The following is a 461373-nucleotide window of genomic DNA, read 5'->3' as shown; positions in this document are numbered from 1 at the left end:
CGGCGATACGGTCTCGCCTTTCGCGACAGCTGCCAGAAAACCTGCCTTGACGTAGGCCGCTTCGTCCACGCCTGCCGGCACGCGGTTGGTCAACAGGTCGAGCAAGAATTCTTCCTCGCCTCGAGGCGGATTTTTGATGAGCGATATCAGAGCCGTGGTCATTTCCGCGCTCAGAGGTTTCGGCACAAGCCCTTGTGCCGCTCGCTCGGCAACGTGTCTGCGATATTCTTCCAGCATGGTTTCCCCTAAAGTTTGCAATTCTGTTCGACTCGAGCCCCACGCACGATTCGAAACGGTTTCATTTGTCGTATAAAACGACCGCCGTTTTCCATTCCCGAGAACGAGTCATCGATCATTGGTCCAAATACCGGGGAACGATCAATCATCAAACGGTATCGGTTCTATTCCAACGGCAATACTCGGGTATTATATGGATCACTCATACGTTTATCACGCCGGATGCTCGTCATGACTACGATTTGCTTCAGTCATCGGAGTTTCTTGGAACACGACACCGGCCTTGGGCATCCGGAAAACGCGGAGCGCTTGCGTTCGATCGAGCGCGCACTTAGTCGACCCGATTTCTCCGGTCTCGATCGACGGGAAGCGCCGCGCGGTACCCGCGAACAGATTCGTTTAATCCACACCGATCGGCACATCGATTACGTCTTGGGAGCCGTGCCCAAACTGGGTTTTGCTTACCTCGATGGCGATACGGTCGTGTCGCCCGGTTCGGGCGAAGCGGCTTTGCATGCCGTAGGTGCCGCATGTGCCGCGGTGGATGCCGTTTTTGCCAAGGAGTCCACGAACGCTTTCTGCGCTGTCCGGCCGCCGGGACATCATGCCGAACCCGACGCGGCCATGGGGTTCTGCTTGTTCAACAATATCGCCATTGCCGCCGAATATGCCCGCAAACACCATGGAATCGAACGGGTCGCCATCATGGATTTCGACGTGCACCATGGAAACGGTACCCAACGAGCATTCGAAACGAATAAGGACGTCTTATATGCATCGACTCACCAGTTCCCTTGGTATCCCGGGACCGGGAGGTCCGGCGAAACCGGTGCGGGCAATATGATCAATGTGCCTCTGGCAGCCGGCAGCGGGTCCCATGAATTTCGCTTGGCCGTGGCGGACAAGATTCTGCCCGCTATCAATCGTTTTACGCCGGAGCTTGTCTTGATTTCCGCCGGCTTCGATGCCCATCGGGACGATCCCCTGGCCGATCTGAATTTGGTCGAGGACGATTATGCTTGGGTAACTTCGGAACTGGTGAAATTGGCGAAAGAACACGCACGAGGCCGACTGGTATCCGTTTTGGAAGGTGGATACAACCTGGAGGCTTTAGGAAAGAGTGTGGCCGCGCATGTACGTGCGCTGATGAAGAGCTGATGGCTGGAAAAGAGGGGGCGCCGAGCGCCCCCGCTATTCGAATCAGGCTAAGGACGCGCCCCGCCCAATGCCGAAATAATCAAATCCCATCATTTTCATCCGGGCCGGATCATAAAGATTCCGACCGTCGAAGATGACGGGATGCGACAGTTCGGCCTTGATCGTATCAAAGTCGGGGCTGCGGAATACATTCCATTCGGTGACGATAATCAAGCCGTCAGCACCTTTCAAGGTAGCTTCGGGGCTGTCGCAAAGCGCGAGATCGGACCTATGCCCATATAATCGCCCGGCTTCGTGCGTCGCGACCGGATCGAACGCTTGTACCTTGGCGCCCGCCTCCCAAAGGGCTTCGATGATCACCCGGCTGGAAGCTTCGCGCATGTCGTCCGTATTCGGCTTGAATGCCAACCCCCAGAGAGCGAGTGTCTTTCCTTTTAGATCGTCCTTAAAATAATCCTTAACTTTTTCGTAAAGTCTCAGTTTCTGCCGGTCATTGACATCCTCGACCGCCCGCAGCAACTGGGCCTGATATCCGACGTCCCGCGCGGTGCGCTCGAGTGCTTTAACGTCTTTCGGGAAGCACGAACCGCCGTATCCGCAGCCGGGATAAATGAAGTGGTAACCGATCCGCGGATCGGACCCGATGCCCACCCTCACCTTCTCGATATCCGCGCCCAGACATTCGGCGAGATTCGCCAATTCGTTCATGAAGCTGATTTTCGTCGCCAGCATGGCATTGGCCGCGTACTTGGTCAGCTCGGCCGAGCGGATATCCATGCAGACCAGGCGGTCGTGATTGCGATTGAATGGCCCGTACAAAGCCCGTAGAAGTTCGGTAGTGCGGGGATTGTCGGTGCCCACCACGATACGATCCGGCTTCATGAAATCCTCGATGGCCGCCCCCTCTTTCAGGAATTCCGGATTTGAAACCACATCGAATTCACATGGCTTCTGCCGGTCGTTGAGCACCGTATTTATCGCCTGGCGGACTTTATCCGCCGTGCCGACGGGCACGGTCGACTTGTTGACTACAACGCGATAATCCTCCATGCGTTCGCCAATGCTGCGCGCGACGGCCAACACATATTGCAGGTCGGCCGACCCATCCTCGTCGGGAGGCGTGCCGACTGCGATGAACTGGAATAAACCATGCTGAACCGCCAGGTCCACATCGGTGGTGAAATGCAGACGTTTCGCGGCCATGTTGCGTTCGATGATGCTATCCAGACCAGGCTCGTAAATCGGAACCTCGCCTTGATTGAGCCGGGCAATCTTGCCCTCGTCGATATCTACGCATACCACCTCATTGCCTACCTCGGCCAGACAGGCTCCGGTAACGAGGCCGACATAACCCGAACCAAAGACGGTGACTTTCATGACTGTTCCTTTTTGTTACGAATGAGATTCTGCACGCGGAGGTCGATACGACCACTCCGATCTTATGCAAAGGCGCGAAGCAAATCGCGCCTGATGTCATCGATATTTTCAAGCCCCACGGCGATACGGACCAAACCCTCGCTGATACCGGCAGCGGCACGTTCGTTCTCGCTCAGCCTGCCATGAGTCGTGGTTGCGGGATGGGTGATGGTCGTTTTGACATCCCCTAGATTCGCAGTGATGGATAGCAGGCGGGTCGAGTCGATCAGGTTCCAGGCCCCTTCCCGGCCCCCTTCGACCTCGAAACTCACGATGCCGCCGCCCGCAAATTGTTGCCGCACGGCTAACTCATGTTGGGGGTGGGACGGCAGTCCCGGATAATACACGCGCTTGACCCAAGACTGGGCTTCCAGCCACTCCGCAAGATTCAGGGCATTCTCGCTATGCGCGCGCATGCGTATCGCCAAGGTTTCCAGCCCCTTGAGAAATACCCAGGCATTGAACGGACTCATGGAAGGGCCACCCGTCCTTAGAAAGGGATAGATTTCCTTATCCAATAACTCCTGCCGGCCGACGATCGCGCCTCCGACGCATCTCCCCTGCCCGTCCAGGTACTTGGTTGCCGAATGAACGACGATATCCGCTCCCAAATCCAGAGGCTTCTGCAAAGCGGGCGTACAGAAACAGTTATCGACCACCAGAAGGCTCCCATTCTGCCTGGCTATCGTTGCAATGCGATGAATATCCGCAATTTCGGTCAGCGGATTTGAGGGAGTCTCGAGAAAAAGAAAGCGCGTTTCGGGCCTGACGGCTGTTTCCCAGGCCGCATAATCGGTCATATCCACGAAAGTGGTCGTGACGCCGAATTTGCTCAGGTAATTCTGGAACAGCAGAACTGTGTTGCCGAACACGCTCCGGGAGCATACGACATGGTCTCCGGCCTTTAACAATCCGAAGGCCGTCGTAGCGATAGCGGCCATTCCCGAAGCTACCGCAATGCAGCGTTCTCCGCTTTCCAGGGCGGCGAGCCGTTCCTCGAAAGCTCGAACGGTGGGATTGGTGAAGCGCGAATAGATATTGCCGGGAATCTTACCGGAAAACCTCGCGGCGGCATCCTCGGCGCTGTCGAACACGTAACTGGACGTCGCAAAGATCGGATCGGAATGTTCCTGTTCGGACGTCCGTCGCTGCCCGGCGCGTATCGCCTGAGTTTCGATGGCATACTGCTGCCATTCCCAATCGGTCATGTGGTCTACCTCGCAAAAAGCGTCCGTGATACTAGCCCGCGTTGTGCAACTCGATGATCGAACCATCGGCCGAGCGTCTGGCCTTGGACTGATCGTTACGGTGCTTGCTGAGCCGATCGAGGTATTCCTGATTGATATCCCCGGTGACATAGTCATCGTTGAAACACGATGTGTCAAACCGCCCGATGGAAGGATTTCCTCTCTGCACGGCCTCGATCAAATCGCTCAAGTCCTGATAAATCAACCAATCCGCGCCAAGCTCATCCTGCACCTCCTGTTCGCTGCGCCCATGGGCGATCAATTCATGCGCCGCAGGCATGTCGATGCCGTATACATTAGGATAGCGTACCGGCGGAGACGCGGACGCGAAGTAAACTTTGCGCGCTCCGGCATCCCGCGCCATTTGAATGATTTGCATGGACGTAGTGCCTCGGACGATTGAATCGTCGACCAGCAAAACGTTCTTGTCCTTGAATTCGAGGTCGATCGCGTTCAGTTTCTGTCTGACCGACTTCTTGCGAAGCTGTTGTCCGGGCATGATGAACGTACGTCCGATGTAGCGATTCTTGATAAAGCCCTCCCGGTATTTCACGCCCAGCCGGTTGGCGAGCTGCAACGCCGCAGTCCGGCTCGTATCCGGAATGGGGATCACGACATCGATGTCGTGATCCGGGCGCAGCCGCATAATTTTCTCGGCCAGTTTATCGCCCATGCGAAGCCGGGCCTTGTAGACCGAGATATTGTCGATGATGGAGTCGGGGCGTGCGAAGTAAACGAATTCGAATATGCACGGCGAATAAAGCACTTTTTCGGCGCATCGGCGCGTATGTAGCGTACCGTTTTTTTCGATGATCACGGCCTCGCCAGGCTGCACATCCCTAATCAACTTGAATCCCAACACGTCCAGGGCGACGCTCTCCGATGCGATCATGTAGTCGGTGCCCTTGGCGGTCTTGCGTTCGCCGAACACCAAGGGGCGAATGCCGTAAGGGTCCCGGAAACCGATGATACCGAAACCGGTGATCATCGCCACCACCGAGTAAGCGCCCCGGCAGCGCTGGTGTACGGCCGCCACGGCACGGAACACATCTTCGGGGCCGACCCGAAGTTTCCCCAGTTCCTGGAGTTCATGAGCAAAGACGTTAAGGAGAACCTCGGAGTCGGAATCGGTGTTGATGTGTCGTTGATCTTGGGCGAACAGATCTTCCTTCAGCACCTCGGCATTGGTCAGATTACCGTTATGCGCCAGACTGATGCCGTAAGGAGAATTGACGTAAAACGGCTGGGCTTCGGCCGAGCTCGTGCAACCGGCGGTGGGATAACGGACGTGGGCGATGCCCATCTTTCCCCTGAGGTTCACCATGTGGCGAGTATGAAATACGTCCCGTACCAAACCGCTGTCCTTGCGCAAGTTAAAGCGATCGTGTTCGCAGGTGACGATACCCGCGGCATCCTGTCCCCGATGCTGCAATACGGTCAGGGCTTCATACAGCTCCTGATTGACTTCGTCACTGGAAACGATGCCGGCAATACCACACATAGGTCAACTCACTTAACAATGAAAAATCATCGAAATTTGACATAACTGCCGAAGTCCGACGGAAGTTGGTCGCGAAGCCATAAAGCTAACGACTGAAATGGCGGAATCAAGGCAGATTCTTTCCACCAAGGGTCTGCCGGAAGAGGTGTCGCTCCGGCCAAAAGAACCAGCACTGAAACGATGACGACTCCGCGGCCGATACCGAATACCATTCCGGCAAGACGATCGGTCCCCGTCAACCCGGTACTTTTCACCAGCATGTGCAGCAAAAAAGTAACCAGGCTGGCCAATATCAAACTGGCTAAAAAGAGTATCCCAAACGATGCAGCCATCCGGGCGGAGGGAAGGGAAATGACGGAATCGAGATAAACCGAAAAATCACGGCTGAATTGCAAACCGATCCACGCTGCCGCAACCCATGCACAGAGTGAAAACACTTCGCGAATAAGACCGCGCAACAGCCCGATGAGGGCTGATAAACCAATGATTCCGGCAATACAATAATCGACCCAAACCAGATTAGACATGTCGTACTCTCGCCGACGATAGCACTGTCGTATTGATAATCGTCTGGTCAGAAATCCGGTATCCGGGAATGCCAGCGATCACGGATGCGGAACCACGATACCCTTGATACCGATAGTATTCTCAATCTGCTTCTGTATCTGCTCTGCCCGTGTCCGGTTCAACTCGGGACCTACCTGAACGCGGTAGACCGAGGTTCCGGCGTTGTTAACGACCTCCACAAATGCGGGAAAGTTCGATTTTCGCAGCTTATCGGCCAGTGACCGCGCATTGCCCTCGGTGGTAAAACTACCGGTTTGGACTACCCATGCCGCCAAGTCATCGGATGCCTCCGGTGCGGGAATTGGCGGCTCAGGAAGCTTCGCTCCCCCACCTCCAACGGCTGGTTTCGATGGGATTTCAGGAGCTTTTGAAACCGCTTCGGACGGTACCGCCTTCGAATTATCCAATGAAGGCTTGATCTGCGCCGGTTTTTGGGGACTCACCGGAGACGACGCAGATTTAGCCGATTCGGCAGCTCTTGTCGTCTCGGACTTCTTCGATCCTTTTTCGATCGGTTTCGCGGGCGGGGCTTTTGGTTTCGCCTTAGGCAGTGCGGCGGGCTGCTCCGGCGGCATCGTATCAACGGCGCCCTCTTCCGAATTGACCGTCAGGGTTGTCGGCTCGAGTTTGCTTTTTCTGGCGAGAGCCTGTTTTGATTTGCTAACTCCGGCGGCTTTTGCCGGTTCATCGGTTTTAGCCACTTGCGCTTTGTCCGATTCAGCGGGATCGGCTGCGCGACTAGTTTGCGCATCGCCCGTGGCTTTCAAAACATCCTCATCGGCAACCGTCGGTTCACTATCCGCTATAGAAGCCGCCCGATTTTCGGGCTTTTCGCCGGACTCGGCAGAAGCGGACTGCTCGCTTTCCGCGGCGGTCGAATCGCCATCGGTCAAGGGGATTATCCGATAACCCGTACTAGTGCTTTCGCTCTCCTCCGACGGAGCAACATCGGCTGCCGAGTTCGGCAGCTCGATGGCCTTGGCTTCAACCTCTTTGGGAAGTGCCGGAATCTCGCCGGAGCCGGCAGCGCTTAGATCGTCCTGCCGTTCCTCGAACAGCATGGGCACGAAAATAACTACCAGAGAAACAATGATGATAGCGCCGATGAGACGTTGTTTCAGTTGCTGATCCATGAATACCTCGGACTCAGCTCATTTGAGCCAAATACTCGGAAACTAGAAAGAATGAGCCAAACACGAGCACGAGGTGATCGTTTTCGGCGTCCTGTTTGGCGGCACCGAATGCCGCTGCAGCATCGGCGAACCCAGACCGGACTGCTGAAACGCCAAGACTGTCGAAAATAGCTAAAAGTTGATCGGCAGTCGCTGCCCGGGGCATTTTGAGGGGAGCCAAATACCAATGCTCGACCAGGTCTTTTATGTTAGTGATAATCCCGAGAACGTCCTTGTCGCGCATAACGGCGAAGACTGCATGTATGGTTTTCCCGCCAAACCGGGAGCCCAGATATTCCGCCAATACCCTCACCGCCTGAGGATTGTGCGCCACGTCCAATAATACAGGAACACTTCCAGGGATGTACTGAAACCGTCCGGCCAAAGTGACATTTCTCAACCCATTCCGAACGGCCGCCGCTGATACGGGCATGTGGGTTTCGATCCTCTGCAAGACTTCCAACACAGCCGAAGCATTGATCAATTGGTGACTACCTTGGAGCGCCGGAAACGGCAAATCGGCCAGCTGGGTGTTTCGCCCCAGCCAGTTCCATCCGTCGCCGGACACCTCATAGATAAAATGCCGCCCCGCATACGAAAGCGGCACGCCACCCTCCTCGGCATATCGGACCACGGCCTCCGGCACTTCGCTGTCTCCGATGACCGCGGGTCTGCCGGGTCGAAAAATACCGGCTTTCTCCAGCCCTATGGCCGTGCGGGTATCACCCAACCAATCCTGGTGATCGAGGTCGATGCTGGCAATCAGGGCCGCATCCGCGTCGATGATATTGACGGCGTCCAGACGACCGCCCAAACCGACTTCGAGCACTTGTACGTCCAGATCGGCGGTAGCGAAGATATCGAGCGCCGCCAAGGTGCCGAACTCGAAGAAACTGAGAGTCGTCTCGTCGCGCACCCGTTCAATACGCTCGAACGCGTCGCAAATCCGGTCGTCGCTGACGGGTTCCCCGTCAATACGGATTCGCTCGTTATAGCGTAGAAGATGCGGCGACGTATATGTGCCGACCCGGTAGCCCTCCTGGCGTAAAATCGCGTCCAGCATCGCTACACATGAGCCTTTTCCGTTTGTGCCGCCGACGGTGATGGTGAAAGGCGGCTTTTCGCGACGACCAAGCCGTCCATGGACCATTTTGACGCGGGACAAGCCGAGGTCGATAGACTTCGGGTGCAGGGTCTCCTGCCAGGCCAGCCAATCAGCCAGCGTTTTGAAACGCATGAACTATTCGTTGCCCGTAAGTTCTTCGGCAGAAAGAGAGGTATAAGCCGCGGCAAGCATTTCGGGTCTTTCGGCGCGCTTTTCGACGACGACCGCCTCGATACTGGCGGCAGCCGGCTTTTCAAAGGCCAGTATCGACAACAGGGACGCGATTTTTTCGCGCATCTCCCGACGATCGACGATCATGTCCAGAGCGCCGTGATTGAGCAAAAACTCGCTTCTCTGAAATCCTTCCGGCAGCTTTTCGCGAACCGTCTGTTCGATCACACGAGGTCCCGCAAACCCGATCAGAGCGCCCGGCTCACCGATGTTGATGTCGCCCAGCATGGCCAAACTGGCTGATACGCCTCCCATCGTCGGATCGGTCATCACGGAAATGAAAGGAATGCCCGCATCGGCCAACCGCGCCAAGGCAGCGCTGGTTTTCGCCATTTGAAACAGGGACAACAAGGATTCCTGCATACGGGCGCCGCCGCTGGCGCTGAAGACGACCAATGGAATTCCCTGCTCCAGGCAGTGATTGACGCCCCGCACGAAGCGCTCTCCCACGACCGACCCCATGGAACCGCCCATGAATTCGAAATTGAATGCGGCAGCGACTAATGGCCGGCCTTGGAGCTGACCGGCGACGACGATCAGCGCGTCCTTTTCGCCGGTGGCTTTTTGCGCCTGAACCAAGCGATCCTTGTACTTCTTGCTGTCTTTGAACTTAAGCGGATCGACGGGCGTAAGTCCTTCGCCGATTTCCAGGCGATTGCCGGGGTCGAGAAACAGATGCAGGCGCTTGCGCCCGCTGATGCGCATGTGATGGCCGCACTTCGGGCAAACCTCCAGATTCCGTTCGACTTCCGACCGGTACAGAATTGCGTTGCAGGCCGGACATTTGCTCCACAAGCCTTCGGGGATCGCGCTTTTCGTAGACGCTTCCGTGCGGATTTTCGAAGGTACTAATTTGTGAAACCAGCTCAAGGTGATGACTCTCGCTAAAAAGATGCGTCCATCGCGGTACGCATGGATTTCAACAGATCGACGATATCGTTGAGCGCTCGCCCGGAATCGCCCCGTGCAACCTCGATTTTCTCGACTAGCGCACTGCCCACTACCACCGCGTCGGCAAACTTGGAGATCGTGGCAGCGATCTCGGAGTTCTTGACGCCGAACCCGACGCCCAGCGGCAGATCCGTCAGCGCGCGAATTTCGGAAAGCTTACGCTGGACATCGCTCAAATCCAAATGCGAGGCGCCGGTGACACCTTTCAGAGAGACGTAATACAAATAGCCCCGCCCCAACTGGCCCATCTTGCGTATCCGCTCATCGGTACTGTTGGGGGCGAGCAAAAAGATCGGATCGATACCGGCTTGCTCCAAAAGCGACAACAGGTCGGACGATTCTTCGGGAGGCATGTCCACGGTAAGAACGCCGTCGACGCCAGCGCTCCTGGCCCTGTCGACGAACGCGCGGTACCCCATGCACTCGACCGGGTTGAGATACCCCATGAGAACGACAGGAGTCTCGCTATCGTTCGAACGGAACTTTTCTACCATGTCCAGCACGCGGCGAAGGCTCATCTTGTGCAGAAGAGCTCGCTCGCTGGCCTTTTGGATGACCGGACCATCCGCCATCGGATCGGAGAAAGGCACGCCCAGTTCGATGATGTCGGCCCCGGCCTCCACCATCGCGTGCATCGCCGGAACCGTGAAATCCGGATGGGGATCGCCCGCCGTGATGAAAGGAATGAGAGCTTTCCGGTTGGCTTCTTTTAAAGTCTGGAACTTGGCGGTCAAACGGCTCACAGGGTAATTCCTTCGCGCCTTGCAATGGTGTTGATGTCTTTGTCCCCGCGTCCCGATAGGTTGACCAGGATTTTTCGATCCTTGCTCATGGTGGGCGCGAGCTTCATGGCGTAAGCCACGGCGTGGCTGGATTCCAGCGCCGGAATGATGCCTTCGATCCGGGTCAGCGTGTGAAAGGCCTCCATCGCCTCGTCATCGGTGATGCTGACGTATGCGGCCCGACCGCTGTCCTTTAACCAGGAATGCTCCGGACCCACGCCGGGGTAATCGAGGCCGGCTGAAATCGAATGGGTTTCGATGATCTCGCCATCCTCGTCCTCCATGAGATAGGTGCGATTGCCGTGCAGAACGCCTGGTTTGCCGGCGCTCAGAGGAGCCGAGTGGCGACCGGTCGCAATGCCCTCGCCCGCCGCCTCGACACCGTACATCGATACGCCGTGTTCGTCTATGAAGGGATAGAACAGGCCTATGGCGTTCGAACCGCCTCCGACGCAAGCTACCAGCGCGTCCGGCAAGCTACCGGTGAGTTCCTTCATCTGCTGTCTGGCTTCGCGGCCTATGACCGCCTGAAAATCGCGAACCATGGCCGGATAAGGATGAGGACCGGCCACTGTGCCGATGATATAAAAGGTATTGTCCACATTCGTAACCCAATCGCGCATGGCCTCGTTGAGCGCGTCCTTTAGGGTTTTCGAACCGGATTCCACCGGCACCACGGTCGCGCCGAGCAACTTCATGCGGAACACATTGAGGGCCTGGCGCTCGACGTCGACAGCCCCCATATAAACCACGCACTCCATTCCCAAGCGGGCGGCGACTGTAGCGGTAGCCACGCCGTGCTGTCCGGCGCCGGTCTCGGCTATAACGCGCTGTTTGCCCATACGTTTGGCGAGCAAAGCTTGTCCTACGGTATTGTTGACCTTATGGGCGCCGGTGTGATTGAGATCCTCGCGTTTGAAGAAAACTTGCGCGCCGCCCAGCATCGAACTAAGGCGCTCGGCGTAATAGATCGGCGAAGGGCGCCCCACGTAATGCTTGAGATCGTAATCTAATTCCGCAAGGAACTCGGGATCTTTCATGTAGCGATAATACGCGTCCCTCAACTCCTGAATCGGATACATCAAGGTTTCGGCAACGAATACGCCGCCATAGGGCCCGAAGTGGCCCCGCTCGTCGGGCAGGTTGTACGATTCAGTCGATGTGTACTCTATGGTCATATTCGTGTACCTGTTCTAGAAACGCCGCCATTTTATCGGCATCCTTGATGCCCTTGCCTGCTTCTACACCGCTGGATACGTCGACGGCATAAGGCTGCACCGTCCGCAAGGCTTCCACGACGTTATCAGGAGCAAGCCCTCCGGCCAAGATCACCGATCGGCGGAGTTCCTTCGGAATCAAGTCCCAGTCGAAGCGATGACCGGTCCCCCCCTTGGCATCCGAATGCCATGCGTCCAACAGAAAACCTGCAGCATCCGGATAAGTATCCACAATTGTCGTCAGATCTGTTTCCGACCGCATCCTTACGGCCTTGATATAGGGTTTTCCGAAACGGCGGCAGTAATCCGGGCTTTCATCACCGTGAAACTGAATCAGATCGATACGTACCTGTTGCAAAATCTCGCGGACGACAACCTCGTCTTCATCGACGAACAACCCGACCACCGTGACGAATGGCGGCAAAGCAGACACGATGCTTTGCGCCGTCTCGACGTCGAGATTTCGTGGACTTGGCGGATAAAAAACCAAACCGACGGCGTCGGCGCCCAGTTGAACAGCTATCAAGGCGTCGTCCGGGCGGGTGAAGCCGCAGATTTTAACGCGAGTTCTACGGAAGGGATACGGAAATTTCACTCGCTTTCCGAAGGAGTATAACGACTGGCGTCTTCCGGCAGATAATCGAATATCGGATGACGGGGTAAACCGAAATGGGGAGGGTAATAAACACCGCCTAAGTATAACCCGTCGGCCGGCGCCGTAACACCGGCGCACTTTCGGTCTCGGGCCCCGAGAACCTCGGCCGCCCAATCCGGGCGCTGCTTGCCCGATCCAACCTCCATCAAGACGCCTACGATATTCCGAACCATATGATGCAGGAAAGCATTGGCGCACAGCTCGATGATAACCCTGTCATTCTCCCGCCGCACGTGGATGAAATGCATCCGGCGCATGGGACTCTTGGATTGGCAGTCCTGGGCTCGGAACGAGGAAAAATCATGTTCCCCGATCAGATTGTTTGCCGCCTCCTGCATGGCTTTCTCATTGAGCGGATGAAAATGCCAGGTGAGTTGTCGTCTGAAGAGCGCGGACTTCATCGGGCGATTCAGGATGACATACCGATAGAATCGAGCGATGGCGCTGTAGCGCGCATGGAAGTCCTCCGGAGTCTCTTGAACCCAGAGGATACGCACGTCTTCGGGAAGCGCCGTATTAGTCCCCATCAGCCAGGAATACGGCTTACGGTACACCTTGGTATCGAAATGGACGACTTGCTCCAAGGCATGCACGCCCGCATCCGTCCGGCCAGCACAGATGACGCGAATCGACTCGGCCGCAACGCGGCTTAGAGCGTCTTCGACCGCGCCCTGGACGGTAAGCTTCCCCTTTTGCCATTGCCAACCGGAGAAGGCTTGACCGTCATACTCGATACCCAAGGCGATACGCATCGTTTTAGAAATTATTTGTTTAACAAGATAACAGGAAAGAACGTTCCGCTATCAGTCCAATGTTACCATCTTGAAACAATCGCGGCCGAAACGGGCCTACTGAAAAGCATCGAAAAACGACTGAGCACTCTTTAGGCAGGCTAGCGTTAAATGACCGGTTGTCGTTACACTGAAACAGAAACGAGAACAAAGTCCGTATTTAGGGTTTCTTAGCATTATGGCAGACACAGCAAAGCTCGAACTGGACGGCAAACGGTTCGATATTCCCGTCGTCGTCGGTACCGAGAACGAAAAAGGGCTGGATATCACCCGGCTCCAGGCATCGACCGGTTACATCACCGTCGATCCCGGTTACGCCAATACAGGCTCCTGCACATCCGCCATCACCTACATAGACGGCGACAAAGGAATTCTCCGCTACCGCGGGATCGACATTGCCGAGCTCTGCGAGAAGTCGACGTTCATGGAAGTCTGCTATTTGCTCATTTACGGCGAGTTGCCGAACGCCGAGCAATTTACGAAATTCAAGGACAAGGTCCTTTTCCACTCGCTGATTCACGAGGACATGAAGAGCTTCTTCACCTCGTACCCCGGCCATGCCCATCCCATGGCCATTCTTTCGGCAATGGTGTGTTCCCTCTCGGTTTATCATCCGGAACTGTTGAAACCGGATCAGTCGCCGCACGAGCGGGACCAAACCATTACCCGGCTCCTGTCCAAAGTGCGTGTGCTGGCCGCCTTCGCCTACAAGCGATCGGTGGGTGAAGCTTTTGTCTACAGCCGTCCGGAACTGGACTACCTCTCCAACTTCCTGCACATGATGTTCACGACGCCGGTCAAACTGTACGAGCCGGACGAGGTGACGCGCAAGGCGCTGGACGTATTGTTCATCCTGCATGCCGACCACGAGCAGAATTGCTCCACCTCGACCGTTCGCATGGTGGGATCTTCCAAGGCCAACCTTTTTGCATCCATTTCGGCCGGCATCTGCGCCTTGTGGGGTCCGCTGCACGGCGGCGCCAACCAGGCTGTGATCGAAATGCTGGAGGCGATCGCGGCCGACGGCGGAAACTACAAGAAATTCATCGACAAGGCCAAGGATAAAAACGATCCATTTCGACTGATGGGGTTCGGACACCGAATCTACAAGAATTACGACCCCAGGGCGCAGATCATCAAAAAGCACTGCGACGAAGTACTCGGAAAGCTGGGCATTCACGACCCGATTCTCGAAATCGCCAAGGGCCTAGAGGAAGTGGCGCTCACCGATCCCTACTTCATCGAGCGCAAGCTTTACCCCAATGTCGATTTCTATTCGGGAATCCTCTACCGTGCCATGCGGATTCCGACGAACATGTTTACCGTAATGTTCGCTTTGGGAAGACTGCCTGGCTGGATTGCTCACTGGAAGGAAATGATCGAGGAACCCGGCATGAGAATCGCACGGCCCCGCCAGATATACATCGGCGAACGGCAACGGGCCTATAAACCCATGAACGACAGGTAGAATCCGTCTTCGAATTATGCTTTGCTCCCGGTCCGACGGGGACATCCGAACCGGGCGCGTAGCATCGGCGCTTGCCCGCCATTGACCGCTTCCGAACGCATCGCCCACCGGCAAAGCGGCCGCTGACGTTTACCGGCTCGGACTTCCGGCTTCTTTCGATCGCCTTGGGGCAACCCGATGCTGTTTATTGAGTCAAATTTGATACAAGGGTTATCGTATCGCCGTCTTGAATCGAAAATCGCACGTCATTGCCTGGCTTGCTTCCCACTTTCTCGTCCTGTCCTTTCTTTCCGCGTCAGCCGCCGAAGAAAGCCTGTGCAAACCTGAATCGGCCCCAGCGGCCGCATCGACTCCCGTTCGTTCGCCGACTCGGGTATTGCTTATTCCCCTCTTAAGAAAAGATCCGGATTCCGCGGAAAACGAACGCTGGCCAGAACGCCCGGCGGCGGAAATCGAGGCTTTTTATCGAACCAGCTTCTCCGCACAAGTCACTTGGTTGCGGGATGTCCGCAAATGGGAGGACTACTACCGCAAGGCCGATATGTTGGCGCAGCGCTCGGCGCCTTTCGACCGAGTGATTCTTATCGGACACGGCGGATATGACGGACCGATTCTGAACGGTCATATCATTCAGAACGCGCTCACCATCGAGGGAGATCACGCTAAAGCGACCCGGATCGTCGAGGCGCAGCCCGGAGTTGCGGAGATTTTCACCGTTACCTATGACATCCGCCAGAATCGGGAATTCAGCAGCTTCATGGACGGCCGTTGGAAAGAACTTTCCCGAAAAGATTCTACGGAAATCAGAAATATTCTGATAAGCAAAGAGCGCAGACTCCAACCCTTGGATACCGCTTGCCTGCAGCGCCAATGTTCGGCCGCGATGCTGGCCTCCATTCCGAACGATACCGATCGGGATCTCAAGCGCGCAGCCTGCGAATCCATATGCAGAGTTCCGCTCTTCGTTTTGCGCTCATTCGAAGAGCTTAGCCCGGAGCGGTTTCGAAACTTCGTCCAAAGTTTGCGTTCTCTCGTCAAGCCGAACGGCTTGATCGTGCTCGGCATGTGCAATCCGGGCAGCAGCGTACCGGAGAAAGAATCTCCCTGGGATGTCGGCGGTGCCTTGGTACACTCGAAGCTTGCCTCCGGCCCTCATCAAACCTATGTACACTTGCTCGCTGCCGCGACCGGGCGGAGCGTAGCCGGCCCCATCGGCAAGACCAGTGCCGAGGATGTCGTGAACCGGGTGACGCTGTTCGAAGAGCGGCGACCCCAACGATATCTGCGCATTGTCGCTCCGACCGAACGCTGCGCTCCCTGAGTGCCCCGCAACGATCGTCCAGCGGTCTCGATTGCTCCGGATTCGGTGCGACAAACTACTTCTGCGCGTAAAATTCCCGTTTTTTCCTGTCCCACACTCCGATGGCTTTAATCACCTTCCGCAATATACACGTCAGCTTCGGTCGGCCTCTGCTGGACGGAATCGGCTTTTCCCTGGAAAAAGGCGAGCGGGTGTGCCTCGTCGGGCGCAATGGAGCGGGGAAATCCACGTTGCTCAAACTTTTGACAGGCGATTTGATTCCGGATGAAGGGGAAATCATCGATCAAGAGGGCTTGCGCATCGCCCGGCTCGATCAGGAAGTCCCGCTGGACGCCACCGGCAGCGTGTTCGACGTCGTTGCAGGCGGGTTAGGCGATACGGGCGAGTTGATCCGCCGGTTTCATGACGTATCCCATCGCGTTGCGAGCCATTCCGACTCGAAGTCCTTGGCGGAATTGGAGCAATGCCAGCACGCGATCGATGCCATCGGCGGCTGGGATCTCCACCGGAAAGTCGAATCCTTGCTGTCTAAGCTCGACCTGCCGGTGGATACCGATGTCGAGTCTCTGTCGGGCGGCCTGAAACGCCGGGTGCTGCTCGCCCGAGCCCTAGTCTCAGAGCCCGACGTATTATTGCTCGACGAGCCCACCAACCACCTCGATCTCGCGGCGATTCTTTGGCTGGAGGAATTTCTGCTCGGTTGGCCGGGAACTTTGATCTTCATCACCCACGACCGGATGTTCCTGCAAAGGCTGGCAACCCGGATTATCGAGCTCGACCGGGGCAAGCTGTTCGACTGGCCCGGCGATTACGCCACCTATCTGAAGCGCAAGGAAGAACAACTGAACGCCGAAGCCAAGGCTCAATCGGAATTCGATAAAAGGCTCGCGCAGGAAGAAGCCTGGATTCGCGAAGGCATCAAGGCGCGCCGCACCCGCAACATGGGCCGGGTACGGCGTCTGCTCGACATGCGCCAGGAACGCGCGGAACGGCGGGGCCGTACCGGCCAGGTCAGCATGCTGCTGCAGCAGGCGGAAAAGTCCGGACGACTGGTGGTGGAAGCCGAGAACGTTCGCTTCGATTACGGCGGTCAACCGATCGTGCGCGATTTTTCCACCACGATCCTGCGGGGCGACAAGGTCGGCATCATCGGGCCCAACGGCTGCGGCAAGACCACCCTGCTTCGCCTGATGCTGGGCGAACTGCAACCGACGTCGGGCCGCATCCGTCTTGGAACCAACCTGCAAATCGCCTATTTCGACCAGTACCGGGCACAGCTCGAGGAAGAAAAATCGGTGATCGACAATGTCGCCCAAGGCAGCGACCGGGTGAGCGTCAACGGGCGCAACGTTCACGCCATCGGCTACCTCAAGGATTTCCTCTTCACTCCCGAACGGGCACGTCAGCCGGTGAAGTCGCTTTCGGGGGGCGAGCGCAACCGCCTCCTGCTCGCGCGGCTGTTCACTCAGCCCGCGAATCTCCTGGTGCTCGACGAACCCACCAACGATCTGGACGCGGACACGCTGGAACTGCTGGAAGAACTGTTGACCGATTACGACGGCACCGTATTGCTGGTGAGCCACGACCGGGCGTTCCTGAACAACCTCGTCACCAGCGTGCTGGCGTTCGAAGGCGACGGCATTGTCAACGATTACGTGGGCGGCTACGACGACTGGGTGCGGCAACGCCCGGCACCTCGGCCCGCCCCGGCGAAACCGGCCGTTGAAAAACCGATTCCGCCCAAGCCGGTCAAGGAAAAGCTGAGAAAGTTGAGCTTCAAGGAACAGCGCGAACTCGAGGCTTTGCCCCAGCAGATCGAGGCGCTCGAAACCGAAATAGCCTCATTGAATGAAGCGATCTCCCGCCCCGAGTTCTATCAGCAGACGAAAGACACCATTACCGGAACCCAGGCCCGGCTGGCGGAATTGCAGCAGACGGTGGAGGCGGCGTATATGCGCTGGGAAGAACTGGAGGCCTTGCGGGAACAGCTGAGCACTTGAGCCGGCGCCCGCAGGCTCATTTTCCGTAGTGGTCCCAATGCCCCCGAAACAGAGCGTGCTCGCTGATCGGACTTCGCGACGACCGCGACGGCGGCGGCCGCCGCCTATTGCGGTCTGGGCTATACCGCCGTCTTCTGGGGCGACGCGCCCGAGCGTATCGACGGCAACTACCGCATCACCCGCATGCTGCAAGCCGAGACCATGTTCACCGGCGATCCCGACAGAGCTTCGATGGATCATGGTATACAGGCGGTCTGCGAGGACCTGCGGCTCAGGGTCGCCATCCCTACCCCATCCGCCTGTGCTCTAGGCGCATTGGGGCATGCGCTGCCGGCGCGGGAACTTCAGCGGTTGGCATCGGCATTCGCCATGATCTTCCGGGTGTCGGCAAGAATCTCCAGGACCATCTCCACACGAGGGTGCGCTGCGAGATCAGGCAACCGCTTACCTTCGCCCCACTTCCAGAGGAGCAAAAGGCCGCAGCGCTGCGGGAATACGAAGCGAACCGAAGCGGCGCGCTGGTTTCGAATTTCCTCGAGGCGAGGGCCTTCGTCAAAAGCCGTCCGGAAGAGACGATTCCCGGACTACAGCTGTTCTTCCTGATGACCCTGCCGCCCGATTATCCCGAAGCGGGAGCCACCAACCGGCACGGCATCACGTTCACCGCCTACATCAATCGGCCCCTGAGCCGCGGAGAGGTCACGCTGGCCTCGGCGATCCGCTCGACCGGCCGGTCATCGACCCCAACTACCTGAGCCATTCCGACGAGGTCGCACCGGGAGCACACCTCCGAAGCGACGCGGATCTCGAATCCTTCGTGAGGCGTACGGCCTCCACCACCTGGCACCCGGCCGGCACCTGCGAGATGGGCCACGACGCCATGGCGGTCGTCGATTCCCGCTTGAAGGTGCACGCAATCGAGGAACTGCGGGCGGTCGATGCTTCGATCATGCCGACCATCGTGAGCGGCAACACCAATGCGCCGACGATCATGATCGCCGAGAAGGCCGCGGATCTGATTCGGAACGGCTAGAGCGTTTTCCGGTTTGGCGTAGAGCCCGAAGTAGGTCGGCAATCCGTTGCCGACCTACGAATTTCCGGTCCTCGCCTACGCGCGCAGCCCTTCCGGATGCATTGCGTGTTTCATATTCGTGCGGCATCCCTGCATTGGTGCACGGAAGGTCGACGAGTTCTGCCAATAAGCTGATCGCAAAGGCTCGAATATCCATAGCTCCGTGACTTTCCGGCGCCTGGCATACCTTCTGCTTCCATGATTCATTGAACAAGCTGCGCGCCAAAGGCGGCGCGCGAAAAATCGACAACGGCGTCTCGCTGCCATCGATGATGGCAGCCAGGCGCTTTTTTTTGCCCGACGATAAACACTGGAGCACAAAAATGGGAGACGAAAAGGCTGTACGGGGAGCGGGGGTCCAAAGGGCCGGCGTCGGTAGACGCGGGTTTATGCAGCAGGCGGCCGGCATGGCCATGGCGGTTGCGCTTTGCGCGATGATGGCGGCGGGTCCCCACGAGGCGCAAGCGGAGGTGGGGCCACCGGAAAAAGTTTCGCTCAAGTTCGGCTTCATCAAGCTGACCGATATGGTGCCGCTGGCGATCGCCTACGAGAACGGCTATTTCGAGGACGAGGGGCTGTCCGTCACGCTGGAAGCCCAGGCCAACTGGAAAGTGCTGCTCGATCGGGTGATCTCGGGCGAACTCGACGGCGCCCACATGCTGGCCGGGCAACCCATAGGAGCAACGATCGGCTTCGGCACCCAGGCCGACGTCATCACCGCCTTCAGCATGGACCTCAACGGCAACGGCATCACCGTTTCCAACGCCGTTTGGGAGGAATTGAAGAAGAAGCTGCCGATGAAGGACGGCAAGCCGGTGCATCCCATCGACCCCAAATACCTCAAGACGGTCGTCGACGGTTACAAGAAAAAGGGCAAGCCCTTCAACATGGGCGTGGTGTTCCCGGTATCCACCCACAATTATGAATTGCGTTACTGGCTGGCGGCAGGCGGCATGAATCCGGGCTATTACGCGCCCACCAAGGGCGACATCAGCGGCACGCTCAAGGCCGATGTGCTGATATCGGTGACGCCGCCGCCGCAGATGCCGGCCACCATGGAAGCGGGCACCATCGACGGCTATTGCGTAGGCGAGCCCTGGAACCAGCAGGCCGTGTTCAAGGGGATCGGCGTGCCGGTGGCCACCGACTACGAGGTCCAGGTGAACAATCCGGAGAAGGTGTTCGGCGTCACCAAAGCCTGGGCGGACGCCAATCCCAACACCCATATCCGCGTGGTGAAGGCGCTGATCCGCGCCGGGTACTGGCTGGATGCAGAGAACAACAAGAACCGCGCCGAGGCTGTGAAAATCATCTCGAAACCGAACTACGTGGGTGCGGACGAAGCGGTGATCGCCAACAGCATGACCGGCACCTTCGAATACGAAAAGGGCGACAAGCGCGAGGCACCCGATTTCAACGTGTTCTTCCGTTATCACGCCACCTACCCCTACTACTCCGATGCCATCTGGTACCTCACCCAGATGCGCCGCTGGGGCCAGATTCCCGAGGCCAAGCCCGATTCCTGGTACATGGAGACGGCGAAGAAAGTCTATCGTCCGGACATTTACGCCGCCGCGGCCAAAGAGTTGATTGCCGAAGGCAAGCTTAGCGCTCAGGACTTTCCCGATTTCGACAAGGAGACCGGATTCAAGGGCCCGCAAAAAGGTTTCATCGACGGCATCGTCTACGACGGGCGTAAACCCAACGATTACCTGAAGCAGTTCAAGATCGGCCTCAAGAGCAACGAAAAGCCATAACCCTGGAAACGGCAGTTGACCGCTTCGATGCACGAGAAAAGCCCGCTGCCGTTTCCAGGATCTTTTCACCGCGGTTTGGCTGAGCGTCGGAAATGCGTAGGTCGGCAATCCTTCGCCGACCGAGTCCCTCGCCGACGGCGTGTGTCGGAAGGGTCGCGACTAAAGCGACCGTTTGCGATTGGGAATGGATTGCCGACCTACTTCGGGAGCTACGCCAAACCGGAAAACGCTTTGGGTAACCAGCGAAACCATCTTCATTCAGTCACGTCGGAGGCCCTAGCGCTGCGCGGGCTCTCCGACAGAGAGGATCAACATGACGGCACAAACATTATTGCAACGACTTGGCACTCTGACACAGGCCAACGGCACCGGGGATTCGAAACTGGCGGCCATCTTCCACCGCAACTGGCCGCCCTTGTTTGGCATCGTCCTCTTTCTGGTGCTCTGGCACGTCGCCGCCGCCGGCGTCAAAACCTCGCTCGGGGAATTGCCGGGTCCCGCGGCGGTGTGGGAACAATCCCGGAACCTGTATCAGGAACACATCGCGGAACGGGACCGGGAGGCGGCGTTCTACGAACGTCAGGAAAAGCGCAAGGCGCGGTTCTTGGCGGAAAATCCGGGCGAGGAATTCACCCCGCTGCCGTACACCGGCAAGCCGACCTACCTGGACCAGATTTTCACCAGCCTTTACACGGTGTTCGCCGGATTCACCATGGCGACCCTGGTGGCGGTGCCGCTGGGAATCCTGTGCGGCCTGAGCAAATCCTTCCAGAACGCGATCAATCCCTTGATCCAGATCTTCCGGCCGGTGTCGCCTCTCGCCTGGCTGCCCATCGTCACCCTGGTGGTGAGCGCGCTGTACGTGACGAGCGGCACGCCCATGTTCGAGAAATCCTTCATCATCTCGGCCATCACCGTGACCCTGTGCTCGCTCTGGCCGACCCTGATCAATACGGCCGTCGGGGTTGCCTCCATCGACAAGGACCTCATCAACGTGTCCAAGGTGCTGCGGCTTTCCACCCGCACCAAGGTGATGAAGATCGTCATTCCGTCCTCGCTCAAGCTCATCTTCACGGGGCTCCGCCTGTCCCTGGGTGTGGGCTGGATGGTGCTGATCGCGGCGGAGATGCTGGCCCAGAACCCCGGCCTCGGAAAATTCGTGTGGGACGAATTCCAGAACGGCAGTTCGCAGTCGCTAGGGCGCATCATGGTGGCCGTATTCACCATCGGCTTCGTCGGCTTTCTGCTGGACCGCATCATGCAGACCTTTCAGCAACTGGTCAGCTTCGGCGAGCGTTCAAGCTAAGGAGTCCAATATGTTAAGCCTACAACGCATCTACACCGACGATTTCGACAGCCAGCCGCCCGAAGAGCCGGCGCCGCGGACCGTGGCGCTGGAACTGAAAGGCGTCGGCAAAGGCTACGGCACCGGCGCCCGGCGGACCGAGGTGCTGAACGACATCAACCTCCGTATCGTGGAGGGGGAGTTCGTCGCCATCGTCGGTTTCTCCGGCAGTGGCAAGACCACCCTCATCTCCCTCATGGCGGGTCTCATCGAGGCCGACGCCGGCGAACTGCTGTGCAATGGCAAGACCATCGAGGGTCCGGGACCCGACCGGGGCGTGGTGTTCCAGAACTATTCGCTGATGCCCTGGATGACCGTGCGCCAGAACGTGGCGCTGGCGGTCGACCAGGTGTTCAAGGATGCGCCCAAGGCAGAGCGGGCGGCGCGGGTGGAGAAATACATTGCCATGGTGAATCTCACCCCCGCCATGGACAAGCGTCCCGCCGAACTTTCCGGCGGCATGAGACAGCGGGTTTCGGTGGCGCGCGCGCTGGCGGCTTCGCCCGACATCCTGCTGCTCGACGAACCCCTGAGCGCTCTGGATGCGTTGACTCGTTCCAAGCTCCAGGACGAAATCATCCGCATCTGGCGCCAGGAAAAGAAGACCGTCGTGCTCATCACCAACGATGTGGACGAGGGCATCATCATGGCGGATCGCATCATCCCGCTGAAGCCCGGCCCGAACGCAACCCTGGGACCGGAATTCAGGGTCGCCCTGCCCCGTCCGCGCGACCGCCAGGCCATCAACCATTCCCCGGAGTTCAAGCGCATCCGGCGCGAGGTGACTCAATATCTCATGCAAATCAGCCATGAGCGGGAAGTTGCGACTTCCGACAACATCATCAGCTTGCCGACAGTCCTTCCCAACACCGCACGCGAACACCAGGCTCCCGACATCAAGGCGGTTCCGGCAAGAGCCGTTTTGGAACGCTACGTGGAATTCTCCCGCGTCTCCAAGATCTATCCGAGCCGCAAGGGTCCCATCAAGGTCGTCGACGGCTTCGATCTCAAGATCCGCAAGGGCGAATTCATTTCCATCATCGGCCATTCCGGCTGCGGCAAATCGACGGTGTTGTCCATGGTGGCGGGTCTCAACGACATCAGCGAGGGCGGCATCGTCCTCGACGGCCGGGAAGTGGTCACCGCCGGCCCGGACCGCGGCATCGTGTTCCAGGCGCCCAGCTTGGTGCCTTGGCTCACGGCGTACGAGAACGTCTGTCTGGGGGTGGAGCAGGTCTATCCCCACGCCAGCAAAAAAGAGCGCATCGCCATCGTCGAGCACTATCTCAGCCGGGTCGGCCTGGCCGACGCCAGGGACAAGAAAGCCAGCGAGTTGTCCAACGGCATGAAACAGCGGGTGGGCATCGCCCGGGCATTCGCGCTATCCCCCAAGCTGCTGCTGCTGGACGAGCCGTTCGGGATGCTCGATTCCCTCACCCGATGGGACTTGCAGGAAGTACTGATGGAGGTGTGGACCCGGACCAAACTGACCGCCATCATGGTGACTCACGACGTCGACGAGGCCATTCTGCTCGCCGACCGCGTGGTGATGATGACCAATGGGCCGAACGCGAAAGTCGGCAAGATCCTCGAGATCGACCTGCCCCGCCCCCGCACCCGCGCCATACTGCTCGAACACCCGAACTACTACGAATTGCGCGAGCAGTTGCTCACCTTCCTGGCGGAGTGCGATCACAGTTGATGAAATGGGCCACGGTGAGGGACCGCCACGCCGGACGCTGCGAGGGCGGTGAGTAGTCCGCACGGAGCGCAACGCGATATCGTTGCCAAATGGCCTTTTGGCTCGTTCCCAGACGGATGGGAACGGGAAAGCCGGAGGTTGAGAACCCGCGCAAATGGAAAGCGGCGGCTCAAGGTGCCGCTTACCTTTCCTTTCCCGACCCCGCCGGCTCAGGCGTAGGCCACCTCCTTAATATAACCGAGGCCAGCCGCCGCAGGCCCCCATTGGGCTCCAGGGCATGTTGGCATGTGGAACAGACCCCGTATGCGCCCTTGTTCCGCTGTGCACCATGTTAGTTCAAGCGATATCTTTTTATTCTATTCCAAGCCGCACAAAATTACGCAATTGCCATGATCTATCAATAACTTAGCAAGAATAACGAAATTTGGCACAAAATCCGCTTATATCGAGCTGAGGTTTATTAAGCAACGGCGCTTTAACCCCTTTAGGGTTATGGCGCTTTTTTTTGCCTCACTGGTTCTTCATCGCATGACCGATACCAATAATCGAGCTAAAGGAGAAAATTATGTCTTATTTAGTCCCGTCAGAATTTGTCACCAAGATGGTGGATGCAGGTGAATCGAAAGTATTCATGTCAACCAGGGATACGGTGATCAGAGCGTATATGGCCGGCGCCATCCTGGCATTGGCAGCGGTGTTTGCGGTTGCGATGACCGTACAGACGGGCTCTCCGCTCATTGGCGCCATGTTGTTCCCCGTCGGTTTTTCCATGCTGTATTTGTTGGGCTTCGATCTACTGACCGGGGTATTTGTTTTGACGCCGCTTGCATGGCTCGATAAACGCCCGGGGGTGACAATTGGCGGTATCTTAAGGAACTGGGCGTTGGTCTTTATCGGCAATTTCATGGGGGCGTTTACCGTGGCGGTGATGATGTCGATCGTTTTCACCTTCGGTTTCTCGACAGAACCCAATGAAGTAGGTCAAAAAATTGCCGGTATCGGGGAAGCGCGTACGCTAGGTTATGCAAAGTATGGAGCGGCAGGCATGCTGACGCTCTTTATCAGAGGCATGCTTTGCAACTGGATGGTCTCTACCGGCGTTGTCGGCGCGATGATTTCCACGTCGGTAAGCGGTAAGGTGATCGCCATGTGGATGCCGATCATGCTCTTCTTTGCAATGACCTTCGAGCATTCGATCGTCAATATGTTTTTGTTTCCGTCAGGTCTGATCATGGGCGGAAAGTTTTCGATCATGGATTACCTTATCTGGAATGAGATTCCGACCGTTGTGGGAAATCTGGTTGGCGGGCTCGCGTTCACCGGACTGACTTTGTATTCCACACATGTAAGAACGGCGCCAAAACGGGTCAGTAAGGAGCGTGTCTCGGTGGGAAGAGCAGCCTGACGAGTGACCTCTCATGCCAAAAAGTTGGTGAAGAGGAATCAGTGAGGCTGGTAATAAAGGATGATGGCTGGCGGGAATTCCGGATGAGTTGTGGGAGCGGAACGGTGTGTCGGGAGGCGCGCCCATAGCCGGCTTATTAACCCGGCCTATAAATATTGGCCGGGTTAATCCGGGGCAGGGATGCCCCGGCGCGGCGACAAGCCGCGTGAGCCCAGGCCGGGCGTGTACCGGGCCTGGGCGGCGGCCCGAAATACCAGGAGGGTATTTACGGGCCTGATTAATAATCTGTTCAGCCGTAATTTGATCCATTGGGAACAACGGGCGATAACGATCTTGCCATGCTCTACTTGGCCTGCAGCATCATCGCCTGACGTGCGACCAGCCTACTGGGATCGGCTCCAAATAATATGCAATAAGATGAAAGAGCTTCAGCTGTCTACACGGTTGAAGCTCCCTCAATCTCGTTCTTGATCCGGTCCCCATGAAGTATTAGGCCGTTTGTGCTGGGCTTGCCGAAGCTTTGTAGTCTTTCGACAAGCTCAAGGCGGGCGGCTTAAAAGCTTTACCAGGTCGGATCTATAAAAACAAAAATGTCCAGTCAATTAAGAATCTCCGTAGGACAATACTCCGACAAAGGCCGTAAGGAAACCAATCAGGATTTTCACGGTGTTTGCATACCGAAAGAGCCCCAGTTGAGCTCGAAAGGAATTGCGATTGCGCTGGCCGACGGGATCAGCAGCAGCGATGTGAGCCAGATTGCCAGCGAAGCCGCTGTTAGGAGTTTTCTCGAGGATTATTTCTGCACTTCGGACGCTTGGTCTGTCAGGAAGTCAGCACAGCGGGTTTTGATCGCGACCAACTCCTGGTTACATTCACAGACACAGCAAAGCCAGTATCGTTACGATAAAGACAGAGGTTATGTGTGCACCTTTAGCGGCATGGTGATCAAGTCAACCACCGCACATATTTTTCACGTGGGCGATACGCGCATCTATAGATTGCATGATGATGCCTTGGAGCAATTGACCAACGATCATCGATTTTGGGTATCGCAGGATAAAAGCTATCTTGGTCGGGCTTTAGGCGTTAATCCTCAGCTCGAAATTGATTATCGAGCATTGCCAGTGGAAGAAGGCGACATTTTCTTATTCGCGACAGACGGCGTTTATGAATATGCCAGTCCTCGGTTCATCATCAATGCCATCAGAGAGCATGAAGACGATCTCGATACCGCTGCGAAAGCGATCGTGGACGCAGCATACCAACAAGGCAGTCCGGATAATCTCACGGCTCAGGTCGTTAAAATCGAAAACTTGCCTAAGCAGAATCCGGATGAACTCTATCAGCAATTAACCGAACTGCCGTTCCCCCCGATTTTGGAAGCCAGAATGGTTTTTGATGGCTACAAGATCGTCCGGGAGGTGCATGCCAGCAGTCGCAGCCATGTTTATCTGGCGGTTGATAACGAAACCGGCACACCGGTCATCATCAAAACGCCATCGATCGATCTTCGGGGCGACCCGGCTTATTTGGAAAGATTCTTGATGGAAGAATGGATCGCTCGGCGCATCAATAGTGCGTATGTACTGAAGCCTTGCGCACAGACGCGGAAACGCAACTATCTCTATATCGTCACCGAATTCATTGACGGTCAGACATTAACGCAGTGGATGATCGACAATCCGAGACCGGACCTGGAAACCGTGCGCGGCATCGTTGAACAAATTGCCAAAGGATTACGCGCTTTTCACAGGCTGGAAATGCTGCATCAGGACCTGAGACCGGACAATATCATGATCGACCATACCGGCACGGTGAAGATCATCGATTTCGGTTCGACGAAAGTTGCCGGCCTGATGGAGATCACAACGGCAATCGAGCGAAGTCATCTGCTAGGTACTGCCCAATATACCGCGCCGGAATATTTTCTTGGCGAAAGCGGGACAACATATTCCGATATGTTTTCGCTGGGCGTTATAGCTTATCAAATGCTGTCGGGTAAACTGCCTTATGGCGCCGAAGTCTCCAAGGCCAGAACCAGAGCCGCACAAAAGAAATTAGCCTATCACTCTGTACTCGATGACGATCGGGAAATCCCTGCCTGGATCGATGATGTGCTCAGGAAGGCAGTACATCCGAACCCGTATCAGCGTTATGGGGAATTATCCGAGTTTATCTATGATCTACGCCACCCGAACCAAGCGTTTCTGAATAAGACCCGTCCACCGCTCATCGAACGTAATCCAGTAGTTTTCTGGAAAAGCGTTTCCTTCATTCTGGCAATTACTGTTGTTGCCTTATTGTTTAAGTTAACAAATAGGGGTATCTAAAATGAAAACAAAATCGACACAGACACCGTCATCTTGCAAAGCCGATTCTCTGCTGACCAAAGAACAAATGACGGACCGCATTATTACTGCAAAAGTAAAAAAACAACTCACTTGGACAGCCATTGCCGAACAGATTGGCGTCAATGAGGTTTGGCTGGCCTCGGCTTGTCTTGGCATGAACAGCATGAAACACGACATTGCCGAAAAGCTCTGCGCCATTTTGGAGCTGCCTATTGAAGTTCGAGCCGCCTTGGAAATGTTTCCTCACAAACAATGGCCCTTCGAAATACCCCAAGACCCGCTTATTTATCGGCTTTATGAAATCGTCGGCGTTTACGGAGAAACCTTGAAAGAAATCATTCATGAAAAATTCGGAGACGGTATCATGAGCGCGATAGATTTCAGCATGACGGTCGGCAAAGAAGAAAACCCAGCCGGCGATCGCGTCGTCATCACCATGAACGGTAAATTTTTGCCTTACAAATCCTGGTAAATCGGTAAAGGATTGCTTTGCCGGGCTCTATGAGACGAGTCGGCAACCGGCGGATCGGGCGAAAGAGCGGGCTCGAGTGAGAGCCGCTACTAGCTCACCGCCCGGTCGAATTCGAACTCCGGCGCCGGCTCGCCCCGCTCCAAATCGTTGGCGGAGGTTGAGCCCCAATCAGACACAGTCTGGGCGGCGATATGGAGCTGGCGTGGCATCACGCAGTCGCGATGCTCGGCCAGGAACGCCCCGATGTTGGAACGGTGCATGGCGCGGGCCGCCTCGATACCCAGCAGCAAGCCGCCGAGCACCACGGTGCGGTGGGTGCAGCCGAATCCTCACGGTCGAATTTGTATTCGGGTAGTGCCGACATTTCTCTTCCGAAGCCGAAAAAAAAAGCGCCCATGCCGGTTCCGTACGAAACCGGCCAAGGACGCCTTTGTCCGAGGAAGCTATGAACGCCGCTGTTCGCGCTTCCCCTTGATTTTCAAAAATTCCTGTCATGGAAGGAAAATCGGCTCCCGGTCTGCGAAGAACACGTTGCTTAGACGCAGTGCAACGGTAACTTCCGCCGTTGGACGATCACGAGTGCATACGGACGAACTCGATAATAGCCTTAGCGTACACGTCCGGGTGGGTGGCGTGCGGGATGTGCCCTGCTCCCGGAAATTTCAGGACCTCCGCGCGAGGCATCGCCTCTGCAAGCTTGCCGACTACTGGTCCGAAGATGGGTGGGCTCTGGTCGCCCAGCGTGAGGAGAGCCGGACGCGTAAACTCCTTGATCCACTCCAGCTCGAAAACCAGCTGTTCGGGATCTTTCGCCTCGTCGAGGAAGGTCGGAGCATTATCCATCATGATCTTCTTGTACTCCGGCGGCAGTTGAGCCCAGGACCCCGGGCCGAGCACAACGGTCTCGACGAACTGTTCGGCGGCGCCGGCATGATCGCCCGAGGCGATCCGTTCGACCACGCCCCCAACTCGTTGCCGAACCTGCTCCAGCATCGGCGCAACGGCGGAGTCGTCGGCGAGCAGCGCGAAGAGGGGCCGCTCGTGAATGATGAGGCCGCGAAGGAGGTCGTGCCGCTCACCGGCCAGCCGGAGCGCAATCGATGCGCCGAACGAGTTTCCCGCTACCCATGCCGGCGCGAGTCCCAGGTCCCAGGTCCTGTATCAACGCAGCAAGGTCGGCCACGTCCTCGCGCACACTGCCTTGTCCCGGTGGACACGTACTCTCGCTGTGGCCACGGCGATCGTAGGTGAGAACTCGAAAAGAGTCGACCAAACGGGGAACGAGCAGGTCCCAGTCGTGATGAGAATCCCATGAGCCGTGAACCAATGCGAGGGGAGCCTCCCCGCTGCCTTGGAGTTCATAGAAAAGCCGCACACCGTTGACATTTGCGGCTGCCATGCCGACCTCCTATGTCCGCGACTTCGCCCTGCAACAAAGCGTCACGGGCGATGCTCGGTGTATTTCTTTTCCTTTAATCTCGCCGTCAAACAATATCTCGCCACCCGCTTTGCAATCGGACGTTACCTTTTTGAGGGGAAAGTATTTGACGATTTCATCATACCGCGTGAGCGCATCGAATATCGTCTCCGGCCTTGCTTCGATAAAAATACTTTTCCTTATCGTAAAGCTATCCATTCTCCGTAGCGCTCCGTCTGTTTATTAGGTATTCAAAGTGAGTAGGTTACGCCGTATTGCTTTTCTCCATTCGGCTAACAACCCGCGCTTAAAGTGCTTTTCCATCGTTTCCCGCGGTTTCTGCTGATGGCGTTCATAGAGGATGCTCCAGACGGCTTGATCCGTCAGCGAGACGGGTCCTTGATATCGAGGATGACGAGCCGACCACCAGGCCGAAGCGAGCGGGCTGCGTCCCGAGCCCTACGCGTTTTTCCATCTCCAGTGATCTTGCCATTCCGCAAGTTAAATAAGGCAAACCTGCCCGTCTCCGGGGAAGGTTGCAACTCGTTCCTCCCCGGGATATAAGAAACACCCATTCGTTGTCCGGAAATCGTGCCCGCCATCCGCAAGATGAGTACTCGTATCGAATATCCGCACCACAGGTTGCAGCTCATGTTCCTGTTGTCGATAACCGCCGGCGTGGTTCTTCACCTGCTGCAACTGCCGAGCCTGTTGCCCCAGCGGGAGGCCGGGACGATTATGCTGCTGGCGGCATGGCCTCAGCGCTTCTATTTCTGGACATTCGAAGCGCTGGCCTGGTTGCTTGCCGGAACTGCACTTGCCTTGAACCTCTTCTCGCCGAACCTTCCGGCCTGGTACGAGGGCGCAACCCCAACTCAGCGAGCGCGTGCATTGGGTACCGCCCTGGTCCTGGTTCAGCTCCTGCTCGGTCTCGGGTTTTGGCTTACCCGAGACAAGGGAGCGGACCAGCTCAGATGGCTGCGTGCCGCGTTCTGGATGGGCGGCGAGTTCCGAATTCCGGCCATTTTTGCAAGCTTACAGCTCTGGTTTGCCGCGTGGCTTTCGTTCCAGTGCTACCGCCTCGACCGCGCGATTTTCTGGTTCGCGTCCGCGCTGGTATGTACCTACCTCGGGTTCGATGAGTTGCTTTCGTTCCACGAGGCGGTCGGCGTCTTGCTGAAAGGCAGCACACTGATCGGCGACGGCGAGAACACCCTGAGCGTCGGCCCGGTCAGGACGTATTTCTGGCCACTGGTTTTCCTGCCGTTGCTGCTGGTCATGAGCGCCTGGTTTCTTGTCGCGGCACGTCGAGCGGTCGGCCCCCGCGCCCTGTGGCAACTGGTATTGGCCGGGCTCGTATTCGCGACAGGCGCGCTGGGCTTCGAGATCGTCGAGGCGAACGGCGCAGCACGCCTGGGAGAAGCATGGTTTAACTCCACGCCGGGGCAGGTCGTACTTCTGGCGGAGGAATCCTTCGAAACACTGGGGGTGACGCTCGCCGTCGTCGTATTCGCGAGGCACCGCTGGCAAACCCTTGCCGTGTCCCGCGGCGTCGATTGAACGGCCGGTTCACCCCGGCCGTACCTCGGTGGTGCCGGACGCGGAAACACCACCGAAACCTTCAAGTCGCGCTGTTCCGGGCCTTCCAGCAATTTCAGCGTTGCGCCCGACGGGACCGTAGGCTGGGTTGCAGCGATAGCGAAAACCCAGCTAATCCACGTCTTAAACTGACGAAAAAACCGCATCACTCGCGAACGATGCGGTTTATGCCCGGCCAGTCCCGGTTCGGCATCCAACCGGCTCCACCTGCTCTATCCGTTACTTTATATAGACTCACCGGAATACGGGTGCCGTCTTACCACCGTTAAGCGCCCGCGATCCGTACCTGCGCTTCAACTCGGTGCACCGTAGGCGCAACAATGGTGCAAATAGCTGCGGGAAGGCATTCTGCACAGCCCAGCCGACCGCCGAAATGCTGGGCCGACGTGCTTTCGCGCTGTTTGGCACGCGAGCTGCTTACATCAATCAATAGAATGTACCTGCGCCAACGGTGGCGTTCAGGAACATGGCAAAGGCGTCTTGCGATCATCGTGCATCGATGTTCGCCGGGCGCTTTTTTTTTGCTCCGGATTCACCGGAGAGCGGCTCTAGGATTTTTCGAGAAGATTTGTCGATGGACTTCAAAGAATTCAAGCGTGCCGGCCACTGGCCAACCCTGTTGTCCGCCTTTCTTTATTTCGACGTCTCCTTCATGGTCTGGGTGATGCTCGGGCCTTTGTCCCTGTACATCACCAAGGATCTGGGGCTACCGGTGGGGGAGAAGTTCACCATTGTCGCGATTCCCATCCTGTCCGGCGCAATATTCCGCATCGTTCTGGGTTCGATGGCCGACCATCTGGGACCCAAGCTGACTGGCGTTCTGGCCCAATTGCTGGTGATCCTCGGGCTCACCTATGTATTCGTGTTCGGCCTGCATTCCAAGCTGGAAGTGGAGTTGCTGGGATTGCTCTTAGGTATAGCCGGAGCCAGCTTCGCCGTGGCCTTGCCCCAGGCCAGCCGCTGGTATCCGCCCCAATACCAGGGCGTGGTGATGGGTATCGCGGGAGCCGGCAATATGGGGGTAGTCCTGGATTCCATGATCGTCCCTTGGCTGGCGGAACGTTTCGGCTGGCAGGCGGTGTTCGGTTTCCTGCTCATTCCTCTGGTGCTGGTGCTCGTCATCTACGCCGTTCTCGTCAAGGATGCCCCCGACAAACGCACGCCGGTCACCCTGGCCAACTACGCCGCGGTCATGAAGGACCCCGACACCTGGTGGTTCATGTTCTTTTATTCCATTACCTTTGGGGGCTTCGTGGGGCTCGGCAATGCCCTGCCTCTTTATTTCACCAACTGGTATCACGTCTCCGGAATAGCCGCGGGCATGATGGTCGCGCTCGTGGTATTCGCCGGCTCGATGTTCCGGCCGGTGGGAGGGCTTTTGGCCGATCGGGTAGGCGGCATCCGTGCCCTGCAAGTTCTGTTCGTAATCGTTTCCCTGAGCTATCTCGCGATTTCGTTCTTGCCGGAGGGGCCGGCGCCGCAATCGGCGAGCGACGCGAAAGTGGCCGGCTGGGGTCTGTTCGAACTGCCGGCGCTCGCATGGTCTGCCGTCGGCATTTTTTTCGTCGGCACGCTGGCCCTGGGGATGGGCAACGGAGCGGTATTCCAGTTGGTGCCGCTGCGTTTCCGCAGGGAAATCGGCGTGATTACCGGACTCGTCGGCTGCGCCGGAGGTGTGGGCGGATTCTTCCTGGCCAAGACCCTGGGCTGGTCCTGGAATGTGCAACACGGCTTCGCGCTGGGTTTCAGCGTGTTCGCGGGGCTGCCGCTCCTGGGGCTCGTCGGCCTGATCATGGTCAAGAAACGCTGGCGCACGACCTGGGGCGCGGTATCCGGTGCGCGGGTCTGAGCATGGCGGAATGGGGATAAGGGAACACACCGGGGTGCGTCAGTGACTGCGAACGGACAACTCGCCTTGAGCGCCGCCTTCGCTTCCCGCCAAGGGCGGCGCGAAGACAACCAGGACTACGCCGGTATCGCTCAACCGTCGCAGCAGGAACTGGCCTGTCGCGGCGTCGTCGCGGCGGTGGCGGACGGCATGGGCGGGGCCAAGGGAGGGCGGGTAGCCGCGGAGTTGTGCATGCACAGCTTCATGGAAGCCTATTACAGCCTGGCCGAAACCTTGGCGGTGGAGCAGTTGCTGGATCGAAGCCTGGATGCCGCCAATCGCTGGATACACGCGATGGGCAAGCGTGACCCGAATCTCGCCCACATGGCTACCACCTTCAGTGCCTTGATTCTTCGCGGCCGCCGCGCACATCTAATACACGTCGGCGACTCGCGCATCTACCGCCTGCGCGGCGAGCGGCTGGAGCTGCTGACGAAGGATCACACTTTGAACGGCCCCGAACTGGACCATATCCTGTACCGGGCCGTGGGCCTGGAGCCCCTGCTCCGGACCGACTACGCCGTGCACACGCTCGAAATCCACGACCGTTTCCTGCTGTGCAGCGACGGCCTACACGGCGGACTTAAACAAGCCGAGATCGCGCGCATCCTGCTGGAAAGGGCCGCGCCCCAAAGCAGTGCGGACGCTCTGGTCGAATCGGCGCTGGAGCGCGGCAGCACCGACAACGTCACCGCGCTGGTGGTGGATGTCATCGCCCTGCCCCGGGCCGACCGGCAATCGCTGCGGGAAATCATCGAGTCCTTGCCGATCCTGGAACTACCCCGTCCCGGCGACACGGTGGATGATTTTCAACTGGAAGAACTGCTGTCTTCCGGGCGATACAGCGCGCTGTTCCGCGCGGTCGACCGGCGCAACGGCAACCCGGTGGTCATCAAGTTCCCTCATCCGCGGGTAGCCAGCGAGCGGCAATATCACGATGCCTTTGTCCGGGAAGCATGGATCGGCGGGCGGGTGAAGAGTCCGTGGGTGGCCGAAATTTTGGAACAGCCGCCGGAGCGGCAAAGCCGTCTCTACTCGGTCATGCCGTATTATCGCGGCGCCACGCTCGAACGGCACCTGCGGCGAAACGCACGCATCGGCCTGGAGCCAGGCATCGACCTCGCTCTCAAACTGTGCAAGGCGGTGCACGCACTGCACCGCCAGCAGATCGTGCACCGCGACATCAAGCCCGACAACATCCTGCTTCCGGACGACGGCGGCCTGAAACTGCTGGATCTCGGCATTGCGCGATTGCCGGCCTGGGACGAGGACCAGGCCGATCCGATGCCGGGCACCGCCAGCTACATGGCGCCGGAACTGTTTCACGGCGAGCGGGGCAGCGTCGCCAGCGACATCTTCGCGCTGGGGGTAACGCTCTATCGCGTGTTCTCCGGAGGTGCCTATCCCTACGGCGAGATCGAGCCATTCAGCACGCCCCGATTCGGAAAACCCAAACCCCTGACCAGCCGCCGTCCGGATTTGCCGGTCTGGCTGGACGCCGCCTTGGCGCGCGCGGTCGCGATCGACCCCGGCGAACGCTATGCCGACGCCATCGAGCTGGCCTTCGAGCTGGAATCCGGATTATCGAAAGGCGGCGGCAAGCGTGTCTCCGCCCGTCCCCTTCCCCTGTACCAGCGCAATCCGGTTCTGTTCTGGCAACTGACCGCGCTGCTCCTGTTCGGATTGCTGATGGTGTGCCTGTTTCAGGTCTACGGGAGGGTTTAGGTGTTTATCAATGCAGTAAGTAAAGCCGTCATGCCGGCAGGGAAGGGTCATCCGGGCGCTCCCCGGATGACCGTTTGCGATTGGAAGGGTCATCCGGGCGCTCCCTGGATGACCGTTTGCGATTGGAATGCCGGCATCCAGAGCACAGGGATTGTGATCCGGGCCGATGCCATCCCTGGCGTCTGGATTCCGGCACAAAACCGTCGGGAACGGTTTTGGACAGCCGCAGGCTGGTCTGAAGGACGAGCCCCCTGGGAAGGGGCGAGCAATCCGTGCCGGAATGACGAGGTTCATCTCACGTCCCCGCATCCTACGAAAGTTGATTTGACGAATGGGATTCATCCCGGAGGAGGTAAGCCATGAAAAAACAGAGACTCATCGTAATCGGCAACGGTATGGCCGGCATACGCACAGTCGAGGAGCTGCTGAAAATCGCTCCCGACGCATACGACGTCACCGTGTTCGGTGCCGAACCGCACTGCAATTACAACCGTATCCTCCTATCCCCGGTCCTGGCCGGCGAGAAGACGCTTAACGACATCATCTTGAACGATGACGACTGGTACGCGTCGAACGGCATCACGCTGCACAAGGGGCGGAAGGTCGTCGCGATCGACCGTCGGCGGCGGCTGGTTCGTACCGAAGACGGGCTGGAGGCCGGCTACGACCGACTGCTGCTCGCCACCGGCTCCATGCCTTTCATGCTGCCGGTCCCAGGCAGGGATCTGCCGGGCGTAATCGGTTTTCGCGACATCCGCGACGTGGAACTGATGCTGGAGGCTTCGCAGAAGTACCGGCATGCGGTCGTCATCGGCGGCGGCCTCTTGGGGCTTGAAGCGGCCAACGGGCTGAAAAAGCGGGGGATGGCGGTTACCGTCGTGCATCTGCTCGATACCCTGATGGAAAGGCAACTGGATAAGCCTGCCGCGGACCTTTTGAAACGGGCGCTCGAGGACAGCGGCCTCGATTTCCGAATGGAAGCGCAGACCGAAGCCATCCTCGGCCACGACCGCGTCACTGGCGTACGCTTCAAGGACGGCTCGGAAACCCCGGCCGATCTGGTGGTCATGGCAGTGGGCATCCGCCCCAACGTCGATCTCGCCAAGAGCGCCGGCATCCATTGCGAGCGCGGTATCCTGGTCAACGACACCCTGCAAACCTTCGATCCCCGCATTTACGCCGTGGGCGAATGCGTGCAACACCGGAAGCAGCTTTTCGGCCTGGTGGCCCCGCTGTTCGAGCAGGCCAAGGTCTGCGCGAATCACCTGGCGGAATACGGCATCGCGCGCTACGAGGGCTCGGTGACGTCCACCAAACTGAAAGTGACCGGCATTGATCTTTTCTCCGCCGGCGAGTTTCAGGGCGGAAACGGCTACGAAGAATTGTTGTTTCAAGATCCCGCCCGAGGCATCTACAAGAAGCTGGTGGTCGAATCCAACCGCATCAAGGGCGCTGTGCTCTATGGAGACACCGGTGACGGCTCCTGGTATTTCCAGATGATGCGCGACGGTACCGATATCTCCGCTTTCCGGGAAAACATCCTGTTCGGACAGGCGCATTTGGGCGATTCCGGCCACGGAGCGGAAAACCGCGCGGCGCTCATGCCGGACACGGCGGAGGTCTGCGGCTGCAACGGCGTCTGCAAAAAGACGATCGTCGACACCATCGTCCAGAAGAAGCTGTTCACCCTGGAGGACGTGCGGGCCCACACCAAGGCATCGGCTTCCTGCGGCTCGTGCACCGGTTTGGTCGAGCAGATACTGCAAAGCACCCTGGGCAGCGATTACTCGGTCAGTCCGGCCAAAAAGCCGCTGTGCAAATGCACCGACCATACCCATGAAGAAGTGCGAGAGGCCATTCGCACGGAAAATCTCAAGACGATTCCCGAGGTTATGCGATTCCTCGATTGGAAAACCGTCGACGGCTGCCATTCCTGCCGCCCCGCGCTCAATTATTACCTGCTCTGCCAATGGCCCAACGAATACCGGGACGATCCGCAGTCGCGCTTCATCAACGAGCGGGCCCACGCCAATATCCAGAAGGACGGCACCTATTCAGTGGTGCCGCGGATTTGGGGCGGCGTCACCAATCCTCGGGAGCTGCGCGCCATCGCCGACGTGGCCGAAAAGTTCGAGATTCCGACGGTCAAGATCACCGGCGGCCAGCGTATCGATCTTCTGGGCGTCCCGAAACAACAGCTTCCAGCGGTTTGGGCGGAACTCGGCAAGCACGGTCTGGTCTCCGGCCATGCCTACGGCAAATCGCTGCGCACGGTGAAAACCTGCGTCGGCAAGGAATGGTGCCGGTTCGGCACGCAAGATTCCACCAAGATGGGCATAGACCTCGAGAAAATGACCTGGGGGTCGTGGACGCCGGCCAAGGTCAAGATGGCGGTATCGGGCTGCCCTCGCAACTGCGCCGAGGCCACGATCAAGGACTTCGGCGTGGTGGCGGTGGATTCAGGCTGGGAACTTCACGTCGGCGGCAACGGCGGCGTGAAGGTCCGCGCCACCGATTTTCTCTGCAAGGTCGATACGGAAGAGGAAGTGAAGGAATACTGCGGCGCCTATATGCAGCTCTACCGGGAAGAAGCCCGCTACCTGGAACGGACCGCTCACTGGATCGAACGCGTCGGTCTCGCTTATGTCCAGGAGCGCATCGTCTCGAATCCGGAAAGCCGACGCGCCTTGTACGAGCGGTTTATCGAATCGCAGAAAAGCGCCCAGATCGATCCATGGGCGGTTCTCGCCAAGGAATCCGAGCGGCAACATTTCGAACCCTTGAGGAAAGTAGGATGAATGTCATGAGCGACTGGATCGAAATCGGCCGAATCGAGGACATCCCCCGCCAAGGCGCTCGCGTCGTCGCCACGCCGGCCGGCAATGTCGCCATCTTCCGCACCCTGAACGACGAAATTTTCGCGGTTCGCGACCTCTGCCCGCACAAAGGAGGGCCGCTCTCCCAAGGCATCGTGTGCGGAAAGCGGGTGGCCTGTCCATTGCACAACTGGGTGATCGACCTGGCGTCCGGCGAAGCCGCTCCGCCGGACGAGGGCCGAACGGCGTGCTTTCCGGTAAAGCTGGAAAACGAAAGATTGTGGTTGCAACTCGACAGGCCGGAATAGCCGGAATTCCGAAAACGCTTGCCCTTATCCCAGCCACACTTCGTTATTAAGAGGAAGAGAAACGTGAGTTCTGCACCGCTCTCAGATCCGTCCTTAACAGCGGACGATGCGCCCATCGCCACCACCTGTCCCTACTGTGGCGTCGGCTGCGGCGTGCTGGCCAAGCCCCGCGGTCCCGAATCGGTCGACATCAAGGGCGATCCGGAACATCCGTCCAATTTCGGGCGGCTTTGCTCCAAGGGCTCGTCGCTTGGCGAAACCCTGTCGCTGGAAACTCGGCTGCTTTATCCCGAGATCAGGGGCCGGCGGGTGAGTTGGGACGAAGCGCTAGGCGCCGTCGCCGACACGTTTCGCCGGACCATCGATACCCACGGTCCCGACTCGGTGGCATTCTACGTCTCCGGCCAGCTCTTGACCGAGGACTATTACGTCGCGAACAAGCTGATGAAGGGTTTCATCGGCTCGGGCAATATCGATACCAATTCCCGCCTCTGCATGTCGTCCACGGTCGCGGCCCAGAAACGGGCCTTCGGCGAGGATGTCGTGCCCGGCTGTTACGAGGACCTGGAACTCGCCGATCTCGTCGTACTGGTCGGTTCCAACGCGGCCTGGTGCCATCCGGTGCTGTTTCAGCGTCTGGTTGCGGCCAAACGGGAAAATCCCCGCCTGAAGATCGTCAACATCGATCCGCGCCGAACGGCGACGAGTCAGTCCGCCGATCTGCATCTCCCGATACGGCCGGGCACCGACGTGGTTCTGTTCAACGGACTCCTGAATTATCTGCGCCAGGATGACAGGATCGATTTCGCTTTCCTGGAAAATCATCTCGGTCGCTACGCCGAAGCGTTCGAGAACGCGCGCAAAACGGCTCCTTCCCTGCCCGCTGTTGCCAGGATCTGCGGTATTCCCGACGAGGACCTCGCGAGCTTTTACCAATGGTTTGCCCGCACCGAAAAAGTCGTCACCGCCTGGTCGCAGGGGGTCAACCAGTCGTCCAGCGGCACCGACAAGGTCAACAGCATCATCAACGTTCATCTTGCCACCGGGCGGATCGGCAAACCGGGCATGGGCCCCTTCTCCCTGACCGGCCAGCCCAACGCCATGGGCGGGCGGGAGGTCGGCGGACTCGCCAATCAGCTCGCGGCGCATCTCGACATCGAGAATCCCGAACACCGGGCTCTCGTGCAGGAGCACTGGAATGCGCCGCGCATGCCGGATAAGTCCGGCCTCAAGGCCGTGGAGCTGTTTCAGGCGATCGCCGAGGGACGCATCAAGGCAGTCTGGATCATGGCCACCAATCCGGCCGTTAGCCTGCCGGACGCGAACGCGGTGCGGGACGCGCTCCGCCGCTGCGAATTCGTGGTCGTTTCCGAATGCGATTCGGGCACCGACTTGGGCGCCTACGCCCATGTGAGCCTGCCCGCGCTGGCCTGGGGTGAGAAGGACGGCACCGTCACCAACTCGGAGCGTCGCATTTCCCGGCAGCGGGCATTTCTGACAGCGCCGGGCGAAGCCAAGCCGGATTGGTGGATCGTCAGCCGGGTTGCCCAGCGTATGGGATACGACGAAGGTTTTTGCTACCGGTCGGCCTGGGAAATTTTCCTGGAGCACGCCCGGTTGTCCGGTCTTCAAAACGGCGGCAAACGGGTGTTCGACATTTCCGGTCTCGCGGAACTCGATCGCGCCGGCTACGATGCCTTGAGGCCGATCCAATGGCCGGTAAATGGGCGTTATCCGAACGGCGCGTCTCGCCTGTTCGACGCAGGCGGGTTTTCAAACATCAGCCGCCGCGCCGAAATGGTGCCGGTGGTCCCCAAAGCGCCGGCCAACCCGCCCGACGCGGCCTATCCGCTGGTGCTCAATACCGGGCGCGTCCGCGATCAATGGCACACCATGACCCGCACCGGCAAAACCGCCCGGTTGACCAACCATGTTCCCGAGCCTTACGCCGAGCTGAACCCCCGCGATGCGGCCCGATTCGCCATTCAGGACGGAACCCTGGTTCGCCTCGAGAGCCGGTTCGGCCAAGCCCTGGTCCGCGCCCGCGTCAGTAAAGACCAGCAGCCAGGATCGGTATTCGTGCCCATGCACTGGAGCGGACCCTATGCCAGCAAAGGCTTGATCAATGCCTTGGTCAACCCGGCAACCGATCCGATGTCCGGCGAACCCGAATCCAAGCACACACCGCTCCGGATCGCGCCCTATCGACCGGCGTGGCACGGCTTCTTGCTGTCGCGCGAACCGCTTGACGCTATCGAGGTCGAGTACCGCGTCACGATACGGGGAGACGGCCATTGGCTTTACGAGCTGGCACATTCCGAGTCACCTTCGGACTGGCCTGTCTGGATGCGCGGCTTGTTCGCCCATCCCTCGGGTTCGCGCGAATCCGCTTCCGCCGAGCCGGTGCCCGGCAAGGAGGAATGGCTGGAGTTCGCCGACATCCACTCGGGCCGGTACCGCTGCGCACGCCTCCTCGGCGGACGTTTGCAGTTTTGCGCCTTTGTGGATAGGCACTTTGAGCTGCCGCCGCGCGGTTGGCTGGCCGGTCTATTCGCCTTGGATGAAGTGCCCGATCGGGCACGCATGAGCCTCTTGGCCGGGAAACCGGCTTCGGCCGAGGACGATCAGGGACGTATCGTCTGCTCCTGTTTCGGGGTCGGCATCAATACCTTGAAACGCGCCATTGAGAAGCAAAATCTGTCGACGACGGAACAAATTGGTGCAGCACTCAAAGCGGGAACCAATTGCGGTTCCTGTATTCCCGAGCTCAAGTCCTTATTGCAGGGGTAAAAACACCAGCGCCGCTGCGGCGGCGGCACAAGGCATCGAGCCTTGCTTCGTATTTGTGCACTTCAATGGCCTATGTTCCTATTTAAGGCATCTCTTTATCTCGGCCTAACTCCAAATCGCTTTCAATCAGGAATCGATTTTCGTAGGGTGGGTTAGGCCGTGAGGCCGTAACCCATCGAGCGACCTCGGACCTGTCCTGAGCCAAGTCGAAGGGTCGGTAGGTTACGCGGAGCCTGTCCTGAGCCCTTCGACGATGCTCAGGACAGGCTTGTCGAAGGGCCTGTCCCGAGCGGAGACTAGGGGCTAACCCACCATCGATGGGTTTCGCTTCGCTCTACCCATCCTACGATGAATGTTCACTCGAATGCCGAACGGAATGACGTAGGTCGGCAATCCCTTGCCGACTGTCTGGGCTACGGCCAAGCACTGGACCGTATGGCACGATCATTGCTGAAACCATAACGTCGTGGCAGGCTACTCGCGTCGTAACTGCTATCGGAGCCGATACGCTCTTGACGCTTCACAATCCAATCCATCCTGGAGAATTTTGGACAAGGAGACCCTTAACTCATGACCTCGGTTCCCCAATGGCTGCGCCCTGGCGTTCATGCGGCAGGCGGCGAAGGACTCGAGAAAACCCAGATCGACTTGGGTTTCATCCCGCTGACGGACTGCGCACCACTCGTCATCGCCTACGAAAAAGGTTTTTTTCGAAAACACGGGCTGGAGGCGAGACTTTCCAGAGAGGTGTCCTGGGCCAATATCCGCGACAAGGTATTCGCCGGCTTGCTGGACGGCGGTCATATGCTGGCGCCCATGCCCATCGCCACGACGCTCGGTCTCGGGGAACTGAAAAAACCGACCATCGCCGCTCTGTCCCTGGATCTCAACGGCAACGCCATTACCGTTTCCCTGGACTTGTACCGGCGCATGGCCGAACTCGATCCGGCGGCGGCAGCCGAGCGGTCCATGAGCGTCCGTGCACTGAAGAAAGTCATCGATACCGGCAAGAACTCAGGAAGCGAGCCCTTGTGCTTCGCAACGGTATTTCCGTTTTCCCCCCATAACTACATGCTCCGCTACTGGCTGGCCGCCGGCGGCATCGACCCGGACCGCGACGTGCGCCTGGTCGTGATCCCGCCGCCGCACATGGTGAAGTACCTGAGCAGCGGAGAAATAGACGGTTACTGCGTCGGAGAACCGTGGAACGCGCAGGCCGTCGCCACCGGCGTCGGACGCACGCTGATCACCGATTATGAAATCTGGAACAACAAGCCGGAAAAAGTGCTGGGCGTGAACCGGGAGTGGGCCGAACAACATCCCAACACTCACCGCGCCATGCTGATGGCGCTGCTGGAGGCGGCGCAATGGATCGATCAACCGGAAAACCGTATCGAAGTGGCCGATATTCTGGCTCGGGAGGAATACGTCAACGCACCGGCTGACGTTGTGAAAATGTCCATGGTCGGCTCGTTTCGCTACCAGGTCGACGCCGCGCCCGCGCCGCTTCCCGACTTTAACGTGTTCTTCCGTTATGCCGCGACGTTTCCCTGGCGCTCCCATGCCGTTTGGTTCATCACTCAGATGTACCGTTGGGGACAACTCCGCGATCCCGTAGACATGCGAAAGCTTGCCGAAGAGGTCTATCGGCCCGATCTTTACCGCGAAGCCGCCCAGGCTCTGGGCCTGCCCTTCCCCACCGCGGACTACAAGACCGAGGGGCAGCACGGCGAACCGTGGACGCTTCGGGAAGCCACCGAGCCGATGATCCTGGGTACGGACCGGTTCCTGGACGGCGGCACATTCGATGCGCTCCGTCCGGTGGATTATCTGGAGCGCTTCGAACTGCACAATCGGCAGGTTTCACTGGACGAACTGGCCAAGGTCAATCCATGAGCCTCAGAATCATGCTGGTCGATCAGGATTCGGCACGCAGCGCCATATTGGAGCAAGCGCTGCACGATGCCGGACATCAGGTCGTCGCCCGGATCAAGCACGGCCACAACCTGCTTCGAGAACTCAAGGAATGCCAGCCGGACATGGTGATCATGGACCTGGAGGCGCCGGGCCGCGACACCTTGGAGCAAATGCGGGAGATCAGCCGCGACCAGCCGAGGCCGATCATCCTGTTCTCGAACAAGCGCGACGGCGATTACATCCGCCAGGCCGTGCAGGCCGGGGTGAGCGCCTATGTGGTGGACGGCCTCAGCCAGGAACGCATCATGCCCATCGTCGAGGTGGCCATGGCCCGTTTCCGCGAATTCGAGGCGCTCAAACGCGAACTGCACGAAACCAAAACCCAGCTAGCCGACCGGAAAGTGGTGGACAAGGCCAAGGGCATTTTGATGCAGCGGAAAGGAATGAGCGAGGACGAAGCCTATCAGTTGCTGCGCAAAACGGCCATGAGCCGCAACATGCGCATCGCGGACGTCGCCAGGACCCTGCTTACTCTGGAAGGGCTGACGGACTGACTTCGGGGCGAATTCCGCCCGCCTTTCGCGCATCGCGCACTCTTTTGTCGCACGCAATGTACCGGCCCACCCGCCCGGCGCCTCCGCACTGCGCCGCCAGCTGCTGTTTCAGAGCTGTTTAGCGCGTTAAACGAGCTTGGCACGCTTCCTGTTAGTCCTATGAAAGCTAGAGTCGCGCGCTGACGGCGGCGCTCGACTTCCGGACAAAGGCGTCCTCCCGCAGCTCTTCAAACTGCGGGCGACGCCTTTTTTATTGCTTATCGGATCACAACAGAATGGGGGTACAGTCATGGGGATTATCAGGCAGCCGCTGAGTGGCGGCAGCTTAGCGCGGCTTCTGATGCTGGGGCTCGGCACGGCCAGCCCGGTCTTTGCGGAGGGTATCAACGAGAATATCGAAAAGGCGTTGAACGTCGGCGGCGGCAAGATCAACATCGATATCCGGTATCGGTTCGAATACGTGGATCAGGCCAATCTTCCCGAAATCGGCAAGGCCGACATGATCCGGGCGCGCATCGGCTATCTGACTCCGGAGTTTCACGGGCTCAAGGCCTTCGCCGAATACGAAGGCAACCAGGATATCTTCAGCAACGAGTACAACAGCACCTGGAACAACAAGACCCGGCATCCCGTCATCGCCGATCCCCAGAAGAACGAGGTTAACCAGTTATGGCTGAATTACAGCGGTTTACCTCAGACCAACATAAAAGTCGGCCGTCAACGCATCATCTTCGACAACCACCGTTTCATCGGCAACGTCATCTGGCGGCAGCTGGAACAGACTTACGACGCCGTGGCCATCACCAACGCCAGCCTGCCCGACACCACGATCACCGCCGGTTATATTTGGAAAGTGCAGGACGTCACCTCCCGCACCATCGGCATGAATTCGCCGATCTTCAACATTGCCTACACCGGTCTCCCTTACGGCAAACTCGTCGTCCACGGTGAGTGGCTGGATTACGACAATCAACACGAAAGCTTTCCGACGCGGACCTTCAATACCCTCACCAATTCCACCCAGACGGTAGGCGTTCGCTTTGACGGCGCGACACCCATCACCGACAAAATCAAGGCCCTCTACACGGCCGAATACGCCTGGCAGGAGGACTATGCGGAAAACCCGAAGGACTTCAAGGTCGATTACTGGCTGGCGGAAGGCGGGGTCGATCTGTGGGGCTTCGTCTTTAAAGGGTCCTTCGAGGAACTGGGCTCGGACAACGGCCAGGGCTTCCGTACGCCGCTCGCGACGCTGCACGCCTTTCAGGGCTGGGCGGACAAGTTCCTGGTGACGCCGCCCGACGGCGTCCGGGACGTGTACGGCACGTTCAAGACCAGCCTGTACGGCTTGGATTTATGGTTCGTCTACCACGATTTCCGGGACGATACCGGCAGCATCCGCTATGGCGAGGAGTTCGACGTCCAGGTGGAAAAGAAATTCGGCAAGCATTATTCCCTGCTCTTCAAGTTCGCCGACTACAACTCGTCCAACCCGAGAGCGTTTGCCGGCAACGTCGATACCCAAAAATGGTGGCTGCAGGCGGGGATCAGTTTCTGAAAGAAAGCTGGGAATTTAAGGCCGTAGGATGCGGTGAGTGCTCGAACCGCCCTTCGACTCGGCTCAGGACAGGCATCGATCGCGAATGGAGCGGCTCCCGCGTCCCACACCCTCAATGCCGTTAAGCTTAGGCGAATGACGTCACCCCGGCAGGGAATGCCGGGGTCCAGAAGCCATGGATGGCAGAGGCGTGTCACTTCCCTGTGCTCTGGATTCATGCCGGGCGATCCTGCCCGGCACCCTTCGGGCGCGATGCGTGCAAACCGGCTGTCCTGCCGGTTTGTCCGGCACAAATTCGCCCGGAGCGACCATTCGGCCGGGAGCCGAATGGGACAAACGAAGTTTGCCCAACGGGCGAAAGCCAAGGACGGCTTTGGTCTATTTGGACGTGCTAAGCACGGTCCGAAGGACGAGCCCCAGGGAAGGGGCGAGCAATCCCTGCCGGAATGACGGCTTAATTTAACGGTATTGCCCACATCCTACGGTGATTCACGTCTACCCCTGCAAGTGCTTCAGCACCTCGTCCAGCATCTTCTTGGCGTCGCCGAACAGCATCCGGTTGTTCTCCTTGTAGAACAAGGGATTGTCGACGCCGGCATAGCCGGACGCCATCGAGCGCTTCATGACGATCGAGGTTTTCGCCTTCCAGACCTCCAGGACCGGCATGCCGGCGATGGGGCTGTTGGGGTCTTCCTGCGCCGCCGGGTTCACGATGTCGTTGGCGCCGATGACCATGGCGACGTCGGTTTCCGGGAAGTCCTCGTTGATTTCGTCCATTTCCAGCACGATGTCGTAAGGAACCTTAGCCTCGGCCAAAAGCACGTTCATATGGCCCGGCATGCGGCCCGCCACCGGGTGGATGGCGAAACGCACGTCGACGCCTTTTTCACGCAGCAACTTGGTGATCTCGTACACCGTATGCTGGGCCTGAGCCACCGCCATGCCGTAACCCGGCACCAGAATGGCGCGGCTGGCGTTGCGCAGGAGTTCGGCCGTTTCTTCCGGCGTGATCGGCTGCACCTCGCCTTGTGGTCCCGCCCCTGCCGCCGGCGCTACGCCGGTACCGGTACCGAACCCGCCGGCGATGACCGAGAGAAAATGGCGGTTCATGGCGCGGCACATGATGTAGGACAGGATCGCACCGGACGAACCCACCAGAGCGCCGGTCACGATCAGCAGATCGTTGGACAGCATGAAGCCGGTGGCCGAAGCCGCCCATCCCGAGTAGCTGTTGAGCATGGAAACCACCACCGGCATATCGGCGCCGCCGATCGCCATGACCATGTGCACGCCGAAAGCTAGCGCAACGGCCGTCATCAGCAGCAAGGGAACGAACCCGCCCGCAGTGGACTGCGCGTTGACGAAGCCGGCCCCCAAGATGATGGCTAGAATCAAAAGGCCCAGATTGAGCCAGTGCCGGGCCGGAAGCAGCATGGGTTTGCCGTCGATCTTGCCCGACAGCTTACCGAATGCGATGACCGAACCGGAAAAGGTCACGGCGCCGATCAGAACGCCGAGATAGATTTCCACCTCATGGATGGTTCTCTCCACCCCGGTAAAGGCAGCCGTCGGATCGATGAAGTTCGCATAACCCACCAGCACCGCAGCCAACCCCACCAGGCTGTGCATCAGCGCGACGAGTTCCGGCATTTCGGTCATCTTGACCTTGATCGCGGCGTAGACCCCGACGCTGCCGCCGATAGCCATGGCGACGATGATCGGAACATAGCTGGTCACCTTCGGCCCGAACACGGTTGCGAGGATGGCGATGGCCATGCCGAGGATGCCGTAGAAATTGCCGCGCCGCGCGGATTCAGGATGGGAAAGCCCCCCGAGGCTCAAGATAAACAGTATCGTCGAGCCGATATAGGAAACGGTAACTAATCCTTCTGACATTGTTATTCTCTCCGCTTATCTTCTGAACATGCGCAGCATGCGCTGGGTGACCCAGAAACCGCCGGCCATGTTGACCGAGGTCAGAACGATGGCGAGCCCCGCCAGGATGGTGATCAACACACCGGGCGAGGAAATCTGGATCAAGGCGCCGATGGCGATGATGCTCGAAATGGCGTTGGTGACGCTCATGAGCGGAGTGTGCAGAGCCGGGGTGACGTTCCAGATCACCATGTAGCCCACGAAACAGGCCAGCACGAAAACGGTGAAGTGGGACATGAACGCCGCCGGAGCCACAGAACCGAGGCCGTAGAACAGGAGACCCGCCACGCCCAGCGTGATGCCGGTTTGCGCCCAGGCGGGCAGCAGCGGCTTCTTTTCCGCCTTCTTGATTTCGACCGGCGGTGCCGGGGTGGCGCCTGCCGGGGCTGCGGTGATTTTCGGCGGTGGCGGCGGCCAGGTGATTTCCCCCTCCTTGATCACCGTGGTTCCGCGTATGACCTCGTCCTCCATGTTGACGTCGATCGTGCCGTCCTTGTTCGGGCACAGCTCTTCCATCAGTCTCAGAAGATTGGTGGCGTACAGCGTGCTGGACTGACGGGCAAGCCGGCTGGGCAGATCGGCATAGCCGATGATGGTGACGCCGTGTCGGAAGACGACTTCGCCCGGGACCGTCAGCTCGCAGTTGCCGCCCTGCTCGGCCGCCAGGTCGACGATGACGCTGCCGGGTTTCATGGATTCCACCATTCCCGCGGTGATCAGTGTGGGCGCGGGCTTGCCCGGAATCAGCGCGGTCGTGATAACGATGTCCACGTCCATGCACTGGCGGGCGATCATTTCCTTTTGGGCCTTTTGGTAGCCCTCGCTCATCACTTTGGCATAGCCGCCGACGCCGGTGCCCTCCTCCTGATAGTTGACTTCCACGAACTCCGCGCCCATGGATTTGACTTGGTCCTTGACTTCCGGGCGGGTATCCGTTGCCCGGACGATGGCGCCGAGACCGTTCGCCGCGCCGAGGGCGGCCAACCCGGCGACGCCGCAGCCGATGACGAATACTTTCGCCGGCGGCACTTTGCCGGCGGCGGTCACCTGTCCCGTGAAGAACCGCCCGAAATGCTGGGCCGCCTCGATCACTGCGCGGTAGCCGGCGATATTCGCCATGGAACTCAAGGCGTCCAGCTTCTGCGCGCGGGAAATGCGGGGCACGCTGTCCATCGCCAGCACGGTGGCTTTCTTGGCCGCGAGCCGTTCCATGAGATCGGGGTTCTGGGCCGGCCAGATAAAGCTGATGAGATTGCCGCCCTCGCGCAAATAGTCGACTTCATCCACGGCCAGCTCGGGATGGACTTGAGGACCACGCACCTTGAGCACGATGTCCGAGCCGGCCCATAAGGATTTAGCATCATCGGCGATGTCGCAGCCGACTTCGCGGTAGGCATCGTCGGAAAAGTTGGCGCTGTCGCCGGCCCCGGTTTCCACGGTCACCGAGAAACCGAGCTTCATGAGTTTTTCGGCCACCTCCGGCACGGTTGCAACACGCTTCTCTCCGGCGTGTATTTCTTTGGGAACCCCAATTCGCATAAAACGTACTCCTCCTAGCGCTATCGAGCGCAACAATTACGAACGTTGTTTTTGTTCAAGAGGGCGAAAACAGGGCGCCAGAAGTCCCGTTCCTGGTGGGACGGAAATAGCTAACTTGCGTGCGACAATGAGAAATTCACAATCTATGTCTCGACAATTGACAAAATTTTCTGGCCCGGCTTAACGACCCCCGCACCTTCTTAAAGTAATTGCCGGGAGAGGTCAACTTATTTTGCCTCTGGCAACCCATCCGGATTGGGCTGCGGAACTCTTTGCAACGCCGCCGATCAGCCGGATTTTTCGGCGACCAGCATGTAGTTGACGCTCATTCCGGGACTTAGCCTGAATTTCCGAGTAAAGGGATCGATCCTGACGCCGGTGCGATCGAAAACACGCATGCCGCTTTCGAGAAGCATGCCTTCCAATTCCTCCGGTTTCGGAAACTTCCGCCAATGATGGGTTCCCTTGGGGAGCCAGCGCAGCACGTATTCGGCGCCGACGATCGCGGTAAGAAAGGATGCGGCCGTCCGGTTGAGCGTGCCGATGACCATCAGCCCTCCGGGCCGGACCAACCGGCCGCAGGCGCTCATGAAGAGCGGCAAATCGGCTACGTGTTCGACGACTTCGAGATTCAAGACGGCATCGTACGATCCGCCCTGTTCGGCCAAACCTTCCGCGGTGCCGCAGGTGTACCGGATCGCCAGACCGCTCGCTTCTGCATGCCGCTGCGCGATGCGGATATTCTTTTCCAGCATGTCGACGCCGTGCACCTCCGCGCCGAGCCGCGCCATCGCTTCGCTCAGCAACCCTCCGCCGCAGCCGATGTCCAAGAGACGAATCCCCTGAAGCGGCACAGCTCGCTTCGCGCTGCGACCGAAGCGTGCGCTCAACCGCTCGGAGATGTAACCGGCTCGAAGCCGATTGAGGCGATGCAAGGGCCAGAATGGGCCGTCGGGGTCCCACCAGGCATGGGCCAGCCGGTCGAAATGCGCCGCCTCGGCGGGATCGATTGTGGTTTTTGTGCTCAAGGTTTATTTTTCCAGAGGAAGGAAGCCCGATATGCGTGCCTTCGTCTTAGCGCGTGGCGAGGAATCGGGATAAAATCGCTTTTTTGATTGGAAAGACCGGATATTCAATGGTTCACGTCGGCATCATCATGGGCAGCAATAGCGACTGGGAGATCATGCAGCATGCCGCCCGTCAGTTGAAAGATTTCAATGTCCCGTTCGAAACGAAGGTGGTCTCCGCTCACCGGACGCCGGATTTGTTGTTTCAATACGCCGAAACGGCGGCCGATCGCGGACTCAAATGCATCATCGCCGGGGCGGGAGGCGCGGCGCATCTGCCCGGCATGATGGCGGCGAAAACCCACCTGCCCGTGCTGGGCGTTCCGGTGCCGACGACATACATGAAAGGCAAGGACTCCCTGTACTCCATCGTCCAGATGCCCAAGGGCATACCGGTCGCGACCTTCGCCATCGGCGAACCGGGCGCGGTGAATGCCGGTCTGTTCGCGGTGGCGCTGCTCGCCGTTCACGATTCGGACTTGGCCGCCAAACTCAAGGCTTATCGCCTTAAGCAAACGGAAGCCGTGCTGGGGCTGACGCTGCCGGAAATCGAATGATGCCGAAAGCAGGCCGCTGATTTTCCGAAACAGGACGTCCTGAAGCTAACTAGAATAAGAACGGCTGTCGTCTATCGACCCGTTCCCGTAGTTCCACATTAACCCTATCGACGATGAAACACATTCTACCGAATGCCATGCTCGGCATCCTGGGCGGTGGTCAATTGGGCCGCATGTTCACCATGGCGGCGCGGGCCATGGGCTATCGCGTCACCGTGCTGGATCCCGACGGCGACAGTCCGGCCGGCGGACTGGCCGATGCGCACATCCGCGCTGCCTACGATGACCGGGCGGCTCTCGACAGACTCGCCGAAACCTGCGCCGCGGTCACCACGGAATTCGAGAATGTCCCGGCCGAAAGCCTCAGCTACCTGGCACAGCGCGTACGGGTAAGCCCTTCGGCGGAATGCGTTTCGATCGCTCAGGACCGTATCGCGGAAAAGCGATACATTTCCGGGGCAGGGCTCGGAGTCGCTCCGTTTCTCGCGATCGAGACCGCCACCGACCTGGATCGGAATCTGGCGGACCACTTGCCCGGCATTCTGAAGCTGGCGCGGCTCGGCTACGACGGCAAGGGCCAAATCCGGGTGAAGACCGTCGAGGAAGCGAAAGCCGCATTCGCCGAACTGGGCGGAAAGTCTTGCGTACTGGAGAGGCAACTGAATCTAAAAACCGAGATTTCAGTCATCATCGCCCGTTCTTCGCCGACCGAAGTAGTCTGCTTCCCCGTGGCGGAAAACCAGCACGAATCGGGAATTCTCGACGTCAGCATCGTGCCGGCCAGGGTTGCGCCGGCCGTCGCGACACACGCGCAAGACATGGCGCTTAAGCTCGCTCAAGCCATGGACTATATCGGCGTCCTGGCGGTGGAATTCTTCGTGCTGGACAACGACGACCTGGTCATCAATGAAATCGCCCCGCGCCCCCACAACAGCGGCCACTATACGCTGGATGCCTGCGCCGCCAGCCAGTTCGAACAACAAGTCCGCGCCTTGTGCGGATTGCCGCCCGCGGATACCCGCTTGCTGAGTCCGGTGGTGATGGTCAATCTTCTGGGCGATATCTGGCGGGACGACGAGCCGGCCTGGGACAAGCTCTTGAGCCAGCCCAACGTCAAACTCCATCTTTATGGCAAGAAGACTGCCCGCATTGGCCGCAAAATGGGACATTTCAACGTGCTGGCCGAAAACGTGGAAGCCGCCTTGTCGCAGGCACTGGAACTGAAACAGATGCTCCAGGCTTAGCCGGAAAAGCGGCGCTTCCGGCAAGCTGGCGGATCATGCCGAAAGACCCCCTTCAGGTCCTGCGCAGCGTCTTTGGCTACGAACGGTTTCGCGGCCAGCAGCGCGCCGTCATCGATCATCTGACGGCAGGGGGCGATGCGCTGGTGCTGATGCCCACCGGCGGCGGCAAGTCGCTCTGCTACCAGATTCCCGCGCTAATCCGCCCCGGTACGGGTGTCGTGGTCTCGCCCCTGATCGCCCTGATGCAGGATCAGGTCGAAACCCTGCTCCAACTCGGCGTTCGAGCCGCCTTTCTGAATTCCACCCTGGCTTACGACACACAGCGCCAGGTCGAGCAGAACTTTCTGGACGGCCAACTGGACCTCCTCTACGTCGCGCCCGAACGTCTCTTGACCGAGCGCGTGCAGGCGCTCATCGGGCGGGCCGAAGTCAGTTTATTCGCCATAGACGAAGCGCACTGCGTGTCCCAGTGGGGCCACGACTTCCGCGCCGATTACTGGCAGCTCTCCTTGCTGCACGAACGTTTTCCCGGCATTCCCAGAATCGGCTTGACCGCCACCGCCGACGAGCGGACCCGGCAGGAGATCGTCGAGCGCCTCGGACTGCAGGAGGCCAGGGTCTTTTGCAGCGGTTTCGACCGGCCCAACATACGCTACCGGATATCGCCCAAGCAGGACGCGCGCCGGCAGCTGGTTCAGTTTCTCCGAAACGAACATCCGGGAGATGCCGGCATCGTTTACTGCCTGTCGCGAAAAAAGGTGGAATCGACCGCGGAATGGCTCCGCGCTCAAGGATTCTCCGCCCTGCCCTACCATGCCGGCCTTTCCGCCGAGGAACGCCAGAAAAACCAGCGGCGATTTCTGATGGAGGAAGGCGTGATCGTCGTGGCGACGATCGCCTTCGGCATGGGCATAGATAAACCCAATGTCCGTTTCGTCGCGCACCTCGACCTGCCCAAGAGCCTCGAGGCTTATTATCAGGAGACCGGACGCGCGGGACGCGACGGCTTGCCGGCCAATGCCTGGATGATTTACGGCTTGCAGGATGTGATCACCTTGCGGCAAATGGTGGAGGCCTCCCAAGCGGATGAACTGCATAAACGGGTCGAGCGCCACAAACTCGATTCGATGCTCGGCTTCTGCGAGCTGACCGGTTGCCGTAGGCAAGCGTTGCTCCGCTACTTCGGCGAAATCTCCGACAAACCCTGCGGCAATTGCGACAACTGCCTCAACCCGCCGGACACCTGGGACGGCACCGACGCCGCCCGCAAGGCATTGTCCTGCGTCTACCGCACCGGCCAGCGCTTCGGCGTTCACCACATCATCGACGTACTGCGCGGCAAGTCCAACGAGAGAATACAGCGGCTGGGTCACGACAGGCTCAGCACCTTCGGCATCGGTCACGCCATGGACGAGAAACAGTGGCTCTCGGTATTCCGTCAGATCATCGCCCAAGGCTATTTGACGGTGGACTGGGAGGCTCACGGCGCACTCCGTCTGACCGAGGAATGCCGCCCGGTACTGCGCAGCGAAGTCGACCTTCGGCTAAGGCGGGACAGTTACAAGGAGGCCTCGAGCGGCCGACGCCAGACCGTCGAACGCTTTTCCAACCCGGAAGACGAGCGTCTCTGGCAAGCCTTGCGCGCCTTGCGGCGCACGCTGGCCGAGGAGCAGGACGTGCCTGCTTACGTGATTTTTCAGGACGCCGTTCTGATGGAAATGGTCCAGTCGAGACCGACCAGCCGCACCGAAATGAGCCGCCTGGCGGGCATCGGCGAACGCAAGCTGGAGCTCTACGGCGACGAGTTTCTGTCGGTCATCCTGGAGCACGGAAGCAGCGACGGTTCGGCCTCGACCGCCAGCACGACGGCAGACGAAAGCCTGGCGCTATTCCGGCTCGGCATGAACGCCGAACAGATCGCTTATCAGCGCGGATTGACGATTTCGACCGTCTACGGCCATCTGGCCAGGGCCATCGAAACCGGGGCCGTGGAACTCGGCGAGGTGGTGGGTTTGAGCGATTCGGAAATCGGAGAAATAGAAGCAGCGTGGCAGAGCCTGCCGGAAGACCAACGGCGCGCCCTCAAGCCGCTATACCAGGCGCTGAACGGCAAATACAGCTATGAAGTGCTTCGTTGCGTGCGGGCCTATTACGACAGGCTGCGTAACTCGCCTGACTCCGAGGCATAGAGTGAACGCCCCCTCGGTGGGTTTATACGGTGCGCGTCTAAACCTGCCGGCGCAAATCCGGTCTTTCGAGACGCCCTAACCCACCCGTCCATGGTCCCTTTCAATCGCAAACCGGCGCCGACAGGAGCCACCCAACTGACGTAGGTCGGGAATCCTTTCCCGACGCAACGGGTCGGCAAGCGGGTGCGTCGGCAAAGGATTGCCGACCTACTTCGCTCATTCGGTGGGTTACGGTGCGCTTCCAGCCAGCCGGACTAAATCCGGTCTCTCGGGGCGCACCTAACCCACCCTACCATGGCTGCACTTCTAGAACCGTCTTTCCGCTTAATCCGCGTACCTCTCGTACAACCGCATCAGCATGGCGAGTTCTCCTTCCTGCGGCACGCACCAGCCGTCGAACTGGATGTCCTTTAGGATGCTCTTACCCTGCTCGTCGTCGCCCATGCCGGTAAAGACTTTCGCGACGGATTCCCCGAGGTCGGCGATTTGCGGGCTCGCGCAAAGAAGATGGAAGGCAAACTGGGTGTCGCTTTCGTCCACGACACGGGTATTGTTTCGAGTGAGATTGGACAGGCCGTAATAGGTCTTCTTCAGCATGAACAAGACATCCGACTGTTCCTTGAGAAGCAATTGCAGCGCTTTGATTTCGTTGCCCGCGAAGTGATGCTGGAACTTGGACGAGTCCAGCCCGTTCTCGTCGCAAAGGAAACGACCCAGCAGGTAGACGAAACTGCCCTGCGAAGCCGTGACTGCGCGGACGTCTCCCATGTCGGCGAGTGACCGCTCGTCGTTGGCGCGCATGACGATCACTACTTCGTCGGCCTCCCCCAAGGGCCGCAGCAATGGCACGAACTGCTGCCGCCGAATCATGGCACAGGCTTCGAAGGGCTTGGCGAAGAAGATGTCCACCGTTTCGTGGCCGATCTCATGTCCCGCCGGCAACTGCTCGAAATGGATCGCACGCTGCAAGTGCCGTTGCAAATAGGTATTGAGCAGGTACCAGCCGCTCAATTGAGCACCGACCTGTAGACTGGCCACGAAATTCAGTTTGCCCCGGGGATGCGGCGAACCCGATTCGACGGGACGCTCGGGTGCGGCTCGTACGGCGCTGACCACGGACGGCTGGGCCCGCTCCGACGGCAGGCTGACATCGGTGGTGAGAAAACGGCCTAGCCCCGTGATCTTGAACAGCATCGCGACCATGCGATTGGGGTTATTGACTTCGATCTTGATACCCTGCCTTTCCCAGTGTTCGAACAGCTTGAGGAGCAGAGACAGGCCCATTGAATTGACCCGCTCGACCTGTTTGAAATCCAAACTGACGCGGGCGTTGGCCGGAATGCCGTTCAACTGACCGAGGGTCTGCGCGGAATGGGCGTCTACCGAACCGGCAAAGGCGTAGCACAGCACGCCTTCCTCGCCGGACGGCAGGCTGTTAATGAAAAGTGAATCTGCCAGAGTCATGGCTTACAACCTCATCGTGCTCGCTGTGGTAGAGGAACTGGAATCCGGTTTTCAAGCCGACCTGCAAGGGCCGGCTCAGATCCCACAGAGTGGTGATCTGGGTACGGCGATGCGGTGTGACGCGCACCTGCAAGTAATCCGACATACGCCACATCAGATATAACCCGGCTCCACCGATACCGGCTTCGACGCCTTTCGCAAGCGTGTGAGTCAGATGGTCCAGGAAGATTGCCGGGGTCAAGGTGCCCCAGTTATCGGTAACCGACAAACCGATGGTGTCGGAACCTACCGCCAGGTGGATGCGCACGTGTTCGTTCTCGGACAGATTCCGCGTCGTTCCCTTCAGATAAAACGGGCGGCTTTGGCCGTCACGGGGCGCGCCGTACAACGAGTTCTCCACCATTTCGTCGAGGACCAACAGGATAGACTCGAGTTGGTCCGGCGCCATGACGCCCAGTTCCTCCAGCCAGGCGCGACCTTCCTCCATGAAGAACAGTTTGTCGTCGCTGTGGGTGAGCTGGAATTGCCGCTCCGCGACGCGCCCCGGGACGAGACAGTAAATATCATCATCCGGCGATGCTTGATGCTGACTGAGCAAATGTTCCCAACCGAGCCGATGGTAAAAGGCATCGTCGCGGGGCAATACCCGGCGGATACCGTCCACGCTGAGGCGCGGCAAGAGGTCGTGAAACTCGCCTTCGGACAGGAAAACCACCAGCTGGCGCGAGGTCGGCGAGGTAAAGTGATCGCTTTGGCCTCGGTAAAATCCCTCGGTGATGCGGATGAGCTGAGCCGAGTCCTCGTCGCGCGCGGCCTGGACCTCCACGCGATCGGTATGCTCCAGCACGGCCACGGTCACATCGTCGTCGAAATGGTCGCGTCCGCCGTAAGCCTTGAGTGCAGCGAGAATTTTTTCTTCCAGCACGCGCGGCTCGGCCTCGGCGTTTTCGTTCAGAATGGCTTCTAGCCGCTCGTAGCCGAAGGGTTCGCCGCGCGCCGATTCCTGTTCCACCACGCCATCGGTGTAGAGGAATATCCGGTCGCCGATATCGAGTTGCAGATCCAGTTCTACCGAGAGGTAATCGGAATCGCGGCTCTTTCCCAAGGGCAAGCCGCCCCCCTCGATCATGGTCCAGTGCTTATCCCCGCGCCGCTTGAGGTAAGGCAGCACGTGTCCGGCGTTGGCGAAGCGCAAGTGACCGGTGCGGCTGTCCAGACTCAGACAGCCCATGGTCATCAGCAACGACTGGTGCGCCGTTGCCAACATGGTTTCGTTGAGGGAACGAAGGATCTCCGCGGGGCGGGTCACCCCTTCATTCGCCAGCGGATAGAGACCTGCCTTGGCGGCGCTCACCATGGTGCCCGCCGCCACGCCGTGCCCGCTCACGTCGCCGATCACCATAACGGCGTAATAGCCGCCGACCTTGTAATAGTCGTAGTAGTCGCCGCCCACCTCGCTGGAAGTAGTCAAGGAGGCGACGCCGTGTACGCCCGGCAGAACGATGTCGGGGCTCGGCAGAATGGAATGCTGCAAGGCGGCGGCGAGGTTGATTTCTTCCTGCAGTCGGCTGCTCAGCTTTTCCAGTTCCACCAGGGTGGCTTGCAGACGATCTTCCGCCCGCTTGCGCTCGGTAATGTCGTCGCCGGTGATGAGGAACAGGACCGGCTGCTTGCTGTCCTGATCGCGGACCACCGTGGCATGCCAGATGATGTCCACCAGTTCCTCGCTACGGATTCGCATGGGAACTTCCGTCCCGGTCTCGCCGGACAGACCGCCCTGCACGACATCGTCGAACAAAACCCGCATTTGGCCCTGCTGTTCGGGCGTAAAGAGCATGGCAAAGAACTCGCTACCGCGCACCTCGTCCTCGGTCCAGCCGGAGATTTCCTGGGCATAGCGGTTGAACAAGATGATCTTGCCTCGGGTGTCCAAACCGATGATCAGCGCTTGAGCCGTATTGATGATGTTTTCGTTGAAGTCCCTCTGGGCCTGTAGGTTCGCCATGCTGTCCTTGAGGCGCTTGACCAGAGGATTCAAGAGGCCCATGCCGCCGAAAGCCAAGGCAAACAGGAACAGCGCCAGCATCACGCCTTGTAGGTCTTGGGTATTTTGCAGGCGGAAGTCGGCATTTTGCTGGTAATACGCCACCACCTTGTCGAGGCCGGAGAGGATCTTTTCGGGGGCGTCGGAAGTGAGATACTGAAAATACGGATCGTCCGAATTGACGGCATCCACCGGCCGCGACAATAGCTTACGTATCGCCTCGATGTAAGCATTGATCTGTTGATCGAGTTTGATCGGATCTTCGAAGTAGATGAGGCGCAGTTCCGGAGCCAGTTCGCCCGGCTCGGCCAGTAGACGCGGCCCCTGGCGCACCAGGCGATCGCCGTTCCTGAGATAACCGTGCATGTTCTCGAACAGGCTGATGGTATCCACCATCTGCTGTCGGATGGCCTGGCGCTCGACATGGCTTTCGGTGGCTGTCATTTTCATCGCCAGAACCACGCCGCGCTCCACCAACATGCGCTCGTGGCCGGCCAGGTTCAAGGCAGCGGCGCTGCCCTCCTGACTGCGAAGGTCGGCGATCAGAACGGCGTAGCTCACGACGGCCGTCATCGCCAGAAGGCCCAGCACGGTGCCGTACTGGTCCAATGCCCAGCCGAGAGACTCTCGAAAAAAACCTTGCATTTTCGAGGGTGTTTGCTGGGACAAGGGAAACTTTCCGGGCTCCATAAGTTCTCCTTCCTCTTTCCGTTCTATTAATGAATGCCCCCTTGTAGGGCATTCATTAATAGTAGATGGATTTGTAAACTTCGCCCGAAATGTTGATCTAGATCAGTAACTGATGCTCACAGCTCCAATATATTTGAGAATTTTTGCGTCAGAATGGCGCCTCATGGGACCACGGCGCCGGTGTCGAGGAGCGTAGCGGAAGCACAGCGCGGTGAACGGGAATATGGGGACGTTGCAGGATCTTATTGCTAGTCTTCGGTCTTAGTATGGATAACCCTCACCTCTTAAAAAGGCCGGAATGATCCGACATCGAAAGCCAATCACGGAACCCTGGCCCGAATAGTCGATTGGGCATCGGCCGACGGTCACTCGGCGGGAAACCAACTTCGCCACAGCGCTTCCTACGCGGACCGGCTTGTTTGCCCATCACGTACTTTTTGCCGATTTGTCTGACGTTCCCGCAGAATTACCATCCAATTGCCAGAGACCGCTCGGCCGCGTTCGCGAATCCGTGAAAAACGGAGTATGCACTCTTGGCATCAGCGAACGACTCGCGCACAAGGCCAAGATAGTTCCATTGTCAAGCAGTCATGGCAAAGAAACGCACTCAAAAAACACGGGACGAATCGCAGTCCAAGAAAACCTCACCGTCAACGCATGTCGCCTTGTCCCCAAAGCACCCGCTCATGATCGTCGGCACCGGTACCTCTGCCGGCGGCTTCGAAGCTTTCAAGGAGCAGCAAAACCTTCTCAGAATTGTGCTGGTTCCCAAACTCCAGCTTGGGAACCCAGTGCCAACTCGGGCGTCTCGGATATGGCTTCCAAGCGGGAGCCTGGAAGCCAGCGAAAGCCCTGTTGGAAGCATCCCGATTAAAACGACCCCTTGCTATTGAAATGAGAAGTGGGCCGTAACGCACGGGCAAACGCCCGACTCACTCGTTGCCGGCTTCTTCGTCGAGACTGGCTATGTTTTTTCTGCCGTTGAGCAATACGGTACGGATCACGTCGGCGTTTTGTTCGGTTTCCTTCGCCTGATCCGAAAACCTTTGCTCCGAAAAGACGCTGCCGTGCTCGTGGCATTGCGCGGCCATGCGCTTTAGCAGGGCTGCCCGTTCCTCCAGGGAACGGATTGCGGACCAAAGGGCGACTTCAAGCGTTTCGGCCTGTTCATTGAGCAGGCTTTCCGTGGAAAACGCATGTCCGACATGGCAGCGGTACTTAACCATTTCGCCGTGGCCGAGTTCCCACATCACCCCGCCGCATTCCGGACAGGTCAGGACACTGGCAAGGCGCGGGTTTCCCCCGGATTCGAACTGTCTTATGTCCTTTTTGACAATCTCACGCTCTTTTTCTGTTTCATCCGGCATGGGGGCACCTCGTCGTTGTCGCACGGGCTGTTGGGCTAACTGCTCGATGGTTGCGGCAATGCCCGCGACGGGCAGGATGTAGTCGACCGCGACGCTTTCGATGGCGTTCAGCGGCATCTCGGAGAAAATGGCTTCCTGTGGATCCTGGACTATCACTATCCCGCCGGCGTTCTTGATGGATTTGAGTCCGAAACTGCCGTCGCCGAGCGTGCCCGATAAAATGACTCCTATCACGCGAGAGTCGTATATCCTCGCCGCCGAGCGGAAAAGCGGATCGATCGCGGGGCGGAAGCCGTTCTCCCTGGGGCCTCCCGAAAGATGAATCTTCCCGTCTCTGAGCACCAGATGCCGGTTAGGCGGGGCGACGTAGATATGCCCCCGCCGAATCGTCTCGCCGTCATCCGGGTGGGTGGCCGGGAGCGGTCCATTTCGCTGGAGAATATTCGGCAGAAAGCTCGTACTATGACTTGGGACATGAAGGACAACGAGAAGGGTCGCCTCAAGATCGGAAGACAGATCGCCGACCAGATTTTTCAACGCTTCCACGCCTCCCGCCGAGGCGCCGATGACGATCATGTCGCGGGTATGCATCGTACGGGTTTTTATTCCAAATACTTACTTAGACCCGAAGGACGCCGAATGGTTGATCAAGGGCGAAATTGGATCGACGTTCGGGTACAACGGATAGGAGTAACTCGACCACCCCTCCAAATCGCTTTCAATCAGGAATCGATTTTCGTAGGGTGGGTTAGGCGCACATTCGCACCGGCCGACTGCCGATCACTGCGCTTCGCGTGCGCCGTAACCCGCCGAGCGACCTTCCATCGGCGGGTTACGCGGGGCCTGTCCTGAGCCCTTCGACGATGCTCGGGACAGGCTTGTCGAAGGGCCTGTCCTGAGCGGAGACTAGGGCTAACCCGCCATCGATGGGTTTCGCTTCGCTCTACCCATCCTACGATGAATGTTCACTCGAATGTCGAATGGAATTAGACCGTGGCGAATTCTTCCCGCGAATAACGGGCGGTTCCGAATCGGTAGTCGCTTTGGAGGCAGTGATCCAGCCAGCGGGTGAGGAAGTAGTTCAGCGACCATTTGTAATCGAGCACGCTCTTGGCGCTGGACCGGTCCCTCACCGCATCGAGGACCACCGGTCGGCAGTGGTCGCTGAGCGCTTCGGCGGTCTTGGCGTCCAGACTGACGCGGATTCTCACCGCCGGCTCGAAACCCCGCACGAAATCGTGGGTAAGCTCCAGCGTCAGGGTATAAGGCGACCTTTCGAGCAACCTCAGATGCAGGGACGGCTTGCCGTTGACTTGGGCGACGGCGGTCTCGTCGATGCGGTCCAAGTCGGGAATCAGGTGCGCCAGTTTCTCGTAGTTCGATTCGCAGACTTTTTGCAGCCAGAAGGATTTTTCTGCGGGCTGGAAAATGCTCATTACCGGTAAAAACGATCTCTCAAAATTCACTGTAGGTAGCGCAGGCGCTGGATGTCTCCCATAAGGTCACGCTCCTGACGTTGTATCCTCGGCTCGCGACGTGTCCGAATATCAGCTTGGCCAGATACTCGGCCGTAGGATGCTCGTCGAGCGCCAGAAAACGTTCTCCGGCCGAAACTAGCGCCGGCAGGAGTGGGTCATCCTTGTGCAGAAGCAGATTGTGATCGAGCTGCCGGTCGATATACTCCGACGCGACGGCGCTGATCTCCGCGAAATCGCAGACCATGCCCTGTTCGTTCAAACTTTCGGCAATCACGGTAATTGCTGCCTTGACACTATGACCATGGAGATGACGGCACTTGCCCGTATGTTCCATTAGACGGTGTCCGTAGCAAAAATACACTTCTTTGGTAATCGTAAACATGAATTGCGACAAGGATATTGACCAGCGATTTCACTCGCTCTTGATGCCTTTGATGGCGCCGGCAATTCGGTAACCACCCGCTTCGCTCTCCGCGCAGCGGATCGTTTCGATATAGGCGGTCAGAGGCGGGGTGATTTTGTTCTGCGGAACGAGGCACACTTCGACGGCTTTGCCGACATCTAAAGGAATATCGGCCTCGAACAAGATGCCGGAGCCGCTGATATTTACACATACCCCCTCATGTACAATATCGCTGTCGGCCAGCCGGAAGGTCATCTTGCAATCGGCCTGCATGCGGATGAAATCCCGCTTTTCGTCGTACTCCAGCATAGCTGTGCATCTCCCCCTTTAGGTTTCCCGGTATTCTAACCGATAGATCATAGCCGAAGTCGTTCGGACGATTCCGATTTCGGGTTTGGCAATGCGCGCCCTTTTATGCCATAGTGCCGCGCCTAAATCGACACAACCTGTTGGAACGACGCAGTAATCCGACACCTTGAACCTATGAGCACGAAATCCATCGTCCTAACTGGAATAACCACGACCGGTACACCTCATCTCGGCAATTACGTGGGCGCCATACGCCCTGCCATCGAAGCCAGCCGCGATCATAACGTCCTGCCTTTCTATTTTCTGGCGGACTACCATGCCTTGATCAAATGCCAGGACCCGGAACGCGTCCGCCAATCGACACTGGAAATCGCCGCCACCTGGCTGGCCTTGGGTTTGGATACGGAAAACGCCGTGTTTTACCGCCAGTCGGACGTCCCCGAGATCACGGAGCTGGCCTGGATACTCAGTTGCGTCACTGCAAAAGGACTGATGAATCGCGCCCATGCCTATAAGGCCGCGGTCCAAGCCAATGAAGAAAGTGGCGAAAGCGACCCCGATAAGGGCGTCACCATGGGATTGTTCAATTATCCCATCCTGATGGCGGCCGATATTCTGATCTTCAACGCCAATAAAGTTCCCGTCGGAAAGGATCAGGTTCAGCATATCGAAATGGCACGCGATATCGCCGGACGCTTCAATCATATTTACGGCGAGCATTTCGTGCTTCCCGAAGCGGACGTCAGCGAGGATACCGCTGTGCTATGCGGATTGGACGGGCGTAAGATGAGCAAGAGCTACGACAACACCGTCCCGCTGTTCGCACCCGAAAAACAGCTGCGCAAGCTGATCATGAAGATCAAGACCAACTCTCTGTTGCCGGGCGAACCCAAAGATCCGGACACCTGCACCCTGTTCGGCATCTATAGGGCGTTCGCGACAAAGGAGGAGACTACGGCGATAAGGCGCCGCTACGCGGAAGGCATTGCGTGGGGAGAAATGAAAAACATTTTGTTCGAGTATCTGGACGATCATCTGAAAGCCGCGAGGGAACGTTATGAAGCACTGCTACAAGCACCCGACAAAATCGAGGAAGCATTGCAGGACGGCGCCCGCAAGGCCCGAAGCTACAGCGCCCCGCTGATACGGAAGGTCCGCCACAGCATCGGAATCCGAAGCCTGAGTCTCTGACCTTTGCGCGCCGTTCGGATGCGGCGTCGCCGCCGCTTATCCCGCGCCTTACCGTCGGGAATGACATGTCGCACGATCCCAAATACTGGGCAAAAGGATATCTCGAGGCAGCCGGCCCATTAAGATTGTTCCGGCTGCTGGTCCTGCTGGCGCTGCTCGCCGGCTGTGCGCCGAACCGACTGGACGAGGCGCTGGCCATGGAAGAGGCCGGCGCCGAACGCACTATCTATTTGGTCGATCTGGGCTGGCACACCGGCCTAGCCGTCAAACGAGCCGATATCCCGCCCGGGTTGTGGCCGGAAAGCCAAGACTTTCCGAAAGCGGAGTATCTCGAAGTAGGCTGGGGAGACCGCGATTTTTATCAGGCCGCCGGCTTCAACCTCTGGTACGGGTTCAAAGCCGTCGTGGCCCCCACCGCCAGCGTTCTGCACGTTGTCGGAGTCCCCGTTCATCCGACCGCTTATTTCCCCGCCGCCGAGATCGTTGAGGTCCCCTTGTCGGAACAGCAGCTCAGGCAACTCATCGTATCCATTCACAACACCTACGCCCGCGAGAATACGGCCAGAGCGCAAGCCATCGGCCCGGGTCTATATCCCGACAGCCGCTTTTATGCAGCCGAGGGCAAATTCCATCTGTTCAATACCTGCAATGTCTGGGTTGCGCGAATCCTGCGCGATGCGGGCCTGCCCGTCGTGCCGTTTTTCGCGGTCACGTCGCGGGGGCTCTTGTCCCAGGTGCGAGAGTTCGGCAAGATCGTTCGGCCGGAGTCGGAAGGTCGCTATTAATCAGGCCCGTAAATACCCTCCTGGTATTTCGGGCCGCCGCCCAGGCCGGTACACGCCCGGCCTGGGCTCACGCGGCTTGTCGCCGCGCCGGGGCATCCCTGCCCCGGATTAACCCGGCCTATAAATATAGGCCGGGTTAATAAGTATCGGCGTAGGAATCGCTTCAAGGCTCTTTTTGATATTTCACGCTTACCGGTTATCGCGAGGAAACTCCATGCACGTCGTCATCATTGGTTCAGGTATCGCGGGCATCACTTTCGCGGAGGAACTTCGGAAACTCGCGCCGGAATGCCGAATTTCCGTCGTAACTCAGGAAGGCCACGGCTATTATTCGCGGCCTATGCTATCCCACGGCTTTTCGAGGGACGACATCGAAACCAAGATCATTCTGAAGCCGTTCGATGCACTGCACGATGCCGGCATCGCGATCTATCGCGAAACCAGCGTATTGACACTCAACCGCGACGACAAAACCATTGTCTGCCGGAACAGTTCGGGCGAATTTACCCTGAATTACGACAAGGCGGTGCTCGCGCCCGGCTCGGATGCGCTGATTCCGCCCCCGTTTCAGACGAGCCGCGATTTGTTCTTTGTCGTCAACAGCCTCGACGACTTGATCGAACTCCGGCGGCATCGGGAAAAAATCGTCGAGACATCGGCAAAGCCCCTGTGGGCGGTGATCGGTGGCGGGCTGATCGGCTGCGAAGTCGCTTCCGATCTGGCCAAGGCGGGCGATCGGGTGGTCTTGTTTCATGCCTTGGCAAGACTCATGGAACGTCAGTTGATCGAGGAAGATTCGGCAACTCTGTTGCAGGTATTGCAGGGCCACGGGATAGAGGTTCGCTTGAATGCCTCGGTCCAGGGCTTCGAAAAAATCGGCAGCCTTTACGCGGTGAAGTTGCAGGACGAAACGGCTAGCGGTTTCCACGGCGTCATCGTCGCCTGCGGTTTCAAGCCGCGAACCGAACTGGCGCGGCGCATCGGGTTAAATGCCGATCGGGGCATATTGGTCGATGAGTTCCTGCGCACCAACGACCCCGACATCCACGCCATAGGCGATGCCGCCGAATTCGTGGACGGCCGCTTGTACGCCTATATCATGCCGATACGGCATCAAGCCTTCTGGCTGGCCCGTTTTCTTGCCGGGCAAACCAACGAGCCATGGCAGCCGCCCGATTTCAAACCGCGCGCCAAAGTGCACGGTTTCAATGCAGTGCACCCTTATATTTTTTGATGGGGCAAGGGTCGAGAAACCGAAGGTCACATCCGCCAAACCAACAGCTTGCCGGAGCGGCCATCTCGCGGGATCAAGGTCTGATCCGGTTCGACACCCGGTACCTCGAACGTGTTGCTGATGAAAAGCGACCCCGGCTTCATTTCCTTCCGCGCCTTGCGCCACAGGCGAGGCATGGGTGCCGGCGATAGAAAGGCGTAAACCACATCGAAACGGCCGAGATCCTCGATCCAAAAATCGCCGAAACGGATACGGCAGTTCTTTTCGTTCCGCAATCGAAACCGGCCGAGCAGGGCCGGCAGAGGCGCCGATTCGACGCCCCGGAATTCGCCGGATTTGCATTGCCCGGCTAAAACCGCCAGGCCGCCGCCCCAGCCGCAACCGAGGTCGATGAATTTGAACGCGGCGTTCCGCGGCAACAACTCGGAAACGGCAAGCCAGGTTTCGCGATCGGTCAAATAAAAAGGAACCCGCTCGCGAAGATTACTGCGAAAAACCAGCCACATCAGGACGAAACCGGCCAAATACAGGACCGGCGGGAGATTCAGCCGCCAGCTGACGGCGATTGCGGGAACGAACAGCGCCTGGATCGGCAGCCACCAATAAGGAAGTCTCAGCATCCAGCCGAAGGCCATGGCGAGAAGACCTTCAAATGCCACGGCGAACTCGAGGGACGCCCAGAACAGGCCGCCGCTCTTTAGAAGCAGGAATGTGCCTAAGATGGCCAAGAGTTGGCTCAGGACGGCCCTGAACCAAACCGGCAGCGCTTCGACCATGAATATGGTGCCCTAGAGTGCGGACGCGGCCTTGTTGGCGGCCGGCACCATGCCTTGGCCCGTAATCGCCCCTTTGTCCAGCGGCTTTTGCATAGATATATCTATCCCGGAACCGCCGGTAATGATTTCTTCGGCCGTATGCTTGTTCATCACGATGATGGAAATGCGCCGATTGGTGGCGGCCAAGGGGTCTTCCCTGACATAAGGAACGCTCGAAGAGAGCCCCACCACCCGCATCATTTTTTCTTCCTTGAGGCCGCTCTTGATCAGCTCCTTGCGGGCGGAATTGGCACGGTCGGCGGATAATTCCCAATTCGTATAACCCTGTCCTTTGCCCGGAAACGGCTTTGCATCCGTATGTCCGGCGATGCTGATCTTGTTCGGCAACTCGTTGATGACCGGCGCGATTTGGCGAAGTATCTCCGATGCATAGCCTTCCATTTTGGCGCTCGCCGAATTGAACATGGGCCGGCCTTCCGAATCGATGATCTGGATACGTAGCCCCTCCTGAGTGATGTCGATCTTCAGTTGATTCTGGAACTGTGTGAGCAAAGGGCTGGTTTCGATCATCCGCTCGATCTTTTCCTTCAGCGCCTCGAGTTGTTCCATCTCCTTTTCCGATTCGGCGGCTTCTCCGACGATATCTTCCTTCCCTTGGTCGGTCAGTTTGACTTGACCCTCGGATTGAGTGATGTCCTCCCCTCCTCCCTTGATCACGCTGGTTGCATCGCCCGTGTTGGGACCGCCTTGCCGGGAAGGTTTCCAGGGATCCTTGAAATACTCGGCGATGCCTTGCCTGAAAGCGGGTTCGGTCGTACCTAAAAGCCACATCAGCAAAAAGAACGCCATCATCGCGGTGACGAAATCGGCGTAGGCCAGCTTCCAGGCTCCTCCATGATGGCCGTGACCGCCTTTCTTGATTTTCTTGATGACGATTTGGTTCGAATTATCGGCCATGGTCTTATCCGGATAAGCTCGTTAACGGCTTTCTTTGAGATGCTTCTCCAATTCGGAGAATTCCGGACGCTCCGCGGAAAACATCGCTTTGCGGGCGAATTCCACGGCGGTGGATGGGGCGTAACCGTTTATCGAGGCGATCAGCCCGGCTTTGATGCTTTGATAATACTTCGTCGATTCCGCCAAACGTTGTTCCAACAGACCCGCCAGGGGACTGATGAAACCATAGGCAACCAAAATACCCAGAAATGTGCCGACCAGTGCCGCGGCGATCAGCTTGCCGAGTTCCGCCGGCGGCAAACCCACCGACTCCATGGTATGCACCACGCCCATGACCGCGGCGACGATGCCGAACGCCGGCATGCCGTCCGCGAGGCGTTGCAGCGCCTGTATGGGCAGGTGGCCTTCCTCGTGATGGGTTTCGATGTCGATGTCCATCAGATTGTCGATTTGATGGACGTCCAAACTGCCGCTCGTCATCAAGCGCAAATAATCGGTGATGAACTCGACCGCGTGATGGTCGGCCAGCACCTTGGGCGCGGATTTGAACAATTCGCTTTGATCCGGCGTCTCGATATCCCCTTCGATGGACAACAGCCCATTTTGACGGATCTTGTTGAAGATCCGATACAAGAGCGTCAAGGTTTCAAGATAAAGCGCCTGGTTGTATTTGGAACCCTTCAGGGAGCTCATCAACGCGCCGAAAACGGCTTTCAAGACCTTGGGATTGTTCGACACGACGAATGCGCCGAGCGCGCCGCCGAAAATGATGATGACCTCGTTCGGTTGAATAAGAACGCCGATATGGCCTCCCGCCATCAAAAAACCGCCCAGAATGGCGCCCACGACGATGATGTAACCGATAATGACGAACATGCGTTAACTCTTTGGAGATGCTTAACTGAAGGGCGGCACGGATAGCCGGTCGAAGTTTGGTGCTGGTTGTCCGAGCCACAGCAGGCTCGAAAAAAGTCTAGACGAAAAAACGTGGCGCTCGTCTCAAAAAACGAAACAGACTTGAAAACGGGAAGGATCGCCCCAAATTCTCATCGTCATCTTATTAACCCAGGGCAGGGATGTTCCGGCGCGGCGACAAGCCGCGTGAGCCAAGGCGGGACGTGTAACCGGCCTTGGCGGTGGTCCGTAAATACCAGGAGGGTATTTACGGGCCTGATTAATAGAGTCGATCCACTTAAACCTCCGGAGGAAAGTCACTGCCATGACCGTAGCAGAAAGCAAGGTAACTTTTGGGTTCGAAGCTGAGGTAAAACAGCTTCTGCACCTGATGATTCACTCCTTGTACAGCAACAAGGAAATCTTCTTGCGCGAGCTCATCTCGAACGGATCCGACGCTGCCGACAAGCTCCGCTTTATGGCACTGGGAAACGATGCGCTGTACGAGGGCGACAGCGAGCTGAAGATTCGGATCGAATACGACAACACGAACCGGACTTTGACCATTACCGACAACGGCATCGGCATGACCCACGACGAGGTCCGCGAGAACATCGGGACCATCGCCCGCTCCGGCACCCGCCAGTTCTTCGAGTCGCTGACCGGGGACGAAGCGAAGGACAGCCAGCTCATCGGCCAGTTCGGCGTGGGCTTCTATTCCGCATTCATCGTTGCCGACAAAGTCACCCTGGAAACCCGCAAGGCGGGTCTGGACGCGGCCCAAGGGGTACGCTGGGAATCCAAGGGCGAAGGCGATTACACGCTGGAAACCATCGAAAAACCCGAGCACGGAACGAAGATTACGCTGCACCTCCGCGAAGGCGAGGACGAGTTCCTGGACGGTTGGAAACTCCGGTCGATCATACGCAAATTCTCCGATCACATTTCCTTGCCGATCCTGATGAAGAAGGAAGCGTACGGAGACGAAAAGCCGGCAGCGGACGAGTGGGAAACCGTCAACAGCGCTTCCGCCTTATGGGCAAAGAACAGGGATGAGATTTCGGACGAGCAATACAACGAATTCTACAAGCACGTTTCCCACGACTTTCAGGAGCCTCTGGCTCGCCTCCACAGCCGCGTGGAGGGCACCAACGAATACACCCTTCTGCTCTACATTCCGTCGCATGCGCCGTTCGATCTGTGGGACCGCGACGCGAAGCACGGCGTAAAGCTTTACGTGCGGAAGGTTTTCATCATGGAAGGATCGGAGAAGCTAATGCCCCGTTATCTCCGCTTCGTCCGCGGCGTGATCGACTCCGATTCGCTCCCCTTGAACGTTTCGCGGGAAATTCTTCAGGAAAACGCGCTGCTCGAAAAAATCCGCTCAGGCGCGGTCAAGAAGGTTCTCGGTCTGTTGGAGGACATGGCCAGGAACGAGCGGGAAAAATACCAAGCTTTCTGGAAGGAATTCGGCCAGGTCATCAAGGAAGGTCCGATCGAAGACTTCAAGAACCGCGACCGCATCGCCAAACTGCTGCGCTTCGCCTCCACTCATAACGATTCCGATGTCCAGAACGTTTCCCTGGAGGATTACGTCGGCCGCATGAAGGAGGGGCAGGACAAGATTTACTATATTACGGCCGAGAATTACGCCGCGGCCAAGAACAGTCCGCACCTGGAAATCTTCCGTCGCAAGGGATTGGAAGTACTCCTGCTGCACGATCGGGTCGACGACTGGCTGGTCAGCTATCTCACCGATTTCGAAGGAAAGCATCTGCAATCGGTGGCCAAGGGGGATCTGGACCTGGGCACCCTTGCCGACGAAGCGGACAAGAAGCATACCGAAGAAGCCAGCAAGGCGTTCCAGCCCGTTATCGACAAAATCAAGCAAACGCTGGGCGACAAGATCAGCGATGTGAAAATCAGCGCTCGCCTGACCGACTCTCCGGCTTGCCTGGTCAGCGAAACCTACGGGCTAAGCCGTACCATGGAACGCATCATGAAATCGGCCGGGCAAGACGTACCGGTCAGCAAACCGATTTTCGAGATCAATCCCGATCACCCCCTAGTGACAAGGCTCAAGGAAGAGGCGGACGAATCGCGCTTCGCCGATCTGACCCATATTCTTTATGACCAGGCGGTCCTCAGCGAAGGCGGCCAGTTGGACGATACCGCCGCCTTCGTCCGCCGTTTGAACGGCTTGCTTCAAGCTGTCATGCACTATTAACCCGGCCTATAAATATAGGCCGGGTTAATCCGGGGCAGGGATGCCCCGGCGCGGCGACAAGCCGCGTGAGTCCAGGCCGGGCGTGTACCGGGCCTGGGCGGCGGCCCGAAATACCAGGAGGGTATTGACGGGCCTGATTAATAATCCATAAGGCGGCGCTGACCGCGACGATGGATTTAGCCGTTCGGCGATCCTCTGCCGACTCAGCGAATCGCCGAACGGCTGCGTCGGGAAAGGATTCCCGACCTACTCGCAACGCTCTTGTAGGTCGGCAATCCCTTGCGGACGAACCGGAAAACGCTTTTAAAACCCGTACTTGGAGTTATTGTGCACAGGACCTTTCTTCTTCTCGGCGCTGCTGCCGGATTCCTCGGCGTCGCCATGGGCGCATTCGGAGCTCACGGATTACGAGCGGTTCTAGACGAATACCACCTCGCGATTTACCGCACCGGCGTGGAATATCAGATGTGGCATGCGCTGGGTCTTGCCTTGATCGGCATAACGGCCAAACAACTCCCCGATACGCGCCTTCTTGTCAAGGCCGGCTGGTTCATGTTCGCGGGAATCGTACTTTTTTCCGGAAGCCTTTATGTCTTGAGTATCACCGGAGTTCGCTGGCTGGGCTGGATTACCCCCTTCGGGGGCTTGTCGTTTCTCACCGGCTGGTTCCTGCTAGGGCTTTCAGCCTGGCGGCTCGGACGGGAATAACCGACCCTTCAGATCTCCTCGTCGGCGCTCACGGTGGTTTTGCCTCGCTCGTCGTACAATCGGTTGACCGTTTCGAGGAACCATCGCGGGCGGTTGATGATGACGTACAATCCGATCAGCCCGACGACCGGTATCGGAAAAATATCCAATATCATCAAACCTATCAGCGTGATGAAGCATTTCGTTCTGGTGCTCATAATCTCGGATCCAGACGCTTACTATTAACCCGGCCTATAAATATAGGCCGGGTTAATCCGGGGCAGGGATGCCCCGGCGCGGCGACAAGCCGCGTGAGCCCAGGCCGGGCGTGTACCGGGCCTGGGCGGCGGCCCGAAATACCAGGAGGGTATTTACGGGCCTGATTAATAAGATCGATAGTCTGACCAAGGACTCTAGTGCGCTTTGGGCGGTCGACTCTCTTGCACCAACACCCACGGCGCAACGACCACGGCCCAAAAGGTGCACTTCGAATCGACCCATCGCCTGGCGTGATCGTCGGTCGCCCGCACAACCTGCCCTCTTTGGATCCACTCTTGCAAAGCGCTTTTATCGTCTTCGGCTATCTTTGCCGCAGCCTCGACCAAGTTCAATTCCGGTCCAATAACGATTAAGACGCCTCTGGCAAAATGGCGCTCCAGCTCCTGCCAGCCGATTTGTCCGGTTTCCGCCGCAAGCTTCTGGCGCAGTTCGGTATCGTGCATTTTGGCTGTTTTTAAAGTCATCAAATAAAGGATTGGAATCGAGAAACGCTCGCGAATTCACTGAACCGGCAGCCGCCAAGCTTCGCCTATCGGTCGAATCGCTCGATTATGATCGCAGAAATGGAGGGATAAAAGAGAGTCCTGTTTTTATCCTCATCACATGCGGTGGGGATAAAAAAAGAAGAAGGCAGAAACGGTATATTTGGGTGGGGGATATTTCTGCCTTCTGGGGAAACCGAATCTAGAGAGTCGAAAAACCTGCTTAAAGGGAACCCGCTCTGATTTCCTTTTCAGCCTCTAGCCAATCTTCGACTTCGTAACCAGGAACAAAGCCCCGCTTTTCAGCACGATAATACGCGGCTTCGGCAATCTTTTGGTTTATCTCGTCATCGGGAAATGGAACCGGATTGCTCGGAGCATCCGACATCAAATCTTCCGACATGTCATCCACGGCTTTCAGCGCTTTCCTAGCCATAGCAAGAGAACCTCCTAATTTCTAATTTCTTTTTCCTTAAAGACAGAAGGGAAACGAGAACCTCCCTGTTCGAAATTGCATCCCAGCCGAACTCGGATTGTCCGGTCACATAGGATCAATTCAAATCCATTGCAACCATCCCGGTTGGATTAAGAATTGTCTCAATCTCCTACGGAACATCCCGGATCCGTCAAGAACGTCCTGTCCTTCGGCAAAAATCCCTCTGCTTCTAAGCCGTATTGCGGTCCTTATTGGAACGTTCCGGTTCCGAACTCGACGTCATCCTTCGGAGGTTTTGCCAGCCTACGGCTGTCGTTCGAGTGGGTGTATTTAACCGTCGTGGTTTCGTGTGGAGAATACGTAAGAGTTCGTATCCTGCCGGATTAGATTGCTACGATTCGCGGTCCTGGGCTTCCGCTCGCAGGAGGACAGCCGGACTACCCTTTACTCCTGGCTCGCATGGCGCAGCTTCTCGAGATCCCACACCTTGGCGGCATCCCAACCGACGGTTACCACCTTGCCCTGCCTCGAGCATGCGATCTGCTCGATGGAACCCTCGTGTGCGAGCACACTTCCCAGCTTTTTGGCCTCCGCAATATCCCAAAGGTATAGATTGCCGCTTTTCGTACCCACCGCTATCCAGCCTTTCCGGCTTTCGCGGCAGAAACCCGCAATCTCGCTGTCATGATCTCCCAAGCTGGCGATGAGTGTGCCTGATCGCGTATCCCAGAGTTCGAGAACAGGCCCCTCGCGAAACGCCACCAAGAAACCGTCCTGACTCAAACCCAGAAGGGATCGGTCGGTATTGAGCTCGGATTGCTTGGCGATCTCCATGGACGCCGCATCCCAAAACCAAACTTCCCTGCCCGAGGCAGTGACCAAAAGGGGCTTGCCGTCGTCCCTGCGAACGAACGCCAAAGCGTCCGATCCCTCATGCGTAGCGCGCAAGAATTTTCCGCTGCCCGGTTCCCAGATTCCGGCCGGTCCACGGGCGATCCACCCCACGGATTTGCCGTCCGGCGAAAATGCGACGGACTTCACGTCGTACCACTCCACGGCGTAGTCCGCCAGCAGCTCTCCGGTTTTTTGATCCCACAACACGAGATACCCGCCTTCGTGCCCGGACATCCCGGCCGCGATCCGGAGGCCGTCCGGAGAATATGCCAAAGCCTCCAAATAGCGACCGCCGCGGGTCTGAAAGCCGTTCTTGTCCCGGATCAACCGCCGTCCCGTGGTCGAATCCCAAAAATATAGGCTGGTTCCGCCCACCGCCAGAATGTCCCGTCCGTCAGGCGAAAAAATGGGAAGGGCGATGCCGGCGCGTGGCTGCAAGTGCGTGCGCTCGAGCCGGGCGACCAATCCCCGCTGGCGCTGAAGCTGATCCAATGCTTTTTCCGCATCCTGCTCGTGTGGACACGCTTGGCAATCCCGCAGATAGTCCAAGTATCCCTCGATGGTATTCTGGGTTTTGGCCTGCTTCCAGGATTTTCGATCCTCACCTTCATCGCCCTGGTAACGAATCAGCGCGACCACTACCAGCACCGCAAGGCCTAGTACGAACAATCCGATGAGCAGTTTTTGGATAAACGACAACAGCGCGTTCATGATTGAAACAGAATTCCTGAGCGTTTCGATGCAATACCGATGACAAGCTTATTCTTTAAATAACCCTACCGCTACCGGGGTTCATGGAAAGGAATGCTAGCGAACCGATTGCGCCAACGGCAAGCTTGTCCCCTTTCGACGCATTGGCCGATGCGACGCAAGAAATCCGATATCGCTCGTCGACGAGTCGATGGCTCCGGAGCGTTATCTCTCCCATTCGAAAAGAATGTCCGCCCCGCTCTGCTCTCCGGTCTCCGATTGAAGCCGCCAATGCTCATTGAGCTTATAGCGCAGCTTGAACACGTTGCTCGACTGGAATATGCCGAGACCGTATTGCAGGTAAAGCCGCGGCGTTAGGTATTTCCCCAAGAATAGCGATGTGGTTTCGGTGCCGTTCGGTGTTCCGACTCCGATCTCGTCCAATAGTCCCCCCAGTCCGAACCGGCTGCTGATTTCTCTCGCGAGCAGGCTTCCGGCCGCTCCGCCCAGGGAAGAAGCGGCATTTCTCAGCCTGTCGCCTTCCTCGCGCGGCGCAAAGTCCATGGGTTTTCCGGCGATCAGGTAGGCGAGAATGTCCGCTTCGGGCAACGGCGGTATGGAGTACAAGGAAACGTTGGGGTTCTTGAGCGAGCCGAGTACCCGCACACCGGCCACTACCTGGTCCAGCCTGCGGGTGACGGTAACGTCCAATCCGGGGTTGTCCACCGGCGTGTCCGTGAAAATCAAACGCCCGTCGTCTATGGTCAAGTCAACCCCATAGAAGGAATAGGTACCGTCCTGAACCACGATCTGCCCGGTTCCGCGCGCCTCTTCGTTCGGCTCCTGAACGATTCTTACCCTGCCGCCGATTTCGCCTTGGAAGCCGGCGGCCTTTACTTGAATCTTGTCGCCGAGGACGACTTGAACGTCGCTATGCAGTCGAAACTCTGTTTCCTCCTCGCCCGGTTCGCCGTTGACCAGCACGACGTCCTCGGACGGGGTCACGGCCTGTTCCTTCTTGGGAACGTTGATAAACGCTTCCGGAACATCTACCCGTCCCCGCATATCGATCCGCTGCCGTTCGGTCATGATGTTGATATCCGGCGACAAGTAGACCTTGGCTTCCGGCGTGTCGACGCCGAGAAACCGGGTTCCGTCCAGATTCAAGTTCAAGGGCCAGCCCGCCGTACCGTCAAGCCGCCAGAGGCCGCTCATCCGTACGGTTCCGCCACCCGACATCGCGCTCCCTTCGAGCCGGATTTGTCGTTGCTCTACCGAGTTCGCCCGCAGCGTCAGATGTTCGATACCGATGCCCAATTGAGGTACGCGAAAACCGGCATCCGGCACGCTGGCCTCGAGATCCAACAAAGGCGCTCTCGCTGTGCCTTCGATCCCTAAATCCGCCCGGAACGAGCCGCTCAAGCCTTCGATTTGCGCCAGCCAGGGTTCGAACACCGCCAAGGTTTCCAAATCGACGGTCAGACGTCCCGACACCGGCAGATCCTGAAGCTCGGCCAATCGGAAGGTTCCCCGGCTCTCCAGCGCCCCTTGGATGTCCAGGAGTCCCGCCTGACGTATTCCGACTTGCATCGTCAATATTTGGCCGGAAAGATCCGCGTATATCGATGCCGTTTCCGGTCTTATCCGAACCTTCTTCGACTCGTTGACGGTAAGATCGAACGCTAAGCCTTCCGCATCGAGATCCAGAATGCCTTGATCTATCAGATCGTCTTTGCCGCGAAGTACGGCGCTGCCTTCCAGCATGCCCGAGATAGGCATCGGCTCCGGCAATTCAGCCCCGAATAGCTTTAAGGGAACACCCGACACGCGGGCGGCGGCCCACCATTCGCCGCCTTCGGCGATCTCTCCTTCGAAACACCAGCGTGCGTCCCGGTTGGTCAAACAGATTTCCTCGATCTCGCTTCGGGTTCGCCCGAGCTTCAAGCTTGCGGGCTCGCGCAGGGTCCAGGAACCCGATCGAGGTTCCTTGAGATCGAACCTGCTCAGTACGCCGCTCCAGGCATCTTCGCGCAACCCGCCTTCCGCTTCGAAGGCTAGCGCATAGGGCGGGCTGTCGATCCGTCCGGTCAATTCATGTCTTTCCCGGCTGCCGCGTCCGGAAAGTCCGATATCCATGGTATAGGTGTCGAAGCGGACCGAATTCCCTTGTAGATCGAAGGTCAACGGCGCGTTGGGCGCGGCGCCCGCATTGAGCGTCAGGCTCAAATCCCGTACGCCGTACTCCTGGTATTTCAAGCCGGCGGCATTGAGCTCCGCTTCGACGGCAGGCGCCGATCGGGCTCCTTCCAGCTTTCCGCTGCTCGTCATCCGGCCTTTGGCGCCCGGCAGCCAGATTCCCAAATCGTCGGACCTCAGTGTCCAGCGGAGATTCAACTGCGGCCCCCAAGCGCCGTCCACCACCAGGGCCGTGGACACGCTGTTCACGCGAAAATCCCGGAACACGACGGCGTCTTCCGGAAATCCGATGTTTCCTTTCGCCTGAACCCGCTGATCCCTTATCAGCCCGTCAAGTTCGACCCGGACATCCGAGCGGGTTCCGGCAACGGTCAACCTTCCTTCGGGACTCCGCCATGCGCCATCCGCTTGCGGCGGCCAGAGCAGGTTCTTCCATCGGGCCTCCAGATCGATTTCCGGTGTTTCCTGAAGACCGCGAACCTGCCCCGAGATAGCGATCTCCGTTCCGGTCTCGGGGAGCCTCAGGATGAGCGCTTCGAGCGCAAGTTCGCCGGGGTCCCGGTAGCTCAGGTCCAAGCGCCCTCGCGCTTGGCCCACGTCCGGCACGGTCAACGCGAAATCTCCGGAAACCTTGGCTGTGCGGCTGGTGCCCTCGCCTTTCAACTGTGCGGAGAACGGCCACGCCTTCCAGTCCCGATCGAGCCGGTCCAACGGAAATTCGGGAAGATCGACCTCGGCATTCCAAGCGCGGGAATTTTCTCGGATCAGGACCTCCGCCGTCACGCGCATTGCCGTCGGAGCCGTAATCCGCTGGACCGTCGAAATCCGCTCCAGGTCTCCTGTAATCCTTCCGCCCCCGGCAATTTTCGGCCGGTCCGGCAGCTCGACGGTCCATGCGGTATCGAGGTCGATAGGTCGTTCTTCGCCGGGAGCGATGGTTCCGCCGAGCGATGCGCTGACCTCGGGCGTTTTTACGCTGAGCCGTTCGACCGTCATGCGGCCTTCGCGAAGTTTCAGACCCGCATCGATCCGTTCCAGACGGATCGGCTCCGCCGATTCGGACGACTGCCAGCTTGCATCGCGAATCTCGATCTCGTCGATCGCTATATCCAACGGCAGACGTAAATCGGGCAACCGAGGGGCTTTCGGCTCCGGCGCGGCTTCGGCGATCTGCAAGACGCGGACATCCCTCAAGCGAACCGTGTCGAGATGCAAGGTTCGGCGCAGCAAGGCCCTCGGCCGCCATGCGATCTCGAGTTCCCGGAGGTCTATGCTCAATCGCTCATCCCGGTAACTCAGATCCTTAAGCGAAAATCCGCCCAGCACCGAGCCTGAGGCAGGGCCGATTTTCAAACCGCCGACCCCACGCTCCACGCCGCGAACCAGCCATGTTAGGCCGATCTCGGTCGCGAGCAGCACGTAGCCGACGGCGGCGAGAACAAGAAATACGACCAGTACGGCTGCCGTCAGGCGCTTCATAAATCGGGACCCAGAATCAGATGCACCTGAAACGAGTCCTCCGCCCTCGACAGGGGCACGGCGAAATCGAGCCGAACCGGACCTATGGGCGAACGCCAGCGGGCTCCCAGGCCGACACCATGACTGAACGGTTCGTCGAAATGATTGGCGGCACGTCCGACATCGTAAAAGACGGCCACGCCCCAAGGGCCGAACAGCGTCCGCTCGTATTCGATGCTGCCGACGGTCAGGTAGCGCCCGCCTATGCGGTCCCCGTCCGCATTCCTCGCGCTGATCTCGTTCAGACGATAACCGCGCACGGACCTGTCGCCGCCGGCATAAAAGCGTTGCGTAAGCGGCAGCTCGCTGAATTCGTCGGTCGCGATATAGCCGAGCTGGGCGCGCGCGATCAGCCGGTTGCGCTCCCCCAGGCTGTAGATCCCCTTGGCGTTGAGCCGCAGCTTGAAAAACGAAACATCGGATAGCAGGTCTTTCGAAGCTCCGTTCCCGATCAGGTCGATACGCGCCCCGCGCTCGGGATTCAGCACGTTTTCCGAGCTCAACCAGGTATAACCCAGGCTCGGAAGCAACAAAACCGCGGTCTGCGGACCCTCGCCCACATCGAAACGCTCGCGCTGCAGATCCAGCGACAATACTTCCCGCAAACCCCAACGGGCGGTCGAATGCCTGATGCCGATGCGTGCGACTTCGGCTGTACCGGCCAGGGTATCCTCGGTGCCGATTTGCGCGGCAAAGCCGAGCTGATCCTTTTCCGGACGCTTCAAGGGAATGGCGTATAGCGCGTCGAGTTCGGTACGGATGAGCGACAGCCGCAGGTCGGCGTAGAAGCTATGTCCATGGCGATTCAGGTAACGATTGCGATAGCCCAGGGTTAAGCGCGGGCCGGTGTCCGTGCCGTATCCGGCACCGGCCTGAAACCGGTTTTTCGGCTGCATTGCCAATGAAACCGAAACCGGGACCTGTCGAGCATCCGCCTGCTCGGGGTGCGGGATGACGTCGGCCTTGCTGAAATAACTGCTGTCGAGCAGGTTTTTCTGAAGCCTGGTCAGGGTCGAAGAACGAAAAGGTTCGCCCGCGTGGAAATTCACGAAACGTTCGAGCAGCGACGGCTTGAGCGGCGTTTCCGAGAATGAGACTTCGCCGAAGCGGTAACGTTTGCCGGTATCGAAATGCAGATGGATCTCGGATCGGTAATCCGAAAGATGCACCAAAATTTCAGCACGGCTGAAGCTGGCGTCGAAAAACCCGAACTCGGTCGCGGCTTCCGAGAACGCCTCCTTTCCCTTTTCGTAACGGGTATGGTCGAGAACATCACCCTCCTTCAGCGGAAAGCGTGCAATCAAGGTTTTGAATTCCCGCAGTTCGAGACCTTCGCCCGTCAAGCGGACATCCACTTCGCTCAGCTTGATCGGATCTCCCGGATCGATTCGGTAGACCGCCAGCCAGCCCGGCCCTTCGCGCGTCAACGCCGCGTCGATTTTCGGGCGGTAGTACCCGAACGGTTCCAGCGCTCTTCGGATCTCGTCCGGCGCGCGCTCGTGAGCGATGCGAATCCTGTGCGGGTCGCTCATGCTTTCCGCCTGGGCGATGGTCAGCAGCGCACGGACGTTTCTTTCCAGCCTCTCGTCGAGCCCCTCGATTCTGATCGCAACCTGTTCGGCGCTCCATGCGGATGCGAAACATAGCAAGCAACTGAGCAATAAGATCCACCGCACCCCTGTTCCCCGTAATCCCGTTTGCGCCGAATAAACTCGCAGCACAGATGGTCTAATGATCGCAGAGGCTACAAACACGGAAAAGCAAAGGAGTAACAATCATGGGACTTTTCGATTTTGCAAAGGACATCGGACATCGGCTCTTCAGCGAGGAAGGCCAGGCCGCCCGAAAAATAGAAGAGCACATCAACGAAAACAATCCCGGCATCAAGAACCTGAAGGTGGATTACCGTGATTCCGTCGCCTATCTCTCCGGCGAGGCGGACTCGGCGGAGGCTTTGCAGAAAGCCGCACTGATGGCCGGCAACATCAAGGGCGTCGAAGCGGTGAAGGTGGAAGGCGTCAAGCTGCCGGCAGGCGTAGCTAGCCCCCAGGCGGCGGAGACCTACGGCGACACGCAGTACTACGTCATCCAGTCCGGCGACACCCTTTCCAAAATCGCGCAGCAGTTCTACAAGGATCCCAACAAGTATTCGAAGATTTTCGAAGCGAACCGCGAGGTCATCAAGAACCCCGACCTGATCTTTCCGGGGCAGAAGATACGGATTCCGACCGTGCATTAGAGAGCTGGCGACCGATAACGCCTCGTTCTCCTCGAAACCGATTGTGGGGTGGGTTAGGCACGCATCGCACGGAATCCACAAAGTTCCAGCGGAGTTTCCGCGTGCCGTAACCCACCGGACAAGGCCGCGGTGTCGGTGGGTTACGGCGCGCAGAGAGTCCTGCGATCACGGCATCGTTCGTGGTCATGCGCGCCTAACCCACCCTACACCAGGAGCGCCAATCGGAACCTTGTTTCCGGCCACGTCCCTCAGACTAGGAGCGTCAGTTGCTCCACCCGCTGAAAGCCTTTCGGCAGCGGATTTCCGCGCCGCGCGCGCGATCCTTGGTAATGGGCCAGATCCTTGGCCGTCACGCTCAGGCTACGCTTGCCGCAGTGAACCTTCAGACCGGCGTCGGGGGGCACGGCAGTCATGGCTACTACGTAATCCTGCCGCGCGGCCAGATCCGCCGGTTGAATCTGGATCAGCTTATTGCCTTTGCCCTTGTTGAGGACCGGGATCTCGCTGATGGGGAATACCAGAAACCGGCCTTGCGCGGTGGCGATCGCCACCAGATCGGACTCGGGTTGACCGACCAGTACCGGCGTCAGGACCTTCGCATGTTCCGGTACCGTCAGCAGGGCTTTGCCCGCCCGGTTCTTGGTGTGGAGCTCCTTGAGCTGGGTAATGAAACCATAGCCGCTGTCGGTCGCGAACAGATACCAGTCGTCGTCCGCACCTGCCAGCACTGCCTTGAACAGCGCACCCGGCGGCGGGTTGAGCCGTCCGGTCAGGGGTTCTCCCTGGGAGCGGGCGGATGGGAACTCATGGGCCGGCACGGCGTAACTTCGGCCCGTTGAATCGAGGAAATAGGCCGGCTGGTTGCTGCGCCCGAGCGCGGCAGAGAGAAAGCTGTCGCCGGACCGGAAAGCGAGCGTGGTCGGATCGATATCATGCCCTTTGGCGGCGCGAATCCAGCCTTTTTCGGAAAGAATGAGCGTGACCGGCTCGCTGCCGATCACCACGGTAATGTCCAGGGCTTGGGACGCCTGGCGAGCGACGATGGGGGAACGGCGCGCATCGCCGTATTTTTCGGCGTCCTGTTTCAGCTCGTTCTTGATCAGAGCGTTTAGCTTCTTCTGTGAACCCAGCGTGGCTTCGAGGCTGGCCCGTTCCTTTTCCAGCTCGTCCTGTTCGCCGCGAATCTTGATTTCCTCGAGCTTGGCCAGATGACGCAGCTTCAGTTCCAGAATGGCCTCGGCCTGCACGTCGCTCAGCCCGAAACGCTCCATCAGCACGGGCTTAGGTTCGTCTTCGTTCCGGATGATCGCGATCACCTCGTCGATATTGAGGTAGGCGATCAGCAAGCCTTCGAGGATGTGCAAACGCGCGATGACCTTGTCCAGCCGGTACTGAAGCCGCCGGCGCACGGTCTCGGTGCGGTAGCTCAGCCATTCCAGCAGGATTTCCTGAAGATTCTTGACCTGCGGCTTGCCGTTCAGCCCGATCATGTTGAGATTGACCCGGTAGGTCTTCTCCAGATCGGTGGTCGCGAACAGATGCGACATCAGTTGATCCGCGTCGATGCGCCGCCCGCGCGGCATGATGACCAGCCGGGTCGGGTTCTCGTGATCGGATTCGTCGCGGAGATCCTCCACCATGGGGAGTTTCTTCGCCTGCATCTGGGCGGCGATCTGTTCCATGATCGCGTTGCCGGACACCTGGTGAGGCAAAGCGGTGACGACGATATTCCCTTCTTCCAGCTCCCACCGCGCCCGCAAGCGGATCGAACCGTTCCCGGTCTGGTACATGCGGACGATATCTTGGCGCGGGGTGATGATCTCGGCTTCAGTCGTGAAATCCGGACCCTTGATCGAGTCGCATAGCTCTTCGACGCTGAGCCGGGGGTCGTCCAACAAACGAATGCAGGCTCCGACCACCTCGCGCAGGTTATGCGGCGGAATATCCGTCGCCATGCCTACCGCGATGCCGGTCGAGCCATTCAGCAGCACGTTCGGCAAGCGCGCCGGCAGCAGGGCCGGTTCGTCGAGGGTGCCGTCGAAGTTCGGCAACCAGTCGACCGTACCCTGCTCCAGCTCCGACAACAGGGTCTGCGCGTACGGCGTCAGGCGCGCCTCGGTATAGCGCATGGCTGCGAAGGATTTGGGATCGTCCGGCGAGCCCCAGTTCCCCTGTCCGTCGATCAAGGGATAGCGGTAGGAAAACGGCTGGGCCATCAACACCATGGCCTCGTAACAGGCCGAATCCCCGTGGGGATGGTATTTACCCAATACGTCGCCGACCGTGCGGGCGGATTTTTTATATTTGGCCTGGGCCGATAAACCCAGCTCGGACATGGCGTAGACGATGCGTCTTTGCACCGGCTTGAGTCCGTCGGCGATATTGGGCAAGGCACGGTCGAGAATGACGTACATGGAATAATCCAGGTACGCCTTCTCGGTGAAATCTTTCAATGGTATGCGTTCGTGGGAAACGGAATTCACGGTTTTTTCGGTAGAGAGTGAGCGATTGATAAACAGAAGAGCCTGGGCGGTTGCATCTCCGCCGATGTGTTAAGGAAGCTCTGAGTAAGTGGATTTCGATTATGGTTCGACAAGCTCACCACGAGCGGAATCAATACCTTACCGTTCGTCCTGAGCCTGTCGAAGGACTTAATCAGAGCTTCCTTAACTGATCATTTTAAGTCCTTTCGCAGCCGCCTGCCTTATCACGGTTACGCTCGTTCCCAATCTCCGGATTGGGAACGCTGCCTTGGAAGCTCCGGCTTCGCGAAATACGGCAAGCAGGAGCTTGCAAAACCCGGTTCCCAAACCGGAGCTCGGGAACCGGCACATCGTGGGTTTGTGCTGCCCGTCAAACCACGGCAGCGCCGAATCTTGTAAGATTGCGTCTTTAAACATCCACTGCCATCCATGCAACGACTGACCATCACCTGCCCTGACGACTGGCATTTGCACCTCCGCGACGGCGCCGCCATGCGCGACGTGCTGCCGGACAGCGCACGGCAATTCAGCCGAGCCGTCATCATGCCCAATCTGAAGCCGCCGGTCACCACCGTGGCGGACGCCCTCGCCTACCGCCGCCGCATTCTGGACGCCTTGCCCGGCGGGCTCGAATTCGATCCGCTGATGACGCTCTATCTCACCGAGGGAACCTCGCCCGAGGAAATTCGGCGGGTTGCCGAGGAACCCGAGATCGTGGCGCTGAAACTTTATCCCGCCGGCGCAACGACGCATTCGGAAGCCGGGGTCGCCACCCTCGAAAAGATCTATCCGGTGTTCGAAGCCATGGAGCGATACGATGTGCCCTTGCTGGTGCATGGCGAAGTGACGGATGCCGAGGTCGATATCTTCGACCGCGAAAAAGCGTTCATCGACAGGCATCTGACCGCCATCGCAAGCCGATTTCCGGCGCTCCGCATCGTTCTGGAGCACGTCACCACACGGGACGGCGTCCAATTCGTGCAGGATGGCGGGCCGAACATCGCGGCTACCATTACCGCCCATCATCTGCTTTATAATCGCAACGCCCTGCTGGCCGGAGGCGTTCGTCCCCATTTTTACTGCCTGCCGGTATTGAAACGCGAAACTCATCGCCTGGCCTTGGTCGAGGCGGCAACCAGCGGCAACCCAAATTTTTTCCTGGGAACCGACAGCGCGCCTCATCCACGCAGTCAAAAGGAATCGGTCTGCGGCTGTGCCGGGTGTTATACCGCCCGCGGGGCGCTCGAGCTCTATGCGACGGTTTTCGAATCCGCCGGTGCCCTGGACAAGCTCGAAGCGTTTGCGAGCTTCAACGGCCCGGATTTTTACCGTCTGCCGCGCAATCAGGCAAAAATCGCGATCGAGAAATCCGAGTGGAAGATGCCCGAGGCCATCCCATTCGGTGACGATACCCTGGTGCCGCTCAGGGCGGGCGAGACGATAGGCTGGCGTGTTGTCGAGCGGCTACGATAAACGATAAATCACGCGTCAGACACTCCATTGCTGGAATCGAGGCAGTCCATGGACGGAATTCGGAACTTCCACTAACAGGTGATTCGTGTCCGGTCCCAAGTCGATCTCCAAAGAGAAATCTTCGATGCCTCCTGCTTCGTCCTCCGATTCATTCCTGGCGGCGCCGAGCAAGCCACTCAAGCCCGTACAAGGCGAGCTGGACTTGGTCCCTCCTGCCTCATCCCCTCCCAAAAAGCGGCGATCCAATAACGCGGCCAAGCCGAAAAAGAAACGGACACAGGCCAAGAAAGGCGCCGAGCCCGCGGCAAAACTGAACCCGTGGCGATGGGTCGCCGTTATCGGCACCGAAATCCTGGCATTGGCTGCGTCCGCCCTCATCGGAATCATCGCGGTATTCGGACGCTCGGTGGATTGGTTTGCCGGAACCGGATTATGGTCCAATCTGCTTCCGTTCGCCGCAATGGTACTCGCCGTAGGGATCGCAAATGCGGTGCTGTTGCGCCTCTGGCTGGGCATGCGCGCCAAGCTGGTGCTCAAAGGCATGATTCTGCCTGCGATCCTGGCGGTTTTCGTCGCCGTCGCAGCCGGCTGGTTCGCCGCCCAGGAAGAATTCGGCCGCGATCTCGGCAAGCTTCGCAGCCTGGTCGGCGGCATGCAGGAGGCCGAGCGGAACACGATTGCGCATCAGGTGTTTGCCGCCTATCGGCGTTCCGATCTGACTCAAATGCAGCGCATCATCGAGCGAGCCCAAATCTATCTGCCGACGATCCACGAAGCTGCCAAGGCCTTCGATGTCGACCCCGAAGTCATGGTCGGCATCGGCGCTACGGAATCGTCATTCTATCCGCGGGACAGCAAAGACGGAGGCCGCGGACTCTTCCAGATCACCGCTGCCCCGAAGTCGGCGGTCAGCGTCGTCAAGAAACATCTGGATGTCGACCATCTGGACATGCTCAACCAGCGCCACAATACCTTCGTAGCCGCGGCGACCCTGCGTCTTTATCTGGCGGAGATGCGCGGCGATTTGTTCCTCGGTCTTCTCGCCTACAATATCGGGCCGGCCAACGGCGGTTTGCGCTCGATCATGACGCAGTACGGCGCGCGCGACTTCGTGACGATCCAGCCCTATCTGCAAAACCTTCCGCGCGATTATCCGATCCGGGTTTTGACGGCCGCCCTGGCTTATCGGTTGTGGCACACCGAAGGGCGGCTCCCGCGTTATGAGGAAGGCAGCAACGCCATGCACATCCAGAGCGTCGGCATACCCGGCTTGAATCAGGGATTCTCGCCGAAAATAAGCATCGGCAAGGACAAAGCAGCCTAAAAAGTGGCGAAACCGGCTAGAGCGTTTTCATCTCGCCCGTACGGCAAAACCGGCTCGGCGGGCGTCATTGGCGCCTTCGGCGACGGTAAATTGATTCAAGCATTCGTAGGTCGGCAATCCTTTGCCGACGAACCCGTTACCCCAACGGCACCGTCGGGAAGGGCGGCTTCGGCGCTCCCGAAGACGCCGTTTGCGATTGGAAGGGTCGCGACTAAAGCGACCGTTTGCGATTGGGAGGGATTCCCGACCTACGCGCGAGTGCCCGTACAGTAGGCATGAAAATGCTCGAATCGATCGTCCGCTCCCGGAAGCAAAGCCGGGCATCAGTTTTCCGTGTAGAGCAGCTTCAAGCCTACGACGCCCAAGACGATTAGCAGAATGCAGACGATCCGGACCAGGTCCGTGGATTCGTTGAACAGTATGATGCCGATAATCGCGGTCCCGGCGGCGCCTATTCCAGTCCAAACGGCGTAACCGGTGCCTAACGGTATCGTCCTCAGCGCCAGGGACAAGAACACCAGACTGATTATCATGGCGGCGCCTACGCCTAAACTCGGCCACCAACGCGTAAAGCCCTCGGTGAATTTCAATCCCACCGCCCAGACGATCTCGAATATCCCCGCAACAAGTAAATATGTCCAACCCATGCTTAAAAGAATGTCGCTACGCAGCGAAGCCATAGCCTAGTTTAGACAGACGATATTACCCGATCTTTCTGCCGAGTCGGTTTGCGAGATTTGATTTTCCACAAGACTCGCATACGTTGATTCCCGATCTTCGAGCCAGCTGATCTTCCGTTCCGCTGATTCGGTTAACTGCTCCCAAGTCCTTTCAAAAGGTACGGAAATGTACGTATGTTTAATTTGGGGGTGGTGAGCTTAAATACATCCACCTGAGCTGATCTCGGGTCCGGAACATGGATGCTCCCGCAGGACGGGATTACGGCGAATGGACTTAAGGATGTCGCCAAGAACAGGACGTTCCCAAACGCAACCAGGATGTTGCGAAGGGAGTTGGAGTGTTTCAACGGATTCTGGACGCTCCCTATCCTCGGGCCAGGATGCTCGACACGGAAATGGAATGCTCCGCATGTAACTGGACTGATCCGAATTTGGCTGGGATGTATTTTTGGGAACACGGAAGTTCCATTTTTCTTTCTCCCGTCGTTCACACACTTGCTCATCCAGCTTCACGGCCGGCAAAGTCGCCAGGCGCCCTGCCGTTCCGTCAAAAACGTATCCTCGTTTTCGATGTTGCGTCCGGCCCATCCAAGGTCGGAAATCCCTTTCTGACATAGCTGCCTGAAATCCTTGGCCGTTCATCGAAGGAGTGAACAGCGTGATGAAAAGAAGACAGTTTCTCGCCCTGGCCGCAGCCGCAATGGTCGTCGGGTGCGCCGGTTCGAAGACCCGCGAGAGCACCGGCGAATATCTCGATGACACGGCCGTTACCACCAAGGTCAAATCGGCTCTGCTGCGCGACGAAGTGGTCAAAGGGCTGGACATCCAGGTCGAAACGTTCAAAGGTACCGTGCAACTCAGCGGCTTCGTCAACACGGCCTCGGAAAAGCAGCGCGCCGAAGCGATCGCGAGAGACGTCGCCGGCGTTCGATCCGTCAAGAACGATATCCGCGTGATGCAATAACCGCTACCGTAAGCCGTGGCCGACTCACATTCAACGGCCGACGCAACATCGTCTCAAACTCGATCCAGTGTCAGGAGCGCCGGCACGGCCCGGCGGCATCATCCTTCATACGCATCCAACCATCCGCGCGGCGCTCGAAATACTCCGCGGCAGAGGGAACGAAACGCGCATTTTCGGATTCCCATGTGCAACGCTCCAGGACAACCTTCGGATGCTCGATCCGGAGCACGTTAAACGCGTTTTTTTCCTTTCGCGTGCGGACCGAAAGCGCGGTTCCGGCGCTGATCACGAGCGCCTTGTAACCGGCGATGCGATACCGTTCTCCCGTGTGCCCCGAATGGCTGACATGGAGATGCCCGGCTAAGAACATATCGACTCCGCAGCTCGCCAGCGCTTCCATGGCCATCCGCGCCCGGCCGACAAGATCGCCCTCACGGAAGCCCTCGGGCAGGTCGAAAGGGTGATGGGTCACCACGATCTTGATGACCGCATCGGGGTAATCACACAAGCGTTCCCGAATGCGGTCCAGCTGCCTTCGATTGACCCGCCCGTTCTTGATGGTCAGCGAGCGCGCCGTATTGACGCCGACCGCGGCGATCTGCTCATCGGCATAGAAGGGCTCGATGTTTTCACCGATATAGCGCCGGTATTTGACTAGCGGCCGGAAAAAACGGGCCAGCGGATTATAGAGGGGTACGTCATGATTGCCGGGCACCACGATTTGCGGCTTCGGCAGCGCATCGAGAAAGCGCCGGGCTTCGAGAAATTGAGCGGTTCGTGCGCGTTGGGTCAGATCGCCCGAGATCGCGACCAGATCGGGCCCTATCTCCCGAACCGATTGGATCAGCGGATCGACCAAGGAGCGGTCGACGCGGCCGAAGTGCAGATCCGAAAGATGGACGATGGTTCGCATGCGCCGCGTTACGCCTCGCCGACCGATCGGCAGCCGGACCTAGCTCGCAATGGCGCTTCCGCGAGACTCGACCTTCGTGTTCGGCACCATCACCCGTAGAGCGCCCGGCCGAATTCGATAATACAGCGGAGTCTGCATGACGATCACCTCGCCGTCGGTCGCGACCCGAAGGCGGCTGCTGTGCCTAGCCTCGATAACGATCTCCTTGGTCCGCATCATGTCGAAGTCCTTGTCTTTACGCAAACTCCGCAAGAGCGCGCGGAGCCCGAATCGCAAAAGGCCGAGCCGGCCGATTTCTCGAGTGGTATACAGCCACAGCCAGCCCGAATCGAGGGTGGTTCGCGCTCCGATATTGAATCCTTCGACCTGGTACCGATTGTTCCCGACGAAAATGAAAGGCGTGTGCCGCACGAGTTCCCGGTCGTCGACACGCAATCGGGCTTCCAGAATGGCATACCGGCGCAAGACGGACAGAGATGCCCAGAGAAACGCCGGCCATTTGCCGTATTCCAGGCGGTCCTGCAGGGTCTCCCGACCGTGTACGATGCTGGGATACAGCCCCAGGCCGGAATTGTTGACGAAAATCCTGCCGTTGACCTCTCCGACATCGATCCGGGCGGGCATGCCGTCGACAAGAATTTGCGCGGCTTGCTCCAAATCCAGGGGAATCCCGAGATCCTTGGCGAAGTGGTTGAGCGTGCCGAGCGGCAGTACGCCCAGTATCTTGCCGGTTTCGGCGAGCACCGAGGCAACCGCATTGATGGTGCCGTCTCCGCCGCCTGCCGCTATCAGATCGGCGTTCTCGGCCAGGGCTCGCCGCGCGAGGTCCGGAACTTCATCGCCGCTGTTCGCAACCCATATCCGGGCATCCCGGTTGCGTGAGACGAAGAACTCTTCGAGCCGCCTTTCCAGTCCCTTTTTTTCGTCACTACCCGCAGAAGTGCTAACGATAATCGCCAAACGGGCGGCCATAAGCTGATTTTACCGGGGGAATTACATGGGATAGATCACTAAATGCCGGTGTGGTTCACAGCCAATGCTTTCGGCGACCAAGCCGTGGCGGGTAACGATGCGATGTTGCATCTGGCGCAAGGCGGCCGAACGCGGCGAGAGTTCCGCCATGACGCCTTCGGCCTTGACCTGCTGCACGGCACGCTCGGTCTCGCGCACCATTTCCCCGACCTCGTCCTGTTTGTCGCCGGGAACGATGTGAAACAGACTGCGCAGGAGCTGCCGAATCTGAGCGGTCGTGTTCTTCTTGACGGCATGCACCGGCAATTGACCGCCTTGAACGATGCGTTTCAGGCTTGCATCGTCTTCCCGCGCGCGCAGCGTCACGACAAGATCGGCCTGGTCCGGATATCTCACCGTGCGGGCCTCCAAGTGGAGGTCGCGGATCACGCGTTCCACCGAGTCCCGGCTGAGCGCATAAGCATAGATGCGAACCGGACGCTGCCGGTCGGAGCGGACGAATAAGACCTCTCTCGCGATTTCCACGGCCGACTCGGGTTCGCTCGCCGTCACCGGCGACTGAACGGCGACCGGGCCTTGGCGGCGTATGCCTTTGGGCTGTGTGCCGCTCAGGATGGCATCGACCGCCTGCGCGGTGTCCAGGTGCACGACCACCTCGTCCCTGGCGGTAATCTCTACGACGATATCGAAGGTGGGCGGAGCCTTCCGCTCGCTTACGGTTTTTTGCGTGCCCCGAAGCCGGGCCTCTTCGTCGCTGAGAGTCACCGTTTGCACGCCGCCGACCAGATCGCACAGCGTGGGATTCAGAACTAAATTCTCCAGCGTGTTGCCGTGAGCCGTGCCGATCAGCTGAACGCCACGCTCGGCGATGGTGCGCGCGGCCATTGCCTCCGTGGCTGTGCCGATTTCGTCGACGATGATCGCTTCGGGCATATGGTTTTCCACCGCCTCGATCATCACTGCATGTTGTCGATCCGGATGCGCGACCATCATTCGCCGGGCGCTGCCGATGGCCGGGTGCGGGACATCGCCGTCGCCGGCAATCTCATTGGATGTATCGATCACGACGACGCGCTTGCCGAAATCGTCGGCCAGTACGCGCGCCACCTCTCTCAATTTGGTCGTCTTTCCGACGCCGGGCCGGCCGAGCAATACGAGGCTCTTGCCGCTCTCGACGAGATCACGTATCAGATCGATGGTTCCGAATACCGCGCGCCCCACGCGCAAGGTCAAACCGATGATCTCGCCCCGCCGGTTGCGAATGGCGGAAATGCGGTGCAAAGTCCCCTCGATGCCGGCGCGGTTGTCCGCGCCGAATTCACCCAAGGCGCCGATTACGGCATCAAGGTCTTCGCGGGTAACCGGTTGATTCGATAAGTTCAGGGCGGCGTGGGGATAGCGTGCCTGGGGCAGGCGCCCTAAGTCCAAGATGATTTCGAGCAATTCCCCCTGGCCTTGCAGCGCTAGGGATTTCTGGAGCTCCGGTGGAAGGAGCTTTATGAGCAGGTGGAGATCATCGAGATGGGTCTTGGCGGTCACATCTTTGCACGGGGTGTTCTTTCAAGCCCTGTCCGACGCCGTAACGGCATCCAATCGCGTGTCCGCAGCTCCGCCGAGCCGTCAGGTCGATGATTCGAGAACATCTCTATCGACCATTACCTTCCCCGCCCGTCCGGCCGCGGACGCCTCCTGGTCAGTCGCATTCGTACGATTTCTGGATCCGTCCGTTCTCGTCCACCGTTTCGAGTCTCGCCTTGAATCCCCACAGCCGGCGCACATGCCGCAGCATCTCGTTGGTGCTCTCTCCCAAGGGGCGGCGATGATGCTGATAATGCCGCAGGGTCAACGACCGGTCTCCTCGGGTGTCCACCCGGTAGACCTGAATGCTGGGTTCCAGGTTGCCGAGGTTGTACTGATCCGAAAGCACGTGGCGAACGGCTCGATAGCCGTCCTCGTCGTGAATGTGGGTGATTTCCAGTTCGTCGTTCAAATCGTCGTCCAGCACGCTGAACAGCTTGAAATCCCGAATGACCTTGGGCGAGAGGTATTGGGCGATGAAACTCTCGTCCTTGAAATTGCGCATGGCGAAGTCCAGCGTCTTGGTCCAATCGGTATCCACAAGATCGGGGAACCATTTCCGATCTTCGTCGGCGGGATGTTCGCAGATCCGCCGAATGTCGCTCATCATGGCGAATCCCAAGGCATAAGGATTGAGTCCCGAAAAGTGATTGCTGTAATACGGCGGCTGGCTGATGACGTTGGTATGCGATTGCAGGAATTCCAGCATGAATCCGTCGGTCACCAAGCCTTCGTCATAGAGCCTGTTCAGAAGGGTGTAGTGCCAGAAGGTCGCCCAACCCTCGTTCATTACCTTGGTTTGACGCTGGGGATAGAGATATTGCGCGATCTTGCGGACGATTCGAATGATTTCCCGCTGCCAAGACTCCAGCAGCGGCGCGTTCTTCTCGAAGAAATAAAGGAGATTTTCCTCGGGTTCGGCCGGAAACTGATGGGCTTGCTCCTGGAAGTATCTTTCCTTCTTTGGAACGGTGCGCAGCCATAAATCGTTAATCTGCGACTGAAGATATTCCTCCCGCTCTTTCTGCCTATGCTTCTCCTCGGTTATCGAAAGCGCCGGCGGCCGGCGGTAACGGTCCACGCCGTAGTTCATCAAGGCATGACAGGAATCCAGCAGCTCCTCTACGGCCGAGACGCCGTAACGTTCTTCGCATTCCGCGATGTAGTTCCGGGCGAACACCAGGTAATCGATGATGGCGTCGGCATTGGTCCAGGTCTTGAACAAATAATTGTTTTTGAAGAAGGAGTTATGGCCATAACAGGCATGCGCGATGACCAGCGCCTGCATGGTCATGCTGTTCTCCTCCATGAGATAGGCGATACACGGGTTGGAATTGATGACCAGCTCGTAGGCCAGCCCCATGTATCCGCGCCGATAGCTTTTCTCGACGGTCAGAAACTGCTTGCCGAAGGACCAATGCGGGTAGAACACCGGCATGCCCGTGCTCGAATAGCAGTCCATCATCTGTTCCGAGGTGATGATCTCGATTTGGTTGGGATAAGTGTCCAGGCCGAAACCCGCCGCGATTCGGGCGATCTCGGTGTCATAGCTCTGAAGGAGTTCGAAAGTCCATTCGGAGCCTTCTGAAAGGGGTTTGCGGCTCATGCCTGCTGCTTCTTGAAGAGTTCTCTAAAGACCGGATAAATGTCCGCCGCGCTATAAATCGGCTGCATGGCAAAGTTGGGCCAGTATTCCGCCACTTTTTCGTATTCCATCCACAGGCTGTGGGGCTCGTGGTTGTTGATCTCGATATAGGCGTAATACTGCACGCTCGCCATGATGTCTTCGATCAGCAAGCGCGAACAATTCGTCGAGTCCTCGGGCCAGTTGTCGCCGTCCGACGCCTGGGCGCCGTAGATGTTCCAGTCGCCCGAGGGGTAGCGGTCGCGGATGATGTCCTTCATCAGCTCGAGCGCGCTCGACACAACGGTCCCGCCGGTTTCCCGCGAATAGAAGAAATCCTGTTCATCCACCTCCAGCGCCACCGTATGATGGCGAATGAAGACCACGTCCGTCTTTTCGTAATTTCGCGTAAGAAACAAGTAAAGCAACAAGAAAAAACGTTTCGCAAGATTCTTTTTCACCTCGTCCATGGAACCGGAGACGTCCATGAGGCAAAACATCACGGCCTGGGTGCTGGGCTTCGGAACTTGAATGCGGTTTCGGTAACGGAGATCGATGGTGTCGAGGAACGGCACTGCCCGAATCCTGCGCTCCAGCAGGGCGATCTCCTCGCTCAATGCGGCGATACGCTCCTCGTCAGGCTCACCGCCAGTTAGCAAAGCCGCGAGTTCGACTTCCAGCTCCCGCTTCCGGTCCGCTGATGGCGCGCGCAAGGCCGTGCGGCGCGCCAAGGCCTCCCGCATCGAGCGGATGACGTGCAGGTTCGAGGGCGATCCGTCGCTGGTAAAACCCGCGTGCTGACTCTTGAAAGTGGCTTCTCTCGCCAGTTGCCGCTTCACCATGTTCGGCAGCTCGAGATCTTCGAAGATGAATTCCAAAAACTCTTCGCGCGACAATTCGAAAACGAATTCGTCCATGCCCTCGCCGGTATCGCTGGCACGGTTGCCCGAACCGCCCTCCTCGCCTTCCGGACGGGGTACCTTGTCGCCCGCTATAAACTCTTTATTGCCGGGTTGAACGACCTCCCGCCGCCCGCCTTGGCCATGCCGAAACGTCGGTTCCGAAATATCCTTGGTCGGAATCTGAATCTTTTCGCCACGGTCTACGTCCGTTACCGACCGCTTCGCGACGGCATCGGCAACGGCCTTGCGAATCTGACCGCGGAAGCGTTGGAGAAAGCGCTGCCGATTGACAGCGCTCTTGTTCTTGGGGTTTAAGCGGCGGTCTATAAATTGACTCATGGGCTTGAATACCTATCGCTCGGTTAAGAGGACTTGCGCACCCTGAGATACCATTCGCACAACAGCCGCACCTGCTTGGGCGTGTACCCTTTGTGAACCATGCGGTTCACGAATTCCTCGTGTTTCTTCTGATCGTCCAGCGACGCCTTGGCGTTGAAGGAGATCACCGGCAGCAGTTCTTCCGTATTGGCGAACATCTTCTTCTCGATGACCGCACGCAGCTTTTCATAGCTGGTCCAGGCCGGATTCTTGCCGGCGTTCTTGGCGCGGGCACGCAGCACGAAGTTCACCACTTCATTGCGGAAATCCTTGGGATTGCTGATGCCTGCCGGTTTTTCGATCTTTTCGAGTTCCTCGTTGAGTGCCCTGCGGTCGAAACTCTCGCCGGTATCCGGATCGCGGTATTCCTGATCCTGTATCCAGTAGTCGGCGTACGTAACATACCGGTCGAAGATATTCTGTCCGTACTCGGAATACGATTCCAGGTAAGCGGTCTGGATTTCCTTGCCGATGAAATCCACGTAGCGCGGCACCAGGAATTCCTTGATGAAGCGCAGATAACGCTCCTGCACCTCCGGCGGGAATTGCTCCTGCGTGATCTGCTGTTCCAGCGTATACAGCAAGTGAACGGGATTCGCCGCGACTTCGGAATGGTCGAAGTTGAACACTTTCGACAGGATCTTGAACGCGAAGCGCGTGGAAAGCCCGGTCATCCCTTCGTCCACGCCCGCGAAGTCCCGGTATTCCTGATAGGATTTCGCCTTGGGATCGGTGTCCTTCAGGTTCTCGCCGTCGTAAACCCGCATTTTCGAGTAAACATTGGAGTTCTCCGGTTCTTTAAGCCTCGACAGCACCGCGAACTGCGCCAGCATTTTCAGTGTGTGGGGTGCGCAGGGCGAATCGGACAGCGAACTGTGGATCAAGAGTTTCTCGTAAATCTTGATCTCTTCTGAAACCCTTAGGCAATAAGGCACTTTGACCACGTAGACACGGTCCAGAAACGCCTCGTTGTTCTTGTTGTTCTTGAACTGCAACCACTCGGACTCGTTCGAATGGGCCATGATGATGCCCTCGAACGGAATGGCCGAAAGCCCTTCGGTACCTTTGTAATTGCCCTCCTGGGTCGCCGTCAGGAGAGGATGCAGCACCTTGATCGGCGCCTTGAACATCTCCACGAATTCCATGATACCTCGGTTGCCGAGGCAAAGGCCGCCCGAGAAGCTGTAGGCATCCGGATCGTCCTGGCTGAAGCGCTCCAGCTTCCGGATGTCGACCTTGCCGACCAAGGACGAGATGTCCTGGTTGTTTTCGTCGCCCGGTTCGGTCTTCGACACCGCCCGCTGATCCAACATGGACGGGCGCACCTTGACGACGCGAAATTTGGTGATATCGCCGTTGTACTCGTGCAGGCGTTTCACCGCCCAAGGCGACATGATCGTATTGAAGTAACGGCGCGGGATACCGTATTCGTTTTCGAGAATCGGACCGTCCTCTTCGGGGTCGAACAGTCCCAGCGGCGATTCGTTGATGGGCGAACCCTTGATGGCGTAAAACGGCACCTGCTCCATGAGGTGCTTCAACTTCTCGGCCAGCGAAGACTTGCCGCCTCCGACCGGGCCCAGCAAGTACAGAATCTGTTTGCGCTCTTCCAGCCCCTGAGCGGCGTGGCGGAAAAATGCCACCATCTGCTCAATGGTTTCCTCCATGCCGTAAAAATCGGCAAAAGCCGGATAGCGCTTGATGACTTTATTGGCGAAAATGCGTGAAAGGCGCGGATCGAGCCTGGTATCGACCAGTTCGGGTTCGCCGATGGCGATCAGCATACGCTCGGCTGGACTGGCGTAGGCCGTCGGATCCTTACGGCAAATTTCTAGATATTCCTGAAGCGAATACTCTTCTTCGCGCGCTTTTTCATAGCGGGATTGATAGTGATCGAAGATACCCATAGATGCGAGGTCTCCTCTGCAATCAGCAGATGCTCAAAAAGGTCTTAACGTCTCCGGCGAGAGGACCGCAAGCTGCCTCGTTCGATATTTTGCTGGTTGAGACAACGAGCGTATTAACTGTCCCTATCATAGCGAACGTGGCTTTCTCATCCATCCGCACTATGCAATAAATGCGGCGCTCGCGGCTCTTACCGCTAAGACGTAGCCTAACATATTTCGGTTCCTCGGCTGCGAGACACCCAAGAAAAACTTTATGCCAAAGAGAACCTCATCGAGCATGTAACAAAACTGTTTCGCACTGCTTGCCGAGCGATACACAATACTTAGCGATGGCCGGACTCGAGCCCACTCCGCTGTATTGTCCTCTTATTAGTTTAGAATTAATCGTCGGCCATACGTTCGACGCTAAACACCCGAGTTTATGCCGGGAAGCGTATTTCCAATAAACGGCACCCTCTTCTCGATCATTTGCAATGCTCAGCCACACTTGACACGAAACCTGTGCCGATGTTCCACTTCGGGCCACAAGCACGTTTGAACTCCGAGGAGAATGGACTTCCGGATGGGCGTCTACCGCCTGAGAGCGGGACGGTTTTTTCAAGTCAACAAGTGGCCGGCCCGCATCTCGTCGCGGTGCTCGATCGCGCTACTGCGCCTGCTGTTTCTTCTGTCCCTCGGTTTGCCGGCGTGGTCCTGCCGCAATCCGGAACCTGTCGGACCGCCTCATTTGACCTGGTATGTGTTCGACGAACCTTCCGGCGCCTTCCGAGAAGCCGCCCGGCGCTGCACCGAATTCGCAAAAGACCGCTATCGCATCGATGTCGTCTCTCTGCCGGCCGATGCCGATCAGCAAAGGGAGCAATTGACGCGCCGCCTGGCTGCAGGCGACGAATCTATCGACATCATCGGGATGGACGTGATCTGGACCGCCGAATTCGCCGAAGCGGGCTGGATACGGGAATGGCCGATGAGATCGACCCGCCGGGCTTCAGCCGGTCGGTTTCCGATAACGGTTCAAACCGCTACTTATAAGAATGTGTTCTGGGCGACGCCTTTCACGACCAATGTCCAATTGCTCTGGTATCGAACCGACCGTGTCCCGACACCGCCGGATACCTGGGACGAGATGATCGATTCGGCCGAGAAGTTGGGCAGGAATGGCCGGATTCAGGTTCAGGGCGAACGCTATGAGGGGCTGACCGTCCTTTTTGTATCCCTGCTCGCCTCGGCCGGGGGCACGGTCCTGGATGCTGGGGGACAGCAGGTCTCCCTGGAGCCCGAACCCACCCGTAAAGCTCTTCAGGTGATGAAGCGGTTGGCGACTTCTCCCGCGGCCGATCCGGGGCTGTCCACCAGCCGCGAAGACCAGGCGCGGCTGGCTTTCGAAACCGGCAATTCGGCATTCATGCTCAACTATACCTTCGTCTGGCCCAGCGCTCGGCAGAACGCGCCCGACGTCGCGGCGAACATGGGCTGGGCACGCTGGCCCGCGGTTCTGCCCGGCCGGCCCAGCCGGGTGACGGTCGGAGGCATCGATCTCGCCGTCAGCACCTACTCGCGTTATCCCGAACTCGCCTTCAACGCGGCCGAATGCCTAGCAAGCAGGGATAATCAGCGGATCGCCGCACAACGCGGGGGACTTCCACCCACCGTGTCCGCCCTTTATAACGATCCGGCCGTGCGTCGCCGGCTGCCGTTCGCGGATGTGCTGCGAGCGGCCTTGAACGATGCGGTGGAACGTCCTCAAACGCCGCTCTACGCCGACGTGTCCCTCGCCATCAGCCGCACCCTTCATCCCATGCGCGACATCGAGCCGGACCGGGATACGACTCGCTTGCGGAAAGCCGTGCAACGAGCATTGCGTTCGGAAGGCTTGCTATGAGGCGTGTCCAGAACGTCAAAGGATGGCTTTTTTGCACCCCGGCTCTAGCCGCGATGGCTTTGGTTACGGCCTATCCCATTCTCGATGCCGTCCGGCTCTCGCTTTACCGCTACGACCTACGCTACGCGGCTCCGCCCGATTTCATAGGCATCGGCAATTATGTCAGCGTGTTGAGCTCGGAAATCTGGTGGGGGGCGCTTTGGAATACGTTTCTGATCACGACCATTTCGGTGTTTTTCGAACTGGTGCTCGGCTTCGCTCTCGCACTGCTCATGCATAAAGCCGTGTTCGGACGCCGAACGGTCCGTTCGGCGGTTTTGGTGCCTTACGCCATCATCACCGTGGTATCAGCTCTCGCCTGGAAGTTCGCATTCGATCCGACCACCGGATTCGTCAACAGCCTGCTCGGCGTCGATCGAGCCTGGCTCAACGAACGCTGGTCGGCATTCGGCGTCATCATACTCAGCGAGATCTGGAAAACCACACCGTTCATGGCTCTTTTGCTGCTGGCCGGCCTGAGCCTCATTCCGGATGATGTGCTCAGGGCGGCTCGGGTCGACGGAGCATCCGCCTTACAGCGCTTCCGTCTCATTACCCTGCCCTTGATGAAACCGTCCATCTTGGTGGCGCTGCTGTTCCGGACCTTGGATGCTTTTCGCATCTTCGATTCGGTCTATGTTCTGACACGCGGCGCGCATGGCACCGAATCGGTATCGGTGATTGGATACAACACGCTGATTGCCCGTCTCAACCTGGGTTTGGGTTCGGCGGTATCGGTGCTGATTTTTCTGTGCACGCTCGCGATCGCTCTGCTCTTCACCAAGAGCTTCGGAACGCCCTTGCTCCGCACGGGACGGTGACATGCGAATACGATTCGCAGGTATGGACGGATTCCTCGGTGCCTTGGGAAGTCTCCTCGTTGTTACTTACGCCTTGTTGCCCGTGATTTGGATCATATCGCTGTCGCTCAAGCCTGGGCGCGAACTCGGCAATGCGCGTTTTTTCCCGGACACGCTCAGTCTCGAGCACTACCGAACGGTCTTTAACGACCCGCAATTTCCGGCGGCGCTCTTGAACTCCGTGGGCATCGCTTCGATCGCCACCGGGTTGTCCATAATAATCGCCATCTTTGCGGCGTACGCCATCGTTCGGCTCGACTTTCGCGGCAAACACTGGATTTTTTACGGCACGCTCGCGGTAGCCATGTTTCCGCCGATATCCGTGGTCGGTCCCTTGTTCGAACTCTGGCGCACGCTGCGTCTTTTCGACACCTGGCCGGGCTTGATCCTTCCCTATCTGAGCTTCACCTTGCCGCTCGCCATTTGGACCTTGACCGCTTTTTTTCGCGAAATCCCGTGGGACCTGGAGCGAGCCGCACGGGTCGACGGCGCCACCCCGTCGCAAGCCTTTCGGCTCGTCATCTTGCCGCTGGTGGCGCCGGGAATCGTCGCTTCGGCCATCTTGGTCTTCATTTTCGCGTGGAACGATTTTTTGTTCGCCGCGTCCCTCACGTCCACGGATCGGGCCCGCACCGTGCCGGTCGCCATCGCGTTTTTTACGGGAAGTTCCCAATTCGAGCTGCCTACCGGTTCCATCGCCGCCGCTTCCGTAGTGGTCACGATACCGATCATCGCACTGGTCCTGATGTTCCAGCGCCGCATCATTGCCGGACTTACGGCCGGTGCCGTCAAAGGATGACCGGGAGTAGCAAAAATGGCCGAAATCGTCTTCGATCACGTGAGCAAACGCTTTGCCGGCGGGGCCTGGGCGGTCAGAAAGGCAAATTTCACCGTCAAGGACGGCGAGTTTTTCATTCTCGTTGGACCGTCAGGCTGCGGCAAGTCGACCCTGCTGAACATGATCGTCGGTCTGGAAGACATCACCGAGGGCGAAATCCGGGTCGACGGCAACAGGATCAATGAACTCGACCCCAAGGACCGCAACATGGCGATGGTATTCCAAAGCTATGCGCTCTACCCCCATATGACGGTCAGGGAGAACATCTCGTTTCCGCTCAAATTGGCCAAACTGGCGCGGGACGAAATCAAGCGGCGGGTGGACGAGGTCGCGGCCATCCTCCAACTGGACCCGCTGCTCGACCGCAAACCTTCGGACCTGTCCGGAGGACAGCGCCAGCGGGTAGCCATGGGACGAGCGATCGTGCGAAGACCCCAGGTGTTCTTGTTGGACGAGCCCCTATCGAATCTCGATGCTCGGCTGCGCGTTCAAATGCGCACCGAGATCGCGGCCCTCCAGGAAAGGCTGGGCATCACGACCGTTTACGTCACTCACGACCAAACCGAAGCCATGGTGCTGGGCGATCGTGTGGCGATATTGCGAAGCGGAGAAGTCCAGCAGATCGGAACGCCGAAGGAACTGTACGAGACGCCCCGTAACGAATTCGTGGCGGGCTTCATCGGATCGCCGTCGATGAACTTCCTGAATGCCGAGATCGGCGATACCGGCGTGCTGCTGCCTATGGGGCCTTGCCCCCTGCCGCCTTCCTTTCCGTTAGAGCGCCTGAGCAACCGCTACGTCGTCGCCGGCATCCGTCCGGAACATTTTTGTTTGCCGGGAACGTCGCGTAGAGCCGGCCCCGTTTTTCCGGCTGAAATCATTTCGGTCGAATGGCTGGGCGCGGATCTTTATCTTCATGTTCAGCCGGCCCCGTCACTCCGGCCATCCAGGGACAAATCGGCGGTTGTCGAGCCGGGAACTCATCCAGCTGGACTGGTTCTGATTGTCCGAGTGCCTCCCGACCTCCGGCTGAAACGCGGCGATAGGATCGAGCTGACTTTCGACGCCACGAAGATTCAACTGTTCGACGCCGATACCGGCGAAAATTTTTTGCGGAACCATTGAAACGACAGTCTGTCGAAGCGCCTTCGGTGATGTGGCGCCCGCGACGGGCATGTTTGAAACGATCAAAACGTATAGGGAACCGCTATGAGCAACCTCGAACTCGGCATTATCGGCAACTGCATGTACAGCGCACTGATCGACCGCAAGGGGCGTGTCGTCTGGTGCTGCTTGCCCCGTTTCGACGGCGATCCGATTTTTTGCAGCCTGATCAACGGCGATGAGGACGAGGTGCAGGAAGGGTTCTTCGACATCGTGATCGATGATTTCTCCCATAGCGAACAGCACTACGAGCACAACACCGCTATCCTGGTAACCACGCTTTACGATCAGCACGGCGCTGCGGTGCAAATTACCGACTTTGCCCCGCGTTTCCGACGGTACGGCCATATGCATCGTTCGCAACGGCTGATCAGAAGGCTTCAGCCGATCAACGGCACGCCGCGGATTTCCGTCAGAGTGCGGCCGACCTACGACTACGGCGTCAAACCCATGCAAACCATCCAGGGGTCCAACTATATCCAGTTCGTCGCTCCCGGTATGTGTTTCCGCATGAGCACCGACATGCCGGTTTCCTACATATTGGACGAGACGCCCTTTCTGCTGGAGGAACCTTCGGCGATCACCTTCGGTCCCGACGAACCGCTGCGTTATACGGTGGCCGAAGCAACCCGCGAAAGCTACGAGCAAACCCTGCTGTATTGGCGCGAATGGACCCGATCGCTGTCCATTCCTTTCGAATGGCAGAAGGCCGTGATCCGCGCCGCCATCACCCTCAAGCTGTGCTGTTTCGAGGAAACCGGCGCCGTCATTGCCGCCATGACCACATCCATCCCCGAAGCGGCCGGCACGGAACGCAATTGGGATTATCGCTATTGCTGGCTGCGCGACGCCTATTTCGTCGTGAGCGCCCTAAACCGGCTTGGCGCGACCGGAACCATGGAGGAATATCTGGACTATATCTCGAATATCGCGGCCGAGGCCGACGATAGCCTGCTTCAGCCGGTCTACGGCATCGCCCTGGAGAAAAAATTGATCGAATGCCGGATCAGCTCTCTCAGGGGCTATCGGAATCACAGACCGGTACGGGTCGGGAATCAGGCCTATGAGCACATCCAGAACGACATCTACGGCAGCGTGATCATGGCCGCCACCCAGGCTTTCTTCGACCGCCGCCTCGCGCATCCCGGAGATCAGCGTCTTTTCGAACGCCTGGAAAATCTCGGCCGCCAATGCACCCGGCTGTATAACGTACCGGATGCGAGTCTCTGGGAGTTCCGCGGGTTCGCCCGCATCCATACCTTTTCGGCAGTGATGTGCTGGGCCGGCTGCGATCGTTTGGCCCGCATCGCCGATCACATGGAGCTGCACGACCGCGCTCAATATTGGCGCTCCCAGGCCGAGCGGATTCGGACCGAAATCATGGAGCATGCCTACGATCCCGGACGCAATACCTTCGTCGGAAGCTTCGGCGGCTCCGAACTCGATGCGAGCCTTTTGCTTCTCCACGACCTTCAGTTCCTCGCTGCGAATGATCCCCGCTTCATCGGTACCGTCGAGGCGGTGGAAGAGGAATTGCGGCGCGGCAATCACATGATGCGGTATGTGGAACCGGACGACTTCGGCGCACCGCAAAACGCCTTCAATATCTGCACCTTTTGGATGATCGGCGCTTTGGCGGCCATCGGCAGAAAGGAAGACGCCCGCGCCATATTCGAGGAAATGCTCAACTGCCGGAACCATCTTGGGCTCTTGTCCGAAGACACCGATCCGCAAACCGGCGAAATGTGGGGCAATTTCCCGCAGACCTATTCCATGGTCGGGATCATTCACTCGGCCATGGTTCTGTCCAAGTCATGGAAGGAAGCGTTTTAACAAGGCTTCTTAATGAAAGCGTTCTCCCGGAACTCGTGCATGATCAGTTGTCGTCTTCGACCCACGTCGCCTGTGTTGGCGATGCCGGGTCAAGAGAAACGACGTATGCTCCGGCCACCCCGAGCCACCGACGGTCCCCAAATGAAATTGGCGGGAGCAAACCGGTATCGTAGCCGTTCAGGTTTTTCAGTGCGGACATGAAGCTATCTCTTCCCAAGCGCCGGCCGGCACGCCGCAGCCCTTCTTCGAATAAGCGGGCCATAACATAGGTGACGACCTCCGAATGCTCAGGCGACTGCGTACCGGCGAGGACCGCAAGTTCGGCGATCTTCTCGGGCGCACGGTCGCGGGGAAGCGTCGGATAACCGATCAGCAGACGTTGACGAAAATCCGGTGGTGCCTGAAGCACCGACGTCCCGGCCAGGGCACCGGGCAGTAACACCCATGGTCTCCAGGTCGTTTTCAGTGCACTCCGGTAAAACTCCCCGAGTTCATCGTCCGTACCGAAAAAAAATGACGGCCCGCACGCGACGCTGGCGAAGGGCGTTGACAGTCTCCTCGGCGTGCCCGCGGGTTCCGACATATTCGATAGGTTCCAGAGTTCCGAGGTTTTTGCTTCGAATGCGTTTAAGAATGCGCTGAGTCAGCATACTCGATGCTGCTCCCGGACCGTGAACGATCGCAAGAACGAAGCCGCGCTTGGCGAGAACTCGAGCCGTGTAATCTGCCAATAGTAGACTCTGCTCGCTTATCCCGGACAGCAGATAAAACGTAAACGGATTGACTGCGCGCTCGGGATCCGGAAACTCCGGAGAAGGCTCGATTACCGGGATGCGCAACGCTTTTGCTATATCGGCAAGATCGGCTTGTGCTCGAGGGGAAGCGAATCCGAAAATGGCGAACACATTCTTCTCCTCGATCGATGTTCTCAACCCGGAGCCAGATTTTTCGCCGTCAAGAAACACCGGCTCTACGGTTCGGCCGAAATAGCCGCCCTCGTTATTTCGCGCTCGGAAATAGGCGGTAATGACCCGCCGTATTCTCTCGCCCTTTTGATCGGCCGGAATCAACACTCCTACACGGATGATGCTGTCGCTCAGCCCAGAATCGTGGTCGCCCTCGATGCGCTTGATATAAGCGATCAAATCCGCGAGATCCCGAGCCGACATTCGGTACCGCGGCATGCCTTTATCAAGCTTGTTGCGCGCCGGGTCGAGACCTTGCGTAATAGCCCGTGCAAGTGTTTCGTCGGTGAACGGCGGATGTGTTCGCCCGTAGGAATGGGCGTGGCCGTAAGGCTTGGCGAGATTGGTCCAGGTGATGTTGGACGGTGTCAGGCCGCCCTCGGCCCGTCCGAGACCGTCCTTGCCATGGCAGTTGGCACAAGGAAGCGAGTGCCCGTTCAGTTCCGCATCGTCGTCGCCCATCAGCGCTGTAACAGGCGTTCCGGACAGACTTTCGCCTCGGAGATAAATGTGCGTTCCGCGCGTTTCCGCCGGCGTCAGTTGCTGCGCGCCGGCAGCCGATTCGAAAAGGAACAGGGATATAGTTGCCAGGTACGCCCTGATGCTGATTCGGAGCCTATCCCTTTGCATGCTGCTCACAAGGCTTAATCACGACGCCAGCCAAATCGCGTCCTCTTATATCTTTATTGCGATAGTCGGTCCGCTAATGTATCGGGCTTCACCTCAACCCGCGCTAGCGAACCTGACCTCGCGAGCATGTCGATCTGGCCATGACTTTTTTCACGCCTTGAAAGCCATAGAGACGAGTCCACAGCCGTCGGCGCCCGTCGCCGATCAAGAGTAAACGCCGCTTATCGATCCATCTCATCGATAAGGTCCGCATTTTCGAGCCTATCCCATTGATGCTCTCCTTTGAGGGGGCAATGGAATAGCTGCCGGCTGCCGGGCAGCCGTTAGTAGAGCTGTGAGAAAACAATAAGACTAGAGTTGTGGCGGAAGACCCGACAAAAACGACTGGGTCAACGAGAAGACTTCAGCGCCGCTTGCCGCATCCTTGGCCAGGAAATAATCGGCGCCGCATGCCGAAGCGGCTTCACGATACTCGACCGCGTCGTAGCTGGTCAGAATGACGATGGCGGGAGAATAAATTGTCTTTATCTTGCGGGTCAGTACGAGACCGTTTTCGCCGGGCAGCTTGAGATCCATGAAAATCAGGTCGGGCCTGACTCCGTCGATTATTCTCATCGCTGCTGCACCGTTCTCGGCTTCGACAATGCCGAGGTGAGCGAACTGATCGCTGAGAAACGCTTTAAGAAAGCGCCGAAAAGACGCGTTGTCATCGACGATTAATATTTTGCACACGACCGCGAGTTCCTTGAAAAATGCGGAAAGCACATATCCCTTTGCGCGTCGAAAAGAAATCCTGTTCAAGCATCCAACACGCTGCTTATCCGATCATTTGACCGTACACGCTCGCTTTGTTTCCGGCACTAAGGAGTTTTGCTTATTTGGTTCGGCTTCTTCGCCGTAGAAGATGAGCGAAAACAAAGTAGCGTTTTGCCATGGAAGAAAAAAAACGAATCTGCATAGCCGAAGACCATACGATTTTGCGGGAAGGATTACGGATGCTCTTGTCGCAAGATCGGGATCTGGAAGTCGTCTGCGAAGTCCATAACGGCATCGAACTCATCCGGCGATGTCGCGAAGTCATAGCGGATCTCATCTTGCTGGATCTGTCCATGCCCAAGCTAGGGGGCTTGGAGGCCATCCAAGAAATCAAAAAACGAGCGCCGCAATCGAAGATCCTGGTACTGACAGTGCACGATGTCGAAGAATACATCCTCGCGGCCCTGAGATCCGGCGCAGACGGTTATGTTCTAAAGGATGCCACTCATGCGGAACTACGCATCGCCATCCGCAGTGTATTGATCGGGAAGACCTATTTAAGTCCGAGCGTCTCAGGGAAAATCATAAAGGGGTATCTGCAAGTCAAGAGCGCGGAAGAGCCTCGGTCAGCATGGGACAGCTTGACCCATCGGGAGCGAGAGCTTTTGAAATTGATCGGCGAGGGCCATAAAAACAAAGAGATCGCGCAATATCTGCACCTCAGCGTGAAGACCGTGGAAACTCACCGCGCGAATTTGATGAAGAAGCTGGATCTTCATAGCGCGGCGGCACTGACGGCTTATGCGATAGAGAAAGGGTTAGTTCTGAGATAGGGACTGCATCCGGGAGCGTTTCCGGCTTGTGGTTGCGCCCTCGGCAGCGAGCGCTACACGTCCGGGCGGTTTCGCCCCCAAGCATCGCCGACCGGAAACGGAGAAGAAAGCTCTACCCGGTCCACACCGCGCGAATGGTCGTTCCGATGCCTGGAGCGGATTCGATGTAAAAGGACCCGCCCGAACTTTCGCTCCGCTGACGCATGCTTGCGAGCCCCAGGCCGCGTTGTCGTATTTCTCTTTCCAGCGCCTCGCTCACCTCGAATCCGCAACCGTTGTCGGTGACGGTCAGTTCGATCGCGGAGTCGGTCTTTATCAAACGAAGGACGACGCGATCGGCTTTGGCATGCTTGGCGACATTGTTCAGAGCTTCCTGGACTATTCGGTAGATCGAGATTTTCAATCCTCCGGACAGGTCGTTTTCTCGTATATCCACTTGTTTTTCGATTGCGACGTAGGCATAGATGTCCTGAAATGTACGGCAATGCCAGCTCAGCGTTGCGAGAAGACCCAAGTCGTCGAGAATCGCCGGTCTTAAATCCATCGAGATGCGCCTCACCTCGGAAATGGCCTCCTTGATCACGGGAAGAATAGCCCGCAAGGATCTCTGGCCGGATGCGATCTGGTTGTTTTCAAGCAGAACGTTGACGTTGTCCAAGCTGAATTTGATGGCGCTCAGGTATTGTCCGACCGTGTCGTGAAGTTCCGAAGCGATTCGCTTGCGCTCTTGCTCCTGAGCGCCGAGAAGCTTTGCGGACAATAGGCGGAGTTCCCGTTTCGACTGCCAGACGATTTCCTTCAGCCGTTTCTTCGGAGTTAGGTCGACGACATTCCCAAAGACTGCGCTCGATCCGTTATACGAGATCAAGACTTCGCTCCGCTTGATCCAGATGATCTCGCCATCTTTCCTGACGGCTCTGGCTTTGGGCACCGATGGCGTAGCGGCCAGTCTTCGCTGATGTATGACCACGCCTTGTTGAGATGACCGATGATCGGAATGAAACAATTTCGCCGGTGACATGCCGATCAGCTGATCCTTGGGATATCCGAGAATTTTGGCCAGCTTGTCGTTGGCATAGACGATCTCTCCGTGCTGGGTGATGTAGATGCCGATGAGCAAACAGTCGTCGAAGACATGCCTGATCGCCAGGTGCTCCGATTTCTCGGCTTTCTTGTGGGAATCAGCGATATTTCGACTAAGTTTTCCGGCGTCGGGAAAGGGTTCGCTGGCGTGCGGTATCAAAACGCCTCGATGCACGGTCTCGACCATTCGTCGGATCCATTCGACGGGTTTCTTCTTTTCGGCCATCCTTGCCCTCCGCTCGTTCGCTGTAATCCATAAAGTGGCCAACCATCGGAGAATCGTGCACTCCGCCTTTGCCGTGCCTCCATAACCTTGGACGCCATCCCTTCTCCTCCAAGTGGCGGCAACGAAATATAAACGAAAGGAGATCCTGTTTGCAAAGCATAGGCGGCGGGCCTCGGAAGGCCTTGCGACAGCCTCGGATCTGTAGTGCCGTAGGTCGACAATCCCTTGCCGACAAACGTGCCTGACGTTCTTGAAAATCAGTGATCGGATTCGGCGATGCGCTTGAGATTTTCCAGGCCGGCTTTAAATAAAGCCTGCATCGACTGAACGGCCGCCTCGTCGTTCAGTTCGTCGGGCGGGAAATTGCCGGTGTCTCCGCGATACAAACGGCTTTTCCATTCCGCCTTGGTCCCCTGCCCCGCCGGCGTCAGCTTCAATACAGCGGAATAGGAACTCGCCGGCAGCGCCTTGACGTTGGCGTCCATCAGCCGGTAGTCGTACTCGTAGGTTTTTTCGTCATAAAAGTCGAGTTCCTCCACCAGTTGTTCGCCGTTCGGAAAAGTCAGGGTACGCTTTTCGCCGGGCTTGTTGCCGCCTTGGGCTTCGCTTTTCGAGATGGCCGGATTCCATTGCGCGACGGCGCCGAACTCCTTGACCGTCTCCCAGACTTTTTCGATGGGGCGGTCGATTTCGACGGTTTCGACCACTTTCTGGGGTGTCGGACCATGGGCCGAAACTCCGGCGGAAAAAGCCAAACCCAGCGTCAACAAGGCAGGAACGATCATTTTCATGGAATACACAACTCCTCGGGTTAATGAAAAAGAATGGTGGGAGCGGGCCTTTCGACATAGCTCAAGACAGGTTTCACCCCGCGATATAAACCGTGCTATCCATCAGCGGAGCCTAAACGGCAGAATGCCGTAAAGCACGACCAGCGCGGCCAGAGCCAGGCCGGCAGGCAGCCAGCGAATATCCGCGGCAACCGCTTCGAGGCGCGCGAACTCCGGGCTCTTAAGCGCCAAGCTCAATTCCTCGGGTTTCTCCAGCCGCCGGTAAACGAGTCCGGTCTCGTCGGCCAGTTGGCGAAGATAGTCTTCCTTGAGCGAGGACAGATGCTCGGTCCCGATCACCCGCTCGCTGCCGAACGGCGCGTTCCGCTCGTGATAGCCCTCGATCTCGGAAGGCGGCTTGGGCGGCAGCCCGAACGAGGATCGGTGAGGGACGTCGTCCTCCGAATAGAAACCGACGGCTTCGCCGCGTTCGTCGAATTTCGGAATGGGCGCCGGGCTCAGCCCCCCGGCTCCGACGATCAATCCCCTGAGCTTGCCCTTGAAAGCGCCGAACTCCCGCTTGTAGCGAGGATTGAGAGGCGGGGCTTCCTGGCCGTCGGTAACGAAAACCAGGTTCGAACCGTAATTCTGAAATTGATTCAAGGCATCGTAGAGTCCATCGGCGATGCGGCTGTCGGCACCCCAGGCCATGCGCCAATCGATGTGCTCAATGGCGGTATCGACCGCTTCGAACCCGCGGCAGACTTCGATGGGCTCGAACAGCAGGAAGGATCTTCGCTCGGTGAAGAGCCCCAGCCCCAACCGAGAACCGCAGGGCAATTCCCGCAGGGCCGAGCGCAAGGCGGACTTGACTGTTTCCAAGCGGCTCGTCGACCGGCTTTCTACCCGATAATCGGCGACGTTCATGCTCCGGGTAATGTCGACGACGACGATGTGATCGAATACCGGCCGCGACAGCTTCAGGGTGGGATGGAAAAGCGTAACCCCGACGCTGAGCAAGGCCAGAGCCAGACAGACGAAGCGCGGGTCGCGTGCGCGGGTGGACAACTTCAAGGCAGGCCCCGCGGAAAACCCGGCACCGTGGTCCACAGCGCCCCCTCTTCTTCATCGTTTTCCTCTTCTCCGCCCTCGCGGCGAATCCTGTCCATTTCCGGCAGAAGCCGCATGGCGACTTCCAGGTTGTATTTGCTGTCCCAGTGGTTCGGGTCCAGGCGCAACGCCTTCTTGTAGGCATCCTTGGCCAATTCCACCAGCGGCAGCGCCCGGTTGATCTCGTTTTGTTCCACGTGTGTCAAGGCGCGTCGCAAGTGCAGGTTCCCGAGATCGAACAGGGCCGTAACGCGAAATCGGGTATCGCCCTGGTCGACCAGATAGCCGTAGGCATCCAGGGCCTCTTCATGACGATCCTTGCCGGCGAGATAAACCGCCCGAGCCAGCCTCACTTCCGGCGCCGCACGGACTCGATCGTCCGGGGAAATATCGGTGCCGCTCAGCAAGCTTCGAACCTGCTCCCCGGCAAGCTCGATCCGCCGGAGCTCCTGCCATTCCAATATTCCGGCGATGGTCGAAACGGCTAGCGCCAGCAGCGCGATTTTCAGCTCTAGGCTTTTTCCCATGATTCAGCTTCCGAGAGTTTCACGCCGATCAACAGCAGCAACGCGAAACCTGCCGCGCCGTAGCAGAGCGGCGTCAGATCGAGGCGCGGAATGCGTGCCTGATAATGGATCGGCAGGCTTTCGATCCGGTCGATATCGGCTATGGCCTGACGCAGGGCAGCCGGATTTTCCGCCTCGTATGCCTTGTACGGGATGCCGAGGCTTTCGAAAAACAAATGCAGATAACGCTCGGGCCGGACGCTCGCGTTATCGTCGCGCGGATCCTCCGGTATTTCGAAGATGCCGGGACTTCCGAGAGTCCGGAGAAAAATCCAGTACAGGCGGATTTGATGCTCCTTGAACAGCTTGCGCAGTTTCTGCTCGCTGTCCGGATCGACAACCGCCGCGCCGTCGGACACCAGCAGCACGATGCGAGACCCGGTAAGCGCCTGGCCGGCGAAGTACGACAGCGCCAGCAGCAAGCCTTTACCGATGTGCGTTTGCGCCAGGGCCGGCAAACGCAAGGCGCGCACCGCGGCCAACACCGCCTCGCGGTCGTCGGTCAGGGGCAGTACGAATAAGGGGCCTGTGCTGTAGGCCGCGACGCCGGTCCGGTCGTTCTTTCGTTCGCTGACGAATTCGCTGAGCAAGCGCTCTGCCGCGGCTGATTTCGCCTCTTCGGCGCCCGACGTCGCACGCCCCGCGAAACTGTGGTCCATGCTCTGGCTGCGGTCGAGAAGCAACACGATATGGGCGCCGTTACCGACTCGATCGACCGCATATTCCTCCCGATGCAGCCCGGCGAGTCCGAGCACCAGACCGGTGATGGCGACGACGCCCATCAGCTTGATCAGCCAGGTCCAGACGCGCGATTGCGCATCGGCGGGCAGCAACGCATTCCACGGCGCATCGAAGCCAGTCACCGGCAAACGGACCAGCGGCAGCAGAGCGAGGCCGAGGAACGGCAGAACCCAGGCATGATCGACCGCCAGATTCATCGAAGATTCCGCTCTACGTCGTAACAGTCCCGGCAAAGGCGGAAGAGCCTGGGCATCGGAAATTCCGTCTGCGTCCCCCCTCTCTGGGGTTCGCCCCTTCGGGGCCCGCTTTGCGGTCCAAGTTCGTTCCCGACGAACTTGTCCTTGGGCCGTTCGGTGAAAAAGAAATCGTAGGAGCTCGCGAAAAAGGCGGCAATTTCCTCGCGCAAAGGTTCGAATGCCGGATGATCCGCAAAGAATGCCTCCAGATGATCCGAAAATAGCGGCTGCCCGTTTACGCCGTTGAACGCCCGGTGGATGGCGGTATAGGCGGAGGAATAGTCCGGTGTCCCGGATGCTCGGCTCAAGGTTCGTACGGCGCGGCAGGCCGCTCTGAAATGGCGGCCTCTCTGTTGCCAGGGAAGATAGCCGTAAAGATAAAACAGGTACAATCCAGCCCCCGCACCGACAGCGGCGGCCGAAGCCAGTCCTCGGAGCGGACCGGTTCGGCTCGGAAGCGCGGGAGGCGCATCAGGCTGCATCGGCTCCAGCCCTTCCTCCCGAAGAATCGAAAGCTCGCGAATCGGCGCCGTGGTGAAACGCCAGGCCGGCACTTCCAGTTCGAAGACATCCTCACCGTGGGTAAAGGCCAGCTTGAAGGCGGGAATCGCCAGATTCTTGACCTCCAATGGCGCGTAAAAACTTTGATAGGCGAGTTCTATCGAATAGCGGCGCAGACCGTCGTGCTCCGACTCCCGTACGTTCGCCTCCCGCAGTTCCAGCCAGCGATTGATTCGGCTCGGAGGAAGCGAATTTCGGTCGAGCAAGGCTTCCCGATCGACCGCGACATTCAGCGTCTGCCGGATAACATCACCGATGGCATAGCCGAATGGACGCGGCGTCGAGACCTGAAAGTCCCTGACCGGGCCGGGAGTCTCGCCGCCGTGCGAAACAGCAGCGCCTAAAAAAAGCAGCAGAAAAGCGAGGTACGTCCTTTTCATAAGGCGCGCTGAAAATACCGGGTAAGATAGTCGGCCTTGAATCCTTCTTCGAGAAACAGCGGCTCCCGCCCGTGACTGAGGAACAGATGAACCAGACGCTCCCGCCGATCCCGGTAGGATTCTTCCAGCCGCGCACGAAGCTTCGGGCGTAACAGCAGCAAGCGCTCCGAACCGTCTTCCAGGTCGCGCATACGGCGAAATCCGAGCGTAGCCTCGCCCCCCATCTCGCTCGCGTCCCAAAATACCAAGGGCACTACATCGTGCGGCCCCAGAGACACCAGAATCCGTTTGACCAAGGTCAAGGGCATGTGGAAGTCGGAGACGAGAAAAACCAATGAACGCGAATTGGGCACGCATCGCGCCGCTTCCACCAGGCCACGGGCGTTTGTCCCCTTGGGTCGAAACCGGCGCAGACGCCTCACCAGGTTCAAAGCCATGGCGGGGTGACGGCACAGCGGCAGGGAAAATTCGGCGTGGATCTTTTCCGAGCAACCGATGATTCCCAAGGAGTCGCCGGTGCGGTACGCGGACAAGGCCAAAGACGCCAGGAAATCGGCCAGCGTGTCCATTTTGGAACCGGTGCCGCGAAACTCCATCGACGCCGACAAATCCACGATGGCGAACACCTTGATGGCACTGCGTTGCTCGTAGATCCGGACGGCATAGCCGCCGAAGGGATCGAGCACGCTGGCCCGGAGATCGATCCGGCGCGGATCCGGGTGTTTCAGCAAGGGCGCGAGCCCATGAAAGCGCTCGCCGCTGCCGGAGCGCCGGCTCGGATGAAAGCCGGGGCGCACGGCATCGGAACGCCAGGAAACCCGGTAATGGAATTCCTCGGTATGCCTAGCCTGCATTTCTCACACCCCTTCGTAGCGAGGACGTCGAGGCGTCGGTGCGGCGCGCCGCACGGACTGAGTGGCGGCGTCGTGGTAGGTCGGGAATCCTTTCCCGACACACGCTCGTCGGCAAAGGATTGCCGACCTACGACGTCGAGCCGGCGCGAAAGAGTACGGTGCGCCACGGCGAGCGAATCGGCGTCCGCAGTAGAAGGGGTGTGAGAAATGCAGGCTAGCAATCACGGTGCGGCAATCGAATGGAGGATTTTATCCACCAATCCCGGCACCAGTTCATCGCGCCGGTATTCGTAAGCGGGTTTCAGGAACACCCGATGAGCCATGGCCGGATAGAATACGCCCTGTATGTCCTCGGGAATGACCCGGTCGCGGCCTTTGAGCCAGGCATGGACGCGCGCGGCGCGAATCAGATAACTCATGCCGCGGGGACTCGCCCCGGCCTGGATGAGCTCGGACATGTCGGCGTCGGCCACGGAGATGCCGAACCGCTCCGGTTCGTGACTGGCGCGCCACAAGTCGCGGGTATAGGCACGCAGCGTCGGGCTGGCCTGAATGCCGCTCTGGATGGCCGCGGCGATCTCGTCGAGCTCGCGATAAGGCAGCACGGCCGGCGTCACCACCCCGAGCAGACGGTTGGCATCGTGGTACCGCGGATCAAAGGTCAGCTGATCCAGGATATCCGCGTCGCTCGGATAGTCCATTGCGATCTCTAACAGGAACCGATCGCGGGCGGCAGCCGGAAGCTCGAAGGTTTCCTCTTTCTCCACCCGGTTGCGGTCGGCGAACACCTGAAGATAGGGGAATCGGAACTCGCGGTTGAATGCGGTGACGCTGCGCTCGGCCATGATGCGCAGCAGCAACGAGTGAATCTGGGGACGCGCCCGGTTGATTTCGTTGAAGAAGAAGGTCGAAAGCCCCTCACCGTGCTTGAGCACGGGACCTGGATCGACTCGCGGCCGGCCGTTCTCGTCGAGGTAGGTGTAATAGATCAAATCGGCGGGCATCAAATCGATGGTCCCTTCGATCCGTTCGTACTCGCCCCCGATGGCGAGTGACACGGCTCTCAGCAAAGTGGTCTTGCCCACACCGACGTTGCCCTCCAGCAGCACGTGGCCGCGGGCGAACACGGCGATGGTCATCAGCCGGATTGCTCGCGGCTGGCCGATGATGGCTTTTTCGATTTCCGACTCGAAGCGAAAAGCTTTTTCTCGCCAGTCGGCCAATAGTTGTTCGGAATGCATGTTTGAATTATTGGAATAGCCAACCTATCGTAAGGCGGGTTAGCCGGTATTCCGGCGTAACCCGCCTTACGAGGCGAGGCGGCGGGTTACGCAAGTACGCTAACCCGCCCTACAACTCCCAAGCCGCCAGCCAACTCAATCTACCTTGTAGACGAACTTCCCGGTCTTGCTGAACTGTTCCCAGCGCTTCTGATTGCGGGCTTCCATGGCCTTGATGGCCTCTTGTTGCTTGTTCAGCTCCGCCGGGTCGTGCTTCGGATCATATTTGCTGCCCGCCACTTTTTCGGGATAACCGGGTTTCGGCTCCCAGCAATTGCCCGGTGCCTTGCACTTGGTGCCGTCGTAGGCACTCGCGTTGAAAGCGGCTATGGACAACAGCCCGGCGCTCAGGATTAAAGTTTTCAGTTTCATTGGTCGAGTCTCCTGTTCGGTGGTGGGGAAAGCTATTTGAGCCATTCGGCCTTGGCGGGATCGCCTTTGTAGATGTCGCGCAGCCAGGCCATGACTCGAAGCATTTCGTCGGCGTTCAGATTGGTACTCTGCGGCCCCATCATGCCTTGGGCACCGCCCCAGAGAACTTCGAACAAGCCGACATCGGTAGCGGCTCTCGGGTAAGTCCAGTAGTCGTCTCCCAGTCCCGGCCCCAGTTTGCCTTCGGCCTCGTGACCATGGCAGCCGGAGCAGGCGGTGAGATACAGGCTATGGCCTTTTTCGATGGCTTCCTTGTCGCCGTTGTAGGGGTTCTTGCCTGTTTCCTTGAATTTCTTGAAAGCGTCCGTATCGCCGCCTTTTTTACCGTATTCGAAATCCAGGGTCTCGCCGGTGACGGCGTGGCGGAAAGTGATTTCCGCACAGCTTTCGGCGGATGCGAGGGCCACGCCCACGGCGAGCGCAGCCATACTGATTCGTAATTTCATGAAGCTTGTGTCCTCTTCGTTTTTTTATTCATTTAATTCGTGGCCGGCTGAAACCTGGCAGCGCCCAGGAATTCCGCTCACGGATTCCTGCCGCACATCCCTGTGCGGCACCCCCTAAGGGTGCCGCGTGTGCAAGTCAGCCTCGCTCCGCTACTCAGTGCTGCCTCGCCGATCGCCAGGCCGACTTGTCATGCGGCAGATCCCTCTGCCGCACCTTCCATGTACTCTGCGGACCAGCCGGCAGAACAGCCCTCGGGAAGAGGGGTTTGACGCGAACGGTCAGCCAAACTGAAAAACGGGAATGTTTTTCATTAGCCACCACTCGTCCGCCGCATCCGTGCTACGTCGATTTGCCTTTTTTGGCGATCTCCCTCGCAGCCGCTCCCGTTTCCTCCAGGGGCAATAGCGGAACTCCCTCCGCCTTGAGCAGCGCGCGAATCTCCTTCTCGCGCTTCTTCAACACCCGGTTGATGTCCGCCAGCAAGGCTTCCTCACCTTTTCTTACGCCAACGGAGGTGGAATAGTGGTGCGGCACCTTTTCCCCGTCCGAACGGGCCTGATGATCCGGGATCACTCGCATCTCCAGAGGTCTGTCCGCGTTTTTGACATAACGGGCAGCCTGGGGCCCCCAAAGCACCGCCAGGTCGGCGCTGCCGGACTCGACTTCCCGAACCAGTTTTTCGGGGTCGTAGCGAACATATTGGTTGCGGCGCGCCTTGAAACCAACCAGGGATTGCAGGTAGTTGAACTGGTCGTAATAGCGTCCGACCTTCTTGAGCATGGTCTCCGCGGGGGTATCCGGCATGAACGCGATACGTTCGGCCTTCTTCAGAAAGTCGCTCTCCCAATCGGCGACCTTTACTCCTTTTTCCTTGCGGTATATGAACACGTACCCGGAACGATAATACGGCTTCGACGTCGACATCCGCGGATCGTCCGTATCCACGCCGATAACGACATCGCACAAGCCCCGATCCAGCTGGTCCCGAATGAAGTACCGCGGATCTTGCCACCACACGTATTCCACCGGCCTTCCCAATTCCTTGCCGATCAGTTCCGCCAGCTTGTTTTCGAAGCCTTCGCCGTCCTTGTTTGAATAAGGTAGTTCGTTTTCCGCAGCACAAACTTTGAGGGGCTCTGCGGCCGCCTCAGGTCCGCTGCCGATACCGGCCAACAGCCAGGCGCAAATGACTATGCGTGTCAAACGCATGGGGTGATTTCCTCCCAATAAATAAAGAGTCGCTCGACGTAGGGCGGGTTAGACGCGCAGCCCCACCTTGCCATCCGGATTCCACGGCAGTCCGGCGCGTCGTAACCCGCCGGATGTCGCGGACGGCGGGTTACGCGAGTACGCTAACCCGCCCTACGACCATGCGGTACTTATAGCGAGAACACGAACAGCGTACCGCCCATCTGGGTGTGGTGAGCCAGCTCCTTGAACGCGCCCACCGCACCAAGACCAGCGGTCGGGTCCTTCAGGTCGAACACCAGACCGACACCAGGCCAGCCGCCGACGCCCGAGTAGATGGCGACGTACTGTCTGCCGTTGTGCTTATAAGTGATGGGATGGCCGATAACGCCGGAAGGAAGCTTGAACTTCCAGACCTCCTTGCCGTTGCGGGAATCCAGCGCCTTGATGTAGCCATCGAGCGTACCGTAGAACACCAGATTGCCGGCGGTCGCCAGGGTGCCTCCCCAGACGGCGAACTTCTCCGGAATTTCCCATTCCATCTTGCCGGTGACCGAGTTCATGGCCTTGACCTGACCCAAGGTGCCTTTCGGTCCCGGATACATATTGAGGGTCGCGCCCACGAAGAACTGGCCGGCACGGTAAGGCAGCATGAACGGTTCCCAATCCATGCAGATGTGGTTCACGCCCATGAAGAACAGTTTCTTTTCAGGGTCGTAGGATTCGATACCCTGGTTGTGGTAACCCATGGCCGAGGGGCAAATCCCTTTCGCTTCGTGGTCCATTCGGGTGGAGTATTCCGGATCGCGGATCGGCAAGCCGGTCTTGAGATCCACCTTTTTCACCCAATTCACGGTGTCGTCGATCTTGAAGGCGTTCACCAGATCGCCGGTTTCCCGGTTGAGGGTGTAGACGATGCCATTGCGGTCGGGATGGGTCAGAAGCGGCGTCATCTTGCCGTCCACTTCCTGCTCGGACAAGCCCATGTAATTGACACCGGCGTAATCCCATTCGTCGTGCGGCGTCTTCTGATAGCCGAACTTGGCCTTGCCGGTGTTGAGATCACGACCCCAAATGGTCATGGTCCACTTGTTGTCGCCGGGGCGCATGGTTTCGTTCCAGGGCGCCGGGTTGCCGGAACCGTAGTAGATCATGTCCAGCTTGGGATCATAGGCATACCAGCCCCAGTTGGTGCCGCCGCCGATCTTCCAGGCGTCGCCTTCCCAGGTTTGCTGGCCGAGCCCGAACTGGCCGTAGTGAGGGTTATGTACGTTGAACGACTTGTCCAACAGCAGATCTTCGTCGGAACCGGTGGCGTAGGCACGCCATTCCATCTTGCCGTCCTTGATGTTGTAGGCGGTCACGTAGCCGCGCACGCCCAGCTCGGCTCCGGCGGACCCGACCAGCACCTTGTCCTTAGCCACGAAGGGCGCGCCGGTCAGGGTGGAACCCATGGTGATGTCGGAGTTTTCCATCTTCCAGATTTCTTCGCCGGTCTTGGCGTTGAGGGCGACGACATGACCGTCCAACTGATTCAGGAAAATCTTGGCCGGACCGTGGTCGCCGGCGGGTACGTAGGCGAGGCCTCGGTTCACTACGTCGCAGCAGGCAACGGCGCGGGCCGCCGGATTCTGCTTCGGCTTGTATTGCCAGAGAATCTTGCCGGGATCGTTGAGATCGAGGGCGTATACGTTGCTGGGGAACGGCGTGTGGACGTACATGATGCCGTCCGCTACTAGGGGGGCACCCTCGTGACCATGCAGTGTGCCGGTGGAGAACGTCCACGCCACCTTGAGGTGATGGATGTTCTCTACATTGATTTGGTCCATCTCGGAGTAATGGGTGGCGCTGTAATCCTTGGTCTGCATGACCCAGTTCTTCGGATCCTTAGCCATTTCGATGAGAGCGTCGTTTGCGGAGCCGGTGCCGGAGACGGCCAAAAGCCCCCCTGCCATCAGAGCGCCGCTGACGGCCGCCGCCAGTTTGCGTTTTTGCATGTTTTCTCCTCGCTGAATACTTGTTCGGACTGTCCTGAGACAGAGCGATCACGGATCGATGATCACGGCGGCGAATTTTGGAAGAATCGCATGGCGGGCTGTAGTGAAATAAGCCCGAATTGGGACAGGAAAAAATCAGGAAGAAATGCGATAAATCTCCCGCTCCCTTACGGGTTTCCGTTTTGTTAATCAGGCCCATAAATACCCTCCTGGTGTTTCGGGCCGCTGCCAAGGCCACGGTACACGCCCGGCCTTGGCGCAGGCGGCTTGTCGCCGCGCCGGGCCATCCCTGCCCCGGATTAACCCGGCCTAATTTAGAGGCCGGGCTAATAAATCAAAAAACGGTACGATCTCGGGAAAAATTCCTTTTTTTTCAACTATTGATTCACGCTCTTGACAGGGTAATTCGTGTTCTCTAGCTTGATTCGTTTCAAATTCCCGTTGAAAAAGATGAAGAGAGTTATCGAATTGCTAAAGAATGACGTTCATCCGTTTTGATTTACTCTCGAACGGGCTCGCTGGAGCCCGTTTTCGTTTCTATGAAAAGGCTGAAGATTCACAGCCGCGCCGATAAAAATCATGCACGAAAGTCTTAGCTTACGTTTTCGCCTGAACCTGATGATCGTGCTGACCATGCTGGCGATACTGGGCCTCGGCACTTTATTCGCCGTCCACAACGCCCGCCGATCGGTAGCAGAGGAAATCGATTCCACGGTCAATCTAGCCCTGCAACTGATCGAAGTCAGCTTGTCCGAAGGTCGAAACTCCACGGATGATTCGCTAGGCAATTGGTTCTCCCAGTTGAATAGACTGGACAAGACCCGGCACCTTCGCATTCAAGTCCGCCAAACCCCGGATCGAGTGGATGGAAGCACATTTGGACAGCCGCAGGCTGGCCCGAAGGGCGAATCCCAAGGACGGGGCGAGCACTCTCTCACCGACTCGGCGGCACGAGGGAATCCACGAACATCCGAAGTGCCCGGCTGGTTTGCCTGGGTGGTCAAGCCCGATTCGAGTTCCGTCGTCGCCGAAAAACGCGTAGAAACCGACGGCAAGGATGTCATCAGCATTCTTATCGAAGCCAACCCGGAGGACGAAATTGCCGAAGCTTGGAACGAAGCTCTGGGCTTTTTGACGCTCATAGCGGTCCTGGCGGTGACGATCTATGCCCTGGTGCACATTACGGTAGGCAGGGCCTTCCGGTGCGTAGGTGTGATTCTCGACGGTCTGGAAGACATCGAGAGAGGCGATTACGGCAGGCGTCTGCCGAGCTTTTCCTTGCCTGAATTCGCGCGGATTTCTCGAGCGTTCAACCATATGGCCTCGACTTTGGAAAAGGCCCGCGACGAAAACCGCGCGCTCACTCAGCAGTCCTTGGCCATACAGGAGGAAGAACGGCGCTATCTTGCTCAGGAGCTGCACGACGAGCTCGGACAATCTTTGAGCGCGATCAAGGTCATGGCAGCCTCGCTGCGCAAGCGGGACAGCCGCCCTCAGGATAATGAAGCCATCGAGTGCATCATGGGCGTTTGCGACCGGCTGTTCGGCGTCGTGCGCGGAATGATGCGCCGTCTGCGCCCTCTCATGCTGGACGAACTGGGACTCATCGCCTCGTTGGAAGATCTGATCGAAAGCTGGCGGAGCCGCAATCCCGGCGTCAGTCTTCACTTCGATTGTGAAGACGATGTCGACGAACTCGCCGGTGCCGGGAAAATCCATCTGTTTCGTATCGTGCAGGAATGTCTTACGAACGTCGTTAAACACGCCGAAGCCGACGGCGTTTGGATAGAACTTCGACTGAAGGAAATGGACACCCGTTCTCGAAGCTGGATCCAGCTCAAAATCAGCGACAACGGATGCGGATTCGATCCGAACCAACCTAGGCGCGGCTTCGGATTGATCGGCATTCGTGAACGCGTCGCCAGCCTGGGCGGGCAATTCAGCCTGAACACCCGCTCCGGCGAAGGCGTATCGCTCGAAGTCTGCGTACCTTGCGGAGAAGCCTCCCGATGAATCCGAAAATCACCGTTATGCTGGTCGATGACCATGCCGTGGTCCGTGCGGGCTATCGCCTCCTGCTGTCTCAAAGCGAAAATATCGAGGTGATCTGCGAAGCCGAACGCGGCGAGGAAGCCTGCCAATACTATTCCGAGTCGCAACCCAATGTGATCGTCATGGACCTCAGCCTGCCGGGGATAGGCGGGCTTGCCTCGATCCGCCGCATTTCCGGTCGCGATCCCGGAGCCAAAATACTCGTGTTCAGCATCCATGACGAACTGGTTTATGTCCTTAGGGCCTTGGAGGCCGGCGCCAAGGGCTACATCACCAAGAGCAGCGCTCCGGAGACCTTGGTCGAGGCCGTTAAGAAAGTGGCCGGGGGCGAAACTTATGTGGAACCGGAAATAGCTCAGAAACTATTGGTTCAAACCATCACCGGAAAAGACGCTTCCACCGATTTGAACTCGCTTTCCGCCCGCGAATTCGACGTGTTTTGTCTGTTGGCCAAAGGTTATACGACCCGAGAGGTCGCTGACGAACTCCGCCTCAGCTATAAAACCGTCGGCAATTACACCACTCTGATCAAGAACAAGCTCAATGTGAGCACCACCGCGGAAATGGCTCGCCTCGCCTATCAATACGGCCTCTTGAAGGCTTAGACGTCGGGAATTTTTCCCATATTCCATCCGGTTAAACTCCCTTACCATTCCCTGTTCTGCTGAATGTGTGGGGGTTTTTATGTTTATAAGAAGAATATGTCACACGGGAACCTCTCTGCTGGTCCTCGTGAGTACGGAGATTGCCGTTGCCGCGGAAAACGACGACGGCAGCGTAAATCTGGGTACGGTCGAAATTGTGGGCGAAACGCCGCTGATGGTCTCGGGCGTACCGGCGGAGAAAATTCCGTCGCCGGTGCAGACGGCCACGTCCAAGCAACTCGATGACTATCAGAGCTTTTCGCTCGCGGATTACATGCGTTGGAACTTCGCCAGCGTCAACGTCAACGATGCCCAAAACAACCCGTTCCAGCCCGATGTTCAATTCAGGGGGTTTACCGCATCGCCGCTGCTGGGATTACCCCAGGGCTTATCGGTCTATGTCAACGGCATTCGTTTCAACGAACCGTTCGGCGATACCGTCAACTGGGACTTGATCCCCGAAGGCGCCATCGAACGAATGACGCTGCACTCGGGCTCGAATCCGGTTTACGGCCTGAACAGCCTGGGTGGGGCTATTTCCATGCGCACCAAGACCGGTTTCAGTGCACCGGGCCACACGCTCGAGGTGGCAGGCGGCTCCTGGGGACGGCACTGGCAGGAAATTACCAGCGGATGGAATAACGGCACCGTCGGCTATTTCGTCGATCTCAAGAGCTTCTATGAAGACGGCTGGCGCGATAACTCGCCCACCGACGTCAAGCAGGGATTCGGAACGTTTAGCTGGCAAAACGAACGGTCCAAGTTGAACCTCACCCTGGCTTCCAACAATAACCGATTGATTGGCAACGGTGCTTTGCCGCTTCAACTGGCCAAGCAAGATCCGGAAGCAATTTTCACCCATCCGGACCGTACCATCACCCGATTGTTCCTGGCGTCCTTGGACGGCAGCACCTGGCTTACCGATCACTTCGAGCTGTCGGGTAACGCTTATTTCCGGCAAAACCGGATCAAGACGTTCAATGGCGACGATTCCGATTTCGAGGAATGCGAGGACGAGGCCAACGAAGGTTTCCTTTGCGAGGAGGAAGGCGACGAAGAAGAGATCGTCGAAGATGTCAACGGCGGTAACGTCTTGGCCAGCGACGCCGTCGAGGGAGCGACCAACAACACCAGCCAAACCAACCAGCGCAGTTACGGCGGCAGCTTGCAGGGCGCTTTCGAGCACGAGATGTTCGGCATGCACAACCGTATCGTCGCCGGCGGAAGTTATGACGAAGGACGCATTCATTTCAGCTCGGATACGGAGCTCGCTTCTCTCACCGACGACCGAGGCACCATAGGCAGCGGAGTTCTGGTGGGCGAATCGCGGGTGAGAGTCCACGCCCATGTTCGTCACCACGGAATTTATTTCAGCGACACCTTGTCGGTCACCGACAAACTGGCGGTGACGGCAGCGGGCCGTTACAACCTGTCTTTCGTCCGGCTCGACGATCAGTACGGCGAGGACTTGAACGGCTTTCACAAGTTCGAACGGTTCAACCCCTCGGCCGGACTGACCTATGCCTTCCTACCGGAATTCACCGCTTACGGCAGCTATAGCGAATCGAACCGGGCACCGACTCCGGTTGAGCTGACCTGCGCCAATCCGGAAGCCCCTTGCAAGCTACCGAATGCGTTTCTTGCCGACCCGCCGCTGGATCAGGTGGTGGCCAAAACTTGGGAAGCCGGTTTCCGGGGCGAATTCGCTCGACTGTGGGGCGGAAATATCAACTGGAACGCTGGCCTGTTCCAAACTGAAAACCACGACGACATTCTTTTCATCAGCAGCGGCAATCTCACCAATCAGGGTTACTTCGACAACGTCGGGACCACCCGGCGCCGGGGTATCGAACTTGGGCTTTCCGGGGCATTCGAGCGGGTGCGGTTCGGAATCAATTACACACTGCTCGATGCCACCTTCCGTACGCCATTTCTTGCTAGCAGCCCGAATAACCCGTCCGCTGATGATAACGGCCAGATCCAGGTGGAAAAAGGCGACCGCGTCCCCGGCCTTCCGAAGCACATGCTGAAAGTCTCGACGGACGTGGAGGTCGTTAAAGGACTGACCGTGGGCGTAAACATGATTTACAACAGCGGTCAGTACTTCCGTGGCGACGAAGCCAATCTAAACAAGCCGCTTGAGGAATATGCCGTGTTCAACCTACATGGCGAATACCGTTTCAACAAGCACGTGGCATTATTCAGCCGTATCGACAACCTGTTCGACAAACGGTACTACACTTTCGGACTATATGGCGAAGCTGACGAAGTGCTTGGTGATAGCTTTACCGATCCACGTTTCGTGGGCATCGGCTCTCCGAGGGCTGGTTGGGTCGGGCTTAAGCTGTCCCTATGAGTTCGGCGTTTACCATCCGCTGTTTTACATATTGTTTTCCGGACGGTAATAACCGGGCCCTATTTAATTCATAAGAATGTCTTATGACAAAGGCGAGTATAAGTCTGTATACTTTATACCAACCTCAATAGAACTTGGTGTGATTTAGTTCGAAACTTCGATTGAGTCCGGCCGAAAGTTCTCCTCCTCTTGGCGACCCTAGTGGTCGCTTTTTTTTGCCCGATGGCAGGCAAAAAAAAGCCCGCAGTACGCGGGCAATATCATTATTATTGTTGTTGTAGCGTAACGCGTCGGCCACTAGCGGCGACGCATCTTGTTAGTGCTTTTATAGTAGTTATATCGCCCCCTAAGGGGTCTTTCCTCCTCTTTGACGACTCTATGTTTTCGCGCTTCCTCCGTAAAGCTGCGGCACAGTCTAAAGAAAAAATTTTGTGTGTCCACACTTTTTTACCCGTCCCTTGATCTATGAACACCCTCACAATTTTTTCTTTAAAAATCTGAAACCTATTTGTATTCGAATAGAAGTATCTTCTAATACCCAAGCAAATTACTAAGGATTTAAGTATCGCTGAGTATCCGCAATGTTTCCAAAAATGATCAGGTCGGTACAGTTCGCGTCCAACACACAAATCTCATTTTGAGACATGCGAGATGAGGTGCTATCGGATGGCGCCCCTCGGTAACCGGGGATGGGATTATGGATACGACCGCCAAAAACGGCTCAAGGAGTTCCCCCAGTGGCCCCACGCGCGAGATCCATCCCTTCCATCCAGGTCCGGACCGCCGCTATGGCGTCGTCGGCCAGATCCGCCAAGGACACTACCGCGCCTGCGGCATCGGCGCTAGGCGAGATCTTGTCGAGTTCGAAGGTCCGTTCGGCCAGAAGCTTCTTACTGCTGCGATCGTAAGCCGACGCGCGAAAGCGAATCAGCGCCTTGGCGTGGTCGGGGCGGTCGAAAATCTGCTCGAACTCCTGAAGTTCGATTCGAACCCGTAGTGGTCCGCCATCGCCCGAAAGTTCAAAGCGCAGTTCCAGAAGTTCAGGCGGAGGCGCGATCCAGCGGTCCAAAGTGTAAACTCCAACCCGTGTGGCATCCGAATACACGAGACGATAACGAATTCGGTCGTCTTTCAACCACTCCGGAGCGGTCACGTCCACTTTGGACCAAGGTGCCGGCAGACGGTCCGAACCGTGCGGCAGCGGTCCCAGATCATGAAGCCTAGGCGGAGGTGATTTTTCAGGCGTGAAGGTACAACCCGAGGCGATCAAGATCACAAGAAACAGCTTTGCGAAAAAAAATCTCTTCATTTCGGCTCCTGAAAGCCCGGCTCTCCCGGTCCAGGCACTTGCTTGGGCGGCCCGAGCAACAGGATCCGCGGGTCATCTCTCAGCATATCGGACAGATGTCGAACGTTGACGGCGATCGAACGGGTCTCGTCGAGCAATGCGTTTACCTTAGGCAGAGTGGATTGCACCACCACATCTCCCGCCGAGCTACCGGCGGTGATCAAGTCTTCCGTGTTCCTGGCGAGCCCTCGGATTTCCTTGACAGCGATTCCCAGGTCATCAGTCAGGCGCGTGATTCCCGCCATCATCCGCTGCGCCTCTCCGGTCAAAGCGGGCATTTCCGCCAGCATCTCGTCCATGCTTTCCTCTAATGTAGCCAATTGTTCGGCTGCGATCGCAACCGATTCCAGAATACGCTGAATCCGTTCGCGATTGCTTTCGTTCAGCACGCTGTTGAGCCGGTTCGCCAACACGCCGAGCTGGGAGAGGATGTCTTGCCCCGATTCGGTCAGCTTATCGAACAGCGAAGGCCGTAGCGGAATACGCGCGGGATTGTCGGGATCCGTAGGTAAAGGCTCCGGTTGTTCGCCGGTGTCGAACAGTTCCACCTGCGCCAGGCCGGTCAGCGCCTGAACGCGCAGCATGGCGTAGGTGCCATTGGTAATCGGCAGATCCTCATTCAACTCGACCCGGACGAGAATGTTCCGGCGGTCTTCAGGATCGAAACTGATGGATGACACTTTGCCGGCATTCACGCCGCGAAAAAGGACGGTCGACTCGGGATTGAGCCCCGAAACCGCTCCCTGGGTGACGACATAATAGCTCTTGTATTCTTCGCCGTAGTTCCCCAACCATAAGGCGGCGATGATCGACGCCGCACCCAAAATGATTACGAACAATCCGGTCAGGAATGCATAGGTTTCTCTACCCATATCAACCGATCCGCTCGAAAACGCGGTGACCGCGCTTTCCATGAAAATAATGCCGGGCAAAAGGATGTTCGGAAGCCAACGCATCCTCAACCGGACCACACACGACTAGCTGCTGATCGGCCAGTACGCCGACCTTCGTGCATAAATCTTTTACCGTGTCCAAATCGTGCGTCACCATGACCACCGTAAAGCCGAGTTCCCGATGCAGCCCGCTCAGTAGATCGACAAACTCTTCGCTCAGCACGGGATCGAGCCCCGAGGTCGGCTCATCGAGAAACAGCAATTCAGGCTCCATCACCAGCGCCCGCGCCAAGGCGACCCGCTTGATCATGCCGCCGGACAGTTCGGATGGCATCAACAAACCGGCGTTTTCGGTCAACCCCACCATAGTAAGCTTCATACGTACCAAATGGCCGATGAGTTCTTCATCGAAAAGACCGAATTCACGCAATGGGAATGCGATGTTATCGAAAACGCTCAGGGCACTGAATAAAGCTCCTCCCTGAAAAAGCACGCCGCAACGGTTGCGGAGCCGCTGGTGACGATCGGCCGCGGCCTCTTGCAGACACTCGCCGAAGAGGTAGACTTTGCCACGGGTCGGCTCCTGGAGTCCGATCATTTCCCGCATCAGCACCGTCTTGCCGCTCCCAGAGCCGCCGACCAATCCGAAGATTTCCCCCTTGCCCAGCGTCAGGCTGATGTCCCGATGCACCACGTTTTTTCCGAAACAGGTCCAAATCCGTTCCATTCGGATGACGGGATCGCTCATGATTACAGCCCTACCCCGCGGAACAGGATTGCGAAAACAGCGTCTATCAAGATTACTAGAGTAATTGATGCGACCACCGAGCGGGTGGTTTCATTGCCCAAACTCTCGGTGTTCGGCTCTATGCGTAAGCCGAAATGACAAGCCAAGAGTGCGATGAACAGCCCGAACACCGCTCCCTTGCCGAACCCGATCGTGAAATTGGCCGCCGGTACCGCATCAGGTAATTTCATGAAGAATTGATAATAACCAACTCCCAGTTCGAAATGCGCGGCGATCGCTCCGCCGATCAATGCGATCGCATCGGTCCAAACGACCAGGAGCGGCAAGGCAACCATCAGGGCGACGACTTTTGGAAAAATAAGGCGTAGCGAACGGGAAATACCTAGCGCTTCGAGCGCATCCAATTCCTGAGTGACTCGCATCACACCGATACGCGCGGTCATGGCCGATCCCGAGCGTCCCGCCACGAGAATGGCTGCAAGCAGTGGACCGAGTTCTCGGATAATGCTCAGCCCGAGTATGTTGACGATGTAGATTTGAGCGCCGAAGGTTTGTAATTGCAGGGACGAGAGGTAGCTAACCACGATTCCGATGAGAAACCCGACCAAAGCGGTAATGCCCAACGCACGTCCCCCGGTCTCATGAATCGCCGCCGAGATTTCCCGCCACGGCACGTCCCGAGGATGGCGCAGCACATGCCCCACATCCAAGATCAATTGTCCGAGTATCGAGACAAGCGCCCTTAAATGTTCGGTTCCAACGGAAAAGAAGCTTCGAACGCGCTCGCCGACCGGTTTCGCATGCCGGACTATCGGCCCGAAGGAGGTTGCAGACCAGTTCTGCAACCGGATGAACGTAGACTCCTGCTCGGGGCGCAAATAGACCTTGCCTGGCAACTGCCCACCCCAGGCTCGCCAAAGCAAAAATGCCCCCGCACTGTCCAAGGCGGCAACTTCGCGGATGTCCCACTCGCTTGCTTCATCGCGGGCATAGACCTGAAGCTGTTCGCGAAGACGCGCCCCCTCCGCCGACAGGCCGCGCAAATTCCAGCCCCCCTTCAGCACGAGAATATAACGGCCGGATACTGTCCTTTTTTCGATAGACGGCGTGAATGACTCACCGGGCGACTGCTTTACCATGCCGGGTATTCAATCGCCTTTAGTGCCTACGCACAAGGCCGCAGCCTAATCGACATCGCTGCGGGTTTGGTCTCGGAGACGCTCGTCAGTGTCCGGCCGGCCGTGCCGGTCTGTCGCCGAATACCCGCATCAAACTTGCGATAGTGGCGAGCGTCGCGAGATAAAACAGGATTTGCACGCCGTCCGGACGGGACACGTAACCCAACAGAGTATGCAAGACTTGACCGATCAAACTGTCTTCGGACAACCAATTGGAGGTATTCCACACCTCGTGACCCAAAGGCGGAAGCAGATCGGCCTGCACCAGATAGGCCGCTCCCTGAGAAGCCAGGCCGGCGGCCAAAAATAAAATAAGCCAACTGGTAACCTTGAATAGATAACGCGTAGGAATACGAAGCAAACCATAATACATCGCCAAGCCCACGGCTGTGCCGAGCGAAATGCCGACGACTCCGCCCGTCAGCATCGATCCCGTATGGCTTCCGTCTGCTGACGCGATCCCATATAAAAAGAGAACGACCTCCGAGCCTTCCCGTAGCACCGCGAGCCCCACCACGACTGCCAGAGCATAGAGCGGCCGGTCGCCCGACAGCACGGCTTTTCCGACCTGGCTCATCGCCTGGGCGAGCTCTCGCCCGTGACGCTGCATCCAGATATTGTGCCAACCGAGCATCGCGACCGCGGTAAACAACACGGCCGCGTTGAAAAGATCCTGCCCGACACCCGATGCCGCTTCCGCGAGGGTATCGGCAAAACCCGCAACCACGCAGGCGCCTATAAGCCCGCCTCCGACGCCGCTCCATATCCACCAACTGCGAGCGGCAACGCCGCGGCTGGCCGCCATGACGATACTGATCACCAGTGCGGCCTCGATGACCTCTCGGAATACGATGAGTGCAGTGGCTAACATGTTCTGACCAATACCGCTTTATTTTGCAACGATGTGCCCTTTGGCGGATTCCTCATGAAATTCGCCAAAAAAATCATACGTACCCGGATCAAGTGGACCGATCGATACGGTGACCTGACTCTTGCCTGGAATGATCTTTTCCCTCTTCAAGGATCGACTCTCGAATTCCTCCGGCGTCGGGTCTTCATTTTTCACGACCAGTTTGATCTTCTGGCCTGCAGGCACCTCGAGCTCTGCCGGTTCGAAACGATGCTCCTTAATGATCAGCGTATAGGTCTCAGCCGCCGAAACCGAGCCGCAAACCATCAAAAGTGCGCTTAAAACGACAAACCGGCCCGAGTAAGTCCTGTTCTGCATGATGTTCGGTCCTCTCAAGTTCGAAGAAGTAAGTCAACCGCGCGATTGCTACGGTTTTTCAGAAAGCTAAATGATAATCCTTATCAATTGATTAGGCAAACCGGGTAGGCTGACTTTATGGGCCGGTTTGGATTGGAAAAATGACCGAAGCGTCGATAGCGTTTCTTTCGATCGGCCTCTTTTACTCGCGGATTTCCGTTCGGCATCCTTCAAATTTTACTTGCCCGCATGATGAGGCCGTGATAGGTAGGCAATCACGGGATGTGGCATCAGGCACGCATCCCGGAAGCCAACTATTTTTGAAGTCACACCATGCCCCGTTATATCGCCGTCATCGATCAAGGCACCAGCAGTACTCGGTGCATTCTCTTCGATCACACCGGACGTGCGGGAGCGATGGCTCAAGCCGAGCACCGGCAGTTCTACCCTAGGCCCGGCTGGGTTGAACACGATCCGCTGGAAATCTGGCGAAACGCCCAAGCGGTGGTCGTAGAGGCCTTGCGAAAAGCGGAAGTCGAAGCCGATGAAATCGTAGCTCTCGGAGTGACTAATCAGCGCGAAACGCTTGTCGTCTGGGATAAAATCACCGGGAAACCGGTATATCCCGCCATCGTTTGGCAAGATACGCGCAGCGCCGAAATTTGCGAGCGGCTTGCCATCGAAGGCGGACAGGATAGATTTCGCGCAAGAACTGGACTGCCGATCGCCACCTATTTTTCGGGGCCCAAACTTCAATGGCTGTTGGATAACGTAGAAGAGGCCAGGATTCAGGCCGAACGCGGCGAGTTGCTGTGCGGCACGATCGACAGCTGGCTGGTTTGGAACCTAACCGGCGGTAATGAGGGCGGCGCACATGTCACCGACGTAAGCAACGCCTCGCGCACGCTGTTGATGAATCTTGAAACCCTGGCTTGGGACGAAGAACTGCTCGCCGCCATGAATATACCCGCTTCCATCCTGCCGACGATCCGTTCTTCATCCGAAATTTACGGCGTCGCTCAAGGGGCACTTGCCGGCGTTCCGGTCGCGGGTATTTTAGGCGATCAACAAGCCGCCTTATTCGGGCAAACCTGTTTCGCCGAGGGGGAAGCAAAAAACACCTATGGAACCGGATGCTTCATGCTTCTGAACACCGGCCTTAAGCCGGTGCAATCCCGCCATGGGCTCATCACGACAGTAGCGTACCAACTCGGCGGCGCAGCTCCAATCTTCGCGCTTGAAGGCTCGATAGCGGTCACAGGAGCTCTCCTGCAGTGGCTCAGGGATAATCTGGAGCTCATTCGGACCTCCGCGGAAGTCGAGTCGCTGGCCAATACCGTCGAGGACAACGGCGGCATCTATATCGTCCCGGCTTTCTCCGGCCTATTCGCGCCCTACTGGCGCAGCGACGCACGGGGAATCGTAATCGGGCTGACCCGCTACGTGAACAAGGGCCACTTTGCCCGAGCCGCACTGGAGGCCACGGCCTATCAGACCCGCGACATCGTTGACGCGATGCGGCAGGAGACGGGCCTGAATCTGGATGCTCTCAAAGTGGACGGCGGCATGGTCGTCAACGAGACCCTCATGCAATTCCAATCCGACATACTCGGCACTCCGGTTATTCGCCCCATCGTGACCGAAACGACGGCACTCGGAGCAGCGTACGCAGCCGGTCTCGCTGTTGGCTTTTGGACCGACATCAAGGAACTGCGCGACTTATGGCGAAAAGACAAGGAATGGCAACCGCGAATGACGGCCGAGACTCGGGAGCGGCTCTATGCCGGCTGGAGCAAGGCGGTCGAACGAACCTTCGGTTGGCTCGACTGAACGAAAACATTTTCATTGCGGGCTTCCGCCTCGGCAGTCCTGGTCTTTCTCGACGGAGCTGCGGTGTTCAGCCTCCGTTCAGGAAACCGGAACAATACTAATCGCGCCTTCTCAGAAAAGGAGCGAATGCCGTGAACAAGCTAAGAAATAGGTTAATGGTGCTGGCCTTTACGATTGCGCTAACGGGCTGTGCGTCTACCGGATATCACAACCATGGCGATTATGCGTATCGCAATACGGTCACCGGTGCCGCAATCGGTGCTGCCGGCGGCGCATTGCTAGGACATGCCGCCGACGATGGCGGACGAGGTGCGCTCGTGGGCGGCGCGGTCGGGGCCGTCGTCGGCGGAGCAGCTGGCTATTACATGGACCAGAAGAAAAAACGCGAGTCTTACTACAACCGTCAGCCCGGTTACAGCAGTTACAACGATGGGTACCGCCCCTCTCCGTATGGCGAACAGCAGCCCCGCACTTATCCGTACCCGTACTGAGCCGCAGCGATAATCACTGCCGAAGCGGCAAAAAACTACGCCCACGAAAAGTTTATGATCGCTCCGCCTTCTCTGCTTGCATGGATAGCGCCCGGTCTACCGAGACCGGGGCATCCTGGAGCGGCGACCGGCTTGGCCGACGACTGGCGCGGCCGCTCGCCGTCTAAACGGCAATCGCCGAGTCTCGGTCTCTTATCGGTCGCCTATTTCTCCTGATAAATGACTTTCGGCTCAAAGTGATAGGCTGGATATCGAGGATCCGGTTGCGGGCTCTCCTCCGGAACTTTTTTTGCCGCCTCTTCGGATGCCGGTATGATCACTTTCGGTTCGAAGTAAGCGGCTGGGTATCTCGAATCCGGCTCCGGACTTTCTGCTTTCGATGAATCACCCGTTGCTCCTTCGGGCGCCGAAATGATCACTTTCGGCTCGAAATCATAGGCCGGATACCGTGGGTCGTCGCCAGCCCAACCTACCGAAGAAACCGCCAACAAAAATCCGCCGAAGATAATTGCATTTCTCACGATGCTCACCCCTGTGCCGTCAAGCTGACCTCTTATCACAACAAACTGATCTAGCATGGCTCATTAAAGTATCCCAAATTCTTTAATCCTGCTGTTGCTATGTCAACGCGTTTCCCGAAACGGCGGGACCGCAACATTAGAATCGCCTCAAACCGCTGAAAAAGCCACATCTTGGTGCAATGTCTTTTCGATTTGCACCTCTCGGGAAAGAAATCGAAATTTCGACCATCGTTTTGATGGATTTTCGAGTGAATTAACGCCCCCGATCAATGGCATGAGTTCTGCTTAAAGATGAATAAGCGTGATTTTCTACTGGCAAAGGCATTTCCAAAACGCGGAGTGACCGTGACCAGTCAGAAGTTGGCTTCACCATCGTTGCAGTGAGGGACACTCATGAAAACATCGCTAAGAGTTTTTCTGGAACGCTTTCTAACCGTCTTCATGCTCTGGGGGTGCGGCTGGAAACGGCGAAGGCAATCCGGCAGCGAAAGTTATCGAATCGAATGGCAAGACCCGATGACCGGGCAATGGTACGGCGAACGAAATGCGATGAAGCTTCTTAAAGTGTACGCGCTGGCGGAATATGGCAAGACGAACTTCAAAACCGACCATTATCGCGCCTATTTTTGACATCGAATCCCATTACCTACCTCCTCTCTAAGCTGCTTGAAAAGGCAGCTTTATTTTTTTGCTCTATTCACCAAGCAATGAGCAGGATGAAAAGCGCCCCCAGCTCGATAAGCGGAGCTGTACCGCATTGTCTCGGCCGATCAACCTGCGTCCGTTCTGTTTAAACAGCCCCGCAGGAATAATTTCACCACTTGTTCTGTCCAATGCTCGACCTCATCTTCGGTAGGAGCGCTCTCCAAGCCTAGTTGTTGTCGCTGGAAGCGCTCGCCGCGGAGTGCGTTGACAAACTGTCCGGCTAAAAATGCCGGATCCATGGCGACCACATGACCTACTTGCTGATGCATGCCGAAAAACTTCGCGAGCCGATCCAGCGTCCGCTGCGGTCCCTGCTCATAAAACTCCGCTGCAAGCTCCGGAAATTGATGTGCCTCGGCGATCAATTGCGCACGCAAGCGAATGATTTCCGGACGGGAAAGCCGAAAAAGAAAATGCTTTCCGAACACGATCAGTGTTTCCTCCAACGGTTTGGCCAAGGCTTGCTCTAACGGCAACGTCGCCACCAACAGATCGCTATAGTGGCGAATGACCGCCCCGAATAAATCTGCCTTACCGCCAAAGTATCGATAAATGGTACGGAGAGACACGCGAGCCTCGCGGGCGATAGTTTCCAGGCTTACATTGCCGTAGCCTCGCTCTACAAATAGCCGAAGTGCATGATCCAGAAGTTGATCGCGGCGGATGGCAGATTCACCCTTCCTAGGTCGGCCTATTCGATTCATTATCGTTACTTTTCACTTTAATAGATGGACACAGTCGTCCAGTTTAGCGAGAATAATGAAACGATATCTTACCCTTTCTTTTCGTGCCGTGTCGCTACTCCCGATCGCTCCCTCTTAATACGCCAAACTTATGCTAGTTTCGTTTGCTGCCGCTAGAGCATGCCGTTCGTCATACCGAACTTCTCCCCGCACTACTTTTCGCCGCATCGCGCTGTGGCTCCTCCTTTGCGCAGCGCTGATCGTACAGCTCTTCGGCTGTAGCAACCGCTCGGAAAACCAAGCGGCCGAGAGTCAAATGCCGCCGGTGAAAGTCAAAGTCGCCCAACCGCTACAAAAGGAAGTCTTGGAATGGGACGAGTACACCGGACGCATAGAAGCGATGGAAACCGTGGAAGTCCGTGCGAGAGTCGACGGCTATCTGGACAGAGTGAACTTCAAGGCTGGCGACAAGGTAAAAAAGGGCGATTTATTGTTTGTCATCGATCCGAGACCTTATCGGGCCGAGCTGAACCGGGCGGAGGGAGAACTCGAACGGGCCAAGGCTCGGCTCGAACTTGCCAAAAACGACTTGCAGCGGGCGGAGCATCTAAGACGGGCCAAGGCCATTTCCGAAGAAGAATACGACGCCCGCAGCAAGGGTCAGCGTGAAGCCATCGCCGCCGTTCGTGCGGCCGAGGCGGCTGCTCAGACAGCCAGGTTGAACCTGGAATTCACCGAGGTGCGAGCGCCTATCGGCGGGCGAATCGCACGCGAGCTTGTCACCCCGGGCAACTTGGTCAGCGGCGGCGGCGGCGGCGGGACTTTGCTGACGATCATTGTATCCATCGATCCGGTTTACGTTTATGTCGACGCAGACGAACGGGCGGTCCTTAAATACAGGCGCTTGGCCGAAGCCGGGAAACGGACGAGCGCTCGCGAAACTCGAATTCCAGCAAAATTGGCCCTGCTCGACGAGTCCGAATTTCCTCATCAGGGTTACATCGATTACATCGAGCCGCGCATGGATCCGAGCACCGGAACCTTGCGCGCCAGAGGCGTTTTCAGCAATCCCAATGAACTCCTGAGCCCCGGATTCTTCGCTCGGCTTCGCGTGCCCGGAAGCCCACCTTATCAAGGCCTTCTGGTTCCCGACAGAGCCATCGGCACCGATCAAGGCCAGAAGTTCGTCTGGATCGCGAAAGACGATGGCTCGACCGAATACCGTCGGATCGTACCGGGCACTGCCGCCGGCCAGATGCGGGTGATATCGGAAGGTTTGCAGCCTGGCGAGTGGGTAATCATCGAAGGCATTCAAAAAATACGTCCCGGCACCAAAATTGAGGCGGAGCGAGTCACGCTTTCAGAGACCGACGGTACTTAATCGGAGACACGGCGTCCGGCCATGACGAGATTTACTCACTTTTTCATCGACCGCCCTATCTTCGCGTCGGTTCTTTCGATTCTCATCGTTCTCGTCGGAGGGCTGGCGTCGCTTGCGCTGCCCATCGCCCAATACCCCGAGATCGCACCGCCCAACGTCGTCGTGCGCGCGACCTATCCGGGCGCCAATGCGAAAGTGCTGGCCGAAACGGTGGCGACTCCCATCGAACAGGAGGTCAACGGCGTCGAGGACATGCTGTACATGTCGTCCCAGTCCACCAACGACGGCGTGATGCAGTTGACCATCACGTTCAAACCGGGCACCGATCTCGACAAATCGCAGGTGCTGGTCCAGAACCGGGTGGCTTTGGCCGAGCCGAGGCTGCCGGAAGAAGTGCGCCGGCAAGGCATCACCGTGCGCAAACGCAGTCCGGACTTGAGCCTGGTGGTGAACCTGATTTCCCCCGACGGGCGCTACGACAGCGTGTATCTCAGCAATTACGCGCTGCTGCAAATCCGGGATGTGCTGGCTCGCCTGCCCGGCGTAGGCGACATCGTGCTGTTCGGCGGCCGCGAATACAGCATGCGGATTTGGCTGGACCCGGAAAAGGTAGCCGCCCGCAATCTGACGTCCACCGACGTGGTACAGGCTATACGCGAGCAGAACATCCAAGTGGCAGCCGGTGTCGTCGGGCAACCGCCTACGCCGGGAGGAATCGAATTTCAGCTTACCGTTACCACCATGGGCCGGCTGACGGACGAAAGCCAGTTCGGCGACATCATCATCAAGACCGGAAAAGACGGCCAGGTGACACGACTCAAGGACGTGGCACGGATCGAACTGGGGGCTAAAGATTACAGTTCGTCGCTCAACCTCGACGGGAAAGCAACGGTAGGCGTGGCTATTTTCCAACTGCCGGGATCCAACGCGATCGAGACCAAGAAAGCGGTGGTGGAAGCCATGGAGAAGCTCAAGCAGCGCTTTCCGGAGGGGCTCGATTACCTGCTCGTCTATGACACCGTGGTGTTCGTCACCCAATCCATCGCTGCCGTCGTAGAGACCCTCTTCGAAGCCATTCTGCTGGTCGTCGTCGTCGTACTGATATTCCTACAGAATTGGCGGGCCACCATCATCCCGCTCCTGGCGGTACCGGTGTCGCTCATCGGCACCTTCGCGGTCATGGCGGCCATGGGACTCTCGCTGAACACGCTTTCTTTGTTCGGACTGGTTCTCGCCATCGGTATCGTGGTAGACGACGCCATCGTCGTGGTCGAGAACGTCGAACGGAACATCGCACTCGGCCTCAGGGCACGGGAAGCGACCCGGCGCGCCATGGAAGAAGTCGTCGGTCCCATCATCGCAACCTCATTGGTGTTGGTTGCGGTCTTCGTGCCGACGGCCTTCATTACCGGCGTGTCCGGGGCTTTCTACAAGCAGTTCGCCCTGACCATTTCGGTGTCCACGGTCATTTCCACATTCAACTCGCTCACCTTGAGTCCGGCTCTCTGCGCCCTGCTTCTGGACCGGGCCCACGGTGACAAAGATTGGTTCACGCGCCTGTTCGACCGGCTCTTCGGCTGGTTTTTCCGCGGCTTCAACCGGATTTTCGGTGCCTTCAGCGAGGCCTATTCACGTCTGGTCGGCCGACTGATCCGCATCACAAGTGTGGTTCTGGTGCTCTATGTCGTGCTCAACGGACTCAATTTTCTGGCTTTCTCCAAGGTGCCGACCGGGTTCATCCCTCAACAGGATCAAGGCTATCTCATTCTGTACGCACAGCTCCCCGATGCCGCCTCGCTGGAACGTACCGACGCGGTGATCAAGCGCGCCACGGACATCATCCTGAAAACCGAGGGCATCTCGCATGTCAACGCATACGCTGGATATTCGGTGCTGGCCGGAGCCAGCCAGTCCAACGCCGGCACCATGTTCGCCCGTCTCGCCCCGTTCGACGACCGCGCCGGCCATCCGGAACTTTCCGCGGAAGCGATCATAAACAAGCTGCGCCAGAATCTCTCGGGGATAGAGGACGCTCATATCGCGGTGTTCTCGCCTCCGCCGGTTCGCGGCCTCAGTTCGGTGGGCGGCTTCAAGCTGCAAATCCAGGACCGCGCCAACGTCGGCCCGGACGAATTGCAACGTATCGCGAGCGAAGTCGTTGCCAAGGGCAACCAGCAACCCGGATTGGTCGGCTTATTTACGACATTCCGGTCCAGCGTGCCGCAAGTCTACGTGGACGTAAACCGGACTCAGGCCAAGTCGTATGATGTTCCTTTGGGCAGCGTCTTCGACACGCTCCAGATTTATCTCGGCTCGCTGTACGTCAACGATTTCAACCGGTTCGGCAGAACTTACCAGGTCACGGCGCAGGCCGATTCGCAGTTCAGACTGAGGCCTTCGGATATCGCCAATCTCAAGACCCGCAACCGGAACGGCGATATGGTTCCGCTGGGTACCCTGGTCGATATTCGCGAAACGGTGGGTCCGGACAAGGTGGCGCACTACAACATGTATCCGTCGGCGGAAATCAACGGCAGCACCTTGCCCGGCGTCAGTTCGGGCCAAGCCATCACCTTGATGGAAAAGGTGGTGAATCAAGAGCTCCCGCTCACCATGGGCTACGAATGGACCGAACTCAGCCTTCAGCAGATTCTCGCGGGCAATACCGCCATGATCATATTTCCGCTGAGCGTGATCTTCGTGTTTCTTGCCCTGGCTGCGCAGTACGAGAGCTGGTCGTTGCCCTTCGCCGTCATTCTCATCGTGCCCATGTGCCTCTTGAGCTCTATGGCCGGCGTATCGCTCCGCGGCATGGACAACAATATCTTCACTCAGGTTGGCTTTATCGTTCTGGTCGGATTGGCCAGCAAGAATGCGATCCTGATCGTCGAGTTCGCCCGTAATCTTCAAGATAAGGGCAGGGACCGCTATCAAGCCGCCATCGAAGCCGCGCGCCTCCGCCTTCGGCCCATTTTGATGACCTCCTTCGCCTTCATTCTCGGCGTATTCCCGCTGGTCATTTCCAGCGGCGCCGGTGCCGAATCACGGCGGATACTCGGCACCGCCGTCTTCAGCGGCATGCTGGGAGTCACGTTCTTCGGTCTGTTGCTGACTCCAGTGTTCTATGTCGTCATGCGGAGACTGGTCGAGCGCCGTCAGCGGCCATCGCCCGAACCTACCGATACCAAGACTCACTCCACGCCGAATAACAGTCCCTAATTTCGCAAAAAAAATATGTCTATACCTTGCTCTTCCGTCCAGTCCGAGCGATTTGAAAGGCGCGATCGTTTTTCGGGCGCGTCCGCGCGCAATGTCGTCCCGATCATGGTCGCTGCGCTTCTTTCCGCCTGCGCAGTCGGCCCCGACTACACGAAACCGGACGCGGCGCCCGGAGCGCAGTTCGCCAACGCCGTGCTTCCCGAGTTCAAACGCGACGGCATCGAAGTGGCTTGGTGGAAGCAGTTCGACGATCCGCTGCTGTCGGAGTTGATAGACCGGGCGGTGAGCAACAACCGTGATCTGAAGGCGGCAGAGGCGAATCTCCGCGTTGCGCGCGCCCTTTACCTGGAAGCCGGGCTGGATCTCTTGCCGACCATTACGAGCCACGCCAATTACACGACGCAAAAGCGAAGTTTCGACGCCATGAACCGCCGGACCTTCGCGCCGCGCGAGCTCGAGCTCTTCAATGTCGGTTTCGACGCTTTTTGGGAAGTGGACTTCTTCGGCAGGATACGGCGTAGCGTCGAGGCGCGTGATGCCGAGGTGGATGCCGCGGAGGCCGATCTGCGCGACCTGCTGGTCAGCGTCATTTCGGAGGTAGCGCTTAACTACTTCGAGTTGCGCGGTCTGCAGAATCAACTGGACGTCGCTCAAAAAAACGCCGACAACCAGGCCGCGACCTTGGAATTGACTCAAGCCAGACTGGAAGCCGGACGCGGCACGGAGCTGGACACCTCGCGAGCCAAGGCTCAACTGGACTCCACGCTGGCAACGATTCCGCCGATTCAAACCCGGATTCGCGAAAACATCCATCGCCTCGGCGTGCTGATCGGCCAGCTTCCTGACACGCTCTCCGCGCGCCTGTCAGAACCGGCCCCGATGCCCAAGATTCCGGAAACGATCCATATCGGGGCGCCGGCCGATCTGATGCGCCGCCGCCCCGATATTCGCGTTGCCGAACGCAATTTGGCCGCGGCTACCGCCCGGATCGGCGTCGCTACGGCCGATCTTTTTCCACGAGTGACCTTCAACGGCACGATCGCCTTGGAATCCCGAACTCTGTCGGGCCTCGGCGCGTCCGGTACGGAGGCTTTCTCGGCGGGGCCACGGATTTCGTGGGCGTTCCTGGATCTCGGGCGCGTCCGTGCCCGCATCAGGGCGGCGGACGCCAGCGCGGATGCCACCCTCGCAAATTATGAGCAAACCGTACTCACGGCGCTCGAGGAAACCGAAAATGCATTGGTGAGTTACAATCGGCAGCGCGCCCGCCGCGGGCTGCTGGCTTCGGCCGCGACCTCCAGCGAGCGCGCTCATCAGCTCGCGCATCTTCGTTTCGAGGACGGCATTACGGATTTCCTCACCGTGCTGGACGCCGAACGCCGCTTGCTCTTGGATCAGGAACTGCTGGCCCAAAGCCAGACCGCCACTGCAACCAGTCTGATCGCAGTCTATAAGGCGCTCGGCGGCGGATGGGAAGTTTACGAGTCCGGCCGGAATGCCGTCGCGGCGGTTCCAGCCTCGGCGCGATAGCGTTCCATGGTCCATCTCATATCGCTGCCGCCGTGAATCCGTCGCGGCATTCACGGCAAAACAGACATGTGACTTTCTATGAACGACGAACTACTTTATGAAGTCGACGAGCACGATCGCGTTGTCGGCCCGCGTGTGCGCGGCGAAGTCCATGAGCTCGGACTGCGGCATCGGGCCGTGCACATCCTGGTTTTCAACGATCTCGAGGAAATACTTCTGCAAAAGCGTTCGCGGACCAAGGACATCAATCCCGGACTCTGGGACACGTCCGCCGCCGGGCACGTCGACTGGGGCGAAAGCTACGATGACTGCGCGATGCGGGAATTGGGCGAAGAGCTCGGAATCGCGAGCCGCTCGCCTCTTCGATTCTTGTTCAAGCTGCCCGCCTCAGCGCAAACCGGATGGGAATTCATTCAGGTTTATCGGGTCGTTCATTCCGGCGCTCTGCAACCAGATCCCAGCGAAATAGACGAGTGCCGATGGTTCGGCATGAACGAGCTGGATGCGTGGGTCAGCAATTCCGGAATCGAATTGACTTCGTCGTTCCGGCTGATCTGGCAAACCTACCGCAATCCGGAGACCGCAGGTTAACGGTTTTCAGTGGTAGGTCGGCAATCCTTTGCCGACGAAGGTGTCGGCAAAGGATTGCCGACCTACTAGCGCTACGCCAAACCGGAAAATGCTCTAATGGTTTTCAGTTCTGATCCAGCCACGCCCGAAGCTTTACGAGCGCCAGTCTGGTCGAGTTGAATGCCAATTCTTCGGGCTCGATTTCGTCAGGCGATACCAGCCGATAATCCGCTACATCGTCCGCTGCCCTGAGCGTGTCGATCTGCGGCGCATCGCAAAGGAAAAACATATCCGTTACTTTGTAAAGTACGCCGCCGTATAGGTAATCATTCGGCGCGCTGGCGAGATAGCGGTAATTGGTCGTTTGGATGTTCAACTCTTCTCCGATTTCTCGCTGCAACGCTTCTTCCACGGTTTCGTTGAATTCGATGAACCCGCCGGGAAGGTCCAGCTTGCCTTTCGCCGGGTCCTTGGCACGCACGCATAGAATGAGCTGATCCTGGTGAAAAACGAACGCGCCCGCAGCCGTGCACGTGTTGAAGAAGTACAAGAACCCGCAGCGGCCGCATCTTATCGCGCGCTGCTCCTGAACGCTCAAATGCTCACCGCCGCACCGGGGACAAAACCGAAAGGCGTCGTACGGTCCGGGGCCTGGGTCGAAGTCACCGAATGACAAATCCTCAGAACTCTGTAGTTTCATAATCTTATCGAAATTGAACGATACTCAGTTTGCCTTTCCGCGACAAATAGCGGACTAAATTAGAGATTTGGCACCAAGCGGGCGATTTTTCCGTCGTCGGTCGAAAAATAAAGAAACCCTTCCGGTCCCGTTCTTACATGGCGAAAGTTAACGCCAAGGTCATTCAGCAGTTCCTCCTGCTTCACGACCTTATTGTTGTCGTCTATCACCAGTCGGCGAAGGTGCTGACCGCTCAGATTGGCTACGAACAGATTGCCCTTCCATCTCGGGAAGGCGTCGCCGAAATAGAAAGCGATTCCGGACGGGGAAATGGACGGCACATAATACGCCACAGGCTGTTCCATACCGGCTTTTTCGGTGCCTTCGCCGATTTTCGGTCCCCAATACTCGCGTCCATACGTGATTACGGGCCAGCCGTAGTTCGCTCCCGGACGGATCAAATTGATTTCGTCGCCGCCGCGCGGACCGAACTCGCTCTCCCATAACTCGCCGGTAATCGGATGCTTCACCAGGCCTTGCGGATTGCGGTGACCGTAGCTCCAAATCTCCGGCTTGGCGTCGGGATTATTCGCGAACGGATTGTCGACGGGCGCGCTGCCGTCCTCGTTCAGACGCAGGATCTTGCCGTTGTGGTAGCGCAAGTCTTGCGCATTATGCCGCTCGTTGCGATCGCCAACCGAGATGAAGAGCTTGCCGGCCCCATCGAACTCGATGCGGGAGCCGAAGTGAATGTTATTTCCATTCGGCTCGAAGGCACTGAAAAGCTTCCGGTAATCCTTCAGCTCCGTTCCTTCCAGCCGGCCGCGGCCTAGGGCCGTGGTCATTCCGTGGGTCGCTTTTTCCGAATAGGTCAGATAAATCCAGCCGTTCTTGTCGAACTCGGGATGAACCCTCACGTCCAGCAGTCCGCCTTGTCCGGCCTGAACCACGGCCGGCGCCCCCTGAACGGTTTGCACCGATCTGGTACTCGGATCGAGGATGCGCAGCTGTCCGTCTCGTTCCGTGAATACGATCCGTCCGTCGGGCAAAAAATCGAAACCCCAGACCACGTCTTCCTGTTGGGCGATGACTTCCACTGAAAACGGTTGCCCTTCGGACTCATACGCGCCTCCGGAAGACCGAAAAGCAACGATTCCCATGGCAATAATCGCCAAAAGGAATCCTGCGCGAATTCCGATAGTCCTCATCTTGTCGGCTTCAAGTTTCACGACTCCTCCCTTGGAATTTCCGATCCAAACCGCCTGTCCGTCTCTTTCAATGGATTATGCTTTTCCCCGCCTTATATCCGGACCGACGAAACACCCTCCTTCGGATATAGCCTCAAGCAGCCAGTCGGTTCAAGTCAAATTCGCCGCCAGGTGGTACCGCCAGCCGTATCTTCCAGCACAATGCCCTGCTCCTTGAGTTCATTCCGAATGCGGTCGGCGGTGGCCCAGTCTTTGTTCTTGCGGGCGTCTAAGCGCTCTTGAATTTTTTGCTCGATGCGTTCGTCACTCCAAATAAGCATCGCATCGAGCTGAGCGCCAACGGTAACACCGAGCCTCACTGCTCCAACTCCCGATTTGAAAAACTCTTCTGGATCTGTCTGCAACAGGCCAAGAAGTCCACCGAGTTGCTTTAAGGTTCGCGCTAAAGTTTCCGCTTCCTCTACATTCGAATTCCGCCCCCGATTGATCTCACGCGCCAGATCAAACAGCACAGCAATCGCTTCCGGGGTATTGAAATCGTCGTTCATCGCCGCTTCGAAACGGGCGATGAAGTCCTTGCTCCTGCCCTCTCCCTCGGAAACCGGCAGATCGCAGCGGAGTCCGCGCAAGGCGGTATAAAGCCTCGTCAGCGCGGCATTGGCATCGTCGAGATTTTCATCGGAGTAATTGAGCGGACTGCGGTAGTGGCTATTGAGAATGAAGAACCGCACGACTTCGGGACGATACCGGGCCAGAACTTCGCGTACCGTAAAGAAATTGCCCAGGGACTTGGACATTTTCTCCTCGTTCACCCGCACGAATCCATTGTGCATCCACAGGTTCACGAACTTTTCGCCGGTTGCCCCTTCGGATTGCGCGATTTCGTTTTCATGGTGCGGGAACTGCAAATCCATGCCGCCGCCGTGGATGTCGAAATGATGCCCGAGACAACGGGTGGACATGGCGGAGCATTCGATGTGCCAGCCGGGACGTCCCCTGCCCCAAGGCGAATCCCAGGCCGGCTCTCCCGGCTTCGCCATTTTCCACAAAACGAAATCCAAGGGATCGCGCTTGGCGTCCTCGACCTCCACCCGCTCGCCGGCGCGGAGATCTTCGATGTTCTTGCCCGACAAACGGCCGTAACCCTCGAATTTGGACACGGCGTAGAAGACATCGCCGTTGTCGCCGACATAGGCATAGCCGCGGTCGATCAAGGCCTGAATCATGGCCAGCATGTCGTCTATGGATTGCGTCGCCCTCGGTTCGATATCGGGCGGAAGCACGCCCAGCGCCCGCTCGTCTTCGTGCATCGCATCGATGAACCTCGCGGTCAGCGCCGAAATGGGCTCGCCGTTTTCGTTGGCCCGCTTAATGATCTTGTCGTCGATATCCGTGATATTCCGGACATAAGTAACCTTAAACCCAAGATGCCGCAAATAGCGCACCACCATGTCGAATACCACCATGACGCGGGCATGCCCCAGATGGCAGTAGTCGTATACGGTCATGCCGCACACGTAGAGCCGGACCTTGCCCGGTTCGATGGGGGTAAAGACTTCCTTGCGGCCGGTCAGGCTATTGTGGATCTTCAGCATCATTCGGACTCGTAGGTGAATTCGGCCAAGCGGCGATGCAAGCGGTGCGGGTCCAGCAGGCGATAAATCGTTCCGAGCTCCGGTCCGTCCAGACGCCCGGTCAATGCGGCGCGTAGCGGCATGAAGAGGGCCTTGCCCTTCGCTCCGGTCTTGGCTTTCAGCTCGCGCATGAATATGTCGAACTCGGCCTGAGCCGCGTTAGCCGCATCGATGGCCGAGAGATAATAGGACTCTCCGGCTTGCTTCGCGGCTTCGGCGGCTTCCGGGTCGAGCTGCAATTCATCCGTAAACAGAATGCGCGCCCAGCGGTCGGCCTGCTCCGGGAAAACGCAGTTGCTGCGCACGATCTCGATGAACGCCACGAGATGCTCGTCGGGCACGATGGCGCCGGTCTCCTTGCGCATCCAGTTCTTGAGCGTCTCGTCATCCGCCGAGCGTACCGCCAGCTGCTGCCAGTGACTCAGATGGGCGACGTCGAACCGTGCCGGCGATTTGCCGAGGTGCGACAAATCGAAACGCGCCTTGAGCGCTTGGAAATCCATAATCTCATCGCTCTCATAGTGATGGCCCAGCCGGGCCAGCATGTTCAACAGGGCCGCCGGAAAATAGCCCTCTTCGCGCAATTGATTCAGGCTGCGGCTGCCGTTGCGCTTGGACAGCGGCGCTCCGTCGTCGCCCAAAATCAGCGAAATATGGGCATATTGGGGTATCGGCAGATCGAGCGCCGCAAGAATCAGCATTTGCCGGGGCGTATTGGCGAGATGGTCTTCGCCCCGGAGCACGTGCGTGACGCCCATCAGCGCATCGTCGATCGCGTTGCAGAAGAAAAACGCCGCACTCCCGTCGGCGCGGCGGATGATGAAGTCGCCGATATCGTCGGTCGCGAATTTCTGCGGCCCGCGAACGAGATCCTCGAATTCCACCGTTTCGTTCTTCGGTACTCGGAAGCGCAAGGTCGGCTGAAGTCCTTCCTCGAATTTGCGACTCACCTCCGCCGCGCTCAGGTGCGCACACTTGCCCGTGTAACGCGGCGGCTGCCCGGAGCTCAACTGAATCTTGCGGGAAATTTCCAGTTCCCTCGGCGAACAGAAGCAGAAATACGCTCTACCCTGTTGTTCCAGTTCCTCATAATACCGCTGATAAATGGCTCCGCGGCAGGATTGAAAGTATCGTTCATCCGGCTCGGCGGTTTCGGGACCTTCGTCCCAATTCAAACCCATCCAATGCAAATCGCTTATCAGTTCATCGACAAATTCGCTGCGGCTCCGCTCGCTATCGGTATCCTCGATGCGAAGCAGAAAACGATCTCCAAATAACGCACTGAACAGCGCCGTGCGTGCGTTACCGAGGTGCATGAGTCCGGTCGGGCTGGGAGCGAAGCGGGTTTTGGTCGATGTCATATTGAGCGCAAATTGGGGGATTATATTCGGCAAGATTCTTGCGAATAGGACAATTTAGAGCAAGGCCGAACCCGCCGCAACCCCGCAAAAGCTCCGGCTGCGGCGCCTTGCCGGTCAGTTGCGGCCTAGATGACATTTCAATCAAGCGACCATTTGCATGAATATCGCATGTTAAGCTTACCTCCTCTGAAATTTTCATTTATAGTGTCGACCCAAAACAACTAACCGTTCCTGGCACGCGGCTGATCGAACCACAAGACCCGGCCCTCAGCCAGCCAAAACGAGCGTTTGATCATGTATATCCTCAGTCAGATCCTTTGGACACCGGTCGTCGGTGCATTAGCCATTTTGGCTCTGCCGGCGCAGCAAATCCGCTCCATTCGGGCTACCGCGATAACCTCGTCGGTGGTCGTACTGATGTTGACCGTTTGGCTTTTGTTTCATTTCGATACGTCTTCATCGGCGATTCAATTTCCGGAAAGCCTGCCCTGGAACGCCGAACTGGGGAGTTACTACGCTCTCGGCGTCGATGGTTTTTCCCTGCCCATGGTCGTGTTGTCGGCTCTGCTCTGTCTTGTGGCGATGCTGGCCTCGGAAAGCGTGAATACGCGAGTCAAGGGATATCATTTCTGGCTTCTCGCCCTCGAATTCGGGATGATCGGCGTCTTTCTTGCTCAGGATTGGGCTTTGTTCTACGTATTTTGGGAACTGACGCTGATACCGCTCTTTTTTCTCATCGACCAATGGGGCGGCAAGCGCAAACATACGGCGAGCCTCAATTTCGTCCTGTACACGATGGGCGGATCGGTGTTCATGCTGGTCAGCCTATTAATGATTTTCACCGCATCGTCCGAACACTCCACCACGATGGAATCCATGCTGGCTACCGCGCGGAGCCTGCCCCGGGAGCAGCAGATCTGGATTTTTCTGGGGTTCTTGATCGGCTTCGGCGTAAAAATGCCGGTTTTCCCCATCCACGGCTGGTTGCCGCTCGCCCACGTTGAAGCGCCGAGTCCGGTGAGCATTCTACTGTCGGGTGCGCTTCTCAAGATGGGCGCCTATGGCTTGCTCAAAGCGACCGGCATGCTGCCTGAGGCCGCTTCGGCGCTTCAATCCGTGCTGGCCGGCATCGCCTTGGTCAGCATCGTCTACGGCGCCTTGCTGGCGTGGCGGCAAACCGATCTCAAGGCGATGATCGCCTATTCGTCAATCAGTCACATGGGCGTCGTGCTGCTCGGCATAGCGGCGCTCAATGAAGCCGGATTGCTGGGAGCCGTCTTGCAGATGACCGCCCATGGCCTCATTGCCGGGGCGCTGTTTCTCTTGATCGGACTGTTGTACGAACGCACTCACACCCGGGAAATTTCGGACTACAGCTCACTGGTCCAAGTGACTCCACGCTTCGCCTTCTTCACCACCCTAGCGCTTCTCGCGTCCATGGGACTGCCCGGCTCGGCCGGATTCGTGGCGGAACTTCACGCCATCATCGGGGGCTTTCAGAGTTTCGGCTGGGTCATGGTGTTTGCGAGTCTAGGGGTACTCATCGGCGCATCCTACGCCATCCGAACCGCCGCCCGGTTGTTCACCGGTCCGATGCGCCCGGAAATGCAGAATGTCCGCGATCTGCACAGCCACGAACTGATAGCGGCGGGAACGTTGGCGGTCGGCATCATGGCTCTGGGGCTCGTGCCGGGCCCCATCGTGGAGCTGATGAACGCTTCCGTCAATGAACTCAGCATGATCTTCAGCCACAAGAACTTCTAAGGAGGCCAGCGTGCTATCGCCCCAATCGAAAGGTTCGAAGCCCGACGTTCGCCGGCGGCTGCAAGAAGCGGTCTGCCACCTCGATCATGTGTTGCCGGGACAAGCGCCTATTCTGAATTTCGTGCACCACAATACGCTGCACGGTTATCAGCATCTTCCGTTTCAAGAGGCCCTGGAATCCGTCGAGCGACTGACCGGCGTCCGAGGCTATCTGCCCGAGGAAGAGTTCCGGAAGTTCTATGCCCAAGGCCGCATTCTCGATGAAGATCTCGCTGCCGCCTTTGCCGAAATGCCGGAACTTGGAGGCGAAGAGGCACTGCTGCGAATCGGCGATCGAGAGATTCTGCGCCGCGACGTCTATCGCATCGCCATGGTTTATGGCGTGGACGCGGTAACGCCGAGCCAATTGAACTGGCAAATCGAAGAAATGGCGGCGCTCGACCGGTTTCAAAGCGATATTCCCCCCGAGGCGCGCCATCGCCTCATGGACTCCGTCAAGCGAATAACGGGAAATGCAGAGGCGCTCCAGGAAGCCGGCTTGATCCGCGACTTGTGGGATGCCGGACTGACGGTCCTCGGACTGGAGCAGGCAGCCCTGCACCCCGAAGATCTGACCGATCTAACCGTTCGGCAAGCGGAGAACTTATTGAATCACACCAACCGGTCGTCGAACGATGCGGCGGCAAGCACTACCCTTGCCCGCCAAAAGATGAGAACAGAGGCTCGCGCACTCACGGAATCCGCCTTCGCCGACGTCGGCCGCGGCATCTCATTGCGCGGACTGCTCGCCGCGTTGACGGGCCGGGACGTGCTCGACATCGTCCGTCCGATACTGATCCGCTTCAGCGCCTCCCATTTGGACGAAGGACTGGCCGCCTGGCATGCAGCCGATCGCCGGGAAGGACTGTACTCGGCATGGCGCCGTTCGGCGTCCTACGATCTATCGCTGGGTCTCTGCGATTTTCCGGATTGGCGGGAAACCGTGTCGGCTTTACCGGAACAGGCGGTCGACGCCGTGCATGCCGAACTGATTCGGATCGGACTCCCGGAGAATCGCTGGGAAACCTATTTGGAACGGCTCGCCCTGGAACTCCCCGGCTGGTCGGGCATCATCAATTGGCGGCAGCACCATCCCGATTACGAGGCCAACCGGGAAGCGCCCGCCTCGCTCATGGATTATCTGGCCATCCGACTGGTTCTGGACCGTTTGGCAATCGAAGGACTATGCCGCGAAATCTGGGGCATAGCCGGCACCTTGCCGTCGCTGCGCGCCTATTTCGAACGGAATCCGTCCGAATTCCTGGTGCGTCATGCTCTGTGCCAGGGCCGTCTGCCCGAGTATCTGGCGGACTGCGCGCAGCAGTTGGTAGCCGAATCCAGCCCGGGAAACTACGATCGAGAGCGCTGGTGGTCGGTAGCGGATATGATTTCTACCTGGAAGCACAGCGCGCTAGCGGAAAAAACTCAACGGCTGACCATCTACAACAGCGGCTGGCGCTTGTTCCGTCTGGCTCAGCATTTGGGCCTCTCGAGCCATGACGTTCGCGCCCTGTCTTTGCAGACCTGTGAAGTCCTCCTCGCCGCGCTGGACGATTTATCTCCGTCACAGCGCAGTTATCTTTGGCTTTCCGCCTATGAGCGGCGTTATCGAGAGGAACTGTTCAATGCCCTCGCCAATAATCGTGGCCGGGGCCGCTGGGCGAAGCGTGACGATCGCCCGGACGCCCAAGTGGTCTTCTGTATCGACGACCGCGAGGAAGGCATTCGACGCCACCTAGAGGAATTGAACCCGCGCATCGAAACCTTGGGCGCCGCCGGCTTTTTCGGTGTGCCGATCAACTGGCGCGCTCTCGACGATGACAAGGTCACGCCGCTCTGTCCCGTGGTCGTCACGCCGGCACACGAGGTGCGCGAAGTCCCCCGCCAGGGCCAGGACGATTTGTGCACCAAACATGATCGGCGCCGAGCCCTTCGTCATCGAATCGGCGCGATATTCAACCAGGAAATCCGCCGGAATCTCGTTTCTTCTCAGTTTTTGATCGGCCTGCTTTCGCCCGGCGTGTTTCTGGCGCTGATCGGCAAAGTGTTTTTCCCCGCCCGGCAAACCGCTCTTGCTCAACGAGCGGATGCCCTGCTCGTTCCCGAGGTAGCCACCGAATTATTTATTACCGCGGCAAGTGGTAGTGCTCCCGCGACCCCGGAAAATCCCCGCCTCGGCTTTACCGACTCGGAACAAGCCGATCGCGTTGCGGCATTTTTGCGCGCCACCGGTTTGACCTATGGCTTTGCTCCGCTGGTGGTCCTGATGGGACACGGATCGATCAGCCAAAACAATCCGCATCTCGCCGCTTACGACTGCGGTGCGTGCAGCGGACGCCACGGAGGACCCAATGCGCGCGCTTTTGCTGCCATGGCCAACCGACCGGAAGTGCGCGGGTTGCTCGCCGAAAAAGGTATAAGCATTCCGGCTGACACCTGGTTCGTCGGTGCGGAACACAATACCTGCAATGAAGACATCCTCTGGTTCGACCTGACGGATCTCCCTCCAGTCTCGCGCCTCGCATTCGGCAAGCTCAAGAACGATCTGGATGCCGCAAGGCGCCTCTCGGCCCATGAGCGTTGCCGGCGACTTGCCTCCGCTCCGCGCAATCCAACGCCTGACACGGCGCTCGCCCATATCGCCGAGCGTGCCACCGACTTTAGCCAAGCACGCCCTGAACTCGGGCATGCCACCAATGCCGCCGCCTTCGTCGGGAGGCGCTCTTTCAGTCAGGGAAGCTTTTTCGACCGCCGGGTATTTCTGATCTCTTACGATCCGACTCAGGACCCCCTCGGCAATGTTCTCGAAAGCGTATTGTTGGCGGTGGGCCCCGTTGGTGCCGGCATCAACCTCGAGTATTACTTTTCCACCGTGAACAACGAGCGTTTCGGCTGCGGCACAAAAGTGCCCCATAACGTCACCGGACTTTTCGGCGTTATGGAGGGTGCGGCCAGCGATCTTCGAACCGGGCTTCCCCGGCAGATGATCGAAATCCACGAGGCGATGCGGCTGCAAATCGTCGTGGAGCACAAAACGGAAGTTTTAACCGCGATTTACGAGCGTCAGCCCTCATTGCAGGAACTGATCGGGAACGGCTGGGTGCTTCTGTCCGCTATCGATCCGGATACCGGAGAAATTTCCATGTTCACGCCGGGCGCCGGTTTTGTGTCGTGGAATCGGGAGCTTCGTCCCTTGCCTATCGTCGAGCGTTCCCCCGACTGGTATGCCGGACACGCGGGACCACTGCCGCCGGCATTGATTCAACAAAAGTCTTCGGGGATTTCTTATGCTTGATTGGTTGGTAACACTGATCCCGGGATTGCCGATTTTAGCGGCCTTGACCATCGGCATTGGCATCATATCGGGATTTATCACTGGAGAAGCGGGAGAGCGCTCTACCGCAGCCATCGCAGTCGGCGCAACCCTAGTGTCTTTTGTCGTGTCGATCGCGGTCTTTTGGTGCCGTCACGTGGACCTCATCCCGGATCAGCTCGTTCTGGGCACCTGGCTGGCTAGTGGCGATTACCTCGTCAACGTCAGCTTTGCACTGACTAGTCTCGCCCTGGCATTGTCATCTCTGTTCGCATTGTTTTCGCTGATGGTTGCCAGATTTTCGGTGAATTACATGCACCGCGAAGCCGGCTTCCATCGTTTTTTTCTCGTCCTGTCTCTTTTCGCCGGCGCGATGCAGTTGCTGGTGTTGGCCGGCAACGCCGTTTTTACCTTTATCGGCTGGGAATTGGCCGGGGTGTGCTCTTATCTACTCATCGCGTACGCCTATGACCGGCCGGTCGCCTCCGCCAACGCAACCTACGCCTTCGTAACCAACCGGATCGGCGATGCCGGTTTCACCTTGGGGATTTTCTTGGCTTTCGCTTGGACCGGCGGCGTCGAATGGCCTCAGATTACCCGAGGTGCTGCGAGTCTCGATGGTCTCCAAGCCGGTCTGATGGCTATCTGCTTCCTGCTGGCGGCCGCCGCCAAGTCGGCCCAAGTGCCTCTGGCGCCCTGGGTCGCTCGCGCCATGGAAGGACCAACACCATCCAGTGCCATCTTTTACGGCGCCGTGATGATTCATGCGGGTGTTTTCTTGGTGTTGCGGCTGCAACCGGTCTTCGAAGCGGCACCCGCCGCCATGGGCATCATGGCGGCCATGGGTCTGGTGACGGCTCTTTATGGTTTCGCATGCGGATTGACGCAAACCGACGTCAAGTCCGCACTGATTTTCTCCACCACCGCACAGGTCGGCCTGATGTTTTTGGCTTGTGGCCTCGGCTGGTGGCAATTGGCGGCTTGGCATCTAGCTGCTCATACGATGTTACGCGGCTACCAGTTCCTGACCGCGCCGGCACTAATGCATCGTATTTTCGGTCAGCCGACCCGGCCCGTTCCGGAGTTCGCAGGTCGTTCTCGCTGGCTCTACACGGCCTCGTTACAGCGTTTTTGGCTTGAACATTTCGGCCATCAAGCCCTCGTCAAGCCAATAGCTCGCTTCGCCGCCGATTTGAACGTTTTCGACCGCCGTGTCGTGGAAGAAATCGTCGGACTGCCCGCGCCCGCCATGCGGGGACTGTCTGCGTTGGCCGAGCGGGAGGAACATCGGCTCGGCGCCGGTTATGGCGCCAATGAACGCCGGGTCGGCGGTGTGCTCGGAATCGTGACCGATCTTTTCGCTTCCGCATTCCACTGGTTCGAAGAGCGCCTGGTCTTACAAGGTTTGGGTATGGACCTCGTGACCCTGGGACGCCGTCTCGGCATGCGGTTCAACCGCCTGGAATCCATCCTGGCTCAACCGCGCTATCTGATTCTTTTCGTCCTTTTCACCCTGCTAGCAACTGTGTGAGAACCCTATGGTCGGTGAAATCAACTGGGCGACGCAATCCGCCTTTCCTATCCTCAGCACGATGATCTTTCTGCCGTTGATTGCAATGGGCGCCGCTTATTTCGCCCAGTCGCAGCAGCGTTCGTTTTTTATCGGGCTAGCCGGCTCCGGCCTCGAACTCGCTCTAACGGTTTATCTGTTGATAGCCTTCGATTCGAGCGCCACTCACTTGCAGTTCGCCGAAGACTTTGCGCTGCTGCCGTTCCTTCACTATCACCTAGGCGTCGATGGCCTCAGCATACTGTTCGTGTTCGTCACGTCGCTGTTGAGCTTTCTGTTAATGCTGTATGGGGAAATTACGCCGGAACGTCGGTCGCCAGGGCTGTACGTCGCCAGTCTGTTCGGTTTCCAGGCCGTGCTCACGGCGCTTTTCTTCACCGTCGATCTGCTCCAGTTTTGGTTACTGAGCTGTCTCGAACTCATACCGGTTTCGTTCATCCTGCTCCGGTGGAGTACCGCTTCCGCGGAAGCTCCCAAAACGACCCGGCTTTATACCCAATTCATGTCCACCGGCTTGCTGATGCTATTTCTCGGCATTTTGATCTTAGGGTGGAATCACGCCCGAGCCGCCGGTGAATGGACTTTCGCGCTCGGAAACCTGCTCGAAACGCCGGTTTCCCCTGCGGCCCAATCCGCGGCTTTCGTACTTCTCTTTTACGGCTTGGCCGTACGGATGGCGCAATTTCCTTTTCATGCCTGGTTGCCCCAGGTTTCTCAACATGGAACCCTGGCCACCATAGGCGTATTTGTGATCGGAGCGAAAGTCGGTATCTACGGATTATTGCGCTTCGTGCTGCCGCTATTGCCTGATGCGGTCCAAACCCTGAAGCCGGCTGTTATCGTTCTGGCGTTGGCAGGCATGTTCTACGGTGCGCTGATGGCACTGATGCAGTTGAATCTGAGGCGGCTCTTGGCCTTCGCGGCGGTCAGCCATACCGGCATGCTGGTGGTAGGCGTATTCTGCCTGAACTCGGAGGGGTTCGCGGGCAGCTTGCTGCTGTCGGTGAATTTCAGCATCGCGGCTAGCGGGCTGCTATTTGCCACCGGCTTGATGTTTCGTCGCGCCGGAAGCTCCCTGCTGCCACGTCTCGGAGGACTGTTCGATCTCATGCCGCTATTGGGTATCACGTTTTTGGTCTCCGCGTTGAGCACCATGGCGATGCCAGGGACTCCCGGTTTCGACGCTGCCCATCTTCTTCTGGAGGGATCAATCGAAGCTCATGACTGGGGAGTCACGATTGCCGTAGCCACAGGCAACGTCCTGGCCGCGGCATTTCTGTTATGGGCCTTCCAGCGCGCCTTCCTGGCCCAGCGCAAAAAATCGGCGTTACATCGCCAGAAAACCAGGCTCACCGTTCCCGAGGTGACGCTTAACGGCGTCGTCTGCGCCGTTTTGTTGGGTGTCGGTTTTTACACCGAGCCTTGGGTTCAGATGGTCAACGAATCCGTAAGTGAATTGGCTCAACGCTTCGAGCGTTTGGAACAGAAGAAACAGTGACTTTGAATTATTTAACCTAAAAACGGCAATTAACCGCTTCGATGCACCAGAAAAGCTCGTTGGATCTCAACTGCTATACCTCTTATCCGCTTCACCGCTTGGGTGAGGCCGCTACGCACTCGATTGCACGGCTATCGGGCCGCCTGACGGCGGCGTCGCGCCCTTTCGACGGGGCTCAGGACAGGCTTGCCGGCCGACCCGCCAACCGCACACTCGGATGCGTCCAACTGCCGTTTCCAGGTTTAATCGTCGGCTTACGCCGCCCGGAGACAAAGTGATGACCGCCGATTTTCCGATTCTGACCATTCTGATATTTCTTCCGCTGGCCGCGGCCGGTTTGTTGTTTTTTTTTCGAGATCCGGCATCCTCCCGTCGGTTCGGACTAGCGGTGTCTCTCGCGGAACTGCTCTTGTCCTTGTCCCTGCTCGGTCTTTTCGACTTCAGCTCGGCGAGAATGCAACTGATCGAGCGAGTCGTCTGGATACCGAGCCTCAACATTTCATACGTCGTCGGCCTTGACGGTCTGTCGATTCTGTTTCCGCTTCTCACGGCGCTTTTGACCTTTGCTGTGATCGCGGCGACCTGGACACAGGTCCAAACTCAGGTAAGGCTCTATCTCGCGCTCACACTCCTTCTGGAAAGCGCCACGCTGGGCGTGTTCTGCGCTCTCGATCTGGCACTGTTCTTTCTATTCTGGGAGCTTACGCTCATTCCCATCTTTTTCCTCGTGAGTTTGTGGGGAATCGGGCCGCAACGACGTTATGCCGCCAGCAAGTACACGCTTTTCATGCTGGCGGGCGGTGTTCCCCTGTTGTTCGGAATCATCCTCTTGGCGCTGAACCATGCCGAGCAAATGGGGAGCTCTGCGCCGCGCGGACTTTCCTTCGACTATCTGACGCTGCTCCACGTGCCGGTTTCCGAAGAGCTGCGCACCGCGGTGTTTCTGCTTCTATTCCTGGGCTTCGCCGTCAAAGCGCCTCTGTTTCCGTTTCACACCTGGCTGCCGACGGTTGCAATGGAAGGGCCTGCGGGCGTTTCGGCCCTGATTACCGGGCTCAAGCTCGGACTTTACGGCATGATGCGATTCGCCATTCCCTTGGTTCCCGATGCAGCCGGCGAATACATCTGGATCTTGACGGCCTTGGGCACCGTCGGGGTTTTGTACGGCGCGCTGATCGCACTGAAGCAAACCAATCTCCGCCGCTTGCTTGCCTACGCCAGCATCAGTCACGCGGGCTTCGTGGTCATCGGCCTTGCCACCTTGAACCCACAGGGGGTTCAGGGTGCCCTGTTTCAGTTGATCAACTTTGCGACCGTATCCGGCGGCATATTCCTGCTGGCCGGGTTTCTCCATCATCGCCTGGGCTCGACCGAACTTGCCAATTTGGGCGGGTTAGCCCGATCGATGCCTTTGCTCACGACCTTCTTCTTTCTTTTCGGAATCGCCGCGATGGGCGTGCCCGGCACCAATGGTTTCGCCGCGGAGCATCTGATCATTATCGGCGCATTCCAGGCTCACGTGGGTACCGGTCTCGCTGTGTTATTGGGAGTGATTCTAGGTGCGGCCTATTTCCTCGGCTTCTTTCAGCGGGCGTTCTGGGGGCCTGTTAAACTAACGGCTGTACGCACCGCTTCCGATTTGCGTCCGCGCGAATCGGGGCTGGCAATCCTGCTGATCGCCTTGATCCTCTTGGGAGGACTGGTGCCTAGCATGATTACGAGTACCAGCAGCACCGCTGTGACAGCGTGGGTTGCGCGGATCAATGCTGCAACCGGCCCTTCGGCATATGCCGACTTATCCGAAAAATTCCAAACAACAAGATCCAGTCCTTGAGTGAAATCGAAAATTCCGGTTGAGGAAATTGTTTGTGTCGATTCGATACCTGTTATAGATTAATGCTTCGTCCGGCGGCCACTAGGCCAAAGCTCGATCGTCAAATCGGATTTTAATACAAGGACTTATATCCGATTTATCGAATAAGAACGTTAACGAGCTTTTTTGGAAAGGCATCCACATGGCTCGGCGAGCCATGCAACCTTATTAAGCGGGTATTAATTTTATGGTACGCAAACACATCAATTACTATGTCAGTCATCTGCGGAACGACATTCCGGCGGGCGTCGTCGTCTTCCTGGTCGCCCTGCCGCTGTGCCTGGGGATCGCGCTCGCCTCGGGCGCCCCGCTGTTCGCCGGCATCATTGCGGGCATCGTCGGCGGCGTGGTGGTCGCCTGGGCCAGCGGCTCGCAGCTGAGCGTCAGCGGCCCGGCCGCGGGGCTCACCGTGATCGTGTTCAACGCCATCGACAAGCTGGGCAGCTTCCAAGTCTTTTTGCTGAGCGTCGTCCTCGCCGGCGGGCTGCAACTGCTCCTGGGCTTTCTCCAGGCCGGGGTCATCGGCGCCTACTTCCCCTCGGCCGTGATCAAGGGCATGCTGGCCGCCATCGGCCTGATCCTGATCCTCAAGCAAATCCCGCACGCGGTCGGCTACGACGCCGATTTCGAGGGCAATGAAGCCTATGTCCAGGCCGACGGCCACACGACCTTCTCCGAACTCGCCTATTCGCTCGAAGCGATTTCGCCCGGCGCGGTGATCGTGAGCACGGTCGCCATCGGCATCATGCTCTTGTGGGAGACCCGCCTCTTCAAACAGAATGCGGTTTTATCCCTGATCCCCGGTCCCCTGGTCGCGGTCCTCTGGGGGGTGGCGTTCAATCTGCTCTCGCAACACTTCCTACCGGCCTTCGCGATCGCGAAGGAGCACCTGGTGAGCCTCCCGGAGATTCAGGGCGTCGCGGGCTTCTTCCAGCAGTTCACCCTGCCCGATTTCAGCCAGTGGGCCAATCCCGAGGTGTACACGGTGGCGGTCACCATCGCCATCATCGCGAGCCTCGAGACGCTCCTGAGCCTCGAAGCGGCGGACAAGATCGACCCCTTGAAACGCATCGCCCCGACCAATCGCGAACTGAAGGCCCAAGGGCTCGGCAATCTGCTCAGCGGCTTGATCGGCGGCTTGCCGATGACGGCGGTGATCGTCCGGAGTTCCGCCAACGTGAACGCGGGCGGCCGCACCAAGATGGCCTGCTTCATCCATGGCGTTTTGCTGCTGTTGAGCGTGATGTTCATCACCCGCTACTTGAACCTGATTCCCTTGGCCTGTTTGGCGGCGATCCTGCTCCTGACCGGCTACAAGCTGGCCAAACCCAAGCTGTTCAAGGAGATGTACGCCAAGGGGGCGAGCCAGATCATTCCGTTCGTGGTCACCATCGTCGCGATCCTCGCGACCGATCTCTTGAAGGGCATCGCGGTCGGCATGGTCGTCGGTCTCTATTACGTCATTAGAACCAACTTCCAGGCGGCGATCACCCTGACCCAGCACGGCAACAATTATCTCTTGCGCTTGCACAAGGATGTGTCTTTTCTCAACAAGGCGCTGTTGCGGGAGTATCTGAACCGGGTGGGCGAAAACGGGTATGTCATCATCGATGCCACGCGGGCGCAATTCATCGATCAGGACATCCTCGAAACCATCCACGACTTCGTGGCCGCCGCCTCGGACGACAACATCACCGTGGAATTGAAAAACCTCAACGGCACGCACGGCATCGCGACGCAGCGCGCCTCTACCACCGATAAACAGCAAACTGTAACCGGAGAAAATTATGAAACCGCTCGAAAGGCTGCTGCTTGAAAATAAGGCTTGGGCTCAGGAGAAAGCCGCTCACGATCCGGAATTTTTCGACAAACTACGGCAGCCACGGAATCCGGACGTGTTCTGGATCGGGTGTTCCGACAGCCGCGTGCATGCCGACCAGGTGACACAAACCGAGCCCGGTGAAATTTTCGTTCATCGGAACATAGCCAACCAAGTGGCGATCATGGATATGAATTTCCTGGCCGCGCTCGAATATGCCGTCGATTTTCTAAAGGTGAAGCACATCATCGTTTGCGGGCATTACGGCTGTGGCAGCATCAAAGCAGCGATGGGAAAACCGCATCCCGACCACTTGTTCATGAACAAGTGGCTCAAATACATCAAGGACATCCATCGTCTGCACCGAGAGAACATCGATGCCGAAAATTCGGAGGACGCGCGTCACAACCGACTGGTCGAACTCAATGTCATCGAACAGGTTCACAACCTGGCGCAGACCTCGGTCATTCAGCGAGCGTGGCGAGCCGGCGATCGTCCGGATCTCCACGGATGGGTTTACGGGTTGAATGACGGTATCATTAAGGAAATCGCCTCCCTTGAGGCTGACAGCTCGCTCGATCCAATTTATAAACAAGACCCGGAAATTAGCGCCGCGAAAGAACCCTAACCATCAACGCGATATACTATGAAGCTCGCCAAGATCGTTTTCGTTTGTCTTTTCGGCTTTGCCTTATCATCCATTGCAGCGGAGAAACCAAAAATGAATCAACCCGCCCCTCAAGTCCGGTTGGAGACCAATCTCGGGGATGTCGTTCTAACGCTGGATTCAGCTAAAGCCCCCGCCACGGTCGAGAACTTTTTGACGTATGTCAAAGAGGGGCATTATGACGGTACCATCTTCCACAGAGTCATACCGAACTTCATGGCTCAAGGCGGTGGTTACACCGAGGATTTCAAGCAGAAACCCACGCGCCCGGCAATCAAGAACGAGGCCGATAATGGACTTAAAAACAAGCGCGGAACGATAGCCATGGCCCGTACTCCGGATCCCCATTCCGCCACGTCTCAATTCTTCATCAATTTTGTCGACAATGCGTTCTTGGATTACAAGAGCGCCACACCGCAAGGATGGGGTTATTCCGTATTCGGTGAGGTCACCGAAGGCATGGACGTCGTCGACAAGATGGCAAAAATTCCGACGGGCTCCGGCGGCCCGATGGCATCGGATGTGCCGCAAACACCCATCATCATCGAGAAAGCGACCATCGTCGGTCAATAGACAGACGAAGCCATCTTCCTTGAAAAACGAAACGCTGTTCATCTCCGATCTGCATCTCAGCGTTACACGACCGGAAATTACACAGCGTTTCTTGCGGTTTCTGAAACGCCGCGCATCAGATGCCGAGCGGCTGTACGTCCTCGGAGACCTTTTCGACGCCTATCTCGGTGACGACGACAACTTCTCCCCTAACCGGGAGGTCAAGTCCGCGTTCAGGCAGCTTACGGACTCCGGCATCAAAGTGTACTTCCAGCACGGTAACCGCGATTTTCTGCTCGGCGAAAGCTTCGCTCGGGAAACCGGCATCCGCTTGCTTGCCGATTACGAGGTCATCGATCTCTTCGGGGTGTCCACGTTGATTACCCACGGAGATCTCCTGTGCACCGACGATGTTCAGTATCAGAGGGCTCGAGAACGCATCCGCACCGAGGCATGGAAACAAGCGGCGCTATCGAAGCCGCTTTGGCTGCGCCGCATGTACGCGCGCTGGTACCGCTTCAAGAGCGGGCTCGATAAGCGCGGCAAAACGGCGGAGATCATGGACGTCAACCCGGAAGCAGTGAGAGAAACCATGAGCCGTTATGGCGTGGATCGATTGATTCACGGCCACACCCACCGCCCCGCTGTTCATGAGTTCGAGATCGAGAATAAGCGATGTCGGCGCTTCGTCCTGCCCGAGTGGGGAAATGGCGAAACGGTCTTATGCTGGAGTCAGGAAGGTTTCCGTACGGAAGCAATTGAGTAGCAAGCTTCGCTTTCCGTCCCTGGAAAGGCGTGCAATCCGGTTTTGCTCTCCCATTAGTGTTTACATCCACATGCCCCTGCCCCACAACCATGTCCCGGACTGATGGCAGACTCTTTCCGAGCACCACTGCCGTGTACCGCGGGAGCCGATAATTTTTTCCGGACGTCGCCGCCGCAATCAGGGCACTTCGGTGGTGCCTCGCTGATTTTGTGCATGGCGGTGAACTCATGTTTGCAGGCTTCGCACTGATAGTCGTAAGTTGGCATGTAATTATCCTCGACAAGAATCGGCAAAATAGTTGTTTCGACAAGCGGACAGGGGAGATCAGAACGGCTTGAGCGTCGCCAGAAGCACGATCGCGAATAAGAACAAGACCGGCACTTCATTCATCCAGCGGAAAAAAATATGGCTGTGACCATTACGGTCATATTTCAGATCACGCAGCCATTTTCCGCATAAAGCGTGATAACCCACCAACAATCCGATCAGGAACAGTTTAACGCGAAGCCAGCCGCTGTCACCGTAGTCTTCCCAAGCATAATCGTGGAGCATCCATAAGCCGAACACGAGCGTCAAAATCATTCCGGGAGTCATGATCCCAAAGTAGAGCTTACGTTCCATGATCTTGAACCGCTCGACGCTGACGGCATCGGCACTCATCGTGTGGTAGACGAACAACCGGGGAAGATAAAACAAACCGGCGAACCAAGTCACCATGAAGATGAGATGAAAGGCTTTCAGCCACATCGTTTACACTTCTCCAAGCATCCGCTCGACTCGCTCACGGAGATTCCGGGCATCGATTCGTCCCAGTTGGTGCATAACAATCCGGCCGTCAGGAGAAATCAAGAAGCTATTGGGAACCAATCGGACCTGATCGAATGTTTCCGCCAGATGCCCGAGTGGATCAAGGGCCACGGGATAAGGCAGCTGTTTCGCCTCGGCCAAGCTTAAAACCCGGCTTGGAACGTCATAAGGCATAGCGACCGAGATCAATTTGAAACCTCGCGCGGAAAGCTGTTGATATAACTCGGCCAGTTCGGGCATTTCCTCGATGCACGCCCGGCAGTCGCTGGCCCAGAATGTCACCAACACCGGATGACCGCGGAGCTCCCGCATCTGAATGTGCTCGCCCTTGATCGTGACGAACTCCGCATCCGGGGCGGTTCGTTCGAAACCCCATCGATACAGGCCGAGGCTTGCCATCGTTACGATGGCGAACGCCATGAGCCAAAATTTGGCTTTATTCATGAGCTGACCGGAGGGAAGACAAAGCTTTATCTTCCCCCCGCTTTAACCCAACTCTGCTCAGTCTTCCAACTGCTGAATTCCATCCAGAAACCAGGTCGGTTGACGGCTGTGTTTCGGACGTACGAAGTGCCAAACTTCGCGCACTTGCGTAGGTCTTTCCTCGGGAGACTCACGTATGATCACATCAAACAGTACGGTTGCCTCGCGGTCTGAGCCGAGGTCACGCACCTCGAGAAGTTCCACGTCGACCTTGAGCAGTTCCGTCCTGTTGCTCTCGGTTCCGCGAGCTCTCAATTGATCCTGAAGCTCGCCGAATACCTTGTCGGTGGTCAAAGCCCTTAACTGCGCCAAGTCTCCCTCGTCCCACGCTTTCTGCATCGTCTCGTAGGCCGCTCTTGCGCCGGAAAGAAAACCGGCCGAATCGAAATCCGTCGGAACCGAATTGGGTTGTCCGGCCGTGCCGGCAGTTTGCCCTGAAGACGAAGCACCTCGCCCTTTTCCGAACAGAACGTCCGTATCGAACCCCGAATTGCTCGCCTGTCCGGAATCGGCCTGACGCCGGTAAGCGTGATCGGATTCCGGATTCCGAGCCGAGTCCGTCCCCGAATAATATCCTCCTGCCGCTGCCGGTTCGCTCGATTCGGTTCGCCTCCGAGCGGCGAAAAACTTGAACAGCATGAATGCGATCAGCGCAAACACCAGAATGTCCAGGAAGTTGAGATGCTCGAAGGCCCCGCCGAACAGGAGAGCGCCCAATAAACCGCCCAAGGCCAGGCCACCCAGCATTCCCATGAGCCCGCCCCGTCGCGACATCGCTTCGCGCGCCGCCTGGTTCCTTTGGGCCGGCGATTGGTAGGCTTGTTGCTGAGCCGGAGAAGCGGATTGCGTCATATCGGTAGAGCGTTTATAGGGCGTGCTGTAGGACGGCCGGCTGCCGAACGACTTACCGCCGCCCATGCGCTTGGCGTAAGCGTCGCCCATTCCGGACAGCGCCAAGGACAGCCCGATCAATACGCTCAAAACCAATCCAGTACGTTTCTTCATCGATAACCCACGTCTGTAGTCAAGAATCGGATATGCCTGTTATATGGCAACGAATATTCAAAAATCAACCTTTGAACCCAAGGTGGGCATTAGATAATCTCAGGATAAGTAGGTTTGCAATAATTGATAACAGGCTTCCAGCGCTCCTAAATGAGCGATTTCGTATCCATGAGTGTTATCTGCGGGAAACCCGAGGCATGCGCCTTTCGGCACGTGCCCAGTTTTCATCGCCACCGACGCATCGCTGCCGAATTGGCTCAACACCGCGTATTGCACGGACACGCCCGTCTTACGCGCGGCCTCAGCAAGACGTCGATTCAACGTCTCATCATACATGCCATAGCCATCCTGAGACAAAAGTACGGGCTCTTCGTCGCTTTCGATGGGATACTCCGCCGATTTCGGGGCAATCTCGACGGCAATCAGCTCGTCGACTCGTTTCTGCCGGGTGTAATAGAGCGCTCCGATGGCTCCCACCTCCTCCTGCGCGGAAAAAACCAGATCCAAATCCGATACTGGGCTCTTCACGGTCTCGGCCAGCAGTAAAAGAATTGCAACGGCGGCCTTGTTGTCCAAGGCGTAACTGGCGAGATAATCCCCCATCCGGAATGGCGCTTTCCGATGTTTGCCGATAACCATCCGCGTTCCCGGACGCACCCCCGCTTCTGTGAGTTCCGATTTGCTCAGTTTGGCATCCAGCCAAACGGTATCCCATTTCGGCGGCTTGTCTTCCTCGTATGCCTTTTGAGGCGATTCATGGCATACATGCCGGGAACCGAAACTCAGGATCGCCGGAATCGTTAAGCTGTCGCCGAGTAAATCCACAACCCCTTCCCCATAGACCCATGGGAAAGTACCGCCGAGCTTCCGGACCTCCACCTTGCCGTCTTCTCTAACACGCTTCACGATGCCGCCGATCTCGTCCTTGTGTGCGGTAATGGCGAGGACGCGAGCAGAGTTCGTTCCCCGAACGCTCGCGATGATATTGCCGGCATCATCTTGGCTCGCCTCGACGCCGATAGACTCGAGCCACGATAGGATGAACGCGTCTATTTCCTGTTCCTTGCCGCTTGGCGAATGACAAAGAACGAGATCTGAGATGAGGCGGAAAAGTCGGTCTCGAAATGGCTCCCGCATGAAAAACCCCGTCTAGCTCAAACCATTACACGCGCAAGAAAAACTACTGTACCATTTCCTGGTCCAATTGCCCGATTATGTCCTAAGCAAAGGAGATCATTATGAATCAAATCAATCCGGCCTACGCTCGCGCTTCCGCCGGCGTATTGGAAACCAACAAAGTCCTACGCAACACTTATGCTTTGCTGGCCATGACGCTGACCTTCAGCGCATTCACGGCGGGCTTGTCGATGGCTCTGGAGCTACCCCACCCCGGAGTGATTGTGACGTTAATCGGATACTTCGGCTTGCTGTTCCTGGTTTCCAAGTTTCAGAACAGCGCCCTCGGGCTTGTCTTCGTATTTGCCCTTACTGGCTTCATGGGGCTGACCCTCGGGCCGATTCTCAATATATATCTGACCCAGATCGGTAATGGCCCGCAACTGGTGATGACCGCCCTTGGGGGCACCGGAGCGATTTTCCTTGGGCTGTCGGCCTACGCCCTGACCACGAGGAAGGACTTCAGTTTCCTGGGCGGCATGCTTACCGCCGGCATCCTGGTCGCGTTCCTCGCCGCACTGGCTGCGCTCTTCTTTCATATGCCGGGACTCCAGATCGCCGTGTCGGCAATGTTCATTGTTTTGATGGCCGGTCTCATTCTTTACCAGACCAGCGAAATCGTGCACGGCGGCGAGCGTAACTACATTCTCGCCACAGTGACCCTGTATGTGTCGATCTTCAATCTGTTTACCAGTCTCCTGCACCTGCTAGGTGTTTTTAGCGGCGACGAATAAGGTCCGATTCTCGTCGAAAACGCTCGGAGCGGGCCTTTTCCCGCTCCGGCATTCGGGTCCGATTGGATCGCGATCAGTCCCCGAAACGGACCGAGTCCTCGGCTCACTCGATCCTGGTTCAACCCTCACTTCTATTCCGGTGTGAAGAAGGGTTTTCCGCAAGTCCACTCTAATCACTAATCGTTATTGAATGAGCCGAGCACCATAGCCCCCATCTCGGCAAACGGGGCTTACCTTGAAGACAGCTTCTCCCCTGTGGCATGATTACGGGCTGTTTTTGGGCGGTCTTCTGCAGTCCATAGCCGGTTTTGAGCTCCAGCGCGTTTTCGCGCCGTTCCAAGGTAACCACGTTCCATAAGGTGAAATTAATGCCAGGTCGAACTCATCTTTACGTTCCCGGTCCCACCAATATTCCGGACTCTATCCTGAGCGCCATGCATGTGCCGATGGAAGATCACCGGCGCCCCGATTTTCCGGAGCTGGTTAAGCCATTATTGGAAGATCTCAAAAAGATCTTCCAAACCGAAAAAGGCCAATGCTTCATTTTTCCCGCCACCGGTACGGCCGGCTGGGAAATCGCCCTGACCAACACCTTATCTCCCGGCGATAAAGTTCTGGCTTATCGCTTCGGCCAGTTCAGCCACTTGTGGATCGATATGGCACGCCGCCTCGGCTTCGATGTAGAGCATGAGGAAATCCCCTGGGGTGAAGGCATACCTTTGGATCGCTTGGAAGCGCGGCTCAAAGCGGATACAAATCAGGACATTAAGGCCCTCCTGATTTGCCATAACGAAACCGCCACTGGCGTCACCAACGATCTGGCGGGCGTACGCAAAGCCTTGGATGCGGCCGGGCATTCGGCCATGTTTTTCGTGGACGGGGTCAGTTCGATCGCCAGCATCGACTTCCGTATGGACGAATGGGGCATAGATATCGGTCTTGCCGGTTCACAGAAAGGCTTCATGCTGCCCGCTGGTCTGGCCTTGCTATGCTTCAGCCAGAAAGCCCTGGATGCGCGCCAAAGCGCCAAGAGCCGTCGCTGTTTTTTGGACATTCAGGATCAGATGACGCACAACGCCGGCGGTTATTTCCCGTATACACCGTCGATCCCATTGCTCTACGGTCTGCGCAAATCCATCGACCTGCTGCTCGAAGAAGGGCTCCAAAACGTCTTTGCCCGCCACCACCGGCTTGCCGAAGGGGTGCGTCGCGCGGTTAAAGCCTGGGGACTGGAGTTGTGTGCCCGTGATCCGAAATGGTACTCGAACACCGTTTCCGCCATCGTCGTTCCGCAAGGCTACGATGCCCGCGACGTCATGCATTATGCGTATCACCGCTACAATCTTTCCCTCGGCGCCGGCTTGAGCGAGGTCATGGGCAAAGTGTTCCGCATCGGTCACCTGGGCGATCTCAACGAACTGATGCTGTGCAGCGCAATCGCGGGCGCCGAAATGGCCATGCGCGACACCGGCATCCAAGTGACGCCGGGCAGCGGTATCGCAGCGGCCTGCGAGTACTGGCGCGAAACGGCGCCGGCCGTCAAGCCGCGCTGACCGAGCCTTCGCCTCGACCTCGCTCGCCCCGGGGGAGCCGCAACAGCTTGAGACAGGCCGGAATGATCCGGCTGACTCGCGCAACGTCTTCCAGGGCAGAGGGCACGAAATCCGAGTAAGGTGGGTATTGCCCACCTTACGTAATTTGGAGCCTGCACCATGAGCAAACCCAAAGCCTTAGTCACCCGCCACTGGCCCGAAGCTTGCGAAACCAAGCTTCAAGAACTGTTCGACGTCACTTTCAACACCGACAACCATCCGATGACCGCGGAGGAATTGAAAGATGCCCTGCGCAATTACGATGTGGTCATGCCGACGGTGACCGACCCGATCACGGCCGATGTGTTGAGTGCCGAACCTTTGCGTTGCAAGATCCTCGGCAACTTCGGCGTGGGTTTCAACCATATCGACATTGAGGCGGCCAAGGCGCGCGGCATCACCGTCACCAACACCCCCGACGTCCTCACCGACTGCACCGCCGACATCGCCATGTTGCTGATGCTGATGGCCGCCCGGCGCGGCGGCGAGGGCGAGCGCCATGTGCGCAGCGGCGAATGGACCGGCTGGCACCCCACGCACATGATGGGCACCAAGGTCACCGGCAAGACCCTCGGCCTGATCGGTTTCGGGCGCATTGCCCGAGCGATGGCGAAGAAAGCGCATTTCGGTTTCGACATGCCGATCATCTTTTTCGATCCTTATCCGCCCGCCCCTGAAGTCGTCAAGTCTTTTGACGCCGAACAATGCAGCACCATCGAAGAGGTGCTGCGCCGGGCCGATTTCGTTGCCCTGCATTGCCCCGGAAGCAAGGAAAACCGCCACCTCATCAACGCCGAACGCCTCGCATTGATGAAGCCCGCGGCTTACCTCATTAACACCGCTCGCGGCGACGTGGTCGACAACGCAGCTTTGATCGATGCCTTGAAGAAAAAAACCATCAAGGGCGCCGGCCTGGACGTGTTCGAAGGAGAGCCGAATTTGAACAAAGGGTTCCTCGAGCTGGACAATGTCGCCTTGTTGCCGCACTTGGGCAGCGCCACGCTTGAAACCCGCGAGGCCATGGGCATGCGGGTCATCGAAAACGTCACGGCCTTCTTTGCCGGACAAACGCCGCGGGACAAGGTGGCCTGAACGTCGTGTCCGCCGCCGAAACGAACTCGTTCTGGCCTGCCGGAATACTCGCGCCAGCCGAGTACGACGAACTTTGGGAGCGCATCCGGCCGGTCTTTACCGAGCGGGTGCGCGCTCACCGTATCGACGAGAGCCTGACTGCAAGACTCGCCTCGGTTTATCTTCCGCTTGCAGCGTGGGTGCGCCGGCAAAAATCGGCGGACACGCTGGTACTGGGCGTCAACGGAGCCCAGGGATCTGGAAAATCCACACTATGCGACTTTCTCCAGCTGATCTTGACCGAAACCTACGGTTTCCGCGTCGCCGGATTCTCCATAGACGACATCTATAAAACGCGGGCCGAGCGCGAGCGCTTGGCGCGCGAAGTTCATCCGCTCTTGCTGACCCGCGGCGTACCCGGCACTCATGACGTCGACCTCGGGCTCCAAACTCTTCGCGCCTTGAAAACGGCCGGAGCGGATACGCTGACTCCCCTGCCCGCTTTCGACAAGGCACGCGACGACCGCAAACCGGTGGTTGAATGGCCGGTTGTCCGAGGCCGACCCGATATCGTTATTTTCGAAGGCTGGTGTGTAGGCACGCGGCCACAATCGGACGATGCGCTCGACTCGCCGGTAAACGAGCTGGAGAAAAGCGAAGATTCCGATGGCGCGTGGCGCCGCTACGTCAACGATCAGCTCAAAGGCGCCTACGCGATTCTCTTTGGGGAATTAAACAGGCTGGTCATGCTCAAAGTCCCCGGAATGGACAGCGTCTTCGAATGGCGCAGCCTGCAAGAGAAAAAACTGGCCGAAAATACCGATCCCAGCGACCGGCACCGTTTGATGGACGTCGCCGCGTTACGGCGCTTCATCATGCATTACGAGCGTCTCACGCGGCATACGCTGGATGAAATGCCGAACCGCGCCGACCTCACTCTTTATCTCGACGAGCATCATCAATTCACTCACGTACATATAAAATAAAACATCGAAAAATGAGCATCCGATCTTTCCACCCTCCCGTCCGCACCCTTATGGGCCCTGGCCCGTCCGACGTCCACCCGAGAATTTTGGAGGCCATGGCGCGACCGACGATCGGCCACCTGGACCCCCGCTTCATCGACATGATGGATGAAATGAAGGCCTTGCTGCACTACGCCTTCAAGACCAGTAACGAATTGACTCTGCCGGTTTCCGCCCCCGGCTCGGCCGGCATGGAAACCTGTTTCGTCAACCTCGTGGAACCGGGCGATACGGTGATCGTATGCCAAAATGGCGTTTTCGGCGGTCGGATGAAGGAAAACGTGGAACGTTGCGGCGGCAAGGCCGTCCTAGTCGAGGATGAATGGGGCATGCCCGTCGACCCGAACAAAGTAGCCGATGCCCTCAAGGCCCACCCCGAAGCCAAGATCGTAGCCTTCGTTCAGGCCGAAACGTCCACCGGCGCGTGCTCGGACGTGGAGACGCTTGCCCGGCTCGCCCATGAACATGGCTGCCTGGTCATCGCGGATGCCGTGACCTCGCTCGGCGGTTCTCCGCTAAAAGTGGACGAATGGAACGTTGACGTCATCTACTCCGGCTCGCAGAAATGCCTATCCTGCACGCCTGGTCTTTCGCCGGTCAGTTTCAATCAACGGGCGATCGAGGTCATCAAGAATCGCAAGACCAAAGTGCAAAGCTGGTTCCTGGATCTCAGCCTGGTGATGAATTACTGGGGCGGCGGCACGAAGCGCGCCTATCACCACACCGCGCCGATCAACGCGCTGTACGGCCTGCATGAGGCTCTGGTACTGCTCCAGGAGGAAGGGTTGGAGAATGCCTGGCAACGGCACCAGGACATGCATACCGCGCTGAAGGCTGGTCTCGAGGCAATGGGACTGCGCTTCATCGTGCCGACAGCGGCTCGCTTGCCCCAGCTCAACGCGGTCGCGATTCCGGAAGGTGCCGATGATGTTTATGTCCGCTCGACCCTGCTCAACCGTTACGGCCTCGAAATCGGAGCGGGACTTGGAGCACTAGCGGGCAAGATTTGGCGCATCGGACTCATGGGGTTCAGCGCATCGCCGAAGAATGTTTTGGTTTGCTTGAGCGCGCTCGAAGCCGTGCTTGCCGAAACCAAAGCCCCGATTACCGCCGGAGTGGCCGTAACCGCTGCTCAAAAGGTTTTTGCCGAGCGGGGTTATTGATTCTTTCGCCCCAAGCACCAATTGATCCCACTATGTCTACCTCGGAAAAACTCTTCGCGCTCGGCCAGTATGTGCTGCCCCAGCACATGCTGTCGCGGCTGATGGGTTCGATAACCCGGTGCCGGAACAGCGCCTTCAAAGATGCAATGATTCGCTCATTCATCAAGCTGTACGGCGTCGATATGGCGCAGGCTGCCGAGCCGGATCCGACTGCTTACGGCTGCTTCAACGAGTTCTTCACCCGCGCGCTCAAACCGGAGACCCGCCCCATCGCGCCCGAACCCGACGCCGTAGTCTGTCCGGCGGACGGCACCGTCAGCCAAATCGGAGCGATTACCGAGGGACGCATCATCCAGGCCAAGGGAAAAGATTTCAGTGTGGCCGAGTTGCTCGGCGGACACGCGGAACAAGCAGAGTTGTTCGCCAACGGCCGGTTTGCGACAATCTACCTCTCGCCGCGGGACTATCATCGCCTGCACATGCCCCTCGACGGGACGCTCAAGGAGATGACCCATGTTCCCGGAAAACTGTTCAGCGTCAACGCGGCCACCACGGCTAATGTCCCGAATCTGTTCGCGCGCAACGAACGCGTTATCGCGCTGTTCGACACCGAGGTCGGGCCTATGGCATTGGTCCTCGTAGGAGCCATCTTTGTCGCCAGCATCGAAACGGTTTGGCATGGCGTCGTTACCCCGCCGACTAGCACGACCGTACGAACCTGGCATTATCCGGAGAACCCGCCGGTCCTTTCCCGCGGCCAGGAAATGGGGCGCTTCAATATGGGATCTACGATAATCGTTCTATTCGGCGATAACGTGGTCGAGTGGGAAGAATCGCTCGTGCCCGACAGTATCGTCCGCATGGGACAATCCTTGGCTAGGCTCACACATCAAACGGCGCAAAGTTCCGACCACCGGCAACTGACCGCGTGAAGACAGATACCTGATCTGACAAATGAAGCCGGCCGGATTATGCCCCTTCTTGAACGGGCAAGGCGGTCAGCAACGACCGGCGCAGGGGATCCGTTTCTTCGAGAGAATCGGCCAGTGCACGGACGACCGCCGCGCCGCGGTTCCAGTACACGCTAGCCTCGGCCGTCCGCTCTTGCCCTTCATTTAGCTCCGCCGCCGTGAAATAGACCCGCCAGGCCGCCAACGGAACCACGGCGCCTTCGATGACGGCTAGGGCTTGCGATAGCTGGCATTCCGCCTCGTTCCGATCCTGCTCCGCGATCGCGATCCGAGCCAAGAGCCGGTGCCCCAGAGCCAAAAAGTGGCGATCGCCGGGGGTGGCGGCAAGTTCGAGCAATCGCTCCGCCTCGGTGTAGGCCTGCGCGGGCTTCCCCATGGCCAGCCAGTATTCGCCCAGGCTCTCACGGAGCATCATCCGATTGCGCAAACTGAGCAACTCGCCAGCTTCGGTCATTTGGGCAAGGTACTCAAGACAACAAATCGCTTCGTGATACCGGCCCAGGGCGAGATGCGCACGGCTCCTCAAAAGCACAAAGAGCGGCACGGCATAAGCGTCCGAAGGGCGCGGGGTGGCACTTCGGCACAACGTCAGAGCGCTGCGATAGTCCAGCGCTTCCAGAGACAAGGCCGCTGCAACCAGGTGGAATAGCGACCGCGGCATTGGACTGTCGTTTTGCTCCGCCGCCGTCAGCCCTGCCGCCTGGATGCGCCTCACTTCGCCCCATCTTCCGAGATGGAGCAACGCCCAGGCGGAATAGTACTGGCCGGACATGTAATTGAAGCCGTCGCCCATTGCGCTGCCCAGGCGCAGGACCTCTTGCGCGGACCTCAGGGCACCGGGGTAATCGGCCTGATCGAGATCCATGACGGTTTGCAGCGTGCAATATAAAGCTAAGGGCATGGCATCCTGCGCCGAGCGGGCGACTTCCGCGCCATGGACGACCGCCACCCTGTCTTCCTCTCGGCATAAGCCAAACGCGAGGCGAAAAAGCGCCTGGTTGGCTACCGCGTAGGTTCTTAGCCGGTCGGCGGCAAGATCGCGACTCCGCTCGACCGCCAGGTCAGCCGTGGCGATACAGCGCAAGGGATCGGAATGAAACAGCGCCAAGGTCAATGCTATCAAGCCCCCGACCTCCTGCTCCCGCCGACCTTCGGCACCGGCCAGCGCCACCAGTCCCTCCAGGTCTTCCACCATGCAAGGCCAATCGGAGAGCACGCGATGGACCAGGGCGCGCTGCTCCATGAGTGACAGACGGCTGTCGATCCGGGCTTCGGCCGGTTGCCGGTCCACTAGCGCCAATGCCCGGCCGAGGTAATTCAAGGCTTCGCGGTTAGCGAAACGCCGCGAGGACTGTTCGGCGGCGAGGCGAAGATAACCCAGAGCCTTCGAAAAATCCCTCCCTTCCTCGAAGTGCCTGGCCAACTCGGCCGCGATTTCTCCCGACCGTTCCCCGAAGGCAAGTTCCAGTCGTTCCCCGAGACACCGATGCAATGCAATCCGGTAAGCCGGAGTCAGCCGCTGGTACAGCACTTCCGCAAACAAAGCATGGCGGAACGCGTAGTTTCCCGCCACAGTTCCATCCGGCCACTCGGCTATTCCGCTCGCCGCCCACATCGGGCTACGCCGCACCAACGCTTCGCAGCAGGCCTCGACAGCCAGCGGATCTTCTTCCAATGCCGCCGCAAGAAGGGCCGCCGAGCATTCCATTCCGGCCGCACTTGCTACACCGAGCGCCTGCTGCTCTCGGGTGGACAGTCGTTCCAGCTGATGCTCGATTAGCTCTCGGATGTCATCCGGTACGCCGCGCTCTAGGTCCTCAACACCGCCTTCGATGCTCCATTCTCCCTCGGTTTGCCGAAGACGTCCGTCGGCGAGCAGGTAATCGATAAGATTCACCACGAACAAAGGGTGGCCGCCGGTACGGCGATGAATGATTCGGGCGATTTCTTCGAGAAACGGGACTTGCGAAAACCGCCGGACGAGATAAGCGCGCAGTTCTTTCCGGGAGAAGGCGTCGATCGGCAGTTCGGCACACAGCCGACGCGCCTGTAACTCCTGCCGCACCCGTTGCAAGGGATGGTCGCGAAGCGCCGCATCGCTTGCCCTGTAGCTGACGATCACCAACAGCGCCGCCCGATCCCGGCGTCGTCCCAGCGCGGCGAGCAGATCCAGGGTGGCATAATCGCTCCAGTGCATGTCTTCCAAAACCAGCACGAGCGGCGCTTCCGCCGACAGGGCCTCCAGCAGTTCGCAACCCTCCCGCAGCATACGCTCCCGCGTCGCCCCCAGCACTTGCCGGTGCACCTCCTCTCGTTCCTCCGCAGCGAGCAGCCTCGGCAACTGCGACAGCCAGGTAGGGGCGCAGGCACTCAACGCGGCTTTTAAGCGACTTACATCGCCCTCACGGCCCAAGGCCTCCAGCAGCGGCAGAAATGCCTCTCCCGCCCCATAGTGCTCAATGCACTGCCCCCACATTAGCCTGTGCTCATCCCGCGCCAGCGTCTCAAGAAACATTTCAATGAAAGTCGTTTTGCCCGAGCCTGCCTCCCCGGTCAGGAAAACGATCTGCCGCCGGCCGCCTTGGGCCGTCAGCCATAACTCCTGCAAACGCCCCAGTTGCGCCTCCCGCCCCACCCATAGTTGCCCGTCCGAGGTTGCGCGAAAGGCGGGCTCACGCTGATCCCCTCCCGAGGAGACCGCTGAAGCACTGGTGACCGGGGCGATGAACCGATAGCCTCGCCGGCTGGCCGTCTCGATGAAGCGCGGCGCCTGAGCCTCATCCCCGAGCACGGCGCGGAGCTCGCGAATATACCCCCGCAACAGTCCTTCACTCACATAGGATCGACGCCACACGGCTTCGAGCAACTCTTCCTTGGTGACCAAGCTTTGCGCGTGTTCCGCCAGATAACGCAGCACGGCGAGCGCCTTCGGTCGCAAGGGTATGTGTTGCGCGCCGCAAAACAGTTTCTCATTGACCAAATCCAGCTGAAACGGAGGAAAGAAAAGGTGATGTTGGCGCGTCATTGCGGTCCGTTACCCAAAACAAAATCTGTGGAGTGTTGCGCGATGTTTACGGAAATTGCACGAGAATTCCACGGTGCCTAAACGGCACCCGGATTTAGCCGCTGATATGCTTTCGACGTGCAAGATGCAATCGCCAGAACCGTCGAAAGCTCTCGCCGCTTACCCTAGAGGGACCCGTCGAAGAGCAGTGTATGAGGCTGAAAGCTATTGTGTTTGCCGCCTTGTCCCGGCCCGGCAACGATGCTCCAGACTGCGCGGAACCAGAAAGTGCCGTAAGCGATGCTATCACGCCGCGCGGCGGTATTCGCGGCAATAGTTCACAGAACGATCGGATTGATCTCTTTTGCTTTGAGGACTCGCCGTTCAAGCCTGAGATCCGGACGGTGCATGGATGACACCGGTTTCGGCCGCGATAAGCCGGTGCAAGGATAAGAAACCTGAAAACGGCGGTTTTCGATTCTGAAAACTGCCATAGAAACGATCACTCTATAACCCGCGCCCGAAGCGCGACAGGGGAATGCCATGAAAATCGGAAATACTGCACGGAATCAGACCGCGCGTCGTATCTTGCCCATCGCCTGTGCCTCTGCTCTGGCCGGTCCGGTTTCGCTACCGGCATCAGCCTACGCCGATTTTGTCACGCCGCCATCCGTGCCTGCCGACATTCAGGTGCCGGAAGGCAACGAGCCTTTCCTCAAAGCGCACGCCTCCGGCACCCAGAACTACATCTGCCTCCCTTCGGATTCCGGCTTCGCCTGGACTTTCTTCGGGCCGCAGGCCACCCTGTTCAACCGCTATAACCAGCAGGTCATCACCCACTTCCTCAGCCCCAACCCGTTCGAGAAAGAGACCTCTCGCGTCACTTGGCAACACTCGCGGGACACGAGCACCGTCTGGGGCCAGGGAATCGCCTCCTCTTCCGACCCTGCCTTCGTCGCGCCCGATGCAATTCCCTGGCTTCTGGTCCAGGTGGTCGGCGCCCAGGACGGCCCCACCGGAGGCCACGCGCTCACGCCGACAACTTTCATCCAGCGGCTGAACACCGTTGGAGGCGTGGCACCCTCGACCGGGTGTGCCGAACCGACGGACGTGGGGCAGAAGGCGCTGGTGCCCTACAAGGCGGAGTACTTCTTCTACAAACCCGATGAGTACCGGTACTGAGACGGTCGCCGGGATAAGCGAACAAGGCTATCGAAATGATGCACCACGACAAGGTTTTCGAATCATCGGACAGTGCTCACGATGGATTTGCACGCTTTTTGCGCAAGGTGTCGTTCGCGGACGGGATGCTTGTGGCTTGGGCAAACATTCGCCATGTCGTTTCCACTGCTCGAAATTCAGAGCGTTCTGAATACGTGCGCGCTGTAGTCAGCACCACACCTTGCTTTATCGACAGTTCAACGGGATCACGGGAAATCGGATCATGACTTGGCAGTATCTGAACTCGAAAACGTTGTCGGAAAAACCAAACGTCCTTGCGGGGCCAATCCTGCGAAAGGTCACGCCGGACTCCGTTACGGTCTGGTTCTCGCTTCAGAAGAAGGCGACGGTGACCCTCATGGTACTGGACAGTACCGGCAAACGTGTCTTCGACGGAAAGCGAGAAACGATCGCCGTTGGTCCAAACCTGCACATCGTCGCCGTCACCGCTCGGCGTAAGGCTGGGGAAAGCGAGCTGGTGGAGAATGCCGTCTACATGTATGACGCGGTATTCGAGTATCCCACAGACACCAATACCCCATCGCTAATCGATGACTCGATCGCTGCCGCGACCACTTTCACGACCGCTACCGGGACGCACAAGGCACTGCTGACCTACCCGAACACCCCGTACGACAGGCCGTCGTTCTGCCTGCCGCCGGCCAATATCTACTCGCTGCGCATCCTCCACGGCTCATGCCGAAAACCGTCCGGCGACGGGCTGGATGCCTTGGCGATCGCGGATACGCTGATCGAGGAGAAGGTGAATTCACCTTTACAGCGCCCGCAACAACTCCTGATGACCGGCGATCAAATCTACGCCGACGACGTTGCGGCCAGCCTGCTGATGATGCTGACCGACGCCGCCAAGTTCCTGATGTGGGATGAACTGCTGCCGCTGGTGCCGATACAGACGCCGATGCTGGCGTCCGGACTCCCCCCTTTCTCGAGGCGCGGCATACTTGAGATGGAAGACGGAAAGGCGAAGTTCTCATCGGAAGACCTCAGCTGCCACCTGATGTCGCTGGGCGAATATCTATGCATGTACCTGTTTGCGTGGTCCGATGTGCTCTGGCCCCCTCAGGACGTGATGCCCACCAAAGACGACGTGGTCAAGATCAGCTCCGCCTTTGTAACTTTGGACAATAAAAACGATTACCGTGGGTTTAAGCGTGGTATCGAAAACGACATTCAACAATTGATCAAGTTCCGGGCCACCTTGCCCAATGTCCGTCGCGTCCTCGCGAATATCCCCAGCTACATGATCTTCGACGATCATGAAGTAACCGACGATTGGAACATGACCGAGTACACGGCGTACCATCTATACGCCACGGACATAGGTAGACGCATCGTTCAGAACGCGCTTGTGGCGTACTCTCTGTGCCAGCATTGGGGAAATGTGCCGGAGCAATTCCTGGAAACCGACGCAAGCCTTCCGGGCACCAGGCTCTTGGCCCTGCTGAACTCGCCCACGACGCCAGCAGACTACGTAAGCAAAGAAAAATCGGATGCTATCTGTTCCCTGGTCAACGTGCCGACCGGCACAGAAGTCGAAAAGAATCACCGAGTCGATCATCATCCCGGTTCGCTGAGCTACAACTACACCATCGAGGGTACTGCTCATCAGATCATCGTCACGGACACGCGAACCTTCAGAACCTATCCCTGGGGAGGCGGCGAAGCCCCCGATCTCCTGGCGCCCGCGCAATTCGCAGCGCAGATTGTAAAAACGCCAGCTCTGGATGGACGCATGCTGATCGTCGTTCTAACGACCAATGCGCCGCCAGTCCAGCCCATCCGCGCAGCGACTGATTTACATGAGGTTTCCAACAATATTAAGCACTTCCCCGATATCCATGAGGCGTGGGACCTCCCGTCGGTCGCGTTCGATCGACTGGCCAAGGCCTTGTCCGACAAGGTCGGATTCAGTCAGGGGGCCAGCGCAAAAGTCGTTCTGCTATCGGGCGACGTGCACACCGCCTTCGCCTCCCGCCTGCACTACAAGGCAACCAAGCGATTCGAAGACACGGGCACACAACACGCGAATGTCGTAATTGCCCAGTTGGTTGCCAGCTCATTCAAGAAGCAAACTGGAGACACCATCGGGCAGCAGCGTGGAGGATACCAGTACGCCCCGTACCACCTGGGGCCCGTGATGGTTCCTCCGCACGTCACGGAGTATTACATAGGCTGGAACGTACCGGCTTCCGGCCAGAAAATGGGAGAGTGGTATGGCCGCCGACTCTATCTTGATAGAGCAAGCTCGGTGAGACTCATACCTGCGAATCCCGCATGGCCGAATCCAAGCGGTCCCCCTCAAGAGGATTGGTTCATACAATCGCCGGACTTCAGCTATCAGTTCGACTATCTCACCATGACCAACGGCGGAGTGCCGAAGACCCTTCAACCGCTCCCGCCGCCACCGCCGTGGCAAAAACCGGGGGCACCGACGAAGGACGAGCTCAAGGAAACGGCACATGTCTTCCGTCTCGCACGAGACAATTACCGCCAACACAACCTCGATCCGGCCGTCATCCGGCATATCATCGGCGTGAACAACATGGGGGATCTGAGCTTTCCCATCCCGCCCGCCCCGCAAACCGGGCCATTCATCGTGAATCATCGGGTGCGATTCCGTAGCCCCGGGGGAGAACAGTTGTTCGTCGACTACGCGGTCAACATGGAAACTATCGATAGCGCTCATCCTGCCGACCCCAACTATTTACAGGTGACTCCATGAGTGCCGACCTGTTTCGACTCCTCGCCGAGGAAACCGGCAACATCCTGAGCCCGCTGCAACGCGCCGTAGAAGTTCCGGGCGCACTCAACGAGTTGTTCGCCATACTCGGTGTTCCGCCTGGCGACGATAACACCGCGGTGAGCGCGGCCGTTAGCGCCATCGTTGATGTCAAGAAACAGATCGAGGCACTCGCGTCCCAAGAGGCGCCTTCTCTGGACGACATCCTCGGCGTACTCCAGTCTTCCGGACGCGCTTTTCAAGCGCTGCGGCAGCTCGATGCGACAGGCGGACCGCTGTCCCAGCTCCCCGGAGTCAGCGGCGATCTGATCGAGTGGCTTGTATCGACATGGTTGAAGACGCGCCATCCGGTCATTCACGAAATCGCCGCGCTGCTCACATTGATCGAGCTCGAGGTTGACCAAGCTTTTAGCGCCGCTCAAATGGAAGGTACGGAAGTGATTCGGAATCCGTATCGAATCGAACGCTTGCATCCGAGCCGGATCGCTTCGTTGCTTCGCGACCCCGTTGGGGTATTGCGCGCGGAGTATGGGAATCCCTTGTTGACGGGGGCGGACGCGGACGCGATGGCCGATGCGCTGTTTCCAAAAGTCGTCGGTCTGTTGAGCCAATTGGGAGTTTCATGCCGATACGGCGTCAATCCCGGCGACGAGACGCTGTTGGCGGATTCAGCGCCATATATCAGTCATGCACTCATCGCATACCTGAACGACCCATTGTTGAAAGGCCTCGAGTCGGAAACCGGCGTCGTCCTCTCGATCTCGTCGGCCGATCGCGGTGATCTGGGGTTCGTCGTCAGTCCTTTCGGCACTCTGACGGCAACGAGATCCATCGGCCCGTTCATCGTCGAGCTGGATATCACGACCGGCATCGACGTTTTCGCCGTTGGCCGCCACGGCTTCACGCTGCTCGCGGACGCGTCGACGACTGAAGTTGTTGGCAGTGTGAGCGCCGTCTTGGAAACGGCGGAGGCTCCCGGATTCGTCTTCGGGTCACCCACGGGCTCGCGGCTCGAAGTCGGAGGCGCGCGGCTCGCCGTCGAAACCTCGCTGTCGGAGGCGCGTCGGACTCTGGCACTGTCGGCAGATGTAACCAAATCTGCCTTGGTGATTTCACCCGGCGACGGCGACGGTTTCCTCGCAGAGCTTCTGCCGTCCGACGGCCTGCGCGCCGAATTCGACCTCGGCCTGGCCTGGTCCAGCGACAAGGGCCTCACCCTGCGCGGCAGCGCCGGGCTGGAGGCCGCCATCCCGGTAGGGCTGTCGGTGGCCGGCGTGACGCTGACCACCGTCAACCTCGGCCTCCGGGCGAACGACGATGGCGTGAGCGCCGAGGTCTCGGCCAGCATCGCGGCTTCGATCGGCCCGGTGAAAGCGGTGCTGGACCGCGTCGGCATCGGGAGCGCCCTGCGCTTCCCGGAGGCCGGCGGCAATCTCGGCGTGGCGGATCTCGAGCTGGGCTTCAAGCCGCCCTCGGGCGTGGGCCTCTCGATCGACGCCCAAGGCGTCCTCACCGGCGGCGGCTTCCTGTTCCACGACCCCGCGCGGCAGCTCTACGCCGGCGCCATGCAGCTCTCGCTGCACGATGAAATCACGCTGAACGCCTTCGGGCTCATCGCGACCCGGCTGCCCGACGGCCGCCCCGGCTACTCGATGCTCATCTTCATCACCGCCGACGGCTTCAAGCCGGTTCCCCTGGGCTTCGGCTTCGTGCTGCAAAGCATCGGCGGCATGGTGGGCATCAACCGCACCTTCGATCACGAGGTGCTCAGGGCCGGGCTGAAAACCGATATGCTGCGCACGCTGCTGTTCCCGCGCGATCCCGTGGCCAATGCGCCGGCGCTGATCCAGGCCCTGTCGGCCGCGTTCCCGGCCAAACCGGGCAGTTACCTGCTCGGCCTGATGGCGCGCATCACCTGGTTCACGCCCGCCCTGGTACAGATGGACCTGGCGCTGATCCGGGAGCTCGGCGCGCGCGAGCGGCTGCTGGTGCTCGGGCGCGCCAGCGCATTGCTGCCGTCGGCCGACAACGACCTGATCCGTCTGAACATGGACGCGCTGGGCGTGCTGGACTTCGACGCCGGCACGCTGGAAGCCGACGCGGTGCTGGTCGATTCCAGGCTGGTGCACAAGTTCCCGATCACCGGCTCGGCCGCGCTGCGGGCGCGCTGGCCGGCGGGCGGCGGCGGGCTGGCGGGGTCCCATTTCGTGCTGGCGGTGGGTGGGCTGAATCCCCGGTTTGCCGCGCCGGCCGGCTTCCCGACGCTAGACCGGGTCGCCATCGCCTTGTCCTCGGGGGAGAATCCCCGGCTGATCTGCGATGCTTATTTCGCGATCACCCCCAATACCGTGCAATTCGGCGCGCGCGCCTCGCTTTATGCCAAAGGTGCCGGTTTCACCGTCACAGGGGACCTCGGCTTCGACGCCCTGGTGACGATCGTCCCGCCGCACTTCATCGTGGATTTCCATGCCCTGGTGCAGTTGAAGTACAAGTCGCGCAATCTGTTCAAGGTCGCGCTCGACGGCACCCTGGAAGGCCCGCTGCCGTTGCGGATTGCCGCCAAGGCGAAGTTCAAGATCCTGTGGTTCAGCTTTACGGTGCGCTTCGCGTTCACCCTCGCCGACGGCTCGGCCTCGCGGTCGATCGCGGCCATATCCCTGGAGACCGAACTGGAGAAGGCGCTCACCGACCCGGCGAACTGGAGCACGCGGCGGGCACCCGGCGTCGTCCACGGCGTGGCCCTGCGCAGCCTGCCGGCGAATGCGGGCCTGGTGCTCGACCCCTTGGGCCAACTGGTCGTACAGCAGCAGGTCGTGCCGCTGAACACCCATCGGGACATCGATACCTACGGCGGCGCGCCGATCGCCGGGCGCCGCCGGTTCACGGCCGCCGCCTCGCTGAACGGAAAGGCCGGCACACCGGTGACCGGGGCGTTCGCGCCGGCGCGCTATTTCACGATGAGCGACGACGAGAAGCTGGCCGCACCTTCGTTCGAGGAGATGGACGCGGGATTCGTGGTAGGCGACACCGATGCGACGTTCGATGAGAACGCCGTCGCGGCATCGGGACTGAATTACGAACCGATCACCGTGAATCCATCGTCGGCAGCGGCAACCGCCGGCATTGCGGCTTCCTTTGCCGCACTCCCGGCCACGCAGCTCTATACGATGCCGCTGGCCGCATTCCAGGCCCAGCGCTCGAGCGGGGCCGCAGCGCGGGCGCCGGTGCGGCATGTCGGCCGCGCGCGGTTCCGCAATACCGCCGTGACGCCCGCGGCCACTCTCTCCGCTCCCCGCTGGCGGATCATCCGGGCGAGCGACGGCGCGCCGGCGCCCTTGGATCCCGGGGTGAATTCCTGGAGCGACTGCCGCGCCGCGCTCGCCGACCTGAACCGCGGCGGCGTCCGCTGGCTGATGGTCCCCGCCCACGAACTCGAAGCCTTGTAAAGGAGCCAAGTCACCGTGTCCAACGCAAACCTGTATTTCCTGCCCTGGGTGCGGCAGGGCGCCGCCTCCGCCATCGACGCCGAACAGAAAACCGGGATCGCCAGTGTCAATGTGATGCTCACGCTGGATGCCAAGACGGTTCCGGTTTCGGTAAAGTTGCGCGGCCCGGCGGACGTGATCGGGATCGACGCCAACCAGGTCGTTCGCACCGACCCCCGGCCGGGTTCGAACGACTTCGAGCCGAACTGCTTTCCGTCGATCGAGTTCGACCGCCCGGACTTTCCATGGCTGTTCACGCCGGCAAAAGCCCTCGCCGACAACCGGCTGCGGCCATGGCTGTGCCTCGTGGTGGTACGGAAACAAGCCGGCGTGAGTTTGAACAGTGCGGCCGACGCGCCGCTGCCCGTTTTGACGATCGCCGCACCGGCGCGGCCATGGGTCGAACTCCCGGACCTGAACGAATCCTGGGCCTGGGCGCATGCCCAGGTGGCCGCGGACGACGGCAGCAAAGATGCCATTCGGGGGGCCTTGCAAGGTTCGCCGGAGCTGTCGCTTTCGAGGCTGCTGTGTCCGCGCATCCTGGCGCCCGACAACGACTACATCGCCTGCGTGGTTCCCGCTTTCGAACTGGGCCGGAAAGCCGGGCTCGGCATACCCATCGAGAAAACGGAATACGAGACGCCGGCGCCGGCCTGGTCGATACCGCCCGAACCGCCGACCGAGTACGGACCGACCCGGCTGCCCGTTTATTACCATTGGGAATTCCGTTCGGGCCAGCCGGGCGATTTCGAGTCGATCGCCAGGAATCTGAAGGCCGATGTGCCGGACGGTCTCGGCAAGCGCAGGATCGACATCAGCCAGCCTTTTCCCGAGTCGGGCGCGACGGAGGTGGAACTCGAAGGCGCGCTGCTGCCGATCTCGCCGCCCGGCGGCTCGCCGGCCCCGGCCCCCATTCCGCAGCCGTTCAGGGACAATCTCGCCAAGACCGTCAACGGCAGCATCACCGGACCGGACTCCGACCCCGTGCTCGCCCCCCCCATCTACGGCCGCTGGTACACCAAGGACGCAACGGTCGATCCAGCGGGCGCAACCTGGCTCGATCAGCTCAATGTCGATCCGCGCTGGCGTATCGCCGCCGCCTTCGGAACCCGCGTCGTTCAGGAGCACCAGGAAGCGCTGATGGCCTCGGCGTGGGAACAGGCCGCCGAATCGGCGGTCGCCAACCAGCGTTTGCGCCAGATCCAGCTGAGCCTCGCCGTGGGCGAGAGCCTGCACGCTCGCCATCTCTCCAAGTTCACCGAGGAAAGAATGCTGCGCATCACGGCGCCCGCCTTCGCCCGCTTGCGAGTCTCCCGGCAACAGGATGTTTCGGGGCTGGCCGCAAGCGCGGCCGCGACGGCGGAACCGTCGCTGCTAGCCGAACAGGCCCGTTCCGCATTGCCGGTAGCGGCAAACCGCCCGGCGATGCGCCGCATCGGACGCCAGCGCGGCCCGCTGACCCGCCGCGTCGCTGCCCAGAATTACCAGCGCAACGCCAAAGACACCTGGGTGGCCCGCCTCAACAATATGCCGGGGGACACCCCTCCGATCCAGCCGCCGCAGCCGCCGCAGCAGGACTTTTGCCCGATACCGGGGAGCCTGCCGGTCGAGTATCTCGGGCTCGAGGGGGCCCAACCCCAGAAGAACGGATCGTACTTCGGCGCATTCTTCGTCTCGCCCGAAAACACCCCCGTGCTGTCGCCGGGCACGCCGCTGCTGAAGCAGGACCGGACCGAGGTTCCCGGCTTTTTCCGCAAGGCGGCGCAGGAACATCTGAATCGCTTCCCCGCCCCACGCACCGCCTCTGCCGAACTACGGCTCCCGATGCAGGCCATCACTATCCCGGTGCTCGCACAGACCATCCCGCGGGAAACGCTGCCGGCCCTGGTCAAGGCGATCATGTCGACCGGAGACAACGTGCTCGCGCCGGCGGAGACCGACGGGGTGGATACAGTCATGATGGCGCCGCACTTCCCGCAGCCCATGTACGAAACGCTGCGCGACCTGTCGCAGGAACTGCTGCTGCCGGGAATCGACAAGGTCAGGCCGGAGACGGTTGTCGGCCTGGAGACGAATCGGCGGTTCATCGAGGCCTACCTGGTCGGGCTCAATCATGAAATGGCCCGCGAGCTGCTGTGGCGGGGTTACCCGACCGATCAGCGCGGCACCTATTTCGACCGGTTCTGGAGCATCGGGCACCCGGATATCACCGCCCTGCACACCTGGAGCGTCATCGATTCGGCGACCGGGAAAATGAGGCCGCTGGGCGATCTCGCCTTCGGCGCGCCTCCGGACGCCAATCCGTTCGTCATGCTGCTGCGCAGCAGCCTGCTGCAGCGCTATCCCAACGCGTCGGTCTTCATGGTTCGCGCGATGCATCCGGGGTCGCCCCCCGACCCCCTGGCGTTCCAGCCCGACCCGGCGGCGCCCGAGCTGCTGCCCATCTTCAGCGGCTTCATGCAGCCGGATGTGTTCATTTTAGGTTTTGATGTCTCTCCGGACGAGGCCGGCGGCGATCCAGGCTACTACGTAGTCATTCAGGAGCATCCCACCGAACCGCGCTTCGGCATCGACGCGGATCGAACGCGAGACAGCAGCCATCTCAGCCTCGGCGATCTCGGCCTCGATGCCGCTCCGCCCGCGCACGCCGCGCAAACCGCCGCCGCCACGCGCCGGCTTCCGGTACGCATCGCCATTCACGCCAAACGGCTCATCATGCCGGCCTGACCCACGGACTCACACCGATGAATAAACCGCTATTCGATACCAGTTTCGCGCTTCCCTCGGTAAACCCCGAGATTACGCCCCAAAGGCTCTGTCCCGGCAATGTTCCCCTGGTGCTGCTGCCGGTGCGACTGGAGACGCGTTTCTTCGAACTGCCCGACGGCTCAGCCACACTGCGGGTGCGCGTCTATCCCGACAAGATTCATATCGACACCCACCAGCCGGACCTCACGGCGGAAGAACAGGCCTTGGGAATGCAGTATTGGCAGCAGGATTGGGCGGCGGGAGACGAAACCGCCCGCGCCGACGCCTGGCATACCCTGGCCAGCCGCGTCGATGCGGAGCGCGCCGCGTGGATAGCCCGGGTACTGCAGCCCACCAACCTCGCCCAGCGCCCCAAGGAGCCGCCGGTATTCCCGCCCCTGCCCCCGGTACGGGGCGAGCATGCGCCGGTGGCCCGGCTGCTGCCGGACCGCTGGACCGCCGTACTGCACTCGGGAGGAACGGTCGCGTTGACGGCCACCGGAAACGACATTCAGCGAGAGCTCGCGGTCGGCCTTAACCCGAATGTGTCCGACGATAAAACCGACATGTCGGCCGGTGCCGGCGACACGCTCGCCCTGGATGAGGACATGATGTGGCTGGTGGACTTCGACAAGGCCCAGTCGGCCGGAATGGCGCTCACCATGACCGTGCCGGCGGCCGTTCTGGAAACCGGCGTCGACAGTCTCATGGTATTCGGCGTCGCCGACTCGCCGGACACAGCCGATACGGCCAACCGGCTGGCCGATCTTCTCGATGCGCACCATTACACCGACGGGCTCGAGTTCCTGCGCTTCGGAACCCCCACGAACAACACCGACGATAGGCGCGCCGGCTACAGCACGGATGATCCCGGCCACCGCCGAAGCTTCGCCAACGAGGTCGTCGCGAATCCCGAAAACACGCCGAACGCAGGGCTCGTCGGGACGGTACTCGGGCTGCCGCCGGAACGGATCGCAGCCACCCTGGGTCGCCTGGGCCAGGCCGGCCAGGACCACGAACGCGACCTGCGCAGCATGAATGCCGCGCTATGGCAGGTCGGCTGGGGCTATTTCCTCAGCAACATGATGGGCGCGGAAACCGGCCTCACGGCCGAAGCGCTCGATTGGGCGCGCAACCACTTCCTGAACTACGTGCGCAGCGGCGGTCCCTTCCCGTCCCTGCGCTGCGGAACCCAGCCCTATGGCATCCTGCCGGTGACGTCGCTGGACTTATGGACGCCGGAGGCGGGCGAAGCTTCCGCCGCACGGGAATCCCGGCTCAAAGAGCTGCTGCTCGCCATGCGCAACGAAGTATGGCGCCCCGTCGTGCACCTGGTCGCACGCATCGGACTCCGGCAGGAAACGCCCGGGAAGGCCGATCCTGACAGCGACCTCGCCGACGTCATGCGAACCGATGGCGTCTCGCACGGACATCTCACCCGCCGAGTGCTCGGCCGGCATTATCTCGAGCACCTGTACGCGCTGGCCGCGCGGGACTTCAGCCCGCTCGCGGTAGCGCAAGGCGAGATTTCGGCCAAGCTGATCGATCGCTTGAAGCTGACGGTGCAGAAGCTTCCCCGCCTCGCGCGCTGCTTCCTGGACACGGCGCCCGCGCCGGTGACCGCTCCCCTGGTGCACGCGGGAGAAATTTCGCCGTGGCAGCGCCTGGAGCCCAATTACATCAGCGCGCTGCTCGAAACCACGAGCATCGAGGCATTGATCACGCTCGATCCGCCGCCGAGTCCGAGTCTTTTGTATGCGCTGCTGCGTCACGCACTGCTCCGCGAAATCGCGGAAGCCGCCGCGCGCATGGCGGCAACCGTGCCGGACAAACAATACGCGACGCTCGACCTGCTGCGCGATTCCGAACTGGTCGATCTGGTCGACGGGTCCATCATCGGCTACACGGTGCAGAAGCCGGCGGACACGCTGCACTGGAAGCGCCAGCTCGAAATCCATGGCGTTCCGGGCCTTCCCGCCGACCAGACGATCGGCCGGTATCTCGAAGACTGGCTGCAGGCGCGCGCCGGCGGCAACCATCCGGCCGTCGCGGCGCTCGGCGAATTCCGCGCCGGCCTGGCCCATCTGCAGATGCTGGACACCGAGTCGCTACACTATCTGATGCAGTCCACGCTCGATCTCTCCTCGCATCGGCTCGACGCCTGGATCACCTCGTTCGCCACCAAGCGCCTGAAAGCGATGACCCCCGGCGGATCGCCGGGTGTTTACGTGGGCGCCTACGGCTGGGTGGAAAATCTCCGGCCGGCGCATCGGGCGGAGCCGATTCCCGCCGAGCTGTTGCCGCCGGGGGAGCAGGCACCGGAGGAGCAGGCGCCGCTGTATCCGCTGGCCAATGACAGCGGCTTCATTCATGCCCCCTCGCTAACCCACGCGTCCGCGGCGGCCTTGCTGCGCAATGCGCATCTCGGCCCCGACGGAGTCCCGCAGCCGGATGGATCGTTTGCCATCGATCTGTCGTCGCGGCGGGTGCGCGATGCCTCGCGGCTGCTCGAAGGCGTGCGCCAGGGACAGCCGCTGGGCGCGCTCCTGGGCTATCGGCTCGAACGTCGCCTGCATGAAGCCGGGCTCGATCATTTCATCGCGCCGCTGCGAAAAATCTCACCGTTGGCAGTCCGCAAGCGGGAAACCGACGCCTGGCCGAACGAGATCTTCAAAGCCAACGCGGCCAACAACGTGGTGGACGGACTAGAGCTGTTCCGAGCATGGAAGGCATACCGGAATAGCATCGCCTTTGAGATCAGGAACGTGGGGAGCGACGACGAAAGGTTCCGGGTCGAACGTGAGATCGAAGCGCTCGGCGATGCGATCGACGGTCTTGGCGATGCACTCGTCGCCGAGGCGGCGTACCAGATCGCTCGCGGCAACACCCCGCGCCTGGCCAGCACGCTGTCGGCCATCGCCCTGGGGGATGCGCCGGTACCGGAACTGGAAGTGGCCCGCATCCCTCGCACCGGCACCTCGCTGACCCATCGCGTGCTGGTGCTGTTCAGCGGCGTGTCGAATGCCGGCGGCGGCTGGACCAACTCGACCACACGCACTGTCAACGAGCGCTGGCTCAATGCCTGGATCAGGCTGTTGCTGGGCGATGCGCGCAAGGTGCGGTGCACCGTCGAGCGGCTCGACGACACCACCGGCGCGGTGACGGAAACCGCCGTTTTCCCGTTGAGCGATGTGCCGATGTCTACCCTAGACTTCGTGTACAGCGTACAGCCCGGGGGCCAGTCGGCCACGGCCGACGCGTCGCCCTGCCTCGCCGAGCAGCGCGTGCTTTATCATGCAAGACGCCTGGCGAACGGCTTCGGCAACGACGCCGGGGTGCGGCTGCAGCACGAGCGGCCGGCCGATCTCGCCGCCGGAGAGACGACGCTGTTCGACGTGCTGGAGCAGGCACGCGCCATTCGGCGCTTGCTCCAGGGCGCACGCGGACTGCGTCCCGAGGACCTGAGCCCGCCCGACCGCCCGCATCAGTCCACGCTCGATCTGGCGGACCTGGAAGCACGTGTCGTGCGATACGAAAACGGCCTGAATGCCGCCCACAAGACGCTCGCAAGCCTGGTGTCCAAGGCCGCGGATACCCTCGCCGAGGATTTTCGCACGGCGATACTGAACCTCGGCCATTTCAGCGTCGAACCGGCCGTCCCCGGCGTCGCGGTCGGCGACACGCCCGAGATTCGCAGTGCCTTGGCCCGGCAGGCGGCCGCGATGCTGAAGGTCAGCGGACCGCGCTTGGAACAGGGCGCCGCGCTTCGAACCCGGGTTGCGGCAACCGACCCCCGCGCGCGCTGCGACCAACTGCTCGAACGCGGACGCGCCGTCTATGGCGCCGAGTTCGTGTCGCTCCCAAGCTTTACCTGCGACGCTGCCGGCGCCGCCGAACTCAATGCCGCACTCGCGGCCGGCACCCGGCAACAAGGCGGCGATCCGCTCGCCGTCCACGGCTGGTTCATGCGCGCCTCGCGGGTGCGCGACGCCCTGGCGCCTCTCGGCCTGTGCCTGCAGACGGCGGAAGTCTTCGCGACCGGCGCCCGCCTGAACCTTAATGTCGCGCAATTGCCTTTCAACGCGGAAGAGCGCTGGGTAGGCCTGCCGGGGGCCGGGAAAGAACTGCCTCCGAGCAAGCTGTCGCTGGTGGTGCAACCCATGACGGCAATCGATGCGGCCCTGCCCTTGTCCGGCCTGTTCATCGACGAATGGGTGGAGGTGGTGCCGAACAAGGAGGAAACGACCGCCCTCACCTTTCAGTTCGATCCGCCCAATGCCTTCCCGCCGCAGAACGTGCTGATCGCCGTGCCCCCGGTTCCGGGCCAGGACTGGACCACCGAAACCTTGCGCTGCGTGCTCGCCGAGACGCTCGATCTGGCCAAGCTGCGCGCCGTCGACACGCGCCTGCTCGGCGCGGCCGCGCAGTATCTGCCGGGCATCTACGTGCCCTTCAATGTCGCGGACGACGCGGTCTCGACCGACTTCGCGCCGCTCACGGCCTAATTCAACCGCCGCCACCAACGAAATAGATAGAGGAAACGACGTAATGGCAGGACTTTTCGTTTTCGTAGCCAGCCCGGCCCAGTACAGCACGGTCGGACGGAGCATACAGTTGTCCGGTTCGGTTGGAGGCGCCGGTAGCGGTTCCGTCTCCTGGGTTAGTATCCAGCTCGGCGCCGGGGGACCTACAGTGAAGCCCAACGGTCGCGAGAATTGGAGTTGGCAGGGACTGATCCCAAACAACATCCGCCCGGGCCAGGCGTTTCAGATCATCGTCACTGCCAGCGGAGTGATACAGACCAAGGGTTGGCCGGAACCGGAATACGAGACGGTCGACGGACAAGCCGTCCTCAACGTCGTGCTCGAAAACGTGGTGCCGGAACTGACGGTCGATTCGTTCCAGTCGCCCGTCGTGGTGACGCAGTTCCCCTATGTTTTCCAGCTCGAAGGATCCGCATCGGAGGCTAAACCCGAGATCTACGGCGTCCCCCAAGTCCAGTATCGGATCGGAAACGGCGCGTTCGTGGCCGCGAGTCCCGTCATTGGCAATGCGGCTCGCTGGACCGCGGGGGTTTCCGTGGCGACCAAAGGGGACACCGTCATCACCGTGCAGGCGCCCGACAATTTCGGGTCGGTCACGACCGTCCAGAAAACCTTGACGGTGCTCGAGTATCCGATGCCGACCGAAGTCGATCCGAACGTAAAAACAACGCTGGCCGGCGTGCCGACGACGTCCTCGATTACCAGTTGGACGCGGCTCGAACCGCAGTGTTCCAACGCGGACATCGGTTCCAGTTCCAACGCCCGCCTGTTCGATCCGCTATGGCTCATGACGCGGCAATGGCAGATCGGCGAATTCCAGGGCGAGGATACCGGCTCGCCGGTGCAGGCGCGGGTGCGGGCAACGGGCGCACTGCTCACGCGGTGCTATTTCGGGGAGTTGCCCGAGAATAACAAGGCGCCTCCGTACGACCCGACGCTCGAACCGCTCGAGGCCGTGGTGGAACGCCGGCGCATGCGTCCCGCCGGCGCCGACGATTCCCGCATGCTCACGCTGGCTGTGGAAGCCGGGCTCCACTTCCTGCGCATGCTGGAACGCAATGCGACGGCGAAGAAATATCGCCCGGCATTCCTCGCCCACTATGTACTGCAACCGTCCCTCACGCTGCCGGCCGACGACGCCGGCCGGCGCTTCGTCCAGACCATGGTCGGTCGAGCGCCCGACGCGCGCCGGCTCGCGTCCGCGTTCCGCCAGCCGGACTCGTCCCAGATCGTTTTCGATGCGGCGCTTAACATCGCGGCAGCCGACCGTGCCCCGGTGCAGCAGGTCGCATCGGCTTGGCTGGCCTGGTACGACGGGCTTTTCACCGAGCCTGGGGCACCGTCCCAGGACGCCTGGATGCCGTCGCGCCTCGAGTATGCCGTGTCGGTCGCCACCCGTTTGTCCGCCGATCCGCAGGACGCGCTGACCTTCTCCGCCAGCGAATTCGATGGCGGCCGACTCGACTGGAGCAGCTTCGACATCAATAAAACAGCCGGTGTCGACACCACCGGCGACGTGTATCCGATCGCGCTCACGGAAACCACGATGCCCGCGCCGGTGAGCTTTCACGGCGCGCCCGCTCCGCGTTTCTGGGAACTGGAGGACGCGAAAATCGCCTACGGTCTGGTGTCGGCCGGACCGGCGGATGTGGCGCAAATGCTCATGATCGAGTATGCCAGCACCTACGGCAATGATTGGTTTGTCGTGCCGCTGAACTTGCCGGTGGGCAGCGTCACCCGCATCGACTCGCTGGTGGTGACCGACACCTTCGGCGTCCGCAGCCTGCTGCGTCCCATCGGCGATCCGGAACTGCCGCAGCCCTTCTTTTCCCTGTGGCAGGTGTCGATCCTGCGCCGTGCGGGCGAAAGCCTCGGGGCTGAGTTACCGACCGGCGAGCGGATCGGCGCTCCCGTCCCCAATCTGTTCTTTCTTCCGCCCACGCTTGGCCGGACCATCGACGGCGCGCCCCTGGAAGACGTGCTGTTCATGCGCGACGAAATGGCCAACATGGGGTGGGGCATCGAGCGTAGCATCGAAAGCGCCATCGAAACGCCGCTCAAGCTGGCAAGCGATGCGGCGCAGGCCAACAGCGCTCCGCCCCCCTCCACCGCACTGCCGCGCTATCGGCTGTCGACGACCGTGCCGGACAACTGGATACCGCTGCTGCCCGTGCAACCGAATAACACCGACAACGCGGTTTCGCAACTCCGGCCCGGGGCCGTACTTCAGCCGAATTCCACGGCAAAACCACAGTTCGCCCGTAGCGAGGTGCTCAAGGCGTTGAGCACGCAATGGCTCTACGACGAGGAGGTCCCCCGTGAAGGCGTGCATATTACGCGTCGGCGCCATATGACGCGTTGGATCGATGGGTCGACCTGGGTATGGACCGCGTTCCGCAGCGAAGTCGGCACCGGGGAAGGATCGGCCGGTCTGCGCTTCGATCAGATCGAGGATGGCGGTCGGTCGGAGCAGGGATTCGATTGACGGTTCACGCTTTATTAGAGCGTGTTATGCACTTTGCAGGAGTAGCGAGGCCTTGACGAGCATGAGGATGGCGAACACCACGAAGTGCAGGCCCGCCAAGGTTTCGGCTAACCGCTCGTAATCGCGAGCTAAACGCCGAAAACGGGCGATCCAACCGAAATTCCGCTCCACCACCCAGCGCCGGGGCAACAGCACAAAGCCTCTTTTGACCTCAGGCAGCTTGACCACTTCCAGCCGAATGCCGTGCTGGCGGGCGGCCTCGGCTGCCTCGTCACCGGCGTCGCCCTGGTCGACAAACGTCACGTCCACACCTTGTCCCGTGACTTGTTGAACAGAGCGCGCCAGTTCCGCCACCTGCGCTAGTTCCGGCTCATTGGCCGGAGTCACCAGGAGCGCCAACAGATGGCCCAAGGTATCGACGGCCATGTGGACCTTGCTGCCCTTCTTGCGTTTATAGTCATCGTAACCGGCACGCGACCCACTCTCACAATTGGGTCGCAGCGTTCGCCCATCCAAAATCGCGGCTTTCGGCTGCGATTTTCGCCCCTGCGCCAGACGCAAAATTTCGAGGCGATCATGCACGATCGCCTCGAAGCAGCCCGCCGCGAGCCAACGCTGGGTCTGTTGATAAACGGCTTCCCACGGCGGCAGGTCATGCGGCAACATCCGCGAAGGCGCGCCGGCCCGCTTGGCCGGGACATGGAATGCGTTCGGAGAGTTGAAAAAATAGAGCCTCCCGGCGGGAGGATTCCGCCCGGCCACGGAAATTCGCCTCCAGATCGGTTGATTGTTACAAAAGGAGCGTAACCGGAGATCGGCCGGGCAAGTCGCCGGAGAGTGGACTGCTCCGTACCGGCCGGATGCGTGCGCAACGGATTTCGGTGTTAAACCCGCTTCCGGAATCTAGGAAAACTATCCAGGCATTTCCCGATTTCAAGTCTTTGACGTGCTTTGTCCCATTCCAGGATCGGAGCGATGTCGGCTGCAATGGCTTCCATCTCGTCGGGAGAAAAGCGATGTAGAACGAGCAAGGGCGAACGACGCCGCAGGAGATCGTCCAAGTGAACGATCATTTCATTACGGGCGCAATGAAAAAGATCGGCGACAATGAATGGCAAGTCCGACAGAGCACGCGAACCCAGGGCGTTGTTCCGCTCGATAGATTGGAAAATCTCCTCGATCCGCCTGCCATGGCGGAAACCCAACCAGCGAATCTCTTCGGCTCCGAGCCCTAAATTCCGGCCCCGCTCCACCGAGTTCCGAAGCCATTCCGAATAGTTTTGGTCGGGAGCCCAAGGGAAAGCCAGACCCGCTGTCATGCAAGGGCGTCGAACACCCAGCTTTCGGCAAACTTTATCGACGATCGCCGCGGCGTCGTAACGCGCCGAGGTAAACTTGCCGCCCACCGAGACCAGCACGCCATTATTCAACTCTCTCAAAGTCCACTCGCGACTCAGCGCCGATGGCGCGAGCCCCTGTTTGCCCTTCAGCACCCGGAGACCGGCAAAGCCGCCGAGTATATCCTCTTCGCGCCACTGCACGGAGCCGAGCACACGGTTTGCCGATCGCAGCAAATAATCGACATCCTCCCGCTCCACGTCGACATCCTCGGGATTGCCCGCATAATCCGTATCGGTAGTGCCTAGCAGCGTTAGGCCATACCACGGCACCAAAAAGATCACACGGCCGTCCGTTTCCGAAAAGAACAGCAAGGCATCCCTACCGGGCAAACGAGGCAAGATAAGATGAACGCCTTTACACAGACGACAGGCCTTGGGCGAAAAACCGGGCGCATCTTTCACCCATGCACCGGTGGCGTTGACCACACAGCGGGCATGCACCGGCGTCTGCTCCCCTGTCACTTGATCCTTGACGATGACGCCCGTCACTCGCCCGTGCCGCTCTTCGTAAGCTATGGCACCGCAATAGTTGACCGCCACGGCACCGGCTGCCAAGGCTCCGTCCACCAATTCCAGCACGAAGCGGGCATCGTCCGTCTGCGCATCTCCGTAAACCCACCCGCTATCCAAATCCGTAACGCGGAGCCACGGGAAACGACGTGCAAATGCCTCGGCGCTCAAACGCTCGTGGCGTGCTTCCGAGCCGGCGATACTTCCCAGCAGATCGTAGATCGACAGCCCCAGACGAAGCCGCCAGGATGCCAAGCGATCTTTGCGATAAACCGGGACACCGAAACGTAGCGCTTCGACCCGGTGCGGACAAAGCCGCATCAGCCGCTGCCGCTCGTTCAACGATTTCCGAACCAGTCCGAAATGCCCCTGCGCGACGTAACGCAGCCCGCCGTGGATCAGCTTGGTCGATGCCGAAGACGTACCTCCGGCCCAATCCCCTCGGTCGATCAAAGCCGTTGACAATCCGCGCAAGGCGGCATCATAAGCCGTCCAGGCGCCATAAATGCCGCCACCGACGACCAGCAAATCGAAGGTCTTGTTCTTAAGATCGGAAAATCGCCGCTGCATGGTCGTAATAGCCTTGATGCCCCATACTTCCTGGACCGATTCCCAGGATGTTACACTCGCGCCGCCAACGATCCTGACGTGGAGAATATCCCCGCTCTGGCAATACACACAAGCAAGTCGATCTCATTTTCCGACCATTCAAGGCTTGTCGCTCAAATGCGGCCATGGATCCGATCGTCATACCGATGAAAAAATCACCACCGATCCGCCTTCGATCTCTCTTCCTGATCGTCGCGGCCTTTTTGCCGATTCTCTACGGCCCGGCGCAAAGCGATGAAGTTTTCCGCTGGAAGGACGAGAAAGGGCGCGCTCATTACTCCGATCATGCCGCCGAAGGTGCCGAACCTACAAATATCGAGGCGGCACCAGCGGTTCACGCGGTAAAAGCGGTATTCGACGGCGACACCGTCTTGCTCGACAATGGGGAGAAAGTCCGGCTGCTTGGAATCAATACACCGGAAGTGGACAGCCCCAGGAAGATCGGTGAAGCGGGAGGCGAAGAGGCAAAGCTCTGGCTCCAACGGCGCTTGACGGGCCGAACGGTGCGCCTGGAGCATGATATGGAGCTTAGGGACAAGTACCGGCGGCTATTGGCCCATGTCTTCGCCGACAACGGCGAACACATCAACCTGGCGTTGATAGAAGCGGGCTTGGCTTTTGTAGACATTCATCCGCCCAATCTCAAATATGCCGAAGCCTTGACTCAGGCCGAGAGTGGAGCAGAACTGGCTAAACGCGGCATTTGGGGAATGCCGGATTACCGGCCGAAGCCAGTGGAAGCGCTGATTGTGCGGCCGACGCTACGCGGCTGGCAGCGTTTGACAGGCGCACCGTCCGCTATCGTCGAAAGCAAGCGTTATTTCCGCTTGAAATTTTCCGATCGATTCGAAGTCCGCATCCCGAGAGAAAACCTCAACCTATTCCCTCCCTTGGAGACCTATCTGCGCCGGAACGTTGAAGCACGGGGTTGGCTATCGCGTCGACGCGGCGATTATTCGATCTTCGTCCGACATCCGAGCGCGCTCACCATCCGAAGATGATTGCTGGAAATCCGGTCTTGACCGGCGTATCGCATCGAGCGGCGTGCCTGAACTTCGCTTCAATACTGATAACGGTGCTCCTCCTCGTAATACTGAGGAAATCCGACAGCCGCTTTCAACTCCTCGAATTCCATGATGTTCTCCGGCATCCGCCCCTGCCTGAGGCTGCTCAAAGCCTCACGCATGGCGCGGACGCCGGCATTCAGCAAGGTTAGAGGATATACCGCGATCTTATAGCCGATCGCCTCCAGCTGTTGGGGCGGCAAGACCGGAGTCTTGCCGTATTCGATCATGTTGGCCATCTTGGGCCCGTCAACTTCGGCGCAGTAGCGATGCATTTCCTCGACGCTTTCCGGAGCTTCCAGAAAAGTGATATCGGCGCCCAACTCCCGGAATAGTCGACAGCGTGCGATGGCTTCCTCCAAACCTAGCACGGCCCGCGCGTCGGTTCGCGCCATGATGAGTATGTCGTCGCCGGCATTGCGTGCGTCAACCGCCGCACGGATTCGCATTGCGGCTTCGTCCCGGCTCACCACCGCCTTTCCCTGGGTGTGACCGCAACGTTTCGGAGCCAGCTGATCCTCGATCATGATGCAAGCAAATCCCGCCCGAGCGTAGCCTTGCACGGTGCGCTTTACGTTGAGTGCATTGCCGAAGCCAGTATCCCCATCGCCGAACATCGGAATAGAGACGGCGGCACAAATATTCCGGCCCTGTTCCACCAGTTCCCCGTAGGAAATCAAGCCGGTATCGGGCAGACCGAGGCGCGCCCCGGACACGGCAAAACCACTCATAAAGCCCATCTCGAAACCGGACTCCTGGATCAATTTGGCCGATATGGCATCGTGGCAGCCCGGCATAATGCGGATACCAGGCGAGGCAAGAAGCTCTTTCAAACGGGCGGTAGCGGAAGCCATACGTTTTTCTCCTCGGAAGTCGGCCATGAATCGAATACCCGATCAACCGGAAACGGCGATCATTGCGACGCCTTATCGGCGTTCAGTTCGAGGCGGGATGCTTCGTTGGGTCTGGGAATGTCCACGCCGAGACTGATGACGAAACTCGACGCCTCCTCGATGCTCATCTCGGACACTCTGACCTTCGATTCGTGGACGATTACGGTAAAGCCCGAGGTCGGATTCGGCGAGGTCGGAACATACAGCACCAGGTAATCGTCGACCCGGTTGGTTACATAGGCCGGCACCCAAATGCCTTCCTTAGGATATTCGATGTAAACCACGTCGCGCAGCTTTTCCTTCTCATCGCCCCGAAACAGGTTCAGTATTTTTTTGGTAACCCGGTATATCGTGCCGAGCAGCGGAATACGGTTAAGCAGACCCTCCAGGTAGTACCACACATGCGCTTTATCCTGCTTGAGCAAATAACCGAAATACGTCAGGACCAAAATGGCCGTCGTAAACAAGCCTATGGGGATAAAGAAGTTCTCGTAACGCCCGAAGATGCTCAACACGAAGTCTCGAAGCAATCCTTCGACCGCGATTACGATCTGTAGGATGATAACGATGGGAAGTACACCCAATACACCGATAAGAAAATAGCCAAAGAATTTCTGTAATGTCTTTTTCATTTTATTACCAGCAACCTTGGTGACGAAATTTGCAATTCGAGAAAAACGGCATCGACGAGCGATATCTCCGCCGGCCTGCTCCCGGACCGAAGAATATGCTCTACAGAATAAAGCGTAATTAGGACGATGTCAGTTTTGGAGCGTCGAAAAAGATCGATCGGGTTTGAGGGCGGGGTTGTGAAAATCAGTCTTCAACGGGCTCCACGGTTATCGTGACCGCTTCAGTGTAGGTGAGTTCCACTTCATCCCCTGCCCCTAGGTTCTTTATGTACTTTCGGAGCTGAGGATTTCGCACCTCAACCGTGTGCACGCGACCGCTCGGGCTCGAAATCGTCACTCTGTTCGCATCGTGATCGACGGACAAGACTTTCACCGTCGCCCTGACCGAGCGCCCTACCGATCCGCCCGGACGCTCTCCGGACTGTGTTATCGAGCTTCCTTCTCCAACTTTGACATCCTTTGCACCCTCGCCGGGATCTTTGATCTCGGCCGCAAGCGCCTCGTAATAACCGATGGTCACCTGATCGCCGACTTTCATTTTGGCGAGATTTTCAACTTTCGGGTCGATGTGTACGGCGAATCCGTTTCCGTTTGCGTCCGTCAAAAAGACCTGACGGCTTTGCAAATCGATCTCTTTGACCGTTGCGGTGGTTTGTTTGGCATTTGCGTAAAGCTGTTTCGGCTCTTGAGCGGCGCACGCCGCCAGAGCAGCCAGAATGACACTGTTGAGCACTCTCCGAGCGATCGAAAACCAGATGCTGTCCATCGCGACGCTCCGTCCATGACAATCCGAACAAACATCCGAGCTGAAATTGCAGCCCGACCAACGCCGATAATCGATGCCTCCGATGCGATTCCCGCACAGATGCCCCTTCATAAAGCAACTTCACGGCGTCGGCTACGGTTCCCCTCGTCATGGAGCGTCCCACGCGATCACACGACCGCATCGCCTGGAAGTCGACGTCCTCGAATAAAATTAGACAGCTCCGCTAGGAGGAAGGGTTCCCCGTTTTCAGGACTCTTTGAATCCAAGTCTCTTTAAAATGGTTTCCAAAGGACAAATTTTGGTAAATCCGCTCTGAAACAAGTTGGCTCCGACAAATGCTGTAAACCAAAGCCAGTTCTTGTTTACGAATATCGGGCTGGCTTCCGCGCCAAGCGCCAACGATAGCAAAACAAAAAATCCTGCGAAAATTCTTACTAAACGATGTGTAGTCATAGCAGCCTCATGTTAGAATTCTCTAATATATCAAACTCGAGCCCGCGATAAAGTACGAGTTCGCCGATGAATCGAGTGTGACGCACGTCGGCGCATGATCTGCAAGACTCATTCGGAAAAGCGAGCAGAAAACGGTCCTGTCGCGGATAGTATCAACCGGGTTTTTTTGGTGAACTCGGCTGCCTTGATGACGAAGAAACCAAATTTCGAACATCGATGGAATATGGGACGGCTCTGAACGCTGGCCGCACATTCGAGGAAAATATTGGATGGCTAATGTAATCATGTACAGCTCAGCCTTCTGCCCCTATTGTGTCATGGCGGAGCGCTTGCTTTTGAAAAAAGGCGTCGAGAATATCCAAAAGATCAGGGTCGACCTGGAGCCGGAACTCCGCATCGAAATGATGGAAAGGACAAAACGCCGCACGGTACCCCAGATTTACATCGGCGAAACTCATGTAGGGGGTTATGACGACCTCGCTGCCCTGGAGCGTGTCGGCCAGCTTGATCTCTTGCTGGCCAATGCTCGAGGGCATGGCAACGATTAGAAACTCCCCTCGCTCTGGCTTAGCTTTCAACTAAGAATCGTTCCGTATCGAAAAGCGGTTGAAAGGTTTTCCAGCGGTGAATTATTGACTTGTCTCAAAACTAAATTCGCGAATATCTGTCTTTAATACCAATTCGTTCTGCTGTACCGGATTAGCGCCAATCCAAACGGTAAGAAGCAGACAACGCGGCGTGCGTTGGACCGAAACATTGTGCATGGCACCCTGCTTATGTATATTTACCTATTCCTTTAGCTCATTCGGAGGCGAGGGGAAGTCGAGAAACTACGAGCCTTCCATTAGGCCCGCTTCAACAACGTAATACAAAAATCCGATAATCCATCAAGTGAGGGAAGAGATATGCGTAAACTAATTTGCTTCAAAGAGTGCTTGCTCGCTCTGAGCCTGCTCGTTTCCGCCGTGATCCCCGTATCGAGCTGGGCGCACGGAGGAGCCTCCGGCGTCGATTTGGATGCTTGCCGCATTCCGGTCGGCCCGCACTGGGTCCATTTCACCGCTTACCAACCGCAGTTGACTGGAACAACCGAATACTGCGATTCCATTCCCGAAGTTGGTTCAGCCACCCTGGTATTCGATTACGAAGGGAAGGCGTTGCGAAACATGACGGTTGAATTTGAAATCACCAAGGAACCGCAAGGAACCCGCGTCTTTTACAAGGAGCCGTCGACCTATCCGACCGGCACCGCCAACACCACAATCAACTTCACCGAGCCTGGTAAGTACTTGGCCCATGTGACCCTGGTCAATGAAGGGCAAAAGGTGGACGCCCACGTACCCTTTAGTGTCGGAGCCTCCGCATCCGGGCCTTCGACCAGCACTTACTTGGTCATTGCCGTCATTTTGATTGCGGCCGGCTATATCTTTTATCTTTCCAATGCGTCGTTCAAAGGCGCCGTAGATCGGATGTTGAAAAAGACCTCTTAGGAACTTTTAGGTCGGATCGATTGACTAAGCGCCATCCGTCGCCAGTCTTAGTCAAGTCTTCGAATCTCTGTTCCCAACGGTACTCAAAATGCAGACACGCTCCCTCGTATTCTTGTTTGGTTCGGCCCTGTTGAGCTTATCCACCGGTGCCGGAGCCGTTACTTCTCCACCGCCCAGCGCCAAAGTCCAACTCGGCCAAGCAGAACCTTTCTGCAACAGCGGGGTTCCTAGCGAATGGCGCAAAGCTCAAGTCATCGAAGGCGTAAACATTCAAGAATCGAGGGTCTGCAACGCGGATAATCCGGCAGACATCGCGGCGTTCGTGAAGGGAACCAACAACATATCCATGCAAACGATCATGGATACGTCCAGCTTAGCTGCGGATGCGATCACGAAAACCAATGACATGGATGGCGACGGTGACCCCGACCATATCATCATTAAAGTCGAAATCATGGAAGTAAACGGGCACTCGCCGGATTTCGCCGGCGTAGTACCCACCTTCGATATCGCACCCGGCATACAACCCAGCTTCTGGGTCTTCGCTCCGAAAACCCGCGATATGTCGACGCGTAGCTTCGCAAGCGTGGAAGCAAATCCGATGCTGCGCATGCCCTCCACGCCGATACGCGTCGAGCAGGGCGACGTGGTCTGGCTGGTCGTTGAGAATACCCACTACTTCCCTCACTCGATACACCTTCACGGCGTCGACCACCCCTTCATGGACCACGGCGGCGAAGGCAACGATGGCGTTGGCCAAACCAGCCAAATGGATATCATGCCGGGCCAAAGCAAGACCTACGTGATCCGGCCACGTCAGCCCGGCACTATGTATTATCACTGCCACGTCCAACCTCATACGCATATTCCGATGGGGCTCGCGGGCATGTTTATAGTGGAAGAGAACCGGCCGAACAACTGGGTTCAAACCTTTAACGTGGGCGCCGGCCAAGTTCGCCATCCCTCCGTAGCGGTATTGGAAAAATTCAGCCAGGAATACGACCTGCACTATCAGTCGGTCGACAAAGATCTGCATAAACTTCCGCAGGCAGCCAACGATCCCCGCCTGATCGCGAGAGCGATGAACCAGGAGTATGACATCACGGACGCGACTGACGACTATTTTCTACTGAACGGACGCTCCTTCCCGTACACGCTTCGGGAGTCGCTCATTACGGTTAACCCGAACGAGAAGATCAAGCTGCGCATTTTGAACGGCCATACCGAGACGCTTGCGCTTCATACGCATGGCCACAAGGCGACCGAAACTCATTATGACGGGGTCGAACAGAACCCCAGCGCTCAGGTGACCCGTGATGTTTACATGATGGCGCCGGCCCAGCGGCTGGACCTGTCGATCAATACGACGGATGACGGCTTGCACAGCTTCGGGTCCGGTATATGGATGTTCCACGACCATGTCGAAAGATCCTTCACCACCGACGGCATGGGCGAAGGCGGCAGCATCAGTCTCATCGTGTACAAGTCTTATCTAGAGGAAAACGGCACGCCGAAAACTCACGGCATGGATTTGACTCCGTATTTCACCAAGGAATTTTGGGAGAGAAAAATACCCGTATGGCAAGACTGGGCAGATGACTGGGGCAGCTTGGCTGAGCCTGCAGGCATTCAAACAGCGGCTGCGGCAAGCGTGACCGGAACGACCGGAGTTAAATCTGCGCCAGACGTGGTCGCCACCGATACGTCATCCAATCCGCTGGGCAGCCTTTTCAATGGACTGCTGTTCGGTATTGCGGGTTATGTGCTCTATCTGTACCGGGAACGCGTACTCGCTGTAATCAACCAACTCGCGTCCCAGGCCAAAGGCAAGCATTGAGGCAGTCGAACGTCATGTCAAAGTTTACGCATCTCATAATCTTCGGCGCTTTTCTGACCGCTTCGTCGGCCCATGCCGCGAAACAGCAGGAAATCGTAGAACATAAGTTATTGATGGATCACGGTGATGGCCACCTCATGGATATGGATGGCGGCATGGTCATGGGCCAAAACAAGGATAAGCTGCCCGGTGGCTGCGACAAGATCAGCGGGGACGAAGAGATCACCGTACGGGCCGGGCACAAGTATTCAAAGAAATTTCCCGGCACCATGTTCGCGTTCGACAAGCAGGAGTGGCGCATTAAGCCCTGTACGCGCCTCACGGTGCACTTCATCAACGAGGACAATATTCGCCATCAATGGATGATGCATGGATTGCCCAAGTATTTGTACGACAAGGGCATGTTCCACTTGGAGGTAACCGGCCCAGCCAAAATAAGCGGTACGCTGATCGTGCCCAAGGAAGACAAGACCTATCTGGTGCACTGCGATATCGCCCAGCACATGGAGAAGGGAATGAAAGGGCAGCTGGTCGTTGGGAAAGGCGGCGGCACGTTTCCCAGTATCCCCGGTCTGACCGACTTCGCCATTCCCGACAATTACGGCCCAACGCAAATAGCGGCTACTACGTCAGCGCAGCCTGCAGTTACTCAACCTACAGCGGCTCAACCGCTGCCGGCGCCTCAATCTTCGTCCAATACCGGCACATTCATTATCGGCCTAGCCCTCGGCTTGTTCGCGACACCATTTGCCGTGAGCAATTTCAAACAGCGCTTCAAAGGCATGAGCTCGAAAGACGTCGTCATCTATGGAGCCAACCTCGGCAAGAACCTGTTTGATCAAGCCGTCCATTTAGCAATCTCCATATACCGCCGCTTCAAGAAGTAAGCCGGGCCACACTCCCGTTGCGAGGCGCCTCACTCAGCCTGGAAGAAGCCTTGCAACGGGCAAAAACCGCCCTCCTCATACGCAAAAATACCCGCTGTAACCCCGTCCGCAGACGGCAGGCCGAATCGGCTTCATTCACCGAAGGCGCCTTGCGCCTCCGGATGCTGCAACTTGCATTCTTCCCGGTTGAGATGGCGTTGCGCCTCCAGAAAATCGTCCAGATACGCCTGATTGATCACCCGCCGCAAAACGCCTTCTTCGTCGGGTTCCACGTCCCATAGTCCGCTATTGTGCCAGTGATGGTCGTTTTCCCAGTCGGTGCGGTCGACTATCGGGTACAGACAGACGCCTTCCACCGGTACACCCAACTGGCGCGCCCTGCACACCTCTTCGGCAATTTCCCGTATCCATTGCCCCCGACCGGCGCCGACATGGCTGGTCTCGCCGATGATCATGGGGACCTGATAACGCTCGTACACCTCTTGCAACAAGCGGTGCAGCGGCATCCGCCTTGGATCGCCGAGGTGCCAGTGGAGACGGTCATTCGTTAGATACTCCCACTGATTGGAGTGATAATAGTTGACGCCGATGATGTCCAGGTACTTCGGGTCCCCGCCCAAATCCTCGTCGCGGGAGCCGCGCAACATGTCCCAAGCCTCGAACATGGAAGCGCGCTGCGCCCGCGCCGCGTCTTCCAGATCGGGGCGGCCGGGCGGCGCGATGATGTGGATGATAGGATCGATATGGATGATGCGCGCACGAGGATCCACTTCCCACACCGCTTCAATCGCTTCGATGGCGGCCCGAACGAGCTGGCGCTTCAGTTCGTTGTCCCGGCCCTTGCTGTGAACCGCGTACGGGTACATCAAATCGCTATGACAAACCGCCCAGCAGATGAAGGATATTTCATTGATGGGCGAATATACGGGTTCCGCATTGCTGTGATCGGCGATGAAGCGCGCAGCTTCGGCGGAAAAGCGGGCAAAGCGATGCACGAAAGCCGGCGAAAACAGGTCCAGGTCGTCCGGCCAGCCATAATGGCAAAGGGTCCAGTTGACCTGGACGCCGTGCTCGTTGGCCGCGCGCAACATGGGAGCGAGCGAGGAAAAATCGAATCGCCCGCCGCGCTCGATCAGATGCCAGCGTACGCTTTCCCGAACGACCTGAATCCCGACTTCGCGCAGCATGGCATAGTCGCTGTCCACCAGGAGGTCATGGTGCGTGGAATGCACCATGTCCAGACGCTTGCCGGATGAATTGATATGGCTGGCTCCCTCGAATCCTGCCATCCAAAAGGACTTGAGAAGTGCCGGAGCGATGTGATCGGTCGTCATTCAGCAGCCTCGTTGTATGAATTGCGGTCGATTAAGAGCTACGGGGGCACGGGATTACACCAGCACGCGGCCGTCATGCCCTTGAGCGCGGTAGGCGGCAAGGGCCGTCGCCTTCACCGCGGCGGCTTGCCCCGCCTTCGCCAGCGCCACGCAGGCACCGCCGAAACCTGCGCCGGTGAGCCGGGCGCCGTAGACGGCCGGCTGTTTTTGCAATAGCTCCACGAGAAGATCAAGGGCCGGAACAGACACCTCGTAGTCATCACGGAGGCTTGCATGGGACGCATTCATCAGCTCGCCGAACTCCTCGGCCGATACGCCGGATACTGCCACGAGCACGCGCTGATTTTCGCTGAAGACGTGACGCGCGCGACGGTTCAAAGGTTCCGGCAGGCTCTCCGTAATCGCAAGGTCGCCGATATCCCTGAGGGCCATGACACCCAATCGGCGCGCAGCCTCCTCGCATTCCTGGCGCCGCTGGTTGTAGGCGCTAGCGGCCAGGCGGCGCGGCACGCCGCTGTCCAGCACGATCAGTTCGGCGTGCTCCGGCAGGGGCAGCAAGCGGCGCTCCAGCGTCCGGGTGTCCAGAAACAGCATGTGCAAGACATCGCCGAAGCTCGCCGCCATCTGATCCATGATGCCGCAACGGACCCCGGCGAACCGGATTTCTGCTTGCTGGGCCAGGAGAGCGATGGCGAGGTCGTCTATATCGAGCTGAAACAAACCGCGTAATCCCCTCAGCACCGCGACTTCCAGGGCCGCGCTGCTGGATAGCCCTGCCCCGATCGGAACCTCCGAGCGGATCAGGAGGTTCACCGGAGCTATGGCGCAGCCCGCTTCCCGAAGTACTTCAAGGCAACCTGCGACATAGCCGGTGAACCCATGGGCAATGGCGCCGCCCGCGCGGTAGCGAACCAGTTCGTCGAAATTCGCCGAATAAAATCGACACCATTCGTCTTGGCTCCGTGCCATTTCGACCTGGGTCCTCTGCGGAATCGCGGTGGGAAGAACATAGCCGTCGTTATAATCGGTGTGTTCCCCGAGCAGATTCACCCGGCCCGGCGCGCCGGCTTCGAGCTCGGGTTCGGAACCGTACAGTTCGGAGAACTTGAGGTGGTCTGCTCCCATCATTCATTACTCACCAAGCCACCGCTACCGCCTTGAGTTCCCTTGCCTTTTCTTCCGGCAATGCGTCATTCGCGAACATGCCGGCGGCGAGCTCGGTGCCGGCCAGATATTTCAGCCGGTCTGCGGTACGGTAGGGCGGATAGAACTCGGCATGGAGATGGCACTCCGGATGCTGGCGCCGATCGACCGGAGCCTGGTACCAAGCCATGAGATAAGGGAATGGCCGCTGCCAAAGCCCGTCGTATTTGAGCAGAACCGTTTTCAGGGCGGCGGCCAGATCGGCCCGCTGCTCGGAATTCAAAGCCAAGAACGACGGAACCGCGACAATGGGGGCCACCCACACTTCGTACGGATAGCGCGCCCATGCCGGCACGAATGCGATCGCGTGCTCGCCGAGATACAGCACCCGCTCGCCGCTCTTAGCCTCCGCTGCGATCAATTCCTGGAGCAACGAACCGCCGGTCTTCTCGAAATGCTCGGCTTCGTTCTGGTGAATGCGCTCGGGAAACGGCGGCACGAAGGGATAGGCATAGATCTGACCGTGAGGATGATGCAGGGTCACGCCTACCTCGGCCCCGCGATTCTCGAAAGGCAACACATAACGCACATCCCGGCGCATGGCGAGGACTTCCGTGCGGCGCCCCCAGACTTCCAGAAGCAACTCGATGTGATCCAAGGGCAATCGGCCTAGGCTACTCTGTGGGTCCTGGGTGAACACGACGACTTCGCAGTGGCCTTTGGCCGGAAGGGTGCTGACCAGGCTTTCGGGCGGATCGTGAGCCTTCCCGGTCAGTGCCGGAAAGCGGTTATCGAACACGGCGATGTCATAGTCGCCGCAGGGCAGTTCGGTGGGATTGTCCGGATCGTCCGAGGGTGCAAAAGGGTTGTACTCCGGCGGCGGATGAAAGGTGCGCCCTTGCCGATAGGCAGCATAGGCCACCCATTCGCCTCGCAGGGGATGCCAGCGGAGGTGGGGATTGAGCCCTTCCGGGGCGGACAGCAGCGAGGGCTGGATATTCCAGGCGATGGGCCGACGGCTGTACAGGCTCAGCGTGCGGCCGTCCGCTTTCATGAGATCACGGGTGTACATAATTGTTTCCGCGCACCGCGCGGGCTATGTCTTCCACCGGCATCTTCGGAGTGCGATCGTCGAATAAGAGGCCGTTGGCCTCCTGGAATGTGTCCGCGAACTGCGTGTAGCAGAAGCCGCTGAACATTGCGGTTGAGCGCACCGCCTCGATGATGGCGCAGGTGCGCTGCTTGTATTCCTCGAGATCGTCGTAGCGTTGATAGCCCCAGCCACGGTCGTAGCGTTCGTCTCCGGGCCGAATGTAAGCCACGCCGCCGAACTCGGAAAGCAGCACCGGCTGGCCGCGGTGAGGGTGCCCATCCAGGGTCAGAATGCGCCCTCCGGCCCAGCGCCGGTCGACCACTTCCTGCAATTTGACCTCGGGTCCGTAACGGGCGCGGATATGGTCCGGGTTACCGTCGTAATCGTGTACGCCGATAATGTCGGTGGCGGAACTTTCCCAACCGTCATTGCCGATGACGAGACGGGTCGGATCCAGAGACCGGGTGAGGTGATAGAAGGACTGAACCGCATCCTGCGGCGCCGGCAACGCGGGCAGATCGGGAACGCCCCAGGATTCGTTGAAAGGCACCCAAATCACCACGCAGGGATGGCTGATGTCGCGCTCGATGACCTCGGTCCATTCTCTCAGCAGCCGATTCAAGGCCTTGTGGGTAAATCGATAGGCACTGGGCATTTCGGTGAAAACCAGGAGGCCCAGCACATCGGCCCAATACAGGTAGCGCGGATCCTCGATCTTCTGATGCTTGCGCACCCCGTTGAAGCCCATGGCCTTGGCCAGCTCCACATCGCGCTTCAACGCATCGCTCGTGGGTGCGGTCATCAGCGAATCCGGCCAGTAGCCCTGGTCCAAGGCCAGGCGCAGAACATAAGGCCGGCCGTTCAGCAAAATGCGCTCCCGCTGTGCGCCCACAGACCGCAGAGCGGTGTAGGAATACACTTGATCGACCACTTGCCCTTCGCAGAGCAGCTTTATTTCGGCATCGATCAGCGTAGGCCATTCAGGAGACCAGAGCAGTTCGTTGCGGAAGTCGTCGATGCCGGGATCGGACAACCCGATCCGTCGATGCACCTCGCCGCCGATGACGCGATAGGTGTCGTTCGCGAGAATTTGCGCACCGCAGCGGAGACATACGGAGACATAAGTCTCATCGGGATGCCTCCCGGTCACGTAAGCATCGAAGGCGATGTCCCAGCGCTCCACGCTGGGGGTCCAGCGGATTTTTTCGATGTAGTTGTCGCCCACGAATTCCAGCCACACGGTCTGCCAGATGCCGGTGGTACGTGGATACCAGATGCTGTGGGACTCCAGCCGCCAGTCCTGCTTGCCGCGCGGCTTTTCGAGATCATGAGGGTCATCCTCGGCCCACACCGTGATGCGCTGCCTGCGACCGGGCGCCAGTGCGAAGCTGATGTCGGCGCCGAAGGGCGTATGCCCGCCCTGATGTTCGGCCACCTTGACGTCGTTGACCCAGACCCGAGCCTGCCAGTCGACCGCGCCGAAGTGCAGCAGAACCCTGCCGCTGCGATTTTCCGGAAGATCGAACTCCCGCTGATACCAGCACGCCCGGTGAAAACTCGTATCGGCGACACCGCTCCGCTGGCTTTCAGGGGCGAACGGCACCTCGATGGTCAAAGGCCAGTCGGGCACGTCGCGCGGTACCCGGAAAGCCAGTTCATCGTCGAACCGGAAGCGCCACGAACCATCCAGCGATATCCAGTCGGGGCGCCGCAGTTGAGGTCTTGGATAGCGGCTATCCATACCGATCCTTCTACATGTCATTGCGCCGCTCTAGAATTTCAGCGCGCCCTCCGCGGCCGCCGCTGCAGCCAGGAGCACCGATTCGGAAGCTGAACTCATCTTGTGTTGCGCGCGCTTAGTCTGCCGCTCCCGCACCGCCTCGGCGGCCCGCTTTCCGGCGAGGAAGGCGTGATCGGAATTGTAATACTCCCATTCGCTGTAGCGCCCGGCCAAAAGGATGTCGTGTTCGGCAAGCCAGTCCCGGATCAACTTCACGTTTTCGGCACGGACATGATCGTAAATGACGTAAGCATGCGGCAGGTCCACTTGGTGGGCAGCCCAAATCGGGTCGTCGGGGGTGAACATGCCAACCCTCTGACAGTCTCGAATGCAGCGCTCGATCAAGGCGTCACCGTCGCAGGGCAGCGGTTTCGCGGGCGAATAGGTGATCTCGCAGGTGAGGCCGAAACCGCCCGGCGCATTGCAATGGGGGCTGGCGTTGCCCTGCACGAAAATGCGGTGAAATACCGTGTCCTCTGGGTAATAGATCCAATGCTTCTCGGTGACATGGGGCCGGCCGATCCCGAGATTTACGCAACGTACCGAGACGTGGCGTAAACCCTCGCTCGCCCGGCGGATATGGACCGGCGCTTCCTCGCCGAGGCTACGGACCAGTACCGGCAGCGGCATCGTGCTGATCAAGTGGCCGTACTCGATCTGCATGCCATCGGCCAAGGTTGCCGTATGCCGGTGAGGAGAGATCGCGACCACCCCGGCATTGAGGCGGAGCCGATCGCGGACGTAGGGAATAAAGCCGTTCATCAGCGCCTGAAACCCGCCCCGCAGGGGGTAGCCGAAGCGGGCGTTCGGTCCCATGGGCTTGGGCACCGGCCTCAAGGCGCCCTCGATCATGTCCTCCAGATCGGGCAGCGGTACCCGTCCGCCCAGCCAGGAGGTTTCCATCGCCTTGAGATCCACCGCCCATAACTTGCGGTTGTAGGGAATGGCGAAATGCTTGGCGATGCCGGCGCCCCACACCTTATAGATGAATTCCTCGAAATTTGCGAAGCCTTCCGGCAGTCCTTTCCGAGTGTTCGCAGCACCCCAGCGGACGGTACTTTCCAGGATGCCGTCGCCGCAGCAATCCTTCACGTCCCCGCCCTGACAATCCCAGTCACGGAGCGATTCCCTGCGGTTACCGCCCTGAGTTTTCCGTTCCTTCAGGGGGCCAAAACGGGCTTCGATGGCACCGACAAGACACTCCTTGATGACTTCGGGCGGCAGGCCGTACAGACCGCCCTGGAACGGATAGCGGGTGTACACGCCCTTGCTGTAGATCCAGGCTTCCCGATCCTGCCAGTGCACGTTGTCGCCCAAAAGCTTTCGGTATAGCTCGTGCACATACCCATCATTGGAAAACATGATATGCCCGGCATAATCGAAGGTGAAACCGTTCTCCTCGATGGAGCGGCACCAGCCGCCTATGCTGTCGTTGGCTTCCAGCAGCAATGCGCCGGGGGCATGATAAGCGGCGGATAGGCCGGTCGGTCCGGCTCCGATGATGGCAATGTCCCACTGCTCGTTCTGCGATCGCATCGAACGGCGGGAAACGGGACCGGAGCCGCGCCGGCGTCCGTGCAGCACTTTGCCGATCTCGTTGGCCATGGACCGTGCGGTAGCATCCCAGGACGTATTCCGCAATACCTTGCGCATCGCCTCGTTGCGCCGGGTGCGATCGTCCCCTTCCGTCAGCGCCCGGTCGCAGGCCGTGACGAATTGCTCGACGCTATCCCCAAGGTGGACGATCTCCCCATAGGGCCCCGCCACGTCGGCGATGGGCGTGCCGACGATCGGTTTTTCCGCCGCCATGTATTCCAAGGTTTTGGTCGGACTGATGAAGCGGGTCGAATCGTTCCGGGCAAAGGGCAACAGGCAAAGGTCCCATCCAGCCAAGAATGCGGGCAGCTCCTCATAGGAACGCTGACCGAAGTAATGGAGGTTGGGGTGCCGTGGCAACTCCGCGGGATCGATCTTGGCGACGGGTCCGACCATCATCAATTGCCAGTCCGGCCTTGTCCGTGCCATGGCGTCCAGTAACGGCAGGTCGATGCGCTCGTCGATAACACCGAAGAAGCCGAGCCGCGGCCGGGGCAGATCCGCTTGCTCGGGATGATCCAGGCCGGCTTCGCGAGCCTTGCCGAAGTGGGCCGCATCAACGCTGCTCGGAAAGCAGTGTACGTTGGGATGGCGGTGCGCCTTGGCGCGATACAGGCTGGGGCCTCCGGTGAATACCAGGTCAACTGCGCGATAGGCCTCCGCTTCGAACTCCAATAGATCGGGAGAGGCGCCCTTGAAAGCGGACAGCTCATCCATGACGTCGTAGACCATCGCCGTGGGCTTGAGCCGACGGGCCAAAGGCAGCGCCATGGGTGTGTAGAGCCAAACCAGGCCATTGCGCAGTTCCTCGCGCTCGCTCAAGTCGTCCATGAGCGGCTCCAGTTCCGTGAACTGGCGATGGTTGAAGCCCGGGTCGAGAATAGGCGTGAAAGGGGTGGCAACAAGCACCCCCGGAACCGGGCGATGAAACTCCCAATGCGCGGCTTCAGAGTGTAGCGGCTCCTCGATAAAGACAGTGGAAAAATGCTTGGCCAGGCGAGACAGCAGATGTTGAGGGCGTTGCCAGACCCAATTCCAACGTAGGTGGGAAAATACGGTCATCTTGGGTGTTTTTTCCATGAGCCCTCCTTGGAAATGGATTTTTCTGCTGCATCGCGAAAAATAGACTATCCAATGAGACCGGGTCCGTTTGTTCGCGGTTCCGAAGTACGGAGAACGCGAAACCCGCTCCAACATCGAATCAAGCGCTAAATCCTTGTTTGTCGGCATGTTCAACGCCTACATATCCTCCTGATATACGGGACAGCCCCTATTCACCCGAGGTTTCGATCCGCTTAGCATCGGGTCGGATAACTGGCGGTTAGAGCGGACACGTCATAAGCATGATGCCAAGCCTTGCCGTTGCAATTGCGCATGAGCTTTGCGGTTTAGGGATCAGGGACAGATGCCAGACACCAAAAATTCGAATACGTCCGAAGCGACACCTCGTTTTCTGAGACGTCCCCTATTCTTTCTCCTGCACTATGTTCGGCGCCGGCCGTTCCATTTCGCCGGTTTGTTCCTGTTGGTGATCGGCGCCGCCGCCTGCGCCATCGGTGTGCAGGTGGGCATGAAGTTTCTGGTAGACGCCATGTCCGCTCCGGAGAGGAATCGGCTGGCCGTCTGGGGTCCCCTGGCACTGTTTATCACTCTCGTGGGTGTCGAGCATGGGCTGTGGCGATTGAGCGGCTGGCTCGGCTGCCGGACCATGGTGAGCACCGGCGTGGATGTGCGGCTCGATTTGTTCCAGCACCTCTCCGGCCACTCCATGTGCTATTTCAATGATCGTATGGCCGGCTCCCTGGGCAACCGCATCAGCGAAACCGCTGCCGCCACGGGGACGCTGTTCAGCGTACTCGCCTGGAATATGGTGCCGCCTTGCACCGATTTCCTGGGCGCTATGATCGTGCTGGGAACTGTCCACGGTGACATGGCTGCGCTCCTGTGCGTCTTTGTCGCGATCGTCGGTGGAGGCATGATTCTGTTCGGGCGGCGCGGCCAACCCATACATCGCCATTATGCTGAACAGTGTTCGCGCGCGAATGGCGAACTGGTTGACGTGGTGGGAAACATCTGGGCGGTGAAGGCATTTTCCGCCCGGCAACGCGAACGGGAACGCTTGGCCGAGCATTTGGGATTGGAAGCCGAAAGCCAGCGGCGGAGCTGGATGTATCAGGAGAAAACCAGGGTGCTTCACGACCTGCTGCTATGGTTGATGGCGGGAACCATACTGGCTTGGGCGCTCCAACTCTGGGCTGAGAATCGGATTACGCCCGGCGAGGTGGTGCTGGTCAGCACGTTGACATTCCGCATACTACACGGCTCCCGCGACCTCGCCTTTGCCTTGTTCGGCACCACTCAGCAGCTCGGGCTTATCGCGGAGACCCTGAGGGACATCGGCAAGCCGCACTCGGTAACCGATTGTCCACGGGCGAAACCGTTCGTGCCACAAGGCGGAGCCATCAAGTTCGAGAACGTCTGCTTCGGCTATGCAAACGGCGATCTCCTTTTCCGCGATCTAGGCCTCGACATTCCGGCCGGCCAGAGGCTAGGCATCATCGGCCCATCCGGCGCCGGCAAGTCGACGCTGGTGAGCCTGGTGCAACGGCTCGACGATGTTCATACAGGCCGCATTCTGATCGACGGTCGGTGCGTGACCGAAATTCCGCAGGATGCTCTGCGTGCGGCTATTGCCGTGGTGCCGCAGGATATTTCGCTGTTCCACCGTTCGATCCTGGACAACATCCGCTACGGCCGCTCCGAGGCCAGCGACGAGGAGGTCTACGCCGCGGCCCGTCAGGCCTTTTGCGATGCTTTCATCCGCGCGTTACCGGAGGGATACCACACGCTGGTCGGAGAGCGCGGCGTGAAACTGTCCGGAGGTCAGCGTCAGCGCATCGGCATCGCCCGCGCCTTTCTGAAGAACGCGCCGATCCTGATCTTGGATGAAGCCACCTCGGCACTGGATACCGCTTCGGAGCTCGAGATTCACCAGGCGCTGGCCAAGCTCATGCGGGGCCGCACCGTGCTGGCGGTGGCTCATCGGCTGTCCACGGTGGCCTCGTTCGACCGGATCATCGTGCTCAGTGAAGGCTGTATCGTCGAGGACGGCAGCCCCGAGGAACTGAGACGGCGGCGCGGTGTATTCGACGCCATGTGGCAGCTGCAAGCAGGAAACGCCGTTTCTCAGAATCCCAAAATCACTCCGGCTGCGCGGGCATGAATCGTGACGAATAAAATGGGCGAAGCAAAGGCGTTAGGCAATACGATCCTATGGTACGACAGCGCATCATCCTACTGCCCTGCAGCCGCCTCGGGCCGACCTTTGCCTGAATATTAATCAGGCCCGTAAATACCCTCCTGGTATTTCGGGCCGCCGCCCAGGCCGGTACACGCCCGGCCTGGGCTCACGCGGCTTGTCGCCGCGCCGGGGCATCCCTGCCCCGGATTAACCCGGCCTATATTTATAGGCCGGGTTAATAAAAAGCCGAATTCCGAGGCAGCCGCACCGATGGCCGTCAGATCGCCGATACGCCTGCGTGGGACAGCGTGGATTGTTCGTGCCACTGGCGCACCTGCATCAGGTGATCATCCTCCTCCGCAAGCGCCGTCCGGAAATCGTTGGCCATATCATCAAGCCCCATCTCGCTGGTCAATCGGATCAAGAGTTCCCAACCGGCATGATCGACCAGCTCGGCGGTGAGGATTGCTTCTAAGGATTGGTCTATGGAGGTGCGCGGATCGCTCATGATCTGAAGCACTCCGCTCGACGCGACGGCGCTGACGTCCGCACCGGGCGTTTGCGTGGTCGGATCGGCGCCTAACGACTCCAGTGCCTTTGCCACCAGCTTGAAATGCTGGGCCTCCTCTCGCCGAAAACGTTTGAGCGTGTCGACAGAGATCGGCGAGCCGGCCTCGGACGCGGTTTCACATTTGTTAATGAGATAGTCGTAGAGCCGCGTACCGGTGCGCTCGAACGCCAGGCGCTCGCCCAGCTTATCGACCAAGACTTCGGGATGCTTGCCGGTCAGTTTCTGTAGGGTGGCCTGAGCCATACCTTTCAAGGTACCCGGCGGCGGAACCGACCCCACCGGCTCGGCTTCCCGAATATAGACGCTATCGAGTTTCGCAAGCGCCGATTCGTCTCCCGACGAACTCGGAGGAGCCGCCTGCGCCGCGTCTATCATCCGCTGGCTGTCGACCGGCGACATGCCGATACCGGTGCGATTTTTCGAGCTCATCTCGACTGATGTTTTTTCCATGGTTCAACTCCTCAGACGGTTTCTTGCGATTTATGCGACCCTGCGATTCAACTCGGTACCGGGGGACCACTGGTATCCCGCCGCCACCGTTTGAGATGGCGACCCGTCCGAATTCATATGCTGCCGGTAATCCAAGGACGCCGAATCTTCCTGCGACTTATCGACAAATTGAGTGCCGCGGGTGCGCAAGTCCACTTCTTGATCGAGCACCTTGCGGACGAATTCGCGGTTGCTCTTGAACGGAATAGGTTCCGGCAACGTGTCTGAAATGACCTCGGCCGGATCGCGCCTCTCATACTTCTTGAACAGTTCCGACACGTATGCGACATGTCCGAGCTCATAATCCAGGAAACGCTCCCATATCGCCTTGATGCGCGGGTTGGATTCCTGCTCCACGCAGCTGTAGTAGTTGTAGGCTTCCGTCGCTTCGTGCAGCAGCCATTTTTCGAGCCATGTTTCGTTGGGGTCTATGATGGACTCATACTGAGTGACATGCTGCTCCTCGATCGAGGCGATTTCGGCATATAACTGGCGGGCGACCGCATCGGCATACATCGGTCCGACATTGGCGTAGAAATCATGGGTCTGATACTCGGCGGCCATGATCGTCGTCGCATGCAGCTTGCTGATCGCGGCCGCTTTGGTTCGATCGTAGTGCTCGCGCAAATCGTTCTGCGGCGCTCGATGCTCATCCACGGTCGGTCTTCCCGGGATGATGTCCGTGTGGGATTGCAGAATGTTGTTCGCGTCTTTGCCCTCGAGCCGATCCAACAGCGCCGAATAGCGGTAAAGGTGGTCGAAATCCTCCAGCAAGCCGAAGCGGTAAACCTGAGCCAGATAGCCGTCGGGCTCGTTTTGCGCTACCGCCGCGGTGACCTCGACGGCCACTTGCTCGTAGGCGATGGTGGTCTCCAGCGGTGAATGATCGGAAGAAATGAGCCAATTGACGGTAGTCTGCTGATGCTGTTCGGCCCGCCTGACCTTAGCCAGCGGTACCTGAAGGTCCTTGTTCATCCGTGCGCACAGGTGCTGAAAACGTAGCGCCTCCATTTCAAGTCCGTTCATGAGGATGATCCTGACTCGCGTGAACGCCTCGTCATCGAGCTTGCTGATCGGCTTCTGAACCATCTCTTTCCACGTGAACCGTTGCTTTTCAAGGGGAACACCCCTCGAGTCAAAGAGCTTTACGGCCATAACGCCTCCTGTCCAAAAATAAGTCAGTCCCAAGGAAATATCGTTTCGTTTTCGAAACACTCCTGACTATGACAGCGGGAAGGAGAATGGATTCAGGCAAACGATCTAAGTGCATTCACTTACCCTGCATGACATATTGTTCATCTCTGGTGCACATCCGTCCTTTTCGCACCATATAGGATCATTCGGCGCTGCACCGTTTCGGGAAGACATGCCCCAAAACGAGGCCATATGCTGCCAAGAACAAAAGGCTCGTTTCTTGCTTACGACACCCCGTCCTGAAACCAAAGAGATCGTTTTTATGGAGACTGTCAGTAAAAGCAACGACGTATTCTTCGTGCTACTCGGCGCGGTCATGGTGCTTGCAATGCACGCCGGCTTCGCGTTTCTCGAACTCGGCACCGTTCGCCGCAAGAATCAGGTTAACGCCTTGGTAAAGATCCTGACGGATTTCGCCATGTCGACCGTAGCCTATTTTTTTATCGGCTATTACATCGCCTACGGCGTCCAATTCTTCGACGGGGCGGCACATCTGGCTCAAAACAACGGCTATGAGCTGGTCAAGTTTTTCTTCCTGCTCACTTTCGCAGCCGCGATTCCCGCTATCGTGTCCGGCGGGATAGCGGAACGCGCGAAATTCAATCCGCAAATAACCGCTACGTTTTTGCTGGTCGGGCTCGTGTACCCGTTTTTCGAGGGGATTGCATGGAACAAGAATTTCGGCGTTCAGGCTTGGCTCGAGCAGAATTTCGGAGCAGGATTCCACGATTTTGCCGGTTCGGTCGTGGTGCATGCCGTAGGCGGCTGGATCGGCCTGGTCGCCGTGATTCTGCTTGGGCCGCGCCGGGGCCGTTATCATCGAAACGGCGACATCTCCGCCCATCCACCATCAAGCATACCGTTTCTGGCGCTCGGTGCCTGGATACTGACTGTCGGCTGGTTCGGCTTCAACGTCATGTCGGCGCAGACCTTGAATGCTGCCAGCGGTTTAGTAGCCTTGAATTCTCTCATGGCGATGGTCGGGGGGACCTTGGCTGCTCTTCTGATGGGACGCAACGATCCCGGCTTCGTACACAATGGTCCCTTGGCCGGTTTGGTTGCCGTATGTGCGGGATCCGATCTCATGCACCCGATCGGTGCATTGGTAGTCGGGGCCGGCGCCGGGATTCTGTTCGTCGTCTTGTTCACCCTGACCCAGAATCGCTGGAAGATTGACGATGTGTTGGGCGTTTGGCCCTTGCACGGCCTTTGTGGGGCATGGGGAGGAATCGCTGCCGGAATTTTTGGCCTGCCAGCGTTCGGGGGTGTCGGCGGCGTCAGTTTCTTATCGCAGTTGATCGGCACCGGGCTCGGGCTTTTCGTAGCCGCGGTCGGCGGTCTCCTGATTTATGGATTTCTCAGGCTTACGGTCGGATTGCGCCTGGACCCGGAAGATGAATTCGCCGGCGCGGACTTAACCATCCATAAAATCAGCGCTTCCCCGGAGAAAGAAGCCGGCTGGTAGGTTCATTCACTCTCGGCCGATTTTTACCGGCCTTTTGATCCTCAAAACGTGGGCAGCATATTGTCGTGCGCCAATAGGTGCAGAGCGTTCTCCAGTCATGTTTTCAAGAAAGCTGTTAGGCCGCGTCTTGTTTCCCGTCACAAGAAATCGCCTGTTCGACGCTTTATAAATGGCAGATTGCAGCCTGTATCTGTAAACTGAAAACAGCAGGGTCGACGCTCTGTTCTGCACCAGGAAGACACCGTGAGGAAGCTCGACGAGACGCGAACTAGATGAACCCTGGCTTGGGCAAAATTTTTGCGCGGCTGCCCGAGAACCGGGGCACGAAAGACAAAAGGGGATCCACGATGAAAAAGGCCGGAGTGATTGGAGCAGGAGTGCTCGCAGCTATTTTTTGGGGCGATGTGCTGCTGGATTTTCTGATCACGGCGGTGGAACTTCTGCTCGAAACCCTCGAATTAGTCACCGAGCATGTCCTGGAGGCTCTCCTTGCCCTCACCCCCTATGAAGCTCAGGCAGTTACCGCATGGCTTGGATTCGGGCTGCTCATGCTCATCCTCCTTTTCGGATTCAAAAAGCTGAACGGAATTTTCCAACGAGCCAAGTCAACCGTTCCCGTTTGGTGGCAGGAACAAAAAGAGCGCGTCCAAGTCAGCTGGTCGAGCATCGGCTGGCAAATCGCCCTCACGGGGATGGCCCTGATACTCCTGCTTCTTTATATCTAGCGGAAAAGCCGAGCACCAGACCTTGGGCAGCCTCGACCGTCCGCCGCGATGACAATCATCCGACAAACGGCCAAGGCAGATATCGACAATCGCGAATGTTCCCTTATTTCTGCATCAGGCGCCCGCCGCACGGGTGGCTTTTTTGCGTTCGTGTTCCAGAAGCAGCTTTTTTCTGAGTCGAACGGATTTCGGGGTCACCTCCACCAGTTCGTCATCGTCGATGAACTCCAGAGCCTGCTCCAGACTCAGTTTGATGGGCGGAGTCAAAATGATGTTCTCGTCGCTGCCGGCGGCGCGGATATTGGTCAACTGCTTGGCTTTGGTGGGGTTCACCACCAGGTCGTTGTCGCGGGAATGGATGCCGATGATCATGCCCTCGTAGACTTCCGTGCCGTGCTCGATGAACAGGCGTCCGCGTTCTTGCAGATTGAACAGCGCATAGCCCAGGGCCTTGCCTTCCACCATGGAAATCATCACACCGTTGATACGCTGGCCGATATCGCCTTTCTTCACCGGGCCGTAATGATCGAAGACGTGGTACAGAAGGCCGGTGCCCGAGGTGGCAGTCATGAATTCGGTCTGAAAGCCGATCAGGCCGCGTGACGGCATCATGTATTCCAGCCGTACCCTGCCCTGCCCGTCCGGCACCATGTTCAAAAGATCGCCCTTGCGCTCGCCCAGTTTCTCCATCACCGCGCCCTGATTCGCCTCCTCCACTTCGATGGTGACGAATTCATAGGGTTCGCAGAGCTCGCCGTCGACCTCCTTGATGATCACCTCGGGACGCGACACGCCAAGCTCGTAGCCCTCGCGGCGCATGTTTTCAATCAGGATGGAGAGATGCAACTCGCCGCGTCCCGAAACCTTGAATTTGTCGGGATCGGACGTGTCTTCCACGCGCAGGGCAACGTTGTGCAGCAGTTCCCGCTGAAGACGTTCGCGAATTTGCCGCGACGTGACGAACTTGCCCTCCTTGCCGGCAAAAGGCGAGTTGTTGACCTGGAAGGTCATGCTCACGGTGGGCTCGTCAACGGTCAAAGGCGGAAGCGGCTCTACGCAATCGACGGCACAAATGGTGTCGGAAATCTCCAGCGCATCGATGCCGGTGAAGGCGATGATATCGCCGGCATTCGCCTCGGGCACTTCGACCCTTTCCAGCCCCTTGAATCCGAACACCTGCAGGATACGGGCGTTGCGCTGCTTGCCGTCGCGGCTGACGACCACCACCGGGGTGTTGGTCCTGATGGTGCCGCGCTGGATGCGGCCGATGCCGATCACGCCCACATAGGAGCTATAGTCCAGCTGGCTGATCTGCATTTGAAAGCCGCCCTCTTCGTCGACCACGGGCGGATGCACCTTTTCGATAATGGTTTCGAACAAGGGGTCCATGTTGCCTTCGCGGATATCCGGGCTGTGGCCGGCATAGCCGTTCAGGGCGGATGCGTAAATGACCGGAAAGTCGAGCTGCTCTTCGGTCGCTCCCAGCCGATCGAATAAATCGAAGGTCTGGTCCAATACCCAATGGGCGCGCGCTCCCGGACGATCGATCTTATTGATGACGACGATGGGCTTGAGCCCCAGGGCGAACGCCTTTTGCGTCACGAAACGGGTCTGCGGCATCGGGCCGTCTACCGCATCGACCAAGAGCAGCACGGAATCGACCATGGACAAAACGCGTTCGACTTCGCCGCCGAAGTCGGCGTGGCCGGGGGTATCGACGATGTTGATGTGATAGCCGTTCCAGTCGATGGCGGTGTTCTTGGCCAGAATGGTGATACCGCGCTCCTTCTCCAGGGCGTTCGAGTCCATGACCCGTTCCTCCACTTTTTCGTGGGCGGCGAACGTTCCGGATTGCTGGAGAAGCTTATCGACCAGGGTGGTCTTGCCGTGGTCTACGTGGGCGATGATGGCGATATTGCGAAGTTTTTCGATCATAAATCGGAAAAAGGATGGATGGTGGGGGCGGGGAGCCGGGTAAAACCGGTTATTCTACCAGATTTTAAAGCTCACTCAGTCCTGAGCGGACGCACCGCTTTCGCCCTGCTGGACATGCGACCAGTAACCCCAATCCAGTCTGCGCCAGCGGGCAGGAATCAGGTCGCAATAAAGGAATAAGCACCGGACAACAGAGTGAAGCGTCTTGCGGAACACGCCCCGCTCCAGACGACGATGATCCATTGCATATACGGGCAGATCCGGTGCGAACGCGGTGCGGTAGCCGGCGCGTTTAATGCGCCAGACCAGTTCCGAATCTTCGTTGCAAAGCAGATCGGGATCGAATCCGCCCACCTCCGTCACGATATGGCGCCTGACCAGCAAATTGGAGCCGCTCGCCGCAGGAATTCCCATTTTGTGAGATATCCATTGCCCGTGGGCGAACCAGCGGTAATATCGGCGAAATCGATTGTGCGACAGTTTTGGACCGTAGACGCAGTCGAATTCCGCATATCCGGCGAGTGCCCGAAAGTAGGTTGGTGGGAATACCACGTCTGCGTCCGTAAACAAGACCCATCCGGTTCCGGCCAACTCCATACCGATCTGACGAGCTTCCGATATCGTGCTTTTCAGCCTCACGATTTGGGTGAACTCCGGCGAACGGTGGCGAGCGACGATTTCCGCAGTTCGGTCGTCCCCGGCATCCACAACAATGAGACGACAACGATCCGGTAACGACGCCAGAAAATGAGCGATGTTTTTCTCTTCGTTCAGCGTCGGCAGCACAACCATGATATCACTCGATTGCATGAAAACCCCTCTGATCCCTTCTCTATCGTTTTTGCGATGCATGAGGCGACTATCATTAACATCGCCATGTTGCAAAACGAAGAACGGTAGCCCGTTTAAAGCGGTTTATCGCAAGTCGAGCCTTTGATATACGGATATGGACGCAGGGTGTGAGCGAAGCTCCTATCGGATGTCCGCCTCCCCCGTTTCCATGTGCGCAAAGGCGTTTAAAGTGACGGGCTCTTTCGTCCCTATCAGCTTTGCTCCCAAGGAAGCCCATGATAACGCCAGCCGCCGACGCTGCTACGATGTTTCTGTTCGTCGAGAGGGCCTTCGAAGCCTTGCTCGATATTCGTAAGATCCGAATAGCCTTCGGCTGCCAAGGCATTGGCGGCATCGAGCGAACGCTGCCCGCTGCGGCACAATAAGAAAATCGGGGTATCGGCGTTCGGAGCGATTTGGCGAACGCGATTTACGAAGTCCGGATTGGGCTTCCAGTCCGGCGCCCATTTCCACGGAATGTTGATGGCGCCGCACGGATGCCCGACATAGGAGAATTCCAAAGGATCGCGGACATCCAGCAGCACGGCGCCGCTTTGTTCCCTGAAAGCATTCCACGCGTTGGGCGGAGTTAAGCTTTTTACAGACGACATCTTGGTACTCCTGAAGAGTTGATTCACGTGAGCAAGGTACCGCTACACGGCGCCTATGCCTTTTGCCCCACAAAAAAAGCCTCGTTGCGACTGCCTCGGTTCAAATCGCCGATTTGTCCTTCTTCCCGATAAAACACGAGTCTGAGGCTGCCAAACAGCCGAGGCAGTTCGTTCGTATCGAGAAGAAAAGCCGGATTTGTAGGCCCGATCCCGGCAGCTTTGTCTCGTGTGTAAGTCTGATAGAAGAGCAAGCCGCCGGGTTTCAGCGCCTTTGTAATAGCCAAGGTCAAAGACCGTTCCAAAAAGCGGCTGATGACGATGACGTCGAAGGATTCCGCCGTGGGAGGCAGCTCGACCACGTCTCTGGTCTCGGCACGGAGACCCAGACCGAGCCGTCGGGCATGGACGTTCAGCCGGCTGATCGCCTCCGGAGAAATATCCCATGCCTGGGTCTCCAGCCCTCGCCGCGCCAGAAACAACGCGTTTCCTCCCAGCCCGCAAGCCAAGTCCAAGGCGGTTCCGGATTCAGGGAGAAGATGCGCATTATCCGCCAAAACCGGTGCCGGCTCGGGAATCGCGTCGCCGGCTCCCCGGTAGATCCGGTCCCATTTGTCTCGAATCGGAAACCCGTCGTCGGTCATAGATAATCTCCGGAATCAGACCGGTACATCGGTAGCTTGAAAGATTTGTTCGACCATGGGAATAAGTTTCTTGTCGAGTAGGAACATGATGACGTGATCACCCTCCTCGATCACCGTGTCGTGGTGAACCTGAATCACCTCGTCCCCCCTGACCAAGGCCCCCATCACCACGCCCGGCGGAATGTTGATCTTGTCGATGGGTATGCCGACCACCTTCGAGCTGCCGCGGCGCCCGTGGGCGACCGCTTCGATCGCTTCCGAGGCGCCATGCCGAAGGGAGTGGACCTGAACGATATCGCCGCGCCGAACATAACGCAGCAAGGCGCTGATGGTCGCCTGCTGCGGAGAAAGGACGAGGTCCACCAGTGAGGAATCGACGAGGTCCGCGTAAGCGCTCTTGTTCACCAGGCTGATCACCCGGCGGGCACCCAGGCGTTTGGCCAACATGGCGGACAAAATATTGGCTTCGTCGTCGTTGGTAATGGCGCAGAAAATATCGGTGTTCTCGATGTTTTCGCTGAGCAGAAGCTCCTTGTCCGAAGCATCGCCCGCCAATACCACCGTATTGCTCAGATCGGCGGCGATTTTCTGGGCGCGCTTATAATCCTTTTCTACGAGCTTGACCTGATAACGCCCCTCCAGCGCTTGAGCCACGCGCTTGCCGATGTGCCCGCCGCCGGCGAACATCAGTCGCTTGTAAGGCCGTTCGAGCTCTCTGAGCTCGCTCATGACCGCTTTGATTTCTTCGGACGATGCGGCGAAAAATACCTCGTCATCCGCCTGAATAATGGTTTTTCCGTTCGGGATGACAGGCAGGCCGTTTCGAAAAATTGCCGTGATGCGCGCATGGACATTCGGCATGTGCTGATGAAGCTCGCGGATTTCCCGCCCGACCAGCGGCCCGCCTTGATGGGCCCTGACCGACACCAGCCGGACGCGGCCTTCGGCAAAATCCAGGACCTGAGAGGCCCCCGGATACTTGAGCAGCCGCTCGATGAATTGCGTGATGATCTGTTCCGGGCTGATGACGACGTCGATAGGAATGGTCTCGGGCGAAAAAATGCCCGGATAACTGAAATATTCGATGGCGCGGACCCGGGCGATCTTTCGCGGAATCTTGAACAGGATATCCGCCATCTGGCAGGCCAGCATATTGGTTTCATCGTCGCTGGTGACGGCGATGAGCATATCGGCCTCATCCGCCCCGGCTCGCTTCAATACCGTGGGATGCGCCGCATTGCCCTGAACCGTGCCGATGTCGAACCGGTCTTGCAAATCCTTCAATAAGGCGGGCTGCGTATCGACCATGACGATATCGTTAGCCTCGCTCGCCAAGCTGGCGAGCACGCTGCTTCCGACCTGCCCGGCGCCAAGTATGATTATTTTCATTATCGAGAGCAGAAGTTAGAGAAACTAAGACAGGAAACGGCAAATTCGAGAGCCGCGATGCTATCGCTTTTCTCTGAATTTGATCCCAAGCGAATTGAGCTTGCGATACAAATGAGTACGCTCGAGGCCGATGGCATGTGAAAGACGGGCAACGCTGCCGCTGTATTTTTCCAGGTGATACTCGAGATAAGCCTTTTCGAACCGTTCGCGCGCCTCTTTGAGCGGCAGGTCATAGAAATCGGGCTGGCCCGCGGCTGGGCCGACTTCGCCCAAGGACTCGCCGAGCGCCGCCTTCACTTCGTCCAGCTCTACCTCTTCCCCGCTGCCCAGGATCAAGAGGCGCTGCACCAGATTCTTGAGCTCGCGGATATTGCCATGCCACGGATAATTCCGCAAAAAGTTCTGGACCGGAACGGGAAACTTCCGGAACGGCAATTTCTCCCGGCTCACGAAGTAATCCACATAAAACCGCAGCAGCTCGGGCACATCTTCGCTGTGTTCGCGCAAGGGCGGAACCTTGAGCGTGACGACGTTCAGCAGGTAATAGAGCTCGCGCCGGAAACGGCCGGCCCGCACCTCTTCTTCCAACGATTTTCGGGTCGATGCGACGATGCGGACATCCACGTTGATCAGTTCACTGCCGCCCACCCGCGAGAATGAACTCGATTCCAGCGCGCTGAGGAGGCGCAACTGCGTCTCCTCTTCCATATCGGCCACTTCGTCGAGGAATAACGTTCCGCCGTGCGCCTGCTCCAGCAATCCGTAGTGAATCCGGCCGTCTTCCATCCTGCCGAAAAATTCCACCGCCGAGAACTGCGGCGCGATCGTGCCTACGCCCACGTCCACGAAAGGGCCGTCGCGCCGCGCGCTGTTGGCATGAAGATAACGCGCCAGGGTTTCTTTCCCGGAACCGGGCTCGCCCACGAACAAGACGCGGGCGTCGTGCTGCGCCAAACGCTTGATCTGATCGCGGAGGCGCTCCATGGCGGCGCTCTTGCCGACAGGTTCTATCGGGATGTCCACCCGCCGCTTCAATCCGATGTTTTCCCGCTTGAGCCTGGCGTTTTCCAGGGCCCGCTCGACGGTAACCAGGAGTTTGGCCAGGGACAACGGCTTTTCAAGAAAATCGTACGCGCCCAGCCGGGTCGCTTCGACCGCGGTTTCAACCGTCGCGTGCCCGGACATCATGATGACAGGGCAAAGCTGGTCATCCCGGAGCCACTCTTTCAGCAGAGTGATGCCGTCCTCGTCCGGCATCCAGATATCCAGCAATATCAGATCCGGCATGCGTTCCGCCCTGAGCTTGCGCGCAACGCTCGCGTTCTCGGCCGCGGCAACCCGATAGCCCTCGTCCTCCAGAATCTCCTGGAGCAATTGGCGAATGTCCGGCTCGTCGTCCACCACCAAAATATTCGCTTTGACCACCGCTTATACCTCCATCGCTAGCCCGCGCACCGCAGCCGTTTCGGTTGCGATGGGCACTCGTATGATAAAGCGCGCGCCTTCACCGCGCCCCGAAACCAGCCGGATGCTTCCCCCATGCTCCTCGACAATCTTCTTTACAATGGCCAATCCCAAACCGGTACCCTTCGATTTAGTCGTTACATAAGGTTCGAAAATTCGGTCAGCCTGCTCGGGCGGAATACCGGGCCCGGAGTCGTGCAACTCGATTTCGACGTAATGATGACGGTTTTCCTCGATCAAACGCGTCTGAATGCCCATTTTACCCGACACCCCCGGTGCCATGGCTTCCTGCGCGTTCTTGATCATGTTGTGCAGAACCTGTCGAATTCTGATCGGATCGGCGTATATCGGAGGCAAAGTGGGCTCCAGATCGAGTTCGAACTCCAAACCGGATTGAGGCGGATAAAGCGCCACGACTTCCTCGATCAAAGCATCGATATCGATCCGTTGCAACTGGATAATGGATGGTTTGGCGTATTCGGAGAAGGCATTGACCATGGTCTTCATGGCCTCGACCTGTTGCACGATGGTACGGGTCGCGCGATCCAGAACCTCGGCTTCGGCCGTCTCCAGATTCTTGGACAGCTTGTGCTTGAGACGCTCGGCCGAAAGCTGAATCGGTGTGAGCGGATTTTTGATCTCGTGTGCCAGACGCTGAGCCACTTCGCTCCATGCCGCCTGACGCTGGGCCTGGATCAGTGCGGTGACATCGTCGAACACCACGACGGCACCTTGCGACTCACCGTCCGAACCGAATAGCGGCGTTCCGCGGCATAAGAGTTCCTGCCGGCCTTTGGGCCCGAGGAAGGGAATTTCTTCGCGCCAGACGCTATTTTCCTTTTCCAATCGATTTCCAACGATTTGCATCAAATCAGCCAGATGCGGCTGCGCTTCCGTCAGCTCGCCGATCGTAGCGCCGACGCTCTTGTCGAGTTCGGCGTGAAGAATGGCATTCGCGGCCTGATTGGCGGTCAGAAGCCGCATCGACTCGTCGAAACTCAACACGCCGGAGGAAAGGTTCGCCAATACGGTTTCCAGATAGGCGCGCTGGCGTTCGACCTCCTGCCGGGAATGCTGCGCCTCGTCTCTTGCCTGGGCGATCTTCTGCGTCATGGCGTTGAACGACTCGACCAAGAAGCCCAGCTCATCCTTGCGTTTTACCGGCAAGCGCTTCTCGTAATTGCCTTGGGCCACGGCTCTGGTGCCCTGGGCCAAATACCGGACCGGAGCCACGATGCGGCGGATGCTGAGAAACGCGGACCACATCGCGGCTAAAAGACTCAGAAGGAGTACCAGAGACAGGGTCAGGGAAAACGTCAGCTTCAATGACCCCCGCAGAAAGGTAAGCTCCTTGTAGTGAACATAAGCCGCCTCGACCGTTTTCGCGAGATCGGCCACACGCAACGGTACCGGATAAATGCCTTGAAGGTATTGCGCGTCATCCCCTGCGATGGATACGACCGCCCTGATTTGCAGGCCGTTTCCGACGTCGGGTTCGAGACCTACGTACGATTTGCCTTGCTTCACCTGCAACAAGACGCCCGTTTCCGGAAAGTCCGGAATGATTCTTCCGGTTTGGCTGCCGATAAAGCCCATAATGCGGCCTTGCTTGGAAAAAACGGTGAGCTCGCCGTCCTCGGCATGGCTGCGCAGCTCTGCCAAGCGAATAGGCACAAGACCTTCCGGCGAGCCTTCCAAGCCTTCCGCCATTTGCTCGGTTTGCTTCAAGACGGCTCGCATACGCTCGTCCAAAGCGGCTTGTCCCAGTTGCAGCGCATCCTCCATGGCCTGGTCGACGCGGACATCGAACCAACTGTCGATGCTCTGCTGAAGGAATTGCATGGAGTAATAAAAGACTATGGTGGCCGGGGCCAGGCTCAGCAGGGTGAACAGAAACACCATGCGGAGCGTGAGATTGGAACCGGCCGCCTTCCGCCTCAACTGTTTCAGCAGCCAGTAGACGTTGGCGCCCACCAATCCCAGAAGCAAAACCGATCCCAGCGAATTGATCAGCACCAGCCAGGAATACATCTTTCCGAGCTGGGACGCGTCTTGGGTCGCCGTACTCATCAAATGAAGCGATGCCAAGAGCGCCGAAAACAGCGCCAGGATCGTTAAACTGAGCGGTGGCTTTAATCTGCGACGCGCCATCGGTACCAGGAACTCCCGAGATACCAGCTTGGGGAAACGTAGGCAATCGGACGCAAAGGAAGCGGCAAGGATTCTATATCCAGATCTACCGACAGGCTCGCTTCGTAGCTATTGCCCTCGACGATGCGATCGGCCGGCAGCATGAACCAGCCCCGGATCGCGCCCATGGCTTCCAGCAAGGCCGTCAGACTCGCAAAGCTTTCGGTATTCCCGCCCGCGTGAATGATCTGGAACGACCTCCCTAAGGGATGATAGAGAATCCGGAACTTATGGATTTCACTCAAGATCGTTTCATTTAACCAATAATGCCGCTGACGCTTGATCTTGAGCCGAACAGCCAAAGTCAGGGGAACTCCGTGTCTCAGGGCTTCGAGGGCGGACTCGCTGAAACGGTAGTCGATATCCGCGTTTAAAACGAAGTTGGTGCCGGACGGCACAAGCTCGGCGCGTATGATCCGAAATCCGTAATCCGCGCACACGGCATCGAAGGCCAGTAAAAGGCCGACAAGAAAGCTCCATTGACTCAGACGTTGGAGCACTAGCTGGTTTTCACTATGCGAGCGTAATAAAACCCATCCATTCCCTGATCGCCGGTCAATATCTGCCGGCCATGGCTTACCGCCTCCCCCCAAGTCGCCTCGATGGGCACTTCCCGTGCGTCGGAATGATTCTCGAGGAATTCGGCGATTCTCACTTCGTTTTCTTGCCGCAAGATGGAACACGTAGCGTAAAGCAGCAATCCGCCGGGCGCCAGCATCGGCCAAGTGGCATCCAAAATAAGCCGCTGCAAGTCCAGCAACCCGCCAATATCGGAAGGCTTACGCAATACCTTGATATCCGGATGACGCCGTATGACCCCGGTAGCGGAGCAAGGCGCATCCAACAAAATCCGGTCGAAAATCTGCCCGTCCCACCACGCTTCGGGATCCGTGGCATCGGCAGTCAGCACCCTGGCGTTCAGCCCGGCGCGCGCAAGATTATCGTGAATCCTGGCAACCCGCTCGGGGGAAATATCGACTGCAACCACTTCCTTCAAACCGGAACAGGTTTCGAGGACATGCATCAATTTACCGCCGGGAGCCGCGCACACATCGAGCACCCGCAAACCCGGCTTCAGCTCCAATAACGCAGCGGCTAACTGGGCGGCACTGTCCTGCACGGATACCCAACCCTCCGCGAACCCCGGCAGCCTCTCTACCGCCGTAGGGCTTTCCAACACTACGGCACTGTCGCCGACCGGGGAAGCATAGGCCGAAATGCCTGTCTGCGCCAATCGTTCCAGGTAAGCCGCCCGCGATATCGCCAGGCGGTTTACCCGCAAAACCATGGGAGGAGCGAGATTGTTTTGCCTCAGAACCTCGGTGTATCGACCCGGCCAGTCTCGCTGTATCTGCGAGGCCAACCACTCCGGGTGAGCTTCGGCAACGACTTTCTTTTCCTCAACCCGAGCTTCCAGCGTCGACTGCTCCCGAAGATAGGTGCGCAAAATCCCGTTCAGTAGCGGCTTCGCCCAGGCCTTCCGCCGTGCCGCCGATACCGTTTCGGCCACCGCCGCATGAGGCTTTACCCTAGTGTACTTGAGTTGATATAAGCCGAGCATGGCCAACATCCGGAGATCCAGGTCCTTGATCGGTTTCCGCGTCAGCAACCCGAGCAGATAATCCAGCCGCCAATACCAGCGCATGACGCCGTAGCACAGGGCTTGCACGAAAGCGCGGTCGTTTTCCCGTGGAATCTTGGGCAGGACGGATTCGAGCGCGTGCGTGAGGGTTTTCTGTTCTCCCACCACCTGAACGAGTACATCCGCCGCGAATACGCGTGAATTCGACTCCATCAGCCGAAGCGTTCCGATCTAACCGGATGCGCGTTCAGAAATGCCTGAGCCGTCATCCGCCTCCCTCCCGGAAGCTGAACTTCCAGCAGCCGGAGTACTCCGCTGCCGGTGGCGACATCCAGGGTCTTGCCGCGATCAAGAATCGTTCCCGGCTCGGCCCCCGCGGGTTCATCCAGGCTCTCAGCCCGCCAAATCCGTAAGATGTCTCCCCGGTAAAGTGTCTCGGCGACCGGCCAGGGATTGAATGCTCTGATCCGGCGCTCCAGGTCGATCGCCGCCATCGTCCAGTCCAAACGCGCCTCGTGCTTTTCCAGCTTCGCCGCATAGGTAACTTGGGTTTCGTCCTGAACCTCGGGCCGCACCGTCCCTGCTTCGATTTCGGGCAATATTTCCGCGAGCGCTTCCGCGCCGAGCCCGGCCAGGCGGTCGTGCAGCTCTCCAGCCGTTTCCAAGGGCGCGATCCTGCAGCTCTTCTTATGCAACATCGGGCCCGCGTCGAGACGCGGCTCCACGAACATGATGGTAATGCCGCTTACCTCGTCGCCGGCGAGGATGGCCCGCTGTATGGGCGCCGCGCCTCGCCACCGAGGCAGTAACGATGCGTGAACATTGACGCAACCTAGACGGGGAATCTCCAGAACCGCTTTGGGCAAGATGAGGCCGTAAGCCACCACCACCATCAAATCAGCATCATGAGACCTGAGCCGCTCCTGTTCCTCGGGGTCCTTCAGCGTAGTCGGCTGAAAGATGGGTATACCGTGAGACTGTGCCAACTGCTTCACCGGACTCGGCTTGAGCTTCTGGCCCCGGCCCGCCGGGCGATCGGGCTGGGTATAGATCGCACAGACATCATGCGGCCCCTCCAAAAGCATCTCGAGGGTAGGAACGGCAAACTCCGGTGTGCCGGCGAAAACGATCTTCATAAGATGGAAGTGGCGAATTGCAAAGACGCAGCTACGTGCCGCTGCGTAAACCAAAAGAAGGACCCTCTCCGCCCGGAGCGAATCCTACTCCCCCGAAGTATCGGGAGACTTGAAATCAGACGACTGCCCGTGTTTTCTGCGGCTGCTGTGAGGTCCGCTGCCGCTGATCCTTTTTCAGTTTCTTACGGATAAGCTGGCGTTTCAACGGCGAGAGATAATCGACGAACAACTTTCCATCCAGATGGTCGATCTCGTGCTGGATGCAGACTGCGAGGAGGCCATCGGTTTCAAGTTCGAAAGCATCGCCATTGCGGTCCAATGCACGAATCTTGACCGTCTCGGCGCGAGTTACCTTTTCGAAAACACCGGGAACCGACAAGCAACCCTCATCCATTTCCTCGCTCCCGTCCTTCTCCACGATCTCGGGGTTGATCAGGCAAACCGGGGTGTTCTTTTCCTCGGACACATCGATGACCACGATGCGTTTTTGGACGTTGACCTGCGTTGCGGCAAGACCTACGCCGGGAGCGGCGTACATCGTTTCGAACATGTCGTCCACAAGCCGCTTGATCGACTCGTCGACCACGGGCACGGAAACCGCTTTCTTGCGGAGCCGGTCATCGGGAAATTCAAGAATGGTTAAGATGGCCATAACGTTTATCGTGGACGCTGAATACCTAAGTCAATGGAATTCTAACGAAATTCAACTAGACTTTGAACGCCGTTCCTTAAGACTCGATTGGTTTTTGAAAGTTGCACATGCCTTATCGCGAACAAATTCTTGCAGTGAGTCCAGCGCTTCCCACACTCGAATGGCCGCGCCATGCGTGATGAGCAGGAGACAAGATGACGCTTCGAATCATTATCGGTATTGCCTTATCGTTCGTCGTCGGCACGGTGTCGGCCGATCACATTCAGCTAAATCCGAATCATCCGGACCGATACACCGTAGTCCAGGGAGACACGCTATGGGGCATCTCCGGTAAGTTCTTGAGCAAGCCCTGGCAGTGGCCGGAAATTTGGCAAAACAACCCCCAAATCGCAAATCCGCATCTTATTTATCCGGGCGACGTGATCGCCCTGAGCTACGTAAACGGCGAGCCCCGCCTGCAAATCGAAACGCCGTCCGAAGTACGCCTGAGCCCGGAAGTTCGAGTCAGCCCGATCGCCCGAGCCGTGCCGCTCATTCCCATGGACGCGATCCGTCAGTTTCTGAGTAGACCCAGGGTCGTCAACAAGCGCGAATTACAGGATGCGCCATATATCGTGGCGTTTGTCGACGAGCATATCGTGGGAGGGATCGGCGACGGGATTTACGTGCGTGCGGTCGAAGACGGCACGAACCAGGCATTTACCTTGTTCAGACCGGGCCCGGCCTACCAGGACCCAGTTACCGGCGACATTCTCGGCTATGAAGCGATCTACGTAGCCGACGCCCAACTGCAACGTATCGGCGACCCGGCAACACTGGTGTTGACCCGCGCCCAGCGCGAAGCCATTATCGGCGACCGGCTCATGCCGGTCGAGCAAGAAAAAATCGAGCTTTATTTCCAGCCACGTGCGCCCGAGCAAGATATCGAAGCCCATATCATCAGTGTCTTGGATGGGGTCTCGCAGATCGGCCAATACCAGGTCGTGGTGATCGACAAAGGAACCGCCGACGGCATCGAAACCGGACACGTTCTCGACATTTATCAAAGCGCACGTCCGATACGGGATATCGTAAGCCAGAGACCCGGCGAAACCGTGGCCTTGCCCGACGAACACGCCGGCTTGTTGATGATCTTCCGCCCCTTCGAACGCGTCAGTTATGCGCTGGTCATGAACGCAACACGTGCGATACACGTGTCAGACATTGCTGCAACCCCTTGACGACAGGCTGCTCCGCGGAAAGCTTAGAAGACCTGCGCTACTGGCTGGCACTGCATCGAGCACCGCTCATCGGAAGCCGGCGGTTCTGCGCCATTCTCGCCCATTTCCACAGTCCTAGAATACTCTTCGAAACCAAGGCGGCTGATCTAGCCGCCTTAGGTCTTAAAGAAGAAACCATCGTCTATCTCTGCCATCCGGATTGGCTGGCCGTGGAAGCCGATTTGCAATGGCTGAGTGCGTCGGGCCACGATTGCCTCACGCTGCACGATCCTCGATATCCCGCGCTGCTGCGCGAAATATCCGATCCGCCCCCGCTGATCTTCGTTAAAGGGGACGTTTCGGCCCTTTCATTTCGCCAGATTGCAGTTGTCGGCAGCAGAAATCCGTCGCCGTCCGGTCGGCGGATTGCGCGAGAAATCGCGTCAGGCTTAGTCTCCGCTGGCTTTGCTGTCACCAGCGGGCTGGCATTGGGGATTGATGCCGCCGGGCATTCCGGAGCGCTCGAAGCGGGCGGTGTTACCATAGCCGTCGCCGCCACGGGATTGGACCGAGTATATCCGTACCGTCATCAGAATCTGGCACACGAAATCATCGCCCAGAACGGAGCCTTGGTATCCGAATTCCCTCCCGGAACCGGCCCCAAGGCCGATCATTTCCCCCGTCGGAATCGTATTATCAGCGGCCTTTCCTTGGGTACCCTGGTCGTCGAAGCCGCGCCGCGGTCCGGATCCTTGATCACTGCACGTCTCGCAGCCGAACAGGGACGCGAGGTCTTCGCCGTACCCGGCTCGATTTACAATCCGCTTTCCCGCGGTTGCAACGAATTGATAAAAAACGGAGCAAAACTGATCCAAACGGTTGAGGATATCGTCGAGGAATTCGAGGCGCGATTATCCGTCCAAGCCTACAAACCTTCGTTCAAAACCGATTCGGACGACAACCAACCCCATATGGAACTCTTGAAATATATTGCGTACGACCCAACCTCTGTGGATACTCTAGTGGCAGCCACAGGAAAAACGCCGGAAGCTATCGCCTCGATGCTTTTAATGTTGGAACTGCAAGGTCATGTTGCCTCTACACCCGGAGGATGCTACTTCCGGACCCAGTAAATTTCCTAGCCGTTGCGCATCCCTTAGTTGAGACCACTCAATGAAAGAAAACGTATTCGATGTCCTAATTTATCTTTTCGAAAACTATATGGATGATGATGTCGAGCTCACACCCGATCCCGACATGATTCGCACCGAACTTTTGGAGGCGGGATTCCCTCAAACCGAAATCAATAAAGCCTTTGAGTGGCTAGAATCGTTGGCCGAGCATAATGCGATCAAGCCTGTTTCCTCGCCGGCATTTCGTATCTTTTCCGCCCAGGAAACGGCTAAGCTCGATGCCGAATGCCGTGGTCTCCTGATGTTTCTGGAACAAAGCGGAATCCTTACGCCGGCAAGCCGCGAACTGGTCATCGACCGTGTCATGGCATTCAACGAAGAAGCCATCTCTCTGGAAAACCTGAAGTGGGTTGTGCTTATGGTACTTTTCAGCCAACCCAACGAAGAAATCGCTTTCGCGCGCATGGAAAATCTCGTCTACGAGAGCCTGCCTAATTATCTGCATTGATACATCACCCGTTTCTCCATTTCTTCTCCGCAGAAGAAACCGGAGAATCGTTTATTCTTAAACGCAAATAGCTCGCACCTTATTAACTCCGATGAGCCAAAACCTGGTCATTGTTGAATCACCAGCAAAAGCCAAGACCATTGAAAAATATCTCGGCCGAGATTTTCAGGTCTATGCATCCTATGGCCATGTCCGTGACCTTGTTCCCAAAGAAGGAGCAGTAGATCCCGATCATGATTTCGCGATGAAGTATGAACTCATCGAGAGAAACGAGAAGCACGTACAAACCATCGCCAAAGCTGCTCAGAAAGCTGACGCCTTGTTCCTCGCGACCGACCCGGACCGCGAAGGCGAGGCCATTTCGTGGCATATCTACGAGATCCTGAAAAACCGCAAGGTGCTCGACAATAAACCGGTACACCGTGTCGTTTTCCATGAAATCACCAAGCGCGCCATTACCGAGGCGATCAAACACCCCAAAGCGCTCTCTACCGACCTGATCAATGCGCAGCAGGCGCGCCGTGCACTGGATTATCTGGTCGGCTTTAAGCTGTCGCCCTTGCTGTGGAAAAAGATTCGGCGAGGCCTATCCGCCGGACGGGTGCAAAGCCCGGCACTCCGGATGATTGTCGAGCGCGAGATCGAAATCGAGAACTTCCAGATTCGGGAATATTGGACTCTCGATGCCGACGCCAGCACCGAGGGGCAGAAGTTCCGCGCCCGGCTCATCAACCTGAACGGCGCGAAGCTGGAACAGTTCAGCATCGTCACTGAAGAACAGGCGAGCCAGATTAGGAACTCGCTGCTTGCGGAGGCCAACGGCAAGCTCCGGGTGGTGAAGATTGAGGAGAAAGAGCGCAAAAAGAATCCCGCGGCACCGTTCATTACCTCCACTTTGCAACAGGAAGCGGCTCGCAAGCTGGGGTTCACCACCAAGCGCACCATGGCAATCGCCCAACAGCTTTACGAAGGTATCGACCTGGGGGGCGAAACCACCGGGCTGATCACCTACATGCGTACCGATTCGGTCAATCTCGCCAATGAAGCGGTACAGGAAATTCGTGAGCTGATCGCGTCCCGGTTCGGCAAAGAAAACCTACCCAAGCAGCCGCCTCTATACAAAACCAAGAGCAAGAACGCTCAGGAAGCCCACGAAGCCATTCGGCCCACATCGGCTTTTCGGCTGCCGGAACAAGTCAAGCCTTATCTCAGTCCCGAGCAATACAAGCTTTACAACCTGATCTGGAAGCGGACCGTCGCTTGCCAGATGATTCACGCCACCATCAAAACGGTCTCGGTCGACCTATCCTGCGGCACGATGGGCGTATTTCGCGCAACAGGCTCGACGGTGGTGAATCCGGGCTTTATGAGCGTCTACCTCGAAGGCAGGGACGACGTATCCACCGAAGACGACGAAAGTTTATTGCCCGCGCTGAAAGAAGGCCAATGGGTCGATCTGCTCGATATCGTCACCGCTCAGCACTTCACCGAACCGCCGCCGCGCTATACGGAAGCAAGCCTGGTCAAGGCGTTGGAGGAGTACGGCATCGGCCGGCCGTCGACTTACGCGGCCATTATCTCGACCCTGCAGCAGCGTCATTACGTCGTGCTGGAAAACAAGCGGTTCCATCCGACGGACGTGGGGCGCATCGTCAACAAATTCTTGACGGAGCACTTCACCCAATACGTCGACTACAACTTCACCGCCAATTTGGAAGACGATCTGGACGCCGTCTCGCGCGGCGAAAGAAATTGGATTCCGCTGATGCGCGAGTTTTGGTATCCGTTCAAGTCGCTGATCGATGCCAAGGATGAAAGCTTGAGACGCGCGGACGTTACTCACGAATCGCTAGACGAAGCATGCCCCGAATGCGGCGGACAGCTATCCATACGCCTCGGACGTAACGGCCGCTTCATCGGCTGTACCAATTATCCCGAGTGCAAATACACCCGCAACATCAACGGGGAAGCCGCGCCCGCCGCGCCGGAAGTCGTGGAAGGAAAGGTCTGCCCCGAATGCTCCTCGCCGCTGGTCATCAAGACCGGTCGGTTCGGGAAGTTCATAGGCTGCAGCAATTATCCCAAGTGCAAGCATATCGAACCGCTCGAAAAACCGGAGAACACCGGGGTACGTTGTCCTGAATGCACTAAGGGCCAATTGATCAAGCGGAAGTCGCGCTTCGGAAAATTATTCTTCTCCTGCAATACCTATCCCAGTTGCACCTACGCCGTCTGGAACCCGCCTGTCGCAGAGCCCTGCCCCAACTGCGGCTGGCCGATCCTGACGCTGAAAGTCACCAAGCGGCGCGGCACGGAAAAAGTCTGTCCTCGCAAGGAATGCGGCTATGCGGCGCCTTACGAAGGCGAACCGCTGGCCGAATCCGCAACCTAGCGTTTTCGACCGCGGGCCAAGGAAAAAATGCTCTCGCCGTTTCGTCTGAGGCTCGCGGCGAGTCACCTGCGTCGCGGAGGCATTATCGCCTATCCGACCGAGGGCGTGTACGGACTCGGCTGCGACCCTCTCGGCCAAGATGCGGTACGCCGGCTCCTGGCTTTAAAGGAACGACCCTCGGCGAAAGGACTGATCCTCATTGCCGCAGAATTCGATCAGATCGAACCTTATCTCGACATCCCGACCGAATTTATGCGGAGCCGACTCTTGGCGACCTGGCCCGGACCGGTCACCTGGATCGTTCCCGCTGCTAGCTGGGTACCGGCTTGGCTCCGAGGCGAACACGCGACGCTGGCCGTCCGCGTCACGGCTCATCCCGATGCGGCCGCCCTATGCCGCGCTTTCGGCGGGCCGATCATATCGACCAGCGCCAACAAAAGCGGCCGGCCGCCAGCCCGTACGCCGATATCGGCTCGCAAGCATTTCTCTACCGGGCGCGTCCTGATCTTCCCCGGACGACTCGGAGGACTGCGCGGTCCAACGGCCATCTATGATGCATCGACTGGCGTTCGGCTACGCTAAGTGGCAAGTCGAAACCGTTTTAGCTTGACACGCCGACCTCTCATCCATAGCATTCCAGCGTTTTGCAGGACTCTGCCGCAGCGAGAGCAATTTCATCCTTAATGAGCATATTGACTACGTCACAGATCACAACGACAGCTTCGCAAAATCCAAAAACAGCCTTTACAAGTATCCGCTGTTTGGTAGAAGAAGAAACGTCGGCTGTCGACCGACTCATTCTTCGCGAGCTCAGTTCCGATGTATTGCTTATCAATCAGATCGGCCGATACATCGTAAACAGCGGCGGCAAACGACTGCGCCCGATGCTGTTGCTGCTGGTCTCCAAGGCTCTCCAATATCAAGGGCAGCAACACATCACCCTTGCAGCAGTCATCGAATTCATTCACACGGCTACCCTCCTCCACGACGACGTGGTCGACGAATCGACCCTGCGCCGTGGGCGAAATACCGTCAATGCGCTTTGGGGAAACTCGGCCAGCGTTCTAGTCGGCGACTACTTGTATTCCCGCTCGTTCGAATTGATGGTGAGCGTGCAGGACCTCCGCATCATGGAGATCCTCTCCCGCACCACCACAGCCATCGCCGAGGGCGAGGTGTTGCAGCTTCTCAATTGCAATAATCCCGCAACAACCGAACACAAGTACCTCGAAGTCATCTCTCGCAAGACCGCAATCTTGTTCAGCGCCGCAGCACAATTGGCCGCTGTGCTAACGGGAGCGCCCGAGTCCACCGAATTGGCGCTGAAGGACTATGGCCTTCACCTCGGCATTGCGTTTCAGTTGATCGACGATGCCCTGGATTACATGGCGAATCCCGAAGAGCTCGGAAAAAATCTCGGTGATGACCTGGCCGAAGGCAAACCGACGCTGCCTCTGATCTATGCCATCGAGCACGGCAATGCATCGCAGGCCGCCGCACTTCGGGACGCTATCGAGAACGGCAACCGCGATGCGTTCCGCGAAGTTTACGAAATCGTTGAATCTACGGACGCAATCGCGTACACTGCACGGCGCGCTAGGGAAGAAGCAAACAAAGCGGTCGAACTGCTCAATGCACTTCCCGCATCAGACTACAAGGACGCACTCGTTCAGCTGGCCCACTTATCGGTCGAACGAAGCTATTAAAATCCAATTTCCGGGGTGTAGCTCAGCCTGGTAGAGCACTGCTTTCGGGAGGCAGTGGCCGGAGGTTCGAATCCTCTCACCCCGACCAATTTAATCAATTGGTTATCCCGTCTTCTCCTACTCGATCAAAGTCACAGCATGGCCAGATCGTGACCGACCTCCTTCAAGGGCCTTCACCGCAGCCCTGACATTCTCCGGCGAAAGATGGCCATAACGCATCGTTACCCGGATGTCTGAATGCCGTAGGGGTTCCGCTACCTCCCGGATCTAAACTCCAGCCTGAACCAAGCAGGCCGCACAGGTGTGACGCAGGTCACGCGGATGAAAGTCCTCGATTCCCGCCTTTTATAAGCCCCTTCGAATCCCTTCCGTATCGAGCCAAGCCGCGTTCCGTCCGGTGAGCGAAAAACCAGGGCGAAGCCGGGCAGTGCGTAGTTCTGAAGCGTGCTCGCGATAGGATCGCTTCCCGTACTTCCCGATTCAGCGGCACACTCTCGCCTCTTCCATTCTTCTGGTTTGTTGCCCGGAGGTAGACCTGGCTCGGTCCCAGGTCTACCTCCGGGCAACAAACCAAAAACTCGCCCAACGGGGAGCGTGGGAAACAGGTCGCACGACCGCGCGGCTCTGCGCCTTATCTGCAGCGACCGGAGGGATCCGTCATCCTTGAACGGCCCGCCGCACCAGGCTTTCCGATCCTAAGAAGCCCTGCTGGGCGATCTCTTGGAACAACCGCCGGGCGTTATGGATACCCGTTCCGCCAGCGCTGCGGCAAGTGCGGCCGGAGCGGATCAATGAGGCCGGGGACCGGCGCCCGCTCTGGAATGCCTTCGGCCCGTAGGAAACGCCGTACGATAATGCACTCAAGATCGAAATGGTGGGCAATCGCCCGAAACGACCAGCTTTGTTGCCTCAGGTTCACGACCGCTTCATGACGAGCCAGGCGGTAGGTCCGATGGTCGGCCCGCGCCCGTTCGGCGCGCATCAGCGCAGAGGTGGTGCAGTGGCAATTGGATTCAGTGGCGGCGGCATCACCGTGTCCGCGGCCTCCTGCAAGGCCCGGTGATGACGGCTCGACAATCCACTGGTGCAGCACCGTCAGCGTACTCTCCTACTGCCGTATAGAATCGTCTCCTCAGCCGATCACCCGGCGTCGTTAGAATGTAAATGCGGCTATAGCACCAAGGCCTGTTAACACAACCTGAGTACTTCGATGAAAGGCGAAATGAATAACCGCCGCAAATATCAGGTCCAGATTATCGAAGCGAGAGAAGAATCGGCGAAACCCTTTGAGTCGATGGACCAAACCAGACCTTTTTGCGCGTGCGGAACGTCGCGAGGTAGTACTCCTAGGGCGGCAAGCGGTCGCATTGAGCGTAACGAACCTAGGTACTCAGATCGAGCGCGAGTTGAAGGATTTCGTCGCCTGCGCTGGCGCGGTCCATGATGAGGCAGCGGGAGACCGGCGGAGCCCTCGAACCCGACAGCACTGGACGATCTTTCGGGATATCATGGGCATAGCCGGAAGAGAGGGCAAAGGTTATAGCACAGCATTCATTCGCGGCAACCACACGAATTTTGGTGTTCCATCGGGCGCGCGGCTTGCCAACGGCTTGGCGGCCGTTTTCCTTAATGCGCCGGTGCCATCCGTATGTATCTCGATGACCGTACTATCCAACGGCACCGCTTCGATCTTGACCGGAACAATTTCGATTTTGATCTGAATGATCTGCTGGTGCTGCAATTGCTCGAACACCCGGTCGAGCACGCCGCTTTTGGCCCAGCGCATCATGCGGGTATACACGGTGTGCCAGGGGCCAAAGCGCGGCGGCAAGCTGCGCCACGTGCAGTCATGTTTGGCGACATATAAGATCGCATTGAGCACCTGGAGATTCGAGAGACGCACATTACCGCGCTGGCGCGGCAGACAGTGGGCGATTTGTTGATATTGAGATTCACTGAGCTCCATGCGCGAAGTCTAACAGACATTGTGTTAACATGGCCTAAACCACATTCGGTGGGTGGATATTAACGGATCATCATATGGCGGTTCGCGACAGCCCCGCTCTTATTCAAGCCTCGCGACTTCACCGTCGCAAGGCCTTCGGCTTTAGCCTGAGATTACTTCATCATGCCTGGCATACCTCACGTTCCAGAGAGCATAGCGCAAGCAGTTGATATAACAACAAAGCATCAACCGCAGGGCCTGCCAACACTGGGCAACTACATCGCTACCGAAAAACTCGGAGAAAGCTTGCAGGCCTCGGTATTCAAGGGCTACCACATACACGTCCCCGACCAACCGCTGGTCATCAAACTGCTGAAGCAGCTGTCGAGCTGGGACGATCAGTCGCGGCATCTGCGCCAGAAGATCGAACGCCTGAAAGTGCTGCACGATCCGCGGGTTTGTACGCCGCTCGCGCTGGAGTCCTACGGCGACCTTCAGTTTATCGTTCAGTCCTGGTTCGCGGGTCAAACGCTGAATCATTGGGTGGCACACCAAAATAAACTCGATCTCAACGATTTTTTTACGCTGGCTTGTACGCTGGCCGATACGCTGCACGCGGTACATGATGCCGGCATTACCCACGGCGGCATAAAGCCCCATAATATTCTGATTCAACCGGGGACGCTGACGCTCCGGCTGACCGATTTCATCACCCCGCTCGACATTCGTGACGTCAGCCATTTCATCTACGATCCGGAATTCGTACGCCATACCTTGGCCTACACCTCGCCGGAACAGACTGGCCGCATCAATTATCGTGTGGATTTTTCCACCGATTTGTATTCATTAGGGATCGTGTTTTATGAGCTGCTGACCGGTCAGCTGCCGTTTTTTTCCAGCGATCCACTGGAACTGATTCACTCGCATCTGGCTGAGGAAACGCCTAGAGTCAATCAGCTCAAACCGCAGATTCCCCAAGCTTTGGCCGATATCATTGCCAAACTTACCGTCAAGCAGCCGGAGAAGCGTTACCAAAGCACCGCAGGGTTACTGGCCGACCTAATCCGCTGCAAGGACGAGTACGCCGCCACCGGCAGCGTATCAGCGTTCACGATCGGCCTGCACGATCGTAGCCGTCGGGTCATCTTCATCTCGAAGATGGTGGGCCGCCAGCACGAAAGCGAGCTGATACGGGAGCAATATGACGAGGTCATCAGCGGCAAATTCCGCTCGGTATTTATTTCCGGACTGTCCGGCATCGGCAAAACCCGGCTGATTCAGGAACTGCAAAAACCGCTGGTCAAGAATCGCGGTTACTTCACCTCCGGCAAATTCGACCAGTATCAGAAAAACATCCCCTACAGCTCGCTGATTCAGGCCTTGCGCAATCTAATGCGCATCTTCTTGACCGAAAGCGATCTGCAGGTTCAGCAGTGGCGGAAGAAAATACTCGATGTCGTCGAGAACAACGGAAGCGTCATCATCGACGTGTTGCCGGAACTGGAATTCATCATCGGACGGCAGCCTGAAGTGCCGCATCTGCCTCCGGTGGAAGCCCGCCATCGTTTCAACAATTTGTTCGGCCGGTTTCTCGCTTGTCTCGCCAGCGAAGACAATCCGCTGGTACTGTTCATCGACGACCTGCAATGGTGCGACAGCGCAACCTTCGACTTTCTGCAAAACCTGTTCGACAACCATGATGAACATCCCTATTTGTTTTTCATGGGCGCCTATCGGCACAACGAAGTCGACGGCAGCCATCCGCTCAGCAAGCTGATCCGCAAGATTCAGGAAAACAACGGTCCGTTCGCGGAAATTCGCCTGGAGGCGCTCACCGACGCCGACTGTCATGAAATGGTGGCCTACATCCTCGACTCTTCGCTGGAAGCCACGGCCAATCTGGCGGAATTTATCGCCCACCTCACCGAAGGTAACCCGCTGTTCGTCAGCGAAAGTTTGGCATGGCTGTATAACGAGAACTTGCTGAACACCGATGCCGAACACCACTGGCACTGGGACATCAAGCGGATTCGCGACACGCAGATGCCGACTTCGGTAGTTGAATTGTTCAGCTCCAAGGTGAGCAAACTGCCGGTCAAGACCCTGCATATACTCGACCACTGTGCCTGCATGGGCAACCGTTTCAGCGTCGAAGACGTGGCGCTGGTGTTGGACATTCCCATTGAAAAGCTGTTTGAGGATTTGAAGCCGGTCTTGAATCTGGGGATGCTGCTGGAAAACAAATCCGATCTGCAATTCGTCCACGACCGGGTTCAGGAAGCGGTGCTGCGCCAGGTCGACACTGAGGCCAAACCCGCGATTCACTGGCGCATCGGCAACCGCCTGCTGCAAGCGGTGCCGGCGGGAACCCATCTCGAACTCCTCGATAACTTGTTTACCATCGCCGCCCACCTCAACCTGGGCCGCCCGGCGGAGATGGAACCTGAGCTGGCGTATCGGCTGGTCGATATCAACTTCCATGCCGGCAACAAGGCGCTGGATGCGCTGGCCGGCGATGCCGCCAACGACTTTTTCCAGAAAGCCCACGACTACCTGCCCGACGATTGCTGGCAACAGGCCTACGATCTGACCTTTCGCATATACCAGCGTCTGGCCAAGACCGAGTTGATGTGCGGCCGTTATGAACGATCGGAAGCGCTGCTCAATCATTTGATCGAATACGCCGCCAGCGACTTGGACAAAGCCGAAGCCCTGGCGGAACAGACCACGTCGCTGTCCTCGTTCGGCAACTTCAACGAGGCGATAGCGACTGCCAACCGAGGCCTGGCCTACTTCGATAAATCAATCCCCGAACAAGCCGAGATCGCTCACCAGCGAATGCGGGCCTTAATGGCGGAAATCGAACGGCAAGGCGACGTCTGGACGACGATCCTGCACATGCCTTTTACCCAGGACCGCAAGAGCAAGATCGAGCTGGCGTTTTACAGCGAGCTCATTCCGGATCTTTATATGTCCGGCCTGGTGCCGCAGCTGTATCTGTCCGCCGCGCAATCGACCCTGCATTGCCTGCAGGGCGGCATGGACGAATCGGTGATTTACTCGTTTTCGATCATGGGCCTCAATCTCGGCGAGCAGGGCAAGTTCGAACTGGCGTTCCGTTATCAGGATCTGGCCCACGACCTGTGTGAAAGACACCCCAATACCTTTGGCGCCACCCGCGGCATGAACGGCATCGTCTGGTGCAACATGCATTCGCGCAGCCATCCGGCCGAGATCGTCGATTACTGCCACAAAGCCATACAGTGCGGCAAGAATTGCGGCGACCTGTATAACGCCGGCCTGTCCTACGGCCCCTTGATGTGGAATTTGCAGGTGCAGGGCAAAGATCTGCGCCTGGTCGAAGAAGCCGCCGAGGAATGCCTGCATTTTTCCCGCAAGAACCAACTGTCGTTCTCGGTCGGCCTCGCCGAAGCCGTGCTGGCCGGCTGGGTGGCGCCGATGAAACCCGATTACCAGCCGGTGGACATGACCGAAACCCTGGCGCGCTGGGAAGCCGACAATTATGTCGCCGCTTCCGGCAGTTATTTTGCGCTGCTGGGTTTTGCCCACCATTATTTAGGCGATTACGCCGCGGCAGCGGTGTCCTTGCACACGGTGGAACGCTATCTGCACGGTTTGACCGATAACGTGCTGAAACGGCTCTGGTATGTCTTCCGTATCGTCAATCGCCTGCGCTGGCCGGAGGGTGCCGACTGGCCGGCGCTTGAAGCGGAAATTGCGCCGTTGCTGGCCGAACTGGAAACCTGGGCCCGTCTCGGCCCCCTGCTGAAACCCTTTTTGGCCTTTGTTCATGCCGAGATCGCCCGCGCTCGAAACCAAATGCGCGAGGCCCGCAACTTGTATTTGGATGCGATCGCGGTCGCCCAGGAACAAAACTACGGCCTGCTCACCGGCCATTTATACGAAGCATTGGCTGATGTCATGGCAGCCGGCAATCTCGGCGATGCCGGACTTTATTACGGCGCGGCGCGACGTATCTACCGGGCGTGCGGCGCCGATCGCAAAAACGCGCAATTGCAGCAACGCCTCCCTTATACTGAAGCGGACTACCCAGTTCGTGCCGAAAAAACTGTCGCCCTCGACAAGCCGGCTACGCTGCCGAATCTCGATTTCAATTATCTGATCAAATCCGCGCTGGCCCTGTCGGCGGAAGTCGATCTGAATCGGCTCATGCAAAAAATCATGAGCGTCGTGCTGGAAAGCTCGGGGGCTCAGCATGGCTACCTGCTGATCAAGGAAGCGGATGAACTGCTGGTCGCCGCGGAAAGCCATGTCGGCGAAAAACACATCGTCAATCGCGAGTATCTCAGTCTTAAACAGACCCGCAGCAGCATTAGTCATGCTATCGTCAACTACGTACTGCGCACGCGTAAAAAAGTATTACTGCACGATGCGGTGGCCGAGGGCGAGTTTCAGGACACTGCGGAAGTGCAGGCGCTAAAACTGCGTTCGGTGTTGTGTCTGCCGATCATCAAGCAAAACGAACTCATCGGCTTGCTTTATCTGGAAAATCGATTGTCGGCAGGTGTATTTACCACTGAAAAAACCGACATGACCGAACTGTTGACCGCCCAGGCTGCGATTTCCCTGGAAAACGCCCGCCTCCTGGAACAAACTCGGAAGGCCTACACGAAACTACAGGAAAACCAGGAACACATGCTGCAGATGGAAAAACTCTCGGCATTGGGGACGCTGGTCGGCGGTGTGGCGCATGAGATCAACAATCCGCTGATGGGCGTGATGAATTTTGTCGAATTCGCCGCAGACAGAAGTACGGATGAAAAATCGAAGGAAATTCTCGATCAGGCGCTACAGCAAATTCACCGTATCAAGAAGATCGTCAGCAACATGCTGGTATTCGTTCACAACCGATCGACTCCGAGCGGCACCTGCCAGATAGCGGAGGCGATCAGGCAAACTCTATTGCTGCTGGAAGGCGAATTGGGCAAGCACGGCATCAAGGTCGAGGTGGATGCCGTCGACGATCTGCCGGCCATTCGCTGTAGCTCCGACAGTCTGCAGCAGATCCTGGTCAATCTGATCATTAACGCCCGCGACGCACTAGTCGATAGCCAGCAACCACAAATCAGAATCATGCTCAGGCCCGTGGACGGCATGTTAGAACTGAGCGTGGCCGACAACGGTCCCGGCATCCCGCAAGAGGTGCAAACCAAAATTTTCGATCCGTTCTTTACCACCAAGCCTCCCGGAAAAGGCACCGGACTGGGTTTGTCGGTCATCCGCCGTCTGGTTCAGGATGTCGGCGGCCATATACAGGTGGAGAGTTTACAGGGGCACGGCTGCTGCATGCGGCTACGCTTTCCCCATGTTTGAGCATTTGAATTCGATACATAAGAGAAACGATATACAAGGTTATGGCAAGCAAAATTCTGGTAATAGATGACGACCCGGCAGTGCGCAGCGCCTTCAAGCTGATTCTGGAAAATGACGGTTTCTCGGTTCGCGTAGCCGAGAACGGTTTACAAGGCATCGAGCTGGCCCGCGCGGAACGCCCCGATCTGATTTTTCTCGATCTGCGCATGCCCGGCATCGATGGCGTGGAAACCTTGCGCCGTCTGAAAACCATTGACGAAACGCTGAACGTTTACATCGTCACCGCCTTTGCCAACGAATACATGGAGCAACTGAAAGGCATCAATGAGGAAGGCTTTCAGTTCGAACTGGCCAGCAAGCCGCTGTCTTCCGCACAAATTCGCAATCTCGCCCAGATTGCCCGTATCGGCAATCCTCAGGAAGAACGGCGCGCAAACCAGCACAAACTGGTTCTAACCCTGTATGTGGTGTCCCTGAACAGTGAAACCCGCCGTCTGGTCGAGCAGATTTCCACTGCGCTCGCCAATCTTTACGATCCCGGACAATGGGTTTTAGATGTCGTCGAAGTCTTGGGCATGCCGGAAAAAGCATTGGAAAAGGACGTGTTTGCAACGCCGATGCTGGTGCGCGACATGCCGGAACCCGTATTGAAACTGCTCGGTGACTTGTCGCGGGCTCCTTCGATCATGGCAGCCATTACCACTCAAGCGAAAGGAATCGGCGTACAAACCATCATCGTTTAAGCACGCTTATCGACCATGAACACCCGGCTTCGCAAGCTTGATCTGATCCTCGACACTATCACCGACGGCGTTTTGGTTGTAGACAGCCAGGGTGTCGTACTCTATGCCAACCAAGCTGCCGAAACCCTGCTGGCGCGAAGCCCGATAGTCGGTCAATCGCTGGCGATTCCGATCAATCCTGATAAAAACAGCCATCAGGACATTAATTTAATCCGTCCGAACGGACTCGCCTGGGCGGAAATGCGCTCTACACCGATCGAATGGGACGGGCAATCCGGCTACGTCATCGCCCTGCGTGACATTACCGAGCGCAAGCACATGGAGCTGGAACGGCAAAAGTTCGTTTCGCTGGCCGATAACAGCATGGATTTCATCGGCATATGCGACATGAATTTCACGCCGTTTTACATCAACGAAGCCGGCATGCGCCTGATCGGCATAGACAGCCTGGAGCAGTGCATCCGAACACCGATCCAGGAATTTTTCTTCCCCGAAGACCAGCGCTTCATCCTTGAAGAATTTTTCCCGCGCGTTATGCGCGAGGGCCACGCCGATGTGGAAATCAGGTTCCGGCATTTCAAGACCGGCGCCGCCATCTGGATGATCTACAACGTGTTCTTCATCAAAGACAGCACGGGCGAACCGGTTGGCATCGCCATCGTGAGCCGCGATATATCTTCGCGCAAACAGGCCGAGGCTGCTCTGCGCAAAGCCGATCAACATAAGGACGAATTCCTGGCCATGCTGGCTCATGAACTCCGAAATCCGCTGGCCCCCATCAGCAACGCAACCCACATTTTGGACATGCTGAAGCTGGAAGACACGCGGTTTCACTGGGCTAAGGACATCATTAAGCGACAGGTGACGCACCTCGCTCGCCTGGTCGACGATCTACTGGACGTCTCCCGTATCGCGCGCGGCAAAATTTCGCTGAAGAAAGAGCGGCTTGACCTTGTAGAAGTGATTAAATCCGTCTTGGAGACGGCACAAGGCCTCATCTCGGCCAAACAACAACATCTCGATGCTTGTCTGCCTAACCAACCGATAATGTTGGAGGGCGATTCCGTGCGCCTGTCTCAAGTGTTGCTTAACCTGCTCGACAATGCCAGCAAATACTCTCCGGAAGGCAGCCGGATCGAGGTTGATGTCCAACGGCTCGGGGGCGAAGTCGAGATCCAGGTGCGGGACAACGGCACTGGCATCTCGACGGAACTATTGCCGACGATCTTTGGGCTATTCCAGCAGGGTACGCGTACCCTGGATCGGTCTCAGGGCGGACTAGGCATCGGGCTTACCCTGGTAAAACGGCTAGTGGAACTACACGGCGGACAAGTAACGGCATCAAGTCCTGGCGCTGGACTCGGCTCCACGTTCAGAATCCGTTTGCCGACGATTGACGAAGGGACCACCCTTCCCGTCTCTAAGACATCAGTGCCATCGCCTAACGCAGAGATGCGGGTGGTGGACGATAATTCCGACGTAAGAGAGAGTAATACCCTCCTCCTGACTGCCAACCTTAGGTAAACCGGACCTCGATTTCCTCGCTACCTCCGGCGGTGCCGAAGTTCACCGGGAATTGCATCGGACGCAAGACACCGTGTCATTATAAGCACTGATCCACCCCTGTCTTCGAGATGGTTTCGTTATAAAGATCATCGCCCTTACCTATCCGTGAAGCGGCTCGCAAATATTTGGTTATTAACCCGGCCTATAAATATAGGCCGGGTTAATCCGGGGCAGGGATGCCCCGGCGCGGCGACAAGCCGCGTGAGCCCAGGCCGGGCGTGTACCGGGCCTGGGCGGCGGCCCGAAATACCAGGAGGGTATTTACGGGCCTGATTAATAGCTCAGACGGAAATCCATGCTCGACCGATAGTGCCTACTGCGCAATGAAAACGGTGATAACACCCGACACAGGATTGGCATTGAGTTAAATCAGAATCATCCGGCCGCGGCCGGATAAGTAATCTTCCGAAGTTTAAAATACCGACGGATGCGCACGGGGCGTTTCTGCAACCGGCGCCGATGGAACCGAGTTTTCCGGTTCAGAGCGGCCACCCTGTCGACCGGATCAAAGAGCTCCTCGACCACGGCTCCCTACCCGCCCGACCCACGACGGCGCGAAGCAGTCACGACGGTATCCGTTGTGCCTTACCCTAGAACTCTAGACTTTCGCCATTGAAATGAACATCAACCATCCCGACCAGAAAAAGAACGTGATTTGCCGCTGTAGCGGGACGACGACAGGACAGATCAAGCGACTTGTCGATAAGGGAGTCAACGACCTGGACAGCATATCGAGAGCGACCGGTGCATGTTCAGGTTGCGGGGCCTGCGATACAGACATTCTGGCCTTGTTAGCCGAATATGCTTCGCCTGTTTTGCACGATGCCCTATAGCGCCGCTCTGTTTTCCTCGACAACACGGCGAAGGAAGATTGATGCCAAACGATGGTGTTGGCAGCAGCTGATAACGGTGCTCATTTTCGGTAGCGCCATCGGAACCGCAAGCTGGCGGTCGCCAGATAAATTTCGTGCAGGAAGCAATAAAGGCCGATGATCAGGGCGGCCATCGCGGCGATAAAGAGAATCGCGATAGCGTTCGAAACATCCAGGCTTAAGAAGGCCCCGACGAACAGAACGACAATGAGTGTACAGATGAGCAAGGCACAGGCCGTACAGAGGCTAATCGCCCAGTACGCTATGCGGGCGCGGCGCGATAGCATACTGATCTCGCACTGAATGTCCGGATGGAGGTGTTCGTCCGTGCCGGCGTGTTTGTCCTCGATCTGGCGGGACCGATCAACGATGCGGCCAACGCGAGAGCTAAGCACCGACAGTAGAGCACCGATGCCGGTAAGAAGAAATACGGGCGCCACCGCAAGTTCTATGACATGAGCAATATCGGTGGCAGTGGCTTGCATCGACAGCCTCACAGATTAAATGGTTGAGCAAAAGGACAATTTGGAGGAAGACCGCGCTTCATGAGATTAATCTCCTCCTTACAGAAGGGTAGCAAGCTGCGCTCACATCACAGACCGGACTGGCGCCGCAACCTTGCCCACAGCTCACGGATAATCACGACCGAAGCCTCCTCGGGATTGAGAGCGCCACAGGATGCCATCAGCGCCTTGTTTCCGCGCCAAAGACCAAAGACCTTCCGGATATAAGCCCCTAGGCTGAAGTGGACGATGATGGCGTCCGCACTGGATGCCGCGGCAATTTTGTCTTTTTCGGCCTGACTCAACAGGAGGGTCAACCGGTCCACGGCTTCTCGAAGGGTTCGAGGCAAACTCTGATCGGCCTCTGAATCGGGCGATGGTAACGGATTGGTCATTTTCTTTATGATGAGAGGAAGCTGCCGGAAATAAGGACCAAAATCGGGAATATTGGAGTTTAGCCATAAAGAGGCAAGGAACATTCGACCGCGCATTGGCAATACAAAAAGCTTAAGAACATGTACTGCAATGCGGCCGTCTCCTACAGGCCGACCGTGGCTTCGGTCTCTTGGTCACCCGCCCCCATAGTTAGCGATTTCAACCGGGCAAGACAAGAATCCATGCAACTCACCGCTGCGGCTATCGGCAGCCGCGACCTGGATACCATGAAGAAGCGGGATATGGCCTGTGACACGTTTTCGAGTCTTATTCCATTCGGCATTCGAGTGAACATTCATCGTAGGATGGGTAGAGCGAACCGAAACCCATCGATGGTGGGTTATAGCCCCTCGGCTCCGCTCGTGACAGGCCCTTCGACAAGCTCAGGACAGGCCCCGAACCCACCGACCCTTCGACTTGGCTCAGGACAGGTCCGAGGCCGTTCGGTGGGTTACGGCCTCGCGGCCTAACCCACCCTACAGAAATTAATGCCTTACTGAAAGCGATAATATTCGTCACGACATGTCGCGGGATATGCCGAGTTTTTCCATGCGGGAGCGCAGGGTGCTCCGCTTGAGGCCCAGTCGTTCCGCGGCCCCTTTCGGCCCACCGATCACCCAGTCGGTTTCCCGCAAGACTTGGAGGATGTGTTCGCGTTCGACGTCTTCGAGTGTTCTCGATGCGCCCCGCATTGTGTAAGATTCCTTGTGAACGGATACCGAATCGGGCAGGGGCACGCGCAGCACGCCATTGGGCGACAGAATCACCGCGCGCTCGATGACGTTCTGAAGCTCGCGCACGTTGCCCGGCCATTGATAACGCTTGAGCGCTTCGATCACCTCGTTGGGAATGTGGGTGATCGGGCGGTTGATGCGCCGCGCGAACTTTTCCACGAAATGTCGCACCAGGGGCGCAATGTCCTGGGGACGCTCGCGTAGAGGCGGAACCGTGATGGGAAAGACGTTCAGACGGTAATACAGATCGTCACGAAACGTCTGCTCCTTGACCATCCGGGCCAGGTTTCGGTTGGTCGCCGCCACTAGCCGGACATTGGTTTTAACGGTACGGGCGCTGCCGAGCCGCTCGAACTCCTGCTCCTGCAGCACCCGCAGCAGCTTGGGCTGCAGATCCAACGGAATCTCACCGATTTCATCGAGAAACAGAGTGCCCTCGTGTGCGAGTTCAAACCGACCGATTCGCCGCGCGATCGCCCCGGTGAAGGCGCCTTTCTCATGGCCGAACAGCTCGCTCTCAAGCAGATCCCTGGGAATGGCCGCGCAGTTCACCTTGACGAAGGGATGAGCGGAGCGCGCGCTCAGGTCGTGAATGGCCCGGGCGATGAGTTCCTTGCCGGTACCGGTCTCACCGGAGATCAGAACGGTCGCATCGGTCGTCGCCACGATTTCGACCTGTTTGAGAGCGCGCGCCAGCGCAGGACTTTCGCCGATGATTTCGCCAAAGTCGTGCTCGATCCGGATTTCGTCTTCAAGACAGCGCTTCTCCTCTGCCAGCCGTTCCTTCGCCTCACTCACTTCACGGTAATTCAGGGCATTGTCCACGGCGATCGCCACCTGCCCGGCGATTTTCTCCAGGAAATCGATCTCCCCATCGCTGAAGACGCTGTCCGCCAGCCGCAATAGATTCAAGGTGCCGAGCAAGCGGTCGCAATGGATCAGCGGAAAGAAACAACCGGATTTCAGACCCTCCGCCAGGCCAGGATTGATTCCCCTATCGAACTGGGCCATGCGCTGGGCGTCGAAGACCTGGAGGCGACCTGTCCGGAACGTCAGACCAGACGGCGTCCCTTCCATAGGAAAAAGCGCGCCTGCCCGGACGGTTCCTTTGCCGTCCGGGAAGTCGAGCGTGTAAAGGCGCATCCCGCCCGCCTCGAGATCGGGCAGAGTAAGACCCACGAAATCGCACTGCATGACGCGCCGGACGCTCGACGAAACGGCCTGGCAGAGTTGTCTCAGATCCAGGTGCGAAAGCACCTCGTTGGTGAGATTCAGCAAAAGGCGGAGTCGCTCGTGTTCCTCCTGCAATTGTTGCTGCAGCCGCTTGCGCTCGGTGACATCCTCGACCAATGCCATGACAAAGCCGGGGCAGTAGCCTCCGTCCAAAACACGGGAAATGGTGTTGCTGACCCAGAGCACCCTCCCGTCCTTGCGCCGATAGCGCTTTTCGATCTTGAACTGCTGGAGCTTCCCGCTGAGAAACTCCTGGTAAAGGGCCAAGTTATTGCCGCGGTCTTCCTCGTGGGTGATATCGGGCCAGGAGAGTGCAAGCAGTTCCTCTCCGGTGTAACCCAGCATTCGCTGAAAGGCGGCATTGGCGGCCAGAAACCGGCCATCCACGTTGGATAATGCGATACCGATCGCGGAATTCTCAAACACCTGGCGCCAGCGTTCTTCACTGTGCCGCAGCGCCATTTCGGCCCGGCGACGCTCTAACTCGGCCCCGGCGCGCACGGCAAAAATCTGCAGGATCGATTCGGCCAGCTTCGGGCTTTCGATGGGGTGGTCGAACAACACCACGATCAGGCCCAGGGCACGGCCGCCCGAATCAAGAAGCGGCGTTCCCACATACCCTTCAACCTTCATCTCGGCGAGAAACCGATCCTGGGGGAACGATTGCTGCACACCGCTCGCATAGGAGCACAGGCTCTTGCCGATCACGTGTCTGCAAGGGGTATGCGCCAGATCGTATTCAAAGTTGTCTACGATTTTCCCGTCCGCCCACACGGCGATGGTGCGCACCCGTTCCGAGCCGGCTTCCACCAGCTCGCCGATGAAGACGCGGTGGGCGTCAAGGGAAGCGGCAAGGTGTTCGACTAATGAGCGGAAAAAGCTTTCACCGGTCGCACTGGAAATCCCCTTGGCGATGTTGAGCACCCTGTCCTCCGGCGGGCTGCGGTCCATATTGGGAATACCGCCAGTGATCAGCGTTTGCATGGTCGCGATGCTGCCTGAATGATGTAGGCCTGCATGTCCTCGAACTGATGTCCCCCGTGAATCACGCGAACTTGGTGAAGTGATGCGAGAACGTCGGAACCGTCACCGTTTCGGCTATCCGCTTCGTTCTCCACGCATGACGGTATCAAAGATCAGCCTAGAAAAGAAGCCGGTTGAATAAGGCCGTTGCGCGAGGCCTTACAATCGCAAACAGCCTATCGATTGGCCATTCCTCGCTCTCGGCTTCGGGCTCGATCCGGATGACGAAGACACCCACTTAACAGCGCGAGGCTCAGGGCCGAACCCATAGCAACGGGCTTCGCGCTAGTCATCGGACACCCTCCCCAGTTCGTCCACCACGGCGGGGACCGGTGCCCGCCCGCGCCTCCGTGCCACCCGGGCGCGGATGACCACGTAGAAGACCGGTGTCATGAACAGGCCGAACAAGGTCACCCCGAGCATGCCGGAGAACACGGTGACACCCATGATGCGGCGCACCTCGGCCCCGGCGCCGTGAGAGAACACCAGCGGGACGACGCCGGCGATGAAGGCCACCGAGGTCATCACGATCGGCCGTAGCCGCAGCCGGCTCGCCTCGATCGCCGCGGCGACGATGCCGCGGCCTTCGCCCTCGAGCTCGCGCGCGAACTCGACGATGAGGATGGCGTTCTTGCAGGCGAGCCCCATCAGCACCACCAGCCCGATCTGGACGAAGATGTTGTTGTCGCCTCCCGTGAGCCACACGCCGAACAGCGCCGAGAGCAGACACATAGGCACGATCAGGATGACCGCCAACGGCAGCGTCCAGCTCTCGTAGAGCGCGGCCAGCACCAGGAATACCAGCAGCACGCACAGCGGAAACACGACTTTATTGGCATTGCCTTCGTGGATCTGCTGATAGCTCAGGTCGGTCCAGTCGTAACTCGTTCCGGCGGGCAGCACCCGAGGTGCCAGGGAGGCAATGGCGGCAATGGCTTCGTTCGAGGACATGATCCTGGGATCGGCCTCGCCGATGAGGTCCGCGGCGGGGTAGCCATTGTAACGGATCACGGGGTCCGGCCCATAGGTCTGACGGACCGTCACGATGCTGCCGATCGGCACCATCTCTCCGGCTTGATTGCGGGCGCGCAGCGTGAGGACGTCCTCGGGCTGGTCGCGGAACTGGGCGTCGGCCTGAGCGTAGACCTGATAGGTGCGGCCGAAGCGGTTGAAGTCGTTCACGTAGGTGGAACCGAGGTAAATCTGCAGCGTTTCGAACACCTCGCTCAAGGGCACGCCATGTCGCTTCGCCTTGGTGCGGTCGACGTCGGCCGTCAGTTGCGGCACGTTGGCCTGATAAGAGCTGATGGGAAACCCCATCCCCGGTACTTCCGAAAGAGCGCCCGCGAGTCCCTGGACCGCATGCTGCAATTCACCGTAGCCCAGGCCCGCACGGTCCTGGACGTAGAGCGAAAAGCCGGACCCGGTGCCGATGCCGAGTATCGGTGGCGGCATGATCGCGAACGCGAACGCCTCCTGGATCGAGGAAAATTTGCCCATCAGCTCGCCGACGATCTCGGGCGCCGGCCGCTGGCGCTCGTCGAACCCGTGCAGGCCGAAGAAGATCGTGCCGGTATTTGGCGTGTTGCTGAACTGCAGGGCATTGAGCCCCGGAAACGCCACGGCATCGCGGACCCCTTCGGTGGACAGGGCCATCTCGCTCATGGTGCGCACCACCGCTTCGGTACGATCGAGCGAGGCACCTTCCGGCAGCTTGACGCCGCCTATCAGATACAGCTTGTCCTGGGTCGGGATGAAGCCCCCCGGCACCGCCTGGAAGCTCAGCCAGGTCAGGCCGATGAGACCGCCGTAGAGCACCAGGATTCGGCCGCTTCGGCGCAGGATCCTGACCACGGCGCCGGAGTATGCCTCGGCGCTGCGCTGGAAGCCGCGGTTGAAGGGTCGAAACAGCCAGCCGAACAGCGTGTCTAGCACGCGCGTCACCGGATCGGGTGTCGCGCCGTGCCGCTTGAGCAGCGTTGCCGCCAGCGCCGGTGACAATGTCAGCGAATTCACCGCCGAGATCACGGTGGAGATGGCGATGGCCACGGCAAACTGGCGGTAGAACTGGCCGGTCACGCCGGACAGGAAGGCCATGGGCACGAAGACCGCCGTCAGGACCAGCGCGATGGCGATGATGGGGCCGCTGACTTCGCGCATGGCCTGATGGGCCGCCGCTCGCGGCGCCAGTCCGTTGGCGATGTTGCGCTCCACGTTCTCGACCACGACGATGGCGTCGTCCACCACGATGCCGATGGCGAGCACCAAGGCGAACAGCGTGAGCGTGTTGATGGAAAAGCCCAGCAACAGCAACACCGCGAAGGTGCTGACGATGGAGACGGGTACCGCGAGCAGCGGGATGATCGAGGCTCGCCAGGTCTGCAGGAACAGGATGACCACCGCGACCACCAGGAGCACGGCCTCGAACAGCGTCTTCACGACCGCCTCGATCGAATCGCGAACGAACACCGTCGGGTCGTAGACCACGTCCCACTTCACCCCCTCGGGGAAGAAGCGTTCCAACTCGCGCATCTTGGCGCGCACGCTGTCGGAGAGCTCGATCGCGTTCGAGCCGGGGGCCTGGAAAATCGCGACCGCCACCGCCTGCCGATTGTTGAGCAGCGAGCGCAGCGCGTATTCGGAGGCGCCGAGCTCGATCCGCGCCACGTCGCGCAGGCGGGTGATCTCGCCGCCGGCGCCGGTCTTGACCACGATGTCGCCGAACTGCTCCTCGGTGACCAGCCGCCCCTGCGCGTTGATCGACAGCGTGAAATCACTGACGCGCGGCTGCGGAGGGCCGCCTATCGTTCCCGCCGAGACCTGGACGTTTTGTTCGCGGATGGCCCGGACCACGTCGCCCGCCGCCATGCCGCGCGCGGCGACCTTGTCCGGATCGAGCCAGATGCGCATCGAATAGTCGCCGCCGCCGAACACCATCGCCTGGCCCACGCCCGGCAGGCGCGCGAGTTCGTCCTTGACGTGCAGGGTGGCATAGTTGCGCAGGTACAGGGTGTCGTACTTCTGGTTCGGCGAGAGCAGATGCACCACCATGGTCAGATTGGGCGACTGCTTCTCGGTGGTGACGCCGAGCCGGCGCACATCCTCCGGGAGCCGCGGCAGGGCCTGGTTGACGCGGTTCTGGACCTGTACCTGAGCGAGGTCGACGTCGGTACCCGGCCTGAAGGTGACGGTCAGGTACATCACGCCGTCGGAGCCCGCCACCGACTTCATGTACATCATGTGTTCCACCCCGTTCATGGCTTCCTCGAGAGGGGTGGCGACGGTCTCGGCGATGACCTTGGGGTTGGCGCCGGGATAAACCGCGCGCACCTGCACCGAAGGCGGCACCACATCGGGGTATTCGGCCACCGGAAGCAACGGGATCGCGATCACTCCGACGACGAACAGGAGGATCGACAAGACTGCCGCGAAAATTGGGCGGTCGATGAAGAAGGCGGAAAAGTCCCTCATGCGCTGGGCTCCCGGGTCCGGTTTGCCGAGGTCTGCTCATTACCGGCGTTCAGCTTGGGATCAGCCGGATGCGGCGGGGGATCGCCCATCTTGATGAACTGCGGGCTGACCGGCATGCCCGGGAAGAAGATCTTTTGGACTCCGTGTACGACCACCGCGTCGTCGGCGCCCAAGCCCTCGGTGACGATGCGGAGGCCATCGAACATCCGCCCGAGCTTGACGTCGCGACGCTGCGCCCGGTTGTCGGCATCGAGCACATAGACGTACTTGCGATCCTGGTCGGTGAGGACCGCCTTGTCGTCCAACAGCACGGCCGGGAACTTGCCGCTGCTCGGAAGTTTCACGCGCGCGAACAGCCCCGGCGTCAACATCCCATCCGGGTTGTCGACCACGGCGCGGGCGCGGATGGTGCCGACAGCGGGATCGAATCGATTGTCCAGAAAATCCAGGCGCCCTTCGTGCGGGAAGCCCTCTTCATCGGCCAGCCCCACGAACACGGGGTTCACCGCCTCCTGCAAGGTGCCCCGCTCGCCGGTTCGCCTCCTGGCGCCCTGGCGCAGATACGCCTGCTCATCGACCTCGAAATAGACGTAAATGGGGTCCAACGAAACGATGGTGGTCAAGAGGGTCGCCGTCCCGGTTCCGTCGTTCACCAGATTGCCCTCGGTGACGAGTTCCCGGCTGATGCGTCCGCTGATCGGGGCTCGCACTTCCGTGAATTCCAGGTTGAGCTTGGCCTCGTCGACGGCGGACTGCGCCGATTGGACGGCGGCGATGGACTCGCGCAGGTTCTTGTCGCGGGTGTCGAGCTCCTCCTCGGAGATCACGCGCTTCTCGAACAGCCGCTGCGCCCGCGCCAGATCGTTTTTCGCCAGGTCGCGCCGGGCCTGGGCGCGCGCCAGCTCTCCCTGCGCCCGTCCGAGCGCGGCCTTATAAGGTCGGGGATCGATGACGAACAGCAGGTCGCCCTTCTTGACCAGGGATCCGTCCTTAAAATTGACCTTTTCCAGATATCCCCCCACGCGAGCCCGCACCTCTACGGTCTCCACGGCGTCCAGCCGTCCGGTGTACTCTTCCCATTCCACGACTTCCCGTTGAATCGGCCGGCTTACCGCAACCGCTGGGGGCAGCGGTCCTGCCGGCTCTGCCGTCGGTTGGCCGCAGCCGGCGAGCAGGCTCAGGAGGAGACCGAGCCAGCTTGCCTGAACTATCCAGTACCTTTTGTTGATCACGTTCTTGCTACCGTTTACCTTGCACTATTCCCCGGAGCGCATCGCCAGCACGCCAGGGTTTTACCGGAACTTTCCACACGCTGGCCGGTAGGTGTCCGGTACCTTCCGAAAGCCGATGGCGAGCCGGTTCCACCCGTTGATGGCGATGGTCGCCAGCGTGAGCTTGACCAGCTCTTCGTCCGTGAATTGCGCGCGTGCCTGTTCGAAGACCTCGTCCGGGGCGTGTCCTTCGCTGATTTGGGTGATCGCTTCGCACCAGGCGAGTCCGGCCCGTTCCCGATCGGTATAGAACGGCGCCTCGCGCCAGACGCTGAGCGCGTAGAGCCGCTGCTCGGTGTCGCCCAGAGCCCTCGCCTCCCTGGTGTGAAGGTCTATGCAGTAGGCACAGCCGTTGATCTGGGAGGCTCGGATCTTGACGAGCTCCAGCAGGGATCGCTCGAGACCGCATTCGTCCGCGTACTTTTGTAGCGCGCACATCGCCTCCATGGCGTCCGGCGCCGCTTTGGCATAGTCCAAACGTCTTTTCGTCATGGCCTTCTCGTGGTGGGTTAACCTCTGGGACTGGATTCTCTTTTTATCAACTTTCGTACCAGCCCCGACCGGTTCATTCGAACTTTTATGGATCAAACGTTTACCTTGAGCTTGCGGTACGGAAGCGAATTTATCGCAGCAAGCCGCGGGACAGAGGCGGCGATATCTCGCCCCGAGGCGAGATATCGCCGCGCATCAGGGCTAGTCTCCTTCCGAACTAAACGCCGCATGTCCCGGTTGTCTAGGCAAAATGGGGCGACCCGGGCGTTGCCAGCCGTGTTTAATTCAACCTCATGCCCAGAAACGAAGGATAGCCAGTGGCGAGAGCCGTCAACCAACCCGCGATAAGAAGCGCGCCGACAAAGACAGCGGTGCCGACTCCGGATCGGTAAAGAATTCTCACCAAAGCGTTCGAGACCGTGGGACGAAACTTCCAAGCAGCCAACGAACTTGCGGCGATACTAAAACCGATGCTTGTGGCCGCGGTTAGTGAATCCACACACCAAGGACAATGGGGGATTGGCGTGTTGACTATGGCGTTACAAACAAAGAAAAAGTTGACCCAAGGCCAATCACAGCCGCATGAGAACCAGAGGCCGCATAAAGGCGTTACCAAAACAATAGCCGTGCCCCAACTGGCGGCAATCGCCGGCGCCCTCAAGGGATTCATGTCGACCTTTCTTACCCGACGAGAAGGCGTCGGACCGTAGTTTGGCTTTTGCTCCATGCCAAGAGCATTCGTTTAGAGCTTGATGATGAGCGGATCTTCAGGAGTATCGGCCAGTTGCTCTTCCCACTCCACCAATTTTTGTGAACCTTTACATAGTTGACCGGGCCTACTTCGGCCTGAAGCCGAAAGGATACGGCCAGCATCCACACCAAAAGCGCTTTCATTCGTCGATCGCCGAGAATTGGAAATGGTGTTCAGAGTAAAACTTTCCGGCAGAGTAAAGCGCGCAGGGCTCGCATGGAGAACCCGTTTTACCAAACTCCGGATCGTTGTGCTCCTGAAACGGTCGATTACCGAAACGGCTGATATGGCTGATAGTAATAGGGGTAAGCGTAGCCAGTCCCTCGCCACTCGCGAGGGCCGAACCGATAGGGCGGGACGTAGACATCAGGGAGCTCCCAACGTTGAGGCCACACATGGACTTGGCCGCAATCGATCACCGGGTAGCGGACCGCCGGATAAATGTAGTGGAATCGACCCAAGGGCCGAATTTCCGCGTCTTGGACCGCCTGCTCCTGGATCTCCCCGGCCACGGTAATCAGACGGCCCGGAAAGTAGTCCGCTGAGTTCAGAGAGCCAAGGCACCGGACCAGAAATCGGCTTTGAGAGGCGTTGAACTTTTCCTTGGGACGGTCACTGGAATCCAGAGGCTTTTGCCAAACCTCGATTTCTGTCACTGACGGCAGAACGCGGGCAGCAGCCACCTTACCGCCCAAGATTACCGTCTGTCCTCTGAACGACTCCGGATCGGCGCTGATCTCTGCAAAGGACGGCTGATTTGTAGCCGCCTGCCGCCAGGACTCGGCTATCGGACTCGCTGCGCAACCACCCAAGAGCGGAAGAATCCATAACCACCCGCGCAACCGGTGCATCCTGCAATACCCGGTACCCCACGAACCAGACATCCCTCGCCTGGCCGGAAAGATCGAATGAATATCCATAGCGGCGACTCACAGGCCAAATTCCTTAATGGCTTAGATGTCCTGGCCGGACTTCCGGTTCATGCCCAGCCCAAGAGTGGGCTTATGAAGAGGACTAACATTTTCCGTGCTACGGCCTGCTTCAAGGCGCTGCCAGTCTGATCTCGGAGGGATTTGCCGCCCTGAGAAGGGCATCTTTCATGGCAGCAAGGCAAAGGATGAACCGCCACTATCGGGTGGCTTACTTGACTTTCCGAAACATAGACCACGATATCTAGGCTCAGCCAACCCAATCCTTCTATCTTTAGCCTCATCGTGTCCGAACACCCGTCGCAAGCGCCGGTCAATATCCGTAAGCGTAGGCTTATCACCAGCGAAATAATCCAGCAGGAGCAGCCATGAGCACATCGGACGTCGTCGTGATCACCGGAGCCTCGGCCGGCGTGGGGCGCGCCACTGCGGTGGAGTTCGCCCGACGCGGCGCACGGGTCGCCGTGCTGTCGCGCGGCGCGGACGGACTGGAAGGTGCTAGGCGGGATATCCGGCAGGCCGGAGGCACGGCGCTCGTCATTCCTGCCGACGTGTCCGATCCCGATCAGGTCGAGCAGGCCGCCGGTCGGGTCGAGCGGGAATTGGGGCCGATCGACATCTGGATCAACTGCGCCATGGCAACGGTATTCTCGCCGGTGAGCGCTATGACGCCCGCGGAGTTCAAGCGGGTGACCGAGGTCACCTATCTCGGCTACGTCTACGGCACGATGGCGGCGCTCAAGCGGATGCGGCAAAGAAACCGCGGAACCATCGTGCAGGTGGGCTCCGCCCTCGCCTATCGCGCCATTCCGCTGCAATCGGCCTATTGCGGGGCCAAGTTCGCCATCCGCGGCTTCACCGACGCGCTCCGTTCCGAGCTGATCCACGACCGCTCCGAGATCCGGCTGACGATGGTGCAGATCGCCGCGTTCAACACACCGCAGTTCGATTGGGCGCGCATACACATCAACCGGAATCCCCAGCCGGTTCCGCCGATCTTTCAGCCGGAAGTGGCGGCGCGCGGCATCGTTCACGCCGCTTATCACCCGCGCCGCGAATTCTGGATCGGCTGGCCGACGGTGAAAACCATTCTCGGCAACAAGCTCGTCCCCGGCTTCCTGGACCGCTATCTCGCCGACAAGGCTTACGAGGGCCAGCTCGGCCCGGAACCCTTGCCGTCGAACCGCCCCGACAACCTGTTCGACCCGGTGCCCGGCGATCATGGTGCCCACGGCCGGTTCGACAACCGGGCCAGGCCGTGGAGCTGGCTGCTCTGGGCGAACATGCACCGGGGCTGGCTCGCGGCCGGCGCAGCCCTCGTAGCCGGCTTGGCTGTTTGGGGCTGGCCCAGTCAACCCGAGCGCCGGATTCAAACCAAGCGCTCCCGCCTCATCGCCGGTCGTCCCGGAACTCCACCAAATCCCCGCGCACGGTGATCTTCGGCAGCGAAAACAGGATGAAATAGGGGCTCGTCTGATCGTACACCAAGTTCACGAAAACCTGCGCCGTGCCGTTCGAGACTCCGGCCTTTTCGTACAGGCGCGTGATCGCTTCGGCATAATCCGGGCTCTTGAAGGTCAGAAGGCCGAGCAGCCTGAAACCGGTGCTGCTGCCGATGACATCCGCTTTTAAGAGGCGGAAATTGGGTTGCGACAACGTGACCTGCGTGACGGTCGTAATCTGCGCACCCCCGGCGGCCGAAGGCGCGGCCAAAGGAAATCCGGTCGCAACGGGCGGGACGGGACAGCCGGTGAGCAAGAATAAAAACGGGATCAACAGCAGAAACCGCATGAGTACTCTCATCCCTCCGAATAAGCCGTGGTGGTCAGCAGCGCGAGTTCGGCCTGGCGCGAGTCCAGCCGGGTGTGCTGCACGACGATGGGTACATCCGATTCGATGATGCTGGCATAGTCGGTATCCACGGGGATGGGCTCGGGATCTTCCAGATCGTTGAAACGCAGGTGCAGCGTGCGCCGAGCCGGCACGGTCAGCCGATACGGTCCGGCCGGTTCGCGGTCGCTGAAAAAGATGGTGATGGCCACGTGGGCGTCCGTGTCGCCTGCATTGAGCATGCAGACGGTTTCGTGACTCTCGAGCGCCCGGCCCTCGCCGACGCTCGTCGGCGGGATATAGCCTTCGGCGATGGCCCAGAGTTTTTTGCCGATGGAAGTCGCCATAGTGCTTGCCTCATGTCTGAACCGGCAACTGTCGAAGCGCCATTTCCAAGATACTGACCGCGAGGCGCCGGCGCACCGTGGCCAGGCTCAATCCGTCTCCGGCAAAACCGTCGCTTTCATTTCCTTCGCGGCGGATTTGACGATGCCCCAGGCATCCACGTCTCCGCCGAACAGTGCCGAAAGATAAGCCTTGGCCTGCTCGAAGGTGATGTGCGGCGGCAGCGGCGGCACGTTGGGATCGGTGTACGCTTCCAAGAGCACCGGCCGGTCGGCGGCGAAAGCCCGCTCCCAGGCCGGGGCGATGTCCTCCGGCTTGTCCACCTTGAGCCCCATGAAGCCCAGCGATTCGGCGTATCTGGCATAGGGGAAATCGGGCACATCTTGCGACGCTTCGTACTTGGGGTCGCCCGCCAAGGCCCGTTGCTCCCAGGTCACCTGGTTGAGGTCGCGGTTATTGAGCACCAGCACGATGAAACGCGGATCGCGCCATTCCTTCCAGTACTTTTCGACCGTCACCAATTCGGCGTTACCGTTCATCTGCATGGCCCCGTCGCCCACCAAAGCGATCACGGCCCGGTCGGGGTAGGCGAACTTGGCGGTGATGGCGTAGGGCACGCCGCAGCCCATGGTGGCGAGCCCGCCCGAGAGCGAGGCCATCATGCCGCGGCGGATTTTCACGTCGCGGGCGTACCAGTTGGTGCCGGAGCCGGAGTCGGCGGAAATGATGCAGTTGTCGGGAAGGCGCGGCGACAGTTCCCAGAAGACCCGCTGCGGATTGATGGGATCGGCAGCGTTCATGGCGCGGGATTCCAGCACTTGCCACCACTCCCGGATTTCCCGCTCGATGAAATCTCGCCAGCTGCGATCGGTCTTCCGTTGCAGCAGCGGGATCAAGGCCCGGAGCGTCTCCGCGCTGTCGCCCACCAGGTTAACTTCCATGGGATAGCGCATGCTCAGCATCCGCCCGTCGAGATCGATCTGCACGCCGCGGGCCTGGCCTTCCTTGGGCAGAAACTCGGTATAAGGAAAGCGCGAACCGATCATCAGGAGGGTATCGCAGTTCAGCATCATCTCGTAGCTGGGCCGGGTACCCAAGAGTCCGATGGAACCCGTGACGAAAGGCAGGTCGTCCGGCAGCGCCGCCTTGCCCAAGAGCGCCTTGGCGACGCCGGCCCCGAGAATCTCCGCCGTTTCGGTGACTTCGTCGGTCGCATGCAGGGCGCCCGCGCCCACCAGCATCGCGACACGCTGGCCCTGGTTCAGCACGTCCGCCGCCTTTTGCAGATCCTCCTCTTTGGGCACCACCCGCGGCGCGGCATAGCCGACCCCGGACAGAATATGGCCGTGTTTCCGGGGCGGCGTGGTGACCGCGTCCAGTTCCTGTACGTCGTTGGGAACAACGATGCAGGTGACGGTCCGCTCGCACACGGCGATGCGCACCGTCCGATCCACCAAGTGCCGAACCTGGTCCGGGCTCGATGCCATGTGGACGTATTCGTGGGCCACATCCTTGAACAGCGTCACCAGATCCACTTCCTGTTGATAATCGCCGCCCAGGGCACCGCGCGCCTGTTGCCCGATGATCGCCAGGACCGGCTGGTGGTCCAGCTTGGCGTCGTAGAGCCCATTCAGAAGATGAATCGCGCCGGGTCCCGAGGTCGCGAGGCACACGCCCACCTGCCCGGTGAACTTGGCGTGGGCGCAGGCCATAAAGGCGGTCATTTCCTCGTGGCGCGCCTGGATGAATTGAAACCGGTCCCCGGCCCTGCCGAGCGCGCCAAGAATGCCGTTGATGCCGTCCCCCGGATATCCGTAAATGCGCCGGATACCCCAAGCGGAAAGCCGAACCAGCAGAAAATCGCTCGCCGTGTACGCCATGAGTCGCCTCCTTTCCCAGGTCCTCTGCCGGCCACGCCCGCGACGCCCGATCATCGAGACCGGCACGCGGACGATCATGCTTTCGAGTTATTAACCCGGCCTATAAATATAGGCCGGGTTAATCCGGGGCAGAGATACCCCGGCGCGGCGACAAGCCGCGTGAGCCCAGGCCGGGCGTGTACCGGCCTGGGCGGCGGCCCGAAATACCAGGAGGGTATTTACGGGCCTGATTAATAGGACCGATGGGATGAGCGAAAATTGCGCGAGGGCGCCAAAAGCCGGAAAGCGGCGCGATCCTCAAAAGAAGGGGGCACTCAGAAAAAACGATCCTTCTGCCCTCAGGTTCGAGAGAACTTGGAGCCTATCTGAGTTGGTCCCCAAATCCTTCGACAGGCTCGGGACAGGCCCTTCGACAGGCCGGGGCGAACGGCCTACTGAAATAGGCTCCTACACTTGGCTCGAAAATTGACAGATATCAAGGCGATTATTGCGGTCAAAACATTATCAGCCGACGATATCGAAAACCCGTCATGGACAAGACCAGGTTAACCATCGCATTCGTCTTGCCGTACCTTACAGCATTGCTGCTTTATCCCGAGCCGACGGATTTTCCGCTCCAGACGCCCAAAGCTCCGTTGAGCCGTCACGGCGGGAATCTACACGATCGGCCGATACCGTATCGCATCGCCGATCGCCCGAGCCCGGAGGCGGACCGGGAGATAGCCGCGCTCTTCGCACCGAAACGGCATCCACGATTGATCGCCGATCGACCGCCGGAACTCGACCCGTACAAACAGAGCCAGGCGTCGAAGCCCAAGATCGGATCAAAGCACGCGGCAAAGCCCAAAAGCCCCGTCATCATCCAAATCGATCAGACCCACCAACGCCTGTCGGTGCATGTTGGCGGCGAGGCCGTGGAGGGGCTCGAATCGGTACTAGTTTCGACCGGACTTCCGGGCAAAGCCACCAAAACTCCGGACGGCACCTATTCCCCGCGTGCCTTGGCGGTGCGCCGCCCATCCTATTTCGCGACCAGACTCTTGAACCGGCCGGTATACCTGACCCATGCGATTCAAATCGTGGACGGCATCTTCATGCACGATGCCTCGGACGGGGCCATGGCACATCTCGGCAAGAAGCGCTCCCACGGCTGCGTGCGGGTCGATCGCCGGCAGATGCCGAAGATCTTTCGCCTTGTGAAACGGCACCGGACGGACACCCGGATTCAGATCTTTCATTCATCCATAAAGGACGCGATCCGGGGCGATCCTTCCATCGCCGCACGTTCGGAGATCGAAGACACGCGCTGAACCGGAAACCGCCTCGCGACCTTTCCGCTCCCTTCTCGGTCAAAACAAAAAGTGCAACCGTGCTTTCTCGACTGATCGAGGCTTCATCGATTCCGATTCGGAAAAAGCCGGCTTTACCACGCGCAAAGGAGGGCGCAATGACTCACCCCATCAAATCGCTTACGCTCCTGACCGCTGTCGCTGCGGCTCTTACCCCAGGTATCTGGAACATTGCCACTGCCGACCCTTTAGACCGTCCCTTTCTGGCCAGTACCGGTACGGTCATCGACGATACCGTCATCACCACCAAGATCAAGGCGGCCTATGTACGAGACCCGGTGGTCGGTGCTCTCGATATTCATGTCGACACGATCAAGGGCGTCGTCTATCTCAGCGGATTGGCCAATAGCGAGGCGGAAAAGGAAAAAGCCGCCACGCTCGCCAAGACCGTCGAAGGTGTCGTGGAGGTCAGGAACAATATCCAGGTGAAGCCCGCCGCGACCGGCGAGTGAAGCCTGCCGGGGCGGCTCGACCTGGATTCCGCCTCTGCGTGGCCGATTCACCCGTCTGAAGATGAATGATCTCTTATCGGTACTTGCAGTGGCGGTCTTACCCGCCGCCGGAAACATCGTCGGCAGCCTTTTGGCGGAGAGCCTTCGCGCGCCGCCATGGATCATCGGCGCCGCGTTGCACGGCGCGGCCGGTGTGGCGATCGCGGTAGTCAGCATTGATCTCATGCCCCGAATTCTGCCCGTGATCCCGACGTGGCTATTGATTTCGATGTTTCTCGGAGGATCAGTTTTTTCGGCAGCACTTGCTCGCGCGTTTCGGTATTGGACGAGTTCCCGGTCAGGACTTTCTGGCGCTTGGATGGTCTATCTGGCTGTGGCGGTCGACCTTCTCACGGACGGCCTGATGGTTGGCGCGGGTTCGGCCGTTTCCGGCGGCCTCGGATTACTGCTCGGATTAAGCCAGGTGATTGCGAATATTCCCGGCGGGTTTGCAGGGATCGGCAACTTTCGAAACCGTCAGGTGCCGCGAAAACGGCGGCTCGGCATCTCGGGCTCGTTCATTCTTCCGCCGATTTTCGGCGCGGCGATCGGCTATCTGCTGCTACGCGACGCGAGCACCCAGGTCGAGCATGCGGCACTCGCGTTTCTGGTTGGCGTGCTGTTACTGGCGACTGTGGAAGACATGCTGCCCCAGGCCGATGAGCCGGGCGTCGCCCGATGGATTTCGACCCCGTCCTTCGCCGGAGGATTCGCCCTGTTCGCCGCTTTGTCCGCCTATGTCGATTGATCCCAAGCCTCGAATCAGCGTTCGCAGGCTGAAATGACGTTCGTCGCATAAACGACACCGATTCTCGCCGGTCCAATTTCAAAACAGGGAAGGCCCGGCCTCGTCACCGATAGGAGAGTAACAATGGATGCGCTTGTCCTCGCGCGAACTCAGTTCGCGTTCACGGTCAGTTTTCACATCTTTTTTCCGGCGTTCACGATTGGCTTGGCGAGCTATCTCGCCGTGCTCGAGGGGCTTTGGCTGGCAACCAAGCGGGATGTCTTCCTGCAGCTCTACAAATACTGGCTGATCGTCTTCGCCGTGGCCTTCGCCATGGGCGTCGTGTCGGGCATCGTGATGAGCTATCAGTTCGGAACCAACTGGGGACCGTTCTCGGAAAAGACCGGCCCGGTCCTCGGCCCCTTGCTGGCCTACGAAGTGTTGACGGCGTTCTTCCTGGAGGCCGGCTTTCTCGGCGTCATGCTGTTCGGACTCGACCGCGTGGGCCCGAGACTGCATTTCGCGGCGACGCTCCTGGTCGCCTTCGGCACGCTGCTTTCGGCGTTCTGGATCTTGTCCGCGAACAGCTGGATGCAAACGCCGGCGGCGTATCACCTCGAGGCGGGCCGCTATGTGCCCGACAGTTGGATCGGCGTGATCTTCAATCCGTCCTTTCCCTATCGCTTCACGCACATGGTGCTGGCGGCCTATCTCACGACCGCGCTCGTGGTCGGCGCGAGCGGCGCCTGGCATCTTCTCAGGGACAAGACCAACCCGGCGGCCCGCGTCATGTTCGTCATGGCGATCCTGATGGCGGCGGTGGTCGCGCCGACTCAGCTGATCGTGGGCGATCTCCACGGCCTCAACACCAAGGAATACCAGCCGGCCAAGGTTGCGGCGATGGAGGGACACTTCGAGAGCCGGGCGGGCGCGCCGCTGATTCTGTTCGGCATCCCGGATGTCGACGAAGCCCGAACCAAATACACCATCGAAATCCCCAAGCTCGCCAGCCTGATCCTCGAACACGACCTCGATGCGAAAGTCACCGGCTTGGATGCCTTTCCGAGAGATCACTGGCCCAATGTGCCTATCGTCTTTTGGGCGTTCCGGATCATGGTCGGGATCGGCGTGCTGATGATCCTGTTCGGACTGGTCGGCGCCGTGCAATTCTTCCGAAAACGCTTGTTCGATGAGGCCTGGTTCCACCGCTGGGGGGTCGCCATGGGGCCGCTGGGGTTCGTGGCGATCCTGGCCGGCTGGTTCGTGACCGAGGTGGGCCGCCAACCCTTTGCGGTATACGGGCTCCTCCGAACGGGGGACGCCGTCTCGCCCATCGGCACGCCGGGCGTTGCCGGGTCGCTGTTGGGTTTCATCGTGGTATACACGATCATTTTCGGTGCCGGCTCGTTTTATCTGATACGGCTCATCAAGCGCTCGCCGGATATCGGGCTCGAGAAACCGACGGAAAAAGGCCCCTTGAGGACGACCGGCGTCATGCCGGGCCCGGCGCTCGAAAAAGGCCCGCATTAGGAGGAACCGATCATGTTCGATTTACCGACTATCTGGTTCGGATTGATCGGCGTCGCCCTGCTCGCCTATGCCATTTTGGACGGCTTCGATCTCGGCGTCGGAATTCTTTTCCCCCTGGGACGCGACGAGGAGGAGCGCGACCGGATGATGAACAGCGTGGCGCCGGTCTGGGACGGCAATGAGACCTGGCTCATCCTGGGCGGCGGCGGCCTGTTCGCCGCCTTTCCCCTCGCCTACTCCCTGGTGCTGACCGCGTTATACGCGCCGGTGATCGGGATGCTGCTCGCCCTGATTCTGAGAGGCGTCGCCTTCGAATTCCGGTTCCGGACAGTGCGCGCCAAGAAATATTGGGATTGGGCTTTCATCGGCGGCTCCACGGCGGCGGCCTTCTTTCAGGGCGTGATGGTCGGCGCCCTCGTTCAGGGCATCCGGATCGAGGACCGCATTTACGCCGGCGGCTGGTTCGACTGGCTCAGTCCTTTCAGCGTGTTCTGCGGCGTCGCACTGGTCACGGGCTATGCCCTGCTCGGCGCATCCTGGCTGGTCATCAAGCTGGACGGCGATCTCCAGGAGCGGATGCGACAGCTTCAGGAGCCGCTTGGCCTGGCGACGATTCTCGCCATCGTTCTCATCAGTTTCGGCACGATGTTCGTCAACGAAGCCATCAGGGATCGATGGTTCGGACCTGGAGCGCTTCTATTCCTGTGGATCATCCCGATCGCCACGACACTGCTTGCGGTCGCGTTTTACCGCGCGGTGCGGGCCAAGCGAGCCGTGCCCCCGTTCCTGCTGGCGCTCGGCTTGTTCGCCGCGGCCTTCCTGGGGCTCGCCGGAAGCCTTTTCCCTTACCTGGTTCCGCCGAGCATCACCTACCGCGAAGCCGCGAACCCCGACAACAGCCTCGCGTTCATGCTGGTCGGCGCAGCCATCCTCCTACCGGTCATTCTCGGCTATACGGCTTACGCCTATTGGATTTTTCGCGGCAAGGTGCACGCCGGCGAGGGTTATCACTGACGGAACCGGTGGACGAAAGACCGCTCTGGAAGAAACTCGCCTGGTTCTTTCTGCTGTGGGCCGGCGGTGTCGGAACGGCCACCGCGGTCGGGTATGCCGTCAAGAGGGCTATGGCGACAGTGATGCAGTTCTGACGGGGTTAACGGGAAATACCCGTCAACCGTATTGTGCCAACGAAGATTAATCATCCAAGATACCCGCCGAATTCAAAAAGAGGAGAAAAATATGTCCGTCCAGAAAGCCAAGCAAATGCGGAAGACGCTGAAAAGGCTTTTCACGCCGTGTGTCTTACTTCTCGCGCTGTGCGGCACTTCCGTGTCTGCCGAAGAAACCCGGATCATGCTGCGGGTAAGAGCCGTCGATTCCAAGTTCGTCGGCAGCGGCGTAGGCAATGTGCGGGCGGTGGTCGAGGATGTCGAGACCGGGGAGATTCTGAATCAGGGGTGGATTACCGGCGGCACCGGCGACACCAAACGCCTCATGGAAACCCCGCTTCAGCGCGGTCAGGCGCTCGCCGACGACAACACGGCGGGTTATTTGGCCCGGCTCGACCTCGCCGAACCCCGATTCCTGCGCTTCAAGATATTCGGACCGTACGGACACCGCCAGTCCATGCAAGAAGCGAGCGTGACCAGTTGGGTCGTGCCCGGCAAGCATATCACCGGCGACGGCATCATCATCCGGCTGCCCGGTTTCATCGTGCGCGCCCGAGCCGCTGCGCCGGAGAAAGGCCAGGCCAGGCTGGAAGCGGAGGTGACGATGATGTGCGGCTGCCCGATCAGCAAAGGGGGCCTGTGGGATGCCGACAAATTCGAAGTCAAGGCCTTGCTGAAACGGGACGGCAAGGCGGCGGGCGAATATCCTCTAGCGTTCACCGGCGAAGTCAACCACTTCGCGGCACAGATGCCGGCACGGGAAAAGGGCGATTATGAAGCGGTGATTTACGCGTACGACCCCGGCACCGGCAATACCGGCGTGGACAGAGTGGTCTTCGGGGTCAAATAAGTCCGCCACAGTCCAGAACGTTGGAGCGGCCCGCCCAAGTCACTTGCTCTCGATGCCCCGGCGCTCCATGGCCTGCGGATAGCCCTGTTGCGCGATTCCTCCAGCATTCGATCCACCGGTGCACGACTCGCGTTGAAGAGCATTGCCTTCTTAAATCGAGCCACAGTATCGGCCACGACCCTCACCGATTCGCAATAGTCATCCCGGCCAACAGCATCGTCTCCGTTCTATCGCACTTCTACACCGCCGTTTAGGTCTAATGCGTCGAAATGTTTGCTGTGGCGCAAATATTTGAGGAGCGACAGAGTTAGTGTTTGCCGCGGTAGCCGACCTGTATACCTGTTGCACTCATCGAAAGTGGTCCCAATTCGGCCGATACCTCGGGCATGATCCCGGCATGAGAGGAGAAGCACGATTGAATGTTCCTGTGGAGCGTTCGCAGCCGCGGGCATCGAATCAGCCACGGCGCCGTAAGCGGGGGCTGATTCTTATCCTGGGCTTCTGCTGCGGACTATCTGCATGCGCCTATCGCCCGATGCAAGAGATGTCAAATCACTGGCATGGCGAGTGGGGTTGGTTACCGCCTCCGATCGAAGAGCCGGTGAAAGAACCGGTGGAAGAATCAGCGCCTATTGCGAGCCCGCCGATCGCGTCGCTGGAGAAGCACCGATTCTCTGTCACCAAGGACGAAGGGGTAGTCGGGTCGTTCGGAGTGATTACGCTTCAGCAAGGGGACACGCTTCCCGATATCGCGCGGCACTTCGGATTGGGCTACGAGGAAATCGTCGCGGCAAACCCCGAGCTCGATCCGTGGGTGCCAAGCGCGAACAGCAGGACGTTGATCCCGGTGCAGTTCGTACTACCGCGGGCGCCACGGCGGGGAGTGGTCATCAATCTCGCCGCCATGCGGATGTTTCATTTTCCCGCCAAGGGAAATGGCGCCGAGGTTGTCACCTACCCCGTAGGCATCGGGCGGGAAGGGCGAGCAACTCCCACCGGGGCGATGCGGATCGCGCGAAAGATTAAGAACCCGACCTGGTATCCGACAAAGAACATCCGAGACGACCACCTCCGGCGGGGCGATCCCTTGCCGGCCGCAGTGCCGCCGGGGCCTGACAACCCCTTGGGCAAGTATGCCCTGTACCTGAACCGGCAGATGTATCTCATTCACGGCACGAACAAGCCTTACAGCGTCGGGCTTCGAGCCAGCAATGGCTGCATCCGCCTGTATCCGGAGGACGCTAGCAAGCTGTATTCGCGGGTTCCGTTGAACGAGCCGGTGTATATCGTCAATCAGCCTTATCTCGTGGGCTGGCGTGACGGGGTAGTCTACCTGCAGGCTTACCCGAGCCATGAGGAATTAAACGAAAAATTACTCAAGAAAACCCTCCGCGCCAATCTAAAAAAGTGGGAGCGGGATCAGAACCAACCCCTGGATTGGGGAAAGATCGAACGCATTGTCCAAGAAGGACTGGGCATTCCGCTACCGATTACCGCGGGAACACCCCCTGTCGACGCCGTACTTGCGGGAGCGCAGCCTATCGTGCGACCCGACAAGTGGTTCGGACAACCCGAACCGGCGCCGGAAGCCAGCAACGGCTGGTACGTGTTCGCCGCCGAGACAGCCAGCGAAATGACGGCCCAGCGACTCGCCGCCGTGCTCAATCATCAGGGGCCTCCGATACCGACAAGAGCTGTTCTGAACGGTGAACGCTATCAAGTGATAGCGGGGCCGTTCGCCAACGCCAAGGCCGCCAAAACCGCCGTGAAGCGTCTCAAGGTCGATCTGGAACTGGAGGGGCACATTATTGCCCCCAGGAGCAAGCAGGCCACAAAGCCGTCCGCCGAACCCGCCGTGCGTGAAACGGTTTTTCCCAACACCGAGCTTGACTCACCCGTTTGGTAAGAACACCAGTGCAGCGCCGATTGCGGCTATTTCACAAGTGAACACCGAGGCCGGAAACGCTTGCAGGTAAGCATCTTCGCTCGGCCATCAGCCTATACCGAGAAAGCGAGCCATTCGGGCCTGAACAGCAGCAATAATCCGATGACGATCAGCACAACGCCGCCGATGGCGTGAGCATACCGCACGTATGTCCCGGTCAGCCCGGTCACCCGCAGGGTCTGCATGGCGACGAAAAACACGAAGAGGTCGTCCAGCATGAACACCAGTATGTAAAGGCCGAGGTAAGCATGATATTGCCATGTCGGCAGGTTGCTCAGAGCAAGCACCTGGGTATAAATAGCCGGTATTCCGGCGGAACAGATCAGTTCCACCAGGTTCACCGCAAAGGCCAGCAGGATAATGCCCGCCAGCGCGAGCAGGAAGCGCCGCTCGCTGGCCAGGGAACGCAGCCGCTCGAAAACGCGCTTCCGCGATTCGGGTGCGGTCACTTTACAGATAGCCTCGGGATTCACGAAATATTCGCGAAGGTAATAAGTACCGCCGCCCAGCGCCAGCGTTCCCACCAAGATGCGAATCCAGAGCAGCATGCCGAAAAAAAGCAGCAAGTTTAACCAGGCCGCCATGAACAGATAGTAAACCGCAGCCGAGGCGACGATGAATGCGCTGCCCAGCACCCACATCCGAAACCGGTTGCGCAATCCCACCAGCAGACTGATCAGGAAAAGCAAGGTCCACATGGCGCACGGATTGAAGCCGTCCACGGCCGCGAGCATCAAAGTCAGCACGGGAAGAGAGACCTGGCCGATGGTCACTTCTCCGAATATCGGCAGTTTCAGAACCTTTGGCGTTTTCTTGACAGGCTGCGGAAGGTCTTCGGCCGGTGTCTCCGGTATGCCGGTCAACAGCGGCCATACGAGATCCCTGCAAACGACTTCCTGACAGGCCTTTGCGGCCGACCGGATCTCCGCTCCGGTCGTCGAGTCGTCATCGTACCCTTCGAAGTATGTCTTACCAACCACGGTCAGAGGCACCCCCGGGCGCTCGATTCCGAATTGCCTGACCAGCGCAGAAAAGACATCGTAGTTCCCGGTATAACGGCTGATTTCCAGATAATGAACACGAACTCTCGCCTCCTCGCCTTCCCATCGTCTGAGGAAATCCATTGCGCGTTCACAATGCGGACAGCCGTCCTTCCAGAAAAAGTAAACATCGACTTTACGTTCTTCCGATTCGGCACCGTTCGCATACCCAACCGCGCCGAGCAGCGAGAAAACAATCAGAAAAAGTAGCCACACCGAGTTCCTGCTGGGTCGCACCACCGATCAACCTCCTACAACAGCTTCGACTTCTCGACTCCCTGAACTATACGACGAGTTCACGGACCGGCGCGAATAAATCAAGGCTTGCACACTTGCTCAGAAGGATGACATCGCGGTTGCCCGATTTCTGAAATAGCGAAAGCGGTTATAGCCAAGAAAAGCGGAATGTTCGCCATGCGCCGTCAGAAAGACGGTCGGTCGTGATTCGAGCATCCGCACGCACCTCCATGGGGTTCCATTTCGAAACGGAGTTTTGTGTGTATTTGCATGGGATGGGTTCTTGACTCGACATTGATTACAAATGAGAATTCTTCTCATTACGAAAAACAAAAGGGATGATCATGAAGGTCAAAACATGGGGCACCGTATTCACGCTCCTCGCCATTCAGGCCGCAGCCGACGATCAAGCCTTGCCCGGAGGCCAATCGCTTACGCCGAAGGCCAAACTGGGCCGGGAGTTGTTCTTCGACGCCAGTCTCTCCTCGCCGGCCGGGCAATCCTGCGCCAGCTGCCATGAGCCCAAACGCGCATTCACCGACCCGGACAAGAGGATTCCCACCTCCGAGGGCGTGATTTCGGGACGGTTCGGCAGCCGTAACACTCCCACCGTCATGTATGCCGCATTCAGCCCGGCATTCCACTACGACGAACAGGAGGGGCTGTTCGTAGGCGGCCAATTCCGGGACGGCCGCGCCGCGACTCTGGAAGAACAGGCGAAACAGCCGTTCCTGAATCCGGTCGAAATGGCCAATCCGAGTCGAACTGCCGTGGTGGAAAAGGTACGTCAGGCCCCGTATGCCCGGTTGTTCGAAGAAGTGTATGGACGGGGTGCCCTGGATGACACCGAACGGGCCTACGATCTCATCGCCGACGCGATCGCCGCATTCGAGAATATCCGTGCATTCAACCGCTTCAGCTCGAAATACGACGCGTATCTGGCCGGAAAGGTCAAATTGAGCCCGCGGGAGCTCAGGGGGCTCAAGGTGTACGAGGATCCCGCCAAGGGCAATTGCGCCGCCTGCCATCCCAACCGGCCGTCGGAGGAGGATTCCCAGCCGTTGTTCACGGATTTCACCTATGACAACCTGGGCGTTCCAAAGAATCCGGACAATCCCTTCTACGCCTTGCCGCCCGAGTTCAATTCCGCCGGCCGCGACTTCGCGGACCGGGGCCTGGGCGCCAGCGTCGGCGCCGTTGCCGAGGACGGGAAGTTCAAGGTCCCGACCCTTCGCAATATCGCGATAACCGGTCCCTACATGCACAACGGTTATTTCCAGACCTTGCGTGGCGTGGTCGAGTTCTACAACAACCGGGACGTCAAGCCCGCCTGCCGGGACACCATGACCCGTGAGCGCGATGCCCTCAAGCAAGGTTGCTGGCCCGCCCCCGAGATAGCGGACAATGTCAACCATGACGAACTGGGCAACCTGGGACTGACCGAACGGGAAATGGACGACCTCGTTGCCTTCTTGAACACCCTGACCGACGGATATCGCCCGCTCCAATGGAGGCGTGGCAAGTAGCGCGTTTTTCACCACGGTTTAGCGGTACGGGAAGCGCGTAGGTCGGCAATCCCTTGCCGACAACGTTCCTTGCCGACCCGGTTCGTCGGCAAGGGATTGCCGACCTACACCTTGGGGAAGCGCTACAGAAAACCGGAAAATGCTCTAACCCGTTCCACCGGCGATGTTACTGGGACAGCATTTCTCCCACGCGTTAAAACCGCCCACGAGATCGATCGTATTATCGAATCCCTGATCTTCCAGCAAGCTGGTGGCGATGGACGAGCGGTAGCCGGTGCCGCAATGGACCACGATGGGCCTGTCGCGGGGCAGTTCGCCGCTCCGTTCCGCGAGCCGGTTCAGCGGGATATTGAGGCTTTCGCCGATGCGTTTCTGCTGCCATTCGTTTTCGGTACGCACATCGAGAACCAGGGGCGGCTGCGCCGAGGCCAGCTTTTCCGCCAGGGTCGGGGCTGCGATCCGGTCGGTCCGCCGGATGAGATCCGGCCGCTGCTCCAGCGCTTCCATGCCCCCTTCGAGATAACCTGCGACATTGTCGAAACCTATTCGGCCGAGACGCATCGCGGCTTCCTGCTCGCGGCCGGGTTCGGCGATGAGCACGATGGGCCTAGTGCGATCGAGCAATGTGCCCGCCCAAGTGGCATAAGGGCCGCCGAGGCCGATGTTCACGCTGCCCGCCAGGTGCGCCCCTGCGAAATCCGCCGTCTCGCGCACGTCCAGAAGCTGCGCCCCGGCCTGTTTCATCGTGAGCACCGCGTCGAGCGAGAGCGGTTTCAGCCCGGTCGCCAGGGTTTCTTCGAGGGTTGCGCGCTCCTTGCGGTTGAGTACCGCGTCATGGGAAAAATATTTCGGCGCTTCCGGCTGGCCCGCCGTGACCAGGCGAATGAAGTCTTCCTTGCTCATGGGTTTGAGTGCGTAGTTGTACCGGCGCTGCGTTCCCATGGTGGAGAACAGGTCGGTGCTGAGACTTTTCCCGCACATGGACCCCGCGCCGTGAGCCGGGTAAACCAAGGTTTCGTCCGGCAGGGGCAACAGCTTTTCGTGCAGAGACTCGTAAAGCATCGCGGCCAGGTCTTCGGCCGAAACGCCGAACGAGGCCAAAAGGTCGGGGCGTCCCACGTCCCCGATGAACAGCGTATCGCCCGTCAGCACGGCATAGGGAATCTCCTTGCTCTTGACCTGATCGTAAACCACGATCGAGATACCTTCGGGGGTATGGCCGGGTGTTTCCAGGATCTTCAGGCGGACCTGACCGAATTCGAGCGTATCGCCGTCGGGATGCGGAATGAACGCATATTCGGCATCCGCCCTCGCCCCCAAATGGATCTTGGCGCCGACACGATCCCGCAGTTCCAGGTGTCCCGCAATGAAATCGGCGTGAAAGTGGGTCAGGAACACATGGCGAATCTCGAAACCTTCCCGGCGCGCCTCTTCCAGATATTGCTCGATGTCGCGCTGGGGATCGACGACGACGGCGGTTTTCGTCCCTTCATCGCCGATGAGATAAGAGGCGTGGGCGAGACAGCCGAGATAGAACTGCTTGAAGAACATGGAGACCTCCTCTTGAGTTGGCGTGCTGCATCTGGTTGGACACCACCCGTCGACGCAATGATCCCCCATCGGCCTTTCGGTTGCGCATGCCCTTTGACTGAGAGTCGTGGTTTTCATGAGTCGTCGGAAGCTTTTTGGCAATAAGCCGGGCTTTCCCGATCCCCCTCTAACGCGGCCTTTTTCGCCAGCCTCGAGATGATGCAATCGCATAACCGTTACGCAATTTCCTTCCTGAAATCGAGTCTAATTGCTACCCCAATGCGAAGCTTTCGGCCCGTTACCGCCGGGTTTACTCCGGCATTGTCGGCCGCCGCCTTGGTCGGCTAGTCCAACATCCCTAATCAGAACTGGAGCAAGAATCATGCGACGCATCTATTTCTTGGTACCGAACATCGAAATTACCAAAAAGATCGTGGACGAGTTGTTGCTGGCGCGGATCGAGGAACGTCACATCCACGTACTGGCCAAACGCGGCACGCCTTTGGAAGATCTGCCCGAAGCCACTTTCCTGCAAAAGACCGACTTCCTTCCGGCCCTGGAACAGGGCGTCGCACTCGGCGGCGCGACGGGACTCTTGGCCGGGCTGGTGGCGATCGCCTTGCCCACGGGGCTGGTTCTGGGCGGCGGAGCGCTGTTTGCGATCACCCTGGCTGGCGCGGGGGTCGGAGGATTGATGTCGAGCATGGTCGGCAGCAGCATCGGTAACCGGCGGATCGAGCAATTCCAGGAGGCCATGGAAAAAGGCGAGTTCCTGCTGATGATCGACGTGCCCCGAGACCGCGTAGAAGAAATCGAGGCCATCATCAAGAAACACCATCCCGAGGCCGAGTGCGAAGGCACCGACCCGCATACCTTCCCCTAGGGTTTTGCGGTCGGAACACGCGATGGTCTGGCCACTCAGCACCCGCCACTCTAGGAAATGTCCATGAATTCGAGCTTGAAGGATCGCCTGACCGAAGCGCTCGATGACGAATACAAAGCGCTTGCCGCCTATCGAAAGGTCATCGAAAAGTTCGGTCCGATACGTCCCTTCGTTAACATCGTCGAAGCCGAGGCGCGGCATGCCGCTGCCCTGCTCTCGCTGTTCGAACGCTATGGCATACCCGTGCCGGAAGACCGCTGGCCTGAGCGCGTGACAGCGCCGGATACGGTTGAAGAGGCCTGCCGCAGCGCGGTCGAGGCCGAGATAGACAATATGGCGATGTACGACCGCCTGCTTGCCGCTACCCCGGAACCGGATGTTCGCCGGGTTTTGGAAAACCTTCGGTCCGCCTCCCGCGATCGTCATTTACGCACCTTCGAACGTTGCCTTCATTAAGGCGAAGGTAAAGCATTACCTCCGATCAAATCAGAACGAGACCGCTATTCAGGAGACTAGGAATGGACGTGCAAATCATTGAAAAGGACGGCGCGAAATGGGCGATGATTCCATATGACGACTATCTGTCCCTCGTGGAACTGGCCGAATTGGCGACGGACATGGCGTCCGACGTCAAAACCGAGGAACGGCTTGTGCCGGGCGAAGAACAACTTCCGGACGACTTGAAGGCGCGCCTTTTGGCCGGAGAGAACGCCATCCGGATCTGGCGCGAGTTCCGCGGGCTGACGCTGGAGGAACTGGCCGAGCGGGCTGGCATAACGGAATCGTTCGTTGCCCTTGTCGACCGGGGACGGCCGACATGCCGAATCGACAAGCTCAAGCGTATTGCCGAAGTGTTAGGCGTGCACCTGGAAAATATCCTTCGCACGGTATAGTCAAGGCCTTCATCATGCGGAGCGGATGCGGTCGTTTGACGCATCGGCAATTTGAAGGTCTACCGCGCGAGCTCGAGCACTGCGGCATGGACTCCCGCTACCACTTGGGCCATTCTCCGGTAGTCCAGCGTGTCGGGCGTGTCGGTGGCGGCATGATAGTTCGGATTACGATAGAAAGCCGTATCGGTGATCATTACGGCCGGATAGCCTGCTCCCCAATAATTGAGATGGTCCGAGAAGTCGACGCCCGGGAGAAAGCGCGGAGCATTGATCGAATGCACCGGCAAGCTTGAGGCGTTGGACATCGCCTTCTTGATACTTCGCACCAGCCGTCCCTCCCCTATCCTTCCCACGACGGCGATGAAGTTTCCGGTGGTCGGATAGAAAAGCGAGAGTCCCGGCGCGGGAAATGACTGGCTGTCTTTCGCATCGGTGAAATAGCCGATCATTTCGAGCGCAAGCATCGCGCGTACGTTCGCCCCCTTCGCCTTGAGCGACTGGGCATGCACGGCACTCCCCATGTGCTCGCTCCTGAAAAATGGCGGTTCCTCCAGGGTATAGGCTACGAGATCCACCCGGATTGCGAGATCGGCTTTGCCCAGTAGTCCCGCCAGTTCGATCAATCCGGCGACGCCGCTCGCGTTATCGTCGGCTCCGGGATAGGGACCGGCCGTATCGTAATGTGCGCCGACGACGATCCGCTCCTCGGACGGCGGGCCAAAACTAGCCATGATATTGCGGTAAGTCGTTCGGCCGACCCGGAACGGCTGGTCCGCGGTTTTGCCCTGCGCTTGCTCGAACGCCGAACGGATATACGATGCCGCGCGATCGAGATTATCCGGATGACCTGCATCCCTTGGCCCTAGCATCTCCGACAAGGTTCGGACATGGGCTTCCAGGCGCCCGGGATCGATGGTGGGCGGCGCGGCCTCGTCCGTGCCGGCAAACGAGGGCTCCGCCAGACAGAACCGGAGTGCAATCACCAGAAAGCATGCCCAGGCTAGTACGATTGCTCCGCAAACCGACATGGGCGAACGATTTCGTACATCCATGCAATACACTCCAGACAACCGTGGAACTGCACGGCTCCAATTCCGCTTTCAAGACAGGCATACTGAAAACCCGCGCGGCGAGGGTCAACAGTAACCATTGGATCGCCGCCGAGTCTTTCCGTTCGGCATCGCCGGGACTCCGCGAGCGGTCGAATACCTTGCCGAGGAATCCCACCGAGATTTTGTCTAAGCCTTCGTCGAACTCTCGAAAAACCAGTCGCCTAGCGCTTTGACAGAAAGAGGACGGCTGAAGAAAAAGCCTTGAGCTTGATCGCAACCTTCATCCCGCAGAAAGGCCAATTGCTGCTCCGTTTCGACGCCTTCGGCGATAACCGTCAGTCGAAGGCTGTGGCCCAGGCTGATCACTGCGCGGGTTATCGCAAGATCATCCTGATCATCGATGATGTCGCGCACGAAGGACTGATCGATCTTCAGCTTGTCGATCGGGAATCGCTTGAGATAACTGAGGCTTGAATAGCCCGTCCCAAAATCGTCGATAGCCAGCTTTACGCCCATGTCCTTGAGCTTGTGCAAGCGTTTCTGAATCGAGCCCTCTCCTTGCATGACGATTCCCTCGGTCAACTCGAGTTCAAGATACTCGGGCTCCATACCCGTTTCTCCCAACACCCGTGCGACGAGGTCTTCGAATCGCTGAACGAATTGTGGCGAGGCAATGTTGACGGCAACCGGAACCTTGGCGAAACCGAGGGATTGCAAGTACACGTTTTGGCGGCAGGCCTCGCGGATCACCCATTCCCCGATCGGAACGATGAGGCCGCTTTCTTCGGCGATGGGAATAAACCGGCCCGGCGGTACCCGGCCCCATTCCGGATGCTGCCAGCGAATCAAGGCCTCGAGGCCTACCAATCCGTGCGTCTCGATATCGTACTGAGGCTGATACTCCAGCAAGAATTCGTCACGTTCCAGAGCCTGCCGCAGACCGCTTTCGATCGTAAGCCGCTCCAGCACGGCGGAATTCATGCTTTCGGTAAAGAATTGATAAGTATTGCGTCCTTTTTCTTTAGCGTGATACATGGCGGTATCGGCATGTTTGACCAAGGATTCCACGTCGCCGCCGTCCTGCGGATACATGCTGATGCCGATGCTCGGCGTGATGCTCAGCCGGTAATCCTCGATGACATAAGGCTGCGCGACCACGCTCAGAATCCTTTCGGCGGTCTGAGCGGCCGAGTCGCCTCCCGTTTCCGGGAGCAGTACGACGAATTCGTCGCCTCCCAGCCGGGACACGGTATCCGTATCCCGCAGGCATCCCCGCAAGCGGCCCGCAATGCTCCGCAATAGCCCGTCGCCGACATGATGTCCCAGGGAATCGTTGACCGTTTTGAATCGGTCGAGATCCAGAAACAGCAGGGCCGTTTCTTTCTTGTCACGGGCTGAAAGCGCTAAGGCCTGCGCAGCCCTGTCCATCAACAAGGCACGGTTCGGAAGCCCTGTTAGCGCATCGTAAAAAGCGAGACGCTGGATCCGGTCCTCGACCCGACTGCGCTCGATGGCGATCGCAGCGGTATGAATCGCCGTCTCTACCAGCCTGGCGTGTTTGTCCGAAGGCCGCTGCGGTTCGCGATAGTAAACGGCAAAGGTACCGATGACGTTTTGCCTCGCGTCGAAAATGGGTGTCGACCAACAGGCGCGAAGTCCGTACTGCTCGGCGAGATCGCGAAAGGCGGCCCAACGGGGATCCGTCCGAATATCGCTGGTAATTACCGTTTGCCGGTGAAATGCCGCAGTGCCGCAAGATCCCACGGAAGGTCCGATGGCGATACCGTCTATTTGCCGGTTGTAATCGTCGGGAATACTCGGGGCGGCCCCATGCCGCAAATGAACGCCGTCCTTATCCAGGAGAAGCACCGAGCAGAGTATTTTGTCATCCTGCTGTTCGATCGTACGCGCCAGTGCAGCCAGGGTATGCTCGAGGGGCGCTCCGTTGGCGATCATCTCCAGCATGTCTCTCTGGCCGCGCAACAAGGCCTCGGTACGTTTGCGCTCGTTTTGTTCGATCACAAGAGCGGCGAGATTGGCCACGGCAATGGCGAAAAAGCGTTCTTCCGCAGACCAGCTGAGCGTTTCGCCGGTGTGCTCGCAGCATAGGACGCCCTCGACGCGACCGAAGACGTGTATCGGCACATCGAGCATCGAGCTGATCCGTAAAGGACGCAGGTACACAGCGGAAAACTCGGCGGTAGAAGGATGATGACACGCATCGTTCGCCACGATGGCTTCCTCGGTTTCAAGTCCTTTGAAATAGCTCGGAAAATCCTCCTGGCGTAATGTCATCCCGGAACTGTGCCGTTGCCGGGAGCGCTCGTAGAGATCCATGCATTCGATGGCGAGCCGGTCTTCGGTAAACCGCCATACACTGATGCGCTCGATGTCCAACTCCGTCGCGGTGGTTCGAGTCAGCAGGCGAATCGCCTCGAGCGCATCCTCAGCCGAAAAAATTTCGCTACGCGTTAGCGAGGCCAGCGCGCGTTGTTGCTCCAGCAAGGAGTTGCGGTTTCGCCGAAGCCGTTCCTCCGATTGCATTAGTGTATCTACCTTCATCCACCACCCCGTTGAGAACGACTCGCATCGGTCGCGTTCAAAGCCCAATGCCTTGAAAACCGTTTCGGCAGTACGCTACCGATCTCGCATAGGCCGTTCCGAATCGCTGCATTCGTTATGGCCGATCGGGCCACAGCTAACCGCGATCGACTGTATAGGAGCTAAGTATGGGACATTTTCATCGGGTTAACGGTACGCCCCTCAATTCTAAGGCGAGTATCGTAAAGGTGAGCGCCTGGCACGGTCCAGCGAACAACCGCCAATCTTTCGACGCCCGTCTGTCGTTAAACCCGGAGACGGCCGTCGGACGGGTCTTTGCGTTGCCGTTCTGGGGAGCAATGAGCCGGCCGAGGAGTCAAAGGGCAAAGTCTGCCGTGAGCGGTCATTGATAAAACACAAGGATCTCCGCATTGTGAAGTGCAACCATCGTTCGTCTCGACCGCCACACGCCTGAAAAATGCAAGCGCATTCGACATTGCAACGCCTAAAGCCCGGTAGAACCGTTACGCTGGTCGGCACGCTCGGAATCGTGTTCGGCGACATCGGCACCAGTCCGCTTTATGCCATGCGCGTCGCCTTCAGCGGACCTCACGCCATTGCGCCCAGCGAGACCAATATACTCGGCGTGCTGTCACTTATTTTCTGGTCGCTGATCGTGATCGTCTGCCTGAAATATGCCGCGATCATGCTGCGGGCCGACAACCGAGGCGAAGGCGGAATCATGGCCTTGGTATCGCTTGCGTCTCGCGCTGCGATCGATTCACCCCGCCGGCGACGCGTAATCGTTCTGATCGGTCTCATCGGCGCCGCCTTATTTTATGGCGACGGCATTCTCACACCCGCAGTTACGGTTACGAGCGCCGTCGAAGGCCTGGCGGTCGTGGCTCCGAAACTCAACGAATTTGTCGTGCCGGTGACCCTGGCGATCCTGACCCTTTTATTTCTTCTCCAACGCAAGGGTACGAGTCGTGTCGGCCGGCTGTTCGGCCCGATCATGCTCCTATGGTTTTTTTGCCTCGGAATCCTCGGTGCGCGCAGCATTCTCGCTACCCCGCAGGTATTGGTAGCAGCGAATCCGTGGTACGGCGCTCGTTTTTTGATCGAAGAGGAATGGTATTCGCTGGTGGTCCTGGGCGCGGTTGTCTTGGTGGTGACCGGAGCCGAAGCTCTTTATGCGGATATCGGCCATTTCGGCGTTCGGCCGATTCGCATGGCCTGGTTTGCCGTGGCTCTTCCGGCCCTGTTGCTGAACTACTTTGGCCAAGGCGCATTGCTGCTGCGCGAATCGGAGGCTACCCAAAATCCGTTCTACCTTCTAGCACCGGAATGGGGAGCCCTCCCGCTGCTCATATTGGCGACGATTACGACGGTGATTGCGTCCCAAGCCGTAATTTCCGGGGTATTCTCGACGACGTTGCAGGCGATCCAGCTTGGTTACTTGCCGCGGGTGCGTATTTATCACACGTCGCTGTTTTTCCCCGGCCAAATCTACCTGCCGGTCGTCAATTGGCTTTTATTGGCCGCAGTCTTTACCCTGGTCGTGCAATTCGAATCGTCCCAACGATTGGCCGCCGCTTACGGCATCGCCGTTACCGGCACGATGGTCATCACGAGCCTGTTGGCTTTCTTCGTATTCAAAAGGCTCTGGCAATGGAGATGGATGACCAGCCTGGCGGTCGTAGGCTGCTTCTTGATTATCGACACCGCCTTCCTTATGGCCAATAGCTTGAAATTCACCCAAGGCGGGTGGATTCCCCTTGGGGTTGGCGTTGTCCTGTTTACCGTGATGACCACCTGGCAACAAGGACGCACGTTGCTCGGAAAACGCTTGAACGAAAGAGCGATATCGTTCGAAACCTTGCTCATGCGTTTTCACGCAGAACCGCCGCGGCGTATTCCCGGAACCGCCATTTATCTCACAGCCGGCCGCCGGGGTGTCCCTCAGTCCCTCTTGAACAATCTGGCGATCAACAAGATTCTGCACGAACGGGTGATCGTGCTGACCGTAATCGTCAAAGACGTGCCCTGGGTGCCTCGCTCCGAACGCATCAAAATCAGGCACTTCGGCGACGAGTTATACCGAGTCAAGATTTACTTCGGTTTCAATCAGGAGCCCAATGTGCCGGACGCCCTGGCCTTGTGCAAAGAACGGGACCTCGAGATCGATTTGGCCAATGCCTCGTTTTTCTTCAGCCGGGAAGCCGTCATTTCGACGCCCCGCCCGGGTATGGCTCTCTGGCGCGAGCGCCTCTTTATCCGCCTGGCGCGCAATACCGAGAGCGCCATGGACTTTTTCAGAATACCTCCGGACCGTGTGATCGAACTCGGGACCGTGGTCGAAATCTAACTGGCTCCGCTTCGTAAACTGAAATCGTTCGCAATGGCTTTGAATTTTTCTCTTCTACTAAGTGACAGCGTACCTCACGATAGGAGCTCGACGTGTATTCGCCAGAATATGGACGGCAAATGAACGTATCGTCCCTCACCATCCTGATCCGCCGATGGCACTTGATCGTCGTATCCGCGATAGTGCTGCCGCTTGCGGCCTGCACCAGCATTCGGTTCGGTTATAACCATGCGGATACCTTGCTGATCTTCCGGCTTGATGAGTATTTCGATCTGGAAAAGACGCAGAAAACCTTGGCTAAAGATCGAATCAACGCGTTACTGGCCTGGCATCGCGCGACGCAATTGCATGCTTATTCGGCCTTACTCGACGACATTCGGACGAAAGCAAAGGGGCCGATGACGCCATCCGAGGTTACTGATTTTCAGCAGAGGATCAACCGACGACTGGAAATACTCGGCGAGCGGGCCGCCCCGGAAATCGCCAGGCTCGCACTGACGCTCAAGCCTAATCAGATCAGGCAGGTACAGCGCGAACTCAGCGATGACAATGCACAATTCCGAAAGAAATACGGTTATCTGCATAACAGCGCGGACAATGCCCCCGGAGCCAAGGCGAAGCTTTTTATCAAGCGTGCCGAGTTTTGGCTCGGGAAACTCACCGACGAACAACGAACCATCATCCGAAACGCCATAGCCGGACGCGACAACGGCAACTACACCTGGGCAGACGAGCGCGAAGCACGGCAGCGCGATTTTCTAACCCTGCTTTCGAAAATCCAGGAACGGAAGCCGGAGGAGCGAGTCGCAACGGACTGGATTCGCACCTATTTCGCCGAACTGGCCGACCAAACAGACCCCCAGCGGCGCGCCTATATTCAGACCCTACGTCAGTCGAATGCGGAGTTGATCGCCAAAGTAATTACGTCCGCAACGCCCGAACAGCGAGCTGCCCTGGACGAGAAATTACAAGGCTATGCCGCCGACCTTGCCGCCTTGGCCGGAGAAGATCGCAGGTTTGGACAGTGGACTTTTCCATCGCGCCCGAACGAAAAATTAAGAGGACCGGAAACGAAGAGCTTCCGAAGTTCTCCTTAGCGTCGTTTTTCGCTCTGCCCATGGCCTAACCGTGGGGCGGAATTGTTCGTTTTTTGTCTCGAAAAACAACAAACGATAAGTATCCGGCCCGCCCAAGTACCGATCGCAAGATCTCGAAATCCACAGAAATTCACGGCTATCGCGATCTTGGTCTTCATGGCCGGCAGCCTGCCGGTCAGTGAACCAGTGTGCCTTTTCGGTGTCGGGAAGGAGAAGCGATTCAAGAAATTCTATGGAGCATGCGATTATGGTCCGATTAAGCTTCGAATCCGTCATTCCGGAACATGCTGTTACTTTGGGTCCGGCCCCGTATTTTCGAATCAGCGGTCATGTGATTCGCCAAGGTCCGGACAACGAAATCGTGGGGCGCTATCAAAACCACTTCTGGGAGATTCAGGGCAATTTATTTTCCCGATGCGACTGCCGGACCGGCGCCTCGATTCATTTTGAGGACACCTTTGGCGGCGGGTCCGAACGTTTCGGTCCTTTCGAGCATTTCTTCATATCCGACGGAAGCGTCTACACGGATCACGAACCGTTCGCCCGGTTCCTCGAAGAGGAGCGATGTTGGCAGCACGGCGACACGAACGTTTGCTGGCCGGTTCTTGTCATATGCTGACTGCCGAACCGGGCCGACTCCGATCTTCGCGACATAAGCGGTTTTGGATAAAGCGATGCCATCGCGGTATCCTTGACCTATTATCGTTCGGTGGCGAAGAGCGCTGCACCCCGAGGATTCGATCTTGTCAGGCAACTACACTGCCAGACGTCCCCCAAGCCTCGCCTCCTCGTCCAAATCTCGTGCAGCGCATCGGGCCTCACCCCACCAGGCGGTTTTCCCCAACGAAACGTTGCAGCCCGGTTGGACTTCGTATGGAACCATGTCAGGCCTATCCGGACGGCACCAAAGGAGAAGCATTATGTTGAGAGTGTATGCCGGCAATCTCCCCCCGGATATGACGGAACAGGAGTTTACCGAACTATTTGCGGCCTATGGACGAGTACGCTCGATCGAATTGGCTCGCGATATCTTTTCGGGACGTTGCCGCGGCTTCGGCTTCGTCGAGATGGAGGGTCATGAGGCGCGTGCGGCGATCGCCGGATTGAACGGCCGCAATCTGCGGGGCAACACGCTACGCGTTAACGAAGAGCGGCCGCGCGGCCGGCGCGGCGGCGGTGGCCGCCGACGTTAGCTGGAAAAACTCTGCTAACTCGAATGTCCCCCAACTTTCCGCATACTCGAGCTACAATGATTTTATCCACGTAGCCGAATTTCGATCCGCAATCGCGGGTCGTTTGAGTTCTCGGCGAAAAGCGTTTCTTCCGAAAAAAATTCTTGAGCCGGCTTGGGGGGCTCGTCGATGACTCGCAGACTGATCCAGTGTCTTCTGATGGTTGTGCCTGTTCTCATGGCAGGCGGCTGTTCCGGTCCTTCCACGATGCAAAAACATCATCGGATTCACCATGGAAGCCTTCACCAGAAGGCCGTAGCACCCGCGGCCTCGATGGCGCAATCGGCGGATGCATCGTCGCGGCTTCGCGCGATGCCTTCCGTCTCGGTTGCCTCGGGTATGTTCCCGAAGCCCGTGGCCCTGGAAACGCAAGTCGCCTTCTGGCGCAATGTCTACGGCGTCTGGAGCCGTTCTCAAGTCGTTCTGCACGATAACCGTTTTCTGGATGTGATTTATGAAGTGATTCAGCTCCCCGGCAATATCACCGAGGGCTATACCCCGATCCAGAAAGAACTGGTGCGCGAACGGACAGCCTATTGGCAGTCCCGATTGCGCGACCTGGAACAGAAAGTCGCTGCGGGAATCCCCCTCGCCCCGGACGACCGAAGACTGGCCGGTAAGATCAGTCCACACGGCGATTTCAAGACTGCACTACTCGGTGCGAGCGAGCGGCTCCGCGGTCAGCGCGGCCTTCGCGAGCGCTTCAAGAGGGGTTTGGAAATCAGCGGTCGTTATGATCGCCACTTTCGGGAGATTTTCCGCCACGCGGGCCTCCCCGAGGATTTAGCGCATTTGCCCCATGTGGAATCGTCGTTCCAAACGCAGGCGCGTTCCTCGGCAGGCGCCGTAGGCGTGTGGCAGTTTACGCGCGGGGCGGCCGAGCGATTCATGAACGTCAACACGATCATCGACGAGCGCCTGGATCCCGTCGCTTCGGCTCACGGCGCCGCCCGTTATCTAAGCTATGCCTACGGCAAGCTCGGCAGCTGGCCCCTGGCAATCACGTCCTACAATCATGGCATTTCGGGCATGATGCGCGCGAAGCAGTCTTTCGGCCATGACTTCATGCGGATCGTTTCCGATTACGACCATCCTCAATTCGGTTTCGCTTCCCGTAATTTCTACGCCGAATTTCTGGCAGCACGGGAGGTCGCCAGTCAGCCCGAACGTTTCTTTGCCGAGGGCATACGATATGAAAAGCCTCTTGACTGGGACCGTGTCGTCATAACGCAGAATGCCTTCGTTTCGACTTTGGCTCGTCAATACGCAACCGACAAGTCTCAGCTCATCGCCCTGAATGCGGCCTGGAGCGGACCGGCTCAGTCCGACAGGGCGGCTTTACCCGCCGGCACGGCGGTCTGGCTACCCTCGGGCACACTCCGGCAGATCGCGTACCGGGCGCAGCAGAATCGTCTGGCAGCGCAGCAACCGGAAAACAAAGGGGCATCAGCTCACGTTAAGGTAAGCTATCCCGGCAACGTCAAGGCCGGCGGCACCGCGACCAGAACCAATGCGTCATTAAGCCCCAAGAACGGCAACTACAAGCTGGCAAAAACTCAGGCGTTCGCTCGGTGAAAAAAGCGGACGGTTGTGGTTGATCGAAAGGTTAAAGTGGTACTTGCCATACCGCCGTGCTGTCGATGTTCCATGTTCGAATACGTTTTCTACGATCGGACTAGCTTCTTTGACGAAATTGGAGTAGGCTGCACATAGTTTGTCGCGGCGCAAGACCGGTCTTCGCCACGAGGATACGGAATTTTCCTTTCAGTCAATGCCTTAACGGCACCTGCTAGTCCCCGCCTCCTCCCGCAAACCGCACGCGGTGCGTCCTTCGGGTCCGCCCTGTGGTCACAGCAACAGTGCTCGTGCTCGACCGGTGCCACGCTCGTCGTGGCAGGCAAGAGCCAGGAAAGTTCGAATGCCCTTTGAGTCTCTCAGCCTATCCAACATCCCGTCACGCATTGTCGCCGATCAAGCCCACACGGCTCCCACGCCGATCCAATCGCAGACCATTCCAGCCGTACTAAATGGAGGTGATTTGCTAACCGAAGCCCAGACGGGTATCGGCGGCAGAATACGTACGTCGCATAGGCCGTACCGGCTCGAACAACGATGCAGCATCGCCGGTCTTTCGACACGAAACTTTACAGCTGAAAAACATCGAGCAGCTGCTTGGCCGCAAACTTCCCGCTCTTCCTTCACCGGAAGGCTATACACCGCAAACAGTCGGAAATCCTGGTCCACAGATTACCCGGCTGATGCGGCAATCAACGCCGAGGCGCGGATCGATCGGTCCATGCCCTCGGATCATTCAACCATGACGCCGCCTATCTTGGTTGCGCCCACAGGAGACAATCCATGCTGAGAATTTATGCCGGAAATCTGCCGGCCGATACTACCGAACGGGAGTTCAACGAACTTTTTGCGGAATACGGCCGGGTACGCTCGATCGAACTGGCTCGCGACATTTTTTCCGGTCGTTGCCGCGGCTTCGGCTTCGTCGAGATGGAGGGCCACGAAGCGCGCGCGGCAATCGCCGGACTGAATGGCCGCAACTTGAGGGGCAACAGTCTTCGGGTTAATCAGGAGCGTCCCCGCGAGCGGAGCGGCCGCGGCCGGCGACGTTAAGTACCGGGCGAGTGAACCGGACTAATATACGAAAGCTTTCGTGTCCAGCACGAACTTTTACCTACAGAATCCTTTCCAGAAAAGGTGTTTATTAATAGACCCAGCGCACCCGCGATTACGGGCTCGATCTGTGTTTATTAAGTGTTTTTTGTTTGTTTTCCTATCGAGGAATTTTTGATGAGTACGAAATTGTATGTCGGCAACCTGAGCTACAGCATTGACAACAGCGAGCTGGAGCAACTCTTCGCCCCACATGGTACGGTGCAGTCCGCGAACGTGATCATGGATCGCGAAACCGGCCGCTCCAAAGGCTTCGGCTTCGTAGAAATGGGTACCGATCAACAGGCCCGAGCCGCAATCAGCGCCCTGCATGGCAAAGAGGTCGGTGGACGTAGCCTCACCGTTAACGAGGCCCGCCCCCGCGAAGAAAGATCCGGCGGCGGTTTCGGTGGCGGCCGACGCAGCGGCGGATTCGGCGGCGGCGGACACCGCTATTGATATTCGCTAAACCGGCGGCAGAGCCCCGCCTCGGCGCCGGTTAGAATCCGTTCCGGCCTCTCCGAACTCGGAAAGGCCGGAACGACTTACCCGCTAAGTCACTCTTCGGACAGCACCTGCGATCGCAGGGCGCCATTCTTCATCGTTTGCCCGTTTTCATTCCGGGCAAAGGGGTGGTACGTCCATTGCGGCAATCTGTTCGCGCAGTTCAAGTATCCGGTCGTGCCAGTAACGCGGCGTATTGAACCACGGAAATGCGATCGGGAAAGCGGGGTCATCCCAGCGTCTTGCGATCCATGCGGTGTAGTGAATCAGCCGCAGGGTGCGCAGCGCTTCGATTAAATGCAGCTCGCGGGTATCGAACTCGAAAAAACTTTGGTAACCGGAGAGCAAAGGACTCAATTGCTGCGTCATCTCCGTACTGTCTCCCGACAACAGCATCCACAAATCCTGGATCGCAGGCCCCATGCGGCTGTCGTCGAAATCGACGAAATGCGGACCATCGTCCGCCCACAACATATTTCCGGGATAGCAATCTCCGTGCAGCCGCAGCGTGCGCACGGAACCCGCGCGCTCGAAACAGCGTCTCACGCCCGCTAGCGCTTGATTCGCCGCTTCCCGATAAGCGTCGACGATGTCCGCCGGAATCACGCCGTGAGACAGCAGATAATCTCTGGGCTCTTCGCCGAAACTGGCGATATCCAGGGCAGGACGGTGCCGATACGGCTTGAGCGAACCGACAGCATGAATACGGCCGATTAGCCGCCCCATTCGCATCAATGCGGCGTGGTCGTTGAATTCCGGAGCATATCCGCCTTGGGTCGGAAACACGGCGAAGCGAAAGCCGCCGAACTCGTGCAATGTCGAGCCTCCGGCACCCGGCAAGGCCGGCACGACCGGCAATTCGGACTCCGCAAGCTCCCGAACGAAGGCATGTTCTTCGAGAATGGCGGCTTTGCTCCACCGTCCGGGTCGGTAGAATTTCACGACCACTGGCGATCCGTCTTCCATGCCGACCCGATAAACACGGTTCTCGTAGCTGTGGAGCGCCAACAGGCTGCCGTCGCTGTGAAAGCCTGCGCTGTCCAATGCGTTCATGACGCAATCGGGTGTTAAGGACGAAAAGGGATGGACGTCTGTGACCGTATTCATGAACGCCATTCTACAGGTTGCCATCCTCGTCTCTCCCAAAAAGCGCAATCTAAGATTAGATTTTTGATTATCCTTGAGCCGGCAACGCTCCGCACTTCAAACTCTACGTATAAACCCTAATGAAAATTAAGCTCACGCCTTATGAAGCCCGCGTCATCGGTTGTTTGATCGAGAAGGAAATCACCACCCCCGAACAATATCCCCTATCGCTCAACGCCCTGACCAATGCGTGCAATCAGAAAAGCAATCGCGATCCGGTGCTCGATCTCGACGAAGCGACGGTGCAGCAGATAGTCGATGGACTCGTAAAGAAATACCTCGTCAGTGCCGGCAGCGGATTCGGCAATCGAGTCACCAAATACCAGCACCGGTTCTGCAATGCGGAATTCGGCGATCTGAAGCTCTCCAAGCAAGAGACTGGTATCGCCTGCGAGTTGCTACTTCGTGGGCCGCAAACGCCGGGCGAATTACGCACCCGGACCGAGCGCCTATGCAAGTTCGGCAACGTGCAGGAGGTCGAGAACACGCTGGCCAAGCTGATGAATCGGGAAGAGCCTCTGATCGCGAGATTGCCGCGCGAGCCGGGAAAGCGCGAATCCAGGTTCATGCATTTGTTTTTTGGCGAAGACCAGCTAACGGCGAACAGCGAGGATACGGAAAGAGAGCTTGAGCTTTCGGTTTCCGAGCGCGAACGGCTGGATCGCCTGGAGCGATTGGTCGATGAATTGAAGACAGACGTGAATCGGCTCGAATCGAAATTGGCCTCGCTCACGCGTGGGTCATAGGATCGGCATCGCCCGCCCTACTCGGCTGGTTTGCGTCTCGATGCCTTGAGTCGTCCGTGTTTATTCTTGCTGTCCAACCGCCTTTTCTGAGAGCTTCTGGTCGGGCGAGTCGATTTTCGCGTCTTGCGGGTGGCCGCGGCGCTTTTTATCAGCGAAATCAGCCGCGCAAGCGCATCCTCCCGATTCTGTTCCTGGCTTCGAAACTGCTGAGCCTTGATAATGACGAAGCCTTCGCTCGAAACGCGCTGATCTTTCAGCGTCAGCAGTTTTTCCTTATACATTTCGGGCAAGGACGATGCCCTGATATCGAAGCGCAAATGAATGGCCGTCGACACCTTGTTAACGTTCTGCCCGCCCGCTCCCTGGGCACGCGTGGGGTTGAGTTCCACTTCGGAGAGCGAAAGGCAGACCTGGTTCGAAATTTTCAACACGGCATTTCAATAGTGGGGCGGTTTCTCATCCACGATCTTGCCCAGCTCGGCAGCTGCCGCCAACTGCCCGATGCGGTCGATGAGAAGCTTGCAAGTCGCCTCCAGTTGATCGATCTGTTTTTGCTGTTCGCACACGACGTTATTCAATGCCTGAATCGTATCTTCCTGATAGGCGAGTTTGGTTTCCAAGTCTACCAAGCGTTCTTCGATCATGCTTCGACCTTCGAGATGGAAAACGCGGATTAGGCCTCATGATTCCTGCTTTTTCAACAGGGCATCGAGGTTGGCGAACGGCTTGAAGGTGGTGCTCGCATTCTGCCGTTCTTCTCCGCTCGATTGCCCTGCGTTCAAATAACGGGAATGTTCGTTATCGTGGCAGTAGATGCAAAGCAGTTCCCAATTGCTTCCGTCCGGCGGATTATTGTCGTGATTATGATCTCTATGATGGACCGTAAGCTCGCTGAGATTTTCGCGTGAAAACTCACGGGCGCAACGCCCGCAAACCCAAGGGTATAGTTTCAGAGCCTGCTCCCGATAGCCGCGTTCCCGCTCCTCCCGGTTACGCCGGGCTTCGGCAACGACCTGATCGAGCCTATTGCTATCGGACCCGGTTTTCATGACGGTCATGATTCGCCCTCCGATCGTTCATAGCCAAGTTTGATTCAAGAATACACCCGATGTTCGCGATGAAAGCAACCGGTCCCGCGGCTCAAAAACGGCGCTATTTCGTCCTGCTGGCCGGCATGCTGGCGCTCATCACGATATATTGGGCGGTCCCCGCAGTCATTGCGGAATTTCTTCGATACCGACTCGCCCTGGCCGGGTTTACTCGGATCGACGTCAATTCCGGACGCCCGTCCTGGGATGAACTGCGCTTCGACACCATTCAAATGAGCCGCCGTTCCGGAAACCGGGCGCTTACCCTGCGCGCGACGGGATTGAAGGCTCGCTATCGACCCTTGGAATTGCTGTCGGGGCGGCTTGTCAGCATTCGGATCGCAAGAGCAGAGGTCGAAAGCAGCTTTGTCGATAGCCAGGTGCCGGCTCAACATGATGCCGGCAAAAACATCGCACCTACCGCTTTCGCACCGAATCATTGGCTGTCCCGTTTGCCGGCGGATGAACTGTCTCTCGAGCGCTTAGACCTATATTTCCGAACTCCAGCAGGCGGTAATTACACGGCGCACGCGACGGCCCAGATCCGAAACGGACAGGGGACACTGACCGGAGAAATCCGTCCGGCGGAGGAACAAGCGTTCACGTTCTCGGCACATGCCGCCGTGAGCGGCGAGTTCGAACTAGATATCCGGCCTGCCGAAACTTCGGCACCTCCGGTCCTTCATGTCGCCAACCGTGCCGACGAAACCGAAAAAGGCCGCCTGAACATAGCCGGCTCGGCTCGGGCAAGGCTGGACGCCGTCAACGGTTTGCTGCGGCCTTGGTTCGGACCCGACCAAAAACTCCCGTTGCTGGCGGGCAGCGTCGAAAGCCGCTGGCAAGGCGCCGTTCCGGTTGAGGGCAAAACATGGGAAGGCGTGAAGATCAGCAGCGATCATCATCTCGAGATCAGGATCGAACCGTCGAGCGGCGCCATCCGAACCGCCGCGTCCAGCATCGAAGCTAGCGCTTGGATCGAAGGGAGCCGAATCCGTTGGCGCATCGGGGATAAATCGGAGTTGTCGGCGCGCATCAAGAGTCCGATGAACTCTCCGGCTGAGCCCATGGTCGCGATGACTTTCCCGAAAGGCCTGGCTGGCCTCGTCGAAATAGCACCGGAGAATCTGACGTTTAACTTCACGCCCGAATTTCCGATACATCTTGCCCCAGTCGACTGGAATGGCATCTCATCCTCCGGAATCGATGTCGAACTCGCCAATGGAGCGAAACTCCGCTACGGCACGGAACCCACCCGATGGGACTTCGAGCCTTTTACGCTCTTGACCCGGCCGGCAGCCCTAACTGCGCCGAAGGGCGCGATCGAGGCCGATGCGCTCAGCTTCGAGGTCGCCGAGCTCGGTGGCGGAAACGCCGGTTGGAAAGCTAGAGGCGATCTGCGCATTAAGGGCCTCAAACCGAAATTTCAGGGCAAGCCCTTACCCGCCGGCGACATACTGATCAAATTCCAGGGAGATTCGAAGCAGCTTGATCTCCAGAGTACTGCAACGCTTTCCCAGGGGAAATTGCTCCTTAACGGTCGGGCACGCCACCGATTCGCCAGCGGCCAAGGATCGGCGCAGTTCGAACTGGCACCCGTCGTTTTCGGTGAATCCGGCTTCACGCTGAGCCGATTGCTGGAACCCTGGCCTTTTCCCATCGACTTCCATGGGGGCCGTATCCACGGCTTCGGGGGCAGCTCCTGGAGCCGGTCGGCCAAGCATGGCGCCGGCGAAACGCTACGGTTCGAAAACGAGGTCACCGTCGACGCAAATGGTCTGGCCGGCCGATTCAAAACGATCCGGTTTGAAGGCTTGGACGCCCATCTCGTCCTGTCTGACCGAGACGGTTTACGAACCGTCGATCCCGCTCGAGTCAGTGTCGAACACCTGGATTCGGGAGTTTCCGTCACCCACCTGGACATGAAAGCGGCGGTTACAAGTTATGCCGGAAGCGCCGGCCCGATAATCGACCTAAGGCAGTTTGGCGCCAATATCCTCGGCGGAACGGTCCATGCCATTCCCGTTCGATGGGATACCGTCCATCCGGGGACCCCGGTGACCCTTACGCTAAAAGGGCTGTCCCTGAGTCAAATCATCGCGCTTGAAAGACACCAAGGCGTGGAAGGTTCGGGCCTCCTCGACGGACGACTGCCCTTGGAAATCACCAATACCCATGTTGCGCTCCGCGGGGGTGAGCTTGAGGCGCGTCCGCCCGGAGGCTGGATTCGCTATCGGCCGACGGAACAAGTCGAAGCGATGGCGAAAGACAATTTGAGCCTACAGTTCGTAAATGAGGCTCTGAGCAACCTCCAGTACAACACACTGAAGGTCAAGTCCGACAGCACCCCCAAAGGCGACTTGACACTACGGGTCGAACTGAGGGGTCACAACCCGGATTGGCAGTCCGGCCGGCCCATACATCTCAATCTAAACCTCCAGGAAAACATCTTGATGCTCCTGCGCAGCCTGAGCGTCGCCGACGATTTGACCGACCGCATGAACCGGCAAATCCAGGAGCATTACCGGAAAATACATTAGACGGAATCGATAAGGCGGCTAGATCTCGGGAAATCCCGATGCTATCCTCAGCCGCTCTTTTCGGCCTCGATACAGAAAACAACAATGATGCGAGACACTTTTTTTGCAAAGGTCTCTTCTGTCGCCGTGATGGCGCTCTTGGCAGCATGTACCCCTCGAGTCGAGTTAGCTGCGCCGCAGGAGCCCATCACCATCAATCTCAACGTCAAGATCGATCACGAAGTCCGGGTCAAAGTCGAAAAAGACTTGGAAGAGATTCTCTCGAAAGAGAGCGGACTGTTCTGATTCGAACGAGGATTTGCCATGTCCAAATATTTTCCTTTGCGTGGGGTCATTGCTCCCTTATTGGCGTTGCTGCTAGCCATGGTCGGCTGGCCGTCGCAGAGTTGGGCGATCGGTCTCGACGAGGCGAAGAGGCAAGGTTTGGTGGGCGAACAGCCTAACGGTTATCTCGAGGCGGTCGTGCCCAATCCGCCCGCGGATGTCAGGGCTCTCATCGCGGATATCAACGCAAAGCGCCGCCAGAAATACGAACAGGTCGCCAAAACCAACGGTACCAGTTTAAATGTTGTCGAGACATTGGCCGGGAAAACGGCGATCGAAAAGACTCCGCCGGGTCAGTACGTCAGATCGCCTTCGGGACGCTGGATAAAAAAATAGCGATGACTTCTTCGGAACTTGCCCGTCATCGGTCAACCCATCGGCCCCCTAGCCCCTGATATCACCGTCTTTTCCACGAAATGAAGGAGACATTCCATGTCCGACAAGATCATCTTCAAGACCGGCGAAGCCACCGTACTCGCCGCCGAGGGACAATATACCGACGCCATGCCGGAAATTCTGATCGGCGACGTGAACGGCCCGGTCGGACAAGCCTTCGCCAACATGATGGGGCAGACCGCGGGCCATACCCGCATGTTCGCGATCAGAGCCTGCAATCAGCAGGTGCGCCCGGCGACGCTGATGGTGCCGAAAGTCACCATGAAAAGCAGCGCCTACGTCAACCTGTTCGGCGGCGTGGTTCAGTCGGCCACGGCGGATGCGGTGCTGGATTGCGTGATCGAAGGCATTATTCCTCGCGATCAGGTCAATAACCTCTGCATCATCAGCCTGATCTGGATCGATCCCGAGTGCGCCAAAGATCCCAATCTGGACGAAAAGGACCTGTACCGAACCAATTACGATGCGACCAAACTGGCCATCAAGCGAGCGCTCAACGACGAGCCCTCCGTCGAGGAACTGATCGCCAACCGCGACACGATCAAGCACGATATGTACGATCCGGAGGCCTAACATCTTTCGGCCGTATCGAAACAAGAAACGCCGGCAGGAAGTCGGCGTTTCTTATCCCTCTAAGCGCGTTTCAGGGGCGTTCAGCCGGCTTTCTGTTCGCAAAGCCCGGTCCAATTTAGCCTCTGGCAAGAGGCCAAACGATGCTGGGCTCGGGAATCCCGTTCGGGTTTATCGACATAGGAATTGCTGCCTTAAATTCGCTGCCAATGGCGTTTCCCGTTTCGGCCGCTGGATTCACGTTTACTGCGGCTGGCGGTCGGTGAACATTCCCTCAACCTGCACATCTTGCTCGACAAACGGCTTCTGCCATGCAGCCTCGGACCCGTAAAAATCTTTGACGCGCTCTTCAAAGAAACGAGGCCAAAGGAGCCGTTTATCCGACCGGAAATGTTTCACAATAGTGATATCTGACCGACTTCTCACACTAAAACAATGCATTAGATACGTAAAATTCCCTGACGCCGCAAACAGGAAAACTGAGATGGAAATTGCATCATTTCCGTTACAAATGATGGGCCCACGGCATGAGCCGCTCCCGTCAGCTCGTTTTGCTCTATCTCGCAGAGCCAGATAATACGGGGCCTGCGAGCTATCGATAAGAATTTACGTGCTATTGCCCAAGGTCCAAAAGCCGCAAAAACAAACATGTTGCGGCAAAGAAACAAAGACTTGGACAGAGAACCATTTGAAACGTCGGCTGTTTTTGGCCGTATCCCCAAAACGGAAGAATACCGGCTAGAAACTGATCACCGATACAGCAGCAGCCCTTCCCGCTCTTCCTGCCATGCGCGTTCATCCGGCAACGTCAGCGCATCGAGATCGGAGGGAGCGGCATCGGCGGCGTCCACCCATTGGCGCAGCAGTTCGCTGCCGTTAATCAGATCGATGGCGAGACGATCGTATTCGTACTCGTAAGGAAAATCGCGCCAGAGATCGTAGTCCGGCCAGAGATTGCGAATCGCTTTGAATGCCAGTGCCTGCAAGCGCCAGGGCCGAAATCCTTGATGATCGTAGGCGCCATCCTCGACGTGAATCTGCACGCCTTCGCATAGCTTTCCGGCATGCTTGTGGAACGTCGGTTCGAACCAGCAGACGCGCAGCCGACAGCCTTGCAGCCAGTCCGGAGCCAGCGCCCGCATCTCGGCGACGATCCGGTTCGCGTCCAGATCGGGCGCGCCGAAAAGTTCCAAGGGACGGGTGGTGCCGCGGCCCTCGGACAAGGTCGTGCCTTCCAGCATGACCGTGCCGGCGTAGCAGCGCGCCATCCATAGATTCGGCGCGTTAGGGCTGGGATTGATCCAGGTGCGTTCGCCCAGCGGCCAACCGTAGCCCGGCGCATTCGCCGGGTCCCAGCCTTCCATCGTCACCACGTGGTAATCCACGTCGAGGCGCAGGCTCTCCACGAACCAGCGGCCCAACTCGCCCAGCGTAAGTCCATGCCGCATGGGAAGCGCGCCGGCCCCCACGAAACTCTCCCAACCGGCTCGCAATCGCAGCCCCTCGATCGGACGGCCCGCCGGATTCGGCCGGTCCAGCACCCAGACTGTCTTGCCTTTCTTGGCCGCCTCCTCCAGTACGTATCGCAAAGTCGTGATGAAGGTATAAATTCGGCAGCCGAGATCCTGCAGATCGACCAGCAGCACGTCGAAGCTGTCCATCATGGCGTCGGTCGGGCGCCGGACTTCGCCGTATAGGCTGAAGACCGGAATGCCGTGCGCTGGATCGGTGTAATCCGGCGACTCGACCATATTGTCCTGCTTGTCGCCGCGCAGACCGTGCTGAGGTCCGAAAGCGGCCGCGAGCTTGATGCCGTCGAGCGCGGCCAGCGCGTCCAAGGAATGAACCAGATCGGCGGTGACGGAGGCTGGATGAGCGAGCAAGGCCACACGGCGGCCCCGGAGCGGCTTGCGAAGATCCGGGCTGTCGAGCAGCCGGTCGATGCCAAACTTCATCGATGTCTCCTTGTGGCAAATCTCAGTTGTTGCCGGCGGAATCGAGCCTGAGCGCGAAACCGTCCGGGTGATGGAAATCCGGCTGGCCCGGCGGGTGCTTGAACGCCCAATACGATAGCCTGCCGTCCTGCTCTTCGATCACGGCAGACAATGCCAGGCTCAGGGTTGCGCTCTCGATCTCGGTCGATAGACCGTTCAGGTCGATCATTGCATTCAGCCCAAGCCGATAGGCATCGAGCCTCAGGGAAATTTTCGGAGGTGGGGCTTGTCTAACGACCGACATGCCGTCTCGATAAGACTCAAAATGATAGACGGCCCATTCGCTCGACGGCGCGAAATTGAATTCATAATACCCTTCGCGGTGCATCAGAAATGCCTCGAAGCAAGTATGCCGCCAAAGGCCGTCGGTGCGTCGTGCAGCCCGAGGGCGCGGAATATGTAGACCCGCCACATCCCCTTCGACCGTATACTCGAGGGCGAGCACCCCATCCGATGTCTTCTGCACACGCACCGTGAAACGGCGGATGAGCTCGCAGGGCGTGGACGGGTGACTATTCAACGGAATCGTTTGCATGGGAGGATTATATCCCGAGCCGACCGGGAGCCCGTACAAACCGCGCCGATTGAAGGTCCATGGCTATCCAGTACCGGCTAACCGGATCGACGATTGTCACGGAGCGTATGCGGGTAATGACTTTTTTACACCTAAAAAGGGGATTTTTTCAGATGACAAACGGTCTACGAACCAATAGCGGAACCGAGTACTGGGAACAGCGTTCGTTCGCCGCCTTGGACAGCGGACGAAGTCCGACCAGGAACACCATTATCTGCTTGAGGCATGTCGTCACTAATCGAGTCCGATAACAATCCGATGACAACGGGCTGCCCGTCCGGCGCGATCACCGGAACCGAGAGCTTCCGGGAATTACTGGAAACGGCGCCGGACGCTATAGTCATCGTCGACCGCGGTGGCCGGATCGCATTCGTAAACTCGCAAACCGAGAAATTGTTCGGCTACGACCGCAGCGAACTGCTCGGCCGCAACGTCGATATTCTGATGCCCGATCGTTTCCGCGGCGAACAGGCCGGGCGCAGCAATCCTTTTTTGGACGAATCGGGGGTTCGGCCGATCGATGCCGCATTTGACCTACACGGCCTGCGCCGGGACGGCTCCGAGTTCCCGGCCGATATCGGGCTCAGCGCGCTCGAATCCGAAAACGGCATCCTCGTTATCGCCTCAATCCGAGACATCACGGAGCGCAAGCATTTTGACGAGTCCCTGCGCGAGAAGATTCTCGAATTGGAACGGGCCAATCTGGCCAAGGACCATTTTCTGGCCGGCATGTCCCATGAACTGCGCACGCCGCTCAATGCCATCATCGGCTTCACCGGCACCATGCTGATGAGGCTGCCGGGGCCTCTCACCGCGGCACAGGAAAAACAGCTCCGGATCATTCAGACCAGCGCCAAGCATCTGCTGTCGCTGATCAATGATTTGCTGGACCTCGCCAAGATCGAATCGGGCAAAGTCAAATCCAATCCGGAACCCTTTGTGTGCCAGGAGGCGATTCGGGAGGTCGCCGAAACCCTGCGTCCGATGGCGGAACAAAAAGGCCTCGGACTCGATATCGAGCTTCCGCGGGACGACATCGTCATCGAAACCGATCGGCGCGCGTTCGTACAAATCCTAATCAATCTCGCGAACAACGCCCTTAAGTTCACCTCACAGGGCAAGATATCGATCGAGTTGAGCCGGCGCCATGAAAACGGCAACACGATGATCGACGTCAGCGTGCTGGACACCGGCATCGGGATCAAACCGGAAGACCAAGCCAAGCTGTTTCGGGCGTTTACCCAAGTGAACGCCGCCGCCAACCGTCCCTCCGAAGGCACCGGACTGGGCTTGTACCTTTGCCAAAAGCTGGCTTCCCTAATCGGCGGACACATCGATGTACGGAGCGAATACGGTGCCGGCAGTACATTCACCCTAAGCTTGCCGTCAAAGACATCTGGCTGATGCCGGCGCGTATACTCCTCATCGAGGACAATCCCGACAACATGGATCTAATGGCCTATCTGCTGGAAGCGTATGGGCATGTCACGCTTGCCGCCCGCGACGGCGAAGTGGGTGTGGAGATCGCCCGCCGGGAGCTGCCCGATCTTATTATTTGCGACATCCAGCTGCCCAAGCTGGACGGCTATGGCGTGATTCGGGAACTCAGACGCCGTACCGACCTCCGGAACATTCCCGTGGTGGCAGTTACCGCTTTCGCCATGGCAGGCGATTGCGACGCTCTGCTTGCTGCCGGGTTCGACGGCTATCTCTCCAAACCCATCGAGCCGGAGTCTTTCGTCGGGCAACTGGAACGTTTCTTGCCGAACTATTTGCGTTCCAACTCGCTGGGGTTCGATTTTGACCGACCTGAAGATGCCCAACATGAACGACCGGAGCATTCCTAGAGCGGCCAGAGCCGCGCCAGTCATTCTCATCGCCGCCTGGGCGCCTGGTGCCAAGGCACGGGAACTCATGCCGAGCCAGGGCGTCAACCGCTTGAAACCAATTAATCAGGCCCCTAAATACCCTCCTGGCGTTTACTGGCCATCGCCCAGGCCCGGTACACGCCCGGCCTGGGCTCACGCGGCTTGTCGCCGCACCGGGGCGTCCTTGCCCCGAAATAACTCGGCCTACATTTATGGGCCGGGTTAATAAACCCATCGAACCGCTGACTTGCTGAAAATGATCGAGCATTGTCTGGACGGAGCCCGGTATGGCTAAGATTCTGATCGTTGACGACCGCCCCCTAAACCGAGAGTTTCTGGTAACGCTCCTCGGCTACGGCGGCCATCGCCTGCTCGAGGCTTCGGACGGCGCGGAAGCTCTGGACCTCGTCCGAGCCGAGCATCCCGATCTGGTTATCACCGATATCTTGATGCCGGCTATCGACGGATACGAACTGGTAAACCGTCTCCGCGCCGAACCGTCGCTCGCGGATACCCGCGTGATCTTTTACACCGCAACCTACCGCACGCCGGAAGCGCGAAGCTTGGCCGAGGCCTGCGGAGTGACCGCCGTGTTGGCCAAACCCTCCTCGCCCGAGGAAATTCTCGGCGTCGTACAAAACGTGCTCGGGCTGCCCGCGATAGAACCCGACCGTCTGCCCGAGACGGCGACTCAGCGCGGTACGGAGTCGCTCGGCGATATAACCGGCCAACTCACCGGCTACTTCTCCGATATCGAGACGATCCGCCAGTCGGTAGCGCGGATCATCGAGTCCGCACCGGCGGCAGTCGGAGAGCCCGAGTTACGCGACATTGCCGCACGCTTCTCGATGTCCCTGACTCGTCTGCAGGAGATCAGTCTCAGGCTCGCCACGCTCATCGAGTTGGGACTGGAACTTACCTCGGTCCGCGATCCGGAACGGCTGCTCGAGACCTTTTGCCGGGCTGCCCACGACGTCTGTGCCGCCCAATATGCCGTCGTCGGCTTGCTGGAGGAGGACGAGGTACACCTGTGCCGGGTCTACACGCGCGGCATGGAAGACCTAACGATAGATCTTTCGAACTCGTTGCCGCCCAAAAGCGGAATTTTGGCCCGTTTGCTGACCGAACGCCGTCCACTGCGCGTTGCCGGATTGAGCGGCGATCCCGAGGTCTTGGGTCTGCCCGCCGCACACCCGCCGGTCCATTCCCTCCTCGGTTTGCCGATTGCATCCTCGAGCCGACTCTATGGCTGGGTTTATGTCGCCAATAAGGTGGGAGCGGCGGAATTCGACGAAATCGATGAGGATATCGCCGCTACCGTAACGGCCCAGGTGGCGACCGCTTATGAAAATCTCGGATTCTACGACGAATTGCAGCGCCGGGCCGTGGCCTTGCAGCTCGAAATCACCGAACGTAAGCAGGCTCAGGAGTCGTTGCGCAAAACCTTGCGTGCGCGCGCCGTGATGGCCGAATGCAACCATGCGTTGATTCATGCCCGGGAGGAGCACGACCTGTTCGATCAGATGTGCCAAACCATGGTCGAAGCGGGCCACTATCCGATGGCTTGGATCGGCGTGGTCCGCGACGAAGAACACAGAACGCTGGTCCCGGTCGCCCACGCAGGTTGCGAAGTCGGGTGCCTTCAAGAATGGCGATTCACCAAGATGGACACGGACAGCTGTTGCACGCCCGTCGGCAGGGCGATCCGCAGCGGAAGAACGGTTGTCGTGCCGGACCTGGCGATCATTCGGGAATGGCCCGGTTGGCGGGAAAACGTTCTCTCGCGGGGCTATCGCTCCGTCATCGCCCTCCCCCTCAAAACCGACTCCCATACATTTGGCGCCTTAAGCATTTACGACAACGTGCCGGGCGCGTTCGGTCCCGATGAACAGGCCCTGATGGAAGAGCTGGCGGACGATATCGCATACGGCATAGCCAACCTCCGAACCCAAGCAGCCCGCGATCGCGCGGAACGGCGTCTGACGACGCAATACGAAGTGGCCCGGATTTTGGCCGAGTCGGCAACGGTAGCGGAAGCGAGCCCAAAGATTCTGCAAGTGATTTGCGAGACTCTGAACTGGGATGTGGATGTGGGGGCGCTATGGGTGGTGGACGACAGGGCGAAAGTGGCGCGCTGCGCGGGCCTCTGGCGCAGGGACGGTTCCGATACCGAGGAATTCGCAGCGTCCAGCCGGTCGATGAGTTTTGCGCCCGGAGCAGGACTGCCGGGACGCATCTGGATGTCCGCAAAGTCCATCTGGATTGCGGATCTCTCACGGGACCCCAGCTTCTTGCGAGCCTCACTCGCCGGAAATGCCGGGCTCCGCGCCGCATTCGGCTTTCCGATACGCTTCGAGGGCCGGGTGCTCGGAGCCATCGAGTTTTTCAGCCGGGAAATCCGCAAACCCAAGGAAGATTTGATGAACATGTTCACCGCGATCGGCAGCCAAATCGGCCTGTTCGTGGAACGTAAACGTACCGAGGAAGAACTCAAGATTTCCGAAGAAAAACTGAGCAGCATCCTCGGCTCGATAGACAATATCGTTTGGTCTCTCTCGCCGACGACCGGCGAAACGCTTTACGTCAACGCCGCGGCGGAGAAAGTTTGGGGCCGGCCCGTCGCTGACTTCATGAAGAACAAGGACCTCTGGCTGCAAAGCGTCCATCCCGATGACCGGGAGCGGATGCAGAAAACCCTGGGAGAGCTATTGGAGACGGGTACGTTGACCGCGGAATACCGTATTCTGCGTCCGGACGGCGAAATACGCTGGCTGGAAGACCGGGTCAAGGTCATTTACGACAAGGCCGGAAACCCTATGCGTCTCGACGGCGTCGCAAGTGACATTACCGAGCGAAAGAAATATGAGGCCAGCATCGAGTACCTGGCGACCCACGATGCCCTGACTCATTTACCCAACCGCACCCTGCTCGCCGACCGCCTGTCCCAGGCGCTGGCCCACGCCAAGCGCACCGAGCGGCCTTTAGCCTTGCTGTTTCTCGATCTGGACCGGTTCAAGGATGTCAACGATAGCTTCGGCCACGCGCTCGGCGACGCCTTGCTACAGGCCGTCGCCGAGCGTCTCCAGGCGTCCGTCCGCGAGGGCGATACGGTAGCCAGGCAAGGCGGCGACGAATTCCTCATCTTGCTCTCGGATCTCGAAAGAATGGAAGACATCGAGTTCGTAGCCGTCAAGATCTTGCGGGCTATCGCCAAACCTTTCCTGATCGAGGGACGCGAACTGTTCATGAGCGGCAGCATCGGAGCGAGCGTTTATCCCGCCGACGGCGAAGACATGGAGACGCTGCTCAAGCATGCGGACACGGCGATGTACCGAACCAAGGAGGAAGGCGGCAGCGGTTTCAGGCTTTATGCCCGCGAAATGAGCCAGCGCGCGATCGAACGCATCAAAATGGAAAGCGCGTTGCGGCGGGCTTTGGAACAGCAGCAATTCGAGCTCTTTTATCAGCCCAAGGTCGAACTCAGGGGCGGAAGGATCATCGGCTCGGAAGCGCTGATCCGGTGGCGCCATCCGGACTTAGGCTTGGTGTTGCCTTCCCGGTTTATCCCCATGGCCGAGGAAACCGGTTTAATCCACGCGATCGGCTCTTGGGCTCTGAAAACCGCATGTTTGCAGAGCAAAGCCTGGCAGGATGCGGGACTGTCGCCGTTCGACGTCGCCGTCAATCTTTCGGCTAAGCAATTGAAACGCGGAAATCTCGTCAAACTGGTCAACCAGACGCTACGGGAAACCGGACTGGAAGGCCGCTATCTGGAATTGGAATTGACCGAAACCATGGTCATGCACGATCCCGAGCGTTTCATTCCGATTTTGGAGGAATTGAAAGAGTTGGGCGTAAAGCTTTCGGTGGACGATTTCGGAACGGGCTATTCCAGCCTGAGTTATCTCAAGCGGCTACCGTTCGACCGGCTGAAAATAGACCAGTCCTTCGTCCGCGACATCGCAACCGACACCAATGACGCCGTGATCGTGCAGACCGTCATCTCGCTGGGCCACACCCTTGGTCTCAAGGTCATCGCGGAGGGCGTGGAAACCCTGGAACAATTGACTTTCCTCTGCCGGCACAGGTGCGACGACATGCAGGGTTATTATTCGAGCCGTCCGGTCACGGCGGAGCAATTCGGCCGTCTGCTGCGCGAGAACCGAAGGCTGCCATTGCCGTCGATCGCGGCGTAGGGCGTCATGGGATAGGCGCCGATCAACAAGCCTTTGCCGACGAACGCCTAACCAACCCGCGATGTCGGGAAAGGATTCCCGACCTACTCGGCTGACGAATCCGTCTGTAGGATGCGCCGACGACGCCAAGCCGCGAAACTCAAGCCCATCCCCAGAACCACGACGACCGGCCAGTCGCCCCGCCGCGCGTAAGGCGTGCTGCCTTCGATGGGCGTGATCGTCCCGGTCACCTGAGTACGCTGAAACAAAGGCGCGGCGACATCGATTTTGCCCTTAGGGCTGATAATCGCGGTTATACCGGTGTTGGTGGCGCGCAGCATGTAACGTCCGGTTTCGAGCGCCCTCATCCGTGCCATCTGCACATGTTGGTGGGGTGCGATAGAGTCGCCGAACCAGGCGTCGTTCGTAACGTTCACGAGATACGCCGCCTGAGGTAGAACGGCCAGCGACTCCTGGCCGAAGATGTCCTCATAGCAGATCGAGGCTGCCAGAGGATGCCCCGCAGCGACCAGAGCCGCTTGGCCGCCGTTTCCGCTGGCGAAATCCGACAGAGGAATCTCCAGAATGTCCAGTATGAAACCCAGCACCGGCCGCAGCGGCAGATATTCTCCGAAAGGTACCAAATGCCGTTTGAAATAAATCCCCGGCGTTTCCCCCAGCGCAACGACCGCATTGAAATAGCGGTCTTGGGTTTGATCGTAAAACGGTACGCCGATCAGGAGATCGGTACCCCGCGCCGCCGCTTCCGTCTCCAGATCGGCAAGAAAGGTCTCCTTGACCTGATGGTAAAACGCCGGAATGGCGGTTTCCGGCCAAACGACTAGCCGCGAACCCCACGATTTCCGCGTCATCTCGGTGTACATTTGCAGCGTTTCCCGCTGGAATTCGGGCTGCCATTTCATGTCTTGAGGCACGTTACCCTGGAGCAAGGTCACCTTGAACGGCTCACCCGCAGGCTGCGTCCAGGAAACGCCGCTCAGCACCCTACCCATGCCGAGCACTAAGACGATCGCAACGGCTATGAGGGTCCGCGGTTTGCGCGCCGAGTAAAATGCCGCGAGGACTCCTCCCGCCACGAAGGCCACCACCCAGCCGATACCGTAGACCCCGAGGACGGGGCCGTAGGCGGCCAACGGGGTGTCGATTTGGCTGTAGCCGACTTGCAGCCACGGAAACCCTGTGAGGAACCAGCCTCGTACCCATTCCCCCAAAATCCAAACGGCCGGGAAAACGATGAGCGATTGATAGATCCGGCTTCCGATGAAAAAGCGACGCGAAAGCCAACCTGCCAGTGCCGGATAAAGCGCCAGGAAGGCCGTGAACACGAAGGTCAGCGCTGCGGCCTCCAGCGGACTGGCGCCGCCGTAATCGTGCATGCTGACGTAGACCCAGGAAACGCCCAGGCCGAATTGTCCCAAGCCGAATAGATAGCCGCGCAAAAACGCCCTCCCCGGCGAGACGTTCAGCCAGCTTGCGAACAAGAGAAATAAGCCGATGACGGCAAGAATGGGATAGTCGAACGGGGCAAACGCCAGCGGCAACAATAGACCGCCGATCAGAGCCAGGATGTCGTAAAACACGGTCAGAATCTTATCAATCCACGCGAGCGCTAGTCTCGGATTGACTTTCGGGCTGGGGCAGAAGGATCAGCTTCAGTAAGTGCACGCGGCGACTGTCGGCCCGCAGCACGATGAAGCGGAAGCGATCGATCTCCACTTTCTCGCCCCTCTTGGGGACATGGCCGAGTTGGTGAACGATCAGCCCCCCGATGGTATCGAATTCATCGTCGTTGAAGTCGACGTAAAAGTAATCGTTGAACTCGTCGATCGGCGTCAGAGCCTTCAACGTATATTCGCGATCGTTCTTCCTGAAAATGTATTCCTCTTCGCCGAAATCGTGCTCGTCCTCGATCTCTCCGACGATCTGTTCCAAGACGTCCTCGATCGTCACCAAACCGGCCGCAGCGCCGTACTCGTCGACCACGATAGCCATGTGGCTGCGGGTCGTACGGAATTCTTTGAGCAGCACGTTGAGTCGTTTGCTTTCCGGGACGAATTGGGCGGGACGCATGATTTCCTTTACCCGCTTCGTCTTGTCCTTGAGGCTGTGAATCAAAAGGTCCTTCACCAGAAGAATGCCGACCACTTCGGTACGATCCTCTCCAATGACGGGATAGCGGGAATGGGCGGACTCGGCCACCAACGGAAATATCGTCTCCAGTTCCGCATCCTGCGAAACCACGACCATTTGGGCTCTGGGAATCATGATGTCACGGACCTTGAGTTCCGAGACTTGCATGACCCCTTCGATCATCGAAAGCGCTTCCAGCTCGATCAGATTCCGCTTCTGAGCAGCGCGCAACAATTCCAATAAATCCTCGCGGTCCTCGGGCTCACCCGTGAAGAAAAGGCCTAGTCGTTCGAGCCAACTTCGATGCTCGCCCGTTTGCTCCTCGTTCATGACGTGATGATCTCCTCATAGGGATTGGGAAATCCTAGATCATTGAGAATAGCGATCTCTTCCGCCTCCATGACGGCGGCGTCGCTTTCCGAGATGTGATCATAACCTTGCAGGTGCAGCACACCGTGCACCACCATATGCGCCCAGTGGGCTTCGAGTGTTTTGCCTTGCTCGCGCGCTTCGCGCTCGACGACGGCGGCACAGATGACGAGATCGCCCAGCAACTGATTGGGAACGCCTTCCGGCACTTCAAAAGGAAAACTGAGAATATTCGTCGGTCCGGCCTTGTGCCGGTAATGCTCGTTCAATTCGACGCTTTCCGTCTCGTCCACAATCCGTATGACTAACTCGGCATCCTCCCGTTTCGCCGCCGCGCTCGCCCAGTGCAGAAATTTTCCGTCTTCCGGGACCCACTGCCGCACTGTGGCGTGCTGGACTTCGACGCTTATCATCCTAGAAACGGCAGTTGGACGCGCGCGAGTGTGCGGCGGACGGGCCGGATGGCAAGGCGCGACGCCGCCGTGGGGCCGTCCCCCACAAGAAGGAGCAACGCCGCCAGGCGGCCCGTCCGCCGTGCAATCGCGCGCGTAGTGGTTTCACCGAACAGGTGAGATCGGTACACGGTTGGACACTTATAATTCATTGGACTTTTCTGATGCATCGAAGCGGTCAACTGCCGTTTCTAGGATCATGCTGATCGATCGGTCACATTCGCTCGCTCGTAGGCCTCGTAAGCGGCGACGATACGTTGCACCAGAGGATGGCGCACGACGTCCTGAGACGTAAAGAAGGTAAAGCTGATGCCTTCGACATCGCGCAAGACCTCCAAGACATGTCTTAGCCCCGATTCCTTGTTGCGTGGCAGGTCGATCTGGGTAATGTCGCCGGTGATCACGGCCTTGGAACCGAACCCCACCCGGGTCAGAAACATCTTGATCTGCTCGACGGTCGTGTTCTGCGCCTCGTCCAGGATGATGAACGACTCGTTCAAGGTGCGTCCGCGCATGAACGCGAGAGGCGCCACCTCGATCACGTTGCGCTCGATGAGCTTGGCCACCCGCTCGAAACCCAGCATTTCGTAGAGAGCGTCGTACAAGGGCCGCAAATAAGGATCCACCTTTTGCGCCATGTCGCCCGGCAAGAAGCCCAACTTCTCGCCGGCTTCGACCGCCGGACGCGCGAGAATCAGGCGCCTGACTTCGTCCCGTTCCAAGGCGGCAACGGCACAAGCCACGGCCAGATAGGTCTTGCCCGTTCCGGCGGGGCCGACGCCGAAGTTGATATCGTGGCTCTGGATATTCTTGAGATAACGCTCCTGATTGGCGCCTTTCGGCTTGATCGCGCCACGCTTGGTTCGGATGGCGAGCGGTTCGACCTCGTCGCCGGCACTTTCCAGCATGGCGGCGATATTGGAGTCCTGCAAGGACAGATGGACGCGCTCGGGCGTCATCACCTCGTGCGAGGTCGCATCGAACAGGCTTTGAAGCACTTTGTACGCGGCCTGCACCGGTTTGCCGGAGCCTATGATTTCGAACTGATTGCCGCGGTTGGCGATCTCCACGCCCAGCCGTCTTTCGATCTGGCGCAGATGTTCATCGAATTGGCCACACAAACTGGCCAGCCGCTCGTTGTCGGCGGGTTCTAAAGTGAGATGCAAGGAGTTCAGATGATTAAGCAAGTTATGCGGTGAGACCGCTGGTCTCGTGGGTTGAAAAATCGGGAGCCGAGGTGTTTACCCATCTGCCCCGCAGCGAGTTGGGCAGTGCTTCGACGATCAGGACATCCAGAAATTGACCGATTAGCTTCGACGGGCCCGAGAAATTGACTACCCGGTTGTTCTCGGTACGTCCGCTCAGTTGAGCGTAATCCTTTTTCGAAAGGCCCTCGACCAATATACGCTGCACCGTATTGACCATGCCGAGGGAAATTTCCGCCGACATTTCGTTGATTCTCGTCTGCAACCGGGCCAAGCGTTCCTTTTTCACCGTCATGGGCACATCGTCTGTCATTTCGGCCGCCGGCGTACCGGGACGGGGACTGTAAATAAAGCTGTAAGAATGATCGAAACCCAGAGTTTCTATCATATCCATGGTCTCTTCGAAGTCCTGTTCGGTTTCGCCGGGAAATCCGACGATAAAATCCGACGACAAACTGAGGTTGGGTCTGACCTCCCGCAGCCTCTGCATTTTCTCGATGTACTCTTCGCGGGTATGTCCGCGTTTCATCAAGCTCAAAACTCGGTTGCTGCCGCTTTGTACGGGGAGATGCAAATGGTCTGCCAGTTTTGGAATTTCCGCGTAAGCTTCGATTAGACTGTCGGTAAATTCCACCGGGTGAGACGTGGTGAATCGAATGCGCTCTATACCGTCGATCGCAGCCACGTAATTCAGCAGCAAAGCAAAATCGGCGATTTCGCCGTCGGCCATCACACCTCGGTACGCATTGACGTTCTGTCCCAACAACACCACCTCGCGCACGCCCTGCTCCGTCAAAGCGACGATTTCCGCGATCACGTCGTCCAAAGGACGGCTGATCTCTTCGCCCCGCGTGTAAGGTACGACACAAAACGTACAATATTTGCTGCACCCTTCCATGATCGAGACAAAGGCTTTGGGTCCTTCCGCGCGCGGCTCCGGAAGCGCATCGAACTTTTCGATCTCCGGGAAAGAAACATCGATGGCGGGCGCTCTATCCTTTCTTACTTTGTCCAGCAGTTCCGGCAGCCTATGCAGGGTCTGCGGACCGAAAACCATATCGACATAGGGGGCGCGCCGCTGCAAGGCCTCCCCTTCCTGGCTGGCGACACAACCGCCGACGCCTATGACGACGCCGGGTTTCTTGTCCTTGAGCGGGCGCCAGCGTCCCAATTCCGAAAAAACCTTTTCTTGTGCCTTTTCCCGGACTGAACAGGTATTCAGCAGCAAGACATCGGCTTCCTCGGGGTCGTTGGTCAGCTCGAAGCCATGGGAAGCATGGAGTACGTCGCGCATCTTCGCGGAATCGTACTCGTTCATTTGGCAACCAATGGTTTCTATGAAAAGTTTTTGGGTCATTCTCGGCAGGAAAACGAATCGGTGGCCAAATTTTACCAAAATTAGCCACCGATCGTTTGTTCCAAACGACCTAGTATCGCGTGAATACCGAGGGCCAAGCGTAAAGGATTAATAATTCAGGCAGGTGTCGTTTTGGCAAACTCGAACGGATTGACGAAAGTCGAGCCCACCCGCATCAGCCGTGCTTCCGGATGCTTTTCCCCCATCAGCGAGCGGACGCTCTCCTCCTGGTCGCGGCGCACGTCGATCATGATCAGATATTTCCCGGCGTTAATGTCGTCGTGGTACTGGGCTATGGCGTGATTCTCCGTAGCCAAGCCGCTCAAACCGCCTACCCAGGCTCCGAAGAGCGTGATGAAGCCGAAGATCGCAACATAGACCAAGCCGCTGACGTCCGATCCGAAGGGCTCAGCGGCCATGACATACGCCGTAGCTAACAATGCAACGATGCCGCCTATCACCGCCCCGCGTTCGCCGGATCGGATAACGTCATGTTTTTGAATGAGATTTGCAGCGTGTATATGACGTCGGTAAAGGCCTGCCTCGTCTTTGCTGACGACATGAAAATGCCAGTCGGTAATGCCTGCCTGGTGCATATCGTTCGAAATCTGCTCGGTGCTGTCGAGATTACTGGTGAGATAGTACATACGCTTCATGACCGTCCTCCTGATTGCTGATTGACACAACTCGCTACATGAAGGAAACAATTCATTTCTTGATATCGGCGTCGGTTTAGCATTCGACAATCGAGCTTGTCAAGAGGTCAGCGTCGCGACGAAAGTTGCGGAATTATGGCTGAAGCAATTCGATCCAGTGACGGACCGGCACCTTGGCCCTGGACCGCAAATGAGCCCAGCAGCCTATGTTGGCGGTCGCGATGCACTCCGGCCGGCCTTGTTCGAGACCTCGGATTTTCTCGACCAAAAGCCGCCGGGAAAGCTCCGGCTGCAGCAACGAGTACGTTCCGGCCGAACCGCAGCAGAGATGGGGCTGGTCGACGGGAGTCAGCTCGAACCCCAATCCCGACAGCAGGCTTTCGACCAATCCGTTCAATTTCTGGCCGTGCTGGAGCGTGCAGGGCGAATGGAACGCGATTCGGCGTTCATTCGATCTCCTGAGCGGGGACAAGTCCTCGCCGGCCAAGACCTCGCCGATATCCTTCGCCAGCGCGGAGATGCGTTCGGCCTTCGCGGCGTACCCTGGGTCGTGCTTGAGCACGCCGGCATATTCCTTGAGCATCACCCCGCAGCCGCTGGCGGTGCTGACGATCGCCTCCGCCCCCCGTTCGATATGCGGCCACAGGGCGTCTATGTTGCGCCGCATGAACGCCGCGCCCTCCTCGTGTGCCGCCAGGTGATGGCTCAGTGCCCCGCAGCAGCCGCTCCCCTGGACGCGAATCGCGCTGATGCCGATTCTGTCCAGGACATTCGCGGCGGCGGCGTCGACGGCCGGTGCCATCACTGGTTGCACGCAACCTTTCAGGATCAGCACCCTGCGGGCATGTCTCGCGGGCGGCCACGCCGGGCTCCAAGTCTTGGGGGGGATCTTGGCACGGACCGCCGCCGGCAGCACGGGCCGAGCCAGCCTGGCAAGCCCCACGAGCAGGCCGAAGCGCTCGGGATACGGCATCAGCTTGCGCAGAGCCAGCCGCTGAACGCGTTGCAGCCAGGGACGCCGGACTTTCTCTTCGAGGATTCCCCGCCCGATATCGGCCAGCCTGCCGTACCGAACGCCGGACGGGCAGGTCGTTTCGCAAGCCCGGCAGGTCAGGCAGCGGTCCAGGTGCAATTGCGTCTTGGCCGTGACCGGCTGTCCTTCCAACATCTGTTTCAGCAGATAAATGCGGCCGCGCGGACCGTCCAGTTCATCCCCCAAAAGCTGGTAGGTCGGGCACGTGGCCGTACAGAATCCGCAATGCACGCAATTTCTGAGAATCGCGTCAGCTTCCCGACCATCGGGCGTGTCTTTGACGAAATCGGCCAGCCTGGTTTGCATCAGAGGTCCTCGTAAAGCCGTGCGGGGTTGAACAAGCCCATGGGATCGAAGGCCCGCTTCAGACTCGCATGCAAAGCTTTCAAACCGTTCGGCAATGGCTGAAACACCCGCCCGTCGCCGGATCGACCTCGAAACAAGCTCGCATGACCGCCGGCCGCTTCCGCCGCCCGGAACACGTTCTCCGACGGAGCGCCGGTCTTCAGCCAGCGCAGCGCGCCGCCCCAGTCGTAGAACCACGTACCCGGCAAATCCAGAGCCGGGGTGGCCGGTGCCAGGGATATCCGCCAAAGGTTGCCGTCGGCGCGGAAGAATTCGTGACGCTGCTCGCGCAAGTCCCGCCAGAACTCGTCCCCCTCGGCGCAAACGTCGCCGCCGAATTTTCGGTATACGGCATCGACGGCCCGGTCCGAACCCGACAACCGCGCATAGATTCGGCTGCCGTCATAGGCCAATCCGGACAGCGGCCACGGCTGGGAACACCACAGATTCATGGTGTTCAAGGCTTCTTCGATGCTCCGTTCGAAACACACGGTCAACTCGCGCTCGGGTTTGGGCGACACTTTGAGCGACGCCTCCAGGATCACGCCCAACGTGCCCATGGCGCCTACCATGAGCCTTGAAATGTCGAAACCGGCGACGTTTTTCATGACTTCGCCGCCGAACGAAAGCATTTCGCCCTTGCCGTTCAGGATCCTGCAACCCAGCATGCAATCGCGCGCTGAGCCCGCGAAAGGCCGACGGGGACCGGAAAATCCGCAGGCCAGCGTGCCTCCCAGGGTTGCGTTCTCGCCGAGATGAGGCGGTTCGAAAGGCAGCATCTGGCCGCACTCGGCTAGAACGGATTCAATGTCGGACAGCCGCGTGCCGCAGCGCACGGTCAGCACCAACTCGGTCGGCTCGTAGCGCAGGACTCCGGCGTGTCCGGCCGTTCCCAGCACGCTGCCGGACGACGGTCTGCCATAAAAGGTCTTGCTCCCGCTGCCGACGATCGTGAGCGGCGTTCCGGAATCCGTCGCCTCCGCTACGGCTTGACGAAGGCTCTCGCTGAGATCGGCGTCCATCAGAAACGTTCCAAATCGGGATGAGCGATTTGTCCCCGGTGGACGTGCATCGCGCCGAATTCGGCGCATCGGTGCGGCGTAGGGATCGCTTTTCCAGGATTGAGCAGCCCGGCGGGATCGAAAGCCGCTTTGACCGAGTGGAATTGCGCCAATTCAGCGGCCCGGAACTGAACGCACATCTGATTGATCTTTTCGATCCCGACGCCGTGTTCGCCGGTAATGGTCCCGCCGACCTCGACGCAAGCCTCCAGGATTTTCCCGCCCAGCTCTTCGACGCGCTCCAGCTCTCCGGGATTGTTTGCATCGTACAAGATGAGCGGATGCAGATTGCCGTCGCCGGCATGAAACACATTGCCGACGACCAGCCCGTATTGCGCCGAGAGTTCCGAAATCCGGCGCAATACTTCGGGCAAACGCTTGCGCGGAATCGTGCCGTCCATGCAGTAATAATCGGGAGAAATGCGCCCAGCCGCCGGAAATGCCGCCTTGCGGCCCGCCCAGAATGTCTTGCGCTCGGCCTCGCTGGTCGATTGACGGACCTCGGTCGCGCCTTCCGCCCGGAAAATTTCCCGCGCCTTGAGAAGATCGCTTTCGACCTGCTCGGCAATACCGTCGAATTCGCAGAGCACGATCGCCGCGGCGCCGGTCGGATAGCCCGCATGCACGAAGTCTTCCACCGCCCGAATGGTGATGTTGTCCATCATTTCGAGGCCGGCCGGAAGCAAGCCGGCGCCGATGATGGCGGCCACCGCCCCGCCCGCCTCCTCGACGCTGTCGAAGGATGCCAAAAGCACCTGTGCGCAAGGGGGAATCGGAAGCAGCTTCACGGTAATCTCGACGATCACGCCCAATAAGCCCTCGGAACCGGTGATCAGCGCCAGCAGATCGTAACCTGGACTGTCGTACCCCGATCCGCCCAGCACAACGAGCTCGCCGTCCATGGTCACGACCCGGACCTGGAGGACGTTATGGACGGTCAATCCGTACTTGAGACAATGGACGCCGCCCGAGTTCTCCGCGACGTTACCGCCGATGGTGCAGGCGATCTGCGAGGACGGATCGGGCGCGTAGTAAAGCCCGTAAGGCGCGGCGGCTTCCGAGATGGCGAGATTGCGGACGCCCGGCTGGACTCGGGCGGTCCGGTTCGCGCGGTCGATTTCGATGATCCGGTTGAATTTGGCGAGGCTCAGCAAGACGCCGTTGGCGATAGGCAAGGCCCCGCCGGAAAGCCCGGTGCCCGCACCCCGCGCGACCACGGGCACGCCGTGCTCCCGGCACAGCCGAACTACGGCTTGCACCTCTTCTATCGTTTCCGGCAAAGCGACGATCCAAGGCAGATCCCGGTAGGCGGAAAGCCCGTCGCATTCATAGGGGCGGAGATCTTCCGTATCGAACAGCAGGCGCCCTCTCTCGATATGCTCGCTCAAGAGGCGGAGAAAATGGTTCCGGTCGACGCGATGGGCAATCCGTTCGGACGGATGGACGCGATAAGTCATGAATCAGGTCGAATGCCTTCTGTAATACGAGTCGTCCTTCCGTCCGGAGAGCAAAAAGAGACGATACGACAACATACCGGCTATGAAACCGCCGAGATGCCCGAACCAGGCGACATCGGCGAAAGGCTCGTCGGATGGCAGACCGACGGTGACTTTATAAAGCTGTATCATCACCCAAATTCCCAAAAAGGCGATAGCCGGCACCTCCACGAACCAGGGCAGGAAGAACATCCAGATCACCACGCGAGCGTACGGAAACAGGAAATAATAGGCTCCCATGACACCCGCTATGGCGCCGGAAGCTCCGATCGTCGGGATATTGGAGTGGGAGTTGGTGTAAATATGCACCGCTCCGGCAATCAAACCGCAGAGCAGATAAAAGGCCAGAAACCTCACGCCCCCCATGCGGTCCTCGACGTTGTCTCCGAATATCCAAAGCAACCAGAGGTTGAGAACCAAATGGAGCGCTCCGCCATGAATGAACATACTGCTCACGAACGGCGTGTAGTCGCCGGCCGGGTACCCCACCCTGGCCGCCCACTCGGGATTCGTATACCGCGCCGGCACCAGCCCATGGAAATTCAGAAAAAAGTACAAGTCTTGTTCGGACAGCGACTGGGTGTAGGCAAAAACGGCCAGATTCAGCACGATCAGCGTCCAGGTCATCCATGGCGTATACCGGGTCGGAATGGTGTCCCGATAAGGAATCATCGCTCGATCCTGATTAGCAATCCGCGCGCCTGACGCATCACCGACTCACCTTTTCCTCACTCGGGTCCGAAAATCGATCAAGGCATCGAAGGCACCGACCAAAGCAAGTCCCACGACGGCATATTGAGGCGCGAATATCAAAGCCACATACGGCGGTGCCGACCATGTCCAGTGCAAACGGCGAAAGGCGACCAGGGCGTGCACGATCGCCAATCCGGCGAAGAAATAAATCATCACGGCGACCATGAGGAGATCGGCGACCAGGATCTGGCTCACCGTACCCGACGCCCAAATCGCGCCAACGACCACCGGTAAAGCGAGCCGCGGCAGTCGAAGACGCTGAAACTCGGGACCGAATCCGCCGGGATTGTAGACCAGGGATTGCAGCCACCGGGCGCACAACAGGCTGAACATCAGGCCGATCCCGTAAAGCACGGCGATCAGACCATTCATCAGGCGCAAGGTTCCGTCCCGCTCGAACCCCTGAACGGTGGCACCGGGCACCGCGGCGACCGCCCGCCTCAGCCATGACTGCCAGAACGCGACCACATCGCCGGTAACCAAATGCATTCCCAAGACGAACAGACCGACCGTCAGTCCCACCACAAGCAGCGCCAGCCCCTGGGACTCCGTGCGCCGCAAAACTTCCGCGCAAATCAGCAGCGGCAGCCAGAGCGCGAACACGACCGGGAAATTCAATCCCGGCCTGAGCTCCATCAGAAAAAAGCCGGCCCCGACCACGACCGCGGCACCGATCGCCACGACCGCGCCTTCCAGCCAGCCTTTGCGTAATGCGACCAAACCGAGCGCCGCAGCGCTGAGCAAGGCGAACGGAAGCACCTTCAGCGACAAAACACCGAACAACCCGGCTATTGCGATCGCATGCAGCCGGCTTCGCATGATAAAGGCCGCAAAGTCACGCATCGTCGGACACCCGTTTCACGGTATCGACTGAACTACGGCCGCTCTGACCAGGTTTCTTGTTTTTTTGTATTGCCTTAGCCATAGATGTTTCATCAAAAATTATTCTTTATCCGGCCGCAGGCCATCCTGTCCTGCATCCGCACACCCATTCGGTTTTCGATTTCTGAACGAATCTTACTGATTCTCGCCTGAAAGGCGAAATTTCTTATCGTGCCGACGACGACAACATGGCGTCCGGAAATCGGTGGCCACGAAAAACCGTGGTGCTTCGCGCCTCCCGATCGGAGTAAGATCGACAGCCGATTTCTTCCGAAAAAGGATGCGCAATGAGCGACCAAGAGGCACGCGAGCCGGAGCTGTTGCAGCCCGTGGCGGGTGGCGGTTTGCTGGACCGCAGGCTGTTTCTGAAAAAAGGACTGGCGTTCGGCGCCGGCGCCGCACTCGTCGGGCACATGCGCCAAGGTCTGGCCGAAGAACCGCCGCCTTGGATGAAGACGCCGGGCGAACCTTTCACCAATTACGGCCGCCCCTCGCCTCACGAAAAAGAGGCCATACGCTGGATATCGGCCAATTCCGGCGCACCCGGCAATGGCATTTCCTGGACCCCTCTGCATAAACTCGAAGGCATCGTCACGCCCAACGGTCTTCATTTCGAACGGCACCATAATGGCGTGCCGCAGATCGATCCGCACCAACATCGCCTATTGATTCACGGGCTGGTCGAAAATCCGCTGTCTTTCGGCATCGAAGACCTGTTGCGCTACCCTATGGTCTCCCGCCTCTGCTTCGTCGAATGCGGCGGAAACAGTAATGCCGGCTGGCACGAGGAGCCCATACAGACACCCGTCGGCTATTTTCATGGTCTGGCCTCGTGCAGCGAATGGACCGGCGTTCCGCTCGCCGTGATTCTGGACGAGGCCGGGCTGCGGCCCGACGCCCGCTGGCTCATCTCCGAAGGCGCCGATGCCGCCGCGATGAACATCAGCATTCCGGTCGAAAAGGCCTTGGACGACGCCATGCTCGCACTGTATCAAAACGGCGAGCGCTTGCGCCCGGAGAACGGTTATCCGTTGCGGCTGATACTGCCGGGATGGGAAGCGGTCCTCAGCGTCAAATGGCTGCGCCGCTTGCAGGCTGCGAACCAGCCGGTGATGGCCCGCAACGAAACCGCCAAGTACACCGAGTTGCTGCCCTCCGGCAAGGCGCGGCAATTCACGTTCGTCATGGATGCGAAGTCGATCATCACCTTTCCCTCGCCCGGCCAGCATCTACGAGGTCCCGGCCTTTACCAGATCAGCGGCTTGGCCTGGAGCGGCCGGGGCCGGATCAAGCGGGTCGACATCTCGGCCGACGGCGGACGCAGTTGGGCGGAAGCGGCGCTACAGGAACCGGTTTTGCCGCAATGCTTTACCCGTTTCCGCCTGCCGTGGCGCTGGGACGGATCTCCCCTGGTGCTCAAGAGCCGCGCCGTGGACGAAACCGGCTATGTCCAGCCGGAGCGCCGGGCGCTCATTGCAGAACGCGGGCGGCACGGTTATTTCCACTACAACGCCATCGTCAGTTGGGCGGTAGCCGCCGATGGCACTATGAGCCATGTCTATGCGTAATATTCGTAACCGTGGCGTGCCACGGCGCTTAGCCGCAGCGATATTCTTGCTCGGCATGACTGCCGCGGTCGCCGCCGCGCCGGAAGGCCCCAAGCTGGGCCGTCCCGCGTCGCCCGGTGAGATCGCGGCTCAGGACATCAACGTCTTCCCCGACGGCGCCGGTCTTCCGCCCGGCAAAGGCACGGCTCTCGAAGGCAAAGCCATCTACGACATGAAATGCGCATCCTGCCACGGGCCCAAAGGCATGGGCGGAAGCGCCGGCGAACTGGCCGGGGGCGGCTCTTTGACCGGCCCTCATCCGGACAAAAACGTCGGCACTTATTGGCCTTACGCAACCACTCTGTTCGATTTCATCCGCCGCTCGATGCCCTTGGACGCACCCCGCAGTCTGAGCGAGGACCAGGTTTACGCGGTTACGGCTTACCTTTTGCATATTAACGGTATTATCGACGAACGGGCGGAAATGAATGCGGGAACATTGCCTCGGGTCGTGATGCCGAATCGGGATGGTTTCGTGCAGGTTTGGCCCGGCGAAAAAGCGGAATAAAAACCTTCTCGGCGCTTGAGGCTAACGCTCGCACCGAGCTTGTCGAAGAGTTTCAAGGCCTGCTTGGATAGGTTGTAATTCCAAATCGCCTTCAATCCGGCATTCATTTTGTAGATGGGTAGAGCGAAGCGAAACCCATCGATGGTGGGTTAGGCCGCGCGGCCGTAACCCACTGAGCAGCCTCGGACCTGTCCTGAGCCAAGTCGAAGGGTCGGTGGGTTACGCGGAGCCTGTCCCGAGCGGAGCCGAGGGGCTAACCCACCCTACATAATGTTCACTCGAATTCCGAACGGAATAAGTCGATCCAGCCCCTCGCATGGATGGCAATGGTCCTGTTTTTGCATGATTACCTTCTTGGTCTCGTCAGAAGAGGAAAGGACGCATGCATAACCATAGCCCTTTGTGCTGGGTCGGCGAGCAATGCCGCAAGCCGGCGGTTTATGATCTCAGAAAGCCCATGAACGTACCCGGACTCACCGGCGAACACCGTTTCTTGTGTGAGGAGCACGGGCAACGGTTGTCGAAGCGATATCGGCAAAAATATCGAATGCGCAAGGCGCATCGGTAGCGCCATTCGGACCGCCGATGGTGCCGAAGAATCCGGCAGAAGGATTTTAGAGCCGGACTATTATGACGCCGATTCCCGACAGCAATCCTTTTTCTCCGTTACAGCCTTGTACCGGAAGCCGCGACGACGCCGAGTCGTCGTGACTGTGCTCAGTTTCGTAAAGTCCGCCCTCTTTTTCACCGGTACGCCGTCTTCAATTCCTCCATGTTTCGCTTCATCACCGTCAGAAAATCACCGTCTTCCGGTCGATTGGCGCAGGGGTCGAACACGACGCTTTCGATACCCATGGTCTTCAGCTTCGCGGCAATCTCCCGAGCGGGTTGGGCTTCCCAGATCATCCAGCGCGCCGAATGGTTCGCCCGCAGGTCCCGCAAGGCGCTCCACTCCGCGGCGGACGGCATTTCGTCGGGCTCCCAGTGAACGCTTTTCAGATTCAGGCCGTAGCGGCGGGCCAGGTACTGATAGACAGGGTGGGAGGCAAGCAGCGGCCGGCGGGAATCGGCGGCAACCGTTTGCTTCAGCTCGGCATCCAAACCGGCAAGGTCATCCAGCAGCGGCTTCAGGTTTCCAGTCACTACGCTCTTCCATTCCGGCCGCTTTCGGACGATCGCATCGGCGACGGCCTGCGCCTGCTTTCCGGCCTGATCGAAATCCAGCCAGGTAGTGAAGGCTGAACCTTCGTGGGCGTGTCGGCCACCGGGTCCGTGGCTATGGACGACGGCGTTCTCGATCCGGAGATAAGCGTTCCGGAACGCCAGGGATGTGTTCGCCAGCCTGAGGCGCGGCAGGCTTACTTGAGGCAGCCATTTTTCGTAACCGGCACCGTTGAGGAGAATCAGGTCCGCTTTCTGCATTTCGCCCACCGTTTCGGCGCTGGGTTGCCAAAACGCCGGATCGGCGCCGGTCGGAACCGGAAGAACCACACGCGCCCTGGCGCCCGCCAGCCGCTCGGCGAAATAGGCCAGAGGATAGTTTGCGGCGACGATCTTCAATCCGGGTGAGCCGGCGGCGCTCGCCTGACCGGTAGTCGCCGCGACGGTTAAAAACAGCAAGTACGGCGCGACTCGGCGCCATGAAAAAGAGATAAACACGGATAACTCCCTCAGGCGATAACGAAATGGCGGACGAATTCGGCTGCACCGGCACGGACCGCTTGCACCAGAACCAAGCCGAGGGTTCCGGCGCCCAGCGCGATGAGCGCGATTTCCGCGGCCATCAGCCGGACCACGGTCAGCGGCGAACAGCCGATCAGATGGATGGTCTCGATTTCGCGCTGCCGCAGTCGGAGCGACAGCGCGAAGACCAGCGCGACCATGAGCAGCGCGGCAGCGCCCAATGGCAGAAGAATGGCATCGAACAGCGCGCCGATGCGGAAGATGTTTTGTAGCAGGCTACGGGTCACGTCCAAGGGACGGACGATTTGCGTCTTGGCTTCGCTGTCCGGATAGCGTCCACGCAGCAGGGCGGCCGAACGCACGTCGCGCGGAACCGCGATCACCGCGCTGATGGGAAAGTCGGCCGGATCGCCGTGAAAGTGGAAGGATGCCAGGTGGTCCGGGGTGATTTCGGTGTAGGCCGCGGCATCGCCCGATAACGGCGCGAACGCCGCATCCGCCCTGCCCGCCCCCGGCCCGGTCTCATGGCCGTGCCCCAATCCCTCGATCACCCAGGCCGTCTGAAGATCCACGAACACCGCCCGGTCGTCCGGGGCGTGGGATTTCGCCAGGATGCCGACCACTTTCAGCTTGAGCGGATGGGCGCCGGCCAGGTCGAAAACGTTTTCCGGCGTCGTCGGAAGAACGTCCCCCGGTGCGAGTTTCAGACGCTCGGCGGCTTCGGCCCCCAGCACGCAATCCCCCAGCAGGGCCGGAAGAACGCCTTCCGCCGGGGCCAAGCCGCGGAATTCGAAATAATCCGTCGTGACGCCCACCAGGGGCAGGCCGCGAACCCGGAACCGGGCGTAAACCGGCAGCGGATCGGCCCAGCCGGTGGCCGCGATACGGTCGGCCTCGCCCATGCTTATGAACGCCGGAGCGTCGGTGAAATAAAGAGCGTTCAGCACCAGGTCCGCCGCGCTGCCTTGGGCCCCCACCAACAGGGGCGTAGCTTCGGCGCGCGCCGACATCCAGCGCTCGGCCTCGTCCAGGAGGCGGTGCAGAGCCTGAGGCAGCGCCGTGATCATGGCCAGACAAGCGGCCAGAATCAGGCTGCGGATCTTGTTTTGGCGAAGATAGCGCCAGGCGAGATAAAAATCGTGCTGCATCCGGTCAGCGGTGAAAAGCGCTCAGGTCGATCACCCGATCGAAGCGCGGCAGGAGTTCGTGGTCGTGAGTGACCGCCGCCAGGGTCGCGCCGCTGCGCTCTGTCGTCCGGAACAAAAGGTCGAGAATCCGAGTCTTGTTGCCCGGATCGAGACTGCCGGTCGCCTCGTCCGCCAGGATCAGCCCCGGCTCCGGCAACAGCGCCCGGCATACCGCGACCCGCTGCCGTTCGCCCTGGGAAAGTTCCCGCGGCATCCGCTTTAGCTTGCCCATCAAGCCCGCCGCCTCGGCCAGTTCCGCCGCTCGCTTCCTCACTCGCCCATTGAGCTTGAGAACCCTATTGATCCGGTAGGTATGCACGATGTTGTCGAGTACGTTCAAATATTCGAGGAGCTCCAGTTCCTGGAACACGAAGCCGATGCGCGAAACACGGAAGTTGCGCCGCTGACGATCGGTGAGCGCGCGCATCGGCACGCCATCCACGCGGACGTTCCCGGACTGCGGGACCGCGATGCCGGCCATCAGCTTCAGCAAGGTCGTCTTGCCCGCCCCGCTGGCCCCGATCAAGGCGATTTTCTCGCCGCGGGAAATCCGGAGCTCGGGAACGGCGAGGCGGAATTCGGCGCCCGGGTAGCTAAATTCGAGGTCTTCGATTTGGATCATTACGTCGCAGGGTCCGTCCTGCGCCTTTCGATAAATTCGAGGTCCGTGATCTTCAGGCGGCCATCTTCCGCCTGGCGCAGGACCAGCCGCGCCGCGTAAAGCGTAGTCCGCGGGTGGGAATGGCCCCAATGCGACACCGCGCCGTGGGCGATCCAGCGGGCGGCGACCGTGCAGCGTCCGGATTTCGGGTCCACCGATTGGATTTCGCTGGAGAGAACCTCGACCCGCTCGACCCGACCGTCGCCGCCGAATCCCTTGCCCCGCCGCAACAGAGCCCGGCGCTGGCGAAGATAAATGTCGTCCAGAAGCTCCCCAGACAGGCTCATGGCCAGGCGGTCGTATGCCGCTTCCTCTTCCGGCAATTGAAAGGCCCGATAAACATTATGCAGCAGGGCCCGCAGCTCGGTTTTCATCGTCTCCTCCCCGAGAAGCGCCGGGATAGTGCTCCCGGCATGGGCGGGAAAGTGCGCGATCTCCGGGTAAAAGGCGACGCACCCGGCCACGGCCAGGGTCACGCCCAGTTGGGCGCCGGTGCCCGGCGGCAAAAACCGGCGCCGCCGCCAGCGCCATCCGACCGCTGCCGCGAGGGCAATGCCGGCAGTGCGGAGTAATACGGTGCCGGGAGCGGATGCCACCGCCAAGGGTTGTTGGATCATCGAGGCGGCTTCCGGCACAGCGGGATTTTTCAGCGCTTCCTCCACCGACCAGCGGAAGACCGGATCGCGCCGCGTCATGTCGGCTTCGAAAGTTTCGTCGTTCAGTTGCAGGCTGACCGGCCGCGATGCCCCGCCGGCGTCGAACAGCTCCCAGGTCAGCTCGACGGCCGCAGCGGGACGCTCGGTCAGATAGACCAGAATCGCTCCCACCACGGCGGTGGCGCTGTCGACGGGCTCGCCGTCCGCGCCGGTCTCCACGCCGCCGCGCCCGTAACGCATGAACTCGACCCGATCCAGCCGGGGCGTCGCCGCCTCACCGTCCAGGCGCAGCGAATTGCGATGCAGCAGCAGGTCGCCGATCGCCTGTTTCAGCCTTTCCCGCTCCGCGCCTTCGATGCGGTGCGGATTCACGGGCGCAAAGTTCAGCCGCGGCAGAAGATCGCACAGCCTCAGCAGCAATTCGTGCCGCACTTCGTAAGGCTCGACATAGACGAAGGAGCGCGGTTCGGTGTGGCGGCGCGCCATTTCAGCATCATCGAATCGGGACCGCCACGGATCGTTCCAGTCCAATTGCAGGCGGGCCGGTTTCGACAAGGGCGCTAGATCGGCCACGGGCACGCCCCGGTGCAGAACGATCAGACCCAAGTCCTTGCCGGCGCGCTCCGGGGGCAGCAGGTGCAAGGTCCTCGGCCGCCGGACCAAGGGATAATTCAGATCGGCCTCGTAATATGCCTCCGCGGTTCGGCGCCGGTCTTTCGATGAGTCGGCCCTCGCCACGGACACGGGTTTCGCTTCCGGCAGCGGCTGCCGATCCGCCGCGATGCGCAGAAGTTGCCCCGCAAGCTCCGAAGCGGGAGTATCGTCCGCGCGGCCGAGCAGCGAGCGCAACCGGGGCAAACCGCTTTCCCGAAGGCGCAGGTTGACCGTGATCGAGTCAGCTTCGACGGCGACTTCGGCGAGAGCCGCGTAACCGCCGAATTCCGCCCAATCCGCCCAAGTCGGCCATGCCGAACCGAACAGCAGGAGCATCGCCAGAATGCCGCTGCCGTGTGCGCATCGGCCGCAAACGGGTCGAACGGCCGGCGCTTTCATGGAATCTGGCGCGCCGGCGCCGGCCGTTCGGCGTCATCATTCGCCGCGCGGACCGGAAGCTTGGGCCTTATTCCCCGATAGACGCGCCAGCATACGACCGACAGAACAATGGCGACGATCAGGGCGAACAAGGCGCCGGGCCAACGGTTGGACGGGTTCGGAACGGCGATGCCGACGCTGAACGGCACCCTCAGCCGATCATCCTCGCTGACGAAGCCGTCGTTTTCGCCGAACACGGCGATCACGGCATAATGGCCGGGTTCCGTGATGTCGGTGTGAATTTCCGCCGTACCGTTCCGGTAGACCGCAGCCGGCGTTTCCGCCAGGGTACGTTTTTCCTTCGGAAGTCGACCGTCATCGCCGAACTCCTCCTCGACCACGCGCAAGCTGACAGGCATGTTGCGAACATCGCGGTCGAGCAGGTCGAGGGTCAGATAGGTCTTGCCGGGCCGCGGGACTTCCTGGCAGTACTTGACGAAATCGGTTTGCTCCCCTTCATGACGCCCTTCCTGCAGAGCGGTGAAGTGCACGGCGTAGAAGTCGTTGGCCACCAAACAGCTCATCGACGCGCCCTGATACATCTGGCGGCCGTTGGAACTGTCGCGCGGAACGCCGGCGGCGGATGCGGCGCCCGCCGCCAGGACGAGCGCGGCAACGGCCGCGCGGTTCGCGAGACGCCGAAAGAAACCCGGCTCGTGGAGAATCATCGGAAAGCCCTCCTTACTTGGCTTGAAGCTGAAAGAAATACTTGCCGCTCACGACGTGACCGTCCGCGGACAGCACCCGGTAGCGCACCATGTACCGGCCGGGCGCCAGATTTTCCACCGACGCCCGCAGCCGCGAACGGTCGGTGAAGTCCAGCCGGGCGTCATGCTTGTCCACCCGCTTGCCGTTGGCGTCGATGACCGCGACTGCCAGGAATGCGTCGCCCACCCCTTCGTTGAAGGTCAACAGCACCTCCGAGGGAGCTTCGGAAACGACCGCTTCACGGTCGGGTACGGCCTTCACCAGAATCGCGTGCGCCGCAAGCTCGGGACTGGCCAGTGCCGATCCCGCCAGAATCAGTAATAAGTTCCGTCTTAGGGTGTTCATCGTCATAGGGAGAGGATGGCCATCGCCAAAGCCTTGCCGCCGCCGGGCCGCGCCATTGTCCAAAACGCCCGGAATCCCAAGGGCGTCGCCACGATTCGGGGGTGATCGGCGTTGGCATCCGGCGGCGTCAGGGCAACCGGGACCGACCAATGCCTGCCGCCATCCCTGGACCTGACCAGGTACACGGCGGCGCCCTCGGCGCCGGCTCGGCTGAACACGATGGCCAGATCGGACGCGGACAGCGCTGCAATGTCGCTTTCCCGGCTTTGCCCGTCGCCCAGCAGAAAAGGCGGCTCCCAGTGTTTTCCAAGATCGGAGGATCGCGCGTAGAAGAGCCCGGGCGATTCCTCCTTCCCGGTCCAGGCGACGCTGTGCAATACGGTTTGCCCGCCGGTTCCGGTTATGGCCAGCCCGCCTCCGCAATGAGGACAGCCGGTGAAATTCCAGCCGGCGATCCCCACCGGTCCGAGATCGAGCCAACCGCCGCCGTTCAACGGGCCGCGAAGGAGGCGCATGTCGTGCGGATCGGCGTCCCGGTACAGCACCGCCACGCTGCGATCCGGAAGTGCGCCGATCCGAGTCCAGCAGCAGGTGCAGACCGCCGGATCCAGGGTAGTCCGGCTGCTCCAGTTGAGGCCGTCCCGAGATGCTGCGTAGCGGAGACCCTGGGTATTGCCGTTTTCCTCGCGGTCGTCCAGCCAGACGAGGTGAAAGCGTCCGTCCCCGCCGACGGTGAGCGCCGGATAGCTCTGATTGTTCAGAGGGTCGCCCGCGGCCGGATTCTGGCCACGGCGCCAAGTCCGCCCTCCATCCTCCGAAGCGGCGACGATCAACGGTCCCGTGCCCGGCAGTTCGCCCCGCGCCTGCCAGACGGCGACGATGCGCCGGCCGTACACAGCAAGGCGGGCATCGTTACCGCGCCGGGAAATCACGGGGGCCTCTCCGCTCCCGTCGAGAAACCTGGGCTCGCTCCAGGTTTTCCCGCCATCCGCCGACCGCAGGTAAGCCACCCGGTCGCGCTCGCCGAAACGTCCAGCCAATAGCCCGTGTATCGCCCCCTGCTCCACGACCAGGTCCAAGCTCCTCGTTTCGGCCAAACCGGCGACGGCCACAAGAAGTTGCCGCTCTGCGATCGCCTCGGCCGACGCGGCCGCGAGACAGCCGAGCAATACGATCCCCACGGACAGCGGCGTTCGCAAGGCCGGATTCGATCGGTCAATGATAAGCACATTCATATCCGTGAAAATGATGGTTCCAACGTTCCAACGGGCGGCACACCCCAATGCCGTTAAGTTAAGGCGTCATTCCGGCAGGGAGTGCTCACCCCATCCCTGGGGTTCGTCCTTCGGACCCGCCGCGGGCGGTCCAAAACCGTTCCCGACGGTTTTGTGCTCGCCCCTTCCCTGGGGCTCGTCCTTCGGACCGTGCTTAGCACGTCCAAATAGACCAAAGCCGTCCTTGGCTTTCGCCCGTTGGGCAAACTTCGTTTGTCCCATTCGGCTCCCGGCCGAATGGTCGCTCCGGGCGAATTTGTGCCGGACAAACCGGCAGGACAGCCGGTTTGCACGCATCGCGCCCGAAGGGTGCCGGGCAGGATCGCCCGGCATGAATCCAGAGCACAGGGAAGTGACACGCCTCTGCCATCCATGGCTTCTGGACCCCGGCAGTCCCAATCGCAAACGGTGTCTTCGGGAGCACCGAAGCCACCCTTCCCTGCCGGGGTGACGTCCTTCGCCTTAACTTAACGGCATTGCGGCACACCCAGGATGTGCAAACGCCAAAATACCAATCAATTCCTGTGCCAGCAGGATATCGGCTTAAAAACAATCGGTTATAAATAAGTTAGGTATTAGGTATAAGGGAAATGACAGAGGTATTGGGGGAAATCGCGGATCGGATAACAACAAATAGAAGTAGGTTTATTGGCATCTCCTTTCGATTACTGCAACATATTTGATACATATTAAAAACCTGTTGCGTCGAGTGATATACATAATGCTGCTCGAAAAATATTCTCATCTCGGCCCGAACTTTACCTGCCATTTATGTTTTTTCACACAGCATATTATGGGGTTTCGCATAGTTCTCGCAAAAGCTCAAATAAGCGACATGATAGGCGCGCATCATAGTCCTGTGATATCCAACAGTATTTCATTATATAATGCGTCATTTCCCATAATTGAATTTCCAGATACGCCTTCTATTTTGGCATTAACAGCTTCATTTTCAGTTAGTTAAATAGACGGCAAGCCATTCTTAGACAGCACCGTCAATACAAACCATTTCAGCACCGAATCGTTATTTGACGCAGCGACATACCAAGGCACATAACTTGCCTTATATATGGCGGCTGAATGCGGGGCACGTTCTCCCTCTGATATTCATGCCGCCCGCGACGCTTTTTCGGTGTTACGGACCACCGAGAATTCACCGCGGTCGCGGGCTATTTTTTAATCGTATCGATACAAGGAGCATTACATGAGAGGCAATTCGATGATGCGTGTAATCTTGGCCCTGTTTCTCAGCATGAGCGCGGGCGTCAGCATTGCTGGCGGGCGTTATGCCGATCCGCCGCCGAATCTGGTGGAAGTGCAGAAAGCCAGCCAATCGGCTTTGGACGCGGCCAAGCAGGGCAACAAGGATGCGGCTTTGGACAGCGCCAAGCAGGCGCGCAAATTGGCGGTGGCTTCTTATAAGGAAAAAAGCACGATGCCCATGCAGAATTCCAGCAGCCGATTGAAAGCGGTGATTGCCGATCTGGAAAACGGAGGGCAACCTACGACTGCCGTTACTACGCTGGAAGAAGTCGTCAAATTGATCAACGACGAGGTCGAATACTATAAGAAAGAAGGAAAGCTCTAGCGATTATTCAGGCCAACCACACACCCGAAGCATGCGATAGGAGACCAGCATGGACATGAGCAAGCACTTGGCGATCGTCATTTCGATCGGTTTGATCTTGGCGGGATGCGGCAAGGAAGGCCCGTTCGGCAATACGCCGGGGCCCAAGAAGCCGGAGCAGCACGCGGCGCCTTTGGGCGAACTATCCCGCTAGAGCGGTTTCGGGGAGGATTGGATGATTGGGGTAGCTGTGCGCGTTTTCTTCCACGATAGCGCGTACGGTGCACCCCATCACCTCGTCCAGCTTCTAGGGATGTATAAGCTAATGGATGATTTCTTAAGGAGGCGGCTTTAACCGGGTCCGCTCCCGCACAAACATCTGGACACTTCGCCATAACGCGGCGCGACGGCCGCACACACTTGCAGGCACTCCTCGAAAAATACCGGATTGTTTACATCGAGATTTGATCCCTCGGCTAGGTTTCGCGGGACGGAAGCCGAAGCTTTAGCGGTCGGAATTCGCAGCATACCGACGATTCCCGTTCTTGAGTCCCTGAACGATTCCGTTCGGCACGGTGGTTGCTGTCATTCTTGAAATATTATTCTGAGCCCATGAAAACCCGACTCCATTTTTCCATTCATTCAATAGTTGGCTGGGGACTAGGTATCGCGCTGGGCACGCTGGCCGAACCCGCGCCGGCCCATCCCCAACCCGAAGAGGAAAACCCATCCTCTCTACTTGTTTTGGATACCGTGGAGGTCCAGGGCCGCGCCACCGATCTTTTGGGGGCCACCAATTCCGCGTCGCAAGGCGTGGTAGGACAGCCGGAATTCAAATACCGCCCGCTGTCCCGCGTCGGCGAACTGGTGGAAGTGGTGCCGGGCGCCCTCGCCACCCAGCACAGCGGCACCGGCAAGGCGAACCAGTATTTTCTGCGCGGCTTCAACCTGGATCATGGCACCGATTTCAGCGTCACTGTGGACGGCGTTCCCATGAACCTGCCCACCCACGCCCACGGGCAGGGTTATCTGGACCTGAACGGCATCATTCCGGAACTGGTGGACCGGGTGGAATACGGCAAGGGGCCTTACTACGCCGACGTGGGCGATTTTTCCTCCGCGGGCTATGCGCGCATGCACACCCTGCACCGACTGCCGCAAGGATTCGTGAAGTTCACCGGCGGCGAATACGATTATTACCGCGTCGTGGCGGCGAACTCGAACGCGCTGGGAACAGGCGATCTCCTCTACGCCGCCGAAGTCAACTTCAACGACGGTCCCTGGAAGCGGCCGGAAGAACTCGACAAGTTCAACGGCATGCTGCGCTATACCATCGACCGTGAAGATTGGGGACTGGCGCTGCACGGCAAGGCCTATCGCGCCCAATGGAACGCCACCAATCAGATCCCGGAACGCGCCGTGCAATCCGGGCAAATCGATCTTTACGGGACCATGGACCCCAGCGATGCCGGCAAAACCGACCGCTACAGCCTGTCCGGCGACTTCTGGAGCCGCGGCGATTCGTACAAGAATCAGCTTAACGTGTACGCGGCTTACTACGACGTCGCCCTGTTCTCCAATTTCACCGGTTTTCTCGAAGACCCGGTCCGCGGCGACCAAATCGGCCAGAAGGAACGGCGCGTGACCGTGGGCGGCAGCGGAGAGCAGACCTGGTTCAACCGGTGGTTCGGCTTGGATATGGACAACACGCTGGGTTTCCAGGTCCGGCACGACGCCATCATGGACCTGACCTTGAACCGTACCGAACGGCGGCGAACTATCGGGGCGGTGAGCCGGGGCAATGTGGACGAAACCAGCCTCTCGTTCTACTTCAGCAACCAGACCCACTGGCTTTCTAAATTCCGCACCGTGGCCGGGCTCAGGAGCGACGCCTTTTTCTTCGACGTGGCCGACCGTCTTATCCCGCAAAATTCCGGCAGCGAGACCGCTTCCATCGTCAGCCCCAAGCTCAGTCTGATCTTCGGCCCCTGGCAAGATACCGAATTCTTCGTCAACCTGGGCTACGGCTTTCACTCCAACGACGCCCGCGGCGTGACCACGCGAGCCGACCCCACCGACCCCACGCTTCCGCAAAGCAGCGTGCCGCCGCTGGCCAAGCAACGGGGCGCCGAAGGCGGTATACGGAGTCAGTACGTGAAAGGCCTCAACACCACCCTCGCGGTGTGGTGGCTGGAGTCCGACTCGGAACTGGTGTTCGCCGGAGACGCCGGCACCACCGAGCCCACCGGCAAAAGCGAACGCTACGGAGTCGAGTGGACCAATTTCTACAAGCCCATCGACTGGCTGACCCTGGACGCCGATTTCGCCTTCACCTCGGCCAGCTATCGGGACGCGCCGCGCGGCGCCAACGACATTCCCAATTCCGTGGGTCGGGTCATCAGCGCCGGTGCGGTCGCCGAACTGCCTTACAACTTTTTCGCCACGGTGAGGCTGCGCCACTTCGGTCACGTGCCGCTCACGGAGGACGGCAGCGTCGACGCGGGCGACACGACCCTGGTCAATCTCGGCGCGGGCTATCAATACCGGCAACTGAAACTTGCCGTGGACGTCTTCAACCTGTTCGATTCGAAAAGCAACGATATCGCCTACTACTACACCTCGCGACTTCCGGGCGAACCGCCCGAGGGGGTCGACGGCGTTCTCAAACATCCGGTCATGCCGCGGCAGGTACGGGTCACGGCATCGGTCAGCTTTTGAACGAATTGAGACCCGGAAGCGTCCCGATCGATCCAGAGGCAAACCGGTGTGTCGGCAAGGGGCTGCCGACCTACTGACCTATAATGGCCCGACACGAGGCAGAAATTCGTAGGTCGGCAATCCCTTGCCGACATATCGGGTCCGACGGGGCGCTTTTGACGGCGATTCTTCCTAAGTCCTGCCTATAATGCCCCCAATGCGAACATAGGCAGCGAACGACGCCATGAACAAAGACCTCGAAATCAGACGAGTCGATATCCACAAACTCGACGTGCCCCTGATCGCACCGTTTACTATCGCCTCGTCGAGACTCGATCGCGTCCGCAACGTCGCGGTTCAAATCACGCTCGCGGATGGATCGGAAGGATGGGGCGAAACCTCGACCTTGCCGCCGGTGACGGCCGAGGATCAGGCGATCGCGCTGGACGCGCTGAAGCAGGAGGCCGGCCGCCTGAGGGGACGACATGCCGGGGAATGGCGGCGGATCTCGGCGGAACTCCTCGAACGCGTCCCGAACTTCCCGTCGGTCCGGGCCGGCATCGAGATGGCGCTGATCGATGCCTTGGCGCGCCATTGCGGAATTCCGCTGTTCCGGTTTTTCGGCGGGTTTCAAAACCGGCTCGCCACCGACATCACCATACCCATTTGCGCCGCCGAGGACGCGGAAATTCTGGCCCGGCAATACCGCGGCGAAGGTTTCGAAATCCTCAAGGTCAAGATCGGCCTCGATCGCTCCGACGATATCGGCCGGCTCCTGGCCATCAGGCGCGGGCATCCGAGCAGCCGTTTGATTCTCGATGCCAATGCCGGCTATTCGTCCGACGACGTTTTCGTGCTGCTAAGGGAACTTCGCCTCGCCGGCATCGAGCCCGCGCTGCTCGAACAGCCCGTCGCGCGAGAGGATTGGGACGGTCTCGCAAAGCTTGCCCGCGAAGCCGGCGTACCGGTGGCCGCCGACGAATCTTGCCGAACGCCAGAGGATGCTCTGCGAATCGTACGGGACCGCCTGGCCCAGGTGATCAACATCAAGCTGGTCAAGTGCGGCGTAATCCGGGCGCTCGAAATCGCCGCCATCGCCCGCGCCGGCGGGCTGGACCTCATGATCGGCGGCATGGTCGAAACTCGGTTGGCCATGGGCTTCAGCGCGCATTTCGCGGCGGGACTCGGTGGCTTTCAATGGGTCGACCTGGATACGCCGATGCTGCTCGCGGACGATCCGGTGGAAGGTGGCTGCAAGCCGGCCGGCCCCAATTATTTGCTGGATGACGAAATCGCCGGTCACGGGGGATGTTTAAGAGGAGCCGCCACGAAGTGAAGCGGGCTTTTTCGGCGAGCCCGTACGAAATTCAGGAAACGAACGTTCCCTTGTTCCGCGACTTCGTCTGTTCCCCATATTCCTGCTCGTTGCGCTGCCACTTCGACCGGCCGTAGAGATAACCCACGAAGGTCCAAACCAGGACGCCCAGTATCAGACGAAACGGAAGATTGCCCTGGGTGCTGAAGATATCGCCGAACACCTGGTGTTGATACACCATGGTAGAAAAGACAAACATGAACCCGCCCCATTGCAGCACGCCATGAGTCCAAACGAAGCGGCGTTTCCCGCGCGCTCGGGTTTGCTCCCATTCAGCCAGGCGTTGCGGCGTCCAGGTTTTTTGGGTGTCTTTCATATCGATTCTAATCCAATGGGTCCTGTACAAAATTTCGCATAGGCCGATCCGCGCCGAAAAACGCGCAGTAATTCCAAATCGCCTTCGATAAGGCATTCATTTTGTAGGATGGGTAGAGCGAAGCGAAACCCATCGATGGTGGGTTAGGCCGCGCGGCCGTAACCCACCGAGCGGCTGATACAGTAGGCCAATCGAAAAAGACCGCATCGCGATTGAACAAAAACGAAATGCGGCGTACGGTTTCCCCTGTTGCTGCCCGAATATTACCACCGGCCTTTCTCAGCACCTGACGAGCTTGATATCCGACCGATGAGCATGCCCACAGCCGACCGTCGCCACGCCTTCTTCGCGTTCCTGGTCTACCTGGTTTTCGTTGTGTACGGAAGCCTGGTGCCTTTCGAGTATCGCGCCTACACGTTCGATGAGGCAGTCAAACAGTTCTCCGCCATTCAGTATCTGGACCTAGGTATCGAATCGAGGGCCGACTGGGTGGCCAACATCGTGCTCTATGTGCCGTTGTCGTTCCTGGGCTGCGCATGGGGCGTCGGCATACGGTCGACCGCGCCACTGCGTCACCTGACGGCGCTGTCGATCTTCGTGTTCTGCCTCGCGGTCGCGGTCGCGGTGGAGTTCACCCAGATATTCTTCGCTCCCCGCACAGTCTCGCTGAACGATCTTTTGGCCGAGACGCTCGGCTCGGCCGGCGGAATCGCCCTCTTCGTCTTGGGACGATGGCGCATCGCGCGGCTGTTGGATGCGTTCGCGGAAGGCGGACGCGCATCGGTATACGCAGCGATGATCGCCTACCTGATTCTGTATCTCCTGTTGTCCCTGTTTCCCTACGACTTCGTTGTCTCGACCCAAGAACTTGCATGGAAGTTGAGCTCGGACAATTGGGGGTGGCTGATCGCGGGAAGCTGCAACGGCTGGCTGCGGTGCACGGCGCGTCAAGCGAGTGAAATTGTCGCGATTGCGCCGCTCGGCGTCTTCATCGCTCTCGCCGCTCCGGGAATCGGTTACCGCCGCATCTTCTTGATCGGAGCGATGCTGAGCCTGATCCTTGAACCCTTTCAATTGCTGCTCGCGTCGGGCGTGAGCCAAGGGCTTTCGGTACTATGGCGCGGAGCGGGACTGGCGGCGGGTGCCGCGATAGGCCGAATCCTGCTTCGGCATGGCCCCTCGCCCCTGGCCTGGATTATCAAGAACACGATACCCTTCGCCGCGTTGCCGTATATCCTGGCGCTGCTGGCGCTCGGCGGCTGGTTCTCGACCGCTTGGCTGCCGTTTGCCGATGCTATGGCGCGCCTCGCGGGCATCCGGATCATGCCTTTTTATTATCATTATTTCACTACCGAACAGGCCGCCCTGGTGAGCGTGCTCGCCCAGGCCGCCATGTACGCTCCGATCGGTCTCGCCGGATGGGCTTTACGGACTCGAAGCCTAGGGGAGAAAACCCCCAGCATGCTGCAAGTGGCGTTTTTCGCCGCCGCGCTGGCGTTCCCCATCGAATTCGGCAAGCTCTTCGTTCCACCCAAGCACCCGGATTTCACCAATCTGCTGATCGCCGCAGCAAGTGCCGCGGTCACCTACGCGCTGGCGCGTTGGGTCGGAGTCGTACTGACCGGCAAGCGGGACGAGCCGATACAGCCGAGCACAACCCACGATCGAGAGCTCCCTCCGGCACATCCTCCGCCAACGCATCCCGAGGTCTACGGCACGCCACATCCTTTCGGCGTGCTGATCGCTTTCGCCGCGGCGCTGCTCGCTCTGGTCGGCATACTGTCCTATTCCGTCGGCACGCCATGGCTGATCGCGGCATTGGCGGGCTACGCGGCCTTGTTGTGGCGGTATCCCAGCGGATGGCTTTTCGCCGTTCCGGCTCTCCTGCCCGCGCTCGACTTGAGTCCCTGGACCGGCCGATTGATGCTGGACGAATTCGACCTGGTCGTCCTCGTCACACTCGCCGTGACCTATCTGCGGATTTACCGGATAAAGCCTCGGCCCTGGCCGAATCGAAGTTTGTCATGGGCGGTCGCGCTGCTGTGGGTAAGCGGATTGCTTGCCGGCGCGCGCGGCTTGTGGCCGCTTTGGGGAAATGAAGGAAATTTCTCCGACAGCTCTCATTCACCGCTGGAAGCCTGGATGGTCGGCAAGGGACTCTTGTGGGCGCTGCTATTCGTACCCCTCACACGACGCATCCCTCCGGAAAACAGCGGAGCGGCCCTTCGCCAGATGGGAAACGGCTTGGCCGCCGGCTTGGCCATGGTGACGTTGGCGGTCTTGTGGGAACGCCATGTGTACGTTGGGCTGGGAGACTTCGAAAACGTGTTTCGCGTAACCGGAACCTTCGCCAGCATGCACACCGGAGGCGCCTACATCGAGGCCTTCATCGCTTTCGCCTTTCCGGCGCTGGTGGTTTCGGTACTCGCGACGTCCAACCGGATGCTGAAGCTATTCGGCGTCGCATCCGCCATGGGCGTCAGCTATGCCATGCTGGTGACCTTTTCGCGCGGCGGATACGCCGCCCTCATTGCTGGCCTGGTGCCGGTACTGTTCAGCATGCTGCGGCAGCGGAAAGAATTTCCGATCCATCGCTGGCTGGCGCTCGCGGGACTTTTGACGGCCTCGGTTGCCGCCGCCGTTCCCGTGCTTTCCGGCGGATTCGCACAATCCCGGCTGGCACGCATCTCGGAGGATCTCTCCATTCGGGAAGCGCACTGGAAGCGTGCTCTAGGTTTAATGGATGACGGACCGATGGCAGCACTCATTGGAATGGGTTTCGGGCAATATCCCGTTCTCTACGCATTGGGCGCCGAAACTACCAAAGCACCGGGCACCTATACCGTCATGCGCGACGGCGACAACCCTTATCTACGCCTCGGTGCCGGCGAGCCGGTTTTTCTCGATCAGATCGTCGACGTCGCCCCCGGCGAACATTACATACTTTCCGCCCGGATTCGGCAGGCTTCCGGCGGCGGCTTCCTCAGTGTTCCCCTCTGCGAAAAGGCGCTGCTTTACTCATTCGACTGTATCTTGCCCGAACTGCGGCCGGAGTCGTCCGAAAGCAACTGGCAAACGGTCACCGTCGAGGTGAGTCCCGGAAAACTCGGCGGGAGCGGCAACTGGCCCTACCGGCCGGTAAAACTGTCGCTGCACAACAAGAGTTCCGATACCCCGCTTGACGTGGACGACATAAGTCTCATGACCGAGAAAGGACACGAACTGGTGGCTAACGGCGATTTCAGCGACGGAGTCGCCCGCTGGCTGTTCGTCGCCGATCAGGACTTGGCCTGGCATATCCACCAGCAAGCCGTGGAGATGTATTTTTCCCAAGGCTTGTTGGGACTGGCGGCTTTGGCGCTGCTGTTGCTCGGCGTCGGAAAAACTTGCGGACCCGCCCTGGCGAGAGGGGATTTAGATGCGGCGATCCTGCCCGGCGCGCTGCTGGCATTTCTTACGGTGGGTCTCCTCGGCAGCACGATGGATACCCCACGGCTATCCATGCTGTTCTATCTAGGGGCGTTCGGTGCCGGCTTGCTGACGCGTGCCAATCGAGCCGGGAGACCTGTGCGGCGATTCTTGCAGGATGTAGTCCCGTAACTGAAATCCCCTGCTTCCATCGCAAACGGCCGCTTTAGTCTCGCTCCTTCCCGAACGTCACGGATCGGCAAACGGGATCGTCGGCACAGGCTTGCCGATCTCCGCTTGTAGGCCGGAATAATTCCATTCGGCATTCGAGTAGACATTATGTAGGGTGGGTTAGCCCCTCGGCTCCGCTCGGGACAGGCTCCGCGTAACCCACCGATCCGAGGCCGCTCGGTGGGTTGCGGCCGCGCGGCCTAACCCACCATCGATGGGTTTCGCTTCGCTCTACCCATCCTACAAAATGAATGCCGGATTGAAAGCGATTTGGAATAAGCCTGTCCTGAGCGAAGCAGAAAGTGCGCTAGCGGTCCCCGGCGAAAGAGCAGAGTTTTTTCGGACACTCCTACAGATATCGATAGAGCTTGCCGGGCTCATCCGCTATAGTTACGACCGCTTGCGCGTCAATTCACCGGGGGATAAAACCATGAAATCAATCGTCATTCGGGGCGTGATCGTGTTCGTCAGCATCGCAGGCGAGGCGATGGCAGCGTGTACCGGCCCTAATCTCAACCAAATCCAGCTTTCAACGGCGTTATCAGGCATGACGGTCTGCGCGACTCGAGGCGCCGAGCGATGGCAGGAGCAGCACCAGGGTACCGGCGGCGGTACGCTCGTGGATTACAAGAATGGCCCTTCCGACCCGGTGGACCCGTCCGAAACAGTCGGCACTTGGAGTATCTCGGGCACTGGAGCAAACGCGGTTGTCCGTTACGACTATGGCAACGGCGGTACCTATGACTATCGTGTTTATGGCAACGGCGGCAACAGTTACAGTTTCTGCGACGCAAGCTCGGGCGAAGAAATCGTGGGCACTGTTGTAAGCGCCCCTTCTTGTCCGTAGCACGGTCCTCTCGGATAGCGATTGACAAAGAGGTGGCGGGCGACCCGAGCCCGCCGTGCGCGGCTGAAGCCTTCCTGTACAAATAACGCCGACGGAGTGCGCTGATTGGATTCGCTTTACCCGTCCCCGGCTCCGATTCATGCCGCGCTTACTTTAAGGCAGAAAAAACGAACACGCGCCTCCGTGTCCCGGAATATTTCGGGCAATGCCGTTACGTTAAGCCGTCATTCCGGCAGGGATTGCTCACCCCATCCCTGGGGTTCGTCCTTCGGACCCGCCGCGGGCGGTCCAAAACCGTTCCCGACGGTTTTGTGCTCACCCCATCCCTGGGGTTCGTCCTTCGGACCGTGCTGCGCACGTCCAAATTTGCTCCGGGCAAATTTGTGCCGGACAAACCGGCAGGACAGCCGGTTTGCACGCATCGCGCCCGAAGGGTGCCGGGCAGGATCGCCCGGCATGAATCCAGTACACAAGGAAGTGATAGGTCTCTGCCATCCATGGCTTCTGGACCCCGGCATTCCCTGCCGGGGTGACGTGCTTAACGCGAAAATTACGCGATTTTTGCCTAATCGACGTCCACCTGACTTGTTTTCTGCACCAGAGCGACGGGATTACGCGCGTTCACGATTCGTAGCAGACTTACCGATACCGAAATGATGATCAATAATTATGCGGAGCCATTTCTAGAGCGTTTTCCGAGCCGGTGTAAGGGAGCCCCATATGTAGGTCGGCAATCCCTTGCCGACGTACCGGCTCGGCAAAGGGCTTTGTTGGAAGGGCAGCTCTGGCGCTCCCAGAGATGCCGTTTGCGATTGGAAGGGTCGCGACTAAAGCGACCGTTTGCGATTGGGAAGGGATTGCCGACCTACGTTCTTCCCGCCCGGCACGAAGCCGTACACCGGGATGGAAAACGCTCTAAGTACATTCCGCAAATATTTGCGGAATCTCGATAGATTGGCTTGATTGGCGGGGTTGTCCTGCAGGTTGCCTATGCCGCAAGACTTCCCTGAATGTACTTAGCAACCGGCTCCGGATATTTTCCACGCCCTACCGACGGCATATGCCTGCAAAATCAATTCATCGCGAAAAATAAGCCATGCCTGTATTAGTTCATGATTTATTGGCAAGAACCGCAGAGATAACACCTTCCAACCCTGCAATCCGCCACAAGGAGGCGAGCCTCACGTTCAGTGAGCTATCCGTCTCGGTATCGAAGCAGGCTCACGCATTATCGGCAGTCGGCCTTTTACGCCAGCAGCGCGTCGCGGTCTATCTGCCCAAGCAAGTCGAAACGGTTGTCAGCTATTTGGCCGTCTCGCAGGCCGCCGGAGTATTCGTACCCGTTAATCCCGTGCTTAAGGCCGAGCAGGTCGCCTATATTCTTCAGGACTGCAATGTCAGGGTTCTGATCACGTCTCAAAGCCGCCTCAACGGCTTGATGGGCGTACTCGCAGCGTGCACCGATCTGCACACGGTCATCGTCACCGATTCGACCGAAGAACTGCCCGCGATCGCCGGGGTTCGGGTCTTAAGCTGGGCGGGTTTGTCACGACTGGAACCATCCGCCGCAAAGCCGGCCAACCCGGTCATCATCGATACGGATATGGCCGCCATCTTGTATACCTCCGGCAGTACCGGCAAACCCAAAGGGGTCGTGCTTTCCCATCGGAATATCGTTACCGGCGCCAAGAGCGTCGCTCAGTATTTGGAGATCGTCCCCGAGGACCGCATCCTCGCCGTTCTGCCCTTCAGCTTCGATTACGGGCTGAACCAACTGACGACGGCACTGCTCAAAGGCGCCTGCTGTGTGTTGATGGATTACCTCTTGCCCAAGGATGTCGTCAATGCCCTAACGCGTTATCGCATAACCGGACTCGCGGCCGTTCCGCCGCTGTGGGCGCAGTTGGCTCAACTCCAATGGCCGGCAAGCATCGACGAACATCTGCGCTATATGACCAACTCCGGCGGAAAAATGCCGAAGGCGACGTTGGAGCGCATCCGGGATAACGTGCCTAGCGCCAGATTCTTTCTGATGTACGGTCTGACCGAGGCGTTCCGGTCCACTTACCTTCCGCCCGACCAGATCGATCTCCGGCCGGACTCGATGGGAAAGGCCATTCCGAACGCCGAAATCGTCGTCGTACGCGAGGACGGCACGCCCTGCGCGCCGCACGAGCCCGGAGAATTGGTGCACAGAGGATCTCTCGTCGCTTTGGGTTATTGGAACGACCCCGAAAAAACCGCCGAACGTTTCCGACCCGCGCCGGGACGCGCTCATGAATTACCGATACCGGAAATTGCCGTGTGGTCCGGCGATACCGTGACCATGGACGAGGAAGGCTATCTTTATTTCGTCGGGCGCAAGGACGATATGATCAAGACCTCGGGCTACCGGGTCAGCCCGACCGAAGTCGAGGAGGTCATTTATTCGACCGGGCTGGTCTCGGAAGCCGCCGTCGTCGGCGTGCCCCACCCGATCTTGGGCCAAGCGATCGTTGCGGTCATCTCCACCAGCCAGGCCGAAACGCCGACCGATAACTTGATCGAGGTTTGTCGCCAGCGGTTGCCGAACTTCATGGTACCGGCGTCGATTCAGCTTCTGCACAGCTTGCCGCGGAATCCGAACGGCAAAATCGATCGAAAACAACTCGCGGCGCAATTCGCCCGCCTCTACGAAGAGGGTGCCCATGAATAAGGAATCTCCCCGTCACGCCGCTCTGACTCAGTTTCCGGTCGAAGATGATTGTCTGATCGTCGGCGGCATGAAATTGACCCGGCTGGCCGAGCGCGTCGGACGAACGCCGTTTTACGTCTACGACCGGCGGCTCATCACGGAGCGCGTCGAACATCTACGTAAGCATCTCCCCAAGGAAATCCACTTGCACTATGCGATCAAGGCCAACCCTCTGCCGGCGGTCGTCCAGCACCTGGCGGGATTAGTGGATGGCCTCGACGTGGCTTCCGCAGGCGAAATGAAAGTCGCGCTCGACACCCCCATGCCTCCCGAGCACATCAGCATGGCCGGTCCCGGCAAGCGCGCCGAAGAACTGTCCTGTGCGATCGCGGCCGGAATCTTGATCAACGTCGAATCCGCTCACGAACTGGATGTCATCGCCCGACAGTCGGAGCGCCTGGGTCATCCGGCAAGAGTCGCGATTCGCATCAACCCGGCATTCGAGCTCAAGTCCTCGGGCATGAAAATGGGCGGAGGCCCTAAGCAGTTCGGCGTGGACGAGGAACTGGTGCCCGAACTGTTGCGGCGTGTAGGCAAATACCAACTGGATTTCCAGGGCTTCCATATTTTCAGCGGTTCCCAGAATTTGCGGGCGGAAGCCATTATCGAAGCCCAGCAGAAAAGTATCGAGCTTGCCCTGCGTTTGGCGGATCACTGCCCTTCGCCGATTCGCCTTTTGAACATCGGCGGCGGCTTCGGCATTCCGTATTTCCCGGGCGAGCAACCTCTCGATATCCGTCCGATCGGCGAGCAACTGACGGAACGTCTCGAGGAAATTCGGCCGCATCTTCCGAATGCTACGGTCGTCATCGAACTGGGCCGTTATATCGTCGGCGAAGCCGGTTTGTACGTTTGCCGAGTGGTTGATCGAAAAATGTCCCGCGGCCAAGTCTTCCTGGTGACCGATGGCGGGCTGCACCATCACCTCGCCGCGTCCGGAAACTTCGGTCAAGTCATTCGGAAGAATTATCCGGTGGTGATCGGAAACAAAGTCCAAGGCAAGGGGCGCGAAGAGGCCAGCGTGGTCGGCCCGCTCTGCACCCCCCTCGACATTCTCGCTGATCGAATGGATCTGGCACGGGCCGATATCGGCGATTTGGTGGCCGTTTATCAATCCGGCGCCTACGGATATACGGCGAGTCCGAATTTGTTTCTGAATCATCCTGATGCCGCTGAAGTGTTGGCCTAAACAGGCTCCGGAATCAGCTCGTGGCTTTCACCGAAAAACGGATCGGACGATGGTATAGCCCCGGCCCCGCAAACCTGTCGATATGAGTATTCCATGCGTGATTTGATAGTCACTCTGATCGTTTTCGGAAGTGTTCCTTTCATCTTCCGATCACCGGCCATCGGCATTCTGATGTGGTCGTGGCTCGCTTACATGAATGCCCATCGCGCCTGTTGGGGCTTCGCGAGAAGCATGCCATTTTCTTTGATAATTGCTCTATCGTTGCTGTTGTCACTATTGATCAGCAAAGAGGATAAAAAAATACCGTGGACTCGGGAAACGACAATGCTCGCCATCTTCATCCTCTGGATGCTGATCACCACGATTTTCGCCTTGAATCCGGAAGGAGCCTGGGAACAGTGGAACAAAATATGGAAAATTCAGCTTATTACCTTCCTGACGATGATGGTCATAAAGGACCAGCGCCGGATCTATCTGCTGGTTGCAACGATTGCGGCATCGCTGGGTTTTTATGGCGTGAAAGGAGGCATATTCACGATTTTGACCGCAGGAAGCTATCATGTCTGGGGGCCTGACGGAACCGTTATCGGCGGCAACAACGAGATCGGTCTGGCCTTGATCATGACCATCCCTTTGATCCGATATTTGCAAATGCACAGCAAGCCGATCTGGCTCAAGAATGGCTGCTTGGCGGCCATGATATTGTGCGTTGTGGCAGTACTCGGAACTCAGTCCCGCGGCGCGTTGCTGGGTCTCGTCGCCATGGGAACCTTTCTCGTCATGAAAGGGAAAAACCGTTTCGCTTACTCCATACTGGCGATCTTCGGCGGCTTGACCCTCTATATGTTCATGCCCGATTCCTGGCATGAGCGCATGGGGACCATCAAAAGCTACGACCAGGATGGATCCGCCATGGGGCGCATCAATGCCTGGGGATTTGCGATAAATTTGGCCATGAGCCGGTTATTGGGCGGGGGCTTCGAAACATTCGATCCTTATCTGTTCAAGATTTATGCTCCCAATCCGGACGATTACCATGATGCCCACAGTATTTATTTCGAAATACTCGGGGAACACGGTTTTATCGGTTTAGCTATTTATCTCACCCTCGCTCTCTTTACCTGGCGGAGCGCGGCCCGTATTGCCAAGGAAGCCAACCATTACCCCGAGTTAAAGCCGCTTGCCGATTTAATGCGCATGATTCAGGTGAGTTTGGTTGGATACGCAGTCTCGGGAGCATTTCTGGGAATGGCATACTTCGATCTGTATTATGCCTTGATCTCTATCGTCGTGATGTCCGGCTATGTGGTGCGGAGATACGCCACGAATACCGACATGACCGAAAATTCCCAAGCGACTATATCCGAATCGACCGTCTCGACACCCGGCAGAAGCGGCTCATTCGTGCGTAAACCGATCAGGCCGGGCTAAGTACGAAACCTTTGGATGTTACGGACGCCTCGAACCGTCATTCACCGGCGGCAACATAGGCAGTCTGGTGAAAACGAACGACAGCAGATATTTTTGTGCCAGCCGACTGGACCGTCGAGGATATTTCCGGACATCCCGCAGTGCGATGAGAAAAAGCTTATTCCAAATCGCTTTCAATCCGGCATTCATTTTGTAGGATGGGTGGAGCGAAGCGAAACCCATCGATGGTGGGTTAGGCGTACATCAGCACTGATCGACCGCCGATCACTGTGCTTCGCGTGCGCCGTAACCCACCGAGCAACCTTCAATCGGCGGGTTACGCGGAGCCTGTCGCGAGCGGAGCCGAGGGGCTAACCTACCCTACGATTCATGTTCGCTTGAATGCCGAATGGAATAATTTCAAAACAATTAACCTGGTGAGTACAAATACGTGAACGTTGAAAAACTGGTAAAAGACATACTGAAACAACATTTGCAATTGGGTGATTCCGTTAATCGATTTACGCCCGAAACTGCATTGTTAGGCGATTTACCGGAACTGGATTCGATGGGTGTCGTTAATATTATTACCGCTATAGAAGAAAGCGTGGGCTGCACAATCGATGACGACGAAATCAGTGCCGATGTCTTTGCTACGTTAGGTTCATTGATGTCGTTTGTCGAGAGCAAGCTATGAATGCTCATCAAGCTCTAGATATTAGCTTGCAACCCTTTTACTTATCCGGCACTCGAGGAAACATTTTTTGCCTGTTTGCACCGCCCCGAAACAAACAAGCGCCGGTATTGCTTTTTTTACCCTCATTCGCCGAAGAGTTGAATCGCTGCCGCGTCATGGTGGCGCTGCAAGCCAGAAAGCTCGCTGCTCTAGGCGTCGGCAGCCTGCTGATCGACTATTACGGCACCGGCGATAGCCAAGGCGATTTTTCGCAGACCGATTGGCAGCAGTGGAAAGATGACGCCGATACCGCCTACTCCTGGCTGGCGGATCAGGGATATAGCAATATCGGCTTGTGGGGACTTCGCCTGGGTGCATTGCTCGCCACGGAATTGGCGTGCCAACAGCCGGACAGATTCATCCGATTGCTCCTCTGGCAACCGGTGTTGGATGGCTCGGTCCTATTAACGCAATTTTTTCGTATCCGTTTGGCCATGCTGATGGATAGAGGCGAGCCGAAAGAGACCACTAAACAAATGCGAGAGCATTTACGGCAAGGTCACAATCTGGAAGTTGCTGGTTATGAACTAACGCCGCAATTGGTCAGCGCCATAGATGAGAAAAAGCTGTCGAATTACGACACGCTAAACCCCGCTCTACAAATCGATTGGTTCGAGGCGGTTGTCGAAGACGGGCAAACACTGTCGCCCGCCAGCGAAAAAGCCATCGCTGCTTGGCTCGAAAAGGGCATACGCGTTCGGCCCCATACCTATTCCGGCCCTTTCTTCTGGCAGTTGCACGAACGTGAGCTAACTCCAGAGTTAATCGACAAAACCACCGAATTGTTTCGCAACTGACCGATTGTAGGCCTATGAGTCCCGAAGAAATCCCTTTAATCATTAATTGTCACGGCTCGCCGCAAATCGGCATTTTGCACAAACCGTCAAACAGCAAAAATACGGCGGTCGTCGTAGTGGTAGCCGGCGGCCCCCAATACCGGGTCGGCTGTGCCCGGCAACTTATTCTTTGGAGTCGGCGATTAGCGGAGGACGGCTATCCCGTATTGCGATTCGATTATCGCGGCTTTGGTGACAGCGGCGGCGAATTTAAAGGCTTTGAGCATATAGACGATGATATACGCAGCGCAATCGATCAGCTGCAGCAGCAAGTCCCGAACATAGATGACATAGTCTTATGGGCTGAGTGTAATGCCGCCTCGGCGGTAATGATGTACGCATGGCAAGACAGCCGCGTTAAGCGGCTCATCATGCAGAATCCCTGGGTGCGCAACGAAGCCACACAGGCCCGAACCTACATCAAACACTACTATCTCATGCGGATCATGCAAAAGAGCTTTTGGCTCAAATTGGCTACATTCCGATTCAATCCGCTGACCGCTTTGAGCTCGCTCCTGGATCTATGGCGAACGTCGATGCAAGCCGAGAAGAATCCGAACCGGATCAAAGACCGGGATTTCGATGATCTGGAAACCTATCAGGAAAAAATGCGTGAAGGATTGGCGCGTTTTAACGGCAAGGTTTTGCTGTTTATGAGCGGGTACAGCCTGATAGGCAAGGAATTCGACGAACTCGTAAACCTTTCCGAGCGTTGGCAGGCCATATTGAATAATCTCGATCTAACCCGAATCGACGAGCCCGACGCCGATCATACGTTCTCACGCGCCATCGACCGGGAAAAACTTATCGATAATGCGCTCCGATGGCTGAACGGCGATGTTCGGATCAGTTAGATTCGTTCTGGCATTGATGGTGGTTTTCCATCATCTGTTTCTGCCTGTTCTGATAGGACCCTTCGCGGTATTCGGGTTCTATATGATGAGCGGATATCTGATGAATCTGGTCATGCACGAGAGCTATGGCTTTTCGTTGCGTGGCCGACTCTCTTTCGCCTTGAATCGATTTTTGCGGCTTTATCCTCAATATTGGTTTTCCTGTCTTTTTTCCATCTTCCTGATCGCTTGGCTCGGAGAGGAGCTGACAAAAACTTATCATCATTCCATTTACCGCCCTACCGAACTTACGGACTATATATTTAATCTTTTGATGATATTTCCGGGTTGGTACCCTGTGGACGTCAATCCTCGCCTGGTTCCTCCGACCTGGGCGATAACGGTCGAGTTGTTTTTTTACGCGACCATTTGCATGGGGATCGCCAAAACCGCGGCAAGAACACTCGTCTGGTTTCTGGTATCCGTCGCTTATTTTGCCGTTTCTTATCAGATGAATTGGCCGGATGCCGACCGTTATTTCCCGATTCCCGCAGCGTCCTTGCCATTCTCGATCGGAGCCGCTCTTTATTTTCTATCGAAACACGGCGCCATAACGAACTTTTTCAAAACCTATTCTCCGTCGTCCGACTTTTATTTATCGATACTCCTGATCAATGCCGCGTTTTCAGTTGCTCTCACTAAGCTGAACGGCGATAGCGCCTCCATCCGCGACATCGCTTTTTATATCAATTTGTTGGTCTGTTTTCTTCTCTATCTGAACATCATCAACGGCAGAACTTTGGGAGTCGTGAACAAGTTTGTCGACAAGCTACTCGGCGATCTTTCATACCCATTTTATTTGTTGCATTGGCAAGTCGGCCTGGTCGCCTCCTATTTTCTCTTTTCGAAACCGCTGCATGAGTTCTCCTTAAATGGACTGATCAGCGTATCGGCTTCGATCATCCTGCTGTTTGTCATTTCATTGGGCTTGATCGCGTTGATCGACAAACCGATTCAATTGCTAAGAGCGAAAATCAAAAAACGACATTCCGACTCACGTGCATTGGGGTATCCGCTGCCCCGGCGGGAGAGCATCTCGCCGAGCGGTCAAGATTTGCGTCAGGAACTCGCGGCGCGCCCGGCCAAGTGCGCGATGCAGGCCGATCTACAGCAATTTCGAGCCGATGGAGAACCGGATTTCATGACAAGCGGCGAGTTGTCGAACGATAAATTCCGGGGCGGAACCGATTAGCGCGGTTCGAGCTTTCTACCGGCGAGTATCGAAATGCCCTTCTTCTTCCGGCAGGAACGCATCAAGATGACAAGGGCGATTCGAGACCGCGGGTTAAATGCCGAACACCAAGGCTGCGAGACGATGAGACTTAATTACCCTCGGGTTGTTTGCTACACGAAAGTTGACCTGTGACCACCGTAAAAAAATCGCTTGTCTATTCCCTGGCCGACACTTATCTGCAAGTCGCCATTCAGCTCGGCTCCAGCATGATCCTCGCCCGCCTGCTCACGCCGAATGAAATCGGTGTTTTCTCCGTCGGCGCGGCCGTTCTCGCGATCGCCCACATGCTCCGGGATTTCGGCGTGGGCAGCTACATCATCCAGGAAAAAAATCTTACCAAAGACCGTCTTAAAGCCGCGTTCGGCATCACCATGCTGGCCGCATGGAGCATCGCCCTTGGCCTGTACCTTTCTAGGCATGTCATCGCCGATTTCTACCGTGAACCGGCATTGGTGCAAATCATGGCCTGGATGAGCCTCAATTTCGTCATCATCCCCTTCAGCTCGCCGGTACTGGCCCTGTTCAAACGCGAGATGAAGTTTCATCTGCTGATGTATATAGGCCTCATCAGCACCATCGCTTCCGCCGGAACGAGCATCTATTTGGCCTATCAGGGCCATGGCTTCATGAGCCTGGTCTGGGGCTCCTTGGTCAATATCTTGACCACCGCGCTGACGGCGACAGCCCTTAGACCCAAAGACTCGTTTGTCTTACCGAGCTTAAAGGGAAGTAAGCATGTATTTTCGTTCAGTGGAAAATCGAGCCTAACCAACGTTCTCGGGCAAGTTGGCTACAACGTTGCTGAGTTAGTGATAGGCAAATCTCTCGGCTTTTCCAACGTCGCGATCTACAGCAAAGCGCAGACCATAGTCAGTATGTTCTCACAGCAGTTCATGGGTTCTATACGGAATGTCTATTACCCGGTGATTGCTCAGCAAAATCGCGAGAACAAACCCCTTGGCCCAGCTTTTCTCAATGCCACTGTCTATGTTACGTCTATAGCTTTTCCCTTTTACGGATTCCTCGCCCTTTATGCCGACGAAATCATATTATTAATGTTCGGCGACCAGTGGCTGGCATCTTCGGACATAATAAGAATTCTGGCGTTAGGAGGTGTAATTTATTCCGTATGGTCATTTGCTCCTAACACATTATATGCGCTCAACAAACCCGGATCGGTTTTGAAAGCCGAGCTCTTAATTCAAAGCTTTAGAGTTATCATCATAATTCCAGCCGCATCCATCTCTTTAAATGTTCTTGCCCTGGCACAAGTTGCAACCTATGTTATCGGCTTTATTATTTACCTATTTATCCTATCCCCGCTCATACGTCTAAGATTTTGGCAATTCTTATTCCAATCCACGATACTGGGATGCCTCATTGCCATCGTTTCACTAACCGTCCCGCTTTACATCAAGCAAAGCCTCGCACCCGTGGTAGACAACTCATTTCTACTGCTAGCCTTGGCGGGAACTGCATTCGCGCTATCCTGGTTAGCAGCCATGTTTTTAACAAAACACCCAATCAGAAAAGAACTCATTAATCTGATCTTTTTAAGAAAGGCAACCACATGACTTTTGTTTACATATTACTTGCAGCCCAGTTTTTATTGCTGCTGTATACCTTCCATAAGGTCCGGCAAACCCATTTGATGACATATGGAATAAAGGACCAAATAGAAAACCAAACCCTGGAACTGAACAATATCTATAGACAGGTTCAGGCTTATGATGCGCTTCAGCGCAAACTAAAATTCGAAGAACATCTTCCCCCACTGAGGGGTTGGGCGGCTTCACCCGATTTTTTATTAACGATTGCTGAGCATGCACTAAACAGTAAACCTGACACCATCGTCGAATGCAGCTCTGGCGCATCAACGATTACATTGGCACAGTGCGCAAAACTGAATAACCGCGGGCACGTATACAGCTTGGAAAATGATGCCTTCTATGCGGAAAAAACGCGTACCTTCTTAAAAAAGCATCACTTGGATGATTGGGCAACAGTCTTACACACACCATTGATCGAGATTGAAGGCAATCGCAAATGGTATGACCTAAGCAATATCCCTGAAATTCAGGAAATTGACATGTTGGTGATAGATGGCCCACCAGCCTTTATTTGCCAAGATGCGCGTTATCCCGCGCTGCCAAATTTGATAGATAAGTTGAAAAATGCCACGGTCTTTTTAGATGACGCAAATCGGCCAGAAGAAAAAGCTATTATCAAACTCTGGATGAACCAATACGGAGTAAGTACCGTCACTTCACATGAATGTGAAAAAGGGTGCATATCCTTTACGATAGGACCGATATCAGGTCTATCCAAAACTTCCAGGTCAAACTTGGCTACGGCGTCTGTAGAAGCGGTTTGATTTATTAAGGTTCACTCTATTCGCGTGTAGTAGCCTGGGACAATCCCGGCCAGGTCGGTCGGATTAAAATCTCAAACGGTTATTGGATAGAAGTTGTAATTACCGGCTGTTATTACCCAAAACAGTTTTAAATGAAATTACTATTTGCAACAAATCACTTTTACCCACCTCAAAGTGCTGGCGGCTCTGAATCATCAACACATGATTTATGCATTTCGCTGAAAAGAAAATCGATTAATTGTGCAGTACTTGCGGATCTAGGATCTACTGGATTAACGTGGCTAAGAAATAGAATAAAGTCGAAAATTACATCCAAAAAATACCCAGATGATAACACTTTAGGATATCCTGTATTTCGTGGATGGAATCCCATAGAAGGCGTTGACGAAGTCATTGAATCATTTAATCCAAACGTAGCAGTTATCCAAGCAGGGCAGCCGCTATTGTTGGCCAACGCCTTTATTCAAAACGATATACCAACCGTGGTTTATCTCCGTGACGTTGCATTTGACAAACATGGTGGTGATTATAAATCTCACCCTCTCCTTCACTTCCTTGCAAATTCACAATTTACGGCAAAAGCGTTTGAAAGGTTTTCTAGCTTAGAAGCTAAAGTAATACCACCTTTAGTCAGCAGCGAAAATTACCGCGTGACGCCAACGCGCCAAAAAGTTGTTTTTATATGTCCATCACCTTTAAAGGGTGTTGAATTGGCGTTTCGATTGGCCGAAAGTAACCCTGAAATCCCCTTTGCATTTATTGAATCTTGGTTTATACCTCCGGATAGAAAGAGAGAATATATTCAACGTGCCGAGCGATCCGGAAATATCGAGTGGATGGAAAAGCAAAGGGACATGAAGCTTGTTTACAGCCAGGCTAAAATTCTGCTGGTTCCAAGCATGTGCAACGAAGCATGGGGACGCGTCGTTACAGAATCGCAAGTAAGCGGTATTCCTACATTGGCAAGTAATCGAGGGGGTCTTCCGGAATCAGTCGGTGACGGTGGTATATTGCTTGATCCAGAAAGCAATTTTGAAAAATGGGATGAGTCTTTGAAAAAACTCTGGTTCGATGATCATTTTTATCAATGTTACTGCGATAGAGCACTCGAATACTCGCGCCGCGAAGCCATCCAGCCAGATTACCTTATCTCTGAATTTCTTGACTTTGCTCGATCCATCCAATCATGAATTTCGAAATCGCCGTCGCCATTCCCGTTTACAACCGCGCCGATTATCTCAAGGAAACCCTGGATTCGGTCTTGAATCAGACCTATCCACCTGCCGAGGTCGTCGTGGTGGACGATGGGTCGACTGACCATACGCCCGCGGTATTGGCGAGTTACGGCAAGCGCATCAAATCGATCCGCATAGAAAATTCAGGGCCCGGCGTCGCCCGGAAAACGGCCGCCGAAGCGACCACATGTTCCTGGTTGGCGTTTTGCGATAGCGACGATATTTGGCTTCCGGAGCACCTGCAACGCCGAGCATCCCTGCTCGCCAAGCATCCTGAGGTAAATTTCAGTTTCTCGGATTTGATTCCTTTCGGCCCGGCCGCCCTACCCGATCGGACTTATTTTTCGGACGCACCGGAAAATTGGTGGCAACGATTTGGTACACCTGACGCCGATAATTGCATCGTGATGGGAAATAACGCCTATCGCTCGTTCTTGGTGTATAACCCAGGCTCCCCCGTCACAACCGTGATGACTCGCGATCTATACGACAAAATCGGCGGAATCGACCCTCGTTATTCATGGATGGTGTCCGAGGATGCCGATATGGCGCTTAAAGCGGCGTTACACGGCTATGTTCTTTGCGATCTCACCGTAACCGCGAAACAGCGTCGCCACGCGGGCAACATGTCAGGCGCGGTTTTGAAGAACTATCTCGGCGCCTGCCGCATACGGGAAGACCACATCAAGTTGAAAGTTGCGCCTGAAGAGCATCACGATGCAGTCGATGACGCCATACGAGTCATGCTGCAAAACGCTTTTCTGGCGGCGTATTACGCAGAGGACGAAAAGGCTTTAAGAGAAATCGTCGGCAGACTCGGCTTCGCCCGATTAACCACAAAGAACAAACTGCGGTTTATTCGATCCCTCCTGCGCCGCGCTTTTTGAGTTTTATGATTACATTACTTCAGAACATCAAATATCACCCGGCCGTTTCCGATCAGGTTCGTCGTTATTATCGATTCCGCTGCCGAAATTTAAAAAAAATGGTTTTTGTCGCCACCACCGGCCGCAGCGGAACGATGACCTTGGGCGACATTTTCAACGCCATTCCCGGCTGCAAAGCGGAACACGAACCGTATCCCGCGATGTTCGACGACGTTCTCGCCGCAAAGTCCTCTGGTAACGAGGACTATGTCAAAAATATGTACTGGCGAATCAAGTCGATCAATCTTTGGCGCGCCGCCTCGGGATACGAATTTTATTTCGAATCCAACCACATGTTCGTTAAGACCTATATCGAATATGCGACACAGGACTTCGGCGAGAGGGCTTTGATTATTCACCTGGTGCGCGATCCGGTGAAAGTGGCGAATTCCATTTACGCTTTGCAGGATTTTCCGGGAACGGTCGAAGGCAATAAATGGTGGCTCGATTACAGGACAGCGGACAATTTACTGGCCATCGCGGATATTCTCGATGCCGACGAGGAGTTCAGGCATCCGTTTTATAAGGGCCTTTGGTACTGGTACGAAATGGAGGCGCGCATCGCCTCGTGGAAACAAAAGCTGCCCCAGGTGACGTTCTTGCGTTTTCGGACGGAAGATTTTAACGACCACGAAAAAACCTGCACGCTCCTAAGAGACATCGGTGTTGACTTCGATCCCGATCGGGTCGCGGCGAGGATCAGCACGAAATCGAACACCCGCCCCGATCAAAAAATTGCCGAGCCCTTGCCGGCCAGCGAAGCCGCGGAACGGCATCAGCGCTTTCGTGAATTCTTACTGGCCCGGGGTTTGATCGCTTGACGCCTTTATGAAAGATCCTCATCGCGTACTCGTTCTGGATGCCGATTTCGTTTCTTGTTTGCCTATCGTTCGTTCACTGGGGCGGCGAGGGATCGTTTGTGATATTGCAAGCCCTCACTCCGCGCCCATAGCCCGATATTCCCGATACGCCAATAAGCATTGGCAATATCCCGATCCGCTGACTCAGGGCGCTGCTTTCGTCGATTATCTTGCCGAGCACCTGAGCAAGGTCTCGTATTCCCTGGTCATCCCGGTCACCGAACGAACGCTTGTTCCTTTGGCGCGCTCGCCAAAAATGGCGCCGTTTGCCGATCTATTGGCGATCGCTCCGAGGAACAGTCTGAACAAGGTGCTGGACAAAGCCGAAACCATGGCGCTTGCACGACAGTGTGACGTGCCGACACCCTTCAGCTACCCGATTGCGCGGGCCGAGGAGTTATCGGAGTTCGTCGGCGAACTGGAATATCCGGTCGTACTGAAGCCGGCCCACTCGATATCCGGCGGAGATGACCGTCGGCCCTTGAACGTCGCTTATGCGCACGACGACGGAGAACTTTTCAAATTAGCGCAGTCGATGTTGGACCATGGTCCGTTCTTGCTCCAGCGATATGCGCGAGGCGTCGGCGCCGGTATCGAGCTGTTGGCGAACCACGGCGAAATCGTTTATGCGTTTCAACACGAACGTTTGCATGAGTTGCCTTTAACCGGCGGCGGCAGCTGCTATCGCAAGAGCGTCGCCGTCAACCCGGTCCTGCTTGCCGCCTCGCGGAGATTGATCAAGGCGCTGGACTGGCACGGCGTGGCGATGGTCGAATTCAAATGGAACCCCGCGACCGGCGAATACTGGTTGATGGAAATCAATGGGCGTTTTTGGGGATCTTTGCCTTTGGCATGTGCGGCCGGCGCCGACTTCCCGGTAAAACTGTTTGATCTGCTGGTTCTGAATCAGTTGCCCACGGATTCGAATTACCGCGAGCATGTTTACTGCCGCAAATTATCGGCGGACGTGTATTGGTACGAGCAAGTGCTGCGCCGCAGCGGCGATCCGAAGCTGGTGGCTTATCCGAGCGCTCGGCAACTGCTTTTAGATGCCTTATTTATATTGCATCCTACCCGCCATTTTTTCGATGTGCAGCAATGGCGCGATCCGCTACCGGGCCTAATGGATTTCGTCGAGCTTCTTAATGGCTACCTTCAGCGGATCCGGGGCATAGTCGGTGATAAATATCTTCTCAAGAGACACGGCTCCACCGGTATGCGCACCGCATTAACAAGAAAATTGGGGCAGGCTAAAACCGTTTTATTCGTGTGCTATGGAAATATCAACCGAAGCGCTTTGGCGCAAGTGCTCGCGGAAAATGGCGTCAATCCGTCGAAGATCCGCTTCGATTCAGCGGGTTTTCATCCGGAAGATAACCGTCCCGCCGACCCGAACATGATTAAAGTGGCCCGATCCCATGGGTTCGATATGACGGGCTGTCGTTCCAAGCGCCTCGACAAGCTGACGGTGGACAGCGCCGATATTATTTTCGTTATGGAAGGGCAACAATATCGGCGCTTGGTATCCGAATATCCGGAAGCGAAAGACAGGACTTTTTTACTGGGTAGCCTAACTAAACAGCGATTTTCCGATATCGATATCGCCGATCCTTACAATCAGGCGATGTCCGAGTATGAAAACTGCTTCAATCGAATACAACATGCGATCAACGAATTGAGCAGAATTCATCGGTCAAAATAAGGTTACCGTATCGATTTGAAGGACAGCCCAAGGCTGTAAAGCCCCCATTTCAGGGTCGGAAAGACCGCGAAAGCCGACCGCGCGAAACAGCCTGCCGAGATTTTGCGATTTTCGGCCAATAGCTCCCCGGTTAGCATTTTTTGGGTATTCGCCAGGCTAACTCGGACATAATCAAGCGCGGGTTTCGCCTTGCAGATCAATAGCAAGCGTTGGTAGACGCTCATCTCCAGCAAGCGTCGGTCGCGTAGACTCATCTTATTGGAGACCGATTCGCCCTGACGCTTTTCAGGAGCAAAGTGGGTTACGCAGATTTCCGGCCGATAGAGTACCGAACCGGAACGCTCGCAAGCCCTGACGAACAAATCGACATCCTCGGCAAAGCGAGTATGTTCCCAAAATCCTTCCAACTCATCTAACAGGTCCTTTGCGAGGATAATGCTGTCCAGATGGGCGTAATCCGGATAGGACAGGATTTGTTCTAGGGATAAGCGATAAACCTCGTGGTTTCCAAGTTTTTCAGCATTCTCTAAATGGCGCTGCACCTGGGTCATATGCCGTTCCATGATGACCTGATTCTGTTCATTTTTAATTTGTAAGCCAGCGATATAAACTCGCTCGCCTTGTTCTTTTAACACCTCCGCGGCAACGGCCAAATGGTCGGTTCCGTGCCAGCAATCGTCGTCGTCGCAAAAGGCAACATACTGCCCCTGCGCATGGCTTAAACCGATGTTTCTAACGGTCGATGGCCCCGAGCCTCCGGTCCCCGCGGCATTGATCTCGTGCCAGCGATAGCGTTGATCGTATTGACCAAGCAACGCTTGATGGCCTTCTCGAACGGATTGGGATGATCCGTCATCCAAAACCAGCACTTCGTAATCGGCGTATGTTTGTTGCCAGATGCCGTCCAGACAGTTTTTTAGCTCCTGACCTCTATTCCGGGTCGGAACGATGATTGAAAAAAAAGGCTTGCTAGTATTCATGACTGAGTATGCTTTTGATTTTTATGTTATTAGGAGCGTCTTGTAAGACTTTGGAATGCCGATCCCGGAACCGAAAGCACATATCGCCCAAAATATGGATCTTTGCCTTTCATTGCGATGACCGACTCAAAGCAGTCACAAACGAGCCACCGATTATTGGCGATTGGCGGTAGAATTTCAGGGCCGTTATCTGGTCGTATACCGTCGTGTTTACCCACCAGGCCTCCGGGTACCGCGTAGACTGTCCACCTTCCTTGGGCACTTTCGCTGTCCAAATTCGCCCATACTTTCTATCGCTTTTCACATACAACTACAAATTGAAAAGTATAAAGATCGGGAAACAATGCTTTTAACACGCCACCATAAAACGGAAATTTACTACCTATCGCGTCACGATAACGATAGTTCCTATCGATATCAATTAAAGAAAGATTAGCGAAATCAATCAACTCCAAAATATTATGCTTTGTAAACATACGAATATGGGTCTTATCAAATATACCTCTTTCATTGTAAGGCCAATAACCTTTTAAAAAGACATGTATAAAAACATCTATATGCCTAATATTTGGTACTGAAAAGATAACTATGCCTTGAGATTTAAGCTTCGTTGCCAATTCGCCGAGAATACGCCAAGGATTCCTTAAGTGCTCCAAGACATCTCCAATCAATATGACATCAAAGCTCCTTTCCGATATCTGATCAAAAACGGAAACCTCTTCAATATCGCCGACGATCACTTTATCCATGTTCTGCTTAGCCAAGGCTGCCATTTCCGAATCTATTTCAATACCCTCGAAGTAACTTCCCACTTTTTGATTCCTTAAAAATTCAGCATTCGCTCCGGTAGCACAGCCTATATCGAGTATTGAAAGATTATTACCCTTCACATGCCTGAGCAAATCCAGCCTGAGTCCCGTATATGATTTATTGAAACCATCCATTATTGTTCTACCCCCAAAAAATGAGGACCTTTGCTTTCACATTGTTTACCATGCTTTTTGATCGTTGGAAGCTCTTGAAGAAGCCTAACTGTCGCCAATAAATAAGCAATTAATAATTTGCCATCATGATTAACAACGTAGTCTGCTAACGGTCTGACAATACCTTTAGATAAAAGTAAAGACAACATATAAGAAAAGCTCACCAGTGGAGCTTTTAAATCGACAAGGATACTCGAGCGCTCACGCTCAGACATCTTCTCAACTGATTCCCAATACGAAGAAGAGGTTGAAGGCGGCGACTCTCTTAGATGCACGATCCGTGCATCCGGAATCAGTGCAAAACTACAGTTATGAAATGAAAATCGGTTAATTAAATCATCGTCTTCCCCATACATAAAAAACAACGGATCAAATCCGCCTACCTTCATAAACGCGGAAGCTCTGACCATCCATGCCGCAGCATTAATACCCTTAATCTTATAATAGTCTTTTTTGATTCCGATACATGCATCGGAAAGATATTCCACGGCAAAGCGATTAAGATAATTTCGTTGAGTCTTAATATCTACTCTCTTCAAATCCGGACTGCAATGTAAAGGCGTTGCCAGGCCAAACTCGACATTATCTGAAAGAAAATTTGCCAACTTGCGTATCGCATCTGGCGCTACGTAAGCGTCCTGGTTTAGCAAAAATATGTATTCGGCATTCTTAGAAAGCGCACGAGAAACTCCGATGTTGTTCCCGACTCCAAAGCCTTTATTTTCCGGAAGACTCAATACCTCAACTTCTGGATATTCTTCTTGGACGACATGAACGGTCGAATCCGTTGAGGCATTGTCCACCACGATAACTTGGCTCTGTTCCGTACTGTTTCGCAATGATGATAATGCACGGCGTATCCATTGTTGACCGTTGAAAGTTACTATTACAACATAAATATTGCTCAAATTTTTCTCCTGATATTGATAGGTATATTAAGAATCCGAACTATATCGGACCATGTTTTTTTAAATAGGGCATTCTGAACGATTGGATAATTAAAGAGAATCAATGATATGATCCAATCTGGCAATGCACTGAATGCAACTAATAAATGCAACTCTGTCTGTACGAGGTTCAAGACGGTAAAAATTTGCATGTAGCGAATATACCAAAGGTGAAAGCAAGGTGATGAACGAAACAAATGCACTTTTTTTTCGAAACCAAAGCTCAATGTCCTCAGATTATTCGGAACACAGTGCGCTTTAAATAAATAAAAACAGGGAAGTGCAATAATGGAAATCTTCAAAAAGGCTATATAACCGTAGGATGCGGTGAACGAGCGGAACTGCATCAATTGTGCCCCTTCCCATCGCAGATCGCGTCTCTGGGAGCGCCGGAGTCGCCAAGGGACTTTGCACCACGACCCTCTCATGGGTCCGATGCTTATCGTTTGGGAGCCGCGTCTTGCCTGCCCGGGTGGTGCCCTATCCCGCTTTTCTATTTCCGTCCAAGGCTATTTCGCTCACGCCGCAGGTTTGGCACGAAGCGTAATAATATAAAATGACGAAAACTTGCAAGGTGCATTGGGGAAGACGTAAAAAATCCTCTCGCGAACTTTCCGATTCGGTTCCGGAACATCGGCGTTCTGCCCGATCATGATTTCATGGACGGGGTCACTGTACTGATACCTCGTGCCGGCGGATCGGCGTCGATGGATAAGAATTCCTGGTTTCCCATTAATGAACATTTTCCAAAAAAGGTTATCGGCATGACGCAATCTTCCTGGTGGATCAAGCTTTCCCTTCTGGCCGCATTTCTTTATTCCGGTGAGGGCTCGGCGTGGAACAGCGGCAGTCCTACGCAGCAGGAAATCGGTATGCTTCCGCCCTACTGTCAGGCTCAGATGCACACGGACTCGCAACATGTGATCCCCAAATCGGAACAACAAAGACGAAACGAGCACCGCCACTGGCAGAGTATCGTCGGAGAAGGTTATGGCCATGTCCATCACTACTGCTGGGGCCTGAATTACATTAACCGCTACTATCGGGACTTCCGTGCCAAGGATCGTGAGGGCTATCTCACAGCGGCTATCAATGATTTCACCTACGCCATCACAAGGGTCCCGAACACCTTCCCCCTGCTTCCCGAGATGTTGACCACCCGTGGAAAAACGTTTGCCATGATGCAAAAGCCGGGCGATGCGTTCAAGGACCTACGGAAGGCCCTCCAGCTAAAACCGAAATATGAAAGGGCCTATATCGTGCTCGCTGATTTATACGAAAAAGCCGGACAACAGGATGCGGCCAAGGAAGTAATACAGTTGGGATTACGCTATATTCCGAATTCGAAATTGCTGTTGAAGCGGTCCAAGGCAGTAGGCTCGACTTCAACGCAACAAAAAAATGGGGAGCGGCCGAAATGAGGATTCGTCTCGGATAATTCAGGGCCGCGCGATTCCCCACGTGCCGTAACTCGCCGGTTTCGCGGTCTTACTCCATTCGGTATTCGAGTGAACATGAATCGTAGGGTAGGTTAGCCCCTAGAGTGTTTTTCATCCCGGTGTACGGCTTCGTGTCGGGCGGGAAGAACGTAGGTCGGCAATCCCTTCCCAATCGCAAACGGCATCTCTGGGAGCGCCAGAGCTGCCCTTCCGACAAAGTCCTTTGCCGAGCCGATAAGTCGGCAAGGGATTGCCGACCTACATATCGGGCTTCCTGACACCGAGTCGGACAATGCTCTAGTCTCCGCTCGGGACAGGCCCTTCGACAAGCCTGTCCTGAGCATCGTCGAAGGGCTCAGGACAGGCTCCGCGTAAGCCACCGATTGAAGGTCGCTCGGCGGGTTAAGGCGCACGCGAAGCACAGTGATCGGCGGTCGATCAGTGCTGATGTGCGCCTAACCCACCATCGATGGGTTTCGCTTCGCTCTACCCATCCTACAAAATGAATGCCTGATTGAAAGCGATTTGGAATTACTCGCGATAGAGCCTTACAGGCTGGCGAAAAAGTCAGTAGGCATACATTCAGCCGTAGCTTAGAACCAAGCCAATGATTTACCAGCTTTCAGATAGGGCAGAATCATAACCAGCCAAGGCACAATAGATACGCACCCATTCCGGTACGATCGCGTCTATTCCGTATCGGGTCACTTCTGCCAAGCCATTTTCCGCGAGGCTTTTGTAAAGCGCCATATCCGAGGTTACCCGGACTAACTGTTCAGACATGGCATCCGGATCCTCGGGTGGAACCAACAATGCCGTCTTCTCATGCTCAACCATGTAAGGCACGCCCCCAACATGGGTGCTGACGATCGGCAAACCCGACGCCATCCCCTCGAGAATGGAATTGGGCATGTTATCGACGGTGGTCGGATTCAGCATCACGTCTGCCTGCCGGTAAAGTTCGGCCATTTCATCCGGACTCAAGCGTCCGCTGAAGGTCACGTTTTGGCCGATCCCTAGCGCTAACGCTAAATCTTCCAATTCCTGTCGTTGCGGACCTGAACCTGCAATGGAAAGGCGCGCCCCTGGCTTTTCTCGCAGCAACAAAGCGAACGCGCGGAGCGCGGTCGTGAGTCCATAGATCGGTTCCAAATTTCGCGCAATGACGACGTGCGGCCTTTGCGTGTGGAGAGGAGACAATTCGGGTTTCGGCCTAAAACGCTTCAAATCGACGATATTGGGCACGACGGTCGTATCGAAGCCAAAGCGTCCGAATACTGCCTGCAAGAACCCGGACGGCACCGCAATTAGGCTCGCTTTTTCGAGGCTGGGCCTGATCCAACGCATCGAACGAACGAAGAAACGCTCGGCCTCTCCCCCTCGATAGTTGAGGACGACGGGAACCTTGTTCAGCCACGCGATCCACAACGCGGGAGCGGCGAACAAATGCCATGACCATCCGGAATTCGCCATGACGTGCAACACGTCAACCTGTCTCGCTACACGCCGGAGTCGGGCTATATAAGCCATTAAACGCGGGACGGCTCGAATGCCCTTAAGCTTTCCCACCCAGGCGGGGCGATAGGGTTCATTCACCCGCACGAGGGTAACGGCGATACCGCGCGAAACGAGCAATTCCATGAGCTGGCGGGTCTGATTCGCCATGCCGCCCGAGGGAGGCGGCAAGGGACCCACTAGGCCGACGCGCAGGGTATTTTCCTCTGGAACAGAATGATTCGAGTTCGAACCTGCCGCTTTTTTCGACAATAGCATTCAAGCGGCTCGCGAAAAATTGGCGATCAGTCTGGCCATGAACTTCGCCGGCGAACGATCCCAGGGCGTAAACCTCGGCAACTGCCAGATATCGCTTTTGCTATCCGCAACTCCCCGAGTGGTGGAGGCCGCCGCCTGAAATCCCAAGTCCCGAACGATTGCGATCTGATCCCGCTTGTAGTCCTTGACGGGCTTGCCGTTCGGATAGGCAAAGAAGCGAATCTTCTCCCGGATAATGGCTTCGAGCGCGGCCTTTCCTTCTCCGATTTCGCTTCGAGCTTCATCTTCGGACAAATTGGCCAGAATCGGATGATTGACCGTGTGCCCGCCGATTTCCATGCCGTGAGCGTGCATCGCCTTGACTTGCGAAGAGGACATCATCAAGTCGTCCGGCAAATTGCCCGCCAGAGAAGCAATGTGGTCGACGTATTCCGCCCTTTGACGGGTGGGCAGGTGCTTCAGCCGGTTTAGCAGCTCGTGGCCGGTTCGGGCTTTGTCCTCGGGCGTCGCAATCGGGTGGACACCCTGCCCTATTGAGGAAAGATCCAGGCGTTCATCATCCAGTACGCGAACCGATTCGAGCACGGTGTCATTCCACATGCGTCCGCCGTCGAGAAATCCGGTCGCGATAAAAAAGGTAGCCGGCAGATTCCAGCGCTGAAGAATGGAGAGCGCCAGCGTTGCGTTATCCGCATAGCCGTCGTCGAACGTGATGCACACGGCTCTAGGCGGCAGATCGCCAAGGCGCAGGCGGTCCAATGCTTCCGCCAACGGCAACACGTTGAAGTTACGCGCCAGAAGCTCCATTTGCCAACCGAAGGTGTGTGCATCGATTTCGTCCCGGCGCATGAAATCCGGTTCGCTCAACACGCGGTGGTAAATCAGGATGGAGAGCTTGCGCTTTCGCCCGAAACCGCACATAAAGCCGCCGGCCACCTTGAGCAGGCCGAGCGTCATGTTTTCCATTGCAGGATTAACGGATGGCACGGGTTTGGAACCACTGTTCCAGCATCATCAGCACCCAAATCAGTTCGCCGTAGTAGGCGGCGTGAACCGACTGGTGCATGGCGATAGCGTGATCCAGGAATTCCGCCCGGAAATAGCCGCGCCCTTTGAGTTGCTGAATGCTGCCGTAGGCAAGTGCTTTGAGCTCCTCATGATTCTGCAGCCAGATGCCGAAAGGCAAACCGAAACCGTGTTTGGATTTGTTGATGATCTCGGCCGGCAGAAATCCGTGCATTGCCCGTTTGTAGAACCATCTCAGGTTATTGGCCTTCAGCTTGGTTTTAGAAGGAATCCTGCAAGACAACTCGATCACGGCATCGTCCAGCATGGGATAGGCCACCTCGACCCCTGCCAGCTCGCACATCCGGTTGACCTTGACCAAGTCATTGTCGTGCAGCGTGATTTTCCAATCCAGATAAAGCATCCGGTTAAGCGGAGAGGCTTCCTTTGGCCTGCGGTAACATGCCCGCTGGATCGACAGAGGCGCGCCGACATCGATCGATGCCAGGAGATCCGGATGGAATATCTCATTCACATCGTGGCGGTGCAGGAAATTGTAATCCTGTAGCCGATCCGGCAGCGGTGTACCGGCTTGCTCGACGTAACGCCCGGCTTTTCGGACGATACCTTTCTGCAATGCGGGTGGGATTCGATTCAAAGCCGACTCGAACGTTTTCCTCAACGGAGAAGGCACTTCCCAGAAATATTCGAACAGCAGCTGCTTGGCATAACGCTCGTTACCGGCGAAAAGCTCATCACCGCCATCGCCACCCAATAAGCGATCCACGCCATGCTCGCGCGCCAGCTTTGCGCAAAAATAGGCCGGCAAGGCCGATGAGTTGCCGAAAGGCTCGTCGCATGCCGCAGCCACCAAGGGGATGGCGGTCACCGCATCAGCCGGCGTTAAATAGTATTCGTGCTGACGGGTATTGAAATGTCTGGCGGCGGTGCGCGCATAGGCGATTTCGTCATAGCCTTCTACGGGAAAACCGATGGAAAACGTATCGGCCTCACCTTCGCTCTCTCGAGCCAATAGCCCGGAGACCGTAGAGCTGTCGAGTCCGCCGCTCAGGAAAGCGCCGATCTTGGACGCGCCGTGCGTTTCCCGCCGCACCGCCTCGGTAAGAAGTTCCAAAAGTTTTGTTCCTTCGCGCTCGACAGTGGCATCGCTGTCCTCCCTGAATTCGGGCAGCCAATAATAGCGGCGGCTCACCGAACCGTCGCGCCAAACGAGGCATTCGCCTCCCTCGAGTTTGTAGACTTTCGTATAAATGGAGCCGGGACTCGGACAGTGATGGAAATAGACGTAATCGAACAGCGCTTGCAGAGAGAGCTCAGTATTCACGCCGGGATGACGGACCAGATCATCCGCGCGAGTCCCGAACACCAGCCCTGCCGGCGTAACGGCATAAAAAAGGTGGCGCTGTCCGATGCGGTCAAGCGCCAGCATTACGCTCTGCGCGTTAACGTCGATGACGGCGAGCACGAAACTCCCGCGCAGGTCTCGGAGAAACCCTTCAGGGTCGGCACGATACGCTTCCACAACCGACTGAGCCATGCCGTTACCCGTCGCCATTTGCGCATAGCGCCGATTGGTCCAGTAAGGCCGACCGCTGACGACCGTCGTGATCGAGCCGTCACTCGATTGATAGAGCGACGCTTTAGGTCCCACGCAGCCCGCCCTTTCGCCGATCACGGCACGGACCGAATCGGGTCGACCGCTACGGTCCTGGAATCTCTTGAGAAAATCCGCGGTAGTTTCCTGATCTGCGGGTACCTGATACCAACCCAGCATGTCCTGCATGATCAGTTACTCCGGTTCAGCAGGCTTTCATAAATCGGCTTATAGCGCGAAACGCTGTGCGCCCAAGTGCGTTCTCGCTCCACGTACTCCCGGCCGGCGACTCTAAACCGTGACCACTCGTCCCGGCGATTCAGCGCGCTTACCACCATGTCGGCCAAGGCGCCCGGATCGCCTGCCTTGAATAACCATCCGGTCTCTCCGTGTCGAATCAATTCCCGATGACCGCCCACATCGGACGCGATGACCAACTTTCCGTGAGCCAGGGCTTCCAGCGGCTTCAATGGCGTAACCAACTCGGTCAAGCGCATGGACATGCGGGGATATACGAACAGATCCACCTGGTCGTAATACTTCTGAACCTGGTCATGGGGAACGCGACCGGAAAAGATCACTTTCTGGGACAACCCGAGCTCTTGCGCGCGCTGCTTGAGCAGATTCTCCTGGGGACCGCCGCCCACCAAGAGAAGCCGAACCTCGGGATTGACTTCGAGAATTCTAAGCAGAGCCTCCAGCAGCAACATCAGGCCCTCGTACGCGTAGAACGACCCGATAAACCCGAGAACAAGGTTTTCCTCTAACCCCAGTTGCTTCTTCAACTCTGCGTCTGCCGGACCGCTCAGGGAAAAGCGGTTAATATCGACGGCATTGGGTATGACCGTAACGTTTTGCTCTGGAATGCCTCTTTCGACGATGTCTCTCTTGAGTCCTTCGCAGATCGTCGTTACTGCATTGGCCCTTCTGAAGACGTAAGTCTCGAGCGACCGGGTTACGCGGTAGCGCAAACCTCCCTCTCGGCATGTCCTGTGGTCGACTGCGGCATCTTCCCAGAAGGCTCGACATTCGTACACGACGGGAAGGGAAAACCATTGCGCCACGCGCAAAGCTGCCAATCCGTTCAATACGGGCGAATGGGCGTGGATGATATCGGGTTTGACTTCTTCCACGGCTTCGCCGACTCGTTCCGCCAGACTGTTGATGATTGAAAATTGGTTCAGCACAGGCAGGGTGGAAAAAAAACTTTTCGGTTGGGCCGTTCGGTAAAAACGAAAACCGTCCACTTCCTCGACCAGCACGTCGGGTCCCTTGTGCTTCGCCGAGGTGATGTGAAAGGTTTCGAAGCCCAGAGCGCGCTGGTGCTCCAAGATAGCGCGCGTTCTGAACGTGTAGCCGCTATGTAATGGGATCGAATGATCAAGTATATGAAGAATACGCATGGCTGCCTTTCGTTAACTTGGTCAGGCGTATCGGCGTAGGAAAGATTCGTACATCAACAGCGACCATAAGCCTGCGCTGTAATCGCGCAAACCCGACTGGTGCTGGTCGAGCATAGTCTTGAGAAAATCCATCTCGAACACGCCCGATTCCGCCATGGCGGATCCCAGTACGGCATCGCGGATCCTTTGTTTGAGCGGCCCCCTGAACCAAGCGGCCAATGGCACGGCGAATCCCATTTTTGGGCGGTAAAGAATGTCGTCCGGCAAGTGAGGTTCCATCGACTTCTTGAATACATATTTTCCCTCCCTGCCTCTAAGCTTGAGATCGGGTGGGAGTCCCGAAATCCATTCGACGAGCTTGTGGTCCAGCAGCGGCACGCGAACTTCCAAGGCGTGCGCCATGCTCGCTCGGTCGACTTTCGTGAGGATGTCCCCGGGCAGGTAGGTTTTCATGTCCAAGTACTGCACCAGCGACAACGGGTGCCGAGTCGGAGCCGACTCGGCGTGATGGCGGAGCACTTCGACAGCCTGATAGCCTTGAAGACTGCGCTTGAACCCGGCGCTGAAGATCTTGCCCTGACGCAAGCTGTCCGGCAGAACCGAAACCGTATGGAAGTAGCCTTCGACCGAGTCGCGGGCTAAGGACTCGAAGGTGGTTTTGGCCCGAAAAACTTTCGGCGCCCAATCGGCTTTGGGATAAACCCGGCCGAGCAGCCCGAACAGCGGACGGCGAACGCCTAGCGGCAAAAACGAACGAATTCTCTCCTCATACGTGTGCCAGCGATAGCGGCGATAACCGGCCAAATTTTCGTCGCCCCCATCTCCCGACAGCGCCACCGTAACCTCCTGGCGCGCCAATTCGCACACGCGATAGGTCGGCAGCGCCGAGCTGTCGGCATAGGGCTCGTCGTACAACCCTGCAAGCCGGTCGATCAACGAGAAATCGTCCGGATCGACCTGTTTCACACGATGACGTGTGCGATAACGTTCCGCCACCATCTCCGCATACCGCGCCTCGTTGAACGCGGGATCGCCGAAAGAGATCGAGCAGGTATTGACCGGATCGGCGGATAAGCCCGCCATCATGGCCACGACGGCACTCGAATCGACCCCTCCGGACAAAAAAGCTCCCAGAGGAACGTCGGCCACCAGCCGTATACGGACAGCTTCTTGCAAACGGTTGATAAGCTCTTCCCGCGCATGTCCTTCGGTCATGCTGCCGTCCGGCGCGAACGGTACATCCCAGTAGCATTCCGGCCGGCACTTCGGCTCGCCGCGCTTGAGGGTCAGACGAAAGCCCGGAGCCAGCTTTTGGACGCCGCTAAAGATGCTTTTCGGGTCGGGCACATAGCCATAGGCGAAATAATCTTCTACCGCGGTGGGGTCGATTTTCCGCGGCACATCCGGATGGAACAGCAAAGCTTTCAATTCCGAGCCGAAGACAAATTTGCCGTTGGGGAGATCGGCATAATAAAGCGGTTTCACGCCTAACCGGTCCCGAGCCAGGAACAGCGTCTCGCGCGGACGGTCCCAAATGGCGAACGCGAACATGCCGCGAAACCGGTCCACGCAGGACTCGCCCCAAGCCTCCCAGGCGTAGACGATGACTTCCGTATCGCAGTGAGTCTCGAACTGGTAACCGAGGGTCTCCAACTCGGCGCGTATATCCTGAAAGTTATAGATTTCGCCGTTATAAGTGGCGACAACGGTCTTGTCTTTATTGAAAAGCGGCTGTTGCCCGTTCGAAAGATCGATGATGGAAAGTCGCCTGTGACCGAATCCGAGTCCCGGCTCAGTATGCAGGCCACCTTCGTCGGGACCTCTATGGTATTGGCTTTCGTTCATGCGTCCGAGCAGTTCGCGGTCGATCTCTTCCCGCCCGAACCTGTCGAAGATGCCAACGATTCCACACATACTGTTAGTTCCTCAATGCCTTGTATTCAATAATTCGTCATAAAGGGCGAGATAACGGCTGACCATTCCGTCCAAACTGAACGATTCGACCACGCGCTTTTGCCCCGCAGTTCCGTGAGCTGCGATCATCCCCGGATCGTTCAGATAGGTTTCTAACGCGGTTGTCATCGCGCCGGGATCTTCCTTGGGCACCAACATTCCGGTAACGCCGTTCACGACCAGTTCCGGGTTACCGCCGACCTCGGTAGCGATGACCGGCAAGCCGGAAGCCATCGCCTCTAGGATCGTGTTCGATATGCCCTCTGCCCGGGAGGGGAGTACGAAGATATCCAAGCCGCGCAGGATATCGGCGATGTCGGAACGCTCACCGGGCAGCCAGGCCAAACGCTCCAAGGCTGCCGATTCCAGCATTTGCCGCGCTTGTTCGCGCAAAGGTCCATCCCCCACGAGCAGCAAGCGCAGTTTCGCACGAAGTTCGGGCCGCCATTCGAGCAAACCTATGAAGGCTTTTACCAGAGTGAGCTGATCCTTGACACCGTGCATGCGACCCACCGTGCCGATCAGTATTTGCCCCTCTCGGCTTTGAAATGGGCAATCCGCTATCGAAGGCTTGCCGTCCGGCGCCGGATGAAATACCGATGTGTCGACACCGTTCCAGATACGGGCCATCTTCTTTTCGGGAACCCTGATCTTTTCCCGGAGATAAGATTCCAGATGGCACGATAATGGGACGTAACGATGCACAAGCGGCTTCAAGAATCGTCGCAGCCACTGATACTTGCGGTTCGTTCCGTCCGGATCGAACACATCCCACCCGTGTTCGCCGTGTACCCGCACCGGAGTGCCCGCGAACCAGGCGGGCATTTGACACTCCAATGCCGCGAGGTTGCGGGTATGCACGATGGCCGGTCTGAGCTGGCACAGCAACCGGTAAACCCGCGCGTAAACCTTAAAATCCTGGCCCTCGCTCCGGTTTAGCTCATAAACTGGAACGTCTCCGGCAACACGCTGCCTGAAGTCGGTCGCATCCTTAAGACAGATAACAGCGTGTCGGTAACGGTCCGGCGGTGTCCGGTTTATCAGATTCACCAGGCCGTTTTCCAAGCCGCCGACACCCAAGCGGTAGATGATATGCGCGACCAGCGGCGACTTCATCGGGTTACGATTGGGCCGCATCGTTCAGATTACGATCGACCGACGGCAACATCTCATCGACGAAACGCTGCAACACCTCGGAAGCCGTCCGGACATCATCTTCATACGGTGTAACGAGGATCACAGCCGCACCGTCCTTCACAGCGCCCAAAAGCTTGTCCTTGGCTTCGAGCAATTTCCCGATATAGTCGTTTGTCGTATACCGTCCCGATATCCGGTTCCAGCGCCAGGTCAGCAATCGCTGCGTGGGTGAATGAAGCCGTCCTTGCAGGACTGTGCCGGGAGCACCGTTCAGCCGGGCTTTCATCGGCTTTTCTTCGGGCATCTTCCAGACCTGCCGGTCTTCGGGGGAAACGAGAACGTTTTGCGAATTGATAAGTTCGCCGCCTTGTTTTTGATGGCGGTAATACATCACGTATAGGCCGACTGTGTCGGCGCCACTGCGATAAAACGCCTTGGCTTTGGCATTCGGCCCTACGTAGGAAGGCTCCCATTCCGTGAAGGCCTCGGCAGTTTGCCAAAAACCGGCTGCCCGTGGCAGCTCGACCTTCACGGATGCAGCTATGTGATCAGCCAGCGAATCGATGTAGGCTGCTCGAGCCGGCCAGAATACCGAAATGACCAAAGCTATGCCGGCAGTTGCTGCAAGGCGAACGGTATTAGCACGACGCTCCGGAATTTTTGTCGTAAAAGACGGCAACTCGGCGCTCCTCTGCGGAGGTTCGGTCCAAAACGAGCCGATCCAAAACATGAATAGCATGACGATACCGAAAAATATCCACCCATAGATCACATGGTCTACGCCTACCGCGAGCTTCATTCCGCTCAGATGGCCTATCATCACGATCATGTAGGCTCGCAATCCATTGGCAATTATCGGAAAACATAGGGCCAGCACGATGAATGCCATTCTGCGAACCATCGAGCGGTAGCTCAAATAGGCATAAAGGAAACCGAGTGTAATCGAGGCGATCAGGTAGCGTATGCCGCTGCAGGCTTCGACGACCGACCAATCGCCGCTGGGTATGCTGAAAAAAGTCCCTTCCCGGTAAACCGGAATACGGGTGATCTGGAGCATCTTAACCGTGAAGTCGGCGGTAAACTCCATCAAAATCGGAACAAGCGCCTCGCCGGTCGGTACGGCGAATAGCAGGAACCCAAGGGGAAACGCCAATTTGGTCAGCACGGTCCAGCCCAGAAGCAGCCAGATCAACACTGGAATCATGCCGATCAACATCAATTGCTCAATCACGAGGACGTCGACGAGCCGCGCCGCAAGCCATGCGAATCCAAGAGAAATCAAAAGCGGCAAGGCCCGATAGTCCGGGTACGGGATTATCCGGGCTAGTTCGCACCGCTCCCGCCAGATAAGCCAGATGCTTACCGGAAAGATGATGAAACCATGCGCGAAAGTCTCCGAACGCCACCAGATGGCGACCATCGATGCGAACGTGGAATGATAAATTCCCAGCAAGGCCAGAACGGCGACGCTCGTCAACCATAATGCCGCGGGCCATTCGGCGGCCGAATCCGGCGTATTGATTTGTTGCGAGCCGGCCAAAGCTTCAACACTCATTTTCATATTGCTTCCAGCACCGCCCCCAGACGGCGAAGACTGTTCGCCCAGCCGTATCGCTGCACAACGAACTCCCGGTTTCTCTCGGACTTAAACGGCAGCGAGTCGGCGCAAAGCGCCTTCGAGACGGTGTCCGCCCACTCCCCGGGAGTCTCCGCAACGAGAAGATCCAGAGGTTTTTGGATTTCGATGCCTTCGATCGCCGCCCTAGTGGAGACGATGGATTTCCCCATCGCCATGGCCTCCAGCACTTTGTTCTGAATTCCTCGTGCGATTCTCAAGGGCGTAACCGCACAACGGGCATGCTTCAGGAAAGGCCGCACATCCTCAACCGCACCGGTTACTGCAACACCCTCGATGCGAGCGAGGTTCCGGACCGCCTCGGTCGGGCGCGCACCAACGATGTAAAAGCGCGCCGTATCCATCTGGCGGCGAATTTCCGGAAATATATCGCGCGCAAACCAAGTGACCGCGTCGATGTTGGCCCAATAATCCATAGCTCCGGTGAATACCATGACATGCTCGCCGGGCGCGTAAGGATTGGCGTAGTCTGCTTGGTCCGAAAAATAAGCCGTGTCGACACCGTTCTCGATACTCATAATCCGCTCTTTCACTTCTGGAGCAAGGCCTTTGAACAAGCTCGCCTCGTTTTCCGACACGAAGAGAGAACAGCTAAACGAATTCGCGATCTTGCGGTCATAGCGCGCCAAATACGCCGCCTCCCGCCGGTAAACCCAATTCATCGGCCAGGTTTTTTGGGTTGCATATTGCCGCCATTTGTCGGAATCGACATCGACGAAATCGATGATCCGCGGCACCGACGCATGCTCTACCACATATTGGGCCATCGCCGACGAAAACACCAAGACGGCATGAATGGAGCGCTGCTTCAAAATACCGGCTACCCAAGCGCTCATGCGAGCGTCGGAATAATAAGGCACGGTTAAAGGGAGTCCGACCGCTAATCCCTTGAGGCTCTTGAGTTTGGCGCGTCCTGGGTGCAGCGGAAGCAGACACGCTTCCCCGCAAAAATTTCTTACATCGGATGCATAACGCCAGTCGTTCGGATCGTCCACGAACGCGCCGAGATGAACGCGGTACGACTCCGATAAATATTTGAGCAAGTGAAAGGATCGTATCTTGTCCCCTTTATTCGGCGGGTAGGGAATCCTGTGGGCGAGGAGCAAAATCTCCTTCATAGGCGGTGCCGTAACGTTCAGCCGAGATTGCGGGAAATCCAGGGGCCCACCAGATTGCTGACCGGCAAAGGCAGACGCTGCCATGCAGCGATGAAATATCGATATTTCGGATTGAGCGGATTTATCTCGGGTACCGCCTTCGCTTTCACCAACTCGTACTCGTAAGCCAATGGTTCGGGCTCGAAGCCCCAGTGCGTCTTGAATCGGTACGAGCCGGTACCTTCTTTGCTTCTACCGTAGTCGAATACCCGCACGTCTTTTTCCGTCGCCCGCCGCATGACCTCCCAGTACATGAAATCGTTACCCTTGAGATCCCTGGCTTCTCCGGTTCCGCCGCCATAATACGGGAGCACCTCGTCGCGAAAATAGAAACTCATCACGCTGGCGATAACGCGCCCTTGGTGCTCGATGCTGAGGATTTCGCAAGAATCGCCGAATACGTCCTTCAAGATTGCGAAATAGCGTTTTGAAAATACCGGTGTTCCGAGATTGCGGACGCTCTCGGCATAGGCTCCGAAAAACCGGTCCACACCGGGATCGATGATGCTGCTTAAGCCGGCGGCAATGCCCTTTCGGATCATCGCGCGCTGTTTACGCGGAACGGCCGCGAGATTCTTCTCGGGATCGGGATCCAGAGCTTTCCGGAACGTGACATAGAGCGATTTGGTCGGCCGCCCGGATCCGTGCGGTTTTTGATTGCGAAGCTCCAGATAATCCACCTCGAGTTCCCGTGCAAGATCGCAGGCTGCCTGCTCCAGCGCTTTACGCGCTGCATCGGATTCGGTCGCGGCGCCGCCATACACGCAAAAGGGGTTCGATATCAGCGCATTACCGAATAGAAAGCTTTTCACATGGCCGAGCGGCAATACCCCGACGATCCGACCCTCTTCTTCCGCAAAGAGATAGTGGGTTTCATGGCCAAAGGCGCGCTCGATGACGTCTTGCCAACCGGCGCGATGAAAAAAACTCGCCTCGGTACAATTATTTACGAATGCATCCCAGTCAGACTTGCGGCTGCCGTCTAATCGCTTAATTTCCATGCAAGATTTCGGTCCGGGTTAATTGTGGTATGGAGATAAAAACACATGAGCCATCGTGTTCCAGCGAAAGTCGTGTAAAAGACGGCGCAAGCGCGATTCGGTCCGAGAAAGGTTCAGGTAGTGGCGAAACCGTGTTTTCAGATTGATGCCTCGCTGCCTCGGCTGATCCGGATCGATTTCCCAAGGGTGAAAATAAAACACGCATGATTGCCGGTCTCTCCGATTCACTCGCTCGATGGCCCAGCGAGACACCCGATAGGGCAGCAAACGGAAATAGCCGCCACCGCCGCACGGCAATTTCTTATTGCTTAATTCGACCGTAGTTACGGGTATTTCCAGCAACCCGTCCGGTCTGCACGGCCTGAACGAGAAGCGCGGCGCTTCCGGCATGCCGTACAAATCATGCTTTACAGGATAGATGCTGGAGCTGTAACGGAATCCTGACTCTTCCAGAACCTCTAGCGCCCAGAGGTTTTTGGAACCGATCGAATAGCTGGCCGCACGATATCCCAGAACCGGGACTCCGCCGAGATCTTCGAGCAAACGCTTGGTCCGCAAAACATCGTCACGAAACTCATCAGGAGTTTGTTGAGTCACTCGTACATGGCTATAGCCGTGACAAGCCAGCTCATGGCCGGCTTTTACTATTCGTTTTATGAGTGCCGGGTAGCGCTCGGCCACCCACCCCAACGTGAAAAAAGTGGCTTGCACTCCCGCTTCGGCAAAGATCTGAAGTATCCGGTCGGTATTTCTTTCCACCCGGCAGGGTAAATCGTCCCACTTATCCCTTCCAATATAGGGTTCGAATGCCGATACATGGAAATAATCTTCGACATCCACTGTCATCGCATTGACGATGGGATTGCCAGCGGCCGACGGATTAGCCAAAAATACCCCCTAACGCGCAGTAACGGCGCGCAATTTATAATTGTTTTTGTTAATTCGCAGCGAGAAGCTTCAAGCTAGTTTTTTCGCACTTCAAGATTCGTCAAGCGGCTCCTGATAAACTTCATCAAGATCGAGGTGCAAGAGAATGGCTTTTCGCAACAAAGCCCGTTCTTTTTGCACGGTTTTCCGCAAACTGAGCACCAGGTGTTCGAGTTGAACGACCCTCTCCTCTAGGCTTCCGGTAGCCGCCGGGACGTATCCCGAGTCGATCGGGTACAACGACGCCTCGATATTGGTCGTTCCTTGACAGGATGGGCGCTGGACTCGCACGGCATCCTGCTCCATCTCGTTTATCACCAAGCGAACCGCATCCAAATCCAGCATGTGGAGTTCCTCCAAGTATCCATACAATAAAAGCCGGTCGCACAAAGTATTAATTATTCGTGGAACCCCCTGGGTATGGCGATAGATTTCCTCAAATGCCTCTTTCGTAAATTCCGGATCGTGTGCCCAATCCGCCGTAGTCAATCGATGAAGGATATACTCTTTGGTTTCTTCGAGCTCTAATGGTCGCAAGTGGTACATGGCCGTTATTCGCTGCCGTACCTGTTCCATTTTGCCTCCCTGCAATGTCGCTCGCAGCTCATCCTGTCCCAACAGGAAAACCTGAAAGATCGATCGTCCTTCCGATTCGAAATTGAGCAGCATGCGCAGTTCTTCCAAAGACTGGGTCGGAAGATTCTGTGCTTCATCGACGACCAGTAGGACTCGCTTTCCCTCGCGAGACTTAAGTTTGAAAAATTCTTCCAGATTCTTGAGGAGAACCGCCTTCGCATCGCCATCGTAAGAAAGGCCGAACGTGGCAGCAATGATCCGTAGAGTATCCTCGGCACCGACCTGGGACGTCACCATCAGGCCTGCAACAATATTTTCGTTCCGGAGCGCGCCGAACAACTCCTTTACCAGCATCGTTTTCCCGGTGCCGGGCTCTCCGGTCACGACAACAAACCCTTCGCCCTGGGCTAAACCATACCGCAAATATGCCAACGCCCGCTTATGAACCGCGCTGTTGTAGAAAAACTCGGGGTCCGGATTCAGTTGGAAAGGTTTTTTTTTCAGATTGTAAAAGGCATCGTACATGAAGAATCAGAACCTCATAAGCAAACTGGCCGTTACCCGATTCTCGTCAAATTCATTTTGTGACCGATTCGAATCCTGCTGCATGTGCCGCAACTCCAAAGAGCCTATCAAATCGGCCCAGATCCTTCGGTTCAATGCTAGTGACACGGTCATAAACTTGTTGTCGGAACGCCCTAAAGTCTCGCTCTGATTATCGATCGCCTGCCAGACAAAGTACAAAAGGGATTGGGTTCGTGCTGCGAACTGCCAACTCCACAACGCCGTAAATCCAAGCACGTCCTGATCACCGGAAAATTGATAGTTTCGATCCTCCTGATAGCCGGTCAAGGTTACGGTGCTCTTGGCAGTGTGACCGGAGACAGATGCTTGTCCCCGTTTTCGAGTGATGACCTCATTGGTCAAGATAGGCTGATCGATCGGCAACAAGAATGGTTGACTGGTCAACGGATCGAACACCGGTTGATCGAGCAGAACCTGCTGAATTGTCGTGGTGTTGACCGTATAAGTTGCTATCCAACTCGTTCGGCGAGTTCTGTGACTTAGCAGCGCGTTCCAAGTCGTTCCGGCGTTGAACCCTCCTAAGCCGGTCCCACCGAAACCTGCTCCGCCGAAACCTGCTCCGCCGAAACCTGCTCCTCCGAAACCCGCTCCGCCGAAACCCGCTCCGCCGAAACCCGCTCCGCCGAAACCCGCTCCGCCGAAACCCGCTCCTCCGAAACCCGCTCCTCCGAAACCCGCTCCTCCGAAACCCGCTCCTCCGAAACCTGTTCCGCCGAAACCTGTTCCGCCGAAACCTGTTCCGCCGAAACCTGTTCCGCCGAAACCTGTTCCGCCGAAACCTGTTCCGCCGAAACCCGCTCCGCCGAAACCTGCTCCGCCGAAACCTGCTCCTCCGAAACCTGCTCCTCCGAAACCTGCTCCTCCGAAACCTGCTCCGCCGAAACCTGCTCCGCCGAAACCCGCTCCGCCGTAGCCTAACCCGCCGAAACCACCTCCACCATAAGCCCCACCTATGTCGCTATCGCGGTAGATGATCTGAAACGTAGTTCTTTTGCTCGGCTCCCATGCCACAGATATGAAATGATTGTTGCTACCCCACCCGCCTTGTACAGCTAATTTAGCACTCGGCGTCCAAGCCAGTCCCGCAGTCCAATACCCCCCGTTTCGAGCCCCCGAAATGTTTGTCTGACCTAAAAAATCGTTTTCGAAACGTCCTGCCTGAATAAACGGGCTGAATTCCTTGGAGAGACGGTATCTCAACTCGCCATTGTAGTTTCGATATTTTACGTCGCCTGTAGCGCTGGCGCCTCCGACACCATTGTCACGCGTGTTTTCTTGATTATAAAAGTTGGCACGCCAGGTAAGCGAATCGAACCAGTTGCCACTACGCAAATCTATTCTTTGTTCGAAAATATTCGAATCGAAGTTTCCTCCGCCGATGTTACTGTACGTGACACGGGCAGTACCTTCTGCATAACCGCCCAAGTGCGGCTTCCAATAGGGGCTGATTCGAAAAGTTCTGTAATCGCTGGTATTGCCAGTTTGCGAGACATTATCAAACGCAAAACGGCCAGTAGTCGAGTTATTGTATTGCCCAATCGTACTTGTAGAATCGATGAATACCGAATTATCCCACAGCTCGGTAGTCGAATTCATTTGAAGTTGGTTATTGATCCGCGGATCTGTATCCGTTCCCGCATAGAATAGATTCTGCATGCGATAATCCAAGTTAAATAGATTTCGGCCCCGGCGCCGGACTGATACGCCAGGACTTAACTCAGTCACGAATGCATCATCGCCATTCTGCCCCGCCGAACTGCTAGACCGTTGTCCGCTACCGGACAAATTGATATTGTCGGAATATATTCCTCGCGCAGTTAAATTGGGAGTTACAAGCCAATCCACGGCGAAGGCAGGGGCCAACGGAAAAAGAAAAGGAAGAACGGCTATACCTTGACCGATCTTCCTAATACTTGGCATGGACGCTGGGTCACCCATCAGTTCTCTGCTGACCATAAGATCCATACCCATAACCGTACCCGTAGCCATAATATCTGAATCCAAATCCCTTTTTGGTCTTGTTCAATACACAGCCAATGACCTCGCAGGACTCTAATTTGGAAATGGCCTCCTGAACAATGTATTGGGGCGTTGATTCCGACTCAATTACCAGGACGACCTGCCCAACCAACGTGGCTAAAACGGAGCCTTGACTAGCAGCCAACAATGGCGGAGAGTCAAAAATCACTACCCGGTCCGGGTAACGGGCAGATAATTCATTGGCTAGTCGTTTCATCGCATCACTAGCTAAGAGCTCGGTGGAATGGCGATCCAATTTACCTGCCGGCAACAGCGTGAGGTTGGGAATATCCGTTTTGATCAAGACATCGGAAAAACGGATCGATTTATCCTGAAGCAGATCGGTCAATCCTATCTTCGCAGGGATCCCGAGTAATTCAGCTATCGATGGTTTCGCCACGTCAGCATCTATCAACAGTACGGTTTTATCCCGCTCCATCGCTATGCTGAGCGCCAAATTTACGGCCGTAAAGGTTTTCCCCTCGCCGGGAACACTGCTGGTGACGAGAATCAGATTCGCACGGCTGAGACCATTATCACCATCCGGGAATGCGTTCATCAAAAGCGGCCGTTTGATTAGGCGATACTCCTCCGCTATCTGACTATAAGCCATCTCAGGCCCGAGCATCCCTTTTTCCCGCAGGTGACTCCAACCGATCGAATGTATTTTACTGGCCTCGGCAGTAGCTTTCCTGGTTGGCTCGGGGACTGGCTCGGCCGCCTCAATGTTTTCCAGTCTTTCGGGAAAATTCTGTTGATCCGCCTTTTTATTAGTCGAAGACTGCTCGAGCTCTAACGCTTTATTAAGTGCCTTTTCAATAATGCTCACGTGGCTGCCCCCGACTAAATGAAGGACGGAAGATGATAACCCCTAATTTCCAGCAAGATTACCCCAACGAATACTACGAATAACATGGCAAATACAGCCGTAAAAGCTAGAAACTCACGCCATTTCCGTTCCTTAATTTCCGGAATCCAATTCATGGAAACGCTGCCAAGTACAGGCAGTCCTGTAACCTCTCGAACTTTATTCATGGTATTGAATGCCGGCCGGAGCAGCGCCAAAAACACAGCCAACCCTATACTCACCACTATACCTGCCGCGAAAACCCCAACCGATAATAGAATGCGATTGGGAGCAGAAGGTTTCGTAGGTACTTGAGGTGGGTCGACAATCTTGAATTTAACGCTATCCGTGCTCTGCTCTACGCTTTCCGACATTCTCGCTGTCTCGCGCCGTTTCAGGAGTGCATCATAATTTTCCTTAATCGCTGCATAATCTCTATTGAGACCCTGCAACTGAGTCTCCACTTTTAAACGGTCATCCATTTGTTTCTTCAGGTTCTCTATCTTTTCCTCGAAGATTTTGACTCGTGAGTTCAAGGAGGCGACATTAGCGTCCGCCTCGCCAAGCGCAATTTTCTTCTGTTGAAAAACCGGATTTGTCTCGCCCCCCATGCCAGAACTGGTATCTTCTTCCGATGCGGCCTCCTCCTCTTCCTTTTTTTTCTGCCGTTCCAATTCGACTATGCTCTTTTTAATCGCCATAACCTCGGGATGTCCCTTCGTGTATTTCAGCAACAATTCATCCAATCGAGCTTGCAACGCTTGAATACGCGTATCCAAAGGACTTGCTGCAACTTGGCTCCCAAAATCCGTGAATGACGGCTCCTCTTCATCCAGCTGCCTCTGCATTTCTTCGCGCCGATAGACAGCCTCTTGCAGAGCCATCTTAGCCTCCTCGAGCTGTCCGTTAAGCGTGCCGAGCTGTCCATAAAGGTCGCCCCCGTGCTCCGGCAACAATCCATAATTGGCTCGCTTGAAATCCTCTCTTGCCTTCTCAGCGGCTTGCAAACGTGTTTCATACTCCTTTAACTGCTGGTCCAGAAATTTCTGCGCAGAATTTGAATCTTCCCGCGACTCTCCGAGTGTTTGCTCAACAAAAATAGTTAATAATGCCTGAACAATCTTCTTTGCTACCGCTGGATTTTGGTCTTCTGCGCTAATCGTAAATAGATTATTTTCTCCGCCAGTAATGCTCATAGCCGATTGCAGGTGACTGACTAACTTTTCCATGGATGCTTCATCCTTCGCGCCTAAATCCAAGTCGGTCATCCGAGCCACTTTCTCCAAGTTTGGGCGACTGAACATCAATTTCGACATTAATCGGATTTGGCCGGAAACATCTGGCTGAATAGCCAAGCCGGAAAGCAGAGGACGCAAAACAGAGCGAGTATCCACATGTACGCGCGCACTTGCCTCATACTTGTTAGGCATTTGCGCGACAAAAACCCAACCCGCAAGACTAATTACCCATGCCAAAGCAATAGAAAGCCACTTATAACGGGTTGCGCCTTGGATATGACCGAGAACCTCGGCGATTAGTTCATGCATGGAAATTAGCTCCTATGCGAAACAGGCTAAAAATAAGCTTCCGGAATAATTAAAACATCTCCTGGTAGAATATTTACATTAGCCGTGATATCGCCATCCTCGAGCAGATCATCGATACGAACTCTAAGTTGCTGCTTAACACCATTTAATGTCCTTACGATAGTAGCTCGGTTGCCAGCCGCATAATCGGTAACCCCACCAACTAAAATCATTAAATCGAGCAGAGACATATTTTCTTTATAAGGTACAGCCTGAGGTTTTGCAGCTTGCCCAACAACTCTAACTTGCTCACTGTAAGGACCGACAAAATTACTCACAATTACGGTTACTAGCGGGTTTCGAATATATTTTGCTAATTCCTTTTCGATATCGCGCGCGAGCTGAAAGGGCGTCTTGCCCGATGCAGGTAGTTCCTCAACCAAAGGGGCGTTGATTTTTCCGTCCGGTCTAACCGGTATGGTGCGAGATACTTCGGGATTTCCCCAGACAAACATTTCAATGCTGTCGCCTGGCCCGATGATGTAGGTATATTCCGAGGGCGGGTCTACGTTTGGTGCGAGTGGAGCACATCCCACGAGTAAAGAGGCGCAGAATAAAATTCCGCACAAAGCTCCATAATTAAAAAGACGCATAATATCTATCCCCAATTAGCTTTTTCTTAAAACAGCTCGCTCACGAAACCCGAGGTGAAAACAAGGTCAGCCGAAACCCTGACATAAAACCAACATTTGTTTTGTTTAAGCGGCGCGGTTTTGTGGAACGTCGGGTCTGATGCAAGCACAAAAAGCCTGGCTCTTCGCTCTCGATTTACAATGCGGCGCCCCATCTCGCCGGCTCAGGAAGCATACAAAGTCTAGCATAGCTGTTGCGCGCCCCTAAGACTGATTATTTCACCCAGAGGATCGCTATCACGCCAGCCAGGATGCGCTAACCGATTGATTTAACAACTTATATTTTAAATATCTCATTATGCAGTCTAGCGTCGCATATAGGATTAGCGCTGCACAAACTGTCTTATCCGAGTTATGGCCGCAGCCAATCGCTCAAGAGTGACCGCATATGAAAATCTAAGATGACTTTCGGGCGAATTTTTTCCGAAATCCTTACCCGGAGTTGTCGCCACGCCGGTTTCCTCTAACAAATTCAATGCAAAATCAAAGCTATTCGACGTAAACCGCCGGCAATCAGCGTACACATAAAAAGCACCATTTGGGATGGTGTTTAATGTAAATCCAATGCTCAACAGCTGCTCACAAAGAAAGTCTCTTCTTTCCTGAAAAACGCGTCGTCGCTGCTCCAATTCTTGTAAGTTCGCTTCGGTAAAGGAAGCCAGGGCGCCATATTGTGAAGGGGCGGGCGTAGAAATAAAAATGTTCTGTGCAAGTTTTTCGGCACTTTCGATGTAGTCGGCAGGAACCACAAGCCAGCCGACCCGCCAGCCTGTCATGCCAAAATATTTCGAAAAGCTGTTGACCACGAAAACCCGATCCGAGAGCGATAGAGCCGTCGGTGAAGGCTCGTCATATTCGAGTCCCTGATAGATCTCGTCTGATATCAAAAACCCCGATCGCCGCTCCAATTCAATGGTGAGTCTCTTCAACGCATCCGATTGCATTACGGTTCCAGTGGGATTCGAGGGCGATGCGATCACAACGCCCTTTGTTCGGCTGTCCCAGTGGGCGGACAGGACGTCCGAATTGAGCTGGAAGCACGTTGACGCGTCTACGGGAACCAACGAAGGAGTGCCACCAAAAAGTCGAACAAAATTCGCATAACATGGATAGCCGGGATCCGCCAACAGAACCTCGTCGCCTTCATTAAGCAGCAATCCCATCGCCAACAGAAAGCCGCCCGAGGCGCCTGGAGTGACAAAGATTCGTTCACTCGCGACATATACGCCGTAGCGGTCGCGGTAATATTTCGATATAGCCTCGCGAAGCTCGGGCAGCCCGGCAGCCGGCGTATACTTTATTTCTCCGCGGCGCATGAATTCGGTCGCGTGTTGGATAACCAGCGGAGGCGTCGGAAAATCCGGTTCGCCGATTTCCATATGAATAATGTCCCGCCCCTGCCGCTCCAATGCATTGGCACGCGACAAAATTTCCATCACGTAGAAGGGCTGTATGCCAGCCATACGATTCGAAATCATCATTTTTGCATCCGTAACACGGCGGAATCGCCTTAAAGTGTCCCAGCAATCTCGTTAGCAGACGCCGGCCATCTTGCAGAACCGCGATTTGTCTGCTAGTAATATCCGGTTTTTGAACTTGGTTTAGGAGTTTACGGATGTCCAGCGCCCAAAAAGCCGATACCCATGTGACACCTTTCAGCTTCACGCCTTACCCGCTCAAGGAAGGCGAAGAATACATGAATGAGGCTCAAGTCGAGCACTTCCGTCGCATTCTACAGAATTGGAAGGCGGAACTCATGAAGGAAGTCGATCGGACGGTGCATCACATGCAGGACGAAGCGGCTAATTTCCCGGACCCGAACGACCGCGCGACGCAGGAATCCGAATTCAGCCTGGAACTGCGTACCCGCGACCGGGAACGGAAACTCATCAAAAAGATCGAAGAATCCCTGGAAAATCTCGAGCGTGGCGATTACGGTTATTGCGAGACCTGCGGCGTGGAAATCGGCCTGCGGCGCCTCGAGGCGCGGCCGACGGCGACCCAGTGCATCGACTGCAAGACTCTGGATGAAATCCGGGAAAAGCAAGTCGGCTAATCTTTGGTCCATTCATCCTCGGACTTGAACGACACCCAATTCTCGACGACCTCTTCTAAGCCAAAATACCGGGGCCGTTTCGCGCCATCGCCTACCGGCCCCCTGCATTTAGGCTCCCTCTACACAGCTCTCGCCAGTTTTCTCCAAGCCAAATCGCAGCAAGGCGAATGGTATTTGAGAATCGACGATGTCGACCCTTTTCGCACCATTGCCGATTCAGCAGACCGGATTCTTCGCACCCTGGAAACATTCGGTTTGCACTGGAACGGGCCTATCCTCTATCAGAGCGAGCGTTTGGAGGCCTATCGAGCCGCACTTGCGCGGCTCGATCATCAAGAGCTCCTTTATCCCTGCACCTGCTCGCGCAAAGACCTTGCGTCGTTCTCTGACGGAAATACGGACGCATCGATTTACCCGGGGTTCTGCCGGAACAGGAACAAGAAACCTGTGACCGACCCTCATGCCTTGCGCGTCATAACGGAAAACGCTGCGGTAACGTTCGAGGACATGCTCCAGGGACCAGTGACACAGAATCTGGCGAACGACGTCGGAGACTTCATCGTCTTCCGGCGCGATGCAGTTTATGCCTACCATTTGGCAACCGTGCTCGATGATGACGAACAAGGCATTACCGAAGTGGTTCGGGGCGTCGATTTGCTCGACTCCACGCCCCGGCAGATTTATTTGCAGCGGCTACTCGGATTGCCCACTCCGGTATACGCGCACGTTCCGGTTCTCCTAGATCAAATGGGACTCAAACTGAGCAAACAGACCTACGCCGATCCCGTGGATGGGCAAAATCCATCATCGACCTTGGTTAGCTTGTTGACCCTCTTAAACCAAAACCCGCCTCCGGATTTGCAATCGGCAAAAACGGACGATGTCCTCGATTGGGCACTCCGAAATTGGGACATTTCACGACTCTCGGCTCAGCGCACCATCCCGGTGAACTTATCGTGAGCTATCCTTACAAAACCTAAATAATGATCTCGTCTTTTACTCCGAATGCCGTAATGGCCGACGTCCCGCAAAAACAAAGTATTTCAGTCGGTTTTATGGTTTGACAAGTTATTGCTTTTCTTTAAAATTCCGTCCTCCAAATCACGACCCACTTCCCCGATTTTTCCTTAATGAAGGATTACCTGCTCATCCTGGTCGGCACGACCCTGGTCAATAACTTCGTCTTGGTCAAGTTTCTCGGGCTTTGCCCCTTCATGGGCGTATCCAAAAAACTTGAGACTGCGATGGGCATGGGTCTGGCGACGACCTTCGTACTGACCCTGTCTTCGGTGAGCAGTTATCTCGCCAACGAATATCTTCTGGTCCCTCTGGGACTGGAATATCTCCGCACCATCGTCTTCATCGTCGTCATCGCCGTGGTGGTGCAATTCACCGAAATGTTCGTACGCAAGTCGAGCCCCTTGCTCTATCAAGTGCTGGGCATATTTTTGCCCCTCATTACCACCAACTGTGCGGTGCTTGGCGTTGCGCTGCTGAATGTCCAGTCTCAGCACGGATTCATCGAGTCGTTTTTGTACGGTTTCGGTGCCGCTCTCGGCTTTACCTTGGTTTTGGTTCTGTTCGCAGCGGTTCGCGAACGAATAGACGCATCCGATGTTCCTTTACCTTTCCGCGGCAACGCTATCGCCTTGATTACCGCCGGCCTGATTTCCATGGCTTTCATGGGATTCTCCGGCCTCGTCAAGGGCTGATCCGGTTTCATCCATGTTGGCCGTATTCGTCGTTTGCGCATTGTTCGCTTTATTAGGCTTGATCCTGGGCTATTCAGCCCGGCGCTTCAAGGTCGAGGGCGATCCCTTGGCGGATAAAATCGACGCCGTATTGCCGCAAACGCAATGCGGGCAATGCGGTTTTCCCGGTTGCCGCCCGTATGCAGAAGCCATCGCGCGGGGCGATGCGGACATCAACCAGTGCCCTCCGGGCGGCGAGGAAGGCGTTATCGCGCTGGCCGATCTGCTGGGCGTCGAACCAAAGCCTTTGAGCGCCGAACATGGCATCGAAAAACCGAAGTCCGTTGCCATCATCGATGAAAGCAAATGCATCGGCTGCACCCTTTGCATTCAGGCCTGCCCCGTCGATGCGATCCTCGGCGCAGCCAAGCACATGCACACGGTCATTGCGTCGGAATGCACGGGCTGCGAACTGTGCGTGGCGCCGTGCCCGGTGGATTGCATCCGCATGGAACCCGTTAAGGAAACCCTGGCCACCTGGCGATGGCCCGAACCCAAAGCGGTGGGTCAATGAGCTTGTTCAAACTCTGGAACTTCCATGGCGGCCTTCATCTGGATGGCCATAAGCAGGAGTCCTGCAAAGCCCCGCTCGCCGTCGCGCGTTTACCGGAAAGGCTGCTTTTTCCGCTGCAACAGCGGAATGGCGAAGATTCCAAGCCCGTCGTCGCGCCGGGCGACCGGGTTCTGAAAGGCCAAGTCATCGCCCGCGACGACCACCCGTTCTATCCGCCGATTCACGCCTCCAGTTCCGGCATCGTCCGGAAGATCGAAGACTTGCCTCTGCCCCACCCGTCCGGCCTGACTGGATCGTGCATCGTCATCGAGACCGATGGCGAGGATGCCGCCATGGACTTCGCCGGCATAGAGGATTACCGGCAGTGTTCTCCCGACGAACTGCGCCGCAGGATATACGAAGCCGGAATCGTCGGCCTTGGCGGAGCCGCGTTCCCTACCTCGGTCAAGGTGGCACCGGGCAGCGATCGCAAGGTCGACACGCTGATTCTGAACGGCGCGGAATGCGAGCCCTACATCACTTGCGACGACAGCCTGCTCAGCCACTATCCGAACCACGTGCTGGAAGGCGCCAAAATCCTGCTCCAAATCCTGAAGGCGGAACGCTGTCTCCTGGCCGTGGAAGACGATATGCCGGACGCGCTGGCCGCACTGGAGAAGGCGAAGCAGCGCGGAGGTTTCGAGGCTATTCAGCTCGTGCGCGTTCCCGCCATTTATCCCACCGGCGGCGAGAAACAATTGATCAGCGTGCTGACCGGCCGCGAAGTACCGACGCGCGGCATTCCGGCCGACATCGGTATCGTCTGCCAGAATGTCGGAACGGCCGCAGCGGTTTATAACGCCGTCGTTCACGGTACTCCTTTGATTTCCCGAATCGTGACGGTAACCGGCCGCGGCGTAAAACAGCCACAGAATGTTCTGGCTCGGATCGGTACGCCTTTCGCCGATCTCATCCAACAATGCGGCGGCTATACCAACGAAGCCGAGCGGCTCGTTCTAGGCGGACCGATGATGGGCTTTGACGTGCCGACTGATAATCTGCCTTTGACCAAATCGGCCAACTGCATACTGGTGGCCGGCCGCAACGAACTGATCGGCGAAAAGCGATCCCTGCCCTGCATTCGTTGCGGCGCTTGCGCCGAAGCCTGCCCGGTGAACCTGCTGCCGCAGCAGCTTTACTGGTACGGCCGTTCGGACCAGATCGAACGGGCGCTGGATTACAATCTGTTCGACTGCATCGAGTGCGGCTCCTGCGATGTCGTATGCCCCAGCCACATTCCGCTCGTCCAACATTTCCGCGCCACGAAAGGCAAGGCCATCGCCAAGCGGCGCGAGCGCGAAAAGGCCGATCATGCGCGCCTTCGTTTCGAGTCGCGCCAGGCTCGAAAGGAACAGGAGAAGCGCGAGCGCGCGGAAGCCGCGAAGCGGAAGAAAGAGAACCTGGGAACAGGAAAGTCGCCGGAAATCATCGAGGCTATCGAACGCGCAAAACTCCGCCGCGCGGAAAAATCGGCACCGTCAAGCGAAGGCGCCGCGCAAATTGATGGCGATAAGCAAGAAACGGTAGTGCCGCCGGCAGGCGCCGAGACTCGTCGAGAGTCCGCCAAGGTCGTTCACACCGAGACTCCGCCAGGCGGCCCGGAATCCGAAGCTCAAGCGGTGCCTTCGGAGATCGATTAGCCGGGCATTTCCAAATTCGACAGCCACTTGAAATACATCCATCATCCAACACTCGCTCACATGCGTTTTCCGACCGCTCACGCGCCGTATCTTGCCCCCGTCAACAGCGTCAACCGCATCATGCTGGAGGTGCTCGTTGCTCTGATTCCGGGCTTGGCGGCATTGGTCTGGCAATTCGGCCCTGGAGTGCTCGTGCAGTGCATGATCGCCCTGCTCGCGGCGCAGCTGGGCGAAGCCGCCATGCTCTCCTTGCGTCGCCGTCCGATTGCGCCTGCTCTTAGGGACTATAGCGCTGCCCTCACCGCCGTGCTGCTGGCCGTGTCGCTGCCGCCTTTGGCGCCCTGGTGGCTTACGGCTTTCGGAGCGCTTTTCGCCATCGTCATCGGCAAGCACCTGTACGGCGGGCTGGGATACAATCCCTTCAACCCGGCGATGGTCGGCTACGCCGTACTCCTGATCTCTTTTCCCCAGCACATGACCGCCTGGCTTCCGCCCAAGGAACTGAGCGGTTCAGCGCTGAGTTTTGCCGATGCCTGGAATGCGATCTTCACCCGCACGCTGCCGTCGGACATGACTTTCGACGCGCTAACCATGGCGACCCCGCTCGATACGATCAAGACCCAGCTCGGGCTAAACCGGTTACTGGACGAAATTCAGGCCGGGGGGCTTTTCGCAGGAATCGGCGGGCGCGGCTGGCAATGGGTCAATTTCGGCTTTCTCCTGGGCGGACTGTGGATGTTGAAACGCGGCATCATCGGCTGGCAGATTCCGGTCGGATTCTTGGGCGCCTTGTTCGGCATTTCGTTGATCTTTTTCCTAATCGATCCGGCGGTCTACCCGACGCCGCTGTTCCAGTGCTTCAGCGGAGCCGCCATGCTCGGAGCCTTCTTCATCGCGACCGATCCGGTCACGGCCTCGACCACGCCGCGCGGGCGATTGATTTACGGCGCATCGATCGGCCTACTGGTATTCGTCATCCGCTCCTGGGGCGGCTATCCGGACGGCGTCGCCTTTGCGGTTCTGCTGTTGAATCTGGCTGCGCCCACCATCGATCACTACACCCGTCCGCGGGTCTACGGACATCCGAAATGAATTTGCCCAAGCCCATCATCAATGCAGCCGCCGCGCTCGGAGTGTTCGCCGTCATCGGCATGGGACTCGTGGCCCTGGTGCACGACGGAACGAAAGAGCGCATCGAGTCCAACGAACAGGCCGTCCTGCTGCACACTTTGGAATCCTTGGTTCCGGCCGACTGGTTCGACAACGATATTCTCGCCGACACCATAACAGCCAGCGACCTCACCCTCGGCACCGATAAAGCGGTTACCATTTATCGCGCACGAAAAAACGGCAAGCCCGTGGCGGCCGTGCTCTCCCCTATCGCTCCGGACGGCTACAACGGCACAATCAGACTGCTGGTAGCAGTCCGCACGGACGGCTCGCTAGCCGGCGTCAGGGTCGTCAGCCATCGCGAAACGCCCGGACTCGGCGATCCCATCGATACCGACAAATCGGACTGGATATTGGGCTTCGACGGCCGCTCGCTGAGTAATCCTTCAGAATCCCGCTGGAAAGTCAAACGGGACGGCGGCGAGTTCGACCAGTTCACCGGAGCGACGATCACGCCACGCGCGGTAGTCAAAGCCGTTTACAAGACCCTGATTTTCTTTGAGCGGAACCAAGAGCGCCTATTTGACCAAGAGTCGGGAAGCTCCCTAGGATCGAATCCATGATCGACTTTTCCAAATACCAGAAAATCGTCCGCGACGGCCTCTGGCACAACAACCAGGCCTTCGTCGCGCTTCTGGGATTATGCCCCCTGCTGGCGGTCAGCAATTCGGTGATCAACAGCCTGGGGCTGGGTCTCGCCACCACCATGGCGCTGATCTTTTCCAACGTCATCGTTTCGCTGATCCGCAATCACGTCGCGACCGAAATCCGGTTGCCGGTGTTCGTACTCATCATCGCCTCGAACGTCACCGTCATCGAACTATTGATGAATGCCTTCTTCCACGATCTGCATAAGATTCTCGGCATCTTCATACCTCTGATCGTCACCAACTGCGCCATCATCGGACGCGCCGAAGCCTTCGCATCCAAGAATCCGGTCGATCGCGCGCTCATGGACGGCTTGTTCGTGGGGTTGGGATTCACCTTTGCACTGGTCATGCTCGGCGCCCTGCGCGAGGCGATAGGAACCGGTGCCGTGTTGAATCGAGCGGACTTGATGTTCGGCGAAATCGCCAAGAACTGGACTTTACCCGTCTTCAGCGACTACGACGGATTTCTGCTGGCAATTCTCCCGCCTGGCGCCTTCATTGGCCTCGGCCTCCTGATCGCGGTGAAAAACCTCATCGACGCCCGGGCGAAAACGAAAGCTCTCGGCAAGACTGCGCCGGTCCAAACAGACTCGCTCCATAAATCTCCCATGCATGAATCATGAACGCCGAAAAGCGCAGACGGATTTTCGAGCGTCTGGCCGCGGCGATCCCGGAGCCGACGACCGAGCTCAGGCACTCGACGCCTTTCGAGCTGCTGATCGCGGTGGTGCTGTCGGCGCAAGCGACCGACAAGGGCGTCAATAAGGCTACCGCCGAGCTATTCTCGGTCGCCAATACGCCCGAGACCATACTCGCCTTGGGTGAAGAAGGTCTCAAGGAATACATCAAGACTATCAACCTATATCCAAGCAAGGCCAAGAACATCATCGGACTTTGCCGGTTGCTGCTGGAAAAACACGGCGGCCAAGTGCCGCAAACAAGAGAAGAGTTGGAAGCACTGCCGGGTGTAGGCCGCAAGACCGCCAATGTCATCCTCAACACCGCATTCGGCCAGCATACCATCGCGGTTGATACCCATATCTTCCGCGTCGCCAACCGAACCCGGCTCGCGCCTGGCAAAACGGTATTGGAGGTCGAAAGGAAACTGGAGCGTACCGTTCCCAAACAGTATTTCAAGGATGCCCATCACCTTCTCATCCTGCACGGCCGCTATACCTGCGTCGCCCGGAAACCGAAATGCCCCATTTGCCCGATCGCCGACTTGTGCGAATACCCGGACAAAACTCCACCCGAATACTTTTCGGATACCAAATAATCGTCCGAGACGATTTAAAACATTAGTGCTTGACTGAGAACCTCGTAACAGGTTTAATACGCAACTCGATTCGCCACTGGCCAGGTAGCTCAGTTGGTAGAGCAGAGGACTGAAAATCCTCGTGTCGGCGGTTCGATTCCGTCCCTGGCCACCATGTAAAACGAAAGTTTGCAATTATTTTCTTCTGCGCAAACCTTTCTCGTCTTTCCGAAGACGTCTCCGAAAAACGCACTCACCCAAACCGACCAATCGGGCTTGCGATCTTAAGCGCCGCCACTGCGCCCGGCTCATGCCCTAGCCCTTAGAGCTAGTCGCCTTGGTCATCCGTAATGATCTTGGCCTTTAGGGGCGTCGAGGCAATACTTTCCGGTCACATGCTAATCGTCCGGCGGCGTGGCTGGTTACGAATCCTCGCGGATCTTTTCCGTCCCCCCTGCGGATGACAGTGAACACGTGCCACTGCGCATGCGCTTCGCAAGGAGACCATGTTGCGACAACCACGGCTCGGTGCAGTTCACGGCCGCGATGTCTTGGGGGTCATGAGGGTGGCATTTCAGTTATCCCTTATCATGCCGTCATCGGGGTGGTATAAATTCGCCGGAAGGGGGCACGGTATAGGTGATCTCCAGCGTGATGTTGGAGAGATCCGAGACACAGACCGTGTTGTCCTGAGCCGTTAGACCATCGATCGACGGGCCTCCGGTCAGCAGAACGCCATACCCCCGCATTCCGCCCAGCGGAGGCGCGGGGCTGGAGAGTTGCCAGGCGATCGGAGAGGTTACATCCCATTGACGTGCATTGATGCGCGATGTCGGCTGTCCGCTGGCGAAGGTCGGGAGTCTACCCTGCACCGTTCCACCATTACGAACCCAATCCATGGAAGGGATGCGCACTTCCACGCAGCCGTTCGCTTTCACCTCGTAGTTTCCCTCTCCGTTTTGCCAGCATCGGTAGCTGTATCCCACGACAAGCGGACAGGAAGGAGCTTCGACCTCGTCGTAGCTCAGCACGGCACGGTCGACGATCTTGTCCGGAATCATGTCCATGAGAGTGAAGTCGAATTGCACGGCGCGCTCAAGAACGAAGGCGAAGCAATTTTCGCCGAGCCATCCGATCTCCGCCTGTCCCCACCCTACCATGCCGTCCATCACTCCGGGCATCGGGGTTAGCTCTCCGCAAGTGGAACTGTAGGTTCTACTCTCCCAAGCGTTACGGCTGGTGGTGACTCCTACGAGCAAGGTGTGCTGACCTACAGTGCGGAAGTCTACCCCTCCAGCAACCGTCCTCGATGCTGCGAGTGCGTTCTCTTCCCACACCCGCTGTCGGGCAGCTGGGGTAACACAGACCGTGTCTCCCTCATATGCCTCGCGCCAGACAAAGCCCGACAAGCAATAGTAGACGCCATCGCGCGGTCCCGGCTCGCGCCTGAACGGGGCTTTGGCGTTCTCATCCGCAGCAAGGGCACGGGATTGCGGAATGACGCAGACCAAGTCGTCTGCTCGCGCCGCTCGCCAGACGTATCCGGGAAGGCAGTCGCGAGGGTCTTGGGCAACAGACTCCTCAGCAACTCCGCCGATGAATGCAGGCAGCAGCAACAATGCGAGGGTCTTGTATCCGATCAACATAGTTTTCGACCTTTCTCTTGAAGCGCAAGAGCGATCCGGAATCCCAGGAAAAATAGACGCCTTCTTTTATGTAAAGGAGGACTATAGGGGGGATAGGAAGTTCAAAGGGCGTGATCGGTCAGTTCAGGTGAATGGTTCGCTTCCGATGAGCCGCCATTAAGCGGTGAGCGTTGAGACAACGGGCGGCTTGGGCTCGCGCTCGTTCGACCTTTGACGGTACTAAGTACATTCCGCAAATATTTGCGGAATCTCGACAGATTGGCTTGATTGGCGGGGTTGTCCTGCAGGTTGTCTATGCCGCAAGACTTCCCTGAATGTACTTAGAGCGTTTTCATCTCGCTCGTACGGCAAAACAGGCTTGGCAGGAGTCGTTGGCGCCTTCGGCTCGGGTGAATGGATTCAAGCATTCGTAGGTCGGCAATCCTTTGCCGACGAACCCGTTGGCCCAACTGCACCGTCGGGAAGGGCGGCTTCGGCGCTCCCGAAGACGCCGTTTGCGATTGGAAGGGTCGCGACTAAAGCGACCGTTTGCGATTGGGAGGGATTCCCGACCTACGCGCGAGTGCCCGTACAGTCGGTATGAAAATGCTCTAATTGAAGGGGCGGTTCTTTACGTGATTGATCTCATACGCAAGAAAGAAGGCGTAAGGCTTTCGCTATTTGCCTGATGCCGCACAGCTCAGAACGTTCGTTTCCGTCCGCACGTCATGCTGGCCGGGAGCCGCTCATTGACGCTCCGAGCGTGTTCGACATGAGGGGTTCGGATCGCTTTTTCGAATCAAACGTTACTCTTCCTTGATTATTTCCAATTTCATTGTGGTCGAGGCCGAGGCGCTTTGGAGGGGTTTGAAACCAAGCTTTGGATCGTCGGTTCTACCGCCGCTGCATCCGAGACGCATGCAACGCTCCTTGAACTCCCCGAGGGCTTTATTTGCAGATGCCGCAGATTCATACGGCCCCATGATGCCTTCCCTAGCCTCGAAAAACCATTCGACCTGCCCTGTCGTACCGTTACGCGCCGAAAAAACACGATTGACGTTAAACATTGTTCTTATAGTAATGATTACCAAGCATAACCAACACTTCCCGCTCAGTGGCTATACCAGAGTATTTGCTGGCAACTGATTCCGGCAGATGCATGACGAATGAGCAAGCAAAATATAGCACAAGCCCTTTTCGCCGTTCTTTTCCGGGACGGTATCAGGTTTTCATTGGTTGACTTCCTTCTATGGCCAGCCACAGCCCGACCACAGGATTAGGAAGGTGTCCGGCTTTTCCATTCGGCACTGAACCGTCCCCGTCAGCGAGATCAGGGGACCACCTCCACGGTGGCCATCATGCCGTTGTCCTCGTGCGCCACGATATGGCAGTGGTATACGAACTTGCCAACGATCACCGGATTGGTAAACGGAATCAGCAGCTTGACTCGGCTTTTCACGGGAAGATTGACCACATCCTGCCGGCCTGTAAAAGGCACCGGCTGCCCGTCGATTTCTGTGACCTGAAAATCGAGCTGATGTATGTGAAACACGTGCATTTCGTCAGTCACATTCTCGATCGTCCATTCTTCCACATCCCCTAGCTTGACTTGGGTGTCGACGCGATTCGGATCGAACTGCTTGCCCTCGATGTAAAACTGGTTGGTGTCGGGATCCTCCGAGAATTGGAAACTGCGGTGCTGGGCAACGGGATGCCCGCGCAAATCCTCCACCGGAGGGAATTGGTCCGCGGTCGGAAGCTCGACCGGTTCGCGCTCGGCACCTTCTGAAATCAAGGTCGCCAGCACCACTTCCGGATACTGATCCCCATCGGGCCCGGTATCGACGGCGAGAGTGCGCAGTTGATAGATTCCGTGGCGACCGCCCTGAATCAACACCTCGGTGCGCGATGCGGGCGGCAGTAAAATTTCGTCCCGCGGCACGAGCTCGGTATGGCGGTTGCCATCCGCGGCGATTTCATAAAGTACGTGATCGTCCAGCTTCAGACGGTAATAAATATCCGCTCCGATATTGCCGATCCGCCAAAACTGCGTTTCCCCTGGGCGAATCTTCAGGGTCGGGTTGACCATGCCGTTGACGGTGCGGGTCGTGCCGGCATTGCTATCGATGTTGTCCGAAGGGATCTCGCCGCCGATGTTCTGAAAATCCTTGAGGAGCATGATGCGCTCCTTGATGCCGCTCAACTGCGGAAACGGATCGAGCATGCCCTCGACGATCAGGCCACCCGACATGCCTCCGAAAATCTGCGCCTCGACCAAACCGTGCATGTGAGGGTGGTACCACAGAAAGCCCGCAGGGTGCTCGTCGGGAAATACGATTCGTTGCCGATAACGCGTATTCGGCATGATATCGACGAAGACATTGTCGCCATTATCCAGCGGCGACACGTTCGAGCCGTGGTGATGCAGATTCGTCGAATTTTCCAGCGAATTGACCAGCTCGAGATTCAGGGTATCACCGGGCCGAACTCTCAGCGTCGGTGGGATATAACTGTCATTGAACACCATGGCGACGACGCTCTGCCCGCCAATCTCGATTTCCCGCTTGCCGGCGGTAAGCATGACGTTCAAGGCGCCATCCGAACTCGCGACTTCGGGTGGATTTCGGAATGTTTCGGCAGAATCGCCCTGTTCTTGGCGTCCGTTTCCGTTTTCGGCGGAGTCGTCATGTTCCTCGCCCACGGATGCCTGAATGATCGACTCCGGACCGGCATGAACCCATGGATTCGGGAGCGTTGCAACGACAAGACCGACAACCGCCAGCAAGGCTGCAACGGGTAGAAAGGGAAATTTGCGGGGTGTACGCATGACCGGCCCTCCTTGGCTAAAGGTCTTCGGAGCGAATATCCGTTAGTGCATTAATTACTAACTCACGTTCCCGCCTGTTGGGCTAAAACAAGGCAAAAATCATGTGAGGAAGCTTCCTAACGGCTGTGACATTGCCGCATTCGGACCGAACAATGGAATCAGCAATCCAGCAGGGATCTTGCCGCCCAAAAGGCTCGTCCTTCAAACCCTAGAGCGTTTTCCGATCCGGTATCAGGGAGCCCGATAGGTAGGTCGGCAATCCCTTCCCAATCGCAAACGGTCGCTTTAGTCGCGACCCTTCCAATCGCAAAACGGCCGTCCTGGGAGCGCCAGGACGCCCCTTCCAACAAAATCCTTCCTGATTAGCGATGAACTTCAGCCAAGCGAATTTGCCACTCGGGTCGAGGCTTAGCGAACGCCGCGGCGCGCGCCAGCCGTTGAAGCAGGGTTTTGAGATTGAAACGCCGATTGAAGCGGTATTGGAACTCGGCCAGGTACCGCTGGGCGTATTTCTCGAATTTGAACGCGTGATAGGTGCCGGAAATGGCTGTCTTCAGGTTGCTCAACATCGTATTTACCCAATGGAACTCCGGATGTTGCGCCGACTGCCGCCCAGAGCCCAGGATCAGGCGATGATGGCAAGCGACGACCTGGTGCAGCCTCCGAAACCCGCTCAGGCCATCGGTGAGTGCGTAGGTCGACGGGGCCAAGGCGCGTTTGGCCCAGTCCGCGATAGCCTGCTGCGTGAACGGCAGGGGATCGACGCGCAGGAACAACGGACGCCCGTCGTCCGTGGTTTGCACCGCCATCACAAAGGCCGACTTGTTTTCGGAACCACGCCCCGGTTTCCCCGGCCGCTCACCGCCCAGGTAGGCATCGTCGATCTCGACCCGCCCGGCCAACTGCCGATCCGTTTCCCGCTCCGCCATCACCTGGATCAACTTGTGCTTCACCAGCCATGCCGTGCGATAACACACCCCGAGATGGCGCATCAGTTCCAGTGCCGAGACATTGTTCTTGGCCTGGGTCAGGAGATACATGGCCAGAAACCAGGTGGTCAGCGGCAGCTTGGTCGCTTGGAAGATCGTCCCGGCGATCAGCGTCGTTTGGCTCCGGCAGTGTCCGCATTGCCAGTATTTCCGCCCGGTCCGTTCGAACACCGTGTGGCGCGCGCCGCCGCAGACCGGACAGCGGAAACCGTCCGGCCAGCGCAGGGCCTCCAGTGCCGCTTCGCACTGCGCTTCACTGCCGTATTGCGTCAGAAACTCGGCCAACGACAAACCCTTTTGAAATTGCACCCGGTTCATAGGCATGGGACACCCCGCTTGTGATAGATGCCCATAGTCTAAGGACCCTAGTGGCTCACTATGTGAGCCTGTACTGAACTTCGTCGCTAATCAGGAAATCCTTTGCCGAGCCGATAAGTCGGCAAGGGATTGCCGACCTACGTTCTTCCCGCCCGAACACGAATCCGTACACCGGGATGAAAAACGCTCTATTGCCTCGACGGTCGAAGACAGCCTTTACGGGAGCCATTGTTAGAAAACGGGGAACTTCTCCGGTAGCGACGGAGTATTACGAACGAGTGCGTCGCAAGAAATCGGAGAGCCTTTTTGGTGGCCGATTTCCGGATCGTGGTATGGTAAGGCCCGGTTAAGCGTTGAATCGTTCCTCCGTTCGTCTTCCTCGCAGCAGCGAAAGTTATGGATTCCATCAGTGCGTTCGAAATCATCAAGGTGGGTATCGGCCCTTCCAGCTCCCACACGATGGGACCATGGCGGGCAGCATCGCTGTTTCTGGAAGCCTTGGGCGACCCGGACCGGGTCGAATCCCTGACCGTCCGGCTGTATGGCTCCCTCGCCAAAACCGGCCGCGGGCACGGCACCGACGTAGCCGTGTTGATGGGACTTTCCGGCGAGGATTACACGCTGATCGACACGGCCGTCATTCCGGACCGGATCGCGGCTATCAAGGCCAGCGGTTGGCTGCCCTTGGGCGGAAAACGGAATCTTCCTTTCGTCTGCGAACGGGACCTGGTGTTCGAGAGCTCGACCACCCTGCCGCGCCACGCCAACGGGATGTGTTTTCGGGCGATCCTTACGGACGGCGAAATTCTCGAGCGTATCTACTACTCTCTGGGCGGCGGGTTCGTGGCCGCAGACGATGACATGGAGCAGGCTTCGGCGGCGCGCGTCGTGACACCTTATCCCTGCCACTCGGGGCAGGATTTGCTGCGAAATTGCAGAGCGCTGGGTTTGTCGGTCTCCGATTTGACCTATTTGAACGAGCAGGCCTGGAGATGCCGGGACGAGATCGACGCCGAGGCGCTTCGGCTATGGCGGGAAATCCGGCACTGTATCTTCCGCGGCGTGCACCGCGAAGGCTATCTGCCGGGCGGCTTGCGGGTCCGGCGCAGGGCACCGGAAATGCACCGCAAATTGCTGAACGGCGCCGACTATACGACGATCGAACAATGGTCCGATCTTCTGCGGCGTCAACCCCGTGATTTCGCCAACGTAGACCGGTGGGTGGTCTGTTTCGCCCTGTCGGTCAACGAGGAAAATGCGTCCTTTGGACGAGTCGTCACTGCACCCACCAACGGCGCCGCCGGGGTGATTCCCGCGGTGTTGATGTACGCTTGGTGCTTCGTCGACGGCTTCGACGAAGACAAGGTCATCCGCTTTATCCTCACTGCCGGCGAGATCGGCACCTTGTTCAAGAAAAACGCCACCATCTCCGCCGCCATGGGCGGCTGCCAGGCCGAAATCGGCGTTTCGTCCGCCATGGCGGCCGCGGGGCTGGCGGAAGTCTCGGGCGGTACACCGGAGCAGGTCTTGCAGGCGGCGGAAATCGCCATGGAGCACCACCTCGGATTGACCTGCGATCCGGTCGGAGGGCTGGTGCAGATTCCGTGCATCGAACGCAACACCATGGGCGCGGTCAAAGCCATCACCGCAGCGACCATCGCCCTGGACAGCGATCCGGCGGACGCCAGGGTCAGCCTCGATGCGGTGATCCAGACCATGTGGGAGACCGCAAAGGACATGAATGGCCGCTACAAAGAAACCGCCGAGGGTGGTCTTGCGGTACACATTCCGGTGAACGTGCCGGAGTGCTGAGCGGAGTATCGTGAGCATCCGATGCGCAAAAACAGGATAATGAGCGGCGCGCCCGCCACGCCCCCGCCGGAAAAGGCGGAGTTGACGTCCACAACTTCTGGCGCGCTACACCATGCCATTGCAAGCTCGCGCTTGTCGTATTGCCGACAATCGGAAGCGGTGGTCGTCACCGAGCTCGGCAATGCAGAGCTCCCGCTACGACCGCGTCTCCACGAACTCGACGGGTGTACTAGCGGCGCATCAGCACAAACGTAGACGGCGCATAAATTGCATTAGTGCCAAAATCAACAACGAGGAGACAAACCCGTGCCTGGATTACTACCCAGCGTCGATCCGGATGGCCTGCTTGAGTACTCGGTGGTCTACACCGACCGTGCGACCAACCACATGTCGAAGGTGTTTCAGGAAAGCATGCGCGACATCTCGCGTATCCTGAAAACTGTGCACAACGGCCACACGGCCGTCATCGTGCCCGGCTCCGGAACCTTTGCCATGGAGGCCGTGGCGCGCCAGTTCGCCACGAGCAAGAAGTGTCTGGTCATCCGCAACGGCTGGTTCAGCTATCGCTGGACCCAAATCTTCGAGATGGGCGGCATCCCATCGGAATCCACCGTCCTGATGGCGCGCCCCGTCGAGTCCGGACCGCAGCCCGCCTACGCCCCGCCGCCGATCGAAGAAGTCGTTGCCGCGATCGGCCGCGAGAAGCCGGATCTCGTGTTCGCCCCGCATGTGGAAACTTCGGCGGGAATGATCCTGCCCGATGACTATCTTCGCGCCGTGGCGGATGCCGTACACGCGGTTGGCGGCCTGTTCGTGCTCGATTGCATCGCATCCGGCACGGTCTGGGTCGATATGCGCCAAATCGGAGTGGACATCTTGATCAGCGCACCGCAAAAAGACTGGAGCGCCCCGCCCTGCTGTGGGCTGGTGGTATTAAGCCCGGCGGCGCGCGACCGTATCGAGAACACCGCCAGCACCAGTTTTGCCGCTGACCTCAAAAAATGGCTGCAAATCATGGAGGCCTACGAACAGGGCGGACACGCCTACCATGCCACCATGCCAACCGATGGCCTGCGCGCTTTACGCGAGGTGATGCGCGAAACTGAAGCCTACGGCTTCGCCAAGGCGCGCGATGAGCAACTGGAACTCGGTCGCCGGGTGCGTGGGATATTGGCCGAGCGCGGCATCAAATCGGTCGCTGCGGCCGACTTCGGCGCCCCCGGCGTGGTAGTGTGCTACACCAGCGACGACGCCATCAAAACCGGCAAGAAATTCGCCGATCTCGGTCTGCAAATCGCGGCCGGGGTCCCGCTGCAATGCGGCGAAAGCCCCGATTTCAAGACTTTCCGCCTGGGTTTGTTCGGCTTAGACAAGTTGCAAAACATCGAGCGTACGGTTGCGACCCTGGCGCAGGCACTGGATCGGATCGAAAGGTTCTGAACGATTGCGTCATCGCGTCGGCGACGGAGTACGGTTCGGCGTAAGGGATTAGACTGCTGGAACAGACGCACTGGCTGCACAAGAACCAGCTCATCGGACGAGTGCGATCGGAACTGCGCGGAAAAAACGGGCGACCCTATTGCCTGCCGCGCAGATGCTCTCTTCTCGGAGATAAGGATTTTCGAAAGCCGCTTTTCGGACGGCTTCATACGTTTTTTGGACCTTCGCTTGCAAATTTCGATGACGGGTTCAGCCGATTGTCATGCACGATTCAACCTGATCATAGATGAATACAAGGACGCAAATCGCCAATGCGTCCGGTCAACACCGGACTGCAAGCTTCCCGCCATAGGCACTCCAGCATTTTTCCCGACAGGTTCATCTGTCCGATCTTGTTTTCGCCTCACAACCTCGCCTTCCTGACTTCGAATCCAGCATTTTTTTCGTCGACGATGCGGGTTTTCGCTGGCTGATCCGTCTTAACTTGATAGACCGTTGAATTCATAAGCAGAGGATAAGGGGGGATGAAACTTACGTCGCAAACTCGCGATGCAGGCATGTCTTCGGAATTCCGGGTATTTCCGTCGGCGCGTTATTTCGAGATTTGTTTCGAGCGACTTTATCGGCTGATTCAGAATCTGATGGATACCGCTGATCGCGATCTCCTACTGGTGCCGACGCACTTGGGTATTGACGTCGCGCAATGTGAAACCATCGCACGCCCCGTCTATCCCTGCTCGCCCAGCAAAACCGTCTCGAGTCGTCGACTCTACACGCGAAATATCCCTGACGATCTTGCCGGCCGATGAGTTTTGCTATCGGTAGGATCGACCTGGTCCGGTTGTCGGTTACCCTCTTGACCTTAGTCCTCTCGCTTCTGGCCGGGTGTGGAACGGCGCCAGATCGGGACGCGAAAAATGTCGGAGCGGGGATTCCCTCATTCTGGACGGCAACGTCAGGCCCTCAGAAAACGGTTTCCGAGCGTTGGGTCGAATCATTCGCCGATTCGACTTTGAGTGCCTTGGTGCATGAGGCTTTGGCAAGCAACTACGACCTGAAGTCCGCGGCCGCCCGTGTGGAGGCCGCCCGGCAGCAAGCCCGTATCGATGGCGCCGGACGCTGGCCTCAGCTTTTCTTCGCGCCGAGCTACGAACGCGCTCAGGTGCGTAGCGCGGGTTTCGGCTCGACCGAATTCGGCGCCTTCGAAGCCTTGTTCACGCTGGACTGGGAAGTGGATGTCTGGGGGCGGATACGCGCTTTCCAGCAGGCGTCCCAACAGGAAGCTGCCGCGACGGAAGCCGATTTCCACGCCGCGCGCCTATCCCTGGCGGCACGAACGGCACAGGCTTATTTCGAACTGGCAGAGGCCAAGCTCCAAGCCGAGGTTGCCGAGCGGTCGATCCGGGACAGGCGCACCATTGTCGACCTGGTGCGCGGCCGCTTCGCCCGGGGACTGGCGCGCGGCCTCGATCTGCGGCTGGCCCTTACCGACCTAGCCAATGCGGAAGCCCAGTTGGCGGCTGCGCGCAACCGGGTTCAAATCGTTACTCGCCTTCTGGAAGTCTTGCTAGGGCGCTATCCGGCGGCCGATCTGGCGACGACGGCGTCTTTGCCCGATCCGCCCGCGCCGCTGTCGGCCGGGGTTCCCTCGGAACTGCTCGAACGGCGCCCAGACCTGATCGCCGCTTTCGACCGCCTGCGCGCCGCCGATTTCCGGGTGGAGAGCGCGCAAAAAGCGCTGCTGCCGCGCCTAGCCCTCACCGCTACCGGCGGCACCCGCAGCCCGGCCTTGACGGAACTGGTCGATCCCCGCGCGGCGGTCTGGAACGTCGCGATAGGTCTTCTGCAACCGCTCTTCACCGGCGGCCGTCTCAAGGGAGAGATTCGGCTGAACCAAGCTCTGGCGGAGGAAGCGCTCAATCTGTACAAAAACACGGCGCTCAACGCCTTCCGCGAGGTGGAACAATCGCTCGCCGCGGAGGAATGGCTGAGGGAGGAAGAACGGGCGCTCAAGGAAGCCGTCGAACAAACCGAAGCAAGCCGAAAGCTGGCGGTCTATTCCTACCGTCACGGCTTCATCGAAATCCTGACCCTGCTGGACAGCTACCGAAGCACCCTGAACGCGCAAAGCGCACATCTCGCCGTCAAGCGGCAATTGCTCAGCAACCGAATCGATCTCTATTTGGCGCTGGGAGGGGAAGTATGAAAGCGGAGAGTTTATCGCTACGGAATATGTTGCACACCACGCAGTGTGGGCCAGGCCGACGCGGATCTGGTACCTACCAACTGTCGAAGGATTTGGTCCACCTCCTGTCAAAACGCCGAATCGCGATTGCACCGGCACAAAACAGGCTCCGTTGCAAAAACTGTGTTGTCGAGCGAGGATGGCCGCGAGGGACTGAACATAGGAGGTCAAACGTGGATTCCGTATTCCGGTGGCGGCGCTTTGCGCCCGAAGTGATCCTGCCGGGCGTGCGCTGGTATTGCAAGTACGGCATCAGCTACCGCGACCTGGAAGAAATGATGCCGGAACGTGGCATCGCCGTCGATCATACGACGCTGTACCGCTGGGCGCAGCGCTACGCGCCCGAATTGGAGAAGCGTACGCTCTGGTATCAGAGCCGCCTGAGCTCGAGCTAGCGTGTGAACGAGACCTACATCAAGGTTCGCGGCGAGTGGAAATACCTGTTCCGCGCCATCGATAAAGAGGGCCGCACCCTCGACTTTTGCTTGTCGGATATCCGAAACGCCAAGGCCGCCAAGCGTTTCCTGGCCAAGGCGCTGAGGCGCTCGAAGCACTACCGGCCAGGCAAGATCAACACCGACAAGAACCCGGCCTACGGCGAAGCCATCCGCAAACTGAAGAAGGAAGGTTTGCTGCCGGCGGACTGCCTCCACCGGCAAGTGAAATATCTGAATGATCGCCTTGAATCCGATCCCGGTAAACTGAAGCGCTTGATTAAGCCGACCCTCGGCTTTCAGTCGATGCGAACGGCGTATGCCACGATCAAGGGCTTCGAGGTGATGCGCATGTTCCGGAAGCGCCAGTTCGACTTTTGGATCGACGCCGTCGGTGGCCGAACCGAGGCGTGCTTCGTCAACCGGCTATTCAGCGTGTATGCCTGACCCGGCGACAGGCCGAACGGCTCAGAAACGTGCTTAAACCATTTTTGCAACGGAGCCGGGCGCCCGGTGTGCGCGTAGCGGGCCGCGAATTCGTCCGACAGCGAGGCCAGAATGCCATCCACCAACAGCCGCATCCGGCGCAACGGATGCGTTTGAGGAACCCGGTCTTCCCGGTTCACGTAGCTAAACAGGACTCCTTGGGTGACATCTTTGCCGCGCATCGTCGTTCTCGAAAAAATAAAGCGGGTAGTTTAACCGGTCACAGTCCCACACTACCTGATTAGGTGCGACCGGCAGAGTTTTTCACCAGCCTGCTAACGTGAAAACAATAGTTTATACCGTTTCATTCGGAACTTGGGTGGCCTGTAGACAGCCGCCTTGGGCAGATCATGACTTTACGGTGCCTTTGAGTTGTTCACCCAATAAGCCCCGGTTTTGTTGGAGGGATTTTACTGCCGGCGCAATAGCTCAGGTAAAACTCGATACCCAAATGGAAATCCCCGGATACACGTCCCAATACTCTATATTGTAGAGACAGCCTAATACCTCGGTCTTTGCTAATTAGACCTAGATACAGGGTAATATTCGGATTCATCCACCCGTCGGATGGATGGCTGGTACCGGCCATCCATCTTCCAGGCTGTCCGCTTGGGACTATATCATCACGAGACGATTACCTTATAACCCGGTAACTTGCAGGAAATTCGCGCCTGTTACGGGTAACTGGTTAGTAACCGCAAATCCGACAGAAGCGCCGGTCGGATGCGAAATAAAAGATATCAAGCATACACCACCGTCTGGCTGACCTCCGGTCGAGGCACCACCGATGCCGCATGTCGATCCGCCTTCCACAGTGGCCAAGACTTGGTCTTGAAGGGGGGTAGCGCCCTTAATTTCACCGAGCGCATGGAAATCACTGGCGATAGCTGGAGCGGCGATCATCATGGTTGCCAACATACTCACTGAAAACATCATTTTCCTCATTGTGATTACTCCTAAATATTGCCGAGTTGGAGCGGGTAATAGGTCCCTTCAGGGTGCGAAATACCCCATCCTTAATCGACTCAAATAAACCGGGCAAAAAATACCCGGACCAAAGTTTGAAGATATCCATTCCTCCTGACTACAGTCCGTTGGTGGGGAGCATACGAAGAATTGAATGGCTGGCCTTAGGGAAATAATCTCGAAGTGAGACAGGACAATTTCCCGAACGAATGCAATAAATATCCCAGCACCGTGATACCCGCTATGGCAGCTTATCGATTCAGCAATTAAAGGGTTATTATACGAGGGCGGATAACACGGAGTGGAGTCCTTTCAGGGTCATGCCCCGCTCCGATTCCTATTGATTAGGAGCACAATAATGGAAAAAACGATATTGTTGGGTAGTGCGATCGCAGTCAATTTGGCTCTCGCTCCAATTAGCGTATATGGAACGACTCCGAGCGCCGTTTCGACTACACCAACGGATTTGACGGGATGTATTCCAATTGATGATTCGAGCACGGATGCTTGGAATACCGGAGAGTTTTGTCCCGACTCCGGCCAGGGCATCCCGACCGCCGGCTCCGCTAATATGTCGGCTGCCAGCAGCCCTCCAGCCGCAGCGAGCGCGCGGTCAATTCACAGCACGCCAGTTTCCGCCATTAACCCGGTTATCGCTTCACCGGCCCGCACCGAATGTCTGTCTGCCGGCGGTGCGAATGCCGCCGGCCCCGAAGGGTTTTGTCTGGCTTCGGAGATCGGCACCTCGCTTGCCAAGCTGGCGAATTTTGCGGCCACCAACGAGCTGGCGGCAAAGCGCTTGCAGTTTCTGCAGGTGACTTTCAAAAACAGGCCCACATTGAGCGGATCTCGGCTTCTTCCCGCGGATGACAATACCCCTTTGGTTGCGGAATGCTCGTCGGCAGGCGGTTCGACCGCGTTTACCGCCGGAGGGTTTTGCCTGAGTTCGGACCTGACCGAACTCGCAGCGAACATGGCGAAACTTTCGGTCGCGAACAGTCTCTCCGCAGCGAGCCTTAATTTCGTTCAGGTTACCTTCGGCGACCGCGAAATGCTTGGCGAAGCCGGTGAACTTTCGGGTTCTGGGACGTCGACGGGTCCGGAATGTACGTTGGTCGACGGCTCCCGTGCTGTGGCCGGAAATCCGGGAGGGTTTTGTATGGCATCGGACCTCGGCTCGTCGACTGCCGATCTGTTCGCGAATTTTACGGTAGCCAATGACTTGCCCGTGGTCGGCGTGCAATTTCTGCAAATTGCGTTTGATCAAGCGCACTCACAACATTTCCGCAGGACCGTTTGGCCTGGGGGCAAAAAGTGCGAGTCAGTTGACGGCTCGGCCGCGACTATCGGAGATGCTGACGGGGCCTGTATGGTTTCGGACCTTGCGACGCCCAGTACCGACTATTCCGCGAGTTTTTCGGTAGCCAATAGTTTAGCCATCGCGGGTATGCAATACGTACAGGCTACGTTCGGGCGCAATCAACTCCCCGCCGGCACGGCACGTTCCACGACTGTCGGCGCGCCAACCGACAGGAGATGTTCGTCGGCTCAGGGTTCGACTGCGGCTAGCACGAACGCCGGCGGATTTTGCCTTGTTGCGGATCGCGGCAGGTCGGCCTTGGGCTTTGCAAATTTTGCGATTGCCAATGACCTGCCGGTTGCAAGTTTGCGGTTCCTTCAGGTGCCGTTTGGAGACAGGGCCACAGCGAAAAAACTTGGTGCCGGGAAGGAAGGTGATCCGATCGGCGCTGTCATTACGGATTCTTCGGCTTTTAATCGTCGGCTGGTGCCGCCGAGTCTTGTGGTCAGTACCGGTAATCTGCCCTTCCATTTCCCCGCTTTTGATCCAACATTCGCCTTCAGACCCTACTCAAACCAGGATCGAAAGAGGAACTCTTTTCTTTCGCTCTCGTTAGGCTGCGAGGCCGAATATGCGGATACGCCGGCAGATCAATCGCTATTGGGGCGGTTGTTGAATCTCGGTCCGGCCCCATGTGTTCGCGATCGGGTACGCTGGGGAAAGCTTTTACTTCACTGATCTTGAAGTGCCTTACCGACAATGAACCGCCCCGGGTTTGGTGGAGGCTCCAACCTTTGAGAAGATGGAGCCATGAGGAAGTCTACGAAGTTTTCCCCCGAGGTGCGCGAGCGTGCGGTTCGATTGGTGTTCGAGTGCCGCAATGAGCACCCCTCGCAATGGGCCGCTGTTGAATCCATCGCGGGCAAGATTGGGTGTACCCCCCAGACACTGCTGGAGTGGGTGCGCCGGCATGAACGAGACACGGGTCAACGCGACGGTCTAACCTCGGCTGAACAGCAGCGCATCAAGGAACTCGAGCGGAAAGTGAAGGAACTGCGCAAGGCCAATGGAACCCTCAAGCTGGCTAGCGCGTTTTTCGCCCAGGCGGAGCTCGACCGCCGACTCAAGTCCCGAGGGCCTTCGTCGACGCGCATCGGGAGCGCTTCGGGGTCGAGCCGATCTGCACAAGGTCTTGCAAATCGCCCCGTCGGGCTACAGGCGCTATGCTGCACCGCAGCGCAACCCCGCACTGCGTTGTGCACGTGCCCAGCGCGACGATACCCTGATCCCACATATCGAACACGTCTGGCAGGCCATCCTGCAGGTCTACGGTGCCGACAAAGTTTGGCGACAAATAAACCGGGAAGGTATCGCGGTGGCCCGCTGTACGGTCGAGCGGCTCATGCGACGTCTGGGCCTGCGTGGCGCCATCCGCGGCAAGGTGGTACGTACCACGCTTAGCGATAACAAGGCGCCATGCCCGCTGGACCGGGTCAATCGGCAATTCGAGGCCGAGCGCCCCAACCAGCTTTGGGTGTCGGACGTCACCTATGTCTCCACAGAGCATTTTCATACCTACTGTACGGGCACTCGCGCGTAGGTCGGGAATCCCTCCCAATCGCAAACGGTCGCTTTAGTCGCGACCCTTCCAATCGCAAACGGCGTCTTCGGGAGCGCCGAAGCCGCCCTTCCCGACGGTGCCGTTGGGGTAACGGGTTCGTCGGCAAAGGATTGCCGACCTACGAATGCTTGAATCTATTCACCCGAGCCGAAGGCGCCAACGACTCCTGCCAGGCCTGTTTTGCCGTACGAGCGAGATGAAAATGCTCAAGCCGAAACGATCAACGGGCTGTACAAAGCCGAGTTGATCCACCGGCGGGCGCCCTGGAAGACACGGGAAGCCGTCGAATTGGCCACTCTCGAACGGGTGTCCTGGTTCAACCACTCCAGGCTACTCGAACCCATCGGCTATATCCCGCCAGCAGAAGCTGAGGCAAACTATTATCGGCAACTAGCCAATCAGGCTGCCTCGCAGACCTGACTTAAACCAACGAGCCTCCACGATTCCCGGGGCGGTTCACTTTAGTCTTAAAGGTCTTGGTGATGGGGGGCTCTCCCTTGCGGCGTACTTGGATATTCCAGGAACCGCTTGGAAGCTTTCGGAGTGTGGCCATGCAGAACCTCTCTCAATGTTCAGTGTGAACAAAATGTGAACGAGAAGGGTTCTGAGGAGAGCAAGAACTACATTAAGTTCTTGTTTCAAATGGCGCGCCCGAGACGACTCGAACGTCCGACCTTTGGCTCCGGAGGCCAACGCTCTATCCAACTGAGCTACGGGCGCATGCCGCGCATTTTACAGGAATCAGGATCGGTTTAATAGACTTCGGACGGCGGCAAAGCTGTCCATGGCCCGTTCTTTTTTCTGTTCGGGATCGAGCGCGCGCCGTTCCGGCCATTCGAGCTCTTCTTCCGGCAGTTCGTTCAGAAAACGGCTGGGCTCGCAATCCACGATTTCGCCGTGGCGTTTGCGATGCGTGCAATAACTTAAAGTCAGATGCTTCTGCGCGCGGGTGATGCCTACGTAGGCCAGGCGGCGTTCTTCTTCGATCGTGTTTTCTTCGATGCTGGTCTGGTGCGGCAATAGATTTTCCTCCATTCCGACCAGATAGACGTACGGGAACTCCAATCCTTTCGCCGCGTGCAGCGTCATCAGGTTGACACGGTCGCCGGCGTTTTCTTCCTGGCTGCGCTCCAGAACGTCGAGCAGCAGAATTCGGGAAACGACTTCCGCGAGACTCTTTTCTTTTTCGTCGTCCTTGGCGATGCGTTTGAGCCAATCGATCAGTTCGCGTACCTGTCCCATCCTGCGGCGGGCGGCGTCTTCGCTGTTGCTGGTCTCCCTCAGCCAGTTTTCATACCCGATCTTGACGATGAAATCGTCGATCACGGCGAAGGTGTCGCCGCGCTGGGCGCGCTCGGCGACATCGGTAATCCATTCGGCGAAGTGGCGCAGGCGCTGGATCGCCGTCTCGCCGAGAGACTGCTGAAGCCCGAATTCGAAGCAGGCCGAAAACAGACTGATGTGGCGCCGGTTGGCATAGGCGCCGAGTTTTTCCAGGGTTGTCGGCCCGATCTCCCGGCGTGGAACGTTGACCACGCGCAGGAACGCCGCATCGTCGTCCGGATTCACCAGCAATCGCAGATAGGCCATGATGTCCTTGATCTCGGCATAGCCGAAGAAAGACATTCCGCCGCTGATGAAATAAGGTATGGCGTGCTCCCGCAACGCGCGCTCGAAGAGCCGCGACTGGTGGTTGCTGCGATACAGGATCGCGTAGTCCTGAAAACGCGTGCCGTGGCGGAACTTGTGATGCAGCAGGTCGGAGGCGACCTGCCGCGCTTCGGCGACTTCTTCCTTGTGCGTGAGCACGCGCAGCGGATCGCCGTATCCCAGCGCACTCCACAGGCGCTTTTCGAATACGTGGGGGTTGTTGGCGATGAGCTTGTTGGCGACCTTCAGGATCCGTCCGGTCGAACGGTAGTTCTGCTCCAGTTTTATGACCTTGAGCCGCGGAAAATCGCGCTGTAGCTGGGCAAGATTTTCAGGTTGCGCCCCGCGCCACGCGTAAATCGACTGATCGTCGTCGCCGACCACGGTAAAACGGCCGACTTTGCCGGTCAGCAACTTAACCAATTCGTACTGGGTCAGATTGGTGTCCTGGTACTCATCGACCAATAAATAGCGTATCCGGTTGCGCCACTTGTCGAGGATGTCCGCATGCTCGTGAAACAGGAGCACCGGAAGGAGAATCAGGTCGTCGAAGTCGACGGCGTTGTAGGACTTCATGTGCCGGACATATTCGGCATAAAGCTGCGCCGCGGGCTGTGCATCGCCCTGCCCTTCCGCGATAGCCCGCTCGGGGGTCACGAACAAATTCTTCCACCGGCCGATGCGCCAGATATAGTTTTCCGCCTCGTCGATATCCCAGCTTTCCGAGCCGTGCTTGATGAGTTCCTTGGTCAGCGCCAGGCGATCGTGCTCGTCAAAAATGGAGATATTTTTCTTGAGGCCGAGCGCGCCGTGCTCCTCGCGCAAGATTTCGAGGCCCAGCGAATGGAAGGTGGACACCGTCAGGCCGCGCAAATCCTTGTCGGAAAGCAGCTTGCCGACGCGGCTCTTCATCTCCCGCGCCGCCTTATTGGTAAAGGTTAGAGCGGCGATGTGCTTCGCCGGGGTGCCGTGCTTGACCAAATACGCGATTTTCTCGGTGATCACCCGCGTTTTGCCGCTGCCCGCCCCCGCAAGAACGAGCAAGGGACAATCCAAAGTGGTCACGGCAGCGAGCTGCTGCGGATTCAGTTGAGAGACCATCAAACGGCCGAAGAGATACGGTCGAGCCGCCGGAAGCCAATGGCTTCGCTGAGATGCGGAACGGCGATTTTGTCCTCGCCGGCGAGATCGGCGATGGTGCGAGCGAGTTTCAGAATGCGGTGATAGGCGCGATGCGACAATCCGAGCTTTTCGGTGGCCTGCTCGAGCAGTCGGTGTCCATCGTCGGTCAATTGGCAGTAATGCTTGACTTCTTGAGGCGCCATCGAGGCATTCGGCTTTCCGGTCCTCTGCAGAGCCACTTCCCGAGCCGCGATCACCCGCCGGCGAATGTCGGCGCTCTTCTGCTCTCCGCCGGGCGCGCCATGACGCAACATTTCTTTAGAAACGCGCGGCACTTCTATGTGTATGTCGATGCGGTCGAGCAAAGGTCCGGAAATCCGCGCGCGATAACGCTGAACCTGCTCCGACGTGCAGCGGCAGCGTCCGGAGGCGTCGCCCAAATAGCCGCACGGACACGGATTCATCGCGGCGATGAGCTGAAACCGGGCCGGGAAATCGACCTGGCGCGCAGCACGGGAAATCGTGATACAGCCCGTCTCCAACGGTTCCCTCAAAACCTCGAGCACCTTGCGGTCGAACTCCGGTAACTCGTCGAGAAAAAGCACGCCGTTATGAGCCAGGGAGACTTCTCCCGGCTTGGGATTGCCGCCGCCGCCCACCAAAGCAGGGGCCGAAGCCGTATGATGCGGCGAACGGAACGGAGGAATGCGCCAGCGTCTCGGATCGAAAGGCAAATCGCTGACCGATCCGATGGCTGCGCTTTCCAACGCTTCGTCGTCGGTCAAAGGCGGGAGAATACTCGGAAATCGAGCCGCCAGCATGGATTTGCCGGTTCCCGGAGGTCCGAGCATTATCAGATTGTGTTTTCCGGCGGCGGCGACTTCCAGGGCTCGCTTGGCGTGATAATGCCCATGCACGTCCGCGAAATCGGCGAGTTCCTCCAGGCCAACCGATGCCCCCTCGTTCGATTCGAACGGGATCTGTTGCTGGCCGTTCAAATGAGCGCATACCTCGAGAAGATGGTGTGCCGCGAGAATTTTCGCACCCTCTGCAAGAGCCGCTTCGCCCGCGTTTTCCTTCGGCGCGATTAACGTACGCCCCGCATGCTTCGCCTGAATCGCGACCGGCAATACCCCGCTGACGGGGCGCAATTCCCCGCCCAGAGAAAGCTCACCTACGCACTCGATCTCCCGGAGAGCATCGCTCCTGATTTGTCCCGACGCCGCCAAGATGCCCAGCGCGATCGCGAGATCGAATCGGCCGCCTTCTTTCGGAATGTCGGCGGGCGCCATGTTCACGGTGATTCGCTGGAGGGGAAATTCGAACTGACAGTTCAGAAGCGCGCCCCTGACCCGATCCTTGCTTTCTTTCACCGCGGTTTCCGGAAGGCCGACGATGGAAAGGCTTGGTAAACCGTTGGAAATATGCACCTCGACGGTGACTAACGGCGCTGCGATACCTTGCCTGCCCCGAGTGAAAACGACGGCCAGGGACATGAATTCCTCGTCCGTTCGAATTATCGATTGACGATCTGCTTTTCCAGCTCGGCGACTTGAGCTTCCAGTCGTTCCAACTGCTCCCGCGTTCTCGCGAGAACGGCGGTCTGCACGTCGAATTCTTCCCGGCTGACCAAATTCATCTTGGCGAACGAGGCTTGAAGGATTGCGCGGAAATTCTTTTCCAAATCGTCCTGCAATTTGAGGAAGTCGGACGGTACTGCCTCGACAAGGCGCCGAGCGAGATCGTTTAGAGTGGTTTTATCAAACATATCGAAAAGCATAGCCGAGTAACGCGGTGAGCGTCCAGTCGGACGCACTCCCGTCGATATGCACCGTCAGAGTGCATGCCAAATCAGACGCTCCGTGATGGTGCATTTTTAGCGTCTGCCATCTTGACAATTTCATTTTTTGCCAAGCCCACCGCACAACATAAAGCTTGGCACAGGTCCTGCTTCTTGGTCGAAGAACGCCTCAACACTGAGCAGGGCTTCGCCGGTTCAGCGTCGAATCGAAGGCGGCGTCCGCACATTCTATAGGAGAACTCTCGCATGAAATTTGTGACCGCGATTCTAAAACCGTTCAAATTGGACGACGTCCGCGAGGCATTGTCCGATGTAGGCATTTCCGGCATCACCGTTACCGAGGTGAAAGGATTCGGCCGACAGAAAGGACATACCGAATTGTACCGGGGCGCTGAATACGTCGTCGATTTTCTGCCCAAGGTCAAGCTCGAAGTCGCGGTAACAGACGAGCAGCTGGAAGCCGTGATCGATGCCATCTCCAAAACGGCCAATACCGGAAAAATCGGCGACGGCAAAATTTTTGTGCTCGACCTTGAGCAAGTCATTCGTATCCGTACCGGTGAAACCGGAGCGGAAGCCCTTTAATCAAGGAGAAAAACAACATGAAACGAATCCAGATCGCCCTTTTCCTGTTCATGTCGCTGTGTTTCACAGGAATTGCATTCGCCGAAGAAGCCCCCGCTCCGGTCCCCGATAAAGGAGACGTCGCCTGGATGATCGTAGCCACCGTATTGGTTATTTTGATGACCATTCCGGGGCTGGCCTTGTTCTACAGTGGCATGGTCCGCGCCAAGAACACGCTGTCCGTTCTCATGCAGGTGTTCGTGATTTTCTCGCTAATGGCGCTGTTATGGGCGATATACGGCTACAGCATTGCGTTTACGGAGGGAAACGCCTTCTTCGGCGGGTTCAGTAAACTGTTCTTGAAGGGCGTGACGCCGGAATCGCTCGCCGGTACGTTCAGCAAAGGCGTCTATGTTCCCGAATACGTCTATATCGTATTCCAAGCAACTTTCGCGGGTATCACCCCGGCACTGATCGTCGGCTCGTTCGCCGAACGCGTGAAGTTTTCCGCAGTACTGCTGTTCATGGTTTTGTGGTTCACGTTCTCCTATCTTCCGATGGCCCATATGGTCTGGTTTTGGGCAGGCCCGGATGCGTACACGGATGCCGCCGCCGCCGAAGCCGCCGGCGCGACGGCTGGTTTTCTTTTTCAAAAGGGAGCACTGGATTTCGCCGGCGGTACCGTGGTGCATATCAACGCCGGCATAGCGGGACTGATCGGCTGCCTATTGATCGGCAAGCGCATCGGCTACAAGAAGGAATTTATCGCACCTCATAGCGTAACGATGACCATGATCGGCGCATCGCTGCTTTGGGTCGGCTGGTTCGGCTTCAACGTCGGATCGAACCTGGAAGCCAACGGCATCGCCGCGCTAGTCTTCGCCAATACCTTGCTCGCGACCGCAGCAGCGACCTTGGCCTGGATGTCGGCCGAATGGCTCGCTCGAGGCAAGCCCAGCATGTTGGGTGCCGCGTCGGGCGCAGTCGCCGGGCTCGTCGCCATCACACCGGCCTGCGGCTTCGTTGGTCCTATGGGCAGCATCGTTCTCGGCCTGATTGCCGGTGCCGTCTGCTTCTGGGCGGTGACCAGCTTGAAAAACATCTTGGGCTATGACGACTCGCTCGATGTGTTTGGGGTTCATGGCATCGGCGGCATCATCGGCGCGTTGGGAACCGGCATATTCGCCTCTCCCGACCTCGGAGGCGCCGGCGTATACGATTATGTGGCCAATGCCGTCGGCGAATACGACATGATGGCCCAGGTCATCAGCCAGGCTTGGGGCGTGGGAACCGTCGTCATCTGGTCAGGGGTGGTCTCTCTCATCGCCTACAAGATCGTGGACATGCTGATAGGGCTTCGGGTCACGGAAGAGATCGAGCGTCAAGGGCTCGATACGACCGAACATGGAGAAACCGCCTACCATCTTTAATTTGGCAGCCTCTTGTCATGTCTATAGCGGGCGTCTTCGGACGCCCTCTTTTTTGCTACCGGCGCGATTCGAGCCCGATCAACGGGACAAAATCCAATTCCGGAGATTGGCCGCATTCATTGCGCCCATCGCCCGATCGACCTCTTTTCCGCCGTCGAACATCAATAGAGTGGGAATGCTGCGAATATTGAATCGTCCCGCAAGAGCGCTTTCCGAATCGACGTCGACCTTGGCAAAACACACTTGCCCAGCCAATTCGCTCGCCAACTGATCGAGCACCGGCGCCATCATTTTGCACGGTCCGCACCAATTCGCCCAAAAATCCACTACGACAGGCAAATCACTTCTTCCAATATAGGTTTCGAAATCCCTCTCGGTCAGATTTGCCGGCTGCCCGTTAAGGATTTCTTGGCGGCAACGCCCACATTTCGGACGATCTCTAATCCGCTCCGGCGAAACGCGGTTTACGGTCATGCAGAAAGGACAGACGATGTGCATATCTTCACTCCGATTCCGCTTCTGCTATTCGTCTTCTAAATCGCGATCGGGGTTCCAGCCCAAGGCTTTTGCCCGAGCAATCGCCTCCTCCTGAATGCGCAGATATTTCTGGAGAAGCTCCTCCGGAAAGTTGTGCACCGAAAATCCGTACTGATCCCAGGTTTGCTGAACCTTTTCCCACAAGTTCTCGATGCCCCCCGCTTGCCATCCCTCACAGGTCTCGGATTCAGGAATCAGCCCGAATGCCCAGGCGTCCCGAATGATGCGGCCGATATCCGTCATACCGCCGTAGCGGTCATTATGTATTCCGACATACGGTTCATTATTTTTCATGCCAATGCACAGATCCCAGTCAAAGGGCCATTCTACAAAGGTCCAGGATGAAGTACAGCATGCCGGCGCCGGTCGCCTTCTTCACCGGCAAGAATACGACGCTCAAGCTTGAAACGGTTTCACGAAAGTCAATTAAAAGGCGAAAAGGACATCGGCAATCTCAAGGTCAGCTTGACGTCCTGCGCATCTTCCGTGGCTCCGATGCTTACCGATAGATTTAGGCTGGTGTCTCTGGTGAGTTTGAACGAATACCCCAAAAGGAACTCCCCGATATCCAAACTCGATCCGGAAACGGATTCTCCGTCCACTTCCGTATCGAATACGTGCTTATGCGAGTATCCGATGCTGAAGGATGATCGTTCGTTAATGCTGAACCCCAACCCGAAGCTTGCTCCTATCGAGTCGCCGGGATCGATCGTTCCGACATCCTCATCAGTCTCGAGGGTGTAGCCATAATTGAGATTTGCGTAAAACACGGCCGGATCGGTCGGGTAGAGCGCCGTAATACTCGGCTGAACACTAACGTAACCCGAGCCGGTCGGGAGCTCTGTCGGAAAGCGGGCGCCCGGCACACCCTGAGCCAGCACATAGTCCACATCGTAGGGACTTTTTCCTGTGGGAATGGTAGTTGCGAGATTTCCCACGAATATCGGCCAACCGTTGGCTCCGCCATTAAACTGATACCGTGCCGTAAACTCGATATCGCCCAAACCGGATCCATCGGCATTGAAGGTCTCATCCACTCCGGCACCGATTGAAACAGCTCTCGATCGCTGCATGTCCTCTCTGTAAAGGAAAGGTACGCGGCCACTGATTTCGAGGCGATCGGTTACGCCGTAGCGGCCGGTAATCGCACCGATAAACGTATGCCGGTCGATTTCTCTAAGATCGATCAATCCGATGGCAATGGCCGGAACAAACGTAAACGCGTCAAGAAAAACCCGATTGTTGCTCGCGTAGTTGTATTCCAGCGATGGCTCCACAATCAGGTGGCCCTTCGGCGTCAACACGCCGCCTACGGTCTCCGAGATCCTGGGCAGTTCCGGGGGCTTCGGCTTCGCCTCCGGTTCCGGAGCTTGTCCGACCGGACCCTTGGGCATAGCCGGCTGTCGGTTATCGGCAACTTTGACGGGTCCGGGAGGCTGGTCCTTGATTCGTGCTGCTTGTGCCGTACCGGGGTTTGTTGCAGTCTGTTTGGCGGGCGCACCGCCGGCTATACGTTCGAGCTGGTTTTGCAGGGTTTGAAGCTTTCGTTGCTGATCCTCGAACGCTTTCTTCTGAAGATCCAGTATCCGTTGCTGCTCGGCTAAGGCCCGCCGCAACTGCTCGATTTCGCTGCCTTTCGCCGCGTCACCGGCAGCCTTTTTGCCTTGAGGCACAAGAACGGCTCTCGATTTTCCCGCACTCTTAACGCCCGGCGCTTGGCCCGCACGCGCCGCCAATGCGGGCTTCGGAAAATCCACCAGAAGCTTGGGCGAAGCCCCATAGGAAACCGGCTCCCAAAACTGGGTAAAAGTCGCGGGCTGTTTTAAGTCGACGATCAGGCGCGAATCGTCATCGCTTTCTGAACCACTGATTACGCGCGAAAACAGGGGATGATCCCGAGGAGGTTGGGGGAGTGTTCTGCTGATTCGGCCGCCGGGAAACTTGATAACCAAGCGATCCGGGCCATCCAAAAAGGAAGCTTGCACCGAGACATAATCCGAAGCCGTTATCTCGAGCCTAAGCGCATCGACCGACTCTCCATACCTTATATCGGTGATTTCCGCTCCCAAACAGTCGGAAACTAGAAATACCCCAAAAATCGAGGAAATAACTAGTACACGCACTGACGTACCCTCCCTGGGTCCATGTCTTATTTTTGTGACGTAACAGAACGTACTTTAATTTGACTGGTTTGGCAAGTTATTTTCGAAGGATATGCGTGTACCAATAAAGCCTTGATTAAAAGAAAAATAGCCCTGCCCGCCATAAATAAATGACGGGAATATCTTGGACGCAAAGGAAATGCCTCGACGATGATCTAAGTCTTTCATGTCGTGAGGCGTTAAAGATCCGATATCGGCCCAAATCATGCGGCAGATATGGCGGTATAAATCATAAGGCGTATTTTATCAGTTCATCATTAATATATTATTCGATAATAAACAAACATATTTAGATGATCCAACGATAACTTATCCGGCGACATGCTCAACGCCGGGAACCGTAATGGAATGCTTTTCCATCAAGCGATATAGCGTCACGCGGGAAACTCCGAGCCGGCGTGCCGCGCTGGTAATACTTTTGGATTCCGACAACGCAGACATCACGGCTTGTTCGACGGCTTGCGCTTTTATCTCTCTAAGCGTTCTTCCACTGAATTTCGCCGGACGGGATAGCCCCAAATCCACCTCGGTAATCAGACGACCTGTGGAAAGAACGGCAGCTCGATTCACGCAACTCATCAACTCCCGCACGTTTCCAGGCCATGAATAATCGAGAATTGCCGAAACCGCTTTTTTCGACAGACGCTTCGAATTCCGCCGCTTCCCCTGATTAAATCGATCGACGAAATATTCCGCGATTTCAGCTGCGTCGGTATCCCGTTTTCTTAACGGCGGTACATCGATCTGCAATACATTGAGACGATAAAACAAGTCCTCTCTGATTACGCCGGCAGTCACCGCTTCTCGCAAGTTCGGGCTTGCCGAAGTAATAATCCTTACATCTATCGGACGTGATTCTTTAGAACCGAGGGGAGTTAACTCCTTTTCCTGCAAAAACCTTAACAGTGAGACTTGCCCCAACGGAGAGAGATTTTCGATTTCGTCCAAAAACACGGTACCGCCAGCTGCGGCTTCGAAATGCCCTACTCTCTCCTCGACCGCGCCAGTAAACGCTCCCTTGTTATGGCCGAAGAATTCGCTTTGCACTAGCGTGTCGGGAATGGCGCCGCAGCTCACGGCGATGAAAGGTTTTTCCGCCCTGGACGACAAGCCATGGATTGCCCTCGCAATGAGTTCCTTGCCCGTCCCGGTCTCGCCGGTAACGATTACCGGCTCATCACTCCGGCTGATTTTTTGGACATTTTCATAGACCAGCGACATTGCTTTACTGGACCCGATCAATCCAAACCTCTGATTGATCGCTAGACGAAATTCTCCGCGACTGGCCTCCGCCAGTTTTGCCGCGCCGTAAGCGTGCCCAAGCGAATATGCCAGTCTACGGACATCTACGGGGGTCGTATGAAAATCGAAAAAGAAAGAGCTCAAAAAAGAGGCGTGCTCAATAGAACCCATACTCCCTGGATCGACGATCGCAATCCACTCGGTAGACGAGCTTTCATTGATTACTTCCAATAGCCCGCTTTGCGTTTCCTCACTGAAACTTGCATCGAGCAGGACGACACCGACATAGATCTTGCTCGATCTGAGATGCCTTATCGCATCTCGCGTATCCATCGAGATGTGAGCCTTCCAGCCCTTTTCAGCGAGACTCTTCGCCAGACCGAGCGAGTCAGCCCAACCCGGCTGAAGCAAGATTAAATCCCTAGAATCGCCCCAGGCCTGATTGGCCGGAAACACCCTTTCGATTCGAGAAATCCCAGCTGTTAGTTCCATCTGTTTTCCCTTCCTTTTGATTATACAACACAGGACAATATTCCCTATTATTACAAGAACCTATGTAATTATATCTCCCTATAAATAAGCCGCTGCTTTAGATATTATGGAGCGAATCCACCGCCGTACGGTCCAAAACCGTTAAAATCCATACCCTTAACATTTGAAATGGTTAAATCGATGGACCGCATCATAGTTATTATCTGATTATCCATAGTATTTTGAATAACTGCCATGTTGTTCGTCCCAGCATCCGACATCGCGAAATTGTTGGGACCATTATTTACGGCCACTCCGCGCAACTGATCGATGGAAAAATCGTCGGCCAGCGCGAAACGGTCCGAAAACTGTTCTTGTCCATTGACAAATACGGATGTGGCCAAGGATAAGTCAACAACCATCCCGTTGTCCAACACAAACCCGGCACGCAACTCATCAAGCTCTGCGTCCTCGGCCGCTGTCCAGCCGGGAAGCGACTCAATGCCTCCCTGCCCACTTGCCGCACAGATTTTTATTGCTTGAGGGATCGAAGCAAGAAAGATGACACTCAAAACCAGCCGCATGACATCGAATTTCTTCGATGCTCGAACATCCTTGGCCGACATCATGATATTACTCCTTGTTTCTAAAAATCATATCTTCCCGGTTGTAGCAGGTTGAAGGAGGCGAGACTACCATTATCGACTGCCATACCCAATGGGGCTTTCGGACTCAAAGCCCATTCTTCACCGCTGTTGAAATATTTGCCCGCAATATTCTTTTTATTTCGAATAACAAAAAGGATGCGGTTGTCCCATAATTCTCTAAACGTCTGAAGATCCACCCTTTTCAAACCCATGGCCGGATCTCCAAGCAACACAGCGGAGTCGTTCGTGCCTTTTATGATGACGAAGTGCAAATAGCCCTTATTATTGATAATAGTAATCGCGGGCACCTTCGCCTGAGCCAGCTGCTCCAAGCCGATTTTGTAACCGTCAGCCTTGTACCCTCGGCGTTCGAGGTATTGTTTCATGTCCAGCAAGGAAAAACCTTGCTGTTGTATTCTCTGCTGGTCGCCATGCTCCCACATGTCGCCGAAGACTTCCAATTCGCCGACCGTATCTTCGTAATGGAATGACAGCAAACTCGCCAGCGCTGCCGAGCCGCAGCTGAAATCATACTGCTGCTTCAGAATGGTCTTGAACCGTCTCTCCGCGTAGCTCGTTGTGCCGATGTTATAGAATCCCGGCCCCGCCACTCCATCGAAAAACTGCACGGAGCCGGCGCGAACCTCCGACACCGTGCTCATAACACAGAGAACGAGCAAAAGACTTGAACGAAAAAGACCGGTACTTTCGCTCATGGCGTTATGGTGACGTTGACGTCCGTGAGATTTTGAATGATTACGTTGTTTCCGGTGTTTTGAATGACCGATATGATTCCGCCAGCATCGGTGAACGCGCTGCTATCGATACTGTTATATGTGGTCATATTACTGGTATTTGCAGTGTTACCAGCCATTGTCGCCTTGAGCGCGCCGCGGGCGAACGCCAAATCGTCCACGCCCTCGCGGGCCCGCTCCTCGCCCAAATCGCCGCTCCCAACCGCCGCATACGATTCGGAAGCGAATGCGACTTCGTCGTCGAGACCGCTTGCTTGGCCGGTCGACCAAAAACAACTGACGAGAAAACATAGGCTTCCAAGCAATCCTTTTTTCATCGTTCACACCTTCTTTCCTTTAGGCTTTGGCAGAGAGCCGGTGAGCGTTTCGGCGCTCACCGGTACCCTAATCGGCTGTTATCTCGTCAATTTCAATTGTTGACGTTCACGGTGCCAAAAACATTGGTGCTTTGTTGAATCAACGAGGCGTGGCCCAGGTTTTGGGAGAGCTGAACGATACCGGCGGCGCCGTTGGCTGAACCGTCGATGCTGTTGGATGAAGCCGCAACCGGCACCCCTGCCTGGACAGCGACACCGACCGGCACTACAACCACATGCTCGACTTCCCCATCTAGCTCGACCTTGGTACTGTTGTCGATCTCCACTTCGCCGCCCCTATGGACGTTAAAAGCATTCCCGTCGCCGGCGACCGAAGCCGAATTTACCTCGATCTCCCCGCCATTCTGCGCGCTTAACGCATTCCCGCCACCAGTGGCCGAGGCCGAGGTATAGTCGATCTCACCGCCGTTCTGGGCAGCAAAAGCATCCCCGCCAGCGTTAGCCGTTGTGTTTTCGCTCTGGTCGCGAGTTGCCGTGCCCCCGTTGTTCGCGGCTACACCGTCGTCCTCGGCCTCAGCTTCGCTGTTGTCGGCAGAGGCCGTGCCGTTGCCGGCCGCGGCAACAGAACCTTCGTCCTCCGCCTCAGCTTCACCAGCGTTGGCCGTGCTCCCGTTGTTCGCGGCAGCAGAGTTTTCGTCCTCGGCCTCAGCTTCGCCAGCGGTGGCCGTGCCCCCGTTGTTCGCGGCGGCAGCACCGTTGTTCTCGGCTTCCGCTTCGCTTTGGTCGTTCGTCGCGTTCCCGTTGACCGCAGCAGCGGAATCCTCCTCGGCGTCAGCTTCGTAGCTCGCGTCCACCGCTACATTTAGGTTATTGTTTTGGGAGTCGATCTCCGCGTCAGCCCATGCCCCCGACGAGAAACCCAATGCCAGGCTGATACCGACCGCCAACAAAGTCTTATTGAAGTTCGTCATCGTATGTCTCCTTAAATTCAGTGGTTACCGGGCTGAACTCCAGCTCTGACCCGGAGCGTTCTTCCAAACGCCGCCATATTCCCAACAATTTTCGTACCACGGCGTTATGTCGCTGTTTTTACGAATTTTTTCGAAATGACGCGGTACTCGTTTTTGTAAATGTAGTGGAACGTCCGGCGTCCCCTAGTGGTGCTTTGAAACCCAGTTTCTTATGTATCGTAAATAGCAACTTCTAGCGGAAAGCCCGATCCGATCGTCCGTAGATCATTGATAGTTAAATCTTTTTAGACTCAGGGCGGTGCTGATGATGGCGTTTCCAAGAAATGTAAAATTTTCTGACACCGGAGCCTCCCGCCAATTTTCGCGGGCAAAAATCACGGCTTGAGAACAACATCAATCTGTCGCACCATTCGCAGTTATTAATCAGGCCCGTAAATACCCTCCTGGTATTTCGGGCCGCCGCCCAGGCCGGTACAAGCCCGGCCTGGGCTCACGCGGCTTGTCGCCGCGCCGGGGCATCCCTGCCCCGGATTAACCCGGCCTATATTTATAGGCCGGGTTAATAAAACCGACTGCATTCGTTGTCCCTGAAAAAATACAGCCCCCGAACAACAGGAGCACCTCAGACATGAAAAGTTACCGTAAAGAACTTTGGTTCGAAGCACCGAGCCGGATCGCTTTTATCAACATTACCCATCAGGTGGAGACATGTCTGAGAGAAAGCGGAGTGCGGGAAGGTCTCGTTTTGATTAACGCCATGCACATCACGGCATCGGTCTTCATTAACGATGACGAGTCCGGTCTGCATCGCGACTTCGAAACCTGGCTCGAAAATCTGGCTCCGCACGAACCGATCAGCCGCTATTTCCACAACCGCACTGGCGAAGATAATGGCGATGCCCACTTGAAACGGCAGGTCATGGGCCGGGAAGTGGTCGTGGCGATTACCGGCGGACAGCTCGATTTCGGCCCGTGGGAGCAAATTTTTTACGGCGAGTTCGACGGCCGCCGCAAGAAGAGGGTTTTGGTGAAAATCATCGGCGAGTAAGCCGATCAACGACGGTGGAAGCGAATTTCGGTTCCCATGGGAGGGGCAAAGGCCGATAGGCCGTGCCCCATCCCCGGCATCGATGGGCTAGCGGCGCTTTACTCGCCCGGAAAGCCAGGCCTGGCCTGTTCAGGTTGACTATTATGAGCCTATCCCAGTAGGCCGTTCGCCCTGAGCTTGTCGAAGGGTTTCTTGAGCCTACTGGGATAGGCTCTAAGACCACCCAGGGCCTCACGGCAAACGTCGTTTGTCGCTTTCGGCTCCCGGCGAATTTGTACCCATCCCGCTGCGCCATCAGGGGAAAGACTCGGTAGCTTCTTCAAGGAAGCCGTGAACAGATGGATTCCGCTCATGCCCCTTCGACAGGCTCAGGGCAGGCTCAGGAGAGCGTTCGACAAGCCTGTCCTGAGCCAAGTTGAAGGGCCTGTCCTGAGCCGAGTCGAAGGGCTCACCACGAACGGAATCGATACGTTACCGTTCGTCCTGAACCTGTCGAAGGGCCCAATCAGAGCTCCCTTAAGCTCTCACCAGTTCTCGTCATCGTCCTTGTAAGGCTTTGGCTTGACCGAATCGGGGATCTTGGGCTTTTTCGCGGTTCGAAGCAGAATCATCAGATTACCGAGAATAATGGCAACCACCAGCACTATCGCGATCCAAAACATTCCCATAAAAATCACATCTTCACAAATGCATGAGTCAGACTCTAGGATAAGCCGGAAACGCGCCCGCCCCCAACCACTCTTACCGTTTCGACACCGATGCCGGGAAAATTGCTCAACCATCAACCCTCGATAAAATCCGAACGGCAGAACATCTGCGCCAAAGGCTACGCCCCATGATCAAAACAACCTGGCACATAGGCCAATTGTTAAATGCCGTTCAGAGTACCTTCATCGGCGTACTGCGCGTTTTGTCGATCCCGATCGTCCTACTGCTCAGCGTTGCAGAGGGATACAACACCTGCTACGGCCTCAGCTATTTCATTCCTCAGTGGATCGCGCTGATCATGACGATCGCCGTGCAATCCATGATCGTGATTTGTACTTTGGAACTGGCCGGCATGCGCTGGCGCGCCAATCGCTTGCGCTATCTCAGCGTGGTGCTGTCGCTGTTAGTGGCTCTGACCATATCGATATCGTTCGCCTATTTCAGGTTTTACGAATTTTCCCAGCGCGATGCCATCCTGCTCGAACGACAGACCAGCGTAGTCCATGACGCGAACCGCTATATCGAAAGCGTGGTCGGTCTCAAGAGCCAGCTCACGGCGGCTCAACAGAAGCGCGTCGAGCAGGCGTCGGAGGATGCCACCCGGGCTTACCTGGGCACTCATCCGGGCATGCAGGGACAGATAGGCAAGGGCAAAGTCTGGGGTTTTTACAATGAGATTCTGCAAAGCGAACAAGCCAGGCTGAAACAACTGAACACGTATTCCGAGAGCATGGAAAACCGTTTGTCCGAGGTGAGAGGCTCCCTACAGGAATTTTCGCTTCAGGTAAACAATTCCGAGGCTTACGAAAGGCTGGTCCGGAACTTCCAGAGTCTGCAAGGAGAAGCGGAAATCCTGGCCGCGACCTATGGTACGCCACCCATCGAGGCACCCCGGTTCGGCTCCTATGCCGAGTTTTCCCTCGGCATCACGCCGTCCTTTGCCATGTGGAAGAACATCTCTTGGTTTACCCTGGCCTGCGCCGCCATGGTGGACTTCTTCATCCTGTTCCTCTCCTACCGGCTGGAATCCACCGCGCCCGGCCCGCTTACCGAAGAGGAAAAGGAACTGGCCTATCTGGGACTACGCCAGTTCGGCGAATTCACCATCAACAAGAATGACGAATTGGAATTCGTGATCGAGAAAACCGAGCTGGAACGTGCCCGCCGTTATTCCGACTGGACGCGGATGTTTTCCGTGGCGTTTCTATTGAATCGGGGTTATCTTCGTAAGATAAACGATAAATCGGTGGAGTTCGCCCCGAACCTCTACCCGATCATCGCCGAGCGCATCAGGCCCCGGCAGACAACCGAAACTCCCGGGGAACCGGCCAACGAGAGCGAGCTCAAAGACACCCTGACGAGGAAAGGTTATGTTTGAGGACAACCCACTCGACTCCAACTCGCATTGGGAAGCGGGTTTCGAAGGCGACCGCCGCATCGTCGTCTCCGTTCTCGGCCCTTACCGCCGCGTGTTTCCTCGTCCAAACCGCTTTATCCGGCGTTTTTACCACCGTGTATACGAGCTGAAAATCGAAGATTGGCAGATCCCTCTGGAACCTCTGAGGCTGGGAACCCTTTGCACCATCGAAGCCGAGTTGTCGATCCGCTTCCAGCCAACCATTAAATACGCACACGAGCATCTCGACCACATTGCGAACCTCGGCGCCTATATCCGAGCCAATTATCTAACGCTGTTGCAGGATGCGGCGGAACACGAGTTGCGACAATTGGAACAGACGGAATTCGAGGATAACCACGTTCTAATGGAGCGCCGCATCGAAAACATCGCCAACGAACTGCTGGCCATGCGCGAAATTCAATGCCGCACACGCTGCACGATCCGAACTGTTTTCGCCGAGCTGGATAATATCGAGGAGTATGCCGAAACCGTCGACGCCAAGCACAACGGCATCTATCTCGAGTTGGTCCGGCGCCGCCGTCAGCTCAACGAAAGGCTGGCGAGGGAGCACTACGAACGCGAGACGAACGAACGCAAACTTAAGCTCGAGCACGAAGAACGAATGCTCGAATTGATTCGGCGCGAGGCCGAACTGCGCAAGGCGCAACGGGATCATGAGACCGAGCACGTCCGCGCCGAATTGACGACGGAAGAAACCCGCGCGGCCGAGCAGTATGACAGCGAAGTGCGTCTCCGCGAGGCGCGCATTCACCACGAGACACGTTTGAAGCAGTTGGAACTGGAGGCCGACCTGGCCGAAAAAACCCGCCGGGCAGGAGCCTTGGATGATGTCGAAAATCAGCTCAAGCGGGAAATCGAGTTGCTCGCTTTGGAACGCCAGCGCCTACTCCTGGAAGAGGAAATACACGACGTCAAGATCGCCAAAGCCAAAGGCTGGGTCATCAACGCCAAGCGTCGGTTCCCTTTGGGTGAAAACTCCAAAACGCTGAATTCGCAGGATTCCGGCGTCGCACAAAACCCCGGCAGCGACTAAGTCTCGCTGTCGCGCATTCCCAACACTGGCCGCCATGCGTTCGATCCGACGAGCACTGATTCTTTTTTTTGCCGTTCCCGGCGCTATTCTCGCTAATCCCTGGGCGGAGGTTCCCGGCCCGATCAAAGGCCCTCCGCGCGCAATCGGCGAAACCAACAACGGCTGCGTCAGCGGGGCGGCCGCTCTGCCCACGGAAGGCGATGGCTATCTCGTCATGCACTTGGAGCGGAAGCGCTACTTCGGCCATCCTTCGTTGATCCGGACGATTCAGACCTTGGGCAAGCGCGCCCACGAAACTATCGGGGTGATTCAGGTCGGCGATCTCTCTCAAGCGCGGGGGGGACCCATGCCTTTCGGCCACCGCAGCCATCAGACCGGCCTCGACGCCGACGTCTGGTTCAACCTCGATCCCGGCCTCTATTCGAATGCGGACGGATGGCGCGCCAACATTCCCGCCCCGAGCCTGTTGAATCGCGCCGGGAACGGGTTGGATCGCCGGCTTTGGAGTACGCAGCACGCGCGGCTGTTGAAACTGACGGCGACTATTCCCGAGATCGATCGGGTCTTCGTAAATGCGCACATCAAGCGCGAACTTTGCCGAACGGTTCGGGGAGACCGCAGCTGGTTACGAAAAATCCGCCCCTGGTACGGCCACCACGACCATTTCCACCTTCGCCTCACCTGCCCCGCCGAGAGCCCCGAATGCGTCCGGCAGCCCCCCTTACCGGCCGGTGACGGCTGCGATTCAAGCCTTTCCTGGTGGTTTCAAAAACACCCGCCGGGCCCGACCAAGCCGGAGCCGCCGAAGCCCCCGATGCCTGGCGCCTGCCAAATGCTCCTGAACGGCGATTAAGGCGCCGGCACTCGATCATTTTCCAAAAGAACCGGCGGTGAGTGGAACGCCGAATATCGTTCCCTATCGGGGAGGAGCCACGGTGTTGAAATCCCGAGGGTCCTCCATGGACGCAACGAGCGCGGAATAATTTATAGGTGTTTAGAGCCTATTCCAGTCGTCACAAAACCCTCCGACAGGCTTAGGGCGAACGGCCTACTGGGCCTACTGAGATAGGCTCTTAGAACTCTTTCCATTGCTGAGCTTAGGTCTTAAGCCCGGTGCCGCGCCGGAGCAAGACGAGGCTCCAGGCTACGAGGATCGAAATCGAGCCGCCGATGATCAGGAAAGCAGTCCGGATATCCACGTCGGAGATCCCTACGAATCCGTAACGAAAGGCGTTGACCATATAGAGAATCGGATTCGCCAGGGACACCTTCCGCCACAATTCGGGCAACAGCTCGATGGAATAGAAGACGCCGCCCAAGTAAACCAGCGGCGTGAGAACGAAATTCGGGACGATAGAGATGTCGTCGAAGCTGTTGGCGTAAACCGCATTGATGAACCCCGCCAGCGAAAACAGCGCCGCGGTCATGAAGAACACGCTCGCGATGAGACCGGGATGAGCCGGCCGTACATCGGTGAAAAACATCCCGACGATGGCCACCACGCCGCCCACCGCCAACCCGCGGGCTATCCCCCCGCCGACGTAGCCTGCCAGAATGATCCAGTTGGGTATCGGCGAGATCAACAACTCCTCGATATTCCGCTGGAACTTGGTGGAGTAAAACGACGCCACGACGTTGCCGTAGGCATTGGTGATGACCGACATCAGTATGACGCCCGGCACGATATAGTCCATGTAGGACATCCCGGCCATCGGCCCTACCCGCCCGCCGATCAAGGTCCCGAAAATCAGGAAATAAAGCGAGGTGGTGATCGCCGACGGCAGGATGGTCTGCGGCCAGATGCGGACGAAACGGTGAATTTCCTTGAAAAGAATCGTTTTAAATGCAATGAGGTGATGCATGTGATTGATGTATGTCGGACAACTCGGTCAGGCGGTTTTTCGCGCCGGGTCTATACGCTGGTTTTCCACCAAATCAATGAATAGCTGCTCCAAGCGATTCGCCGCATTGCGCAGACTGACCACTTCCATGCCCTGCGCGGCCAACTGATCGAGCAAGCCGTGCAACCCCAGATCCATGGGCACGTCCACGGCCAAGGTATGGTCTTCGAGCGGCTCCAGCTGGTAGCCTTCGACCGTGGGAGCGAACGGCGCGGGGTTTCTCAGCTCGAGGATATAACGATTGGTGTGAAGCTTTCTCAATAGATCCGCCATCGCATTGTGCTCGACAATGTGTCCGTGATTGATGATGGCGATGTGGCGGCACAGATTTTCCGCTTCTTCCAGGTAGTGGGTCGTCAGGATGATCGTGGTGCCTTCCTGGTTGATTTTCCGCAGGAACTCCCACATCGAGCGGCGAATCTCGATATCCACGCCAGCCGTGGGCTCGTCGAGAATGAGAAGTTTCGGCGAATGGACCAGGGCCCGGGCGATCATCAGGCGCCGTTTCATGCCCCCCGAAAGATGGCGCGACACACTGTTCCGTTTGTCCCATAGGCTGAGCTGAGTCAAGCATTCTTCCGCGCGCTGCAACGCCTCTTTCCGGCGAATGCCGTAGTACCCGGCTTGGTTGACGACGATATCCAAAACCTTTTCAAACTGATTGAAATTGACTTCCTGCGGCACAAGGCCGATGCAGCGCTTGGCGGCCTCCCGCTCTTTATCCAGATCATGACCGAAGACTTCGACCGTTCCGCTGGTCTTTCTGACCAAGGAACTGACGATGCCGATCGTAGTCGACTTCCCGGCGCCGTTGGGCCCCAAAAGCGCGAAGAAATCTCCGGCTTTCACATCGAGATCGATGCCTTTCAGGGCTTCAAAGCCGTTCTTATAAGTTTTCCGCAGATTACGAATGGAAAGGGCGTTCATTTCTGGCTGTTTTTGCCGGCAATATTTGTAAAAATACGGCTGCGACGCGAGAATCCCCGACTTTGAAATCACGCGCCGGGCCTCTCGATAACCGCAAGATTGTAACAAATACCACCCCTCTTAAATTCTCCTCTTACGCTTCCTACGGTTCCATGAGTCAATCGCAAAAACACCCTCCCGAGCACGTCGCAGCCGTGGACCTCGGTTCCAACAGTTTTCACATGGTCGTCGCGAAGCTCCGGGCCGGAGAGCTGATCGTCGTCGATCGGCTTCGGGAGATGGTCAGGCTCGGCGCGGGGCTCAACGCCCAGCGTCATCTGACCCAAGACGCGCAGCAGCGCGCGCTGGCATGTCTCGATCGTTTCGGCCAGAGGCTTCGGGATCTGCCGCCGGGATGCGTTCGAGCGGTGGGCACCAATACCTTGCGTACGGCGCGCAATGCCGGCCAGTTTCTGATCCAAGCCGAAAAAGTGCTGGGATATCCGATCGACATCATATCCGGTATCGAGGAAGCGCGGCTGATCTACGAAGGCGTCGCACAAAGCCTGGCGACGGACGGCAAGCGGCGGCTGGTGATGGACATCGGCGGTGGCAGCACCGAATACATCATCGGCGTGGACAAGGTCCCGCTTCGCAAGGAAAGCCTGCGGATGGGCTGCGTATCCATGAGCCTCGCTCACTTCTCCGACGGCAAGATCACCAGCAAGCGCTTCAAAAATGCGGTCATCGCGGCTCAACATGAACTGGAGCCGTTTGAATATACCTTTCACAAGGACCATTGGGACGAAGCCGTAGGCGCCTCCGGAACTTCGCGGGCGATCCGAAAAATATTGGTCGGCCGCGGGTGGAGCAAGGACGGCATTACTCGGGATGGGCTAGACCGGCTGGTCGATACGCTCTTGAGTCTCGGACGGGTCGACAAATCAGGATTCCCGGATCTCAACCCGGACCGTTATCCGATCTTCGCCGGCGGCCTCGCCATCTTGCACGCGACTTTCAAAACGCTGGGCATCCAGCAGATGCACGTTTCCGATGGCGCCTTGAGGGAGGGCTTGCTGTACGATCTCCTCGGCCGGATCTACAACGACGATATTCGGAGCCGAACGGTGGCGGCGCTCGCGACTCGCTATCACGTGGACCTGCAGCAGGTCGGCCGTGTTCAGGAGACGCTGAAATCGTTTCTGGACCGGATTCCGTCGATCGGCGGCATCGATCGGGAAACGGCCGAACAATGGCTGAATTGGGCGGCGAGCTTGCACGAAATCGGCCTCGATATCGCTCATAGCCAATATCACAAGCATGGCGCCTACATCATCGAAAACGCCGACTTACCCGGCTTTTCGCGCCAGGATCAGGTGCTGCTGGCCGCCCTGGTACGTGTCCACCGGCGGAAATTCCACCTCAAGTATTTTAAGGAATTGACTCCACCGTGGAATGAGGCCGCACGGTCCCTGGCGGTAATGTTGCGGCTCGCCATCGTTCTGAACCGCAGCCGGCACGGCAATCCGCCTCCCGATATCGCATTCGGCTTCAGCGATTCCAGAGTCGATCTACGGTTCCCGAGCCAATGGCTGGAGAATCACCCCCTAACCGCCGCCGACCTTGAGCAGGAAGCCGGCAATCTGGGCGCTGCCGGGATCGAACTGACTTATCTCTGAGAGGGTGTGCGAGACGCGTCACGAGTGCCCCGAGGACAAGCCTGTCCTGAGCTTATTCCATTCGGCATTCGAGTGAACATTATTAATCAGGCCCGTAAATACCCTCCTGGTATTTCGGGCCGCCGCCCAGGCCGGTACACGCCCGGCCTGGGCTCACGCGGCTTGTCGCCGCGCCGGGGCATCCCTGCCCCGGATTAACCCGGCCTATATTTATAGGCCGGGTTAATAGAGCGTTTTCCATCCCGGTGTACGGATTCGTTCCGGGAGGGGAGAGCGTAGGTCGGCAATCCCTTCCCAATCGCAAACGGTCGCTTTAGTCGCGACCCTTCCAATCGCAAACGGACCTTTAGTCGGTCCCTTCCAATCGCAAACGGCATTTCTGGGAGCGCCAGAGCTGCCCTTCCGACAAAGCCCTTCGCCGAGCCGATACGTCGGCAAGGGATTGCCGACCTACATATCCAAATCCCTTACACCGATTCGGAAAACGCTCTAATTGTAGGGTGGGTTAGGCGCGCACCGCCACGAACCGTTCCGTGACCGCAGGGCTCTCTACGCGCCGTAACCCACCGGTTCCGCGGCCTTGCCCGGTGGGTTACGGCGCGCGGAAACGCCGAAGGAACTTTGCCGGTTCCGTGTAATGCGCGCCTAACCCACCCTACAAAATTTAATATTGAAAGCGATTTGGAATCAGTCCTCTTTCAACTCACTTTCTTCAATTGCTCCAGCAAAACGGACTGCGCTTGAATACCGCGCGGATTATCGGGCTGCGGGCGCTGATAGCTTCCGTCGGAAGCCAGCAACCAAGCTTGGCTGTCGTCCCGGAGATAAAGGTCTAAATCGGCCCGAATGCGGTCGGCCAGTTTTTTGTTCTCGATGGGAAAACAGATCTCGACGCGACGGAACATGTTGCGAGGCAGAAAATCGGCGCTCGTGAGATACACTTCCGGATGCCCGCCGTTCTCGAACCAGTAGACCCGGCTGTGCTCCAGAAATCGCCCGATAATCGAGCGGACTTCGATGTTTTCCGAGACGCCCGGAATTCCAGGGCGAAGACAGCAGATTCCGCGGACGATCAACTTGATCTCCACCCCGGCCATGGAAGCGCGGTAAAGCGCCTGGATCAACTGCGGCTCCGCCACCGAATTCACCTTGATGATGATGCGAGCGGGACGGCCGGCCAACGCATGCTCGATTTCGCGGTCGATTTTCTTGAGCAGGGTCTGATGCAAAGTGAACGGCGATTGCAACAGCTTGTTGAGCCTCCCGACTTTGCCCAGACTGGTGAGCTGGACGAACACCCGGCGGATGTCCTCGCCAAGTTCCTGGTCGGCGGTCAATAGCCCATAGTCGGTATAGAGCCGGGTCGTGCGCGGGTGATAATTGCCCGTAGAGAGATGGGTGTAATAACGCAGGTGCCGCCCCTCGCGCCTGAGGATCAGCAACATCTTCGCGTGCGTCTTGTATCCGACGATGCCGTAGACCACCTGCACGCCCGCCTCCTGCAAGCGCGTTGCCAGCGAAATATTGGCCTTCTCGTCGAAACGCGCCCTAAGTTCCACCACTACGGTGACTTCCTTGCCGGCGCGGGCGGCTTTGAGGAGAACGTCCACAATCGGCGAATTCGGACCTGTACGGTACAGGGTCTGCTTGATGGCGACCACATGCGGATCGTCGGCGGCCTGCCGGATCAGTTCGATGACGGGCGTGAAAGATTCGTAAGGATGATGCAGCAGGATGTCCTGTTTCTTGATCGCCTCGAAGATATCCCGTCCTCCGGCGAGCTGGCCCGGGAATCCGGCCGTGAACAGGGGATATTTGAGATCAGGCCGATCGATCAAATCGTAGACTTCACGGGTGCGACTGAGGTTGACCGGGCCGTCCACCCGGTAAAGCCGATCCTCGGTGAGTCCGAACTGGCTCAGCAAAAACTCGACGATCTCATCCGGACAATTGTCGGCCACTTCCAACCGCACTTCGTCTCCGTAATTGCGGGTGCTCAGTTCGCCTTCCAAGGCGCGGAGCAAATCGTCGACTTCTTCCTCGTCCAGGTACATTTCGCTGTTGCGCGTCACCCGAAACTGATAGCAGCCGCGCACCTTCATGCCGTAGAACAGATCGTCGACGAAGGCATGAATGATGGACGAAAGAAACACGAAATCGTACGGGCCGCTCTCGGTTTCGCCTTGCGGCAGCTGAATGATACGAGGCAAGGCTCTCGGCGCTTGCACTATGGCGAGCGTGATATCGCGCCCGAAAGCGTCCTTGCCGGATAACGGCACGATGAAGTTCAGGCTCTTGTTCAGGATGCGCGGAAACGGATGCGCCGGGTCCAGGCCGATAGGACTCAGGATCGGAAGCAGTTCCTCCTCGAAATACTTCTTGAGCCAAGCGTGCTGGGAGGGATTCCATTCGCTCCTGCGGACGAATCGGATGCCCTGTTCCGCCAACAAAGGCAACATCACCTGATTCAATACCCGATACTGCTCGGCCACCAGCTCGTGGGCGCGCGCGCTGATCGCGGCCAATGTTTCCTGGGGCGCGAGACTATCGGGCTCGGTTTGGGTCGCCCCCAAATCGGCGAGCTGAATCAAACCGGCGGTGCGCACCTCGAAGAATTCATCCAGATTCGAGCAGGAAATGGAAAGAAAATTCAGGCGCTCCAAAAGCGGCGTGTGTTCGACCTTGGCTTGTTCGAGCACACGCCGGTTGAACTCCAAAAAGCTCAGCTCACGATTGATATAAAGCTGGCCATCGGATAAATCGATGGAACCGACAGCGCTCTCGCCCTCGCTCCCGGCCTCGGCCGAACCTTCCGCGCGTTTGTCCAGCAGTCTTCGGGCGCCGCTCGCCTTTTCCATGTCGCCCACCAGATACTTGGCCGCCCGAATCATGCGCATGGCCTTGGCTTTATTGAATCCCGCCATTTTGACCAATTGCTCGGCATCGGCGTTCGCCAATTCTTCGACCGAAAATATTCCGTGCTCGGCCAAGATGGTTCGAGTGGACTTAGTAATGCCTTTTACTTGGTTGATGATCAAACGTGTATCCCCTAATTGTTCTGATTCGGCAATCATAGCGCACCGCGGTCCGCTCAAAGTTGGGAAAACGCGGCGAATTGAAAACACATATGGCATGTACCGGTCGACTGCCGTTACGACCGGTTCTTGGAACGAGAACGAAAATACGCGGCGATTTAGCGGCTAAATCGGTCTCGACAAGCCAGACCCGTCAGCTTTTTTTGTTTGGTCACTTCGTCTTTTCGAAAAGAGCCCGGTACTCCCCGTAGCCTTCTTTTTCCAAATCTTCCTTGGGGATGAACCGCAAAGCCGCCGAATTCATGCAGAAGCGCTTTCCGGTGGGCGGCGGACCGTCATCGAACACATGACCGAGGTGCGAATCGGCGTGCTTGCTGCGCACTTCGTTGCGAACCATGAACCAGGATCGGTCCTGCCGGTAAGCGATGTTGCTCGGCTCCAACGGCTTGGTGAAGCTCGGCCACCCGGTGCCGGAATCGAACTTGTCGAGAGAACTGAAGAGGGGTTCGCCCGACACGACATCGACATAGATGCCTTCTCGGTGATTGTCCCAATACTCGTTCTTGAACGCTCTCTCGGTGCCATCTTCCTGAGTCACTTTGAACTGTTCGCTCGTCAGCTTCTTGCGGAGTTCCTCCTTGCTCTCGTTTTTGAACTGTGACGAATCCCACGACATGGCCAGGCCTCCATAAGACAACAAGGTAAGCAATAATAACAAGGCTTTCATGATGTTCCTGCGTCCGCTTTCAAAAATACCGGCGCGCTTCTCTTTCTGGTTTTTCTTATGTGTCAGCCGATTTCGACCTCTATGACAAACAAAATCGGTCGAAAAATCCTTTGACGTAAAACACCGAGGCATCCGATCCGTCTAACTTTATCTCGCCAACCGAATGGAATTTCCGGGAGGGCAAGATGCGACCGGAGTCAAGGAAAATCCCGGCAAGAACGGCCGATGCGCTATTGATGCTGATGGCCGTCTTATTCTCCAGATCGATTTTGGCGACGGGCGACGAGCTCGCCATGGTCGTAGGCTCTCATTCTTTATTGAGACCTCCAGCCATGATAGCCGTCAAGAAAGGCGCGATCCTGCACGGGCTGGACGCCAGAATGTATTCGGCCATTCATAAAGCCCGCCGGGTTTGGACGCGGCACGGAAAAACCCTGGTCGTGACGTCGGGCTTGGACGGCCGGCACAAAAAGGGGAGCCTGCATTATGCGGGCTTGGCTGTCGATCTCCGTTCCAGATATTTCGTTCCCTCTACCCGCAAGAAGGTCACTCGCGAATTGCGGAGGAGTCTGGGCGACGGCTTTCAAGTGATCGGCGAAAAACATCATATCCACGTGGAATACGACCCGTGAAACGAGATGTGGCAAGCTTATAAGTTCCTTTCAATATTCACTGCGTTTCTCGTCATCGCCCTTGATTTCACATGACGGGCCGAGTTTTCGAGTCCGCAGTTTGCGATAATTCCCATTTTCAAGCGCGCCGCGGTCCTGCAAGGGTTCGTCATTCGTGAAACGCGCTCATTTGCCGCGGTCTTTGAAATTCCAAGGCAAGATTAATTCAAACCCAGTCCAACCGGGGGGATTCGGCCATGGCCGACGAGACTTCCAATCTAATCGATCTTCAAGCACTCCGAACGAAGCGACTCGCGGAACGGAGGAAAGACAAATCACGCCTTCAGGAAAGATTCGGGCGGGAGTTTCTCCTGGATCTTTTTTGGTACGAACACGAACGAGAACCCGCCTCCGCTGCCGAGTTAGAGCAATTCCTCGAGGCAAGGGGCCTGCCCACCATGACGGACTCGGCGCTTTTTCGCGGATGGCTGATGCGCCGCCTCCGAGAAGATGCCTAAGTCGGCGTGGTCCGCGTCGAGCGGGGCTCAACGACTCCAGCCAAAAGCTCCCTCATATAAATAGCTCGCCGCGATCTCTCAGCCCGTTTTATTCGTCGCCTATTGTGTGCAATTATCCGGTTTGTGAACCAAGACGGCCGCGATGCCATTGCGCCTTCGGTTCTCGTCTTCCAGCCAGGCACGGACGGTGCCTTGTCGAGTGCCCGGCTATTCAAACACGAACTTAGGAGGAGTTTGATTATGAGATCTTGTTCCGCAACAGCCGTTAAATCGGCATGGGGCATTATCGCCTGTTGTCTGCTTATCGCTGGCGCGCATACGGCACGCGCCGAGGGACCATACAAAGTCGAAGGCAACAAGGTCGATAAAGCGACCTTCGAAGGCTGGAAAATCTACAAACGGCAACGCTGCGAAACCTGCCATGGCCCCACCGGCGAGGGCGGCCCCGCTTTTCCCAATCTGCTCAACAGCATGAAGAATCTCTCGAAGGAACAATTCCAGCAAGTCGTTTTGGAAGGCCGGAAGAATATGCCTGCCTACAAAGGCAATAAGGCGGTCGTCGATAACATGGACGGCCTTTACGCCTATCTAAAAGGCCGCTCGGATGGTGCCATCCCGGCTGGCGAGCTGGTCGAAATGCAGTGACTTGTCTTAGAAAGCACCGTTTGACGGGAGCGCCATTCCAGTCGATGTCGCGACGGTGAATTCCTCCCCCTGACCGGGGGAGGCATCTCCGCAGCCCCGTCGAATGGGCCGGGATGGCGGTGTTTCCAACGAACGCTGTCAGTCCCGGAACACCTTGTCTCTCTTCGATCGGCCGGTTCCGAACCTTCCCCTTCACACGCTCTTACCTCGGTACGATTCAGTCGAGATGAATTCAGATCTCTAACCTAGAAACGGCAGTTGGACGCGTCCGAGTGCCGTTTCTAGGTTTAAACTCCTCCGCCTCTCCGGCAACTGAAGAAACCCGCATCAAACAAAACCTACGTTACACTGTATCCGTTTGGGTGATACGGCGAACACGCCGCTCACTCGTTACAAAGCAAGCACGTCCATTCGAGGAGACAATAATGTTTAAGAACACTATTACCGCCAGCGTAGTCGCCATGTTATTGACGGGCTGCGCGAGTGGTCCTTACGGGGGTTCACCGCAATTCGGCAAGACCGGCACGGGGGCATTGATAGGGGCGGCCAGCGGCGCAGGGCTAGGCGCAATCATCGCCAAGGACAAGGGGAAAGGCGCGCTCATTGGCGCCGGCGTAGGCGGATTGCTGGGCGCCGGAGTGGGTGCTTACATGGATCGCCAGGAGACGCAACTGCGCGATCAGTTGGCAGGTACCGGCATCGAAGTGCAGCGGAGCGGCAATGATCTGGTTCTGAACATGCCGAACAATGTCACTTTTGCCTACAACTCCGACCAAATCTCACCGCAAGCGGCAAGTGCGTTGACCCAAGTCGCGTCGACTTTGAATCAATTTCCGGAAACATTGCTCACCGTGGTCGGACATACCGATTCGGACGGCAACGACGCGTACAATATGGACCTGTCTCGCCGGAGAGCCGGCGCCGTCTCCGAGTTCTTGATGGCACAGGCCGTTGCCGGCGGTCGCCTGCACACGGTCGGAATGGGCGAAAGTCAGCCTATCGCCAGCAATAGCACGGAAGAAGGTAAAGCACGCAACCGTCGGGTGGAGCTGTTGATTCGCCCCAATCAAGCTGCCGCACAGCAACCCGTAGCGCCGCAGAACCCAGGTTACTACCCCGCACCAACCGGAGCTTATCCGCAAAACGGCTATCCTCAGCCGAACGCTTATCCGCAGCAGCCCGGCAGCTATCCTCAACCGAGCACTTACCCTTATCCCCAACAACCGGGCGGCTACCCTCAACCGGGAACTTACCCCCAACAGCCGACAGGATACCCTCAGCAAGGCAATTATCCGCAATATCCTAACAGCGATCCGCAGCAGACCTATCCGACTCGCACTTATCCGTATTGATTCATCGGATTCGGTCTTTTTTCTTTTGAGGAAGCCGTAGAAGCCTGTCTATGAAGCTTTTGCGACACGGACAGGGAATATTTCTCGTTTTCCAGATTACTCAACGGCTTATTACCTGTTGAAAAGTGGCGAACGTCGCTTTTTTCGGCACCATTCGTTCCGGGGCGGACCGAGATTCCCGCCCCTTTCGAACGGCCTTGTCACTAATTAAGCATCTACTTGTCTCACTAGAGTCTAGGTATTATCTTACGGCGTAGTCTGGCCGCTACAAATGCAACTCTAGTCCGGCTTCCCGATGCCGCTTTTTGAAACTGCGGCTCCGCCCCGCTATCCCAACCAGTCCGACAGCAAGAATCAGAATTACTCGAGAGGACCCTATGCAAAATTGGAAACGACTGCTGATGTTGATTGCCGCCGCCATCATTGGCTTGGCTGTCGTGCTTTTGGCATCCGGCATCGCTTTGACGAATTTCATAGTGGATTATTGGTGGCACGACGAGCTCGACTATGGCGGATATTTTTGGCTTAAACTTCTTTATCGCTACATTTTGTCGGGTAGCGTCACTCTGTTTTTCTTCTTCATCTTCTTCCTGAATTTCTGGGCTGCGTCCCGTTATCTCGGCATAGACGAAACCGCCTTTGCCAGATTGGGCCATACCGAAGGAACCCGCTACCGGCGATTGTTGAAACTCTTTCAAACCGGCTCTTTGCGGGTTTACACGCCATTGTCCTTAATTTTGGCCATTCTCATCGCGATTCCGTTCTACAAACAATGGAATGCCGCATTGCTGTTCTTGTTTGCTCCCAGCGCCGGAGTCACCGATCCGGTATTCGGGAACGATGTCAGCTTTTACATGTTCTCCTACCCGATCTTTACGCTGATTCAAAGGGAATTGCTCATCGCATCGGTCATCGCGACGCTGGCGATCGCACTCCTTTATTGGCTGGAGCATCGGTTACTTCCGGGCGAAAAAAGGGAGTGGCCTATCGGCGCGAGAATTCACCTCAGCGGCCTGGTCATCATCACTGCGCTGATCGTGGCATGGGGTTTCATTCTCTACCGCTTCGGACTGCTATATACGGACGTCCACGAGCCCCAATTCTTCGGTCCGGGGTTCATCGAACTTCGCTATCACTTGCCTTTGATTTGGCTCGCTATTTTGACCCTGCTTGGGGCGGTGGCCGCCAGTTTGATCTATGTACACCGAGGCAACGGATTGACTGCACTGGTCAGTTTGGTCCTCATTTTCTCAGTCGCTTTGGGTGCCCGTAAGATCGACTTCATCCCCGGCTTGATCGATCGGTTTGTGGTAAAACCGAATCCCGTCAAGGTCGAGCAAGAGTTCATGCGGAACAATATCAATGCGACCCTTGCCGCTTATGAGCTGAACGACATCAAGATCATCGATGTCATGCCGGGTCTCCCTAACCGAGATATTCTCGATCAGGCCTTCCGCGAACACCTGTACAACATTCCGGTCTGGGATCCCGAATACCTTGACGACGTGTATCAGCAGATGCAGGGTATTCGGCCCTACTATCGCTTTCCAGGCGTGGACATTGCACGCTATGTAATCAACGGCCGGCTCGAGCAGGTGAATCTTTCCTCGCGCGAAGTCAACATCACCAAGCTGCCGTCCGAGGCTCAGAATTGGGAAAACACCCACCTCCGTTATACCCATGGCTACGGTGCGGTCATTACGCCCGCCGCTCAGGATGGCGAAACGCCGATGAAGTGGTTTCTCCGCGACTTGACCCTTCAGTCAGGAGTCGGCTTCGCGGTCGAAAAGCCCGACATCTATTTCGGCGAAGAGAACTTAACCTACGCGATCGTACCGAATCGGCTCAGCGTGGTAGGCATTTCCAGCTTCGACGAGGAATCCAGCTACAACTATACCGGCAGCGGCGGGGTGCCGATTTCCTCGTTTTTCAGGAGACTGCTTTTCTCAATTTATTTCAGAGACGAGAAACTGTTTTTTTCGGTCAACATCCGCGGTGACAGCCGGGCGCTGTTCCGGCGCAACATCATCGATCGGATCAAGAGCCTCACGCCCTATTTGTCCTTGGACAACGACCCCTACGCCGTCGTCACGCCAAAGCGTATCTACTGGATCGTAGACGCCTACACGACTTCCGGCCTGTACCCGGTCTCAAAAACCTCGGTCACCCGTTTCAATCGGGACAGCGAGGATAAGCAATTCAATTACATCCGCAACTCGGTCAAAATCGTCATCGACGCTTTCGACGGTAACGTCGACTACTACGTCGCGAACCCAAACGATCCCATCATCCAGGGCTACAGAAAAGCTTATCCGGGTGTCTTCAAGGATATGAGCGCCATGCCGCCGATGCTCCGAGAGCAACTTCGCTATCCCAAGGATATGTTCACCACTCAGATGAGCATCTACGCCCGCTATCATCAAACCGACCCGGCTTTGTTCTTCCAGCAGGCGGAGACCTGGGATTTTCCTCTGGTCAACGATTCCATCCTGAAGCCCTTTTACTTCACAACTTACCTGTTGGAGGGACTTCGTGAGCCAGAAAACTTCGTTCTGATCAACCCGATGACCCCCATAGGACGGAGCAACCTCAGCGTGCTGGCAGTCGCGGGCACGCCGGCCGCCAGGGGGGGACGTACCGACTTTTTCAAGGAGATCGTCCTCTACAGATTCAGCCGCGAGGTCCAGGTCGAAGGCCCGTCTCAAGTCAGCGCTCTGATCGACCAGGACCCGGAGATCGCGAGACAGTTTGCCCTTTGGGACCAAAAGGGCTCGCATGTATTGCGCGGCCGCATCATCGTCCTGCCGGTGGGTCGATCGGTCTTGTATGTACAGCCCGTTTACATCGTCTCGACCGGCACCACGAGAATCCCGGAACTGCAACGGATCATTTTATCGATGGGAAACGTCGTCATTATGGATGCGTCTTTGGAGAGGGGAATGGAAAGACTCCAGGAGCGGCTAAGGGAAATAGGGCCCCAAGTACCGCCTAGCCCTCCGACGGCGCCCGTGGAGCCGCCACCGCCGCAATTGCCTGAAATCAGGCCGATGTAAGGCAAGACGAGTTTCGAGAAATCCACGGAACACGATCGCGGCAGTGAAAAGAATCACTGCCGCGATCGACCCTCTAGGCACGTAGGAAAAAGAAGCGGACAGACCGTTGTCCTAGGTCCTAGAAACGGCGGTTGGAACGTACCCGAGTGCGCGGCGTCACCCAAACGGTTCAGCGGATAGCCGCCGGGCTGTCCAAACTCGCACAGCTTTTCCGGTATTTCCTAACCACACAGTTGCCGTTTTTGGACTATCGGACTTTTGGCAACAGTTCGGTCGGCGAAGGCAACTCCTGTTTGTCGGTCGCTTTGATATCGATCGGCGTCGCATTCGTGGGATCGGAATCAGACTGTAGTTCGGGCAAAGGAGGCAGCCCATTCTCCAACTCGCCTGGATCTGTCGGCAAGGTTTCCGCTCCTGATTCGCCTGCTTCCGGAGATACCGGGGCTTCGTCATCTTCCAAGGTTTCCAAAGTATCCAGCTTATCTTCAAAAGTGGAGCCGGTATCGAGCGAAATCAGGCATCTTTCAGGCAAAGCCAACTTGTGTTCCGCTCCGGTAAATTCGATTTTCAAAACCCCTTTCAACGAGCGAGGTCCGGCAGCCAAGTATTGCTTCTTGACCGAATATTCCAGCAATGCCGAATCCAACTGATCGCCTACGGTAAAATCCAAAGGTGTTGCTATAGCGTCATCCGAACCGCCCTGCGAGAAGAAGGTTTCGAGCTTCAACTTATCGCCAGTCGGAACGCCGACGCCGCTGCCGGTGGCAAAAAAGCCCTGTAACTTGGCGCGCGCCATGATCTTTCCATTGATGCCAGGCGGAAATTCATGCTCGAATTTGATGACCACCTCCTGTTTCACCGGCGGTTTGGCAATAAAGGTGGCATTCGCAATGCTGACCGAGTTGTTCCGCGAGCCGTTGTAGCAAATTCTCGGAGTTTGGCCCGGATTATCGGCCTCGATTCGCACACCTCGATAATCACCGGTAATATCGACGCAGGTTTCGCCGGGCGCTTGCGGTGCAAGCCGGGTACCCTGAATATCTACTACCAGTCCGGAAGAAACGCCGGGCAAGAAAGACAGTAAAATAGACGCGGCGGATAAACTTTTTTTCCAAGGCATTGATGTTCCTCTAGTCGATTTCATATCCCACGGCCATGCTCGGCATTGTGTCCGTCGTGGCGCAGGGATGTCGGTGAGTCGAAATATAGCAAGCTTCGCATAAATGTCTCCACCGAAATACACCCAGAAAAGCGCATCGCAATGCGCACAACACGTTTTACGAATAACTCTCGACCAGCTTGGCAAATTGGTATGACGGATATCATCATCATCGGCGGTGGCGTTATCGGACTGATGACGGCGCGCGAACTCATAAGATCTGGCGCTCGCGTTCTCATCCTGGAAAGGCAGATGATTGGTCGGGAGTCTTCGTGGGCGGGCGGCGGAATTCTCAGTCCGCTCTATCCCTGGCGAGCCGTGGAGCCGATCCTCCAACTCTGGCTTCCAAGTCATGCTGAATATCCCAAGCTTGCCGAAACTCTACATCGCCGCACCGGGATCGATCCGGAATGGCGAAAGAGCGGATTATTGATTGCCGACTGCGAGAACGTGCATCTTGCGGAAACTTGGTGTGAAAGCTACGGGATTGCCTACGAACGGCCGGATCTCGCGCGCTTCCGTGAACTGGAGCCTGCCGTGCAATTTATGCCGAGTTCCCCCATATTCCTGCCCGACATCGCTCAGGTCAGAAATCCGAGATTGCTCCGAGCATTGCAGTCGGAGCTATTGGCAGACGGCGTGCAAATTTCGGAACACCGGACGGTCACCGAGATTGCCGTGGACCGCAGCAAGATCACGCATATTAACGCCGGGAACGAAACTTACTCCGCCGACCAATACGTTATTACTGCCGGAGCTTGGTCGGGAACGATGAGTGATCGCTTTTTTTCCGTGCCGCGCCTCGACGTGGAACCAGTGAAAGGACAGATGATCGTCTTTTCGGCTGAGCCGGAGTTGCTCAGACATATGGTCCTGAGCCGAGATCACTACTTGATTCCTCGAAAAGACGGAAAGATCTTAGCGGGCAGTACCTTGGAGCACTCCGGCTTCGACAAGAGCACCACAGAGTCCGCACGGGACGAGCTTGCGGAGTTTGCCTATACCGTGCTCCCGGCACTCCGCGCTTGCTCGATTGAAAAACACTGGGCAGGACTGCGCCCCGGCTCGCCTAGGGGTATCCCGTATATAGGCAGGCATCCTGAGATTCAGAATTTACATTTCAATTGCGGCCATTTCCGCAACGGATTCGCCATGGCACCGGCTTCTGCCCGCCTCCTGGCCGACCTCCTCTTCGCCCGTACTTCTGAGCTTTCTCCGGAGCCTTATTCTCTGACTGCCGAGCATTGAGCAAATAGCCGGCGCTTTTTATTTACTCGGTCTAAGAATATAGGCCCGGTTTATCCGGGGCAGGGCTTCTTAGCCCGGCGACAAGCCGCGCGAGCTAGGCCTATAGCATTTTCTGATTCGGTGTAAGGGAGCCCCATATGTAGGTCGGCAATCCCTTGCCGACGTACTGGCTCGGCAAAGGGCTTTGTCGGAAGGGCAGCTCTGGCGCTCCCAGAGATGCCGTTTGCGATTGGAAGGGTCGCGACTAAAGCGACCGTTTGCGATTGGAAGGGCAGCTCTGGCGCTCCCAGAGATGCCGTTTGCGATTGGGAAGGGATTGCCGACCTACGTTCTTCCCGCCCCACACGAATCCGTACACCGGGATGAAAAACGCTCTAAGCGTGTAAACCGGCTTGGACGGCGGCCCGAAATGCCAGAAAGGTATTTACGGGCCTGATTAACAATCGGCTAGCTTCAGCCGTCGCCGGATTCCTTCAGCGATACGGTTTCGTCCGCCAGTTCGGCGACAGCTGCTCGCGGCAATTCACTCAGACCGATCCCGCCTTCCCGATGGTGAGCGATGATGGCTTTACGCATTCTAGGGTCCCAGAATTTCCGGATGTGATCGGCGATGCCATGTATCGCAACGGATCGGTCCGGCTCGGCATTAAAAAAATTGCCGATGTCATTGGCCATTTTTACCAGATTTTCGATATTCATGATCGTCTTGTTTGAGAGGTTGAAGGCTTGCCGGCGTTAAGCGCTCAGGCCTTGCTGTGCAGCAGGCGTTGCGGATTTGCGTAAACCACATGCTTGTCGCCACGGGCAAATCCGACCAGCGTGACCCCCGCATCTTCGGCCAAGCGCACCGCGAGTCCGGTAGGCGCTGAGATCGCGGCCAGAAAACCGATGCCGACGGACGCGCATTTCTGCACCATCTCATAACTGGCCCGGCTGGTTACCACCACGAAGCCACTGCCGAAATCGACACCTTGCCGCGCCAGCGCGCCGATAAGCTTGTCCAGCGCATTATGCCGGCCGATATCCTCGCGAACCCACTGTATGCCTTGTCCCGGCACGGCCCAAGCCGCCGCGTGTACCGCCCCGGTGATACGGTTTAACCTTTGATGCTCCGATAGCCCGGCGAGCACCCGAATCAATTCCGGCGCCGACACTTGCACACCCTGCCCTACAGGACCCGGCCGGCGCATGGCCTGTTGGAGCGTGCGCGCACCGCAAAGCCCGCAGCCGGTCCGTCCGGCGAGATTGCGCCCTTTCTCCGCGGCACCCGCGCAACGCGCCTCCGGAATGCGTAGGCGCACCTCGATTCCCTCGGCACGCTGGTAAACCTTTATCGACTCCACCTCGCCCGGCGACGCGACGATAGCCTCAGTAAGGCTGAACCCCAGAGCGAAATCCTCCAGATCCAAAGGCGTCGCCAGCATGACGGCATGCGGTTCGCCGTTATACATCAAGGCAATCGGAGCTTCCTCGGCGATACAGTCGTCCTGATTGGCATGCTTATCGCCATGCCAGCGCTCAACCGGACTGACTCGATAACTGGGCCACCCCAATTCGGAGGCGAGAACGGCCATCTCGCAGTCTCAACCGGTGGCCGATGTACGTTGCTCGAGCAACGCCAACTGTTCCTCCGAGAACTCCTGGTACCGGCGCTGCCATTCCGAGGGGCCGGAAACTTTGGTGACTTGCACCGCCGTCACCTTGTACTCAGGGCAATTGGTCGCCCAGTCGGAATTGTCTGTAGTAATGACATTGGCGCCCGATTCCGGAAAGTGGAAAGTGGTATACACCACGCCCGGCTGCACCCGTTCGGTGAGGGTGGCCCTCAGTACGGTTTCGCCCGAACGGCTCTTGATGCCCACCCAGTCGCCGTCCTTGATACCGCGTTGTTCCGCATCGTGCGGATGGATTTCCAGACGATCCTCCGAATGCCAGACCGAATTCATGGTGCGGCGGGTCTGCGCACCCACGTTATATTGGGACAGGATGCGGCCGGTAGTAAGGATCAGCGGATAACGGCTGCTGGTCCGTTCCTGGGTCGGCACGTATTCCGTCAGCATGAAGCGTCCTTTGCCGCGCACGAACTGGTCGATGTGCATGGTCGGCGTACCGATCGGCGCTTTCTCGTTGCACGGCCATTGCACGCTGCCCAGCTCGTCGAGCTTGGCGAAGCTGACGCCCGTGAAAGTCGGCACCAGCCGCGCGATCTCGTCCATAATCTCGGACGGGTGCGAATAGTTCATGGGGTAACCCAAGGCATTCGACAGCAACTGGGTTACTTCCCAGTCCTCGTAGCCGGCCAAAGGCGGCATGACTTTCCTGACTGGGGAAATACGCCGTTCGGCATTGGTGAAAGTGCCGTTCTTTTCCAGGAACGACGCGCCCGGCAGAAACACGTGGGCGAACTTCGCAGTTTCGTTCAAGAATAAGTCCTGCACCACCACGCATTCCATGGCCCGGAGGGCGGCATGGACATGCTGGGTATCCGGATCGGACTGCGCGATATCTTCTCCTTCGCAATACAACCCCTTGAAGCTTCCGTCCAGCGCGGCGCCGAACATATTGGGGATGCGCAAGCCCGGCTCGGATTCCAGGGTTACGCCCCACGCCGATTCGAACTGGGCGCGGGTTTCGAAATCGGAGACGTGGCGATAGCCAGGGAATTCGTGCGGGAACGAACCCATGTCGCAGGAGCCCTGCACGTTGTTCTGGCCGCGCAAGGGGTTCACGCCCACGCCTTCCCGTCCGATATTGCCGGTCGCCATGGCCAAATTGGCGATGCCGATCACTGTGGTGGAACCCTGGCTGTGTTCGGTAACGCCGAGGCCGTAGTAAATCGCGGCATTGCCGCCGGTGGCGTAGAGCCTCGCCGCGGCGCGCACCGTCGCTGCCGGAACGCCGGTCACCGATTCGCTCGCTTCAGGCGAGTTGCGCTCTTCGCTGACGAAGGACTTCCACTTCTCGTAAGAGGCCGTTTCGCAGCGCTCCAGTGCGAAAGCGTCGTTTGAAAGGCCTTCAGCAACAATCACGTGGGCCAAGGCGTTGATCAGCGCCACATTGGTACCGGGCCGCAGTTTCAGATGGTAATCGGCCTTCACGTGCGCGGATCTCACCAGATCGATGTCGCGCGGGTCCGCCACGATCAGCTTGGCGCCTTCGCGGATACGGCGCTTCATCATCGAGCCGAACACCGGATGGCCATCGGTGGGATTGGCGCCTATCACCATGATGACGTCGGCCTTCATGACCGAATCGAAGGTCTGGGTCCCGGCCGATTCGCCCAAGGTCTGCTTGAGGCCATAGCCGGTGGGCGAGTGGCAGACCCGGGCGCAGGTGTCGACGTTGTTGTTGCCGAAAGCCGCGCGCACCAGCTTCTGCACCAGGTAGGTCTCCTCATTGGTGCAACGGCTGGAAGTCAAGGCGCCCACGGAATAGCGACCGTACTGGGCCTGAATACGCTTGAACTCGGATGCGGCATAGTTTATCGCTTCTTCCCAGGATACGACCTGCCATGGATCGTTGATGCTTTTCCGAATCATGGGCGTCGTAATGCGATCCTTGTGGGTCGCATAGCCGAAGGCGAAACGTCCCTTGACGCAGGAATGACCGTGATTGGCGTGACCATCCTGGTTGGGCACCATGCGCACCACCTCGGCCCCCTTCATTTCCGCCTTGAACGAGCAGCCCACGCCGCAATAGGCGCAGGTGGTGACAATGCTGTGTTCCGGCTGGCCCTTCTCGATTACGGACTTTTCCATCAGCGTCGCAGTCGGACACGCCTGTACACAGGCCCCGCAAGAAACGCATTCGGACTCCATGAAGGCCTGGTTCTGCCCGGGCGAAACCTTGGAGTCGAAGCCCCGGCCGTCCAGGGTCAAGGCGAAGGTACCCTGCACTTCTTCGCAGGCACGCACGCAACGGGAGCAGACGATGCACTTGGCCGGATCGAAGGCAAAATAGGGGTTGCTGGTGTCCTTTTCGGCCTTCAGATGGTTCTCGCCCTCGTAGCCATAACGCACTTCCCTGAGGCCCACCGCGCCGGCCATATCCTGCAACTCGCAGTTGCCATTGGCGGGGCAGGTGAGGCAATCCAGCGGATGGTCCGAAATGTACAGTTCCATCACCCCGCGGCGGACTTTGGCCAATCGGTCGTTCTGGGTGCAGACCTTCATGCCTTCCGCCACCGGCGTGGTGCAGGACGCGGGCAGCCCTCGTCCGCCCTCGATTTGCACCAGGCATAAGCGGCAGGAACCGAAAGGTTCCAGGCTATCCGTGGCGCACAGTTTCGGGATCTGGATGCCGATGCTGGCCGCCGCTCTGAGAACCGATGTGCCCTCGGGCACGGTCACGCTGAAGCCGTCAATTTCCAAGGTGACCAGCTTGTCGGATTGGCTTGGGGGGGTGCCGAAGTCGTTATCACGTAGTGCCATGGGATGACTCCTGAGTCGTAAGATGCGCAATGCGCACCGCAAAGCATTCGGGGCGGGCAACGCACCCTATTTCTAAGCAGCTTTGTCTGCCGTGGAAATGCCGAAATCCTCGGGAAAATGGTTGAGAGCGCTCAACACCGGGTACGGCGTCATGCCGCCCAACGCACAAAGCGATCCATTGAGGAGGGTATCGGAAAGATCCCGGAGGAGCGCTAGGTTTTTCTCCCGGTCTACGCCTTCAATGATCTTGTCGATTACTTCTATGCCGCGAGTCGACCCGATTCGGCAGGGCGTACACTTGCCGCAGGACTCGATGGCGCAGAATTCCATGCCGTAGCGGGCCATCTTGGCCATGTCGACGGTGTCGTCGAAGGCCACCACGCCGCCGTGGCCGAGCACCGCCCAAATGGCGGAAAACGCTTCGTAGTCCAGCGGCGTATCGAACTGGGATTCCGGCAGGTACGCGCCCAAAGGCCCGCCGACCTGTACCGCGCGAATCGGCCTTCCGGTGGCGGAACCGCCGCCATAGTCGTAAAGGATTTCCCGTAAGGTGATACCGAAAGCCTTCTCGATCAACCCCGGATGCTTGATGTTGCCCGCCAATTGAATCGGCAGCGTGCCGCGCGAGCGGCCCATGCCGAAATCACGGTAGTATTCGCCGCCCTTGTCGAGAATGATCGGCACCGAAGCCAGCGAAATGACGTTGTTGATGACGGTCGGCCGTCCGAACAGCCCTTCGATGGCCGGCAGCGGCGGCTTGAAGCGGACCAGTCCCCGCTTGCCTTCGAGGCTCTCGAGAAGCGAGGTTTCCTCGCCGCACACATATGCTCCGGCGCCCAAACGAACTTCCAGATCGAAGCTCTTGCCGCTGCCCAGAATGTCTTTTCCGAGGTAACCGGACCGATACGCAGCGTCGATGGCCTCGTTCAGCGCACGATGGGCATGGGGATATTCGACGCGCAGATAAATGTAACCCTGGATTGCACCCACCGCGAGCCCGGCGATGGTCATGCCCTCGATCAGAACTAACGGGTCCCCTTCCATGATCATACGGTCGGAGAAAGTGCCCGAGTCGCCCTCGTCGGCGTTGCAGACGATGTATTTTATGTCCGATGCCGTATTCAACACCGTGCGCCATTTGATGCCGGTCGGAAAAGCCGCACCGCCGCGTCCGCGTAGCCCCGAGGTGGTGACCTCGTCAACGATGGCAGAGGGCTCCATGTCCAAAGCGCGGCGTAAGCCGCGAAAGCCCTGATGACCCAGATAGTCGTCCAGGCTGACCGGATCGGTGATCCCGACGCGGGCAAAGGTCAGCCTTTCCTGATTCTTGAAATAAGGAATGGCATCGGTCGGCCCAAGGCAAAGGGAATGCGAACCGCCCTGAAGAAAACCCGCCTTGAATAAGGAAGGCACGTCGCCGATACGCACCGGCCCATAGGCTATCCGGCCTTCCTCGGTAGCCACTTCTACCAGGGGCTCCAGCCAATACATGCCACGGGAGCCGTTACGAACCAAATCGATAGCGATATTTCGTTTGGCCGCTTCGGCCCGAATGGCGGCGGCGACCTGCTCGGCGCCGAGGGAAAGCGCGCTGGAGTCTCGAGAAACGTAAACGGTCGTCATTGCGCATCAACCTGCATATTTTCAATAATCTCGTCGAACGTCTCGGACGTCACGCGTCCGTATACGTCTTTATCGATCATGATCGATGGCGAACACGCGCAGTTGCCGAGACAATATACGGGCTCCAGGCTGAAAGCCCCGTCGCCGGTCGTTTCGTGGTAATCGATATTCAACCGCTGCTTGGCATGAGTTTCCAGTGCCTCGGAACCCATCGCTTGGCAGGATTCGGCCCGGCACAGATAGATGGTGCGCTTGCCCGGCGGCGTGCTACGGAAATAGTGGTAAAAGCTGATGACGCCGTGCACTTCGGCGCGCGAAAGGTTCAGTTCCCCTGCGATCAGCGGGATGCTGTCCGGTGGCACATACCCTAATGCGTCTTGAATGCCGTGCAGAATCGGCAACAATGCACCAGGTTTATCCTTATCACAGCGGATAATTTCCTGCACGTGTTCCCGATCCCATTCGTGTTCTGTCATTTGCCCCTCGCTCAACTACCCCTAAGAATGGGTGGAAATCGCACAAACTTCGATAATCGCCATTCCCTCTCACTACTTAGGAAGTAAAGTAATTTATGCATCTATATGCACATTTTAAAGGCTCGTTCTCGCTTTGCAATATCTTTCTTGACTAAATTGCTAAGCTTTTCAGCAAAGCAACAACCTCGTTGGCGGTCATGAAACGCGATCAGGACAGAGGAAGGCGTTTGGATTAAGGTCGCTGGTACTCACCCGAGCGCTGTTCGTATCGGAACGCGCAGTGCAGCCCGAGTAATATGGCTATATGGAGAAGGCGCGGTATCGGTGAGACCGATTCGACCGATGCAGTCGAGTTGCGGCTTAGTATTGAATTACGATTACTACTCCTGGTGACACGGACATCGAAATTAAGCCGATTATGACCTTGGTCTTTTACCGACCGGTTCGGCACAAAGCGAGGTTCCGCGAGTGTGGAGGATCTGATTGAAACAAGACGGCCGGGGTCCAGGTGCCCCGGCCGTCTTATCGCCCCGAAGCTCAGCGCTTCTTGCTTACTTTCTCGTTATACGCGGTGATTTCCTCGGCATCGAGCTTGTCATCCTTGTTCGTGTCAGCCATGTTGAATATCTCCTCCGGGACCCCATTGGCCAGGGCGTCTTTCTTGGTTAGCGATCTCTCAGTTGACTGTTCCTCGGGCTGGGGAGTGGTGGCGCCGGGCACCGCGGGGTCGCCCGCGTCGCGGAACGCGTAGGCCGTACCGAAGGATAGCGAAACAACAGCGGCCAGAAGGCTCAACGTAGATTTTGTAGCCATGGATACACTCCTTTTGATGGTTAGAGGCAGTATGGTCGGAGCCACAACGACACCTCCAAGCAAGACCAGGGCCAATGCAACAACTTTTTGATTATTGGAAATAATATGGCGAACTTCGAATATTCTTCACGAAAACCGTCGTTCTGCGACTACAGTCACAGAGCGATTGTGGATGGACACAAGATTCAACTCGGGTGCCTGTGGGAACAATGAAAGCGGGCGCGTCGAAAGGCCTTCAAAAGGCCGGGGGATTGTAAAAAAGCCGCCGGAAACGAGGGGAGCCGCCTCATAAAGCCTCCTCTGTACCAGGTGTCGAACATCGCAGAACTACGTCCGACTCTTGGCCCAGTTGGAACTGGGAGTTATGCTCGAAAGTTGACGGGCCGGCAAAATTTGACCATTACTCGAAACTGGTCGAGCGCACAAAATCGGCCCTGCGCCCCCGCGCGAGGGGAATACCTGTTGCCAATTCTCCGCTGCCGTTGGGAACCGGGGTTCCTAAAAGTATGACTACGCAATCGGCATGGAACGACCGGTTTCCCCCATTGCCGATGGATTTCCCTCGGCTGCGGCTTGAGCACCGGTTGGCGGTTCGCGCTGAAACCGCCCCCGACAGCGGACGTCGTGCAGTGGCGTCATTTCCACAAACGAGGCGCCTCCATCCACCACCGGCCCCACAGCTAAAGTCTCTGGTGATCAGCGGCAGTTCTTTTCGATCAACGCCGCGGTAACTCGGGTCTCGCACCCGTACCTTGCATTTATGGATTTCCTATCCATGTCGACCGTGCCCTCCCAATTAGATCTGGCATAGGTTTTGCTGGTTATCGCTTAGGCCAAGTCGACAAGCCTAAATTCTCTACCCTCGATAACTTTGGGAGACACTTATGAAAGTACGGCAACTACTTAGGACAGCACACCCTATTTTCTTGGCTCTACCCTTGTTGCTGATGGGATGCGAGCGATCCGAGCAACAACCCAGCATGCCGCCAAAGGAGTTAACCGCTCCGACTCCGGCCCCAGATTCCGATCTGCCTAAACCGAACCAAACGGAAGTGGTGCCCGTCACGCCGCCCCCATCGCCAGAAAGCAATACGACACCTTAAACGAGAAGCTTTCTCGTCCGCTCACTGGAAACAATGCGAACAAGCCCGGATGATTGCGAGCAGGAAACGGTCGACGACTGCTCGCAATCGTTCGGATACTTACAAGCGACCGTAGCGATTCAGCCTGCCGCCGGCGGGGGAATTCAAACGCTTCCGCCCCAGTGGCGCTATGCCACCGCTACCGCTCACTGAAGGCTTCTCATCCGCAGGCGCACGTTATCCACAGATGTGCCTTTCGTGACAGAACGTTGGAATTAGCGCCGGACGCGCAAAAAGCGACGTGGACATCAACGATTGCTGCATCTCAAACGTCCATCCCGGACCATTTTACCACTGCGATATGAGCTGTTCGGTAGACTGCATGCGAATAGTAGAACTGAGGCCGCTTTCAGTTGGCTGTCGGACACAAACACTTATTCCAGGTTTACGTCCGGAATCACACAACTGACCCGACCGACGCTGTCATTCGCAAGTCCCGCAGGAATTTGCAAAAAGGTTCGAGTCGTGTTCGGTTCGATCGTTCCCGATAATACGGCTTTTAGAGGCTCCAAAAGCTCCAGATCCTTGGAATACTGAAGACAAACCACTTCGATTCCGCTGATTCGCCGTTCACTGCCGTTCTTGATAGAAAAATCGAACAACATCGTTTTGTCTGCTGGATCTAAAGTCCAGCTAAAATCCGTCAGCTCGATCGCGCGTAGGATTTCGTATTTCGCACGCGTGTCGGAACCGGTCGGGGGCTGCACGGATTCTTCCTTGGTGAGTTCGGGCGATGAACCATCCGGCGGCGTGATCCCTTCGCCGATGCTAGTCGACGTACTCTCCCGAAGCAGGGCTTTTTCATCCAAGCTCGCCGATTCGGTCTGCCGGCGAGCTTCGTCTTGCGCGACACGTCCGTGCCGATGCTCGGCAAACCGTGTACCCAGCTGCCAAGCCGCGGTCGCAAGCAATATGGTCAGGAGCAAAGAAGCAAGCACGTGAGCGTAACGGCGGAACCATGGCTTTTGAGACCCACCCTCACGGCACTCCGCCGGCGCGGTAGCCGTTTCCTCCTCATATTCGGTTTCGCCGCGCTTCTTTGGGCTTGGGCTTATCGGGCCAGCCCCGTAACCGACCGCATCCCAAATCGCCTTTTCCTCGGGCACAATTCTGCCGGCGAACGGCGGCTTCAACTCCTTCGCACGGGCAGGCGTGCCGCGCGCGTCACTTTTACTTTTGTGTTCGTTCAAAGCATGCCGAAATGCGAGGCATGCTTCGCCAAGGTGTCTCAGAACGTCTTTGATGAATTTTTCGTACAATACTAGGCGCACTTTTTGATGAATCGGAACCTCGATCCGATCGAGAACCGCTGACAACGCATCCAATATCGCGACGGGGCTCCAGGGTGTGGCCGGTAATGAATCAAGCGCTCGGCCGACTACCTCGGCGTAGGTTTCATCGAGACGACGAATACTTTGACCGTGTTGGAGTTCGACGTCCCGAACCCCACGGGCCAGATGCTCGTCCACCGCAAATGTCCGCCGATAGCCTGGTATTTGGCCGGTCTGCCATGCACGGTCACCGGCGTCCGCGCTAGAGTTCTGCTTGCCGGCATCCTGTTGATCCGAAAAACGCGCAAAAGAACCCAGCAATTCCTGGCTAAGACTTTCCGAAACGACCTCTTGATCAAGGTGAAGAGTTGTCCACACGTCGGCAAGATGATCCTGTAATGTCGAATCGAAGCTTTCGATGTTTTGAACAGCCGTCGCTAGATTCAAATCGTCCAACATGTAGCGAAAGCGATCTTGAATGACGCCTACGAATGTCGACCGATAAAGTTCGATTAATACCGGAAAATCCATCGTATTTTTTGGTCCGTCAAGCATGGATACCATTTTATAATTCTCACCTATTTATGCGGCGGAACAGGAGCACGAGTCGAGGCCGGCTCCGCTAAAATAGTCGGTCGAGTTCTTCCATCTTTTCGGTTCCGCACTTCCGAACAAATTCGAAATCAGGCATCCTGCCCATGAACGACAGCCTAAACGCGTCCGTTAATTCCGGCTCGAACAACTCGGTCCAAGACAGTGATTCGCACCACCGTTCCATCCGCAGCTTCACTCTCCGCCAAGGTCGATTCACCGTAGCGCAACGGAGAGCCATGGAGGCTCTTTGGCCCATCTATGGACTAAATGTCGCCGATACGCCCCCCGATTTCGAGGCGATTTTCGGCCGGGGCGCGCCTCTGGTCGTCGAAATCGGCTTCGGTAACGGCGAAACTCTGGCACAACTCGCCGGCGACCAGCCGCAGACCAACTTCATAGGCGTAGAAGTCCACCGACCTGGCGTCGCGCAGTTGCTGGCGCGCCTAAAAGAACGCGAACTAAATAATGTGCGTATTTTTTGCGCCGACGCTGTCGACATCCTGACAAATCAGATCGCTGACGGAAGCCTTTCGGGCGTGAACTTGTTTTTCCCGGATCCGTGGCCCAAAAAGCGCCACCACAAACGCCGACTGGTCAACCCGGAATTTATCAGCCTCGTAGCGCGGAAGCTCAAGTACGGTGGCTATTTTCATGCCGCCACGGACTGGGAAGATTATGCTCAGCACATGCTGGACGTGCTCGAACATTGCGATCGTCTTGAAAACACCGCAGGCGGGAGCAAGTTTTCCCCTCGCCCGACGCACAGAGCGTTGACCAAATTCGAACGCCGCGGACAAGAGCTCGGACACGGCGTATGGGATTTGATTTTTATCCGGCGAGCAGACGATCTTTAGCCGGCCACTGCTTCCGCGGGTTGGAACGGCCCCTCCTCCGCCTCGACCTCTGGCTGTACGTCATCCAGCTGCATCGCTTGCCGTATGGCCAGGAGTTCATCGTATTGCCGACGGAGCGGCTCCAAAGCCTGGGTGAGCGCGGCGATCTCCTGATCCAAGGAGTGACTGGATTCGTTGATCTTGCGCAATACGTCCAGCTTGCTTTCGATTACGCGTTTATGATCCCGAATTTGATGGATAAGCGGCGTAAGGGCCATGCCGGACCAACCCACCGCATCCTTGTGTGCGTGCAGAAAAAGCTCTCGGGCGCGGGCGACAACCGTTGTATAAAGCTTTACCACAACCATGCTCTGCTCCATCAAGGTTGACGAAGCACTGTCTCTGAAAGCCTCCCCTTCCTTGAATACCCGCTCCAGTTCGGCCTGATATTTCTTGAGCGAGAGCGACGGCGCCTTGAGATCGGCAAAGCCATATTCCTCCTGGAATTTTCCGTATATCCTTTTCACCAGTTTTCGACTTTCCTCAGAGATCGACACGGCTTTGACAAGCACGCCGTTCAACTCCTCGAGCACTCCCGCCATGACCGATTTCATCCCGATCGTCGTCAGACTTCCGGCCATCTGCCGCCGAGTTCGCTTGATAATCTCATCGATGCTTTCCGGCGCCAGGGACTCGACCAAAGCCTTGGCCTGCACCGCGAACACCCGTCGGCTCGCCTGAAATTGGTTTACGCTGGCCAAATAAGCATTTTGCTGGTCTCGGGTCTCGGTCATCAGCTGCTTGATCTTGTCCCGATTATTGACATCGACATTGCGGAGATCGTTGATCTGGCGCTCGGCATCCGCTATATGGGCCTGCAGTACACCGGTCGATTCGGTAACCAAATGGCCGATCCTCTCGGTGACCGACGTCATCAGCAGATTCTGCCTCTCCTTTACCACTTTTTCGGCCAAGAAACTCTCAAAAAGATGGAGACGGCTTTTTTCCAGGAGTTCTTGGTCGCCCTTCACTTTGGCAAGCAAAGCCTGTTTGGCGGTCAAGGGAAAAATCGAGCTCGCGTCGACTTCCAAAGTTCTGGCAACTGAGTCGATTTGGGCGCGAATCGATTTCTCGATGACGTCGTCTCCGTGCAAATCCCCCCACATCGAATCGATCTTGTTCATGACCACCGCCAGACCGCTTCTTTTCTGCTGGCCTTGGCGGGAACCCCGAACATGGTTGCACCACATATCCAGATCGCTCTTGGTAACCCCGGTATCCGCTGCAAGCACGAAGATAACCGCTTGAGCGCTGGGCAGCATGTGCAAGGTCAACTCGGGTTCCGCCCCGAGTGCGTTGAGACCGGGTGTGTCCAGAATGGTAAGGCCTTCCTTTAAGAGGTAATGCGGAAAACTGATCAATGCGTGACGCCAGCACGGAATCTCGACGGTCTCCGGCGCCACCACCTGTCCCGGATGAAGATCTTCGTTGTACAGACCGAGCTGCTTCGCTTCTTCGAGCGGCACACGCTTGGTTGCGGTCAGCTCTTGAAATGCTTCCTGCATTTGCACCGGCGAGGTGCAATCCAATTCGATCTGCATCCAACTCTGCGGGTGTCGCTTGTATTCGCTGAGCGATGCCTGGTTCAGACGGCTCTCGATCGCCAAGAGTCGGATATAGGCACCGCCTTCGGGGTCGTAAAAGATCTCCGTCGGACACATGGTTGTTCTTCCGGGAGATGATGGCAAAAGCCGAACACCGGTATCCGAGAAAAACAAAGCGTTAATGAGCTCGGTCTTGCCTCGCGAAAATTCGGCGGCGAAGGCAAGCACAATACGATCCGCGCGCAAGCTGTCGAGCATGCCCAGAAGAGTTTCATTTACGGCATCGCTGTTCAATTCATGCTGATCAAGCCAGGAACGATATCGCTCAACCGCCTGGCTCAGTTGCTCACGCCACTGGCCGTAGCCTCGCAGCTTGTCTTCTAAATGAATGATGCTCATCTCCGACTCTCGACCCGATCGTCTAGTGGAATAAAGTGCAATTCTGGGGACAGTTGGGATGAAGTTTAGACCAATTCAAAATTCAGTCCATTTTCGAGAGCTCTGCCCACCATGCCGGCCAGCGTTTTGGAGAGCAGATTTTGAACCGCTTATCCCGGCCGGTTTCACCGGCCAGCAAAACCACATCGCGTTTGGCGACGCCGAAAACGTCTGCCAGGAAGTCGATTAGATAACGGTTTGCTTTGCCGTCGACAGGCGGCGCTTTGATGCGGATCTTGAGCCGATCGCCATGCAAACCCGCAATCTCGTCCTTACCGGCGCGAGGTTGTACGTGGACGTTCAGCACCAGTGCCTGGCCGTCCCAGGTATACCAATCGCTCAAGTCAGTTCAGCAGATTCGTGAGTTGCTGCAGCGGGGGCAGCACAAGCATTTTGGCGAGTTGTATGCCGATCAAGGGGATCAACGGCGAGAGATCGATACCCCCTATCGGCGGCAAAAGCCGACGGCTGAAGCGAAGCAGCGGCTCGGTAAGGCTGTAAAGGAGGGAAACCGCGGGGTTATAGCTCCCTGGACTGACCCAACTCAGGACCGCACGGATGATGATGGCGAAAAAATAGACATTGAACAGCAAATCCAAGAGCTGCACGACAGCCCACAGACTCAATGCCGCAAATGTGATCCGCGTATCCTGAAGCACGAATATCAGATAGCCGCTCAGCATTTGCAGCCCCAGCATCAAGACGAGCGAAGCCGTGTCGACGCGGCCGACGGACGGAATAAAGCGGCGGAACATGCGAAGCGGCGGGTGCGTGATCTTGATCAAGAACTGGGAAATCGGATTGTAGTAATCCGCATCGACCCACTGAAACAAGAACCGCAGCAGTATCGCGAATATATAAAGGCTGAAGAGCGTATCGATCAGAAAAACAGCGGGATTCACCAGAAAATCCGGAGACATCGTCAACCTCCCAGTTGCTTGGACAATTCTGCCGCCCGCGCATTTGCCGCCTTCATGGCGTCAAGCACGAGGCTACGAAGGCTTCCGCACTCGAATATCTCTATTGCCTTTTCCGTAGTACCGCCGGGCGAGGTAACCCTTCTTCTCAATTCCGCCGGACCGTCTTCGGATTCTATGGCGATGCGCGCCGCACCAAGCGCCGTCTGCTGGGTAAGAAGCCGCGCCGTAGCTTTGTCCATTCCCATTTCGGTCGCCGCATCCTCCATGGCCTCCATGAACAGAAAAAAGTAAGCGGGTCCGCTTCCGGAAAGCGCCGTCACCAAATCCAGGAGCTCTTCCTTTTCTACCCACACTGCGATGCCGACGGCACGGACTATCGCTTCCGCCACACTTCTATGTTCGGCGCTCGCTCGATCGTTCGCGTGCAATGCGGTAGCCCCGGTTTTCACGAGCGCCGGAGTATTGGGCATACAGCGCACGATGCTTGCGCCGCCGCCCAGCCAGTGGTCCAGGGCGGTCTCGCGAACACCCGCGGCGATGCTGATCATCAGGGGGCCGCGTTGCCGCACGGGGCCGGCAATTTCTCGAGCCACCTGTTCAAGAATCTGCGGTTTAACGGCCAGCAACACGGTCTGGGAGCGCTCGACCAAGGATTTGTTATCTTCGAACGTATGGACGCCGAAACGGCTGGCCAAATCCTTCAGCTTCGCGGTGTCGACGTCCGACACGAAAATATTGTCCGCCGGATAGCCATCCGAAATGAGACCGCCGATCAGGCTGCTCGCCATATTTCCGGCGCCGATAAACCCTAAAGTTTGCTTTTTCATTTGAAATCATCTCCGAACCAACGGACGTATTCTAACCGAGACACGGCCCCAAAAACGTCCCGTTCGCCGTATAAGCCGACAAGTGTCCCTCAGCCGTCCGAAACGCTCCCGGCATCGAGCACGGCCATGTCACGGCTTGACCTCGGCCCGAACAGCGCCGTGCCGATACGTACCATGGTCGAACCTTCCATGACGGCCGCTTCGAGGTCGTCGGACATCCCCATGGACAGCGTATCGAGCCCAAGGTGGCCCAAGCGTTCCGCGGCTTGCCGCAAGCTCCGGAACGATGCGCGCTGAAGGTCGATCGTGTCCGTCGGGGCCGGAATGGCCATAAGCCCGCGGACACGAAGCCTAGGCAGTTCCGCGATCGCTTCGACCAACCCGTCGAGCTCCTCCGGGGCAACGCCCGATTTCGTCGCTTCTCCGCTGACGTTGACTTGAATGCAGATGTTGAGCGGCGGCAGCTCTTCGGGACGCTGATCGCTCAGGCGCTCCGCGATCTTGAATCGGTCGACGCTATGTACCCAGGAAAAACGAGCCGCGATCGACCTGGTTTTGTTGGATTGAATGGGTCCGATGAAATGCCAGCCGATATCGTAATGCGCCAACTTATCTTGCTTGGCCAGAGCCTCTTGAACGTAGTTCTCCCCGAACTCCCGCTGACCGCAGTAATAAGCGGCGGCAATCGCCTCCGCAGGCTGAGTCTTGCTTACGGCGATCAGCCGAACCGAGCCCCGGCATCGACCGGCTGCCGTCTCCGCGAGTCGAATTCGCTCGCGTACGGCGTCCAGGCGCTGTTGTATTTGACTCCTCATGTTGCTGATACGTTTGTCTATACTTGACCGGAGGGTAAGGGTATCTACCGACCAACGCTTACACAAGAGCCATTACAGAAGAGAATCCATGGATATCGCCGAACTGCTCGCTTTCTCCGTCAAGAACAATGCATCCGACCTGCATTTGTCCGCCGGACTTCCGCCGATGATCCGCGTGGACGGCGACATACGCCGTATCAATGTGCCGGCGCTCGACCACAAAGAGGTGCACGCGCTGATCTACGACATCATGAACGACAAGCAGCGGCGCGATTACGAGGAGTTTCTGGAGACCGACTTTTCGTTCGAGCTCCCCGGCGTCGCACGCTTTCGTGTCAACTCGTTCAACCAGGACCGGGGCGCGGCGGCGGTATTTCGAACCATTCCGTCCAAGGTTTTGACACTGGAGGAACTGGGTTGCCCCAAATTTTTCCAGGACGTCACCATGCACCCTCGCGGCCTGATCGTGGTCACCGGGCCCACCGGATCGGGCAAATCGACCACCCTCGCCGCGATGATCGACCACATCAATTCAAACCAGTACTCTCATATCCTGACGATCGAAGACCCCATCGAGTTCGTGCACTCCAGCAAAAAATCGTTGATCAACCAACGCGAAGTTCACCGGGACACTTTGGGTTTCAACGAAGCCTTGCGCTCGGCTCTGCGCGAAGACCCCGACGTGATTCTGGTCGGCGAAATGCGCGACCTGGAAACCATCCGCCTCGCATTGACCGCCGCCGAAACCGGTCACTTGGTTTTCGGTACCCTGCACACCAACTCGGCTGCCAAGACCATAGACCGCGTCATCGACGTTTTCCCGGCCGCCGAAAAAGGCATTATTCGGTCGATGCTGTCCGAATCCCTGCAGGCCGTGATCTCCCAGACTCTGCTCAAGAAAAACGGCGGCGGACGCACGGCGGCCTGGGAGATCATGGTGGGCACGCCGGCGATCCGCAACCTCATCCGCGAAGACAAGGTCGCACAGATGTACTCGGCCATCCAGACCGGGCGCAAGGACGGCATGCAAACGCTCGACCAGCACTTGCAGGAACTGGTCGAAAAAGGCGTCGTGGCGCGTGCCGCCGCTCGGGTCAGAGCCGTCAATAAAGCCGCATTCTAAAGCCGGAGAACAAGCTCGTGGACTTCGAATCCTTGCTCATGCTGATGACGCAGAAAAAAGCGTCCGACCTCTTCATCACCACCAATAAAGAACCGTGCATGAAGATCGACGGCGTCATTCAGCCGATATCGAACGCCAAGCTGAGCAAAGAGCAGGCGCGGCAGATCGTTATCGGGGTCATGAACCAACGCCAGCGCGACGAATTCGAGAATACCAAGGAGTGCAATTTCGCGATTTCATCGCCCGGCCTAGGCCGCTTCCGCGTCAGCGCCTTCATCCAAAGAGACACCGCCGGAATGGTGTTGCGGCGGATCGAAACGAACATTCCGACAGTCGATGATCTGAATCTGCCGCCGATCCTCAATGAATTATCGATGACCAAACGCGGCTTGATCCTGTTCGTCGGTGCGACCGGAACGGGAAAATCCACATCGCTGGCCGCCATCATCAAACATCGGAACGAGCATTCGAGCGGGCATATCATCACGATCGAAGATCCGCTGGAATATGTGCATCCGCATGCCGGCTGCATCGTCACCCAGCGCGAGGTCGGGATCGATACCGAATCCTACGAGGTGGCGCTCAAGAATACGCTGCGGCAGGCACCCGACGTTATTCTGATCGGAGAAATCCGGACCCGCGAGACGATGCAGCATGCCATCACTTTCGCCGAGACGGGCCATCTCTGCCTAAGCACACTGCACGCCAACAACGCTAATCAGGCGTTGGACCGAATCCTTCACTTTTTTCCTGAAGAGATGCACCCGCAGCTATTCATGGATCTATCCCTCAACCTTCGGGGCATCATCGCTCAACAGCTCATTCGCAGGGCCGATGGCAAGGGACGGTATCCGGCGGTGGAAATTCTCTTGAACACCCCGCTCGCTTCAGATCTCATCCGAAAAGGCGAGGTACATAAGCTGAAGGAACTGATGAAACATTCGCGGGAACAGGGTATGCAAACCTTCGATCAAGCCTTGTACGATCTGTACAAGGCCGGAAAGATCACGTACGAGGATGCCCTACATGCCGCAGATTCGAAAAACGAAGTCAGACTGATGATCAAGCTGGGCGAGGAAGGCAACCTCGAGAAATATGCGGGCCGGCATGACACCATGTCCATCGCGGACGACAATTGACCTCCTCGTAAAAACTCCACGCCCTTTACCTGCGTTCTGATCAGTACGCGAGACGGATGCGACGCTCGTCCTTCCCCGCTCTACCGCTTCAGGCGGGCCGTCACGTCTCGCAATACGGACTCCACCAACCTCTCGTCCTCGCTGGCATACCGTAGCGCATCCCTCTCACGCCTCAGCCAGGTGAACTGCCGCTTGGCGAATTGGCGGGTGGCGATGATACCGCGCTCGATCATGGTGCCGCGGTCGTATTCGCCCTCGAGATAAGCCCAGACCTGTCGATAGCCGACGGCGCGAATGGAGGGCAGATCGGCGTGGAGATCGTCCCGTTCGTGCAAGGCGCGGACTTCGTCGATAAATCCGCCTTCGATCATGGTCAAGAAGCGCTGGCGAATCCGTTCATGCAGGGCCTCGCGGCTTGCCGGCGCGACGATGAGTTTGATCAGATCGAACGGCAAAGGCGGCGACCGGGTCTCGGCGCACAGCACGGACAGCGGAACCCTGGTCGCGTGGTATACCTCCAGGGCCCGCTGGATGCGCTGGGGATCGTTGGGATGAATGCGAAGCGCAGCTTCCGGGTCGATTCGACCGAGTTCCTCGTGCAGTTTCGCCCAGCCGACCCTCGCCGCTTCCTCGTCGATCTGCCGCCGAATCTCGGGATCGGCGGCGGGCAGACTCGAAAGCCCGTAAAACAAGGCGTTGAAGTACAGCATCGTGCCGCCGGCGAGAATCGGCAGCTTGCCGCGGCTTGTTATGTCCTGCATCGCCGCGAGCGCCTCGTCCCGAAAACGCCCGGTGGAATAGGATTCGGCTGGATCAAGAATGTCGATCAGATGGTGCGGAATGCCTGCCCTTTCCTCCAAGCTCGGCTTGGCGGTGCCGATGTCCATGCCCCGGTAAACCAGTGCGGAATCGACGCTGATCACTTCTCCGTCCAGCGTCTTGGCCAATTCGATGGCCAGCCGCGTTTTGCCCGAGGCGGTCGGCCCCATCAGGGCGATAGCGGGTGGTAATTCAGTCACTGGCCGCGCATGAACAAGCGGTTCAGATCCTTGAGGCTTAGCTCGATCCAGGTCGGGCGCCCGTGGTTGCACTGGCCGCTGCGCTCCGTCGCTTCCATGTCGCGGAGCAGCGTGTTCATTTCCGGCACGGTCAGCTTGCGGTTGGCCCTGACCGATCCGTGGCAGGCCATGGTCGCCAGAACCTCGTTCATGGACTGCTCGATCCGGACGCTCCGTCCATGCTGGTTGAGATCGGCCAACACATCGCGCACCAGGCGCTCGCCGTCCGCATCCGCCAGCAAGGCCGGCACCGCTCGCAACATGAGCGTATCGGGGCCGCTTCGGCGAAGTTCGATGCCGAGGCTTTCGAACACACCGCCCGCCTCCTCCGCCAAGTCGGCCTCGGCTGCGGTAACCTGAATTCGGATAGGCAGCAGCAAGGGCTGCATCGGAACCGATCCCGCGCAGACCTGCTCCTTCAGCTTTTCATAGGTGATGCGTTCGTGGGCGGCGTGAGCGTCCACCACGATCAGCCCGTTGCGGCTCTCGGCCAGAATGAAAGCGCCATGAAGATGCGCCACCGCAAAACCGAGTGGCGGAGTCGTTTGCTCATCTGGCTCCGGTTCCTGCGGCGCTTCCGGCTTAGGAGCCGGAGCGGAATAAAGATCGGCATAACTTTGAATCGCCTCGGCCACTTGCAAGGGCAGCGTAGCTTGGCGGTGCGGTTTAGAAAACTCGGGTGCCGAAACTGCACGCGCCGGCCTGTCTTCCGGATGGGACGCCGGCTCGGTTTCAACCGCCCGCGGCTTGGTCTCGGCCAAAGCCCGGTGCAACGCGCGAAACAGAAAATCGTGCACCGTCCGGGAATCGCGGAAACGCACTTCGAGTTTGGCGGGATGAGCATTGACATCGACCAACGTCGGGTCCAGCTCCAGATACAACACGTACACCGGCTGACGCCCATGGTAAAGCACGTCCTGATAAGCCTGCTTCACGGCATAGCTCACCAGCTTGTCCCGGACCAAACGCCCGTTGACGTAGAAGAACTGCATGTCGGCCTGGCTGCGGGAGAACGTCGGAAACCCCACCCACCCGGAAAGCCTGAGACCCGCCGCCGAAAACTCCACCGCCAGCGCGTTTTCCAGAAATGCCTCACCGAGCACCAAGGCCAGGCGTCGCTCGATTTCGGCCTGGGTTTCCGCCGGCCGCAAGCTCAATACCGTCCGCTCGTCGTGCTTCAAGGAAAAGCCCACTTCAAACCGGCTCAGCGCCATACGCTTGATCAGTGTTTCGATATGGGAGAACTCGGTCTTTTCCGACCGGAGAAACTTCCGGCGCGCCGGCGTGTTGTAGAAGAGATCGCGAACCTCCACCGTCGTGCCTTCGGGATGGGCCGCCGGCTGCACGTCGAAATCGGTTTCCGTCCCGTCCGCGGTGACTCGCCAGGCGCAACGCTCGCCGCGCGTCCGCGAGGTCAAGGTCAAACGGGCCACCGAACTGATGCTGGGCAAAGCTTCGCCCCGGAATCCCATGCTGGAGACCCGCTCCAGATCCTCCAGACTGGCGATTTTGCTGGTGGCGTGCCTGGACAGGGCGAGCGGCAATTCCTCTCTATCGATGCCGCAGCCGTCGTCGCGGATGCGCATCATGCGCAATCCGCCCTGTTCCACGTCGATGGCTACCGAGCGCGCGGCGGCGTCGAAGGCATTTTCGACCAATTCTTTCACCACCGAGGCGGGGCGCTCGACCACCTCGCCGGCGGCGATTTGGTTTATAAGTTGCGGAGGGAGAATGCGGATGGGCATGGCAGATGGAATCGGCGATCGAGAAAACGGTTTGGCGGTTAGACAGAACCGCAAGAGAAAGGATTCACCAGCTAGCTATTCTCGGGAAAATACTGAAATTATGAAAGACGGGAATAAAGGTGGTCTTGCCGACCTTCGGCGGAAGCGCTTTATTTTCGAATGACCGGCTTCTTGCCGTCGGATTCGGCCACGCTCTCCAGAGCATCGGCCATGCGCAGATCGACCGGAACCATCGGCCGAATTTCGGCGAAATAATTGCGGATGCCGTCGAATATGGCGCGAGCCACCTGATCCTGATGGCTCGAATTGCGCAGATTGCGCTCTTCGTCCGGGTTGGATATGAACGCCGTCTCCACCAGTATCGAGGGAACGTCCGGCGACTTGAGCACCGCAAAACCGGCTTTTTGCACGTCCCGATGATGTAAATGGAAATCTTTTTTCAGTTCTCCCAGCACCTTTGCGGCCGCGCGGTTGCTGGCTTCTAGCGTGGCGGTTTGCGACAGATCGAGCAGCACCGAAGCCAGCAATTTGTCTTTTCCCCTGAGCTGAACACCGCCCACCAAAGCGGCGTTTTCCCGGTCCGCCAGCCAGCGCGCCGCTTCGCTGGAAGCGCCGTGATCCGACAGAGTGAATACGGAAGACCCCTTTACGTCATTGGCGACGTAGGCGTCCGCGTGCAGGGAAATAAACAAATCCGCCTTCGCCTTGCGGGCGAGTTCCGCCCGTTCGCGCAAATCGACGAACTGATCGCTCTTGCGCACCATGACCGCCCGCATGCCCGGTTCGGCTCGGATCAGCCGTTCGAGCTTGCGGGCGATAGCCAGCACCACGTCTTTTTCATAGGTTCCGTTGGGGCCGATCGCGCCGGTATCTTTGCCGCCGTGGCCGGCGTCGATGACGATCACCCGCTCCTTGGCCAGCGCCGGCTTCAGGAAACGGACCGGCCTCGCTTCGCCCGGCGAGCTTCCGGCCTTGGCCGAAACCGGCTTGGCTGCGATTTTCGACGCTTCCGCAACGCTAGGCGGTTTTGAAGATTTGACCGGCTCCCTGGAAGCCGCCTTTTCTCCCGCCCGATCGGTCGAAACCGGGGGCGTCAGTTCGAGCACCAGGCGCGAGCTTCCCTTGAGACGGGTTACGTAAGACTTGTATCCGGCCGGGCGCTTAAGATCGAGCAAAATCCTGGGGCTGTCCTTGGCCTTGCCCGACACCGGAATGAGCCTCGCGATCAGGGGATGAGACGCCAGGGGTAGTCCGAGTTTTCCGGACAGGGAAACATTTTCTAAATCGATTTGCAGCTGATTCGGCTTGCTTCCGCGGGAGATTCGGTATTTGGGCGGCGCCGAGAAATCGAAAACCAGCCGTGAACTCTGCGCGGCGGACTCAAGCTTCACCGAGTTCATCTGCACGGGCGCGCCGAAAACCAGCGGCGCGTAGCCGCAAAACGTGAACACCAGCCATGTGATTAGAGTTTTTTTTTCCATGAACGAAGCCGCCATGCGTGAAAGCCCCCGGAAAACATAGTCCGAGCTGCGGAAAACCGCAAGGAAATAGGCTACTCGGCTTGCAGCCTGGCCAATACGGCTACACCGGAGTCGGTGCCGGCCGATATCTCCGCCATGCGCCCCGTACCCGATATTTCCAGGCGGATCTCGAGATCCGCCTCGGGCAATAGCCCCGCGCCGCGCTCCGGCCATTCGATGAAGCAAACCGCGTTCGGCCGTAGATAGTCCCGGAACCCCATCCACTCCAACTCTTCCGGATCGTTCAGCCGGTACAAATCGAAATGGTAAACGATCCGATCCCCGAGCGGGTATTCTTCGACCAGCGTGAAAGTCGGGCTTTTCACCGGCCCCGAAAACCCTGCCGCCCGGAGCCAGCCGCGCACAAACGTGGTTTTGCCGGCGCCGAGGTTTCCGAGCAGGAAGACGAGCCCGTTCGACGACATCGCTCGATAGACGCGCCCGGCGAATGCGAGCGTTTCCGCCTCGTCCCTAAGAGTCACTTTCATAAATTGACGAGCCGGCGCAAAGGATCCATCAAATCGCAGGCCAAGAGTCCCCTTTCGCCGGCCTTCGCCGCCTCGTCGCCCGCCGCGGCATGCAATTGCACGCCCAAGGCCGCCGCCTCGAAAAGATCCAGACGTTGCGCCAGCAATCCCGCGATAACGCCGGTCAGCACGTCGCCCATGCCGCCGCTGGCCATGCCGGGATTGCCGGCGGTACAGACATAGGGCAATCCGTCCGAGCCGCAGACCAGGCTGCCGGAACCTTTCAATACGGCTACGCCGCCGAACTTCGCCTGAAGGTTCCGAACGGCGCTGAATCGATCTTTCTGTATGTCTGCGGAAGACGAGTCGAGCAGCCGCGCCGCTTCCCCCGGATGGGGCGTGATGGTCCAGTTGTCCCGTTTGCGGGGGCTTTCCGCCAGAAGATTGAGCGCGTCGGCATCCGCCACGACCGGCAAATCGGTTTCCAACACCGTGCCGAGCAGCGCCTTCGCCCATTCCGAACGGCCCAGGCCAGGCCCGATAGCAACGACCGTGGCCCGCTCCAAGGGTATCCGCAAGTCCTCGGTGGTTTCGACGCCGTGGCACATCAGCTCCGGCCGGGTCAGGTTGAGCGAGTCGGCATGGGACTTCCGCGTGGCGATGCTAATCAACCCCGCTCCAACCCGAGCCGCGGCCTCCGCTGCCATGCGAGGGGCACCGCTGTAACCGCAATCGCCGCCGACCACCAGCACGTGGCCGAAATGGCCCTTATGGGCATAACGCGGACGCGCCGGCAAGCCGCGTTCCCACGGCGGCAGCAGCATGGCCGAAGGTTCGACGGAATATCGCACTTCCGGCGGTGTGCCCAGATCGGCAAAGACGATCTCGCCTGTGTATTCCGGACCTTCGCCGGTAAAGAGCCCCTGCTTGAGACCGATGAACGTCACGGTCAAATCGGCCTTGACGGCAACGCCCAGAGCGGAACCGGTATCGGCATGAAGCCCGGACGGAATATCCAGCGCCATCACCCGACCGGAGAACCGGTTGACGGCCCTGATCACGTCCGCGTAAAGTCCGTCGACCTTCCGATCCAAGCCGGTGCCCAAAAGTCCGTCGACCAGCACTTCCGCACCCTCGAAATCGGCCGGGATAAAATCCAATATTTCGCCGCCCGCCGCTCGATAATCCTGGTAAGCCGCCAGGGCATCCCCCTTGAGATTCGCGGGCGGCGAAACCGGATAAACCCGCACGTCCATCCCCGCCTCGTGCGCCAAGCGGGCGACCACATAAGCGTCTCCCCCGTTGTTGCCGCCGCCGCAAATCGTCGACAGCGTGCGCGCTCCCGGCCAGCGTTCGTGCAAAGCGGCAAAGGCCGATGCGCCGGCGAGGCGCATCAACTCGATGCCGGGAATGCCCACCGTTTCGATGGCATAACGGTCCATGGCGCGCACGTCCTCCGCGCGATAAAGATCCTTCGGGAAACTTCGGCTGTATCGTTCGCTCATAACCCAGTAAGCTGTACCCAAACTACGCTCGTTCCGTTTACATTCTGGCTCAAACTCCGCACCGCCTCCACACTTCTGTGACTTCGTCCGCTCGCGATTACTCCGCTCTCGCCGCCAAAATCAAGACCTGGGGCAAAGAACTCGGCTTTCAGCAGGTCGGAATAGCCGATACCGACCTTTCTGCGGCCGAACAGCAGCTTCAAGAATGGATAGACGAGGGATTCCACGGAGAAATGGACTACATGGCGCGGCATGGCACCAAGCGCAGCCGTCCGGAAGAGCTGGTTCCCGGTACGCTCCGGCTCATCAGCGTACGCATGGATTATCTCCCGGAGAATCGAACCACGGTTAGGGAGCGGCTGGACGACCAGACCGCCGCGTTCATCTCCCGCTACGCCCTTGGCCGCGATTACCACAAGGTGCTCCGCAAGCGCTTACAGCAATTGGCCGAGCGCATCGCAGTCGAAATCGGCCCCTTCGGTTATAGGGTCTTCGTCGACAGCGCGCCGGTGCTGGAAAAGGCGCTCGCCGCCAAAGCCGGGCTCGGCTGGATCGGCAAGCACACCAATTTGATCAACCGCAAAGCAGGCTCGATGTTCTTCCTGGGGGAGATTTACACCGATCTCCCCTTGCCCATCGATGCCGAAACGACCAATCACTGCGGGAGCTGCACCGCCTGCATGGAGGTCTGCCCCACCCAAGCGATCGTTGCGCCTTATCGCCTTGACGCCCGGCGCTGCATCTCCTATCTGACCATCGAGTTGCGCGGACCGATTCCCGAAGAATTTCGCACCGCCATCGGCAACCGCATCTACGGCTGTGACGACTGCCAGCTCGTATGCCCGTGGAACCGCTATGCGCGGCTGACCGAGGAAGCGGATTTCATGCCGCGCCACGGTCTCGATACCGCCGGGCTGATCGACCTTTTCCGCTGGGATGAAGCGACGTTTCTACATAAGACCGAAGGCTCTGCCATACGCCGCATCGGTTACGAACGCTGGATCAGGAATATCGCCGTGGCCTTGGGTAACGCTGAAACGTCTACTAAAATCGTCGACGCGTTACGAGCGCGGATAGACGACCCGTTGCCTTTGATCAGGGAGCACGTGCGCTGGGCGCTTGCACGGCACTGCTCCAACGAGCGACAGCCGCACCGTGCGGGAGCCCAAGCGTCTTCTACGTCCTAAAGAAGCTCTGATTAAGAGCGTATCCCAGTAGGCCGTTCGCCCTGAGCCCTTCGACTCGGCTCAGGACAGGCTTGTCGAACGCTCTCCTGAGCCTGCCCTGAGCCTGTCGAAGGGGCATGAACGGAATCCACTTGCTCAGAGCTTCCTTAACGCCGCGTTTTCTTAGTGGCGGGAGCCGATGCTTTGACAAAGGCGGGACCCTTGATGCGAAGCTGGTCGGACAATTGCTTCAGAGTATCGTTGAGCGCGGCGCGGGTCGCCTGACCCAGGGCGCTCGCTGCAAACGCGGATTCCCCGCCCCCGACGCCGAACAACGAGAAACCGCTGGTGGCGGATTCGGAGGTGAAGGAGCCGTGGGAAGTAATCGTTCCCACCATGCGGCCGCTGCTAGGCTCGACCACTTGCAGGTCCATGCCCACCGCCCCGGTTCGCCGGGCCTTGGTGTTTTCCCAAGTCGGATTGGCGGCAGATACGGCAGCACCGGCGATGCCCGCGGCGGGTGTCCCCGAAACGGCGCCCGCGATGCCGAGCACTGTTCCTGCCCAGCCGAGCGATCCACCTTTGCGCTCGTCGTTGGCTTCGGCAACCTCGTTGAATTCCGTGATCGTACCCTTGATCACGAACGGCCCGACCTCGCCGGGATTCAGCAGCTTTGCGGGATTGCTTTCGTTCTTGCGGTAATGTTCGTAGTCGACGACCACGATGTTCCCTACGTTGCCGAGGGCACTGATTAATTGCGCGGCGACGCCTTGCCCGACGCGATCGCTCATGCCTTGATGGTCGGGCGTGTAAGCTCCCGGTGCCGTAGGTGCGGCCCCTCCGAGAATACCCCAGCCGAAGGGTCCCCAGCCGTAGCGGGCCCCGGTCGGAGCCTGTGTCACGCCGCCCCCCGAACCGGTTCCGACACTCAAAGGCTCCACCGTGACGACGTACATGGGTTGAGAACCGTCGAACGGAATCCGCACCACTTCCACCTGCGTCGAAACCGGCGCCGCGTGCGTGGCCTGCACCGACGATTTATCCACCGTCGCCGCGCAGCTCACGAGAAATGGAACCGCTGCCCCCACTAACCAAGACTTTAGTTTCATTGTTCTTCTCCGGTTATTTTCGTTTGTTGTCGTCCCACGCCGAAAGTCCGGCGTAAACCCACGCCGTTGAAGGTTAGCACACTGCACTACCGCGTCCCAAAGCTGCCGCGCCAAGCCGATGCGGCGGATTCGGCGTTCCGCCCTCCCTCGACATAGCGTAAAATCCGGTGCATTCGTCTCCAACTCGTAAGGAGTTAACGCCCATGAACTTTTTTTTTCGCGTGCTGCTCGCCGCAATCGCTTTGTCCGCCCTGCAAACCGTCCGGGCGGAAGACGAATGGCAGGGCACCACCCTTTCGGACCAGACTCTGGAGAAAGTCAACCTGGCTTTAGTCGCATACCAGACCTGCGTCAACAGCGAAACCCGTGCGCGGGTCGGCGAGCAGGCGGATTCGCGTGCACTCACCGATCGCGTTTTGAAAACGTGCGAAGAGAAGCTGTCGAAGGTCAAGGCGGCGTTCGATAGCGAAAAAGTACCCGGCACGATCTCCGAACGATATATGCGCAGCCGCCGCACTCAGGCCGCACGTCAGGTCCTGCGCACATTGATGGGTGCTCAGGCGGCTCAAGCCGCGACCGGGCAGCCCTAATACGATCGTCCTACCCCGCGCTTAGTTTTCGGCCGGCTGTCCCGCCGATGCCGGCGGCTGTATTTGCCGCACCAACCGCGCCTGCGTCCCAGGGCACCACTCAACGCAAAGAGGATCCGAATGCAATTCGACCCAACTCTCATTCCGACCACGCTCGACGCCGTACACATCGGACTTGCAGCCCTCGTGGTCATTCTGCTGATTCTGCAGATCCTTCTGCTGTCCGTAGCCGTCATCGCTTTGATGCGCCGTGGGCGGCGGGCAGCCGAACCAGTCGTTGCGCCGGTCCCCGCCGGACCGGCCCCCGTTCCGGTCAGGGAGGCACCCAAACCCTTGGAAGTCGTCAAACCGGAACGGCCGGAGCCGGTGGTTGTCAAAGAAGCCACACCGGATGCGGCCCTACAGCTTCTCGGACTTTTGCAGAAAGAAGCCCGTTTTATCGACTTCGTTCAGGAGAACGTCGGCGCCTATTCCGACGCCGAGATCGGCGCGGCGGCTCGAGTCGTACACGAGGGATGCCGCAAAGTATTGAGCCAGCATTTCGAGCTTGAACCGGTGCGCAAAGAGCAGGAGAACTCCCGCGTTACTCTGCCCAAAGGCTTCGACGCTTCAAGCGTAAGGCCCACGGGCAACATCGTCGGCGATCCGCCGTTCACCGGCACATTGATACACCGCGGCTGGCGCGCTACGGCCGTCAGACTGCCCAAGATCGCCGAAGGACATGACGTACGCATCATCGCCCAAGCAGAGGTGGAATTGTGAGCGAAACCCAGTATTCCGTCGGCATCGACCTCGGCACGACCAACAGCGTCGTGTCCTATGTCGATCTCAGCCAGTGCGACGGCGAAAAAGCGCCGATCGAGGTTTTGGATATCCCGCAATTGACGTCGCCCGGTACGGTCGGCGAAAAAAGGCAGTTGCCTTCGTTTCTTTACCAGGCTCACGAGGCCGAGCTCGCACCGAGCGACATCGTGTTGCCCTGGAACGAACATCCGGAAGCCATCGTCGGTGACCTGGCAAGGCAACTCGGCGGCAAAACGCCCATCCGGCTGGTAAGCAGCGCCAAGAGCTGGCTATCTCACAGCGGCGTCGACTGCCGCGCGCCAATCCTGCCCGTTCAGTCACCGGAGGAAGTAAAGCGCGTTTCGCCTCTTCAAGCGTCGATCGAATATCTCCGCCACATGCGTGACGCCTGGAACGACCGCTATCCCGACGCGCCCCTGAGCGAGCAGGAACTGGTGATCACCGTACCGGCGTCCTTTGATCCGGCGGCTCGGGAACTGACCGTGGAAGCCGCCCACGCCGTGGGCCTGCGCCAGGCCATTCTGCTCGAGGAGCCGCAGTCGGCGCTGTACAGCTGGATTCAGACCAGCGAAGGAAAATGGCGCGAGCAGGTCAAGCCGGGCGACATCATTCTCGTCGTGGACGTAGGCGGCGGTACCACCGATTTGTCGCTGATCGCCGTGACCGAGGAGGAAGGCAATCTGATCCTCAACCGCGTCGCCATCGGCGATCACATTCTCCTCGGCGGGGACAACATGGACCTCGCCTTGGCTTATGTCTTGAAAATGAAGCTCGAAGCCGAGGGCAAACGGCTGGAACCTTGGCAGATCCAGGCACTCATGCACGGCTGCCGGGACGCCAAGGAATCCTTGCTGTCCGACTCGGATACCGACGAAGTCGCCGTCGTCGTCCCCAGCCGCGGTTCGTCGCTCATCGGCGGCACGCTGCGTACCAGCCTGACCCGCGACGAGGTCGGACGTACCCTGGTCGAAGGCTTCTTTCCGAAGGTGCAAATCACAGACCGTCCTGCCGTTCAGGCTCGCACCGGTCTGACCACCCTGGGCCTTCCGTATGCCAAGGACGCACGGATCACCTGTCATCTCGCCGCCTTCCTGAGCCGACAGATCGGCGCGACCGGCGAATTGCAGGGATTCAACCTCCCTGCCGATGCCCAGTTCCTGCATCCGACCGCGCTGCTCCTCAACGGGGGTGTATTCAAGTCCGAGGCGCTCGAAAAGCGCTTGCTCGATGTACTCAATAGCTGGCTTCAGGCCGACGACGCACCGCATGCCCGACTGCTGCACGGCGCCGACCTGGATCTAGCCGTGGCCCGTGGTGCCGCTTATTACGGCTATGTCCGCAAAGGTCGTGGGGTCCGCATCCGCGGCGGCACCGGTGCTGCCTATTACGTGGGCGTCGAGAGCGCCATGCCCGCCGTACCGGGCTTCGCCCCGCCGATCGAGGCCCTGTGCATCGCGCCTTTCGGCATGGAGGAAGGTACCGAGGCGGATCTGCCGCCTTACGAGTTCGGATTGGTCGTGGGCGAGCCAGTGCGCTTCCGTTTCTTCGCGTCCAACGTCCGCCGCGACGACGTGGTCGGCACGCGCCTCGACTACTGGTCGGAAGACGAAATGGAAGAACTGGACGAAATCGAGGTCACCTTGCCGGCAGAAGAGTACCAGGCGGGCGATGTGGTCCCGGTTCATTTGGCCGCCAGGGTCACCGAAGTGGGCACGCTGCAACTGGAAGCGGTCGCTAAGGACGGCGACAAACGCTGGAACGTCGAATTCGATGTCCGTGCAGGCGAAAAGCCTTTGCCGTCGGATGAAAATGTCGCACCGGAGGAACCGATCTTGGGCAATCTCTCCGAGCGGGCGACCGAAACCGCATCCGACGAAGCAGCTTCGGAAGCACCTGGCGACGACGCTTCGGCCAAAAAAAGTTTTTGGTCTTTCAATAAATAATCCTGCAAACCGCAGGGGCAATGCCCCTGCGGCCATCCTCACCCATGCCCGCATCATCAAGCCAGACGCCTCGCTATCTTGTCGGCATCGATCTCGGCACGACCCACACCGTGGTCGCCTATGCAGACCTCACCAAAGGTACTCCGGCCGAAATCGAGCTTTTTCAAATCGACCAATTGGTTGCGCCGGGCGAAGTGGCGGCTGAACCGCTGCTGCCGTCTGTTCGCTATCACGCATCGCCGGACGAACTGACCGTAGCGGACGTGCGATTGCCCTGGCCTTCTTCGGAGCCGGAGTCGGCTTATCGTCCGATCATCGGCAAGCTGGCGCGGATCTTGGGCTCGAAAAGCCAGGGACGTTTCGTGACCAGTGCCAAGAGCTGGCTGTCCCATGCCGCCGCGGACCGGACTGCCGCTATCCTCCCCTGGGGCGCGCCGGAGGAGATTCCGAAAATCTCTCCGGTCGAAGCCAGCGCGAGCTACCTCCGCCACGTGCGTTCGGCCTGGAATCATCACCATCCCGAGGCGCCACTGGAAGAGCAGGAGATCGTGGTGACCGTACCGGCCTCATTCGACGAGGCCGCACGCACTCTAACGCTCGAAGCCACCCGGCTGGCCGGATTCGCGACAGCGCGCCTGCTCGAAGAGCCGCAAGCGGTCTGTTACGACTGGCTCTGGAACCACCGCCAGTCCTTACGTCAGCAGCTCGGCGGCGTGCGCTTGCTGCTGGTCTGCGACGTCGGCGGCGGCACCACGGACCTGACCTTGATCAAGGTCGAGCCAGGCGAGGACGAACCCAAGCTCACCCGTATCGCCGTCGGCAATCATCTGATGCTGGGCGGGGATAACATCGATCTCACCTTGGCTCATCTTGCGGAACGCCGCCTGGTGGGCGAGGATCGAAAGCTGTCTGCGGCCGAGCTTTCCCAACTGGTCGAACAATGCCGGTTAGCCAAGGAACGGCTGCTGGCTCCCGATGCGCCGGAAGCCGCGACCGTAACACTACTCGGCACGGGAGCCCGGCTCATCGGAGGCGCGCGCTCGGTCGAGCTGACCCGAAGCGAGGTCCATGGCATCGCTCTCGACGGTTTTTTCCCGATGGTGAGCCTCGCCGATCATCCCGACCGAAAACGCAGCGGCGTCGTCGAATTCGGCCTGCCCTACGCCGCCGATCCCGCGATCAGCAAGCATCTGGCTGCTTTTCTGACTCACCACTTCGAAACTGCGCGAGAGGCCCTCGGATCGGACTCCGCCGACCCCATTCCCGATGCTGTTCTTCTCAACGGTGGCGTGTTCCGCAGCTCGACCATAGCCCAGCGTCTCGTAGAACTTGTGACGTTTTGGGGAAAACAACGCCCCGTCCTGCTCAAAAACGACCGTCCCGATCTGGCAGTAGCCTACGGCGCGGTAGCCTACGGACTCGCGCGGCGCGGCCGTGCCGTTCAGCGCATAGGCGGCGGCTCGGCGCGCAGCTATTTTCTGGTGGTGGAAACCGGCCGGGACGAGATCCCCAAGGGTATCTGCATTCTGCCGCGGGGGACCGAAGAGGGCCGGGAGATCGTGTTGACCGACCGCTCCTTCCTGCTCAGGCTAGGACAACCGGTGCGTTTCAACCTGGCCTCAACCAGCGAGGACCGGCGTTTCCAGCCGGGAGACCTTGCCGAAATCGACGAAGACCGTTTCGTTCACTTGCCGCCCCTCGCTGCTGTCTTGGAGCGGGAAAGCGCACAAGGGCGAACGGAGCAAGCCGTGCAGATCGCCGCATCCCTAACCGAGGTCGGCACTCTCGATTTGCACTGCGTAGCAGCCGACGATCCCGACCGGCGATGGCGGATCGAGTTCCAATTGCGGCAGGCCGTCCCGCAGACGGTTTTGCCCGAAGCCCGGCACCACCCGCGCCTCGATGAAGCCGTCGAGAAAGTCCGCCTGGTGTTTGGGAAAAAAGCGAAAGCGGCCGACACCAAGCTGGTCAAAGGATTGCGCGGCGAACTTGAAAAGATTCTCGGACCGCGAGCGGATTGGGACACCGCCCTATTACGCGATTTGTTCGGCGCCCTGCTGGAAGGCCTGCCTCATCGGCGGCGATCGGCCGAGCACGAGCGCCTGTGGTTCAGCCTGACCGGATATTGCCTCCGTCCCGGATTCGGCTATCCCTTGGACGATTGGCGGGTCGAGCAGGTCTTCGCGATTTACGGGCAAGGTCTGCAATTCGTCAACGAAATCCAGAACTGGACTGAATGGTGGACGTTCTGGCGCCGCCTCGCTGGCGGCTTGAACGAAAAGGCGCAGCTTTCGATATTCAAGGATGTGGCCGACTTCATCAATCCGGAAACCGCCAAGCGCGGCAATCTCCCTGCCCTCGCCAAAAAGCGCAGCTATGAGGACATGGTGAGACTTGCGGCCGTGCTGGAACGGCTCCCCGTATCCCAAAAGGCCGAATTGGGAAGCTGGCTTCTCCAGCGCCTGTCCAAGCCCAGCGAACCCGCCGAAAGCTGGTGGGCGCTAGGCCGCGTCGGTGCTCGCGTACCGTTCCACGGCAGCGTGCATAACGTGGTTTCCCGCGTCACGGCCGGGGAATGGCTGGCCCAGATCCTGAGCCGCGACTTCAAAAAAGAGCCGCATGCCGGCTTCGCCGCCGCTCTCATCGCGAGACTCAGCGGTGACCGGGAGCGTGACATCGATCCGGCGCTGAGGCAACGCGTCATCGAGCGGCTGAGAGTCGGCAAAGCGCCGGACTCCTGGATTGGCATGGTGTCCGAAGTAAAAGAACTTTCCGAAGCCGACGAAAAACGCATCTTCGGCGAGGCATTGCCCCCCGGCCTGAAGCTGATTGCCTGATG

General features: G+C 57.9%; 370 protein-coding genes, 3 tRNA genes, 6 pseudogenes and 1 other annotated feature (1 of these 380 cut by a window edge). Of the genes and pseudogenes, 179 read left to right on the top strand and 200 right to left on the bottom strand.

Going from position 1 to position 461373, the window contains the following annotated elements; translation table 11 throughout:
* Nucleotides 1–237, bottom strand: the start of a protein-coding gene (gene acnB / locus ACR2R1_RS03190; protein WP_434112632.1) for a bifunctional aconitate hydratase 2/2-methylisocitrate dehydratase. It extends 2340 nt beyond the left edge of the window; the window shows 237 of its 2577 coding nt (coding positions 1–237); the start codon lies at nucleotides 235–237; its stop codon lies beyond the left edge, outside the window.
* Nucleotides 238–468: 231 nt separating this feature from the next.
* Between acnB and ACR2R1_RS03185 the strand changes: the two genes are divergently transcribed.
* A complete protein-coding gene (locus ACR2R1_RS03185) occupies nucleotides 469–1395 on the top strand; it encodes a histone deacetylase family protein (protein WP_086134821.1) in 927 nt (308 codons plus the stop codon).
* Nucleotides 1396–1437: 42 nt separating this feature from the next.
* Here the strand turns inward: ACR2R1_RS03185 and ACR2R1_RS03180 are convergent, their stop codons facing one another.
* From ACR2R1_RS03180 to truA, 11 genes are all read right to left on the bottom strand, one after another.
* Nucleotides 1438–2772 (bottom strand): UDP-glucose dehydrogenase family protein, encoded by a 1335-nt coding sequence (locus ACR2R1_RS03180; protein WP_434112630.1) that lies wholly within the window; start codon nucleotides 2770–2772, stop codon nucleotides 1438–1440.
* 62 nt (nucleotides 2773–2834) lie between these two features.
* Entirely contained in the window at nucleotides 2835–4019 is a 1185-nt protein-coding gene (locus tag ACR2R1_RS03175) for an O-succinylhomoserine sulfhydrylase (RefSeq protein WP_133715985.1), read from the bottom strand.
* A 31-nt stretch (nucleotides 4020–4050) separates the two neighbouring features.
* Entirely contained in the window at nucleotides 4051–5559 is a 1509-nt protein-coding gene (gene purF / locus ACR2R1_RS03170) for an amidophosphoribosyltransferase (protein ID WP_077729522.1), read from the bottom strand.
* Nucleotides 5560–5585: 26 nt separating this feature from the next.
* Nucleotides 5586–6086, bottom strand: coding sequence for a CvpA family protein (locus ACR2R1_RS03165; RefSeq protein ID WP_077729523.1), 501 nt, complete (start codon nucleotides 6084–6086; stop codon nucleotides 5586–5588).
* Between the two features lie 78 nt (nucleotides 6087–6164).
* On the bottom strand, nucleotides 6165–7259 hold the full coding sequence (locus ACR2R1_RS03160) for an SPOR domain-containing protein (protein WP_133715984.1): 1095 nt from the start codon (nucleotides 7257–7259) through the stop codon (nucleotides 6165–6167).
* Nucleotides 7260–7272: 13 nt separating this feature from the next.
* The gene (gene folC / locus ACR2R1_RS03155; protein WP_133715983.1) at nucleotides 7273–8535 is read right to left on the bottom strand and encodes a bifunctional tetrahydrofolate synthase/dihydrofolate synthase; all 1263 of its coding nucleotides are present in this window, start codon (nucleotides 8533–8535) and stop codon (nucleotides 7273–7275) included.
* 3 nt (nucleotides 8536–8538) lie between these two features.
* Nucleotides 8539–9510, bottom strand: coding sequence for an acetyl-CoA carboxylase, carboxyltransferase subunit beta (accD, locus tag ACR2R1_RS03150; protein WP_133715982.1), 972 nt, complete (start codon nucleotides 9508–9510; stop codon nucleotides 8539–8541).
* A gap of 8 nt (nucleotides 9511–9518) precedes the next feature.
* Nucleotides 9519–10328 carry a tryptophan synthase subunit alpha gene (gene trpA / locus ACR2R1_RS03145; RefSeq protein WP_133715981.1) on the bottom strand — a complete coding sequence of 270 codons (810 nt, stop codon included), beginning with the start codon at nucleotides 10326–10328 and terminating at the stop codon, nucleotides 9519–9521.
* On the bottom strand, nucleotides 10325–11545 hold the full coding sequence (gene trpB, locus ACR2R1_RS03140; protein WP_434112628.1) for a tryptophan synthase subunit beta: 1221 nt from the start codon (nucleotides 11543–11545) through the stop codon (nucleotides 10325–10327). Before trpB ends, trpA begins: the two co-directional genes overlap by 4 nt.
* Complete coding sequence (locus ACR2R1_RS03135) at nucleotides 11520–12179, bottom strand: phosphoribosylanthranilate isomerase (protein WP_434112626.1); 660 nt, start codon at nucleotides 12177–12179, stop codon at nucleotides 11520–11522. Before ACR2R1_RS03135 ends, trpB begins: the two co-directional genes overlap by 26 nt.
* Nucleotides 12176–12991 (bottom strand): tRNA pseudouridine(38-40) synthase TruA, encoded by an 816-nt coding sequence (gene truA / locus ACR2R1_RS03130; RefSeq protein ID WP_077729530.1) that lies wholly within the window; start codon nucleotides 12989–12991, stop codon nucleotides 12176–12178. Before truA ends, ACR2R1_RS03135 begins: the two co-directional genes overlap by 4 nt.
* A gap of 217 nt (nucleotides 12992–13208) precedes the next feature.
* Here truA and ACR2R1_RS03125 point away from each other — a divergent pair, with 217 nt between their 5' ends.
* The 11 genes from ACR2R1_RS03125 (at nucleotide 13209) to cynS (ending at nucleotide 27923) form a co-directional block, all read left to right on the top strand.
* On the top strand, nucleotides 13209–14498 hold the full coding sequence (locus ACR2R1_RS03125) for a citrate synthase (protein WP_086134781.1): 1290 nt from the start codon (nucleotides 13209–13211) through the stop codon (nucleotides 14496–14498).
* 226 nt (nucleotides 14499–14724) lie between these two features.
* Nucleotides 14725–15819 (top strand): hypothetical protein, encoded by a 1095-nt coding sequence (locus tag ACR2R1_RS03120; RefSeq protein ID WP_434112624.1) that lies wholly within the window; start codon nucleotides 14725–14727, stop codon nucleotides 15817–15819.
* Nucleotides 15820–15920: 101 nt separating this feature from the next.
* Complete coding sequence (locus ACR2R1_RS03115; RefSeq protein ID WP_434112622.1) at nucleotides 15921–17819, top strand: ATP-binding cassette domain-containing protein; 1899 nt, start codon at nucleotides 15921–15923, stop codon at nucleotides 17817–17819.
* A gap of 419 nt (nucleotides 17820–18238) precedes the next feature.
* Nucleotides 18239–18574 carry a hypothetical protein gene (locus ACR2R1_RS03110; RefSeq protein WP_240502449.1) on the top strand — a complete coding sequence of 112 codons (336 nt, stop codon included), beginning with the start codon at nucleotides 18239–18241 and terminating at the stop codon, nucleotides 18572–18574.
* A complete protein-coding gene (locus ACR2R1_RS03105; RefSeq protein WP_434114178.1) occupies nucleotides 18556–18852 on the top strand; it encodes a GMC oxidoreductase in 297 nt (98 codons plus the stop codon). The genes ACR2R1_RS03110 and ACR2R1_RS03105 overlap by 19 nt, the downstream gene beginning before the upstream one ends.
* Nucleotides 18853–19325: 473 nt before the next feature.
* Nucleotides 19326–20648 (top strand): CmpA/NrtA family ABC transporter substrate-binding protein, encoded by a 1323-nt coding sequence (locus tag ACR2R1_RS03100; protein WP_434114175.1) that lies wholly within the window; start codon nucleotides 19326–19328, stop codon nucleotides 20646–20648.
* Between the two features lie 313 nt (nucleotides 20649–20961).
* The gene (locus ACR2R1_RS03095) at nucleotides 20962–21954 is read left to right on the top strand and encodes an ABC transporter permease (protein WP_434112620.1); all 993 of its coding nucleotides are present in this window, start codon (nucleotides 20962–20964) and stop codon (nucleotides 21952–21954) included.
* A gap of 10 nt (nucleotides 21955–21964) precedes the next feature.
* Nucleotides 21965–23695 carry an ABC transporter ATP-binding protein gene (locus ACR2R1_RS03090; protein ID WP_434112618.1) on the top strand — a complete coding sequence of 577 codons (1731 nt, stop codon included), beginning with the start codon at nucleotides 21965–21967 and terminating at the stop codon, nucleotides 23693–23695.
* Between the two features lie 565 nt (nucleotides 23696–24260).
* Nucleotides 24261–25100: a formate/nitrite transporter family protein gene (locus tag ACR2R1_RS03085; RefSeq protein ID WP_077729537.1), complete on the top strand. Its 840-nt coding sequence runs from the start codon at nucleotides 24261–24263 to the stop codon at nucleotides 25098–25100.
* A 590-nt stretch (nucleotides 25101–25690) separates the two neighbouring features.
* Entirely contained in the window at nucleotides 25691–27430 is a 1740-nt protein-coding gene (locus ACR2R1_RS03080) for a protein kinase domain-containing protein (RefSeq protein ID WP_434112616.1), read from the top strand.
* A gap of 1 nt (nucleotide 27431) precedes the next feature.
* The gene (cynS, locus tag ACR2R1_RS03075; RefSeq protein ID WP_205780710.1) at nucleotides 27432–27923 is read left to right on the top strand and encodes a cyanase; all 492 of its coding nucleotides are present in this window, start codon (nucleotides 27432–27434) and stop codon (nucleotides 27921–27923) included.
* Between the two features lie 89 nt (nucleotides 27924–28012).
* Here the strand turns inward: cynS and ACR2R1_RS03070 are convergent, their stop codons facing one another.
* The 4 genes from ACR2R1_RS03070 to ACR2R1_RS03055 form a co-directional block, all read right to left on the bottom strand.
* Nucleotides 28013–28183: a hypothetical protein gene (locus tag ACR2R1_RS03070; RefSeq protein ID WP_156881205.1), complete on the bottom strand. Its 171-nt coding sequence runs from the start codon at nucleotides 28181–28183 to the stop codon at nucleotides 28013–28015.
* Nucleotides 28184–28496: 313 nt separating this feature from the next.
* The gene (locus ACR2R1_RS03065; RefSeq protein ID WP_434114172.1) at nucleotides 28497–29009 is read right to left on the bottom strand and encodes an alpha/beta fold hydrolase; all 513 of its coding nucleotides are present in this window, start codon (nucleotides 29007–29009) and stop codon (nucleotides 28497–28499) included.
* Nucleotides 28999–29322, bottom strand: coding sequence for an alpha/beta fold hydrolase (locus ACR2R1_RS03060; RefSeq protein WP_434112614.1), 324 nt, complete (start codon nucleotides 29320–29322; stop codon nucleotides 28999–29001). The genes ACR2R1_RS03065 and ACR2R1_RS03060 overlap by 11 nt, the downstream gene beginning before the upstream one ends.
* A gap of 9 nt (nucleotides 29323–29331) precedes the next feature.
* Nucleotides 29332–29559, bottom strand: coding sequence for an SRPBCC domain-containing protein (locus ACR2R1_RS03055; RefSeq protein WP_077729541.1), 228 nt, complete (start codon nucleotides 29557–29559; stop codon nucleotides 29332–29334).
* A 390-nt stretch (nucleotides 29560–29949) separates the two neighbouring features.
* Between ACR2R1_RS03055 and ACR2R1_RS03050 the strand changes: the two genes are divergently transcribed.
* The 9 genes from ACR2R1_RS03050 to ACR2R1_RS03010 all read left to right on the top strand — a co-directional run bounded on the left by ACR2R1_RS03050 (nucleotide 29950) and on the right by ACR2R1_RS03010 (nucleotide 44495).
* Nucleotides 29950–30900 carry a hypothetical protein gene (locus ACR2R1_RS03050; RefSeq protein ID WP_086134789.1) on the top strand — a complete coding sequence of 317 codons (951 nt, stop codon included), beginning with the start codon at nucleotides 29950–29952 and terminating at the stop codon, nucleotides 30898–30900.
* Nucleotides 30901–31513: 613 nt separating this feature from the next.
* Nucleotides 31514–32788: an MFS transporter gene (locus tag ACR2R1_RS03045; RefSeq protein ID WP_347257764.1), complete on the top strand. Its 1275-nt coding sequence runs from the start codon at nucleotides 31514–31516 to the stop codon at nucleotides 32786–32788.
* 42 nt (nucleotides 32789–32830) lie between these two features.
* Entirely contained in the window at nucleotides 32831–34552 is a 1722-nt protein-coding gene (locus ACR2R1_RS03040; protein WP_077729544.1) for a bifunctional protein-serine/threonine kinase/phosphatase, read from the top strand.
* 359 nt (nucleotides 34553–34911) lie between these two features.
* Complete coding sequence (gene nirB, locus ACR2R1_RS03035) at nucleotides 34912–37350, top strand: nitrite reductase large subunit NirB (RefSeq protein ID WP_434112611.1); 2439 nt, start codon at nucleotides 34912–34914, stop codon at nucleotides 37348–37350.
* Nucleotides 37351–37355: 5 nt separating this feature from the next.
* Nucleotides 37356–37676, top strand: coding sequence for a nitrite reductase small subunit NirD (gene nirD, locus ACR2R1_RS03030; RefSeq protein WP_086134823.1), 321 nt, complete (start codon nucleotides 37356–37358; stop codon nucleotides 37674–37676).
* A 63-nt stretch (nucleotides 37677–37739) separates the two neighbouring features.
* Nucleotides 37740–40466, top strand: a complete 2727-nt coding sequence (locus ACR2R1_RS03025) for a molybdopterin-dependent oxidoreductase (RefSeq protein WP_434112609.1) — start codon at nucleotides 37740–37742, stop codon at nucleotides 40464–40466.
* Nucleotides 40467–41036: 570 nt separating this feature from the next.
* Nucleotides 41037–42362, top strand: a complete 1326-nt coding sequence (locus ACR2R1_RS03020; RefSeq protein WP_133715967.1) for a CmpA/NrtA family ABC transporter substrate-binding protein — start codon at nucleotides 41037–41039, stop codon at nucleotides 42360–42362.
* On the top strand, nucleotides 42359–42937 hold the full coding sequence (locus ACR2R1_RS03015) for an ANTAR domain-containing response regulator (RefSeq protein ID WP_077729548.1): 579 nt from the start codon (nucleotides 42359–42361) through the stop codon (nucleotides 42935–42937). Before ACR2R1_RS03020 ends, ACR2R1_RS03015 begins: the two co-directional genes overlap by 4 nt.
* A gap of 289 nt (nucleotides 42938–43226) precedes the next feature.
* Nucleotides 43227–44495, top strand: coding sequence for an alginate export family protein (locus ACR2R1_RS03010; protein WP_434112607.1), 1269 nt, complete (start codon nucleotides 43227–43229; stop codon nucleotides 44493–44495).
* Nucleotides 44496–44990: 495 nt separating this feature from the next.
* On the opposite strand, the gene pntB is transcribed toward ACR2R1_RS03010, so the two are convergent.
* The 3 genes from pntB to ubiG all read right to left on the bottom strand — a co-directional run bounded on the left by pntB (nucleotide 44991) and on the right by ubiG (nucleotide 48997).
* On the bottom strand, nucleotides 44991–46391 hold the full coding sequence (gene pntB / locus ACR2R1_RS03005; protein ID WP_133715965.1) for a Re/Si-specific NAD(P)(+) transhydrogenase subunit beta: 1401 nt from the start codon (nucleotides 46389–46391) through the stop codon (nucleotides 44991–44993).
* Nucleotides 46392–46406: 15 nt separating this feature from the next.
* Complete coding sequence (locus tag ACR2R1_RS03000; protein WP_434112605.1) at nucleotides 46407–47969, bottom strand: Re/Si-specific NAD(P)(+) transhydrogenase subunit alpha; 1563 nt, start codon at nucleotides 47967–47969, stop codon at nucleotides 46407–46409.
* A gap of 287 nt (nucleotides 47970–48256) precedes the next feature.
* Nucleotides 48257–48997 (bottom strand): bifunctional 2-polyprenyl-6-hydroxyphenol methylase/3-demethylubiquinol 3-O-methyltransferase UbiG, encoded by a 741-nt coding sequence (gene ubiG / locus ACR2R1_RS02995; protein ID WP_434112603.1) that lies wholly within the window; start codon nucleotides 48995–48997, stop codon nucleotides 48257–48259.
* 107 nt (nucleotides 48998–49104) lie between these two features.
* Between ubiG and purE the strand changes: the two genes are divergently transcribed.
* From purE to recQ, 3 genes are all read left to right on the top strand, one after another.
* Nucleotides 49105–49593, top strand: coding sequence for a 5-(carboxyamino)imidazole ribonucleotide mutase (gene purE / locus ACR2R1_RS02990; protein ID WP_133715962.1), 489 nt, complete (start codon nucleotides 49105–49107; stop codon nucleotides 49591–49593).
* A gap of 113 nt (nucleotides 49594–49706) precedes the next feature.
* Nucleotides 49707–50837 (top strand): 5-(carboxyamino)imidazole ribonucleotide synthase, encoded by a 1131-nt coding sequence (locus ACR2R1_RS02985; protein ID WP_434112601.1) that lies wholly within the window; start codon nucleotides 49707–49709, stop codon nucleotides 50835–50837.
* Nucleotides 50838–50872: 35 nt separating this feature from the next.
* Nucleotides 50873–53026, top strand: coding sequence for a DNA helicase RecQ (gene recQ / locus ACR2R1_RS02980; protein ID WP_434112599.1), 2154 nt, complete (start codon nucleotides 50873–50875; stop codon nucleotides 53024–53026).
* 324 nt (nucleotides 53027–53350) lie between these two features.
* Here the strand turns inward: recQ and ACR2R1_RS02975 are convergent, their stop codons facing one another.
* From ACR2R1_RS02975 to ACR2R1_RS02950, 6 genes are all read right to left on the bottom strand, one after another.
* Nucleotides 53351–54490 carry a PhnD/SsuA/transferrin family substrate-binding protein gene (locus ACR2R1_RS02975; RefSeq protein ID WP_133715959.1) on the bottom strand — a complete coding sequence of 380 codons (1140 nt, stop codon included), beginning with the start codon at nucleotides 54488–54490 and terminating at the stop codon, nucleotides 53351–53353.
* On the bottom strand, nucleotides 54462–57224 hold the full coding sequence (locus ACR2R1_RS02970; RefSeq protein WP_240502451.1) for a SpoIIE family protein phosphatase: 2763 nt from the start codon (nucleotides 57222–57224) through the stop codon (nucleotides 54462–54464). The genes ACR2R1_RS02975 and ACR2R1_RS02970 overlap by 29 nt, the downstream gene beginning before the upstream one ends.
* Nucleotides 57225–58156: 932 nt before the next feature.
* The gene (locus tag ACR2R1_RS02965; protein ID WP_434112597.1) at nucleotides 58157–59182 is read right to left on the bottom strand and encodes a chemotaxis protein CheB; all 1026 of its coding nucleotides are present in this window, start codon (nucleotides 59180–59182) and stop codon (nucleotides 58157–58159) included.
* 395 nt (nucleotides 59183–59577) lie between these two features.
* Nucleotides 59578–60027 carry a DUF1249 domain-containing protein gene (locus ACR2R1_RS02960; RefSeq protein WP_077729558.1) on the bottom strand — a complete coding sequence of 150 codons (450 nt, stop codon included), beginning with the start codon at nucleotides 60025–60027 and terminating at the stop codon, nucleotides 59578–59580.
* A 19-nt stretch (nucleotides 60028–60046) separates the two neighbouring features.
* A complete protein-coding gene (locus ACR2R1_RS02955; protein WP_077729560.1) occupies nucleotides 60047–60451 on the bottom strand; it encodes a 6-pyruvoyl trahydropterin synthase family protein in 405 nt (134 codons plus the stop codon).
* 30 nt (nucleotides 60452–60481) lie between these two features.
* Entirely contained in the window at nucleotides 60482–60781 is a 300-nt protein-coding gene (locus ACR2R1_RS02950; RefSeq protein WP_156881841.1) for a PilZ domain-containing protein, read from the bottom strand.
* 174 nt (nucleotides 60782–60955) lie between these two features.
* Between ACR2R1_RS02950 and ACR2R1_RS02945 the strand changes: the two genes are divergently transcribed.
* The 3 genes from ACR2R1_RS02945 (at nucleotide 60956) to ACR2R1_RS02935 (ending at nucleotide 63991) form a co-directional block, all read left to right on the top strand.
* Nucleotides 60956–61972, top strand: a complete 1017-nt coding sequence (locus tag ACR2R1_RS02945) for a tryptophan--tRNA ligase (protein ID WP_086134803.1) — start codon at nucleotides 60956–60958, stop codon at nucleotides 61970–61972.
* A gap of 65 nt (nucleotides 61973–62037) precedes the next feature.
* Nucleotides 62038–62757 carry a DUF2459 domain-containing protein gene (locus ACR2R1_RS02940; RefSeq protein WP_434112594.1) on the top strand — a complete coding sequence of 240 codons (720 nt, stop codon included), beginning with the start codon at nucleotides 62038–62040 and terminating at the stop codon, nucleotides 62755–62757.
* 214 nt (nucleotides 62758–62971) lie between these two features.
* Nucleotides 62972–63991: an NAD(P)/FAD-dependent oxidoreductase gene (locus tag ACR2R1_RS02935; protein ID WP_086134805.1), complete on the top strand. Its 1020-nt coding sequence runs from the start codon at nucleotides 62972–62974 to the stop codon at nucleotides 63989–63991.
* 26 nt (nucleotides 63992–64017) lie between these two features.
* Here the strand turns inward: ACR2R1_RS02935 and ACR2R1_RS02930 are convergent, their stop codons facing one another.
* Genes ACR2R1_RS02930 through motA form a run of 3 tightly spaced genes read right to left on the bottom strand, consistent with a single transcriptional unit; the run spans nucleotide 64018 to nucleotide 66600 of the window.
* Nucleotides 64018–64767: a class I SAM-dependent methyltransferase gene (locus tag ACR2R1_RS02930; protein ID WP_086134806.1), complete on the bottom strand. Its 750-nt coding sequence runs from the start codon at nucleotides 64765–64767 to the stop codon at nucleotides 64018–64020.
* A gap of 12 nt (nucleotides 64768–64779) precedes the next feature.
* Nucleotides 64780–65724 (bottom strand): flagellar motor protein MotB, encoded by a 945-nt coding sequence (gene motB, locus ACR2R1_RS02925; RefSeq protein ID WP_086134807.1) that lies wholly within the window; start codon nucleotides 65722–65724, stop codon nucleotides 64780–64782.
* A gap of 21 nt (nucleotides 65725–65745) precedes the next feature.
* Entirely contained in the window at nucleotides 65746–66600 is an 855-nt protein-coding gene (gene motA, locus ACR2R1_RS02920) for a flagellar motor stator protein MotA (RefSeq protein WP_156881845.1), read from the bottom strand.
* 343 nt (nucleotides 66601–66943) lie between these two features.
* On the opposite strand from motA, the gene htpG reads away from it, so the two are divergent.
* Entirely contained in the window at nucleotides 66944–68845 is a 1902-nt protein-coding gene (htpG, locus tag ACR2R1_RS02915; RefSeq protein ID WP_434112592.1) for a molecular chaperone HtpG, read from the top strand.
* 327 nt (nucleotides 68846–69172) lie between these two features.
* Nucleotides 69173–69553, top strand: coding sequence for a DUF423 domain-containing protein (locus ACR2R1_RS02910; RefSeq protein WP_205780711.1), 381 nt, complete (start codon nucleotides 69173–69175; stop codon nucleotides 69551–69553).
* A gap of 8 nt (nucleotides 69554–69561) precedes the next feature.
* On the opposite strand, the gene ACR2R1_RS02905 is transcribed toward ACR2R1_RS02910, so the two are convergent.
* The 6 genes from ACR2R1_RS02905 to ACR2R1_RS02880 form a co-directional block, all read right to left on the bottom strand.
* On the bottom strand, nucleotides 69562–69750 hold the full coding sequence (locus tag ACR2R1_RS02905; RefSeq protein ID WP_434112590.1) for a hypothetical protein: 189 nt from the start codon (nucleotides 69748–69750) through the stop codon (nucleotides 69562–69564).
* A gap of 195 nt (nucleotides 69751–69945) precedes the next feature.
* Nucleotides 69946–70275 carry a DUF2288 domain-containing protein gene (locus ACR2R1_RS02900; RefSeq protein ID WP_208110007.1) on the bottom strand — a complete coding sequence of 110 codons (330 nt, stop codon included), beginning with the start codon at nucleotides 70273–70275 and terminating at the stop codon, nucleotides 69946–69948.
* A 241-nt stretch (nucleotides 70276–70516) separates the two neighbouring features.
* Complete coding sequence (locus ACR2R1_RS02895; protein WP_077729572.1) at nucleotides 70517–70729, bottom strand: DUF2934 domain-containing protein; 213 nt, start codon at nucleotides 70727–70729, stop codon at nucleotides 70517–70519.
* Nucleotides 70730–71173: 444 nt separating this feature from the next.
* Nucleotides 71174–72334: a WD40 repeat domain-containing protein gene (locus ACR2R1_RS02890; RefSeq protein ID WP_434112588.1), complete on the bottom strand. Its 1161-nt coding sequence runs from the start codon at nucleotides 72332–72334 to the stop codon at nucleotides 71174–71176.
* Between the two features lie 204 nt (nucleotides 72335–72538).
* Entirely contained in the window at nucleotides 72539–75988 is a 3450-nt protein-coding gene (locus ACR2R1_RS02885) for a translocation/assembly module TamB domain-containing protein (RefSeq protein ID WP_347258053.1), read from the bottom strand.
* Nucleotides 75985–77703 carry an autotransporter assembly complex protein TamA gene (locus ACR2R1_RS02880; protein WP_086134813.1) on the bottom strand — a complete coding sequence of 573 codons (1719 nt, stop codon included), beginning with the start codon at nucleotides 77701–77703 and terminating at the stop codon, nucleotides 75985–75987. Before ACR2R1_RS02880 ends, ACR2R1_RS02885 begins: the two co-directional genes overlap by 4 nt.
* A gap of 101 nt (nucleotides 77704–77804) precedes the next feature.
* Here ACR2R1_RS02880 and lysM point away from each other — a divergent pair, with 101 nt between their 5' ends.
* On the top strand, nucleotides 77805–78266 hold the full coding sequence (lysM, locus tag ACR2R1_RS02875) for a peptidoglycan-binding protein LysM (RefSeq protein WP_347258052.1): 462 nt from the start codon (nucleotides 77805–77807) through the stop codon (nucleotides 78264–78266).
* A 248-nt stretch (nucleotides 78267–78514) separates the two neighbouring features.
* On the opposite strand, the gene parC is transcribed toward lysM, so the two are convergent.
* Nucleotides 78515–80749 carry a DNA topoisomerase IV subunit A gene (gene parC, locus ACR2R1_RS02870; RefSeq protein ID WP_086134814.1) on the bottom strand — a complete coding sequence of 745 codons (2235 nt, stop codon included), beginning with the start codon at nucleotides 80747–80749 and terminating at the stop codon, nucleotides 78515–78517.
* Nucleotides 80750–81178: 429 nt separating this feature from the next.
* Between parC and pyrC the strand changes: the two genes are divergently transcribed.
* Both pyrC and ACR2R1_RS02860 read left to right on the top strand, forming a co-directional pair.
* Entirely contained in the window at nucleotides 81179–82222 is a 1044-nt protein-coding gene (gene pyrC, locus ACR2R1_RS02865) for a dihydroorotase (RefSeq protein ID WP_434112585.1), read from the top strand.
* A 124-nt stretch (nucleotides 82223–82346) separates the two neighbouring features.
* Nucleotides 82347–83546 carry a transglycosylase SLT domain-containing protein gene (locus tag ACR2R1_RS02860; RefSeq protein WP_077729645.1) on the top strand — a complete coding sequence of 400 codons (1200 nt, stop codon included), beginning with the start codon at nucleotides 82347–82349 and terminating at the stop codon, nucleotides 83544–83546.
* A gap of 323 nt (nucleotides 83547–83869) precedes the next feature.
* On the opposite strand, the gene ACR2R1_RS02855 is transcribed toward ACR2R1_RS02860, so the two are convergent.
* Entirely contained in the window at nucleotides 83870–84226 is a 357-nt protein-coding gene (locus ACR2R1_RS02855) for a DMT family transporter (protein WP_346425837.1), read from the bottom strand.
* A 661-nt stretch (nucleotides 84227–84887) separates the two neighbouring features.
* On the opposite strand from ACR2R1_RS02855, the gene ACR2R1_RS02850 reads away from it, so the two are divergent.
* Complete coding sequence (locus ACR2R1_RS02850) at nucleotides 84888–85190, top strand: BON domain-containing protein (RefSeq protein ID WP_077729580.1); 303 nt, start codon at nucleotides 84888–84890, stop codon at nucleotides 85188–85190.
* 70 nt (nucleotides 85191–85260) lie between these two features.
* Here the strand turns inward: ACR2R1_RS02850 and ACR2R1_RS02845 are convergent, their stop codons facing one another.
* The 6 genes from ACR2R1_RS02845 to ACR2R1_RS02820 form a co-directional block, all read right to left on the bottom strand.
* On the bottom strand, nucleotides 85261–86103 hold the full coding sequence (locus tag ACR2R1_RS02845) for a metallophosphoesterase family protein (protein WP_434112583.1): 843 nt from the start codon (nucleotides 86101–86103) through the stop codon (nucleotides 85261–85263).
* Between the two features lie 39 nt (nucleotides 86104–86142).
* On the bottom strand, nucleotides 86143–87075 hold the full coding sequence (locus tag ACR2R1_RS02840; RefSeq protein WP_434112581.1) for a diacylglycerol/lipid kinase family protein: 933 nt from the start codon (nucleotides 87073–87075) through the stop codon (nucleotides 86143–86145).
* A gap of 21 nt (nucleotides 87076–87096) precedes the next feature.
* Nucleotides 87097–88614, bottom strand: coding sequence for a R3H domain-containing nucleic acid-binding protein (locus ACR2R1_RS02835; protein ID WP_347257658.1), 1518 nt, complete (start codon nucleotides 88612–88614; stop codon nucleotides 87097–87099).
* Nucleotides 88615–88768: 154 nt separating this feature from the next.
* Complete coding sequence (locus tag ACR2R1_RS02830) at nucleotides 88769–90259, bottom strand: SpoVR family protein (protein ID WP_077729584.1); 1491 nt, start codon at nucleotides 90257–90259, stop codon at nucleotides 88769–88771.
* Nucleotides 90256–91518: a YeaH/YhbH family protein gene (locus ACR2R1_RS02825; protein WP_077729585.1), complete on the bottom strand. Its 1263-nt coding sequence runs from the start codon at nucleotides 91516–91518 to the stop codon at nucleotides 90256–90258. The genes ACR2R1_RS02830 and ACR2R1_RS02825 overlap by 4 nt, the downstream gene beginning before the upstream one ends.
* Nucleotides 91519–91541: 23 nt before the next feature.
* Nucleotides 91542–93464: a PrkA family serine protein kinase gene (locus tag ACR2R1_RS02820; protein WP_077729586.1), complete on the bottom strand. Its 1923-nt coding sequence runs from the start codon at nucleotides 93462–93464 to the stop codon at nucleotides 91542–91544.
* 550 nt (nucleotides 93465–94014) lie between these two features.
* Between ACR2R1_RS02820 and ACR2R1_RS02815 the strand changes: the two genes are divergently transcribed.
* The 5 genes from ACR2R1_RS02815 (at nucleotide 94015) to ACR2R1_RS02795 (ending at nucleotide 100080) form a co-directional block, all read left to right on the top strand.
* Nucleotides 94015–95346, top strand: coding sequence for an ABC transporter substrate-binding protein (locus ACR2R1_RS02815; protein ID WP_245245689.1), 1332 nt, complete (start codon nucleotides 94015–94017; stop codon nucleotides 95344–95346).
* Nucleotides 95343–96206, top strand: a complete 864-nt coding sequence (locus ACR2R1_RS02810; protein ID WP_434112578.1) for a carbohydrate ABC transporter permease — start codon at nucleotides 95343–95345, stop codon at nucleotides 96204–96206. The genes ACR2R1_RS02815 and ACR2R1_RS02810 overlap by 4 nt, the downstream gene beginning before the upstream one ends.
* Nucleotides 96207–96228: 22 nt before the next feature.
* On the top strand, nucleotides 96229–97044 hold the full coding sequence (locus tag ACR2R1_RS02805) for a carbohydrate ABC transporter permease (RefSeq protein WP_166642413.1): 816 nt from the start codon (nucleotides 96229–96231) through the stop codon (nucleotides 97042–97044).
* A gap of 15 nt (nucleotides 97045–97059) precedes the next feature.
* Entirely contained in the window at nucleotides 97060–98208 is a 1149-nt protein-coding gene (locus tag ACR2R1_RS02800) for an ABC transporter ATP-binding protein (protein ID WP_086133152.1), read from the top strand.
* Between the two features lie 84 nt (nucleotides 98209–98292).
* Nucleotides 98293–100080 (top strand): glycoside hydrolase family 15 protein, encoded by a 1788-nt coding sequence (locus tag ACR2R1_RS02795; protein ID WP_434112576.1) that lies wholly within the window; start codon nucleotides 98293–98295, stop codon nucleotides 100078–100080.
* A gap of 43 nt (nucleotides 100081–100123) precedes the next feature.
* Here the strand turns inward: ACR2R1_RS02795 and ACR2R1_RS02790 are convergent, their stop codons facing one another.
* From ACR2R1_RS02790 to ACR2R1_RS02780, 3 genes are all read right to left on the bottom strand, one after another.
* The gene (locus ACR2R1_RS02790) at nucleotides 100124–100522 is read right to left on the bottom strand and encodes a hypothetical protein (protein ID WP_077729593.1); all 399 of its coding nucleotides are present in this window, start codon (nucleotides 100520–100522) and stop codon (nucleotides 100124–100126) included.
* Nucleotides 100523–100571: 49 nt separating this feature from the next.
* A complete protein-coding gene (locus ACR2R1_RS02785) occupies nucleotides 100572–101675 on the bottom strand; it encodes a c-type cytochrome (RefSeq protein WP_434112574.1) in 1104 nt (367 codons plus the stop codon).
* 351 nt (nucleotides 101676–102026) lie between these two features.
* Entirely contained in the window at nucleotides 102027–102407 is a 381-nt protein-coding gene (locus ACR2R1_RS02780) for a response regulator (RefSeq protein WP_168183716.1), read from the bottom strand.
* Nucleotides 102408–102607: 200 nt separating this feature from the next.
* Between ACR2R1_RS02780 and ACR2R1_RS02775 the strand changes: the two genes are divergently transcribed.
* Nucleotides 102608–103264: a response regulator transcription factor gene (locus tag ACR2R1_RS02775; RefSeq protein WP_347257654.1), complete on the top strand. Its 657-nt coding sequence runs from the start codon at nucleotides 102608–102610 to the stop codon at nucleotides 103262–103264.
* 112 nt (nucleotides 103265–103376) lie between these two features.
* On the opposite strand, the gene ACR2R1_RS02770 is transcribed toward ACR2R1_RS02775, so the two are convergent.
* From ACR2R1_RS02770 to ACR2R1_RS02715, 12 genes are all read right to left on the bottom strand, one after another.
* Nucleotides 103377–104573, bottom strand: a complete 1197-nt coding sequence (locus ACR2R1_RS02770) for a PAS domain-containing sensor histidine kinase (protein ID WP_434112571.1) — start codon at nucleotides 104571–104573, stop codon at nucleotides 103377–103379.
* Between the two features lie 257 nt (nucleotides 104574–104830).
* A complete protein-coding gene (locus tag ACR2R1_RS02765; protein ID WP_086133144.1) occupies nucleotides 104831–105364 on the bottom strand; it encodes an SRPBCC family protein in 534 nt (177 codons plus the stop codon).
* Nucleotides 105365–105466: 102 nt separating this feature from the next.
* Nucleotides 105467–106453, bottom strand: coding sequence for a VWA domain-containing protein (locus ACR2R1_RS02760; protein ID WP_240502453.1), 987 nt, complete (start codon nucleotides 106451–106453; stop codon nucleotides 105467–105469).
* Nucleotides 106414–106980: a hypothetical protein gene (locus tag ACR2R1_RS02755; RefSeq protein WP_086133143.1), complete on the bottom strand. Its 567-nt coding sequence runs from the start codon at nucleotides 106978–106980 to the stop codon at nucleotides 106414–106416. Before ACR2R1_RS02755 ends, ACR2R1_RS02760 begins: the two co-directional genes overlap by 40 nt.
* The gene (locus tag ACR2R1_RS02750; RefSeq protein WP_133715939.1) at nucleotides 106965–107957 is read right to left on the bottom strand and encodes a VWA domain-containing protein; all 993 of its coding nucleotides are present in this window, start codon (nucleotides 107955–107957) and stop codon (nucleotides 106965–106967) included. Before ACR2R1_RS02750 ends, ACR2R1_RS02755 begins: the two co-directional genes overlap by 16 nt.
* Nucleotides 107954–108937 (bottom strand): nonribosomal peptide synthetase MxaA, encoded by a 984-nt coding sequence (locus ACR2R1_RS02745; RefSeq protein ID WP_434112568.1) that lies wholly within the window; start codon nucleotides 108935–108937, stop codon nucleotides 107954–107956. The genes ACR2R1_RS02750 and ACR2R1_RS02745 overlap by 4 nt, the downstream gene beginning before the upstream one ends.
* Nucleotides 108934–109791 (bottom strand): DUF58 domain-containing protein, encoded by an 858-nt coding sequence (locus ACR2R1_RS02740; RefSeq protein ID WP_077729602.1) that lies wholly within the window; start codon nucleotides 109789–109791, stop codon nucleotides 108934–108936. The genes ACR2R1_RS02745 and ACR2R1_RS02740 overlap by 4 nt, the downstream gene beginning before the upstream one ends.
* A 221-nt stretch (nucleotides 109792–110012) precedes the next feature.
* Nucleotides 110013–111032, bottom strand: coding sequence for an AAA family ATPase (locus tag ACR2R1_RS02735; RefSeq protein ID WP_077729604.1), 1020 nt, complete (start codon nucleotides 111030–111032; stop codon nucleotides 110013–110015).
* 135 nt (nucleotides 111033–111167) lie between these two features.
* Nucleotides 111168–111443 carry a methanol dehydrogenase [cytochrome c] subunit gene (locus tag ACR2R1_RS02730; protein WP_077729605.1) on the bottom strand — a complete coding sequence of 92 codons (276 nt, stop codon included), beginning with the start codon at nucleotides 111441–111443 and terminating at the stop codon, nucleotides 111168–111170.
* Between the two features lie 32 nt (nucleotides 111444–111475).
* Nucleotides 111476–111949 (bottom strand): cytochrome c(L), periplasmic, encoded by a 474-nt coding sequence (gene moxG / locus ACR2R1_RS02725; RefSeq protein WP_347258546.1) that lies wholly within the window; start codon nucleotides 111947–111949, stop codon nucleotides 111476–111478.
* 340 nt (nucleotides 111950–112289) lie between these two features.
* Entirely contained in the window at nucleotides 112290–113159 is an 870-nt protein-coding gene (gene moxJ / locus ACR2R1_RS02720) for a methanol oxidation system protein MoxJ (protein ID WP_434112565.1), read from the bottom strand.
* 170 nt (nucleotides 113160–113329) lie between these two features.
* Complete coding sequence (locus tag ACR2R1_RS02715) at nucleotides 113330–115135, bottom strand: methanol/ethanol family PQQ-dependent dehydrogenase (RefSeq protein WP_434112563.1); 1806 nt, start codon at nucleotides 115133–115135, stop codon at nucleotides 113330–113332.
* 579 nt (nucleotides 115136–115714) lie between these two features.
* Here ACR2R1_RS02715 and ACR2R1_RS02710 point away from each other — a divergent pair.
* The 3 genes from ACR2R1_RS02710 to ACR2R1_RS02700 all read left to right on the top strand — a co-directional run bounded on the left by ACR2R1_RS02710 (nucleotide 115715) and on the right by ACR2R1_RS02700 (nucleotide 120187).
* Nucleotides 115715–117148 (top strand): ATP-binding protein, encoded by a 1434-nt coding sequence (locus ACR2R1_RS02710; RefSeq protein WP_434112561.1) that lies wholly within the window; start codon nucleotides 115715–115717, stop codon nucleotides 117146–117148.
* Nucleotides 117145–117792, top strand: coding sequence for a response regulator (locus tag ACR2R1_RS02705; protein ID WP_077729611.1), 648 nt, complete (start codon nucleotides 117145–117147; stop codon nucleotides 117790–117792). The genes ACR2R1_RS02710 and ACR2R1_RS02705 overlap by 4 nt, the downstream gene beginning before the upstream one ends.
* A 127-nt stretch (nucleotides 117793–117919) precedes the next feature.
* Complete coding sequence (locus ACR2R1_RS02700) at nucleotides 117920–120187, top strand: TonB-dependent receptor (protein WP_434112559.1); 2268 nt, start codon at nucleotides 117920–117922, stop codon at nucleotides 120185–120187.
* Between the two features lie 721 nt (nucleotides 120188–120908).
* Here the strand turns inward: ACR2R1_RS02700 and ACR2R1_RS02695 are convergent.
* From ACR2R1_RS02695 to ACR2R1_RS02670, 6 genes are all read right to left on the bottom strand, one after another.
* Nucleotides 120909–121496: an ABC-type transport auxiliary lipoprotein family protein gene (locus ACR2R1_RS02695; RefSeq protein ID WP_434112557.1), complete on the bottom strand. Its 588-nt coding sequence runs from the start codon at nucleotides 121494–121496 to the stop codon at nucleotides 120909–120911.
* A complete protein-coding gene (locus tag ACR2R1_RS02690; protein WP_434112555.1) occupies nucleotides 121493–122407 on the bottom strand; it encodes an MlaD family protein in 915 nt (304 codons plus the stop codon). Before ACR2R1_RS02690 ends, ACR2R1_RS02695 begins: the two co-directional genes overlap by 4 nt.
* A gap of 1 nt (nucleotide 122408) precedes the next feature.
* Nucleotides 122409–123176 carry an ABC transporter ATP-binding protein gene (locus tag ACR2R1_RS02685; RefSeq protein WP_347257797.1) on the bottom strand — a complete coding sequence of 256 codons (768 nt, stop codon included), beginning with the start codon at nucleotides 123174–123176 and terminating at the stop codon, nucleotides 122409–122411.
* A gap of 2 nt (nucleotides 123177–123178) precedes the next feature.
* Nucleotides 123179–124315, bottom strand: a complete 1137-nt coding sequence (locus ACR2R1_RS02680; RefSeq protein WP_077729615.1) for an MlaE family ABC transporter permease — start codon at nucleotides 124313–124315, stop codon at nucleotides 123179–123181.
* An 85-nt stretch (nucleotides 124316–124400) separates the two neighbouring features.
* Complete coding sequence (locus ACR2R1_RS02675) at nucleotides 124401–125225, bottom strand: FTR1 family iron permease (RefSeq protein WP_077729616.1); 825 nt, start codon at nucleotides 125223–125225, stop codon at nucleotides 124401–124403.
* A gap of 18 nt (nucleotides 125226–125243) precedes the next feature.
* Nucleotides 125244–125582 (bottom strand): cupredoxin domain-containing protein, encoded by a 339-nt coding sequence (locus ACR2R1_RS02670; protein WP_077729617.1) that lies wholly within the window; start codon nucleotides 125580–125582, stop codon nucleotides 125244–125246.
* A 312-nt stretch (nucleotides 125583–125894) separates the two neighbouring features.
* Here ACR2R1_RS02670 and glpK point away from each other — a divergent pair, with 312 nt between their 5' ends.
* Nucleotides 125895–127391: a glycerol kinase GlpK gene (gene glpK / locus ACR2R1_RS02665; protein ID WP_434112551.1), complete on the top strand. Its 1497-nt coding sequence runs from the start codon at nucleotides 125895–125897 to the stop codon at nucleotides 127389–127391.
* Nucleotides 127392–127522: 131 nt separating this feature from the next.
* Nucleotides 127523–127882, top strand: coding sequence for a YMGG-like glycine zipper-containing protein (locus tag ACR2R1_RS02660; protein WP_205780713.1), 360 nt, complete (start codon nucleotides 127523–127525; stop codon nucleotides 127880–127882).
* A 203-nt stretch (nucleotides 127883–128085) separates the two neighbouring features.
* Here ACR2R1_RS02660 and ACR2R1_RS02655 read toward each other — a convergent pair whose 3' ends face one another.
* A complete protein-coding gene (locus ACR2R1_RS02655) occupies nucleotides 128086–128460 on the bottom strand; it encodes a hypothetical protein (protein WP_434112549.1) in 375 nt (124 codons plus the stop codon).
* Nucleotides 128461–128796: 336 nt separating this feature from the next.
* Between ACR2R1_RS02655 and ACR2R1_RS02650 the strand changes: the two genes are divergently transcribed.
* Entirely contained in the window at nucleotides 128797–129033 is a 237-nt protein-coding gene (locus tag ACR2R1_RS02650; RefSeq protein WP_133715924.1) for a hypothetical protein, read from the top strand.
* Between the two features lie 140 nt (nucleotides 129034–129173).
* On the opposite strand, the gene ACR2R1_RS02645 is transcribed toward ACR2R1_RS02650, so the two are convergent.
* Complete coding sequence (locus ACR2R1_RS02645; protein WP_133715923.1) at nucleotides 129174–129812, bottom strand: TetR/AcrR family transcriptional regulator; 639 nt, start codon at nucleotides 129810–129812, stop codon at nucleotides 129174–129176.
* Between the two features lie 295 nt (nucleotides 129813–130107).
* On the opposite strand from ACR2R1_RS02645, the gene ACR2R1_RS02640 reads away from it, so the two are divergent.
* The 4 genes from ACR2R1_RS02640 (at nucleotide 130108) to ACR2R1_RS02625 (ending at nucleotide 136512) form a co-directional block, all read left to right on the top strand.
* Nucleotides 130108–131172 (top strand): efflux RND transporter periplasmic adaptor subunit, encoded by a 1065-nt coding sequence (locus ACR2R1_RS02640; protein WP_434101634.1) that lies wholly within the window; start codon nucleotides 130108–130110, stop codon nucleotides 131170–131172.
* A 21-nt stretch (nucleotides 131173–131193) separates the two neighbouring features.
* The gene (locus ACR2R1_RS02635; RefSeq protein WP_434112547.1) at nucleotides 131194–134391 is read left to right on the top strand and encodes an efflux RND transporter permease subunit; all 3198 of its coding nucleotides are present in this window, start codon (nucleotides 131194–131196) and stop codon (nucleotides 134389–134391) included.
* Between the two features lie 105 nt (nucleotides 134392–134496).
* Nucleotides 134497–135921: an efflux transporter outer membrane subunit gene (locus ACR2R1_RS02630; RefSeq protein ID WP_133716222.1), complete on the top strand. Its 1425-nt coding sequence runs from the start codon at nucleotides 134497–134499 to the stop codon at nucleotides 135919–135921.
* Nucleotides 135922–135999: 78 nt separating this feature from the next.
* Nucleotides 136000–136512, top strand: a complete 513-nt coding sequence (locus tag ACR2R1_RS02625; RefSeq protein ID WP_133715920.1) for an NUDIX domain-containing protein — start codon at nucleotides 136000–136002, stop codon at nucleotides 136510–136512.
* Between the two features lie 103 nt (nucleotides 136513–136615).
* Here ACR2R1_RS02625 and ACR2R1_RS02620 read toward each other — a convergent pair whose 3' ends face one another.
* From ACR2R1_RS02620 to gltX, 4 genes are all read right to left on the bottom strand, one after another.
* Nucleotides 136616–137191 (bottom strand): NUDIX domain-containing protein, encoded by a 576-nt coding sequence (locus tag ACR2R1_RS02620; protein ID WP_133715919.1) that lies wholly within the window; start codon nucleotides 137189–137191, stop codon nucleotides 136616–136618.
* Nucleotides 137192–137250: 59 nt separating this feature from the next.
* Nucleotides 137251–138399, bottom strand: a complete 1149-nt coding sequence (locus tag ACR2R1_RS02615) for a PQQ-dependent sugar dehydrogenase (RefSeq protein ID WP_347259132.1) — start codon at nucleotides 138397–138399, stop codon at nucleotides 137251–137253.
* A 134-nt stretch (nucleotides 138400–138533) separates the two neighbouring features.
* A complete protein-coding gene (cysS, locus tag ACR2R1_RS02610) occupies nucleotides 138534–139973 on the bottom strand; it encodes a cysteine--tRNA ligase (RefSeq protein WP_347259133.1) in 1440 nt (479 codons plus the stop codon).
* The gene (gene gltX, locus ACR2R1_RS02605; RefSeq protein ID WP_434112544.1) at nucleotides 139973–141373 is read right to left on the bottom strand and encodes a glutamate--tRNA ligase; all 1401 of its coding nucleotides are present in this window, start codon (nucleotides 141371–141373) and stop codon (nucleotides 139973–139975) included. The genes cysS and gltX overlap by 1 nt, the downstream gene beginning before the upstream one ends.
* A gap of 294 nt (nucleotides 141374–141667) precedes the next feature.
* On the opposite strand from gltX, the gene ACR2R1_RS02600 reads away from it, so the two are divergent.
* The 9 genes from ACR2R1_RS02600 to lpxH all read left to right on the top strand — a co-directional run bounded on the left by ACR2R1_RS02600 (nucleotide 141668) and on the right by lpxH (nucleotide 155234).
* The gene (locus tag ACR2R1_RS02600; protein ID WP_077729630.1) at nucleotides 141668–143137 is read left to right on the top strand and encodes a complex I subunit 4 family protein; all 1470 of its coding nucleotides are present in this window, start codon (nucleotides 141668–141670) and stop codon (nucleotides 143135–143137) included.
* 10 nt (nucleotides 143138–143147) lie between these two features.
* Nucleotides 143148–146471: a DUF2309 domain-containing protein gene (locus ACR2R1_RS02595; protein ID WP_434112542.1), complete on the top strand. Its 3324-nt coding sequence runs from the start codon at nucleotides 143148–143150 to the stop codon at nucleotides 146469–146471.
* Nucleotides 146464–148020, top strand: coding sequence for an NADH-quinone oxidoreductase subunit 5 family protein (locus tag ACR2R1_RS02590; protein WP_434112540.1), 1557 nt, complete (start codon nucleotides 146464–146466; stop codon nucleotides 148018–148020). The genes ACR2R1_RS02595 and ACR2R1_RS02590 overlap by 8 nt, the downstream gene beginning before the upstream one ends.
* A 7-nt stretch (nucleotides 148021–148027) precedes the next feature.
* Nucleotides 148028–149557: a complex I subunit 4 family protein gene (locus ACR2R1_RS02585; RefSeq protein WP_434112538.1), complete on the top strand. Its 1530-nt coding sequence runs from the start codon at nucleotides 148028–148030 to the stop codon at nucleotides 149555–149557.
* 277 nt (nucleotides 149558–149834) lie between these two features.
* Nucleotides 149835–151391 (top strand): complex I subunit 4 family protein, encoded by a 1557-nt coding sequence (locus ACR2R1_RS02580; RefSeq protein ID WP_077729634.1) that lies wholly within the window; start codon nucleotides 149835–149837, stop codon nucleotides 151389–151391.
* Nucleotides 151392–151617: 226 nt separating this feature from the next.
* Nucleotides 151618–153246, top strand: coding sequence for a SulP family inorganic anion transporter (locus ACR2R1_RS02575; protein WP_434112535.1), 1629 nt, complete (start codon nucleotides 151618–151620; stop codon nucleotides 153244–153246).
* Entirely contained in the window at nucleotides 153218–153877 is a 660-nt protein-coding gene (locus ACR2R1_RS02570) for a carbonic anhydrase (RefSeq protein ID WP_077731560.1), read from the top strand. Before ACR2R1_RS02575 ends, ACR2R1_RS02570 begins: the two co-directional genes overlap by 29 nt.
* 93 nt (nucleotides 153878–153970) lie before the next feature.
* Nucleotides 153971–154489 carry a peptidylprolyl isomerase gene (locus ACR2R1_RS02565; RefSeq protein ID WP_205780830.1) on the top strand — a complete coding sequence of 173 codons (519 nt, stop codon included), beginning with the start codon at nucleotides 153971–153973 and terminating at the stop codon, nucleotides 154487–154489.
* A 19-nt stretch (nucleotides 154490–154508) separates the two neighbouring features.
* Entirely contained in the window at nucleotides 154509–155234 is a 726-nt protein-coding gene (lpxH, locus tag ACR2R1_RS02560) for a UDP-2,3-diacylglucosamine diphosphatase (protein ID WP_143735222.1), read from the top strand.
* Nucleotides 155235–155287: 53 nt separating this feature from the next.
* Here lpxH and ACR2R1_RS02555 read toward each other — a convergent pair whose 3' ends face one another.
* From ACR2R1_RS02555 to ACR2R1_RS02535, 5 genes are all read right to left on the bottom strand, one after another.
* Entirely contained in the window at nucleotides 155288–155500 is a 213-nt protein-coding gene (locus tag ACR2R1_RS02555; RefSeq protein ID WP_077731563.1) for an FmdB family zinc ribbon protein, read from the bottom strand.
* A gap of 58 nt (nucleotides 155501–155558) precedes the next feature.
* Nucleotides 155559–155981 (bottom strand): protoporphyrinogen oxidase HemJ, encoded by a 423-nt coding sequence (gene hemJ, locus ACR2R1_RS02550; protein WP_077731564.1) that lies wholly within the window; start codon nucleotides 155979–155981, stop codon nucleotides 155559–155561.
* Between the two features lie 3 nt (nucleotides 155982–155984).
* Nucleotides 155985–156485 carry a TlpA family protein disulfide reductase gene (locus ACR2R1_RS02545; RefSeq protein WP_086135521.1) on the bottom strand — a complete coding sequence of 167 codons (501 nt, stop codon included), beginning with the start codon at nucleotides 156483–156485 and terminating at the stop codon, nucleotides 155985–155987.
* A 57-nt stretch (nucleotides 156486–156542) separates the two neighbouring features.
* Nucleotides 156543–157529, bottom strand: coding sequence for a TIM44-like domain-containing protein (locus tag ACR2R1_RS02540; protein WP_156881901.1), 987 nt, complete (start codon nucleotides 157527–157529; stop codon nucleotides 156543–156545).
* A 99-nt stretch (nucleotides 157530–157628) separates the two neighbouring features.
* Nucleotides 157629–158666: a M42 family metallopeptidase gene (locus ACR2R1_RS02535; RefSeq protein ID WP_434112531.1), complete on the bottom strand. Its 1038-nt coding sequence runs from the start codon at nucleotides 158664–158666 to the stop codon at nucleotides 157629–157631.
* Nucleotides 158667–158767: 101 nt separating this feature from the next.
* Between ACR2R1_RS02535 and ACR2R1_RS02530 the strand changes: the two genes are divergently transcribed.
* From ACR2R1_RS02530 to asd, 6 genes are all read left to right on the top strand, one after another.
* Entirely contained in the window at nucleotides 158768–159439 is a 672-nt protein-coding gene (locus ACR2R1_RS02530; RefSeq protein WP_077731568.1) for a Bax inhibitor-1/YccA family protein, read from the top strand.
* A 368-nt stretch (nucleotides 159440–159807) separates the two neighbouring features.
* Entirely contained in the window at nucleotides 159808–160992 is a 1185-nt protein-coding gene (locus ACR2R1_RS02525) for an aminotransferase class V-fold PLP-dependent enzyme (RefSeq protein ID WP_077731569.1), read from the top strand.
* Nucleotides 160993–161151: 159 nt separating this feature from the next.
* The gene (locus tag ACR2R1_RS02520) at nucleotides 161152–162123 is read left to right on the top strand and encodes an NAD(P)-dependent oxidoreductase (RefSeq protein ID WP_156881903.1); all 972 of its coding nucleotides are present in this window, start codon (nucleotides 161152–161154) and stop codon (nucleotides 162121–162123) included.
* Nucleotides 162124–162128: 5 nt separating this feature from the next.
* Nucleotides 162129–163088, top strand: coding sequence for a hypothetical protein (locus ACR2R1_RS02515; protein ID WP_434112529.1), 960 nt, complete (start codon nucleotides 162129–162131; stop codon nucleotides 163086–163088).
* A 95-nt stretch (nucleotides 163089–163183) separates the two neighbouring features.
* Nucleotides 163184–164290: a pyridoxal-phosphate-dependent aminotransferase family protein gene (locus tag ACR2R1_RS02510; RefSeq protein WP_434112527.1), complete on the top strand. Its 1107-nt coding sequence runs from the start codon at nucleotides 163184–163186 to the stop codon at nucleotides 164288–164290.
* A 32-nt stretch (nucleotides 164291–164322) separates the two neighbouring features.
* Complete coding sequence (asd, locus tag ACR2R1_RS02505) at nucleotides 164323–165222, top strand: archaetidylserine decarboxylase (RefSeq protein ID WP_434112525.1); 900 nt, start codon at nucleotides 164323–164325, stop codon at nucleotides 165220–165222.
* A gap of 37 nt (nucleotides 165223–165259) precedes the next feature.
* Here the strand turns inward: asd and ACR2R1_RS02500 are convergent, their stop codons facing one another.
* Nucleotides 165260–168286 (bottom strand): AAA family ATPase, encoded by a 3027-nt coding sequence (locus ACR2R1_RS02500; protein WP_434112523.1) that lies wholly within the window; start codon nucleotides 168284–168286, stop codon nucleotides 165260–165262.
* Nucleotides 168287–168477: 191 nt separating this feature from the next.
* Here ACR2R1_RS02500 and ACR2R1_RS02495 point away from each other — a divergent pair, with 191 nt between their 5' ends.
* The 7 genes from ACR2R1_RS02495 to ACR2R1_RS02465 all read left to right on the top strand — a co-directional run bounded on the left by ACR2R1_RS02495 (nucleotide 168478) and on the right by ACR2R1_RS02465 (nucleotide 185509).
* Nucleotides 168478–168681, top strand: coding sequence for a hypothetical protein (locus ACR2R1_RS02495; protein WP_133718519.1), 204 nt, complete (start codon nucleotides 168478–168480; stop codon nucleotides 168679–168681).
* 127 nt (nucleotides 168682–168808) lie between these two features.
* Entirely contained in the window at nucleotides 168809–169447 is a 639-nt protein-coding gene (locus tag ACR2R1_RS02490) for a DUF3455 domain-containing protein (protein WP_086135525.1), read from the top strand.
* 262 nt (nucleotides 169448–169709) lie between these two features.
* Entirely contained in the window at nucleotides 169710–172229 is a 2520-nt protein-coding gene (locus tag ACR2R1_RS02485; RefSeq protein ID WP_086135526.1) for a hypothetical protein, read from the top strand.
* On the top strand, nucleotides 172226–175693 hold the full coding sequence (locus tag ACR2R1_RS02480) for a DUF6603 domain-containing protein (protein ID WP_434112521.1): 3468 nt from the start codon (nucleotides 172226–172228) through the stop codon (nucleotides 175691–175693). The genes ACR2R1_RS02485 and ACR2R1_RS02480 overlap by 4 nt, the downstream gene beginning before the upstream one ends.
* Before the next feature lie 15 nt (nucleotides 175694–175708).
* Nucleotides 175709–178459, top strand: coding sequence for a hypothetical protein (locus ACR2R1_RS02475; RefSeq protein WP_434112519.1), 2751 nt, complete (start codon nucleotides 175709–175711; stop codon nucleotides 178457–178459).
* Between the two features lie 17 nt (nucleotides 178460–178476).
* Nucleotides 178477–182985: a hypothetical protein gene (locus ACR2R1_RS02470; RefSeq protein ID WP_434112517.1), complete on the top strand. Its 4509-nt coding sequence runs from the start codon at nucleotides 178477–178479 to the stop codon at nucleotides 182983–182985.
* A gap of 43 nt (nucleotides 182986–183028) precedes the next feature.
* Nucleotides 183029–185509 (top strand): hypothetical protein, encoded by a 2481-nt coding sequence (locus ACR2R1_RS02465; protein WP_434112515.1) that lies wholly within the window; start codon nucleotides 183029–183031, stop codon nucleotides 185507–185509.
* 24 nt (nucleotides 185510–185533) lie between these two features.
* Here ACR2R1_RS02465 and ACR2R1_RS02460 read toward each other — a convergent pair.
* Nucleotides 185534–186196 (bottom strand): annotated as a pseudogene (locus tag ACR2R1_RS02460) (IS5 family transposase); the annotation flags it as partial.
* Between the two features lie 197 nt (nucleotides 186197–186393).
* Nucleotides 186394–188097, bottom strand: a complete 1704-nt coding sequence (locus ACR2R1_RS02455; RefSeq protein WP_347257974.1) for a glycerol-3-phosphate dehydrogenase/oxidase — start codon at nucleotides 188095–188097, stop codon at nucleotides 186394–186396.
* Between the two features lie 77 nt (nucleotides 188098–188174).
* On the opposite strand from ACR2R1_RS02455, the gene ACR2R1_RS02450 reads away from it, so the two are divergent.
* The gene (locus tag ACR2R1_RS02450) at nucleotides 188175–189029 is read left to right on the top strand and encodes a thermonuclease family protein (RefSeq protein WP_434112513.1); all 855 of its coding nucleotides are present in this window, start codon (nucleotides 188175–188177) and stop codon (nucleotides 189027–189029) included.
* Nucleotides 189030–189088: 59 nt separating this feature from the next.
* On the opposite strand, the gene ACR2R1_RS02445 is transcribed toward ACR2R1_RS02450, so the two are convergent.
* The 4 genes from ACR2R1_RS02445 to ACR2R1_RS02430 all read right to left on the bottom strand — a co-directional run bounded on the left by ACR2R1_RS02445 (nucleotide 189089) and on the right by ACR2R1_RS02430 (nucleotide 191836).
* A complete protein-coding gene (locus ACR2R1_RS02445) occupies nucleotides 189089–189946 on the bottom strand; it encodes an isocitrate lyase/PEP mutase family protein (protein ID WP_434112511.1) in 858 nt (285 codons plus the stop codon).
* 59 nt (nucleotides 189947–190005) lie between these two features.
* Nucleotides 190006–190617 carry a DUF502 domain-containing protein gene (locus ACR2R1_RS02440; protein ID WP_077731583.1) on the bottom strand — a complete coding sequence of 204 codons (612 nt, stop codon included), beginning with the start codon at nucleotides 190615–190617 and terminating at the stop codon, nucleotides 190006–190008.
* A 184-nt stretch (nucleotides 190618–190801) separates the two neighbouring features.
* Nucleotides 190802–191383, bottom strand: coding sequence for a hypothetical protein (locus ACR2R1_RS02435; RefSeq protein ID WP_139841169.1), 582 nt, complete (start codon nucleotides 191381–191383; stop codon nucleotides 190802–190804).
* Nucleotides 191384–191629: 246 nt separating this feature from the next.
* Entirely contained in the window at nucleotides 191630–191836 is a 207-nt protein-coding gene (locus tag ACR2R1_RS02430) for a YgaP family membrane protein (RefSeq protein WP_077731585.1), read from the bottom strand.
* 269 nt (nucleotides 191837–192105) lie between these two features.
* On the opposite strand from ACR2R1_RS02430, the gene grxC reads away from it, so the two are divergent.
* From grxC to ACR2R1_RS02410, 4 genes are all read left to right on the top strand, one after another.
* Nucleotides 192106–192384 (top strand): glutaredoxin 3, encoded by a 279-nt coding sequence (gene grxC, locus ACR2R1_RS02425; RefSeq protein ID WP_077731586.1) that lies wholly within the window; start codon nucleotides 192106–192108, stop codon nucleotides 192382–192384.
* A 387-nt stretch (nucleotides 192385–192771) separates the two neighbouring features.
* Complete coding sequence (locus ACR2R1_RS02420) at nucleotides 192772–193326, top strand: hypothetical protein (protein ID WP_240507129.1); 555 nt, start codon at nucleotides 192772–192774, stop codon at nucleotides 193324–193326.
* An 88-nt stretch (nucleotides 193327–193414) separates the two neighbouring features.
* The gene (locus tag ACR2R1_RS02415) at nucleotides 193415–195163 is read left to right on the top strand and encodes a multicopper oxidase domain-containing protein (protein ID WP_434112508.1); all 1749 of its coding nucleotides are present in this window, start codon (nucleotides 193415–193417) and stop codon (nucleotides 195161–195163) included.
* A gap of 14 nt (nucleotides 195164–195177) precedes the next feature.
* Nucleotides 195178–196050, top strand: coding sequence for a cupredoxin domain-containing protein (locus ACR2R1_RS02410; RefSeq protein WP_434112506.1), 873 nt, complete (start codon nucleotides 195178–195180; stop codon nucleotides 196048–196050).
* Between the two features lie 131 nt (nucleotides 196051–196181).
* Here ACR2R1_RS02410 and ACR2R1_RS02405 read toward each other — a convergent pair whose 3' ends face one another.
* The 5 genes from ACR2R1_RS02405 to ACR2R1_RS02385 are packed head-to-tail and all read right to left on the bottom strand — an operon-like array spanning nucleotide 196182 to nucleotide 204076.
* Nucleotides 196182–197384, bottom strand: a complete 1203-nt coding sequence (locus tag ACR2R1_RS02405; protein WP_156881436.1) for a hypothetical protein — start codon at nucleotides 197382–197384, stop codon at nucleotides 196182–196184.
* A 54-nt stretch (nucleotides 197385–197438) separates the two neighbouring features.
* A complete protein-coding gene (gene galK / locus ACR2R1_RS02400; protein ID WP_240502590.1) occupies nucleotides 197439–198512 on the bottom strand; it encodes a galactokinase in 1074 nt (357 codons plus the stop codon).
* Between the two features lie 7 nt (nucleotides 198513–198519).
* Complete coding sequence (gene galT, locus ACR2R1_RS02395) at nucleotides 198520–199599, bottom strand: galactose-1-phosphate uridylyltransferase (RefSeq protein WP_434112503.1); 1080 nt, start codon at nucleotides 199597–199599, stop codon at nucleotides 198520–198522.
* A complete protein-coding gene (locus ACR2R1_RS02390; protein WP_156881435.1) occupies nucleotides 199586–201361 on the bottom strand; it encodes a glycoside hydrolase family 2 TIM barrel-domain containing protein in 1776 nt (591 codons plus the stop codon). Before ACR2R1_RS02390 ends, galT begins: the two co-directional genes overlap by 14 nt.
* A gap of 30 nt (nucleotides 201362–201391) precedes the next feature.
* Nucleotides 201392–204076: an FAD-dependent oxidoreductase gene (locus ACR2R1_RS02385; RefSeq protein ID WP_434112500.1), complete on the bottom strand. Its 2685-nt coding sequence runs from the start codon at nucleotides 204074–204076 to the stop codon at nucleotides 201392–201394.
* Nucleotides 204077–204401: 325 nt separating this feature from the next.
* Between ACR2R1_RS02385 and ACR2R1_RS02380 the strand changes: the two genes are divergently transcribed.
* Nucleotides 204402–206219, top strand: a complete 1818-nt coding sequence (locus ACR2R1_RS02380) for an ATP-binding cassette domain-containing protein (RefSeq protein ID WP_133718536.1) — start codon at nucleotides 204402–204404, stop codon at nucleotides 206217–206219.
* Between the two features lie 295 nt (nucleotides 206220–206514).
* Here ACR2R1_RS02380 and ACR2R1_RS02375 read toward each other — a convergent pair whose 3' ends face one another.
* Both ACR2R1_RS02375 and ACR2R1_RS02370 read right to left on the bottom strand, forming a co-directional pair.
* Complete coding sequence (locus ACR2R1_RS02375) at nucleotides 206515–207258, bottom strand: ferritin-like domain-containing protein (RefSeq protein WP_077731592.1); 744 nt, start codon at nucleotides 207256–207258, stop codon at nucleotides 206515–206517.
* Nucleotides 207259–207288: 30 nt separating this feature from the next.
* Nucleotides 207289–208452 (bottom strand): hypothetical protein, encoded by a 1164-nt coding sequence (locus tag ACR2R1_RS02370; protein WP_077731593.1) that lies wholly within the window; start codon nucleotides 208450–208452, stop codon nucleotides 207289–207291.
* Between the two features lie 301 nt (nucleotides 208453–208753).
* Here ACR2R1_RS02370 and ACR2R1_RS02365 point away from each other — a divergent pair, with 301 nt between their 5' ends.
* Together ACR2R1_RS02365 and ACR2R1_RS02360 are read left to right on the top strand one after the other, a co-directional pair.
* Nucleotides 208754–209956 (top strand): ammonium transporter, encoded by a 1203-nt coding sequence (locus ACR2R1_RS02365; protein WP_347257383.1) that lies wholly within the window; start codon nucleotides 208754–208756, stop codon nucleotides 209954–209956.
* Between the two features lie 347 nt (nucleotides 209957–210303).
* A complete protein-coding gene (locus ACR2R1_RS02360) occupies nucleotides 210304–210681 on the top strand; it encodes a hypothetical protein (RefSeq protein ID WP_133718539.1) in 378 nt (125 codons plus the stop codon).
* 114 nt (nucleotides 210682–210795) lie between these two features.
* Here the strand turns inward: ACR2R1_RS02360 and typA are convergent, their stop codons facing one another.
* The 11 genes from typA to def all read right to left on the bottom strand — a co-directional run bounded on the left by typA (nucleotide 210796) and on the right by def (nucleotide 223112).
* Nucleotides 210796–212616, bottom strand: a complete 1821-nt coding sequence (gene typA, locus ACR2R1_RS02355) for a translational GTPase TypA (protein WP_077731595.1) — start codon at nucleotides 212614–212616, stop codon at nucleotides 210796–210798.
* 75 nt (nucleotides 212617–212691) lie between these two features.
* The gene (locus tag ACR2R1_RS02350; protein ID WP_434112497.1) at nucleotides 212692–213426 is read right to left on the bottom strand and encodes a glycosyltransferase; all 735 of its coding nucleotides are present in this window, start codon (nucleotides 213424–213426) and stop codon (nucleotides 212692–212694) included.
* A 233-nt stretch (nucleotides 213427–213659) separates the two neighbouring features.
* Nucleotides 213660–214058 carry a rhodanese-like domain-containing protein gene (locus ACR2R1_RS02345; protein ID WP_077731596.1) on the bottom strand — a complete coding sequence of 133 codons (399 nt, stop codon included), beginning with the start codon at nucleotides 214056–214058 and terminating at the stop codon, nucleotides 213660–213662.
* A 53-nt stretch (nucleotides 214059–214111) separates the two neighbouring features.
* Nucleotides 214112–214699 carry a class I SAM-dependent methyltransferase gene (locus ACR2R1_RS02340; RefSeq protein WP_077731597.1) on the bottom strand — a complete coding sequence of 196 codons (588 nt, stop codon included), beginning with the start codon at nucleotides 214697–214699 and terminating at the stop codon, nucleotides 214112–214114.
* Between the two features lie 15 nt (nucleotides 214700–214714).
* Entirely contained in the window at nucleotides 214715–216088 is a 1374-nt protein-coding gene (gene trkA, locus ACR2R1_RS02335) for a Trk system potassium transporter TrkA (RefSeq protein WP_077731598.1), read from the bottom strand.
* 60 nt (nucleotides 216089–216148) lie between these two features.
* Entirely contained in the window at nucleotides 216149–217513 is a 1365-nt protein-coding gene (locus ACR2R1_RS02330; protein WP_133718543.1) for a sigma 54-interacting transcriptional regulator, read from the bottom strand.
* A 3-nt stretch (nucleotides 217514–217516) separates the two neighbouring features.
* Complete coding sequence (locus ACR2R1_RS02325) at nucleotides 217517–219703, bottom strand: sensor histidine kinase (RefSeq protein WP_347257385.1); 2187 nt, start codon at nucleotides 219701–219703, stop codon at nucleotides 217517–217519.
* Complete coding sequence (locus ACR2R1_RS02320) at nucleotides 219685–220242, bottom strand: DUF4390 domain-containing protein (RefSeq protein ID WP_077731601.1); 558 nt, start codon at nucleotides 220240–220242, stop codon at nucleotides 219685–219687. Before ACR2R1_RS02320 ends, ACR2R1_RS02325 begins: the two co-directional genes overlap by 19 nt.
* Nucleotides 220242–221537 (bottom strand): 16S rRNA (cytosine(967)-C(5))-methyltransferase RsmB, encoded by a 1296-nt coding sequence (gene rsmB / locus ACR2R1_RS02315; RefSeq protein WP_347257386.1) that lies wholly within the window; start codon nucleotides 221535–221537, stop codon nucleotides 220242–220244. The genes ACR2R1_RS02320 and rsmB overlap by 1 nt, the downstream gene beginning before the upstream one ends.
* Nucleotides 221537–222460: a methionyl-tRNA formyltransferase gene (gene fmt / locus ACR2R1_RS02310; RefSeq protein ID WP_347257387.1), complete on the bottom strand. Its 924-nt coding sequence runs from the start codon at nucleotides 222458–222460 to the stop codon at nucleotides 221537–221539. Before fmt ends, rsmB begins: the two co-directional genes overlap by 1 nt.
* 115 nt (nucleotides 222461–222575) lie before the next feature.
* Nucleotides 222576–223112: a peptide deformylase gene (def, locus tag ACR2R1_RS02305; RefSeq protein ID WP_434112494.1), complete on the bottom strand. Its 537-nt coding sequence runs from the start codon at nucleotides 223110–223112 to the stop codon at nucleotides 222576–222578.
* 194 nt (nucleotides 223113–223306) lie between these two features.
* Between def and ACR2R1_RS02300 the strand changes: the two genes are divergently transcribed.
* The 7 genes from ACR2R1_RS02300 to ACR2R1_RS02270 all read left to right on the top strand — a co-directional run bounded on the left by ACR2R1_RS02300 (nucleotide 223307) and on the right by ACR2R1_RS02270 (nucleotide 230138).
* Nucleotides 223307–224332, top strand: coding sequence for a LysM peptidoglycan-binding domain-containing protein (locus ACR2R1_RS02300; protein ID WP_077731605.1), 1026 nt, complete (start codon nucleotides 223307–223309; stop codon nucleotides 224330–224332).
* Complete coding sequence (gene dprA / locus ACR2R1_RS02295) at nucleotides 224329–225444, top strand: DNA-processing protein DprA (RefSeq protein ID WP_077731606.1); 1116 nt, start codon at nucleotides 224329–224331, stop codon at nucleotides 225442–225444. The genes ACR2R1_RS02300 and dprA overlap by 4 nt, the downstream gene beginning before the upstream one ends.
* Before the next feature lie 40 nt (nucleotides 225445–225484).
* Nucleotides 225485–225952 (top strand): DUF494 family protein, encoded by a 468-nt coding sequence (locus ACR2R1_RS02290; RefSeq protein WP_077731607.1) that lies wholly within the window; start codon nucleotides 225485–225487, stop codon nucleotides 225950–225952.
* Between the two features lie 91 nt (nucleotides 225953–226043).
* Nucleotides 226044–228344, top strand: a complete 2301-nt coding sequence (gene topA, locus ACR2R1_RS02285; protein WP_156881427.1) for a type I DNA topoisomerase — start codon at nucleotides 226044–226046, stop codon at nucleotides 228342–228344.
* Nucleotides 228345–228371: 27 nt separating this feature from the next.
* Nucleotides 228372–228926, top strand: coding sequence for an L-threonylcarbamoyladenylate synthase (locus ACR2R1_RS02280; protein WP_434112491.1), 555 nt, complete (start codon nucleotides 228372–228374; stop codon nucleotides 228924–228926).
* 101 nt (nucleotides 228927–229027) lie between these two features.
* Entirely contained in the window at nucleotides 229028–230050 is a 1023-nt protein-coding gene (gene ispB, locus ACR2R1_RS02275) for an octaprenyl diphosphate synthase (RefSeq protein WP_077731610.1), read from the top strand.
* 11 nt (nucleotides 230051–230061) lie between these two features.
* Nucleotides 230062–230138: transfer RNA gene (locus tag ACR2R1_RS02270), tRNA-Pro, on the top strand.
* A 1065-nt stretch (nucleotides 230139–231203) separates the two neighbouring features.
* Here ACR2R1_RS02270 and ACR2R1_RS02265 read toward each other — a convergent pair.
* Nucleotides 231204–232016, bottom strand: a pseudogene (locus ACR2R1_RS02265) (IS5 family transposase).
* A 162-nt stretch (nucleotides 232017–232178) separates the two neighbouring features.
* On the opposite strand from ACR2R1_RS02265, the gene ACR2R1_RS02260 reads away from it, so the two are divergent.
* The 4 genes from ACR2R1_RS02260 to ACR2R1_RS02245 all read left to right on the top strand — a co-directional run bounded on the left by ACR2R1_RS02260 (nucleotide 232179) and on the right by ACR2R1_RS02245 (nucleotide 240492).
* Complete coding sequence (locus tag ACR2R1_RS02260; protein WP_434112489.1) at nucleotides 232179–237350, top strand: AAA family ATPase; 5172 nt, start codon at nucleotides 232179–232181, stop codon at nucleotides 237348–237350.
* A gap of 41 nt (nucleotides 237351–237391) precedes the next feature.
* Nucleotides 237392–238093, top strand: coding sequence for a response regulator (locus ACR2R1_RS02255; RefSeq protein ID WP_077730190.1), 702 nt, complete (start codon nucleotides 237392–237394; stop codon nucleotides 238091–238093).
* A gap of 15 nt (nucleotides 238094–238108) precedes the next feature.
* Nucleotides 238109–239617, top strand: coding sequence for a PAS domain-containing sensor histidine kinase (locus ACR2R1_RS02250; protein ID WP_434112487.1), 1509 nt, complete (start codon nucleotides 238109–238111; stop codon nucleotides 239615–239617).
* Between the two features lie 659 nt (nucleotides 239618–240276).
* Nucleotides 240277–240492, top strand: coding sequence for a (2Fe-2S)-binding protein (locus ACR2R1_RS02245; RefSeq protein WP_077730189.1), 216 nt, complete (start codon nucleotides 240277–240279; stop codon nucleotides 240490–240492).
* Between the two features lie 80 nt (nucleotides 240493–240572).
* On the opposite strand, the gene ACR2R1_RS02240 is transcribed toward ACR2R1_RS02245, so the two are convergent.
* The 7 genes from ACR2R1_RS02240 to ACR2R1_RS02210 form a co-directional block, all read right to left on the bottom strand.
* A complete protein-coding gene (locus ACR2R1_RS02240) occupies nucleotides 240573–241016 on the bottom strand; it encodes a DUF2721 domain-containing protein (protein WP_077730188.1) in 444 nt (147 codons plus the stop codon).
* Nucleotides 241017–241123: 107 nt separating this feature from the next.
* Nucleotides 241124–241429, bottom strand: a complete 306-nt coding sequence (locus ACR2R1_RS02235) for a DUF6794 domain-containing protein (RefSeq protein ID WP_434112484.1) — start codon at nucleotides 241427–241429, stop codon at nucleotides 241124–241126.
* A 555-nt stretch (nucleotides 241430–241984) separates the two neighbouring features.
* Nucleotides 241985–244420: a sigma 54-interacting transcriptional regulator gene (locus ACR2R1_RS02230; RefSeq protein ID WP_434112482.1), complete on the bottom strand. Its 2436-nt coding sequence runs from the start codon at nucleotides 244418–244420 to the stop codon at nucleotides 241985–241987.
* A gap of 324 nt (nucleotides 244421–244744) precedes the next feature.
* On the bottom strand, nucleotides 244745–247930 hold the full coding sequence (locus ACR2R1_RS02225) for an efflux RND transporter permease subunit (protein WP_077730185.1): 3186 nt from the start codon (nucleotides 247928–247930) through the stop codon (nucleotides 244745–244747).
* A complete protein-coding gene (locus tag ACR2R1_RS02220) occupies nucleotides 247927–249162 on the bottom strand; it encodes an efflux RND transporter periplasmic adaptor subunit (protein ID WP_434112480.1) in 1236 nt (411 codons plus the stop codon). The genes ACR2R1_RS02225 and ACR2R1_RS02220 overlap by 4 nt, the downstream gene beginning before the upstream one ends.
* Nucleotides 249163–249222: 60 nt before the next feature.
* Complete coding sequence (locus ACR2R1_RS02215; protein ID WP_077730183.1) at nucleotides 249223–249693, bottom strand: carboxymuconolactone decarboxylase family protein; 471 nt, start codon at nucleotides 249691–249693, stop codon at nucleotides 249223–249225.
* 1020 nt (nucleotides 249694–250713) lie between these two features.
* Entirely contained in the window at nucleotides 250714–251328 is a 615-nt protein-coding gene (locus ACR2R1_RS02210) for a Slp family lipoprotein (RefSeq protein WP_168175401.1), read from the bottom strand.
* A gap of 413 nt (nucleotides 251329–251741) precedes the next feature.
* Here ACR2R1_RS02210 and ACR2R1_RS02205 point away from each other — a divergent pair, with 413 nt between their 5' ends.
* Entirely contained in the window at nucleotides 251742–252809 is a 1068-nt protein-coding gene (locus ACR2R1_RS02205) for an SDR family oxidoreductase (protein WP_434112477.1), read from the top strand.
* Here the strand turns inward: ACR2R1_RS02205 and ACR2R1_RS02200 are convergent.
* From ACR2R1_RS02200 to ACR2R1_RS02190, 3 genes are all read right to left on the bottom strand, one after another.
* Nucleotides 252763–253176 carry a DUF6567 family protein gene (locus tag ACR2R1_RS02200; RefSeq protein ID WP_139841171.1) on the bottom strand — a complete coding sequence of 138 codons (414 nt, stop codon included), beginning with the start codon at nucleotides 253174–253176 and terminating at the stop codon, nucleotides 252763–252765. The two genes, ACR2R1_RS02205 and ACR2R1_RS02200, sit on opposite strands and share 47 nt — an antisense overlap.
* On the bottom strand, nucleotides 253173–253550 hold the full coding sequence (locus ACR2R1_RS02195; protein ID WP_077730178.1) for a sensory rhodopsin transducer: 378 nt from the start codon (nucleotides 253548–253550) through the stop codon (nucleotides 253173–253175). Before ACR2R1_RS02195 ends, ACR2R1_RS02200 begins: the two co-directional genes overlap by 4 nt.
* An 87-nt stretch (nucleotides 253551–253637) precedes the next feature.
* Complete coding sequence (locus ACR2R1_RS02190; protein ID WP_434112475.1) at nucleotides 253638–255428, bottom strand: thiamine pyrophosphate-requiring protein; 1791 nt, start codon at nucleotides 255426–255428, stop codon at nucleotides 253638–253640.
* Nucleotides 255429–255958: 530 nt separating this feature from the next.
* On the opposite strand from ACR2R1_RS02190, the gene ACR2R1_RS02185 reads away from it, so the two are divergent.
* The 8 genes from ACR2R1_RS02185 (at nucleotide 255959) to ACR2R1_RS02150 (ending at nucleotide 263450) form a co-directional block, all read left to right on the top strand.
* Nucleotides 255959–256738: a L,D-transpeptidase family protein gene (locus ACR2R1_RS02185; RefSeq protein ID WP_434112473.1), complete on the top strand. Its 780-nt coding sequence runs from the start codon at nucleotides 255959–255961 to the stop codon at nucleotides 256736–256738.
* 137 nt (nucleotides 256739–256875) lie between these two features.
* Complete coding sequence (locus ACR2R1_RS02180) at nucleotides 256876–257229, top strand: BON domain-containing protein (protein WP_434112471.1); 354 nt, start codon at nucleotides 256876–256878, stop codon at nucleotides 257227–257229.
* A 61-nt stretch (nucleotides 257230–257290) separates the two neighbouring features.
* Nucleotides 257291–258016, top strand: coding sequence for a ZIP family metal transporter (locus ACR2R1_RS02175; protein ID WP_434112469.1), 726 nt, complete (start codon nucleotides 257291–257293; stop codon nucleotides 258014–258016).
* Between the two features lie 123 nt (nucleotides 258017–258139).
* Entirely contained in the window at nucleotides 258140–259525 is a 1386-nt protein-coding gene (locus ACR2R1_RS02170) for a cytochrome ubiquinol oxidase subunit I (protein ID WP_434112467.1), read from the top strand.
* Nucleotides 259526–259537: 12 nt separating this feature from the next.
* The gene (gene cydB / locus ACR2R1_RS02165) at nucleotides 259538–260539 is read left to right on the top strand and encodes a cytochrome d ubiquinol oxidase subunit II (RefSeq protein ID WP_434112465.1); all 1002 of its coding nucleotides are present in this window, start codon (nucleotides 259538–259540) and stop codon (nucleotides 260537–260539) included.
* Nucleotides 260540–260547: 8 nt separating this feature from the next.
* A complete protein-coding gene (locus ACR2R1_RS02160) occupies nucleotides 260548–260673 on the top strand; it encodes a hypothetical protein (RefSeq protein ID WP_434112463.1) in 126 nt (41 codons plus the stop codon).
* Between the two features lie 91 nt (nucleotides 260674–260764).
* A complete protein-coding gene (locus tag ACR2R1_RS02155; protein ID WP_434112461.1) occupies nucleotides 260765–261544 on the top strand; it encodes a hypothetical protein in 780 nt (259 codons plus the stop codon).
* A gap of 544 nt (nucleotides 261545–262088) precedes the next feature.
* Nucleotides 262089–263450 carry a L,D-transpeptidase family protein gene (locus ACR2R1_RS02150; RefSeq protein WP_434112459.1) on the top strand — a complete coding sequence of 454 codons (1362 nt, stop codon included), beginning with the start codon at nucleotides 262089–262091 and terminating at the stop codon, nucleotides 263448–263450.
* A 92-nt stretch (nucleotides 263451–263542) separates the two neighbouring features.
* Here the strand turns inward: ACR2R1_RS02150 and ACR2R1_RS02145 are convergent, their stop codons facing one another.
* Nucleotides 263543–264745, bottom strand: coding sequence for a glutaredoxin family protein (locus tag ACR2R1_RS02145; RefSeq protein ID WP_077730158.1), 1203 nt, complete (start codon nucleotides 264743–264745; stop codon nucleotides 263543–263545).
* Nucleotides 264746–265110: 365 nt separating this feature from the next.
* Here ACR2R1_RS02145 and ACR2R1_RS02140 point away from each other — a divergent pair, with 365 nt between their 5' ends.
* Entirely contained in the window at nucleotides 265111–266292 is a 1182-nt protein-coding gene (locus ACR2R1_RS02140) for a cytochrome-c peroxidase (protein ID WP_434112457.1), read from the top strand.
* 144 nt (nucleotides 266293–266436) lie between these two features.
* Here the strand turns inward: ACR2R1_RS02140 and ACR2R1_RS02135 are convergent, their stop codons facing one another.
* Nucleotides 266437–267843, bottom strand: coding sequence for an MBL fold metallo-hydrolase (locus tag ACR2R1_RS02135; protein ID WP_434112455.1), 1407 nt, complete (start codon nucleotides 267841–267843; stop codon nucleotides 266437–266439).
* 361 nt (nucleotides 267844–268204) lie between these two features.
* On the opposite strand from ACR2R1_RS02135, the gene ACR2R1_RS02130 reads away from it, so the two are divergent.
* The 3 genes from ACR2R1_RS02130 (at nucleotide 268205) to ACR2R1_RS02120 (ending at nucleotide 269598) form a co-directional block, all read left to right on the top strand.
* Entirely contained in the window at nucleotides 268205–268705 is a 501-nt protein-coding gene (locus ACR2R1_RS02130) for a DUF1269 domain-containing protein (RefSeq protein WP_434112453.1), read from the top strand.
* A 63-nt stretch (nucleotides 268706–268768) separates the two neighbouring features.
* The gene (locus tag ACR2R1_RS02125; RefSeq protein WP_434112451.1) at nucleotides 268769–269161 is read left to right on the top strand and encodes a ferritin-like domain-containing protein; all 393 of its coding nucleotides are present in this window, start codon (nucleotides 268769–268771) and stop codon (nucleotides 269159–269161) included.
* Nucleotides 269162–269223: 62 nt separating this feature from the next.
* Nucleotides 269224–269598, top strand: a complete 375-nt coding sequence (locus ACR2R1_RS02120) for a helix-turn-helix domain-containing protein (RefSeq protein ID WP_133717290.1) — start codon at nucleotides 269224–269226, stop codon at nucleotides 269596–269598.
* 59 nt (nucleotides 269599–269657) lie between these two features.
* Here the strand turns inward: ACR2R1_RS02120 and ACR2R1_RS02115 are convergent, their stop codons facing one another.
* Both ACR2R1_RS02115 and ACR2R1_RS02110 read right to left on the bottom strand, forming a co-directional pair.
* Nucleotides 269658–270650: a M28 family peptidase gene (locus tag ACR2R1_RS02115; protein WP_434112449.1), complete on the bottom strand. Its 993-nt coding sequence runs from the start codon at nucleotides 270648–270650 to the stop codon at nucleotides 269658–269660.
* Nucleotides 270651–270836: 186 nt separating this feature from the next.
* Complete coding sequence (locus tag ACR2R1_RS02110) at nucleotides 270837–273212, bottom strand: EAL domain-containing protein (protein WP_133717292.1); 2376 nt, start codon at nucleotides 273210–273212, stop codon at nucleotides 270837–270839.
* 457 nt (nucleotides 273213–273669) lie between these two features.
* Here ACR2R1_RS02110 and ACR2R1_RS02105 point away from each other — a divergent pair, with 457 nt between their 5' ends.
* The 7 genes from ACR2R1_RS02105 (at nucleotide 273670) to ACR2R1_RS02075 (ending at nucleotide 281014) form a co-directional block, all read left to right on the top strand.
* On the top strand, nucleotides 273670–275559 hold the full coding sequence (locus tag ACR2R1_RS02105) for a potassium transporter Kup (RefSeq protein WP_347257570.1): 1890 nt from the start codon (nucleotides 273670–273672) through the stop codon (nucleotides 275557–275559).
* A 119-nt stretch (nucleotides 275560–275678) separates the two neighbouring features.
* A complete protein-coding gene (locus ACR2R1_RS02100; protein WP_086135576.1) occupies nucleotides 275679–276656 on the top strand; it encodes a DUF6279 family lipoprotein in 978 nt (325 codons plus the stop codon).
* A 247-nt stretch (nucleotides 276657–276903) separates the two neighbouring features.
* Nucleotides 276904–277275: a hypothetical protein gene (locus ACR2R1_RS02095; protein WP_139841173.1), complete on the top strand. Its 372-nt coding sequence runs from the start codon at nucleotides 276904–276906 to the stop codon at nucleotides 277273–277275.
* 301 nt (nucleotides 277276–277576) lie between these two features.
* Nucleotides 277577–277849, top strand: coding sequence for an RNA recognition motif domain-containing protein (locus ACR2R1_RS02090; RefSeq protein WP_077730146.1), 273 nt, complete (start codon nucleotides 277577–277579; stop codon nucleotides 277847–277849).
* 378 nt (nucleotides 277850–278227) lie between these two features.
* Complete coding sequence (locus tag ACR2R1_RS02085) at nucleotides 278228–279463, top strand: lytic transglycosylase domain-containing protein (protein ID WP_434112446.1); 1236 nt, start codon at nucleotides 278228–278230, stop codon at nucleotides 279461–279463.
* A 783-nt stretch (nucleotides 279464–280246) separates the two neighbouring features.
* Nucleotides 280247–280516 (top strand): RNA recognition motif domain-containing protein, encoded by a 270-nt coding sequence (locus tag ACR2R1_RS02080; RefSeq protein WP_077730145.1) that lies wholly within the window; start codon nucleotides 280247–280249, stop codon nucleotides 280514–280516.
* 177 nt (nucleotides 280517–280693) lie between these two features.
* Nucleotides 280694–281014, top strand: coding sequence for an RNA recognition motif domain-containing protein (locus tag ACR2R1_RS02075; protein ID WP_077730144.1), 321 nt, complete (start codon nucleotides 280694–280696; stop codon nucleotides 281012–281014).
* 156 nt (nucleotides 281015–281170) lie between these two features.
* On the opposite strand, the gene ACR2R1_RS02070 is transcribed toward ACR2R1_RS02075, so the two are convergent.
* Nucleotides 281171–282166, bottom strand: a complete 996-nt coding sequence (locus ACR2R1_RS02070) for a serine/threonine protein kinase (RefSeq protein WP_077730200.1) — start codon at nucleotides 282164–282166, stop codon at nucleotides 281171–281173.
* Between the two features lie 119 nt (nucleotides 282167–282285).
* Here ACR2R1_RS02070 and ACR2R1_RS02065 point away from each other — a divergent pair, with 119 nt between their 5' ends.
* Nucleotides 282286–282951, top strand: coding sequence for a YceH family protein (locus ACR2R1_RS02065; RefSeq protein WP_434112444.1), 666 nt, complete (start codon nucleotides 282286–282288; stop codon nucleotides 282949–282951).
* A gap of 17 nt (nucleotides 282952–282968) precedes the next feature.
* On the opposite strand, the gene arfB is transcribed toward ACR2R1_RS02065, so the two are convergent.
* From arfB to ACR2R1_RS02050, 3 genes are read right to left on the bottom strand one after another with little or no spacing between them, the layout of a single operon-like run.
* On the bottom strand, nucleotides 282969–283382 hold the full coding sequence (gene arfB / locus ACR2R1_RS02060; protein ID WP_133717297.1) for an alternative ribosome rescue aminoacyl-tRNA hydrolase ArfB: 414 nt from the start codon (nucleotides 283380–283382) through the stop codon (nucleotides 282969–282971).
* A 6-nt stretch (nucleotides 283383–283388) separates the two neighbouring features.
* Entirely contained in the window at nucleotides 283389–283595 is a 207-nt protein-coding gene (locus tag ACR2R1_RS02055; protein ID WP_077730141.1) for a SlyX family protein, read from the bottom strand.
* Nucleotides 283596–283631: 36 nt separating this feature from the next.
* Entirely contained in the window at nucleotides 283632–284009 is a 378-nt protein-coding gene (locus tag ACR2R1_RS02050; RefSeq protein WP_077730140.1) for a YajD family HNH nuclease, read from the bottom strand.
* A 50-nt stretch (nucleotides 284010–284059) separates the two neighbouring features.
* Here ACR2R1_RS02050 and ACR2R1_RS02045 point away from each other — a divergent pair, with 50 nt between their 5' ends.
* The 4 genes from ACR2R1_RS02045 (at nucleotide 284060) to fae (ending at nucleotide 287869) form a co-directional block, all read left to right on the top strand.
* The gene (locus ACR2R1_RS02045; RefSeq protein ID WP_434112442.1) at nucleotides 284060–286576 is read left to right on the top strand and encodes a YdbH domain-containing protein; all 2517 of its coding nucleotides are present in this window, start codon (nucleotides 284060–284062) and stop codon (nucleotides 286574–286576) included.
* An 84-nt stretch (nucleotides 286577–286660) separates the two neighbouring features.
* Nucleotides 286661–286861, top strand: coding sequence for a YnbE family lipoprotein (locus ACR2R1_RS02040; RefSeq protein WP_346425842.1), 201 nt, complete (start codon nucleotides 286661–286663; stop codon nucleotides 286859–286861).
* 18 nt (nucleotides 286862–286879) lie between these two features.
* A complete protein-coding gene (locus tag ACR2R1_RS02035; RefSeq protein ID WP_434112440.1) occupies nucleotides 286880–287236 on the top strand; it encodes a YdbL family protein in 357 nt (118 codons plus the stop codon).
* 96 nt (nucleotides 287237–287332) lie between these two features.
* Nucleotides 287333–287869, top strand: coding sequence for a formaldehyde-activating enzyme (gene fae, locus ACR2R1_RS02030; protein WP_434112438.1), 537 nt, complete (start codon nucleotides 287333–287335; stop codon nucleotides 287867–287869).
* 746 nt (nucleotides 287870–288615) lie between these two features.
* Here the strand turns inward: fae and ACR2R1_RS02025 are convergent.
* Together ACR2R1_RS02025 and ACR2R1_RS02020 are read right to left on the bottom strand one after the other, a co-directional pair.
* Entirely contained in the window at nucleotides 288616–289821 is a 1206-nt protein-coding gene (locus tag ACR2R1_RS02025; RefSeq protein WP_434112436.1) for an exo-beta-N-acetylmuramidase NamZ family protein, read from the bottom strand.
* Between the two features lie 22 nt (nucleotides 289822–289843).
* A complete protein-coding gene (locus tag ACR2R1_RS02020) occupies nucleotides 289844–290395 on the bottom strand; it encodes a DOMON-like domain-containing protein (protein ID WP_434112434.1) in 552 nt (183 codons plus the stop codon).
* 297 nt (nucleotides 290396–290692) lie between these two features.
* Between ACR2R1_RS02020 and ACR2R1_RS02015 the strand changes: the two genes are divergently transcribed.
* The 3 genes from ACR2R1_RS02015 (at nucleotide 290693) to ACR2R1_RS02005 (ending at nucleotide 296498) form a co-directional block, all read left to right on the top strand.
* Nucleotides 290693–291838: a PAS domain S-box protein gene (locus tag ACR2R1_RS02015; RefSeq protein ID WP_168183911.1), complete on the top strand. Its 1146-nt coding sequence runs from the start codon at nucleotides 290693–290695 to the stop codon at nucleotides 291836–291838.
* Nucleotides 291838–292281 (top strand): response regulator, encoded by a 444-nt coding sequence (locus ACR2R1_RS02010; protein WP_434112431.1) that lies wholly within the window; start codon nucleotides 291838–291840, stop codon nucleotides 292279–292281. The genes ACR2R1_RS02015 and ACR2R1_RS02010 overlap by 1 nt, the downstream gene beginning before the upstream one ends.
* A gap of 308 nt (nucleotides 292282–292589) precedes the next feature.
* The gene (locus ACR2R1_RS02005) at nucleotides 292590–296498 is read left to right on the top strand and encodes an EAL domain-containing protein (RefSeq protein WP_077730132.1); all 3909 of its coding nucleotides are present in this window, start codon (nucleotides 292590–292592) and stop codon (nucleotides 296496–296498) included.
* An 83-nt stretch (nucleotides 296499–296581) separates the two neighbouring features.
* Here the strand turns inward: ACR2R1_RS02005 and lnt are convergent, their stop codons facing one another.
* The 11 genes from lnt to ACR2R1_RS01950 form a co-directional block, all read right to left on the bottom strand.
* Nucleotides 296582–298078: an apolipoprotein N-acyltransferase gene (lnt, locus tag ACR2R1_RS02000; RefSeq protein WP_434112429.1), complete on the bottom strand. Its 1497-nt coding sequence runs from the start codon at nucleotides 298076–298078 to the stop codon at nucleotides 296582–296584.
* 13 nt (nucleotides 298079–298091) lie between these two features.
* Nucleotides 298092–298958 carry an HlyC/CorC family transporter gene (locus tag ACR2R1_RS01995; RefSeq protein WP_077730130.1) on the bottom strand — a complete coding sequence of 289 codons (867 nt, stop codon included), beginning with the start codon at nucleotides 298956–298958 and terminating at the stop codon, nucleotides 298092–298094.
* Nucleotides 298955–299410 (bottom strand): rRNA maturation RNase YbeY, encoded by a 456-nt coding sequence (ybeY, locus tag ACR2R1_RS01990; protein WP_434112427.1) that lies wholly within the window; start codon nucleotides 299408–299410, stop codon nucleotides 298955–298957. The genes ACR2R1_RS01995 and ybeY overlap by 4 nt, the downstream gene beginning before the upstream one ends.
* A gap of 236 nt (nucleotides 299411–299646) precedes the next feature.
* On the bottom strand, nucleotides 299647–300624 hold the full coding sequence (locus ACR2R1_RS01985) for a PhoH family protein (protein WP_434114168.1): 978 nt from the start codon (nucleotides 300622–300624) through the stop codon (nucleotides 299647–299649).
* 13 nt (nucleotides 300625–300637) lie between these two features.
* A complete protein-coding gene (miaB, locus tag ACR2R1_RS01980) occupies nucleotides 300638–302011 on the bottom strand; it encodes a tRNA (N6-isopentenyl adenosine(37)-C2)-methylthiotransferase MiaB (protein WP_086135620.1) in 1374 nt (457 codons plus the stop codon).
* A gap of 116 nt (nucleotides 302012–302127) precedes the next feature.
* Nucleotides 302128–302667, bottom strand: coding sequence for a hypothetical protein (locus ACR2R1_RS01975; RefSeq protein ID WP_086135585.1), 540 nt, complete (start codon nucleotides 302665–302667; stop codon nucleotides 302128–302130).
* Between the two features lie 133 nt (nucleotides 302668–302800).
* Nucleotides 302801–304006: a glycolate oxidase subunit GlcF gene (gene glcF, locus ACR2R1_RS01970; protein WP_434112424.1), complete on the bottom strand. Its 1206-nt coding sequence runs from the start codon at nucleotides 304004–304006 to the stop codon at nucleotides 302801–302803.
* Complete coding sequence (gene glcE / locus ACR2R1_RS01965; RefSeq protein WP_434112422.1) at nucleotides 304006–305067, bottom strand: glycolate oxidase subunit GlcE; 1062 nt, start codon at nucleotides 305065–305067, stop codon at nucleotides 304006–304008. The genes glcF and glcE overlap by 1 nt, the downstream gene beginning before the upstream one ends.
* Complete coding sequence (locus ACR2R1_RS01960; protein ID WP_434112420.1) at nucleotides 305067–306563, bottom strand: FAD-linked oxidase C-terminal domain-containing protein; 1497 nt, start codon at nucleotides 306561–306563, stop codon at nucleotides 305067–305069. The genes glcE and ACR2R1_RS01960 overlap by 1 nt, the downstream gene beginning before the upstream one ends.
* Nucleotides 306564–306566: 3 nt before the next feature.
* A complete protein-coding gene (locus ACR2R1_RS01955; RefSeq protein ID WP_077730123.1) occupies nucleotides 306567–307274 on the bottom strand; it encodes a rhomboid family intramembrane serine protease in 708 nt (235 codons plus the stop codon).
* 45 nt (nucleotides 307275–307319) lie between these two features.
* Nucleotides 307320–308198: a hypothetical protein gene (locus ACR2R1_RS01950; RefSeq protein WP_434112418.1), complete on the bottom strand. Its 879-nt coding sequence runs from the start codon at nucleotides 308196–308198 to the stop codon at nucleotides 307320–307322.
* A 326-nt stretch (nucleotides 308199–308524) separates the two neighbouring features.
* Here ACR2R1_RS01950 and soxC point away from each other — a divergent pair, with 326 nt between their 5' ends.
* The 3 genes from soxC to ACR2R1_RS01935 all read left to right on the top strand — a co-directional run bounded on the left by soxC (nucleotide 308525) and on the right by ACR2R1_RS01935 (nucleotide 310920).
* Nucleotides 308525–309805, top strand: a complete 1281-nt coding sequence (gene soxC / locus ACR2R1_RS01945; protein ID WP_434112416.1) for a sulfite dehydrogenase — start codon at nucleotides 308525–308527, stop codon at nucleotides 309803–309805.
* The gene (locus ACR2R1_RS01940) at nucleotides 309798–310352 is read left to right on the top strand and encodes a c-type cytochrome (protein WP_434101618.1); all 555 of its coding nucleotides are present in this window, start codon (nucleotides 309798–309800) and stop codon (nucleotides 310350–310352) included. Before soxC ends, ACR2R1_RS01940 begins: the two co-directional genes overlap by 8 nt.
* 382 nt (nucleotides 310353–310734) lie before the next feature.
* Entirely contained in the window at nucleotides 310735–310920 is a 186-nt protein-coding gene (locus tag ACR2R1_RS01935) for a hypothetical protein (RefSeq protein WP_133717313.1), read from the top strand.
* A gap of 176 nt (nucleotides 310921–311096) precedes the next feature.
* Here ACR2R1_RS01935 and ACR2R1_RS01930 read toward each other — a convergent pair whose 3' ends face one another.
* Genes ACR2R1_RS01930 through ACR2R1_RS01900 form a run of 7 tightly spaced genes read right to left on the bottom strand, consistent with a single transcriptional unit; the run spans nucleotide 311097 to nucleotide 317913 of the window.
* A complete protein-coding gene (locus ACR2R1_RS01930; protein ID WP_434101617.1) occupies nucleotides 311097–312011 on the bottom strand; it encodes a metal ABC transporter substrate-binding protein in 915 nt (304 codons plus the stop codon).
* Nucleotides 312012–312022: 11 nt separating this feature from the next.
* Complete coding sequence (locus ACR2R1_RS01925) at nucleotides 312023–313183, bottom strand: ABC transporter permease (protein WP_434112414.1); 1161 nt, start codon at nucleotides 313181–313183, stop codon at nucleotides 312023–312025.
* A gap of 4 nt (nucleotides 313184–313187) precedes the next feature.
* The gene (locus ACR2R1_RS01920; RefSeq protein ID WP_434112412.1) at nucleotides 313188–313844 is read right to left on the bottom strand and encodes an ABC transporter ATP-binding protein; all 657 of its coding nucleotides are present in this window, start codon (nucleotides 313842–313844) and stop codon (nucleotides 313188–313190) included.
* On the bottom strand, nucleotides 313844–315592 hold the full coding sequence (locus ACR2R1_RS01915; RefSeq protein WP_434112410.1) for a hypothetical protein: 1749 nt from the start codon (nucleotides 315590–315592) through the stop codon (nucleotides 313844–313846). Before ACR2R1_RS01915 ends, ACR2R1_RS01920 begins: the two co-directional genes overlap by 1 nt.
* Entirely contained in the window at nucleotides 315589–316299 is a 711-nt protein-coding gene (locus ACR2R1_RS01910; RefSeq protein ID WP_133717317.1) for a hypothetical protein, read from the bottom strand. The genes ACR2R1_RS01915 and ACR2R1_RS01910 overlap by 4 nt, the downstream gene beginning before the upstream one ends.
* A gap of 13 nt (nucleotides 316300–316312) precedes the next feature.
* The gene (locus tag ACR2R1_RS01905) at nucleotides 316313–316684 is read right to left on the bottom strand and encodes a copper resistance CopC family protein (protein ID WP_133717318.1); all 372 of its coding nucleotides are present in this window, start codon (nucleotides 316682–316684) and stop codon (nucleotides 316313–316315) included.
* Between the two features lie 2 nt (nucleotides 316685–316686).
* Nucleotides 316687–317913: a sialidase family protein gene (locus ACR2R1_RS01900; protein ID WP_166642552.1), complete on the bottom strand. Its 1227-nt coding sequence runs from the start codon at nucleotides 317911–317913 to the stop codon at nucleotides 316687–316689.
* A 1249-nt stretch (nucleotides 317914–319162) separates the two neighbouring features.
* Between ACR2R1_RS01900 and ACR2R1_RS01895 the strand changes: the two genes are divergently transcribed.
* From ACR2R1_RS01895 to ACR2R1_RS01880, 4 genes are all read left to right on the top strand, one after another.
* A complete protein-coding gene (locus tag ACR2R1_RS01895; protein WP_133717320.1) occupies nucleotides 319163–319546 on the top strand; it encodes a hypothetical protein in 384 nt (127 codons plus the stop codon).
* 49 nt (nucleotides 319547–319595) lie between these two features.
* Nucleotides 319596–319739: a hypothetical protein gene (locus ACR2R1_RS01890; protein WP_166642553.1), complete on the top strand. Its 144-nt coding sequence runs from the start codon at nucleotides 319596–319598 to the stop codon at nucleotides 319737–319739.
* Between the two features lie 398 nt (nucleotides 319740–320137).
* Nucleotides 320138–322243, top strand: coding sequence for a TonB-dependent receptor domain-containing protein (locus tag ACR2R1_RS01885; RefSeq protein ID WP_133717321.1), 2106 nt, complete (start codon nucleotides 320138–320140; stop codon nucleotides 322241–322243).
* 223 nt (nucleotides 322244–322466) lie between these two features.
* Complete coding sequence (locus ACR2R1_RS01880) at nucleotides 322467–323558, top strand: dipeptide epimerase (protein WP_133717322.1); 1092 nt, start codon at nucleotides 322467–322469, stop codon at nucleotides 323556–323558.
* Nucleotides 323559–323589: 31 nt separating this feature from the next.
* Here the strand turns inward: ACR2R1_RS01880 and ACR2R1_RS01875 are convergent, their stop codons facing one another.
* Nucleotides 323590–323913, bottom strand: coding sequence for a hypothetical protein (locus ACR2R1_RS01875; RefSeq protein WP_434112408.1), 324 nt, complete (start codon nucleotides 323911–323913; stop codon nucleotides 323590–323592).
* Between the two features lie 309 nt (nucleotides 323914–324222).
* Between ACR2R1_RS01875 and ACR2R1_RS01870 the strand changes: the two genes are divergently transcribed.
* The 15 genes from ACR2R1_RS01870 (at nucleotide 324223) to ACR2R1_RS01800 (ending at nucleotide 344528) form a co-directional block, all read left to right on the top strand.
* A complete protein-coding gene (locus ACR2R1_RS01870) occupies nucleotides 324223–327513 on the top strand; it encodes a VanZ family protein (RefSeq protein ID WP_133717324.1) in 3291 nt (1096 codons plus the stop codon).
* A gap of 286 nt (nucleotides 327514–327799) precedes the next feature.
* Nucleotides 327800–328399: a hypothetical protein gene (locus ACR2R1_RS01865; protein WP_208110099.1), complete on the top strand. Its 600-nt coding sequence runs from the start codon at nucleotides 327800–327802 to the stop codon at nucleotides 328397–328399.
* Nucleotides 328400–329495: 1096 nt separating this feature from the next.
* On the top strand, nucleotides 329496–331094 hold the full coding sequence (locus ACR2R1_RS01860; RefSeq protein ID WP_434112406.1) for an acyl-CoA ligase (AMP-forming), exosortase A system-associated: 1599 nt from the start codon (nucleotides 329496–329498) through the stop codon (nucleotides 331092–331094).
* Complete coding sequence (locus tag ACR2R1_RS01855; RefSeq protein ID WP_133717326.1) at nucleotides 331087–332322, top strand: pyridoxal-dependent decarboxylase, exosortase A system-associated; 1236 nt, start codon at nucleotides 331087–331089, stop codon at nucleotides 332320–332322. Before ACR2R1_RS01860 ends, ACR2R1_RS01855 begins: the two co-directional genes overlap by 8 nt.
* Nucleotides 332323–332415: 93 nt before the next feature.
* A complete protein-coding gene (locus ACR2R1_RS01850) occupies nucleotides 332416–333753 on the top strand; it encodes a putative O-glycosylation ligase, exosortase A system-associated (RefSeq protein WP_077730106.1) in 1338 nt (445 codons plus the stop codon).
* Between the two features lie 430 nt (nucleotides 333754–334183).
* Nucleotides 334184–334429, top strand: a complete 246-nt coding sequence (locus tag ACR2R1_RS01845) for an acyl carrier protein (RefSeq protein ID WP_077730104.1) — start codon at nucleotides 334184–334186, stop codon at nucleotides 334427–334429.
* Complete coding sequence (locus ACR2R1_RS01840; RefSeq protein WP_434112404.1) at nucleotides 334426–335265, top strand: hydrolase 2, exosortase A system-associated; 840 nt, start codon at nucleotides 334426–334428, stop codon at nucleotides 335263–335265. Before ACR2R1_RS01845 ends, ACR2R1_RS01840 begins: the two co-directional genes overlap by 4 nt.
* Before the next feature lie 14 nt (nucleotides 335266–335279).
* Entirely contained in the window at nucleotides 335280–336158 is an 879-nt protein-coding gene (locus tag ACR2R1_RS01835) for a hydrolase 1, exosortase A system-associated (RefSeq protein WP_434112402.1), read from the top strand.
* Nucleotides 336142–337389 carry an acyltransferase family protein gene (locus ACR2R1_RS01830; RefSeq protein ID WP_434112400.1) on the top strand — a complete coding sequence of 416 codons (1248 nt, stop codon included), beginning with the start codon at nucleotides 336142–336144 and terminating at the stop codon, nucleotides 337387–337389. Before ACR2R1_RS01835 ends, ACR2R1_RS01830 begins: the two co-directional genes overlap by 17 nt.
* Before the next feature lie 170 nt (nucleotides 337390–337559).
* Nucleotides 337560–339005 carry a lipopolysaccharide biosynthesis protein gene (locus tag ACR2R1_RS01825; protein WP_434112398.1) on the top strand — a complete coding sequence of 482 codons (1446 nt, stop codon included), beginning with the start codon at nucleotides 337560–337562 and terminating at the stop codon, nucleotides 339003–339005.
* The gene (locus ACR2R1_RS01820) at nucleotides 339002–339805 is read left to right on the top strand and encodes a class I SAM-dependent methyltransferase (RefSeq protein ID WP_434112396.1); all 804 of its coding nucleotides are present in this window, start codon (nucleotides 339002–339004) and stop codon (nucleotides 339803–339805) included. Before ACR2R1_RS01825 ends, ACR2R1_RS01820 begins: the two co-directional genes overlap by 4 nt.
* A 131-nt stretch (nucleotides 339806–339936) precedes the next feature.
* Entirely contained in the window at nucleotides 339937–340995 is a 1059-nt protein-coding gene (locus ACR2R1_RS01815; RefSeq protein ID WP_434112394.1) for a glycosyltransferase, read from the top strand.
* Nucleotides 340992–341927, top strand: coding sequence for a glycosyltransferase family 2 protein (locus ACR2R1_RS01810; protein WP_434112392.1), 936 nt, complete (start codon nucleotides 340992–340994; stop codon nucleotides 341925–341927). The genes ACR2R1_RS01815 and ACR2R1_RS01810 overlap by 4 nt, the downstream gene beginning before the upstream one ends.
* Nucleotides 341928–341932: 5 nt before the next feature.
* Nucleotides 341933–342787, top strand: a complete 855-nt coding sequence (locus ACR2R1_RS01805; RefSeq protein WP_434112390.1) for a sulfotransferase domain-containing protein — start codon at nucleotides 341933–341935, stop codon at nucleotides 342785–342787.
* 7 nt (nucleotides 342788–342794) lie between these two features.
* Nucleotides 342795–344528 (top strand): ATP-grasp domain-containing protein, encoded by a 1734-nt coding sequence (locus ACR2R1_RS01800; protein WP_434112388.1) that lies wholly within the window; start codon nucleotides 342795–342797, stop codon nucleotides 344526–344528.
* A 2-nt stretch (nucleotides 344529–344530) separates the two neighbouring features.
* Here the strand turns inward: ACR2R1_RS01800 and ACR2R1_RS01795 are convergent, their stop codons facing one another.
* The 3 genes from ACR2R1_RS01795 to ACR2R1_RS01785 form a co-directional block, all read right to left on the bottom strand.
* Nucleotides 344531–345508: a glycosyltransferase family 2 protein gene (locus ACR2R1_RS01795; RefSeq protein WP_434112386.1), complete on the bottom strand. Its 978-nt coding sequence runs from the start codon at nucleotides 345506–345508 to the stop codon at nucleotides 344531–344533.
* A 290-nt stretch (nucleotides 345509–345798) separates the two neighbouring features.
* Nucleotides 345799–346452: a class I SAM-dependent methyltransferase gene (locus ACR2R1_RS01790; RefSeq protein ID WP_077730094.1), complete on the bottom strand. Its 654-nt coding sequence runs from the start codon at nucleotides 346450–346452 to the stop codon at nucleotides 345799–345801.
* Nucleotides 346452–347399: a glycosyltransferase family 2 protein gene (locus ACR2R1_RS01785; RefSeq protein ID WP_133717333.1), complete on the bottom strand. Its 948-nt coding sequence runs from the start codon at nucleotides 347397–347399 to the stop codon at nucleotides 346452–346454. The genes ACR2R1_RS01790 and ACR2R1_RS01785 overlap by 1 nt, the downstream gene beginning before the upstream one ends.
* 746 nt (nucleotides 347400–348145) lie before the next feature.
* Here ACR2R1_RS01785 and ACR2R1_RS01780 point away from each other — a divergent pair.
* Nucleotides 348146–348859, top strand: coding sequence for a tetratricopeptide repeat protein (locus tag ACR2R1_RS01780; RefSeq protein WP_166642554.1), 714 nt, complete (start codon nucleotides 348146–348148; stop codon nucleotides 348857–348859).
* Nucleotides 348860–349489: 630 nt separating this feature from the next.
* Here ACR2R1_RS01780 and ACR2R1_RS01775 read toward each other — a convergent pair.
* From ACR2R1_RS01775 to ACR2R1_RS01695, 17 genes and pseudogenes are all read right to left on the bottom strand, one after another.
* Nucleotides 349490–350650 (bottom strand): glycosyltransferase family 4 protein, encoded by a 1161-nt coding sequence (locus ACR2R1_RS01775; protein WP_133717335.1) that lies wholly within the window; start codon nucleotides 350648–350650, stop codon nucleotides 349490–349492.
* Entirely contained in the window at nucleotides 350651–351607 is a 957-nt protein-coding gene (locus ACR2R1_RS01770; protein ID WP_434112384.1) for a polysaccharide deacetylase family protein, read from the bottom strand.
* A gap of 16 nt (nucleotides 351608–351623) precedes the next feature.
* Entirely contained in the window at nucleotides 351624–353459 is a 1836-nt protein-coding gene (locus tag ACR2R1_RS01765) for an asparagine synthetase B family protein (protein WP_434112382.1), read from the bottom strand.
* Nucleotides 353460–353461: 2 nt separating this feature from the next.
* A complete protein-coding gene (locus ACR2R1_RS01760) occupies nucleotides 353462–354673 on the bottom strand; it encodes a TIGR04063 family PEP-CTERM/XrtA system glycosyltransferase (protein ID WP_133717336.1) in 1212 nt (403 codons plus the stop codon).
* 21 nt (nucleotides 354674–354694) lie between these two features.
* Nucleotides 354695–356587, bottom strand: a complete 1893-nt coding sequence (locus ACR2R1_RS01755) for an XrtA/PEP-CTERM system amidotransferase (RefSeq protein WP_434112380.1) — start codon at nucleotides 356585–356587, stop codon at nucleotides 354695–354697.
* Nucleotides 356588–356599: 12 nt separating this feature from the next.
* Complete coding sequence (locus tag ACR2R1_RS01750; protein ID WP_434112378.1) at nucleotides 356600–357742, bottom strand: TIGR03088 family PEP-CTERM/XrtA system glycosyltransferase; 1143 nt, start codon at nucleotides 357740–357742, stop codon at nucleotides 356600–356602.
* Between the two features lie 4 nt (nucleotides 357743–357746).
* A complete protein-coding gene (gene xrtA / locus ACR2R1_RS01745; RefSeq protein ID WP_434112376.1) occupies nucleotides 357747–359324 on the bottom strand; it encodes an exosortase A in 1578 nt (525 codons plus the stop codon).
* Nucleotides 359321–360517 (bottom strand): TIGR03087 family PEP-CTERM/XrtA system glycosyltransferase, encoded by a 1197-nt coding sequence (locus ACR2R1_RS01740; protein WP_434112374.1) that lies wholly within the window; start codon nucleotides 360515–360517, stop codon nucleotides 359321–359323. The genes xrtA and ACR2R1_RS01740 overlap by 4 nt, the downstream gene beginning before the upstream one ends.
* Nucleotides 360518–360534: 17 nt before the next feature.
* Nucleotides 360535–361557 carry a FemAB family XrtA/PEP-CTERM system-associated protein gene (locus ACR2R1_RS01735; protein WP_133717338.1) on the bottom strand — a complete coding sequence of 341 codons (1023 nt, stop codon included), beginning with the start codon at nucleotides 361555–361557 and terminating at the stop codon, nucleotides 360535–360537.
* Nucleotides 361558–361575: 18 nt separating this feature from the next.
* A complete protein-coding gene (locus tag ACR2R1_RS01730; RefSeq protein ID WP_434112372.1) occupies nucleotides 361576–362403 on the bottom strand; it encodes an XrtA system polysaccharide deacetylase in 828 nt (275 codons plus the stop codon).
* Between the two features lie 132 nt (nucleotides 362404–362535).
* Nucleotides 362536–363585 (bottom strand): XrtA/PEP-CTERM system-associated ATPase, encoded by a 1050-nt coding sequence (locus ACR2R1_RS01725; protein ID WP_434112370.1) that lies wholly within the window; start codon nucleotides 363583–363585, stop codon nucleotides 362536–362538.
* Nucleotides 363586–363976: 391 nt separating this feature from the next.
* Nucleotides 363977–364519 (bottom strand): annotated as a pseudogene (locus ACR2R1_RS01720) (hypothetical protein); the annotation flags it as partial.
* A gap of 170 nt (nucleotides 364520–364689) precedes the next feature.
* Nucleotides 364690–365565, bottom strand: a pseudogene (locus ACR2R1_RS01715) (TIGR03016 family PEP-CTERM system-associated outer membrane protein); the annotation flags it as partial.
* 10 nt (nucleotides 365566–365575) lie between these two features.
* The gene (locus tag ACR2R1_RS01710; protein WP_077732354.1) at nucleotides 365576–366493 is read right to left on the bottom strand and encodes an XrtA-associated tyrosine autokinase; all 918 of its coding nucleotides are present in this window, start codon (nucleotides 366491–366493) and stop codon (nucleotides 365576–365578) included.
* Nucleotides 366494–366507: 14 nt separating this feature from the next.
* Nucleotides 366508–368058, bottom strand: coding sequence for an XrtA system polysaccharide chain length determinant (locus ACR2R1_RS01705; RefSeq protein ID WP_156881046.1), 1551 nt, complete (start codon nucleotides 368056–368058; stop codon nucleotides 366508–366510).
* A gap of 26 nt (nucleotides 368059–368084) precedes the next feature.
* Complete coding sequence (locus tag ACR2R1_RS01700; RefSeq protein WP_077732352.1) at nucleotides 368085–368690, bottom strand: XrtA/PEP-CTERM system exopolysaccharide export protein; 606 nt, start codon at nucleotides 368688–368690, stop codon at nucleotides 368085–368087.
* A 362-nt stretch (nucleotides 368691–369052) separates the two neighbouring features.
* Nucleotides 369053–370210, bottom strand: coding sequence for an aminotransferase class I/II-fold pyridoxal phosphate-dependent enzyme (locus tag ACR2R1_RS01695; protein WP_434112368.1), 1158 nt, complete (start codon nucleotides 370208–370210; stop codon nucleotides 369053–369055).
* A 134-nt stretch (nucleotides 370211–370344) separates the two neighbouring features.
* On the opposite strand from ACR2R1_RS01695, the gene dksA reads away from it, so the two are divergent.
* The 10 genes from dksA to ACR2R1_RS01645 all read left to right on the top strand — a co-directional run bounded on the left by dksA (nucleotide 370345) and on the right by ACR2R1_RS01645 (nucleotide 377979).
* Complete coding sequence (gene dksA / locus ACR2R1_RS01690) at nucleotides 370345–370785, top strand: RNA polymerase-binding protein DksA (RefSeq protein ID WP_077732350.1); 441 nt, start codon at nucleotides 370345–370347, stop codon at nucleotides 370783–370785.
* Between the two features lie 3 nt (nucleotides 370786–370788).
* Nucleotides 370789–371745 (top strand): tRNA glutamyl-Q(34) synthetase GluQRS, encoded by a 957-nt coding sequence (gene gluQRS, locus ACR2R1_RS01685; protein ID WP_346425856.1) that lies wholly within the window; start codon nucleotides 370789–370791, stop codon nucleotides 371743–371745.
* A 170-nt stretch (nucleotides 371746–371915) separates the two neighbouring features.
* On the top strand, nucleotides 371916–372497 hold the full coding sequence (gene rsxA, locus ACR2R1_RS01680; RefSeq protein WP_077732349.1) for an electron transport complex subunit RsxA: 582 nt from the start codon (nucleotides 371916–371918) through the stop codon (nucleotides 372495–372497).
* A 13-nt stretch (nucleotides 372498–372510) separates the two neighbouring features.
* Nucleotides 372511–373050, top strand: coding sequence for an electron transport complex subunit RsxB (gene rsxB, locus ACR2R1_RS01675; protein ID WP_434112365.1), 540 nt, complete (start codon nucleotides 372511–372513; stop codon nucleotides 373048–373050).
* Entirely contained in the window at nucleotides 373047–374729 is a 1683-nt protein-coding gene (rsxC, locus tag ACR2R1_RS01670) for an electron transport complex subunit RsxC (RefSeq protein ID WP_434112363.1), read from the top strand. Before rsxB ends, rsxC begins: the two co-directional genes overlap by 4 nt.
* A 60-nt stretch (nucleotides 374730–374789) precedes the next feature.
* Nucleotides 374790–375821: an electron transport complex subunit RsxD gene (gene rsxD / locus ACR2R1_RS01665; RefSeq protein WP_077732347.1), complete on the top strand. Its 1032-nt coding sequence runs from the start codon at nucleotides 374790–374792 to the stop codon at nucleotides 375819–375821.
* Nucleotides 375818–376462, top strand: coding sequence for an electron transport complex subunit RsxG (gene rsxG / locus ACR2R1_RS01660; RefSeq protein WP_086135638.1), 645 nt, complete (start codon nucleotides 375818–375820; stop codon nucleotides 376460–376462). Before rsxD ends, rsxG begins: the two co-directional genes overlap by 4 nt.
* A complete protein-coding gene (locus ACR2R1_RS01655) occupies nucleotides 376459–377172 on the top strand; it encodes an electron transport complex subunit E (RefSeq protein WP_077732345.1) in 714 nt (237 codons plus the stop codon). The genes rsxG and ACR2R1_RS01655 overlap by 4 nt, the downstream gene beginning before the upstream one ends.
* Nucleotides 377169–377825 (top strand): endonuclease III, encoded by a 657-nt coding sequence (gene nth / locus ACR2R1_RS01650; protein ID WP_434112360.1) that lies wholly within the window; start codon nucleotides 377169–377171, stop codon nucleotides 377823–377825. Before ACR2R1_RS01655 ends, nth begins: the two co-directional genes overlap by 4 nt.
* 78 nt (nucleotides 377826–377903) lie before the next feature.
* A tRNA-Phe gene (locus tag ACR2R1_RS01645) sits at nucleotides 377904–377979 on the top strand.
* Between the two features lie 421 nt (nucleotides 377980–378400).
* Here the strand turns inward: ACR2R1_RS01645 and ACR2R1_RS01640 are convergent.
* The 4 genes from ACR2R1_RS01640 to ACR2R1_RS01625 form a co-directional block, all read right to left on the bottom strand.
* Nucleotides 378401–379450, bottom strand: a complete 1050-nt coding sequence (locus ACR2R1_RS01640; RefSeq protein ID WP_139841175.1) for a hypothetical protein — start codon at nucleotides 379448–379450, stop codon at nucleotides 378401–378403.
* A gap of 785 nt (nucleotides 379451–380235) precedes the next feature.
* On the bottom strand, nucleotides 380236–380496 hold the full coding sequence (locus ACR2R1_RS01635) for a hypothetical protein (RefSeq protein WP_143735288.1): 261 nt from the start codon (nucleotides 380494–380496) through the stop codon (nucleotides 380236–380238).
* A gap of 263 nt (nucleotides 380497–380759) precedes the next feature.
* Entirely contained in the window at nucleotides 380760–382256 is a 1497-nt protein-coding gene (locus ACR2R1_RS01630; RefSeq protein ID WP_434112357.1) for a multicopper oxidase family protein, read from the bottom strand.
* A gap of 362 nt (nucleotides 382257–382618) precedes the next feature.
* Nucleotides 382619–383569 (bottom strand): IS1595 family transposase, encoded by a 951-nt coding sequence (locus ACR2R1_RS01625; RefSeq protein WP_434112355.1) that lies wholly within the window; start codon nucleotides 383567–383569, stop codon nucleotides 382619–382621.
* Between the two features lie 390 nt (nucleotides 383570–383959).
* Between ACR2R1_RS01625 and ACR2R1_RS01620 the strand changes: the two genes are divergently transcribed.
* The 5 genes and pseudogenes from ACR2R1_RS01620 (at nucleotide 383960) to ACR2R1_RS01600 (ending at nucleotide 389941) form a co-directional block, all read left to right on the top strand.
* Nucleotides 383960–385375 (top strand): L-serine ammonia-lyase, encoded by a 1416-nt coding sequence (locus ACR2R1_RS01620; RefSeq protein WP_077732339.1) that lies wholly within the window; start codon nucleotides 383960–383962, stop codon nucleotides 385373–385375.
* Nucleotides 385376–385681: 306 nt separating this feature from the next.
* Nucleotides 385682–386815 carry an aminotransferase class V-fold PLP-dependent enzyme gene (locus ACR2R1_RS01615; RefSeq protein ID WP_434112353.1) on the top strand — a complete coding sequence of 378 codons (1134 nt, stop codon included), beginning with the start codon at nucleotides 385682–385684 and terminating at the stop codon, nucleotides 386813–386815.
* Between the two features lie 524 nt (nucleotides 386816–387339).
* The gene (locus ACR2R1_RS01610) at nucleotides 387340–387624 is read left to right on the top strand and encodes a hypothetical protein (RefSeq protein ID WP_086135632.1); all 285 of its coding nucleotides are present in this window, start codon (nucleotides 387340–387342) and stop codon (nucleotides 387622–387624) included.
* Nucleotides 387621–389021 (top strand): efflux transporter outer membrane subunit, encoded by a 1401-nt coding sequence (locus ACR2R1_RS01605; RefSeq protein ID WP_156879440.1) that lies wholly within the window; start codon nucleotides 387621–387623, stop codon nucleotides 389019–389021. The genes ACR2R1_RS01610 and ACR2R1_RS01605 overlap by 4 nt, the downstream gene beginning before the upstream one ends.
* Nucleotides 389022–389233: 212 nt before the next feature.
* Nucleotides 389234–389941, top strand: a pseudogene (locus tag ACR2R1_RS01600) (IS6 family transposase).
* 678 nt (nucleotides 389942–390619) lie between these two features.
* Here ACR2R1_RS01600 and ACR2R1_RS01595 read toward each other — a convergent pair.
* Nucleotides 390620–390925: a hypothetical protein gene (locus ACR2R1_RS01595; protein WP_077732335.1), complete on the bottom strand. Its 306-nt coding sequence runs from the start codon at nucleotides 390923–390925 to the stop codon at nucleotides 390620–390622.
* 379 nt (nucleotides 390926–391304) lie between these two features.
* Here ACR2R1_RS01595 and ACR2R1_RS01590 point away from each other — a divergent pair, with 379 nt between their 5' ends.
* Both ACR2R1_RS01590 and ACR2R1_RS01585 read left to right on the top strand, forming a co-directional pair.
* Complete coding sequence (locus ACR2R1_RS01590) at nucleotides 391305–392984, top strand: hypothetical protein (protein WP_143735287.1); 1680 nt, start codon at nucleotides 391305–391307, stop codon at nucleotides 392982–392984.
* Nucleotides 392985–393056: 72 nt separating this feature from the next.
* A pseudogene (locus ACR2R1_RS01585) lies at nucleotides 393057–394287 on the top strand (IS3 family transposase).
* Nucleotides 393335–393453, top strand: a sequence feature (AL1L pseudoknot). (Overlaps the previous pseudogene by 119 nt.)
* A gap of 223 nt (nucleotides 394288–394510) precedes the next feature.
* On the opposite strand, the gene ACR2R1_RS01580 reads toward ACR2R1_RS01585, so the two are convergent.
* The 4 genes from ACR2R1_RS01580 to ACR2R1_RS01565 all read right to left on the bottom strand — a co-directional run bounded on the left by ACR2R1_RS01580 (nucleotide 394511) and on the right by ACR2R1_RS01565 (nucleotide 398407).
* A tRNA-Arg gene (locus ACR2R1_RS01580) sits at nucleotides 394511–394587 on the bottom strand.
* Between the two features lie 21 nt (nucleotides 394588–394608).
* Nucleotides 394609–396618, bottom strand: a complete 2010-nt coding sequence (rep, locus tag ACR2R1_RS01575; RefSeq protein WP_156879439.1) for a DNA helicase Rep — start codon at nucleotides 396616–396618, stop codon at nucleotides 394609–394611.
* Entirely contained in the window at nucleotides 396618–398135 is a 1518-nt protein-coding gene (locus tag ACR2R1_RS01570; RefSeq protein ID WP_077732331.1) for a YifB family Mg chelatase-like AAA ATPase, read from the bottom strand. Before ACR2R1_RS01570 ends, rep begins: the two co-directional genes overlap by 1 nt.
* Nucleotides 398136–398155: 20 nt before the next feature.
* On the bottom strand, nucleotides 398156–398407 hold the full coding sequence (locus tag ACR2R1_RS01565) for an accessory factor UbiK family protein (protein ID WP_156879438.1): 252 nt from the start codon (nucleotides 398405–398407) through the stop codon (nucleotides 398156–398158).
* Between the two features lie 279 nt (nucleotides 398408–398686).
* On the opposite strand from ACR2R1_RS01565, the gene glnK reads away from it, so the two are divergent.
* On the top strand, nucleotides 398687–399025 hold the full coding sequence (gene glnK / locus ACR2R1_RS01560) for a P-II family nitrogen regulator (RefSeq protein WP_077732330.1): 339 nt from the start codon (nucleotides 398687–398689) through the stop codon (nucleotides 399023–399025).
* A gap of 17 nt (nucleotides 399026–399042) precedes the next feature.
* Nucleotides 399043–400434 (top strand): ammonium transporter, encoded by a 1392-nt coding sequence (locus ACR2R1_RS01555; RefSeq protein WP_077732329.1) that lies wholly within the window; start codon nucleotides 399043–399045, stop codon nucleotides 400432–400434.
* 78 nt (nucleotides 400435–400512) lie between these two features.
* Here ACR2R1_RS01555 and trxC read toward each other — a convergent pair whose 3' ends face one another.
* The 8 genes from trxC to ACR2R1_RS01515 all read right to left on the bottom strand — a co-directional run bounded on the left by trxC (nucleotide 400513) and on the right by ACR2R1_RS01515 (nucleotide 407536).
* Nucleotides 400513–400932: a thioredoxin TrxC gene (gene trxC / locus ACR2R1_RS01550; RefSeq protein WP_156879437.1), complete on the bottom strand. Its 420-nt coding sequence runs from the start codon at nucleotides 400930–400932 to the stop codon at nucleotides 400513–400515.
* Nucleotides 400933–400956: 24 nt separating this feature from the next.
* A complete protein-coding gene (locus ACR2R1_RS01545) occupies nucleotides 400957–401265 on the bottom strand; it encodes a hypothetical protein (protein ID WP_077732327.1) in 309 nt (102 codons plus the stop codon).
* A 128-nt stretch (nucleotides 401266–401393) separates the two neighbouring features.
* The gene (locus tag ACR2R1_RS01540) at nucleotides 401394–403094 is read right to left on the bottom strand and encodes an AMIN domain-containing protein (protein WP_077732326.1); all 1701 of its coding nucleotides are present in this window, start codon (nucleotides 403092–403094) and stop codon (nucleotides 401394–401396) included.
* Nucleotides 403095–403442: 348 nt separating this feature from the next.
* Entirely contained in the window at nucleotides 403443–404867 is a 1425-nt protein-coding gene (locus ACR2R1_RS01535) for a sigma-54 dependent transcriptional regulator (RefSeq protein ID WP_077732325.1), read from the bottom strand.
* Nucleotides 404868–404971: 104 nt separating this feature from the next.
* Nucleotides 404972–405475, bottom strand: a complete 504-nt coding sequence (locus ACR2R1_RS01530; protein WP_077732324.1) for a hypothetical protein — start codon at nucleotides 405473–405475, stop codon at nucleotides 404972–404974.
* A 17-nt stretch (nucleotides 405476–405492) separates the two neighbouring features.
* Nucleotides 405493–406209, bottom strand: a complete 717-nt coding sequence (locus ACR2R1_RS01525) for a C39 family peptidase (protein WP_205780879.1) — start codon at nucleotides 406207–406209, stop codon at nucleotides 405493–405495.
* On the bottom strand, nucleotides 406206–406565 hold the full coding sequence (locus ACR2R1_RS01520) for a hypothetical protein (protein WP_086135627.1): 360 nt from the start codon (nucleotides 406563–406565) through the stop codon (nucleotides 406206–406208). The genes ACR2R1_RS01525 and ACR2R1_RS01520 overlap by 4 nt, the downstream gene beginning before the upstream one ends.
* Nucleotides 406566–406657: 92 nt before the next feature.
* Complete coding sequence (locus ACR2R1_RS01515) at nucleotides 406658–407536, bottom strand: hypothetical protein (protein ID WP_077732322.1); 879 nt, start codon at nucleotides 407534–407536, stop codon at nucleotides 406658–406660.
* A 628-nt stretch (nucleotides 407537–408164) separates the two neighbouring features.
* Here ACR2R1_RS01515 and ACR2R1_RS01510 point away from each other — a divergent pair.
* Complete coding sequence (locus ACR2R1_RS01510; RefSeq protein WP_077732321.1) at nucleotides 408165–408584, top strand: secondary thiamine-phosphate synthase enzyme YjbQ; 420 nt, start codon at nucleotides 408165–408167, stop codon at nucleotides 408582–408584.
* Between the two features lie 524 nt (nucleotides 408585–409108).
* Here the strand turns inward: ACR2R1_RS01510 and ACR2R1_RS01505 are convergent.
* Nucleotides 409109–409252: a DUF2897 family protein gene (locus ACR2R1_RS01505; RefSeq protein WP_240502640.1), complete on the bottom strand. Its 144-nt coding sequence runs from the start codon at nucleotides 409250–409252 to the stop codon at nucleotides 409109–409111.
* A 167-nt stretch (nucleotides 409253–409419) separates the two neighbouring features.
* Between ACR2R1_RS01505 and ACR2R1_RS01500 the strand changes: the two genes are divergently transcribed.
* From ACR2R1_RS01500 to mepA, 3 genes are read left to right on the top strand one after another with little or no spacing between them, the layout of a single operon-like run.
* Nucleotides 409420–410670: a hypothetical protein gene (locus ACR2R1_RS01500; protein WP_077732320.1), complete on the top strand. Its 1251-nt coding sequence runs from the start codon at nucleotides 409420–409422 to the stop codon at nucleotides 410668–410670.
* On the top strand, nucleotides 410663–411745 hold the full coding sequence (locus ACR2R1_RS01495) for a hypothetical protein (protein ID WP_077732319.1): 1083 nt from the start codon (nucleotides 410663–410665) through the stop codon (nucleotides 411743–411745). The genes ACR2R1_RS01500 and ACR2R1_RS01495 overlap by 8 nt, the downstream gene beginning before the upstream one ends.
* Before the next feature lie 34 nt (nucleotides 411746–411779).
* The gene (mepA, locus tag ACR2R1_RS01490; RefSeq protein WP_086135075.1) at nucleotides 411780–412598 is read left to right on the top strand and encodes a penicillin-insensitive murein endopeptidase; all 819 of its coding nucleotides are present in this window, start codon (nucleotides 411780–411782) and stop codon (nucleotides 412596–412598) included.
* A gap of 244 nt (nucleotides 412599–412842) precedes the next feature.
* Here the strand turns inward: mepA and ACR2R1_RS01485 are convergent, their stop codons facing one another.
* On the bottom strand, nucleotides 412843–413607 hold the full coding sequence (locus tag ACR2R1_RS01485; protein WP_077732317.1) for an ABC transporter permease: 765 nt from the start codon (nucleotides 413605–413607) through the stop codon (nucleotides 412843–412845).
* Between the two features lie 27 nt (nucleotides 413608–413634).
* On the bottom strand, nucleotides 413635–414573 hold the full coding sequence (locus ACR2R1_RS01480) for an ABC transporter ATP-binding protein (protein WP_077732316.1): 939 nt from the start codon (nucleotides 414571–414573) through the stop codon (nucleotides 413635–413637).
* A gap of 152 nt (nucleotides 414574–414725) precedes the next feature.
* Between ACR2R1_RS01480 and ppx the strand changes: the two genes are divergently transcribed.
* The gene (gene ppx / locus ACR2R1_RS01475; protein WP_156879436.1) at nucleotides 414726–416231 is read left to right on the top strand and encodes an exopolyphosphatase; all 1506 of its coding nucleotides are present in this window, start codon (nucleotides 414726–414728) and stop codon (nucleotides 416229–416231) included.
* A gap of 698 nt (nucleotides 416232–416929) precedes the next feature.
* On the opposite strand, the gene ppk1 is transcribed toward ppx, so the two are convergent.
* On the bottom strand, nucleotides 416930–419269 hold the full coding sequence (ppk1, locus tag ACR2R1_RS01470; RefSeq protein WP_168175526.1) for a polyphosphate kinase 1: 2340 nt from the start codon (nucleotides 419267–419269) through the stop codon (nucleotides 416930–416932).
* A gap of 208 nt (nucleotides 419270–419477) precedes the next feature.
* Nucleotides 419478–419993, bottom strand: a complete 516-nt coding sequence (msrB, locus tag ACR2R1_RS01465; protein ID WP_077732314.1) for a peptide-methionine (R)-S-oxide reductase MsrB — start codon at nucleotides 419991–419993, stop codon at nucleotides 419478–419480.
* Between the two features lie 185 nt (nucleotides 419994–420178).
* On the opposite strand from msrB, the gene ACR2R1_RS01460 reads away from it, so the two are divergent.
* The 4 genes from ACR2R1_RS01460 to ACR2R1_RS01445 all read left to right on the top strand — a co-directional run bounded on the left by ACR2R1_RS01460 (nucleotide 420179) and on the right by ACR2R1_RS01445 (nucleotide 426172).
* Nucleotides 420179–420625, top strand: a complete 447-nt coding sequence (locus ACR2R1_RS01460) for a hypothetical protein (protein WP_139841136.1) — start codon at nucleotides 420179–420181, stop codon at nucleotides 420623–420625.
* A 737-nt stretch (nucleotides 420626–421362) separates the two neighbouring features.
* The gene (locus ACR2R1_RS01455) at nucleotides 421363–421767 is read left to right on the top strand and encodes a c-type cytochrome (RefSeq protein ID WP_086135071.1); all 405 of its coding nucleotides are present in this window, start codon (nucleotides 421363–421365) and stop codon (nucleotides 421765–421767) included.
* A gap of 425 nt (nucleotides 421768–422192) precedes the next feature.
* Entirely contained in the window at nucleotides 422193–423119 is a 927-nt protein-coding gene (locus ACR2R1_RS01450) for an OmpA family protein (protein WP_156879434.1), read from the top strand.
* Between the two features lie 377 nt (nucleotides 423120–423496).
* Nucleotides 423497–426172 carry a UPF0182 family protein gene (locus ACR2R1_RS01445; protein ID WP_434112345.1) on the top strand — a complete coding sequence of 892 codons (2676 nt, stop codon included), beginning with the start codon at nucleotides 423497–423499 and terminating at the stop codon, nucleotides 426170–426172.
* 247 nt (nucleotides 426173–426419) lie between these two features.
* Here ACR2R1_RS01445 and ACR2R1_RS01440 read toward each other — a convergent pair whose 3' ends face one another.
* Nucleotides 426420–427415 (bottom strand): hypothetical protein, encoded by a 996-nt coding sequence (locus ACR2R1_RS01440; protein WP_434112343.1) that lies wholly within the window; start codon nucleotides 427413–427415, stop codon nucleotides 426420–426422.
* Between the two features lie 69 nt (nucleotides 427416–427484).
* On the opposite strand from ACR2R1_RS01440, the gene thiO reads away from it, so the two are divergent.
* Nucleotides 427485–428579, top strand: coding sequence for a glycine oxidase ThiO (thiO, locus tag ACR2R1_RS01435; RefSeq protein ID WP_434112341.1), 1095 nt, complete (start codon nucleotides 427485–427487; stop codon nucleotides 428577–428579).
* Nucleotides 428580–429032: 453 nt separating this feature from the next.
* On the opposite strand, the gene ACR2R1_RS01430 is transcribed toward thiO, so the two are convergent.
* From ACR2R1_RS01430 to ACR2R1_RS01400, 7 genes are all read right to left on the bottom strand, one after another.
* A complete protein-coding gene (locus ACR2R1_RS01430) occupies nucleotides 429033–429278 on the bottom strand; it encodes a formate dehydrogenase subunit delta (protein WP_133718309.1) in 246 nt (81 codons plus the stop codon).
* A 44-nt stretch (nucleotides 429279–429322) separates the two neighbouring features.
* Nucleotides 429323–430153, bottom strand: a complete 831-nt coding sequence (gene fdhD, locus ACR2R1_RS01425) for a formate dehydrogenase accessory sulfurtransferase FdhD (RefSeq protein ID WP_434112339.1) — start codon at nucleotides 430151–430153, stop codon at nucleotides 429323–429325.
* A 9-nt stretch (nucleotides 430154–430162) separates the two neighbouring features.
* The gene (gene fdhF / locus ACR2R1_RS01420; protein WP_434112336.1) at nucleotides 430163–433009 is read right to left on the bottom strand and encodes a formate dehydrogenase subunit alpha; all 2847 of its coding nucleotides are present in this window, start codon (nucleotides 433007–433009) and stop codon (nucleotides 430163–430165) included.
* Nucleotides 433010–433081: 72 nt separating this feature from the next.
* Complete coding sequence (locus tag ACR2R1_RS01415; protein ID WP_434112334.1) at nucleotides 433082–434632, bottom strand: formate dehydrogenase beta subunit; 1551 nt, start codon at nucleotides 434630–434632, stop codon at nucleotides 433082–433084.
* Nucleotides 434629–435108, bottom strand: a complete 480-nt coding sequence (locus tag ACR2R1_RS01410) for a formate dehydrogenase subunit gamma (RefSeq protein WP_077729814.1) — start codon at nucleotides 435106–435108, stop codon at nucleotides 434629–434631. The genes ACR2R1_RS01415 and ACR2R1_RS01410 overlap by 4 nt, the downstream gene beginning before the upstream one ends.
* 537 nt (nucleotides 435109–435645) lie before the next feature.
* Entirely contained in the window at nucleotides 435646–435921 is a 276-nt protein-coding gene (locus tag ACR2R1_RS01405) for a hypothetical protein (protein WP_077729815.1), read from the bottom strand.
* Nucleotides 435922–437437: 1516 nt separating this feature from the next.
* A complete protein-coding gene (locus ACR2R1_RS01400; protein WP_434112332.1) occupies nucleotides 437438–438865 on the bottom strand; it encodes a hypothetical protein in 1428 nt (475 codons plus the stop codon).
* Nucleotides 438866–439032: 167 nt separating this feature from the next.
* Between ACR2R1_RS01400 and trmB the strand changes: the two genes are divergently transcribed.
* Complete coding sequence (gene trmB, locus ACR2R1_RS01395) at nucleotides 439033–439782, top strand: tRNA (guanosine(46)-N7)-methyltransferase TrmB (protein ID WP_434112330.1); 750 nt, start codon at nucleotides 439033–439035, stop codon at nucleotides 439780–439782.
* Here the strand turns inward: trmB and ACR2R1_RS01390 are convergent.
* From ACR2R1_RS01390 to ACR2R1_RS01370, 5 genes are all read right to left on the bottom strand, one after another.
* A complete protein-coding gene (locus tag ACR2R1_RS01390; protein WP_434112328.1) occupies nucleotides 439779–441764 on the bottom strand; it encodes a dynamin family protein in 1986 nt (661 codons plus the stop codon). The genes trmB and ACR2R1_RS01390 overlap by 4 nt on opposite strands.
* Nucleotides 441765–441846: 82 nt before the next feature.
* A complete protein-coding gene (locus ACR2R1_RS01385) occupies nucleotides 441847–442146 on the bottom strand; it encodes a DUF167 family protein (protein WP_077729819.1) in 300 nt (99 codons plus the stop codon).
* Nucleotide 442147: 1 nt separating this feature from the next.
* On the bottom strand, nucleotides 442148–442723 hold the full coding sequence (locus ACR2R1_RS01380) for a YggT family protein (RefSeq protein ID WP_077729820.1): 576 nt from the start codon (nucleotides 442721–442723) through the stop codon (nucleotides 442148–442150).
* Nucleotides 442724–442725: 2 nt separating this feature from the next.
* Nucleotides 442726–443550 carry a pyrroline-5-carboxylate reductase gene (proC, locus tag ACR2R1_RS01375; protein WP_434112326.1) on the bottom strand — a complete coding sequence of 275 codons (825 nt, stop codon included), beginning with the start codon at nucleotides 443548–443550 and terminating at the stop codon, nucleotides 442726–442728.
* Between the two features lie 89 nt (nucleotides 443551–443639).
* Nucleotides 443640–444365, bottom strand: coding sequence for a YggS family pyridoxal phosphate-dependent enzyme (locus ACR2R1_RS01370; RefSeq protein ID WP_086135057.1), 726 nt, complete (start codon nucleotides 444363–444365; stop codon nucleotides 443640–443642).
* 88 nt (nucleotides 444366–444453) lie between these two features.
* Here ACR2R1_RS01370 and ACR2R1_RS01365 point away from each other — a divergent pair, with 88 nt between their 5' ends.
* Nucleotides 444454–445488 (top strand): type IV pilus twitching motility protein PilT, encoded by a 1035-nt coding sequence (locus ACR2R1_RS01365; protein WP_077729823.1) that lies wholly within the window; start codon nucleotides 444454–444456, stop codon nucleotides 445486–445488.
* A 17-nt stretch (nucleotides 445489–445505) separates the two neighbouring features.
* Nucleotides 445506–446627 (top strand): PilT/PilU family type 4a pilus ATPase, encoded by a 1122-nt coding sequence (locus tag ACR2R1_RS01360; RefSeq protein WP_347257359.1) that lies wholly within the window; start codon nucleotides 445506–445508, stop codon nucleotides 446625–446627.
* 80 nt (nucleotides 446628–446707) lie between these two features.
* Here the strand turns inward: ACR2R1_RS01360 and miaA are convergent, their stop codons facing one another.
* Both miaA and mutL read right to left on the bottom strand, forming a co-directional pair.
* Nucleotides 446708–447616 (bottom strand): tRNA (adenosine(37)-N6)-dimethylallyltransferase MiaA, encoded by a 909-nt coding sequence (gene miaA, locus ACR2R1_RS01355; RefSeq protein WP_434114165.1) that lies wholly within the window; start codon nucleotides 447614–447616, stop codon nucleotides 446708–446710.
* A 26-nt stretch (nucleotides 447617–447642) separates the two neighbouring features.
* A complete protein-coding gene (mutL, locus tag ACR2R1_RS01350) occupies nucleotides 447643–449430 on the bottom strand; it encodes a DNA mismatch repair endonuclease MutL (RefSeq protein WP_434112323.1) in 1788 nt (595 codons plus the stop codon).
* On the opposite strand from mutL, the gene ACR2R1_RS01345 reads away from it, so the two are divergent.
* On the top strand, nucleotides 449423–449593 hold the full coding sequence (locus tag ACR2R1_RS01345) for a hypothetical protein (RefSeq protein ID WP_166642641.1): 171 nt from the start codon (nucleotides 449423–449425) through the stop codon (nucleotides 449591–449593). The genes mutL and ACR2R1_RS01345 overlap by 8 nt on opposite strands.
* Here the strand turns inward: ACR2R1_RS01345 and ACR2R1_RS01340 are convergent.
* The 3 genes from ACR2R1_RS01340 to ACR2R1_RS01330 form a co-directional block, all read right to left on the bottom strand.
* On the bottom strand, nucleotides 449580–450911 hold the full coding sequence (locus ACR2R1_RS01340; RefSeq protein WP_434112321.1) for an N-acetylmuramoyl-L-alanine amidase: 1332 nt from the start codon (nucleotides 450909–450911) through the stop codon (nucleotides 449580–449582). The genes ACR2R1_RS01345 and ACR2R1_RS01340 overlap by 14 nt on opposite strands.
* Before the next feature lie 71 nt (nucleotides 450912–450982).
* Complete coding sequence (gene tsaE, locus ACR2R1_RS01335) at nucleotides 450983–451438, bottom strand: tRNA (adenosine(37)-N6)-threonylcarbamoyltransferase complex ATPase subunit type 1 TsaE (protein ID WP_133718295.1); 456 nt, start codon at nucleotides 451436–451438, stop codon at nucleotides 450983–450985.
* Entirely contained in the window at nucleotides 451435–452922 is a 1488-nt protein-coding gene (locus tag ACR2R1_RS01330; protein WP_434112318.1) for an NAD(P)H-hydrate dehydratase, read from the bottom strand. The genes tsaE and ACR2R1_RS01330 overlap by 4 nt, the downstream gene beginning before the upstream one ends.
* Nucleotides 452923–452999: 77 nt before the next feature.
* Here ACR2R1_RS01330 and queG point away from each other — a divergent pair, with 77 nt between their 5' ends.
* Nucleotides 453000–454109: a tRNA epoxyqueuosine(34) reductase QueG gene (gene queG / locus ACR2R1_RS01325; protein WP_077729829.1), complete on the top strand. Its 1110-nt coding sequence runs from the start codon at nucleotides 453000–453002 to the stop codon at nucleotides 454107–454109.
* A 146-nt stretch (nucleotides 454110–454255) separates the two neighbouring features.
* Here queG and ACR2R1_RS01320 read toward each other — a convergent pair whose 3' ends face one another.
* Complete coding sequence (locus ACR2R1_RS01320) at nucleotides 454256–455197, bottom strand: hypothetical protein (protein ID WP_434112316.1); 942 nt, start codon at nucleotides 455195–455197, stop codon at nucleotides 454256–454258.
* 203 nt (nucleotides 455198–455400) lie between these two features.
* Here ACR2R1_RS01320 and ACR2R1_RS01315 point away from each other — a divergent pair, with 203 nt between their 5' ends.
* The 4 genes from ACR2R1_RS01315 (at nucleotide 455401) to ACR2R1_RS01300 (ending at nucleotide 461371) form a co-directional block, all read left to right on the top strand.
* Nucleotides 455401–455787, top strand: coding sequence for a hypothetical protein (locus ACR2R1_RS01315; protein ID WP_077729831.1), 387 nt, complete (start codon nucleotides 455401–455403; stop codon nucleotides 455785–455787).
* Between the two features lie 120 nt (nucleotides 455788–455907).
* A complete protein-coding gene (locus tag ACR2R1_RS01310; protein ID WP_077729832.1) occupies nucleotides 455908–456549 on the top strand; it encodes a DUF2760 domain-containing protein in 642 nt (213 codons plus the stop codon).
* Nucleotides 456546–458534, top strand: a complete 1989-nt coding sequence (locus tag ACR2R1_RS01305) for an Hsp70 family protein (RefSeq protein ID WP_077729833.1) — start codon at nucleotides 456546–456548, stop codon at nucleotides 458532–458534. Before ACR2R1_RS01310 ends, ACR2R1_RS01305 begins: the two co-directional genes overlap by 4 nt.
* Before the next feature lie 44 nt (nucleotides 458535–458578).
* Entirely contained in the window at nucleotides 458579–461371 is a 2793-nt protein-coding gene (locus ACR2R1_RS01300) for an Hsp70 family protein (RefSeq protein WP_434112313.1), read from the top strand.
* Nucleotides 461372–461373: the final 2 nt, after the last annotated feature.

This window comes from Methylocaldum sp. GT1TLB (assembly GCF_051027445.1).
GTDB lineage: Bacteria > Pseudomonadota > Gammaproteobacteria > Methylococcales > Methylococcaceae > Methylocaldum.
The sequence above is the reverse complement of the archived record's forward strand: the minus strand, read 5'-3'. Positions and strand labels throughout refer to the sequence as shown.

Coding starts and splice junctions, on each gene's coding strand:
- ACR2R1_RS02820 (WP_077729586.1), bottom strand. CDS start 93,464: ATGGGTATCTTCGATCACTATCAATCCCGCTATGAAAAAGCGCGCGAA.
- miaB (WP_086135620.1), bottom strand. CDS start 302,011: ATGACCCAAAAACTTTTCATAGAAACCATTGGTTGCCAAATGAACGAG.
- ACR2R1_RS01630 (WP_434112357.1), bottom strand. CDS start 382,256: ATGCGTACACCCCGCAAATTTCCCTTTCTACCCGTTGCAGCCTTGCTG.
- ACR2R1_RS02360 (WP_133718539.1), top strand. CDS start 210,304: ATGAAAAAGGCCGGAGTGATTGGAGCAGGAGTGCTCGCAGCTATTTTT.
- trkA (WP_077731598.1), bottom strand. CDS start 216,088: ATGAAAATAATCATACTTGGCGCCGGGCAGGTCGGAAGCAGCGTGCTC.
- ACR2R1_RS02095 (WP_139841173.1), top strand. CDS start 276,904: ATGGTCCGATTAAGCTTCGAATCCGTCATTCCGGAACATGCTGTTACT.
- ACR2R1_RS01815 (WP_434112394.1), top strand. CDS start 339,937: ATGAAATTACTATTTGCAACAAATCACTTTTACCCACCTCAAAGTGCT.
- ACR2R1_RS02015 (WP_168183911.1), top strand. CDS start 290,693: ATGACAACGGGCTGCCCGTCCGGCGCGATCACCGGAACCGAGAGCTTC.
- ACR2R1_RS02480 (WP_434112521.1), top strand. CDS start 172,226: ATGAGTGCCGACCTGTTTCGACTCCTCGCCGAGGAAACCGGCAACATC.
- glcF (WP_434112424.1), bottom strand. CDS start 304,006: ATGCAAACCAGGCTGGCCGATTTCGTCAAAGACACGCCCGATGGTCGG.
- ACR2R1_RS02650 (WP_133715924.1), top strand. CDS start 128,797: ATGAAAACATCGCTAAGAGTTTTTCTGGAACGCTTTCTAACCGTCTTC.
- ACR2R1_RS02850 (WP_077729580.1), top strand. CDS start 84,888: ATGAAAAGAAGACAGTTTCTCGCCCTGGCCGCAGCCGCAATGGTCGTC.
- ACR2R1_RS02390 (WP_156881435.1), bottom strand. CDS start 201,361: ATGGATAGCCGCTATCCAAGACCTCAACTGCGGCGCCCCGACTGGATA.
- ACR2R1_RS02230 (WP_434112482.1), bottom strand. CDS start 244,420: ATGCAAACGCTGATCACTGGCGGTATTCCCAATATGGACCGCAGCCCG.
- pyrC (WP_434112585.1), top strand. CDS start 81,179: ATGCAACGACTGACCATCACCTGCCCTGACGACTGGCATTTGCACCTC.
- topA (WP_156881427.1), top strand. CDS start 226,044: ATGAGCCAAAACCTGGTCATTGTTGAATCACCAGCAAAAGCCAAGACC.
- ACR2R1_RS01885 (WP_133717321.1), top strand. CDS start 320,138: ATGAAAACCCGACTCCATTTTTCCATTCATTCAATAGTTGGCTGGGGA.
- ACR2R1_RS01520 (WP_086135627.1), bottom strand. CDS start 406,565: ATGAAAAAAGGATTGCTTGGAAGCCTATGTTTTCTCGTCAGTTGTTTT.
- ACR2R1_RS01590 (WP_143735287.1), top strand. CDS start 391,305: ATGGAAAAAACGATATTGTTGGGTAGTGCGATCGCAGTCAATTTGGCT.
- ACR2R1_RS02210 (WP_168175401.1), bottom strand. CDS start 251,328: ATGTCTGGTTCGTGGGGTACCGGGTATTGCAGGATGCACCGGTTGCGC.
- ACR2R1_RS01380 (WP_077729820.1), bottom strand. CDS start 442,723: ATGTCTCCGGATTTTCTGGTGAATCCCGCTGTTTTTCTGATCGATACG.
- ACR2R1_RS01455 (WP_086135071.1), top strand. CDS start 421,363: ATGAGATCTTGTTCCGCAACAGCCGTTAAATCGGCATGGGGCATTATC.
- ACR2R1_RS01760 (WP_133717336.1), bottom strand. CDS start 354,673: ATGCGTATTCTTCATATACTTGATCATTCGATCCCATTACATAGCGGC.
- ACR2R1_RS02530 (WP_077731568.1), top strand. CDS start 158,768: ATGAATCAAATCAATCCGGCCTACGCTCGCGCTTCCGCCGGCGTATTG.
- ACR2R1_RS03055 (WP_077729541.1), bottom strand. CDS start 29,559: ATGGATAGCTTTACGATAAGGAAAAGTATTTTTATCGAAGCAAGGCCG.
- ACR2R1_RS02080 (WP_077730145.1), top strand. CDS start 280,247: ATGCTGAGAATTTATGCCGGAAATCTGCCGGCCGATACTACCGAACGG.
- ACR2R1_RS02005 (WP_077730132.1), top strand. CDS start 292,590: ATGGCTAAGATTCTGATCGTTGACGACCGCCCCCTAAACCGAGAGTTT.
- trmB (WP_434112330.1), top strand. CDS start 439,033: ATGAACGACAGCCTAAACGCGTCCGTTAATTCCGGCTCGAACAACTCG.
- glcE (WP_434112422.1), bottom strand. CDS start 305,067: ATGGACGCCGATCTCAGCGAGAGCCTTCGTCAAGCCGTAGCGGAGGCG.
- ACR2R1_RS01635 (WP_143735288.1), bottom strand. CDS start 380,496: ATGTTTAACGTCAATCGTGTTTTTTCGGCGCGTAACGGTACGACAGGG.
- ACR2R1_RS01500 (WP_077732320.1), top strand. CDS start 409,420: ATGATCAAAACAACCTGGCACATAGGCCAATTGTTAAATGCCGTTCAG.
- ACR2R1_RS02255 (WP_077730190.1), top strand. CDS start 237,392: ATGGCAAGCAAAATTCTGGTAATAGATGACGACCCGGCAGTGCGCAGC.
- ACR2R1_RS01750 (WP_434112378.1), bottom strand. CDS start 357,742: ATGAAGTCGCCGCTGGTCGCGCATATCATCTACCGCTTGGGTGTCGGC.
- ACR2R1_RS02545 (WP_086135521.1), bottom strand. CDS start 156,485: ATGAATAAAGCCAAATTTTGGCTCATGGCGTTCGCCATCGTAACGATG.
- cynS (WP_205780710.1), top strand. CDS start 27,432: ATGAAAACAAAATCGACACAGACACCGTCATCTTGCAAAGCCGATTCT.
- ACR2R1_RS01860 (WP_434112406.1), top strand. CDS start 329,496: ATGCCTGTATTAGTTCATGATTTATTGGCAAGAACCGCAGAGATAACA.
- ACR2R1_RS01300 (WP_434112313.1), top strand. CDS start 458,579: ATGCCCGCATCATCAAGCCAGACGCCTCGCTATCTTGTCGGCATCGAT.
- ACR2R1_RS02645 (WP_133715923.1), bottom strand. CDS start 129,812: ATGAATCGAATAGGCCGACCTAGGAAGGGTGAATCTGCCATCCGCCGC.
- ACR2R1_RS01755 (WP_434112380.1), bottom strand. CDS start 356,587: ATGTGTGGAATCGTTGGCATCTTCGACAGGTTCGGGCGGGAAGAGATC.
- ACR2R1_RS02375 (WP_077731592.1), bottom strand. CDS start 207,258: ATGGAAAAAACATCAGTCGAGATGAGCTCGAAAAATCGCACCGGTATC.
- tsaE (WP_133718295.1), bottom strand. CDS start 451,438: ATGAAAGTGACTCTTAGGGACGAGGCGGAAACGCTCGCATTCGCCGGG.
- ACR2R1_RS02010 (WP_434112431.1), top strand. CDS start 291,838: ATGCCGGCGCGTATACTCCTCATCGAGGACAATCCCGACAACATGGAT.
- ACR2R1_RS02695 (WP_434112557.1), bottom strand. CDS start 121,496: ATGAAGAGATTTTTTTTCGCAAAGCTGTTTCTTGTGATCTTGATCGCC.
- ACR2R1_RS02840 (WP_434112581.1), bottom strand. CDS start 87,075: ATGGCCGCCCGTTTGGCGATTATCGTTAGCACTTCTGCGGGTAGTGAC.
- ACR2R1_RS02770 (WP_434112571.1), bottom strand. CDS start 104,573: ATGGCCGAAAAGAAGAAACCCGTCGAATGGATCCGACGAATGGTCGAG.
- ACR2R1_RS02655 (WP_434112549.1), bottom strand. CDS start 128,460: ATGCTAGATCAGTTTGTTGTGATAAGAGGTCAGCTTGACGGCACAGGG.
- ACR2R1_RS01510 (WP_077732321.1), top strand. CDS start 408,165: ATGAAAAGTTACCGTAAAGAACTTTGGTTCGAAGCACCGAGCCGGATC.
- ACR2R1_RS02765 (WP_086133144.1), bottom strand. CDS start 105,364: ATGAAAATGATCGTTCCTGCCTTGTTGACGCTGGGTTTGGCTTTTTCC.
- ACR2R1_RS02200 (WP_139841171.1), bottom strand. CDS start 253,176: ATGAGAGTACTCATGCGGTTTCTGCTGTTGATCCCGTTTTTATTCTTG.
- ACR2R1_RS03160 (WP_133715984.1), bottom strand. CDS start 7,259: ATGGATCAGCAACTGAAACAACGTCTCATCGGCGCTATCATCATTGTT.
- ACR2R1_RS02190 (WP_434112475.1), bottom strand. CDS start 255,428: ATGGCGTACACGGCGAGCGATTTTCTGCTGGTTCGGCTTTCCGCTTGG.
- ACR2R1_RS02170 (WP_434112467.1), top strand. CDS start 258,140: ATGGATGCGCTTGTCCTCGCGCGAACTCAGTTCGCGTTCACGGTCAGT.
- ACR2R1_RS01790 (WP_077730094.1), bottom strand. CDS start 346,452: ATGGATGGTTTCAATAAATCATATACGGGACTCAGGCTGGATTTGCTC.
- ACR2R1_RS02680 (WP_077729615.1), bottom strand. CDS start 124,315: ATGGTAAAGCAGTCGCCCGGTGAGTCATTCACGCCGTCTATCGAAAAA.
- ACR2R1_RS01895 (WP_133717320.1), top strand. CDS start 319,163: ATGAGAGGCAATTCGATGATGCGTGTAATCTTGGCCCTGTTTCTCAGC.
- ACR2R1_RS02340 (WP_077731597.1), bottom strand. CDS start 214,699: ATGACCGACGACGGGTTTCCGATTCGAGACAAATGGGACCGGATCTAC.
- ACR2R1_RS02885 (WP_347258053.1), bottom strand. CDS start 75,988: ATGAAGCGCCTGACGGCAGCCGTACTGGTCGTATTTCTTGTTCTCGCC.
- ACR2R1_RS02965 (WP_434112597.1), bottom strand. CDS start 59,182: ATGCATACCCGCGACATGATCGTCATCGGCGCCTCGGCGGGAGGCGTG.
- ACR2R1_RS01555 (WP_077732329.1), top strand. CDS start 399,043: ATGAAACGAATCCAGATCGCCCTTTTCCTGTTCATGTCGCTGTGTTTC.
- ACR2R1_RS01890 (WP_166642553.1), top strand. CDS start 319,596: ATGGACATGAGCAAGCACTTGGCGATCGTCATTTCGATCGGTTTGATC.
- ACR2R1_RS02540 (WP_156881901.1), bottom strand. CDS start 157,529: ATGAAGAAACGTACTGGATTGGTTTTGAGCGTATTGATCGGGCTGTCC.
- ACR2R1_RS02105 (WP_347257570.1), top strand. CDS start 273,670: ATGCAAGCGCATTCGACATTGCAACGCCTAAAGCCCGGTAGAACCGTT.
- ACR2R1_RS01925 (WP_434112414.1), bottom strand. CDS start 313,183: ATGCAGCACGATTTTTATCTCGCCTGGCGCTATCTTCGCCAAAACAAG.
- ACR2R1_RS02100 (WP_086135576.1), top strand. CDS start 275,679: ATGAACGTATCGTCCCTCACCATCCTGATCCGCCGATGGCACTTGATC.
- ACR2R1_RS02495 (WP_133718519.1), top strand. CDS start 168,478: ATGAGGCTGAAAGCTATTGTGTTTGCCGCCTTGTCCCGGCCCGGCAAC.
- ACR2R1_RS02900 (WP_208110007.1), bottom strand. CDS start 70,275: ATGACTTTAAAAACAGCCAAAATGCACGATACCGAACTGCGCCAGAAG.
- ACR2R1_RS02485 (WP_086135526.1), top strand. CDS start 169,710: ATGACTTGGCAGTATCTGAACTCGAAAACGTTGTCGGAAAAACCAAAC.
- ACR2R1_RS02235 (WP_434112484.1), bottom strand. CDS start 241,429: ATGACCAATCCGTTACCATCGCCCGATTCAGAGGCCGATCAGAGTTTG.
- ACR2R1_RS02300 (WP_077731605.1), top strand. CDS start 223,307: ATGACGCTTCGAATCATTATCGGTATTGCCTTATCGTTCGTCGTCGGC.
- htpG (WP_434112592.1), top strand. CDS start 66,944: ATGACCGTAGCAGAAAGCAAGGTAACTTTTGGGTTCGAAGCTGAGGTA.
- ACR2R1_RS03020 (WP_133715967.1), top strand. CDS start 41,037: ATGACCTCGGTTCCCCAATGGCTGCGCCCTGGCGTTCATGCGGCAGGC.
- ACR2R1_RS02120 (WP_133717290.1), top strand. CDS start 269,224: ATGGACGTGCAAATCATTGAAAAGGACGGCGCGAAATGGGCGATGATT.
- ACR2R1_RS02415 (WP_434112508.1), top strand. CDS start 193,415: ATGCAGACACGCTCCCTCGTATTCTTGTTTGGTTCGGCCCTGTTGAGC.
- ACR2R1_RS01400 (WP_434112332.1), bottom strand. CDS start 438,865: ATGGATTTTCCGGTATTAATCGAACTTTATCGGTCGACATTCGTAGGC.
- motB (WP_086134807.1), bottom strand. CDS start 65,724: ATGGCCGATAATTCGAACCAAATCGTCATCAAGAAAATCAAGAAAGGC.
- ACR2R1_RS02025 (WP_434112436.1), bottom strand. CDS start 289,821: ATGAAGTTTGGCATCGACCGGCTGCTCGACAGCCCGGATCTTCGCAAG.
- ACR2R1_RS03175 (WP_133715985.1), bottom strand. CDS start 4,019: ATGACCGATTGGGAATGGCAGCAGTATGCCATCGAAACTCAGGCGATA.
- ACR2R1_RS01430 (WP_133718309.1), bottom strand. CDS start 429,278: ATGAATATCGAAAATCTGGTAAAAATGGCCAATGACATCGGCAATTTT.
- ACR2R1_RS02440 (WP_077731583.1), bottom strand. CDS start 190,617: ATGAAAAAGACATTACAGAAATTCTTTGGCTATTTTCTTATCGGTGTA.
- asd (WP_434112525.1), top strand. CDS start 164,323: ATGTCTACCTCGGAAAAACTCTTCGCGCTCGGCCAGTATGTGCTGCCC.
- ACR2R1_RS02045 (WP_434112442.1), top strand. CDS start 284,060: ATGTTCGCGATGAAAGCAACCGGTCCCGCGGCTCAAAAACGGCGCTAT.
- ACR2R1_RS02140 (WP_434112457.1), top strand. CDS start 265,111: ATGAAGGTCAAAACATGGGGCACCGTATTCACGCTCCTCGCCATTCAG.
- ACR2R1_RS01620 (WP_077732339.1), top strand. CDS start 383,960: ATGGATTCCATCAGTGCGTTCGAAATCATCAAGGTGGGTATCGGCCCT.
- ACR2R1_RS02960 (WP_077729558.1), bottom strand. CDS start 60,027: ATGAGCATTTTCCAGCCCGCAGAAAAATCCTTCTGGCTGCAAAAAGTC.
- galT (WP_434112503.1), bottom strand. CDS start 199,599: ATGTACACCCGTGATCTCATGAAAGCGGACGGCCGCACGCTGAGCCTG.
- ACR2R1_RS02755 (WP_086133143.1), bottom strand. CDS start 106,980: ATGGGAAAAAGCCTAGAGCTGAAAATCGCGCTGCTGGCGCTAGCCGTT.
- ACR2R1_RS01810 (WP_434112392.1), top strand. CDS start 340,992: ATGAATTTCGAAATCGCCGTCGCCATTCCCGTTTACAACCGCGCCGAT.
- fdhD (WP_434112339.1), bottom strand. CDS start 430,153: ATGGCCGTTCTCGCCTCCGAATTGGGGTGGCCCAGTTATCGAGTCAGT.
- ACR2R1_RS02150 (WP_434112459.1), top strand. CDS start 262,089: ATGTCAAATCACTGGCATGGCGAGTGGGGTTGGTTACCGCCTCCGATC.
- ACR2R1_RS02055 (WP_077730141.1), bottom strand. CDS start 283,595: ATGATCGAAGAACGCTTGGTAGACTTGGAAACCAAACTCGCCTATCAG.
- truA (WP_077729530.1), bottom strand. CDS start 12,991: ATGCGTATCGCCTTGGGTATCGAGTATGACGGTCAAGCCTTCTCCGGT.
- ACR2R1_RS01780 (WP_166642554.1), top strand. CDS start 348,146: ATGGATAAGAATTCCTGGTTTCCCATTAATGAACATTTTCCAAAAAAG.
- ACR2R1_RS02250 (WP_434112487.1), top strand. CDS start 238,109: ATGAACACCCGGCTTCGCAAGCTTGATCTGATCCTCGACACTATCACC.
- typA (WP_077731595.1), bottom strand. CDS start 212,616: ATGATCGAAAAACTTCGCAATATCGCCATCATCGCCCACGTAGACCAC.
- ACR2R1_RS02600 (WP_077729630.1), top strand. CDS start 141,668: ATGTATATCCTCAGTCAGATCCTTTGGACACCGGTCGTCGGTGCATTA.
- ACR2R1_RS02435 (WP_139841169.1), bottom strand. CDS start 191,383: ATGGACAGCATCTGGTTTTCGATCGCTCGGAGAGTGCTCAACAGTGTC.
- ACR2R1_RS02470 (WP_434112517.1), top strand. CDS start 178,477: ATGAATAAACCGCTATTCGATACCAGTTTCGCGCTTCCCTCGGTAAAC.
- trpB (WP_434112628.1), bottom strand. CDS start 11,545: ATGACCATAGAGTACACATCGACTGAATCGTACAACCTGCCCGACGAG.
- ACR2R1_RS01830 (WP_434112400.1), top strand. CDS start 336,142: ATGTTCGGATCAGTTAGATTCGTTCTGGCATTGATGGTGGTTTTCCAT.
- ACR2R1_RS02345 (WP_077731596.1), bottom strand. CDS start 214,058: ATGTCGTCTGTAAAAAGCTTAACTCCGCCCAACGCGTGGAATGCTTTC.
- nth (WP_434112360.1), top strand. CDS start 377,169: ATGAACGCCGAAAAGCGCAGACGGATTTTCGAGCGTCTGGCCGCGGCG.
- ACR2R1_RS02640 (WP_434101634.1), top strand. CDS start 130,108: ATGCCGCCGGTGAAAGTCAAAGTCGCCCAACCGCTACAAAAGGAAGTC.
- ACR2R1_RS02555 (WP_077731563.1), bottom strand. CDS start 155,500: ATGCCAACTTACGACTATCAGTGCGAAGCCTGCAAACATGAGTTCACC.
- ACR2R1_RS01935 (WP_133717313.1), top strand. CDS start 310,735: ATGCATAACCATAGCCCTTTGTGCTGGGTCGGCGAGCAATGCCGCAAG.
- xrtA (WP_434112376.1), bottom strand. CDS start 359,324: ATGAAAATGAGTGTTGAAGCTTTGGCCGGCTCGCAACAAATCAATACG.
- ACR2R1_RS02575 (WP_434112535.1), top strand. CDS start 151,618: ATGGTACGCAAACACATCAATTACTATGTCAGTCATCTGCGGAACGAC.
- ACR2R1_RS03010 (WP_434112607.1), top strand. CDS start 43,227: ATGGGGATTATCAGGCAGCCGCTGAGTGGCGGCAGCTTAGCGCGGCTT.
- ACR2R1_RS02715 (WP_434112563.1), bottom strand. CDS start 115,135: ATGCAAAAACGCAAACTGGCGGCGGCCGTCAGCGGCGCTCTGATGGCA.
- ACR2R1_RS03125 (WP_086134781.1), top strand. CDS start 13,209: ATGGCAGACACAGCAAAGCTCGAACTGGACGGCAAACGGTTCGATATT.
- mepA (WP_086135075.1), top strand. CDS start 411,780: ATGCGTTCGATCCGACGAGCACTGATTCTTTTTTTTGCCGTTCCCGGC.
- ACR2R1_RS02685 (WP_347257797.1), bottom strand. CDS start 123,176: ATGAGCGATCCCGTCATCCGAATGGAACGGATTTGGACCTGTTTCGGA.
- ACR2R1_RS02450 (WP_434112513.1), top strand. CDS start 188,175: ATGAAAAAATCACCACCGATCCGCCTTCGATCTCTCTTCCTGATCGTC.
- ACR2R1_RS01770 (WP_434112384.1), bottom strand. CDS start 351,607: ATGACGCTCGGCCTGCTCAAGGTGGCCGGCGGCTTTATGTGCGGTTTC.
- ACR2R1_RS02710 (WP_434112561.1), top strand. CDS start 115,715: ATGCACGAAAGTCTTAGCTTACGTTTTCGCCTGAACCTGATGATCGTG.
- ACR2R1_RS02075 (WP_077730144.1), top strand. CDS start 280,694: ATGAGTACGAAATTGTATGTCGGCAACCTGAGCTACAGCATTGACAAC.
- ACR2R1_RS01530 (WP_077732324.1), bottom strand. CDS start 405,475: ATGATGTCGGCCAAGGATGTTCGAGCATCGAAGAAATTCGATGTCATG.
- ACR2R1_RS02245 (WP_077730189.1), top strand. CDS start 240,277: ATGAACATCAACCATCCCGACCAGAAAAAGAACGTGATTTGCCGCTGT.
- ACR2R1_RS02215 (WP_077730183.1), bottom strand. CDS start 249,693: ATGACGAAAAGACGTTTGGACTATGCCAAAGCGGCGCCGGACGCCATG.
- ACR2R1_RS01905 (WP_133717318.1), bottom strand. CDS start 316,684: ATGAACACCCTAAGACGGAACTTATTACTGATTCTGGCGGGATCGGCA.
- ispB (WP_077731610.1), top strand. CDS start 229,028: ATGAGCATATTGACTACGTCACAGATCACAACGACAGCTTCGCAAAAT.
- ACR2R1_RS01730 (WP_434112372.1), bottom strand. CDS start 362,403: ATGACAGTGGATGTCGAAGATTATTTCCATGTATCGGCATTCGAACCC.
- glpK (WP_434112551.1), top strand. CDS start 125,895: ATGCCCCGTTATATCGCCGTCATCGATCAAGGCACCAGCAGTACTCGG.
- ACR2R1_RS02935 (WP_086134805.1), top strand. CDS start 62,972: ATGCACGTCGTCATCATTGGTTCAGGTATCGCGGGCATCACTTTCGCG.
- ACR2R1_RS02405 (WP_156881436.1), bottom strand. CDS start 197,384: ATGACGACCGATCACATCGCTCCGGCACTTCTCAAGTCCTTTTGGATG.
- ACR2R1_RS02565 (WP_205780830.1), top strand. CDS start 153,971: ATGAATCAACCCGCCCCTCAAGTCCGGTTGGAGACCAATCTCGGGGAT.
- grxC (WP_077731586.1), top strand. CDS start 192,106: ATGGCTAATGTAATCATGTACAGCTCAGCCTTCTGCCCCTATTGTGTC.
- ACR2R1_RS01595 (WP_077732335.1), bottom strand. CDS start 390,925: ATGAGGAAAATGATGTTTTCAGTGAGTATGTTGGCAACCATGATGATC.
- ACR2R1_RS02155 (WP_434112461.1), top strand. CDS start 260,765: ATGTCCGTCCAGAAAGCCAAGCAAATGCGGAAGACGCTGAAAAGGCTT.
- rsmB (WP_347257386.1), bottom strand. CDS start 221,537: ATGGAGTCGAATTCACGCGTATTCGCGGCGGATGTACTCGTTCAGGTG.
- ACR2R1_RS02930 (WP_086134806.1), bottom strand. CDS start 64,767: ATGGTCGAAGCGCTGCCGGTTTGGTTCAGGGCCGTCCTGAGCCAACTC.
- ACR2R1_RS02385 (WP_434112500.1), bottom strand. CDS start 204,076: ATGGAAAAAACACCCAAGATGACCGTATTTTCCCACCTACGTTGGAAT.
- fae (WP_434112438.1), top strand. CDS start 287,333: ATGTCCGACAAGATCATCTTCAAGACCGGCGAAGCCACCGTACTCGCC.
- dksA (WP_077732350.1), top strand. CDS start 370,345: ATGTCCAGCGCCCAAAAAGCCGATACCCATGTGACACCTTTCAGCTTC.
- ACR2R1_RS02500 (WP_434112523.1), bottom strand. CDS start 168,286: ATGACGCGCCAACATCACCTTTTCTTTCCTCCGTTTCAGCTGGATTTG.
- ACR2R1_RS01330 (WP_434112318.1), bottom strand. CDS start 452,922: ATGAGCGAACGATACAGCCGAAGTTTCCCGAAGGATCTTTATCGCGCG.
- ACR2R1_RS02535 (WP_434112531.1), bottom strand. CDS start 158,666: ATGCGGGAGCCATTTCGAGACCGACTTTTCCGCCTCATCTCAGATCTC.
- ACR2R1_RS02175 (WP_434112469.1), top strand. CDS start 257,291: ATGAATGATCTCTTATCGGTACTTGCAGTGGCGGTCTTACCCGCCGCC.
- purF (WP_077729522.1), bottom strand. CDS start 5,559: ATGTGTGGTATTGCCGGCATCGTTTCCAGTGACGAAGTCAATCAGGAG.
- rsxA (WP_077732349.1), top strand. CDS start 371,916: ATGAAGGATTACCTGCTCATCCTGGTCGGCACGACCCTGGTCAATAAC.
- ACR2R1_RS01865 (WP_208110099.1), top strand. CDS start 327,800: ATGAATGCCGGATTGAAAGCGATTTGGAATAAGCCTGTCCTGAGCGAA.
- ACR2R1_RS03085 (WP_077729537.1), top strand. CDS start 24,261: ATGTCTTATTTAGTCCCGTCAGAATTTGTCACCAAGATGGTGGATGCA.
- ACR2R1_RS01920 (WP_434112412.1), bottom strand. CDS start 313,844: ATGATCCAAATCGAAGACCTCGAATTTAGCTACCCGGGCGCCGAATTC.
- ACR2R1_RS02205 (WP_434112477.1), top strand. CDS start 251,742: ATGAGCACATCGGACGTCGTCGTGATCACCGGAGCCTCGGCCGGCGTG.
- ACR2R1_RS03165 (WP_077729523.1), bottom strand. CDS start 6,086: ATGTCTAATCTGGTTTGGGTCGATTATTGTATTGCCGGAATCATTGGT.
- hemJ (WP_077731564.1), bottom strand. CDS start 155,981: ATGTGGCTGAAAGCCTTTCATCTCATCTTCATGGTGACTTGGTTCGCC.
- ACR2R1_RS01415 (WP_434112334.1), bottom strand. CDS start 434,632: ATGACGACCGTTTACGTTTCTCGAGACTCCAGCGCGCTTTCCCTCGGC.
- ACR2R1_RS02890 (WP_434112588.1), bottom strand. CDS start 72,334: ATGAACGCGCTGTTGTCGTTTATCCAAAAACTGCTCATCGGATTGTTC.
- ACR2R1_RS03095 (WP_434112620.1), top strand. CDS start 20,962: ATGACGGCACAAACATTATTGCAACGACTTGGCACTCTGACACAGGCC.
- ACR2R1_RS03080 (WP_434112616.1), top strand. CDS start 25,691: ATGTCCAGTCAATTAAGAATCTCCGTAGGACAATACTCCGACAAAGGC.
- ACR2R1_RS01365 (WP_077729823.1), top strand. CDS start 444,454: ATGGATATCGCCGAACTGCTCGCTTTCTCCGTCAAGAACAATGCATCC.
- ACR2R1_RS02040 (WP_346425842.1), top strand. CDS start 286,661: ATGATGCGAGACACTTTTTTTGCAAAGGTCTCTTCTGTCGCCGTGATG.
- ACR2R1_RS02625 (WP_133715920.1), top strand. CDS start 136,000: ATGAACGACGAACTACTTTATGAAGTCGACGAGCACGATCGCGTTGTC.
- ACR2R1_RS02830 (WP_077729584.1), bottom strand. CDS start 90,259: ATGAGCCGCAAACCCCTTTCAGAAGGCTCCGAATGGACTTTCGAACTC.
- ACR2R1_RS02740 (WP_077729602.1), bottom strand. CDS start 109,791: ATGCAGGCTAGGCATACCGAGGAATTCCATTACCGGGTTTCCTGGCGT.
- ACR2R1_RS02805 (WP_166642413.1), top strand. CDS start 96,229: ATGGACGGATTCCTCGGTGCCTTGGGAAGTCTCCTCGTTGTTACTTAC.
- cydB (WP_434112465.1), top strand. CDS start 259,538: ATGTTCGATTTACCGACTATCTGGTTCGGATTGATCGGCGTCGCCCTG.
- ACR2R1_RS02585 (WP_434112538.1), top strand. CDS start 148,028: ATGGTCGGTGAAATCAACTGGGCGACGCAATCCGCCTTTCCTATCCTC.
- ACR2R1_RS02985 (WP_434112601.1), top strand. CDS start 49,707: ATGAAACACATTCTACCGAATGCCATGCTCGGCATCCTGGGCGGTGGT.
- rep (WP_156879439.1), bottom strand. CDS start 396,618: ATGGTCTCTCAACTGAATCCGCAGCAGCTCGCTGCCGTGACCACTTTG.
- ACR2R1_RS02365 (WP_347257383.1), top strand. CDS start 208,754: ATGGAGACTGTCAGTAAAAGCAACGACGTATTCTTCGTGCTACTCGGC.
- ACR2R1_RS01535 (WP_077732325.1), bottom strand. CDS start 404,867: ATGGAACTAACAGCTGGGATTTCTCGAATCGAAAGGGTGTTTCCGGCC.
- ACR2R1_RS02775 (WP_347257654.1), top strand. CDS start 102,608: ATGGAAGAAAAAAAACGAATCTGCATAGCCGAAGACCATACGATTTTG.
- ACR2R1_RS02525 (WP_077731569.1), top strand. CDS start 159,808: ATGCCAGGTCGAACTCATCTTTACGTTCCCGGTCCCACCAATATTCCG.
- ACR2R1_RS01800 (WP_434112388.1), top strand. CDS start 342,795: ATGAAAGATCCTCATCGCGTACTCGTTCTGGATGCCGATTTCGTTTCT.
- motA (WP_156881845.1), bottom strand. CDS start 66,600: ATGTTCGTCATTATCGGTTACATCATCGTCGTGGGCGCCATTCTGGGC.
- ybeY (WP_434112427.1), bottom strand. CDS start 299,410: ATGATAAGCGTCGAAGTCCAGCACGCCACAGTGCGGCAGTGGGTCCCG.
- ACR2R1_RS02620 (WP_133715919.1), bottom strand. CDS start 137,191: ATGAAACTACAGAGTTCTGAGGATTTGTCATTCGGTGACTTCGACCCA.
- ACR2R1_RS02350 (WP_434112497.1), bottom strand. CDS start 213,426: ATGCAATCGAGTGATATCATGGTTGTGCTGCCGACGCTGAACGAAGAG.
- ACR2R1_RS01640 (WP_139841175.1), bottom strand. CDS start 379,450: ATGTTGATCGGATACAAGACCCTCGCATTGTTGCTGCTGCCTGCATTC.
- lysM (WP_347258052.1), top strand. CDS start 77,805: ATGGGACTTTTCGATTTTGCAAAGGACATCGGACATCGGCTCTTCAGC.
- ACR2R1_RS02020 (WP_434112434.1), bottom strand. CDS start 290,395: ATGCAAACGATTCCGTTGAATAGTCACCCGTCCACGCCCTGCGAGCTC.
- ACR2R1_RS02815 (WP_245245689.1), top strand. CDS start 94,015: ATGGACTTCCGGATGGGCGTCTACCGCCTGAGAGCGGGACGGTTTTTT.
- ACR2R1_RS01545 (WP_077732327.1), bottom strand. CDS start 401,265: ATGAAAAATAATGAACCGTATGTCGGAATACATAATGACCGCTACGGC.
- ACR2R1_RS02520 (WP_156881903.1), top strand. CDS start 161,152: ATGAGCAAACCCAAAGCCTTAGTCACCCGCCACTGGCCCGAAGCTTGC.
- ACR2R1_RS02735 (WP_077729604.1), bottom strand. CDS start 111,032: ATGCATTCCGAACAACTATTGGCCGACTGGCGAGAAAAAGCTTTTCGC.
- ACR2R1_RS02380 (WP_133718536.1), top strand. CDS start 204,402: ATGCCAGACACCAAAAATTCGAATACGTCCGAAGCGACACCTCGTTTT.
- mutL (WP_434112323.1), bottom strand. CDS start 449,430: ATGCCCATCCGCATTCTCCCTCCGCAACTTATAAACCAAATCGCCGCC.
- ACR2R1_RS01320 (WP_434112316.1), bottom strand. CDS start 455,197: ATGAAACTAAAGTCTTGGTTAGTGGGGGCAGCGGTTCCATTTCTCGTG.
- ACR2R1_RS02940 (WP_434112594.1), top strand. CDS start 62,038: ATGTCGCACGATCCCAAATACTGGGCAAAAGGATATCTCGAGGCAGCC.
- ACR2R1_RS01940 (WP_434101618.1), top strand. CDS start 309,798: ATGCGTAATATTCGTAACCGTGGCGTGCCACGGCGCTTAGCCGCAGCG.
- ACR2R1_RS01505 (WP_240502640.1), bottom strand. CDS start 409,252: ATGGGAATGTTTTGGATCGCGATAGTGCTGGTGGTTGCCATTATTCTC.
- ACR2R1_RS01445 (WP_434112345.1), top strand. CDS start 423,497: ATGCAAAATTGGAAACGACTGCTGATGTTGATTGCCGCCGCCATCATT.
- ACR2R1_RS01820 (WP_434112396.1), top strand. CDS start 339,002: ATGACTTTTGTTTACATATTACTTGCAGCCCAGTTTTTATTGCTGCTG.
- ACR2R1_RS03060 (WP_434112614.1), bottom strand. CDS start 29,322: ATGGCAGCCGCAAATGTCAACGGTGTGCGGCTTTTCTATGAACTCCAA.
- ACR2R1_RS02895 (WP_077729572.1), bottom strand. CDS start 70,729: ATGGCTAGGAAAGCGCTGAAAGCCGTGGATGACATGTCGGAAGATTTG.
- purE (WP_133715962.1), top strand. CDS start 49,105: ATGGTTCACGTCGGCATCATCATGGGCAGCAATAGCGACTGGGAGATC.
- msrB (WP_077732314.1), bottom strand. CDS start 419,993: ATGAAAGCCTTGTTATTATTGCTTACCTTGTTGTCTTATGGAGGCCTG.
- ACR2R1_RS01495 (WP_077732319.1), top strand. CDS start 410,663: ATGTTTGAGGACAACCCACTCGACTCCAACTCGCATTGGGAAGCGGGT.
- ACR2R1_RS02050 (WP_077730140.1), bottom strand. CDS start 284,009: ATGACCGTCATGAAAACCGGGTCCGATAGCAATAGGCTCGATCAGGTC.
- ACR2R1_RS03015 (WP_077729548.1), top strand. CDS start 42,359: ATGAGCCTCAGAATCATGCTGGTCGATCAGGATTCGGCACGCAGCGCC.
- ACR2R1_RS02240 (WP_077730188.1), bottom strand. CDS start 241,016: ATGCAAGCCACTGCCACCGATATTGCTCATGTCATAGAACTTGCGGTG.
- ACR2R1_RS01525 (WP_205780879.1), bottom strand. CDS start 406,209: ATGAGCGAAAGTACCGGTCTTTTTCGTTCAAGTCTTTTGCTCGTTCTC.
- ACR2R1_RS01310 (WP_077729832.1), top strand. CDS start 455,908: ATGCAATTCGACCCAACTCTCATTCCGACCACGCTCGACGCCGTACAC.
- ACR2R1_RS02510 (WP_434112527.1), top strand. CDS start 163,184: ATGGCGCGACCGACGATCGGCCACCTGGACCCCCGCTTCATCGACATG.
- ACR2R1_RS01655 (WP_077732345.1), top strand. CDS start 376,459: ATGATCGACTTTTCCAAATACCAGAAAATCGTCCGCGACGGCCTCTGG.
- ppx (WP_156879436.1), top strand. CDS start 414,726: ATGAGTCAATCGCAAAAACACCCTCCCGAGCACGTCGCAGCCGTGGAC.
- ACR2R1_RS02750 (WP_133715939.1), bottom strand. CDS start 107,957: ATGAATCTGGCGGTCGATCATGCCTGGGTTCTGCCGTTCCTCGGCCTC.
- ACR2R1_RS02580 (WP_077729634.1), top strand. CDS start 149,835: ATGACCGCCGATTTTCCGATTCTGACCATTCTGATATTTCTTCCGCTG.
- ACR2R1_RS01735 (WP_133717338.1), bottom strand. CDS start 361,557: ATGGAAATTAAGCGATTAGACGGCAGCCGCAAGTCTGACTGGGATGCA.
- ACR2R1_RS01625 (WP_434112355.1), bottom strand. CDS start 383,569: ATGCCTATGAACCGGGTGCAATTTCAAAAGGGTTTGTCGTTGGCCGAG.
- ACR2R1_RS01570 (WP_077732331.1), bottom strand. CDS start 398,135: ATGTCCCTGGCCGTCGTTTTCACTCGGGGCAGGCAAGGTATCGCAGCG.
- ACR2R1_RS02950 (WP_156881841.1), bottom strand. CDS start 60,781: ATGCTGGAGTACGACGAAAAGCGGGATTTCATCCGCATGCAGGCCGAT.
- ACR2R1_RS02445 (WP_434112511.1), bottom strand. CDS start 189,946: ATGGCTTCCGCTACCGCCCGTTTGAAAGAGCTTCTTGCCTCGCCTGGT.
- ACR2R1_RS03100 (WP_434114175.1), top strand. CDS start 19,326: ATGATGGCGGCGGGTCCCCACGAGGCGCAAGCGGAGGTGGGGCCACCG.
- ACR2R1_RS01725 (WP_434112370.1), bottom strand. CDS start 363,585: ATGTACGATGCCTTTTACAATCTGAAAAAAAAACCTTTCCAACTGAAT.
- ACR2R1_RS01805 (WP_434112390.1), top strand. CDS start 341,933: ATGATTACATTACTTCAGAACATCAAATATCACCCGGCCGTTTCCGAT.
- ACR2R1_RS02325 (WP_347257385.1), bottom strand. CDS start 219,703: ATGGCGCGTCGCAGATTAAAGCCACCGCTCAGTTTAACGATCCTGGCG.
- ACR2R1_RS02810 (WP_434112578.1), top strand. CDS start 95,343: ATGAGGCGTGTCCAGAACGTCAAAGGATGGCTTTTTTGCACCCCGGCT.
- ACR2R1_RS01870 (WP_133717324.1), top strand. CDS start 324,223: ATGAGCATGCCCACAGCCGACCGTCGCCACGCCTTCTTCGCGTTCCTG.
- ACR2R1_RS02905 (WP_434112590.1), bottom strand. CDS start 69,750: ATGAGCACCAGAACGAAATGCTTCATCACGCTGATAGGTTTGATGATA.
- ACR2R1_RS02185 (WP_434112473.1), top strand. CDS start 255,959: ATGGACAAGACCAGGTTAACCATCGCATTCGTCTTGCCGTACCTTACA.
- ACR2R1_RS01610 (WP_086135632.1), top strand. CDS start 387,340: ATGAAACTTACGTCGCAAACTCGCGATGCAGGCATGTCTTCGGAATTC.
- miaA (WP_434114165.1), bottom strand. CDS start 447,616: ATGGGGCCGACCGCCTCGGGCAAAACGCGGCTGGCCATCGAATTGGCC.
- ACR2R1_RS03090 (WP_434112618.1), top strand. CDS start 21,965: ATGTTAAGCCTACAACGCATCTACACCGACGATTTCGACAGCCAGCCG.
- ACR2R1_RS01775 (WP_133717335.1), bottom strand. CDS start 350,650: ATGCTATTGTCGAAAAAAGCGGCAGGTTCGAACTCGAATCATTCTGTT.
- ACR2R1_RS01955 (WP_077730123.1), bottom strand. CDS start 307,274: ATGATTCCTTATCGGGACACCATTCCGACCCGGTATACGCCATGGATG.
- ACR2R1_RS02800 (WP_086133152.1), top strand. CDS start 97,060: ATGGCCGAAATCGTCTTCGATCACGTGAGCAAACGCTTTGCCGGCGGG.
- ACR2R1_RS02745 (WP_434112568.1), bottom strand. CDS start 108,937: ATGAAAAGGACGTACCTCGCTTTTCTGCTGCTTTTTTTAGGCGCTGCT.
- ACR2R1_RS02970 (WP_240502451.1), bottom strand. CDS start 57,224: ATGGAGCCCGGAAAGTTTCCCTTGTCCCAGCAAACACCCTCGAAAATG.
- ACR2R1_RS03185 (WP_086134821.1), top strand. CDS start 469: ATGACTACGATTTGCTTCAGTCATCGGAGTTTCTTGGAACACGACACC.
- gltX (WP_434112544.1), bottom strand. CDS start 141,373: ATGACATCGACCAAAACCCGCTTCGCTCCCAGCCCGACCGGACTCATG.
- ACR2R1_RS02825 (WP_077729585.1), bottom strand. CDS start 91,518: ATGAGTCAATTTATAGACCGCCGCTTAAACCCCAAGAACAAGAGCGCT.
- ACR2R1_RS01740 (WP_434112374.1), bottom strand. CDS start 360,517: ATGAAGGAGATTTTGCTCCTCGCCCACAGGATTCCCTACCCGCCGAAT.
- folC (WP_133715983.1), bottom strand. CDS start 8,535: ATGCGTTTCAAAACGCTGGCTGATTGGCTGGCCTGGCAGGAGACCCTG.
- ACR2R1_RS02110 (WP_133717292.1), bottom strand. CDS start 273,212: ATGAAGGTAGATACACTAATGCAATCGGAGGAACGGCTTCGGCGAAAC.
- ACR2R1_RS03070 (WP_156881205.1), bottom strand. CDS start 28,183: ATGCACCGTTCCAACATCGGGGCGTTCCTGGCCGAGCATCGCGACTGC.
- ACR2R1_RS01960 (WP_434112420.1), bottom strand. CDS start 306,563: ATGACTTATCGCGTCCATCCGTCCGAACGGATTGCCCATCGCGTCGAC.
- ACR2R1_RS01405 (WP_077729815.1), bottom strand. CDS start 435,921: ATGGCTACAAAATCTACGTTGAGCCTTCTGGCCGCTGTTGTTTCGCTA.
- ACR2R1_RS01880 (WP_133717322.1), top strand. CDS start 322,467: ATGAACAAAGACCTCGAAATCAGACGAGTCGATATCCACAAACTCGAC.
- fmt (WP_347257387.1), bottom strand. CDS start 222,460: ATGAAGATCGTTTTCGCCGGCACACCGGAGTTTGCCGTTCCTACCCTC.
- ACR2R1_RS01975 (WP_086135585.1), bottom strand. CDS start 302,667: ATGAAGCGTATGTACTATCTCACCAGTAATCTCGACAGCACCGAGCAG.
- ACR2R1_RS02180 (WP_434112471.1), top strand. CDS start 256,876: ATGACTCACCCCATCAAATCGCTTACGCTCCTGACCGCTGTCGCTGCG.
- ACR2R1_RS02430 (WP_077731585.1), bottom strand. CDS start 191,836: ATGACTACACATCGTTTAGTAAGAATTTTCGCAGGATTTTTTGTTTTG.
- ACR2R1_RS02705 (WP_077729611.1), top strand. CDS start 117,145: ATGAATCCGAAAATCACCGTTATGCTGGTCGATGACCATGCCGTGGTC.
- ACR2R1_RS02635 (WP_434112547.1), top strand. CDS start 131,194: ATGACGAGATTTACTCACTTTTTCATCGACCGCCCTATCTTCGCGTCG.
- ACR2R1_RS02115 (WP_434112449.1), bottom strand. CDS start 270,650: ATGGATGTACGAAATCGTTCGCCCATGTCGGTTTGCGGAGCAATCGTA.
- ACR2R1_RS01795 (WP_434112386.1), bottom strand. CDS start 345,508: ATGAATACTAGCAAGCCTTTTTTTTCAATCATCGTTCCGACCCGGAAT.
- ACR2R1_RS01765 (WP_434112382.1), bottom strand. CDS start 353,459: ATGCAGGACATGCTGGGTTGGTATCAGGTACCCGCAGATCAGGAAACT.
- ACR2R1_RS01515 (WP_077732322.1), bottom strand. CDS start 407,536: ATGACGAACTTCAATAAGACTTTGTTGGCGGTCGGTATCAGCCTGGCA.
- ACR2R1_RS02490 (WP_086135525.1), top strand. CDS start 168,809: ATGAAAATCGGAAATACTGCACGGAATCAGACCGCGCGTCGTATCTTG.
- ACR2R1_RS01695 (WP_434112368.1), bottom strand. CDS start 370,210: ATGATGATTTCGAATCGTATGGCTGGCATACAGCCCTTCTACGTGATG.
- ACR2R1_RS01875 (WP_434112408.1), bottom strand. CDS start 323,913: ATGAAAGACACCCAAAAAACCTGGACGCCGCAACGCCTGGCTGAATGG.
- ACR2R1_RS03180 (WP_434112630.1), bottom strand. CDS start 2,772: ATGAAAGTCACCGTCTTTGGTTCGGGTTATGTCGGCCTCGTTACCGGA.
- ACR2R1_RS02065 (WP_434112444.1), top strand. CDS start 282,286: ATGAAAATTAAGCTCACGCCTTATGAAGCCCGCGTCATCGGTTGTTTG.
- ACR2R1_RS02070 (WP_077730200.1), bottom strand. CDS start 282,166: ATGAATACGGTCACAGACGTCCATCCCTTTTCGTCCTTAACACCCGAT.
- ACR2R1_RS01915 (WP_434112410.1), bottom strand. CDS start 315,592: ATGAAAGCGCCGGCCGTTCGACCCGTTTGCGGCCGATGCGCACACGGC.
- moxG (WP_347258546.1), bottom strand. CDS start 111,949: ATGAAATTACGAATCAGTATGGCTGCGCTCGCCGTGGGCGTGGCCCTC.
- ACR2R1_RS02630 (WP_133716222.1), top strand. CDS start 134,497: ATGGTCGCTGCGCTTCTTTCCGCCTGCGCAGTCGGCCCCGACTACACG.
- ACR2R1_RS01370 (WP_086135057.1), bottom strand. CDS start 444,365: ATGAGGAGTCAAATACAACAGCGCCTGGACGCCGTACGCGAGCGAATT.
- ACR2R1_RS02975 (WP_133715959.1), bottom strand. CDS start 54,490: ATGACTCTGGCAGATTCACTTTTCATTAACAGCCTGCCGTCCGGCGAG.
- rsxB (WP_434112365.1), top strand. CDS start 372,511: ATGTTGGCCGTATTCGTCGTTTGCGCATTGTTCGCTTTATTAGGCTTG.
- ACR2R1_RS03045 (WP_347257764.1), top strand. CDS start 31,514: ATGGACTTCAAAGAATTCAAGCGTGCCGGCCACTGGCCAACCCTGTTG.
- ACR2R1_RS01835 (WP_434112402.1), top strand. CDS start 335,280: ATGAGTCCCGAAGAAATCCCTTTAATCATTAATTGTCACGGCTCGCCG.
- ACR2R1_RS02085 (WP_434112446.1), top strand. CDS start 278,228: ATGTTCCCGAAGCCCGTGGCCCTGGAAACGCAAGTCGCCTTCTGGCGC.
- galK (WP_240502590.1), bottom strand. CDS start 198,512: ATGATGGGAGCAGACCACCTCAAGTTCTCCGAACTGTACGGTTCCGAA.
- ACR2R1_RS01480 (WP_077732316.1), bottom strand. CDS start 414,573: ATGAACGCCCTTTCCATTCGTAATCTGCGGAAAACTTATAAGAACGGC.
- pntB (WP_133715965.1), bottom strand. CDS start 46,391: ATGTCAGAAGGATTAGTTACCGTTTCCTATATCGGCTCGACGATACTG.
- ACR2R1_RS02035 (WP_434112440.1), top strand. CDS start 286,880: ATGTCCAAATATTTTCCTTTGCGTGGGGTCATTGCTCCCTTATTGGCG.
- ACR2R1_RS02125 (WP_434112451.1), top strand. CDS start 268,769: ATGAATTCGAGCTTGAAGGATCGCCTGACCGAAGCGCTCGATGACGAA.
- ACR2R1_RS03115 (WP_434112622.1), top strand. CDS start 15,921: ATGGCTTTAATCACCTTCCGCAATATACACGTCAGCTTCGGTCGGCCT.
- ACR2R1_RS01700 (WP_077732352.1), bottom strand. CDS start 368,690: ATGCGTCTTTTTAATTATGGAGCTTTGTGCGGAATTTTATTCTGCGCC.
- ACR2R1_RS02855 (WP_346425837.1), bottom strand. CDS start 84,226: ATGGCTTCGCTGCGTAGCGACATTCTTTTAAGCATGGGTTGGACATAT.
- ACR2R1_RS01605 (WP_156879440.1), top strand. CDS start 387,621: ATGAGTTTTGCTATCGGTAGGATCGACCTGGTCCGGTTGTCGGTTACC.
- ACR2R1_RS02795 (WP_434112576.1), top strand. CDS start 98,293: ATGAGCAACCTCGAACTCGGCATTATCGGCAACTGCATGTACAGCGCA.
- fdhF (WP_434112336.1), bottom strand. CDS start 433,009: ATGGCACTACGTGATAACGACTTCGGCACCCCCCCAAGCCAATCCGAC.
- ACR2R1_RS01460 (WP_139841136.1), top strand. CDS start 420,179: ATGCGACCGGAGTCAAGGAAAATCCCGGCAAGAACGGCCGATGCGCTA.
- ACR2R1_RS02675 (WP_077729616.1), bottom strand. CDS start 125,225: ATGTTAGCCACTGCACTCATCGTATTCCGAGAGGTCATCGAGGCCGCA.
- ACR2R1_RS02730 (WP_077729605.1), bottom strand. CDS start 111,443: ATGAAACTGAAAACTTTAATCCTGAGCGCCGGGCTGTTGTCCATAGCC.
- ACR2R1_RS02465 (WP_434112515.1), top strand. CDS start 183,029: ATGGCAGGACTTTTCGTTTTCGTAGCCAGCCCGGCCCAGTACAGCACG.
- ACR2R1_RS02260 (WP_434112489.1), top strand. CDS start 232,179: ATGCCTGGCATACCTCACGTTCCAGAGAGCATAGCGCAAGCAGTTGAT.
- trxC (WP_156879437.1), bottom strand. CDS start 400,932: ATGCACATCGTCTGTCCTTTCTGCATGACCGTAAACCGCGTTTCGCCG.
- ACR2R1_RS02785 (WP_434112574.1), bottom strand. CDS start 101,675: ATGCAAAGGGATAGGCTCCGAATCAGCATCAGGGCGTACCTGGCAACT.
- ACR2R1_RS02130 (WP_434112453.1), top strand. CDS start 268,205: ATGCGACGCATCTATTTCTTGGTACCGAACATCGAAATTACCAAAAAG.
- soxC (WP_434112416.1), top strand. CDS start 308,525: ATGAGCGACCAAGAGGCACGCGAGCCGGAGCTGTTGCAGCCCGTGGCG.
- ACR2R1_RS02845 (WP_434112583.1), bottom strand. CDS start 86,103: ATGCGAACCATCGTCCATCTTTCGGATCTGCACTTCGGCCGCGTCGAC.
- ACR2R1_RS01840 (WP_434112404.1), top strand. CDS start 334,426: ATGAATGCTCATCAAGCTCTAGATATTAGCTTGCAACCCTTTTACTTA.
- rsxC (WP_434112363.1), top strand. CDS start 373,047: ATGAGCTTGTTCAAACTCTGGAACTTCCATGGCGGCCTTCATCTGGAT.
- ACR2R1_RS02280 (WP_434112491.1), top strand. CDS start 228,372: ATGCTCTCGCCGTTTCGTCTGAGGCTCGCGGCGAGTCACCTGCGTCGC.
- ACR2R1_RS01390 (WP_434112328.1), bottom strand. CDS start 441,764: ATGAGCATCATTCATTTAGAAGACAAGCTGCGAGGCTACGGCCAGTGG.
- ACR2R1_RS01315 (WP_077729831.1), top strand. CDS start 455,401: ATGAACTTTTTTTTTCGCGTGCTGCTCGCCGCAATCGCTTTGTCCGCC.
- ACR2R1_RS02135 (WP_434112455.1), bottom strand. CDS start 267,843: ATGTTCTTCAAGCAGTTCTATCTCGGCTGTCTCGCCCACGCCTCTTAT.
- recQ (WP_434112599.1), top strand. CDS start 50,873: ATGCCGAAAGACCCCCTTCAGGTCCTGCGCAGCGTCTTTGGCTACGAA.
- ACR2R1_RS02370 (WP_077731593.1), bottom strand. CDS start 208,452: ATGGCCGTAAAGCTCTTTGACTCGAGGGGTGTTCCCCTTGAAAAGCAA.
- nirD (WP_086134823.1), top strand. CDS start 37,356: ATGAGCGACTGGATCGAAATCGGCCGAATCGAGGACATCCCCCGCCAA.
- ACR2R1_RS02290 (WP_077731607.1), top strand. CDS start 225,485: ATGAAAGAAAACGTATTCGATGTCCTAATTTATCTTTTCGAAAACTAT.
- moxJ (WP_434112565.1), bottom strand. CDS start 113,159: ATGCGTTTGACACGCATAGTCATTTGCGCCTGGCTGTTGGCCGGTATC.
- proC (WP_434112326.1), bottom strand. CDS start 443,550: ATGAAAAAGCAAACTTTAGGGTTTATCGGCGCCGGAAATATGGCGAGC.
- ACR2R1_RS02955 (WP_077729560.1), bottom strand. CDS start 60,451: ATGTTTACGATTACCAAAGAAGTGTATTTTTGCTACGGACACCGTCTA.
- ACR2R1_RS02570 (WP_077731560.1), top strand. CDS start 153,218: ATGAAACCGCTCGAAAGGCTGCTGCTTGAAAATAAGGCTTGGGCTCAG.
- ACR2R1_RS01850 (WP_077730106.1), top strand. CDS start 332,416: ATGCGTGATTTGATAGTCACTCTGATCGTTTTCGGAAGTGTTCCTTTC.
- ACR2R1_RS01910 (WP_133717317.1), bottom strand. CDS start 316,299: ATGATTCTCCACGAGCCGGGTTTCTTTCGGCGTCTCGCGAACCGCGCG.
- ACR2R1_RS02590 (WP_434112540.1), top strand. CDS start 146,464: ATGCTTGATTGGTTGGTAACACTGATCCCGGGATTGCCGATTTTAGCG.
- ACR2R1_RS01485 (WP_077732317.1), bottom strand. CDS start 413,607: ATGCATCACCTCATTGCATTTAAAACGATTCTTTTCAAGGAAATTCAC.
- ACR2R1_RS01995 (WP_077730130.1), bottom strand. CDS start 298,958: ATGAACGAGGAGCAAACGGGCGAGCATCGAAGTTGGCTCGAACGACTA.
- rsxG (WP_086135638.1), top strand. CDS start 375,818: ATGAATTTGCCCAAGCCCATCATCAATGCAGCCGCCGCGCTCGGAGTG.
- ACR2R1_RS02410 (WP_434112506.1), top strand. CDS start 195,178: ATGTCAAAGTTTACGCATCTCATAATCTTCGGCGCTTTTCTGACCGCT.
- ACR2R1_RS01705 (WP_156881046.1), bottom strand. CDS start 368,058: ATGCATGAACTAATCGCCGAGGTTCTCGGTCATATCCAAGGCGCAACC.
- ACR2R1_RS01345 (WP_166642641.1), top strand. CDS start 449,423: ATGGGCATGGCAGATGGAATCGGCGATCGAGAAAACGGTTTGGCGGTT.
- thiO (WP_434112341.1), top strand. CDS start 427,485: ATGACGGATATCATCATCATCGGCGGTGGCGTTATCGGACTGATGACG.
- ACR2R1_RS01340 (WP_434112321.1), bottom strand. CDS start 450,911: ATGGAAAAAAAAACTCTAATCACATGGCTGGTGTTCACGTTTTGCGGC.
- ACR2R1_RS02670 (WP_077729617.1), bottom strand. CDS start 125,582: ATGCAGAACAGGACTTACTCGGGCCGGTTTGTCGTTTTAAGCGCACTT.
- ACR2R1_RS02195 (WP_077730178.1), bottom strand. CDS start 253,550: ATGGCGACTTCCATCGGCAAAAAACTCTGGGCCATCGCCGAAGGCTAT.
- ACR2R1_RS01410 (WP_077729814.1), bottom strand. CDS start 435,108: ATGACAGAACACGAATGGGATCGGGAACACGTGCAGGAAATTATCCGC.
- ACR2R1_RS01450 (WP_156879434.1), top strand. CDS start 422,193: ATGTTTAAGAACACTATTACCGCCAGCGTAGTCGCCATGTTATTGACG.
- ACR2R1_RS02945 (WP_086134803.1), top strand. CDS start 60,956: ATGAGCACGAAATCCATCGTCCTAACTGGAATAACCACGACCGGTACA.
- cysS (WP_347259133.1), bottom strand. CDS start 139,973: ATGCTGAAGATCCACAATAGCCTGACCGGCCGCAAGGAAGTCTTTACC.
- ACR2R1_RS01855 (WP_133717326.1), top strand. CDS start 331,087: ATGAATAAGGAATCTCCCCGTCACGCCGCTCTGACTCAGTTTCCGGTC.
- ACR2R1_RS02690 (WP_434112555.1), bottom strand. CDS start 122,407: ATGGGTAGAGAAACCTATGCATTCCTGACCGGATTGTTCGTAATCATT.
- ACR2R1_RS03050 (WP_086134789.1), top strand. CDS start 29,950: ATGAGTACTCGTATCGAATATCCGCACCACAGGTTGCAGCTCATGTTC.
- ACR2R1_RS03000 (WP_434112605.1), bottom strand. CDS start 47,969: ATGCGAATTGGGGTTCCCAAAGAAATACACGCCGGAGAGAAGCGTGTT.
- ACR2R1_RS01565 (WP_156879438.1), bottom strand. CDS start 398,407: ATGTTTGATAAAACCACTCTAAACGATCTCGCTCGGCGCCTTGTCGAG.
- ACR2R1_RS02090 (WP_077730146.1), top strand. CDS start 277,577: ATGTTGAGAGTGTATGCCGGCAATCTCCCCCCGGATATGACGGAACAG.
- ACR2R1_RS02225 (WP_077730185.1), bottom strand. CDS start 247,930: ATGAGGGACTTTTCCGCCTTCTTCATCGACCGCCCAATTTTCGCGGCA.
- def (WP_434112494.1), bottom strand. CDS start 223,112: ATGGCCATCTTAACCATTCTTGAATTTCCCGATGACCGGCTCCGCAAG.
- ACR2R1_RS02860 (WP_077729645.1), top strand. CDS start 82,347: ATGCCTCCTGCTTCGTCCTCCGATTCATTCCTGGCGGCGCCGAGCAAG.
- glnK (WP_077732330.1), top strand. CDS start 398,687: ATGAAATTTGTGACCGCGATTCTAAAACCGTTCAAATTGGACGACGTC.
- nirB (WP_434112611.1), top strand. CDS start 34,912: ATGAAAAAACAGAGACTCATCGTAATCGGCAACGGTATGGCCGGCATA.
- rsxD (WP_077732347.1), top strand. CDS start 374,790: ATGCGTTTTCCGACCGCTCACGCGCCGTATCTTGCCCCCGTCAACAGC.
- ACR2R1_RS01950 (WP_434112418.1), bottom strand. CDS start 308,198: ATGCGTGACTTTGCGGCCTTTATCATGCGAAGCCGGCTGCATGCGATC.